The sequence below is a fragment of the Stenotrophomonas sp. 71799_Sma genome, from assembly GCF_056482505.1.
This window is the reverse complement of sequence record NZ_CM151202.1, coordinates 2,188,975-2,638,181: the sequence shown is the minus strand read 5'-3', so window position 1 is coordinate 2,638,181 and position 449,207 is coordinate 2,188,975. Positions and strand designations below refer to the sequence as shown.

The following is a 449,207-nucleotide window of genomic DNA, read 5'->3' as shown; positions in this document are numbered from 1 at the left end:
ATCGTGCTGTGGGGCGAGCAGCTGGTGCAGCTCTACAACGATGGCTATGCCGAGATCCTGGCCGACAAGCATCCCGGTGGACTCGGCCAGCCGACCCGCGAGTGCTGGCCCGAGGTCTGGCACATCAACGGGCCGCTCTATACCCGGGTTTGGCAGGGCGAGACGCTCACCTTCGAGGACAAGCTGTATCCGCTGGTCCGCCGGGGGCGTCTGGAGGACATCTGGTTCACCATCACCTACAGCCCGATCCGTGGTGAGGAAGGGCGCATCAACGGCGTGCTGGTGACGATGTTCGAGACCACCGCCGCGCATCTGGCGCGGGCCGCGCGCGAGCGCGAGGAACTGCGGCGGCGCGAGAGCGAGCGACGCCTGGAGCTGGCCTTCAGGATGCTGCCGGTCGGCCTGTGCATCGTCGATCTGCAGGGTCGCATGCTGCTGTCCAACGACCAGATGCGTGCCTACCTGCCCAGCGGCAAGGTGCCTTCCACCGATGAGGCCAACCTGCATCGCTGGCGTGGCTGGCATGCCGACGGTAGCGCCATCGGGCCGGAGGATTTCGCCATCGCCCGTGCGATGCGCGGCGAGACCGTGGTGCCGGGGCTGGAGTTCCAGTACCTGCACGACGATGGCCGCGCGCGCTGGACCCGGGTCGCGGCCGCGCCCCTGCGCGATGGCGATGGTGAGGTCAGCGGGGTGTTCGCCATCGCCGTGGACATCGACGATCTCAAGCGTGCCGCCGAGCGCCAGTCGGTGTTGCTGGCGGAGCTGCAGCACCGGGTGCGCAACATCATGTCGACTATCCATGCCATTGCCTGGCGGACCCGCGAGTCGGTCAGCAGTGTGGATGAATACGCCGAACGGTTGTGCGGGCGACTGATGTCGCTGGCACGCACGCAGAGCCTGCTGACCCGTGGCGCCAATGCCGGGGTCTGCCTGCGTGGCATGATCGATGAGGAGATCGCGGCGCAGACGCCAGCAGCGGCCGCCTACCGCCTGCAGGGCGAGGACGTGCTGCTGCCGCCGAAGGCGGCCGAAGTGCTGTCCTTGGCGATCCACGAATTGGCGACCAACGCCCTGCGGCATGGTGCGCTGACCCATGAGGACGGCCGGATCGACGTGTCCTGGCACCTGCAGGTGCAGGACGGGCAGCCGTGGCTGGGGCTGCACTGGTGTGAACGCCATGCCACCGTGGAAGACTGGGAGCTGCCCCGGCAGCGTGGCCTTGGCCGGGCGCTGATCGAGCAGCGCGTGCCGTACGAGCTCGCCGGCAGCGGCGAGCTGCGCTTTGGCCCACAAGGCCTGGATGCCTGGATCCGCTTCCCGCTGCGCGAGCGTGACAGTCTGCTGCAGACCGATGCGCCGGGCGCAGCGGCGGACGGTTCCGGCAGGTAAAGGTCCATTTATCCCCAATTGGGCCAAATTGGGTATAGTGGCCATTATCCACCCTGCCCGGAGCCGTGCCATGACCCTGCCGCTGGATCTGCCTGGCCTCGAGAAGGCCCCAGCCTCGTCGGTGAAGACCCGGGGCTGGCCGAGCCTGATGCGTACCGTGCGCGAGAAGCAGGCGCTGGTCATCACCAACCACAACCACCCCGAAGCGGTGATCGTGGACATCCGCACCTACCAGGAGCTGCTGGCCAAGGCCGCCGGCAGCGATGCCGGTGAGCGCAGTGAAGAACTGCTGCGCCTGCGCGGCGAATTCGACCAGACTCTGGCTGGCCTGCAGCGCGGTGAGGGGCTGGGCAAGGTGCTGGGCCAGCCGATCCGCCGCGGCCGCAAGGTCACCCTCGGCCGTCCGCTCTGACCGATGGGGCGGATCCTGGTGCTGGCCGGCGTCAACGGCGCCGGCAAGAGTTCGCTGCTGGGAACCTGGCTGGAAGCCGAAGGGCTGGGCTGGTTCAACCCCGATTCGTTCACCCGCCGCCTGGTAGAGGCGGGCTGGCCGCTGCCCGACGCCAATGCCGAGGCTTGGCAGGAAGGCACCCGCCGCCTGCGCCAGGCCATGGCCGATGGCACGGACTTCGCCTTCGAGACCACGCTGGGCGGCAACACCATTCCGCGCCTGCTGCGCGAGGCCTGCGAGCACCATCACGTCGCGATCTGGTTCTGTGGCCTGGCCACGGTGGACCTGCACATTGCCCGTGTTGCAGCGCGGGTGGCCGCCGGCGGCCATGACATTCCGGTGGAGAAGATCCACGCCCGCTTCGATTCGGCACGCGAGAACCTGCTGGAACTGCTGCCACACCTGGCCGAGCTGCATGTCTACGACAACAGCGCTCCCGCCGACGCCGACGGCTGCGTCGAGCCGCTGCCGGTGCTGGCGATGGCGCACGGCCAGCTGCAGTACCCGGTCTCGGTGGCCGAGCTGCTGCACACGCCGGACTGGGCCAAACCCATCGTGATGCGTGCGATGGAGTTGAACGCTGCGCGCGATTGAGGGCGCGTACGTTGTAGAGCCGAGCCCACGCTCGGCTGATCCCTCGAAAGGCAGCCGCGCGCGGGCTTGGCCGTACAACAACGCCGGCTTCGCCGAGCCTCAGGCCGGCTTTACCTGCTCAGGCTCCGCAGTCTCCGGCAGTGGCGGCAGGCTCGGGTCCACCGTCACCGGCACATCGCTCTTCAGCAGTGCGGCGGCTTCCTTGTCGCTGCCGACCGCCGGCGGTGAACCGCGCAGCGGCAGGCCGGCGGTTTCCTTCACGAACAGCATCGTGATCAGGCCGATCACCGCCGCGCCCATCAGGTAATAGGCCGGCACCAGCGGGTCGCCGGTACGTTCCACCAGCCATGCGGTCACCAGTGGCGTGGTGCCACCGAACAGCGACACCGACACATTGAAGGCGATCGACAGTGCGCTGTAGCGCACCGGGGTATAGAACAGCGCCGGCAGCGTGGACGGCATCGAGCTGGTGAAGCACACCAGTGCCAGGCCCAGCAGCATCAGGCCGAGGAAGATCAGCCAGTCGTTGCCGCTGCCGATCAGCAGCAGGCAGGGTACGGCCAGCACCAGCAGCGCGATGCAGGCACCGATGATCATCGGGCGGCGGCCAAGCTTGTCACTGAACAATCCGCCGACGATGTTCAGCGGCATCATCACCAGCATCACGATGATGATCAGCAGCAGGCCCTTGCTCTCGGCATAGCCCATGGTGACGCTGAGGTAGCTGGGCATGTAGGTCAGCAGCATGTAGTCGGTCACGTTGAACACCAGCACCAGGCCCATGCAGACCAGCAACTGGCGGCCATGTACCTGGAACAGCGCGGCGAGCCCGGGCCGGTCGTGCTCGCGCTTCTCGGCTTCCTCGGCGAAGGTGCGGAAGGCCGGCGTTTCCTCCAGTTTCATGCGCATGTACAGGCCGAGCAGGCCCAGCGGGCCGGCCACCAGGAATGGAATGCGCCAGCCCCAGTCCAGCATCTGTCCGCTGCTCAACAGCATGTGCAGCGCGGTCACGGTTCCGGCGCCGGCGATGTAGCCGCCCAGCGTGCCGAACTCCAGCCAGCTGCCCATCAGGCCGCGGTTGCGGTCGGTGGAATACTCGGCGATGAAGGTGGCCGCACCGCCGTACTCGCCGCCGGTGGAGAATCCCTGCACCACACGTGCCAGCAGCAACAGCACCGGTGCCCAGATGCCGATGCGCTCGTAGGAGGGAATCAAGCCGATCGAGAACGTGCCCAGCGCCATCAGGATCATGGTGAACGCCAGCACTTTCTGGCGCCCATAACGGTCGCCGAGCGGGCCGAACACCAGGCCGCCGAGTGGACGCACCAGGAATGCCACGGTGAAGGTGGCGAAGGCGGCGATCACCTGTGCCGTGGGGTTGCTGGACGGGAAGAACACCTGGCCGATGGTGACGGCCAGATAGCCGTAGACACCGAAGTCGAACCACTCCATGGCATTGCCAAGTGCGGCGGCGCCCACGGCGCGCTTGAGCATGGGCTTGTCGACGACGGTGATCTCATCGACCTTCAGGTGGCGGCGGCGTTTGAACCAGCCGAAGTGGGCATGGGAATCGGGCGTGTCCTGCATAGGGGCTCCCTTGTAGGTATGGAATAGGGGAATGGGTGCTGTGGTGTGTCCCGGAAATCGGAAACGGCGATGCAGGCGCAAGTGGCGCAGGGGCATCGGAAGGCGGCGTGGGGGCCGGGGAATGTGTGCAGGCGCAACGCCACGCGCACGGCAAAGCACCGCCGCAGGGGCGGAGACGCGAAAACGGGATCACAGCGGCCGCGCAGTCAGCGGCCAGGTATCACATCAGCGTAGGGGGTGCAGGCAGAGCGCCTGCGGGCGTCATCCGCCGGGATCCAGCGCGAGGCGATGGAAATGCAGGGCGGGAGCATTCGTGGCAAGCGAAGCGCCGGTCGGCAGTGCTTCCCACGTAACAGGTGCGCCCGTCACGTAGTGGGTCGTGTCGATCATCTGTTCATCATAACGGCATCGGCGTGAGCATGCAGCGAAGCAGGCTGATCTGCACGCTGTGTTCCACCTCGCCTGTTCAGAAGGCTCAGGCCGACTTCGCCACCAAGCCGAACACCGTGCAGGCCATCGCCAGGGCGCCCGGCAGTGCCAGTTTTCGCGTGACCAGTGCGGCGCCGATCATGGTGAGCACCGAGAGCATGATGGCCAGGGCGAAGAACGGTTGGCCCTGCAGGAACTGGTGGATGCAACCGGCACAGCCGGCAATGGCCAGGCTGGTGGCAAAGCAGACGTGGAACAGTGAGCCAGCGTACACAGAGGTTCCTCGCGATGATGGAGGCCATAGCGGCAGGCAGCCGGACAAATTTAGCGCTGATTGCAGATTGCGATGACGGGATCACATCCTGTACGCGCTCTGGTGACATCGGCGTGCATAAGGTGGAGCGCACACCCACTTTTCGGATTGATGGAGGATGCAATGGCGCGGACGATTCCCGAAGGAACCCTGATCGTGGTTGCCGACGGTGGTTCGGCACGGGTGTTCACCAACGTGGGCAGCAACCACCAGTTGACCTTGAAGCAGGAAGGCGAACTGCGCCTGCAGGACATCAGCGAGCAGGGCGTATCCGGGCAGGGGCCTGCGGGTGCCGTGCCGAAGGACATGTCGGTCTCGCAGCTCAACGAGGCGACGTTTGCCAAGCAGGTGGCCGAACAGCTCAACGAAGATGCCTTGAAGAACCGCTATGCGCACCTGGTGTTGATCGCCGACCCGACCACGCTGGGTCGCATTCGTCCGCTGCTGCATAAAGAGGTCCAGGCGCGATTGCTCGGGGATATTGCCAAGGATCTGACCAACGCGCCGTTGGAAGACATCCAGAAGGCACTGGCGGCGTAGCGCTCATGCCGTTCATGCGTGATCACCTTGCGAACGAGCCCACCTCTGTGGAGGTGGCGGCGCAGGCTGGCTGGCAGGTGCTGGAGTTCGGTGCGCCCTGGTGTGGTCATTGCCAGGCCGCGCAGCCGGCGCTGCGAGCCTTCGTCGAGGCGAACGATCTTCCGCACCGGAAGATCGAAGATGGCAAGGGCAAGCCATTGGGCCGCGCGTTCAAGGTGAAGCTGTGGCCGACGGTGGTGCTGTTGCGCGATGGCCTGGAAGTGGCGCGGGTGGTGCGCCCGGTCGACAGCACAGATCTGGCAACGTTGCAGGGCGTGCTGCCGGATTGATGCCTATGTAGCGTTGAGACGGCCGATGGACGGACGCCCGCACTGCAGCATGCGGCGCAGCACACCCGGTGCTAGCATCCGGCAACCATCTGAATCGATCCAAATGCCGATGCCCACGCTGGACCGTCGTCTCCTGATCGTTGTCGCCGCCACGGCGATGCTCGCTTCCGGCCTGGCGTCGGCCGATCCTGCCAGAACGGCCGCCGACAAGGCCTATGCCTCGGTCGACCCATTCATCGGTACCGGTGGCGAAGGCCACACCTATCCCGGTGCCACGGTGCCGTTCGGCATGGTCCAGCTCAGCCCGGATACGCGCATCCAGCCGCGCGAGAAGGCCTACGGCTGGGCGGCCGGCTATCGCTACGACGACAGCAGCATCGTCGGCTTCTCGCACACCCATTTTTCCGGCACCGGCCATTCGGATCTGGGCGACATCCTGCTGATGCCGTTCACCGGCAATCCGGGGCTGGAACGTGGCGATCCGGAAAAGCCGCGCAGTGGTTACGCCTCGCGCTTTCGCCACGACGACGAGAAGGCCGAGCCGGGCTACTACGCGGTCACCCAGGATGACTACAAGGTTCGCGCGGAGCTGACCACCAGTACGCGCGTGGGCGTGCACCGCTATGCCTTCCCCAAGGGCGCCGATGCCAAGGTGCTGCTGGACATGCGCACCAGCATGTACGACTACCCGGGCAAGGTGCTGTGGTCGCGGGTGCGGGTGCGCGCCGATGGCACGGTGACCGGCTTCCGCGAAACCCGCGGCTGGGCGGCGGGCCGCCAGCTGTACTTCGCGATGCGCTTCTCGCGGCCGCTTTCCGGACATGAGCTGCACAACTCCGAGAAGGACATCGCCTACAAGGGCTTCCCGCCGCCGGGCGAGAAAGATCCGGCGCAGCGAGCACAGATCGAGGGGCGTCAGTTGGTCGGCACCTTCAACTTCGGCAAGCTGGACGCGCCGCTGGTGGTCAAGGTGGCCATTTCTCCGGTCAGCGAAGCCGGCGCCATCGCCAACCTTGACGCGGAAGTGGCCGATTTCGATTTCGACCGCGTGCGCGCGCAGGCCAAGCAGGAGTGGACGCAGGCGCTGTCGGTGCTCGATATCGACGCCCCCGAGCATGCCCGCCGCAGCGCCTACACCGCGCTGTACCACACCCTGCTGGGGCCGACACTGTTCATGGATGCAGATGGCCAGTACCGCGGCTCGGACAATGCCGTGCACCAGGCCAAGGGCTATACCAACTACTCCACCTTCTCGTTGTGGGATACCTATCGCGCGCTGCACCCGTTGCTGACGCTGGTGCAGCCGGAGAAACGCAACAGCGACTTCGTCAATTCGATGCTGGCCCACCACGAGCACAGCCCCTACGGCATGCTGCCGGTGTGGTCGTTCCATGGCCTGGAAGACTGGTGCATGATCGGGTACCACGCGGTGCCGGTGATTGCCGATGCCTACGTGAAGGGCATTCGTGGCTTCGACGCCGACAAGGCACTGAAGGCGATGATCGAGACTGCCAACTACGGCCCTTATGACGGCATCGCGCAATACCGCGAGCTGGGCTATGTGCCGATCGACGAGGAAGGCGAGGCGGCCAGCAAGACGCTGGAGTACGCCTTCGATGACTGGACCATCGGGCGCATGGCGCAGGCGATGGGCAAGACCGATGTGGCGGCGACCTTCGACAAGCGCGCCGGCAACTGGCGCAATGCCTTCGACAAGGACACCGGCTTCATGCGTGCGCGCAAGCGCGATGGCAGCTTCCGCACTCCGTTCGACCCCAGCGCCAGCGGCTATGGCACCGACTACACCGAAGGCAACGCCTGGCAGTATTCGTGGTACGTGCCGCAGGACGTCGCCGGCCTGGCGGCAGCGCATGGTGGCAGCGACAAGCTGCTCGCGCGCCTGGACGAGGTGTTCAACGCCAAGGTGGATCCGTCCATCTTCGAGCACATGGAAGACATCACCGGCCTGATCGGCTGGTATGCGCATGGCAACGAGCCCAGTCACCATGTGGCCTACCTGTATTCGTACGCTGGCCAGCCGTGGCGCACCCAGGCGCGCCTGAAGCAGATCATGGACACCCAGTACGCCGATCGCCCCGATGGCCTGGCCGGCAACGATGATGTCGGCCAGATGTCGGCGTGGTACGTGTTCACCGCCCTGGGCTTCTATCCGGTGGCCCCGGGCTCGGGCGAGTACATCCTCGGCCGCCCGTTCCTGCCGAAGACCGCGATGCGCCTGCCGAACGGCAAGGCGTTCACCATCGTGGCCGATGGGCTGGATGACAGGCACACCTACGTCGGCAACGTGAGCCTCAACGGCAAGCCGCTGCAGCGCACCTTCCTGCGCCATGACGAGATCCTGGCAGGTGGCGAGCTGCGTTTCACCATGCAGGCCGAGCCGAACAAGGATTGGCCGGGGCAGGGCGCGCAGGCGCCGTACTCGATGACGACGCCATAACGGTAGCGCCGGGCCATGCCCGGCGGACTGCATTGATGCGCCTTTGGTAGGTGCCAACCTTGGTTGGCACGTGGGAGGTCAGCGGCGCCCACCAAGGTGGGCGACTACCGGAATCTTCCGGCCGGGGTGCCTCTGGTAGGTGCCAACCTTGGTTGGCACGCAGGACGTCAGCGGGAACGGAACCTCAACCCCACCCGCGCGCCACCGATCGGGGCGGTATCAATCATCAAGGTCGCGCCATGCCGCTGCGCGATCTCGGCCACGATCGCCAGCCCGAGCCCGCAGCCGTCGCCGTCGCTGCTCGCCCGATAGAAGCGTTCCGTGACGCGCGCGCGTTCGGCTTCGGCGATGCCGGCGCCGTCATCGTCCACCCATACCTGCGTGCCTTCGACCTCCTGCCGAACGCCGAGGGTGATCACACCGCGCGAGGCGCCATAGCGCAGCGCGTTGTCCAGCAGGTTGCCCAGTGCCTCGCGCAGCAGCTGTGGATCGCCCTGCACCTGCACGCCGTCGTCGGGTCCGTCGTAACCCAGGTCCACGCCCGCAGCCAACGCGCGATCGGCGTAACGCTCGACCACGCCGCGCGCCAGCGCGGCCAGATCCAGCGGCCGCAGCGGCAGTGCACTGCCATGTGGATCTTCCGATCGGCTGAGCATCAGCAGCTGGTTGACCAGGTGCTGCAGCCGCGCCAGCCCGGCCAGCGTGCCGGACAGCGCCAGTTGCTGGGCCTGCGGATCGTGCTGGCGCAATGAACTCTCAAGCTCCACCTGCATCGCTGCCAGCGGCGTGCGCAGCTGGTGCGCGGCATTGCTGACGAAGCGCCGCTGTGCATCCTGCATCGCGTCCAGGCGCTGCAGCAGCGCGTTGTAGGCCTCCACCGCCGGCCACAGTTCGCGCGGAGCTTCCTGCGCCGGATCCAGCGGCGCCAATGGATCCGGCCGCGGGCTGGCCAGCTTCCGCGCAACCAGGTTGGCATGGCGTGCGGCAGCGCCGGTACCGGACCAGGCCAGCCATGCCGCCAGTGCCAGGATCGCAGCCTGGAACGGAACGCTGGTCAGCAGCAGCTTGCGCTCCAGCCGGTGCCGCTTGCGCAGTGTCTCGGCCACGCGCAGCCGGATGTCATGACCCGGCCTGGCGCTGACCACCACTTCGACCATGCGCACGGCCTGCCCACGCAGCCGCGCATCATAGTAGACCGGGTCGTCGCTGCCGGCGGACATCGACGGGCGTGGCAATGCCTCGGGCAGGTCGCCATACAGGCGCCCACCCGCGGCGTCGACCACCTCGCCATGCACTTCGTCGGCGGTGTCCCAGGTGAACATGCGCGACACCGCCGGGGTGATCTCGATGGACGCGCGGCCGTCCTGCACCGTCACCAGCTCGGACAACGACATCGCCGAATCCAGCAGCCAGCGATCGTAGACCTGGCCGGCGTAGAAGCGCGCCAAGGCGAATGAACCCACTGCGCTGCACAACAGCAGTACCAGCAGTGGCAGCCACAGGCGTCTCAGCAGCAGGCCACGCAGGCTGTGCACGCGCTCAGTCACCCACGGCCTCCAACCGGTATCCAAGCCCACGCAGCATGCGGATGCCGACGCCGGCGTGGGTCTGTTCCAGTTTGCGGCGCAGGCGGCTGACATGCACTTCGATCACCGACAGGTTGGCCTCGTGGTCCCAGCTGTACAACGCATCGAACAGGCGCTGCTTGGTAACCGTGCGGCCGGGATGCTGCATCAGCGCCTCGACCAGCGCCAGCTCGCGCGCGGTCAGTTCGATGCGCTGTCCATCCACCTGTACTTCATTGCGGATGCTGTCGAAGCACAGGCGCCCGAGCCGCTTCCGCGCCGGCGCGTCGCTGCGCCGGCGTGACAACGCGCGCAGGCGTGCTTCCAGCTCACCCAGTGCGAACGGCTTGGCCAGGTAATCGTCGCCACCCCGGTCCAGCCCAAGGATGCGGTCCTCCACACCATCGCGTGCGGTCAGGATCAGCACCGGCAGGGTGACGCCGTCGTTGCGCAGGCGTGAGAGCAGGTCCAGGCCATCGACGTCAGGCAATGAAAGGTCCAGCACCATCACGTCATACGGTGCGCTGGCCAGTGCCGCCGGCGCGTGCAGCCCACGCGAGAGGTGGTCGCACAGATGGCCGGCGCCCTGCAGGGCGCGGATCAGTCCATCGGCCAGCGCGGCGTCGTCTTCGATCAGCAGGATTCGCATTGCAAGCTTCGTGCAAGGTTGGGGCAAGTTTGGCGCAAGTGCATCACCTTACCGTGACGTGCATGAATTTCTCCCCTCGTTTTGCGGCCGTGCTGGCCACTCTTCTGTGCGCGCCCACCGCTTCGGCGCTGTCCCTGCAGGAAGCGCAGCGCGCCATGGAAGCACACAACCCGGACCTGCGTGCGGCGGCACTGGAGCTGCGCGGCGTGCAGGGCGATGTGCAGACGGCGGCGTTGCGCCCGGCCACCGAGTTGTCGATCGGCACCAGCAAGATCAGCCCCAAGCATGGCATCGGCTCCGGACGCTGGCAGGATAAGCGGGTGGACAGCACCGTGGGCCTGGGCTGGACCTGGGAGCGCGGTGGCAAGCGTGCGTTGCGTATCCGCCAGGCCGATGCGCTGCTGGAAGTGGCCGGGCTGGAGATGCTCGATGCGCGGCGCCGCCAGCAGGTGGCTCTGCATGAAACCTATTTCGCTCTGAAGGGCGCCCAGGAGCTGGCGCAGATTGCCGATGCCAACCGCCAGAGTTCGGCCGAACAGATGGCAGCGGCGGACAAGCAGGTTGCCACCGGGGCGATGGCGCCGGTCGACCGCGCGCGGCTGGCAGTGGACGACCTGGCGGTGGCCGACGCGGCGCGCGAGGCGTCGCTTGATCTGCGCGATGCGCGGCATGCGTTGGGGCTGCTGCTCGGCCGCGACGACAGCCATGACCTCAGCGCCGATGATCCTTGGCCGGAGGCCAGCAGCGTGGCCAGCGTGCGTGCGTTCGATCCGCAGCAGCGTGCCGATCTGCGCGCGGCACGTTCGCGCCTGGCCGCGGCCGACGCCGGTGTGGCACTGGCGCGCAGTGAGCGCCACCGCGACATCCAGTTGGGCGTGGAGGCCGAGCGCGAGCCGGCTGACATCAGCGGCGTCACCTGGGGTGTGTCATTGACCATACCGCTCGGCGGCCCGTCCCGTGCACGCGGCGCGATCCAGCGTGCCGAGGCCGACCGTGACAGTGCCGCGCTGGAGCTGCAGGTGCTGCAGCGCGAAGCGCGTGCCGAACTGGACCAGTTGCAGGCCAGCGCGCAGTCCGCCGCGCAGCGCCGGAGCGACTACGAAGGACTGCAGTCCGGCGCCGCACGCAGGGCGGTGCAGGGCATCGAGCTGGCCTACCGCCGCGGCGCCGCCAGCCTGACTGATCTGCTGGATGCGCGCCGCAGCTGGCGCGAGTTCGAGGCCGCGTTGATTGAAGCGCGTGCCGACCATGCCATTGCCCTGGCGCGCTGGGAAGCGGCCACATCCGTTGCTGAAGGAGAGTCCCGATGAAGTCCACCGTCGCTTATCGACCGCAGGCGCGACAGGCCGTGCTGCCGGCCTTGCTGGCGCTGGCCCTGCTGGGCGGCTGCGGCCGCGAACCGGCGTCGTATACCGAGGACGCGCCGAAGGTCAGTGCTGGCCAGATCCAGTTTCCTGCCGGTAGCCGCCAGCTGGACGTGCTACGCAGCGAGGCGGTCACCGCCGGCGCCAGCGCCAGCCTGCAGCTGCCGGGCCGGGTGGTCTGGGACGAGACGCGCTCCAGCGCGCTGCGTACGCCGTTGGCGGGGCAGGTGGCGCGCATCGAGGCACAGCCGGGGCAGAAAGTGAAGGCGGGCCAGGTGATCGCCTGGATCACTTCGCCCGAATTCGGCCAGGCCCAGGCGGAGGGCGTGCGCGGCCGTGCCCAGCTGCAGCAGGCGCGCAAGGAGCTGGAGCGCACCCGCGAGTTGCATGCGGCAGGTGTGGCGTCGGGCCGCGAACTGGACGAGGCCGAGGCCAATTTCGCCGGCAGCCAGGCCGATCACGCGCGTGCGACCGCCTTCGCCAAGGCCTATGGCAATGGCCAGCACGTCGACCAGCGCCTGCCGTTGCGCGCGCCGATCGATGGCGTGCTGGTGGAGCGGCGGATGAGCCCGGGCGTGGCGGTCAGCCCCGACAGCGAACAACCGTTGGCGGTGATTGGCGATCCTGACCGCTTGTGGCTGCTGCTGGATGTTCCCGAGAGCCTGGCCGGACGCTTGAAGGCGGGCATGCAGGTGAGCGTGCCCGGGGCCGATGGACAGCCGCTGCGGGCGACCCTGCAGCACGTGGATGACTTCGTCGACAGCGAACGCCGCGTGGTGCAGGCGCGCGCCGAGCTGGACAACCGCGCACGCGGTTTCAAGGCGGGGCAATACGTGCGCGCCCAGGTGGCGTTGCCGGCCGAGGGCGGTGTCTCGCTGCCCGATGCGGCCGTGTTGTTGATCGACGGCAAGCAGGTGGTGTTCGTGGAGGAGGGCAAGGGCCGCTTCGTGCGTCACGCGGTGCATGCCGAGGAGCTGGGCGATGGCCGGCTGTGGGTGCGTGAGGGCCTGGCCGCAGGCGCCAGGGTGGTGGTAGAAGGCGGCCTGCTGCTGCAGCAGCTGGCGGACAGCGCACCGGCCGCCGCCAGCACCGGCACGGGGCACGCCGCTCCATGATCGATCGCCTGATTGCCTACTGCCTGCGCCAGCCATTGATGGTGATGCTGGCACTGCTGCTGTTCATGGGCGCTGGCATTGCCGCGTTCCGTGTACTGCCGGTGGAAGCCTTCCCGGATGTATCCGACACCCAGGTGACCGTGGTGTCGCTGCACCCGGGCCGTGCCGCCGAAGAGGTCGAGCGCGAGGTGACGATGCCACTGGAAGTGGCGCTGTCCGGCATCCCGCATTCGGTGCGGGTGTTCTCGCATACGCAGTTCGGCCTGTCGATGATCATCCTGACCTTCGACGACAAGGCCGATGACTACTTCGCGCGCCAGCAGGTGCTGGAACGCCTGCAGGGCGTGGAACTGCCGGAAGGGGTAACGCCGGAACTGGAGGCGATGAGCTCGGCGGTAGGTGAGATCTACCGTTATGTGCTGAAAGGCCCGCACATGACGCCGACCCAGCTGCGCACCGTGCAGGAATGGACAATGGAACGCAGCCTGCGCACCGTGCCGGGCGTGGCCGATGTGATCAGCTTCGGTGGCTTCGCGCGCACCTTCCAGGTCAAGCCGGACCTGGACAAGCTGCGTGACCGTGGCATCAGCCTCGGTGAGTTCGCCGAGGCGCTGGAGAAGGGCAGCTCGAATGCGGGCGGCGGCTACGTGGAGCGTGGGCAGCAGCAGTTCCTGATCCGTGGCGTGGGCCTGATGCGTTCGCCGGCGGACATTGGCAACGTGGTGGTGGCGCAGCGCGGGGGCACGCCTATCCTGGTGCGCGACCTGGCCGGCATCGCCGACACCGGCCTGCCGCGCCAGGGCCTGGTCGGCCAGGACGACAACGACGATGCAGTGTTCGGCATGGTGCTGATGCGCAAGGGCGAGAACCCGTCCGACGTGCTCGACGCCCTGCATGCGCGCATCGCCGAGATCGAGGCCAACCAGTTGCCGGCCGGGGTCAGCATCGAGCCGTTCTACGACCGCTCGTGGCTGGTCTCGACCACGCTGAAAACCGTCTTCCGCAACCTGCTGGAAGGCGCGGTGCTGGTGTTCCTGGTGCTGTGGCTGTTCCTGTACAACGCCCGCGCCGCACTGATCGTGGCGGCGATGATGCCGCTGGCGCTGCTGTCGACCTTCCTCGGCCTGCATCTGTGGGGCGTGCCGGCCAACCTGCTGTCGCTGGGTGCGATGGACTTCGGCATCATCATCGATGGCGCGGTGATCGTCACCGAACACATCGTCTCGCGACTGTCGAAGCTGCCACCTGCGGCCGACCGGAAGACACGGTTCTCGACCATTCTCTCGGCCGCATCGGAAGTGGGGCGGCCGACGTTCTTCTCGATGCTGATCATCATCGCCGCGCACATCCCGATCTTCACCCTGCAGCGCCAGGAAGGCCGCATGTTCGCACCGATGGCGTACTCGGTGACCTCGGCCCTGATCGGTGCGTTGATCCTGGCGCTGACCGTGGTGCCGCTGTTCTGCTACTGGTGGCTGCGGCGCGACCGCATGCGTGACGGCAATCCGCTGATGGACCGCCTGACCGGCTGGTATCGGCCGATCCTGGAGCGTGCATTGGCCCGCCCGCGTGCGGTGGTACTGACCGCGGTTGCGCTGCTGGTCGGCACGCTCGCACTAGGCACCCGGTTGGGTTCGGAGTTCCTGCCCGAGCTGGACGAAGGCTCGATCTGGCTGACCGCCACGCTCGACCCGAGCACCAGCCTGGTCGAAGCGCAGCAGCAGTCGCGGCGCATCCGTGAGCTGGTCGGCACCTTCCCGCAGGTGTCGACGGTGGTGGCCAAGCTTGGCCGCCCGGAAGACGGCTCCGACGCCAAGGGCGCCAACCAGATCGAGGCGCTGGTGGCGTTGAGGCCGGAGAAGGAGTGGCCGAAGGGCGTGGACAAGCGGCAACTGGTGAGCGACCTGCAGCGCACGCTGGAGCAGCGCATCCCGGGGCCTGAGTTCTCGATCTCGCAGCCGGTGCGCGACAATATCCTGGAGAGCATCTCGCAGATCAAGGGCCAGGTGGTGATCAAGGTCAGCGGCTCGGACCTGGACGTGCTGAATCAGCAGGCGCAGGCGATCCTGGGTCAGGTGCGTGGCGTGGAGGGCGTGGAGAGCGCCTTCATCGACCGCGACGGGTCATTGCCGCAGCTGCAGATCGAGATCGACCGCGACCGCGCCGCGCGCTATGGCCTGAACGTACGCGACGTCGACGAAGTGATCGAGACCGCACTGGGCGGGCGCCAGGTCGGTGAACTGTGGGAGGGCGACCGCAGGTTCCCGATCACGCTGCGCCTGGACGACGCCGACCGCGACCTGCAGCGGCTGCGCACGGTGCCGGTGGGCATCGGCGATGGCCACACCGTGACGCTGGCCGACGTGGCCGACTTCCGCATGGCCAGCGGCGCGATCAACATCTCGCGCGAGAACGCACAGCGGGTAAAGGCGGTGAGCATCTTCATCGCCGGGCGTGACATGGGCAGTGTGGTGGCCGACATGCGCAAGCGCGTGGAGGCCAGCGTGCAGCTGCCGGAAGGCTACCGGCTGGAGTGGTCCGGCGAGTTCGAGAACCAGCAACGTGCGATGAAGCGTCTGGGATGGGTGATCCCGCTGTCGGTGCTGATCATCTTCGTACTGCTGTTCGATGCCTTCAAGGACGTCAGCAGCGCCGCACTGATCCTGGCCAACGTGCCACTGGCGATGATCGGCGGCATCCTCGCCCTGTGGTTGACTGGGATTCCACTGTCGGTGTCGGCGGCGATCGGCTTCATTGCATTGTTCGGGCAGGCGGTGCTGAACGGGGTGGTGATGCTCAGTCGCTTCGCGCAGCTGCGCGAGCAGGGCATGGACCTGCTGCAGTCGGTGGTACAGGGCTCGCTGCAGCGCCTGCGCACGGTGCTGATGACCGCACTGCTGGCGATGTTCGGCCTGCTGCCGATGGCCACCTCGCATGCGATCGGTGCCGAGACCCAGAAGCCGCTGGCGGTGGTGGTGATCGGCGGCCTGCTGTCGGCGATGCTGCTGACCCTGCTGGTACTGCCCACGTTGTACTACTGGGTGCATCGCCGCCGCGAGGCGCGCATCGCCTGACCTACCTGTAGAGCCGAGCCCATCCTCGGCTGCTTCTGGCCTTTGCGCGAAGAGCAGCCGAGCATGGGCTCGGCTCTACAAGGGCGTCGCGCCATGCGTGGATGCCACCTGTGCGGACTACACCATCCCGCCATTGGCGCGCAGCACCTGGCCGTTGATCCACCCGCCATCGGCACCAACCAGGAACGCCACCGCACCGGCGATGTCCTCCGGTGTACCCAATCGCTGCAGGGGGTTCATCTTCGCCAACCGCTCGATCAGTTCCGGTGACTTGCCGTCCAGGAACAGGTCGGTAGCGGTCGGGCCTGGGGCCACTGCGTTCACGGTGATGTTGCGCCCGCGCAGCTCCTTGCTGAGGATGGCGCCCATCGTCTCCACCGCTGCCTTGCTGGCCGCGTACACGCTGTAGTTCTCCAGCTTGATGCCGACCACGCTGGTGGACAAGGTGATCAGCCGGCCACCGTCGCGCACCCGTCGTGTGCTTTCGCGCAGCACGTTGAAGGCACCCTTGAGGTTGATGCCGATCACCCGCTCGAACAGGGCGTCGTCGGTGTCGGCGAGCGGCGCCAGCTGCAGCACGCCGGCGCTGTTGACCACCACGTCGATGCCGCCGAAACGCGCCTCGATGGCATCGAAAAGCTGCCGCACCGCCTGCGGATCGGCGACATCGGCCTGCAGCGCGATCGCCTGCGCGCCGGCTGCGTTGAGTTCGGCCGCCAAGGCTTCGGCGTCGTCGCGGCGGCCCGCATAGTTGATCGCGACCGCGTGGCCATCGGCGGCGAGCCGGCGGGAGATGGCGGCGCCGATGCCACGGGAGCCGCCGGTGACCAGGGCGACAGTGCGGGCGGGGGAGAGGGTCATGGTCGGTTCCAGCGGAGCGCGCCGGAATGGCGCAGGGCCATCTTCGTCATCTCTCCCGCCCGGATAATCATGCATAATCCGCCAACATCATCCGGGTAGCCGAACAATGGACCGCTTCACGGCCATGCGCGCCTTCGTCCGTATCGTCGAGCGCCGCAGCTTCACGCGGGCCTCCGAGGACCTGGACCTGCCGCGGGCCACGGTGACCGACGCGATCAAAGCGCTCGAACAGCGGCTGGGCGTGCGCCTGCTGCACCGGACCACGCGGCTGGTGGTGCCGACGCTGGAAGGCGAGGCTTTCTATGGCCGTTGCCTGCGCCTGATCGCCGACATGGATGATGCCGAGGCTGCGTTCCGTGACGCGCCGCCGCGCGGCCCGTTGCGTATCGAAGTGCATGGCACGCTGGGCCGGCACCTGCTGTTTCCGCACCTGCCGGAATTCCTGCAGCGCTACCCGGAGATCGAACTGGACGTCAGCGAGGGTGACCGCTATGTCGACCTGCTGCGTGAAGGCGTGGATGCGGCGTTGCGGGTGGGGACGCTGGCCGACAGCGATCTGGCGGCGCGACGGTTGACCATGCTGCGCGAGGTCACGGTGGCCTCGCCGGGCTATGTGCAGGCGCACGGCCTGCCCGATACCATCGAATCGCTGCAGGACGGCCACCAGATGGTCGGCTACCGCTCCAGCGCCACCGGCCAGCTGATTCCTCTGGAGTTCCAGCAGGGCGGGCAGGTGCGCTACGTGCCGCTGCCGGCACGGGTGCGAGTGTCCGGTGCTGACGCGTTCCTTGGTGCCGCGCTGGCGGGCCTGGGCATCATCCAGGCGCCGCGCTACCGGATGGACCCGTACATCGCGCGCGGACAGTTGGCGGAGCTGTTGCCCGAGACGCCACCGACGCCGAGTCCGCTGAGCCTGGTCTACCCACGCAACCGCACGCCGTCACCGCGCTTGCGGGTGTTCATCGATTGGGTGACCGGGGTGTTTGAGCAGACCGGGGTTGCCGGCCAGCGGCCGGGACTACCGGGCTGAGGTGCTCGGCAGCACCAGCTCGAACAGGGTGCCGGTGTCATCCGAGACAACACTCACGCTGCCGCCGTGCGCCTGTGCGATCGCGCGTGTGATCGCCAGGCCCAGTCCGGCACCTTCTTGGCGGCCACGCTCGCCGCGGTAGAAACGATCGAACAGGCGCGGCAGCGCCTCGCTGGCGATCGGCGTGCCAAGGTTGTGCACGCTGACCCTGCACACGCCATCGGCCTCGACCAGCCGCACCCGCACTTCGCTGCCCACGGCTGCGTACTTCAACGCGTTGGACAGCAGATTGGCAATCGCCCGGTGCAGCAGCAAGCGGTTGCCTTCCACGCTCGCCACACCTTCGCGGCGCAGGGTCAACTGTCGGTCCTCGGCCAGAAGCTCGTAGAACTCCAGCAGCGAATCCACCACCGCATCCAGCGCCACTGGCTCGCGCGAGGGCAGTGCACCCGGCGCTTCGGCCTGCGCCAGGTACAGCAGGTCACCCACGGTCTGCGCCAGCTGCTGCAGTTCCTCGGCGCAGGACGCCAGCGTCTCGCGATAGGCCTCATTGCTGCGCGGGTGCGCAAGCACCACCTGCACCTGGGTCAGCATGTTGGTGATCGGTGTGCGCAGTTCATGGGCGAGATCACCGGAGAACTCGGTCAGCCGCGCGAAGTCCTGCTGCAGGCGCGCCAGCATGCCGTTGAGCGTCTGCGCCAGCTGCTCCAGTTCGGCCGGTGCGCTGCGTGCACTCAGCCGGCGCTGCAGGCGACCAGCGGTGATCTGCCGGGCCTCATCGGCCAGCGTGCGCAGCGGCCGCAGCGTGCGCCGCACCACGTAGCCGCCGAGCAGGCTGCTGGCCACGGCGGCGCCGATGATGGCGATTGCAAGAAGATGGCGGAAGCGCTGCAGGAAATCGGCATGGCGGTCGTCATCGATGGCCAGCAGGGTGTCCAGCTGGCTGCCGTCGGCCAGGGTCTGGCGCAGGTGCAGAGCATGCATGCAGCGGCCATCGGCGAGGATCCAGTCGTGCCGCCGTGGCGCGGCGTCGATCGGCTGGCTGCGTGCATGCTCGCGCAGCAGTGCCGGTGCGGTGGAAAACAGCACCGCGCCGCTCCCATCAACAATGTGGAAGGCGATATCCGGATGGTGGCCCAGTGCCTCCGCCAATCGCTGCCCGCGTGCGGATGCAGGTCCGTTGCCGGCCAGGTCACGGATCAACGCTACCTTGTTCTCCAGTTCGCTGAAGTCCTGGGCCACCAGGTCGTGGCGGGCGCTGACATAGATCGCCACGCCCAATGCGGCCAGCACCAGCGTAGCCACGATGGCGAACAGCAGCGTGAGGCGTACCGCAATGGAACGGCGCAGGCTCATCCGTTGTTCACAGTGCCGTCGTCCGGTGCCTCGAGCACGTAGCCCATGCCGCGCACGGTGACGATCAGCTTGGCGTCGAAGTCATCGTCGATCTTCGCGCGCAGGCGGCGGATCGCCACGTCGATCACGTTGGTGTCGCTGTCGAAGTTCATGTCCCATACCTGCGAGGCGATCAACGAGCGCGGCAGCACTTCACCGCGTCGGCGCGCCAGCAGTTCCAGCAGGGTGTATTCCTTCTGGCTGAGGGCGATGCGCTGGCCGCCGCGTTCGACCCGGCGGCGCAGGGTATCCACCACCAGGTCGGCGATGACGATGCGTTCGGCCTGCGGCAGCGCCTGGCCACGACGCAGCAGGGTGCGCACGCGCGCCAGCAGCTCTGCGAAGGCGAATGGTTTGGCCAGGTAGTCATCCGCGCCCAGCTCCAGGCCCTGAACGCGGTCGGCGATGCTGCTGCGCGCGGTGAGGAACAGCACCGGCACCTGCCATCCGGCCTCGCGCAGCCGCGACAGCACGTTCCAGCCATCCAGGCCGGGCAGCATCACGTCGAGGATGACCAGCTGGTACTCGCCGCTGCCGGCCAGGTGCAGCCCGTCGACGCCGTTGCAGGCGAGATCGACCACATAGCCGGCCTCGATCAGGCCCTGGCGCAGGTAGTTGCCGGTCTTGGGTTCGTCTTCGACGATCAGCAGTTTCATGGTGTGCCCATCATCGCAGCTTGGGCCCGTGCTGGAACGGATGAGTCATGCCAATGGGTCCAGAGTGCCGAGCACCGCCACGCAGGCCAGCACCAGCAGCGCCAGCACCGATTCGCAGGCCAGGCTGTGGCGAAGTGAGCGCAGCGGCCTGGGTTGCCAGCCGCCGCGGATGGAGCTGGCCAGCGCTGGTACCAGCCGCCAGCGATGCAGCGCGGCAAGCCCCAGCATGCCGCCCACCAGCGCCAGCTTGAGCATCAGCCAACGCCCATGCGCGGCGCCGGTCAGGGTCTGTATGGAACCGCCGAGATCGACATAGGTGTAGGTGCCGGTCATCGCCAGCAGGGCGACGATGATCGTGCCCGGCACGGCGAAGCTGTGCGCGGCCTGCCACAGTTCGCGGGTACGTTCGTGCAGGCGCAGGCCCTGTGGACGCAGCGCCAGCTGCAGGATGGCGGCGATCGCGCCGACCCAGGCACCGGCGGCCAGCAGGTGCACGATGCCGGCCACCAGCCGCAACGTCCCGCCGAATCCATCACCGGCGGCGGCGTGACCATTCCAGGCGAGGCTGGCCAGAGCTACCGCCGTGAGTATCAGCAGCGCCAGACGGCGCAGGCCCTGCACCGGGCGATTGACTGCCAGCAGCGGCAGCATTGCCAGCAGGGCCAGGATGCGCAGCAGCCCCGCCTCACCCACCGGCGTACCGGTGAGGAACCAGTGCCTCGTTGCTGGGTCGATATCGGCTGCCGGGATGCCGAGCACGCCCGACAACCGGTTCACGGCATCGATGACGACCAGGATCAGCGCAACCACGGCGAGCGCCAGCGAGATGCCGCGTGGCAGCCCGGGGCGGACGAACAGCAGCCGCCCGAACAGCAGCATCAGTACCAGGTACAGCGCCAGCCGCAGTGCATACGGCGAGAGCTCGGCCATGGCGGCAGCCTTACTTCACGGTGAAGCGGTAGCTGCCGGTCATCGGATGACTGTCCTGACCGACCGCGCGCCATTGCAGTGCGTAGCTGCCGGCGGGCAGCGGCTTGGCGAAACGCGCGCGTAGCGTGTGGCCATCTTCGGAAACGTCCTGCGCGACGGTAGGCATGGCCATCTTCATGCGGCCATGGTCCATGCTCAGTTCGATGCGGGTGGCACGCGGCATCACCTTCTCACTGAACTGCAGCGTGATCTCGGTCGCCGGGGCTACGGTGGCGTCGGCGGCCGGCGTCGAGCGCACCAGGCTGGGATGGGCCAGCGCCAGCGGCGCAACCGCGAGGCCGGTCAGCAGGACAGCAAGGACGGTGGAGCGGAGCAGGGAGCGGGCCATGCGTGGGACACCTGTGGAAGACGTGGCCCACAGGGTGGAGGGCAGCGCCTTTCGCTGCCCTGACCCGCACATTACCGATCTGTAATGTGCGGCCCACTAACAAGGTAGTGCCGGCCGCTGGCCGGCATCACAGCGCGTGCAGCGGCCCCTGCATGCGATGGAAACTGCCATCGGTGGCGGTGAACCAGGCCAGCGAATGCCCGCCCACGAAGTCATCGACATGCACGACCGTTGCGCCATCGGCTTCCTGCCACGAAATGACATAGACCCCTTCGCTGATCTGCTGCCACTCGCAGGCGGCTTCGCCCTGCGCACCGGCATAGGTGCCGGAGATGATGGCGTACTGCACGTGGCGGCCATCGGCGCTGTAGACATTGTCGGCAGCCAGGCCGTCATAGCTGACGCGGAAGCGACGGCCGGCGAACAATGGCAGGGCGGAGGCGGCGTTCATCGGATCGCCACCGGGTTGATGTTGACCTGGGTCGAGCCGACGTACAGCGGCTGGCCGAGCACGAACAGGAATTCCCAGGCCTTGTCGCGCACCAGCGCACGGCTGTCGATCAGCTCCAGGTTGTAGATGCCGCGCTTGGCCAGCATGTACTGGTTGATCGGGAACTCCTCGGCACCGTCCGGGTTCGGGTAGACCTCCGAGGCCCAGGTGTCGCCACCGAAGGCGACGATGCCCTGGTCGGCCAGCCACTTCGCGGCCTCCATGCCGATACCCGGTTCCACTTCCAGGAACTGTTTGTCGTCCTTGCCGATCAGTTCCAGCCAGCCGGTGTTGAACAGCACCACGTCGCCCTTGCGCAGGCTCAGGCCCTGCTTCTTCAGCACGGCCTGGATGTCGGCCACGGTGAACTCGGTGCCGCCGGGCACGATCGCCTTGCCGTAGTGCGCGGTCATGTCCAGCACGACGCCGCGGGTGACCATCGGCGGCACCTTCTCGACGCCGAGCTTGCGCACACCGTCCACGGTGACGAAGTCGGCGGCCTTGTTGCCGTTGTAGTAGACGTTGTCGATGCCGATATGGCCGATGCCGTTGAGCTGGGTGCCAACGCCGGTCCAGGCGTTCACCAGTTCATCGTTGAAGGTGAACCTGTTGGGGCCCAGCGACTTGCCGGCCTGCTGGCCGACCTGCACGTTGTACAGGCGGAAGCTGCGGTGGCGGAACGCGGGCAGGTTCTTGTCCACCGGCACCGCCAGCGGATAGGTCTTGCCGGTCCTGACCAGCGATACCGCGTGCTTGACCACGTCCGTGGTGAGCAGGTTGGCGGCGCCGATCTCGTCGTTGGCGCCGTAGGCAGAGGGGTACCAGTCCTCGGCGGTGGCCTGGAAGGACAGCGGCAGGGTGGCCAGCGCAAGCGCGGCCAGGGTGTTCATTTTCATGGCAAAGCTCCGGTAACTGTCAGGCCGTCGCGGGGGCGGCAAGCGGGGCATGCGGCGCAGCGGCGTCGGCATGGGCCGGGAAGTGCGGCAGCACGTACTCGGCGATCTCGTGGAAGGTCTCGGCCAACGGCCGTTCGTTGCGGCGGAACTGCAGGCCGATGTGGTCGACACCGGCCGCCTGCATGGCGTGCAGCTCGGCCAGCAGGGCGTTGCGGCCGCCGCGCAGCCCAAAGCGCCAGCGCTGCAGCGGGGCATCGGCATCGGCCACCAGGTCCAGGTGGATGAAGCTGGCATACGGCTTGTTGCCGGCCACGGCGCGCCAGGCCGCCACGCGTTGCGCATGGTCCTGTGGCGTGCCCGGGTAGGCCAGGCAGCCATCCATGTGCTGGCCGATCCACGCCGGCTGCTGCTGGGCCAGGCCGGCCACGAACAACGGCAGGGCCGGGCCATCCGCGGGCAACACGTCCAGGCCCTGCGGCAGGTGCGAAGCGGCGCCTTCGCGCAGCAGTGCGATCTGTTCGCGGAAGCGGCTGCCGCGGGTGTCGAAGTCGCGGCCGAACAGCGGGTACTCCACCGGGCGGTCGCCACTGGCCACGCCCAGCAGCAGGCGGTCACCGCTGAGCCGCTGCACGCTGCGCGCCGACTTCAGGGTCAGCAACGGCTCGCGGATCGGCAGCACCACCGCACCAGTACCCAGCAGGATGTCCTTGGTGATGCCAGCCAGATAGCCGAGGTAACTGAATACCTCGAACACCTGTGCCGCATCACCGAAGGCCGGGTCGTACACCGGCACGTCGCGCACCCACAGCGCACGGAAGCCGAGGCGGTCGGCCAAGCGTGCCAGTTCTGCATGGCACTGCAGGTCCGGTTCGCCGGGCAGGCGTCGCGCGGCGCGTCGTGCCTGTTCGCCCAGCGGCGTCCAGTCATTGTCCAGCGGTGCTTCGATGCCGATGCTGAAACCACCGGCCTGCAACCGGGTCATCGCACTGCCCATGGCCTGGCGCCTCAGTCCCAGGCCGGGGCCAGGCCCGGCGGATCGACTTCGCGGCCGTTGCGGTCAAGCGCGGCGATCGCGGCCATGTCATCGGCATCCAGGCGCAGGTCCTGGGCGAGCAGGTTGCTGGCCAGGTTCTCGCGCTTGGTCGAGGACGGGATGACCGAGTAACCGCGCTGCAGCGCCCACGCCAGCGCAACCTGGGCCACGGTGGCCTGGTGCTTGTCGGCGATGGTGGCCAGCACCGGATCCTTCAGCACCTTGCCGTAGGCCAGGGTCATGTAGGAGGTCACGGTGATGCCCTGGTCCTGCAGGAAGGTGGTCAGTGCCGGGTTCTGCAGGTAGGGGCTCAGTTCGATCTGGTTGGTGGCGATCTCGCCGGCACCGACCACCTCGATGGCCTGCCGGGTCAGCTCGATGTTGAAGTTGGACACACCGATCTGGCGGGTCAGGCCCAGCGTCTTGGCGTCGGCCAGCGCGGTCATGTACTCGCGCAGTTCAACGCCATTGCCCGGCGCCGGCCAGTGGATCAGCAGCAGGTCGACATAGTCGGTGCGCAGCTTGGCCAGGCTGTCGCGCAGGCTTGGGATCAGCTTGTCGGCGGCGTAGTTGTCCACCCAGATCTTGGTGGTCAGGAACAGCTGGTCGCGTGGGACGCCGGATTCGGCGATGGCCTGGCCGACTTCGGCTTCGTTGCCATAGATCTGCGCGGTATCGACCGCACGGTAGCCGACCTCGAGGGCGTTGCGCACCGAGTCGATGACGGTCTGGCCGGTCAGGCGGAAGGTGCCGACGCCAAAGGAAGGAACGCTCATGATGGACTCCAGGGACTTCGTTGGGAGCCGGTGGGCTCGGGACAGGGCGAAGTGTGGGCGCTTTACATTTGTTGATTAAGCTGTGTATACGGGAAACGCTTTTGCGCCGAGGTAAAAAATGAAAACCACCCTGGATGAGCTGAAGGCCTTCGTGGCCGTGGTCGACAGTGGTTCGATCACGGCGGCGGCCGAGGCGCTGGAACTGACCATCTCCGCCACCAGCCGCACCTTGGCGCGGCTGGAAGACAAGCTGCAGACCACGCTGCTGCGGCGGACCACGCGGCGGCTGGAGCTGACCGAGGAGGGCGCGGCGTTCCTGGAGTACGCGCGCACGATCCTGGCCACGGTGGACGAGGCCGAGGAACAGATGGCCGCGCGGCGGCTGCAGCCGGTCGGGCGCCTGCGCGTGGACGCCGCCACGCCGTTCATGCTGCATGTGATCGTGCCGTTGCTGGAGGGCTTCCGCGAGCGCTACCCGCAAGTGGAGCTGGAGCTGAATTCCAACGAGGGCATCACCGACCTGATCGAGAAGCGCACCGACGTGGCGTTCCGCATCGGCGTGCTGCGCGATTCCACCCTGCATGCGCGGCCGATCGGCCACAGCCGCATCCGCGTCGTCGCCAGTCCCGAGTACCTGCGACGGCATGGCACGCCGACACGCGTGGAGCAGCTGCGCAAGCACGATCTGCTGGGCTTCACCCAGCCCAGTTCGTTGAACGAATGGCCGCTGCACGATGCCGATGGTGGGCCTTTCGTGATCGAGCCGGCGATCGCTTCATCCAGTGGCGAGACACTGCGGCAGATGGCGGTGGCCGGGCTGGGCATCGCCTGCTTGTCTGATTTCCTGACCCGCCAGGACCGGCGTGATGGCCGCCTGGCGCAGCTGTTTGCCAAGCAGACGCAGGAGGTGCGGCAGCCGATCAATGCGGTGTACTACCGCAACACCGCGCTGGCCGCGCGCATCACCTGTTTCGTCGACCACGTGACGCAGACGCTGGGACAGCGACCGTTCGACGAATAGAGAAGGGTAGAGCCGGCCGCTGGCCGGCTGCCGGAAGTGCATCAGTAGATCCACGCCATGCGTGGATGGTGTTTTTCCGTCCGGCCAGCGGCCGGCACTACCGTTTGCGCAGCGCCCGTCGGTTGCCGATGTGAGCGAACGCCAACAGCACGCCACCACATGCCGTGGCCACGCCATGCCAGAGCAGCGATTCCTTCAGCGGCAGGTACAGAGAGGCCGACAGCAGCAGGATGGCGCCGGCGCAGGCCAGCTGCACAGGCCGCCAGCGCCGATGCCGGTGCACCCCGGCCGAGGTACTCGCCAAGGCCAACGAGGAGGCCAGCAGCGCGAACAGCCATTCCCAGCGCGACATCATCAGCAGCAATGTCATCGCGCCATGGCCGGGATGCTGGAACGAGCGCAGCGCCATCATCGCTGCCGGCACGAAGGCCAGCAGCAGGGGCAGGGCGATGCAGTGGGCGGCGCAGGCCAGGGACAGCCAGGCACCGGCAAGATCGAAGCGGGGGTGCCAGCGTGCCGAAGTTGGCGGCTGGGCCAGGGCCCTTGCGGGGGTCGTGGGAATGTGGTCCATAATGTTACATAGTAACAATTGGAGTCTTTCCCATGAAGCTTCCCGCTGCTCTTTTCCTGCTGCTGGCTGCCAGCGCCGCGCAGGCCCACGACATCCGCCAGAACGCACCGCATGTGCATGGCCAGGCGACAGTGGATGTTGCGCTTGACCAGCAAACCCTGGAATTCGCCCTTCAGGCCCCCGGCATCGGCATCCTCGATTACGAGCGGCCGCCGGCCAATGCAGCCGAGCAGGCCGCGCTGGCACGGGCGACGTCATTGCTGAAGGGCGGCAACTGGGTCACCTTGCCCACCGCTGCGGGCTGCCGTCTGGCCACCAGTAAAGCCGATGCGGAGGGCTTCGACGCGACGGCCGCCGCGCCGCCGCCGGGACAGCACCGGCACGCAGGTTTCAGCGCAACGCTGCAGTACCACTGTGCCAAACCTGCCGCGCTGCGCGCCATCGTCGTGCGCCTGCCCGTACTTTTCCCGGGCCTGCACGAAGTCATCGTCAACAGCGCAACCGCCAATGGTCAAAACCGCAGTGTGCTGACGCCCGACAACCTGCGCGTGGTGCTGGCACCGTGAGCGCGGCACCGGTGATCTCGCTGGAAGACGTGCAGTTCGGCTACGGCACGCGGCTGGTGCTGGACATCCCGCGGTTGTGGGTCGAGCAGGGCAGCAGCGTGTTGCTGCGCGGAATCAGCGGTGGCGGCAAAAGCACCCTGCTGGGCCTGCTGGCGGGCGTGCTGCTGCCCCGCAAGGGCCGTGTCGAGGTGGCCGGCCACGCACTGCAGGACATGGGTGGTGCGGCGCGGGATCGTTTCCGTGCCGACCAGTTGGGCGTGATCTTCCAGCAGTTCAATCTGCTGCCGTTCCTCACCGTGCGCGACAACATCGCGCTGGGCCTGCGCTTCTCGCGCCTGCGCAGCGCACGCATCAGCGGGCCGCTGGATGCCGAGATCGCCCGCCTGCTGCAGGCCCTGCAGCTCAATCCTGAGCTGATGCAGCGGCGGGCGGGTACGCTCAGTGTTGGCCAGCAACAACGCGTGGCGGCAGCGCGCGCCCTGATCGGCCGTCCGACGTTGCTGCTGGCCGATGAGCCCACCTCGGCGCTCGACCGCGAAGCGGCGAGCGCCTTCCTGCAGCTGATGTCCGCGCAGTGCCAGGCGGCCGGCACCACGGTGCTGGTGGTCAGCCATGACGACAGCCTGCAGCCGTTGTTCGATCGCACCATTTCACTGACCGAGATCAACCAGGCAGGTGCCGGCCATGCTTGAGCTTGCCTGGGCCAGCCTGCGCAGCCGCGCGTTGAGCGTGGGCCTGACCGTGCTGGTCATCACCCTCAGCGTGGTGCTGCTGCTGGGCGTCGAGCGTGTACGCACGCAGGCGCACGAGGGGTTTGCCAGCACCGTATCGGGCACCGATCTGATCGTCGGTGCGCGTTCGGGACCGGTGAACCTGCTGCTGTATTCGGTGTTCCATATCGGCGACCCGACCAACAACGTGTCCTGGCAGTCCTACCAGGAGCTGTCCGCATTGCCGCAGGTGAAGTGGTCGGTGCCGTTGTCGCTGGGCGATTCCTGGCGCGGCTACCGGGTAGTGGGTACCACTGGCGGCTACTTTGAACACTATCGTTATGGTTCCGGCCACGCGCTGGCCTTTGCACAGGGGCGGCCCTTCGATGATCTGTATGACGCGGTGATCGGCGCGGAGGTGGCTCGCGCGCAGAAGGTCGGCCTCGGCGACGAGATCGTGCTGGCGCACGGCACCGGCGCGGTCACGCTGGCCACGCATGCCGACAAGCCGTTCCGCGTTGCCGGCATCCTGCAGCGCACCGGCACGCCGGTGGATTCGTCGCTGCTGGTCTCGCTGCCGGCCATCGAGGCGATCCATGTTGACTGGCGATCGGGCGTGCAGCTGCGCAGCCAGAGCGTCAGCGCCGAGCAGGCGCGCCACCTGGACCTGACCCCGACCAGCATCACCGCCTTCATGCTCGGCCTGAACTCGCGCATCTCCACGTTCTCGGTACAGCGCAGGATCAACGAGTATCCGGACGAGGCGATGCTGGCGATCCTGCCCGGCGTGACCCTGCAGCAGCTGTGGCAGTCGCTGGGCACCGCCGAGCGAGCCCTGCAGCTGATCAGTGCAATGGTGGTGCTGCTGGGCATGGTCTCACTGGTGGCGCTGCTGGTTTCGACCCTGCAGGAGCGGCGGCGCGAGATGGCCATCCTGCGTGCCACCGGTGCGCGACCGGGCTACATCGCGGGCCTGCTCGTGGTGGAAGCGGTGGCGACCAGTGCCGTGGCGTGCGTGCTGGCCCTGTCGCTGCTGGTGGTCGCCAGCATTGCCGGGCGCGGCTGGGTACTTGCCACCTTCGGCCTGTCGATCACCCATGTCTGGCCGGATGGCCGCGAGCTGACATGGGCTGCGGGCGTGCTGCTGGTCAGCGCGGTAGCGGGGCTGGTGCCGGCGTTGCTCGCTTACCGGCGCACCCTGGCCGATGGCCTTTCACCGGGAGGCTGAGCATGCGCTGGATGTGGGTAGTGCCGATGGTGCTGGCGCTGGCCGCCTGTGAGCGGCCCGTGGATACCGGCGTGCAGGCGTTGCCACCCGCGCCGGTGGTTGATCGCGATGATCCTGCAGACGCTGCGGAGCACGAGCTGGACTGGCTACAGATGATGCCGAAGGACGAGCTGGCCGCACTGGAGCGGGGCGAGGGCCCGGAGGTCGAGCACAACGGCAACCGGCGCATGCCGCAGTTCGGCACCTTCCGCACGGTGGATTCGGTGCTGCAGCGGCCGGTGCGCCTGCCGGGCTACGTGGTACCGCTGGCCAACGCGCAGGACGGGCGGCTGACCGAATTCCTGTTCGTGCCGTACTACGGCGCCTGCATCCACGTGCCACCACCGCCACCGAACCAGATCGTGCACGTAGTGCTGCCGCGCCCGATCGAGATGCCGGACATGTACTCACCGTTCTTCCTGGCGGGCACCCTGCGCGCCGAACGGTTGGATGACGATCTGGCCGGTTCGGCCTACACCATGCGTGACGCACAGCTGAGGCCCTATGAACCGTAGTCACCTGTTGCTGGCGGCGGGATGCCTGTGGTTGGCAGGCTGTACGGCGCCGGGCGGCGATGCCTTGGTGGTCGGGCCGCAGGACAAGCCGGCGCCCTCCGCCACGGCCGAAGCCCCCATCGACCGTTGGGACGCGTTGCGACCCGACGAAGTGAGCTACCAGCGCCCACCCCCGCAGATCGGCCTGTCACGCAATGGCATGGAGGGCGTGGGTGGCCTGATCGACGACACCGGCTCGGGCACGCCACCGGGGCTGGAGATCGACCATTCCAGCCCGGACCGGGCCAAGCAGTTCGGCTCCTCGCGCGTGGTCGACGCTGTCGACGGTCGCGCGGTGGATCTGGATGGCTACGTGGTGCCGCTCGGCACCAACGATGCCGGCCTGGTCGATGAACTGCTGTTCGTGCCGTTCTACGGCGCGTGTATCCATGTGCCGCCGCCGCCACCCAACCAGATCATCCACGTGACCCTGGCGACACCGATCGCGCTGGGCGATCTGTGGGATCCGTACCGGCTTGCCGGCCGCCTGCAGGTGAAGCGTTTCGACGCGGACATCGCCAGCGCGTCCTACGATGCCGCGGCAGCCACGCTGACGGCGATCCGCAACTGATGCGCAGGCGATGGCTCATGGCTACCGGGGTGCTGCTGGGCGCGGTGGTGCTGCTGGTGTGGTGGCAGCGGCAGCGCGCACCCACCGCGCCGCCTGCGGTCGCGTTTCCGGCACCGGCGTCCGCTGCCAGCCAGCGCATCGAACAGCGTCTGGGTGATGACCCCGCGTTTCGCAACGACGTGCTCTTCCTGCTCGCAGCAACATTGCGCGACCGCTGCCAGCCGACGCAGGCGGGGCTGCTGGCGCGCATGGCCAATCGTGCATCGCTGCCGGTGCTGGCGGCAGTCAGCGCGGTGACCCAGCAGGCCCCATCGCTGGACCGGCCGATCTACCAGTACATCCAGCACCGCGCCGATGCGACGCCGTGCGGGCAGCCGCTGCAGATGCCGTTGGCCGGTGGGCGCAGCATGGCCGTGGACATCGAACAGTATGCGCGCACGTTTCCGGACAGCTACTTCGACCCGCAACGCAGCAGCGAACCGCGGGATTTTGGTGGACTGTCGCTGCAGCAGCGTGCCGGCAACGCCTGCAACAGCGTGGTGTATTCGGTGTTGCCGCTGGGTGGCGCCGACTGGCGGTGCAGCAGCCTGCGCGCGAATGCCCGTGCGCGGGTGCGCGGCCTGTGCGAGGACGAGCTGCGGCGCCAGCATGGGGGAACTGGCGGGGAACTGGACATGGCCGTGGGGAAGGGCATGCAGGCGGCGGTGGTATCGGCGATTGCCGCACTGCCGGAAGATTGCCGGTGATGATCCCTGACACCGGGCACGACCCGGCATGAGGGGCACGACAACATGAACATTGCCCGGGCCCCAATCTGAATTGGTGGCGCTGTTTTCATAACTATACAGGACATCCTGTATAGTTATGGCCGTATTCCACCCCCATCAGGTTCTCCCATGGCTTTGTCCCAGCCCTTGGCCGGTGCTCCGGCCCTGTCGCGTGCCCGTCGCTGGGCGCTGTTGTTCACCGTCGCCGCCGGCCTGCTGCTGGTCACGCTCGACAACTCCGTGCTCTACACCGCGCTGCCCACCCTGACCGAAGAACTCTCGGCCAGTGCCGGCCAGGCGCTGTGGATCATCAACGCCTATCCGCTGGTGATGGCCGGCCTGCTGCTGGGTGCGGGCACGCTGGGCGACCGCATCGGTCACCGGCGCATGTTCCTGATCGGCCTGGTGGTGTTCGGCGTCGCCTCGCTGGCAGCGGCGTTCGCTGACACCGCAACGCAGCTGATTGCCGCGCGTGCATTCCTGGCGATCGGTGCCGCAGCGATGATGCCGGCCACGTTGGCGTTGATCGGACTGAGCTTCCACGAAGAACGCGAACGCAACATCGCCATCGCGATCTGGGGTTCGGTCGCCATCGTCGGTGCGGCGCTCGGCCCGATCATTGGCGGCTGGCTACTGCAGCACTTCTGGTGGGGCTCGGTGTTCCTGATCAACGTGCCGGTGGTGGTGGTCGCGTTCGTGGCCACGCTGCTGCTGGCGCCGGAAGGACAGCGCGACACCTCGCGGCCATGGGACCTGGTGTCGTCAGTGCTGGCATTGGCTGCACTGTCCGGCCTGGTGCTGGCGATCAAGTCGTTGATCGCCACGCCGCCCTCATATGCGCTGGGCGCAGCCGCGCTGGTGTTGGCCGTCATCAGCGGTGCGGCGTTCGCGCGCCGCCAGCAGCAGCTGCCGTACCCGCTGCTGGACTTTGCGATCTTCCGTAATCCGGCGTTCCTGGCCGGCACGCTGTCGGCGGTGTTCACCCTGTTCGCGATGGCCGGCCTGCAGTTGGTCACCACGCAGCGCTTCCAGCTGGTGGCAGGTTTCACGCCGCTGCAGGCGGGCCTGCTGGTGTCGGTGGCGGCACTGAGCAGCCTGCCCAGTGCGCTGCTCGGCGGCAGCATCCTGCACCGGGTGGGCCTGCGCCCGCTGATCTGTGGTGGCCTGGCCGCAGGTGCGCTGGGCGTCGGCGTGGTGGCGTTCGGCTTCCTGCACGGCCTTGGTTGGGTGGCGGCTGGCATGGCCATCACCGGCTTCGGTATGGGTTCGGCCATCTCGGTGGCGTCCACCGCCATCCTCAACAACGTGCCGGCGCACCGTGCGGGCATGGCCTCGTCGGTGGAAGAAGTGTCCTATGAGTTCGGTGGCCTGCTGGCGGTGGCGATGCTGGGCAGCTTGAGTGCCGCAATGTACAGCGCGTTCCTGCCGGTCTCGGCCGATATGCCCGCGCTTGCCCGCGAGGGTTTCACCCAGGCGCTGCATGCCGCGCGCGAGAGCGGGCAGGGCGAGTGGTTCGCACTGGCTGCGGCCGCGTATGACCGTGGCTACCAGATCGTGCTGCTGGTGATCATGGCGGTGCTGGCGCTGGGTGCGGCGATCATCGCGCGCCTGCTGCGCGGCCGCGTCGGCAGCCGCGAGGGCGCGGCCGATCGCGTAAAATGAAGCGATGAGAACCAGCAAGCGCGATCGCATCCTCGACGCCGCCGTCAACGTGATCAATCGTGACGGCGTGCGCGCGGTGACCTTTGAGTCGGTGGCGGCCGAGGCCCAGCTGACACGCGGTGGCCTGCTGTATCACTTCCCGTCGCGCGAGGCGCTGCTGCGGGGGATCGACGAACACCTGGTACAGGCCTGGGAGACGTCGATGGAAGCGTTGCTGGGCAAGACCGCCGAGCAGGCCACTGCGTTGGAGCGTTACCAGACCTTCGTGCGCGTGTCGGCCCAGAGCGCCACCCGTGCCGAGCTGATGTTCATGCTCGAATCGGCCGACCCGGACGCCGAAGAGCGCCCGTGGGGACCGGCGGTGCGTCGCTGGGCACCGCTGCCGCCGGAGGCGGGTACAGCGGAAGACAGCGCAGCGCTCGACAATTTCGTGGCGCGGCTGGCCGCCGATGGCCTGTGGATCTACGAGGCGATGTACGAAGGGCAGCTGGACGAAGGCGTACGTGCCCAGGTTGCCGAGCGCATCGCCGGGCTGCTGGCGAAGTCTGATGGGTCACCGCACTTGTAGCGTCGAGCCATGCTCGACTGCTCTCCGGTCAGGCAACGAAACCCCCGCGCTTCGCGCGATAGCTGACCTGCGGTCGACTCTACCCGTTACCTATTTACCCAGCCGGCGCTGCGCTCGCGGCCAACCACGCCCTCGGCGAGGCCCCCAACCGTTTGCGGAACGCTTTCGACAGCGACGCGGTATCGGCAAAGCCCACCTCGATCGCCACCTGCTTGACCGCCACGCCGGCCCTCAATTGCGCGCAGGCCAGGCTCAGCCGCCAGTCCAGCAGATAACTGGCCGGCGTTGCCTGCATCACGTCCTTGAACACGGCCGCGAACGCGCTGCGCGACATGCCGGCAGTCGCGGCCATGCGCGGCAGCGTCCATTCGTCCTGTGGCGCCTGGTGCATCGCCACCAGTGTGCGTGCCAGCCGTACATCGGACAGCCCCCGCATCAGCCCATGGCTGACGCCGGCCGCATCCGGGTGGTCCACCACCCAGCGCAGGATCTGGATCAGCGCGACCTCGAACAGGCGGTTGGTCAGCAGCCGTGAACCACAGCGCTGGCGATCGGCCTCGGCGAACAGCAGGTGCAGGGTGTCATCCAGTTCGCCGATCGCGGCCAGTGGCACCACCATCACCGGCGGCAGCGACTGCACGATCGGATTACGCGCGCCGCCATCGAAATCCAGCGTGGCGCAGGTGAAATCCGGGCCTTCCAGCGGTGCATTGAAGAACACATGGTGCAGCGGTTGCGGATACAGCAGCAGGCTGGGTGTGTCGATCTTCAACCGGGGCAGCGCGATATCGCCGTCGGGATGACGGACCTCCATTTCACCCTGGCGCAGGATGTGCAGGAAGGCACGACCGGGCTGCGGCTCGAAGACATGGCGCCCGCACAGCGGACCGCTGTGGAACAGCGCGGCCTGCACCCGGAAGCGTTCCAGCAGGGAGGAGAGACGGTCGGGTGGGGAGGTGTCGGTGGGCGTGCTCATGGATGAATGGACAACATGTGTGGCTGATTGCGCCTGAAGCGTCCAGCGAGTCTACCTAGGATGAGCGGGTCGTCCAATCCCGGGCGCTTTCCCAAGGAGATCCACCATGTCCCGTGTCCCCCTGATCGATGCCGCCAACACCACCGCCGACCGCGAGGCCCTGCTGGGTCAGGTCCACGCTGCCTTCGGCGCCACCCCGGCCATGTTCCGCGCCGTGGCCAACTCGCCAGCCGCCCTGCAGAGCATGTGGGGTTCGTTCGGCGCGCTGGGCGGCGGTCGCCTGTCGCCGCTGCTGGGCGAGCAGATCGCCGTGGCCATCGCCAACCGCAATGCCTGCGAGTATTGCCTGGCCGCACACACCGCGCTGGGCCGCAAGGCGGGTGCCAGCAGCGAGCAGATGGCCGCTGCACAGATCGGTCAGTCCAGTGACCCGGCTACCGCCGCTGCCCTGGACTTCGCGCTGAAGGTAGTCGAGCAGCGTGCGCAGGTCACCGATGGCGATGTGCAGGCGCTGCGTGCGGCCGGCTTCGACGATGAGCAGATCGTTGAGATCCTCGCCCACGTAGCGCTCAACCTGTTCACGAACTACGTCAACGTAGCGTTCGACGTGCCGGTGGACTTCCCGAAGGTGGCGCTGCGCTGAGCTGTGCCAGACCGGGGGCGTCGTGCTCCCGGTCGTTCTCAGTCGTCCCGGTTATCGTTCGCCTGCAGCCGCTCGGGATGGGTATACACGTTGAATCCGCTTTCCCGCGCGAACCCGACCAGGCACAGGCCTGCACTACGGGCAAGGTCGATCGCCAGCGCGGTCGGTGCCGAGACAGCAGCCAGTACGCTGATGCCGGCCCGTACGGCTTTGCTGACCATTTCGTAGCTGGCGCGGCTGGAAATCACCAGCAGCCCCCCTCGATCGTGTGTTCATTGTGATGCAGGGCGCCGATCAGCTTGTCCAGCGCGTTGTGGCGGCCGACATCCTCGCGCACCCAGCCGATGCGGCCGCTGGCATCGGCCCAGGCCGCGGCATGGGTCGAGCCACTCACCGCATTCATCGGCTGATGCTGCACCAGCGTGGCCAGCGCCCGTTGCAGGGCTGCTGGCGGGTAGGTTCGCCGTTCGCGCACCTCGGGCAGCGGCCGCAGCACTTCCTCCAGCTGGCGCGTGCCGCACAGGCCGCAGCCACCGCGGCCGGGCAGCAGGCGCCCGTTGGCCGGATCCAGGTCGGCACCGGGTGCATCCTCGGTCACGGTCATCTGCAGCTCGATGCCTTCCAGTTGCGGTCGTACCTCGATGGCCAGCAATTGGGCAGGCGTAGCGATCAATCCCTCGCTGAGCGAGAACCCCAGCGCGAAGTCCTCCAGGTCGCAGGGTGTGGCCATCATCACCGCGAAGGCGGCGCCGTTGTAACGCAGCGCCACCGGCACTTCCTCGGCCACCACGTCGATCTGCGGCTGCTGCCCCTTGCTGCGCCAGCGCTGCAACGGGCGCAGGGCCGTGCCGGCAGGCGGGGTGTGCGGTGGGGTCGAATCTGGCATGCAGCGCGTCCGGACTAAGGAAATACGCAGGTGGTGGACCACCCACGGCATCGAGAATAGCGCAGTGGCCGTGCGCTGACGCAGGTGTAACCGTTGTCATGGCAGGCTGCGCTGAAAACAGCGCGCAGCCACTGGCGAAGCCGTGCAGGCCGTGTTTGACTGTGGGGCTGGCCGTGCGATTGAAAGCGCCGCCGGACTGCGATGTGCCCATTGTTGCCGCGTTCCTACCGTAAGGTCCCCGAACATGTCCGAGCAGAAGCCACCGCGTTACAAGCCGTACAACCAGCCGGCCGGTGGCTGGGGTGCCGCCGGTGCCACGGCCAAGGTGCTGCTGCAGCAAAGCGTGATCGGCAAAGGCTCGAAGGCGTTGCTGGCGATGAACCAGCCGGGTGGCTTCAAGTGCCCCAGCTGTGCGTTCCCCGACGCCGACGAACGCAAGAAGCTGGAGTTCTGCGAGAACGGCGCGAAGGCACTGGCCTGGGAAGCCACCCAGTTCCGCGCCGGCCGCGAGTTGTTCGCCCAGCACACCGTCACCGAACTGATGGCGCAGACCGACTACTGGCTGGAGATGCAGGGCCGGCTGACCGAGCCGATGCGCTACGACGCAGCCACCGACCACTACGTGCCGTGCAGCTGGGATGATGCCTTCGCGCTGATCGGCCGCCACCTGCAGGCGCTGGACAGCCCGCACCAGGCCGAGTTCTACACCTCCGGGCGCACGCCCAATGAAGCGGCGTTCCTGTATTCGATCTTTGTGCGCGAGTTCGGTACCAACAACTTCCCGGACTGCTCGAACATGTGCCACGAGCCGACCAGCCGCGGCCTGCCGCCGGCCATCGGGGTGGGCAAGGGCACGATCGTGCTGCAGGATTTCGAGCACGCCGAGGCGATCTTCGTGATCGGCCAGAACACCGGCACCAATTCACCGCGGATGATGAGCAACCTGGTCGAGGCGCGCAAACGCGGCATCCCGATCGTGGCGGTCAATCCGATGCCCGAGCGCGCGCTGATCCGCTTTGCCGAGCCGCAGGACGTGGTGCAGATGGCCACGTTCGGTTCGACCGAGATCACCAGCGAGTTCGTGCACATCCGTATCGGCGGCGACCTGGCTCTGATCAAAGGCATGATGAAGGTGATGTTCGAGCGCGAGGCGCAGGGCGAGCGCGTGCTCGACCATGATTTCCTGTCAGAACACACGGTGGGGCTGGAGGCGCTTCGCGAAGACGTGATGGCGCAGGACTGGGACGAGATCGTGCAGGTGTCCGGCATTTCGCAGGCGCAGATCCGACGCTGTGCGGAGATCTACATCCGCTCCAAGGCCACCGTGATCTGCTACGGTATGGGGCTGACCCAGCACCAGTATGGCTCGCGCCTGCTGCAGCAGGTCGCCAGCCTGCTGATGCTGCGCGGCAACTTCGGCAAGCCCGGTGCGGGCATCGGGCCGATCCGTGGGCATTCCAATGTGCAGGGCGACCGCACCGTCGGCATCGACGAGAAGCCCAAGCCGGCCTATCTGGACCGCGTGCAGCAGGTGTTCGGCTTCGATCCGCCGCGTGAGCATGGCCATCATGTGGTCGAATCCATCGAGGCGATGCTGGACGGCAGCGCCAAGGTGTTCATCGGCCTGGGTGGCAACTTCATCCATGCGGTGCCCGATACGCCTCGCGCGTATGAAGCGATGCGTGGGCTGGACCTGACCGTGGGCATCGCCACCAAGCTCAACCGCGGTCATCTGGTTCATGGCCGCGATGCGCTGATCCTGCCGGTGGTGGCGCGCTCGGAGCGCATCGTCACGCCGGCCGGCGAGCAGTTCGTCACCATTGAAGACGCGATGTCGAACGTGACCGCCTCGCGCGGCGTGCTCGAACCGGTCAGCACCGAGGTGCTGCCCGAGGTCGAGATCGTCTGCCGCATGGCGATGGCCGCACTGCCAGACAGCAAGGTCGACTGGGCGCGGTGCATGCACGACTATGCGCCCATCCGCGATCTGATCGCTGCCGTGTACCCGGAGATCTACACCGGCTTCAACGAGCGCATCCAGCAGCCACACGGTTTCCATCTGGACATTCCGCCGCGCCGCCGCGTCTGGCCCACGCCCAATGGCAAGGCCAACATCCTGGTGATGCCCGGCCTGGACGTGGACGATCCGGTGCACGATCCGGACATGTTGCGGTTGGCCACCGTGCGCTCGCACGACCAGTACAACACCACCATCTACAGCTACAACGACCGCTATCGCGGCGTGTACAACGATCGCATGGTGCTGTTCATGAACATCGAGGACCGGCTGGCGCGCGGACTGCAGAAGGAGGCGCTGGTCAGCCTGGAGACGATCAGCGGCGATGGCGTGCAGCGGCGCATCGAGGGCCTGACCGTGCTGGACTACCCGATGCCGCGCGGCGCGCTGGCCGGTTACTACCCGGAGCTGAACCCGTTGTTGCCGCTGGACTACTACGACCGCATCAGCGGCACGCCCGCCGCCAAGTCGATTCCGGTGCGGGTGCAGGCGATGGCCGCGGCGATTGCGTAGCGCGCGCATCGGCTATCATCGGCGTGTGAACCTGTCTGGCCTGCTGCTGCGATGGACGTTGCTTGTCGCCCTGGTGCTGAATGCACCGGCGCTGGCGCTCGCCGCGTCTTCGTACAGCGGCCCGGCCAGCCAGGACCATTGCGCTGCACCGCATTCGGCGGCCATGGCCGGATGCTGCGACGATGCAGCATCAACGGTCTGCCAGAGCAATGAGTGCGAATGCCCGCCGGCCAGCCTCGGCATGCTGGCCTCCCTGAGCGGAACGCCCGCCTTGCCATGGCGTGAGGCGCCTTTGCCAACCAGCGCCCAGCAACGCGCACCGCCGCCGTTGCCGGACCCGTTACGGCCTCCCATCGTGTGATTCCCTGCAGGCCTCAAGTGCCTGCCATAGCTGCTCGACTCATTCTCGACTCTGCCTGTGCCTTCGATGTACAGGCAGCGGGCCGCGTTGCCCGCATCTGCAAAGGAATCAACACCATGAACCGTTCTCTCTCCCTCGGCCTGCTGCTGGGCACCGTGCTGGCCACCACCGCCTGCGCGCGTGCCGCTGAAGAATCCGCCGCCACACCGGTTGCCAGCGACGCCCCTGCGGCACCGATCATGGCCGGTCCGTCGCAGGTGGATCCTGCACTGCCCATCGCCATCGTGCACAAGACTGCCAGCTGTGGCTGCTGCGGCATCTGGGTCGATCACCTGAAGGCCGAAGGCTTCCAGGTGGATGTGCGCGACACCGACGACATGAACCCGATCAAGGTCCGCCTGGGTGTACCGGTCGGCAAGGCGTCCTGCCACACCGCCGAGATCGGTGGTTACGTGGTTGAAGGCCACATTCCGGCCGAGGACATCAAGCGACTGCTGGCCGAGCGGCCCGCAGCGCGCGGCCTGGTGTTGCCGGGCATGCCGGCCGGTTCGCCGGGCATGGAAATGCCGGATGGCTACGTGCAGCCGTATACCGTTGAGCTGGTGCGCGCCGACGGCAGCACCGAGCCGTTTGCCCAGCACGGGCAGGGTGGCTGATGGTCGCAGGTGCCGGTCGCCCTGACCGGCACCTTCCCACGTGTCCTGTGTAGAGCCGAGCCCACGCTCGGCTGTTTTCTTCCGGCAAGCCGAGCGTAGGCTCGGCTCTACAGGATCAGCGGTGTGCCGCAGATTCCTTGGCCAACTGCGCGTCGAACGTCTTCTCGGCCGCATCCGCGTAGGCGCTGCAGGTCAGTGTCTTGGCGCCGGCCTTGCTGCCGGCGGCATAGTTCCAGTTGCTGGCGCCAGGGTGCGGGGTCAGCAGCAGGTCGCAGGGCAGGCCACGCACGGTGGTGAAGCTGCGCTTGTAGTCCTCGATCAGGCGCGGATAACGCGGGTTGCCCTTCAACTGATACCCCGGTGCACTCAGGCTGTCGGCGTAGGCGATGCGCACCGGCTTGCCATCGCGGGTGTCAGTCCAGGTCCAGGCGGTGCTGCCCGATGTGTGCCCCGGCATGAAGTGCGCGGTGAATGCGATGCCGCCCACCGTGACCACTTCGCCATCCATGATGATGCGGTCGGCGCTGGTGGGCGGATAGGTGATGCCGTCGCCAAAGTGCAGGTCGTTGCTGCCGCCGCGCGCCAGCAGCACAGCCGATTCGGCGTTGGCCACCACGTGCGCGCCGGTGCGACGCTTGAGCTCGGCCACCGGGCCGGCGTGGTCGGCATGCGCATGGCTGAGCAGGATCAGTCGCAGGTCCTGCGGGGCCACGCCGCGCACACCTTCATGTTGTCCAGCAGGTGGCCGGCCATCTGTGGCATGCCGCCGTCCAGCAGCACTGCGCCCTCGGCGGTCTGCACCAGCAGCGCGGTCAGGTTTTCGGTACCGATCTGCCAGGTGTGGTCGGCGATCTGCAGCGGTGCCATCGGCTGCAGCCAGGAGGTGTCCACGGTGTAGGCCCGCAGCTGCGGCAGTGGTGCCTCGGCGGCACTGGCGTGCGCGACCGGAACAGCAGCGGCCAGGGCGAAGGCGAGCAGGGAACAACGCATGGTTCACGTCCGTTTGAAGGAGGCCCAGAAACTAGCATGGGCCCCCTTCATCGCGTCTCGCATAGATTTCATGGCTCCCATAAGGGCGCCATGGATCAGTACCGGTACTGCCACCCCAGCGTCAGCACCCGGCCGCGGCCGGAGAAATAGCTCGGATTCGACGGCGTGGTCTGCGAGTAGTAGCTGATGTACTGCTTGTCCGCCAGGTTCTGCACGCCCAGCGTGAAGGCGTGCTTGTCCAGCGTATAGCGCGCGACCAGATCCAGAGTGGTGTAACCCTTGAACTCCGCCACCTGCGTGCCACGCAGGTCGAAGTCGCGGTCGAAGGCATGGCTGGCCTGCAGGCGGGTGCTGAGCTGCGGCGTCCAGCTCTGTTCCCAGAACGCGGTCAGCCGGTTCGGTGCGATGTTCACACCAGCCAGGTCGCTGTCGAGGCGGCCGTCAACGTCGGCATCGTAGCGGCCGTTGGCGCGCGCATAGCCCAGGCCAAGCCGGCTGTCGCCCAACCGCAGGCGCAGGTTGCTTTCAAAGCCTTCCACGCGGGTGGCCTGACGCTGCACCGCATAGGCATCGATGCCCGGATCGTAGATCAGCACCGAGCCGAGCTTGGATTCGGAGGTGTAGTAGGCAATGTCACCGCTGAAGCGGCCATCGTCGTACTCCAGGCCGATCTCGCGGTTGTCCGACACCACCGGTGACAGGTCGATGAGGCTGTCCACGCGCTGGCCGTCGCGGTTGATCGCGCGCAGCACGCGGCCGACGTCGGCCACGGTGTAGCCCTCCGAGTACGAGGCATAGGCGTTGAGGCGGTCGTTGATGTACCAGACCGCGCCGAAGTTGGGCAGGGTCTCGCTCATGGTCGGCTTGCCGCCGGCTACCTTGCGTGCGCCGTAACGGGGCAGCGTGGTGTAGTCACCCACCTCCAGCTCGCCCTTTTCGTAGCGCAGGCCGCCGGACAGCATCAGGTGATCGGTCGGCCACCAGTGCAGCTGCAGCAGCGGTGACAGGCTCTGGTAGGTGGTCTGCGGCACCCAGTTCATGCCACTGGCCAGCAGCACCTGGTGGGTGCGGTCGCGCAGGCCGTCCAGGCCCAGGGTCACGTCCAGCGTGGTGTCGACGACGCGGGTCCAGCTCTGGGTCAGCTTGAAGCCGCGCTTGTCCGATTCGTTCTGGGTCTGGTCCCAGGCGGCGTTGGCGCCGGTGTTGCCCCACGGGTCCCACTGGCTGGCACCGTAGCGGCCTTCGAAATCCACCGCGAAGGCCTGCGCCTGGAAACGGCCACCGAGCAGGTCGGCGGCGCTGTAGTCCACCGTCAGCGAACGCGAGCGGTTCATCGGCGGATCGAGTGGCGTATCGCCGGGGACCGAAATGGTCGGGCGACCGGTCCGATAGTCACCGTTGATGGCCAGGTAGTTGTCCATCCCGCGCAGTTCGTAGCGGTTGGCCATGACCTGCAGGCGATGGCCCTCGGCAATGTTCCAGCCCAGCTTGGCGAACACGTTCGATGAGGTCGAGTCCATCAGCTCGCCCTGCGCGTTGGTGCCGATCGATCGGCCCTCGCCGTCGTGGTACAGGCCCTGCTTCTCATAGGCCAGGCCAGCCACCAGGTCGAACTGCTCGCCGCGCACGCCCACCAGGGCCGAGCCGCGCTGGCCATTGTCGTCGTGGCGGCTGGGCAGGGCAGCGCTGTAGCTGACGTTGGTGTCGAGCAGGAACGCGCCCGGCTCACTGGGCGCACTGCGGGTGATGATGTTGACGATGCCGCCGGTGCCGCCGATGCCCTGCAGCGCGTTGGCGCCGTGGATGACCTCGATGCGTTCGATCATCGCCGGGTCGATGGTGTGCGAATCACGCGAGCCATCGCGCAGCGGCGTGGACTGCGGCACGCCGTCGACCATGTACAGGATGCCGCGGCCACGCAGGGTTTCGCCGTAGTTGGACATCTTTTCGCGCGCCGGGGCAAATGCCGGGATCTGTGACGACAGCACCCGCGACACATCCGAACCCAGCGCCAGCTGCTGGGCGATGTCCTCGCGGGTCAGCACCGTGATGGTATTGGGCATGGCGGTCTCGCCCTGCGGCATGCGCGCGGTCGAGGCCGAGACCGTAACGCGGGCCAGCGACGTCGTCGTGGCGGATGACGGCGCCGATGATGCGGCCCGGGCCGGGGTGCGCGGCTTCGCCGGCGCTGGCGCGGCACTCACCACGAACACACCCGGCGAACGTTCCTGCATCGCCAGGCCTTGCCCGGCCAGCAGCCGCTGAAGGGCCTCACGCGGGGTGTAGCGGCCATCAACAGCCGGGGCGCTGCGGCCGCTCGCGCTGTCGGCGGCGAACAACAGCTGGATGCCACTCTGCCGCGCCAGCGAGTTGAGCGAAGCCTGCAACGGGCCGGCCGGCAGGTGCAGCTCGATGGGCGCTGACGCAGCGGTCTGCGCCGTGGCGGGCAGGGCCGCACACAGGCAGGCAGCGAGCAGGGTGGGGGCCAGCCGGCGCAGAGCGGCAGGCGGAACAGGGCGGGTCATGCGGGGGTCCTTCGGAAGGGTTCAAGCACTTGCCGGATGGGACGGCGCGCAACCCACCCTCGGTGTGGCATTCAATCGCGGGCGCGCAGATGCAGGCTGCCATCGGTGCCGGCATGCACCTGCACCGGCAGGATCTCGGGCAGCAGCGCGAGTACGGTCTCGGCGCGGTCGGCATCGAAGACGCCCGACACCTGCAGGGGCCCCAGCGCTGGGTCGTCCAGCACGATGGGACGGTCGTGATAGCGCTGCAGGATGCGCAGGACCTCGGTCAGTGGCATGCGGTCGAACTGCAGGCGTCCGGTGGTCCAGTCCGCCTGCTCTGGATCGATGGCTTCCGGAGGTGACAGCGAACCGCGCTGGGCCAGCAGGCGCTGCCCTGGCTCCAGCCGCTGTTCGCTGCCGCCCTCGTCGACGCGCACGCCGACCTCGCCGCGCCACAGTGTCACTTCGCTCAGTTCCCCCTGGCGGTCGACGTCGAACACCGTGCCGTAATTGCGCACGTGGACCGGGCCGGCATCCACCCCGAAGCGTCGCCAGGCCGAGTGCTGCACCTCGAAGCGTGCCCGCCCTTGTTCCAGCAGCACCTGCCGGGAGCGCAGATGGCGGCGCACCTGCACGCGGGTGCCTGCATCCAGCTGTACCCGACTGCCGTCGGCCAGGACGAGTTCACGGCGTTCGCCCACGCCGGTCTGGTAATCGCGGACCTGCCAGGCCGGGTCGGCCACGAGTACGGCGCCGGCCAGCACCAGCAACACGGGCAGTACCCGCTTCGCGCCGCCACCCCGGCGGCGCAGCGTTTCCGGGTCGGGCAGCGGAAAGCGTTGCTTCAGGGCGTCCCGATGCTGGTCCAGGATCTGGTCGGTGCTGGGGACTTCGGGTGGCGGCGGTGGTGCAGGTGCATCGCTCATTGCAGCGTGCCCTGCTGGCGGCAATCGGCCATGGCCAGCCGCAGGTGACGCTCCACCGCCTTCAGGCCGATGCCCATGCGCTGCGCGACGTCGGCCTGCGGCAGCGCGTGGATCTTGTGCAGGATGAAGACCTGCCGGCGCCGGCAGGGCATGCGCTCGATGGTCGCGCTCAGGCGCTGCAACGCCTGCTGTCCCTGCGCCTGCTGCTCGGGGCCTGGGCGTGGGCAGGCGTCATCGGGCAGTTCGGCACGCGACTCCACCCAGTGCCGGCGCAGAGCCTCGGCGCGGCAGCGGTCCACCGCCGCATCGTGGGCGATGCGCCGCAGCAGTGCGATGGGTTGCCGTGCATCGTAGGCGGCGGGGCGTTCCAGCAGCCGCACGCAGACGTCGTGCACCACTTCACGGGCCAGCCCTGGCGACCGGAAACGGCAGCGCAGGTACTCCACCAGTTCCTCGTAGTGGCGCACCAGCGAGGACACCAGCGGCAGCGCAGGAGGGTGTGGGGAAGGTAGTCGGGACATCCGGACCGGAAGCAGGGGCAAGGGGCGGGCACGGGGAGGGCATCCCTGCGCGATGACGCAATACTAATGGGAACCGTTCTCGTTTGCTATGTGGTTCGGGGATTGGGATTGTTCGGGGAGGCTGGAAAGTGAAACCACGATCATCGGCTGGAGCGCAGAATCGGCCGCGGCTAGCCTGCCAGCAGGCTCAAGGAGATGGACCATGCACGTGCTTCTGGTGATGGTGGGTGGGGTGCTGTTGTTGGGGGTGTTCCTGCTCTTCGGGCGGCTGTGGAGCGTAGGCCAGTCACAGCTGCCCACGGCCCTGATCGCGTTCATCGCCACCTGGCTGCTGGTGACGGTGGCCAACATGTGGGTGGGCGTGAGCAAGGCCGGCTACGCCGTCCGGGAGGAGCTGCCGATCCTGCTGCTGGTGTTCGCGGTGCCGGCCTTGCTGGCCGGTCTGCTGTACTGGCGCCTGGCGCGCTGAAGGACGGCCATGAGCACACGACTGCGACTGCCTGCCCTGCGCCAGCGCGATGGCCACCACGCCCGCGTGACCTACGAAGAGCTGTTCTTCGACCTCGTCTACGTGTTTGCGGTTACCCAGCTCAGCCACCATCTGCTGCATCACCTGGATCTGGTCGGGGTGATGCAGACCCTGGTGCTGTGGTTCGCGGTCTGGCTGGGCTGGCAGTACGCCTGCTGGGTCAGCAACTGGTTCGATCCGGAGACGCCACGCATCCGCAGCCTGCTGTTCGTCACCATGCTGCTGGCGTTGCTGATGTCCTCATCCATTCCCGAGGCCTTCGCTGAACGCGCCTGGGTCTTCGCGGGGGCCTACGCCACCATGCAGGTCGGGCGCACGGTGTTCGTGCTGCTGGAGGTCGGGCGCAACCATCCGCTGGCGCCCAATTTCCGCCGCATGCTGGCGTGGGTGAGCGTGTCGGCCTGCTTCTGGCTGGCAGGCGCTGCTGCCGAGGGCAACCTGCGCCTGGCCTTGTGGGCGGTGGCGGTGGCCTGCGAGTACATCTCGCCGATGTTCGGCTTCGCGTTTCCGGGGTTGGGCCGTTCGCACACCCGCGAGTGGACCATCGAAGGCGGGCACCTGGCCGAACGTTGCCAGTTGTTCGTCATCGTCGCGCTGGGTGAAACGTTGCTGGCCACTGGCGGCGTGCTCAGCGAGGTCGAGCACTGGAGCGGCGATGTGGTCTCGGCGGTGCTGGCCACCTTCGCCGGCACCATCGCCATGTGGTGGTTGTATTTCGGCATCTCCAGCCGCGATGCCACCGCGGCGATCACCCATTCCGAGGACGCCGGGCGGATGGGGGCCAACTTCCACTACGTGCATGCGCTGCTGATCGCCGGCATCATCGCCACCGCGGTCGGCAATGACCTGGTCATGGACCATCCTGGCGCGGCGGTGACCCTGGTCTACGCTACGGTGCTGGTTGCCGGACCGTTGATCTACCTGCTGGGCAGCGCCTTGTACAAGCGCATCGTGTACGGGCGCGCCCCGTATTCGCATCTGGTCGGTGCAGTGGCGTTGGTCGTGTTGGGGGTGGTTTTGCCGCACACCCATCTGCTGGGCGCCGGCTGGCTGACCAGCGCGGTGCTGCTGGCGGTGGGCTTGATGGATACGCAGTCGAAGCGTCGCCTGCGGCGCGCATGATCCGCACGCGCCGTTGCCGCATGATCGACGAGGGAGAGCAGGATGCAGGGCGAAGCGCGCGGAACCTTTGAAGTGAAGCTGCTGCCGATCGGTGGCAACGACGGCCCGATCGGGGTGATGTCGATCGACAAGGTCTTCCATGGTGACCTGCAGGGCAGCAGTGTCGGCCAGATGCTGGCATTCCGCAGCCCGGTGCAGGGCTCAGCGGGCTATGTGGCGATGGAACGGGTAACGGCCACGCTGGCTGGGCGTCAGGGCGCTTTTACCTTGCAGCACAACGGTCTGATGACTCGGGGAACGCCGGAGCTGAACGTGGTGGTGGTGCCCGATTCGGGCAGTGAAGGGCTGCTCGGCTTGAGCGGAATCCTGGAAATCACCATCAGCGACGGTCGCCATGACTACAGGCTGGAGTACGCGCTGCCCGATCCGGAATAGAACGAGGCATCGCTCAGCCTGCGCTGCCCTGCAGGCGGTCATACATCCGCACCAGGTCCACCAGGGTGCGCGCGCCCATCTTGCGCATCACCTGTGCGCGGCGCACCTTCACCGTGATCTCGCTGACGCCGAGGTCGCCGGCGATCTGCTTGTTGAGGCGGCCGCGTACCACGCCATCGACCACCTCGCGCTCGCCCGCGTTCAGCGAATCCCAGCGTTGCTGGAGCGCGCCGAGCACGTCGCCCTCGCGGCGGCGCTGGCGGTCGATCTCGATGCCCTTGTGGATGGCATCCAGCAGTTCCTGGTCGCGGAAGGGTTTGGTCAGGAACTCGATGGCCCCGTCCTTGATCGCGTTGACGCCCATCGCGATGTCGCCGTGGCCGGTGATGAACACCACGGGCAGCTGCAGGCCGTGACTGCCCATCGTGCGATGGAACTCCAGCCCACTCTGGCCGGGCATGCGCACGTCCAGCACCAGGCAGGCCGGTGCATCTTCCAGTTCGTGTTCGAGGAACGCCTGGGTGGAAGCGAAGGCGCGCACCTGCAGGCCCATCGAGGCCAGCAGGTCTTCCAGTGCCGCTCGCACCGACGGATCGTCGTCGATTACGAAGACGATGGGTGCTGGATCAATGGCTGGGGCAGCGGGCTTACGCATGTTGAGCGTCCGTGGCGATGGGCAGGTCGAAGACGAAGCAGGCACCGCCGCCTGCTGGTCGTTCGGCGCGGATCTGGCCGTCGTTGGCCTCGATCATCGAACGGCTCAGGCTGAGGCCCAGTCCCAGCCCGTGTGACTTGGTGGTCCAGAAGGCATCGAATACACGCTCGGGATGATCGGCGGGCAGGCCGACGCCGCGGTCGCGCACGCTGAGACTGACCCGCTGACCGTCACGTCGGGTCAGCAGCGACAGGCGTCGGTCGGCGGGAGGCACGGTTTCCATTGCGTCCACCGCATTGAGAATCAGGTTGCCGATCACCTGCTGTACCTGCACACGATCGGCCTGCACCGGGGGCAGGTCGGCATCCAGCAGCAGGGCCACGGCCACGCCATGCTGGTCCAGTTCACTGCGCGACAGCGCCAGCATTTCCTCCACGGCCTGGTTCAGGTCGAAGGCGTGCCGTTCCGGAGCGGCGCCTTGGGTAAGTCCGCGGATGCGGGCGATCACGTCACCGGCACGGTGCGCGTCGGCCAGGATGCGGGCCACGGTCTGGCGTGCCTTGTCCACGTTCGGCGGATCCTGTGCCAGCCAACGCTGGCAGGCTTCGGCACTACTGGCGATTGCCGCCAGCGGCTGGTTCACTTCATGCGCGATGGAAGTGGTCAGTTCGCCCACGGTCGAGGCGCGCGCCACCCGCAGCAGACGGCCCTGCGCTTCCTGCACGGCGGCCTTGGCCGCTTCCATGTTCAGGGCGAGGTAGGTGGTGATGCCGATCACCAGCATGCCGATCACCGAGTTGACCAGGCCGATGCGATAGGTGCCGAAGCGGGTCAGGAAGAAGCTCAGCCCGGTCAATGCAATGCAGGCGACGGCCAGGGTGATCAGCCCGCGCGCGCTCAGCACGCGTGATGCGGCGAGGATGACCGCTGCGTAGAAGCAGGCTGCCGCGACCGCGTAATCGGTGACGGTATCGATCAGGAAGATCGCCCCCATCACGACGATCAGGGCCAGCAGCATCAGCGGGCGGCGGGGCGACAGCGATGGCATCGGGATGGCTCCCTGGCGTGGGCGGAAAGGATAGCAAAGCCGGTATTGGTGGATGCCCACCTTGGTCGGCGTGCTCCTGCGCGGTGGGTGCCGGCTCCTGGTGGGTGCCGACCGTTGGTCGGCACAGCACTTGAACGGCGGGACGATGAGGGGTTGTGCCGACCAACGGTCGGCACCGACCAAAGCGATGCATGCGGGCTGTTGGTAGATGCCGACCTTGGTCGGCAGGCTCTCGCAGTAGGCATGGCATCGGATAGCTCTGTGCCGACCAAGGTCGGCACCTACCAAAGCGGTGCACGGTGTTGCCTGCCGGCGCCCGGCACTACCGAGCCGCTACTCCTCCAGGCTGGCGTTCCAGAACCCCTGCAGTACGCCGGGCGTGGTCGCCAGCGTGGCCAGCACGGCATCGAGCTCACCGGCATCCACCGTGGTGGCATACAGCACCGCTTCGATCTCCACGTCACGCTCGCCGAATGGCCGCTGGTCCACCGCGCGCACCGGGTACTGCGCCTGCTCAAGCAGCAGCAACAACCGGTCCAGTACCTCGGCCTGCTGCTCGCGCTGGCAGACCACGTTGATCGCATAGGTCGCCTCGCTGAACGCTTCCGGCAGCGGCTGCCGCTGGATGCGGTTCACCACCGGCCGCAGCAGGGTGTTGGCGGCCAGCACGAACACTGCCGCCAGCACCGCCTCGGGCAGCAGCTTGATACCGGCACACGCACCTACCGCCGCCGAGCCCCACAGGGTGGCGGCGGTGTTCAGGCCGGACACCTGGGCGCCGTCCTTCATGATCGCACCGGCGCCGAGGAAGCCGACGCCGGAGATCACATAGGCCACCACGTGCAGCGGCGAGGGTGGACCACCGTACAGGTCATGGAAGCGCACCGCCAGATCGACGAACACTGCCGCGCCCACCGCCACCAGCGTGTTGGTGCGCAGGCCTGCGGTGCGCTGGCGCAGCTGCCGCTCCAGGCCGATGACCGTGCCCAGCACGAACGCCACCGACAGGCTGATCAGCGAGCTCAAGGTCGCGCCGGCGTTGAAGGCCGGCAGGTTGGGATTGAAGTCCATTGTGTTTCTCCCTGGACAAGCGGCGGGCGTTTACTGCCACCCGTACCGGCGGATGTAGAACTTCTTCAGCGCGGTGGTCAGCACCGCATAGCCGAACAGGATCGCCACCAGGAACGGCCAGTAGCCAGCCGGCAGCGCCTGCAGCTTGAAGTAACCGGCCAACGGGCTCATCGGCAGGGCCACGCCGATGGACATGATCAGGCCGGTCATCAGCAGCAGTGGCGGCGCGGCGATGCTCTGCAGGAACGGTACCTTCGGCGTGCGGATCATGTGCACGATCAGGGTCTGGGTCAGCAGGCCGACCACGAACCAGCCGGACTGGAACAGGCTCTGGTCGCCGGCGGTGCGCGCATCGAACACGTACCACATCAGCGCGAAGCAGGTCAGGTCGAAGATCGAGCTGATCGGCCCGAAGAACACCATGAAGCGGCCGATGTCCGCCGGGTTCCACTTCAGCGGCCTGCGCACCAGCTCCTCGTCCACGTTGTCGAACGGAATGGCGATCTGCGAGATGTCGTACAGCAGGTTCTGCACCAGCAGCTGCAGCGGTAGCATCGGCAGGAACGGCAGGAAGGCGGAGGCCACCAGCACCGAGAACACATTGCCGAAGTTGGAGCTGGCGGTCATGCGGATGTACTTCAGCATGTTGTTGAACGTGCGCCGGCCCTGGATGACACCTTCCTCCAGCACCATCAGGTTCTTTTCCAGCAGGATGATGTCAGCCGCCTCCTTGGCGATGTCCACTGCACTGTCCACGCTGATGCCGATGTCGGCCGCACGCAGCGCCGGGGCATCGTTGATGCCGTCACCGAGGAAGCCGACCACCTTGCCCTGGGCGCGCAGCTCGCGCACCAGGCGTTCCTTGTGCAGCGGCGTCAGCCGTGCGAACACGCGGTGGTGGTGCAGTGCCCGTGACAATGCGCCATCATCCATGCGCTCGATCTGAGGGCCGGTCAGGATGGTGTCGGCGTCCAGCCCCACCTGCGCGCAGACGCGGGCGGTCACCAGTTCGTTGTCGCCGGTGAACACCTTGACCTCCACGCCATGCGCGGCCAGCGCCTGCAGCGCCTGCGCTGCCGATTCCTTCGGCGGGTCCAGGAAGGCGACGTAGCCGACCAGGGTCAGGCCGCACTCGTCGGCCTGTGAGTAGGCGGTCTGGCTGGCGGCGGTCTCTTTCATCGCCACCGCCACCACGCGCAGGCCCTGTTCGTTCAACTCCTCGGTGGTCTGCCGGACCCGCGCCAGGCGGCGCTCGTCCAGCGGCATGTCCTGGCCGTTCTCGCGCACGGTGCTGCACACCGCCAGCATCTCTTCCACCGCGCCCTTGCAGATCAGCTCATGGTGGTCCTCGCGCTCGGACACCACCACCGACATGCGGCGGCGCTCGAAGTCGAACGGGATCTCATCCACCTTGTGGTAGTCCTGCGACAGCCGCAGCGAGCTTTGCAGCTCCACGTGCTCCAGCACCGCACGGTCCAGCAGGTTGATCAGCCCGGTCTGGAAGTGGCTGTTGAGATAGGCGAACTTCAGCACGTCTTCCGAATCGTGGCCGAACACATCGGTATGACGCTCCAGCGCGATCTTGTCCTGGGTGAGGGTGCCGGTCTTGTCGGTGCACAGCACTTCCATCGCGCCGAAGTTCTGGATTGCATCCAGGCGCTTGACGATCACCTTGCGCCGCGACAGCAGCACCGCACCCTTGGCCAGGGTGGAGGTGACGATCATCGGCAGCATTTCCGGCGTCAGGCCCACTGCCACCGACAGTGCGAACAGGAACGCCTCGGTCCAGTCGCCCTTGGTCCAGCCGTTGATCAGCAGCACGAACGGCACCATCACCAGCGCGAAGCGGATCAGCAGCCAGCTGACACTGTTGACGCCGGCCTGGAATGCGGTCGGCGCGCGGTCAGTGGCGGTGCTGCGCTGGGCCAGCGTGCCGAAGTAGGTGCGGTTGCCGGTGGCCAGCACAACGGCGGTGGCAGTGCCGGACACCACATTGGTGCCCATGAACAGCAGGTTGTGCTGTTCCAGCAGGCCAGCCAGGCCGTCGCCCGGGTGCGCGAACTTCTCCACCGGCAGCGACTCGCCGGTCATCGCGGCCTGTGCCACGAACAGGTCCTTGGCAGTCAGCACGCGGCAGTCGGCCGGAATCATGTCGCCGGCCGACAGCACGATGTGGTCGCCGGGCACCAGTTCGCGGATCGGCAGGTCCAGCAGGCGCGCCGGGCGCCGGCTGTGCAGGTGCGCACCGAAGTACTGGTCGGCCACATCGGCGGCCTCGGTACCGGGATTGCGGCGCAGCACGCGCGCGGTATTGCCGACCAACGCCTTCAGACGCTCGGCTGCACGGTTCGAGCGGCCCTCCTGCACGAAGCGGATCAGCGTGGACAGCAGCACCATCGCACCGATCACCATGGTGGCCTTGATGTCCTCGGTCAGCCAGGACACCGCCGCCAGCACGGTCAGCAGCAGGTTGAACGGATTGCGGTAGCACTGCCAAAGGTGCCGCCACCACGGCAGCGGCTTTTCGTGATCCACCTCGTTGGGGCCGAGCGTCGCCAGCCGTTCCTCGGCCTCATGCGGGCTGAGGCCATCGGCATGCGACCCCAGCGTGGCCAGCAGCTCGGCTTCCTCCTGCTGGGCCAGGGTGACCAGGCCGGTGGTGAGCGCGAACGGTGCCGCGTCGGCGCTGCCCGGGCCAAACCCGGCTTCGGGCATCGCACGGCGGCGGAACAGGTTGCCTGCGCGACGGCTGCGCAGGAAGGCATTGAACCAGGCGTTGAGCAGGCTCATGGGACTCTCCTCGAATGTCAGAGCCGGCCGGGGCCGGAACACGAACGGAACGGATGCAACCGATCAGGCGTGGCGCATCGCCAGCACCGCCGGCGACCACGGCTGCATGTGCAGGCGCTGGCTGCCGCCGATGCACAGCGGCTTCATCGCATCACGCAGCGGATAGGGCAGATGACGCAGCACGGTGATGCGCTCGCTGATCGGCAGCAGCGACAAGGCGTCGGCCACCACGCGTGGCGAACCGAGTGACAGCGAATGGGCAAACATCACGGGGCCGTGCTGCAGCAGCTGGCTGCGCAGCGCGGCAACATCGCGCTCGCCGATCAGGCGGCGCAGGGTGATGTAGAGGATCTTGTAGGACATGGGGGTGCTCTCCAGGCAAACGGCGCCTGGCGGCCCCCCGTCACTCAGGCATGCAGGGGCCGGCGGGCAGGCGCCAGGAACAGGCAACAAGCGGTCATCCGGGGCGCGGTGCGCCCGGCAGGGTCGGGGTCCATCTGCGTCTCCATGAGGGGAGGGTGCCGGCCAGGATTGCCCTGGCCAGTGGCGCTATTGTCCGCCCCTGAATGGGACGGGCCTAGAGGCTCGTGGGTTAGCCCGGCTATACCTTGGTATAGCCGGCATGCGCAGCGTCAGTCGAGGGCTCAATGATGGATCAATGCGAAGCGCTGGTCTGCTTGCACACGTCGTACTCGCCACGGCTCAGCGTCTTGTTGCGGTCGGTGTCGCAGGCGTGCAGTCGTTCGGCCCAGTCCGGTGCCACGGCATCCACCTCGGCCAGCGTGACGATGCCGTCCTTGTCCTTGTCCAGCGATTCGTAGGCAGGGATGAGCCTTACTTCTGTCACGTCCTCGGCGGCGGTGGCCTTGCTGGCCTCCTGCGGATTGGTACAGGCGCCCAGCAGCAGGCCCGCAGATAGCGAGAGAGCGATGGGAAGGCAGCGATAACCGGTCATGGCGTGCTCCTGGGGAAAGGGCGAACCACCGGTGCGGTGGTCACCGCCGGATCTTCTGCGCGGAGCTGTAAGCGGGCTGCGAAGAATGGGGCCGTGGACCGTTGCCGGTGGGTCGCCATTCACCTGGCCGCGCAGCAGCGATTGCGCGGAGTCGACGCTACCCTCGAACGGTGGGATGCCGGCCAGCGGCCGGCACCACCATCTGCTCAGAAACGGTCGGCAAAGGCGTCCGTCGCCCGCACAAGCGCATCCACCGTGGCCGGCTCGTTCGCGCTGTGGCCGGAGGTCACCATCTCCAGCCGGGCTTCCGGCCAGGCCTTGGCCAGATCCCACGCACTGCGCGGCGGGCAGATGATGTCGTAGCGCCCCTGCACGATCACGCAGGGCAGGTGGCGGATGCGATCGATATCGCGCAGCAGCTGGTCCGGCTCCAGGAAGATGCTGTTGCGGAAGTAATGCGCTTCAATGCGGGCCTTTGCCAATGTGTCCAGCGGGTCGTCGGTGGATTGCGCATCCACGTCGTGCTGCAGGGTGGCGGCGTTGTCTTCCCAGCCCAGCCAAGCCTGCGCGGCTTCGATGCGGGTCGCTTCATCCGGGCCATCCATGCGCGTCCAGTAGGCCGCGATCATGTCGCCACGCTCGGCTTCCGGTATGTAGGCCTCATAGCGTTCCCAGCGTTCCGGGAAGATCCAGCGCGCACCGCCGTTGGCCTCGGCGAACCAGCGGTTCTCCATCTCGCGGCCGAGGAACACGCCACGCACGATCAGGCCGGTGGCGCGTTCGGGATGCGCCTGCGCATAGGCCAGCGACAGCGTCGAACCCCATGAGCCGCCGTAGACCAGCCAACGCTCGATGCCCAGGTGCTCACGCACCTTCTCGATATCGGCCACCAGATCCTGCGTGGTGTTGTCGCGCAGTTCGCCGAACGGTGTGGAGCGGCCGCTGCCGCGCTGGTCGATCAGCACGATGCGGTACCGCGCCGGATCGAAGAAGCGGCGGTGGGTGGGCGAGATGCCAGCACCCGGGCCGCCGTGCAGGTACACCACCGGAATGCCCTCTGGCGTGCCGCACTCTTCGATGTGCAGCGTGTGCAGATCGCTCACCTTCAGGGTGAACTCGCGGTACGGCTCGATGGCGGGGTATAGGGTTCGCACGGCGGACGTCTCACAAGCAGGGGCGGCCAGCATAGCGCCCCCCGCCTGCTGCCTGCAGCGTCGTGCTCCTGCGCGGCGCTGGAAATGGGCTGGCCGATGCGCATAAGCTTCCGCGATGCAAGCGACCACGACCGGGACGTCAACCTTCAACTTCACCCTCCGCAGCGGCGCGCGCGAGCTGCTGAAGTGGATCGCACTGCTGGCCATGACGGGTGACCACGTGGCCAAGGTGGTCTTCGGCGGCTACGTGCCGGTGGTCAGCGAACTGGGGCGCATCGCCTTCCCGCTGTTCGCGCTGGTGATGGCCTGCAATCTCGCCCAGCCCGGGGCCGACCTGCGCAAGTCGATGCGCCGGCTCGCGCTGTGGGGGCTGATCGCACAGCCATTGCACGCATTCGCGTTTGGTTCCTGGCTGCCGCTCAACATCCTGCTCACCTTTGCATTTGCAGCAGTAGCCGTACATGCGCTGGCGAACAATCGGCCGGTGCAGCTGTTGCTGGCTGCCGGCGTGCTCCCGATGTTCGTGGACTATCAGTGGGCCGGGGTTGGCAGCGTGCTGCTGGCCTGGATCGCGTTCCGGCACCGGGCGTGGTGGCTGTTGCTGGTTGCGCTTGCAACGGTGTGCTGGGCCAACCACAACGGCTGGGCACTGCTGGCCATTCCGGTAGTGCTGCTGGCGGCGCGGGTGCCGTGGCAGCTGCCGCGCTGGCGGTGGGCGTTCTACGGGTATTACGGGGGGCATCTGGCGGTGCTGGCGTTGGTTGCCCATCTGCTTGTGTAATTTCGGAACTGGCATGTCGAGTGTCTTGAATGCCGGATGCGGTCAAGGAATGCGCGTCGCAGGTGGGGGTGAAGCATGCCGCCATCGGCGTGTGTAGAGTCGAGCCATGCCCGACTCAGCGGGCGAGCCGGAGCCGAGCATGGCTCAGCTCTACACGTTCTGGGAAATCCACGCCATGCGTGACCGGCAAAGCGAGCCGAGCATGGCTCGACTCCACAGGTGATGCATGTCTGGCGTGGAGGCGCCTGCCTCAGAAGTCCATCGTCGCCGACACCAGCACCGTTCTCGGCGCTCCCAGCGCTAGACTGGAAAGCAACGGCATGCCCCAATACGCCTTGTTGGTCACGTTGTTCACACTGGCTCTCAGCGCAAGCGGTCGACCCGCCACGGTGGTGCTGTAGCGCGCCCCGACATCGAACAACGTGCGGCCCGGCACCGACAGGCTGTTGTCGGCACTGATGTACTGCTTCGACATCGCCGTGGCATTGCTGGTCAAGGTCAGGCCCTGCAAGGTCGGTACATCCCATTCCACCCCCAGCTTGGCCTGCCGTTGCGCTACGGCGGTGGCGATGCGTCCCTCATTCACGCCACCGGCCGTGCGGGTCAGTTTCGGCTGCACGTAGGCCACGCCACCGAGCAGGCGCACGCCATCCAGTGGCGTGCCGAAGAAGCCCCATTCCACGCCGCGATTTCGTTGCTCGCCACCGAACGAGAAGATATTCGTGACCGGGTCGGTGTAGCTGCTGGGCCGCTTGATTTCATACACACTGAAGGTGTGCGCGAAGCTGCCCAGGTCCAGCTTCAGGCCCAGCTCCTTCTGCCTGGTGCGGAACGGTGCGAACACATCACCGGCATTGGCAGCGGTCATCGGCGCGGTGGCGCCCTGGCTGAGGCCTTCGATGTAGTTGGTGTAGATGGAGACCCTTCCGGTGGCCTTCACCAGCAGCGCCGCTGCCGGCGTGTTGGCGCTCTCGTCGTAGCGCGAGGTGCGCGCACCGCTGGCGACATTGAAGGTCTCACTGACCACCTGCTGGCGGCGCACGCCCAGGGTCAGCTGCACGCGGTCATCGGCGAAGGCGAGGGTGTCGGCGAAACCGAGGCTGTCCAGCCGCAGCTCGGTGTGCGAGATGTGCGGCGCTACGAACGGTGCCGCCGGGCCCCATGCCGGGTTGTACAGATTGGTGGTCCAGTCCCAGCCCGGCACGCTGCGGCGCCCGTAATCGTTCTGGGTGTGCTGGTAGTGGGTCACGTTGGCGGCCCACTGATGGCCGATGCTGCCGGTGTGGAACGAGCCGCGCAGGCCGGCATCTGCGGACTGCTTCTTGATATCGAAGGCGAGCTGGCCGATCACTGTGGTGAAGTCGCCGGCTGGATTGAGGATCTGCGCGCTGATCGAACCATTGTAGCGGTAGTCGGTCTTGCTGGTGCCGTAGGCCAGGTAGGCCATCAGGGTGTCATTGATGTCCAGCTCGCCCCGCAGCATCGCGCCCTTGTCCTGGCTGTCCACGTAGGCCCAGTCCGGGTTGATCAGCGTATCGCCACGCGGCGGCCGCGGAATGGCCACGCCCGGTGCCAGACCGACGCCGCGTGCCGGGCCGTCCACGCGGTCATCGGCGCTGTACAGATCGGCCGACAGCCGCGCACGTTCGCCGCGCCAGTCCACTGCCAGTGCGCCGAGCTGCACCTTCTTGCTCTGCTTGCCGACCGCGCCATCACCATCACGGTACGCGCCGTTGAAGCGGATGCCGAACTGCTTGTCCGCGCCCAGGCGACGCCCCGCATCCACATGGGCGCCAAACTGCGCATCGGAGGCGAAGTTGGCACTGACCCGCAGCAGCGGTTGATCGCCGGCACGCTTGGGGACCAGGTTGACGCTGCCACCGACCGAGCCGCCCGGCGGCATGCCGTTGAGCAGCGCGGAGGGGCCTTTCAGCACCTCGATGCGTTCGAACATTTCCGGCGAAGTGCGGTAGTACGGCGCCATGCCGCTGAGGCCATTGAAGGTGGTGTCGCTGGTGTTGGAGGCAAAGCCTCGGATCGCGTAGTTCTCGCTCCACGAACCGGTGACGCCGTTGCTGAACACCGTGGGGTCGGTGGCGGCGATGACGTCGGTGAGGTCCTTGGCCTGGCGGTCGCGGATGAAGGACTCGGTGTAGCTGACCGTATTGAACGGCGTGTCCATGAAGTCCTTGTCGCCGAGCAGGCCGACGCGGCTGCCAGCGGCCACTTGCCCGCCCGCATAGTCTGCAGTGACCCGGCGCTGTTCCTGCACCTGCACCGAGGGCAGGGTGGACGGCGCGGAGTCGGCCAGCGCGGCAAACGAGGCCAGCAGCCCTAGCGCGAGGGCCGACATTCGGTAGCGCCGGGCGATGCCTGGTGGATGCATCAGGCCGGAAGATGCGGCGGCAGCGCGATGCTGCAGAGAAGAGAAGTTGTACACGGTCATGCCAGATTCCTGTGAATCGCAGGCGCGAGCGCGCCTGGCGCGCTGCCGACGGCAAGCACGGTGAGAGGGCGCAGCGCAGGGTTGTTGGCTGGGTGGGGACCTGGCGGAAGGTGAGCCATGGGCTCGACTACGGGCAGCGTGCTGGACGCATTCCGAATTAGTTGAGTAAATTAAACTAAATCAATCGAAGCGGACAAGAGGGTCCCTTTGCTGGCACCCTCAGCAGGGTATGAGCACGCACCGTATGAGCCCTCACTCCGATCCAACGGCGCCGACCCGTGGCCGCCCGCCCACCATCACCCCGGAGCGCCTGGCCGACATCGGCATCCGCCTGGGCCTACCCAACCTGACCATGGCCAACGTGGCCGCCGAACTGGCGGTGACCCAGGCGGCGCTGTACAAGCGCGTGGCCAACCTGGAGGCGTTGAAACGCCTGGTGGCCGAGGCGGTGTTCCAGCGCTGGCAGATTCCGCGCGCGTCGGTCGACGCACCGGGTGGGCTGGAGGCCTACCTGATGCGGTTCGTGGAGTCACTGTGCGAGGTGGTGAAGGCACATCCCGGGCTGCCACCGTACCTGCTGCGGCGCACGGTGGCGACTGCGCCGATGCTGGAAAAGATCGCCTCGCACCAGGCGCACGTGGCTGATGTGTTCGGCCTGCCGGTGGACAAGGCGCGCTGGCTGCTGGCCACGATCGCCTTCTACTGCATCGCCGGCGCCGATACGATCTACGCGATTGCGGACGATGAAGAAGGGCAGGTGATCACCGAGTTCAAGCAGGGCATGCGGGCGCTGGTGATCGGTTCGCTGGAGGTATCGCGGCTTCGGTAGATGCACGCCATGCGTGAACGATCCTGGCCGTTCACCCTGACGCCAGCCAGGCATGGCCTGGCTCTACTGGACGGATCGCGTGGTGTCGAGAATACAATGCGGCCATGCCTGCCACGCCTACTCTCGATGATCTTCGCCGCTACGCGGTGGCGCGCACCCTGTTCAAGCCGACCACGCTGCTGACCGCGATACGACGGCTGGGCTTCGTGCAGGCCGACCCGATCAGGGCACCGGCGCGCGCACAGGACCTGACCCTGCGCCACCGGGTGAAGGACTACCGCGCAGGCGATCTTGAGCGGCGCTACACGCGCCTGCCGGTGGAAGAGGATTGCCTGGTGAACTACGGCTTCCTGCCGCGCGAGCATCTGGCACTGATGCACCCGCGCGTGTCCAAGCGCGAATGGGACGCCGAGACCCATCGCCGTGCGGCCGACGTACTGGCCTTCGTGCGCGAGCGCGGCAGCGTGCACCCGCGCGAGGTGGACCAGGCGTTCGCGCATGGGCGGGTGACCAATTACTGGGGCGGCACCAGCAACGCAAGCACGCATCTGCTTGACGGCATGCACTACCGTGGCCTGCTGCGGGTGCAGCGGCGCGACAGTGGCACCCGCATCTATGCAGTGGCCGAGCACGCCGAGCCGGACGCCAGCGAGCAGGCGCAGGTTGAACGGGCCGCCGCCCTGATCGACCTGGTGGTGCGCAAGTACGCGCCGCTGCCCTCGGCCAGCCTGACCTATCTGGTGCGCCTGCTGGGCTATGGCGCCCCACATCTGGCCGAGCAGACCCGGCAGGCGTTGGCGTTGGCCAAGCAACAACTGGCCAGCTGCACGCTGGAGGGCACCACCTGGTACTGGCCGGTGGACGAGAATCCGCGCTCGCGCCGCCATGCACCGGACGAACAGGTGCGCCTGCTGGCGCCGTTCGACCCGGTGGTGTGGGACCGCCGCCGCTTCGAGCTGCTGTGGGGATGGGTGTACAAGTTCGAGGCGTATACACCTGCACCGAAGCGACAGTATGGGTACTACGCTCTGCCGGTGTTGTGGCACGACCAGGTGGTGGGCTGGGCCAATCTCAGCGTGCGCGACGGTGAGTTGGCATCGAGTGTGGGCTATGCCGGCAAGTCGCTGGCCCGCGACAGGGTGTTTCGTGGCGCGTTGGAAGACGAGCTGCAGCGCATGGCGGAGTTCCTGTAGCGCCGAGCGGCGCATTGGTAGCTATCGCTCCCGGTAGTCGCCAACCTTGGTTGGCCCCGCGATGTGTCGGGGCCCATCAAGGTGGCATCTACCGGTCAAGCGGCGTCCTTGTGCTCCGCGTCGTCCATCCCGGGGCTGACTCGCCGGCCGATGTCCTTCAGCCGTGCAAGCTGGTCCACCATCGACGGCGCATCGTCCAAGCTGCCGACGAAGGTCCACAGATAGGTCATCACCGCATAGACATGGCCCGGCGTGACGCCTTCACTGGTGGCCAGGCGGCCGATGGTCAGTGCGAACAATGCCGCGGCAGCCAGCCCGATCACCACGTAGGCGCCCGCTTCGCGGTCTGACAACAGGATGCGCAGGCGCGACAGCGTGGTGTAGTGGCGGCGCAGCACCGAGGGACTGACCCGGTCGACCAGCCGGATTTCGTGCTCCAGGCGGTTGTTCAGGCGGCCATGCAGCTGCTCGTTGCGGCGTGCGAACGAGGGCAGCACCAGCAGGGCGCCGAGCAGGGTGACCAGGCCAGCGGCACCGACCATTGGCTCGATCGCCAGCAGCATGGCCACCGCACCGAACATCGATGCCAGTGCGGTGGCGATGATCGGCACGTGCTTTTCAAAGAAGTCGACTAACTCGCGGGCCAGCACCACGCGCGCCGCCGAGGTGGACGTGGCCTGGCCCAGGCGGCGCTGCGCCTGCACCACGCTCACCGCCAGATCGGCGTAGATGCGGGTGAAAGTGCGCGTATCGACCGCTCGACGGGCGGCACCGACCAACCAGAACAGCAGCACCACGCCGGCATAGGAGACGGCATGGCCGATGTTGCCGCTGATGATCGCGTCCACCGCGAAGCCGGCGAACAAGGGATAGGCCAGCAGCAGTGTGTTCTCCAGTGCCACCAGCGAGAACGTGCCGGTGAGCTGCCAGGGGTAGGTGCGCAGGATGGCCTTCAGGGTGGCGGCCGCATTCTGCTGGCCGATGCTGCCGGCGGCGGCCGCTGGATCATGGGGGTGTTTCATGGGATGCCTGGGTGGGTCGGGGACTGGGCAGGGGACGGATGCCTGCGATCTCCCGGGTCGCGCCCAGTATCTGCAGCCCTTTGGAGCGGGCATGGAGGGACGATGGAGATTGCGTGGAGAAACCGGTGGCGTTCAGTGGAGGGCGTGGTGCCCAGCAAGGTGGGCAACTACCAGAGTCGTGGTGGTCGCCAACCTTGGTTGGCGCCGCAGTGTGCCGATGCCCACCAAGGTGGGCTGCTACCAGGGCAGCGTCTGCCGCAACGCCGTGCTCTCAACGACGCGCGTGCACCGGCCAGCGGATTTCGAAGGCACTGCCGCCACGTTCGGTAGCCCGGCATCGCGCCGTTCCGTGATGGGCCACGGCAATCGCCCGCACCACCGCCAGGCCGAGCCCGGAGCCGCCGCTCTGCCGCGAGCGCGACACATCGGTGCGCTGGAAGGCTTCAAAGATGCTGTCGCGAAGGTCGTCCGGCACACCGGGGCCACCATCCTCAACGGTCACGGTGCAATGGCCTTCGGCCAGCGTGACGCGGACCTGCAGCGGGCAGGGAATGGCATGGCGGCGAGCGTTTTCCAGCAGTGCCAGCACCGCCTGGCGGATGCGCGCGGGATCGCAGTCGGCCAGCGAAGACCGTGCGTCCAACGTCACCGAGAAACCACTCTCGGTCAGCGCCTCCGACATCGCTTCGACCACCGCCGCCACCTGCACGCTGACGTCGCTGCGCTGCAGGCGCAGATCGAGGTGGCCGCTCTCGGCTAGGCTGACCACGCGCAGGTCCTCGATGATGCGGGTCAGGCCCTCCAGCTGGGTGAGCATGCTGTTGAACTGCTCCGGCCCCGGCTCGAACACGCCTTCGGCGATGCCCTGCAGGCGGCCGCGCAGGATGGTCATCGGCGTGCGAAGTTCGTGTGCGATCGCCGCGTTCCAGAACACGCGGTTCTCCGACATCCGGCTCAATCGCTCGGCCATGGAATTGAAGTCGCTGACCAGCGTGGCGGCCTCGGTCATCGAGGTGTCACCGCCGCGCGCACGCGCCTCCAGATCACCGCTGGCGACGCGACGCAGGCTTTCGGCGACCGAGTTCAGCGGGGTGATGATGCGCCGGGTCAGGCGCGAGGCGATCAATGTGGCCAGCGCAACGACCACGGTGGCGGTCAGGCCGATCCACAGCCATTCCAGGCCTGACGGCATGATGGTTTCCGGTTCGTCGTACCAGCGTGGATAGAACACCTCCATCAGGTAATAGAACAGGTAGAAACCACTGATCGACAGTACGGTCGAACACAGCGACGCGACCGTGATGGAGAGCGTGATCTGGCGCCCGATGCTCTTGCCTTTGGGGTTCATCGGCTCAGTCCAGGAAGCGGTAGCCGACACCGCGGATGGTGGCGGGAATGCCGATGACGCCTACTTCCTCCAGCTTGCGGCGCAGCTTGCTGACGTGGCTGTCCACGGTGCGCTCCTGTGCATCGCCTTCCGGCAGGCAGGTCTGGAGCAGATCCAGCCGGCTGTGCACCATGCGCGGTGCGCGCGCCATGTGTACCAGCAGACGGAACTCGGTGAGCGTGAAACTCAGAGCATGCACGTGGTCATCGGTGCGTACGGTGACCTCATGGCTGCGCAGGTCGATCTCGAACGGCCCCTGCCGGATCAGCCCGTTGGGTTCTTCTGCAATGGGCTTCGCGCTACGGCGCAGCACCGCCTGGATGCGGGCGACGATCTCGGCCGGATTGAATGGCTTGGCCACGTAGTCGTCGGCACCGACGCGCAGGCCAGTGAGCTTGTCCACGTCCTGGTCCAGTGCGGTGAGCATGATTACTGGGGTGTTGCCGCGCCGGCGCAACTCGCTCAGCACCTGCCAGCCGTCCATCTTCGGCATCTGCACGTCCAGCAGCACCAGGTCGGGGCGCAGCTGGCGGTGGCTGGTGAGGGCGGCTTCGCCGTCGGCGGCACGGGCGCTGCGCAGCCCGGAGCGGGCCAGGTAGGCGCCGAGAATGTCGGCAATTTCGCCCTCATCTTCGGCAATCAGCACCAGGGGCGCCTGGCGCGTGCGGGCGTCGGATTTCATTGCATGCTGCGGTTTCAAGTGAGGAATGGGAAACGCCGGCGACGGTGTCATCGTGGCCGTTCCAGGGTCTGCGCTTCTTCGTGGGCGGCCCAGGCCAGGGTGGCCAGCACCAGCGTGTGCTGCAGGGCGGGCGCCAGTGTTGCGGTCGCGCGCAGGTGCTGTGCGAGCAGGGTCGATACGGCCGCAGGCAGCTTGCTCCACCGTGATTCCATGCCCGTTGCGTCCACCCGGTCCTGCAGGCGGCGGGCCATGTGGACCAAGGCCCGCAGGCGCAGGGCAAGCAACGCAGCCACCAGGACAGCCGCCATCCCTGCTGGCATGAGGCTCACGTCAGCGGCGGAGGCGGACCAGGCCGCGAGGCCGATCAGCGACGCCGACGCCAGGGTGCCCGCGCGCGCCGAATGACCGGGGCCTTCGCTGCGGAACCACACCAACGCGGCGGCACCGGCGCCCGCCAGCAGGGGCGGCGCCGGGTTCGCGCTGGCAAGCATCCAGGCACTGGTCGACGCCAGCACCAGTGCAAGCAGCCACGGCGAAGGCGCGCACCAGGCAAGGTAGGCGCGGCGGATATCGATGGGAGGCAGGTCTGGAAACGGAAGGGACACGGCGGGAGCGCAGTCGGCGAGGCCGACAAGGCTAGGAGCCGTTGATGGAGACTTGGTCGAGATTGTGTCGAGATTTCGTGGACGCGATCCGTGCCGTTCAGGAGCGGGCCCCGTGCCTGAACGGATGTGCGGCCTCCATGCAATCTCCACAGTGGCTCCAAGAAACATCCACCACCACCTTCCAGACTGCGGCTTCTGCGGTCACATCCGGTGGCTGCGTGCATGCGAGCCTTCCGATGAACAACCGCAGGACCTGGATCATTGCCGCAATCGTTGTACTTCTTGCAGGCGGCACCGGTGGGTGGCTGTTCGCCGAAGGTGATGATGCCGCGCTGATCACGGCCCCGGCAAGGGTGGCGGACCTGGAAAAGACTGTGCAGGCAGTCGGCCGGGTCAACCCCAAGGAACTGGTGGCGGTGGGCGCGCAGGTGTCGGGCCAGGTCACGCGCCTGCATGTGGTGCTGGGCCAGCGCGTGCACGCTGGCGACCTGATTGCCGAAGTGGATTCGCAGCCGCAGCGCATCGCCCTGCGCAGCGCCGAAGCGGCTGCCAACACGCTGCGTGCCCAGCACGCGGCCAGCCAGGCGCGCTACGCCCAGGCCATCCGCGTGTATGAGCGCCAGGCGCAGCTGGTGGTGTCGCGGCTTGTTTCGCAGGAAGGTTTCGAGACCGCACGGGTGGCGCGCGAAGCGGCGCGCTCGGACGTGGCAGCGCTGCAGGCCCAGATCGACCAGGCGGTGACCCAGGTGGAAACCGCGCGGATCAACCTGGGCTACACCCGCATCGTCTCACCTTCCGACGGCTACATCGTGGCCATCGTCACCAAGGCCGGGCAGACGCTGAACTCGATGCAGACCACGCCGACCATCGTGATGCTGGCACAGATGGACACGATGACGGTTCGCGCCGAGATCGCGGAGGCCGATGTGGAACTGATCGCGCCTGGCCAACCCCTGTGGTTCTCCACGCTGGGACCGGGCGGACGCCGCTACGAATCGCATCTGCAGCAGCTTGAACCTGCGCCGTCATCGATTGCCGACGTGGCCACCGGCAACACCGGTGGATCGGCGCAGACGCCTAAGGCGGTGTACTACGCCGGGCTGTTTGACGTGCCCAATCCGGGCCTGAAACTGAAGCCGTCGATGACGGTGAAGGTGATGATCCAGCTGGCGCGTGCCGCCAATGCGCTGCAGGTGCCGTTGACGGCAGTGTCCGAGCGCGACGACAAGGCGGGCAACCGCGCGACCGTCCAGGTGATCGATGCCAAGGGCCGTGCGCACGAGCGGGCGGTGACGACCGGCCTGCGCACCGCGACTGCGGTGCAGATCCTGTCCGGCCTCAAGGCGGGCGAGAACGTGGTGGTCGGGCAGGCGCCCAGCGGCGCGGAAGCCGAGCCCACCAGCCTGCTGGGGATGTGAGCATGGTCGACGCGCTGCTGGAACTGCATGGCGTATCGCGCGCCTATCGCTCGGCCGCCGGCGAGGTGGTGGTGTTGAAGGACGTGTCGCTGCGCATCGAGGCGGGCGAGTTCATCGCCATCATCGGCCCGTCCGGTTCGGGCAAATCCACGCTGATGAACATTCTGGGCTGCCTGGACCGGCCAAGCGAAGGCAGCTACCGGGTGCAGGGCGCAGCAACCGAGCAGATGTCACCGGATGAACTGGCGCACCTGCGTCGCGAGCATTTCGGCTTCATCTTCCAGCGCTACAACCTGATGGAGAACCTGAGCGCCACGGAGAATGTGGCGTTGCCGGCGGTCTATGCCGGCGTGGATGCCGATGCGCGCACCGCCCGTGCGCGCATGCTGCTGGAAACGCTGGGGCTGGGTGAGCGCACCACGAACCGGCCCAGCCAGCTGTCCGGCGGCCAGCAGCAGCGCGTTTCCATTGCGCGTTCGCTGATGAACGGCGGCGCCATCGTGCTGGCCGACGAGCCGACCGGCGCGCTGGATCATGCCAGCGGCCGGCAGGTGATGGCGGAACTCAAGCGCCTGCATGCGCAGGGCCATACCGTGATCCTGGTGACCCATGATGCGGCGATCGCCGCGCACGCCTCACGCGTGATCGAGATCGCAGACGGTCGGGTCGTATCCGACCGTGGTATGGGTGATCCTCCGGCAGCACGCAATGCTGCTGCCCACGAGCGCAGTCCAGAACCGGGCGCCGAGCGCCGCGCGCGCCTGGATGCAATCAGGGAAGCTGCACGGATGGCGGTACGTTCGATGCTGGCCCATCGCCTGCGCACCCTGCTGACCATGCTGGGCATCATCATCGGCGTGGCTGCGGTGGTGACCGTGGTTGCGTTGGGCAAGGGCGCACAGGCACAGGTCGAGTCACAGATCAACGAACTGGGTGCCAGTACGCTGGACATCTTCCCGGGCGCGGACTTTGGTGACCCGCGCTCGGCAGAGATCGAAACGCTGGTCGTGGACGATGCCGATCACCTGGCCGCATTGAGTTACGTAGACAGCGTAAGCCCCAACCTGAGCGGTTCGGTGGCGGCACTGCAGGGCAACCGGCGCGCCAACACACAGGTGCTTGGCGTGGGCGCTGATCTACCGCGTGTGCGCGGGCTGCGGCTGAAGGCGGGCCGGTTCTTCACCGATGCCGAGGTGGAGGCGCATCGCGCGGTGGGCGTGGTCGACCAGAAGGCGGCCAAGGCATTGTTCAACGGCAATCCGATCGGCGGCACGGTGCTGCTGGGCGGCATGCCGGTGGAAGTGATCGGCGTGGTCGGCCCCAACGCATTCGCCGGCGGAGCGACGCCGACGGTGTATGTGCCGTACACCTCCGCGTCCTCGCGCCTGCTTGGCAGCCAGCGACTGGAGAGCATCACCGTACGCGTGCGGGATGACGTGCCAACCACCGCCGCTGAGGCCTCGCTGGGCGCGGAGCTGCAACGCCTGCACGGCCGGCGTGATTTCTTCATCTACAACGCCGACCAGATCCGCAAGGCGGTGATGAAGTCCAGCCAGACCATGGCGGCACTGGTTTCGGCCATTGCAGCGGTGGCGCTGGTGGTCGGTGGCGTGGGGGTGATGAACATCATGCTGGTGTCGGTGAAGGAGCGCGTGCGCGAGATCGGTGTGAGGCTGGCGGTGGGTGCCCGGCAGGGAGACATCCTGCGCCAGTTCCTGATCGAGGCCGTGTTGATCTGCCTGTTCGGCGGCGTGCTGGGGGTGTTGTTCGCGTTGGCTGTGGGCGCTTTGTCCAGCCTGCTGTCGCTGGGGGTGCCGTTCCTGTTCACGCCTGGGCCGGTGCTCGCCGCGCTGGCATGTTCGTCTGCCATCGGGCTCGGTTTCGGCTACTTCCCGGCGCGCAGTGCCGCACAGCTCGACCCGATCCAGGCGTTGGCGGCGGAGTAGGGTCGCGCCCGCTGCGGGGAGAGTCTCAGGTTGCAGGTCGCGGGTGCGTGCGCACGCGTGCGCGCTCGCGGTACAGGCGACTGTCGGCGCGCTGCAGGGTGTCGGCCACCGACTCACCCGGGGCGTGGTGGGTCGCACCCAGTGAGAAGGGAGAGGGTGACCGACCGGCCTGCTGCGTATACCACTGCTCCAGCGCGGCCAACCGCCCCGGCTCCGGGCAGGTCAGCACCACCATGAACTCGTCGCCGCCCATACGCACTACGCTTTCCATTGCCCCCAATGGAGCGCGCAGGAAGGCGGCGAACTCGACCAGCACCGTGTCACCTCGCGCATGGCCCTGCGTATCGTTGATCTGCTTGAAATGATCCAGATCGAACATCAGGCAGGCCCAGGGTTGATCAACCAGCTCGTCCAGGCGCGGCAGGAAGCGGCGGTTGTAGCTCTGGGTCAGCGGGTCCTTGAAGGACATCTCGCGCAGCTGCTGCTCCTGCATCCGCAGTGCAGTCACATCCTGCGCATGGCCCAGCACATAGGGAGGGTTCGCCTCGCTGTCGAGCACGTTGTGATATGCCCAGAAATGGCGGGTGCCATCGGCGGCGATCAGTTCGATGACGCCGGCATCGGTGTGGTTGACCGTGATCCGCGCGAGATAGGCCTTGAATGCAGCACGCTTCTCGGGAGGCATCAGATCGCACAGGCTGCGCCCGATCATATGAGTCTCATCGAAGCCCAGCGACTGCACGGCCGCCGGGTTCACCGATGTCAGCACGCCCTCCAGCGTGTGCGTGCAGATCAGGCCGAGGCTGTAGTGGAACAGGCGCCGGTAGCGCGTCTCGCTCGCCTCCAGGGCATCCAGCGCGGCACGCTCCTCGGTGATGTCCTGGATGGCGCCGACCAGGCGAGGGTGCCCATCCACCTGCTGACGGCCACCGACCACCCGGGTCCAGATGGAGCGCCCATCGGCGGTGGTCATTGGCAGCTGCACTTCCCATGAGGTGCCTTCCTCGATGCAGCGCTGGACCGCGCTGCGGATGATGTTGCGACTGTCCTCCCGATAGAAGGACAGTGCGGTGTCGAACGTGGGTTGATAGTTGCCGCGCACGCCGTGGATCTGCTTGGTTTCGCGGGTCCAGCGCACTTCGTGGGAGAGCAGGTCCATCTCCCAGCCGCCCACCCGTGCCGCGCGGTTGGTGCGTTCCAGGAAGTCCTCGCTGCGTTTCAGTTCGCGGTGCAGTGCCTTGGCCTGGCCGACCTGTGCCATCAGGGTGCTGCGCTGTTCCAGCACCTGGGTGGTGACCCGCGCCAGATGCACCATCAGTTCGCGCTGCGAGGGCGACAGTACGCCCGGCATCGGATCGAGCAGGCACAGTGTTCCGATACGGGCGCCGTGCGCCGAGCCCAGAGGGATGCCAGCGTAGTGGCGGATGCGCGGCCCACCCGTCACCAGCGGATTGGTGGAAAAGCGTGGGTCCTGGCGCGCATCGGGTATCTCGAACAGCTCGTCCTGGCGTATGGCATGGGTGCAGAAGGAAATTTCGCGGGCCGTTTCGCTGACGCTTTCAAGGCCGATGTTGGCCTTGAACCACTGGCGGTCTTCGGCCACCACGCTGATCAGGCCCATGGTCAGGCCGGTCGCGGCGCGGGCCGCGGCGACGATGGCATCGAACACCGGCTCCGGGGGCGTATCCAACAGGTGCAGTCGTTCGATTTCGAGCAGTCGTTCGGCTTCGTCCATGGCGCTTTTCAGGGCTGGGTGGCGAGGGCGGTTGCGGCGGCTGTCTGACGCTACGCTAGTGCGCGCGCCGTTATGTATCGCCACGGCGGGGTGATGCCGATGTGAGGTGGGCGCGCTGGCTCAGTGTTGTTGGAGCGATGCCTGCAAGGCGGCGGCCAGCGCCGCGTCTCCGGATACCAAGTCCTGCCAGCGTAGGATGATGCCCTTGCGTCGCCCCTTCTCAACCAGCTTGAGGCCTTCGGGGTCCACGGTGAGGGTATAGGGGAGGCCATCAATGTGCACTTCGCGGCGCAGTGGTTTGTCGAGCGGGGTCATCATCGTTTCCTCGCAGGGGCGGAAGCGCGACGTGGCTGGATCGATACGTGACGGTGATCACGGATGTGCCATCGCCAGGGGAAATCAACAGCGCGGCTGATGCCGATGCGGGGCCCGACCACTGGATCCTCCGGGGGGCGCACGCCATCGCTGGCGATGACAATGCCGTGGCTGCCAGTCACCAGGTCGGCGCCGTCGAAACTGCGGTCCAGCCCGAAGGCCTGCGAGAGCTTGCCCGGCCCGCTGGCCAGATCGTGGTCGCGGCGCGCGGCGGGGCGCAGTTCGCGCATGCGCTCCAGGCCCACCAGCGGCTCGATGGCCCGCAGCAGCACCGCCACGCCTTCGCCCACTTTGCCGCAGACAACGTTGCTGCCCCAGTGCATGCCGTAGGTGAAGTAGACATACAGGTGCCCGGCCTCACCGAACATGCTGGCCGTGCGCGGCGTCTGCCCGCGATAGGAGTGCGCCGCCGGATCGGCGCTGCCCGCGTACGCTTCGACTTCAACGATGCGACCCGTTCGGCCATCGTCACGGACCAGAAGTTTGTTGAGCAGCTCGGGCGCAACCTCGACGGGCGGGCGCCGGTAGAAGCTGCGGGGGAGGATCTGAAGAGCGGCGGGCAACCAATCCGGCACGGTAGAGGCAGGCTCGGGCAAACGGTGATGGCACTGTGGCACCAAACAGGTGAAACGGGCGCAGACGCAGTGTCATTCCTGCGCAGGCGGAGCGACCAGTGCCGCGCGGCGGGAGGCATAGATCTCGGGCGTCTGCGGCTTGATGAACAGCGCCACCAGTTCCGGATATTCGCGCTTCACGGCTGATTCGATGCGGGTGATGCACGCCTCGATCTGGGGTGTCTTCCGGTCATCCTCGAATTCCGCGCTGAGCATGGCCACGACCTGTTCCGGGCCCATCTGCATGGTGGTCACGCCATTGGCGCGGCGCAGGTCCGGATCGGTTTCGGCCACGGCCATGATCCGCTCAGCCACCGCAGGATGGGCCGGCTCGCCCACCAGCAGTCCCTTGGTTTCGCGTGCGAGAAGAAAGGCGGTGGCGGCAAGCACGCCGGCGATGCACAGCGACGCCACACCATCAAGCACCGGCATGTCCAGGACCTGGGCGGCCACGAGCCCGATCAGTGCGAAACCCAGGCCCAGCAGGGCCGCGCTATCCTCCAGCAGCACGGTAAAGGTGGAAGGATCCTTGCTGCGGCGGAACGCTTCGAAGTAGCCGAGCTTGCCCTTGGTGCGCCGGAACTCGCGCAGCGCCACCCACCATGAGGCCCCTTCGAACAGGATGGAGATGCCCAGCACGCTGTAGCTCAACGCGTGGTTGGTGGCCGGCTCCGGCTGGCGGATGTGCTGGATACCTTCGTAGGCCGAAACGCCGGCGCCGGCAGCGAACACCAGCAGGGCGACGATGAAGCTCCAGAAGTACAGCTCGCGGCCATAGCCGAACGGATGTACCGGGTCCGGCGCCTTGCCGGCGCGGCGCAGCCCGTACAACAGCAGCACCTCGTTGAGGGTGTCGACCAGCGAATGCACGCCCTCGCTGAGCATGGCCGAGCTGCCGGAGATGCCGGCGGCGATGAACTTGGCGATGGCAATGGCCAGGTTGCCCGCGAGGGCGGCGTAGATGACCAGGCGGGAACCAGTGGGAGCGGACATTTCGGCGGCGGGGTGAGGCGGATTCCTGATCTTCCCGATCAGCGCGTGCCTACTGTGTGCACGATGCGATCAGTGCCCCTTGGGATTGAGATACAAACGTGCCCCATCCGATTCACGGTAGCCCGTCCAACGCCCACCTCCCGACGCGCGAAAACGCCCGAAGACCGTATTGCTGGTATCGGTCAGCAGCAGCTGGTTGCCCGACAGCACCCAGCGGTTGGCCGAGAAGAATCCGTCCGGGCAGCCGGCAGGCACGTAGGCGCTGTAGCCACCGAACCACTCACTGTTCTTCAGCTCGATGGTGCAGGTGCTGCCGTTCTCCTGGCCCAGCGTCCAGCTGCCGAACAGATCGCTGTCGCGCACATCGCGGTCGCCGCGGTGGCGGTCATGGCTCCAGTCGTCGTTGTCGTCGTGGAAACCGAAGCCGACGTCGATCTCTTTGCTTTCGCTGCGTGATTCGGACTGCGAGCTGCCGCTGGTGGTGGTCTGGGTGGTCACCGAGCCACTGGTCCGGGTCTCTGTGCTGCTCGATTGGGTGGCCTGGTCGGTGCGGGTGGTCTGTTCGCCGAAGCCGAACGAGGCGTCCTGGGCAAGGGCGGGCAGGGCCAGGAAGTACAGCGCCGACAGGCAGCTACAGGCAAGCAGGGCAGCCATCGCAGGATCCTCGGAAGGGTGGATCGCGCGAGTATCGAACCGGTGGGGTGGGAGACGGTGTGAGGGCGCGCCCTGAGGCAAGCCAGCCAAGGGTAGGTGCTGTCCGCTGAAGGGTAGTGCCGGCCGCTGGCCGGCTCCCCTTTGACGCTCAGAGACCGAAGGAGTGCCGGCCAGCGGCCGGCATTACCCGCAGCCAGGCGGCCTGGCTCTATTGATCGGGTTTCACCCTGACCACCCGTTTCCGGTACTCATACACATTGTCACCACGGATGCGCTTGTCCTCGGTGCCGGTGATCCGGTCGACCTTCTGGTCCGAACCGGTCACGGGCTGTGCCTCGATCTCGGTCTCGTGCTCGAAGGAGTGCGATTTGTCGGTGTTGCGGTAATAGCGGTACAGCGCCCAGTACAGCGCGGTCGCGCCGGCTGGGCCTGCCGCCAACAGCCAGAGGCCACTGTCGTCACTCATGTCGATGCCACCAGGAAGGCAATTGCGAGGGCTTCAATGATGGTGCCGGTGGCCAGTGCCGCCAGCAGCATCTTCCATTGCTGCACGGGCACGCTGCCCATGGTTTCGCCGGTACGGCCGTTCACTGCGATGTAGTGCAGCATGCCGCCGTTCCTGCCGGGCTGGTGGTACGAATACAACCACACCGGCAGGTACATCGACACCCAGCGGGTGCCATGCACCTCCAGTTGTTCCTGCTCCCAGCGCACGCCACGGTTATAGCGCTTCACCGAACCTTCCACCTGTGCGCGGGCAATTGACAGCAGCTGGTCTTCCAGTCGCGGCCGCAGCTTCTCCACGTCCAGGTTGCGCTTCTCCGAAGTGAAGCCAGCAAGGTACGAGGCATTCCACTTCACCGCGTTCTTGGTATCGAATGGCAGGATGGTGTTGATGATGTTGTTGGTGTTGGCGCGGATATCAAGATTCCCGCGCTCGGCCGAGGATTCCAGCGGAAGGTCATTCACGGTGAAATCGACCTGGCGTTCGACCTGGTAGACGTCGGCGTCATACAGGGTGCGCTTGTTTTTCTCGCTGCCCACGGTGTACTGCCGGGTCTGGATCTCGCCCTTGCCGGCCACAGCCGCGCTGACATTGCTGTCGACGATCATGTAGGGCAGGAACACGCCCACCACGTTCTCCGGGGTGAACTGATCCTTGAATGCCTTCAGCGCGAACATGCGGCGCTTGTCGACGAACTGGCGGATGCGCGCGACCGCATCGTCCTTCTTGATATGGAAGGGCAGCACCGCATCGGGCACCGCGCCGTTGGCGATCTGCTCGTTGACGCCGAAGACGTGGCGGCACCAGTGGCAACGCGCCGTCATCGTACTCTCGGTATTGACCGTGACTTCTGCGCCGCACCCGGTGCATTTGAACGTCATCAGTGCCGAGGTGTCGGCATCGATGTCACGCGCACCGGAGGCGATGACCGTACCGCGCAGCTGGTCGATGGCTTCGCCAAGGCCGAATTCTTCCTCGACCCGCGCGCCATGCCATTCGTGACGGCAGTACAGGCAGACCAGGATATCGGTCCCGGCTTTGGGCCGGATGTCGGTGGCGCCGCACTTCGGGCAGCGGTTGAGACCGTCCTTCAGCTCGCTGGCCGAGGTATCGATGGCCACAGGATCGGGCGCTTCCACTTCATCGCGGATGGCCTGGGGCAGTTTGGAGGTGTCCAGCGGGAAGCTGCCGGGCAGGGGAGGGACGTCCTGCGGCGAACCGGGCCCATCCAACGACGCCGCCGGCAGGGGTGGCGGCGTCGCGGGCGCGGATCCGGGCAGCGGCGGTGGGCCGTTTCGGGGATCGGACATGTTGGGTGTACGTCCTGCCGTTACAGGCCCAGTGCCTTGGCCTTGAGCGCGTCGTAATCGCTCTGGGTGATCAAGCCCAGATCGAGCATTTCCTTGGCCTTCTTCAGCTTGGCGACCGGATCGTCGGCCGCCGGGGTGACCGGCTGCTGCATGCCGCCGACACCGAACATGCCAGATGCCATACCGACACCGACCAGACCTGCCGCGCCGCCGTTTTCGCCGGCCGACTGGATGCCCTGGGCGACGCTGGCCTGCAGGTTGGAATTGCCGCGCGAACCGGACAGCGCATCGGCGCGCTGCACGGTCTTCAGCAGCTCGCGGGTGTTGGCGTCGTACTCGATCGAGACGATGGCGGTCTTGACGATGGCCAGGCCGCGGTCGGACTTCCACTGGTAACCCTGTTCGACGGCGGCCGACAGGCTCTGCGCGAAGCCCAGCGAGTCCTGCTGCAGCTTGGTGATGCGGTTGCCCTTGCCCGGATCGTTGGTATACAGGCTGAAGGCCGGCGCCAGCGAACCGACCACTTCATTGAACAACTGGCTGGCGGCGGCGTTGTCCAGATCGGTGAAGTCGAACACCTGGCCCGGCTGCAGGTAGCTGGCCGGCACGAAGTTCTTCACAAACAGGATCGGGTCGACGATCTTCAGCGTGTACGAGCCACGGGTGACCGCGCCTACCTGGGTGTTGAGGAAACCGTCGTCCCAGTAGATTTCCGACTGGGTGCCGAAGCGGTTGTCCGGCAGTTCCTTCAGCGAGACGAAATAGGCCGCCTGCTGCGAACCCGGCTGGCCGCCGAACTTGAAGCGTTCCCAGCTCTGCTTGATGAAGGTGCTGACCAGGCCGTCGCCGGCGAAGATCGACTGCGAGTTCAGATCGTCCGAGTGCCACTCGTAGCCACCCGGTTCGGCGACGAACGCGGTGATCGCGCCGTCCTGGAACAGCAGCAGGCCGTAGCCCTCCGGCACGATGATCTTCGAGCCGTTGCTGATGATGTTGGACGAGCCGCTGGTGTTGGAGCCGCGGCCGGCGTTGGTGCCCTGCGGCACCGCCGCGAACAGGGCGGCCGTGGACGGCAGGCCCGCCGGCACGGTGTAGAAGTCCTTCCACTGGTCGGCCAGCACACCGCCAACCGCACCCTTCACCGCCTGTACCAGACCCATGACCAACTCCCTGTGATTCGAGGGCAGGCACCATGCCTGCCGAGCTGGACTGAATATAGCAGTGGCCGGGGGCAGCTGTGGTGCCGGTGGGTGAATGCCGTCGGTGCCTTCGATCGCTTGCGCCGAGATCGGCTCAGCGCGTCCGGGCAGTAGATTGATCTGGCATTCAGGCGCACCACCGGGACATAATCAGCCTGCCTCAAATAAGGCAATATGAACTTCAGAGTATCAACGGAAGAACAGGGGGATTCATGGATGTTATTCGCGTTCTGGTTGAAGAGCCTTCCGAGGGCAATGTAAGAAACGGCCTGGCATCGATGCGCTCCGGCATGGCACGTGTGGTTGAAGTAGGTGCCATGGAAATGGACGATAGTGTCCGAAAGATGGCCGATCATTTCTCGAAGATGCTGGAGGATGGCTTTCTGGCGTCGACTTCAGTCGTTGTGGACGAAATCGAACTTTCGTTGGCCGTAACTGCAAGCGGCGGCGTTGAACTGCTCGGGAAGTTCTCGGCCGGAACCCAGGCGGGGCTCAAGCTCAAGCTCAAACGGAAGGGCTGATGGGATGAGCACTCAAGCCAGCAGTTTCATCGAACGTCGGAAGCAGGAACAGGATCACCCGCTCGGAAAAGTGCGTCCCGAACTGATCGCTGAGATTGCCGAGGAGCTGGAACTACCTGTGGCAACTGGCTTGCCAGATGCCATCTGCCGGGTTCAGATGGTTCTTCAAGATCTGCGGCCGCTTCTTCCGGAGTCCATCATCAGCCGCCTTGACGATGGCCGGATCTCAGCTGCGGAGATCTGCGAGCACAACCCTGCCGTATACGTCCAGACGTTCCAGGACGGGAGTTACGGCATCGTGGTGACCTCAGCGCTCCCCGAGTACCTCTATCGGGTCGCAAGACCTCTTTCCAGTGCGCTCATTCGTCTTGAAAGCAATCCTTCCATGGGGCTTGAGCTTGACGAGCTGGCACGCATTCTCAGCGAAATTGTCTGGTGGCAGTGCGAGGGCAGTTTCGGTCCTGACTACGAAATCTCAAAGCATCAGCGCATCTATGCCAGCGAGCTCGCCATGCGTGCTCAGCGTTTTCTGGTTGCACATGAACTCGCGCATGTGATGTGTGACGTCGAGGATAAGCTGCGAGAGGAGCGGCCAGAAGCCGTCGGCGCCGTGGAGGAGGAGCTTGTCTGCGACTACATCGCGGTGCAGCTCTCGATGCACGCCAGTTTGGCGCGTAATGATGATCCGAATTTCCACATGCTCAGCTATGCCGCTGCGGAGTTCGCGCTGCAGTCGTGGTCCTTGATGGAACGCCTGGGCGATCGTGCGGCTGATGCCGGCACTCATCCTGCTCTCCCCGATCGGCTTGCGGCGATGCGAAGGGCTCTGCGCGATTGCTGTGAGGATGACGCGGCGTTCGAACAGATCGTCTTGGTTGCAGATCTGATCGATAGTGCGTTCTCCAGGGCTGCTGATCTGCTGCCAGACATCGAAGTGCGGTTCTCCGCCGAGGCCAATGCATTCGCAGACGACATCCATGCACTGCTTGATGAGTGCTCACTCGAAGACGTACCTGACTACGCCCGATTCCGGGAAGAGATCAGGCCCATTCTGGGACGTGGTTATCCGGTGAAGCTTGTCGAGGCAGTGCTGAGTCCGGTGATCGATGGATTCTTCCTCGCGAATCGATCGGGATCGCCTGAATTCTCTGATGAAGAGATCAAGCGGCGCTTTCGCCGGATGAAGCTCCTCTATAGTCTGCAGGGAAACTATTCAAAGCCGATGGACACACTTCTGGAGTGTGTATTCAGCCGATACCGATAATGAGGGCAGGGCAGCCGGCCCAGCCATGCCGATGACTGGCTGGGACGAGCTGGTCAAGTAGCTACAACATGTACGGAATCTTGAACGCCAACGTGAAGTCCGGCGCATCCGGGGTCAGCCCGATGCCCAGCAACGTCACCAGCGTGGTGTGCTGGTTCAACGCATAGGTCACGCCCAGGTTCAGTGATGCCGCATTGGCGTCACTGCCGATCACCTTCATCCACTTGCCACCCTGGAAGCGGGTGGAGGCGCGGGCGCTGACGCGGTCGCTGAAGGACAGGCTCAGGCTGGTCCGCTCGTTGAATGCGAAGGCAACACCTGCACCGAAGTACACCGAGCCGCCCAGCTTCACGTCGCCTGGATTGACCGTATCCGGATTGCTGTCGATGTCGCTGAAGCCGCGAGGGATGGAGTGCACGTACCCGATGTTGGCGAACAGGATGGCCGGGTCAGCGGTCTTCACCATCGACAGGCCGAGGTTGGCCTGCCATACGCCGTTGCCGGTGGGCTGCTCGCGCGGCACGGCGAAGCGGATGTAGTCGTCGTCATCGCGTTCGATCACCTTCCAGTCCAGGCCGTAGGGCGCGCGCCCGGTGGGGGCGGTGACACCGGCCGTGAGCACGGTCTCCGGGCGCCAGCCGCGTTCGCCGAACAGCCGGTAGTTCGCGCTCAGTGCAATGTCGCCCAGGCCATTGCCGTTGGTCTGCTCCTGCGCGATGGCGGCCGCTGCACCGCCGGCGCCGCCTTTCTGGTATACGGTGCGCCGCGCCAGGTAGGGCACATCCAGGTTGAGGGTCAGGTTCGGGCTGACGCCCCAGCGGGCCGCCACGTTGTAGGTCAGCGAGTCGGACTCCACGTTCTCGATGGCGATATTGCCGAGGAAGATGGCGTCCAACGCGAGGAAGCCGTTGAGGGTGAGCTGCTTGCGGTCGTAGCGGGCGTAGGTGAGGCTGTTCTCGACGGTGAAGCGCCGGGAGAACAGGGCCGATTGCTGCTGCTTCACGTCGTCCACGCTGCGCCGCGACTCCTGCTTGGCCTGCTGGGCCTCAGCGGCGGTACTGGCGTAGCCCTCGCTGCCTGGTGGAACCGCGGCGGCCGCCGCCTGCGCCAATGGCGCGGCCGGTGGGGTCGAGGCTGGGCCAACCCGCCCGCCCAGGCGGGCCTGCATGGCCTGCACCTGCATGTCCAGTTCGCGCAGCCGCCGCACTTCCTGGGCGTAGTTGGCTTTCAGCTGTTCCAGCTGGTTGGCCAGGGCCTGCACGTCTGCGCCATCGACAGGCGTCGGCGGCGCGGCAAGGGCGGTGCCCGCCAGCGCCGCCAGCGCCAACGGGGTGATCCTCATCAGGGTGTGCATGTTCGTGTCCTGCGTTGTGGAGCGTTTCCCCCAATGCCAGGCCCTGCTACTGGCCCGGCCCCATGCCGCGGTTCAACGCAATCGCCTGGGCCACGTTCTGGCTCAACGGCAGGTTGCCGCCCACGGCGTTGCGCACCAGCTCCAGCCGCAGCTGGTTGCTGGCGATCTGGCCGTCACCAGCGAGGGCGATGCCCTGGCCGACGCTGCCATTGCGGATCCACTGCTGCACCAGCCCCTGGCCATCCACCTGCAGCAGCAGGCGTGCCTGGTTGCCTTCCAGCACGGCCGTCGCGCTGGCGCCGGCCTGCTGCGCGGTGATGTTGCCTGCGCCATCAGAGAGAACAGCCGGCACGCCACCCTCGCGGACGGTCAGCGTGGTGACGTTGCGCGCGACATTGCCATCGCCGGCCACCTGCACGCTCTGCACCAGGCCGCTGGCATTGGCCAGGCCGCTGCTGTCGATGCTGCGTCCGTGGGTATCGGGCAGCGGCGCATCGGCTGCCGTGACATGCACGCTGGGCTGGAAGCTGAGCTTCGGCGCGCCACCACCACGGAAGTCCATGCCCAGGGTCAGGCTGCCCTGCAGGGTCGTGCCGTTGCTGGCCTGCCACTGCGACACCATGGTGACCCCGAACCAGGCAACGTTGTTGCCACCCACGGTGTAGCGCCCCCGCATCAGGCTCAGCTCCGGGTCGGGGATTTCCGTGAGTCCACGCCCGGTCCTGCCGTCGGCGGCCTGCAGGGGCAGGGCAGGGGCCATCAGCAGCAGCGCCATCCATACGTGTTGACGGAACATGGTCGTACCTCCTCAGAACAGGTCGGCGTGGCTGAAGCCGAAGTCGACCAGTTCGGCATCGGTGATCGGCCCTTGCCGCGCATAGAGCGCGCGGGCACTTGGCCGTTCGCTGGGTTGCAGAAGAACGGTGTTGCGATCGAAGTCGCTGCCGATCACCACGAAGACCGCGCGAGATGGCCAGGCAGCCAGGAACTCCGGCAGCGCCAGGCTGCGGTTGCCGAGGATCGGGTCGGCCACTTCCACGATGCCGTTGCGCACCTGCTTGAGCACCACGAAATGGCGGAAGCCGCGCACGTCCATCAGCACCAGTCCTGGCACGCGAAGGGTGCGCAGTCGTGTTTCATCGATGCGGTAGCCCCGGCCACGCATGCCCAGCGATTCCACGTAGCGCTTGATGTCGAGCAGGGAGAAGCCGCGTTCGGCCACCAGCGCTGGATCGGAAACCCCCATCATTCCTTCGATCACCGTCGCTTCGTCGGTCTGCAGGTGATAGGCATGGCGCAGGATGGTCGCCAATGCGGCCGCCCCGCAGCTGTAATCGGTGTGCTGGCGCACCACGTTGCGGTAGCGCCGCTCCTGCATGCTTTCCACCTTCTGCCGCAGCAGCGCGCCGTTGGGCAGCACGCCGGCGAAGTGGACCTCGCCGGCCCACGCCGATGCGGTGCCCAGCAGCCACAGGCAGGCCAGCAGGCGCATCGATGGAGGGCAACGGATCATCTACGTTCTCCGGCAGCAGGGGGGAGCCCCCGTTCCAAGGGGGAGGAGGAACAGGGGCTCCCGGGGACCCGGCCATTGGCGGACGGCCGGGGTGTTGCGCTTACTCGCCGCTGCCACCACCGCCGCCGGTGCTGGGCTGGGCCACTGCCAGGGCAAGGCTGTTGGCCTGCAGGTTGCCGGTGCCGGAAGCCACGTTCACGCCGATGTTGCCGGAGGCGCCCGAGAAGGCACTGCCGGACAAGGCCGAGGTGTTGCTCGCATTGACGTTCACCCAGCGCGTGGTGCTGACCGTGCCGCTGAGGCTGGCATACAGGTCAGCCACGCCCAGTTCGACGAACTGGCTGGTGCCACTCTCACGCGTATCGAAGCCCAGGCCGCCCACCCCCGGCCGGTTGGGGTTCATCGTGGCGTTCTGGATCTGGTTGTCCAGATCGATATGGCCGGTGCTGTTGCCACCCGGGTGCGGCAGCTCGCCACTCCACGTATCCAGGTAGTAGTTGGCCATCTGGTAGGCGTTGCCGGTGCCGCGGTAGGTGCCCGCGCCATAGGCCAGTGTCAGGCCGCTGACGCCGCCACGCATGCCGACCTGCACGGTATCGGTGTAGGACTGCACGAAGCCGGCGTTGCTGACCGTGTTGCCGGTGGAGACCTGGTTGGAGCTGATGCTCGACTGGGCCACCGCCGTGGTCGCTACCGACGCCGCGAGCGCGTTCTTCTGCTCATTGTTGTTGCCCGAGGCGATGTTCACGCCGATGTTGCCGGACGCGCCGCCAAAGGCGTTGCCGCTGAGACCTGCGGCGTTGGTGACACCGGAGTTCATTGTGGCGTTGCCGAAGCCGGCCTGGTTGACGAACACCTCGGCGTCGGCCATGCCGAAGCTGAAGGACGCATCGGCCGCAGATAGTGAGGCCGCGTTGTCCTGCGCATTGTTGTCGCCGGAGACGACATTGAAGCCCAGATTGCCCGAGGCACCGGCGCCGACGCTGTCACCGATCGACGCGCTGTTGGTGATCAGGCTGTTGCTGGTGGCGTTGTTGCTGATCGACTGCCGGTTGTCGATCACGGCAATGGCCGCCGAGTCGAGGTCGATGTCGCCGGTGATGTTCGGGTCGCCGGAGAAATTGATGTCGGTGCTCAGGCGGAGGTCCTTCTCCAGGTTCACGTCGACGCCGTGGTTGTTCTTTTCCTTGCGTTCGTCGGCTTGGATGTTGCTGTGCTTCTGCACATTGACGTTGACGGTGCGGTTGCGCACGTCGTTGTCGGTGTGGTTGTGCGTGTCGTTGCGGGTCTCGCTGACGGTGTGGTTGTGGTTGATGTTCGCGTTGGCGTTCTGGTTGTCCCAGCCATTGGCCGCAGCGGCGGTCGAGGCAGTGGCAATCGCCATGGCGAGCATGGTCTTTTTGACGGTCGCTTTCATGGTGCCCTCTCTCTCATCAGGTGGTGCATCGGTTGGGTGGTTGTCACGGGCGGTCCTGCACGACCAGGCCCAGTACGTTGGCCGTGTCGTTGCCGTTGCCCGCGATCTGATTGAGTTGCAGGACCCCGTCGAATCCCCGCAGTGCGGTGCTGGCTACACCGGCGCTGCGGGTGCCCGTCGCGACGCCGCGACCGGTGTCGTCCCGCCCCCCTGCCAACGCGGAACCCTCGGCGGCCAAGGCCGTATCGTCGGTTTCGCGTATGCCCTGTCGGGCCAGCGTCGCGCTGACGACGTTGAGCGTCGTGTTGGCGATGCCGCTGGCCTGGTTGATGGATGCGATGCCACTGGCACCGGCCAGTGCGTCACCGCCAATGAACGCGGTGGCCTGCAGCGGCCCGGACAGCACGCGGTTGCCCTGCTGCAGTTGCCGGGCATTGATCGCCACGTCGGCGCGATCGCCCTTGGCGATACCCCGCAGGTTGGCCTGCACGTTGAGGTCGCCGGCGGCCTGGTTGACGGCGATGGCACCCGTCGCCCCGGCCAGTGCGTGGCCGTCGATGCGGGCCACGTCGAGATAGGCGAGCATGCCGCCGTAGTCATCGGCCCGGGTCGCCCAGGGCACGGCAGCGAGCAGCAGAAGCAAGCCGTGCAGGGCCTTCATTTTCCACCTGCCGGGGCCGTGCCCTGCAGGGGGAACTGGGCCAGTGCGCCGCGCACGGTATCGGCGATACCGCGGGTGTTGCTGCCGACCGCACCAAGCGGACCGCTCATGGCGCCCCCGAGGTCGCTGCCGACCATGCCATCACCACCGCGGCCAAGCGTGCCGCCCAGGGCCTGCTGGGTGACCCGTTCAACCGTAGTGCCGCCCGGTGTCGCGACGGACGCTGCCTGGCCGGCACCCATGCCGGCATAGTCCTCATCGCTCAACTCGTCCATGCCGTTCGTCGTGCCACCGGCGCCCAATGCGGTGGCGATCTCGCGCTGTGGCTTCGGGTCGGCAATCAGCGCCATGCCCGGTGGTGCCATGCGATAGGCCGGCCGCGCGGATACGTCCCGCAACAGGACGATTTCGCCCGGCTGTGCCTTCACGCCCTGGCGGGCGCCGGACGCGGATGCGCCCGCGCCAACCAACAGCAGGGCGATTGCCAGTGCTGCGGCCAGGCAGCGAATCAGGGTGGTGCCGTCCATGCCGATCTCCCGCGGTGGGTGCGGCGGAACCACGCATCAACCGTGCCAACCTGGAAGTGCCCACCCGCCAATGTCGGGACCGTGCAGCACCTGACCGTGCTGCTGCCACGGTGTTACAGGCACGTCGCGGAATCGTTGGGATTTCGAAGCCCCAGGCACCGCGGGGCAAGGGCGGCGGGCAACTGTCGCATGGGTGTTACAGGTGGCGCCGCCGTCTGCAACGGTGCCGGTTCAGCCACGAATTTCTTGACGCATTGCTCATTGCGCTGCCGTTTAGGGAAGCGCTAGGATCCGCCCAACAAAGGCCGCCCCGGTGGCCGTAGAGGTCCCGGCGGGGGGGCGGCACGCCGGCGATTGCCTGACAGTCCGCCGACGGTGTCCGGATGCTGGGGGAAGCATGGCAGCGGTCCCGGAGGCTTCTACGTCACGTTGCGTGCTCTGGTTTGGCGAGCCGTTGGCGAACGAGCGCAGTGCGCTGGCGGCAGCAGGCTGGTATGTGCGCAGCATCCATCCCGATCCCGCCATGGCGATAGGCCTGCGTGGGCGCGATCGATTGCTCGCCGTACTCGATCTGCGCCATCTCGATGCGGCGTCGCTGCAGCTGCTGGCACCGTGGATCGAGCAGCACCAGCATCTGCCCTGGCTGGCGGTACTGCCACCGGGCGCCGGACCCACATCGCCGGCCTGGCTGCCGTTGCTGCAGCGATGTGGCGCGCGCTTCACGCTGCCGTTCGGCCTTCAGGACCTGGTCTGCGCAATGCGCCAGCAGTTCGATGCGGATGATCCGCCTGTCGATGCAACCTGCAGTGGGTATGGACCGCATGCACTGATTGGCGAAAGCGCTGCGCTGCATGCGGTGCGCACGGTGCTGCACAAGTTCGCGCCGGTGGAACTGCCGGTGCTGGTCACCGGCGAAACCGGTACAGGCAAGGAACTGGCTGCACATGCGCTGCATGCGCTGTCGGGGCGCGCCGGCAGGCCTTTCATTGCGGTGAACTGTGGTGCGATTCCGGCCAGCCTGGTGCAGTCGGAGCTGTTCGGCCACGAACGTGGCTCGTTCACCGGTGCCGACAAGCGGCAGATCGGCGTGTTCGAATCCGCCCATGGCGGTACGGTGTTTCTTGATGAGGTAGGCGATCTGCCGGCAGAAGCGCAGACCAGCCTGCTGCGCGTGCTGCAGGAGGGAACCTTCGAGCGCGTGGGCAGCAGCCAGCCGCTGCGCGCGGACGTGCGGGTACTTGCCGCGACCCACGTCGAACTGGAACACGCGGTGGCGCAGGGGCGGTTCCGCAGCGATCTCTACTACCGCCTGAACGTGCTGCGCCTGCCGATGCCACCGCTGCGCGAGCGCGGTGCCGACGTGCAGCTGCTGGCCGAGCACTTCCTGCGCTGCTTCCGGTTGCGCCACAGCGTGCGTGCACGCGGCTTCGCACCGGCCGCACTGCAGGCGATGCGGCGCTTCGACTGGCCCGGCAACGTACGCGAACTGCTGAACCGTGTGCAGCGTGCAGCGATCATGGCCGAGGGCGAGCTGATCAGTGAGCGTGACCTGGAGCTGGGCGCATTGGCAGCGGTCCTGCCCGCGGCGATGCTGCACGACGCGCGCGGCCAGGCCGAGCGCGATGTACTACTGCAGACCCTGCGCCAGACCGGCTACAACGTCTCCGAGTGCGCGCGGCAGATGCAGATATCGCGGGTCACGGTGTATCGCCTGTGCCGCAAGCACCGGTTGGAACTGCCTGCACAGCGCTGATCAGCCGGCCGCCAGGTGCTTGAACAGGCGCAACGGTTTGCCCGCGACGCGCTCGATCACGCCCTTGGCTTCCAGGTCCAGCTGCACGGCCTTCAACCACCAGCCGGCGGTCGCACCTGCCGGGAACAGCGCGGCGGGCAGGTGTGGCAGCAGTGCCTGTTTCGCCTGCGCAACGGTCAGGCCGGGCGGTTGCGCAGGCAGCGCCCGCAGCAAGGCATGGCGCATGGCGAGGTACTTGGCGCGATCCACGCGCTGGATGTGCCCGGGCGTGGTGATGCTTTCGATCTCGATCCGTCCGGGCTCAGGCATGGGTATCTCCCGCGACCTCGATGCGTGGGCTGCGGAAGCCCATGGCGATCCACGCCTTCATCAACCGGGCATAGAAGCGCAGCGACCGGGTCTTCAGGTTCGGCACATCGTCAGGAAGCACAGACGCATCAGGAAGATCACTGACCATGGTCCGCATCTCCACGGCAGGTCTTGTCGATGCCGGCCACAACAGGCCATACAGGCTCAGCCAATGGCCGCCGCTGAACTCCAGGAAGAGCGGCGTATTGCAGCAGCCCGCCAGCACGCGGCGGCTGCCGCCCCTGCTGGACAATCGCAAGGCACGCAGCATGGCATGCCCGGCATCGATGCTGACGCGATCCTTGCGGTGCATTACAAAGAGCGTCTGGCCGTGCGGGCCCAGCACGGCCGGTGCTCGGGGCATCGACTGCAGCATGGCGCCGGCCTTGCGGCAGCTGTCGCAGCAGCATTCGACGGTGGCAATGGGTTGGCCCGTGGCGGTCAGGCGTACCTGGCCGCACGCGCATGCAAGCGACTGATGGGAGGGCATCTGCATTTTCTCCTGGGGCATTCATCCTCTCGACGAACCAGCGCGCTGGAAATCGACACCACCTGCCCTCAAGGTCGCGACATCTGGTAGCGGATGCGGTACAGGTCCAACCCTGCACCGTCTGCGCGCCGCGCCGAATAGGTCAAGGTGCCGGGTTGCGAGCCATCCAGCATCGCGCCGTAGCTGTCGCCGGAGGCCTCGTTCAAGGGCGAGGGCAATGCATGGCCTGCGTCATAACGGCCTCCACGCGCGTAGGCAATGAACTGGCGCACCGGTGCACTGCCGAAGTCCTGGGCGCGGGCAAACACCACCGTGCGGCCGTCACCGAGGAAGGTGGCATCGAACTCCTGCGCTGCGGTATTGAGGTCTCCCGGCAGCGGCCGTGCCGGCTGCGCCATGCCACGGACCATCGCTGCAATGTAGAGGTCATGACCACCCGCACCGCCTGCGCGATCGCTGGAGAACAGCAGCGTGGCTGCGTCCGGCGAGAGCATCGGTGCGAACTCATCGGCCGCGCTGTTCACTGCGGGACCAAGATTGACCGGCTCCCCGAATCGACCGTCGCTCCCCATGCTGACCCGATACAGATCGTCACCGCCCTGGCCACCTGCGCGATCCGAACAGAAATACACCACGCGGCCATCGGCGGAAAAGGCGGGATCGAAGTCGCGCCCCGGCGGGTTGAACGGCACCGGCGTCGCCGGCCGCCAGCGCTGCCCATCGTTGCGGGAGACCCAGATGTCATACCCGCCCGGTCCGCCGGGCCGGTTGCGGCTGAACCACAGTGCGGTTTTCCCGTCCGGACTCAAGGTCAGTCGAATCTCGTCGTATTGCGTGGATGCAACGCCCGGGGCAAAGCGCTCGGCGGGGCCGACGATCCGCAGCACCCTTGATGGAGACGCGGGAGGCGACGCAGCAACCAGCAGCATCACGGCCAGCAGCGCCTTCATGCCTGTCGCTCGAAGTCGCTGACCCAGTTTGTTTCCCAGCTGCGCCCACCATCGGCCGAGGCCGCCTGTTCCCAGCGCGCCGAGCGCGGGGTAATGCGTGACCAGATCACCCGCGTCTGGATGGATCGACCGTCGTGCTGGTCTTCGCCGAAGAAGCGGCCGACACCAGCCTGGAAACCACCACGCAGTGGCGCGCCGATCCGGGTCGGCTCGCGGCCATCCAGCCACCAGCTCAGCCAGTGCCGCTCCGCCGCATTCCAGGCACGGATGCCCATGCCGCGCAGCGGTGCTCCAGGCACGTCCATCAGGTTGTCTCCCACGTTGCCGAATCCTCCCAGGACCGGCCAGTTGTGCAGGGTGCCGTTGAACGCGTCCCACGCATCGCTGCCTGCCAGCCGAGCGCGCAGGCGACGATGGCGCACGTTCCAATGGCCCACCAGGAAATCAAAGTCGCCCGGTGCATCCGGCAGCTTCGGAAGCGGAGAGGGGGCCGCAGCAGTTCGGCGGAACCAGTTGCGCCAGTTCACTTCCCAGTGCGCACCGGCATCGTCGGAGAACGCCTGTTCCCACCACGGCTCCTCGCCGTGGATGTCATGCCAGCGGAACCACACATCGATGGGGCGCCCGTCGATCCGGTCGGTGCCACGGAAGCTGCCGGCATCGCCCTCGAAGCCCCCGCGCACGGGGGCTTCGATATGGGCAGGATTGCGGCCATCGATCCACCAGATCGACCACGTGGAAGACACTGGATCAAATGCACGCACGCCCAGCCCCCTGTAGGGGCCCGAAGGCAGCGCCATGACGTTGTCATCAATGGTGCCGAGCCCGCCCAGGGTGAGCCAGACCGCGCTGGAGCCGGTGAAAGACTCCCAGAGGGTATCGCCCACCAGGCGCTCCTTCAGGCGCTGGTGCCGGACCCGCCAGTTGCCCTGCAACCATGTCCAATCTTCGCTGTGGCTGGCCAGGGCCCACCCGGAGGGCAGGGCGGTGGACGCTGCCGCGGCGGCCAAAGTGGCCAGGAACTGCCGTCGATCCATGTGCGTGATCCCCTACCGAACGTGCCTCCATCGTTGCGGGCACGAGGGGGGATTGACCACGCAGATATCGGGACTCAGGCTAAGCCACACTTATGGTGACCCAACGCCAGCTTCCGTCGCTTGCCGCCATCCGTGCCTTCGAGGCGGCGGCGCGGCTGGGCAGCTTCGCGCGTGCCGCCGAAGAGCTCGACACCAGCGCGGCATCGGTGAGCTACCACGTGCGGCGGCTGGAGGCCCAGACCGGTACCTGCCTGTTCCTGCGCCATGCACAGCACGTAGAACTGACGGCGACGGGGGCCAGCGTCGCGCAGGAGGCCACCCGGGCATTCGATGCACTGCGCGCCAGCTTCATGCGCGCCGCAGACATGGATGCGGCGCGACTGCGCCTGTCCGTGCTGCCCACGCTGGGCACCAGTTGGCTGACGCCGCGGCTGGGCACGTTCCGCGCCCGCCACCGGCAGTTCGTGCTGGAGCTGGACCTGTCGGCAGAGCCGCAGGATCTGGCCGCCGGTCACTTCGATGCGGCCATCCGCAATGGCCAGGGTGAATGGCCAGGTCTTCAGGCAACTCCCTTGTTTCCCAGCGTGTTCACACCGTTGTGTGCGCCGGCGCTGCTGCCAGCGGCCCGTGGGCTGGGCAGCAGCGCGCTGGAAGTTCCCCTGCTCGGGCGGCCGGACTGGTGGGCCCTGTGGTTTGCAGCGCACGGTCACATTCCACCGCCGGCACCGGGGAGTTTCGTCACGCCCTTTGCCGTCGAGCATCTGGATGTCGGCGCCGCGATCGCGGGGCAGGGCATCGCCATCGGTTCGCCGATCCTGTTCCAGACCGAGCTGGATAGCGGGCGCCTGGTGCAGGCGCATCCGGGTGTCGCCAGCGACGGTCGCAGCTTCTGGTTCGTGGCACCCACGGCGCGAAGTGGCAGTGCCAAGGTCATTGCATTCCGTGACTGGCTGGTCGAGCAGGCCGCCGCGGCGCGGCGTGCGGCACGTCATTACCTGTCCCACGTGGTGATGCCATGAACCAGAGCCCCGAACTGCTGCGGCGCCTGCTGCGTGCCAAGGACCGGATGGATCGGGCCAGCCATGAGGAATGGCCTGTCGCGCGCCTGGCTGAGGTCAGTGCAGTGTCGCCAGCGCACTTCGCCCGCTCGTTCAAGCAGGCCTTCGGGCTGCCGCCGCACCGCTATCTGCTCAGCCGCCGCATCGAACGAGCGGTGGCGCTGCTGCGTGATACCGATCTGGCGGTGACCGAAATCGCCGCGCAGACCGGGTGGCGCAGCCTGGGCACCTTTGGCCGCATCTTCCGTGACATCACCGGTGACAGCCCGGGCACTGTGCGCGAGCGTGAGCGTGCAGCCCAGGCGGCGTCGGCCAGTGTGCCGGAATGCCACGCACGCGCCGCGCAGCGCCCGGACCTGAAGATCGCAGTTTTGGAGAAGCGCCGCCGTGAGGTGGTTGCTAACGTGGACCCCACCTGAGGGAGGTCCCATGACCAATTCTGTGAACACGGTCGGCCTGTATGTGCGCGACCAGGATGAGGCGCTGGCGTTCTACGTCGGCAAGCTCGGTTTCGAAGTGCATACCGACGTGCGCAATGGCAGCTACCGCTGGCTGACGGTACGCAGCCCAGGCCAGGACGGTTTCCAGCTGGGCCTGTTCGTGCCGGGTCCACCCACCCACGATGCGGCCACCGCGCTTTCGCTGCAGCAGCTGGTGGCCAAAGGCGCAATGCCGCCCCTGGTGCTGGCTGTGGATGACTGCCAGGCGCGTTACACGCAGTGGTTGGCACAGGGCGTGGAATTCACCCAGGAGCCGATCGAGCGCTTTGGCGCCGTCGACGCCGGATTCCGCGATCCATCGGGCAATGGCTGGAAGATGATCGAAGCCCGTTCCGAAGCGAGGCGCCGGCAATGAGCCGCGGTGGCTGGGCACGGCCCGTGCATCGTTGGACCTCGATCGTGTTCACCCTGGCGGTGATCGCCAACTTCGTGGTGCGCGGGCTGGGGCAGGGCGAGCCTGCGGCGTGGATCACCTATTCGCCGCTGCCGCCGTTGTTCCTGCAGCTGTTCACCGGGTTGTACCTGTTTGCGCTGCACTACAGCGGCAGGTGCCGCAGCGCCGGGCAGGGCGCTGCGGGTTGACGCCGGGTCAGGCGGCAGCGTCGGCGGTGTAGGCCGCCAGCAGTGCGGGAAGATCTTCCATGCGCTGGAAGATCACCTGGGCACCGGCCGCGCGCAGAGCCTCGGGCGTGCTGTGGTGCGGGCCGCCCTCGCTGAAGCCGAACACGGTGGCACCTGCGGCCACACCGGCGGTCGCACCGGTCACGGTGTCTTCAATGACCGCGCAGCGCTTCGGATCCACACCCAGCGCGGCAGCGGCCGCCAGGTAGACGTCCGGGTGCGGCTTGGTGTTCGGCATGTCCTGGCCGCTGTAGACGTGGTCGCCGAAGGCATCGAGGATGCCGACCTTGCCCAGCTGCAGTTTCACCTTTAGCAGATCGGCGCCGGAGGCGCAGGCGATCCGCCCACCGGTGGCCGCAGCGATCGCACGCACGGCCTCGGGTGCCCCCTGGATCGCTTCCAGGTCACGTTCCAGTGCCCGGTTGCGCTGCTGGCGGAACTCTTCAAGCCACGCCTCGGTGAACGGCTTGCCGGTGCGTTCTTCGATCAGTCCGGCCAAGTGGGCAACGGATTGGCCAAGGAAGACTTTACCCGCCTGTGCCGGAGTCAATGGCCAGCCACGTTCGGTCAGCATCTCGGAGAGGACGCGGGCCACCAGCGGCTCGGAATCAACCAATACGCCGTCGCAGTCGAACAGCACGGCATCGAAGGGAAAACGGGACATCTACAGCTCCAGGGGGCAATGCGGTGGTGCAATTGCCCGTCATTTTCCCACAGCCATCCTTGCGTGGCACCCGCGCAGGATGCCACCCATTCCCGGCAGGCCGGTCAACCCAGGTCACACCCCGCCGGCTGCGGCCAGGTGCTGGCCGGCAGCATGTTCTTCAGCGAGGCAGGTGCGTTGATGGCCACGTAGCTGGCACCCAGCAGTTCCTCCAGATCGGCGATGGTCACCAGGTAGCTGTCCAGGCTGCCCAGGTTCGCTTCGTTGGGGATGATCCAGCTGATCGCCTTGGCCGTGCCGGTGTTCGGATCGCGGGTGATGATCGTCTTCCAGAAGAACTCCGGTGTCGGGATGCCGTGGCTGGAAAGGAAGTAGTCGTTGGAGGCATCGCCATAGACCACGCCACCGTAGACATCCACCGGCGCGATGTCGCGGTAGCACTCGGCCACGTTCTCTGCCTTCACCCAGATGCCCTGGTTGAAGCTGGACACCTGCGGAACGATGTTGGTCATGTAGTTGGCGCGGCGGATGTAGGTCGCGTTGTAGTCCATGTGGTTGGACGTCACCAGATGGCCCCGGTCATAGCCGGACTTGATGCTGGCGTAGGAGGCGGTGCTGGTCTGGCCGAGGCAGCCTGCCGGCAGGTCCGGATCCTTGTAGAAGCTGGACGGGCGCGCGGCCGAGCCGGTGTCGGCGGTGAGCGTGTACTCGTAGCGGGTGGCGCTGTGGATGCTGCAGTCGTAGGTGAGCACGAAGCCGCCCTTGTTGAGGGTGACGACCTGGGCCTGGGCAGCGCCAGCGAAGGCACTGAGGACGAACGCGAAGAAGAGGCTTGCAAGGCGCATTGCGGTTCTCCAGCAGAAGTTCAGGGCGCAGCCGTCCGCCACGACCGGGCCGAGGCGAGGTCATGGGGGACGTTGCGGAGACGGGTGCTACGGATTGCGGTGAGACGTGACCGCGATGACAGGGCCGTGGAGGCCGTGCGGTGTCGTAAGCGTCACAAGCTGTCGTCTTTCGGTCAACGATGAAAAGACGAAGCTGTGACAGCGCGCAAGCACTGGAGATGTGTCAAATGGAGCAGGACGTGGCTGAAACGCTCGCGTGCTAGAGCATCGCGATGCCTGCGGGTGTTGTCAGGGGGTCGCCTTCAACACGTAATCGCCGTTGCGTGTTCCCGGCACCAGTAACCATCCTGGTTTCAGACTCAGCGACCACCCTGGACCCTGTAGCGGCGGGTCGGCAGTTGCGGGTGCCTGCACGAACACGGCCTTCCAGTCGCTCTGCATCAACGCTCCGTCGGTGACGTCCAGGCTGCCCCAGGTGTCGGTCAGCCGCATCGTTGGATATACCGTGCCACGGCCCGGCAACGACTGCATCGTGTTGGGATTGAACTGGATGCGCATGCTGCGCAGATCCAGCCGCACGACCGGGCCTGTCACGAAGCGCGCACGGTTGTGTTCCAGCTGCGCAATGCGCTGCCGTTCGCGCAGCATTTCGGCTTCGCGCAGTGCCCGTCCGCTGTAGCGCGCAGCAGCGGCCCGCAGCTCGGTCGCACCCCGCTGCATCGGGGTCCGGGTCACTTCGGCCAGATGCGTGCCGAGGTCCCGGGCGGGGTGGGCGAGATGGTTGCGCCAGCCGGGGGCCGCCTGGTCCAACAGCAGGCCATAGGCCGGACCGGTGGCATAGGCGAAAGAGCGGACGAAACTGCGATCGGCAACGTGCGCGCGAAGGTCATGCAGCGCCGCCTGGATACGTGTGGAGCGCGTTGGGTTGCCGACGAACACGCCGGTGTACTCGGCCAGGCCCTCGTTCAATTCCAGCGCCGCTTCTTCCTGCGCTGCCGCAGGGAACTGGCGGTGGCGCTCGGCGCGGAAGGCGAGTGCGTCGCTCACCGCAGTGTGCTGCGCCATTGCATCGGTGGCCGTGAGCGCATCCGCAAGCGCGCGCCATTCCAGCTGCAGCCAGTAGCGTCCTTCAAGTGTGTCGAGGTGCTCGTTGCCGCCTTCGGTCGGCGCGGTGATGGGCAACGCCGGTTGCAACCGATGGAACATTTCGAGAGCCAGCAGCGTACTGCGCCTGGACACGTCCTGCGGCAATGGCCAGAGCAGTTGCGTCCAGCGTATGCCGGACCATTCCACGGCGGTGTTGGCAACGATCGCATCGGGCGGAAGCTGGCCCACGAACACCTCGCCACGCCCCTTCAACGCGCCGTGTACATCCGCATGCGAGGCGGTGACCTGGCGGCTCTTCGGATCGACCAGCATCATCGGCCCGCACAGGGATTGCCCCCACAGCTGGCCGCCATCGACCTGGCACAGGTGCTGTGCTTCGATGAAGATTCCGCGCGCGTCGGCGTCTGCGATCGGTGATTCAGCGGACCATGCCGGTCCTGCTGCACAGGCAACACCGGCAATCAGTGCAGTGCGGAAAATATCCATGGCATCCGTGCGTTGATGGGCGCAGGCAGTCATAGCACTGGACACCGTTGCCCTTCAACGACGGGCAACGAACGCGTTGCCGCTTCGGCGGCCGGGGCCATGGCTACGCCATGCAGGCGCGCATCCATACTTTCGCGTACTGATCTCTGTCTTGCCGCTGTCACGAAAAACTGTGCGCCGCGTCAAATTTTGAGGTAGTGTCGATTCTGCTGCCGGGGCGCAGCGGGGTGCAAGGCGTCGGGGACTACGCGCCGCACCCGCAATTGAAGCACCAGACATCACAGCGCCGGCGTTGACGCCGGCGTGCATCTCGGGCTTTCAATGAAAAGGGGGTATTCGATGCGCAATGCATGGATCAAACGAAGCAAATGGGTTGCACTGACCCTGGTGGCGGGTGCCGCACTGGCCGCCGCTGCCGTGGGCATACGCAGTACCGGTGCCCAGTCAAAGACCGGCAATCCCTCGGTGGACGCGCGCGCCGGCAATCCGTCCGGGCCTGCGGCACGCGGTCCGGGTAGCGGCTTCGCCGAGCTCTCCAACCGCTATATCGTGGTCTACCGCGAGGAGCCGCTGGCCACCTACAAGGGCGACATCCAGGGCCTCGCGGCACCGGAACGCATGCGCCCATCCGCCAGCGCCGCGCGTGCAGCGGCAGCCACCGGCAATGCGCCGACACCGCGCATCGCTGTAAAGGGGGCACGCTCGCAGGACTATGTGCGCTTCCTCGCTGACCGCCAGGTACAGCACGAGGCCCGCATCAATGCAGCATTGGGTCGCAGCGTAAAGGTCGAACGGCGCATGCAGCATGCGATCAACGCATCGGTGCTGCAGATGAACCCGCAGGAAGCGGAGCGCGTGCGCGCACTTCCCGATGTGCAGCTGGTTGAAGAGTACAGGGAGTATGAGCAGGACACCGACGTCGGACCGGGGTTGATCGGCGCACCTGCGCTGTGGAACGGCACACCTGCGCCGTTCCGTGGCGAAGGTGTGGTGGTCGGCGTCATCGACTCGGGCATCAACTTCGGCAGCCCGGCCTTCACCGCCCGCGCCAAAGATGGTTACGAGCACGTCAATCCGCTGGGCGCAGGCAACTACCTCGGTACCTGCGCGCCGGGCGGCATCGACGAAGGTCGCTGCAACAGCAAGCTGATCGGCGGCTACGACTTCGTCTGCGGTGCGCCGGGCAACCAGTGTGGCGTTGCGGACGTACGCGAGGAGCCTGGATTTGGTGACACCAACGGTCATGGCAGCCATACCGCTTCCACCGCCGCCGGCAACCCGCACACTGCGTCCTACCGTGGCAACCAGATCCACATTTCCGGTGTTGCGCCGCGCGCCAACATCATCGCCTACGACGCCTGCTACACCGAGGTCTCTACCGGGCGCGGCTTCTGCCCGAACACCTCGACGCTGGCAGCGGTCAACCAGGCCCTCGCCGATGGCGTGGTCGACGTCATCAATTACTCCATTGCCGGTGGCACCGCGCCGTGGGGAGAGGCGGTCTCGCTGGCGTTCCTCAACGCATCCGATGCCGGCATCTATGTGGCCACTTCGGCCGGCAACTCCGGCCCAGGTCCGAACACGATGGGCCATCTGGAACCCTGGACCGGCAGCACTGCGGCGGCCACGCATGGCCGCGGCGACATCGTGCTGTTCGCTGCGGTCAGCGGCCCCGGCAGCGTGCCGCCGGCGCTCACTGCCATCCTGCTGACCGAAGGCTCGGGCGGCGTGCCGTTCGCAACGCCGATTCCTGCAACCACGCCGCTGCGTGTCAGTGCAGGCATCGACAGTGCCAACGATGGGTGCGCGCCGTTCCCGGCCAATACCTTCCAGGGCGCCGTTGCGGTGATCCGCCGTGGCTCGTGCAACTTCAGCGACAAGGTCAACAACGCCGCTGCAGCGGGTGCGATCGCCGTGCTGATCGGCAACAACCAGCCGGCCCCCATCCTGCCCAACGTGGCCGGGGCGACCATTCCCGCCTTCGCCATCGACCAGTCGGACGCCAATGCACTGCGGACCTTTGCGTCGAGCGTTGGCAACAACGCAACCGCCGGCATTGCCTATCCGGCCAGCAAGATCAGCAATACGCCGGATGTGCTGGGCGACTTCAGTTCGCGCGGCCCGGCCGGGATCTTTGATCTGGTCAAGCCGGACGTGACCGCCCCGGGTGTGCGTGTGCTGGCCGTGATCGCAGGCAATGAGGTGACCGGCTCGGAGAACGCCGTCGGCCTGATGGACGGCACCTCGATGGCATCACCACATCACGCCGGTGCCGCCGCGCTCCTGCGCCAGGCGCGTCCTGACTGGACCGTGCAGGAGACACGCTCGGCGTTGATGATGACCGCGCGGCAGGAGGTGCTGAAGGAAGATGGCGTCACACCGGCCGACGCATTCGCGATGGGCGCTGGACGCATCCAGGTGGACCAGGCACTGCGCGCAGGGCTGGTGCTCAACGAGACCAAGACCAACTTCCTGGCCGCCAATCCAGCCAATGGGGGTGAAGTGTCGTCGCTCAACATCGCCAGCCTCGGCAAGCGCAGCTGCGCGGACAGCTGCAGCTTCACCCGCGTGTTCCGCAATGTGCTGCCGACCCGGCAGACGTGGACGGCGAAGGTGCAGGGCCTGACCGCGGTTGTCTCGCCATCGGTGTTTACCCTGGCGCCGGGTGAAAGCAAGTCGGTGCGGGTCATCGTCACCACCGGTTCGGTACCGAACGATGGCAGCTGGCGCTTTGCCAGGCTCACCCTCTCACCGCAGGGCGGTGATACCAGCCAGCCGCTGCTGCGCCTGCCGATCGCCGTGTCGGTGCCGCCGCCGCAGATCGCCGCCACGCCGCCGACGAACTCGCTGACCCTGCCGGCCGGTGGCAGTGGAACGGTGAACCTGCAGATCGCCAATACCGGCGGCTCACCGCTGGAATGGCAGATCGACAATTCCGGAGTGGGCACCCGCACGCTGGTAGCGCAGGCGCCAAACAACGCCAATGGCCGTCGCTCGACGCGCTTCACCGATGCGGCGACAGTGGGTGCACGTGCACAGCTTGGTGCCGATGATTTCACTCTGGGCGAGGCCACCGGCATTACCCGCATCGTCGCTGACGGCTTCGTCAACGGTGGCTCGCTGGCAACTTCGACCAACATCAACTGGTCGATCTACCGGGATGTTGGCGGCAATCCGGAGGGCAATCCGGAATCGAGCCCGCAGCTGGCGCTGTGGAGCTACACCTCCACCGTCAGCGGTCCGGGCGTAAGAACGTCGGCCACGCTGGCCACCATCAACCTTGACCTGGCCGCTGCAGGCCAGAACGTGAACCTGCCGGCAGGCCGCTACTGGCTGGTGGTCTCGGTGCGCGCGCCGCTGGCTACCAGCTGGTTCTGGTTCAACGCCACCAGCGGCGACAGCGTGTACCGCAGCGCGATCATCAATCCCGATGGCAGCGGTGCCTGGTCCACCACCGCCGGCGCGCCTGGGTTGGCCTATGGGCTGGGCGGAAGCAATGCGTGCGGCGCCGGCTGGATCGGCACACCGACCCGTGCCCTGGGCCGCATCTCCGCAGGCGGCAGCCAGAGCACGCAGGTGCAGATCAATGCCAGCGGCCTCGCGCCGGGCAGCTATTCGGGCTTCGTCTGTGTCGGCAGCAATGACCCGAGCACGCCGAAGACTGCTGTCCGTGTCGCCTTGACCGTAACGCCGTAAGGCGCCAGCAGCATCCCGGCCGCCCCTGTGCAGGGGCGGCCGGTTTCCCACCGTTTCCGGCGCTTGCCGGGAACCCTTCCTGATGGACCTCGGGGGTACCGTGAAGACGATGCACAAGCACATCCTTGCCGTGGCACTGGCCATGGCAACCGCACCGGCGTGGGCCGGTGATACCTGCCAGCTGGACGATGGCTTCGGCGGCGTGTCCAACGGTGGCGCCAGCGCCGGTGGTGCCGCCTCGCTGGCGTGCGGCAGTGGTGCCGATGCCAGCGGTGATCTATCGGCGGCCGTCGGAACCGGCGCCAGTGCCAGCGGCACCGGCAGTACGGCGATCGGCGCAGCCAGCAGCGCCTCCGGCGACCAGAGCGCCGCCGTGGGCGTGGGTGCTTCCGCCTCCGGCGCCAACAGTGCGGCGATCGGCGACAGCGCCACCGCCAGTGGTGACTTCAGCAGTGCCAGTGGCTCGGGCAGCTCCGCAACGGGCTCGTTCTCCACCGCGTCAGGCGCTGGCAGCAACGCCACGGGCGAAAACAGCACCGCGCTCGGCAGCTTGTCCGAAGCCAGTGGCAACAACAGCAGTGCCGTGGGCAATGGTGCCATCGCTTCTGCAAACGACAGCGTTGCACTGGGCAATGGCTCCGTCGCCGACCGTGCCAACTCGGTATCGGTAGGCAGCGCCGGCAACGAACGCCAGTTGACCAACGTGGCCGCCGCCACGCAGGGCACCGATGCGGTGAACCTCAATCAGATGAATACCGCCAACGCCAATACGCTGACTTCGGCCAACAGCTATGCCGATGCGCGGGCCACGGCGACCATCAACTCCGTCAACGCCTACACCGACGCGAGCAGCGCCGCGGCAGTGACGACCTCAAAGGCCTATACCGATGCCAGCAGCGCAACCACGCTCTCCTCGGCCAACTCCTATACCGATACGAAGTCCGCGCAGGCGGTGACGACGGCCAATGCCTACACCGACCAGCGCCTGGCGCAGTTCGCGCTGGACAACAACGGGCTGAAGCAGGAGATGGAACGCCGCCTGCGTCATCAGGACCAGCGGATCGATCGCATGGGCGCGATGAGCTCGGCGATGTTGAACATGGCCATCAACGCCGCCGGCTCACAGAGCCCGCGCGGTCGCATTGCGGTGGGTGCCGGCTTCCAGGGTGGCGAGCAGGCGCTGTCGATCGGATACGGTAAACGGATCGGCGAGCGTGCTTCCTTCTCGCTGGGTGGTGCCTTCAGCAATGGCGAGAGGTCTGCCGGCATGGGCTTCGGCGTAGACCTGTAAGGCAATGCAGGGCAGGGGGCGCGCAGCGCCCCCTGTTCAGCGAACAAGCGCTGCGAACGTGCAGCAAACGTCATGCTGCGTCGCAAGGCGCCACTCACCATTCGCACTGGTACGGTCCAACCCGTTGCACCACCACCGACGGGGAGAGACGACGATGCGCAAGGTATTGCTGCTGTTGATCCTGCTGACCGGCCTGGCGCCCACTGCCTGGGCCGCGACGGTCAAGACCACCCATCGCACCATTGCCGGCTGGGATGGAACGCCTCTCGGGGCCTTCGTCATCGAACCGCAGGATGCGGGCGGCGGGCGCTATCCGCTGCTGGTGATGCCCAGCAGCTGGGCGGTGCCCAGCGTGGAGTACGTGGGGGTGGCGCAGTCGCTGGCACAGCGCGGCTATGTGGTGATCAGCTACAGCTCGCGTGGCTTCTGGGAATCCGGCGGCAGCATCGACATCGCCGGGCCCTCCACGGTGGAGGATGTCAGCGCGCTGATCGACTGGGCGCTGGACAACACCCGCGCTGACCCGGACCGGATCGGCGTTTCGGGCATCTCCTACGGTGCGGGCACCAGCCTGCTGGCGGCGGCACGCGATCCGCGCATCAAGGCCGTGGCCGCGCTCAGTGGCTGGGCCGATCTGCAGGCCTCGCTGTACAGCAACGACACCCCGAGCGCGCAGGGCATCGCACTGCTGGTTGCGGCCGGCCTGGTGACCGGACGCCCTGGCGCGGAGCTGGCCACGATCAACCGCAATGTTCTGGCGGGCAACTACCAGGGCGCGGTGGATTCGCTGTTGCCGGTGGCGGCGCAGCGCAGTCCCGCGGCCAGCATCGACGAGATCAACGCCAACCAGCCGGCGGTGTTCCTGGCCAACGCCTTCAACGACAGCCTGTTCCCGCCGGGCCAGCTGGTTGATTTCTTCAACCGGCTGAAAGGCCCGAAGCAGCTGCAGCTGCGCCACGGTGACCACGCGCTCAACGAAGCGCTCGGTGCACTGGGCATTCCCAACGAAGTCTATGACCAGGTGGGTGACTGGTTCGATCACTATCTGAAGGCAGTGGCCAACGGCATCGACCGCCAGCCGGCGGTGCAGCTGAAGTCACAGAAGGGCAGCTGGAGCAGTTACCCGGATTGGCAGGCGACCAGCAAGGGTGCGGTCAGCTACGGCCTGACCGCACCCTCTGGTTTGCTGCTGCCGACCGGCGGCCTGGCCGAGCACGGTGGCGGCACCGGCTGGAACTACCGCATCGGCAGCGGCCTGCTGACTGCGGCCAATTCCGGCGTGGCGATGGCCTCCGGCGCGCTGCAGATGATCAACCTGCCGCCGGGTGCCTACGTACCGTTTGTTGGCCGCAGTGCCGCCGGTGTCTGGCAGGGGCCGATCCAGTGGAGCGCCAAACGCCTGGACGGTGCGCCGGAAGTGCGCCTGACGGTCACGCCCAGCCGTGCCAACACCACGCTGTACACCTACCTGTACGCCGAGGATGTGCTGGGCAATGGTCAGTTGATCAGCCACAAGCCGTATACCTTGCGCGGTGCCACGCCGGGCCAGGCGAAAACGCTCGACCTGCGGCTGGAAGCGAGCAGCTGGAACCTTCCAGCCGGCAGCCGCCTGACCTTGGTGGTCGATACCGTGGACCTGCGCTATGCGGGCATCAGCCAGCTGGGTGGGGCGGTGACCTTCAGCTCGCCAGCCAATGCGCCGTCGGTGCTGAAAGTGCCGCTGCATTGATGTGCGGCCGCGCCCGTTGCGGCGGGCGCGGTACACCGGGCCGGAAAACTGCGAGACTCGTGTTTGTCCCGGCAAACGGATGAATCCATGGTCATTGCATGGCTGCTGCTCGGTGCGGTGCTCGCGGCACCCACCGCGAAAGGTGCGCCGATCGATTGGCCGGACACGCTGTTGAAGGATCTGGACGCTGCCGACGCCGCCCTGCGTGGCAGTCATCCGGGCGCAGTGGATCTGCGGAATCCCGGGTTCGGCGCGCAGCTCGACGAGGCCCAGGCGCTTGCACGTTCGCGTGCAGGTCGGGTCACCAACTACCAGGGCTACTGGTGGGCGATGAAAGGCTATGGGGCGTTCTTCAACGATGGGCATGTCAGCCTCAACGCGCTTGCCGACGCTCCCGATGTTCCAACGCAGTGGCCCGGGTTCCTGACCGGTTTCGACGGCGATGCGCAGTTGGTCATGACCGTGGATGGTGGCCATGGCCATCCGCCACTTGGGGCGCGATTGCTGTCCTGTGATGGCATCGATGCACAGACGCTGGCTGCGCGCCGGATCGGGGACTTCAGCGGGCGCTGGAACCTGCAGGCCAGCCGCATCCACGGCGGTGGCGAAGTGCTGCTGGAGCAGGGCAATCCGTTCGTGCCCACGCTGAACGCCTGCGTCTTCCAGGTAGATGGACGCGAGAAATCCTACGCACTGCAGTGGCAACCACTGCAGGCGGCACAGCGCAAGGAGCGTCTGGCCGACACCCGGCGCAGCTTCCGCCCGGCGAACGGCTGGCGCATCATGCCCGATGGCGGCTACTGGATCACCACCAGCAGCTTCAATGCCGACCCCACGGAGCAGAACTTCAAGGAACTGACCGCCCTGCTTGAGCAGCTTGCTCCGAAAGCCGAAGCCCTGCAGCAGGCACCGTCGGTGGTGCTGGACGTGCGTGGCAACAGCGGCGGAGCTTCGCAATGGAGCATCGAACTGGCGCGATTGATCTGGGGCCGGGCCGCCGTGGACGTGCTGCCCGACCCCAGCTGGGTGGAGTGGCGGACCTCCGAGGCCAACATCGCCCAGTTGCGCAGGTTCCTGCAGAAGCTGGTGCAGGCGCCCGACGCGTCGCCAGAGCTGCGTCGCATGCTGGAGTCGGTGACGGCGGGCATGGCACAGGCACGCGGCCGGGGTGAGGCGTTGTGGCGCGAGCCGTCCGAGGCCAGCGCAGATACAGCACCAACCTCAGGCCCGGCCGCACCGCTGCGCAAGGGCAGGGTGGTGATCGTGGCTGATGCCGCCTGTGGTTCGGCCTGCCTGGATGCGCTGGACCTGTGGAAGCGGTTGGGCGCGGTGCAGGTGGGCGTCGAGACATCGGCCGACAGTCTCTACATGGACGTGCGGCCAGAGCGGCTGCCAAGCGGGCTGGCCAGGATTTCAGTGCCGATGAAGGTGTTCCGGGGGGCGGGTGCGTGGTTCGAACGAACCGCACGTGCCCGATCATCGCTATACCGGCGACATGCGGGACACCGCAGCACTTGAGGCGTGGATCTCCGGACGATGATCCCGTCCTGGTGGCGTACCGGTGAAGCAGTTCCGGCACATCAAACCTTTTCACCGGCAGCTGCATCCAACCCGCAATGAGCCCGGCAACCGCTGCTGCAGCTCTACTGAACGAAGGAGCCCTCGGATGTGCGAACTGCCTCGTACTGCGCTTCAATGCGCGATGTTGATCATGCTGGTGCCTTTCGCAGCAGGTGCTGCGGTCACCGAAGTTCCCTTCGAGCTGGGCAAGGATCACCGGATCTACGTGGAGGGTACGATCAACGGCTCGCGACCACTGCGCTTTCTCGTCGATACAGGCGCGTCGGCCATGGCCGTTGCCAGGCACATCCAGCAGGACGCGAAGCTGGTCATTGACGACCAGAGTGAGAACACCGGTTCCGATGGCGTCACGCTTCTCGACTACAGCACGCACAACGCCGTGCAGATCGGCGGCGTGCAGCGACCGATGGGGGCCGTGGTGATCGACTACACGGGGCGCCCCTTCGATGCGGTACTGGGCTGGACCTTCTTCCAGAGCCAGGTGCTGGAGATCGACTACGACCGCAGCCTGCTGCGCGTGCACGACGATGTTCCCGACCTTGCCGGGTATGTCCGGGCCAACGTGCGCTGGATCGACAATATCCCGGCCATCCAGGTCACGCTCGGCAACGGCAGCAGCACTTTCGCACCCTGGCTTACCCTGGACACCGGCAGCAACGGCAACATCGACCTGTCCTACGCCTTCGGCAGCGCCCACCGCCTGCAGGAAGCGTTTCCGGAACGACTTGGAACATCACAGTTCAGCGGCAGCGCGGGCCGGAAGATCCGCGCGGTGGACGTGCGCGTGCCCGTGGCCAGCATCTCGACCCTGCAACTGAAGGGGCCGAAAGCCTCGATCACCGTCGATGACGATGGCTCCACGGACGACGGGACGCTTGGCAGCGAAGTCCTGCAGCAGTTCAATATCCTGCTGGATGCCCGTTCCGGCAGCATCTATCTGCGTCCAAACCGTCGCTTCGTCGCCACCCCGGCGGGGTGACCACGCGCGTTCGGCATTCAGCGCTGGACATCCGCACCTCCATCGCCCAGCAGGGCCAGCACCTGCGCCTCAGCTACCGGGCTGAAGTCACCGGGAATGGCGTGCTTCAACGCGCCCGCAGCCAGTCCGAAGCGCACTGTGCTTTCTGCGTCGAGCCCGGACAGCATTCCGTGCAGGATGCCGGCGGCAAAGGCATCGCCGCCCCCGATGCGATCAACGATACCGGGGAGCGGGCGCGGTGGTGCCTGCGCCCGCGAGCCGTCGCGGCCGAGCAGCAGCGCGCCCAGGATGTGATGGTCTGCGCTCACCACATCGCGCTGGGTGCACGCCAACCACTGCAGATGCGGGAAGGCGGCAAAGGCGGCGGCCGCAGCGGCTTCGGTTCGGGCGACGGCATCGTCCTGCGGAAAGTGCAGCCCCAGCACCAGTTCGATGTCCCGATGATCGGCAAAGACAATGTCGGCCTCGGCGAAGACTTCGCGCAGGATCGCCCCGGCGTCGCCGCCCCAACGTCGCCACAGTGAGGGACGGTAATTGCCGTCGAAGGACACCTGGACGCGCGCCGCGCGCGCCGCACGCACGGCCCCCAGCACGGACCCGGCCACGTTGTCGCCCAGCGCCGGGCTGATGCCGGAGACATGCAGCAGCTGCGCGCCGGACAGTAGAGCGGGCCACGCATGATCCTCGGCGCTGCTGTTTGCGAATGCAGACCCCGCCCGGTCATACACCACTTCACTGGCGCGGTGCACCGCACCGGGCGCCAGGAAGTACAGGCCCATGCGGTCGCGATCCACTTCGCGCACGCCGGCCACGCCTACGCCATGCCGCCGCAGCTCGGCCACGGCATGCCGGCCCAGCGCGTTGCCGGGTACCGTGCTGACCATCTGCACATCGTGGCCCAGGCAGGCCAGCGAGACCGCAACATTGGCCTCGGCGCCTCCTACATGGACCTGCAGCTGCGGCGTCTGCAGCAGCAGTTCACGACCCGGCGCACCCAGGCGCAGCAGCAACTCACCGAAACAAACGACGCGGCTCATCGGTTCCCTCTCAGTCGGCGGTGGCGCAGCCCAGCATGCGCAGATCGATGGCATCGGCCATGCGCCGGTAGCCTTCGTCGTTGGGATGCAGATGGTCGCGGGTGATGTCGTTGGGCAACGATTCCGCCGCTTTCGGATCACGCAGGGCGGCATCGAAATCGATGATGCCATCGAACCCGGTCTGCCCACCGCGTGCCCACTGGTTGATCGTGGTGCGGGTGGCTGCGGACACGGGCTCGTAGCGCTCGGAGCCGCCGAATGGGGTCAACGTACCCAGCCAGGCGCGGATGCCATGCGCATGCAGCCGCGCCGCAACCTGCTGATAGCCCGTCAGCATGTCCGCCGCATTGCGGCCAGGCAGCGGCTGCGCGCCACCGCTATGGCGGATGTCATTGATGCCTTCGAACAGGATCACCTGATCGGCATCGGCCGCCGCGATCACATCGCGATCCAATCGTGACAGTGCGCTGTGGCTGCGGCCATGGTCAAGCAGCTTGTTGCCGCTGATGCCCTGGTTGAGCACCACGAACCGGTTCGGGCAGGCCTGCTGCAGGCGCTGCGCCAACCGCTCCGGCCACTGGTTGAAGGTGCCGCGACGGGCTGTGGCACCTTCCGTGATGGAGTCGCCCAGCGCCACGATCACCTGGGGACGATCTGCGCGCTGCACCATCACCGCCGAGAACACGTTCTGCTGGTAGCTCAGCCGCACGCTGTCGGCAACGGTTGCCTGCCTGCCGTCCGCTACCCGCAGCTCGGTGCGGCGCACGGCGGGACGGGTGGGCTGCGGGAAATAGGCACTCACGCTGATTTCCTGCAGCGCCGCCACCGGCATCCGCACCGGATCGCTCAGCAGCGCTGCACCCACCGGCACCTCGATGACCGCGCGGCCATCCACCGTTACCGGCAGCGGTGCGGCCTTGCCGTTCTTTACTCCCACGCGCAGGTCCTCGACCCGCAAGGGTGCCGTGCCGAGCTCGTTGCTTATGCGCAGGCGCAGCGCATCGCCACGGCTGCCGATACGCATGTCCTGGCGCACGGTCTGTGCGGCGAACTGTACGGGTGCCTCGGCGGTGCCATCCTTGCGGTCAGGTGCCGGCGAGGCGGTCCAGGCGGTGACCCAGACCGGTGCAGCCAAAGCGGCAGGCGCGGCCGCGGCGGAACAGATCGTCAATGAAAGCAGGAGCGTCCAGCGCTGCATGAGCAGGATTCCAGTCAGGAGAAGTAGGTGCCGCCGTTGACGTCCAGATTCGCACCGGTGATGAACGCCGCCGCATCCGAGGCCAGGAATACAGCAGCGTCAGCGGCTTCGTCCGGCGCACCCTGGCGGCGCAGCGGGGTGGCGCCGGCAACGGCCGTGCGCACTTCCGGCTTGGTGAATTCGTCGTGGAAGCGGGTGGCGATCATGCCGCAGCACAGTGCGTTCACCCGGATACCCTTCGGCCCCAGCTCCTTGGCCATGGCGCGGGTGAAGGTCATCACCGCCGCCTTGGCGGTGGCGTAGATCGATGCGCCCGGGCCGCCGCCATCACGACCGGCCTGCGAGGCGAAATTGACGATGGCCGCGCCTTCGCGCATGTGCGGCACCACCGCGTGCGTGGTGAGATAGGTGGAGGTGATGTTGAGGTCCATCACCGTGTGGAAGAACGCCGGGTCGATCTCGGCCAGCGGGCGACGCTGCACCATGCCACCGGCCACGTTCACCAGCAGGTCGATGCGCTCACCGAACGCGGCCTGTGCCGCAGCGACCAGGCCGGCGACGGCAGCGGCATCGGTGACGTCGGCGCGATGCACGATGGCCTGGCCACCGGCCGCCTGGATCTGCGCCAGCGTTTCCTGGGCACTGGCTTCATCATTGGCGTAGTTGATGCAGACGCGTGCACCGGCGGCAGCCAGTTTGATCGAAACGGCGCGGCCGATATCGCGGCCGCCGCCGGTGACAATGGCCACCTTGTCCTGGAACGACATGCGGAAAACTCCTTGGTTTGCGGGGGAATGGATGTACTTGGAAAAGAAGGAGACCCAGGCTCAACCGGCGCGGCGGTCGAGCTTCTGGATAGGCCCGGTCCACCACCACAGCGCGGCCAGCGACAGCGGCACCAGCGCGGCAACGAGGATGAAGATCGGAGCGTAGGAATGGCGGGTCAGCACCGGCACCAGCCAGGTGGTGATCAAGGTGCCGGCCACGGCCGCGAGGCCACCGAGGCCCGCCAGCGTGCCCACCGAGCGGCCGTCGAACAGGTCGCCCGGCAGGGTCTGGATGTTGCCGATGGCCACCTGGAAGCCGAACAGCACGGCAGCGATCGCCAGCACCGCCAGCAGCGGCTGGTTGGCCAGCACGGCAGCCAGCAGGGCAGGGGCCATGATCACGCAGCCCAGCGTGATGGCCAGCTTGCGGGCGCGGTCCACGCTGTGCCCGGCGCGGATCATCCGCCCGGACAGCCAACCGCCGCTGAGGCTGCCCAGCATCGCGCCAACGAACGGCACCCAGGCGAACAGGCCGATCTGCTTGATGTCGAAGCCGAAGGTTTCGGCCAGGTAGATCGGCAGCCAGGACACGAACAACCACCAGATCGGGTCCAGCAGGAAGCGGCAGGCGAGCATGCCCCAGCTCTGCCGGTGGGCCAGCAGCTCACGAACGCTGGCCTTCGGTGCCACCTCTGCCTGCTGCCCGGCCTGGTCTTCCTGGATCAACCGGCGCTCGGCATCGCTCACCCACGGATGCTTGTCCGGCCCGGCGCGGTAGACAAACAGCCATGGCAGCAGCCACAGGAAGCCGATCGCACCGACCAGCACGAAGGTGCCGCGCCAGCCCAGCCACAGGTACAGGCCGGCGATGGCCGGTGCGGAGACAATCGCGCCGATCGACGCACCTGCGTTGAACACGCCCTGCGCCAGTGCGCGCTCGCGTGCCGGGAACCACTCGGCATTGGCCTTGACCGCGCCTGGCCAGGCACCGGCCTCGCTGATGCCGAGCATCGCCCGCACCAGGCTGAAGGACAGCATCGAATGGGTGACCGAATGCAGGGCGATGGAGATCGACCACACGCTGATCGACAGAGCGAAACCCAGGCGCGTTCCGATCATGTCGAACAGGCGCCCGAACAGGAACTGGCCGGCGGCATAGAACAGCATGAACACCGTCACCAGCAGCGCGTAGTCATCCTTGGTCGCGCCCACTTCCCTGGCGATTTCCGGCCACATCACCGCCAGTGCGTTGCGGTCGATGTAGTTGATGACCGTAGCCACGGCGATCAGGCCCACGATCAGCCAGCGCACTGTTGAACGCACCGGCACCTTGCGCAGGTTGGCCACCACCGCAGGGCCGTTCATTTCGCGTCATCCTTGCTGCGGTCCATGCGCGCGTGGCTGCCGCTCCAGCCGTAGGCATGGCCGTCGACGGTCACGCTGTGCTCGCCCTTGGCGCTGCTGTCATCGGCCACGCCCAGCGCGATGCGGGCTCCACTGGCAAGGCGCAGTTCGATCACCTCGGCATCGCTGCCACGGGTGCGCACGATGTCCTTGATGCGGCTGTCTGCGCCGTGCACGTACTCGGCGGTGCCGTTGTACTCGCCGTGCGGCTCCAGCACGCTGAAGAAGGTCACGTCCTTCTGGCCTTCCACGCGCTGCAGCAGGGCCGGTTCGCGGCGCAGGTTGAATTCCGGGTCGTTGGCACCGCTTTCCACCAGCAGCGCCTGCGCGGGTGCGCTGCTGCCGAAGCGGTAGGTGTAGAAGCGGCCGTCCAGCAGCCAGGCCAGCGAACGCGGTTCGCTGCCGGGTTTGCTGCGTGCATCCAGCCACAGGTGCTGGTAGCCGTTGTCCTTGCCCAGCACCGGGCGCTGGGCGGGGAAGTGTTCGGCCTCGAAGCCGGTGGTGACGATGTGACCGTTGAAGTGCAGCGGCAGGTCGTAGCGCGCGGCCTTGTTACCGTGCACCTGCAACAGATCCAGCACCACTGGCAGACCCAGGTCGGGGTGGCGCAGCAGTGCCTGGGTGCGGGTGAAGATCACGCCGGGATACGCATCGCGCATGGTTGCCGAGGCGACCTGGGTATCGGCATCGGCCTGGAAGAAGCGCACCTGCGGGGCATGCTCCTCGCCGCGTTTCCAGTCGCCCTTGAAGTGGCTTTGCTCGTCCACCACCAGGGTGTTGTGAGCCACGGTCTGCTTGGCCCAGCTGCGGTTCTCAGCCAGGTAGATGCCGCCGCGCTTGGCTTCCACGTTGAGGAAGCGGGCCGCGCCGTAGTCGGTCACCACTGGATTGCCGTTGTCGTAGAACAGCCAATTGAGCTTGTCGAAGTGGCCGTGGCCCATGCCCTGCATGGTGTCCTTCTGCACCAGCGCCTGGCCGCGCTCGCCGTTCATGCGCAGAATGGCCAAGCCGCCGCGGTCGCCGTCAGGGCCGTCGCGCAGCAGCATCGGCCTGTAGTCGAAAGGTTTGGCCTTGTTCGCCGCCAGCGCCTGCGCCACCTCCAGCCCTTCGGGCGAAAGCAGCAGGCGCTTCTGCTGCTGGGCCACGGACAGCAGGCGGTCATCACCGGTACGCGCATAGGCGATGCCGATGCCGGCCACCAGCTCTTCGGTGTCGATGCCTTTGTCCAGGATGGCGTCGTTGATCGGGAAGAACAAGCCGTTGTAACTGGACTGCACCAGCACATCCACGGCCTTCAACAGCACGCCGTCACGGCGCGCGAAGATCTTCCGCTGAGGTTCGTTGCGTTCTATGGCATTGGCGAACAGCAGGAACGGCGCCAGTGCATAGCGCTGGTAGTAGGGGCCTTCCTCGTAGTAACCATCGGGCGAGAACAGCAGGTCGATCTGCCGAAGAAAGCCGAATTGATCGTCCTTCCGACTGCCGCGCAGGGATTTCTCCACCAGCTCAGGGTCGCGCAGCACGTAGCCGGTCATGCCGGTGGCGGCCACCGCCCAGGTGGCGTGGTTGTGGATCTGGTCGTAGTTCTTCGGCTCGCTGACGAGGAACTCGGCCATTGGCCGGAACACCTTCGATTCGATGGTGTTGCGGTCGCTGGCGGACAGCGCGTCGCGGATCGCGTCGTAGCCCTGGATGGCGTTGACCAGCCATACCGAATCGTTGAGCACCTGCCAGAACACGCGCCCGGGGATCTGCCCACGGCCTTCCGGGTGCGGGCCCAGCGTCGGGTAGAGCTGGGCATACTGCAGCAGCATGTCGCGCGCATAGTCCACGTAGGCCCTGTCGCCGGTCAGCCGGTACAGCGTGCCCGCCGCCAGCAGCGCCTGGTAGTTGCGCTTGTGCTGTTCATGGGTGCGCCCGCCGCCCTTGTCCTTGGGTACCGGCACGTCGATACCGGCTTTCATCATCTTCTTCAGCGTCGCCTCGGTGCGCGCCTGTTCCTTGGAAAACCACGGGTAGCGGCGGCCTTCGCTGGCCATCTGCTGCCACTGCGCGGCGGTGACCAGCACCGGCGCGGCCTCGGCCTGTCGCACGGCAGCAGTGGGGGCTGCGAACAGCGATGCGCTCGGCAGCAGGGCGAAGGGGGCGGCCAAAGCCAGGGAAATGAACAGCGGCTGCAACCTCATCGATCAACTCCACTGGGGGTGCGTGGCAGGGCAACTTCGCCCACCTTGGGATACCAGGCAACGCCGGTCGCCTCGCGCGCGGTCATTGCCAGGGCAGGATCGGCACCCACGGCGGGCAGGGCAGGCGTGGCAACCCACAATCCGCTATCAGCCTGCTGCAGGCTGACACCACGGCTCTCTACGCCTCCCGGGAACACAGTGCTGGCTGCCGGCGACTGCACGTTGCCACTGAAGTCGATACCGGCCAGCGAACTGGCGGCATTGGGCGGGTTCCTGCTGGTGCGGTTGACGATCAGGTTGCCGGTGAAGCGGCTGTTGCTGGCGGCCACCACGATGCCCTTCGCCTCATCATGGCCGACGCCGAAACTGATCTTCGCCACGTCCACGAAGGTGTTGCGGCTGATCGTGGCATTCACCACCGGCGCATAGCCGGACAGCGGCGGATTGGCCTGCGCATCCATCACCGCCAGTGCCGAACGGTTGCTGGACCCGGCCAGCCGTTCAAAGTAGTTGTTGCTGACGGTCTGGTCGGCGTTGATGATGCGTACGCCGCCGGTGCCGGCCTTGTCATCGCCGAGGAAGACATTGTCGATCACCCGGTTGCCATTGCCGTGGCGCAGGGTCAGTGCTCCGGCCGAACGATAGAACACGTTGCCGCGGTAGGTATTGCCGCCAGACTTGTTGGAGACGATTTCGGTCTCGCCGTCGCAGCCTTCGAACCAGTTGTTCTCCACCGTGCTGTTGGAATTGCTCAGTGAGGTGTCACTGGTGCCGACGCGAATCGTTTCACCGCCGTTGACGCCCAGCGCTGGGCGTGGGCCGAACCAGTTGTGGTCGATGCGGTGCTGGTTGTCCAGGCCCTGGGTGGCATCGCGCACCACCACCACGGTCGGCCCGGCATTGGTCTTGCCGCGCAGCTGGCTGTGATCGAGGCGATTGTGGCTGCCATAGAAGGAAACCCAGTAGTCCTGGTCGCTGGCATCGGGGTTGGTGTAGTCGTCGATCACCAGGCCGGTGACGCGGCTGTTGCTGGCGACGGCCTTGCTCGATTCGCGGAATGCCACCACCGCATCACCCGGTGCGTAGCCGTTGCGGAACACCAGGTTGGACACCTGCAGGTAGCTCCCTGCCAGGCGCAGGTCCGAGCGCCCGCTGAAGACGACCTTGCCGGCGGTCTGCGCGCGCAGCGTGATCGGCGCGGCTGCCGTGCCCTGGCCCTTCAGCAGCAACCGGGCGTCGGTCCAGATGCCGTCAGCCAACACGATCTCATCGCCGGGCTGCAGCGCCGAGGTGGCGGTAGTGAACTCAGCGACATCGTGGACGAGCCAGCTGGTAGCACTTGCCGCTGAAGTGGTCAGGCACATGACCAGACCAGTGGCCAGGCAAAACAGTGATGGATAGTTGGACGGGTGACGTGCCAGCGAGTGAATGCGCATGAAATCCTTCCAGGGACGGCCCGGCCGTCGTTTCAGGGTGGGTCTGCATACCACTTTCGGGTCTGTTGTAAGCCAGTTTTCGCGCAAAGTCATGCTGCAGAAGCACATTAAATTGCGATCAACTGGTATGGATCAAAGGCATTTGAACATTCACATACCAATTGGTTGACATTTTCATGTCGCCGTGCCGAAGCTGCGTCCCACGCCTGGCATGCAGGCGATCCTTTGGGAGGAGGAAACCATGCGGCGACCCGCCGGAGCAGTGCACAGCATCTCGTTGTCCCCCACACCCCTGATCGTGGCGCTGCTTGCCGTGCTGGCGGGCCTGCCCACTGCCCAGGCGCAATCCAGCAAGGAGGCAGCAGGGCAGGATCCCACCACGCTGGACCAGGTGCAGGTCACCGGCATCCGCGAATCGATGCAGAGCTCGATCAACAAGAAGCGCGACGACACGGTCATTGCCGATGTGCTCTCGGCCGATGACATCGGCGACCTGCCGGCGCCCTCGCTGGCCGACGCGATCGAGACCCTGACCGGCGCCGCCTCGACCCGCGACAAGACCGGGGCCTCGGAAATCTCCATCCGTGGCCTGGGCGCCTTCCTCAGCAGCACCAACTTCAATGGCCGCGAGATCACCAACGGCAGCGGCGACCGCTCGGTGAACTTCAACATGTTCCCCGCCGAGCTGATCAATACGGTCGCCATCTACAAGACCCAGCGCGCCGACATCATCGAAGGCGGCGTGGCCGGCACCATCGGCCTGGAAACAGTGCGCCCACTGGAGTACGGCAAGCGGGCGACGCAGATCGATCTGCGTGGCAGCTGGGCCGAGTATGACAAGAAGTACCGCGACGACGACGGCATCGGCTACCGCGGCACCGCCAGCTACATCGACCAGTTCGAGTTCGGCAACGGGCAGAAGCTGGGCATTTCGCTGGGTTTCCAGCGCCTGGACGGCACCGATCCGGAAGAGAGCATCACCAGCGGTTCCACCTGGTATGCCTGCGATGGCACGCAGAACGTGGGCAATGCCAACTGCAATGAAGTGTCCGCGCAGGCCATCGCCAACGGCGCACCTTACTACCTGGTGCCCAGCAGCCGCATCTACCGGCTCAAGCAGGAGCGCAACGACCGCCAGAGCGAGTTCGCTGCACTGCAGTGGCGGCCCAATGACGTGGTTGAAGTGAATCTCGACTTCGAACACACCGAGCGCAACTGGTACGAGAACCGCAGCGATCTGAGCCTGTCCAACGCACGTCGCGGCATCACCCAGCGCGACGTGGACGCAGAGGGCATCGTGCGCCACCTGCATGGCAGCACCTCGATCGACTCCACCTCCAACCGCTACTGGCGTGGCGAGGAATACACCGGGGGTGGCCTGAACCTGATCCTGCGACCGACCCCGGCCTGGGAGCTGTCCACCGATCTTTCGTACTCGCACACCAATCGCCTCGATAGCGAGCGCATGACCCGCCTGCGCGCGAACCAGCGCGACGTCAACAATGCCGCCGTGCCCGGCATCAGCAGTGGTGCCACCGGCTACGTGGACTATGACTGGGACTGGCACGGCGAAGTGCCCAGTGTCGCGCTGGCGCCGAACTTCGACCCCACCAACTGGGACGCCTACACCGGGGCGGCGCGGGTGACCTCAAGCGCAACGGAGAATGACCACAAGATCAAGGCCGGCCGCTTCGATGCCAGTTTCATGCCCGAGTCCGGTTTCTTCACCCGCATCAAGGGCGGCGTGCGCGCCAGCCAGGCCGACTACCGCCTGCGCGACAACACCCTGGTAACCGACTACGACCAGCGCGTGGCGGCCGACAAGGCGAAGATCATCGCTGCCAACCAAGCCTGCCGTGCACCATTCCCCCAGGATGACTTCATGGATGCCGCCAGCGGCAACACGATCTCCTCGTGGGCGTACTTCGATCCGAACTGCCTGTACCAGTCGTTCCGTGGCAGCCTCGACAGCGGGCTGGATCCGGGTTTCCAGGATCCGAACAATGTCGATATCACCGAGAAGACACGCGCGCTCTATCTGCTGGGTGAGTTCAGCAGCAGCCTGTTCGGTTTGCCGGTGACCGGCAACCTCGGCCTGCGCTGGGTCAAGACCGATGTTCGCTCCGAAGGCGTGCGTACCGGCCTGCGTATCGAGGACAACGGTGACGGGACGATCCGCCTGCAACCCACCGGCGAGTACAGCACGCAGGTGTTCAAGGCGGGCAACGACAAGCTGCTGCCCAGCCTCAACGCGGCCTTCGAACTGCGCCCGGACGTGTTGCTGCGGGTCGGTGCATACCGCGCGATGTCACGGCCGGACATCGCCGCGCTGGGTGCGGGGCGCACCATCAACGTGAGCAGTGATGCCACCTACGGCAACCTGGCCGATGCGCTGGATGACATCAGCGCCAGTGGCAACCCGGCGGCGCAGCCGCTGATGTCCTGGAACGGCGACCTGTCACTGGAGTGGTACCCGAACCCGGACACGATGCTGGCCGGCGCGGTGTACTGGAAGCAGTTCAACGGCGGCACCGCCACTGCGCTGGTGCCGGAGACCTACACCATCGACGGCCAGAGCGTGACTGTGCCGGTGCGGCAGCAGGTAACCACCGACGAGGACAGCACGCTGACCGGCTTCGAGCTGACCGCCACCCATCGACTGTCGTACCTGCCCAAGCCGTTCGACGGGCTGGGCTTCAAGGTCAGCTACAACTACGCCGATGCCGACTACCGGACCCAGGACTCACGACTGGGCGAGCAGCTGGCCAGTGATGGCACGATCATTCCGGCGATCGTGCCGCCGGCGGGTCTCAGCGGCTTCTCGCGGCACGTCCTGTCCGGCTCGATCTACTGGGACGTCGGGCGCTTCAACATCCAGGCCATCGGCAAGTTCCGCTCGCACTACTACCAGGACTTCACCGGCAACACCGCGCAGCAGAACCGCTACTATGATGACAACACCAGCGTGGACCTGCGCCTGCGCTACCGGGTGAACAAGCAGTTGTCGCTGTCGCTGGAGCTGATGAACCTGACCAACGAGCCGCGCGTGGCCTACCAGCCGCTTTATGGGAACTTCCGCGAAGTGGTGACCTACGGGCGGCGTGCGTATTTCGGTGTACGATACAAGTTCTGAACAGGGCGGCGCGGCCAGTGGTCGCGCCGTCGCTCCAACCGGACCCTTGCCGGCCGCGGTGGCAGGGCAGGGACCCGGAGGGAATCGCCAAGGGTCAGCCGCATGTCCGCCAACCGCCTTTACCAGACCATCGCTGCCAAGCTCCGCAAGCTGATCGAGGACGGCGAATTTCCGCCGGGCTCGCGGCTGCCGGGCGAGCGTGAACTGGCCGAACGGTTCGGTGTCAGCCGGGTCACCATCCGCGAAGCCGAGATCGCACTGGAAGCACAGGGCTGGATCGCCATCCGCATCGGTTCGGGCGTGCATGTGAAGCCGCGCCCGACGCAGGCGTCCGGCGGGCTGCCGGATGTCAGCGCCTTCGACCTCACCGCTGCCCGCGCGGTATTCGAAGCCGAGGCTGCCGCGCTGGCTGCCAGCAATCTGGATGATGCCGGCATTGCCGAATTGCAGGCGTTGGCCGAAGCGCTGTGCCGTCGCGACCTGAGCGACGCCGAAGCCGGCGAGTACGACCGCCGTTTCCACCTGGCCATCGCACGGCTTTCCGGCAATCCGGTGGTGGAATTTTTCGTGCAGCAGATCTGGCGCATGCGCAGCGAACTGCCGCGGGTGACCGAGGTCTATGCCCGGGTCTGCCACGATGATGGCGCCAGCCGTGCCGACGAGCACATGGCCATCTTCGAAGCCCTGCGTGCGCGTGATCCGGTGGCCGCACGCAATGCGATGCGCCATCACTTCCAGCGCCTGTTCGAAGCCATGCTGCAGGCGACCGAAAGCCAGGCGCTGGAGGAGATTCGCCGCCGCACGCAGCAGGACCGCGAACGGTTCATGGCGACGACGCGTATCTGAAAGGCGTTCTGCGGGCGACGACCTGATGTGGCTGGCTACCGCCGTCGGGCGTGATGCCCACGGCCTTTCTACACCGCTGGAACCGTGATCCGCTGCAGATCCAGCTTGGCCCTGAGCGCATAGTGCTTGCGGGTGACCGGCACGGTGCAGGTCAGGCGTGGATCCAGGTAGTCCTTGAACATCGGCGGTCGCGAAGCGCCCAGATAGAACGGCCGATCCTGCTTCACCGCGGCGGGCAGCAACACGTCGGACAGATCGCTGTCGGACGCATCGGTCACCAGGCAGGGGGCATGGCGGAAGCCGAGCCTGCGCAGCAGGTACAGCCGGTGCGAGCCGTTGGTCAGGATGATCCGGCGGCCAATGCGTGTGGCGCTGATCAGGTTGTCGCTGAAACCGAGATAGACGACAAGGGCGTGGCTGGCTGCGCCGAACGGCTCGTAACCGGCGATGGTGCGAGGGTCGATCGTCGCCACGTCGAGGAGGCGCAGGTCGTTGGACGCAGATGCGAACGTGTAGCTGCCATCGGACTGGGTAAAGCGCACATCCGGATGTGCGTGGCGTCCACGTCGCGCCACCAGCTCCATGATCTCGCTTGCATCGGGTGACGCGGCCGTGGCCGCTGCAAGCTGATCGATGTGGCGCAGGTTGATGCACTCCTGGAAGACCACCAGCCGGTCGATCTCCACCATCTTCCAACTGCGTGGGACCATGCTCGTCATGCGGTGCATCGAGGGTTGGCGAAGCGCCTGCTCGGCCAGTGGCCGCATCTCTTCTGGGAGGTCGAGGACGTCCATGGCATCGGCGTGGTCTGCTTCATCGTGATGAAGGCGACGCACCAGGGCGCGGGCTTCCCGCCACTGCTCCACCAGCATCGCTTCATCAAAGCTTCCTGGTGGGCAACGCTCCCTGACGAAGCGGATGAACTTCGGCAGTGGAAACAGGCCCTTCAGCAGAAGGGTGGAATCAAGGCCATCGTCATTGATCTCGGTGGGCATCCATCTCGCTCTCTTGGGAGTCGCTGCAGCGGCGTCCGATCACGGTCGGCCGTCACACCAAAATAATATGTTATATCGTAACATTTGCGTGCCTTGGCGGCAATCGTCCTGAAACACGCAGGGCGACGCTGGCCTGGCCGCTGTGCATCCACTGCATCGCGTGGGTGCATCCACTGACTAGAGGAGATGTTCATGAACGAACTGATTGAGCTGGGCGTAGTGGCTGGAGAGCAGAATCACGAAGATCCGAGTGAACTGATCGAGCTGGGCTCGGTGGTTTCCGAAACGAAGGCGCACAACCACGGCACGTTGTGGGATGGCGTCTTCCCGACCACCTCGCCCTGATCCATCGCACCCTGCATGACCTGCGGTGCATGCCCCCCGCATGCACCGCTCTGATGCCTGCAGCAGCATGAGATCACGCTCGCGATGGACCAGCCTGAAACCACCTACTTCCTTTCGAAGCACGCACATGTCTGTGTGACCGGTGACGCAATGGTCATTCTTGATCAGGCCTCCGGCAGCTATCTCTCCATCGATCGGCGCGGAGCGGCGGCGCTTGGCGGGCTGGTGCAGGACTGGCCCCTGGCCTCCGATGGAGCGTCGAGGCCGAGGATGCTGCAGTCGCTGCTTGATCGGCGCCTGATCACCCAGGATCCGCTGCGTGGCAAATCCGCAGCAAGCGCCGAAATCGCGTTGCCCCGGCACTGGGTGCGCGAGGGCGAGTCCCGAGGATGTCCGCCGATCACGGCCCGCGATGTGCGCCGGTTCCTGGCCTCGGTCACGTGCGCGGCCTGCAGCAGGACGTTCCTGCCTTTCAGCTACACGGTGTCGGCAGCCCGCAGGCGCGGTCAGGAAGCTACGCCGGGCGAGGTGGATCTGCAGCAGCTGGCCCTCCTGGTCCGGGTGTTCGATTGGTTGCGACCGATCGCCTTCAGGAAGACCGATGAGTGCTTCCTCTACTGCCTGGCCATGCGTGAGTTCCTGTCGCGGTACGGCATCGTTCCGGCGTGGGTGTTCGCGGTGCGGACCCAGCCGTTCGCAGCGCATTGCTGGTTGCAGCACGGCGACCAGGTCCTGACCGACATCCCCTTCAATCTGCGCCGGATGACGCCCATCCTGGTGCTGTAACCGGCTTGAGGCATGTACCGATACATCGCTCTGTTCTGGAACGAACATTCCGAATCCGCTCGTGCGCAGGCTTTGCAGGCCATGGAACGGATCGAAGCGGGCCGCCCCGGAATCGCCTGCGTGATGAAGGGCTGCGGCGGCGCCATCTATGCCCAGACCGACAACCCGGGCTACTTCGAGTACAGCCGGTCCGGTCCGCTGGTGGTACTCGGCAAGCTGTTCCACAAGGTGTTCGCCGCCGATACCGTTCCCGCACAGGCATTTCCCGATGCTGCATCGGCAGACAGCGCCTGCAGTACGCAGGGCAGGAGCCTGGTGGAGCAGTACTGGGGGCGCTACGTTGCCGTGGGCTACCAGCCGGATACCACCCGCTGGTTCGTGCTGCGCGATCCGACAGCGGAGATTCCGTGCTACATGACCACGGTCGATCAGTTGACGGTGGTCTTTTCGAGCATGGAAGACTGCCTGCTGCTGGGAGTGGGTGACTTCAACGTCGACTGGTCGTTCCTGTCCTATTCGCTGCTGTTCCCGTTCCGTGACGGCCTGCAGACAGGCTTCGAGGAGGTCACCGCACTCGAAGCGGGCGAGGCAGTGACGATCCGTGATGGCCGGCCGATCGGCCGGCACTACCAGTGGGATGTGGTGCGGCAGGCCAGTGAAGCGCCCATCGAAGATCTGGAGGAAGCCGTGCAACTGGCACGTGCAACGCTGCTGGGCTGTATCGGTGCGCTGGCGAGCCAGCATCGATGCATCCAGCTTCAGTTGTCCGGCGGGCTGGACTCCTCCATCGTCCTCGCCGGCCTGCTGCATGCGCCCTCCGCACCGGAGGTGAAGTGCGTCCATCACTACGATGCCGGCATTGGTGCCGATGAGCGCATGTTCGCGCGCATGGCCGTTGCCGGTGCCAGTGAATCCTCCGGAAGACGCTGCGAGTTCGTCGAGTACCTGCGGCAGCCGCACTGCTCGCTGGAAGAGATCATGGACTTCCCGCGAACCGCGCGTCCTGCGCATTGCTCGGGTTACCTGCTGCATCGGCGCGACGTGGATGTCGACGTGGACACGGTGCAGTTCACCGGTGTCGGCGGCGATGCGGTCTTCCTCCGCTTCAAGGGCAATGCCGCTGCCATCGACTATGCGTGGCGGCGTGGGATCGACCGTGACTTTTTCCGTGTTGCGTTCGAAACCGCGCAGTCGGGCGATTCGCTGTACGGGGTATTCAAGGATGCCTTCGTCCACGGCGTGCTCAAGAAGCCGGGCAACATCAATGGCCGCTGGGGCAACCCGTGCGAATGGGTGAAGGTGGATGCGTCCGAACAGGATGGCGTGCCGCCGGCCTGGCTGCGGCAGGCACGCGCACAGGGGCACAGGCTCTCTCCGCACAAGCTGGCGCACATCGGCCGGATGATCTTCCCGACCAGCGTGCTCGATCCCTTCGAGGGCGCCGGACGCTGGCACGGCGTATCCCCCATCAGCGCGCAGCCTGTGGTGGAACTGTTCGCCCGCCTGCCGCTGCACCTGCTGATGGCCGGCGCGGAAGACCGGACGATCGCGCGTCGCGCACTGCAGGGCCTGCTGCCGCAGGCGCTGCTGTCGCGCAAGGTGAAGTCCTACCTCGACGATCACTCGGTGGCGGTCACCCAGCGGCATCAGCAGTTCATCAGGGGCCTGCTGGTGGATGGCCTGCTGGCGCGGCGGGGCTACATCGACAGCGCATCGGCCGACGCGGGCATCCGCAGGGTCAGCCCGGATCACTCATCCCAGGTGCTGGGCATCTTCGGTCCGCAGGTCAACATCGAAGCCTGGCTCAGGCGCTGGATGGGCCGGCCAGGCGCGCCTGCGGCCGGCGTGGCCTAGGCGCTCCGGCTCATTTCCTCAAGGTAGAGGCTCTCCAGGTCATTGGCGGTGATCGTGCTGGCATCCAGTGTCCTGCACAGCCTGCCGGCTTGCATCAGCCCGATGGTCGTCGCCACTTCGCGGGCACGGAACAGATCGTGGGTGGCCATCAGGATCGCCGTGCCGCGGTCGCGCTGGCGCACGATCAGCTCGTGGAACTCGGCCGAAGCGGTCGGGTCCAGGCCGGACGTCGGCTCATCAAGGAGCAGCGCCCTGGCTTCCTTGATGATGGCCAGCGCGATGCCCACCTTCTGGCGCATGCCCTTGGAGTAAAGCCCGACGCGTCGCCCGAATGCCTCGGGCGCCAGCCCGGCTGACCTGAGCGCGTCCTTCAGCCGTGCGGGCGAACGCTGCTCCACCGCAGCCAGGCGCGCGAAGTAATCCAGGTTTTCATAGCCGGTCAGTTCGTCATACAGCGCCACGTTCTCCGGGATGTACAACAGGCGCCGGCGTACCTCCTGTGGCCGCTGCCAGGCACTGAGCCCATCAACCTCGGCGGATCCGGAGGTGGGTTCTAGGAAGCCCAGGAACAGCTTGATCGTGGTCGACTTGCCGGCCCCGTTGGCACCCAGCAGGCAGTAGATCTCGCCGGGAGCTACCGTGAAGCTCACATCATCCAGCGCCCGATGCGTGCCGTGTTCCTTGACCAGATGCGTTGCAGTCAGCATGAGTGGTGTACCTCAGGGGGTGGCCAGCCGACGCCGCATCGACCAGGCTGCGATCAGCAGAAGCAGGGTGGCGACCGCCAACGCGGCCAGGTCGATCATTACACCGCGTTGCAGGGCGCCCGCCGTGTCCTGGAATTCGAAACGGGGCAGGGCGTCGTACTCGGCCAGCGTCTGTGGCACGTCACGGTCCAGATAGGCCTTGTGCAGCTGCCGACGTGCGTGCCAGTACATGAGGACCTGCTGCTGGAACGCCAGCGCCCGGTCGGCGTCGGATCCGGCGAGGCGGTCCAGTGCATCCTGCACCGCGACCGACGGCAGCAGCAGGCGCGCCCGGTCGAGTGCCTGGCGCCGCGCGTCCTCAGCCTCCGTGTGCGCGGCGATCAAGGGCGCGATGGCCTGATCGGCCTGGACAAGATCGGCATAGGCCACGCGCACGGCGTCCGCAATGCGCGGTGCTGGCGAACGCGTGGCGGGGGAGGCTGCCGCGTGGCGCAGCTGCTGCTGGCGGGCAGTGTTGGCCAGCTGCGCCTTCAATGCGGTCGCCAGCTGCATCTGCGAGGGCGGTGGAACCCTCAGGTTCACCGCTGCCAGGACCAGCGAGGGGGCCATGACAACGATCAGCAGCCACAGTGCGCCGGAAGCGATCGCGGCCTCGGTGGTGCGCCGGGCGAAGCAGCCGATAAGCACCGCCAGCGCCAGCCAGACGCTGCCGTAGGCGAGCACGATCAGGGCAAGCGCGGCCAGGCCGGAAGGACTCGTAGCCCCCGAACCAGCGGCAACGGCAAGGATGATCGCCAGCGCAGGCAGCAGCACGATGGCACCGCGGGCCAGGGCCTTGACCGCGATCAGCCGTCCCGCCGCGATGGGCTGTGACAACATCAACGCGGTGATGCCGCGCTCGCGTTCGCGCGACCAGAGGTCGAAGGTGGTCGCGAGGATGACCAGGGGCAGAAGGAACACAATGACGAAGGCCAGGTCGAATCGGCCTGCGGCCTGCACGGCGGGATTACCGATGTCGGACCACACATGCCTGAGCAGCTGGCTACGGTCACCCAGCGCAACCACGTCGGCGGTGTAGGGGTAGGCGTCCGCCTGTCCAATCGACAACGCCGCCATCGGGCCGGGAGGGAGCACCGGCTGGACGCGGGGCAGTACCGACGGCGTCTTGCCAACGAACCCCCGGCTGCGGTCCCTGGCATCCTGTTCTTCCGCGTTGATCAGGCTGATGGCTGCCTCGCGCTGCCCGACCCACGCACTGCCATTCCATGCTGCAAAGGCCGCCAGCACCGCCAGCAGGCCAAGCAGCACCGGCAACGCCCGGTCACGCAGCAGGCGACGGATCTCATGCCCTGCGATCGACAGGCTGCTCATGGGGCACTCCCGAGATGCCGCGCCGACGTGAACACCAGCCCCAGGGCCAGCAGCACCCAGGCCAGCAGGATGGCGAAGTTCACCGACTGTGTCGCGGCGATGTGGCCCAGCGGGGGGTGTTGCGGGCTGTACGCCACGGAGCGGGTAAGGGTCGCGATATCGGCCAGATGCTTGCTGCCGTTCGCGGTCTTGTGCTGTTTCACTTCCAGATTGAGTGCCTGGATCAGCCGGTAGCGATAGTCTTCAACCCCGCGCAGGAACGCCAGATGTGCAGGGAAGTCGGTGCGCGCCAGTGCCCGTGACGCGGCTTGCAGCGCGAGGGTGGGGGACAGCGCCGCAAAGGCGCGTTGCGTGATCGCCTGCCGCTGGTAGGTGGCATAGATGCGTTCGAAGTGGCGGTTGTAGGTCTCGGTGGAATTCGCTTCGGCGAACTCCAGCGCGACACCGCGGAAGTTGACCGGAAGATCGTCCACGTCCTTCACCTGGTAGCGTGCCAGCATCTCTGCTTTCAGTGCATCCAGCCGCTTGTCCGCCGGGTCGTGGCCATCGGCGCCGTGCTCCGCGTCCTCGGTGACCGCCGCCCGGAACGCGGGTGCGGTAGGCGTGGGATCCAGCGATTCGGCCAGTGCGGGTGCCACCCGTGGCGCGAGCAGGGTGGCTACCACCCAGAAGCCGAGCAGCACCACCAGCGACGTGCGTGCTGCGCTGAAGCGCGCCGAGACACCGATGGTGATGGCGCAGAACACCAGCAGATAGAGCGCATACGCCGCGAACATCGCAACGAGCGCCATGATGTCGGCCGTGCCGAGGGTGCGGCCGACCATGCCCGGAAGGCTGACCGCCAGCAGGGCGAGGACCAGCAGCAGCGATGCCGTTGCCAGCGCGATCAGGCGGCCACCGATCAGCACGTGGGCCGATGCACCACTGCCGAGCTCCTGGCGGAGGGTCTCGCGGGCGACATCGCCGGAGAGGCTGGCGAATCCGGCAAGGATGATCAGCAGGGGCGCCACGACCTGCAGCGCCCATGCGACGGAGAAGCCATCGAACCGGCTGAGCGCGGTGCCGGCGTCGATGGGTCGGTGCCGGGCCGGGTTCTGCGCATGGCCTTCGATGAACACCGAGGTGCCGACGAAATCCGTGATGCCCGGGTCGAGCGCCGCCAGCGGCCGCACCGGCGCGGGAATGGCGCGGCCGACGTGCGCGGCAGCATGCGGGTCGATCGTGCCCTGGCTGTCCCACAGCCCGGCCTCCTGCTCCGCTACGATCTGGCGCTCCTGAGCCTGCTGGGCCAGCCGTGCTGCGCCCGTGGTAACCGACGCTCCCGCAAGCAGCAGCAGGGTCAACGCGAGCCATAACAGGCGCCGCTCGCGCCATATCAGCTTCAGCTGGGTCGCGGCAACGGCCAGCGCCTGGCGCAGGGCGGATGCGGGTCTGGAGAGGGCGGGGGAGGCATCGCTCATGGCGGGCGCCCTACCAGCGATGGGTCAATGTCATGGACAGGAAGCGGCCGAGCGCCGTTGCATTGGTCGGGTCGAAACCGGTGTTGATGCTGTTGACGATGAAGGGCGGATTCCTGTCCAACAGGTTCTGCACGTTGAAGGCCAGCGAGGTGCCCTGGCCGGTGCCGGCGGAACCGCTGAAGTCATACCTGAGATTGAGGTCGACCGTCGTCCACGCGTTGACATGGGGGTCGGCGCGGTTGGCGGGATCGCGATAGCTGTCCACATAGTTCACGAACAACCCACCGGCGACCTGCCGGTGGCTTACGGCGAGGCCACCGCGCACCTTCAGGTCGACCGGGAAGTACACCGCGTTCACCGCGTCGACCTCGGGCGAGGTGGCGGTCACGCGGCGCTTGGAATCGATGATGTATTGGCCGGCAAGGTTCAATGCGATACGGGTCTGGCCGGCGTCGAAATCGTAGGAGGCATTGAAGTCGACGCCGCGCTGCGAAGTGAACGCGTTGTTGCGGAAGCGGTTGTCGAGGATGACCTCGCTGCTGGTTTCATCGGTTCCTGGTGCCAGGGCATAAGGGCCCACCCGCGATACGAACAGTCCCAGGCCGGAGGCACCCAGCTGGCGCGCCTGCTGGATCTGCTGCGGCGTCGGGTTGACGGTGAGCAGGTCCGCATAGGGCGCGGTGGACTGCAGGAACAGCGACGGGAAACTGCCGCCGAAACCGCTGCCGATCCGGTCGGCATACTCGATGTGGTAGTAGTTCGCGTCGATCTTGAGGCCCGGCAGCGACGGGGGCGCGAACGAGAAGCCGCCGGTCCAGGTCTTGGCACGTTCGGGCCCCAGATCCGGGTTGCCGTTGGAGAGCATCATCAGCACCGTGCTTCCGTTGGCCGCGCTCGGGTTGGGTACTTTGGCCACCACCACAGTGTTGTTCAGCTGCATGTCCTGGTAGACCGGCGCGCGGTAGGAGCGGCCGTAGCTGGTGCGGAATGAAAGTCCTTCCGTTGCTTCCCACAGCAGGCCGAGCTTGGGATTGAGGGTGGAACCGAAATCGCTGTAGTCGTCGTAGCGTGCGGCCGCAGTCAGCGACAGCCGGCGAACGCCAGGCATGTCTGCCAGCAGCGGAATGTTGAACTCAGCGAAAGCGGAACGGATCGTGCGCTGCAGATCCAGCGGCTTCTCAAGCCCACGGTGATCGAGCAGTTCATAGCCATCGCGGCGGTAGCCCGCACCGAATGCCGCGCGTACGCCGCCGGCCGGAAGATTGAACAGCTCGCCGTCGGCGATCACTTCCAGATAGCGCGATTCGGAGTTCGTATCCGTCGGCGGTGCGGTGCTGACCGAGCTGCCGGTGATGGTGGTTCTCTCGTAGGAGACGTCGCTTCTGCCGAATCCGGAATTCAGGCGGGCCTGCCACTGGCGCGGAAGCTCGAGAGTAAGCCCGGCGAACACATCGAACTGCCGCGTGTGCGGGAACAGGCGGGTCTCGTCGGCGGTGCCGGAAATGGTGGTGTCCATCTCGCGCTTGGCAAAGGAGCCGGTCAGGTTGAGCGTCAGCACATCACTGAGCTCCTGCACGCCGTCCAGATACAGGCTGTGCCGCTTCGAACCGGGATAGATGTCGTAGGGCCTGACCGTAACGTTCCGGGAAAAGTCCTTGTCGACGGCGGCGAGGTTGCCCTGCTTCAGGAACTCGTAGCTGGCCATCAGGTGGCCACCCTCCCACGACCAGCCGGCCGACTGCGAGGCCTGGTACTCGTCCATGTTGCCGCGGGTGACGCTGCCGTAGCGCAGCGAGGTTTCATAGCCGGTGAAATCGCGGCGCAGGACGATGTTGACCACACCGCCGACGGCGTCGGTGCCGTAGATGGCCGAGGCGCCATCGGTGAGGATCTCCACGCGCTCGATGGCACTCAGCGGAATCAGCGAGATGTCGACGTACTGATAGCGGTTCGAGGAGGTCACGCGGTGGCCATTGATCAGCGTCAGCGTGGTGCCCGTGCCCAGGCCACGCAGGTTGATGGCGGTGCCCTGGCCGAAGTTGTTGCCGGTGTCGCGGTCGACGCCGAGGTTGCCGACGTTGGCGCCGTTGGCACCCCCGCCGAAGTTCTGCGGCAGCTTCTCGAAGAGCTGCTGCAACGAGGCCACCCCGGTTCGATCAATGGCCTCCCGGTCGATCACGATGACCGGGGAGGCGCCGCCGCCAATGGCATCGCGGATGTTGCTGCCAATGACCATCACCTTGTCCAGCGTGGCGGTATCGGATCGCCGGTCGCCCTGGACAGGACTGCCGGGAACGCTGGCATCCTGCGCCATTGCCGGCGCGTTGAGCTGCAGAGCGGCGGCCAGGCTGGCGACCACCAATGCCGCCGGCCTGGCGGTGGATGCGTTGTTCATGCCCCGGTCCATCGATCTCATCGGATGTTGGTCTGCGGCACGAGCCATCGCGCCTTCAATGGAGATGTTATATCATAGCATTTAAGATGCGCGACGATCTCTTGCTGTGCCGAGGGGCGACGGCAGGCGCACCGCCACACAGGAGCCACTGCACCGATGCCGGACCGACGCTGATGAGAATGTTCGCGCTGCCGCCGCCGGTCACCGAGATCCTCACCGCGTACTGGAAGGCGGACCGCAGGCTGCTGCTGTTGATCGCCGCCATCGTCGTGCTTTCCAGTCTGGCCACGGTGGCAGCGCCGTACCTGTTCTCGCGCCTGATCGACCGCATCAGCACGGAAGGCATCCGTGAACTGGCGGGAGGGTTCCTGCTCTACGCGGTGATGCTCGGCGCCGCCAGCATCCTGCAGAACACCGTGCAGTACCTGTCGTTCCTCAGTGGCGAGAACCTGGGTTTCATCACCAGCACTCGCTACTTCGCGCGGCTGCTGAAGAAGACACACAGCTTCTTCCTGGATTACAACGCAGCCGAACTGCAGGTGGCCGGGGAGAAGGGCCGCAACGCCCTGAAGATCGTGGTGCAGCTTGGCCTGGTGGTGTTCATTCCCAGCGCACTGCAGATCCTGCTGACCCTGCTGACACTGGGTGCGCTGATCAACCTGCAGATGGTGGCGATCGTGCTGGGCTACGGTTCTGTGGCCGTCACGCTCTCGGCCATCGCTACCCGGCGAGCACGGATCCATCGTGAGGCGGCGGTCGAAGCGGGCCAGCAGAATGCGCGCTTCGTCGGCAATGCGATGAATGCGATGGAGACGCTGCGCCAGTTCGGCGGCAGCGCGTGGATGATCCAGCGCTTCGAACAGAAGGCCCAGGAGGTGCGCGACAGCTGGCGGGCCTACGTGCTGCAGCGGGTGGGCTTCATCGCGCTGCTGGGCATCGGCCTGGCGGTCGAGTTCATCGTCACCTTCGCAATGCTGCTCCCGCGCTATCAGAGCGGTGACCTGAGCGTCGGCGATATCGTGCTGTTCAACCTGCTGTTGCTGCAGCTCAACATGCCCTTTGAAATGATGGCGCGCTCGATCGATGACGTTGCCCGTTCGTGGACGCTGCTGACGCCGCTATCGTCCCTGTGGGCGGCACCCGAAGAGCGGCAGGCAGCAAACGCCGGCCGATTCCACGGAGAATGCGGCCGGATCGAGTTCCAGCATGTCAGCCATCGCTACGGCAATGGCCGCGGCGTCCGGGATGCGTCCTTCCACGCCGGGCGCGGCGGCATCAACTTCCTGATGGGGGAGACCGGGGCAGGGAAGTCGACGCTGTTCAAGCTGGCACTGAAGTCGATCGAGCCCCAGCACGGTCGCATCCTGGTGGATGGCATCGACCTGGCCGACATCGACCGTGCCGCGTGGCACGCCGCCGTCGCCGTCGTTCCCCAGGATGTCATCCTGCTCAACGAGAGCCTGGCCGACAACATCCTGCTGGGGCGCCCGCGCGACGACACCCGGTTGCGCCGCGCGACCCACAAGGCGTCGATCCTGGCCTTGATCGACGCGCTGCCCGAGGGCTTTGAAACCACGGTGGGCGAGCGCGGCCTGAAACTTTCCGGCGGCGAACGGCAGCGCATCGCCATTGCGCGTGCACTCTACGGAGAGCCCGCCATCCTGTTCCTGGATGAAGCCAGCTCGGCGCTGGACGAGGCGACCGAGCGCGAGATCATGGGCCATATCCGCGCGCTTGCCGGTGATGTCACGATCGTGGCCATCACCCATCGCCGCAGCGTGGTGACCGCAGCCGACCAGGTGATCGTGCTGGCCACGGGCTGACGGGACCTGGCGGACACCTGCACCTGCAGCTGGGGCGCGATGCTTCTGGGGTACGCTGTGCGCGACCGTTCCCGGTGCCTCCCGCGCTGTCGATGCCTGGCCCGTGACCCCGCACCGACTCATTCCAGGAATCCCGCATGTCCGACAACCCTCCACCGCTGAACATCCTGGCGTTTGCCGGCAGCCTGCGCAGCAACAGTTACAACCGGCGCCTGGTCAGGGCTGCAGCAGGCGCCGCGCCTGCGGGCCTGCTGCTGACCGTGCATGACACCATTGCCGATATTCCGCTGTTCGACGAAGACCTGGAAGCCGCCGACCCGGCCGGTCCTGCCGGGGTCAAGCGCCTGCGCGCGGCCATTGCAGCCGCTGACGGCGTGCTGATCGCCACGCCGGAGTACAGCCAGTCACTGCCCGGCGTACTCAAGAACACGCTCGATTGGCTGTCCCGCGACGATGCCGAATACCGCACGGTCCTTTCGGCCAAGCCGGTGGCGATCATCGGCGCCACGCCGGGTCACTGGGGCACCAAACTGGCGCAGTCGCAGCTGCGCCATATATTGACCGCCATGGGGGCATTGACCATGGCCTCGCCACAGCTCTATGTGGCCGAAGCAGCGGCCGCCTACAACAATGACGCGGACGATTTCGACGCGGCGACGCGCAAGCGCCTGCAGCGCTTCCTGGAGGGATTCCAGGCCTGGGTCCAGTTGCTGCAGGGCAGGGCATCGCGCGGTTGAGTCGTGCCGGCAGAGGGCGTCAGCGCCCGCCGGTGCCAGCGCCCGGATCATGCAGCCCGCGCAGTTTTTTTTGTTGATCTTGCCCACGCTGGTCCGCTCGATCGCATCCACGAAGCTGACACGCTCCGGAATCGCATAGCGTGAGATGTCTCCGGAACGGCTGCGCGCTGCGACCAGTTCGATGATCTCCGCCTCTGACACATCACGGCCGGGTTGCCTGACCACCAGTGGCAGCGGCCGTTCGCCCCATTTCGCATCGGCGATACCGATCACCGCGACCTCGCTGACCGCCGGGTGCAGTGCGATGATGTCTTCCAGCGCGAGCGAGGAGATCCATTCGCCACCGGTCTTGATCACGTCCTTGATGCGATCGGTGACGCGCAGGTAGCCACCTTCATCGATGTTGCCGATGTCGCCGGTGTGCAGGTAGCCGCCCGCCCACAGCGCTGCCGAAGCGTCCGGATCGTGCAGGTAACCCTGGGTCAGCCAGGGGGCTCGTGCCACCACTTCGCCGGTGGCCACGCCATCGTGGACGACATCGCCCATGTCCGGGTCGACAATGCGCAGGTCCACCAGCGGCACCGGAGTGCCGGCCTTGGTGCGCAGTGACAGCACCTTGTCGGCATCGGTCATGCTGTCCACGTCGATCTGGGCGATGGTGAGCAGAGGGCAGGTCTCGGACATGCCATAGCCGCCGAAGATGTCGATGCCCCGTGCCAGTGCACGCTGCGCCAGAGCACGGGGCAGGGCCGCACCGCCGATGATCACCTTCCAGCGCTCCAGGTCGGTCTGCGCCGCGTCCGGATGCTCCAGCAGCATGTGCAGGATGGTTGGCACACAGTGCGAGAAGGTCACCTTTTCGCGCGCGATCAACGCCAGCAGCTTCGCAGGCAGGTAGCGCCCCGGATAGACCTGCCTGATGCCCATCGCGGTAGCCACGTAGGGCAGGCCCCACGCGTGCACATGGAACATCGGGGTCATGGGCATGTAGACGTCGTCACGGTGCAGGCGGCCCTGGCGGGGGGCGCCGCCGAGCGCGGCCATCGCCGCCAGCGAATGCAGCACCAGCTGCCGATGGCTGAAATAGACCCCTTTGGGCAACCCTGTGGTTCCGGTGGTGTAGAACACCGTGGCACGGGCATTCTCGTCGAAGTCCGGGAAGCGGACGACCGGCGTGGCATCACGCAGGCCCGCTTCATACTCGGTGGCGAAGCCTGGCGGCAGCGGGCCATCGGCATCGTCCAGCAGAATGCGGGTGCGCAGGTCCGGCAGCTGCTCGTCGATGGCGTCCAGCAGCGGCAGGAACTCGCGGTTGGCCAGGATCGCCCGCGCGCCGCTGTGGTTCAGCGTGTACGCGATCTGCTCGGGGGCCAGGCGCACGTTCACCATCATCAGCACCGCACCGATCATCGGCACCGCGAAGTAGGCCTCCAGGTAGCGGTTGCTGTCCCAGTCCATCACCGCCACCGTGTCGCCGTGGCCGACTCCCAGCGAGGTCAGCAGGCCTGCCAGCTGGCCGATGCGCGCGTGCAGGGTGCGGTAATCGAACCGTACCTGGTCGCCGTAGACGATTTCCTGTCCAGGGCTCACCGCCAGCGGCATCAGCAGCAGCTGCTTGATCAGCAGTGGATAGGCATGGGCATCGGGAGTGGGGGCGGATGACATGGCATTTCCTCGTGGACGGCGTTGCGGTCGCCGGCCTTCTCCGCCCCACACTAGCAAGCCCTTCCTGCTGTACCAGCGTACCTAGGTACCTGTTCCCGCGCGCAGCCGATTTGATAATCTCGCCAGGACATGCCAACCCTGCTCATCGCCGATGATCACCCCTTGTTCCGTGCGGCACTGCATCGCGCGGCGGAAGAGGCGGTCGCCGATCTGCAGATCAGCGAGGCTGATTCGCTGGACGGCGTGCTGGAGGTGATCGAGAACCAGTCGATCGACCTGATGCTGCTTGACCTGCACATGCCCGGCAACCACGGGCTGGCCGGGTTGGCCACGATCCGTGCCCTGCAGCCGGGCCTGGCGATCATCATCGTCTCCGCCAACGAGGAGCCGCAGGTCATCCGGCGTGCCATCGACCTCGGCGCCGCAGGCTACCTGCCCAAGAGCTCGGGCTTGAACGAACTGCAGTCCGCGCTGCAGTCCGTGCTGGAGGGTGAGCGCTGGATTCCAGCGTTGCTGCGCGAGCCGGTGGCGCGGGTGGCACCGTTCAGCAGGGATGCCGACCTGGCCGCACGCCTGGCCAGCCTGTCGGCACATCAGTACAAGGTGCTGGGGCTGGTGGCCGAGGGCCTGCTCAACAAGCAGATCGCCGACCGGCTGGGCGTACAGCTGCGCACGGTCAAGGCACACATGACACGCATCATGGAGCGGCTGGGCGTGCGCAACCGCGCGCAGGCCATCCGCGTGCTGCACGAAATGGGATTGGCCGATCCGTCCCGGCAGATCGAAGAGCTTCCCGAGCCCTGATGGGTCAGGGCGTGGCAGTGGTCGCCAGCAGGTGGTTGATCGCCCAGCGCAGCGCCAACGGCTTGAACGGCTTGTTGAGCAGGGACAGCCCAACGCCGCGCACCGCCTCGCGCGTATCGCTGCCGGTATCGGCACTGAGGATCACCGTCGGCCGCGGCCCATGCATGCCCACCAGCCGCTTCCACAGCGCAACACCGGTATCGCCATCATCCAGGTGATAGTCGAACAGCCACAGCGCCGCCTCGTGCGCTGAGGGTCCGATGTCATCGGCGTTGCCTGCCGCGATCACATCGCAACCCCAGGAATGCAGCAGCTGCCGCATCGCCTCCAGTGCGTCCGGGTCGTTGTCCACCACCAGTACACGAATTCCCTTCAGGGCGCTGCTGCCGCCCGTCGGTGGTGGACTGCGCGGGGTCACAGGGGGTGCTGCGCGTTGCACGCTGATCGAGAAGGCCGAGCCATGCCCGGGTACGCTGCGCAGGTGCAAGGCTGCATGCAGCAGGTCGGCGATGCGGTGCGCGATGGTCAAGCCCAGGCCCAGTCCTTGCCCGTTGCTGCGATCGATCCGGTGGAACTCCTCGAACACCACCGCCTGCTGCTCCGGAGCAATGCCGGGGCCGGTGTCATGCACGCCGATCATCAGTGCCTGCCCCTGGCGGCGCACACCCAGCAAGACACCGCCATGGCGGGTATAGCGAATGGCGTTGGCCAGGAAGTTCTGCAGCACCCGGCGCAGCAGCAGTGGGTCGCTATGGACCCAGGCCTGGCTCCGCACGTGGCGGAACTGCAGGCCACGCGCCGCCGCCAGCACCGCGAACTCCTGCGCAAGCGGATCCAGCACGGTCGACAGCGCGAAGGGGCGCGGATCGGCCACCAGCCCACCGGCTTCCAGTCGCGAGATATCCAGTAGGCCGGACAGCAGGTCATCAGTGGAATCCAATGCGCCGCGGATCTGCCGCAGGAAACTGTCGAGGAACTCGGACTCGATGTGCTGCGACATCGCCTCGGTCAGCAACTGGGCCGCATGCAGGGGCTGGATGAGATCATGGCCGACCGCCGTCAGGAAGCGCGTTTTTGCCGCGTTCGCGCGCTCGGCCTCCTGTACCGCCTGCTGCAGCCGCGCGGTGCGGTCCTGTACCCGGCGTTCCAGATTCTCATTACTGCGCTTGAGCGCATCTTCCGCGCGGCGGAACGCCGTGACATCGGTGAAGGTGGCTACATAGCCACCGCCCGGTATCGGGTTGCCGCGGATCTCGACGATGGTGTCATCGGGGAAGATCCGTTCGGACAGGTGTGGCGTGCCACGGCGCATATGCGCGACGCGGCGCTGCAATGCCTTGGTCGGCGTGTCGCCAGGGCCGTCGCCGATCTTCAGCTGTCCCAGTGCCCATGCCGTGAGGTTGACCACCGGTTGCCCGACCTGCAGCAGCTCCGGCGGAAACTTGAACAGCGCGGCGTAGCGGCTGTTCCAGGCCACCAGCTGCAGCTGCGCATCGACCACGCTGATGCCCTGGCTCATGTTCTCCAGCGCAGCTTCCAGCAGGCGCTGGTTGAAGCGCAGCACCTGGGTGGCCTCGCCGACGGCGCGGGTCACCGCATCCAGCGGCGCGGCGCCGCCCTCGCGTGCGGCTTCGACCAACAGCCGTGCCATGCCTGCGCCGACCACGGCCGTCAGCTCACGCTCGACGGCGGTGACCCGGTCGTCATCCAGCATCTGCCCGGCGTGGCCCTCCAGCAGCTGGCGCGCACGCTCCTGGCCAAGGAAGCGTCCGGCGGTCCTGCGCAGGGACGCCGCAGCCACCGCATCCCGCCTCCGCGGCAAGGACGGACGCACGGCCCGCGACACCAGGGTCACGGCCAGCAGGTTGACCGCCAGGCTGGCCCCCATGCTGATGGCGATATGCCCCGGCTGCACGCGCAGCGAGACCACCGACAACCAATGCAGCCCGTCAGCGCCGACCGACGGCGTCGCGGCCGGGATCACCATCGGCAGCAGTACCAGCCACAGCCAGGCCAACGAGCCCAGCACAATGCCGGCCATGATGGCCGCGGAGGGCGTACGTGGGCGATACACCGCCAGCAGCACAGCCGGTGCCAGCTGCGAGAGGGCGGTGAAGGACATCAGGCCGAAATCGCTGAGTGCCTCGGTGTCGCTCATCGCGCGGCTGTACAGCCACGACATCAGGAACACGGCGAGGATGCCGGCACGGCGGAACGCCAGCACGCGCGGGCGCAGATCGGCGTTGGCCACGCCACCCTCGATGCCGCCGAGCAGGCGCGAACCGAATCCGTGGTTGCCAAGCATGATCGACAGGGTCAGCCCGGAGAGGATCATCATGCCGGTGGCCGCGCTCAGGCTGCCCAGATAGGCCAGCAGCGCCAGCAGATGATGGCCACCGGCCTGCGGCAGCGCCAGCACGTACAGGTCCGGTGATACCGAGGCCGGCAGCTGCGCGGCACCGGCCAATGCCATCGGCACCGACGGCAGACCGATCAGCAGCAGGTAGACCGGGAACATCCAGCGTGCCGTCTTCAGGTCCGAGGTCTGGCGAAGCTCGACCACGCCGACGTGGAACTGGTGAGGCAGGGTGAACGCGGAGATCGCCCCCAGCGCGACCATGGTGAGATAGTCCGGCACGATGGCCGGTGGCGGCAGTTGCGCCATCTTCTCCAGCAGCGGCGTGCCGGCTTTGTGCACGGACAGCGCCGCATACAGGCCAATGGCCAGCAGTGCGACCAGTTTCAGCACCGATTCCAGGCCCAGCGCGACCACGATGCCGCGGTTGGGCTCGGTAGCCGAGGCCTTGCGTGCACCGAACAGCAGGGTGAACGCGGCCATCGTCAGCGCGAACCAGAACGACATGTCCAGCTGCGCACCGGCAGGCGCGAACCGATCACCCAGCAGGGCACCCAGCCCCTGGCTGACGGCTTTCAGCTGCAGTGCGATGTAGGGAATGATGCCGAACAGCGCCACCAGGGTGATAGTGAAGCCGAGGCCGCGATCGGCACGCAGTCGTGCAACGACCAGATCGGCGATGGTGGCACTGTTGTGCTGCTTGGCCAGCCGCCCGAGGCGGAGCAGGAACGGCAGGCCCAACGCGAAGATCAGCGCCATGCCGGCCAGGGTCGGTGGAATGGGGAAACCCCATTGCAGCCCCTGCGAGGCCGCACCGTAGTAGGTCCACGCGGTGCAGTGCACGGCCAGCGACAGTGCATAGATGAGCGGCCAGGCCTTCGAAAGCCGGTGCCCGCGGCGCTCGCCCCACAGCGCCACGCCAAACAGCAGTGCGGTCCATGCAATGCAGGCGAAGAGGACGATGGAGGGCGTCAACATCGCTCCAGTGTAGGGAGAGAAGCGGGCAGGGTGGTGCTAGGCGGCGATCACGATCAGTGACAGCTGCTCAGCGACCAGTGCCAGCTCGCCATCGGCGACCCGCTCGACGGCCTTGCGCTGGGTCAGCAGCCACTGGCCGGGCTGGCGCGCATCCAGTGACACCAGCTGCGAGCGTACCCGCACCTCGGACCCGCTCGGCACCGGCGCCAGGAAGCGGACCTTGTTCAAGCCGTAGTTGAGCGCATGGGCGATGCCGGGGAAGCCGACGAGGGCGGCCACATCGTCCTCCACCGTCAGCGAGAGCAACAGGAAGCCATGTGCGATGGTATGCCCACCCGGCATCTGCGCCTGCGCCCGCGCTGGATCGACATGGATCCAGTTGTGGTCACCGGTGGCGTCGGCAAAAGCATCGATGCGCGCCTGGTCCACGCGGGTCACGCCACTCAGCCGCTCACTGGCGGCCCACTGCTGCAACGCCTGCAGGGCGGGAGGCAGGTCGCTGTCCGCACTCACGCCACACGCTCCAGCAAGGTCAGGATCGCGTCACGCGCCTCTGGCTCGGACAGCATCGGCGCGTGCCCCACATCGGGCACCTCCACCAGGCGGGCACTTTCCGAGGTGGCCGCCATCTGCCGCGCGACATCGGCCGGCAGAATGTCGGACAGCGCACCGCGTACCACCAGCACCGGCACCCGTGCGGTCAGCCCGCGGACCGCACGCCACAGCAGCGGACGCAACAGCCACAGCAACCATGGCCGGGTAGTACGGATCACTGCCGGGTCGTAGTCCAGTTCCAGCAGGCCATCGCTGCGCGGGCGGAAGGTGCGCACCGCCATCTGCCGCCAGTCGTCGGTGCTGAAGCGCGGGAACGCAGCCTTGCCGATGGATTCCACGTAGGCCGTGGCCTGCACCAGGTCCATCGGAGGGACCGGCTTGCCGGCGTACTTGCCGATCCGTGCCAGCGCCTCGCGTGGCACCTTGGGGCCGGCATCGTTGAGCACCGCCCCGGAAATCCGCCCGGGCGCGCGCGAGGCGAGGGTGATGGTCACCAGCACGCCCAGCGAGGTGCCGATGAACACCGCCTTGTCGACGTTCTGCGAGCGCAGCAACGCAACCATGTCATCCGCATAGGCACGCGGGTTGTAGCTGGACGGGTCATATGCGCGTTCCGAGCCTGCACGACCACGCAGGTCGACCGCGATCACGCGCCAGCCCTCGGCGGTGAGTACATTGGCAAGCGCATCGAAGTCGGCACCATTGCGGGTCAGTCCTGGAATGCAGACCACCGTGCCACGCGCTGCCTGCCCCGCATCGGGTGCATGGTCGCGCGCATGCAGGCGCAATCCATCATTGCTGTTCCAGTACAGGTCGTCGTAAGACTGCGTCATGCAGAAGCTTCCTGAAGATCGTAACGGATGCGCTAGAAATCGTAACGGACGCTGAGGCTATATTCGCGTGGTGGGCCATAGAAGCCAATCAGCGTGCCGACCGCCGGGATGTTGTAGCCGGTGGTGCGGTATTCCTTGTCGGCCAGGTTGGTGCCCTGCAGCGAGAAGGTCCACGCGTCATCCAAGCGCCAGATGACGCCGGCATTGACCAGCCCGTAACCCTGCTGTCGGATCACCGGGCTGAGGTCGGTGGTCGGCCACACTTCGCTCTGGTAACTGTAGCTCACCCGTGCCGACAGGTTGCTGCCGTTGGCCAGGTCGGTGCGGTATTCCACGTTGAACGCACCAGAGAATTCCGGGGCATTGGTGAACTTCATCTGCCTGGCCACGTTGATGCCGCGGTCCATGTACTCGTCGTACTTGGTATCCAGCCATGCCAGGTTGCCGGAAATCAGCCAGTGCTGGCTGGGCAGGTACTGATACTCGACTTCCAGGCCTTTGACGGTACCGGCGCCGGCGTTGGTGAAGTCGCCGAAGAAGGAATCGTCGATGCCATCGCCGTTGGTATCCAGGCCGGTGAACACCGACAGCTGAATGTCCTTGTACTTGTTGTAGAACGCCGACAGGTTCAGGAACAGGCGCTGGTCGAGGAAGGCCATCTTGCTGCCGACTTCGTAGCTGTCCACGGTCTCGTCATCGAACGGCTCCGCCGAGCGCGGTACCGCCACCGCGTTGGCGCGGATGTTGTAGCCACCGGACTTGAAGCCACGCGTCGCCAGGCCATAGACCATGATGTCCGGGGTGATCTGGTAGTCCAGCGAGACCTTGGGCGAGACGTTCTTGAAGTTGGTCTTCTTGTCGAAATCGGCGGTCACCGCCGCCGGCCGACTGAAGCCCGGGTCGGCGTAGAGGCGGTTCAGCACGATCGCGCGCTTGTCCTCGTCGGTGTAGCGGGCGCCGACATCGAGCTTCAGTCTGCTGGTCAGGTCGAAGGTCCAGTCCGCGTACAGCGCGATGCTGTCGGTCAGCACCTTGCCCTGGTTGTCGGCGAACTGCGCACTGAAGTAGTTGTTCTGGATCTGCCCGCCAGCTTCGCCGCTGAACTGGTACAGGCCGACCACGCCGCGCACCCGGCCGCCGGCATCGTAGTTCAACTGCACTTCGTTGCTGACCTGGTCGTCGTGGTAGGTGCCACCCACGTCGGCGAGCTTGACCGGCGCGGTATCGAAGTCGATGTTGGCCTCGCTGTCCGATTCACGCTTGGCGATCACGTACTTCAGTGCGATGTCTTCGTTCGGCCGCCAGTTCACCGTGGCCGAGGGGCCCTTGCTCTCCACGTTGTTGAGGTTGCGCATGCCCGAGCGGATGTCATAGCGGCTGTCCATCGGCGGGTAGGCGGGCAGGAACGGATTGGGCGCCAGCATCTTCGAGCCGCGCATGCCGGACTGATCGTCGATCCAGTCCAGTGCGAACTGCACGTCGAAGTCATCGCCCGCATACGCGCCCAGGTTCAGGCGTGCCGCGTTGATCTGCTTGTCGCTGACCGGCTGGCCGTTGAAGGTGTTCTCGCCAAACCCGTCGTGGTTCATGCTGGCCACCGCTACACGGGCGCGCAGGCCGCTGTCGGCACCGCCGATCGGGCCGCCGATGGCCGCCTTCGCATCCAGCTGGCTGTAGTTGCCCACGGTGATCTGGGCGAAGCCCTCGGCCTGGGTGGGCAGGCCGCGCGAGATGTACTTGATCGCGCCGCCGATGGTGTTCTTGCCATACAGCGTGCCCTGCGGGCCGCGCAGCACCTCGATGCGCGAGACATCGAACACATCCAGCAGCGCACCCTGCGGGCGCGCGATATAGACGTCGTCCAGGTAGATGCCCACGCCCGGATCGGCGCCCCAGGTGGGATCGGACTGGCCGATGCCACGGATGTAGGCGGTGACCGTGCTGCTGGCGCCGCGGGCAGCGTAGATGGTGAGGTTGGGCACCTGCGCATCCAGGTCGCTGATGTCCTGGACATTCATCTTGTCCAGCGCCTCGGAGGTAAACGCAGTGACGGCAACCGGCACCTCCTGCAGGGTTTCCTCGCGCTTGCGTGCGGTGACCTTGATGCTGTCCAGGTTGGTGGGTGATGCAGTCCTGCCCGCCGTCGGCGTGGCCTGGGGCGCTTCCTGTGCCAGTACCGGCCTGGAAGCCAGCAGCGCGCCGATCATGAGACTCAAACAATTCCGTTTCATTCGGTCCTCCCCCAGACAGGTGCTTGCAGATGGCCCATTGCCACCCCTGCAGCGAAGGCTAGCGGTGTCATCGGGCAGCGGCGAGTGGACCTAGGTCCAGTCGGCAGCGGCCGCCGGATGCGGATACTGGGCGCGCCCCCAGCCGGAAGCGCATCCCGGTACCCCTTCATCCACGACTCACGCATGAGGATCTGGCCATGAAATCCGGAATCGATTCGATCAAGGTTGTACTGCTGGTGCTGTGCAGTTGGCTGGCAATGGCGGGCAGCGCCGGTGCCGCAGGCCCGGCCGGGCATTGGGACATTGGCCTGTACGGCAATCTGTTCGGCGCCCGCGAATACCAGGTGTGGGTGCCCGCCGGCTACGACGACACACAACCGCTGCCTCTGCTGCTGGTGCTGCACGGCTGCGTGACCGGGCCGAACCTGATGGGCGAGGCCTCGGGCTTCAACGATGTGGCCGACACCGAAGGCTTCATCGTGGTCTACCCGCGGCAGAACGTCACCTCCAATCCGGCCCGCTGCTGGAACTGGCAGCTGCCGATCAACCAGGCACGCGACAGTGGCGAGCCCTCGCTCCTGGCCGGCATCGTGGAAAAGGTGAAGGCGGCTTACAGTGTTGATCCGCATCGCGTGTACGTCACCGGCATTTCGGCGGGCGGCGCGATGACCTCGATCATGCTGGGCTGCTATTCGGACGTGTTCGCCGCAGGTGCCATCCATTCCGGTGGCATGTTCAAGGGCGCGACCACGATTTCCGGCAGCGCCTACGCACTGTTGGCCGGCAGCATCTACTCGCCGGACAGCAACGGTCGCCTGGCATGGCAGTGTTCGGGTTCGCCGTCGCCGCGACCGCTGCCGGTGCTGGTGTTCCATGGCAGCGCCGACCTCACCGTCAACCCGGTGAACGGGCAGCAGGCCGTGCGCCAGTTCCTGCAGACCAATGACCTGGCCGACGACGGCATGGACAACGATTCGGTGAAGTACGTGCCGACCAGCACCTATCACGGCCAGGTGCCGGGCGGCCGCGCGTATACCGTCGACACCTACGCGTACGGCGGCAGGACGCTGGTCCAGCACTATGTGGTGCAGGGCATGGGGCATGCCTGGAGCGGCAGCCAGTCGGGCCTGCCATTCACCGACCCGAAGGGGCCGGATGCCACGCTGATCACCTGGCTGTTCCTGAAGGACTACCAGCGCTGAGTGGTCGCCGCTGCAGCGTCAAGCCTGGCGGTCGAGACACCATGCTAGCCTTCCCTTTGGCAGGATTGCCTGACAGGGGGAAGGCATGGATACCCGGCGCCGAGATTCCATCGTATTGGCTGCATCCGGCATGCTCGCACTGGCACTGTCCGACAATGCGCTCGCGCATCCGGGCGGGCTCGACAAGCAGGGTTGCCACACCAACCGGAAAACGGGTGAGTATCACTGCCATCGAGGCGCTCCAGCCGCCCCTCGATACGTCGACACTCCGCGCAGCAGTTTCGCCCCTGCCCCCGCGCGCGGTTCCCGGGCATTTGCCAACTGCGCGGAGGCCCGCGCCGCCGGGGTTGCGCCGGTACGGCGTGGTGATCCGGGGTATGGCCCGCACCTCGATCGTGACAATGACGGCGTGGGCTGCGAACCCTATCGGGGCCGCAGGTAGGGCATGGCCCACCTGGCTTCAACTCCCGTTTCCCCGGGTTCGTCGGCCATCGCCGGGAGTGGTCGCACGATCTCCCCGTATTGCAGGGATATCCCCTAGGCTGTTGTGATTGAACTGCAAGGATGAAAGCAATCATGAAGCGCTGGATTTTCCTGGCATTGGCCACGCTCCCGTTCGCCGCCGGTGCCGTGGTCATCCGCGATGATGTTGACGATGCCAGGTACCGGATCGACGCATCGGTGTTCCCGGCACTGGCAGACATGCCGGGCGAGGGGCACGGCGTCCTGATCGCACCGCAGTGGGTGCTGACTGCCGCGCATGCCGCGCCGATGGAGGGGATGGATGCCACGATCACCATCGATGGGAAGGGCTACGGCGTCGAGCGTGTCTTCCTGCACCCCGGCTACCGGAGGATGCCCGAGGCGCTGGGCAAGGAAGCGATGGCAACCGGGAGCGCATCGAAAATCCATGCGTTTCTGGCAGCGTCGGACGACATTGCACTGATCAGACTTGCCGCCCCGGTGAGCGGTGTGCCGCCGGTCGCACTCTACCGTGGCGCCGACGAGGTCACGCAGGTCGCCTCCCTGATAGGGAAAGGCGCCACCGGCAACGGTGCCGTGGGGCTGGCGCCCGGCGGGTCGCATCGTACGACGCTGCGGCGAGCCTGCAACGCGATCACCGGCGGCAACACGCGCTATCTCTGGTACCGGTTCGATCCACCTCCGCAGGGCCTTCCCCTTGAGGGCGTGCTCGGCAACGGCGACAGCGGCGGCCCGCTGCTGATCAGTAAGGAAGGGACCTGGCAGCTGGTGGGCCTCGGCTCCTGGATCACCGCCGTTCCCGAGCATGCGCTAGAGGCGGGCTTCTATGGCCAGGTGGTTTACAACGTCCGCGTGTCCCGCTACCTCAACTGGATCGAAAGCATCATCGTGCGTGACGCGTCACGGTAATGGTGCATCCGGGCAGCCTTCCGCGCAGGTGTTCGCCCGGTCTCAAGTCATGCGACGGGTGTTCGTATCCTTCCCGCCATGGCCTCTTCTTCGTTCAAATTCCCTGCGTGCATGACCGCCTCCCGGCCATCCGGGTGGGTGCAGAGCGGCGAGCGCTGGGATCTGTGGTGGAACGGCCGTTCGGTGGCCAGTATCGTGCCGCATGCCGTGCTCGGGTTCCGCCTGTATCTGGACGCACGCAAGATGTCACAGGCCAAGGTCGTGTCCGCCGCCAGCGCCCGTCAGGCCAAGCGCTACGCCGAGCGCTGGTGTGCTGCACGGCTCTGCCCGCAGTTGCCTCTGCGCGATGCGGTGGCGCGGTTGGTGGCTGTTGCGCCCGGCGCGGGCGCCGTGCCCTCGCAGGTGCTGACGCGGGAGCAGCGGCAGCAGGCCCGGCGCCTGGCTGAAGCCGGGGCAGGGGAGATGGGGAGGATCAAGGAAGCGCTGACACCACGGCCGCGCATGATGGCCGCCAGGCCCGAGGTGCAGGGACGAGGTGGAGCCTGGTCTGTACCCGGCCAGATTCCATCCTCCCCGCGCCGAAACGGGAACACATCTCCAGCCAGGGCTACACCGAAAGCTCCTCACGCACGATCCGGGCCCCTTCGCTGAGCGCACGCAGCTTGCCCCGTGCCACTTCACGGGCCAGCGGCGCCATGCCGCAGTTGGTGCTCGGGTAAAGCTTGTCGGCATCCACGAACTGCAGGGCCTTGCGCAGGGTGTTGGCTACTTCATCGGCGGTCTCCACCGTGCTGGAAGCCACGTCGATGGCGCCCACCATCACTTTCTTGCCACGCACCAGCTCGATCAGGTCGATCGGTACGTGCGAGTTGTGGCATTCCAGCGAGATGATGTCGAGGTTGGAGGTCTGCAGCTTGGGGAACGACTCTTCATACTGCCGCCATTCCGATCCCAGCGTCTGCTTCCAGTCGGTGTTGGCCTTGATGCCGTAGCCGTAGCAGATGTGCACGGCGGTCTCGCACTTCAGTCCTTCGATCGCACGCTCCAGCGCGGCTACGCCCCAGTCGTTCACTTCGTCGAAGAACACGTTGAAGGCCGGCTCGTCGAACTGGATGATGTCCACGCCAGCGGCTTCCAGCTCCTTTGCTTCCTCGTTGAGGATCTTCGCGAATTCCCAGGCCAGCTTCTCACGGCTCTTGTAGTGCGCGTCGTACAGCGTGTCGATCATCGTCATCGGGCCAGGCAGTGCCCACTTGATCGGCTGCATGGTCTGCCGGCGCAGGAACTTCGCATCCTCCACGAACACCGGCTTCGGACGGCTCACTGCGCCGACCACGGTCGGCACGCTGGCATCGTAGCGGTTGCGGATGCGCACGGTCTCGCGCTTCTCGAAATCAACGCCGCTGAGGTGTTCGATGAAGGTGGTGACGAAGTGCTGCCGGGTCTGCTCGCCGTCGCTGACGATATCGATGCCGGCATGCTGCTGTTCCTGCAGGGACAGGCGCAGGGCATCCTGCTTGCCTTCAGTCAGGCCTTTGTCCTGCAGCTTCCAGGGCGACCAGAGCTTTTCGGGTTCTGCCAGCCAGGACGGCTTGGGCAGGCTGCCGGCGGTGGAGGTAGGGAGCAGTTTCTTCGTCGACATTGCGTCTTGTTTCCTGGGGGCGAATGGAAAATCGATGGATCAACGGGCAGCCCACTGCTCAAGCACGGCGCGATACGGCTTGATGAAGTGTTCTTCGGTGAACTTGCCCTGCTTGACCGCCAGCTGGCTGCGCTCTTCGCGGTCGTAGACGATGCGGGTGGACGAATAGTCCTGGTGCTTCAGGCTGGGCTGGTAGACCTTGCCGGCCACGGAGTTGGCGTTGTAGATCTCCGGGCGGTAGATCTTCTGGAACGCTTCCATCGTGCTGATGGTGCCGATCAGTTCCAGATTCGAGTAATCCCCCAGCAGGTCGCCCTGGAAGTAGAAGGCAAGCGGCGCCACGCTGCCCGGTGGCATGAAGTAGCGCACCTGCAGGCCCATCTTGTCGAAATACTGGTCAGTGGGAGAGAACTCGCCCTGGCGGTATTCCACGCCCAGGATCGGATGGTGGTTCTCGGTGCGGTGGTAGGTCTTGCTGCTGGATACGCTGATGCAGATCACCGGCCCCTTGCTGAAGTTGGCACGGTAGGCGTCAGACTCCAGGAAGTGCTTGAACAGCTTGCCATGCAGGTCGCCAAAGCCTTCCGGAATGCCGAAGGTGGCCTTGCCCTCGTTGCTGGCCGGCAGCACCACGCTGAAATCGTAGTCGCGCACGTAGGACGAGAAGTTGTTGCCGACGATACCCTCGGTACGCGCACCGGTCTGCGTGTCGACAATGGTTGGGCGCAGGACCTCGATCAACGGGAACGGATCACGGCCATCGCTGCCGTCGATGTGCATCTCCACCGATATGATGTCCAGCTCGACCGCATAGCGATCCGCGCTCGGGTTGTCCCAGTGCGCCAGATCGTTGAAGCGGTTGTTGATCATGCTGATCGTGTTGCGCAGGTTCTCCTGCCGGGATGCGCCGCGCGCCAGATTGGCGAAATTGGTGGTGATGCGCGTGCCATCGGCGGGCTGGTAGTCCTCGTTGAAGGGGATGCGCGTGATGCTGAAGGTGAAGGTGTCGGTCGTCATGGGCGGCGTTCCGTGTTGCGGGGTGGCATCCGGATGCGGGCGAGGGCATCCGGCATTCAAAGCGCTGCGGCGGTCTCAAGGGCGGTGGCACGATGGCGGGGCAGCGCCAGCAGCGGCATGGCCCGCCGTACCGCCAGTCGCGCCCGCTCGATCAGGGCGTCGCTGTGCACGCGGCCGTCGGCGAAATCGCGATCGGTGGCGTAGACACCCACTGGCAGGGTGCGCGCCTGGAAGAAGCTGAAGAGCGGGCGCAGCTGATGGTCGATCACCAGCGAGTGGCGCTCGCTGCCACCGGTGGCGGCCAGAAGGATGGGGGTGTCGACCAGTGCGTCCTGGTGGATGAAGTCGAAGAAGTGCTTGAACAGCCCCGTGTACGAACCGCGGTAGACCGGCGTTGCCACCACCAGTACGTCGGCCTGTTCAACAGCAACCAGCTGCCGCTCCACAGCGTCGGGCAACTGTGAGCGCCACAGTGCGCCGGCCAGCTGCGGCGCCAGCTCGCCCAGTTCGATCAGGTGTTGCTCGCAATGGATGTCCTCGCCGATCAGGTCCAGCAGATGCTCGGCCAGCGTGGCGGCCCTGGAAGGGCGTTGCAATCCGCCGGAGACGGCGACGATTCGAAGGGGGTGGGCAGGTGAAAGCATGACCCGATCCTAGTCAGTGCCTTCCATGACGTAAAATGGTATTACTTCACCAATCCATGAGCGAGATTCATCGTCATGCTGGAACGGATCCACCTCAGCATCGTGCAGCAGGTTGAGCTGCAGGGCTCGCTCACCGCCGCGGCCGGCGTGCTCAACCTGACCCAGTCAGCCCTGAGCCACAGCATGAAAAAGCTGGAGCAGCAGCTCGGCACCGATGTGTGGCTGCGCGAAGGCCGCAGCCTGCGGCTGACCCAGGCCGGGCAATACCTGCTGGCAGTCGCCAACCGCGTGCTGCCGCAGCTGGACCTGGCCGAGGAGCGGCTGGGCCAGTTCGCACAGGGCGAGCGCGGCGCGCTGCGCATCGGCATGGAGTGCCATCCCTGCTATCAGTGGCTGTTGAAGATCGTCTCGCCGTACCTGGCGGCATGGCCGGACGTGGATGTGGACGTCAAGCAGAAGTTCCAGTTCGGCGGCATCGGCGCGCTGTTCGGCTATGAGATCGACCTGCTGGTCACCCCCGACCCATTGCTGAAGCCAGGCCTGAAGTTCATTCCCGTGTTCGACTACGAGCAGGTGCTGGTGGTGGCCAGCAACCACGCCCTGGCCAAGGTGGACTACGTAAAGCCGCGCCAGCTCGGCCAGGAAGTGCTGATCAGCTACCCGGTGCCGTTCGAGCGTCTGGACATCTACAACCAGTTCCTGCTGCCGGCCGGCATCACGCCGCGGCGCCACAAGGCCATTGAAACCACCGACATCATGATGCAGATGGTGGCCAGCGGCCGCGGCGTGGCCGCCATGCCGCGCTGGCTGGTGGAGGAGTACGCCGCGCGCATGGACGTCGTGCCCGTCCGCCTGGGTGCCAAAGGCATCCCCAAGCAGATCTACCTGAGCGCGCGCGAGGCCGATACCGGTATCGACTACCTCCAGGCCTTCATCGAGCTGGCCCGTAACAGCTCGCCGCTTGCCGGCAATGTGGGCGGAGCGCGTTGATGTCGGCAGGCATGTCACTGCGGGCGGACGCCTTCCTCAACGCCTTTTCACTGGAAGTCAGCGCGAAAGCCATGCCTGCGCTGCGCGCCGAGGCGGCCCGCATACCGCGCGGCACAATCATCTCCATTCCCTGGCTAGCCAGCGAGGACGACGACGCACGCCTGGCCGCCGCATGCGCGGTGCGCGAGCTCGGCTTCGAGCCGATGCCGCATCTCTCCGCCCGGCGTATCGGGTCACACGCAGCGCTTGAACGCTTCCTGGAACGTGCCGCCGGCGAAGCCGGGGTCGCGCGTTGCCTGCTGATCGCGGGTGACCTAGCCACGCCCATCGGACCATTTGCAGACAGCGCGTCGATCATCGAGACCGGTCTTCTGGAGCGACACGGTATCAAGGTCGCCGCCATCGGTGGGCATCCGGAAGGCCACCCGGTAATGAGCAGTGACGAACGCTGGCAGGCGCTTCAACACAAATGCCAGCGCATCGAAGCACGCGGCATGGCCCCCTTGATCGTCACCCAGTTCGCGTTCGATGCCGATACCGTGCTGACTTGGTTGGATGCACTGCGCACGCGTGGCATCACCGTTCCGGTGCTGGTCGGTGTGCCGGGTCCGGCCAGCATCACCCGCCTGCTGCGTTATGCGGCGATGTGCGGCGTAGGCGCCAGTGCATCGATGCTCGCCCGGTATGGCATCTCGATCGGCCGCCTGCTCGGAACGGCGGGGCCGGAGGTTTTCGTCGATCGCCTGGTGAAGGGCTTGACCAGCGCGCATGGCCAGGTCAGTCCGCACCTGTTCCCGTTCGGCGGTGTTGCGCCCTCGCTGGAGTGGATCGAGCAGTACCGGCAGCGTGTTCGCGGTGCGCGCGGCGTAATCCACGAAGACTGACAGCTGTCACTGGTCGCCATTGGGGCGGAAGCGAATAGTGAGCGCCAAGGCGAGGGCCCCTCGCCACCTTCACCAAGGGACCGCTCATGTTCGTCGGCAAGTACTGCCGGTACCTGGCCTCGTTGCGGATGGATGCGGCAGGCAAGGGGCTGGAAACCGCAGGCTGATTGACCTGGTAGTGCCGGCCGCTGGCTGGCTTCCCCATGCAGCGTTGCGCGGGGCTGGCGCAGGCGTCACGATGCCCGCCACTGGCCAACACCGGAAACGCTGACGTCATGAAGACCACATCCTGGTTCTGGATCAACGTGGCCAGTCACTTCGGCATTGTCGCAGCCCTGGCTTGGCTGCCCGCCCGGTGGACGGGGCAACTTGTGGAAGCCCTGGCCGGGACTCAGCCGGCTATCGGCGACACCCGCCATTTGGCCTTCATAGGCTCCATGTTCGGCTTCTGCGTGACCGCACTGATCCTGATGGGGGTGTTGACTGTCACCGGCGAACTGCTGGGTTTCTCCAGGCCCTATGCGCGACGGTCGGAGGCCCAGAACGAAGCGCAGGCCGTCCACCGGAAGGTACTGCTGACTGCATTCGCCACGCTCTCATGGGTGGCCGTGGGATCGCTTGCAGGTATTGCGTCGATCTTCGCGGCCTCGTCATGAAGGGCGACCCTGTCAGCGCCCAGTGTGCCGGAACGGATGGGTGCGTGAACTGCGGGGCTGCTCACGCCTCCCCACGCCACTGGCTCATCAGCATCTGCAGGAATCGCTCCGCCGTGGGCGAGAGCAGGGCGCCGCGGCGGCGGACGATGCCGATCGTGCGTGACACCACCGGGTTGCCGATCGCGCGCGTCACCAGGGTGGGGTGACCCCCATCTGGCGTGGCCATCTTCGGCAGCACCGACACCCCGATGCCGGCCTCGACCATGCCCAGTGACGTCGACAGGTGGGTCACTTCGTAGTGCCAGCTCAACTTGAGGTTCTCGCGCGCCAGCGCACCATCCAGCAGCGTGCGGTTGCCGCTGGTGCGATGCACGGTGATCAACTGGTGCTCGGCCAGGTCGGCCCATTCCACCTTGCGCTTGCGCGCCAGCGGATGATCGCGCCGGCAGGCGAGGACGAAGGGGTCCTCAGCCAGTACGTCGAAGTCGAGATTCGGATCGTTGGCGCCCATGAAGTTGATGCCGAACTCGACTTCGCCACGTTCCACTGCCTGCAGGCCCTCCGTGGCCGGGATATCCAGAATGCGGAAGCGCACGTTCGGGTGCGCTTCGTGGAAACGCGCCATCACGCTGGGCAGGAAATAGAACGCGGCCGTAGGCAGGCAGGCGATGGTGACGGTAGCGCCGCGGGTGTCTTCGCGGCCGCGCAGTGAGAACAGTGATCCATCGAATTCCTCCAGCATGCGACGCACCAGCGGCAGCAGGTTCTCGCCGACAGCGGTGGTACTGACGCTGCGCGTGGTCCGCTCCAGCAGCGGCGACCCCACCGCCTGTTCCAGCTTCTGGATCCGCCGGCTGAGTGCTGGCTGGGAGACGTGCAGGATTTCCGCAGCGCGATGGAAGCTGCGGGTCTCCGACACCAGCAGGAACGCACGCAGATCCAGGATTTCGCAATTGATGCTCATTGGGTATCAATCATCCAAAAATCAGCAATTCACAGATTAATTGGGGTCATGCCAGTATCGAATCACAGAGGGGTCATTCATCCCCTATACGCATCAATCTAGCACACGTATGTCCAACGATCTGCTCAGCATTCCCTGCGTTCTCATGCGCGGCGGTACCTCCAAGGGCCCGTTCTTCCTGGCCAGCGACCTTCCGGCTAACACCGCCGAACGCGATCGCCTGCTGCTGGAAGTGATGGGATCGGGGCATCCGCTGCAGATCGATGGCATCGGCGGAGGCAACGCGCTGACCAGCAAGGTGGCGATCATCGACCGCTCCAGCCGTCCGGACGCCGATGTCGACTACCTGTTCGCCCAGGTACGGGTAGAGCAGCAGGTGGTGGATACCTCGCCGAACTGCGGCAACATGCTGGCGGCCGTAGGCCCGTATGCCATCGAGCGTGGGCTGGTGCAGGCGCAGGATCCGCAGACCGAGGTGCGCATCCACAACGTCAACACCGGCAAGCTGATCGTCGCCACGGTGGAAACGCCCGGCGGCAACGTGGTGTACCGAGGTGACACGCGCATTGCCGGCGCGCCGGGCTCGGCTTCGCCGGTCAGGCTCTCCTTCCTTGATGCGGCAGGTGCCCGCACCGGCAAGCTGCTGCCCAGCGGGCACGCGCAGGAGACCATTGATGGCGTGCCGGTCAGCCTGGTGGACTGCGCGATGCCGATGATGCTGGTGCGTGCCGAAGACCTGGGCGTGCGCGGCGATGCCCCGCCCGCCGAACTGAACGCGGACGCGGTATTCATGCGCCGGCTGGAAGCGCTGCGCATCGATGCGGGCGCCCGCATGGGCATCGCCGACGCTGGCAACAAGGTCATTCCGAAGCCGGTGCTGCTGTCGGCGCCGCAACATGGGGGCGATCTGCAGGTGCGCTATTTCATGCCGCATCAATGCCACACCGCGCTGGCCATTACCGGTGCCGTTGGCCTGGCCACCGCCGCCGTCACGCCGGGCACGCTGGCCCACACTTTGGTCGGATGCCTGTCCGTTCCCGGCCGCATTACCCTCGAACATCCGAGCGGGGCCCTGGAGGTGGGCCTCAGTCGCAGCTCGGGCGATTCGCCGGTGATTGCCAGCGTGGTCCGCACCGCGCGCCGCTTGTTCGAGGGGCGCGTGTACGCGACTTCGCCCGCGCCCACCACGGCCAGTGCCACCCAAGCCCGCCAATGGACGTCAGCGGCATGATCTGAATCCGGACGGGCCGGCGTAGACACGCATGCCCGCCATTACAACGTAGATGCTTCACTCCTGGGAGGGATGATGTACAAGCAGTTCTTGATGGCCGCGCTGTGCGCGGCTGGTCTGGCCGCGGCCGGATGCAGCAACAGCGGGCGCACCGAAGGCGCATCCGCCGGCGGTGGTGACAATGCACCGGTACGCATCAGCGTCGGCTCCTACAACCTCAACAACCTGCCGTTCTTCATCGCCGACGCAAAGGGCTATTTCAAGGATGTCGGTCTCGAAGTGAAGACCGAGAACTTCGCCCAGGGCGGCTCCAAGGTATTGCAGGCGCTGGTGGCCAATTCCACCGACGTGGCCGTCGGCTTCTACGACCACACCATCCAGATGCAGGCCAAGGGCAAGGACGTGGTGGCCTTCGTGCTGCTCTCGCGCAACTCCGGCCTGGTGATGGCCGGCCGCGAGGATGCCACCTTCGATCCGGCCCGCCCGGACACCATCAAGGGCCAGAAGGTCGGCATTACCGCACCGGGCTCCTCGTCAGACTTCTTCGTCCGTCACTTCCTCGCCCAGCATGATATTCCGGCCGACAGCATCTCGCTGATCGGCGTCGGCTCCGGCGCCGCAGCGGTTGCCGCCCTGGAGCAGGGCAAGATCGACCTGCTGGTCAACTACGACCCGGCCGCCACCCTGATCACCGAGCGCAAGGTCGGGAAGATCCTCCTCGACGCGCGCAGCGACGACGGCGCCCGCCAGGTCTATGGCGGCCTGTACCCGACCTCGGTGATGTATGCCAACCAGAGCTTCCTGGACAAGCGCCCCGAAGCGGCCGAGAAGATCGCCCGTGCCGAGCAGATGGCATTGAAGTTCATCGCCGACAACAGTGCCGAAGAGATCGTTGCCGCGCTGCCGGACAGCTACGTCTCCGGCGACCGCGCCACCTATGCCCGCGCGGTGGAGAACGCCCGCGCGATCTTTACCCGGGACGGTCACTTCACGCCGGCCGACCTGGAAACTCCGCTGAAGGTGCTGCGCGAGTTCAACACGGATGTGGCCAAGGCCAACATCGATCTGTCCAGGACCTACACCAATGCCTTCGTCGAGCGTGCCAACGCTGCGGCGCCGGCGGCCCAACCGTAAGCGGAGGTAATCCCATGGCCCTCAATGCCACCGTGCGCCAGCTCAACGGCGCGCCGCAGCTGGAGCCTGCACAGACCATGGTCGCCCTCAACAAGGTGACCATGTCCTTTGGCGAATTCACCGCCGTTCGTGATGTCGACATCCAGGTGGGTGACGGCGAGTTCCTTGCCATCGTCGGCCCGACCGGCTGCGGCAAGAGCACCATCCTCAATTCCGTGGCGGGTCTGCTGAAGCCGTCTTCCGGGCAGGTCAGCATCGACGGCCGCGCCGTCAGCGGTGTGCAGGAGTCGGTCGGCTACCTGTTCCAGCAGGATGCGCTGCTGCCGTGGAAGACGGCTTACCAGAATGTTGAACTCGGCCTGCGCTTCCGCGGCGTGCCCGAAGCCGAACGCAAGGCCAAGGCCAACGCGTGGCTGGCCAAGGTCGGCCTGGCCGGTTTCGAGCATCGCTACCCCCATCAGCTGTCCGGTGGTCAGCGCAAGCGTGTGCAGATGGCGCAGGCGCTGATCGTCGAGCCGAAGGTGATCCTGATGGATGAACCGTTCTCGGCGCTGGACATCCACACCCGGCACCTGATGCAGAACGAGCTTCTGCGCCTGTGGCAGGAGGACCGGCGCTCGGTGATCCTGATCACCCACGATCTGGAAGAAGCGATCGCCCTGGGGGATCGCGTGGTGGTGCTGTCCTCCGGCCCAGCCAGCCGCGTGGTGCGCAGCTTCGACGTGGATCTGGAGCGTCCGCGCAATGTGGCCGAGATCAAGCTGGATGACCGTTTCACCGACCTGTACCGCGACATCTGGGCCTGCCTGCGCGGCGAAGTGGAGAAGAGCTATGCACGCCAAGACTGACAAGTTCATCCAGCTGGCCCTGGTGGTCGCCGTGTTCGGCGGCTGGGAAGGCGGTATCGCGCTGGGCGTGATCGATCCGTTCTTCTTCCCTTCGCCAACAGCGATCGTGCAGCAGGCCTGGACCTGGCTGTCCGATACCTCGTTCTACCAGCACGTCTACATCACCCTGACCGAAACCGCGCTGGGCTACATCATTGGCACCGGCCTGGGTGTGGCTGGCGGCGTGTGGCTGGGCCTGAGCCGACGCTCGGCGCGCATCCTCGACCCCTTCATCAAAGGCTTCAACGCAATTCCGCGCGTAGTACTGGCGCCGATTTTCGTGTTGTGGCTGGGGCTGGGCCTGTGGTCGAAGGTGGCGCTGGCGGTCACCCTGGTGTTCTTCACCACGTTCTTCAATGCCATGCAGGGCGTGCGCGAGGTGAATCCGGTGGTGCTGGCCAATGCCCGCATCCTGGGCGCAAGCCGTAGCGACCTGCTGCGCCATGTCTACTTCCCTGCAGCAGCCAGCTGGATCCTGTCCTCGCTGCGCACCTCGGTGGGCTTCGCGGTGGTCGGCGCGATCATCGGTGAGTACCTCGGGGCCTCGGCGGGCCTGGGTTACCTGATCGCGCAGGCCGAGGGCAACTTCAATGCCGTGGGCGTGTTCGCCGGCATCATCATCCTGGCCGCCTTCGTGCTGGTCATCGACGCCCTGCTGGACGTGGTCGAGAACAAGCTGATCACCTGGCGTCCCAACGCCCAGGCACAGGCCACCAGCTGAACCGGCCGCGCTGACCGGCCCGCCGCGCCGCCGGACCGATCCGGCGGCGCGCACTTCCTCCCCCGATCTTCCCCCGCACCACCGCAACAGGCCAGCGCCGGGCCAGGGGGCCGGCTGGCCGGAGAGAGAGCCCATGAATCATTCCACCGTGCTGCCGCTGGCAGTGCTGCCGGTCGCGCTTGGCCTGCTGTTGGCCAGTGGCCATGTTGGCGCCCAGGCTGTTTCGTCCCCTCCCGCACCACTGAGCCAGGCCGAACTCTCACGCCTGGTGCAGCAGCAGGCGCTGCAGATCCAGCAGTTGGAGGCGCGCCTGCGTGCCGTGGAGGGCGGGCGCGGCACTTCCGGCGCGGCGGTCGCAACGCAGGCTCCCGCGCTGGACACCCGCATTGCCGCACTGGAATCCAGCCAGGCCAAGGCGCCCAAGGTCACCTGGTCCAAGGGCGCACCGGAATTCAGCAGTGCCGATGGCAGCGTGGTGTTCCGTCCGCGCGGACGCCTGTTCGTCGACGCATCCAGCACCGATGGGTCCTCAGTGAGTGACCGCAACATCTCCGGTACCGAGATCCGCTCGGTGCGGCTGGGCGCCGAAGGCCGCTACGGCATCCTCGGCTGGGCGGTGGAAGGTGACTTCGCCGACAACGCGGTGGCGTGGAAGTCGGTCTACGCCACCGTGGACCACCGCCTGTTCGGGCTGCCGGCCGACCTGACCGTGGGCAACCGCCTCAACGACCGGGGTATCGACGGCTCCAGCAGCACGTCCAACACGCCGTTCCAGGACCGCAACGTGGTCGGCACGCTGATGCTGCCGCAGCGCGGCCTGTTCGGTGTCGGCCTGACCGAGCGCGTGTACGGCAAGGACTGGCATGCCAGCCTGTCGGTGGCCGGCAACGATCTCAACAACACCGGCACCGACAACGACAGCCAGACCTGGGCCACGCGCGTGCATTGGAACCCGGTGGCCAACGATGCGGTCACGGTGCACCTGGGGGCCTGGGTCTTCCACGAGGAGATCGCCGCAGGCGCCAGCGGCGTCGTCCGCAGTTCGGCCATCGCCGGGCACTTCAACGACCTGGTCAAGATCGCGCCGGGCACACTGCTGGGCGCCGAGCGCAGCACGGCCCATGGCGCGGAACTGGCAGGCTTCTTCGGGCCGGCCTGGGCGACCGGCGAATGGGGTACGCGCAACCTGCGCGGGGCCGACGCCAGCGGGCGCTACGATCTGGACCACCAGGCCTGGGCGATTTCGGCGGGCTGGTTCCTGGCTGGTGCAAGGCCGGCCTATTCGGGCAAGGCCGGCACCTGGGGCCGGGTCAAGGTGGCCGATCCTGTCACCCGCGGCGGCGCCGGGGCTTGGGAACTGAAAGGGCGCTACGAGGACGTGGACTATGCCGAGCTGCCCAGTGGCGGTACAGGCCACGCGTGGACGCTGGGTGCGAACTGGTATCTCAACGACTTCAGCCGCGTGATGTTCGAGGCGATCCGTTGGCAGACCCGCAACCGCAGCGGCACCGGCCAGGGCAGGGATGAAGGCACCACCTTCAATACCCGCCTGCAGGTGGCCTTCTAGAAACGCATGCCGCTCGCGCGCCGATCAGAGCAGCAGCAATGCTCCGATCAACGCCGGCGGCATCACCAGCGCGCCGACACGCAGGAAGTCGAGCGCGCTGACATGCTCGCCCTCGCGGCGCAGCGCCACCAGCCACAGCATCGTCGCCAGCGAACCGGTGACCGACAGGTTGGGCCCCAGATCCACGCCGACCAGCAATGCGGCACGGGTCTGCGCCGGCAGGTCGGCCATCTGCCCCAGCGAACCGGCGGCCAGGCCGACCGGCAGATTGTTGGCCACGTTGCTCAGCAGCGCAGCCGCGCCACCGGCCAGCCAGCTGGCCTGGCGGGGAGACGCCTGCGCCACGGCCTGCAGCGAGCTGGCCGCGGTCTGGATGACACCGGTCTGCGCCACCGCTTCCACCAGCACGAACAGTCCCGCCACCAGCGGCAGCACGCCCCAGGACACGTGGCGCAGCAGTGGCAGCGGGCTGCGCCGCTGGCGGATCGCCACCACGGCCACACTCAGCGTGCCCGCGCAGAACGTGGTCAGGCCCAATGGCCCGTTCAAGGCGGACGTGACCAGCAACACGGTGCCGGTGAACAGCACGCCCAGTGCGCTCAGCCGGCCGCCGTCGGTCAACGGGCGATGCGCCGGCGCGGCCACCAGCGGCTGGGCGATCTCGCGCCGGTGCACCCAGCGCAGGACCAGGTAGGTGGCACCGATCGCCGCCGCCGACGGCAGCGCGAACTGCGCCAGCCACTGCAGCAGCGGCGGCATGTGCTGGCCGTACACCACCAGGTTGGCCGGATTGGAAATAGGCAGCACGAAGCTGGCCGCATTGGCGATGAATGCACAGACGAACAGGTAGGGCAGGGGATTGGCACGCGCCGCCTTGCAGGCGGCGTAGACCGCCGGGGTCAGCACCACGGCCGTTGCATCGTTGGACAGGAACACCGTCACCAGCGTGCCGACCAGGAATACCAGGTCGAACAGGCGTCGCCCGGATCCGCCCGCATGCCGGACCGCGTACAACGCCACCCAATCGAACAGGCCTTCGCGCCGGGCGAGCTCGGCCAGCACCATCATGCCGACCAGGAAAAGGTAGACGTCGCGGCCTTCGGCGACTGCGTGCCAGGTAGTGCCGAACGACACGGTGCCGCTGAGCGGAAGCAACGCCGCCGCGCCGAGCGCCCACACGTACTCCGGGATGCGGAACGGGCGGAACAGCAGGCCGACAGTGGCAACGGCCACCGCCATCCAGATGATGAGCGAAGAATGGGAAGCGAGCATGGAGTAGGGGCGTGCGCGGTGCCATCCATCGACCCCGCCGCCGGTTCTCCGGCGTATGTGATCGGCGTGCAGGCGCCCGCTGCGATCAGTGCAAGTGCCGGGGTTGCGGCATCATACCGTGCCGGCTGCCCAGCGAATGCCCTGGCGCGGCGCGTTCCGTGACGGCCGCGCCAAGGCATTCAACACCGCGCCTACTGCGTCGCACACTCCACCTTGCGATCAAACTCGGTGCCCAGTACGACCGAGGTGATCGCAAGCGTTGTGCCCTTCCAGACGCGTTGGCACTGGCCGGCTTCGACAACGAACGCTGGACCGAGCTGGTCGAGCCGGGCATCACCGTGCTTGAGCAACCGGTTGAGGAGATGGGGCGGGCCGCGATGTCGATGCTGCTTGAACGCCTGCGCACGCCGGAGCTGCCGGTGCGCCGACTTGTGATGACGGGCCGGTGCGTGGTCAGAGGGTCGACGGCTGCGCGATAGCTCGACGCCCGATTGCGGCGACCCTGAGAGCGCCGTCCGGGTGTTGGCGGGCCAGCCGTTGTCTGTTACAAGCCATCTGTACACGCAGACACGATGGATGATCGCCTTGTCAGAGCCTTATTCAGCGCTGCTCCGCCTGCAGTTGTGCCACGAAGATCTCTCCAGATGGCTGGCGGCGCCCGTGCCCGCAGCATCCCGATGGTCCGACTGGCGATGCATCGCCGGGCAGTGGCACCTGGGCAACGGCGAATACCTGGCCTCTTCAAGCGACGAGGCGTTGGATCGCCTGCTCGCGGACTGCCAGGCGCTGCTGGCCCGTTACCCAGACAATCGCGCCGCATTGAAAGCCTTCCTGGCCTCTGCACAGGCTGAGAACATCCAGGTTGCCGCCTATGACCGCAGCAGCACGCACTTTGTTGCAGGATCGCTGACCTATTCGGAAAGCCTCTACGATCTCATCGCGTTTCTTGCGGTGGCACGAAGCGCCGCCGATTTCCTGACGGCAGGCGACCAAGGGATGGCGCTGATCCACGACTATCTCTGGGCCGAGGACGATGAGCGGGAGACCGTTGCCGCGATTGCGCTGGTCGGCCAGGGGGAATCCAGCTTCCTGTCTTCCACGGACCTGGATACCGTCACCGCGTCCTTCGAAACACTGGTGGAGGCCATGCTGGAAGACCAGGACGACCCGGAGTTTCATCCGCGCAACCAGCTCGATCGACTTTGACCCACGCTGTGTGTATCCCACTGGGACGACCGCCAAGGACCCCGACATGAAAGGACATCACGCCCTCCATGCGCGTCGCGGCATACGTTGGCTCCTCGCACTGGGCCTCTGCGTCCTGCCGGGATCCGCCCTTGCCGGTACAACGCAACCGGCACGCACCTGGCTTGTCAGTGGTGCGGAGCTGATGACGCTGCTGCAAGGAAATGGCGCCGACGGCTTCTGCGACGGCGATGAGTGCCGAAGCCTGTCCAGCGCTCGCGCCAGCGCCTATATCCAGGGCGTTGCCGATGCCAGCCACGCCCAGTGGTGTGGCCAAGGCCGGATTCTTCCGCACGAGTTGGTTGACCGGGTCGCTTCACATCTTCGACAGCTGCCCCGCGAGCGATTGCAGCAGGATGCGTCTTCACTGGTTGCCGAAGGGCTTCGAACGGCCTTTCCCTGTGGTGGCGGCGCGTCACGTGGTGGCAGTGCCGAGCCCGGCAAAGACGAATAGAACAGGCCGCGCTCAACGCGTGACGACGCGAACGTCCTACACCCTCGCGACACGGTGCATTCACGGCTACCGACACCCGCGCTGTCCACACTGCATGTTCCTTCCACAGCACGAGGTGCCCCATGGCCACCTGTGATGTCTGCGGCAACAACTACGACAAGAGCTTCACCCTTCACCAGGGCGGGCGTAGCGGCACGTTCGATTCGTTCGAATGCGCGATCCATGCGTTCGCCCCGCGCTGCACCCACTGCGATTGCGCCATCATCGGACACGGTGTCGAGGGAAACGGCCAGATCTTCTGCTGCGCACATTGCGCCAGTCATGCTGGTGTAAAGGGTGTCGCAGACCGGGCTTGAGCGGGATGCAGCTCCATCCCGCTGGTCATGCCGGCACAAGAGAAGCAATTCGTGCCACCCGGGCTGCTCCCGAGTCGGCGAGCAGCGCCATTGCCCGCTGTTTCTGCGACGGCCTCCCCGCCACGGCCTCCCGTGCCAACACGACGTCGAACTCCCTGGCGTTGGCGTCCAACGCGGTTGCCAGCACGCACGAATCGGCTGTCATCCCGCTGAGCCAAAGTCGGCGCACGCTCAGCTTGGCCAGCAGGACCGGCAGCGGGGTGGCGAGGAACGCCGAGTGCTTGGGCTTGAGCACAAAGTAGTGATCGGGCAGGGGAGAGAGCAGCTCGGCTATCCGTCCGGCTGCCCCCCGTCCCGCTTGCACTGTGCGACCTGTTGGCGGAAGTCACGCTTCCAGTCGGAGAAATTGTCATTGGCATAGATGACCGGCCACCTACGGTCATCGAAGTGGTCTCTCAAACGCCGGATCTGTCTGGCCGCCCGCTCCGCAGCGGGCGCAAGATCCTGCGCCCCGGGGAAGTCGAAACGGCTGAACATGTCGATGATCAGCAAGGCCGTCGATGGATCATGTCCCATGGCTCAATCACCTGTCTGTGCGTGCGGGGCCTCGACCGGCTTGGACTGCGGCGAATCCTTCTGGCGCAGGAAGATCGTCAGTACAACCAGGGACAGCACGGCGAGGAATTCGCTCTGCCAGTTCTGCATCGAGAATGTGCTGCTGGCCAGGTGCTGCAGGAAGCCGGGTGCGGGCAGGCCCTGCAACAGCTTCTCGGCTTGCTCGGCTCGCCAGCTTCCCAACGCGTGCAGCGTGAAGCTCAGCAGGAACAACAGCCCGAAGGCGATTGCAAGCGAATGACCGTACAGCACCTTCCAGATGCCGCCACGCTTCACCGGCCAGGGCGTAGGTCCTGGCTCGACGCGGCTCTGCTCCCGTGCAGGGTCCAACGGCCGCGATTCAGCCGAGCCATGCTGGCGAAGGCTGACGGTCAGGAGAACATACATGCCCATCTGCAGGAATTCGCTCTCCCAGTTCTCGAATGTGGCGCTTACAAAGTGGCCGGTCTCCAGGTAGTGCCATAGATCGATCGGCGCGCGCCCGTGCTGCGTCAACTCCTCGTTGTGGACATGGTGCCCCGCAACTGCCTGCCCAACGATGAACACGACGGTGAGTACAAGCAGCACCAGCGAGAGACCGTTGCGTTTCCACATGCAACACCTCGATCAGCTGTTCCAAAGACCGTGCGGAAGCATGCGCGGGCAAGAGGGCAGGGCTCGTGATTACTGCGCATCGAGGATGTGAGGCGGGCTCAACGCTTGCCTGTCGGGTCAGGATCCGGCCGCTCGTAGTCTTCAGGTACCGCCTTGGGGTCGTCCCCATCGTCGGGCATGTCGTGGTCCTTCCACCTGGCCTGGTCGTTGCGACGTTTGTCCGGCGTATGGGCCTTCGACTGATCGTCCACGTCTGTGGTTGGATTGAAAGGCAGCTTGTCGTTCATGGGCAGCTCCTGCGGCGAGAACCTGAAGCCTGCACCGGTCCGGGTTAACGCCACGACGCCGCGGAATGAACGCTGCGCACACCCGGATGTCACCGCAGCAGGAGGAGTGTCCTGCGATGCTGGTGTTCCGATCTTTCTGGAGAACCGCGATGCAGGCGTTGACCTATCACGGCCGCAGGGATGTGCGCGTCGAGACTGTGCCGGACCCGGTGCTGGCGGCCGAGGATGATCTGATCCTGAGGGTGACCGCCACCGCCATCTGTGGTTCGGACCTGCACCTGTACCGGGGCAAGATTCCTGACCTGCACGATGGCGATGTGCTGGGCCACGAATTCATGGGCGTGGTGGAAGAGGTCGGCAGCGGCGTGACCCAGGTGAAACCCGGTGATCGCGTGGTGATCCCGTTTGTGATTGCCTGCGGCGAGTGCTTCCACTGCCGGCTGGCCGAGCATGCCGCCTGCGAGACCACAAATCCGGGCAAGGGCGCCGCACTGAATCAGAAGGGCATACTGCCTCCGGCCGCCTTGTTCGGCTACAGCCATCTGTATGGCGGCGTGGCCGGTGGGCAGGCCGAATTCGTGCGTGTACCGAAGGCGAATGTGGGTCCCTTGCGCATTCCGGAAGGCATTGCTGATGAGCAGGTGCTGTTCCTGTCTGACATTCTCCCCACCGGCTACCAGGCTGCGTTGAACGCAGGGGTGAAGGCGGGTTCGACGGTGGCCATCTTCGGTGCGGGCCCGGTGGGGCTGATGAGCGCGGCCTGCTGCCGCCTGCTGGGCGCAGAGACCATCTTCATGGTCGACCATCTTCGTTACCGCCTTGACTACGCGCGTCGCGCTTACGGGGTGACCCCCATCGACTTCAGGGAGATCGAGGACCCGGCCGATTACATCCTGACCCAGACCAGCGGGCGCGGCGTAGACGCCTGCATCGAGGCGGTAGGTTTCGAAGCCGAGGGCAGTGCGCTGGAGTCAGCATTGACTGCCGTGAAGCTGGAGGGCAGCAGCGGGGTGGCGATCCGGCAGTGCATCGCAGCGGCCCGCCGCGGCGGCGTGGTCAGCATCCCCGGTGTCTATGCCGGCTTCATCCACGGCTTCCTGCTGGGCGACGCGTTCGACAAGGGCTTGACGTTCAAGATGGGGCAGACCCATGTCCAGGGGCTGATGCCCGAGCTGCTGGACGCCATCATGGAAGGAAAGCTGGACCCGGGTGACATCATCTCGCACCGGATGCGCCTGGCCGATGCAGCGCAGGGCTATGCGATGTTTGATGCCAAGGATGACGACTGCCGCAAGATCGTTCTGACACCGTGAGCGTGGCGCCATGAGTGCGATTGTCGTGGGCTGTGTGTACGCACTGTGGTTGGTGGCCGGTTCGCTGGACTTCCATTTTCACCGCCGGACCGACCTTCCACACACCTCCGCGATGCGCGAAAGCCTGTTGCATGGGGTGCAGCTGCTGCTGATCGGCAGCGGCGTGCTGGCGTGGCTGCTGCTGGAAAACACGTTGTCGCTCCTCACGTTTCTGGCACTTCTGGTCATCGCACACGCGGTCGCCGGATACTTCGATACCGTCAGCGCGGACGGCCGTCGACGCATCAGCCCGGCGGAACAACATGTGCACAGCGTGTTGGATGCCGCGCCGTGGGTCCTGCTGGGCTGGGTCGGCTGGCAGGTCCACCCCGGGTGGTCGCTCGACGTGAAACCTGCAGCACCGGACGTCTGGTGGTTCGCCCTGTTGCCGGCACTGGGCCTGGTGGTGCTGCCATGGCTGTGGGAACTGCGGCAGTGCGTGCGTGCACGAGAGCAACGCACGCAGACGGATCCGTGAGGATCACGATACCGGGCATTCATGTGCCCGCCACGCGGTCAAGACAGGCATGTGACTGCCTGCCGCCTACGTTCATGGCGTATCTCCATTGCAGGTCTGCCACCCATGCAGGATGTGACGTCATCCTCTTCGCTGTTCAATCGCGCACGCCAGGTGCTGGTACAGCAACCGGCATTGCCTTTGCCCGGGGGCGGCCAGACGCTGCAGCGTTGGCAGGCGCTGGCAGCCTGGGGGGCAGAGGATCTCTGCCTGGCCAAGGTGCTGGAGGCCCACTATGACGCCCAAGCGATTGCTGCCGAGTTGAAGGCGCCCATCCATGCTGAAGACACGTTGCTGGCGGTGTGGGCTGCAGAGGGTCCGACCAACACCGTTCGCATCGATGCCGGCGGTGGGTTGTACGGTGACAAGCCCTGGTGTTCCGGCAGCGCATGGGTGGATTCGGCACTGGTAACGGTTCGCAACGCGCAGGGCGTGTGGCTATGCCAGGTGGCGGCGGAACACTGGCACACACTTGCAGGCGAGCCATGGCCCGCCGTGGGCATGGCCGCAATCCCGTCCACCACGGTGCGCTTTGACGGCGCACCGATGGTGATCCTGGGGACGCGCGATGACTACCTTCAGCGCCCGGGCTTCTGGCATGGCGGGGCAGGCATCGCGGCGGTCTGGTTTGGCGCAGCGGCCGCATTGGCCGAGCGCATGCGACCGGCCTGCACCGAGGGGAATCGCGCGCGGCTGCTGGGTGAAGTGGACCTCGCCCTGGGCCCGGCTGCCGCGCTGCTTCGCGAACTGGCGGCGCGCATCGACGCCGCGCCCGAACTGACCCATCGCGAAGATGTGGTGCGCCTGCGCTGTGTGGTCGAGCGTGCGGCAACGCGTGTGCTGGACCTGGCGGGTCGCGCGCTGGGCCCGGGCCCGATGTGCCTGGAGGCCTCCCAGGCCCGGCGCTGCGCGGACCTGACCGTGTTCCTTCGCCAGAGCCACGCCGATCGCGATTGGGAATGGCTGGGCGAGCAGCGTGCCACACAGGAGGCGACATGGGCGCTGTAGCCAGGACACCCCTGCAAGGGGAAGGAACCCAGGAGCAGGCCTGGCTGCACTGCGATTGGCTCTGGCAGCAACCGACCATACCGGCAACCGCACTCTGCAGCGGGCATGACCGCATGGTGGTGGTCGCGCCGCATCCGGATGACGAAATACTCGGCTGTGGCGGGCTGCTGCATCACGCTGTGGGGCAGGGTATCGACGTCAGTGTCGTTGCGGTGACCGACGGTGAAGCATGCTATCCGGGCGAGCCGTGGTGGACGCCCGAACGCCTGCGATCAACGCGCCGAGCGGAGCTTGCCGCGGCATTGGGCGAACTAGGTATTCCGGTCGGCTCCATCTTCCACCTGGGTATCGCCGACGGCGCGGTCAGCGCGCACGAGCAGGGGCTGGAAGGCTGGCTGCAGCAGTATCTGCAACCGCGCGATCTGGTCCTGGCGCCATGGCGGTTTGATGGCCACCCCGATCACGAAGCCGCAGGGCGCGCTGCCTGCCGCGCCGCGCGGGCGGCCGGTTGCCACCGGCTGGAGTACCCGGTGTGGGGCTGGCACTGGCTTGACCCTGCCTGCGCACATATGGCGTGGGAGGTTCCGAAGCTGATCGACATTTCAGCGGTGGCGTCCGCAAAACGAAACGCGATCGCGCATTTCCGGACGCAGACGGGTGACGTGGCGGGCCTGAACAGCCCGCCGGTGCTGCCCGCACATGTACTCGCCCGATTCTTCCGAAACTACGAGGTGTTTCTGGCATGAGCGCCCAACCGTACTTTGATGACCTGCATGAGCAGGAGGACCCGTTCGGCTACCGCAGCCGGTGGTATGAAGAGCGCAAGCGTGCGCTGCTGCTGGCAAGCCTCAGCCAGCGCCAGTTCGCTCGCGGCTGGGAACTGGGGTGTTCCAACGGCGTACTGACCGAGGCGCTGGCGGCACGTTGCGAACGCCTGCTTGCAACCGACATCAGTCCACGTGCGGCGTTCCAGGCGCGCCGCAACCTGGCCCATCTGCCGCACGTGCAGGTCCATTGCGCCAGCCATCCCGAGCAATGGCCGCCAGGACGCTTCGACCTGATCGTCTGCGGCGAAATGGGCTACTACCTGGGGGCAGGCGCACTGCGCGAACTGCGCGGTGGCATCGATGAAGCACTTCGCGATGACGGCCTGCTGGTCGCCTGCCATTGGTTGCCCTCGTTCCCGGGACGCGCGAGCCGGACCGAGGTGGTGCATCGATGCCTGGGGGAAGGCCTGCAGGAAGCCTTCCACTACCGCGATGCGGACTTCGTGCTTCAGGGATGGACACGGGGCCCCTTGTCATTGGCCCGGAACGAGGGCTTGCGGTGATAGGCGTCCTGATACCCGCCCACAATGAGGCGGACAGTATCGCGCGGTGCCTGCAATCCATCCGGGTGGCGGCCCTGCACCCAGGCCTCGGCGGCGAAGCAGTGGAGGTAATGGTCGCGCTGGACGCTTGTACGGATGCAACGGGCACCATCTGCCACCGATACCGGGTCGGGAGCGTACAGCTGGATGCACGCTGCGTCGGTGTCGCCCGGGCCGCAGCCGCTGCTGAACTGCTGGGGCGGGGCGCCAGGTGGCTGGCAAGCACGGACGCTGACAGTGAGGTGCCTCCCGAGTGGCTGGCCGCACAGGTTCAGAGCAGTTGTGACGCTTTCTGCGGACTGGTGGACATAGCGACGACCTGCCAGAGTGAACGGCGCCTGCGCAGGGCATTCCAGGCAAGGCAGCAGTGGGGCGACCATCATGGGCGCATCCACGGTGCCAACCTCGGCGTCTCTGCCTGTTCCTATCGGGCCGTTGGCGGCTTTGCTCCCCTGCACTGTAGTGAAGACGTGGCGCTTGTCAGAGCGCTGCAACGCCGCGGTGCGGTGGTGCGATGGGCCGGCGCTCCCGTGGTGATGACCAGTGCGCGTCTGCAGGGGCGCGCTACAGGCGGATTCTCCGCTTATCTGGCGGCGCTGGGTGGCGAGCGCTCTGGCGCGGAAGCACCCGCCCTGATCACCTGAGGGTCAGCCACTCCGTCACGCAAGGGCCTCGTGTTATCGGGGCGTGCGGTTTAGGAAAGCGTTGGGACAGGGCAGGCCACGAAGGCCCTCATCCCTGCCTACTCCGAGATCCGCAGCGTGGCGCGCAGCAACTGGGATGGGCTCTCCCGTGGTGGCGCGCTGCGCCAGCTGAGCCTGGTGGTGGCCCCGTACCTGGGGTGACGGTTGTATGGAGTCAATGCGCGGGCGGCTGCGCGCAGGTATCGCCCAGCACGCGCCGGACCGTGTCCTGCAATTGACTCACATGGAACGGTTTGGCCACGAAGGCTGCGCGCCGGTGGCGCTGCGGCACCAGCTGGTCGTAGACCGCAGAGACAAACAGGTAGGGGATGCCGAGTTCTGCCAGGCGATCAGCGACGGGAAAGACCACACCGTCGCGAAGTTCGACATCGAGCACGGCGCCGTCGAACCGCTGGGTGTCCAGCAGCCCGAGAGCGTCGAACACGCTGTAGGCATGCGTCACCTGATCGCCGACGTCCTCAAGGGCGTGCTCCATGAGTGCGGCCAGGTCGAGTTGGTCTTCCACCAGCAGCAGGTTGCATCTGCGCTGGCCGGTTGCGGATTGCATGCGTGCATGCCTGTGTTGTCCTGGGAACACCAGTTTCTGCTGTGCTGCATCAAGATCCTGCGTGTGCATTGTCAGTCCGGCGCGAAGCTCTGCGCGCGTGGCCAACCTCGTGGAGGAGGCGTGGAAGGCGTTATGGATTTCGTTGACGGCTTCTTGGCATGCACTGTGGATACTGCCGCCGACCCCTTATCGGAGTTTCTGTCATGCCTCAATCCGGAACCGAAGCGGCCTCTCCTGGCGTGCTGCGTATCGAGTGCATGCCGCTCGATTGTGGCGGCGCCGCCATTGTCGTGGAACTGGACCGTACGCCTGAGCGGACCTGGATGAAGTCGCTGAAGCGAGCGCTGCTGGCCGACGACGCCCTGGACGGTGCACAGGCCAAGTTTGATGGGCGCTTTGTCTATGTCGTGGGCGTGGACGGCGGCGCGCATCGTGCTGAACATCGGGTCATGCAGGCCGTGATGGCGGCAGAGGGCGCGGGCGCCTCGAACGCCAGGCGCCAGCGCCCTGCAGTCAACGTAGGCGTATCCAGCGCTCTGGCGACCTGAGAGCGCCCCGGGTCCAGCCCGGGGCTGGGGATGTTATCGCCGCATCAGCGCTGCGTGCAGCGCCGAGCTTCGGCGGATCACAGCGGCCGACAAGGCGGTGATTGCCAGCGCTCCACCATGGTCTCCGGAGGCATGTTGCCCCGCACCGGAGATCGAGATGGCAGACCAGAACACCGCCCGAAGCGAGCGCCTGCTGAAGTGGCTGCAGGACGCCTACGCCATGGAACAGGAAGCGGAGACCATGATGAAGGCCATGGCTTCGCGGATCGAGAACTATCCCCAGCTTGCCGCACGCGTCAGCCAGCACGTCCAGGAGACGCAAGGGCAGGCAGCTTCCCTGCGCGAGTGCATTGAGGCGCTTGGGGGAAGCGTGCCCACCGCAAAGGGGCTGTTCGCGAGCATGACTGCCGCCCTCCACGCGGCGGGCACCAGTCTGATGGAGGACGAGGTGGTCAAGAGCGTAGGCCTCTCGTTCGGCTTCGAGAATACCGAGATCGCCACGTACCGGGCGCTGGTGATCGCTGCCGAGCGCGCCGGCGCGCCCGACATTGCGGCCGTGTGTGGCCAGATCCTGCAGGAAGAGGTTGCCATGGCGCGTTGGCTGGAGGACCACCAGGACGGACTGGTCGGAGCGTTCCTCAACCGTGACGAAACGCCTGGCGCCCAGGCCAAGCGTTGACCCCGAAGCCAGCCCACGCCAGCCACCGGAGAAACCCTCATGTTCTTTCATCACAAGAAGCTGATGTACACCGTACGCGTGCGCGAATCCAACCCGCAGCTCGCCAGTCTCATGCTTGAACAGTTCGGCGGCCCACAGGGCGAGTTGGCCGCCGCGATGCGCTACTTCACCCAGGGACTTGGCGAATGCGACCCCGGGCGCAAGGACCTGTTGATGGACATCGCCACCGAGGAGATCAGCCATCTGGAGATCATCGGCACCATCATCGCCATGCTCAACCGCGGGCCCAAGGCGATCCAGTCCGAAGGGCTTGCCGAGGCCGAGGACATGCGCCTGCTGGGCCAGAACAGCACCAGCCACACCGAACAGATCCTGTACGGTGGCGGCCCCGCGCTGGTCAATTCCAGCGGGGTGCCGTGGACAGCCGCCTACATCGACTCGATCGGCGACCCCACCGCCGACCTGCGCTCGAACATCGCGGCCGAAGCGCGCGCCAAGCTGGTGTATGAGCGCTTGATCAACGTCACCGACGACCCCGGCATCAAGGATGCGCTGCGCTTCCTGATGACGCGCGAGATCGCGCACATGAAGTCATTCGAGAAGGCGCTGCACAGCATCCAGCCCAACTTCCCGCCGGGCAAGCTGCCGGGGGACCCTGCATTCACCGATCTGTACATGGACATGTCGCAGGGCGACGGCGCCGACGACCTGCAGGGCAGCTGGAACAGCGGCGAGCTCTGGGAGCGGGTCAGCGACCGCGAGGCACAGGCCGCTGTGGATGGTGGCGACGGCGGCGGCACGGTGGACCTGGACCCACGCGAACAAGCGGCAGTACAGGCCATGACCCTGCGCACGCTCTCCGACCCGGAAGCGCGGCCGACCACCGGGGCCGAGCTGGGGGCCGGCCCGGGCGCAGGCGCACTGGACCTGCCACCACGCGAGCCGTGAAAGAACCCGGTGCGCCCGTGCGGCGCCCCGGTTGCAACGCCCCTGGGCAGCGTGGGGCGTACGAAAGTGGGCGGACATCACGTCCGCCCACGAAGGGATGCATCGGGTTTCAGCGCCGATCAGCGCTGCTGGCCACCGCGGTTGTTGCCGCCGCGTTGCTGCTGTTGCTGCCCGCCTCCCTGGTTACCACCGCCACGGCTGTTCTGGCCGCCTTCGCGGCCGATGTCAGCCATGTGCTGGCGGTCCTGGCTCACCGCTTCGCCACCCTTGCGGCCGGCTTCGCGTGCTTCTTCCGAGCTGAATTCATGGGCGTTGCCTGACTCGTGCGCGGCACGTCCACCCTTGGCGGCGATCTCGCGCTGCTTGTCCTCGTCCATCGAAGCGAAACCGCGGTTGCTGGTGCCCTGGTTCTGGTTCTGGTTGGCCATGGAAAGTCTCCTTGGGTTCAGCCGCCGCATTGGCGGCAGCGACCATCTTCCAGATCCGGCGCTAGACGGCGGTGGCACGACTGCCAACGTCGCGTCATCCCGAAGGCTCTGATTCCTCATCCGGCCTCCACGAACATTCGTGCGTGCGCACAGTGGCAGGCACACGTTCAGCGGCCCAACCGCGCGTCAACGCGATGCGGAAGGTACACGCCACAGTTCGACGCAGCCTCCACACCGGTCTCACCGCGCGTACGATCGGTGTGGCTAAGGTAGAGCGGTCTGCAACAACCGGTGGTGCCATGCCCTTCAGAGCGATTGCCTATGTAAGTGAAGCCTCCCGCAACCTGACGGAACAGCGGCTGCAGGAACTTGTGGCAGAGGCGGTGCAGTTCAATGAGTCCGCCGATGTCACCGGCACATTGCTGTTCGACGGCTCGCGCTTCCTGCAGTATCTGGAGGGCCCGGAGGCCGGGATCAATGCGGCTTACGCGCGCATTCTCGCGGCCGGCAGCCACAGTGGGATCGTCGAACTGAACCGGGGCAGGGTGGGGCGCCGGCAGTTTCCGCACTGGCGGATGCGCAGCGTGCGGGTGGATGAGCTCGCGCTGGGGAAGATCGCCATATCCGACTGGACCGGCTTCGTGCGCAGCGCGTCGGCGCTGGAATCGGGCACCAGCGCCCTGGATCGACTACTGTCGGTTTCGCAATCGCAGACGGAAGCAGGCGCGGGCGGCATCATGGAACCAGACGGGCAGCTGGCACGATGATGTCGTCAGCCGCCCCGGTGGTGCCTGAGCTGCTACGCGTCGGCTGTGCGGGGTGGTCGCTGTCGCGGTCGGATCAGGAGGCGTTCGGCGCGGGCGACAGCGCTCTGCAGCGCTACGCCACACGCCTGCCGATGGTGGAGATCAACTCATCCTTCTATCGACCGCACCAGGCCAAGACCTATGCGCGATGGGCGGCGAGCGTGCCGGAGGGCTTCCGGTTCGCGGTGAAACTCCCGCGCGAGATCAGCCATGAGCGTCGGCTGCGTGATGCAATGCAACCGCTCGAGCGGTTCCTTGAAGGCGTGCTGGAACTGGGTGGAAAGCTCGGTCCGTTGCTGCTGCAGTTGCCGCCCAGCCTGGTGTACGACACGGTCACGGCCGAAGCCTTCCTGCGGGGCCTGCGCGCGCGCACGCAGGCCGAAGTAGCGTGCGAGCCGCGCCATCCGAGTTGGTTTACGGCGGACGTGGATGCGCTGCTGAGCGCGCATGGCGTTGCACGGGTTGCCGCAGATCCAGCACGTGTGCCGGCGGCAGCGATTCCCGGCGGTGATCGCACGTGGAGCTACTGGCGCTGGCACGGCCAGCCGCAGATCTATCGCAGTGCCTACGACGAGCCGACCCTTGCCCACCTTGCGCGGCAGCTGCTGGCCGAGGCCGACGCGCAACGACCCGCCTGGTTCGTACTGGACAATACCGCGCTGGGTCACGCCACCGGCAATGCCCTGCACCTGCAGGCGCTGCTGCAGGAGAACGAACATGCCTGAAGGCCCTTCGATCGTCCTGCTGCGCGAAGCAGCGAGCCATTTCAAGGGGCACGTGGTCCGCACCGTCTCCGGGAACAGCCGCATCGACCTGTCGCCGCTGCAGGGCCGAAGGGTCAAGGCGGTCCGCCGTTGGGGCAAGCACTTCCTGCTGGAATTCAGCCATCACACGCTGCGCATCCATCTGATGATGTTCGGCAGCTGGCGCATCGACGAGCGGAAGCCAGCCCCGGCGCGGGTATCGCTGGTGTTCGACAACGGTGAGCTGAACTTCTATGCGTGTTCCGTGCGCCTGATCGACCAGCCTCTGGACGACATCTACGATTGGCGGGCGGACGTGATGAACGATGCCTGGGATCCGAAGCTGGCCAGGCGCAAGCTGAAAACCATGCCGGACGTCCTTGCCTGCGATGCGCTTCTGGACCAGACGGTCTTCGCCGGCGTCGGCAACATCATCAAGAACGAGGTGCTGTTCCGGATAGGCGTGCATCCCGCCACCCGATTGGGCGACCTGCCGCCACGCAGGCTTACCGCGCTGATCGAGCAGGCCCGCGCCTACAGCTTCGATTTCCTGGAATGGAAGCGCTGCCTTGAGCTGAAGAAGCATTGGCAGGTGCACACGAAGAAGGTCTGTCCCGTGTGCGGTGGCCCGATCAGCAAGCTCTACATGGGGACCACGCGGCGACGCACGTTCTTCTGCCCCAATGATCAAGTGCTGTACGGGCCCTGAGGCTGCCGTCCGTGGCAGCCGGGTTCCGGGGCGCGTCGATCAGGCGGCCTGCGCTGCCTTGGCGTTGCCGCCGCCCTTGGCCAGCAGGGTGAGCTTTTCGTCGGTGGCTTTCTCTTCCTCAAGCGTCTCGAGCAGCAACGGCAGGGCGTCCTTGTAGCCCAGTTGCTTGGCCAGCGCGGCGATGGTGCCGTAGGACGCAATCTCGTAATGCTCGACCTTCTGTGCGCCACCGATCAGGGCGGCATCGCGCACAGGGCCCTTGTCGATGCTGTCGATCACTTCCTTGCCTTCCTCCACCAGGCCCTCCATCGCCGCGCACTTGATGCGCTTCAGGCGAATGCCCAGGATCTCCACAACCTGGTCGATGCGCTCGATCTGGCCCTGGGTTTCTTCCAGGTGCGTCTCAAACGCCGTGGCCAGGTCCGGATTCTCGGCCGCACGGGCCAGGCGTGGGAGGGCCTTGGTCAGCTGCTTCTCGGCGCTGTAGATGTCCGAGAGTTCGTGGATGAACAGGTCTTCCGCCGTCTTGATAGCCATACTGGGCTCCGCAGTGAGTGGAGCGATCAGCGTAGGGTCTTCCCGGTTGCGATCAGGCAGGTGCCAGGTGAAGGCGGCATGTGAAGGTCCACGCGAACCGTGCGCGTGCCCTTCACGATGCGGGATCCGCCACTGCGGGTTGGCGCCGGTGCCGCCAAGCCTTCGCCATGGCTTCACAATGGCATCGCCTGGTGCCCATGCACCGGCCGGTACGGTCACTTCACGCCCGATCACGCGTGGAGACTCCCATGAGCGACGACAAGAAGAACACCGGCCGCCCGGACCGGGATCGCATCAACGTCAACGAAGATTACGAGCTGCAGTACTGGACCACGGCGCTGGGCGTGTCCGCCGAGGAACTTCGTGCCGCTGTGGCGGCGGTCGGCCCCACAGCCGTTGCTGTCCGCAAGCATCTGGGAAAATAGCGCGGAGTTGCCCATGTCCCTGGTCGAGTACCGCCGCAAGCGCAGTTTTGACAAGACCAAGGAGCCCGAGCCGGGCAAGGCGCTACCGAAAGGGCAACGCGCCATTTTCGTGGTGCAGCTGCACCACGCCAGCCGCAGGCACTACGACTTCCGCCTGCAGGTGGGTGACGCGCTGAAGAGCTGGGCCGTGCCCAAGGGGCCCAGTTACGACCCGAAGGTCAAGCGCATGGCGGTGGAGGTGGAAGATCATCCTGTCGACTATGCGACCTTCGAAGGCGAAATCCCCAAAGGCCAGTACGGCGGCGGCCATGTCGCCCAGTTCGACCACGGTGTGTGGGCTACGCAGGGCGACCCGGAAGCCCAGCTCGCCAAGGGCCATCTACGATTCGAGCTGTTCGGCGCCAAGCTCAAGGGTGGATGGCATCTGGTCCGTTCAGGCAAGCCAGCGCGCCAGCCACAGTGGCTGCTGTTCAAGGACGACGATGAATTTGCGAGCGACATCGAGGCAGACGATCTGCTGGCGGATGTTGCTGTAGCGCCCCCGGTGGACCTGAAGCGTGCCGGGGCCGGAAAGACCGCGAAGAAGAAACTCACGGTCGTACCCGCCACACGCGCCCGACGAAAGAACTGGGCGAAGAAGGCCCTGGCGCTCAGCAAGGCAAGAAAGGCCGCAGCGCCGTCCGGGCCGTTTGAGCCACAGTTGGCCAAGCTGGGCGAAGCGCCGCCCCAGGGCGGGCAGTGGGTGCATGAGATCAAATGGGATGGGTACCGCATCCTTGCTACGGTGGCTGAGGGCAACGTGCAGCTGTGGTCGCGGAACGCACTGGAATGGACCGGCAAGCTCCCTGAAATACGTGACGCGATCACAGCACTGGGCCTCACCTCGGCGGCACTGGACGGTGAGCTCATCGCCGGCGCCGGCACCAGGGAGGACTTCAACCTGCTGCAGGCCACGCTCTCCGGCGAGCGGCAGGGCGTCCTGACGTATGCATTGTTCGATCTGCTGCACCTTGATGGCGTGGACGTCGCCGATGCGCCCTTGCTGGAACGCAAGGCCCTGCTGCAATCCGTGCTGGAAGGGCAGGGCAGGCCATTGGCGTTCAGTTCGCATGTACAGGGGGATGGCGACGAGGCCTATCGCCTGGCCGGTGAGCAGCACTTCGAAGGCATCATTTCCAAGCGCGCCGAGCGCAGCTACCACAGTGGCCGCAGTGAGGATTGGCGCAAGACCAAACAGCTGGCCAGCGACGAGTTTGCGGTGGTCGGATACACCACGCCGAAAGGCAGCCGCACCGGGTTCGGCTCGCTGCTGCTGGCGCGGCCAGACCCGAAACATGGCTGGCTCTACGTCGGCCGCGTCGGATCCGGGTTCTCGGACGAACTGATCGGCGAAGTCAGCAAGCGCATCGAAGGCGGCGGCAGCCGCAAGCCGACGGCGTACGTGCCCACCCAGGACACCGACCTGCGCGCCGCGACCTGGTTCCCGCCGCGTTTCGTGGTGGAGGTCTTCTATCGCGGGATTGGCGGGCAGAAGCTGTTGCGCCAGGCGTCACTGAAGGCGGTACGGGCGGACAAGGACATCGCCGATCTCGCAGATTCCGATCGCGCCGGGCCGGTCACGATCTCTGGTGGGAAGTCCGCAACGGCGCGTCCTGCGCGCGATGCGAAAACGTCACCCGCTACCGACCGCACACCGCCCGCGCTGTCGTCTCCCGGCAAGATCCTGTTTCCTGGCGATGGCTACACCAAGCAGGAGGTATGGGACTACTACGCGGCAGTGATGGAGCATCTCCTGCCCGAGGTGGTTGATCGTCCGCTGTCGATCATCCGATGTCCCAGTGGCACCGCAAAACCCTGCTTCTTCCAAAAACACCATACAGCCGGGCTGGAGTTGGTCGACGCAGTAAAGCTCAAGGAAGAAAGCGGTATAAACGCCCATTACCTGGTGGTGCGGGACGCAGCCAGCCTGCTTGAACTGGTGCAGTTCAACGCGTTGGAGTTCCACCCCTGGGGCAGCCACGCCGAAGCGCCCGACAAGGCCGACCGCGTGGTGTTCGACCTGGATCCAGGACCGGACGTACCCTTTGCCGAGGTCAAGAAAGCGGCAACCGACATCCGGAAACTGCTGGCGCAGCTGGAGCTGGAATCGTTCCTGCGTGTATCCGGTGGCAAGGGCCTGCACGTGGTCGTGCCACTCAATCCGGGATGCGACTGGGACCTGACCAGGCGCTTTGCGAAGGGTTTCGCCGATGCGCTGGCGCAATCCGAGCCCCAGCGATTCCTGGCGACGGCCACCAAAAGCCTCCGCAACAAGCGGATCTTCGTGGACTATCTGCGCAATGGGCGCGGTGCGACGGCGGTTGCGTCCTACTCGCTGCGGGCCAGGCCGGGGGCACCGGTAGCACTGCCGATCGCCTGGGGCGATCTGACGAAACTCAAGCGCGCAGACGCGTTCACGATCAAGGACGTGCCAGCAAAGCTGAAACGGCAGCGCAAAGACCCTTGGGCCGGTATCGGGAAAGTGAAACAGAATCTTGCGCGATGGGCGCAGGCAGACCCGTAGCCCGCGCCTACGCTTCGGGCGCCTGCACGCTACCGGGCAATACATGATCGCATTCGACCAGCCGCGCGTTGCTGACCGTCTGGCGCGACGGACAAGCACCGCACACCAGCGTCGTTCCACCGGGTACCGCCCCCAACGCGTCCCCCGACAACTGCGTAATCCCGCCGCAGGTGTTGCAGCGCACGCGAATGGACCTGACGCGCTCAATACCCTGCACGCCGGAAGCGGCGTCCAGCTCCAGAACATGGAAAAGGCCGGTATTGGGCATGGGGTGCTCTCGAGTCATCTGCCCCAAGCGTAAACGATCCATGGCATTGGGCGGGGAGGCGTCCTGCATGCCGTTTGTCGGCTGGGTCCCAACTGATTCACAAAATGCACAGGATGGGAACAACTGCGGGGCGCAGGTGGCCTATCCTAGCGGCACGGAATCTGGGGGGATTCACTACAGGAGCAGTCAATGCCGATCAGGGCAGTCGCATACGTCAGCGAAGCGGGCCCCGCCGTTGCGGGTGACCCGTTGGGCCTGCGCAGCGGGAAGCTGGACGATCTGGTCGATGATGCCGCCCGCTTCAACCGAAATGCCGGCGTTACCGGAGTTCTGCTGTTCGATGGCGCCCGCTTCCTTCAGTACATGGAGGGACCCGAGGACGGCTTGAGCGTGGCGTACTCGCGAGTGGTGGGTGCTTCCAGCCACGCAGGGCTCATCGAGTTGCAGCGGGGCAGGGTGGGCAACCGGCGACTCCCGTTCTGGCCGATGCGTTGGCTGCCGACGCAACCCGAGCAGTTGAAAATTCTTGCCTGCGCGGACTGGTCGGGGTTCGCCCAGCACAGCGGTGACGAAGCGCCAACCGAGACGGCGATGGATGTCCTGGCCAGGTTGGTGGAACCCTATGCCGTGGCGGCGTGATCCACCGGCCTAGCGACCTCCATGGCGCTCGGCCCACGGAATTTCGCCGCTGCACACATGGAGGTGCCCGGTGCGCATCACGCAATACAGCCGCGCCTCCGGCTCCGCGCTGGCAGCGATATAGTCCAGTGCCTCGGCGAGCATGCGGATGAACTGCGGCTCGGGGTAGAGCGCTGCCCAGGTCGGCAGCAATTCCTCCAGTTGCGCGATCATCAGATCCAAGTGCGTGCTCACTGCCTGATCCTCCTTCCAGGTACGTTAGCGACCACGCTGCAAGCAAGGAGTTGCGGTTCGCAGAGGCGACACAGGCGTGTTGCCCACGCAACGCTCACCTGGCCTTGACCATGGCGTTGATCGTGGCAGCGCGTGAGCATCATCTGCACGACCACGCCACCGTCGTTTCACCCGGCAAGGCGTATCAGAGAGGCCTCCCAGCTGAAGCTGCAAGGATCTCTTTCATGTCCGAACCGTTCCCGCGCGCCAGCTTATGGTCAGCTGACACCGAGTCGCACAGCTTCCGCCCCCTTGCCGGCACGACGCGCGCGGACGTGCTGGTGGTGGGCGCCGGCATGACCGGCCTGCTGACAGCGGCCCGCCTGGCCGATAGCGGCCTGGATGTGCTGGTGGTTGATGCGGGGCCCATCGGCGGGCGCAATACGGTGATGTCCACCGGCAATCTTTACGCGCCCGTCTCCCGGCTGGCCGATCTGATCTCCCGTTGGGGCGGCGACACGGCCAGCCGTGTCGTGCAGTGGCGGCAGCAGGCGCTGCGGTCCATCGAAACACTGGTTCATCGCTACCATCTGCGCTGTGGCTTCCAACGCGTGGGCATGCAGTACGGCGTGCAGGAGCGAACCCGCGAGGTCACCGCGCAGTTCGAGCGTGAGCTGCAGGCCTATCAGCGCGTCGGCCTGCAGTGCGAACACCGGCAGTCCGGACTGCCGTTCGCATTGGGCCACGCCTTCCGCGTTCCCGATCAGGCGCAGTTGGATCCTGCGGCGTTCTGCAGGCAACTGGCACGTCATCTGGCAGGTCGCGTGCGCATCCACGACTGGACCCGGATCAACCGCATCGAGGCATCCGCCGGCGTTGCGACAGCCGATGGCGCCCGCATACAGGCCAGGCAGTTCGTGCTGGCTACGCATTCGCCCGCAGGCTTCAACCTGGTGCAGGCCGAGATGGAGGTGTACCGCGAGTACGGGGTGGCGGTGCCGGTTGCCAACCTACCTGCGGCAGGCATTCACTGGATCGCCGACCGGCACCGCTCATTGCGCGGGGTGCACGGCGCTGATGGCCGCGACTGGCTTGTGCTGGTTGGCGAAACACACCGCACAGGCGAAACGCCAGCGGTGGATCCGGCCCAGCATCTGCTAGCCGACGCGCGCCGCAACTTCAACGTGCTGGGCGAGCCGCTGTGCTGGTCGGCGCAGCAATTCCGGCCCGCCGACCAGCTGCCCTACATCGGCGGCAGCGCCCACGATAATGTGTGGGTCGCTACCGGCTATGGGCCGGACGGTTTGACCTGGGCAGGCGTGGCCGCGCGCGCGATCACCGAGGGAATCATGGGCACGACCAGCGAGATCGAGCAACTGCTCAGCCCCATGCGTTTCACGCCGGTGCGCTCGGCCGCTGGCTGGGCCCGCACCAACGCCACGGTGGCGCGGCACATGGTGGGAGATCGCCTTGCCACGGCGCCGTCACACTCATCCAGTGAGATGGCCCGTGGTTGCGGCGCACTACTGGACGTGGACGGAAAGCGAACCGCGGTCTACCGCGACGAGGGCGGTCGCCTGCACATGATGTCGGCGCTCTGCCCGCACCTGAAGTGCGTTGTCCAATGGAATGGCCATGAGCGCACCTGGGACTGCCCCTGCCACGGCAGCCGCTTTTCCGCCACCGGAGCGCTGCTGGAAGGCCCTGCCAGGCAGGGCCTCACACCAGAACAGCTGTAGGCGCAGGCATCCACCTCAGGCTTCGGCGGCTGCATCCGCATCGCAGGGCATGCAGCGCTCCTTCTTGGACTTGATGTCTGCAGCGGTCTTCGCCAGTGCCTCGTAACGCTGGCGTATCTCTTCAAGATGGGCCGGCTCCATCGACTCCAGGTTCAACAACTCCTGATTGGCGTCCTTGCTCACCCGGATCAGTTCATCCAGCTTGATGTGCAGCGCAGCGGTATCAGCGTTCTGCGTATGCTGGATCAGGAACACCATCAGGAAGGTCACGATGGTGGTTCCTGTATTCACCACCAGCTGCCACGTGTCATTGAAGTGGAAGGCCGGCCCGCTGGCAGCCCAAGTGATGATCACCCCCAGCGCTGCGACGAATGCCCCCAGGCTGCCGGACAATCGCGCCGTCGCCGCCGCGACACGGGCAAAACCGCGCCGGATCACTGGTCACCTCCCGCGGCCTCCTCATCCGTGTGGCGGTCCGGCAGCTTGACCCGCTTCCCGAGGCGCTTGGCCTGCTCGTCCGGCGTGGGCGCAGCGACGAAGGGGGAGATCGGGTCACTGGCGGGGAAGGTTTCCTGCAGCGCCTCGTCATGATTGCGGCGGTTGTGCAGCGTCGCCTGCAGCGGACTGACAGGATCGGGGCGCTGCGCCTCCGTGTCCGGATGGGGAAGGTCTTTCTGGTCGCGTTGCATGGTGCATCTCCAGGTTGATCACCACCTCGCAGGTGGCGGGCCCAGCATAGGAATGCACTGTGAGCGGCCTCATCAAGGGCGGGGCAACGTGGCGTCAATCCTTCAGGCAACGCGCGTTAACAATCAGCGCGGCGGCGCGGTCTGCGTCGGCCATGGCGTTCTGATGCGGCACGTGGTTGCGCACCCCCTCACGCCATTCACCCCGCAACAGCGAGAATGGCCTACCGGGCGCACCATGCGCGAGCCGCCCACCGATTGCAGGAATGCTGAGATGTCCAACACCCCCTATGGCGAGTCGTCATGTGCTGCCGCAGCCAGCGGCTGCATCGAAGTCCGTGGTGCGCGCGAGCACAACCTGAAGAATGTCGATGTCTCCATTCCGCGCAATGCACTGGTGGTGTTCTCCGGCGTGTCGGGATCCGGCAAGTCCTCGTTGGCCTTCGGCACGGTTTTCGCCGAGGCGCAGCGGCGCTACTTCGAATCCGTCGCACCCTATGCGCGCCGCCTGATCGACCAGGCGGGCGTGCCCGATGTGGATGCCATCGACGGGCTGCCCCCGGCGGTCGCCCTGCAGCAGCAGCGCGGCGCCAGCAATGCGCGCTCCTCGGTGGGCAGCGTGACCACGCTGTCCAGCCTGGTGCGCATGATGTTTTCGCGGGCGGGAGCCTACCCGGCCCACCAGCCCATGCTGTACGCCGAAGACTTCTCGCCCAACACCCCACAGGGCGCCTGCAGCACCTGCCATGGCCTGGGGTATGTCTACGAAGTGACTGAAGCACTGATGGTTCCGGACCCGTCGCTGAGCATCCGCGAGCGCGCCATCGCGTCCTGGCCACCGGCATGGCATGGCCAGAACCTGCGCGACATCCTGGTCACGCTGGGCTACGACATCGATGTGCCGTGGAAGAAGCTGCCGAAGAAGGACCGTGAGTGGATCCTGTTCACCGAGGAGACGCCCACCGTGCCGGTCTATGCCGGCTTCACGCCGGCCGAGACCCGTACCGCACTCAAGCGCAAGCAGGAGCCCAGCTACATGGGCACGTACACCGGCGCACGCCGCTACGTGCTGCACACCTTTGCCAACACCCAGAGCGCCCTGATGCGCAAGCGTGTGTCGCGCTACATGGAAGGCAAGCTGTGCCCGGCCTGCCACGGAAAGCGCCTGAAACCGGAGGCGCTTTCGGTCACCTTTGCCGGTGTGGATATCGGCGAGTTCATGCGGCTGCCGTTGGACCAGCTGGCGGCGTTGCTCGAGCCCATCGCGCGGGGCGACTTCAGTGCACACAGCCACGGCGCGCGTTCCAGCAGGCGTGCAACGCCCCGCGATCGCGCCAAGCGGGCAGCAAGTGGCCGCGCGACCCACGAAGGCGCACCCGACGTGCGCCTGACCTCAGCCTTGTCTGAGGAAAAGCGCCTGGCGGCACAACGTCTGGCGGGCGGGGTCATGGCGCGTGTACGGCAACTGCGCGAGCTCGGCCTGGGCTATCTATCACTTGATCGCGCCACGCCCACGCTGTCGGCCGGCGAACTGCAGCGCCTGCGGCTGGCCACGCAGCTCAGCTCGTTGCTGTTTGGCGTGCTGTACGTGCTCGACGAACCCTCGGCCGGCCTGCATCCGGCCGACAGCCAGGCGCTGTACGACGCACTGGAACGGCTGCGCGACGGCGGTAACTCGGTGTTCGTTGTTGAACATGATCTGGAGCTGATGCGCCGCGCGCAGTGGCTGGTCGATGTGGGCCCGCAGGCAGGGGAGCATGGCGGACGCGTTCTCTACAGTGGCGAGCCCGATGGCTTGCGCGACGTTCAGGATTCGCGCACGGCGCAGTACCTGTTCGACCAGGTGCCTGCGCCCGCCAGCCGGCAGCGCAGTGTCATCAGCTGGCTGGAGCTGAAGGGTATCCATCGCCATAACCTGCAGGGCGTGGACGCGCAGGTGCCGCTGGGGCTTCTGACCGCAGTGACCGGTATTTCCGGATCGGGCAAGTCCAGCCTGATGGCACAAGCGCTGCCCGAGCTGATACTGCTGCACCTGGGGCATGAGCCGGTGGACGACAGCGCCGACAGCACGCCCGCGGATGGGCCGACCGTGATCGAAGCCACGCGGGGCCAGCTGGCCGGCGACGTGGACGCCATCCAGCGCGTGGTGCAGGTAGACCAGAAGCCCATCGGCCGCACGCCACGATCCAATCTGGCCACCTACACCGGCCTGTTCGATCACGTGCGCAAGCTCTTCGCCGCGACACCCGACGCGCGCCGCCGCCGATTCGACGCGGGCCGCTTTTCGTTCAACGTGGCCAAGGGCCGATGCGAAACCTGCGAAGGCGAGGGCTTCGTCAGCGTCGAACTTCTGTTCATGCCGAGCGTCTATGCGCCGTGCCCCACCTGCCATGGCGCCCGCTACAACGAGGCCACCCTGAAGGTGCTGTGGAATGGTCGCACCATCGCCGAGGTCCTGCAGATGACGGTGGACCAGGCGCAGGCGTTCTTCGCCGAAGAAGACGCCATTGCCCGCCCGCTGCAGTTGCTGCAGGAAATCGGTCTGGGCTACCTGCGGCTGGGCCAGCCGGCCACCGAGCTTTCAGGCGGTGAGGCACAGCGCATAAAGCTGGCGACCGAGCTGCAGCGCAGCCAGCGCGGGCGCACGCTGTATGTGCTGGATGAGCCCACCACCGGCCTTCATGCATCTGACGCGGACAGGTTGCTGGAGCAGCTGCAACGGCTGGTTGAGGCTGGCAACACCGTGGTGATGATCGAGCACGACATGCGTTCTGTCGCACAGGCGGACTGGGTGATTGATGTCGGGCCAGGTGCAGGCGGCGCGGGTGGCACCATCGTGGCGAAGGGCACGCCGCAACAGGTGGCCCGCGCCAAGGGAAGCAGGACTGCGCCGTTCCTTGCGCGCGAGCTGGGGCAGGCCAGCTGACGCCATCTCATCTGGGGCTGGACGCATTCTGTTGTACTGTGGGAGTACTCGCAGCGCCCATCAGCGAGAGGATGGTCAGGTGAACGCTTCCATGCTCCCAAGAATCGTCGGCTTCGATGTCCCGTTGTTGCATGAGCGTGTAGACGCATCCACCGACGAGGCCATCACCGCGCTGCTGGATCTGGCGCCGGGCGCTCGCTGGACAGAGATGTTCCTCATCAAGTGCAGGGCCCTGGCGTCCCAGCTCCAGCTGGCGGATGTTCGCATTGAAGGCGCCAGGATCTACTTCTACGGATCCATCAGCGATTCTCGTGGACTTGCCGACGCGGTGATGTCCATTGTCCACGTACTGAATGATGAGTTGATGCGCGAGCGGAATCACGCAGCCAGCCGCGCCTAGGCGCAGCCAAGCAGGGACCAGCACCGATCGGCAATCTCCGCTGCGCCAGGATGGCCGCGCAGGCTCGATCGCTTCGCAAGCCTGCCCTGCAGATCGTCAATCCATGCCGACCGGGTGCCATGCGGATCTCTCACATAGATATCGCAGGCAAGCCGGATAACGGGCGCCACTTCATATCGGAAGCTCATCGCGGGCAGGGCGCCCAGGTTGAACGCGATTTTCCAGTGGGCCAGCTCGCGCTCGACGTCGACAACGTGCTTGCTTCTTCCATGGATCATGGCGTTACCCCTTTTCGAAACTCCACTGTACACGCTTGTTGCTGCGGGCCTGTTCATGACCCTTGTTCATATGGGACGCGTCCCCGTACGTTCCCGTAACGGCGACACGCCCACAGTCAATCGGCAGCAGACTTGCTGCGGCGGAGAATCGAAATGAACAGCGTCCCCGAACAGAACAGGAATGACCGCTCCAACGCGTCCGCTGAAGCAGAACAGCCTGCACAGCAGGGGCAGGTCGAGGGGAGCGAGCCTGGCGGGAAGGAGCCCGGCAAGCAAGGGCAGCAACAGCAGCAGGACAACAAGGATCGCGAGAGCCCGAAGCCAGCGGATGAAAAGAAGGGCGGTCTCGGCGGCGATACCCGCCGCTGAGGAACAGGAGGAGCCGCGCGCCGCGCGGCTGCTTCCGCAGCAGACAGGGAGCGTGCATGTCCGCACAAAGCCAGGCGATCAGCCTGATGACCAAGATCATGTACCAGTGTCGCCCGGAGAAAATCACAACAATGGCGCAATGCCGTTGCTGCCACGCGCCCAGCCCTGGCGGGATGGAGTGCGCACGGTGCCTGACCGGCAGGCTCGGCGATACGATTCACAATCGTGGTGCAGCGTTCGGCTGGCTGGAATCGTTCCGCAGGGTCCAGCAGGACGAAGCACACGTATTCGAATGCGCAAAGCGCACCGATGCGGCATCTCCCTAGGCGTCGCATCCGGACCTGACATCGCGCAGGCGTATGCTCGAGTCATTCAGGAGCAATGCGATGACTTTTCCGATCTGCATCTACGATAGAACGGGCACAGGGCTCCGGCTGCCTGCGGGATGGTGGATCGACCTTCAGTCCGATCTGCCTGCACTGGTGAAGGGTCCCACGCGCATCGACCTTCCGCGATCCTCAAAAGACGAGCATCCACGATTGGATCCTGAGGTTCTCAGGGATCTCTTCCGGCGCATTGGAGGCTCTCAGTGGTCAGGTTGAATCCAGCCCATTCCCTGGGAGTGCGCTGGCTGTTCTTTCGCCTTCGCAACGGGCAGTCCATCAGCCCCGCCAGGTTGATGTCTGTCTGGTCCGAGGCGGCAGAATCCAACGACTGCGCCGTGCGCCGCGAGATCATCGACGGCGCCGGCTACGTCTATGCCCTGTACGCACCCAACAGCCTGCTTTCCCCCCGGCGCGTGGAGCTGCGCATGAGAGCGCTGCTGGAGGAGGCCGGCTACGCCTTCACGATGGGCAGCCTGGCGGGGCGGCACCCGGGCGACGGCTGAGGCGCGGCGCTGAGGCGCCGGCCGAAGAGTCCATGACAGCCGCTCTCATTCGGGGACACCAGGCCCCAGTGGTTCGTGAGGCGCGGGATCGAAGAGCGCCAGCATCCGCTCACGCCGGCACTGTTCGAGCCAGTGGTGCCATATCTCCACCTCGTCCATCAGCCCCGTGGCACCGCACGCTGGGCACGTGAGCGTCGTACCCGATGGACTCGTCTTGATGCCCTCGTCCTGAGTCATTGATGAGCGCAAGCCGCAGCTCTTGCAGGTGGATCGCAACTGATCGAGGCGAACGATGGCGCCATTGCGCGCAAGAAGGGGCTGGATCGCATGGATCCGGAAGGCATTGGGAGGGTGCATGGCCGTGTCGTCTTGGGCTGGACACGGGAGCAAAGGATTCTGCGCCGGAGAAGAGCCGTGAGGGCGCAGTGTCCTCCGTTGGAGGTTAACCCTTCATCAAAGTGCGGAACACGCTCCATCGTTGGCCTGAAATCCTACGCCCGCAATCGTGCACTGACGCGGCACCCGGCGCTTCTCCGGTGCCAGCCCTGCTTCTGGGAAGGAAGGGCTCTGCCATCACAACAGAGCCCCGGTCACTCACTTTTCCTGCAGGAACGCCAGCAGATCCTGGTTGACCTTGTCCTTGTGGGTGTCGGTCAGGCCGTGCGGCGCACCCGGGTAGACAATCAGCCTGGCGCCCTTGATGAGCCTTGCCGATTGGCGGCCTGAGATATCGATCGGCACGATCTGGTCGTCGTCGCCGTGGATGACCAGGGTGGGCACATCAAACTTCTTCAGGTCCGCGCGGAAATCGGTGGCGGAGAACGCAGCGATCGAATCGTAGGTGTTCTTGTGGCCGCCCTGCATGCCCTGCGCCCACCACGCATCGATCAGCCCCTGCGAGACCTTCGCGCCCGGACGGTTGAAGCCGTAGAACGGGCCCGACGGAATGTCCTTGTACAGCTGCGCGCGGTTATCCATCTGCGCCTTGCGGATGCCATCGAACACTTCAATCGGCAGGCCGTTCGGGTTGTCGGCGGTCTTCAGCATGAACGGCGGTACCGAGCTGATCAGCACGGCCTTCTTCACCCGCCCCGTGCCATGCCGGCCAATGTAGCGCGCCACTTCGCCGCCACCGGTGGAGAAGCCCACCAGGGTGACATCGTGCAGGTCCAGCGTATTGATCACCGTGGCCAGGTCATCGGCGTAATGATCCATATCGTTGCCGTCCCACGGCTGGCTGGAGCGACCGTGGCCACGACGGTCATGCGCGATGACACGGTAGCCATGATCGGCCAGGAAGATCATCTGGGATTCCCAGCTGTCCGAGTTCAACGGCCAGCCGTGGCTGAAGGTCACGACCGGGCCGTCCTTCGGGCCCCAGTCCTTGTAGTACAGCTGCACGCCATCGGCGGTGGTGATGTAGCTGGCGGTGCGCGCGATGCTGGTGACTGCCGCCGGCGTGGCCGGTTCGGCGGCCTGCGCGGACAGGCCGGCCTGGACCGAGAGAGCGAGGGCGGCAACGGCCAGGGCACGGGTGAAGGTGTTCATGCGGGGAACTCTCATGGGTGGGTGGTGAGACGTACTTTGCGCCCGCGATCAGGCGCCAGGGATATGACAAGTCCGAATTTCTTGATAGATCGTCCTGAGTGCACGGATCCACAGTGGGGTCGACTGGATGATCATCCGAAGCTGCCCGACCTGGGCCTGCGCGCTACCGAACGAGCCAGAGGTGCTTGCAATGGTGGCATTGCAGCCGGTTCCGCATTGCTTCCCGGAACGCAACATGACGTACCCCTTCACGGCGCTACCGCACCTGCGGCGTACTGCCTAGGCTGATCCCACACGGCACCTGCCGTGTTCCGGGCCCATTGCCCGCGCAGTGGCCCGTCTTCCCATGAACTCCGCAGCGCTGGCCTGCCAGGCAACCGTGCCCTGGCAATGTCACTGCCTGCGCCATGGGCAAGCGCCCGGATTCGTTCGCGCCAGCCTTGCATTGCTGCCCGCCAAATGGCTCTTCGTGGAGATCCCTCATGTTCAGTATGGAAAACACCGCCGCGCCCATTGCCCCCGCCCTCGATGAACTGGTGCCCTCGCGCTACGCCCTGAAAGTGGGCGACGTCGAAGTGCTGGTGATCAGCGATGGCGTCCTGCCGTTGCCCACCCAGATGCTCGGCCACAACGTACCGGCGGCCGCCCGTGCCGAATGGTTCGAAGAGATGTACCTGCCGCAGGATGCCTTCGACTGGGCATTGAACGTGATGGTGGTGCACAGCGGGGATCGCACCATTCTCATCGATGCCGGCCTGGGCATGGACCCGGACCTGCAGCTGCCGCGCGCCGGCCAGCTGATCCGTCGCCTTGGTGCTGCCGGTATCAACCTGGGCGAAATCACCGATGTGGTGATCACCCACATGCACATGGACCACGTCGGCGGGCTGCTGGTTGAAGGTGTGAAGGAACAGCTGCGCCCGGACCTGAAGATCCACGTGGCCGCAGCGGAGGTGGAGTTCTGGAAGTCGCCGGACTTCAGCCGCACCAACATGCCGCAGGGTTTCCCCGATGCGCTACGCGCCACGGCCAAGCACTTCTGGGCCGAGTACAGCAGCTATGTGCATACCTTCCAGAACGAACAGCAGATCGCGCCGGGCGTAACGGCCCGCCGTACCGGTGGGCATACCCCGGGCCACTGCGTAGTGCGCGTAGCGTCCGCGGGGCAGGCCCTGACCTTTGCCGGTGACGCCGTGTTCGCGGTCGGCTTCGACCAACCGAACTGGCACAACGGTTTTGAGCACGACCCGGAGGAATCCGCACGCGTACGCATCGCTCTGCTGAAGGAACTGGCCGGCACCGGCGAAATGCTGGTGGCCACGCATCTTCCGTTCCCGTCAGTGGGCCGGGTGTCGCTGGAGGGCGAGACGTTCCGCTGGGTGCCGGTGTTCTGGGACTTCTGATCGGATCCTGCGGATACAGCGCAAGCAGGGGTTTTCGACGGGGCGCATCGGCGCCCCGCTCGAATCCCGCAAGGACGAGGCCGACAACGGACGCCATCCACACCTGGCGTGAAACTACTGGATGGCGGTAGGGCGAGCCAACCGCTGCAGCTTGTGCGGGTTGCGCTGCACCAGGATCTGCGTGATCCGTTCGCCATCGGTCTCGAAGGCCATCGCCGCCTCCAGCACGCCATCGAAATAGCGCAGCAGTCCCAACCGTCCGTTGAGCATGGCCGGTACCATCCGCAATTGCGCGCTGCGCCGCAGGTGCGGGGCATACAGCAGCTGGGCAATGCGTGTGCCGCCGAGCATCGGCCCGGGAAAGCTGGTGACGATACCGCCGCCGTCACCCACCAGCTCGGCCGATTCGGCCATCAACGCCTTCATCGTGCGGAAATCTCCACTGGATGCAGCCTCGGCGAAGCGGCGCAGCAGTTTCTGGTGCACGTCCTGCGGGACGTTGTAGCGCGGGCGCTCCTGCCTGAGCTGCTGGCGTGCGCGATGCACGATCTGCCGGCAAGCGGCTTCCGTCTTGTCCAGTGTGCGCGCGACCACCGCATAATCCTGATCGAACACATCGTGCAGCAGGAAAGCCGCACGCGCATCCGGGGCCAACCGTTCCAGCACACTGAGGAAGGCGACCGACAGATCGCTGGCGGTTTCCAGCACGTACTCGGGCGTGGCGGCGTCATCGGTCAGCAGCGGCTCGGGCAACCACATGCCCACATAGTGTTCGCGCGCATGCCGGGCCAGGCGCAGGCCATCAATGGCGCGACGGGTGGTGGCCGCCACCAGCCAGGCTTCCGGATTCTCGATCTGTGACTGGTCGGCGCCATGCCAGCGCAGCCAGACATCCTGCACCACGTCTTCGGCTTCGTGCGAAGACCCAAGCATGCGGTAGGCCACGCCGAACAGGCGTGGGCGGAGGCGTGAGAACAGCGCAGTGGATTCGTCCATGCCAGCGTAGACGGGACAGGTCCCCGGATTGTGACACCCGGGAACCTGTCGTTGGTGCCAGCGCCGGACGTGCGATCAGTGCGGCGGCAGCACCGCCGGCTTGCCGATGTCCTTGATCAGGAACACCACGAACTTCGCCGGCTCGGTGGCGCTGGCGTTGCGGCCTACGGTGTGCAGATCGGCCGGGCCCTCATGGAAGGCCTCGCCCGGGCCAAGGGTGACTTCCTTGCCGCCGGCCACACCCATCACGATCCGTCCTTCCAGGACATAGACGAAGCCATGGGCATCGTGGCGGTGGACAGGATCGGCGCCACCCGGCGGGTACTCCACGGTAAGGATCAGCGCCTCCTTGCCGGGCTGCTCCGGCAGGGCGCGGGTCATCACCTCGCGCACCAAGGGCTGGGGCGCAGGAGAGGGCGGGGTGGCGGCAGCGCCGCACAGTGGCAGCAGCGCAAACAGGACCAGAACAGAACGACGCATGGCAGGTCTCCAAAGCGGTAGAGGAGGGCCGCAGCATGGGGCAGCGGCGGAAGGATCAGGCCAGGCCGGCCTTGTCCAGGCCAAAGGCCGTATCCAGGGTGCCGGGCGTGGTACGGAAGGCAACGTTGGCGCGGTTCCAGGCGTTGATCGCCATCACCGCGTGGGTGAGGTCGACAATTTCCTGATCGGACAGCGGGCCGCGCACGCGCGCGTACAGCTCGTCGGGCACCCCCTGCGCCGGCAGCTGGGTCAGTACTTCGGTCCAGGCCAGGCAGGCGCGCTCGCGCGGGCTGAACAGCGTTGATTCACGCCATGCCGCCAGGTGATGCAGGCGCAGCGGGCGCTCACCACGCAGGGTGGCCTCCTTCACGTGCATGTCCAGGCAGAAGCCACAGCCGTTGAGCTGCGATGCACGGATGTTGACCAGATCAATGATGGCCCCTTCGATCGAGGCGGTGTGGGCGGCATGCGAGTACAGGCCGAGCTTCTTGAACAGTTCGGGGGATTGCGCGGCGTAATCCAGGCGTGCGGTCATGGTGTGTTCCTGTAGCGTGTGAAGGGCACAGCGAGGCTAGGCCTGCATTCGCAACGCCGGTAGGCGGGGGCCGGGCCGCACGCTGTTGCATGAAAAACACCAATGTCCTGTCACAGCGGCCGATGCTCGGCCGTCTGCCGGGCATGGACACCTCATCGCACCTGCGCACCGCATCGCGCCCTGCCAGCGAACAGGTCTGGCAGGCCTTCCTCGCCGCATTGCGCGAACTGCCGCCCGACGCACGCGCGATCCTGCTGTTGCACGACGTGCTGGGCGCCGGATTCGAGGACATCGTGCCCCTGCTGGGGCTCGACCCTTCCACGTGCAGGCAACGGTTGGCGCTGGCGCGGAGCCACCTGCACGCACAACGTGCCCGCCTGGAGCCAGGCCACCCATGAATGCCGCAACGCCCCGCGCGGCCAGTGACGGCCACGATGCGCTCAATGCGTCCTTCTCCACCAGCTACGCCGGTGTGCTGGCCTTCATTGCAGTGGCGTCCGAGGGCAGTTTCGCGCGCGCGGCCGACCGCCTCGGCATCGGCCGCTCGGCCGTCAGCCGCAGCGTGCAGAAGCTGGAAAGCCAGCTGGGCGTGCGGTTGTTCCTGCGCACCACGCGCTCGACCACGCTCACCCGGGAAGGCGAGCTGTTCCTGGAGGGCTGCAACCCGGGCGTGACCTGCATCCTGCAGGCGCTGGAGGAAATGCGCGACCTGCGCGAGGGCCCGCCGCGCGGGCACCTGCGCATCAGTGCCAGCCACGGCTTCGGCCGGCGGGTGATCGCCCCCTTGCTGGCCGCATTCCGCGCCGAGTACCCGCAGGTATCCGTGGAACTGCTGCTGGACGAGCAGGCCCCCGACCTGGCCGGTGACCGCATCGACGTGGCGTTTCGCGACGGCCTGCTGGAAGACAGCCAGGTGATCGCCAAGCAGCTGGTGCCGATGCAGCTGGTCGTATGTGCATCACCGGCGTACGTGCAGGTGCACGGCCTACCCGCGTCGGTGGACGCGCTGCCCACGCATGCCTGCATCGGGCGGCGCCTGCCGGGCGGACGCATGCAGCCCTGGGAATTCCGTGTCGACGGTGCCGAAGTGCACCTGCAGCCGCCTTCCGCAATGGTGTTCAACGATGCCGACCTGGCCCTGCAGGCCGTCATCGACGGGCTCGGCATCGCCCAACTGCCCAGCTATCAGGTGCGTGAAGCGCTGTGGGCGGGCAGGGTGGTGACCTGCCTGGATCGGCATGCGCCGCTCGATCGCGGCCACTACCTGTGCTACCTCAGCCGCCGCCAGCTGCCCAAGCGCGTGCGGGCCTTCATCGACTTCAGCACGCAGCGGGTGCGCGCGCTCGAGCTGGATGTGATCTCGCACTGGGAAGCGCGCCAGCAGGCCACGCCTCTGAACCCAGGCGCACAGCCTGCCTGGGCCTGAGCGTATTGGTGCGTGCCGGGCAACAGTGCGCGGCCCGCCATGGACCTACTGCCTCGCGCCCGCGCTACCTACGATGCCTGCGCCCGGCCACATCCGGTAGCCCTTCTACATTCCAGGAGATACGCAATGAAGTTCCTCGTCATCGGTGGTACCGGCCGCATCGGCAGCAAGGTGGTGGAACGCCTGCGCGTAGCCGGGCATGAGATCGTGGTGGCAGCACCCTCCACCGGGGTGGATGTGCTGACCGGTGAAGGTCTGGATGCCGCCATGGACGGCGTCGACGTGGTGGTGGACCTTGCCAACTCGCCCTCGTTCGAAGATGCGGCAGTGCTTTCGTTCTTCGTGACCGCTGGCCACAACATACTTGCGGCCGCTATCCGTGCCGGCGTACATCACCACGTTGCGCTTTCCGTCGTAGGCACCGACATGCTGGCAGCCAGTGGCTATTTCCGCGGCAAGATCGCCCAGGAGCGCCTGATCCGCGACTCGGGCCTGCCGTACACCATCATCCATTCCACGCAGTTCTTCGAGTTCCTGCCGGGAATCATCCAGTCCGCCGGCGATGGGGAGACCCTGCGGCTGCCGGCCGCCGACGTGCAGCCGATTGCCGCCGAGGATGTTGCCGAAGCGGTGGCACGCATCGCGCAGCAGCCGCCGGCCAATGGCGTGCTGGAAATCGCCGGGCCGCAGCGTAGCGCGATGGCGGATCTGGCCAGGCAGTATCTGCAACTGACGGGTGATTCCCGGCAGGTCGTTGCGGATGCCCAGGCGCTGTACTTCGGCGCGCCGCTGCAGATCGACACGCTGGTGCCGGTCGGACACGCGTGGCTGGGGCAGGTCGATTTCGACGCCTGGCTGCAGCAGTCCGGCCTGTTGCAGCGGCAGCCTGCCTGAGCGGCGAATCGATCGCCTGCCGCAGCTGCGCTTGATGGAGCCGCGCAATGACCGAGCTGAAGCCTCCTTCGCCCGCCATGCTGGACCGTTACCAGGGCGACGACGTGAAGCCGCTGTACACCGGCCGCGTGCGGGTGAGCGGTGGCCAGGCCCAGCACGGGCGGGCGTCCGGCGTCGTGCGGTCGGACGACGGTGCACTGGCGGTGGACCTGCGCCTGCCGCCGGAACTCGGCGGGCCTGGCGGCGGCGCCAATCCCGAGCAGCTGCTGGCCGCAAGCTACGCTGGCTGCTTCCACGGTGCCATGGTGCTGGTGGCCGCGCGTGCCGGCCTGCTGCTGCACAACCCCAGCATCGAAGTGGCGGTCACCTTCGCCCGTGATCCGGCAGATGGGCTGTACCTGCTGTCGGCCGAGATCGTGGTACATCTTCCCGGCATGGATGAGAACCTGGCCTGCGAACTCGTTCGCAACACCGAACGCGTCTGCCCATACGCCAAGATGTTCCATCGCGGCGTCAGCCATGTGGTGCATGTTCGGGTCGGCCCGCAGGCTCCGCCTCTGTAGAATCGAGCCATGCTCGACTCCGGGAAGGTCCTGGCCCTGACGATTACACGGCTAGGCCGTATTCCGCCACAACCCCGCTCGGCTACGATGGTGGCGCCGGCAACCTGGCCGGTGGGGCAGGGGATGCAATGGACATGCAGGCAGGGGGCGGATTCGATCCGCCGGCAAAGACCGATTCGCAGGAACTGACATTCCACTGGCTCTACCAGCGGGTGCAGGGACTGGTTGAGCACAGCATCTACCCCAAGGCGGGCAGGGTGGAGACGTGGGCGTTTCGCATCGGCGTGGGTGCGGCGATCATCGGCATTCTCATGGGTCAGCTTCCGGATCGATGGCTGCCTCTTGGCGTAGTGCTCCAGGTGGTTGTTGCCTGCCTGGCAATCGAAATCGGAGGGTTCATTGTCGGTGGCGTACTGGCCGCCCGCAGGGGCATTCGCCAGTTCAGCCAGCCGCGGCTCTCGCACGCCCGGGAGATGGATGAAGACTTCGCTCACTGGCAAGCGGTGGTGACCGAGCTTCGCGGATTCCCGCGCGTCCAGCGCGAGCGGCGACTCAAGTTCGTCAGCACCTTGCGCACAAACATGATTGAGCGCATGGGCATGATGTATGGCGGCCTGCAGCGGCTGGGACCATTCCCGCTGTTGATTGCCCTCTACCTGCAGTTCCGCGGATGGAAATGGGGCGACTGGGCGGGCGCTTTCGATGTTGGCCCGCTGGGTGCACTACTGATCTTCGCCATGGTGCTGCTGTACCTGCTGGGCTGGATGCTGATCGGCCTTCGCACCAGGCTTGATACCTACGTTGCCTTGTTGGAGGGCTCCATCCACGAACCCGAGCCCTCCCAGCCAACGCCTTTGTAGCGTCGGGCCATCATGTTCCTCATGCTGAGGGACAAACAGGACTGTGAGTCATCCAGTGAGGCATACGCATGGCTCAAGAGTGCCGCGCTGCGGCTGGATGCAGCCGATTTCTTCGGGCGTGCTGCATCATGTTCGTACATTTCGCCGACTTCACAGGTCTGTACTCCGCAGAGGGGCATAGTAGCCCTTCGGTAGTGTGAGCGCGTCCATCCAGCCACGGGGGTTCCCCGAACGCCAGGAGGTCACTGTGCCAAGTTGTGATGAAGGAATGAAGTTGACGCGCCGCCAGGTGATCGCCGGCGGCGTCACGACCGTGGCGATGTCCGCCGCACCGGGGGCCTCCTCGCTCGCCGCCGAACTGGCGGCGCCCCCGCCGCCCAGGCCGCCGGTCATCAGCACGGTGGCGTTGACCGTGAACGGCGAGCGGCGGGAGCTTGAACTCGACACCCGGACCACGCTGCTCGATGCCCTGCGCGAACATCTGAAGCTGACCGGAACGAAAAAGGGCTGCGACCACGGTCAATGCGGTGCCTGTACCGTGCTGGTCAACGGTGAGCGCATCAATGCCTGCCTCAGCCTGGCGGTGCAGCACCAGGGCGATGCCATCACCACCATCGAAGGCCTCGGAACTCCCGATGACCTGCATCCGATGCAGGCCGCTTTCATCAAGCATGATGGCTACCAGTGCGGGTATTGCACGCCGGGGCAGATCTGTTCGGCGGTGGCGGTCCTGGACGAGATCAAGCGGGGTGTGCCCAGCCATGTACAGGCGGACGTCAGCGCACGGCCCCAGGCCACCAACATGGAAATGCGCGAACGCATGAGCGGCAACCTCTGCCGCTGCGGCGCCTATTCCAATATTGCCGAGGCGATGGCAGAGGTCGCTGGCGTGACCTCTGCAGGGAGGCGCTCATGAGGGCCTTCAGTTACGAACGCGCGAAATCCCCGGCCGAGGCCGCCAGGGCCGTCGCCGGTACCGAGGGCGCGAAGTTCCTGGCCGGAGGGACCAACCTGCTCGACCTGATGAAGCTGGAGGTCGAGACGCCAGCGCACCTGGTCGATGTGCAGGACATCGGCCTGGACAGGATCGAACCCACCGACGAGGGCGGCCTGCGCATCGGCACGCTGGTCACCAATACCGCGCTGGCCTCGCATGAGCGCGTGCGCCGCGACTACGCGGTGCTGACCCGCGCGATCGTGGCAGGCGCCTCCGGGCAGTTGCGCAACAAAGCCACCACCGGCGGCAACCTGCTGCAGCGCACGCGCTGTCCGTATTTCTACGACCCCAATCTGCCCTGCAACAAGCGCCTGCCCGGATCCGGCTGCGGCGCACTCGAGGGGTTCTCCCGGCAGATGGGCGTGATCGGCACCTCGGACAGCTGCATCGCGACCTATCCGGGCGACATGGCGGTGGCCCTGCGGGTGCTGGACGCCTCGATCCAGACCGTCAGGGGGGACGGCAGTACGCGCAGCATCCCGATTGCCGATTTCCATCGTTCGCCCGGCGACAGGCCGCAGCAGGACAACGTGCTGCAGCGCGGTGAGCTGATCACCCACGTCACGCTGCCGGAACCCCTGGGCGGTCGGCACGTGTACCACAAGGTACGGGACCGCGCGTCCTATGCGTTCGCACTGGTGTCGGTCGCCGCGGTCGTGCAGCGTGACGGCTCGGCGCGGTTCGCCTTCGGTGGGGTCGCGCCGAAGCCGTGGCGCGTCGAGGCAGCCGAACCCCTGCTGCGCGACGGCGTGAAGGCCGCGACCCGGCAGGTGTTCGCCGGTGCCCGTCCGACGCCGGAGAACGCGTTCAAGATCGCGCTCGCAGAGCGCACCCTCGCAGCGGTGCTGGTGGAAGGAGAGCGCTGATGCCCCTTGAATTCAACGCCCCCGCCGGCGACAACCTGTTCGACAAGGCCAAGGTCGTCGGCAAGTCGACGCCGCGCATCGACGGTCCACGCAAGACCACCGGCACCGCCCCCTATGCCTACGAGCGCCATGACGTGGCGCCGAACCAGGCCTACGGCTACATCGTCGGCGCGGGCATCGGCAAAGGGCGCATCATTTCGATGGATGCCTCCCGCGCGCGTGCCGCGCCCGGCGTACTGGCGGTCATCACCGCACCGGAAACCAAGCCGGTCGGCACATCGAACTGGAACAATGCGCCGCTGTTCGGCGGACCCGAAGTGGCCCACTACCATCAGGCCATCGCCTGCGTGGTGGCAGAGACCTTCGAGCAGGCCCGCGCCGCCGCGGCGTTGATCCGTACCCGCTACGAGCGCGGCAAGGGCCGCTTCGATTTCCCGGCCCTGGCACCGTCCGCGCCGCTGGCAAAGGGGCGTGACGGCAAGCCCGACCGGCAGGCGTTGGGCGATTTCGACACCGCCTACGCGAGCGCCGCGGTCAAGCTCGACGAGACTTACCACACCTCCGACGAAAGTCATTCGATGATGGAGCCGCACGCCACCATCGCCGCCTGGGAGGGTGACACGCTCACGTTGTGGACGGCGAACCAGATGATCGACTGGGCCAGGCAGGGCATGGCGGCGATCCTCGGCATCGATCCTGCCAAGGTGCGCGTGGACTCGCCCTATATCGGCGGCGGCTTCGGCGGCAAGCTGTTCATCCGTGCCGACGCGGTGCTGGCCGCGTTGGCGGCCAAGCAAATCGGGCGGCCGGTGAAGATCGCGCTGCAACGCCCGTTGATGCCAAACAACACCACGCACCGGCACGCCACCCTCCAGCGCGTGCGGATCGGCTGCGGAAAGGATGGCCGGATCTCCGCCATCGCCCATGAGAACTGGTCGGGCAACATCAACGGCGAGGACGGCGAAAACGGCACCCTGCAGACGCCCAAGCTCTATGCGGGCGCCAACCGCCTGGTGGCCAACTACATCGCCACGCTCGACATGCCCGAAGGCAATGCGATGCGCGCACCGGGCGAAGCACCGGGCCACATGGCGCTGGAAGTGGCGATGGACGAAATGGCCGAGAAGCTGGGTCTCGACCCGATCGCGTTCCGCATCCTCAACGAGCCCGAGGTCGTACCCGGCGATCCGTCCAAGAAGTTCTCCGACCGCAACCTGGTGCGCTGCCTGCGCGAAGGCGCGGAGCGCTTCAACTGGAACAAGCGCAACCCCAGGCCGGCGCAGGTCAGGGAAGGGGACTGGCTGATCGGCATGGGCGTGTCTGCGGGCTATCGCGGCGCACCGACGATGAAGTCGGCGGCGCGGGTCCGGCTTGACGGCCAGGGCGGGGTGATTGTGGAGACCGACATGACCGACATCGGCACCGGCTCCTACACGATCATCGCGCAGACGGCAGCCGAGACCATGGGCGTGCCGCTGGACCGGGTCCAGGTGACCCTCGGTGACTCCCGTCATCCCGCCTCCGCCGGTTCCGGCGGCCAGTGGGGCGCGGCAAGCTCGACCGCGGGCGTGTACGCGGCGTGCGTCAGCCTGCGCCGCAAGGTGGGCGAGAAACTGGGCTTCGACGGCGACACCGCAGACTTCGCCAATGGCCGCATCCAGGCGGGTGGGCGGACCATCAAGCTGACGGAGGCGGGCACACTGTCGGCGGAGGACGGCATTGCCTTCGGCGACTTCAAGCAAGGCTACGACGTCGGCACCTATGCAGGGCATTTCTGCGAGGTCGCCGTGCATGCCTACACGGGAGAGACGCGCATTCGCCGCATGCTTGCCGTATGCGATGGCGGCCGGATCCTCAATCCGCTGTCTGCACGCAGCCAGGTCATCGGCGGGATGGTGATGGGTGCGGGCGCGACCCTGATGGAGGAGCTGGTGGTCGACAAACGGCTTGGCCTGTTCATCAACCACGACCTGGCCGGCTACGAGGTTCCCGTACACGCCGACATTCCGTACCAGGAGGTGGTCTTCCTCGACACGCTGGATCCGGTGATCTCGCCGATGAAGGCCAAGGGTGTGGGTGAACTGGGCATCTGCGGGGTCGGCGCCGCGATCGCCAATGCGATCTACAACGCAACCGGCGTGCGCGTGCGCAACTATCCCATTACCCTGGACAAGCTGTTGCCCGGCTTGCCCGACGTGGGCTGACCCTTGCGCATGGACCGTCCCGCAGCCTCGACCACTCTGGAGGCCTCCGCTGCAGGCGGAGGGGAGCCCGGCGATCTTGCCGAGGACCTGTCCGCACCGCTGAGCTTCCTCACCGAAGGCAGCCCGCGCGGCGTACTCGATACGGCCTTGACGCGCATGCGCGCGGGGGAGCACGCCGTGCTCGCGCTGGTGCTGGAAACCGATGGCTCCACTTACGCCGGTGCCGGCGACATGGTGCTGTTCTGCAACGGCAGCCAGGTCGGCTGGCTCAGCGGCGGATGCCTGGAGCCGGAGCTCGCGCGACGCGCGGAGCAGGTGAGCGCGGCAGGGCGGGTCGACTGGATCGAGATCGACACCCGCAGTGACGACGATCTGTTGAGTGGGTCCGCGCTCGGGTGCCGCGGCCGGCTGCGGATTGCGCTCCTGCCATTGCGTGCCATGGCCGGCATCGACGACGTCATCGAGGTCTGGCTGCGCGAGGGCGTGTCACTCCAGCGCGACCTTCGTACGTCGGGCCAGGTCGTCTTCCGCGCCGGCCATCGCGAGCAGGCATGGCAGCTGCATCCGATGGAGGGGGCGCAATCCTTTGGCGAGGGCGCATGGCGGTTGCCGTTGCCCCGTCTTCCGCGGGCCCTGGTGTTGGGGGGCGGTCCCGAAACGCCCTTGCTGGTTCCGCTGCTGCGGGGACTGGGGTGGCGGGTCAGCGTGGCCGAACGGCGAGCGCGCTGGGCCTCAGCCGGGCAGTGCGCGGATGCGCATCTTCAGACCAGCCCGGCCGAGGCCCTTCATGGCGACCCGTGCGACGCGGCACTGGTGATGCATCACGATTTCGAACTGGACCGGGAGGCGCTGGTGGCCCTGGCTGATACCAACGTCGCGTTCATTGGACTGCTGGGTCCGCGGCGAAGGCGCGAGGACCTGTTCAAGCTGCTGACACCGGATCAGCGCCACCGCCTTTCCCCGAGACTTCGATCACCGGTCGGCCTGAACATCGGCGGGCGAGGGCCAGAGGCGATTTCGCTCAGCATCGCCGCGCAGCTGCAGCAATGGCGAAGCGCGCACGGCACGTGACTGACGCGCATGCGGTCGTCGTGCTGGCTGCCGGCGGGAGCACCCGACTTGGCCAGCCCAAGCAGCTTCTGACCCGGCAGGGCGAGACCCTGGTACATCGCGTGGTGCGGTTGGCGCGCGAGCTCGCGCCAGCGCAGGTGCTGGTCGTGGTGGGCGCAAACGCACAGGCCGTGACATCCAGCATTGCCGGGCTGGATGCCACTCCGGTAACCAACCACCACTGGGAGCGCGGCCTGGCGAGCAGTCTGCAGGTTGCCGGCGCACAGCTGCTGCCCACGGTGACCGCGGTGATGGTCGTGGCATGCGACCAGCCCGCAATCGAGCGCTCCCATCTGCAGGCGCTGCTTTCCGGTGCCCGAGCCTCGGCGTCAGGGTGCGCGGGTACCCGTCATGGAGACGCGCTTGGCATTCCTGCAGTAGTGCCGCGCGCCTGGTTCAATCAGGTGGGTGCAAGCGGTGACCGCGGCTTCGGAGCGCGCTTGAGGCAACTTCCTGTCGATACGGTGCATGTCCTACAGGCACCAGAACTGGGCCTGGATATCGATACGCCAGAAGATCTTGCGCGTGCGCGCGATGCGGGCTGGATCGATGCCGGGAGGTGACTCGCATGATCACTGGACCAATGCCTGTCGCGTAGGTGACGAGCGGCAGGGCTGGAGCCCGGAGCCTCGCTGCCCTGTAGAGGGAAGCCGTGCTCGACTACGGCACGCCACATCGCGCCCCATCAGGCACATCACCAGCAAGCCTCTGCAGCACCCGATCCAACAGAACAGGCTCCGGCACGCCAGCCAGTACCTGCTCCAGGTAATCCAACGGCTCCAACTGCCATTGGAGGAGCGCCCGCAACTGCACAACGTCGGGCGCCCGATGCCGGGCGTCCAGTGAAACCTGCAGGAGCAGATAGTGCGAGCGCCTCTCCACCCACAGCACCGGAACGCCCCTGCAGTAGATCTGCAAAGCGGCGTCTTGACGCTGTTCGACGAACTCAAAGCCCTGCCGTGGCCGCGCTTCCACAAACTGCCTTGCCTGTCGGCGGAGCAGTGAAAACCGTTCATCGGGGATGCTCTGGAACGCGAGCTGCTCAGGCACCGGCGGCACCGGCCACTGAATCTGTGCCGCAACCACCGCTGCGAGGCAAAGCACCGTGGCGGCCCAGCGGCACCACGCCACTCAGCCCTCCGGATGCAGCCGCGTGCGTGCGTGTGCGGTGAGGCCGAGTCCGGCCATGATTAGGCCCTCCATCACCCGCGGGCCGACGTATTGCTCCAACTCGCCGTTCTCGCGGGCGCGCTCCGCGGCCAGCAGAATCTCCAGGACCACGCGAAGGCCGGCCAGCGAGCAATCGGTATCCGCCAAGGCAATGCGCCGGCCCGGCATCTGATGGCGCTCAGGCCAGGGCTGGCCATCGGAGGCGGCGCCGGCGCCGATGCTGTGCAGCAGGGCAATGAGGGTGTTCGGATCCAGCGCGGGGCTGTTCGCAGACGCGTCGTGGATCGGATGCGGGGCAGGGGAGTGGGGCTTGGTCATGGCAGGGCTCCTTGCGTGCATGCAGAAGCCGCCACCGATAAAGGTGGCGGACGGTGCGTGGCTCGAAATCCGGTGTGCAATCAGACCGGCAGGCACAAGGCCTCCACGCACCGTCCGCCATAGCCGGCTGACGGATTGCCAGTCGGCACCACGCGGCGGTGGTGCCGACTGGCAAGCGCTTTTTACGATTGCAGAACCGAGGATTTCGAGGCCTCGACCACCCGTTTTCGGTGGCACGCAAAGAAATACGCCCGGTTGTGCGCGATGCCAATGCAGTAAGGCCGATGCCGTCACCACATTCAACATTTTCAGAATCGTTGCATATGGCGCAGCGAGGCCGGATCTTTGCGCTGCAAGGCTAACGGCGATGTCGGCTCTGGATGCCCGCGGACTGTCGGCATCCGCCCGCCGGGGTCGTAAGGGAGGCGAATGCGACAGTTTCGCCAGGAGCGAACAGGCGTCAGTAACCCTTCAACGCAGCCTTGGTTCGCTCCAGCCATGCGGCATTGTGGCTGCGCGCGTGGCGCGACCAGTGCTGAGCATCGTCGATGATGCTGGCGAACAGGCTGCGGGCTTGCTCGCGATCGTCGGGTTGCGGCTGCGCCATCAGCCATTCGGCGTAGAGGCAGCGTGCGGCCGCATCGTTTCCGCATTCCACGGCCCGCTCGAACGCGGCACGGGTGCCGGGCGCTTGGGTAGCCGCCAGTGCCTGCGCGTAAAGCAGCGTCTGTTCCGGCTTGCGACGCACGTCCGGGTGGCGGGCGAACAGGCCGTCCAGCGTCTCCACCGCAAGCGCAGCGTGCCCGGACTCGAGGCGGGCACGGGCAAGGCCGGTCAGGATGTAGGGATCGTCGCCAAGCGGCGAACTGGCCGCCTGCTCGAGCAGGGTCCTGGCTTCCTCGGCCTGGCCGGCATCCAGCAGCGTCATGCCCAGGCGAACCCGGTTCTGCACGGTGGGCGTGCGCGACAGCTCCGCGCGGGCGTTGCGCAGGTCCTGGCCTGGGTCCATCAACTGCTTGGCGGAGCGGATGGCCTGACGGGCGCCCCGCGAATTACGGGCTTCCGGGAAGTAGATCGCCAGGAAGTAGACGACACTGCCGAGCAGCGGGAATGAAAAGAGCAGGATGAGCCAGTAAAGGCTCTGGCCAGAGCGGATGGCGTGCACTGCGAAGTAGATGGCCACCAGTACGTGGAGTCCGATTCCGATATAGGGCATGTTGGCGCCTGGTCCCAATAAAGGCTGGCACTATAGTGGGAGTGGGGTGGGACGCCAATGGGATGTTGATCGGACGTGACGCGTCTCTGTACTTGGCTCGGGCCTTATCCGACCCAGAGCGGACCTGTTGGGCCTTGAAAGAACTGGGTAATTCAAAGGAGGAGAAATGGAATTTGAGAAGATCCGGTCAGTAGTCAGGCTCGCGGAATACGCGGTCGTCGACCGACCACCGCTTCGGGTGAAGGAAGACGGGCTGCGCGCACTTTCAGAGGAGCTTTTAGTCGGCCCATGGTTGGTCATGAGTGGCTTCGGCATTATCTGGAAACGTCTGCTTTGGATCTTCCTCCTCACGTTGGTCTTCGTGACTGGACTCTGCCTTCTCGAGACGGCTTTCGATCCTGTCATGGTCCTCGCTGCACTCTCGCTGAGCGTTGTTAGCGTCTACTTCGGCCTTCCTACTCGTACCGTCCTTGCTGGTGTCACCGCAAAGTCTATTGGAAAGCTTGCGGTCGCTATCGAGGGATTTGTGAAGGATAAGGCGGAGTTGGAGCGTCTATCTTCCGGGGTACAACTCGTGAAGACGCAAACGACCGAGCGAATGGCGCGGTTCAACGTGTTCTTTGGCATCCTCTGGGGTGCTTTGTTTTGGCTTGTCACGGCACGCGTGCTTTCCCCTGCTATTTCACCGGACACTTTGAAGGCGAGCATCTTCCCAGCCATTGCTGCCGCAATTTCGTTCACTGGGCTGTTTGTCGTTGCAGCCGGCCACGCCGTTGCTGTAAGGGTGGCCTATCAGACATTGGACTTTGCACTGTTGGAGGTAAAGGGGAGGCTCGCGAGCGCCCCCCCGGCCCATCAGACTCACGGATCACTGGATTAGTGCTTCTTGGCGCACCGAATCGACCTGCCTGCAGCGCTCGCCGGCCTATTTAAGCTCCCACATGATCTTGCGGTAGCCGTAGACCGTGCCACTTGCCAGTCAAGGCCATTGATTATGGCTCTGAGCTGTCTACGAAATCCTGGCCGGTCCAGCGCGCCCTGACTATGGGGGACAGAGTAAACTAAGGGTGCCGCAACTCAGTGGCCGCGGCCTATCATGGAGGGGTATGGAGATCACGCTTTGCTCGGCCGGCGGGAGCCGCCTATTGAACGCGCGTCAACGATGGAGCAATGTCAGCTTTGGTGGCTGCGTATGACAGTGCCGCGCATCCCGTGGAGAAGCAGGGTCAGAGCCGCCGGGAAGCATTTCGCCGCGGCTCTAGCTGCACTGAAAAGCCCCTCGACGATCAACCAGCGCCTGGAGACTCTGACGCCGGTTCTCCTCGATTCGGCGCACTCCACAAGGTATGAGCACGAAATCGTGGCGGCCATGGCCGATCCGCAGATTCGAAACATCGCGATCACAGGCGGATATGGTTCTGGTAAGAGCAGCCTCATTCGCACCTTCAAAGAACATAACCCCTCCTTCAAGTACGCCGCAGTCTCACTTGCGACGTTTCGCAAGGATGGCGTGATCAACCATAGCGCAGGCGACACTGCGCCCACGCAGCAACAGCTGCAAGCCGACGAGAAGAAGCCCCTCAGTGCCGAGCAAATTAGTGCGCTGGTAGAACGAATTGAGGAGACGATTGTCCAGCAATTGCTCTACTCAGTTCCTGCCTCGAAACTCCCCAGAACTCGACTCAAGCGAATCACGCAGCCCTCCAAGTTGCGCTCCTGGAGCATCACACTTGCACTAAGCATAGCGTCCGTCGCTGTCACACACCTGTATTTGCAAGCACGCTTGCCATCTGAGGTCCCAGGTACCCAGTGGCTCACGAACAAGCTCAGTTGGATTCCGGCATGGTGCGCCTTCGGCATCGCCGCATCAATTGGCACATGGGCGCTCTACCAAATCGTCAGATCGCTCTCGCTATTAAATATTGATGGCTGGACCATCAAAGGCGGAACCATTGAGAGCATGCAGCATAGTTCAGTGCTGCACAAAAATGTTGACGAACTTCTCTACTGCTTCCAGAACAGCGAGACCGACATAGTTGTCATTGAGGACCTCGATAGATTTGGAGTGCAGGACGTCTTCTTTAGGCTGCGCGAGATAAATGCAATCATCAATGACTCCCCTCAGATTAACCGAACCATTCGGTTTATCTACGCGCTGAATGACGAACTCTTCGCGGGCAGCGAAAAAACCAAGTTCTTTGATCTAATACTGCCAATCGTCCCGGTAATCAATAAAGAGAACTCGCATGCAAAGATGATCGAACTCCTTGCCAGGAGAAGCCTAAAGGGCAAGGTGTTTGCCACCGAAATTGATGAGGAACTTCTAGAAACCATCTCCTATCGCATCGACGACATGCGAGTGGCCAAGAACATTGTTAACGAGCTCGATATTTTCTCAGAGGTACTTTCGAAAGATCTGGAGCTACCGTTGAGCAAGATCTTTGCCATGATAGTTGTCAAAAACTTACACTCTGATCAGTACTGGCAGCTCACCAAACGCACTGGATTTCTTTACAAGCTAATCAGCGAGTACACTCAGTGGCGAAGTGTTCGAGCGGAAACTTTGCGATCTGAGATAGCAAGCATTGAACAGATGATTGTGCAAAAACAACAGGACGTCGCGCGCAGCATCAAAGAGTTACGTCAACTGAGCTGGCATGCGGCCGAGTCCCTCGCCGGAGTTAGCGGGGCAACGCAGATTGTCATGAATCACACGCGCTACACGCTGAACGATTTTCTGGATGACGGCAATTTTCAAGCCATCGCCCAGGCTAACAATCTCTTCTTCATTCAGAATTCAAGTCATGTTGGGAATCGGTTCTCGTTCTCGGGCGCTCTCGCTGACATGGACTATGAGCGACGCTCTCGAATCATTGAAGTTAGAGATTCCGATCTTCGATCAGATATTCAGTCAAAGCTGGACCAGCTACGAGATCTGCATAAACTTCAACTCTCTCAAGCGCTCCTTGATGGTTACCAGGAAGGATACTCCGAAGAACTAGCAAAGCATGAGATCATTCGCTATCTGCTAGTTTCCGGCAATTTGGACGAGGATTATGCGGACTATCTGGGCCACTTCTACGGCCATGCCATCGACCGCGAAGACATGAATTTGATTTTCACCCTCAGGCAGGGTGAGGACTGTGGGGTAGATGCCAGCATCAAGAATCCGGTTAAATTCCTCCGAAAGCTGCGCCCACGAAACATTGACCGCGGCCGGGGCATCATTGCAGAGCTGCTGGCCCACCTCGCAGAAATCTACACGAAGCCGCCCCATTCTCCCGGCAGCGGATTCTTCGAGCGAATTATGGAGGATGCGTTGGCACACCTAGGCAGGCTCTCTCAGGCCTTTGATATCTTGGCGCAGCGAGGAGGCGAGGCCAATCTAATTAGAGCCATATACGATCATCGACCGGAAATCCTTTCATTCATCCTCAATGCGAGCACTGAGCCTACAGACCCATCGAAACCTAACCGCGCTTCAGCGGTATTGAGGGCACTGAATGCCAATCAACTACGAACCGTTGAACGAGCCGACCCTGGATTCAGGCACCGAATCGCGTCCATAGCCGATGCATCAACACTTGCCTCGGAACTGCCTCCAGAAAGTGAAGCATGGGAGTGGATGAGGGGATCGGGCGTGCGATTTGACAACCTGGTGGTAGAGACCGAACCCGAAGTGATATCCACCCTTATGGAGACCGAAACACTCGCCCCAACTCTTGCGATGCTCGAAATCGCGGCGAGGAATGGCGAGGGCGAAGATTCACTTAAGTCGCCCGTAACGCTTTCGACTCTATATGCAGCTGATCGCATTCCATCTATTGGTCGATATGTCGCTAGCCACCTGCCTGACGTTCTTCAGGAGCTTATCAAGCAAGGGGCACCACTGGGTGATGGCGTAGCAGTCGTACTACCAACTCTTAAGGAGATCCAAGAAGATAAGCTCCTAGCACTGCAATTTTTTGAGACAACAATCTGCAAAATATCCGCCTTGGAACAGCTTGAGCCTTATCTTTGGGATAGTGCGATTCGTGGCGACAGACTAGAGGACCGAGCCGCCACAGTTCGCTCATACATTGAACACCGAGTGGACTGGAGCACGGATGCGGAGACCAATAAGGGGCAGGCCAGTACGAACTCGATCCTGGCAAGCTATGTCAACACGTATGCTGAAGATGTGGCAAAGACTCTATGGACTGGCGAGGAATTCGATGAGGTCGTGCAAGAGTGGATCGTCATGGCAGTCGAACTCACTGACGAAACAGTCCTCAAGCTACTGTCGCAGACCACAATCGTTAGCGCTGCATCTCTAAATGAGTACGCTGGCGATGACCGCATCCAGCTTCTCGCACGAAACGGCCACTTAGCGCCAAACGCTGAAATTTGGAATGCCATTCAGCTTCGAGGTTTAGAGGTAAAGGCATCATATCTTGAGCGTGCGTGGGAGAAGCTGCGACTCACGACTGAAGAACCGGAGTTGGATTTTCAGCTGGCGACTCGAATCTTCAAGAGCGGCACTCTATCTACAGATGAGTCACTTCGGATATTCGGCAGGATGGATCAGGCCGACACTGCAACTGTAAGCAGCGTCATTGGCCGCCTTGCTGAGAGGGCACTTGCCGAGGATAAGGAATTCCCACGATCCCTAATGGCGGCCGCGCAGGAAATCTTGCAAACGGAGGGAGTCCAGCAGCCATGGTCCACCAGCTTGCTCGCCGCAGCCCTACCTGCAATGGAGTGGCCAGCAGTAACCCCACTACTACAGGCTATGGGTGGCGATTTCGCGAGACTATCAGCGGGGAGGACAGTTGAGGTGGCGCCAGGCGAGGACATTGACCCTGTACTCGCTGCTTTGGAAAGACGTAAGTTTGCGTCCACACTTACTCCTGGAAAGAAGGGAAAAGTAAGAGTCAACATGAGGAAGAACCTGAATTAGGCGCCAGAGCACACCCCCCATGCACCCCACATACGCGGCGGCAGCTGGAAGGGCTGCAACAACCAAGCCAGTGCATTTCTAACAAAGGCCTCGATGCCTTCCGGGGCCTGCAGGCCGAAGATTTGATGAGGGGAGGGCGGGCAAGTGCAAATTTACCAACGGAGTCGACACGACATCAGCGCCCGGCCATCTTGTGCCGTTGAGGCCTGCGCGCAGGTGCGCGCCCCATGAGCACGCCCCCCCCCCCCGGAATCCAAGCCCTACCCACCAAACGCCTGATTAAGGAGGGGATATATGCTCACCCCTGAAGGTTATCAAGCTGGAACCCGGCGATATGACCTAGTGATCCCCAGCCTGCAACATCGTCCGAGAATGGCGGCCAATGATGGCCGACGCTCGCACGGGGACGGCCAAGCGCTCACTCAATACTGGCCACCGAAAGATCCGCCAGAGCGAAATCCAGCGTGTCTGTCGTGCGGATCGATCTCGAGCATGCTGCAAGCTCATCCTTGGCCGGGGACTGAGGACGCAGGTGTCTGCCGCACCGAAAACGCCCGGCCTCTAACGCATTGATTTTAGAAGATATGGATGGGGTGGGCTTAGCCTCTTCCTGGCAGCTTCCGTCCACCAAAGATGCCCGATATTTCCGGAAGTCCACCAAACATGCCCGATATTCCCGGAAGTTCACCAAAGACGCCCGGCATTTCCAGAAGTACATAAATAACGCCCAACAGTTCCGGAAGCCCATAAAACACGCCCACGACTGCCGGGGGTTCATTAGAATTGCCAATTAGCCCACGCGGCGGCAAAGCCTCCCCTTGTGTTGCGTACTCGCATGAAGGCTACTGCCGTTCGCAGTCCGGCACGAGACAGTGCCGTTGCCCCAATGATGGCAAAAATTGCTAAGAACTGCCTGCCTTAGGATTTCTGCTGGATTCTAGCTGTTTTTCGAGGTGTCACCCAGGCGACCCGGACTTCTCTCAAGGAACGGGCGGAACCCTGAAGCTCGATGACCGGATACCCACCTGAAGGCAGTACATCCTTCGGATTCAGCTTGAACACCCTTGCAAGCGTCAACGCCAAGCCTTCCTCATAAGCGGTTGCCAGAACCCACACAAGCGCGTCGACCAAGGCGGATCTTCCCTTAATGCTGTCCAATACCGAAGCGACGATTACGGAAGGGGACCTATCCGGCTTGTCGTTCGCGATACCAAAGGCCGCAGCGGCCAGCTCCAGCGCTGTGCCGCACGCTAACGTTACCATCGGGTCGACAACCGAGAGATTGAGCCAAGTCGCGCCGCTGGCAGAAACACCATAGGGAGCTAGGAACGACTCGTGCCGCTCTACCTCAGTGGGTCCTTGGGTGTCGTAGTGCGTTGAGCGGAAGCTCAGGACAGATAGGCCTTCAAGTCCGACCCTGGCGCATGCCGCTGCAGTGGCCCGCGTCAAAGCATCGTAGGCCATCAATGGGAGCGGAGCGCACATGAGGCCCGAGTTGCCGCCAATCATTGCCCAGCCCCAGAACGCCCCTGGCTCCGGATCGTCAGCGGATGGCTGGAAAGCCTCATACCTTACGTGAGCATTGCCATCGTCCTGGTGGACGGGCGGCATAGGAGTCGTTCTATCAATCAGGCGCGCCAGAGCTGAAGGCCAGCTTTGCGCATCACTGGGGAAGTGAATCACTCGGCCTGCCCGCTGGCGTGATGCCCAATGAAGGTAGTCATCCACCCACTGCGACACTTCACGAGCGGGAAATTGCCTGACGTCCAGTAGCGCTGTGTGGGCGTCGATTGGCTGAAATCCACAAGTACAAGTCCCGAGACCACCGGAGTGGTCAAAACTGGTGCCCAGCGTCCTTCCGCATGCCTCGCAGTGGCTGATGAGCTTCTCGCCATGCCAAGGGCACGCAGAGATGGAAGGAAGGAGAAATAGTGAACAATGGTAGCCGTGAAGTGCGCATGCGGGGCACCGCATATATGGAAGCTCACTACCCGCGAGAAGTCGAAGTGATTGAACTGGAAGCCACGCGGCCGGATTCCATAGATTCTTCGTTGTGACGTCACGGACTTCGATGGCTGACGCAAAAGTATCCTGCACCCGGCCCGGCAGAAGCAAAGGGCGGAGCATGGAGCGCCCAGTCTTACGCCTCACCCCCATGATCATGAGTTGCTCACTTGTTGGCATGCCCAGTGCAACGATCCGCTGCAGCACGCCGTAGCCCGATATGTATGGATAGAACTCATGCTCTGCGCCGACAATCCGAGGCGTAGAAGGATTTACGGCGCGAGAGCTATTCATTGCTTCCCCCTACCTGGTTTGCCGTATTCTGTATCTTCTCAATGATGGCGATTGCCTTGTCGGACATCTTCTCGCGCATGCGAATGAACTCGGTTCGCAGGTACCCGACATGCACAAGCGCAGCACGGACGTCAGATGGAGTGAAGCGTTCGAAACTCTGCTGAAACCAAGCGTTCGTTAGCAGATTCCGCACGGTCGATGTGAAGGAGCACATCGGCCAGCCACTATGTTCGGGAAGTCCCACCTCCCTCCGGAGGGCGGACACAGCATCGCAAATCATCTCCGTTTCAGATTCCAGCCGCCATCCGCGATCAAATGCGTCGGTGGCGAAGTATCTAGAAAATGGCATGTCCTCTGTCGGCCACCATGCTGCGCCGTCGTAGCGCGACAGGGCATGCCTGACTTCATCTCGCGCCGCAAGAGGAAGAAATGGGGCTGAGTCCAGAAACCACCGGCGAACAACATGTGACGGATGGTGCTGCCACATGTCGCCAAGCTCGATGCCCTGCTGGTCACTTTGGTACACAAAGACCAAAAAGAGAGTAAGCCTGTCCTTGCTCATCAAGTTATCAAGATCTTCTAAGCACTGAAACTCAAGATTGGTGAGCCGTTGAGCACTGTCGATGAACAATACGTACCTGCGTACGTCGGCGTGCCCACACGCGGCGCGCATGTGATTGTGTATTCGTGCCCTCAGCTCGTGAGGCCTGGCCGATGACCAGCGCGGCATTCCCAGTTGATGTGAAAGCGCGTGCCAGAAGCTCAGCGGGCTCCTGCATGCATCTGAGGTTGCGACGATTGCCCTGGCCACACCTGCGCGGCGTCCGTCCTCCACGAGCCAGCGCCAGTCGGTTTCGACTAGATAGTCTTGCGCCGTGGATTTGCCAACCCCGCTCTCTGAATAAAGAGAGCATCCATGATGACCCTGCTGAATGTTGTACAGAACGAAATCCGCCATGCGTTCGACAGGCTTCGTGTTGATACGGTAGCCAGACTCAATGAAAAGTGGATGGTCGGGGTCAAGGCGACGGACGGCCATGATGGCCTCCGCAAGGTCCGATCTAGTCATCAAGATTCACCTTGCCTCCCCGGGGGACTCTTACCGGGATGTGAGCTGGCTGGGACCGAATGTCGGGCAGACGGCCGAAGTGCAACTGCTGCAAGCGCGCAAGTTGGTCGACTGCGGGTTGGGACGTGTCTGCAGTAGATCGAAGATGCGCTATGAAGGCTTCAATTGCACACTCCACGCCAGCGATTGAGAAATCACTGCGCTGTTTGGACCAACGACAGATGATCCTTCGCGTCCTCTCGTCATGCGGCGCGCGCGACCAAGGCGCTCGCGCGGTAGCCACTCCGAATGGCACGGTGGCACTTTGAAGTAGCACGATTGAACGAAGATCGCGCCTATTCACGCGCGCAAGAATCCTGGTGCCAATCAGTCCCCATTTATCGTTAAGGGAAGGGGATCGGTAGTCCGCATACAAGTAGGTGACATGGGGCAACTCCCCATTATCCTTGTTGCCTTTTACGGGCAGGCTTACGATTGTCGAAGCCATATCTGCAGCATCCAGGCCACAGGTTTCCGGCGCAAACGCAAACGCTGACTCTTTGCGATTCGTGAGATACGCTAGCGGCGTCATCTGTCCGAGTGCGGAGTGAGGCGTCGCGTTGTAGTTGGCTATGATGACGTCCAGGAGCTCCTCGAGAAGGTGCATCTGGATGGGATGGGCATCCGGAGAGAAGTTGCTGATCCTGATCTTGTTTTCCCCCAGCCGTTTGGCGGGCTCAAAACCGCCGGGGATCTTACGCAGCGCACCACGTTCCAAGCGCGAGAAGAATTGCTCTACAATGGGTCGTGAGCGCGGTGTGTGCGACTTTCCGAAGATCATCACACCTCCCCGAGCCCTGCAGAATGCTGCTTCGAGTGCATGGGCCGAGTGCGCAAGGAAGTTGTCCAGTGCGACAGCGGCCGAGCGCGTGACTATCGGCGTTGCTGCCTGATAGACGGGCATTCCAGCGCCAGGTGCGTAGAAGAGGTCCGGGATCGTCAGGTCCCTGGGAGCCCAGGGTTCCATTGACTTGGACAAGCAGAGCGCTACATCAAGATTGTCATAGCTCTGGCCGACACAGAGAAGCCATCCCGTTACCGCCCTGGATTCAGTCTCTATTTCGATGAGAAGCCATAGCCGTGACACTTTGCGCGTAACACGCGCGCCATTGGGCATATCGATGGAGATCTTGCATTCAACATCGATTTGGTGCGCGTCAAACTCCGTTCTGGCGAACAGGCCCATCCGTACTGCTTGCTCCAAAGCGACAGGAGCGTTCGATGCCGATTGAGGTTCATAAAGGTCCACGTCGGCTACTGCCGACTGCCGCCGCTTGAGCAAAGCAAGCAGCGAGCGCTTCCCCTTGCCAGGATCGTTCAGGGGGAATTTGTCCTCCAGGTTGTGCTGCTTCAGCTCCGCAAGGACTCGTTGGTGCAATTTTACGAACGCGCTTGGAGGGCGGCCCGGCGGCAGATGGGTTGCAAAGCCATCGATCAAGGCTTTAACACTCGGCACAGCTTCGGAGACTTTGTGCCACGCAAATCTTCCTGGAACCAGCGGCAATTCCGCGGGTTCGAAGGAAAGCTCAGTCGAGTAACTGCCCCATGGAATGCATACGCGAAATCCGTGCGGCATGCCATCGTGGGCTATCGTGGGCGCTTTCATTGCCATGCGCTTCAGGCGTTTGTGGCAGATTCCATATCTCCGGGATATAGCGGTGATGGTGGAACGGCCCAGAAGCAAGGCGGTGAGTGCTTCCTTGGCCACGCGGAACTTGGAGAGATGATCTGGTGCAATATCAACCGGATGTGGGGAGTACCACTCGTCGAGTGTCGCCTGATCATAGATTTCGTACCTAGCCATGACGCACCTCCACGAGGGCATCCGGATCCCCTGGGCGATAGTCCACGAGTTGTACGCGGCCGGTGTAGACGAGGCTTGCCACTGCGCAAGCCACTGCGAACCGGGCCTGGCCCGTCTGCAGTTGTAATGCGCTCATGGTGAGGCGCTCAACGTTCTGGAGCATGTCCTCAATCCTCACTTCCAACTGCCTGGCCCCCGCGATCTTTGCATTGGCCCAGACAAGCGGAAGTAGTTCGTAGGCAACAGCGACCTCGCTGGCGCGAGATGCCAGAGAGTTTTCGTGGACAAGTCGCAATACGAGCCCTTGATTCAAGGCCATGTGGATGAGCTCGTCATCTGCGGGAAGCTTGACTAAGCCAACGCTCAGTGAAGCCACCCGTTTTGTAGGGATTACAAACTGGTAGTGCTGGGTGCCATCCCTCCGCCCGACCCAGAAGCTCAACTCAAGGTCGCGCTTCTCGCCTACCGTGATTCGACGCGGCCTCTCAACATACATCTCCACCTGGGGGTCAAATTCGAGCATCAGCGCCTGGCAAAAGTTGACCAGGTCGGCCACCGTTACGGTCCGCCCATTCTTCGGGGACTGAAATACAAAGATTTCGCGGCGGTCGCGCTTGCCGCGTGCTAGCTCGAGAGGGGAATGGGGCAGATGCCCCTCACGGCGGTCTTCGTCCATCGGTTTGGCGGTCGCGCTTTTTCCTGCGGTCATCATCCTGCTCCTCAGCCGTCGGCTTGCGAACGTCTGCCCGGTCTCGAGATTGGAACAAGGTGCCCATTCAGGTTCGCCTCCGCCATATGAGATGGGGAGGAAATGGGCGCACCCCTCCGCGCGAACGGGAAGTCGCTTGACTTTGTCAAGGAAAAGGGTGAGCCTCAGGGTACAGGCTGAGTTTCACCACCATCTGCTCCAACAGATGTCACTTGCCCCCGCGCCAACGGGGGCAAGTCATTTCCAGGGTTCGGAGATGTTAGTTTCCGGCTCTTGGTACTCTCCTCGGCGCTCGGCGAGCGCATCTTCGGGGACGTCTTGAGTCTGTTCTTGAAACGCTACAAGCCCGGCCCCTTGAGTTTGGGTTGTGGGGCGTCATTCCTGGTTGGGCTTCAGAGCAGCCGCTTCATCTTGCGGGGTGCCAGATACTGCCGGCGGACTGATTGCGGCCCTCAGCCCAACCATCCAGTCGGCGATGTCCATCGCAAAGGCAAATTTGCCGCGGCGGCCGGGCACTTTGAATATCTTCACGGGCAAGGTTCCGCGTGCCTCTGCTTGGCGGAGCGCGTGGCTGGAGCGATAGCCAAGAGCTCGCGGCAAGTTTTCATAGCCGATGAGAGGCCCGAAATGAAAGGTCAATTCTCTTTCGATCTCACGGCGTTCCGGGGCCAGGATTGATTCGTTGGTCCGCTCCGTCATGGCGTGGTCACACCCCGTCGCTTGTGTCCTCCTGATTCTGCCCCTCTAATACGGATGGTGGAAGGAGTAACAAACTCGCGTTTCGTTACCCATCAAAGGTGAATGGGGAGGGGCACGGCCATGGCGCTCAAAGAGATACCCTTTTACGGCGAGGCGCGACTTGCCCGCATGCGTGCAAGCACGAGCATACTTCCCGCCAACCGAGCCGTGCCGTACTGCCTGCGATTACTCAGTGTCGGATTGTGGTTTGAATGCTTGCGAAGCCGAATGGGCCTATCCAGCGCATACGCGCTCGGACAGTCGATATCCCCGGAGCGTCCCGGCTGCCACTCCAATGTGTGGGTGAAATATGCCCATGCGGAACACGTCCCGTCCCAGGCGACGCAGGCAGCAGCCGAGGCGCGCTATCCCGGCTCCCGCATGGTTCTATGTTCACCGGTCTGGGCCGCTCTGAATGTCCACGAGGCACTTGGCGGTTGTGGAGAATCAATACTCATGTCGCTCAGTGCACCTGTGCAACTGGAAGTGTTCAGCGGAGCGAGCTTGCGAGCCGGCATGTTTGTCCGCCGAGACCGTCGGTTACGAGAGATCACCGAGGGCTTGTGCGGGCTGGGCACTCTGGATAGCCTGGCGGCACTAGTGGTGATGTTGAGGGTCGCCCATGAGCAGGGCAGACGGCATGACTGCTTTGCCTTGGGGCGTGCACTGCACGATTGCCTGCTACTGGTGGGGCAGGATAGTCCCATCCAGCTTATTGCCGAAGAGCTGTTCTGGTACTTCAGCCATTTCGTGCTTCCTTTCACAGGGTGCCGGGGTGTTCGGATTGCATCGTCGCGACGCCGCTTGCTCCTGCAGCATGAGGTTCTCTCCCGCCTCGTACTTGAGCTTGAAGACAGCGGGTTCGACTATCTCCCAGGCATGCGTCACCCGCTCTTGCAGGTAGTCCGCAATCAGCAGCATGCTCCGTCTTCGCGCTTCTTCTCGCCCGGCGTCGGACCCTGCAGCGCAACATCGCGGCAGATGGCGCGGTAGCGCTATCAATACAGAGTCTTGTTGAGACGAGGAGGCATCCAGGATGGTGAGCGCAGAGACTAAAGGCTCGACCGATTACGAAATGAGCCGCTTGTGGTGGGCGGCACGGCTGTCGCAGTCGAGTAGAGGCTCAAGATGATTGCCTATCTTGGTTGGGGGTCGCTGGTATGGCAACCCGACGGTCTACCGGTTCGTGGACAGTGGCTGGCAGACGGCCCAACGGTTTGCGTAGAGTTTTTAAGGCAATCCGGCAATGGACGGCTTACGTTGGTCATGCATGCGGCCGCGTCTGCTGTCACCTCCTTCTGGGTTGAGGCTGGTACCGACGACGAGGGCGACGCCAAGCGAGCCTTGCGTGAGCGGGAAGCCATTCCCTCAAAGAACATGGAGCGACACTTGGGGGTCTGGACACATGGCTGTCCAGCACCGGCGAGTATTCCTGGGCTCGCTGACTGGGCCGCTGCTCGCGGGATTACCACTGTGCTATGGACGGCGCTGCCACCGAAGTTCAACGGGGAAAATCAACGCGTCCCATCAGTGGAAGAAGCAGTTGCCTACCTCGCAAGCCTCTCAGGGCAAACTGCGACGCTCGCAGAAGAGTACGTCCGGCGAGCCCCGCCCCAGATTGACACCGTCTATCGTCGTGAGTTTGCTGCACGTCTAGGCTGGCATCCCCTTCCGAAAGGGAGCTAACTGCGACGTGCGTGTGATAGCCGATGGCCAAACTCCGGCAATGGCCAGCACCGTTTCTCACCTTGGGCCGACTTGGGCCGGAAGGCCCGGCCCTGTCAGCGCTGCCCGGGGCTCCGGCTCAACAACTGGATGAGCAGAAGCCACTTGTGTGTCACTTTGCCGGCGGAGGCAGCACAACGATGAGTGCCATCCATGGGGCGATTGCCAGAACAGTGGCAATGTACGCGTACTTCAAACAGCTGAATTTTGACGAGAGAATCTTGGAATTGCGCCAACATTGACCCAGGAGGTCTTCCTCGAACTCCATCAGCGTACGCTCCGCGCACTTCTGCAAGAACTCGTGCTCGGCCATGCTCGACACCCGTTCAAAGAAGATGAGCGAATTTGACCCGCCTCGCAGTTCCGGAAAATATCCGTACCACAGGTGCCAGAAGCTAACAGTAAGCGGTGTAAGGAACAAAACGCCCACAACCGAGATCAGGGCCGTTAGTTCATCAAGTTTCGGCAGCCGCGTCGCGATCATGGCAAGCATGCCCAGGTTGATACCCAGGCCGACCGAGAGTTTTGTGTCTACACGGGAGAAGAAGCCCAAGACCAAATTCAGCTGCTGCCAAGCGGCACTAACGCGGTCGCTTTGATTTGGCGGGTGGCCGCCAGAATTTTGAGGTTCTTGCACGGGGTGAGTTCTCTGTCTTGAGGGATACGGTTTGTGTTCGTTTGATGGCAGATCGAAGACCGCAGATGTCCAGCGTTCCGCAGCAGCGCGCTCCTGCAGCCGCACAATCCTCAAGGAAAGCTGTGTCGGCCAGCGCACATCGGTGCTGTTCCAAGATGAAAGTGACCAGGGCCGCAGCGTGGTCGCCACATGCAGTGATCGCACCGTCAGGATCGCGGCCACATGGGCAGACTGGGGGTCTCCCGACCAAGGTTTCAGTGCGCGTCGACACCCGAGCAAGGAGTAGTTTGCCGTGCCAGAGCTCGAGCCTCCGCTTCTGAGGGCGCGAATCCTTGCGGACCATGAACTGCCCCGCGAGCACATCTGCCTTGAATGCCGGACCCAGTCGTTCGGCTGCCTGCTCAGCATTGGCCTGATGCTGCGCAGCACGACCGTGCGCGCGGCCGTTCTCCGCTCCAGGAAAGACCCGGCGGGCGTTCGCGCCGATCTGGTAGGTCAGGTACTGGTAGACCGTGGCCCACCAATGCCTCGCTGCTGCTTCGTCTTGGATCCGGCTCGGATTGTCTTCTCCCCAGCCGAGGCAGAAGCTACGGTCACCGTTGATATGCCGATCGGGACAGAACCCCGGCAGCATGCCGGGGTCGGCGATCTCGCGCACTGAGACGTGCTCGCCTGCAACGGAGACGAGCAATCTAAATGCGTACTCGGCTCCGCCGGCCCGAACCACTGTGATCCCAACCAGCCCCCCGACAGGGTCTACGATCAACGTGGCACCGTAGTCCGGTGCCACGCGCTGCAGCAGCTCCAAAGGCCTTGGCGTCACGTCGCGGCCACATGAGGACGGATCGGCTGCGCGAGCGCAGGAGCCACTGCGGGTGCCACTTCAGCGTAGTGTGCCTCCAGTGTTGCCTTCGCCACGCGGTCCCCGGATGCGGCGAGTTCCTCCACCGCTGCGGCATAGTCTAGGTTCGCCGCCTTTCGCTTGTCGGTAAAGACGGTCCGTATCGCGGCGCTGGCGGCCTTGTAGGCATTTTCACCAATGGCCGTCTCCACACCGTCGCAGAGTCGTTGTTGGGCTTCAGATTCCAACACCGCTCGCCCCGTGGCACACCGCAGAAGGCTCCCCTTCATGCCCAGGCGGGAAATGGCAAGGGGGCCAAGTTCGAAGCCAATGGCCAATCCCAGCTCTGCCACTTCCGCGCCTTCGGCGCTCAGTTGCTCCAGGGCAGTGGAGAAACTGCTGCGCAATGCACCCGCGCACTGGGCAGCGGTGCTGACCGTGTCCTGCGCATCTGTCGTCTGTGACGTGCCCTCCAGCAGCACCCCATGAAGGCAGTCGCCAATAAAACGGACACGACGCCCTCCAAAATCCTCGTGTACGACCGCATCCAGCTCAGAGCGCAATACGTGCAGTGTTCGAACCAGATGTTCGGGATCCTCCTCTAAGTGCTTGTCCACGAAGTCGGTGAATCCGTCAATGTCGGCATAGATCGAAACGCCATCAAATCGCCTTGAGTTCGCCGCGCTGAGCAGGGAGAAGTCCAGATCAGAAAGCGGAGGCGTCGGTCGACTGAACTTGAATTCGCCGATAGGGAGCTCGGCCTGTTCATCTTTCCAGAGTTCGATGATGCGCGACTTGGAAATGCCGAGTGCAGCGGCCTCGACGCATGCGGAAATCTGAGCATCGGTCAGCGAAGTGGTGCGGTCCTTGTTGCCGGTCAAGGTAGGCAGTTCAAGCACGGCACGTGCGCCGTGCGTCAGGTAGATGCCTTCAGCCCCTCCATGCCCGGCACACTTGGCCGCCTGATTGGCTGGGGAGCCTAAGAAAAGAGGTTCTCGGCTGGCGCGACGACCATTGTTGACGGCCAACGCCATCCCGCTGTCAATGCCGACACGAACCTGGGCATTGGGGATGTGCGCGTCCGAGTCGCCCGTTTCAGCCAGCACATCGATGGCGAGCTGGGCGATCGCAACCGCGCGCTCGATCCGGGCGCGTTCGTTGGCATCGCCGTACGGCTTGGTCACAACCGCATGCAGCCGCTGGTTGTGAAAGTCCACACGGATGGCATCACTTTCAACGAGGATGCGATGGACGGCGCGGTAGTGCTGATTCAGGAATCGAAGGGCCCGCTTGTGGCAGGTTTCGCCTTCGATGTCAGTGCAGCTAAGCATGTCCGCCAGATTGACGATGTCGATGTAGACATGCGCCCCTTGGACGCGATAGGCGCGATTGACTGGAATATCCACCAGCGAGGTTTCCCGCTTGTAATCGCGGATGTCCACGTCGCGGACTTCGGCGTAACGGGTGGCAATGCGCTTCTTGGTGCGATCTTTTTTCCAGCTGTGTCCCATCGTGCTACTCCCTGCGCCCAAGAGGAGGCCAGGCCGGGCGGGTCGCGTCGCCTACGGCGTGGCTGGCAGCCGGATTCATTCCAGCTCCTTTGGGCGTATATTGGGACCCAGTTCACACTTTCAAGGGGGCAGTATGGGGACTGGGATCGTCGAGCGCCTCGCGGCGGATGATGGCAGGCGACTGATCGCCGCCTTGGCTGAGTTCCGCCTGCTGGCCGGCTTGGACGCGGCCGCAGCCCAGCTGGCACAGGCCGGGGAATTGCTCGACGTGGGGACAGAGCAGGCCTTTATCACTCAGGACGCCCCAGAGACCGACGTTTTCTTCATTGTCTCCGGCTCCGTGGACGTGCTGGTCAACGGCAAAGTGGTTAATACCCGAAGGGCTGGGGACCACGTCGGCGAAATGGCAGCCATCGAACCGGCGCAACTGCGGGCGGCAACTGTTACTGCACGCGAGCCGACCGTAGTGCTAAAGGTGCCGGAAATCGATTTCAGCAGGATTGCGGATTCACACCCCGTCATCTGGCGGCGGCTGGCCGCGACCCTTTCGCGCCGTCTAAAAGAGCGCAATCACATGATTACCCAACCTCGCGGACAGGTCCGGGTCTTTGTGATGTCGTCGGTGGAGGCGCTCCCTGTCACGCGGTTGCTGGTACAGCACTTCGAGCACGACCCGTTCCTGACGGTGGTATGGGACCACGGGGTGTTCCGCGCCGCCAACTACACACTTGACGAGCTCGAGCGCCAGCTGGAACAGGCAGACTTTGCCATTGCCGTGGCCCACGCGGATGACATGGTCATCAGCCGCGGTGACGAGTGGCCTGTCATGCGCGACAACGTCGTCTTTGAACTGGGTATGTTCATTGGATTCCTGGGGCGTCGGCGCGCCTTCTTGATGGAGCCGCGCGAAGACAAGCTGAAGCTTCCCAGTGATCTCACGGGGCTCACGACCGTCCCCTACCGATACACCCCTGGCCCGGACGCCCGGGCTTTGATTGCACCGGCATGCGAACAAATTCGCTCCCGCATTCTCGAAGCTGGGCCGAGGGACTGACGGTGGCACTGCTGGAAGAGATGACGGCCGCCGTGCAGGCGATAGCACAAACCCGATGGTCTACACGGAGAGGTCAAGTTGTACCCGATCCAGAAGATCTGCGATTGGGCAATGACGCAGTGGAGTTTGATCGTGCCACTGTTTTGTACGCGGACCTGAACGGCTCAACGAATATGGTCGACACCGAAGCCTGGCAGTTGAGTGCAGAGATCTACAAAGCGTTCCTGCACTGTGCAGCGACGATCATCAGGAAAGAGGGCGGCAAGATCACCTCCTACGACGGAGATCGTGTCATGGGCATCTGGGTGGGTGACCGGCAAGCCACGCCGGCGGCTAAGGCCGGGTTGAAAATCAACTATGCGGTCAAGATGATCGTCATGCCAGCGTTGAAACAGCAGTACCCCGACTGGACAGGTACCGTGAGGCATGTCGTCGGAATCGACAGCAGCCCAATCCGAGCTGCTCGCACGGGTATTCGAGGCGGCAACGACATCGTCTGGGTTGGACGCGCGGCCAATCATGCGGCCAAGCTCACGGACCTGGACCTTGCCCCGTCAACCTGGATTACCGATGAGGTGTTCATCCGGTTGGCTGATGAGTTGAAGTACGGTGGAACGCCGCCGACTCTGATGTGGGAGGCGTTCCGCTGGAACCGGCAGGGTGGTCGCCGCATTCACGGATCAGACTGGGCTTGGCGCGTCTAAAGCGCCCTCTGCGGACCCGGCATTCGCAGGGCCAGCATGGCAGGGAAAGGGCGCACTGTTAGAGGCCGATTTCATGGCGCGGGAGTCAGGCAGCCGAGTCCTGCCCTCCGATGAGTGCGCGCCGGGAGAGGAACCCGCTGCCATTGCGGAGCTCTGGCAGAGGTTCATCTACGCACCGGCCCCTAGCGCCGCATTGATCTCAGCGAAGGCCTTCTCAAAGCGCTCCAGCGTTTCATTGATGGCCGTAGTTTCCGCGGCCAGCACGTGCTGATTCTGGATGAGCCAGTTGGCGGGAGTGAAATGATCCAGGGGCGGAACGGAAGCCCCCATGACATTAAACAGTGCTTCGGCCTGTTTGACCTGGCGCGTCAGGGCACCGTCTTGGCTGAACTGCCGGGCGGAAATTTGCCCTTTTCCCTTCAGACCGTAGGCACCGTTGAGGATGTCGGCGAAGACGGCGGGTGCGAAGAAGTCCTCAATGTCGCTCTCCGCCTTTCCGGTGAAATCCGTGGCTACCAAGACGCCGGAAGTCTTCATGATCTGAGACTCCCTCAGCCGCTGCACCTTGCCTTTATCGCCATTGCCGTAGTCACACAAGGCGACCATGTGGATGCCCTTGCCAGAGAAGAGCGAGGCGAACGATTGCACTTTGTCTATGCCGCCTGTGGGGCAGATCACCCACCGGCTGTCCAAGCCTTGGCGCTTGCGTTGCTTGAGCGCGTGCGATGCCGCCTGAAGATAGAGCACATCCGAAGGTCCTTCGACCAACAGGGTATGCGCTCCCACAAACAGGCTTTGGGTAACCTCGTAACCGAGATGGGCCTGAAGGGGGAACAGCGTGTCCTGATCGACGCTCAGGACGTCCGCGGAGACCTGTGTGCCCTTAACGGTGGGGCGGCGACGCTGGTCGTAGGTGACAACGTCCTCGACGACGCGAACGTCCGCAAGACGATCGGCCGGCACCATAAAGGGCGAGTGGGTGCTGTAGATGACCTGGTGGTCGGGGAGTAGACGCTCAATGATGTAGCGGAGCAGATCAGCTTGCGCCTTTCCATGTAGCGTCAATCCAGGCTCATCCAGAAGGATGATCGCACCGGGGTTCCTCTTTCGCATCTGCTTGAACTGCGACAGGAAGGAGAAGAACCAGACGAATCCGGCGCTGCGCTCAGACAGGGGCACCGAAACCTTGTGGTTGTCATTCCGAATGCGGATTTTGGCAACAGTCCCGCTATTGAAGGGGGCGGGATCCTCGGAGAGGCCTTGGGCAAGCGCTATCTCTACACTGAGCGCGTCGTTCTGACTCCAAAACTCGAAGATCTCATCGGTAATTTCATTGGAGGCGGCTTGGCAACGTGCGTTGAGCTCTTCCAGGCGTGTGCTGGACTGCAATTCGCTGACCGACGTCCCGGCGTACTCGAGGAAGTCGAGGAAAATCTGGTCACCCGGGGAGATCGTCGCGCCGCTTTGGGTGTCACGAGACAGCTTGTCCAGCGATATCTCCCCGGACATGCGATCAAAGTGAGAGGTATAGAAGAACGCCGGCATCCTTTTCTGCAGGATATCGATGGCCGCCAGCACTGGTTTCCCCTTGCGGAAGCCGCTGATGGACCGCTTGACCGCCTGCAATTGGTCAGACGGCTCGGGGTGCGCATCTATCTCGACCACGAGTCGATCCAGCAATATCTTGGAAAACTTCTCCCGCTCTTCGCCTGCCACACCGTGCTGGTCGAGCAGAAACGCGCGCACCACGTTGGGATCGACGTGAATGCTCCAAGTGCTGTGGCCACTGTAATCTGTCGTTACGTCAACGGTCGTACTACTTAACGCGCCGGCACCCAGGACGTCGGCGACCGCCTTTTGGTCTTCGTGGCTGAGCTCCCAGGTCAGGGTGGCAGCCGGTGCGGGTTCGTCGTCGTGGCGTTCCTCATACCGCGTGAGGAAGCGGCGGGGGTAATCGCGCACCGTGTCGTAAGCAAACTGGTCGGCGATGGGACGGGTACCAAACAACGCCGTCAGAATTGCAGTCTTGCCCGCCTCGTTCTTACCGACCAAGCAGGTCAGCTCTCCGACATCGAACGTTCCGGAATCCTCTGCAGAACGGAAGTTTCGGATCCGTGCCTTGACTAGCTTCATGCTGCCCCCTGATTCCTGCCGTGGATGGTGCGCGTCTTGTGCAGGATAGGGCCCGAGCGGGGCACATTCAACGCGCACTGCTGGCCGCTCGGGCCGGAGGCTCAGTCCTCATCCATCAGGCGCGCGGCGGGGTTGCTGCCGACGCCGCCCTGCTGGAAATATCCGATCACGCTGGCCACGGAGCGGTGATCGGTCATCGCCATCAGCGCCGGCAGGGCCACCCCACGCCGCGCACCTTCGGTAACAAAGCCCGAGCGCAGGCTGTGGCCGGCAAAGTCCCCGTCCAGACCGGCCAACCGCGCCCGGTCCTTAACGATGGCGGCGACCGCCTTGCCGCTGAGCGCGCCGCCCAATGACCGTGGCCAGACGCGCCGGAACAGGGGGCCGTCGGTAATCTCGGCCACGTCCAGCCAGTCCTGCAGTGCGGTGGCTGCCTCTCCCAGGATGGGCTTGTCGGGGCTGCTGCCAACCACTGGCCCGGACTGCAAGGTTTTTCCGTGATCCAAGCGATAGGTGTAGCCGCCTTCGGGCAGTCGGGTGAGGTGATTCACCGTCGCCTCGGCGACTTCGCTGCGGCGGCGCCCGCCGCTAGCAAAGGCAAAGTAGAGCAGGGCGCGATCGCGCTTCCCCTTGAGCGAGGTGTCGCAGGTGGCCGCCATTGCGCGCAGATCTGCGGCTGACAGCGCGGTCTTCTTGGCCGGGCGCTCGCCTCGTTTGTGAGAAGCCCTGCGCCCCTTGGACAGTAGGGTCCTCACGGCGCGATCCTCGCAAGGGTTGTCTTGGCGGGCCTGCTTGTGGGCCGCCGACAAGACCGCCACCCGGTGGACCAGGCTGGAGAACGCCAGCGGCCCAGGCTTCTTCTTCAGGCCCGCATGCACCAAGGCGCTATCCAAGTCTGCAGGCAGATCCCAACGAAGCCCCAAATCGCCTGAGCGCCCCATGTGATCCACGATGAACTGAACCACTGCCGCCGGGGGGACGGGTAGGGCGATGGGCCTGCCATAGCGCCCTTCGAACCAGCCCGCCCAATAGCGCAGGGCGCCGGCGTAGCTGCGAATGGTGTTAGGCGCTTCGGCCTCCTGCAGGATGTCTCGCACCGCTTCTGCGGCGGAAGTGGCCAGCCGCTCCGGAACGAGGGTCGGCAGGGAATCATTACGTACAGGGCCAAAAGCTGCCTAAGCGACTGAATTTCAAAGTTGATTGCTCGTCTCTCGATCAGGTTCTCCCCATCTATGGGGTCTGTTCAAGCACCTTGGCTGTGTAGCTCAGCGGCGCCACTTCCCTTTCAAGATCCAGGTGGTAGTCGCCGAAGCGATTGATGTGGCTGGTCCGATAAGGCGACAGGCCGGCCAGGATCTCGGGCGTCAGTTCAATCCCCTCCTTCCTCATCTCGGCCAAGGTCCGGCTCATGCCTTCCACGTTGTCGAGGATGATCATGTTGGCCACCAGCTGGCTGTACTTGATGATCTTGCGCTGCTCGTGTTGGACGTTCTCAGCAATGATCCCCTGGCTGCCAAAGAACACCCATTTCACGAAGCCGTTGTATTCCTCGCTCTTGTTGGTGGCAGCATGGATCGTTTTGCGGATCTCATTGTCATCAATGTAGCGCAGCAAGAACAGCGTTCGAACGGCCTTGCCAAGTTCCCGGAAGGCGAAGTACAGCTTGTTCTTCCGGCTGTAGGTGCCCAGCCGGCGCAGGATCGAGGACGCGGTGATCTTGCCCAATCGGATTGAGATCACCACCCGCAGCATGTCGTGGAGATGGGTGGCGATCAGTTGCCAGTCGATGCTGTCCCCGAACAGTGCCTGGATGTTCTTATAAGCCCTACCCGGTTCGGGCCGAAAGAATGTCAGGTCCTTGATGTTCCGGATCCGGGGCATCAGCTGGATGCCCAGCATGTGGGCCAGGCCGAAGACCGGATAGCTTTGGGCCTGCGTGTCGCCATGGACGATCTCAGGCTGGATGTCGGAAGTGTTGGCCAACAGACCGTCGAGGATGTAGATGCCCTCGTGCACGCCACAGGGAATGAAGTGGCTGAACAGCGCTACGTATTTGTCGGACACGTGGTAGTAGCCGATGCCACCGTAGCCGCCGTAGCGGATGTGATACTCCGACAGCAGGTTGTCCTCGTAGACGCTCCACTTCGTGCCATCAGCTGATGCGCTCTTGCCGCTGCCCCAATAGCCAGGCAGGTCGAATTTGTTGTAGGTATTGATGACCTCCACGATGGCCTTCTCAAGCACATCCTCGGTCACGTATTTCAGGTTGAGCCAAGCGACTTGGCGCCGGCTGAAGCCCTTGATCGACCGCGCCGTCTGCGTCGGCCCCAGGTTGCAGCCATAGCAGAATAGCGTGGTGATCACACGTCGGGGCAGATCTTCGACCTGGCTCTCGGTGCCGGCGATCGGGCGGAAGAAACGGTGCAGATCCAGCCATTGGCTGGCATCGATCAGGACATCGACGATGCTGGATTCTGGAAGCCGTTCGGCGATGAGGCGATCCACCGTGGTAATCGCGCTGGAGACTTCGGCGCGTTGCCCCTTCCGCAGCACCAGGCGCCCATCCAGGATGTCCGCATGTACGTTCTCCGGGAAACGCGCGTCGACCTCATCGGCCAGGGAGGTCAGTTGTGCACGTAATCCCGCCACGAAAGACTCGGCGTCGGTGGGCAGGCCTGACACCTGGCCGTAGGCTTCCAGTTCCTGGGCCAAGGTGGCTTCATCGACCAGCTGCTCACGGTAGTCATCAAACCGTTCGCTGCTGGGAATGAAGAGATCTCCGGACTTCAGTTCGTCCTTGACCTGCACCAGCACGGCCAGCTCGAAGTACTTACGGTGCATCCAGCCGGCGCCGGCTGCACTGGCCCGCTTGCCGAACACGTGCTGACACCAGAGCTTGGACATCCAGTCAAAGTCCTTTTCCGGGTCCAAACCGAGGGAGGCGACCTCGATCAGCTCACGGCGCTGGTTGCGCAGCGAGAGCACCGCTGCGATCAGCGGCTCCATGCCGGCGTCGTGGCTGGTCGCCCGAAGTTTCATCAGCTCCAGCCCATTGAACAGCAGCGGCCTGACCGCGCCATAGGGCTGCAGCATGAAAGGCAGGTAGTTCTTCCCGGCGTAGGCCATATGTTCTTCGCATTCGGCCAGCAAGGTCGACACTTCCGCTTCCAGGCTGTTGTCGATGGCATCCACGCGCTGACTATCGCTGCCGTCTAGCTGATAGGCCTGCAGGATTTCCTTGAGCTGGCCGATGAGGAAGTCGGCCCGTTTGGCATGTTCGAGCTGGTAGGCCAGCAATTTCTGCTGGGCCGTGTTCTCCAGCCCGCGCACCTGCTTGATGAACAACTCGGCTGCATCATCCAGTGTCTTGGCATGCTGGGCGCGAATGAAGATGGTGGCCAGCGCATAGCGCTTGTCCGGAGCCAGTTCGGCCAGCTCGCTGGCGTCATAGGCCCGAGCCATTGCACGGAACTGCTTGAGCTTGGGCACCGGCACATCGATGGGAGGCAGCTGGTCGGCCAACTGCTGCAGCATGCGGATGTGCTGCAGGTAGAACCGAACTTCCTTGTTGGTGGGCCGGCCGGGCTCGCGCTTGAGTGATTGCCAGCCGGTGAACCTGGACCCTTCCGGTGCGCGCAGCAGTTCGTCGATGAGCGTGCGCGTGGCAGGCGTCAGCGCGTGGCTGATGCTGCGGTAGTAGCCCAGATTGACCCGCTCACGGGCGCCGATGGCGGCCAGCTCCAGAGTGCGGAAACCGGGCAGTTCGTAGCGATGGTGCACCAGCTCTTCGAGCAGGACGTTCACGATGTCCGGGATGGTGTGCTTGGTCTGGGCTGCTCCGGTGGCCACTGTGTCCAGCCAAGCCAAGCCCGATTTATCCAGGGGACGTACCCCGATGAATTGCCGAAGCTGCGGCATATGCCGGCGCTGGCTGCCGGAAGCGTCGTAGCGTTCGAGCTGGTCGGTGTCCAATACGCGCCCGAGTCGGGCGGCCTTGGCGATGTGCTTCCGGATCCGCTCGGGTACGTCGGCCAACAGCGTGAAGTAGCCCAAGCGTTGGAAGAGCTTGAGATGAATCAGTACCGCCAGCTGCGGACCCGGCTGGGTGGTCAGCTGCTTGGCGAATGCAATCTCAGCGGCGGTCGGGGTATAGATCTCCTCCAGTTCCTTGGCGGTGGGATCAGGCTTCAGTCGCGGGTAGGCGGTCTCGTGAAGGGTAGCCATTGGATCCGGAGGGTGTGAGGGAGATCAGTCCCAGTGCCGGCCGTCGTCTGTACTGAGCGACGCTTCCAGGAAGCACTGGTGCGTATCGGCCATGCGGTGCATGTCATCGAGCAACGTGGCCAGGATTTCATCCAGATCCCTTTCGGGATCGGTGGGAGCAGTCAACTGGTACTCGCTGCTGGCGGTGTTCAGGCGCACAGCCTGGAACGGGGCCAAGCAGATCTCTTCAATTCGGCCTCGGGCCTTGGCCGCGCCGCGGCCCGTGCGGGCAAACGGGGTCAGCACCATGCGCAGGCGCAGCTGCAGGGCCGATTTGCCCTCCGGCGCCGGCAGTGCCATCGCCGGTACCGGCACGGTTGGACTGGGCAGGCTTGCTTCAATGCGGTCCCGGGCAAACGGGTCACGCCCGTCCAGGTAACGCATGGCCGACTGCACATCGCGCCAGCCCACGTACTCCATCAAGGCCTTCATGTCCCAGCCTTGGTCGTTGGCCCAGCTGGCAAAGCCGCGGCGCAACGAATGGCTGCTGTGGAGCCCCGCATCGGCAAAGCCGGCACTGGTCAGCAACTCGCGCAGCAGGCGCACCAAGCTGTTGGGATGCAGGCCTTCGGCGCTCACCTGGCCCCATTGGTTGACTGCCCGAAACACCGGCCCTTCTTGCAGGTCGGCCGCCTGCAGCCACGCCTGGGTCGCCTCCACCGGACATAACCGCGACAGCGCCGGCACCTTGTAGGTGACGCCGGCTGCCTGGCGATCACCCTTGCTGCGTGGCAAGAAGCAGGTCATCCCCTGTCCCGGCACCAGCGTGAGATGGGCCACGTCCAGACGCAGCAGTTCATCGCCACGGAATCCCCGCCAGAACCCGAGCAGCACCAGCGCTCGGTCTCGTTGATGGCGCAGCGCCGCCGGCCCATCGCCCCGGGCATGTGCCGCAGCGATCGCCGCGGCCAGCCAGTCATCGAGCTCGACCAGCCGCCGAATCTGGAGCGGCGCGGCTTGCTTGACCTGGCCCGGGTGCAGGGTCTGGATGCCTTTGAGCACCTTGCGCACCAGCGGCGATCGGGTCGGGTCGACAAAGCCGTGGTCGCGGTGCCAAGAGGCGATGGCCGCCAGACGTTGGCGGAGGGTGCTGGTCGCCAAGGTCTGCGCATAAGCGGCCAGGTACCGGGCCACGCTGTCAGGTGTCGCTGGGAGGTGGCCTTGCCATTCAACCTCGAAGTGCCGCAGCGCCGACGCATAGCTGCGCACCGTGTTCTGGCGCGTGGCCGCATCGAGGTAGCGGTCCAGTTCGGTCACTGGCGCGTGGCCTCCACCGAGGTCGTCTGGCGCAGCGTCGACAGGATGGTGCATTCCGCCCGCTGCCCGCCATGGCAACTGGCAATCACCCGTTCCAGCTCGCTGGCCATGCGCTGCAGGTCGGCCATGCGGGCGCGCACGTCGGCCAGATGGCTGCGGGCCAACCGGTCCACGTCCCCGCACGAAAGCTCCTCATCGCCGGCCAGCTGCAGCAGGCTGCGGACCTCCTCCAGGCTGAAGCCCAGGTCCCGGCCACGCGCAATGAAGCGCAGCCGCTCGATGTCGGCCGGGCCATAGACCCGGTAGCCGTTGCCCGTGCGCCCCGGGCGCGGCAGCAACCCGATCCGCTCGTAATAGCGAATCGTCTCCAAGTGGCATCCGCTGGCGTCGGCAGCCTCACTGATTTTCATTCGTAGTACGCTTGACTCCGTAGTAGCTACGGACTTTACGCTGAACCCGTATCCGCCGCCACTCCGGCCGCGGCGCTGCATGTGACGACCATGCCACTGCCCATCGCCTTGATTCGCTACTGCCTGATTGCCTTGCTGATCGGCTGGGTTCTGCCCGCTTCTGCTCAGGCGGAGCCTGCCGCAGCAGACCTGCGCCAAACCTGGCAGATGCTCGATTACATCGCGGTCGACTACCCCGGCGCGGTCCAGGCCGGTCGCGTAATTGCCCCCAACGAATACGCCGAAATGAGCGAGTTTGCCGGCGCCGTGCGCAGTCAGCTGGCAGCATTGCCCGGTGGCCAGAACCAGCAGGAGCTGACGGCCCAGGCCGACCGCCTGGTCCAGGCGGTGGCAGAGAAGGCCGACCCGGCGCAAGTGGCAACGTTGGCGCGCGGGCTCGGCACGACGCTGTTGGCCCGCTACCCGATCGGCGCTGTTCCGGCGAGCGCGCCGAAGACCTCCCAGGCCGCGTCCATCTACAGCCAGCAGTGCGCGGCCTGTCACGGCCCCACAGGTCACGGTGATGGCCCCGCCGCGCAAGCGTTAAGTCCGCCGCCGATCGCGTTCACCGATGCCACTCGCGCCGCGCAGCGAACGCCGCTGTCGTTGTACGAGGTCATTTCCCAGGGTGTGCCGGGTACCGGCATGGTCAGCTTCTCTGGGCTGTCAGAAAGTGATCGCTGGGCGTTGGCATTCTATGTGGGCAGCTTGGGGTACTCCTCGCAAGCCAAGGCTCAAGGTGAGGCGTTATGGCGCACCAGTGCAGAGGCCCATACGCACATTCCCTCGCTCGAAGCGCTGACACGCACGCGAGAGGCCGATCTTGCCACCACGATGCCCGCCGATCAGGCAAACGCGATCATCGCCTACCTGCGTTCGCAGCCACAGGCAGTAAACGAAGCGGTACCAGGAGCCGATCGCTTTGCGGTGGCGCGGCAGCGACTGGCCGCCAGCCAGCGCGCTTACGCTGATGAGGACCTGGCTCAAGCCAAAAAGCTTGCGCTCTCGTCCTATCTGGATGGTGTAGAGCCGCTTGAACCCACGCTGGCCACGCGCAATCCGTCATTGCTGCGAGAGATCGAGACGGCCATGGCAGGCTACCGCGCGCAGCTGGATCAGCATGCGCCCGCGGCTGACGTTGCCGGGCAGGCAGCGCAAATTGCCCAGCTGTTTGATCGCGCGGACGTGGCGCTGCAGGACACCCGAATAGGCGCCAGCACCGCGTTTCTAGGCAGCTTTACCATCTTGGTACGCGAAGGACTGGAAGCGCTGCTGATCGTGATTGGTATCGTGGCGTTCTTGCGTAAAGCCGAGCGGTCTGATGTGTTGCCGTATGTGCATGCGGGTTGGATCTGCGCGTTGTTGGCAGGCGCAGCTACCTGGGCAGTGGCCACTTACTTTGTTGATATCAGCGGTGCGAACCGGGAAGTCACTGAGGGCGTCTCGGCCTTGTTCGCTGCCGCTGTCCTGCTCAGCGTAGGCATCTGGATGCACCAAAAGAGCCTTGCAGGGCGGTGGCAGGAGTACCTGCACGCCAAGCTGACGACTGCGCTGACACGGCGCTCGGCTGTTTTCCTGTTCATGCTGGCCTTTGTCGCGGTGTACCGCGAGGTGTTTGAGACGATCTTGTTCTACATCGCGATGTGGAGCGATCAGGCGTCCACCGCCATCCTCGCAGGCCTGGTGGCGGGAATCGCGGTGTTGGCTGCGGTGGCGTACTGGATGCTGCGCATGAGCAGGCGGCTGCCGATTGGCCGGTTCTTTTCGATCAGCTCGATTCTCATCGCGGTGATGGCGGTCATCCTGATCGGTAAAGGCGTGGCCGCGTTGCAGGAAGCGGGCTGGATCTCTCAAACACCGCTCGCGTTGCCGCGCATCGAGTGGATCGGCCTGTATCCCACCTGGCAGTCGCTGCTGGCGCAGGTATTGGTAGGCACCGCCGCCATCGTGGGGTTCCTCGCCAATGCCCGTTCCGGTGTGCGCAGACAGCCAGGCGCAAACAAGCAATGAAACAACACAGCAGAGGACCAAGACATGAGTGATTGCGGGTGCCACCACGAAGCCAAGAACAAGGAGGAGCGACGCATCCTCTGGATCGCCTTGGTCCTGAATGCAGCGATGGCCGTGATCGGCGGCATTGCCGGCTGGATTGCCCATTCCACCGGGCTGCTGGCTGACGCGCTGGACATGCTGTCTGACGCCACCGCCTATGCCATTGGCCTGGTCGCTATCGGGCGCACGGCGCGCTTCAAGGCCAACGCCGCGTGGGTCAGTGGCAGCGTGCTGCTGGTGCTGGGCGTAGGCGTGCTGGTCGAAGTCGGCCGCCGGGTGATGTACGGCGCCGAGCCGGTCAGCGGTTGGATGATCGGTACCGCTCTGGTCTCGCTGGCCGTGAACCTGAAGGTGCTCCGTATGCTCGCCCCCTTGAAGTCTGGCGAAGTGCATCTGCGAGCGACCTGGCTGTTTACCCGCGCCGATGTGGTGGCCAACGTTGGGGTGATTCTGGCCGGCCTGTTGGTGTGGTGGCTGGCCAGCCCCTACCCGGATTTCGTGATCGGCGCCCTGATCGGCCTGTATGTGATCAAGGAGGCTTTCGAGATCTTGGGTGATGCTCGCCGGGCGCGTGCCGACGCGCGCAAAACGCGTGCATGACAGCGCTTGGCCGGCTGAGCTGTGGCCTGCGCTGGCTGCTGCTGGCGCACTTGGCCGTGGGCCTTGTGACGCAGCCGGTGCTGGCAGTGGTTGGCGAGCTCCATGCTCAAACCCATCTGGCCGCGGCCGACCATGACCCGGCAGTGGCATCACCAGCTTCCGAGCGTGGCGTAGACGCCGCGCTGCACCGGCTACAGCAGCTGGTGCTGTGCTGTAGCCAGGCCGCGCCGGCTCCAGAAATAGTGTTGGCCATTGCTCATATCGGCCGGCATTGGCCGTCGGCGACAGCCCATGCGGACAGATATCGGCATGAGCACCTGCTCGCGCCGTTCCGGCCGCCGATCGCAGGGTGATGCGCGCCGGCGTGCGCCGGATCCCTGTTGGCTATCGAAAATTCTGGAGTACTTCATGCATGTGCGATTGGCGGCCCTGGCCGCGTGGCTACTGTTGAGCGCGGCGGCAACGCCGGCGACAGCAGAAGAGCTGATGACCTTGGACGACGCGTTTGCACGCGTGGCCCAAACCCACCCCGAGCTGCGCCTGGTCGATGCGCGAGCCACGGTGCTCGCTGCCGAGCGCGACCAGGCCGTGCAGCGGCCACCGTGGACGTTGGGGGCGGAGGTTGAAAATGCGCTGGGCACGGGCGCGGCCCGTGGCCTGGACAGCGCGGAGTTGACCTTGAGCCTGAGCTCGGTCCTGGAGCGCGGCGGCAAGCTCGACGCCCGCCGCACCTTGGCCCAAAGCCGGATTGATGCACTGGCCGTGCAGCGCGAGACCGGGCGGCTGGACCTGCTCGCCGAGACGGCGCAGCGCTATTTGGCCGTTGTCGGTGCCGACCGGCAACGCAGCCTGGCGAACATGGATGTCGGCCAGCGCCAGCGGACCGTCGCCGCTGCCCGGCAGCGCCTGCAGGCTGGCGCGTCTCCCGAATCGGTGATGCTCACCGCACAAGCAGCACTGGCGAGAGCAGAATTGACCCGTGATCGGGCCGAGCAGCAGCGCATTGCCGCCCGGCAGCACCTTGCTGCCCTCTGGGGCGAACGTGCTCCGAGCTTCGAGGTGGTCGCGGCGGATCCCATGACCCTGCCGGCGATCGCGTCCATGCAGTCGCTGGCCGAGGAATTGGAGCGCACTCCCGAGTTGGCGCAGTTTGCCGATGCCCGCCGGATCGCGCAGGCACGACTGCAGCTGGCGCGTTCGGCGGCCTCGCCGGACTTGTCGTGGCAGCTGGGCGTGCGCCGCCTGCAGGAGACTGACGACACCGCGCTGGTGGCCAGCCTGTCCATGCCACTGGGCAGCCGCAGCCGCGCGCAGCCGGAGATCCGCGCCGGCGAAGCCGAGCTGGAGGTTCTGACGATCGAGCGCGAGGCCAAGGGCCTGTCGCTGTATTCCACGCTGGTCGAAGCCCATGGTCGCTACACCGTGGCGCAGGCCGAGGTGGCACGGCTGCAAGGCGAGGTGCTGCCGAAGTTGGCCCGGGCTGAGCAGGCCGCCGAGCGCGCCTATCGCGCCGGCGCGATCAGCTACCTGGAATGGGCACAGCTGCAGTCCGAACGCACGGCCATGGCCCAGCAGCAGCTGGACGTGGCGCTCGATGCGCAGCGCGCCCTGATCGAAATTCAACGCCTGACCGGCCAGGCGCTTGTCGCGCCGCCGGCGGCTGCTTCCACCGGAGAGACCCCATGAATCGCTTTTCCTGGACCGCACTGGGCATGGCCCTGATGATGCTGGCCGCCTGCAACGCGTCGGCCCCCAACGAAGCGTCCGAAGGCGGCGCCGCCGCTGAGGGCGAAGAGCACGGCGAGCACGAGGAAGCGCCGCTGGAAACCAAGATTGCCGCCAAAGCTGCGCAGGCAGCGGGTATCCAGGTCGCACCGGCAGGCCCCGGTGAGATTGCTGACGAGCATGAGGTGCAAGGGCTGTTGACCCCGATTGACGGTCGCATCGCGCAGGTCACGGCACGCTTCCCCGGACCGGTCCGCTCCGTGCGTGCGGGCGTGGGTGATCAGGTACGGGCCGGCCAGGCACTGGCCACGGTAGAGAGCAACCTGAGCCTGACCACCTATACCGTCACCGCGCCGATCAGTGGCGTGGTCATGGCGCGCACGGCCGCCGTAGGCATGGCCGCCGCTGAGGGCGCGCCGCTGTTTGAGGTCGCCGACCTGTCCACGCTGTGGGTGGACCTGCACATCTTCGGCGCCGACGCCCAGCACATCGGTGCTGGCGTGCCGGTGACGGTTACCCGCTTGAGCGATGGCGTCACCGCACAGACCACCTTGGAGCGCGTCCTGCCCGGCACCGCCACCGCCAGCCAAAGCACCATTGCGCGCGGCACGGTGGCCAACACCGATGGCCTGTGGCGGCCGGGGTCGGCGGTCAAGGCGCGGGTCACCGTGGATCGCCAATCGGCAGCGTTGGTGGTGCCGATCACGGCGCTGCAGACCGCAGAAGACCAGGACGTGGTCTACGTGCAGCAGGGCGAAACCTACCACACCCGGCCGGTGAAGCTGGGGCGCCGCGACGCCGAACGCGCCGAAGTGCTGGAAGGCCTCAAGGCCGGTGAACAGATGGTGGTGGCCCAAAGCTTCCTGATCAAGGCCGACATCGAAAAGTCCACCGTGGAAGAAGAATGAGGCCCGCCATGCTCGAACGCCTCATTGGGCTGTCCATCCGCCATCGCTGGCTGACGCTAGTGCTCACCGCTGCGCTGGTTGCGCTGGGCGTGTGGAGCTACCGTCACCTTTCCATTGACGCCACACCCGACATCACCAACGTCCAGGTCCAGATCAACACCCAGGCCCCGGGTTACTCGCCGCTGGAGGCCGAACAACGGGTCACCTTTGCCATCGAAACGGCCATGGCCGGTCTGCCCAAGCTGGACTACAGCCGCTCGCTGTCGCGCTACGGGCTTTCGCAGGTCACCGTCGTCTTCAAGGACGGCACCGACCTGTACTTTGCCCGCCAGCAGGTCGCCGAGCGCCTGCAGCAGATCGCCTCCCAGCTTCCCGAAGGGTTGGACCCGGAAATGGGGCCGATCTCCACCGGGTTGGGCGAGATCTTCATGTACACCGTGGAGGCCGAGCCCAACGCTCGCAAGCCCGACGGCACCCCGTACACGGCCACGGACCTGCGCACCCTGCAGGACTGGGTGATCCGGCCGCAGCTGCGCACCACGCCCGGCGTCACCGAGGTCAATACCATCGGCGGCTTCGAGCGGCAGATCCACATCACTCCCGATCCAGCTCAGTTGGTGGCGCTGGGCTTCACGTTGAACGACGTGGTCGCCGCGGTCATGCGCAACAACCAGAACATCGGCGCCGGCTACATCGAGCGCAACGGACAGCAGTTCCTGGTGCGCGTGCCGGGCCAGCTAGCCAATCTGGAGGCAATCGGCAACATCGTGCTGGACCGGCGCGATGGCGTGCCCATTCGGGTGCGCGACGTCGCTAGCGTGGGCGAAGGCAAGGAGCTGCGCACGGGCGCGGCCACCCAGAATGGCCACGAGGTCGTGGTCGGTACCGCCTTCATGTTGTTCGGCGCCAACAGCCGGGAAGTCTCCCAGGCGGCCGCGGCCAAGCTGGATGCCGCCAACGCCAGCCTGCCTGCCGGCGTCCATGCCAAGGCCGTCTATGACCGCACCGCGCTGGTGGATCGCACCATCGGCACGGTGTCCAAGAACCTGATCGAGGGCGCGCTGCTGGTGGTGGTGGTGCTGTTCCTGCTGCTGGGCAATGTGCGCGCCTCGTTGATCACCGCGGCGGTGATCCCGTTGGCGATGCTGTTCACCATCATCGGCATGGTGCGTGGCGGCGTGTCGGGCAACCTGATGAGCCTGGGCGCGCTGGACTTCGGCCTGATCGTGGACGGGGCGGTGATCATCATCGAGAACTGTCTGCGCCGGTTCGGCGAGGCGCAGCACGCGCTGGGCCGCCAGCTCAACGATGAAGAGCGCTATGACCTGACCGCCTCGGCCACCGCCGAGGTGATCCGTCCCAGCCTGTTTGGCCTGGGCATCATCGCCGCGGTCTACCTGCCGATCTTCGCGCTGTCCGGGGTAGAAGGAAAAATGTTCCACCCGATGGCGATCACGGTGGTGCTGGCCCTGACCGGCGCCATGGTGTTGTCGCTGACCTTCGTGCCGGCGGCGATCGCCAGCTTCCTGCGCGGCCGTGTGGCTGAGCACGACAACCGCCTGATGCGCTGGTCGCGTGCCCGTTATACGCCGCTGCTGGATTGGGCCCTGCGTCGGCGCGTGGTGGTGCTGGCCGGCGCGGCCGTGCTGGTGGTGGGCTGTGGCGTGCTGGCCACCCGCTTGGGTTCGGAGTTCGTGCCGAGCCTGGATGAGGGCGACATCACCTTGCAGCCCATGCGTATTCCCGGCACCAGCTTGGAGCAGTCGGTGGCCATGCAGGAAACGCTGGAGAAGCGCCTGGCCCAGTTCCCGGAGGTGGCCAACATCTTCTCAAAGATCGGCACCGCCGAGGTGGCCACCGATCCTATGCCGCCGTCGATGGCCGACACCTTCCTGATGCTCAAGCCCCGCGACCAGTGGCCCGACCCGCGCAAGCCCAAGGCCGAGCTGGTGGAAGAGCTGGAGGCGGCGGCCAAGGAAATCCCGGGCAGCAACTACGAGTTCACCCAGCCCATCCAGATGCGCACCAACGAGTTGATCTCCGGCGTCCGTTCGGACGTGGCGGTCAAGGTCTACGGCGACAACCTTGACCAGTTGACGCGCCTGGCCAGCCGGGTCGAGCGGGTCATGCGTAGCGTCCCCGGCGCCGAAGACGTCAAGGCCGAGCAGGTCTCCGGCCTGCCGCTGCTGACCATCACGCCAGATCCGGCGGCATTGGCACGGTATGGCCTGAACCCGGGCGATGTGCAGGAAACGGTGGCCACCGCCATTGGGGGCAGTGTTGCCGGCCAGTTGATCGAGGGCGACCGCCGCTTCGACCTGGTCGTGCGCCTGCCCGAAGCGCAGCGCCAAGACCCCGCTGTGCTGGCAGATCTGCCCATTCCGCTGCCGGCAAGCACCAGTGTCGATGAGTCCAGCCGTCTGGCCGCCGGCGCCAATGGGGGGCCTCGCACGGTGCCGCTGCGGGAAGTGGCGAAGATCCAGGTAGAGCGCGGGCCCAATCAGATCAACCGCGAGAACGGCAAGCGCCGCGTGGTGATCACCGCCAACGTGCGCGAGCGCGATCTGGGCGGGTTCGTCGGCGAGTTGCGCACACGCATCGGCCAGGATGCCGCGCTTCCAGAGGGCTACTGGATCGATTACGGCGGCACCTTCGAGCAGCTGATCTCGGCCACCCAACGCCTGGGCGTGGTCGTTCCGGTGACACTGGCGTTGATCTTCGCTCTGCTATTCATGGCCTTCGGCTCGGCCAAGGATGCGGCCATTGTGTTCAGTGGCGTGCCGCTGGCGCTGACCGGCGGTGTGCTGGCACTGGCTCTGCGCGGGATTCCGTTGTCGATCTCTGCCGGTGTGGGCTTCATCGCGCTGTCGGGCGTGGCCGTACTCAACGGGCTGGTCATGATCGCCTTCATCCGCCGTCTGCGCGAACAGGGCGATCCGCTAGACGACGCTGTGCGCGACGGCGCCCTTGGACGCCTGCGACCGGTGTTGATGACCGCCCTGGTAGCCTCGCTGGGCTTCCTACCCATGGCCTTGAATGTCGGTGCTGGCTCGGAAGTGCAGCGGCCGCTGGCCACTGTCGTCATCGGCGGCATCGTCTCATCCACCGCATTGACCTTGTTGGTGCTGCCGGTGCTCTATCGTTGGCTGCATCGCGACCGAGCTCCCCGCGCCGGTAGCACTGCTTTGGAGTCCCCATGAACGAGCTCAACCTGGAACAGGTCCGTGCGGCGATGTTTACCGACCCGGGCGTGAAAGCGGTGGACGACCTGCGCCTGGTCGCCGGTGAGCATGGCCGTGCGATCGCGGCCACCATCACGGTCGCGGCGCCCTCGGTCGACCTGGACCTGGTGCATGCTGTGATTGCCCAGGTCCTGGCCGATCAATTCGGCATCGATCAGATCATGCTGTGTTTCAACGACCCGGGCCCGGTACCGCCGCCGCCCACCGCGGCGCCGTTAAAGAAGATGTGATCGCAGCCCCTGGCTCTATGCGTCTGCGCTGGCAGGCGCATAGAGCTGATGACCCGGCAACGCGCACGCGCCGGCATACACAAAGGCCACGCTTTGCCGCGCCCGGGTGAAGGCCACGTAGTATTTCGGCGGCGCGGTGATACGCGCTGCATCGGCCGTGCGCAGGTACTGCGTCAACGGCCCGTTCGGAAAGATGAGGACCCGACTGTAGGTGCGGCCCTTGCACTGCCCAAAGTTCACCGCCGGCAGTCCGTCGCACGCCTGCCGCCGGTCATGCCGGAGCACGGTGGGGGCGAACTCCTGCATGTACGCGGCCACATCCCCTGGAGCGACGAGGTAGATGCCATCGTGTCCGGTGACCTCGCCATTGCCTGATTGGGTCCGCGGCATCTGCGGATAGAGCGTGTCAGCCATATCGCACAGGGCCTGGACGCAGCGCAGACTGGTGAGGCGGTGATCCAGCCGGCATAAGCCGTCGGCCTCCCAAATCTGAAACAGCGCTGCCAGATTCGGACCACGGTATTGGCTGTACCTTTGCGCATAGTTGGTGGCATACGTGGCTTGGCGCGTATCGCCTACCAACGTGATGGCAATCTCGCTCTTCAACAGCCGTTCGACCAGATCCAGATCAAAGCCGGCCAGATCCTGGACTTCGTCGATGTAGAGCTCGTCGTACATCGCCGCCAATCGCGCCACGACCTGGCCTTGGGTCAGCTCATCGCAGCGCACAGCGAAATCGGCCGCTCGGTCCGAATACATCCGGTTGCCCGCCAGGTAGTGGCGCGCCACCTGGGTGCGTGGGGCGCGGTTGTTGGTGACACCTTCTACGAACAGGATGGTCTCGATGCGAGGCTCAGGGCAAAGCGCAGCTTGGTACGGGCGAATGCACTGGCGCAGCAGAAAGCCATACCAGCTGTGCAAGGTGACATGCGCGGGGACCGCGCCTGCGTGGGCCTCAAACGAGCGCCGGATCTCTTCCAGGTTTTCCAGCGTGTAGGTGACAATCGCGATGCGGCGCCCAGGTCGCTCCAAGGCCTGCCGGACCAGCAACGTGGTCTTGCCCGAGCCGGCTGCCGAGAGCAGGACCCGGTTAGGTGATGGCACGCTGGACATAGTCCGGGAACCTGATCGAGTGCGGGCTATTGAAAATCGCCAAGGCCGTATCGGTCTTATGGCCCTTCATGTACTTGAGCAGCGCCACCTCATCGGCAAAGGCCTTGCCCAGCACGGTATTGAGTTCGGCCAGCGAGTTGGCTTTGATCAGCTGCTCTTCCAGCGAAGGGGCGCTCTCGTCGGAATCGTAATAGATCGCGTTGATGTGCTCGGCATAGCGCTCTTGCACAACTGCGATATCACCGTCGTTGTCGGTGATCACCTTGGCCTGAATCCTCAGTCGATCGGCAATCTGCAAGAAGCGTTTGAATGCCAACGACTTGACCGAAATGATGTCTACGCCGTGAGCCATCGGCGCCACGCCGTGATGGTCACTGTAGGCACGCTGCACGATCAGTTCGTCGGAAGGGCCTTCCACCAGGATCGCCTGCTTGGCCAGGATCAACCGCAGCGTGTCGTGGCCCGGCAGCTTCATGAAATAGTCGTGGGTATCGCTGGGCAGCTGGTCCAGCTTCATCTGGCCTTGCGCGCTGAACAGGATCACGTTGTCCACGCCCAGCTTGTTCAACACGAAGCTGCTGTGGGTGGCGATGATCACCTGCTGGGCGGTGGAGAGGGCCGCAATCTTGTCGATCAGCTGGGTCATGCTGGAATAGGACAGATGGTTCTCCGGCTCCTCGATCAGCAGCACGTGAGCCGCGCCGGCCGCGTGCATCGCCAGCTTCATCTTCACCGCGCTTTGCTCGCCCTTGCCGGCCTGGGTGAACGGGAGCTCATCCAGGTAGGGTGACAGGCTGGTTTCCCACGTTGAGCGCGGCGATGTGTCCACGCCTACCGTCAATGCCCTGTGGCTGATGTCCCCGGTGTGCTCGGTCAAGTAGGCATTGATCGCTGCCACATCCGCTTCTTCGGAAAAGCTCTGCCGCATGCGGCGGAAGCTCAGCGACAGCGAGACGCGCTGCGCAGGCGTCAGTGCCTGCTCGATGATGCCGGCGATATAGCGATCGGCACCGGACAAGGTCTTGATGCCGTGCGTGTCGATGATGGTCGAGTCGAACGGAATACTACGGGCGGTGACGCCATTGTTGGCGAAGGAGTACCAGCGCACCGTGTAGTACTCCACCGGCAGGCTGACCGCGCCCTGGTGCTGCTGCAGGTAGGCGTTGAACTCCTCGCGGTAGTCGTCGTTGAGCTCGACCAGCAGCCGGATGCCGGCGGTATCCAGACGCAGGGAGTTGTTGGTGCCGCGTAACGACGCCAGCGCGGCGTCGGCGCCCAAATAGGCTTCGATGGAGATCCGTGGCGGCGAGGCCGGCGTGCCCGTGGCAAGCGCTCCCAAGTACTCCTGCACCATGGGCTGGTGGAACAGGTAGGGCGTGAGCTCGTAGGCAAGATTGCGCCCATGCAGCTGGCCGGTGACCACCGCGTGGATGGCCTCCAGCAGGGTGGATTTACCGACCTCGTTGTCGCCCACCACCAGGTTCATGTGGGCATTGAGGGGCAGGTCCAGATGGCGAAACGACTTGAAGTTGTCGATGACGATACGTTCGATCGGCATGCACAGTCCTTTGATGGCCAACGGGCTCGGTGGCGGAGCCTGCCTGCACCCTGGCTGGCCTCCTTTCCGCTCTGGGCCATACTACCCAGCGATCGCCGGCCCTGGGCGGTTTCGTACTGCTTGGGACGCGGGGAAGGGTCAGAATCCGCCTTACGCGGGATAATTCAATATTATCCCGTATAACTATTTTCGCCGACGAGCGGTCGTCTACCTGCTTTAATAGTATGTAATTACATGGTATGTAATACATTACGAAATAAAGTGAGGTGGCACGATGGCGCGCGCAGGACTCTATAAGAGTGACATCCAGAAGGCGCGCGACGCGCTGCTGGCCCAAGGCAAGAAGCCGTCAGTCGACGCGGTGCGAGTGGCCTTGGGCAACACGGGCTCCAAGACCACGATCCACCGCTACTTGCGTGAACTGGAAGGAGAGGAAGGCGGCGGTCCGGCGAGGACGGTAGCCGTTAGTGATGCTTTGCAGGACTTGGTTGCGCGCTTGGCCTCGCGGCTCCAGGAGGAAGCAGAGGCCATCCTCACCCAGGAGCGTGAGCGCCATCAGGCTGAGCTCCACAGTCGGCAACAGGCGCTTTCCGGTGCCCAAGAGGAGGCTGCCGCCTTGAGCAGTCGGCTGCAGCGCACCGAAGCAAGCCTGCACCAAGAGCAAGCTGCTCACGCCCTCCTTCAACAGAATCTAGGTGACAGGATCGCGGAAATCGCCCAGTTGAACGAGCGCATCGCTGGCATGACGGTGCGGCTGGCTGATCATGAGGCGCATACGCGTTCTCTGGAGGACAAGCATGCCCATGCCCGGGAAGCGCTTGAGCACTACCGCACTTCAACCAAAGAGCAGCGTGAGCAAGAGCTTCGCCGTCACGAGCATCAGGTCCAAGAGCTGCAAGTAGCCTTACGTCAGGCCAATGAAGCCTTGGGCGCGAAGAATCAGGAGCTGTTGGTGCTGAACCGCGACAATGGTCAATGGCTGGAGCGCCACGGGCGGATTGAGCGTGAGCTTGCCCAGCTACGACAGGCCCACGAAGGCCAACACAGCGAGGTCGTGGCGTTGCGCCAGACCGCGACGGACTATTTGGCACTGCAGGAGCGCTGGAAGACTGACGCCAAGACCTTGGATACCATGCGCAACGAGCTAGCTCAAGTTCAAGACACCCTTGCGCGGGAGCGTGAGCGCCGCGAGAGCGCTGAAGCCGATGCGTTGCGTGCCAATGCACGTCTTGAAGCGCTAGAGCCTCTACTGAATCAACTGACGCCAGCACAAAATGCGGTGAAGAAAACTCGGCGCGGCCATGCGCAAGATGGGGGAGCCGACTGACGAGGCTGCTCGTTTGTCTGCTAGCGGCTGGGGTGGCGCTCACCTGTCCAGTACGCCCATTCCATAGGGACGACCCAATCTACAAACAGTTTGGCTACTGAGGACTCCGGTGCCAAATGATAGGGCTTGAACATGCCTTGCTCGGGCGAACTGGTCATCAGGTAGCGCAGGCGCTTCTGGACCTCCTGAAAGATGGCTTCCCGCACATGGGCGCTGTCGTGCACGCCAAGACGCATCGCCACCGAGGCACCTTGGCGTACCGCCGCCCAGCAGCAGTAACGCCACCGCGCGATCGGCAAGCCCCGCGGTCCGGATTGAAAGACGAACCCCACATCACGTGCCCAGCCTAGGTCGAAGTGATGTTTGAGCAATTGCTGCTCCAGAAACTGCTCGGTCTCCCAGAGTGCAAGTTCATCCCACAGCTCCAGTTTCGCGTCCGCCAAGTCTACATCGTGTGCCATATCGCCGAGTTGGTCTTCCAGCACCGGGAGCAGGTGCCTGCGCTCGTGGGTAGACCAGGCGAAAGCCCATTGCAGATCTTCGATGGGCGTGACCTCGGCATCGGGGCGGATCTGCCATCGATCCGCTGGCCAGGGAACTTGGATCAAGGCCAAGTCTCGCAGCGTGTCCAGCACCAGCAAGGTGGAGCGGCGTGTGGGCGCCACCGGTAGGCGTCGTAGCTGCGCGGCTAACAGTGCGGCTAGGAAAAGGGTGCCACGAAGGCCCAACTCCTCGATGCTGGCGACCCCAGATGGCGTCATTGACGAGGTTCCGGGCATGCGGTTTCCGGGGATGAGGGAGCGGCGTGGCTCCTGGGGGGGGGGGGGGGGGCGGCGCTACCGGTGTCGCCGGTTGCCTCAAAGCTAAGAATATCTTAGTATGCAAGGCAGGGTACATCCGCCATCCTTATGGGGTCTCTATGGGGTGCGCGCGTGACTTTGTCCGTCGACTCAACACCGACCTTCGCTCGACGCCTCAAACAAGCCCGCCTGCACACGGGTTTGTCGCAGAAGGAGTTGGGCATCCGGGCCGGTCTGGATCCTCACGTGGCCAGCCCCCGAATCAACCAGTACGAGCGTGGCAAGCACGAGCCCATGCTGGAGATTGCTGAGCGGTTGGCCCAAGCGTTGGGGATCCCCGCCGCCTTCCTTTACACCGACGATGATCTGCTGGCCAAGTTGCTCCTGCGCTGGGGCTCGCTAAGCAAGCAGCAGAAGCGCGAGTTGGTGAAGCTGATCGAGGCCACGCCCGAGAAGTAAACCGAACAAGCGCTCGCCCTATGGGCAACTCTTCGCCTCAACCCGCCCTTTGGGCGCTTCTGGAGGGAGCTGCAGTGTCCGCGGCTAGTGCGACTGACAAGTCGCGACATCTCAGGCTTACTTGAGATTTTGTTCACGACCGATACACACGCGCCTTGTCTAAAGTGATATACCATGTCGCCCGTGTCAGCCTCCTCACTTCTACTGCGACTGTTCCTGATCACCATGCTCGTGCTTAACGGCGCGTGGTCGGCGTTTGCGTCCGTCAGTATGAACCCGGTCATGGAAGAGCAGGCCAGCGAAGTGGCTGCCGCGGTGCAAGTCGACGAAGACTGCTTCGCCCATCACAGTGCTGAGCATCATCCCGATGCCACATCGATTGAAAAGGCTGGCACTGGGCATGGCGACCATGCCGGTCCCGACTGTTGCAAGTCTTCTGCGTGCCGGTGCGCCTGCGTACACGCTTGCGCGAGCGCACTTCCTGCGCGCCTGCATGTTTCGGTGCAACTGGCCTTGGGCCTGGATGTCATGCCGCTGCCCCTAGGGCATGCGGCACCTGCCTTGCCTCATCTGATCCGACCACCGATCGGCTAAGCGTCCCTAGGCGCCGCAATGGCGCCGTTGGTGTGGCTTGCATGCCTGTTTAGGCCAGCCGCCCGCTCTGTACCACCGCCCGCCGGTGGCAACACGACGCTTGGAGCATTTTCATGTCGCATGATGATTTTCGTGGTCCACGCGGTGGACCCCTGCTGCCTTCGCGGCGGCGATTTGTCCAAGGCTTGGCCTTGGGAGGCGCAGTCGCAGGATTAGGTTTCTGGCCCAAAGCCAGTTGGGCGCTCAAGGGGCCGGGACAACCCAACGTACTATCGGGCACTGAGTTTGACCTGACCATTGGCGAGACGCCGATGAACTTCACCGGCAAGACCCGCACCGCGATCACGGTCAACGGGTCCGTTCCGGCGCCGTTGCTGCGGTGGCGGGAAGGCACCACGGTCAACTTGCGCGTCTCTAATGCATTGCCCGCTAACTCCATCCATGGCGCGGACACCTCCATCCATTGGCACGGCATCATTTTGCCGGCCAACATGGACGGCGTGCCGGGTCTGAGCTTTGACGGTATCGGACGTGGTGAGACCTACCACTACCGGTTCACCCTGCATCAGGGCGGAACCTACTGGTACCACAGCCACTCAGGGTTCCAGGAACAAGCCGGGCTCTATGGCCCGATCGTCATCGACCCATTGGAGCCGGAGCCCTTCAGTTTCGATCGCGACTACGTCGTGATGCTGAGCGATTGGACAGACCTGGACCCGACGGCCCTGTTCGATCGTTTGAAGAAGATGCCGGGCCATGACAATTACTACAAGCGCACGGTCGGCGATTTTGCGCGCGATGTGAAGCGCAACGGCCTGTCGGCCACGTTGGAAGATCGCAAGATGTGGGGCGTGATGCGGATGACGCCCACGGACCTGTCCGACGTCAACGCCAACACCTACACCTACCTGATGAACGGCACGACCTCACTGGGCAACTGGACCGGTTTGTTCCGCAGTGGCGAGAAGGTGCGCCTGCGTTTCATCAATGGCTCTGCCATGACGTACTTCGATGTGCGTATTCCGGGGCTGAAGATGACCGTGGTGGCGGCAGATGGCTTGTATGTCCATCCGGTTTCCGTCGACGAGTTCCGCATCGCGGTAGCAGAAACCTTCGATGTGATCGTGGAGCCCTCCGGGCAGGACGCATTCACCATCTTTGCCCAAGACTCCGGTCGCACCGGCTACATCAGCGGCACGCTCGCTGTGCGCGAAGGATTACGCGCGCCCGTTCCGTCTGTGGATCCCCGGCCGCTGCTGACGATGGCAGACATGGGCATGGATCATGGGTCGATGGATATGTCTGGCGGCAGCAAGGGCATGGAAGGCGGCTGTGGTGCGGCCATGGGCATGCCTGGCATGACCCCACCTGTCAGCGGTAACGCGACCTCGGCCCATGCAGGCCATGCGATGCCCGCCGCCGGCGATGGTGCCATGGCAGGCATGCAGCACGGGGGCATGCAATCACACCCTGCTAGCGAGACCAACAATCCCCTGTTGGACAACCAAGCCATGAGCGTGAGTTCGCGCTTGGATGATCCGGGCAATGGCCTGCGCGATAACGGCCGTCATGTGCTGACGTATTCCATGCTCAAGAGCACCTTTGAAGACCCTGACGGACGCGACCCCGGTCGCGAGATCGAGCTGCATCTGACCGGACACATGGAGAAATTCTCCTGGGGCTTCAACGGTCAGAAGTTTTCCGATGTCGAGCCGCTGCGGCTGAACTACGGCGAGCGTATGCGCATCGTATTGGTTAACGACACGATGATGACCCATCCCATCCATTTGCACGGCATGTGGAGTGACGTGGAGGACGACAACGGCAACTTCATGGTGCGCAAGCACACGGTGGATATGCCGCCAGGTAGCCGACGCACGTATCGCGTGCGTGCCGATGCGTTGGGCAGCTGGGCGTTCCATTGCCACCTGCTTTATCACATGGAAGCCGGAATGATGCGCACGGTGAGGGTCGACGAATGAACATCAATAGACGCGATACCACCCTGACTGCGCTGACGGCTATCTCGCTGGCCCTGGCCAATGCGGCCAGCGCCCAATCTATGCAGCACGGCTCCATGCAGATGGAGCAGGGCGCGCAGACCCAGACTCAGGATCACTCTGCACATCAGGCACCGACATCAAAACCTGCGCCAGCCCAAAAGCCTGCAACACCGGCCAAGACGAGCGAAGCGACGATCGATCATGCGGCGATGGGCCACGCCGAGCCGCAGGCTAACGCAGCCGAGCCTGCCATGCAGGGCATGGACCATTCGCAGATGGGGCACGGCTCGCCCGCGAGCACACCTGCGGCGCCCACAGCGCAGGCGCAGTCGATGCAGGGCATGGATCACAGTCAGATGGCACAGCCCGCTGCAGCCGACACCTCCGGCACGGCCACGCCTGCGATGCAGGGGATGGACCATTCGCAGATGGGCCATGATTCGCCCGCGCCCGCTACACCAGAAGCGGGAATGCAATCGATGGAGGGCATGGACCACAGTCAGATGGGACACGGGCCTGCAGCGCCAACGCAGCCGCGCACCCCGATTCCCGCGGTGACGGACGCGGATCGCAAGGCGGCCATCGCGCCGGAACACGCGCATCCGGTGCATGACAACTCGATCAAGAGCTACGTGCTGCTCAATCGCCTGGAAACCTGGGATGCCGATCCGGGCACCGGGCTGGGCTGGGAGGGCCAGGGCTGGATCGGTACGGACCTCAATCGCGTCTGGCTCCGCAGTGAAGGCGAACGCACGGATGGTCAGACCGAGTCGGCTGATCTGGAAGTGCTTTACGGCCGCAGTATCTCCACGTGGTGGGATGTGGTGGCCGGTGTGCGGCATGACTTCAAGCCTGGGGCATCGCAGAACTTCGCCGCTATCGGTGTGCAGGGCTTGGCGCCGATGAAGTTCGAAGTGTCCGCCACAGCCTATCTCGGCGAAGGGGGCCAGACTGCCGCCAATGTCGAGGCCGAGTACGAATTGCTGCTAACCAACCGGCTGATCTTGCAGCCGCTGGTGGAAGTCACCGCCTATGGCAAGAACGATCCATTGCGCGGGATAGGTTCGGGTCTGAGTGCCGCTGAGGCGGGGCTACGACTTCGCTATGAGTTCACCCGAAAGTTCGCTCCCTACATCGGCGTGGTGTACGAGCGCGCGTTTGGCAATACCGCAGACATGCGACGCGAGCATGGCGAGTCCTTTGAAGACACGCGCTTGGTCATCGGCCTTCGTACCTGGTTCTAAGGGGAACTGACAATGAAATCCAACAAAAAGATGTGGGTATGGCTCGGTGCCGGCGTGGCATTGGTTGCGGTGGTCGCAACCGCCACGGTCTCTCTGGGCGTGTACAACGTGGCCGCCGACGATCCGCATAGTCGCCCGGTGTATGCGCTACTTGAAACGGCGCGCGAGCGTTCCATTGAGGTGCGCGCCGCCAAGCTTCAGCTACCCACGAACCTTGATGATCCTGAGCGTATCCGCCAGGGTGCGGGCAACTACAACGCCATGTGCGTGACCTGCCATCTTTCACCAGACGCGGCGGCCACCGAGATGAGCAAGGGCCTGTACCCCGCGCCACCGAACCTAAGCAAACAGCCGGTCGCTCCAGCTGAGGCGTTCTGGGTGATCAAGCACGGCATCAAGGCCAGCGGCATGCCCGCTTGGGGCGGCAGCATGGACGATGAGTTCATATGGAACATGTCGGCCTTCCTGCAGAAGTTGCCCACGCTGGACGCGACTGCGTACAAGGAACTTGTCGACAGCAGCGAGGGCCATTCGCATGGCGGCGGCGAGACGCAAGGCCACCATGACGACGAAAAGGCCGAGGATCACCCTGCCTTATTCGAGCCGGGCAACAACTCCATGCCGCATGCGCACCCGCCGGGCGTGGACGACGATCACCACGGCCCGACACCCAGCGACACGGAAGTCGGGTTGGTGAGCCACGGCCATCCCGACGGCAAGGTGGAGTCGCACCCTGCACCACACACGCCCGTGGCCGATGACGGCCATGCGCACACCCATTGATCTCCTTGGAGCCCACGCAATGAACGCAACAGCAATCTCGTTCACCCTCGCACTGGCACTGGCCGTCGTGTCCCCCGCAATGGCGCAGGCGACACAGCCGCACGCACATCACCCCGCTGCCGCGGCATCTGCGGACGTCGACGTCCCAGTCACTGCAGAGGCCGCGGTCGCCGTAGCGGAGCGTTTCAACAGGGCCCTGTCTAGCGGCGATCTGGCCACGGTCGAAGCCCTGCTCGCTGCCGACGTTCTCATCCTCGAGTCCGGGGGCGCCGAACGCAGCCGCGAGGAATACATGGGCCATCACGCAGTCAGCGATGCGGCGTTCCTCAAGGGCGCCCATCGCCAGCTGCTCCGTCAGCGCGCACGAGCCGCTGGCGAGTTCGCGTGGGTCGGAACCGAAAGCGAGTTGCATGCCCAGAAGGACGGCCAGCCACTGACCGTCCAGAGCGACGAGACGATGGTGCTGAAGGAGACCGCGGACGGCTGGCGGATCGTCCACATCCACTGGTCCTCGCGGACCAAGCGCTGAGTCGAGAGATTGAAATGACTACGCTCACATTGCACCGTCTGACTTTTGTGGTCCTTGCCGTGGCTGGTCTGGGTGCTTGCACCCAGGATGCTTCATCCGCGCAACCCACAACCTCGCCCTCCGCACAGGTTGTCGTCCAATCAGCCGACGCGACTCCAGCAGCCCTGCCACGCATGACCGTCCACAAGACCCCGACCTGCGGGTGCTGCGGTGTCTGGATCGACCACGTGCAGAAGGCGGGATTCACCGTGGATGCGCACGACATGGATGACCTGGGTCTGGTCAAGGAGCGGTTGGGTGTCCCCTATGCAAAGGGCTCCTGCCACACGGCCGAGATCGGCGGATACGTCATCGAAGGCCACGTTCCGGCCGCGGACATCAAGCGTCTCCTCGAAGAAAAGCCGAACGCACGCGGCCTGGTCCTCCCAGGGATGCCGCTTGGTTCTCCGGGCATGGAGGTCCCGGAGGGACGCCAGCAGCCGTTCACGGTCGAGCTGATCCATCGCGACGGAACCACTGAACCGTTCGCACAGCACTGATCCGTCGCAGCAACAGGGGACGGTGTTGCGGGCGCGCCGATTCTCGCCCGCGAGGAAGAAGGAGAACTACATGACTCACCATTCCGCAGCACACCGGCCCCAGGCCATGAACGAGTGCATCGACAACTGCACGCAATGCCATGCGATCTGCCTGGAGACCATCAACTACTGCCTGACCAAAGGAGGTGTTCACGCGGCCCCGGAGCACATCGCCCTGTTGGCGACGTGTGCCGATACCTGCGCAACCAGTGCCGACGCGATGCTGCGCGGTGCCAGCGTTCACGACGTGGTTTGCGGTGCCTGCGCGGAGATCTGCCGCCAGTGCGCCGATGCATGCGACGCCATGAACGACCCTGAGATGACGCGCTGCGCCGAAGTTTGTCGCCGCTGCGCGGAAAGCTGCAGCGCCATGGCAGCGTAATGCGTCGAGGATCCCGCCTGAGCCGGTGGGATCCTCGTCTCGCGAAAGCGGAAGTATCAAGAAAATCCGACAAATCGTGGTTTCAGTGACAGTCCGACATCTAACGCTTGTCGCATCGAACACAGCGCGGCCCCTCCCGAACGGGCTTTGCATCACATTCCAATGAGGATTTATCCATATGAAGTCGTCCAACGTCATTCGCTCCTTCGCGCTCGTCCTCGCAATCGCGGCCGGGCAGTTTTCGCTGCAGGTCGCGCACGCCCACGCCGCGCTGCAGCAGTCCACACCGGCGGCAAATGCGGTGGTGGCCTCGCCAGGCCAGATCGATCTCGTGTTCAACGAGACATTGATTCCGCGGGCGTCGCGTCTCAAGTTGCTCATGAAGCACGGCAGTTCCACCATGCCGATCGAGAATTTCACGACCGAGATCGTCAACAACGGCAAGACCCTGCGTGCCAAGTTGCCTGGACCGCTGGCTCCGGGCGTCTATACCGTGGAATACCGCGCCGTCGGTGGTGACAACCACCCCATGCCGGGCAGCTTCAGCTTCACGGTGCGCTGAGGAGTCGCGAATGTTCGACCTGTCGGCTTATGCACTGAGATTCTTGGAATACCTTGTCATCATGGTTCTTTTCGGGGTTCCACTCTTCGGTTGGTACGGGTCGCGTCGATCGGCACTCGCCGACGCCTTGGCCGGGTGGTCACTCATGGGCGTTCTATTGGCGGGTGCCGTAGCCGGTCTCGTGCTCACCGGGCTCGATGTCGTCTTCAAGACCGCGGGCATCATGGGAATGCCGCTTGCCGAGGTTGATCGCGCATCGCTTGGCTGGTATCTGCTCGAGACGTCCGCGGGCCGGGCAGCCATGGCGAGAGGCGCGCTGCTGGTCGCCCTGATGTTCGTGCTCGGATGGCATCGTCGCCGCGGGAAGGTGGAGACCGCCTTCCCGCTGGGGGCGATGCTGGCGGGCGGCGCACTCGCTTCGCTGGCATGGAACGGCCACGCCGCCGCTGGCGAGGGCTTGGCAGGCGCGGTCCGGCTTGCTGCAGGCATCGTCCATCTTCTCGCGGCAGGCGGCTGGATCGCAGCGGTCCTGATGTTCCTTGCCATGCTGCTGCGCGGCAAAGAGACGAACGGCAGCGGGCGTCTGCGATCAACGCATGACTTTCTGCATGGTTTTTCGACGCTGGGAACGATCTTCGTTGGTGCGCTCATCGTGTCCGGCATCGCGCACTACGGGGATCTCACCGCGTGGTCGTTTTCGGCCCTGTTCCAGAGCACCTACGGGAAGTTGCTGCTTTTCAAACTGGCCCTGTTCGCTGGAATGCTGGGTTTGGGAGCGCTGCACCGATGGACGCTGGTGCCGCGCTTGGAACGAGCGCTGACCAGCGGAGATCCCGCGCAGGAGGTGCGGGCTTTGCGGCAGAGTGTTACGGCTGAGGCCGCGCTGGCCATCTTGATCCTGATTGTTGTTTCAGTGCTCGGGACGCTCAGCCCCGAATAGCTGTGTAACCCGCAATGGCACACTGCCTTGGCAGTCCATTGGACGCTGGTGCCGCGCTTGGAACGAGCGCTGACCAGCGGAGATCCCGCGCAGGAGGTGCGGGCTTTGCGGCAGAGTGTTACGGCTGAGGCCGCGCTGGCCATCTTGATCCTGATTGTTGTTTCAGTGCTCGGGACGCTCAGCCCCGAATAGCTGTGTAACCCGCAATGGCACACTGCCTTGGCAGTCCATCCCCACTAAAGCGAGCATCGGCATGAACTCACCGTCGTCCCATGACCATCACCATTCTGCAGGCGCAGCCCCTGTCGAGGCTGCGGATGGACGGGTCATCACCAATCCCGTCCGCTATACGGACGATGCTCCCCAGCAAGTTGAAGTGACCGCCCCAGCAGCGGTGGCCCAACCCAGCGGTACCCACGCCACGGTCTACACCTGCCCGATGCATCCGCAGATTCGTCAGCCAGGTCCCGGCACCTGTCCGATCTGCGGCATGGCGCTGGAGCCGGAGATGCCCTCGCTGGAGGAGGACGACAATCCAGAGTTACGCGATTTCACCCGAAGGTTCTGGTGGACGTTGCCTTTGACGTTGATCGTCCTGGTCTTGGCCATGCTGGGACACCGTCTGCCCGGCTTGTCCACGCAGGCGCGCACCTGGATTGAGCTCGTGCTGAGCGCCCCGGTGGTGCTCTGGGCGGGGTGGCCTTTCTTTGAGCGCTGCCTACAGTCCATCGGCAATCGCAGCCCCAACATGTGGACGCTGATCGGCATCGGCGTGGCCGCCGCGTTTGGCTACAGCGTGGTGGCCACCGTGGCACCGGACCTGTTTCCGGACTCTTTCCGCGAGCATGGACGGGTAGGGGTCTACTTCGAGGCGGCAGCGGTCATCGTCTCGCTCACCCTGCTCGGACAGCTGCTGGAACTGCGGGCGCGTTCCAAAACCTCGGCGGCCATCAAGTCCCTGCTGGGATTGGCGCCCAAGACGGCTCGCCGCGTCAAACCCGATGGGGGCGAAGAGGACGTTGCGCTGGATCACGTGCACGTGGGTGATCTGCTTCGCGTACGACCGGGCGAGAAGGTGCCGGTCGATGGGGAAGTCATCGAAGGCCGCGCCAGTGTCGATGAGTCGATGCTGACCGGTGAACCCATTCCGGTGGAGAAGGCTGTCGGTGATCACGTTATAGGCGCCACGCTCAACGGGACGGGCGCCTTAGTCATCCGGGCGGACAAAGTCGGATCCGGGACGGTACTGGCGCAGATTGTGCAGTTGGTAGCCCAAGCCCAGCGCTCCCGCGCGCCGATGCAGCGTATGGCGGACAAGGTGGCGTACTGGTTTGTCCTGGCCGTGCTGGCCACGGCGGTGCTCACGTTCTTCGGATGGGGTCTGTTTGGACCCGAACCGTCCTGGACCTTTGCCGTCCTCAATGCCGTATCGGTTCTGATCATTGCTTGCCCGTGTGCCTTGGGTTTGGCTACCCCCATGTCGATCATGGTCGCCACTGGCCGCGCTGCGCAGGTCGGGGTCCTGTTCCGCGATGCTCAGGCGATCGAGCAGCTACGTCTGATCGACACGTTGATCGTGGACAAGACCGGTACGTTGACCGAGGGGCGTCCAGCCTTTCGCGACACGCTCTCCAACGCCGGCTTCGACGCCGATCAGATCCTTTGTTTGGCCGGCAGCTTGGAGCAGGGCAGTGAGCACCCCTTGGCCGAGGCCATCGTGGCTGAAGCCCAGCGACGTGGCTTGAACCTGGTGGCCGCCCAAGATTTTGATTCGCTCACCGGCCAAGGCGTCCGCGGGCGCGTGTCCGATCAGGATGTCGTGCTCGGCAACCAAAGCCTGATGGCGTCGGTTGGCGCCGATGTAGCACCTTTGCAAAGCAGCGCCGAGCGTCTTCGGAAAGAAGGCGCTAGCGTGATGTTCCTGGCGGTCAATGGTCGGTTGGCCGGCGCCATTGCGGTGGCTGATCCCATCAAAGCCACGACCTTGCCTGCCTTGAACCTGCTACGTGCCGATGGCCTGCACGTGGTGATGGCCTCCGGTGACGCACAGGCGACGGCCGAGGCCGTGGGGCGCACGCTGGGCATCGAGGATGTGCGTGGTGGCGTCAAGCCGCAGGACAAGGCCGACCTGGTCCAGCAACTCAAAGCCCAGGGTCGTCGCGTGGCCATGGCTGGCGATGGCATCAACGATGCGCCGGCCCTGGCGGCAGCCGATGTGGGCATCGCGATGGGGACGGGCACGGATGTGGCCATGTCCAGCGCCCAGCTCACCCTGGTCAAGGGTGATTTGAGGCGCATCGTGCAAGCCCGTGCCATCTCGTCTTTGACGGTGGCCAATATGAAGCAGAACCTGGGCTTCGCCTTCGTCTACAACGCCATCGGCGTGCCTATCGCCGCCGGCTTGCTGTATCCCAGCTTCGGCCTTTTGCTCAGTCCGATGATGGCGGCCCTGGCCATGAGCCTGAGCTCGGTTTCGGTGGTCACCAATGCCCTGCGTTTGTCCGGCTCCACCGTTGTTGCCACCCCCACCCTGACCGCGCCGATGAGCCTGCGCGCGGCCATTCCTGTCACTGATGGCTCATATCCCACAAGGAGTACTGCAATGAAGCGTTATGCCTCCCTCTCGATGATGGCCTTGTTCCTGATGGCGGGCGCGGCCTTCGCCGGCGGCCAGACCACCACGCCCACCACCGACCACGGTCAGCACAAGCCGGCGGCGGCCGATGCCGATTTCACCAAGCTCGATGCCAACAAGGACGGCTCGCTGTCCAAGGAAGAACTGGCCAAGCACAAGCTGGCGCCGCACTTTGGCATGCTCGATAGCAACAAAGATGGCAAGCTGAGCCCGCAGGAATTCGCTGCCGGCAAGGGTATGTAAGTGTTCTCAGCCCGGGAGCTGTTCCAACAGTTCCCGGGTTCTTCCGCCGTTCTGCCATTCCCACGGAGATTGTTATGTCCTCTTCGCACGGTACGCACGAAAACGCGCAAGACCCGCAGTCCCAGCACGCAAAACCGCACGCCTCACACCAACCTGCCCACCAGGCACAACAAGGGCATCAAGGCCATTACGGCCGCCTGTTGTTGATGATGGGCCTGTCTTTCGTGGCCATGTACGCATTGATGTACGCAATGGTTGATCAGTGGGCTAACGTCTATAACAACGTGAACCAGTTCTACATGGCGGGCCTGATGGCCGCTCCCATGCTGCTGATCGAGCTGTGGCTAATGTCCAGCATGTACCCCGATCGCCGACGCAATCTGATTCTGGCTGGTCTGACGGTGGCGTTCATGCTGTTCTGCTGGTGGGGCATTCGCACTCAAGCAGCGGTCACTGACAAGCAGTTCATCCGTTCGATGATTCCCCACCACGCTGGCGCCATCCTGATGTGTGAGGAGAATCGTCTGAAGGATCCTGAGTTGGTGAAGCTCTGCCAGGACATTATTACCTCGCAGACACAGGAGATCGCGCAAATGAAGCAGTTGCTGGCTGAGCGTTCCCATTAGCTCACTGCCTTTTGCCAGCCGATATCACTTCACTGAGCCTGCGCACTGACCATTCGGTGGATCAAACGCGCGGCCACACGTGCGGTGGCTTGATCCGGATCCAGGGGCGGACACAGTTCCGCCACGTCGACCACACGTACCTTGCCCGAGGCCATGACCAGATCCAGCAGGGCTTCCAGGACCTCCAGACTCACCCCGCGTGGGTTGGGGGCGCTCACGCCCGGGGCCACCACCATTGAGTACGCCGGCAAGATCACCAGCGGCTTGGGTAGCTACACCCAGTGGCGTGGCTTGGGCTCACTGCGTATGGGCAAGAACCGTTGGACCGGCGTCTATTCGGCGCAGTACATCGGCAGCGCGGACGACATCATCGCCGTGCCCGACACGATCGGCTCGCATGTGTCCAGCGTGGTGTACCACAGCCTGCAACTGAGCTACGGCATCAAGAAGAAATGGGATATCTCCGCCGGCGTTGAAAAAGTGCTCGATAAGAAGGCGCCGTTCGTGAAGAACAACCCCAACACCGACACCGACACCATGACGTACGACTTGCTGGGTCGTCGCTGGAACGTCCGCTTTGGTTACCACTGGTAAGCCACGATCACGAGGAGCTACACATCATGAGAAACACGCAACTATCCGCCACACTACTGCTGTTCGCTGTGGCCGGCAGTGCCGGTGCGCACGACCTGTTTGTCGCTTTCTCCAAGCCTGGCACCGCAGCGGGCGAGGCGAACACAGCGTTGGTGAACAATGGCACCTTCGATGAAAGTGCAGGTGCAGTCACCCGAGCGCGTCTACAGGACGTTTCGCTGAGTCAGGGCGGCGCTAAGGCTGCACCGGACTTGGCCAGTTGGAAAGAGGTCGGCAAGCAGAGCCAGCTCACCGTGCATCCGGCGGGCGAGGGCACCTATCTGCTGGGGGTCTCGACGATGGCCTCCACCAGCACGCGTACGGCCAGCGAGTTCGGCAAGTACCTGGAGTTGGAAGACTTGCCCGATACCCTGGCCACCTATGATGCGAGCAAGTTTCCCAAAGGGGTCACCTATAGCTATACCAAGCATGCTCGTACCATTGGACAGGTGGGCACAAAACTGACCGACGATTTCGCTGCCTCGCTGGGCTATCCGCTGGAGATCCGCTTGGCCCGCAATCCTGGAAGCGTGAAGGTCGGCGAACAGCTGTCGTTCCAGGTGCTGCAGCAGGGCACGCCAGTGCCCAACCTACGCGTGTACGTCGGTCATCGTGCTGACGCACCGGTCAAGGGTGGGCACGGTAGCGCTACGCTCCTGCGCACCGATGCCCAAGGCCAAGCCAGTTTCCAGGTGACCACCGCCAAGACCTGGTACATCCACACCAATCACATGGTGCCCTCTACACAAAAGGGTTTGGATTTTGTGTCGGATCGGGCGTCGCTGAGCTTTGAGATTTCCCCGCACGCCGGGCACTGATAAGTAAGCATGTAGGCGGTACTCTCCCCTTTGACGCCAGTCATGACTTCTTCCATGACTGGCGTCTTTTTGTGGGGACTTACCTCAAGTGCTCAGTCTGTCTCTCATTGGTCGCCCCGCGCCGCGCGCAATCCACGTCGCCGCACTAGATAGAACGCTGCGGGAATCACCACCATAGAGAGCACCGGTGCGGTGAGCATGCCACCCAGCATCGGCGCGGCGATACGTTGCATGACCTCCGAGCCGGCACCGGCACCGACGAAAAGCGGAAACAACCCGGCCAGGATGACGGCTACCGTCATCGCCTTCGGGCGCACCCGTTGCACGGCGCCTTCGTAGATAGCCTCTTGCAGGGTAGACACATCTTCCGGCGCACCGCTGGCCAAGCGCTGCTCCCAGGCATGACGCAGGTACAGCAGCATGATGACGCCGAACTCAGCCGCAACGCCGCCCAGGGCGATGAATCCGATCATGCTGGCCACCGAAATCGCATGGCCCAGCCCCCAGATCAACCAGAAACCGCCCACCAACGCCAAGGGCAAGCTGAGCAGGATGATGGATACATCGCTAAGCCGGCGAAACACCATCCAGATGACCAGGAAGATGATCGCCAACGCCGCGGGCACCACCCATTGCAGGCGTGCCAAAGCCCGTTGCAGATACTCGTACTGCCCCGACCACGCCAGACCATAGCCGGCAGGCAAACTCACCTGGGTCTGCACCGCGGCTTGCAGGTCCTGGACCACCGATCCCAAGTCGCGATCGGCCACATCCACGTAGATGTAGCCCACCAACCGGCCGTTATCGCTCTTGAGCATCGGCGGGCCTGGGCTGATTGACAGCTCCGCCACCTGGCTCAAGGTCAGTTGCACACCGCCTGGCGCGATCAGCGGCAGATCCTGCAAGGCCTGCAACGAGTCACGCTGGCCACGGGGGTAGCGCAAGACGATGGGATAGCGTTCGCGCCCCTCGATCGTTTCCCCGATTGGATCACCGCCAACGACCGTGGCAATCAGTTGCTGGAGTTGGCCTTGAGTGAATCCGTAACGTGCAGCGATTTCCGGGCGCACCTGTACATCGACATAGCGCCCACCCGTGACGCGTTCGGCCAGTGCCGAACTCACGCCGGGCACAGTCTTGGCCACCTGCTCGATCTGCTGGCTCAGGCGCTCGATCTGCTCCACATCGGGTCCGGAGACCTTGATCCCAATCGGGCTCTTGATGCCGGTGGCCAACATATCGATGCGATTGCGAATGGGCGGGACCCATAGGTTGGTCAGACCGGGAATCTTGACCGCTGCGTCCAACTCCTGGCGTAGCTTCTGGGGGGTCATGCCCGGGCGCCATTGATCCCGCGGCTTGAAGGTCACGGTGGTCTCAAACATTTCGATCGGTGCCGGATCGGTCGCACTTTCGGCACGGCCCGCCTTGCCGAACACGTGCTCAACCTCCGGTACGGTCTTGATCATCCGGCCCGAGAGCTGGAGCAACTGACGGGCCTTGTCGGCGGACAGGCCGGGCAGGGCCGTGGGCATGTACAACAGGCTGCCTTCTTCCAAGGGCGGCATGAACTCACTGCCCAACCGGCTAAAGGGGATCAAGGTGAGCACTAGCAGCAGGCCGCTGAGCAGCAAGGTGACACCGGGATGTTTGAGGACCCACAGCAGGATGGGCCGATAGCCAGCGATCAGGATGCGATTGATGGGGTTCTGCTGTTCCGGGCGGATGCGGCCGCGGATCAGGTAGCCCATCAAGACGGGGATCAAGGTCACCGACAACCCTGCTGCGGCGGCCATCGCGTAGGTCTTGGTGTAGGCCAGAGGCGAGAACAATCGCCCTTCCTGCGCCTGCAGGGCAAAAACCGGCACGAAAGACAGGGTGATGACCAGCAAGCTGGCGAACACGGCCGGTCCGACCTCGGCCGCCGAGCGGGCCATCAGCTGCCAGCGCTCCTCACCCTGAGGTTCCCGGCCGTGCGCCTCCCGCCAGTGCTCCAGATGCTTGTGTGCATTTTCGATCATCACCACCGCTGCATCGACCATCGCACCAATGGCGATGGCGATGCCGCCTAATGACAGCAAGTTGGCGGAGATCCCCTGGGCGTGCATCACGATGAAGGCCGCCAGGATACCCAAAGGCAGGGTGATGACGGCCACCAACGCCGAGCGTAGGTGCCACAGGAACAGCAGGCATACCAGCGCTACGACCAGAAACTCTTCGCCAAGCTTGTGGGTGAGGTTGCGTACCGCATCCTGGATCAGCTCGGAGCGGTCGTACACCGGCACCACTTCCACGCCCTCGGGCAAGCTGGATTGCAACGCCTGCAGTCGCGCTTTGACGTTCCGAATGGCCCCCAAGGCATCCTTGCCGGTCCGCAGGACGATCACGCCGCCGGCCACCTCACCTTGACCATCCAACTCTGCGATACCACGACGGAAGACCGGCCCGCGACTGATCGTGGCCACCTCGCCGAGCAGGACGGGGATGCCGTCGTTGCCGGTTACCGGCACCTGTTCGAACGCCTCCTGTGTGCGCAGGTAGCCTTCGCTGCGCACCATCAGTTCGGCTTCGCCTTGTTCGATCACCGAGCCCCCGGTAGCGCCGTTGGCCGCATCCACCGCCTCGATGAGCTCGGCCACCGTCAGTCCACGGGCCGCCAACGCCTGCGGATCGGGCTGGATCTGCCAGGCGCGCACCGCACCGCCCACACTGGCTACTTCAGCCACGTCCGGCACGGTTTTTAGCTCATAACGAAGAAACCAGTCCTGCAACGCACGCAGCTGCCCCACATCACGTTGACCTGTCCGATCCACCAAGGCGTACTGGTAGATCCAGCCCAGTCCTGTCGCATCAGGACCCAGCGCCGGATTCACATTCGGCGGAAGTCGATCGCGTACCTGGCTCAAGTACTCGAGCACTCGAGAGCGCGCCCAGTAAAGATCAGTGGCATCGTCAAACAGGATGTAGACGAATGAATCACCGAAGAAGGAGAAGCCGCGTACCGCCTTCACGCCCGGCACGGACAACATCGTGGTGGCCAACGGGTAGGTGACCTGGTCTTCGATGATGCGCGGGGTTTGCCCCGCCCATTGCGTGCGGATGATGACCTGGGTATCGGACAGGTCCGGCAGCGCATCCAGCGGCGTGTTCTTTACCGACCAGATACCGACCACCGCCAGCAGCGCGGCGGCAACCAGCACCAGCACGCGATTGGCGATGCAAGCATGGATCAGGCGCGCGATCATGGTGTGCCCTCCATCGCTTCGGACATGACCTCGCTTGCCTGGCAATCAGCGGCTGCGGCGGGGCCGAACTTGGGTACCAACTGCATATCCATGAACGGTGACTTGCCCGGCTTGTCGAAATGCTTCTCCGGCACCATCGGGTCATACCAGTACTGCACCGGGCAGCGCGGCGGCGTAGAGGTGGAGGTGTCTGGCGCGACAGGCGCCGGCTGTCTGGACGGTGACGGCACGACAGTGCGTGGTTCGTGCCCGGCGTCATGGCGCTCGTGCACACCTGATGCGCTGGCAGGGCGTGTCGGTTGTGCAGCACCCAGGCGCTCCAACGCACCGGAGAGACTGGCTTCGGAGTCGAGCAAGAACTGACCCGAGACGACCACGCGTTCACCACCGGCCAAGCCTGCCACGATTTGCGTGCGCCCTTGCACGCTACGTCCCACACTCACCCGCACTGGCCGGAAGCTCCCGTCCGGATCCTGCACGATGACCCGGCTGTCCCGCCCGGTGGCGATCAGCGCCTCCGTGGGAACGACTGGCAGGGCCTGCTCGGCGTCGGGCTGCACCAGAACCTCGGCGAACATGCCCGGCACCAGCCGACGCTGCGGGTTGCGCAGCACAATTCGCGCCCGCTGCGTGCGACTAGCCATGTCGACCTGGGGAAGCAACGCCTGGATCTGTCCGGCAAAGCGCTCTGCCGGCCAGGCACTGACCGTGGCCTGCACTGAGGTCCCCGGCCGCAAGGTGCCCAGCGCTGCCTGGGGTACCGAGGCCTCCAGCCACAACGTGTCCAGCCCATTGATCTTGAACAGTGGCGTACCGGGCATCACCGTCTGTCCCTCGCGTGCCAGGATCTCGGTCACGACACCACTGTGATCTGCGCTAAGCACGACGCCACTTCTGGCCGAGGCGCCAGAAGGAACACCCAACGAACGCAACCGTTGTTGCGCCGCACCCTGCAGCTCACGCGCGCCCGCGGACTGAGCTTGGCTCAGGGCATGTGCTTCGGCGATGGCCGCGTTCCATGCCGGGGCCTGCACGGTGGCCAGCGTTTGACCACGACGAACCTCGGTAAACGGCGCCTTTACCTGCACGTGGGTGATCAAGCCTTCCATGCGCGCACTGATCACGCTTTCCTGGGTCAGATCCCACGTCAGTGTGCCCGGCACGCGTACGGCAGTCCCTAGTAACTCTACCGTCACTTCCTGAGTGCGTATGCCCACGTTCTGCTGCAGGCGCGGATCGATCTGCGTTCCGCCCCCTATGGCCTCATCTGCGTATTTGGGCAGCAACTCCATATCCATGAACGGAGATTTGCCCGGCTTGTCGAATCGCTGCTCCGGCGCCATGGGGTCGTACCAGTACAGCACCTTGCGTGCTTGATCTGCGACGCTCGTGCCGGGGGGCGGGGTGGTATCAGAGGTTCGAGTCATCCAGGCGTAGCCGCCGGCAAAGCCGAGCGCCAGCAACCCGAGGGCCACGGCGAGCTGTGTGAGACGCGTCTTGGACGGGCTCATGGCGTGTTCTCCTCATGGGGTAGCAGATAGGCCAGTGCCGCCCAGGCACGGCCCTGTTCGCCCAGCAGACGGGCGTTCTCCAGGTGCAATTCGATCTCATCGCGCCGCGCTTCCAGCCACGGCTGCAGGTCGGCACCGGCGCCGTAGGCGGCCAACGCCGTGCGTGCACGATCGCGCGCCAAAGGCAGGCTCTGCGTGTTCTGGCGCTCCAACTGGCCGGTTAACCCGCGCCATCGCGCTATCGCGCGTTGCACCGACTCGGCTTGGATGCGCCGGGCCTCATCGCGCTCTGCGGACACCGCCTCCAGCTCGGCCCGCCGTGCCGCGATGCCTCGTGCTTGGCGGTTCTTCTGGAACAGCGGCAGGCCCACACCCACTTCCACCATGAGCATGTCGCTGCGCGCCATGCCGTCGGGTGCGCGCTCGCGACGTCCGTAGGTGAGCTCCACACTCCAATCCGGGCGGGTTTCGGCCACGGCCGCATCCACCTGGGCCTGGGCTAAGCTCTCGCGTGCCTCCCAGCCCAGTAGTGGCGTGTGTTGGTCCAGTTTGGCCAGCAGTTGGGTGGGCTCCAATGGCAACTGCGAAAAATCCGGTGCCGCACCACTGGCCAAGATCGCCTCTGGTGCAATACCCAACCACCGCGCCAGGCCGGCCTGCGCGGCGGCGTGCTCCGCATGTACCTGCTCCAGGCGATTGTCCAACTGCAGTAGGGCGGCCTGGGCGGCAAGCACATCACTGGCCCCGGCCGTGCCGCCTGCCAAGCGAGCACGCGCCGCACGCTCGGCTATACGGGCCGGCTCGCGCAGACCTTCCAACGCATCTACGGCTTGCTGCGTACTCCACAGCTCGATCCAGGCCAGCGCGGCCGCTTGGGCCACCATCTGCTGTTCGGCCATCGACAGTGAGCGCGCTTGCGCCAGCGTCGCTTGCGCCAACGCGTGCTCGGCACGTCGTTTCGCACGCGCAGGAAACTCCTGCATCAGACCGATTTGCTGGGTGGTCATCTCATCGGCCCGCAAGCTGAAGGCATCGGGTCCGCTGACGGGCCAGTTCGCCAGCCCCACGATCAAACGTGGGTCGGGAAGCGCGCCAGCACGCGCGGCTTCTTCGGTACTGGCATCGATCTGAGATCGGCGCACCTGCAGGGTTGGGGCGTTAGCAAGCGCCCGTTGTAGGGCTTCTGTGTAGCTGATCGGGATAGCGGGCGATGCCGCCAGCACAGGACCACTGAGCGCCAGGGCAAACACGAACCCACACGCCATCTTGCGCCTTGCACGCAAGAAGAAAGACATCTCCATAAGACCTCCGGGAAACGACAACGAGCGCGCTGCAACGCATGCAGCACGAGCACGGGTCAATCCAGGAGGGGGCTTAAATCAGCAGGCTACAGAAGCGCTGCAGGGGAGGCGGATCGGACACGCACACCGGAACATCCCGATAGAACTGCGCGTGTACCGGTGGCAACAGAGCCTGCACCAGCGCGAAGGCGGCCAGCGCGGGCTGGTAAGGCACTTGAGGGGCCTTCGCATCGGCCGTGGCGATGTGATCGCGCTGGCAATGCTGGTCGCACAACGCCGGAGCATCGGGATCCGGCGTGGACATCTCTTTGCAACCGACCATCAGGGTCGCTTGTCCAGCTTCCACCGATTCCAGCGGACAGGCGTAAGCCACCAGCGCGAGTTGCTGCAGCAGCAGCGCCCACAGTCCCAGCCATGCCAGTCGGGCACGAGAACGGGGTCGCCGCCATCGCCTCAGCAGCCTCACCATGACAGCTCCCGCACGCCCGAAGCAGCGCCTGCGGACGCTGGGCAGATCAGGGCAGGGGACGTGCGAGCTCTCATGATGGCCAGTCTAGCCCTCTTGGGGCCGACTGTCATTGATCAGGATCAAGCCCTCGCGCGGACTCAGCGGTGGCATCCGCCGCAGCAGGAGGATGCGACGGCCGGGGCGGCCGGCGTACCAGCCTCAGAAGGGAGCACCGCAGCGATCACATAGCCTTGCCGCTGGATAGCCTCAACCGCCTGTTCTACGGCAAGCAGGCCCTCGATCTTGACCACGCCACTGCCCAGATCGACGTCCACCTGGGCGTGGGGGTCAAGGGCCTGAATGGCTTGGGTGACCGTTCGGACACAGTGACCACAGGTGGCACACTAAGAGTGTTTGCGATGAACAACAAGCTCTGACCGATCAGGTGCGCAGTTGGGAACTCAAGGGCGAGCTGGATGTGGAGCCAGAAATCGAGGGCGTCTTAGGTGCGGATCCAGGAATCAAGGGCATCTTTGGGGGAGATCTGGAAATCGCGGGCGTCCTTGTGGGGAAGTACGGGCGGACAGCTGTGGGATCTGGGGCGTTTCCGTTGTGGCAGTCAGCAGGCAAGAGCCGATCCAGAGGCCCAGCCATTGCCACGCTGAGCCGACAAAGGCCCATATTTGGCGGATATTAGATTTCGCATAATGTATATTATGTTCAAGCTCCTGCAGGGGTGGCTGGCACGGCTCTTGCCCAGCCCCCGGCTCCTACGTTGGCATGGTGTTGAGCGCTGCGAATTTGGGGCAGCTTGCGCGGCAACTTGTAGCAATTGATGCGCTGAGCTACGTGCAGTCCCAATGACTCGCTGTGATCTTGGTGCATCACCAATGGTGCGTCGCGAATCTGTTGCATCTCCAATGATGTTGCCAAGGCGTTGCAGCCACGCGCTTTCGAGAGCATCTAATTTGGGAGACGGCTATGACCGTCGGCTTCATTTCTGAGCTAGCTCAGCGGCTTGGACCCTCCAATTTTGAAGAGTCCAAGCGAACAATTCACTTGCTGGCTCCGGTGTCGCGGTCCCCGAGCCCCAACCACGTCAGAACCCCTTGGACTTCGGCGGTGTCAGTCAAGGCGCTGACTGATCCATTCCCATGTCGCCTTGCTGAGGTAGCCTTGGTACTCGCCACGGACAAGCTGGGATACAAAAATCCCGTCATTCTTATCGAGCTTCTGTTGAAGATCGGCAGATAGATCGTGAGCGCTCATATCCCCGGACACCCAGCGGACCGACTCCAGATCAGGATCTGCTACGTTCTGGTAGCGCTCCAGGTGCTTGAGGAACGCAGTCCTCTTTGCGTCGTAGTTGGCTTCTCGGTTCAAATTCCAGGTGACAACATAGACGGCCATTTCGATCCTTCGAGACTGACACCGAACGTGTCTCCGTGATCTTAGTAAGTGCGACATATACGGTTCCGATAAGATATATTTATCGGAACTCAGGCTATTTTTAATCCCTACTTTCAACCACTTATGAGCGACCTTCTTCCAGCTCTGACCACCGCGGCTCCTGCCAATCCGACTGTGGCGCAGCTCTCGCAGTCCTCGGCGGACGCGGTGCGCGAAGTCTTCGCCGAAGCGGCCTCGGCCAACACCACGCGCAGTTACGCCACCGCCTTGCGCTACTGGGCGGCCTGGTACCAAGGCCGCTACGGAGCGGTCATCGCCATGCCGGTCGACGCGTCTTGCGTGATCCAGTTCATCATCGATCATCTGGCCCGGCGCTCAGGCGATGCCCTGACCTGGGAGCTGCCGCCGACACTGGATGCGCTTTTGGTGGAAGGCAAATTCAAGCAGCGCCAAGGACCGCTCAAGCTGTCGACCATCGTCCACCGCGTTGCGGTGCTCTCCAGCGCCCATCAATTGCTCAAGCTGGCCAATCCCTGCGAAAGCAGCGAGGTTCGGCAGCTGCTGGCCAAGGGCCGTCGCGCCGCACATAAGCGCGGCGAGCGGCCGAGCAAGAAGACGGCGATCACTGCGACCGAATTGATGGCGATGATTGCGACCTGTGAGGACGATCTTGTTGGGAAACGTGATCGTGCCCTGCTCTACTTCGCCTTCGCCAGTGGTGGGCGCCGTCGGAGCGAGACGGCCCATGCCGTCTTGAGCAAGCTTGCGCCGATCGACGGCGGCTACCTCTACCACCTGGACGTCGGCAAAACGCTTCAGGAGGGCGTCAAAGCAGGCGGCTCGCCGGACAAGCCCTTGTTAGGTCCACCGGCCGAAGCGCTTCGCACCTGGATCGAAGCGGCTGGACTGCAGGAGGGTGCCCTCTTCCGCCAATTGACACGCGGGAAAGTTGGGGCCGGCTTGTCACCCAAGTCGGTGGCCACCATCATCCAGAATCGCGCCCGCGCTGCCGGATTGGTGGGGAGCTTTGGCGGTCACAGCCTACGATCGGGTTTCGTAACGGAAGGTGCTAGGCAAGGAATTGCCCTGCCAGCCATTATGGCAATGACCGATCACCGATCGGTGGTCAGTGTCATCGGCTACTATCAGGCCGGTGCGGCCGAAACGAATCCGGCGGCTCGAATGCTGGAAGCTGCCGCAAGGTCAAGTGCCGAGCGCCCCATAGGGCGGTATGGAGACACGACGAGCGCTGAGTCCTAGGCAATCGTGCGGTCAAACTAGTAGAAGTATCCTTTGATCGTCGCGGCTTCGCTGCGATCTATCACTGTCGGTCTCTGATGATCTCCCGTCGCAGTCGGCCCTCACGTCACGGAGATCGGGTGATCTGTGCCCGATGCTTGAGTCGGCCGTCTCCAGTAAATCGCGCGCGGCTACACCAAAGATCCTGCGATGCTTGGCGGTGCGAAAGGCAATGGCCACTCGACCCTGCCGTCCGATTTGCCGCTCTCGCATGGCAAGAAGAATCCCGTTTATGCGGTCATGGTCGAAGGTCCGGACGGCACCAGATTGCAAGCAGAAGCGGAGCTTCGTCTCGACCACTTTCGACCTGGCGGCTACAAACTGATTGCCTATCTCCCTAGACTCGATAAAGCTGATGTGCCCGTGATTAGCAAAGTCTGGAAGGTGTAAGTCGAGCCTCCGTTTCGGGCCGACAGCTGCCATGCTTCACCCCCGATAATTCCCCCTGCCCCCCCCCTTTGTTCCGTTGATGTCCGCCTGCGGCCACATGCGTCCGATCAGCTCCTACGGACAAATGTCAGCCATGGGCTGAACAGCCGTTCTCGCGTCCGTGCGAGTGACCGATGTGATCGACGACGGATATACTTCGATTCACAATGCCGCTCGATGCGGCGACGGCATACCCGCTGGTGCTCGACGCCCCCGGGTTATGCTGGAGCGGCTCCCTTTTCTCAGGTTCGCACCCACTACCCAATCCATATTTATGGCCTCGAAAGCGCCCAAAAATTCGCAGCCATCCGCTGCTACAGCTCCCGCAACGGCACCGGCGGAGGGCGAACGCCGAGCGCTTCGTGGATACGTCGGCCAGTACGAGCGCGCGGGCGCTGCCATCTATGCCGCGCTTGAGCGCGACGAGCTGCTTTGGATTGGCGTCGCTGACCGCAACGCGGGCATTGCGGACGACCTGGTACTAGGATTCGATGGATTGGTGGTCGGTCACCAGTTCAAGACGTCCAAGTTCCCAGGCACTTTCACTGTTGAGACGCTGTTTACTGGTGCCAATGGTCTCTTGAAGCCCCTAGTTCAAGCTTGGCAGTGCCTGTCCAAGGACAACCCAGGAAGTCGCGTCGAGATTCACTTGGTCGTCAACGACTTTCCATCGGTTACCGACAAGCCAGGCGACGGCAGGCTACGGCACAGCGCTGCATTTCTCGAGGAGTTCCAACAGCATCCAAATCGGTCGCTGTCGGATTGGTCCGCGCGAGGATGGAGCCGACTGATCGACCACCTGCGCCGCGAAGCCGGCTTAAATGATGACGACTTCGAACAGTTCATGCATGCCCTGCGCGTGGTGTGCGGAGCTGCAGCGAACTTCATCCAGTCGCACAAGCTGAATGCGGAGCAGGCGAGACAGGCATGCGAGATTGCCAGCGTGCTGCCCAAGCTAGTCGCCGATGAACGCGACAAGGACAGGTGGACGCGTGACGAGCTGCTTCATGAGCTTGGATGGCGCGATCCCGCCAAGACTTTGCTCATCCATCGGTTCCCGGTCGGCGCCTATGTCCAGCGCAATCGGGACACTGAGGTCAAGCTACTAGCAGCGCTTCATGCCTCCAATCACGGCTACGTCTCACTCATAGGACCACCTGGCTCCGGAAAATCCACTCTCCTGCAGGTTGCGCTGGCCACTGAAGCAAGTGTCCGGCTCGTTCGTTACTTAGCGTACGTGCCGGGCGCGGCTCAAGGCGTGGGTCGTGGGGAGGCCGACAACTTCCTGACCGACGTAGGTACGCAGCTGCGGAACAGCGGTTTAGTTGGGCTTCGTCTTCGCGATGACTCGCTATCTGAGCGCCGCGAACAGTTCGGCGTCCTGCTACGGCAGGCTGGTGAGCGCTTCACTCGCGAAGGGATCCGTACAATCATCGTTGTCGACGGGCTAGACCATGTGCCACGCGAAGAACGGCCGACCAATTCGTTTCTGGGAGAGCTGCCTCTTCCCGCGGCAATCCCAAATGGGGTCGTGTTCGTGCTCGGCACGCAACGGTTGGATCTCGCTAATCTGAAGCCCGCCGTAAGAGCGCAAGCGGAGAAGAGCGAGCGACAGGTTCTCATGGGGCCTCTCGGTCGCGAGGAACTCACCTGGATGGCGGATGCGCTAGGCTTGCCTGCCGAGATTCCAAGATTGGATCTCAGCAATCTCACGCATGGCCACCCGCTGGCAACGCGCTACTTGATTCAGGCACTGCTGCACGCTGACGAAGCTGGTCGCAAGCACCTTCTTAGCGGCGGGATGCCGTTCGACGGCGATATTGAGACTGTATATTCAGCTGCTTGGCGCGAGATCGCAAACGATGTCGATGCCATGGATGTGCTGGGCTTCATCGCTCGGGCTGAGGCACCCATGGACCTGCGACTGCTGGCCACGATGGTCAAGGAGTCCTCGATTGAACGCGCCCTGGTCATTGCGCAGCACCTGCTCCGCAGTTCATCCCGGGGATGGAGCGTCTTCCACAACAGCTTTAGGCTGTTCGTCATCGCTCAACCGCGAACCCGCCTCGGGAGCGTCGACGCTGAATACTCGCAGCGCGTATACCGCAACCTTGCCCAGTTGGCGAAGAGCGCGCCACCTGAATCGGCACAGTACTGGCTTGAGCTGCGCTACCGCGCGCGTGCCGGCGACGGTGCCGATGTACTGGCATTGGCGATGCCCGCTCGCTTCAGGCAGCAGCTGGCTGACGGGCGTTCTATCGCCGAGATTCACGCCGACATCCGCCTCGCCCTGCTGGCAGTGCGTGAAACGCACGACGCGACCGCCTTTACACGACTGCTGCTGTGTCGTGACGAAGTGGATCGGCGCAAATCAGCCCTTGAGTACGCCAACCAACTCCCGCTGGCTATGCTGGCGGTGGGGAACATTGAAGCAGCTGTCTCCCTCGTGCAGGACTTCCCCAGCCAGGGCTACGAGGTCGTCGACGCCCTACTAGCGCGAGGCGACTTCGACCGCGCGAAGGAGCTGTTTGAAAGCCTCGAACCACTATCGCAGCTCCATACGCCCAAGTTCAGAAACTACGGGCACCAGCACAACATCAAGGAATTCGAAAGATGGGCAATGCGCGCCGTCCACTTCCGAGACACCGAGCAGATCCAGATAGCGATTGATCATCTCGCCGCAGAGGGTCTAAGGGAGCCGGAAACGGTGGATCCGCAATCTGCCGTAGCGCTGCGGCTGCATCTTAGGAGGGAAGCCGCAAAGGCGATGCTAGGTCAGAAGGTTGGCTCCGATCCTCAAGAACTATGTAGCAAGCTCGGAGTAGCCAACGAAGATAAGCCGTCGGTGATGGTTCACGCAGGGCTTGCGGCCAGTCGACGTGGCGACGTTGGGCAAGCGCTTGCGCTGTTTGATAGTGCCGTCGCTCTTCCCCGGTTCGGGGAGGTACCAAACGGCTACCGTCAACGGATGGCGCTGATCGCATTCGAAGCTGGCCGTCGTGACCTAGCCGAGGCCCTGTTCGACAAGCTGGTCGCACCGATGATCTCCATGTGCGACGACAAGACGGACCTGGCTGGGCTGGGCAATCTGGTCGGCGCAGTGATGCATCACGCGAGGCTTTGCACGCTGCTCAAGAGGCCACTGCCAAGCGTGACACCGTCGAAGCACACCTTCCTTCATCCACTCCAACAGCACGCTTCGACGATAGGTGTGCTTCTAGCTCGCGCTGCCGGCGTCAACGGGTCCTTATCGGCAGGCGGCATCCAAGGCATAGCCCGCACGTCCCTTGGGTATGTCCTACGTCTCGCATCAGAAGGCGGCAGCGAGTCATACCGTATCCAGCAGTCTTTGAAAGCGATCCCCACGCTCGTGCAAGCGCTGCTGAGGCTCGGCGCCGAGCGCGGTGAGACTGAGTATCGCGCGGTACTTCGGGAGGTTGACTCAGCCATCGCTTCATCGGCGTCGAAGGGAACTGCTTACCTGCGACGCAGATTGGCTGTCGATGCATATCGCGTTGACGGTGATCGTGCGGCGGCGGCGGATCGGCTTAATGCCCTCGTGGCGGAGCTTAAAGAAAGTACACCAAGCGAGCAGATCGACGGGCTAGCGAATCTAGCCATCGGGTTGGCTGCGGTCGGGGAGTTAGAGCGGGCGAATCAGTTGCTGGCGACGGTTCCTGAGCAATGCCTTGGCTATGCCTTGGCTCCCAAGAAAGACCCGCAGTACGCGATCTGGCGAAACACTCTAGCTCTCGCGAACGCGGCTGACCCGGAAAACCGTGTCAAGCGGGTCTCAGACCTGATGCGTCAGGTCGGTGGCATGACCAAAACGGAAGGGTCGTCGGCCGCGCGTCGCCTTACCATGGCACTGATTAAGGAAGCGATGCAGGTTGGACCTCGCTTCGGCTTCGAGGTGTCAAAGACACTGGCGGATTGGCATCTAATCGGCTGGCCGAATCGTGTCGACCTGCTCATGACGGGGATGGTCAGGCGAAACCCTGAACTCGTCTTGGCATGCGCGACCGTCTGGTGCGGTCTCTGCCTGCCATTCTATATGGAACCGCACTACCGGGATCCGTCCCATGTTGGTGACTTCATCGACGCCTCCGCGGACGCAGCCGGCCCTGACCAGATTGAACCGCTCGCTCTGATGCTGCTTGGGGCGGTCGAGGTAGCCAGCAGAGCGCACGAGAGAATCACGCTGCTCCAGCGCATTCACAAGGCTTCCGGAAAGCATGGATTCTCGTCGCCTGAGCTCGAAGCCGCCATCGCCCGGTGGACGCCAGAAGCGCCGGAGCCTCGACACTCGTATACGTCTAACAAGTACGCCTCGGAAGCTACTCTCGCGGATCTTGAACTCGCGTTTGAAGCAGATAGCGACGAGCTGAACCACAACGCCCCGGACCGTTTCGAAGAGCTGGCAGACACAGCTCCGATTCATCTGGCGCGAAGGGTCTTTGAGCGCTGGCAGGTATTGCAGGACAACGCACGCTGCCGTTTCCTGATGGTGAAGCGGTTTGCTGCAGCCGATGAGGTCGATTACGCCAAGAAGCTTATGCAAGGCTACGAGACAAGCAACGACCCCTGGAGTTCCTGGAGCCAAGGGATGGGTGGCGGCAAGTTCTTCTACTTTAAGGCGAAGAAGCTTCTGCACGGATCATCCACATGCCCTGCGGCCTTCGAGAACATAGTCGATTCAGTGACAACGGGCCAGGAGAATACCCAGGCACTGCTCACAGAGCTGGATTCGATACTGCCGGTCATCAGCTTGACGCCAGATTGGCCGGCTATCTGGTCGCTGATTGAGGAGCAGATGACCTGCACTCGCGAGTTCCAGTTGGGGCGACCCTTCCAGTCGAGCGAGCTACCACTCAGCGACACGGACCTTTTGGAGGAGTTGCTGCACTTTGCCTATCGACTTCCCATTGCAGAGGTTCAGCGGCACGCGCGCAATTGCGCCCTGAGCTTGGCAAGGCAAGTCGGACAGGGTCAATCTTTGTTCACATCCCTTATCCGGCGACTTATGGACGGTGACTTGGACGCCCCCTTGCAGGCACTCGGAACGCTGCTCGCTGCCGACAGCGCGAACCTCGAGCCCGTATTGGGCCGCGCCGTAGCTGCAATGGTCAGTCACCGTGACATTGCAGTAGCCGAGTCAGCCACGCTCTTGTCGCATCGGTGGGGGCTGGCTGTCTCTTTTGACGCGACGCCACTGCCGCTCTTCTATCTCCTCGAATTCAGTGACCTGCCAGAGAGCGACCAGGCATTCACGGACGAGAGAACTGGTGCAATGCGCGTCGAATCGCCGCTTGGCTGGACTCGTATGTTGCGCTCGACGGCACGTCACATTGCAAAGGCGGCAGACATCGAGGAGATGACAGTTCGCCGTCGCGCGGCGATGTTCATCCAGGATTGGGGTGGACTTGAGGCCTTCGGGCCCTCTGGTGTCAAAGAGCTTGAGGCTCAGCTTCGTGTCCTTGATATGCAGATCACTTACATGAAGCCACACGCCTACATCGCCATTGCTGCCCTTCGCCACGTCGCAGGGGAGCTGCGCCTGGCCGGCAAGTTGGAGAGCCGGGACAGTCCGATGCTGTTGGAGAGATTGGGCTACCCGCTTCCGCCTCGGCCATTGATGCTCCCGCGAGTTCGTCCCGAGTGGATTCGAAGGCCGCTGATTGACCGAAGTGCCGGTTGGTCCGAGCGAGAGCAGAAGTGGATTGACGAGGTTGACGGCGATGTTGCCCCTTTCCTGGCGCACTGCGACGGCCAAGTCGTGGCCGAGGTGTCTCGCTTCCATATCCACAAGGCACGACTGTCAGAGCACCGCTTCTACCGCTTTAGAGCACCTTGGGCAGAGACTGATAGTGAAGAGTTCGACGATTGTTACGCCAAGCTGCCCATCGCTGTTTGGCTAGGCCAGTACGTCCCACTCGACAATGATCTGGCACCAACGCTGGTAAGGCGAGTTGTCTGCTCCGTGGACATGGGCTTTGACACAGCGGCCAATCCGTTTGCATTATGCCCAAACTGGGTTGAGGGGCTTCGCTGGCGCGCTCATGACGAGACACCGAGCGTATTCTTCGATGCGAGCGGAACGGTGGTCGCAGAGCTTCACTGGTGGCGTGACGCTGGCCCGGTTGGAATCGATGCGGATTCTCTGTGGGGCGAGGGTTGCTACCTCGTTGTGACGCCGGCTGGCCTGGAACAACTCACCGCCGCTTATGGGAAAGAGTCCTTAGCCGTTAATGTGTTCGCAAGCAGGCATATAGAGCAGCCGAGTAATTGCGGGCAAACTCTCCTAAGAACGGCGAAGGGCGGATACTCGGTCTAAGGCCATCCATACTCCGCTTCGATCCTAGACGCTAAACTACAGGCTGTTATCGCTGACGCAGCCCTTCTGGCGTAAGAACTGGAACGACCGCTATGCGTCGGAAGCAGCCATTGCCCTACCACGATAGACACCCCGAATCCATGTTTGGCCTTGAGCCTGCTTCGGTCCATCGCTGTTGGAGCCAAGGCTGAACCTAAAGCCCATCCTTCCTGGGCGCATCGGATAAATCGGGAGAGACTTCAATATCTTCTAGCCGGTCACTCCCAGGATTCGCGCGGAGCCTGGAAAAGAGGCAGAGTCGAATCTTGGCGCTAGTCGAAGTGACACCATTGGTCCAGATCTCTCCTAGATCTTTGAGCGCAGCCTGCACCCACGCTGCCCCGCTGCCCGTTGAGGTAGCCGGCCTGCATACGCCCACGGCCCAGCAGATCCGACTGGGCCATGTTAGGCGTCACAACCTGGAGCGGCTCACCTGGCGATGCCAGCTGGCCCCATATCGGCTGGACCACGCAAAGCGCCGTCTGTCACCACAGGGATACGCCGAAGAACAGCGTTCATCCGGCGGTTCTTCGGCGACCTGCTACCAAGGACTTACTGGGTCCCAAGCTGCTTGAGTGACAGTCCCGCCTGAGTTGCCGCCCTGTTGCTGTTCGGCCACAGCTGATTGTGCCCGCGTAGAACCAATCAGTGTGCACAGGGTCCTTTCATCTATGTACATCGAATTCACAATGAGCCAACAGGACCGAGTATCTATGCGGGGCGCAACACCAAGATGACTAGCCGGCTCCATCTCACCCATACGCATCATTCAAAGCGCTGTTCCCGTCGACTGTGATCTTCCGCCTCCCTCTGTCGCTCTCTTCGCACTGTGAGCTCGATCCGTTCAAGCCTCTCCGCCACAAGATTCCTAACTTCGGCCAATGGATGCTCCAGCAGCTCAGCAAAAGCTTTGGCCCGAATTTCTATGATGTCAGCCAACGAGCTAGACCAACTCATGGGCTGGATTCCGGCAAACATCACATCGACGATGCATTGCTTGTCCACTGCGGCTTCCAGCAAGCCTTTGATGGACGCACTGAGGACAACGCGTTTGGGATGTTCTAGTGGTATATCGGTTGCCTCTACAGTTGAGTAGGCGCAGGTCGCTGCGGCAACACCCACGATCCGATCTTGATCACCTCGACACCAGGTAATCAACCGATCCACCGGCATACTATTGAGTGACGGCGAAGCACCTCCGAAACGACACTTGAAAACGCGATCAATCAAACGACGCTCCCTATCGTCGCCCGTGAAGATCTCTCCAAGGACAATCTCCGGGAAGTTGCGGAATAGCGTTGTCATGAGGACTTCGAAATCAGAGCTGCGAATTCTAAGATCATCCAACCCTTCGCAAAGCAACCTCACGATCTCCTCGACTTCCTGTTCTGGAGCAGACTCAGATAGGCACTGCTGGGCGATCCGCTTGGTCCCTCGGATGCGATTCAATTCAGTCTGTCCGCGCTTCCCCCCGAGTAGAGCGCGAATGGCGTCGCGCCCTGTCGAAAGGAGATCTTCACTCGGCACGTAGTTTCCGCCCCTCCCCGCGAAGAATCGCATTTCTAGCACACTAAGCGTGGTGTAGAAGCCATCATGGCGCTGGTTCAATATGGTGAACAGTTCCGCGAGCTCGCTGTCGGTAAGGGACTCGTGCATGCGGCCATAGGCAAGCTGTCCAAACCGCCACGCTTCGAACTCTTCCCCTCGAGCCAACTCAATCAGCATATTGAACCCCCATGGGCCAATCTTGATGGCGCTGAGCAGGTAGATGAAGAAGGTCCGCAACAAGGGATGATCTAGCACCCGCTCCAACATCACCATGGCCAAGCGGGGGTCGATATCGTTTGCAGCGCTGATATAGCCTTGAAGCACCTGTGGATTGAGCTTCGCAGGCGCCTGCAGTTGCACCAGGCTCAAAAGACGCTCATAAGTGGCAATTAGGTCGACGCTGCCTTGCGCCAGCCCAATGCCGAAAGGATGCAGTGCATCGAACTCGCCCGACCAAAGCCCTGGACCCAATCGCTCTAAGCAACCTAGCTCTGCTGCGGCCATCTCACCAAGAGAGATGACCTTCTCTTTGATCATCTCGTCACTGAAGGCTACTTGCCCCCCCCTACTCTCGATGTGATCCCAAGTATTGGACAGCACATAGGCCTCGATCTCAGAATAGAGGTCGGATGGTGCCGCAACGCGCGAAAGTGACTCCAGCCGAGCCAGTAGATCAGGATGAGCTGAGTCGCCATCGAAGCCAAGCGTCTTCTTTACCGAGACCCACATCTGCGGCCATTCCCCTTTCGAAGCATGACTTCTGACTATCTCCTCGAGATCATCAAAACAGCCCGCAAACGTCCATAGTTCCCGGAAATGACCTGCCAGAAGTGAGCGCGCCCAGTCGCGAAGAGTCAAGTCATCACATGTCAGCACCGGTCGCAGCAAGTTCAAGAAGCCGATATACCACTCGAGCTCTTCGGCACGCGTTCGCGGCTGCCAGCCAGCATCACGTCTACGTGCACCGAAGTCGAACGCAGAGAAAGACGTCCAGTGCGTCGCTTCGAACGCAGCATGGAACAGCTCGGCTGCGATCTCGCGATGCCTCTCGGTGCCCGACTCGAGTAGCTTGCTGACAAACGCACACCGCCGTTCTGGTCGCGCCAGCGTACCTGACAGGTGCAACGAGAACAGATGCCGCATCTGTCCAACTATGCTGTCCCTGTTCTCACCTGACTTCTCGCCCTCGGAGAACTTCAGCATGACCGTCGCAGCACGATCAAACTTATCGTCGTCGTAAGCTAGCTGGTGCAGCAGGCGCACGAACAACCTGAAGTTTCGGTTCTCGCGCGAGGCAAAGCCTGGCTTGGTTGCGGCGTTCTCGATCAGCTGCAGCACGGTCTCCGGGAATACCGGCGCTATGTATAGCAATGCAGACAGCGTGCCTTCGTTACACGATCCAATATCATGCAGCGGTCCGCCGGGGCTCACCCAACTATTTGCCATCCGAACCGCAGGCTCGAAATCGTGCAGGTATCCCAGTCGATGCGCACATGAGACGAAAAGTCGGAGGTTCTCTGGCTTTAGCAGCTCGGCATTGATTGCATCGACAGGGATGTTCTCCAGCGCACGCTTCGCCAAACGATTGGCAAGTGCATGAGGAAGAACTGCTCTCCACTCACCACGACTCTGCGCGAGCTGACGACGCATCAACTCAGCCTGAGCCCGATGCAGACCACGACGATCGAGGCCAACGATGGCACTTAGGACGCCAAGCTCATCATTGAACTCGGACGAGGAGACATTGAAGGAATAGACGAGCGATAGCGCTTCAGCGCATTCCAGAAGTTCATTGGACGCTCCTTTTCGTTGACTGAACAACCTATGGAAAAGGTCCTCGTCGGAGAAGTTTGTCAACGTCTCATCTGCATCTACCCGGCTGGCCAGCGCGATCGCGATGCGCGAATTGCCGCCGGAAAATTCGGCGATTTTGCCCGCGTTCAACTTCCCGATGTCTGGGTGCCGCCGCTGGATCAGCATCGAGACCGTCTCCTCGCTGCACGGCTCGAGGTGGATCACTTCGGTTTCCTCAGGACGATCGTCCGAGATGTCGTACTCGATTGTCAGAAGGCTGAGCATCGCGCTACTTGCGGAGACCTGCTTCTGCAACTGCCGATGCACGTCTGGCGGGCAGTTGTCCAGCACCAATTGAACCGCATGATCGTTAGCAACGATGTATGAAACTAGCTCGGATGCCGTCGGTGTCAAGTTCTCACCCAGGTCGGCGTAGATTGCGCTAGCTGGTGACAAGGCCTCCTCACCAACGTTCGCCTCAAACAGGGCCTGCGCGAATCGCGTCTTCCCCACTCCGGAGAGGCCGGTGATGCGCACCGCACTACCGCGGCGGCGCAACCGTTCTCGAGCTAGATGTATACCCTCAGAAACAGGCATAGGAGTCTTTGCGCTCGAGTTCGCGTCAATCACGCAGGGGTGGTCATCAACAAGGAATGCGTCGTTCTGGGCTGGGGGAGTAGCTGCCCACCTCCCGAAAGGCCTCCAGCCGGACAAGGGGCGGCCGAGGCGCGCACGAACCCACAGCGCAACGCTTGGATGCCGCCGTAGCCAAGTCGCCAATCGATCTCGACCATAAAAGTCAACGCGCAGAGACGCTTTTCCAGGAAGGGTCTCCGCGACCGCCTCCATCGCCCGCACTCGACTCGCCAACATGCTGTCTGAACAATCGTCCTTGCCACTAACGATAATGTAGGCACCATTTCGATCGGCAAGATCTGCAAGTACGAGCTTTGGGGTGCCACCCTCCAACATCTCGTCCCTGCATGCCGCCGCACCCATAGCATGCTTCTTGACCTGGAAACCGCAGATCCCACGAGGAACAAAGCCGTCGTTGGACGGCAAGTCCATAGCCTCAATACGGACATCCAAACCGCCATCAGGTGCCTCCTGCGCACCTCCCCACATAACGCTCTTCGGCCGACGCCCCTGCTGGATTACCTCCGCTTCGCAAAGACGGGCAACCAATTCACGCAGATCGCCAGCACTGAGCGCTGTGATATCTACAGCATCAAGTTCAAAAAATCTCATGATTCCCTTCCCGCAATGATCGGGGCACGCGCATCAAGGCATTAAAGACGGCGCAAAGCAATTTGTCGCCTAGGTCAGACTGCCCAGAATTCTAGGAGCCTGGAAACTGTGGAAGGAGAACCTCCTGCTCCAGCGTCCCCGGATGCGTTTCCACATGAATGGCCAAGTCATTCCACCCGATGGATCGACAAGTTCGAGATATTGCGCTAGACACCGATTCAGCCGTTGGCTTGAGAGCGTAACCGAGACCAATGAGCTCCCTGGGATCCATCAACCACGGCTTCAGGGTGAACCCCGCCTCGGCGGCAGATCCTGCGATGACGGCGCCAATTCTCATCCCCCCCTCATCCAAGTCGCCGAAATGAAACGCCTGAGTTGTCTGGCAAGGAAGTGATTTCAAGATCAGCATGTAGACCTGTCTCCAGGATGGGGACGGCATACCACCGGTATAGAGCAGCACGAGGCCGACTTGATCAGATGCAGCTTCAGCAAACTCATGGAATGTCTGTCGATTCTCTATGGTGAGAACACGCCAACTCAACACGGCTGGATTCGGCACGAATCCAGTGATGTGGGCAGGAGCGAAGCCGAGATATGGATGAACCACTCCCACCACCGTAGTCGACGTAACAACCGTAAGCGGACCTGAGATCAGTACGGGCAATGGTTCCTTGTGCAGGCCTATGGCCGAGAAGACCTCGCTACTATCAAGTCCAGATGGTGCAATAGAGTTGAACCAAAGCAAATCGATCCATTTCACGATGCCCTCCACTCGCTTGCTGTCACCAAACATCATGGCCGAAACCCGGCGCAACAGTTCGTCCCTGACGACACCTCGCCTTGCTGAAATGAGTCTGATTGCATCCAGTATTTGCGCTACAGAAGCATCGGTAGCCTCTTGCCCGCGAACCTTATGGCCCAGCGACCAGCGCTCAATGACCTCGGTCAGTACGGGGAAAAGGCCGGTGTGAGTGTCCAGCATGGAACGGGCCTCTGATACGGAATCACGACGAAGTCGTGCGCCCAAGAAGTTCGCCAGCTTTGCGAGGTTCAGTACGGCAACGCCCGCAACATCTAGAGGCGGCTGCACCATCACCTTGGCCTTGATTTCGATGGCTCCAGAGCGCTCAGCCAGTTCAAGTTCGGAACGAAACGCTCTTGCATCCTCGATGCTGCGCAGGCTGAAGAACTCTGGGCATGATGACTCCGTCAGCCTGAGAGCTATTCGCTCATCCTTGCCACGACTCACTGCATTCTGGGAGCGATTGAAAATTGACGTAAGGAAGGCCCGGGCTATAGTCATGCAACGACCCCTTCCCCATGGGGCATTCGACTTGCTTCAACACGCTTGAGCTCCTCCTCGAAAAGCTCGGGATGCTTGCGCCAGTTATCGGAATCCAGAATTACATGACCATCGTCATCAATGCGTACGTGTTTGATGGAGATAAGATCGTCGTCACGGTACATCTCGATGTAGGTATCCACCGATTCGTTGATCTTACCCAAGGCATCGTCCGGTGCCGCGACGATGGGCTGAAGGCCCAATGCCTTCAGGTACTCAAAGACGGCACGGGTATTCACTGAGTCAATCTTGTCACCCAACTCATCGAAAATTATCAGCGACATGCCGCCTTGATCACCGCGCAACTTTCCCAATGCGCGCGCCATCGACGCTGCAGCAACGATGAAAAGAGGCGCGCGGTGCTCGCCCCCGGAACCCTTGTCCATGCGCTTTGAGAAGTCGGTCACCGTCACACCATTGCTGCGAACGTCAATCTCGAAGTTGAAGAAATTGCGATAGTCCTCCAGAAGCCTGTTGGCCTCTGCATCCTTTCCCTCAAGCATCGCCCTGAACTCAGGAGGAGCATCCACCTGTCCAGAGAAGATATCCCCCTCCGGTCCCGCACCAGCCACCTTCAGTATGAATTTGTACAGCGACTCATGATCTTTATTGAGATTGGTGACGAAGTGATACTTCTCGTTGTTCGAGAATGGCGGCAAGCGCTCCATCGTACTGTTCAGCTCATTGAGCGTGCTGCGCATGCTGGCGAAGTGGTCGCTCAGGCGGGCGGCGATCTGCACCTTGAACGTTTGCTCTGCCGCTTCTGCAGCTTCCGCGGAAAGCACTTGGTAGTGATGGAGCTCGGATTCCTCTAGCCGTTGCTTCTCCTGAGCCATCGTCTCGCACATGGCACCCAAGTCGCCCACCGCGATATCCATCTGCGGATCGAATTGGTTTGCGTATGTAGACATGTCACTTGCCAAGGCCTGCACCTGGGAAGACAGCTGATTGCCACTTCTAACCGTAGCGTCACTAATCTTCGCCACAATCGTATGCAGCGATAGGCCGGAACCATCAAACTCATCGCGTTTTGTTTCGAACCACTCATCACCCACGTATTCATTGCGGCGACTGAGAGCCGCCTTTGAGCAGATTCCGTTGGTTCTATCCGCAAGCTCGTCTAGCCGTCTCTGTGCTTGCCGGAAAGCCTCACCATGAGTTCCGACGTCTCTGCTGCTTTCTTCCAGCTTCGACTGTGCTGCCAGGGCAGCTCGCCTTGCCTCTGTGATGAGCAGCTGACGAGCAAGGAGATCAGGTGCGCTTGCGATCTCTTGCATCGCCGCCTTTGCATCAAGCGCGGATTGCTCCTGAATGTGCGAGTTCAGCCATCTTTCAATGTCCTGGATACGTCCTTCAAGTCCCACCAACTTCTCAAGGGCTTCAACCAACTGGCGCGACCGGTTCGCCTCCTGCTCGCATTCGGCTGCGTTCTGCCCCAAAGTGCTGCGCTGCTGCCGAAGCACCGCCAGGCGATGGCTCGCATCTTGGCGTCCCAACACCAGTTCCGTTGCAGACAAGGGGCGTCGACGGCCGAAATCAGCACGTCCAGCCTGCTCGCCAGTACGGGTGAAGCCCTCTGGGCTATCCGTGGTGACGCGCTCCAATCGCTCCAGCCGGCCGAGTCGAAGACGGATATAGTCCACCGCCACTTGATTGTCACCCGCGATCAGGTGCGCGAGACCCATTGGCGGAACCACACCCATATCCGCCTTCGACTTCACCGGGTTCACCAACAGTACTGAATCCGGCTTTGTATCCCACGGAATCTTGTTGAAAACGGACAAGGCATCCTCAAACTTGCCGCTACGGACAACCAGGGCAGTGCGCGAACGACCAAGGAATCCCTCGATTACGGGTGCCCAGTCGGCATCTGTGACTGTAACCAAATCGCAGACGGGCGTGCACAGAAGTCCTTTGTCTCCAAGTATGTTCACAACTGCTTGGACGGCCGGCGGGAGTTCCGCTTTGCCTTCCTGGATGCGTTTGATCTGCTCGTTAGCGATCCTAAGTTCATTTCCAAGCTTGGACAGCCTCTGCTCGTCATGGTCTAGCTGACGCCGTGCCGACTGGATGATCGGAGCAACCCGCATGCTGGACTCGCGCAATGCTGCCGAGGCCTGCGAAACGTCAAGCACAAGCGCATCGGATACGGATGTACTGGAAACCGCATCAAGAAGCTCAACCCACGGCATCGCCAGATGCTGCCAGCCTCCGAGATCGGGTTTCACGCGGTTGGCCTTCTCGAAGCCCGCCACCACCTCGCGAATGGCCTGGGCCACGTTGGTTTTGATAGGTCTAAGTGATCTCTCTCGTTCGCTGGCCAGGTCACGGGCGGCACTGATCGCCGGATCTGCTGCTGATTGAAGCTCTAGTTCGATGTACACGCCGTTGAGTCGATCATGCTCCGCCTTGGCGCTGTCGACTGCATTCTGCGCTGCCTGATGCCTGTCCCGCGCTTCATGCAGCGTAGTTTGTGCCGCATCAACAGCATCCATGTGTTGTTCACGCTCATAGTCATCCAACAGCGCCCTATAGGTCGCTGCGTGCATCCGAGTCTGAGTAGCCTTATGACCGGCTGCGATCAAGCTTTTGACGTTCTCAAGCCTGTCCAGTGTTTCCAGAACCTTGGCTTGAAGCGAGCGCAGATTGTCGAGCTGGGAGCGGAAGTTCTTGAGCTCGATAGGATAGGCATCGACAATGTAATTTCGAACAAAGCTGCTGGTGTCAGGAACTTTCTGCAGATTAAGCGCATTCTTCATCGCTCGCCGAAAAGCTCTCGGGTCGATGCTGCCCCCTCCTTTGGGGCGCAAGGCGAACAACATTGCTTCAACCTGCTTCTCCGCCGACGGAGGCACTGCGAGCCTACCATTCACGCGACTGACTGCGTCCTCCATCAGCTTATTGAACGTTCCCCAGGCCAACGGCAAAAGTTCCGCCTCGGCGTTCGCTTCAAGATGATCATCTAACGCGAGCGCAACCCCTTGGACCACATAGCGCCCGTAGACGTGCAGCTTTGGGTCGCCCACTGACGCGCCCAGGGCCAGGCCAACCGAAACCGGCGGCAATTCGCCCTCAGTGTCGCGAAACACCATGGTCAAATAGGACGTCGCATTCTCACGAATATGCTCGTCACCGCGATAGTAGCCGAGGCAGTATTCGCGCACTGAACGCCCTCGAGTGCCTGATACCCCCCCTGACTGCGCATTGAGATCGATTTGATTCTGATCCCCTCCGTACAAGACGATCTGCATCGCATCCAGAATCGCAGATTTTCCAGATCCGTTAGGCGCCACAATGCCTGTTGCAGGGCTAAAGCTCAGGGTTTCGGCACGGAATAGGAAAAACTGTACCAAGTGAAATTTCTCAAGCAGATACATCGCCATCCTCCGTGACTTCATTCATTGCGTCGAAAGTAGCCGCATCCCCCTCACCTGCCACTTCCTTACGGAAGGATTCCAGATGGCTCAAGTATTCCTTCCGCAGCAGATCTCCGATCGCGGGATGGATGCGAACCTTCGCGAGCTGATTCCGTACATCGTCCTTGTCCTCAAAGGCAGCAATCCCCCAGCGCTTGAACTTGGTCATCAAAGAGCGGAAGTCCCCAGGCGAGGGAAAGTCCCTGCCCGTTTCCTTCTCGTAGTGCTCTTGCAAGTCAGGCAAATCGACGAAAGTTTCGCCATTTGGCTCTTCGCGCCCCTCGAAACGGACGCGATGATGAACGCCGGCGAGCACCAACAGCAGCAGGGTTTCGTCCTTGCTGGCTCGCTGTTGGGTCAGTACGTGCACGGGCCGCGCCACGATGTACTGGTAGTTGGTGTCGTGCAACAGCTCGATGCCAAGGGGACGAACTGCCTGCTCAAAGTCATTGATATTTCGGCTGACAATGCCGTAATCCTTCCGGGTCGCCCGGTCAGAGGCGGACAAGACCTGATGGGTTACTAGCCGATAGGCCGCCTGCTCGTAGTCCTGCTCTTCGTACATAGTGTCGCGGCTAAGCGCCTTTTCCCAGTGGCGTGCCATGTCATTTCACCTTGGTGATGTAGAAGTCCGGCATGTCCAAATACGGCCCGGCAATTCGTTCATCACCGGCGCTTTGGAAGCGATATCCAGGTAGTCGCTTTGAAATTCCTTCATGGTGCTTCTTTCCGAGGCCTGTCATTGCTTCCTGTGCGTAGGTGGACAGCGTCTGCACCATTCGAAATTGCTTGATACCGGTGATGGGAAGCTGAGACGCCCGGATCTGCCTACCTCCTCCCATGACACCCTGCAAGTACACCCTCACCTCTGTTGGCATGGCGGTACGCGCATCACGCGCACGCCTGTGCAGGTTCATCCGCGCCTCCTGCTCGGCTGTCATCTGCCGCGGAGAATCCGCGGTCCTGGGAATGGGCGGACGGGCGATGCGTGGTTGAAACAGGAGTTCACCGGAAAGCAATGCTCCGGGCCCAACGGGCATGGAGGCGTCGAAGTTCTCCGCAGCATTGACTCCGGCGATAGCCTTTTTGATCCGTCTCTCGAGCTGGCCCGGCGCGCGAAGCTGGTACTCGATCATGGCCAGCATGCGACGCTCGATATGGCGCTGATCCTGGCCCAAGCGATCGAAGTAGTCTTGCAGACGATAGACATTGCTCAATCGCCTGATCGCCTTCTCATAGACAGCCTCAGCCGTGCCTTTATCACCTTTGTAGCGTCGCTCGGCCAACCACACGATGATCCGTTCCCGATGATCCCCGTAATGGATTTCCTGAGTTAGGCTCAACACCTGCGCCTTTCGTGCGAGGGGGTGATCGGCGCCAGCCAAGTCCGCATAGTCAGCCATGACGTGCTTGGAAATGTAGTCTTCAAACAACCGACGGATAGCCGCCCCGGGGGTCGCGGACTTGAATATCTCGCGCTGCAGGGTACGCACGTTCAGACTCATGGCGGCAATCCCGGACAGAAGCGCATGGGCGCTGTCGCCGGCGTTTACGAAGTCGTCACCGTAGACATTGCTTGCAGGATCAAGCACCCGACGTAATGTGTCTTCAATGGAACGCATCTTCGCGCCCACCATCGCCGGCGTGTCTTCTGTGAAGACCTGCAAGGTGGCAAGGAAACGGCTTACCACAGCAGTCATGGACAGAGTGCGCGTGAGTCCCACCTGCTCTTCTTCGAACCAGCCATTCTCCGTGAGATGGCTCAAGTACATGTTGGCGCGAATGTTGAGCGGAGTGAGCTGGCCTACCCCCTCTTCTGCCTGCCAAGCGTCATCGTGTTCGAGGTAGTTCTCGATGAACTGCGTCAACTGCCGCCGTTCCCAGCCGGTCGCCGGGGGAACCTCAGCCTCTGGCCCGAAGAATTCTTCGTACAGACCCAAGAGCAGCCGCCAGTAGTTCTCCCGATTTGCCGAGGCCAATGGGCGAAAGAGTTGCGATGGCAGTACCTCAAACAGAGAGCTGGACACTGTGCAACTCCACAGAAGTTGGGCTATCTACTTCACATTAGCATAAACGCTAACATATCATAAACGCTAACTTAGCATCAATGCTAAGCTGCGTGTCATCTGACCCCGGCCCAGCCCCATGCCCCGCCCCCGCCCCAATCCAAACAAAAGTCCGGAAACACTTCGAGCCATCGAAACGCTGCTCCTCTGGGAGGGGCAAGTCACCAATGAGCGAGTACGCCAAGTGTTTGATCTGCATATCACCACGGTAAGTCGATTGCTAACCCAATATGCTGAACTCAATGGAGGCGGCCTTGAGTACCGAAGCCATGTGCGCGGATACGTGGCGATGTCTGGCTTCAGACCCCTCCTAACCGAAGGGCTGATCGAAGAGTACCTTGCGTTTGAGCGCCCCCAGGAAGCTACAGGCTTTATCGAGAGCTCCCAGCTTATCCTCGGCGGCGTTGAACGACGCCACTTCGCACTGCTTAATCGTGCCTGCAGAGAGGGCAAGGGGCTCGTTGGCGAGCACCGGTCCATGCGCAACCCAGCACCTCGCACCAAACGACTGTTCCCTCATGCGCTGGTGCAGGCAGGCAGGCGCTGGCATGTTCGCGCATTTGTCATCGCCGAGGACGAGGCGGAAGCCGGACGCTTCCTGGACCTGTCTATAAATCGGCTGAGCGGCTTGAAACAGCTGGCTGATCCTCGGCCAGAGCGGGCCGAGCCTAGCCAGGACGCCGCCTGGCAGACACAGGTAGAGCTGTCGATCGTCCCCCATCCGCATCTGACACCAGATCAGAAGGATATGGTGCGTATCGAGTATTTCGGAGGTAAGGCAGCCTACAGGTTAAGAACCCGTGCCGCACTACTCCAATACCGACTACATGAACTGCGCTGCGCCACCGATGCAGAGAAGGAGCCGCCGAACGAATTTCACCTCTGCGTCGACGATCCAACCGCGATCCAACCGTGGCTATTTGGCGAGCTGAATTAGCGGATGGCATGATCGTAGCCAAACTTGAGGCCCGGCACGGATACCGCGCTACCCCTGCCTGGGTAGCTACCCTACATAGGAACCGTATCAGATGGACGCCATTGGCATTCAAAGCCAATTCTCCGTCTGTACCTCAATGATCAGGTCGATGAGCCGTGCCCTCGTGTCCCTATCGATCGAGCGCCAAATGCAAACTACCGCCCCAGCTGCGGCATGGTCCGGGGCATTCAACTCTAGCCCTTCGCTTACTCGGCATTGAGGTGACCAATCCCTACCTAGGCGATTACTGATTGCCCACTTCATAAACTCATGGCACTCTGGGTTGGCATCATTCTGGTCACAGGGGGCCAGGTATGGGCAGTCTGCATCAAATCCACAGTCGCAACGGCCGTATCGGTGCCGGAACCGATACGAAGCCAGAGGATATCGACGCTATCGTCACGGCGCTTCGTAAGGACGGGCGTGGTCATTTGCTGCTTTACTTTCACGGGGGCCTGGTCGACAAGGCCGCGGGTATCGGTATTGCCCAGCGACTTGAGGGGCGCTTTTCTCAATCGGCCTATCCGGTTTTTTCCGTGTGGGAGTCGGGTTTCGTTGAAACGATCCGCAACAACCTGCGCGAGCTGCCGGATGAGCCGGTATTCAAGAATCTGGTGCGCAAGGCGCTAGAGTACGCGCTCCGCCGCTTGGGAGGTAGCAACGGCGCCCGGACCATCACGCCGGGCAACGTCGATGCAGGGAAGGTCCGCCAGGCAGTTGATACATATTGGAGCGATCCCAGTCGCAATCACGTGCCCTACCGTGATTTCAAACCTGTAGTGGGGCCCTCAGGTGCGCGTGCGGCGAGTGCGCTGATCGACGACGCCGAGATCGAAGCCGACTTGCAAACCGACAGCGAGTTTGTGGTCGCCATGCAAACCCTGCCAACCGCGTTAGACGAAGCACGCGATGCATTCATCGGGGGCGGAGCGAGCGTTCGAGATACCCCGTTCTCGCAGGCGGTATCAACGCAGGTCGCCGGGGTCGAGGGAGGCCGCGGGTTGATCGTCTGGTTCAAAGTTTCCCTTCTGGTGAAGCGCATCCTGCAGGGTGTTCTGCGTCGGTACGCGGATCAACGCGATCACGGCCTGTATGCAACGGTCGTAGAGGAAGTGTTGCGTGGTGTTCATTTTGGTGGCAGTGGACTCAATGAATGGGGCAAGGCACTCCAGTGGAACCGCATGAAGCAGGACTCACTCGATGCGTTCGGCGACGGCTCCGACCTGTATGCCGGAACTGCGCTGCTGGAGCGGCTGCGTGCCGCCCATGCCTCTGAAGGGCTGCTATCGAGGATCACTCTAGTCGGCCACAGCACTGGCGCCGTCTACATCGCCAATTGGCTTGACAAGGCATCAGAGCTTCTGCCGGCCGAGATTGCATTCGACGTCGTGTTCCTGGCGCCCGCCATCACCTACGAGCGCTTTGCCGCCACGATCACCCAACATGGCGATCGCATCCGTCACTTCCGCTTGTTTGGCATGCGCGATGAATTCGAACGGGACGATCAGGTCGTCGGAGACGACTCTAAATTTCCCAATGGGCAGGACTGGAAGCGCTTCATCTATCCCAGCTCCCTCCTCTATCTGGTGTCGGGTGTCCTCGAATCGCGCCCAAATTCCGACGGAACGCTCGTCGACGAACCGGACATGCCGCTGCTGGGCATGGAACGCTTCTTCGCTTGGCACCACATCTACTCAGATAGCAAGTTTCCCGAAATAGGTGCAGTCCGCGCGTGGCTCGGAGCTGCACCGAACCGTACGATCTGGTCCAAGTCCCAAGGACAGACAGCAGGCTTGAACAGCACAAGCATTGATCACGGAGCTTTCGACGACGACGAAGATACGCTGCTCAGCGTTGAGAGCCTCCTCGGCGGATGGTGACATCTTCGAGAGCACGCCAAAGGTGCCCTTGTGTACGCAACAGGGAGAGATGTGGACATGCCGCGAGATGATCACTACGCGATCGTGCTGACAATTAACCGTTATCCCGGCCTGAGTGACCTCCATGGACCTGAGAACGATGGCGAAGAGTTCCGGCAATGGCTCCTCGATCCGGAGTACGGCGACCTGGACACCCGACGTATCCAAGTCATACGGTCGCAGGATTATGGCGTGGCAGCGACCCCGGACGACGCAAACCCGACCGAGAAGGAGCTCAAGAAGGCGCTTAATCTATGGCTGCGCACCCCGAACGGATGGCATGACCGCATTGGACAGCGCTTGTATCTGTTCTTCGCCGGACACGGGTTCACAGCCGGTTCGGCGATTCACGACCCGGCACTATTCTCGGCCGTCGCGCAAAACGGCGACACGGCGCATATCGCCGTCCTGCGTTATGCGTCGAAAATCGCCAACGCGGGTTTCTTTGATGAAATCATCCTGGTAACGGACTGCTGCCAGGACGTACTCAAGGCGAGCCAGGTGCTCGAGCCGACTTGGACCCCGCCGGACCGGCAACGAACGGCACACGTCCGATTGTTCCAGGCGTATGGAGCGCCGCGGGGACGTCAGTCCTTTGAGCGCAACATTGGCCCGGCCGGGCAGTCTCGCGGCCTGTTCACTAGCGTCCTACTGGACGCGCTGCGCAGCGCACCGCCTGACGCCGACGGATGGGTGACGGATCGCGCCGTCGCGGACTACTTCCAGGTGCTATGGGCCGATCGCTACGAACAGGAAACCGGATACACGCCACCACTGACTCCCGCAACGAAGCGGATTCGAATATATCAGCGCCCGGCGTCGGCGCCAGCTTCCGCGCTCCCACGCCGGGTTGCCGTCGACCTGAGCCGCATCATTGCTAAATTCGCGGCCATCGACCGGCAACCGGATCCTGACATCTCACCTTACCCACCCGCGCCGCCCACCGACATGACGCCAAATGGGCAGCTACGCAGTAGCCAGCTTCGCCAGCTCGAGCATCCCATCGTGGAGCTGACCCCGGGTCTGCATCTCGTCGTTACACCAGGGAATCTACCCGACGTCGCCTTCGAGGTTCCCTACCCGGTGCTGCCAGCTGCAGGCAACACCCCTCCCGTTGCTGCACCTATCGACATGCCCGCTTTGCGAACCGACGAGGTTGCAGCGCAGCCGGTGGTGTTGAGGACGGACAATCCCAACGCGCAGATCACGGTGCTCGATGCTAGCTACGCTCGTGTCAGCATCGGTACGGGAGTGGTCTCGCTGTCCTTAGCTCCGGGACTCTACAAAGCCCTGGTGCACGTCGGGGCCGAATCGGCGCAATCGCTGTTCGTTGTTGCGGATGCGCCCCTCGACCAGCGGTTGCCCGGGCCCGAATTTTCCGCGGCTGCGCCCGTCATCGGCACGTCAACCACGCACCAAAATCAGTCCCTTCATGCCGCTGAATACTCGATGATTCCGACGGAGCCAAGCCGCGATCTCAGCGAAATCGGTGAGGTCTTTGTCTTCGCGCGCGACTCCAGTTTCAGTCCCGACGGCTCTCTAAACCCCGCGCCACCGTGGCGGCAGTGGCACCTCAGTTCCCTTGTAGGGGCAACCTTGGAGGAGCGCCTCATCCACAGTGGTACGGACGACAGGCTCGGCTACGCCTACCTCAAATTAGCAGCAACAGCTGGCAGCCTCGCACTGCGAACGGCCAGCCCTTGGGACGAGTCGAATGAAGACGGACTGGTCGTCCCGGTGATTAAGGGGTGGCGTACCGAGATCTACCTTGACTGTACCTCAGCTCCGCCAACCCCTCCGATGGTGGACACTCAGGGCGCACGAATGCTCGACTTGGCGACTGCCTCCATCCATCTGGTCCGGATGGGAAGTGCGTCACTGCTGTTCGATCCGATCGGGCTTGCGACGGAGGCGGCGCGAGCGCAGCTTACAGTCGGCCGGGAGGTGGCGGTGCCATCAACCGAGCAAGCAATGGCCAGCCCGATGTGGGCCTTGTACGCGGCCCTCGCTGCCTTCCAGCGGGGCGGGCAGCACATCGATACCGTTGGACAATGCGTTGCAGCCGTTCCTAAGGAAATCAGGGAGGGTCTATCCGATTTTGCGGTGCTCGCGCAATGGCTAGGCCTATCGAACGTGGCCCATCCGCTCCGTAACCCACCCGCGCTGGCGGCCTCATGGAGCCTTGCCTCAAAGCTGGAGGCGCGAGGCGGACTGGCCTCCGAACTGTTCGAGGAGATCGGCCAATGGCGGTCCGGTGGGAGTCTATGGACTCTCTGGCAGCGTTCAGTTGATGACCGCTGGTTGTTGCGAAATCGGCTTTCTGACCAGGCTATGGGCACTCTGAAGGGTAATGCACAGGGGATTGACGACGCGGCAACCCCGCAAGTGCTCGCCCCCGCCTGGTCACTGGACACCTGGGTTCCGGTCGAAGACGGCCTGAGGTGTCCTAATCCCACCCATAGCCCCTTCCAGCAAGCACTCCGTCGGCGTCTTCTGGATGCGCTGGCTGAGCGCCACACCGATGCCGACAGCGGCGCCTTCACCACTGTGTCGCTGCCACCCGAGTCCGATGTCTTCGCCTTGGCAGCGGAGCTCATGCTGTCGCCGATATACGCCATGGCCGCCTATAGCAAGCTGTATGCGGAAGCCCGCCGCCAATCCGACCTGGGCCCTCTCATCGAGTGGGTAACGGTGAACGGAGATGAACCCGACCCAGACTCGACAGCCACCAAGTCGAAGCGCAGCACTCACCTGCAATCAATGGACGACTACTGAGAGGCGAATCGTAAGCGCGGCCTTCACGCGAACCCCATCCAAGTATTCTTAGCGGTGTCTAGGCAAAGTTGTCCCAAGTCACTGCCGACCTGCGTTGCCAGCCCGAAGCGGTTATAGGTCAAGAATCTAGATGAGGTGCGACGCCCGGCCTACAGGATGACATCCTCCCGCGTGTTAGGCGGCTCTCAAGTAGCGCCATTTCTTGGTGGTCCTTGTGCCTTCGCTGTGGCAGTTTGCGATTCGGACCTCACACTACTCACATAGAATGCTGAAATGCCGGTAAGCGCCAATCTCGCCTACGACCTTCTCAAGACCGTGAGCAAACTGGAATTCCAGCTCCGACGGCACGGGGACTTCTTCCGGAAAGACCGGACGGGGCAACCGACGTCCGACGTGGCTTGGCGCAAGGTGCAAGAGCGCGTCCGAAAGTTGGGCGACGATTTCGCGTCAGAGGTTCCTGAGTCGGCGCGTGCGCGCCTTCTCTGTCAACGCGATGAGCGCCCCATGAAGCAGATGATTATTGAAGAGAACGGGAACTTGGTGGCCCGCTTTTGCCCCTGCCCATTGGATGCCGAATCGGATGCGGTCGCGCTGGTGGAAGCCATGCGGCAAGTCCGCAACAACCTCTTCCATGGTGGCAAAGAAGATTCGGAAGTGGATCCGTACGAAGAAGACAACGATTGGGTCTACGCCGCGACGCAGGTTGCGATTGCTCTCCAGCATGCGTTGTCTAACGGACGGCTCGACAATCGCGAATGAAACCACCTCACGAAACTCTCGGGACGGCCCTAGGCCGTTGACGAGCGTGCAGCAAGGGGCGACGCGGCGATTGGCATAGCGCTAGCTAAGGCGAGGGGTGCCGACTAAACGCAGCATTGGCCGGGGGCATTCATGGTAGGTCGGTCACATCAGATCCGTAATTCTGAGATCATCTGGGTCCGATCTTCTGAACCAGGCACGCTTGCGCGCCAAAGGCCGATGCTCGAATGATCGCGCACCTCGTCGAACTATCTCTCGCCCAAGGAGCTCAATAGCTGACTGCTTCCATGATCCTCTGGATGTAGTGACTAGTACGACCTTTTTCCCAGGGAACATGTTGCTCCTAACAAACTCCCAAGCCGGCGGCGCTGGGCAACCACGCCAGATGGGTGTTCCCAAATAGATAGCGTCATAGGGAGCTAGATCCATCCACGCGGGATTTATCCACGCGTCATCAAGACCCCCATCAGCCATAGCATTCACCCACCCGGCCAAGCCCAATGAGTAGTCAAATGCTTCGACAGCACGCAGATCGGCGTGTAACTGGTTCGCCAGATAACTAGAGGCTAAGGCGGTGTGCCCAGAGCGAGAGTAGTAGACCACCAGGGCATCGGGTAAAGGAGATCTCGATGGGGCCGGCGCCTTTAGCTTCTGAAGTTTCTCCAGCCTTCGTCGCGCTGCCCACACGACACAGCAATCAATCACCTTGATCCCAGCGGCAAGCGCGACGATGACTACGACGAGCTTGGTGATTAGCATCATTCAGTACTCTCCATCATGCACTCCCGCGTTACTTCTGTAGTCGCTCTGCGAGGTACTGCACTCAAGGACATTGCATGGTCGAACACCCGCGATCGTCGCCACCTACTATAGCGAGCGGCTAATAGTGAAGCTTCCGAACACCGGCGACTGGCGCTGGCCATAGAACTCCCGGGTGCTGTGGTAACGCGCCATTGCGAATCTCCAGCGCCCGCGCATCACCGCGATGCCGTAGCCGCCTTGGGCGACCACGTGGCGCTTGTCCACGCTGTGGCTGTTGCGGAAGGTATTGCCGTCCAGAGTGATGTCGCGGATTACCCATGCCGCGTCGGTGGTCGCAAACAAGTGCCAGGACCAGCCGCTGAGGCGGCCACCACGGGTCGGCGCGGTGTTCTCGCCGGCCGGGCGCAGCGGCGTGCTGCCGAAGTCGTCGGGCAGCTTCCAGCCGAAGCGCACTTCGCCACCGGCGTTGGCCTTGGTTTCCAGGTTGCCGATCGCACCGCCATAGTGACTGATCGCATCCCAGCCCCAGCCGCCGGCATTGACACTGGCATCGGCCGGCCAGCGGCGCATGCGCTCGTGGGTCAGCATGAACACCGGCTCGTTGTGCAGCTGGTTGTCCCAACCCTTGAACTTCTCGTCCCCTAGCGCGTCGTGCACGGCGTTCTGCACCTGCCTGCCCTGGGCCCAGGGCCCGACCACGCCCACGGCCAGCTGGGTGGTCTGCAGGCGGTCGCCGCTGCGTGCGTTGAAGCCGAAGCTGGCCAGCAGCACGCCGGCATACGGCCGGTCATCCTCGATCAGGTCGCGGCGGGTCGGGTCGGTGGGGGTGAAGATGGCCTGGCCGATGCTGAAGATCATGTTCTGCTGCTCGAACCTGCCGGGGTGCAGGCCTTCCAGGTACTGGTTCACCCAGCGCGCCATGCGCGGCAGGCACGGGTCGGCGGTGTAGTCGACCAGGTTCGGCGAGACCAGGGTCAGCTGCGCGCCGTTGGTATAGCCCTGGTCTTGGTGGCGGCCACCGAACAGGTCGTTGTCGACGCGGAAGCTGATCTGCGGCGGGTGATCGCGCATCGCGTCCGGGCCACATTGTTCGGCCGCCTGGGCCACCGGGGCTCGGGCAGCGGCCAGGAACACGAGTGCCGCCATCACAGACAACCGACTAAGCGCCAGTCTTTTCATGGGCTTGCTGCCATTTGACTCAATGTGAGGTTCAATTGAAGATCTAATGCGCTGTCGCAGTAGACCCGGAGGAAGGGGTTTGAGCCATACACCAGGCCATCAGCCGGCCGCACGCCAATTGCTTTCAAAGGCGGCGCATCCCTGCAGCAGTATCTAGCGCTCTTGGGCTCGCCAAGACGTTCGCCTGAGCAAGAGATCGTCCAGGCCCTCCCCTAGTGCCGCAACAGCCGGCGCCCCAGGTACTGACCTAGACTGAAGGGCACGTCACCTCGCTGCGAAGCAACGTCAGCCGCTCAAGATGGACGTTTCAGAATCACAGTCAGTTTGTTGATCTCTGACTGAGAGAATGGCCACCCCGCCAGCAACTCCGCATCATGTGAGGTGGGGCATATGCGCTCAGCGGGCTCGCCAGATGCGTCCAGGAATGACTCCGGTCGCAGCGAGTTTTGTGGAAGGCTCCCAATCGCAGGGCTAGCCTCCGTGCTGAGCACGGAGGCACCACCGCACTAGCTACTTACGCCGACCTATCCACGCCGAAATGGAGCTACGAAGCAATCTAATGGCCCAGACTGCGACAACCGACGCTCCGATGAGGCCTGTGACTGAGTCCAGCCACGTCACGTCCCAGATCATCCCCACGACAAGTGCAGTAATTGCGAGTGCCGTTACAGCGGTGTCCGTAGCGACGTGAAGATAGGCCGCACGAAGATTGGGACTCCTGCGCGCATCGGCCCCCTTCTCGTCAGCATGGCGCTCATGCGGAACGTGGCAGTGATCAACCGCAGCACCTTCGCGATGGTAGGCAGAATGTAGCCACCGCGCTGAGAATATATTTGTAATCAAACCCGCAACGGCGATGGCAAGCGCTTCTGAGTACTGAACAGCCTCTGGCGCATGGAGACGCTCCGTCGATTCATAGGCCATCGAAGCGGCAATCCAAAGCATGATCATCGCGCTTACGCTCGCCGCGATGAGCTCAACCGCTAGCACCCGAGCCGCGCGCTCTGGGCGGCTCTGATTCCGCTCAGCGTACCAAGCGATAGAAAGTGCGAACAGGAGTACCAGCACGTGAGAGCTCATGTGCCAGCCATCTGCGAGAAGAGCCATCGAGTTGAAGGCCCATCCTCCAGCAATTTCGACGGACATCATGACCGCAGTGAGAGTCGCGGCCTTCGTAATTGCCCGTGCGTTGCCGGTGCTCTGTACGCCCTGCAGAGTCCGCTCGTGCATTGCGTTGGGGGGAAGCAAGGACATGGTCGAAGACTCCAGGCTCTGAGCGAAAATGTATACGCCGGTGGCGTACTGTCAGGAAGTACCGCCCCTTGCATGCAAGGGGCGGCATTTACACTGCTTAGGAGAGAACGCCGCTGAGTCGTGCAGCATGCGCGGACAGCGCATCCATGAGCGGCGGGTTCAACACGTCGTACGGCTCCAGGGACAGAGCCTTCAGGCGGCTACGGACGCCGTCCATCTGTTCCGGCCTTGCGCCGCCGCCTTCGATGATCGAAGACACGAATGCGGCGAAGCGCGGTTCTTCCCAGCCCTTCTGTTCGGACAGTTCAACGTGAATGAAGTCCAGGCCGTAGAAGGCATGGGACTTGTTCTCGATGCGGCCAAACATGTGGACACCGCAGTCCTTGCACGCGTGGCGCTGGATGGTCGCAGCCGGATCGACAATCGCCAGCTTGTCGGCATTCGCCGTGATCGAAACGGTATCGCGGGGAACGACACCGACCACGGAGAAGATGGCGCCTTCCGGCTTCCAGCACTTGGTGCAACCACAGGCATGGTTGTGGGCCACATTGCTTGCGACGGAGATCTCAACCGGCTTGTCAGAGCACAGGCACTTCAGCGTGCCGCCCTTGAAGCCGGCGGTTCCGGCAACGACGCCGGAATCGACCGAGGGATGGATAGTTTGGTGTTGCATGGACTTAAACTCCTATTGTTGGAAGTGCAGCACCGGTTGCCCGGTGCTGCGGTGCATCAGTAGTTGATGACAGTACGAATGGACTTGCCTTCGTGCATGAGTTCGAAGGCTTCGTTGATTGCTTCCAGGCCCATCGTATGGGTCACGAACGGAGCCAGATCGATCTCACCCCGCATGGCGTCTTCGACCATGCCAGGCAGCTGGCTACGGCCCTTCACACCACCGAAGGCGCTGCCAATCCAGCGACGACCGGTCACGAGCTGGAACGGACGGGTGGAGATCTCCTGACCAGCACCGGCCACACCGATGACAACGCTCTGGCCCCAGCCGCGGTGTGCACACTCCAGCGCCGAACGCATCACATTGACGTTGCCGATGCACTCGAAGCTGTGATCGACGCCCCAGCCGGTCATCTCAACGATGACTTCTTGAACCGGACGGTCGTAATCCTTCGGGTTCACGAATTCGGTTGCGCCGAACTGCTTGGCCAACTCGAACTTGGACGGGTTGGTGTCCACTGCGATGATGCGACCAGCCTTCGCCTGACGAGCACCCTGGATCACCGCCAGGCCGATGCCACCGAGGCCGAACACGGCCACGCTGTCACCTTCCTGCACCTTGGCCGTGTTGTGCACCGCACCAATGCCAGTGGTGACACCGCAACCGAGCAGGCAGACGTGCTCCGGATTCGCTTCCGGATTGATCTTGGCCAGAGAGACTTCGGCCACGACGGTGTACTCGCTGAAGGTCGAGCAGCCCATGTAGTGATACAGCGGCTGGCCGTTGTAGCTGAAGCGGCTGGTGCCATCAGGCATCACACCCTTACCCTGGGTGGCGCGTACGGCAACGCACAGGTTGGTCTTGCCGCTCTTGCAGAACAGACACTCACCGCATTCTGCGGTGTACAGCGGGATGACGTGATCGCCGGGCTTCACACTGGTCACGCCCTCGCCCACTTCGACAACGATGCCGGCGCCTTCATGGCCCAGCACCACCGGGAACAGGCCTTCAGGGTCATTGCCCGACAGGGTGAATGCGTCGGTATGGCAGACACCAGTGCTGGTGATCTTCACCAGTACTTCGCCCTTCTTCGGCGGAGCAACATCGATTTCGACGATCTCGAGCGGTTGACCGGGACCGAATGCAACGGCTGCACGGGATTTCATGTGAGTTCTCCTTGGGTGTAACGAGATAAGTGCGACAACGGTCTTTGGGGCGAGCTTGATCAGTGGTACATCGGGCGCGCCGCCCCTGGCGCCGGCTCTAGAACGCGTTTCAATCAGGTCGAATGCGCCTACAGCATTCTTCTTGGCGAGCTGTTGGGACCAAGTATTGGACTTCGATGGATTGCTGTATATGGAACAGATTGGATTTCATAATTCCTTGCGTTGGAATTGTTGACTCGCAGCTCCGCCCCTCAGCTCGCCCGCATCAATGCAACTTGAGGCGAGGCTCCGTACTCCGTCCCAATGCGTCTGCCAGCATGCGCGCAACCACCCGGCGTGTACCGAACAGGCTCCTCTGGTGCATGCGATACAGTGAGATGTAGAACATCCTGGCCAGCCAGCCCTCGACCTTGAATGACCCCATGAGGTTACCCATCAGCGTGCCAACGGCGCCCTCCCTCGACAGGGACACCAGCGATCCATAGTCTCGATAGGTGAAGCTGGGCAGCGGGCGTCCCTCGATACGGCGGGTAATCGCCTGCGCAAGGAAGTGAGCCTGCTGATGAGCGGCCTGTGCCCTGGGGGGAACGTTTGTACCGCTGTGTCCATTCGGGCAGGCTGCACAATCCCCGAATGCGAAGATGTTCGGATCCTGCGTTGTCTGCAGCGTTTCAGATACCTCGAGCTGGTTGATGCGATTGGTCTTTAGGTTCCCGAGGGATGCAAGGAAGACGGGAGCACGGATGCCCGCCGCCCATACCTTCAGCCTCGCAGCAACCTTGATGCCATTGGCGAGTTGCAGGCCCTCTTCATCCACTAGGGTCACAGCCGAGCCACACATGACACGAACGCCTTCATGTACAAGTCGCTCGGCGACCGGCAGGCTCACGCGCTCTGGCAGAGCTGGCAGCACTCGCGGACCAGCCTCGATAAGCGTGATTTTCAGATTCTCGGGAGAGATCTTGTCCAGCCCATAAGCGCTAAATTGCCTTGCAGCATCACGCAGCTCGGCCGCCAGCTCGACACCGGTGGCGCCGGCGCCGACGATCGCAACCTCCAGTGTTTCTGACTTGCCGCGCGCTTGCGCGCCCATGTACTCGCTCAGCAGCCGCTTCTGGAAAGCAATGGCGGCATCGGGATCGTCCAGGAACAGGCAATGATCCGCTGCACCGGGAGTTCCAAAGTCGTTCGTTCCGCTACCCACGCTGATCACCAGGGTGTCGTAGGAGATCGAGCGACGGGGCGCAATAACGTTGCCCTCCTCATCGTACAGTGGGGCAAGCTCGATCTTTCTGGACTTCTGATCCAAACCCGTCATCCGCCCCAACTGAAACTGGAAGTGATTCCAGCTAGCCTGGGCGAGATAGTTGAGCTCACTTTCTGCGGCATCCAACGCGCCTGAGGCAACCTCGTGAAGAAGTGGCTTCCACAGATGCGTCATCCGAGCATCGACAAGAGTGACTTTTGCTCGCCCTGAGCGCCCGAGCTTCCGGCCCAGCTGCGTAGCCAGCTCCAGCCCTCCGGCCCCACCACCAACAATGACAATACGATGCATTTTGATTCCCCAGGTATTTGAGTTGCCAGCGACGCCCACGAGCACTTCATGGCCCAGGCATCTAGACGTTGGTTAGTTCAGGACCTCAACGGAATGGAAGCGGAGCTGACCATCCCAATCCTTGTCGACGGCTACCTGCGCTCGTGCACGGCTTGCTTCGAGCGCTGCGAAGTCAATGTCAGCAATCGCCCACTCCTGATCGTCGGAGGTCGCTGCGAGCACGCCGTCACTGGGGAAGCCATGGTCCATCGGTGAGAGGATCATTGCCTCACCGGTGTTGACATCAAGCGCTTCACTCCAGTCGGCGACGCCAGCGGTGACCGCCTTTGCCACGAACATCCGATTCTCAAGCGCTCGCGCTCGGCACCCAACATCGACACGGGTGGCACCGGCGTCGGTGTCGGTGCAACTTGGCACCAACAGCAAGCGCACCCCTGCCTCCTGCTGGAGGCGAACAGGAAGCGGAAATTCGCTGTCATAGCAAACCGCAATCCCGACACGCTTTCCGTCCTGCTCAAACGCCGCGATGCGATCGCCAGGCTCGATGACAACTGCCTGCTTCTCGAAGCCAGTAAGCTGAAGCTTGTCCTGCCATCCGCTGCGACCATCAGCTGTGAACCACCAGGCACGGTTGCGATACATCCCATGGGATGTTGCGGTGAGGAACGTTCCTGCCTGGATGGTCATTCCCAGTTCGACAGCCAAGGTGCTATAGAGCTCACACCATGCGCTCTGATAGATCTGGAGCGACTCCAGGGTGGACCTCAGGCTAAGCTGAAGAGCTTCTGGAAGAGTCGAACCCAGTTCCAGCGACAGGTATTCCGGAAGTACTGCAAGCTCAACTCCTTGTTCCCGTGCGTCATTCAGAATTCGGCGCTGGCGCGCAGCGAACTCGGCAAAGGTCTTCGGACGACCGATCACGTACTTAGCTGCTGCAATCTTCATGTAACGTCCTCCAAGGAACGGAGCCAAAGTGAAAGTGTCTGCTCGGTTTCGTGCGTGGCCCCATGCTGCCGCCAAGGAAGAGCGACCTTCATCGCGCTCTGTTGTGCATACCCACGGCGAGTCCAGAAGCCTTCATTGCTTCGATATCCAGGTGGCCTAAGCGGATCAGTCTCCGACCGAACCACCGACGCGAAAGAAGACCACTTGAAGCCCTTTCGTCGGGCTTGCTCCTCTCTTCGATCAAAGAAGACGTGGCCCAAGCCAGCTCCTCTGTACTCCGGCCTCAGTACGGACTCCCCGCAGTAGAAGACTTCTTCTGGCCGGGGACCGTGCTCCTGGAAGGGACGAATGAAAGCGGCATCGGCGCTCAACAAAGGAAGGCCAGTCGATGCACCTACAACGTCCCTTCCATCCCTGGCCAGGACAACGATGCCCCCGTCAGACGTCGCATAATTGCGGAGGTAGTGACGCTCATAGTCCATGTCTCCTTCGTACAGGTAGGGATAGCTACTGAATATCTCGATCCGCAACTGAGCGACGCGATCGAGCCAGTCCTCGATTTCGGTGCCGACCAGTACCTCTACTCGCACGTTGGTAGCCATTTCAGGGCGCCTTGTGGACCTGGGAAATCCAGTCCTCCAGGTTGTAGTAGTTGGTGACGCGCGCAATCTTTCCATCACGGATGTCAAAGAACGCGCCACCGGGAAGAACATAGATCTGCCCTGCCGCTGCAGGGAGACCTTCGTCCGTGTGGTGGTAGAGTCCGTGCACCACGTACTCCGCGCCGGCACGCGCACCATCGCTGCTGTACATCACCACGATGTCGTGAAGCTGCTCGCTGTAGCAGGAATCCATGCGGCTCAGGAACGCGCGGAATGCGTCGATCCCTACTTCGCGACTCCCCTGATTTAGATCGTGCACAACGTCATCAGTGAGCATCGAGAGCATCGCGTCGCGATCACCGCGGTTGAATGCCTGGTAGTACTCTTCGATGTAGTTGAACTTGCTCATCAGGTTCTCCGGTCAGGTGAGGGTGTGGAGGAATTCTGGAGACCTGAAGAATTGTTGTATATGGAATTGATAGGATTTCATAATTCCCTGAAATGGAATAATATGAGCCCAACGACCATGGGGGCCTTGAGATGAACAGCGAGCTGGATCTTCTAAAGACGTTTAGGGCCGCGGCTGAGGCGCCGAGCTTTCGTGAGGCCGCTGTTCGACTGGGAAGCTCTCCTCAGGCCATCACCCGAGCGATACAGGCCCTTGAAAGTCATTACGGGGAGCTGTTGTTCCACCGAAGCACACGCCAGGTTCGCATCACGGCCTTTGGGGAGGATCTCTTACATCAGCTGCGGCCGGCGCTTGAGGGCTTAGACAAGCTGTGGCGCCCGCGAACCAAGGCGACGGCCTCACAGATTGTGGGCACAGTCCGAATTAGTGCCCCTCACAGCATGGGCTCCAGGGCAGTTCTTGCCGCCTTGGATACAGTGACCCAAAGTCACCCGGGAATTGTCTTGGACGTTCGCTTAAGCGATCGGGTTGCAGACGCTGTCGATGAAGGGATCGATGTCGGAATCCGCGTCGGCTTCATGCGTGATAGCAGATTCATTGCGAAGAAGGCAGGAGAGATGCGACTGCACATCGTTGGCTCCCCCGCACTTGTAGAGAGAATCGGAGCACCAGCGGAGACTAGCGAGCTCTCGCGGTTTCCACTGGTTGCATCGGTGGACATCAATACAGGCAGGCCCTGGCCCTGGTACCTGGCTGGAGGCGTACAGGTGGCGCCGACAGCACCGGTCTTCATTGCAGACAATGCCGACATGGAGATGGCAGGGGTCATTGCGGGCTTGGGGTTTGCCCAACTTGCTGATTACATGGCTGCCCCACTCATTCAGTCAGGTGTTCTGCAGCGTGTGATGGAAGAATTCGATCCTGCGCCGTGGGGCTTGTACGTCTATCGGCCTCAACGCGGCCCAGTCTCACCTCGCGTCAGAGTAGTTTTCGATGCACTCCATTCCGCCGTCGGAGCACTACCAAGCCTTACGCAGATGGCGCCCTCCCCCACCTCGGCCCTAACGCCATCCAAAGCAGGGAAGCGCTAATGCCGAGTCGCTTGGCCGCTCTCTGATACGGGATCTGGCCGCCATGAGCGCCAGGGACGCTCATGGTGGCCAAAAGAGCGTCGGGTCAACCCGCGCGGGCGAGTTCCTCAGCCAAGAAGGGGGCGGTACGGCTTCTCTTCACGCGAGCGACCTGTTTTGGAGTTCCTGCCGCCACGATCTGCCCGCCCGCATCACCGGCACCTGGACCCACGTCGATTACCCAATCCGCCTGAGCAACGGCACGCATGTCGTGCTCAATCATGACCACCGTATTGCCGGCATCAACGAGCCGCTGGAGCTGCACAAGCAGCCTATCCGCGTCCGAGGCATGGAGGCCCGTAGTGGGTTCATCCAGGACATACAGTGTCCGCCCGCGCTGGCTTCGTTGAAGCTCTGTGGCCAGCTTGATGCGCTGCGCTTCACCACCCGATAGCTCGGTAGCCGGCTGGCCCAGTCGAAGGTATCCAAGGCCAATCTCCTTCAGCAACTGAAGTGGGCGAGCGATCGCGTCCTCATCGCCAAAGAATTCACGTGCATCCTCGACAGTCATCCGCAGAACGTCTGCAATGTTCTTACCGTTCCAAAGCACCTTCAGCGTAGCTTCGTTGTATCGCGCACCGTGGCACGTTGGGCACGGTGCATAGACGCTAGGCATAAACAGCAGCTCGACGCTCACGAACCCCTCCCCTTCGCACGTCTCACAACGTCCCTTGGCCACGTTGAAGGAGAATCGACCTGCGTCGTAACGTCGACGCCGCGCATCTGGTGTTGCGGCAAACAGCTTTCGAACATGATCGAAAAGGCCGGTGTAAGTCGCGAGATTCGATCGCGGCGTCCGTCCGATTGGCTTCTGATCAACCTGGACGAGACGCTGAATAGCATCGACATCTCCGCCGAGGTGTCCCCCTGTCGTCTCGATGACGGTTGGCCCGTCTGCTGCCCCCGTTTCCACCGCGTCGTCTTCAGGCTCGTGTCCAAGTTGAAGCATCATCAGCTCCGGCAACGCTTGGGCGACGAGGCTGGACTTGCCCGATCCCGAAATCCCGGTCACCGCGGTGAGGATGCCCAGAGGTATCTTCGCATCAATGCGCTTCAGGTTGTGACGCTGGATGCCCTGAAGTTCCAGCCAACCACTCGCTTGACGCTCTTGGCCACTAGGGGGCGGGACCTTGTCAAAGAGGTACAACGCGGTACGTGACTCGTCGATGTCACGAAGACCATCCGGCTCTCCGCTGTAGAGCACTTTGCCGCCCCGCTCTCCCGCCTCAGGCCCAACATCCACCAACCACTGGGCACGGCGCATCAGCTCCAGATCGTGCTCCACAACAAATACGGAATTACCACCGTCGCGGAGGCGGTCCAAGGCGTCATAGAGAGCCTGGCTGTCGGAGGGATGAAGACCTGCCGACGGCTCGTCCAACACGTACACCACGCCAAAGAGCAGCGAGCTCAACTGCGTGGCGAGTCTCAATCGCTGCAGCTCGCCAGCGGACAATGTCGGCGTAGCGCGATCCAAAGTTAGATAGCCAAGCCCAAGGCCACGCAACTGACTGATTCGGCTCATCACTCCACTAGCGAGGCGCTGCGCGGCCAGGCGCTTCTCCTCCGACAGCGCTGAGGTGCGGCGGACGTCAGGAGACACCGCGTGGACCGCCCGCCCACTGGCCGCCCTATCGGCGCGATCACGACGGGTGGCTTCCTTGTTCGCCTTGCCCCCGCCAGCATGAGCACTGAAGTCTCCTTGAGAAATGGGCTCGAGCAGGGAAGCCAGTTGGTCAAGAGGCATCTGCATGAATTGACCAATGTCCACACCCGCAAATGTCACTGACAGCGACTCTGCCTTAAGGCGCTTGCCATGGCAGGTGGGACAAAGCTTACCCTCCATGTATCGCGATACGCGGCGCCTCATCAGGGCACTTTGCGTGTTAGCAAACGTGTGCAGGACATACCTACGGGCGCCAGTGAAGGTTCCCATGTAGCTCGGCTCAGTTTTACGCTTCAGGGCCGCACGCGTCTCCGCCGGCGTGAACCCAGCATAGACCGGCACAGTGGGCGACTCCTCGGTAAACAGAATCCAATCGCGGTCTTTCTTGGGAAGGTCCTTCCAAGGCCTATCAATGTCGTAGCCCAGCGTCACCAGAATGTCGCGAAGGTTCTGCCCGTGCCATGCAGGTGGCCACGAAGCAATGGCACGCTCACGGATGCTCAGCTTTGGATCCGGCACCATGAGGGCCTCTGTCACCTCGTACACATGGCCAAGGCCATGGCAGGTCGCGCATGCGCCCTGGGGAGTATTGGGTGAGAAGTCCTCGGCATAAAGCATAGGCTGATCAGCCGGATATGCTCCCGCGCGGGAATACATCATACGAATGAGGCTGGATAGCGTGGTGACGCTACCCACCGAAGATCGCGCATTGCTGGCACCACGCTGCTGCTGCAGCGCTACTGCCGGCGGGAGTCCATCGATGGAGTCAACATCAGGGACGCCTGCCTGATCGATTAGGCGTCGAGCATAGGGAGCAACGGACTCAAAGTACCTCCTTTGAGCTTCCGCATAGATTGTCCCGAATGCAAGAGATGACTTCCCGGAACCGGATACACCGGAAAAGACGACCAGTGCGTTGCGAGGAATTGAGACATCAACGTCTCTAAGGTTGTTCTCACGCGCACCGCGCACCTCTACAAGGCCGCTTGCTGCGACACTGCAGGAAGCTTCACCGAATGTGGCGTTTGGCATGTGCATGTCTCTGTAGGTTGTAGACGTTAAGTTCAGCTGGATCACTGGCCCGAAGAGGGATCGGCTTCGGTTTGCGATGCCTCTTCATCCAAGGCTCGCTGCCATGCCTGTCTCTCAGCCAAGGCGCGCTCAGCTCCCCGATCAGTGGGCCGATACCAGTTCGGCCTCTCCACACCCTCCGGCAGGTACGTCTGTCCAGCTGCGTAGCCGTCTGGCTCATGATGCGCGTAGCGATATGCTTGTCGATACCCCATCTGCCTCATAAGCTTCGCTGGAGCATTCCGAAGATGCATGGGAACTGGTAATGATCCGTGCTCCTTGACGAAGGCCCTTGCTAGATCCCAAGCCGCATAGGACGCATTCGACTTGGGGGAGAGCGCCAGATAGGTCGCAGCCTGGGCCAAGACAATTTCACCTTCAGGAGAGCCAAGTCGCTCATACGCCTGCGCAGCGTGGATGGCCAAGTGCAGAGCGCCCGGATCAGCATTTCCGATATCTTCGCTTGCCATAACAATCATTCGACGTGTGACCTGGCTCACGTCCCCGCCCCCATCCAGAATGCGCGCTAGCCAGTAGAGGGAGGCGTCGGGATCAGAGCCACGCAGTGATTTGTGAAACGCGGAGAGCTGCCAATAGAACTCGTCCCCGCCCTTATCGAATCGACGCAGTGACGGGCTGGTGGAGCGCTTGGCAAACTCAAGATCCACCTCTTCCACCCGCTTCTCAGAGGCCGCAGTTGAGACCTGCTCGAGAAGATTCAGGAATCTGCGGCCATCACCATCAGCGAAGCCCTTCAGCAGCTGCAATGCGGGATCGGAGAGGTCAACGCCTCGCAAGTGAGGTCTGGCGCGTTCGTAGAGCTTCTCAAGATCTGCGTCAGACAGAGGCTCAAGTGTGTACACCTGCGCGCGCGAAAGCAGCGCCGAGTTAACGGCCAGTCCTGGATGCTCTGTGGTGCCGCCCACCAGCGTGAGTAGCCCTGATTCAACGTGAGGTAGCAGCGCATCCTGCTGGGCCTTGTTGAACCGGTGAATTTCGTCGACGAAAAGTACCGTGGAGCGACCGCGGACGTCGAGTTCGGCCCGCGCATCATCAATGGCCTGCCTGATGTCCTTTACCCCGGCGAGTACGGCGGAGATCGCAATGAAGTGACTGTCAGTCACCATCGCTGCGAGGCGCCCCAGGGTGGTCTTACCGACGCCCGGGGGCCCCCACATGATGAAGGAGTGCAGACTTCTTGCTTCAAAGGCAAGACGCAAAGGCTTCCCCGGCCCCAGCAGGTGTTGCTGCCCAACGAACTCGTCGAGAGACTTCGGTCGTAGCAGTTCGGCCAGTGGTGCCCTTGGTTTCGCTGTGAATAGATCTGCCAAGGTGTTCTCCTTCGGGAAGTCAGTTGCGAGTGTGCATTCAGAGCGTCTTGGCCCCTATTTCAGCTTCCCATCCAATGAGCCGCTTGTGGCATTGCTTGCTTTTTCACGGAGGATGATGCGAGCCCCTCTGTATCCAACGCTGTGATTCCATACCCAGCTCATTGCGACGCTCAGGCGATTTCGCACTCCGATAAGGAAGTAGATGTGAGCGAGCTTCCAGATCCACCATGCGATTCCTCCGCTCAGCTTTAGCTTCCCCATATCGATTACTGCAAGGCTGCGTCCAATCGTGGCGAGGTTGCCCTGGTGCCGGTACTTGAATGCAGCGGTCCTCCGCGCCCCTGTTATCAGCCCTTCAATCTGGCCCGCGACGTACTTGCCTTGCTGCTTGGCCGCCGGCGCGATTCCAGGAACGGTCTTTCCGTCCGCAGTGGCTGATGAAGCAGTGTCCCCGATCACGAAAATGTTGGGGGAACCAGGCACCGTTAGATCAGGGCCGACGATTGCGCGCCCCGCCCGATCTGATTCGGTGTCGAGCCAACGTGCGGCTGGAGACGCCTGAACTCCCGCTGCCCAGACGATTGTGGATGCCGCCAGCTTCTTGCCATTGAGCATCACCCCATCAGAGGCGCACTCGGTGACAGGGGCCCCCAACAAAACGGATACCCCAAGCTTCTCGAGGGCGCGCCTCGTGTACTCGGAGAGCTTTTCAGGAAAGACGGGGAGCAGCCGCGGACCCGCCTCAATGAGAAATACCCGGGTTTTGCTGGGATCAACTGACCGAAAGTCATCCTGCAGCGTGCCACGCGCCAGCTCCGCGATGGTTCCGGCAAGCTCGACACCTGTAGGCCCACCACCAATGATCACAAAGGTTTGAAGGGCCTCTCGAACCTCGGGATCATTGCAGAGCTCCGCTTGCTCGAACGCGCTCAAGATCCTGCCTCGAATGGTTGTTGCATCCTCCAGGCTCTTCAGGCCTGGAGCGTACTTCGACCATTCGTCATGCCCAAAGTAGGCATGTGTTGCTCCCGTAGCGAGCACAAGGGTGTCGTAAGGGTATCGAGTGCCGTCCTGAAGGATCACTTGGCGGGCAGCTTTATCCACACCCTCGACCTCCGCCATGAGGGTTCTGACCTCCGGGCGGTCACGGAACAGATAGCGGATCGGCCATGCGATCTCCGACGGTGACAGTGACGCACCAGCCACCTGGTAGAGCAGCGGCTGGAACAAGTGATAGTTCCGCCGGTCAATGATTGTTACATCGACATCCACTCCTTCAAGGTGCGTGGCGGCCTCCAGTCCGCCGAAGCCCGCCCCAACGATCACAACTTGATGACGATTTCTGGAGGTCTTGATCACGGCAGCACTCCTTGGTTAGGTGTTCAGCGCCGATGCGTGGTGCTTGAGATGATCGGCAATGAAGCTGGAGATGAAGTAGTAGCTATGGTCGTAACCATCGCGAAGGTTCAGCGAAAGCGGATGATTCACCTTGGCGCATGCATCTTGAAGCAGTTCGGGGCGGAGCTGATTCTGCAAGAAATCATCGCTGAGCCCTTGATCCACGAGCAGGGGCAGGCGCTCCTTTGCATCTGCAATCAGCTCCACGGCGTCATACTGCCGCCACTGCTCCTGATCTCCCCCCAAGTAGGCCGAAAACGCCTTCTGGCCCCAAGGAGCCTGGGTGGGTGCCACGATCGGAGAGAAGGCGGATACGCTGCGATAGCGACCTGGATTTCGCAAAGCGATGACCAAGGCACCGTGGCCGCCCATTGAGTGGCCGCTAATTGAGCGAGCCTGGCTAACAGGGAAGTTCTTCTCAACGAGAGCAGGCAGCTCACTTACAACGTAGTCATACATGCGGTAGTGGTCGGACCACGGTGCCTCGGTGGCATTGACGTAGAACCCCGCACCTTGGCCGAGATCGTAAGCTGGATCATCCGCGACGGACTCTCCGCGCGGACTTGTATCCGGAGCAACGATGGCAATGCCATGCTCAGCAGCGAGCTGCTGCACTGCAGACTTGGTGATGAAGTTCTGCTCTGTGCACGTCAGGCCAGAGAGCCAGTAGAGAACAGGTACCGGGCCGCTGGACGCCTGCGGAGGGAGATAGACTCCAAACTTCATGGTGCAACCAAGGCTGGATGATTCATGCTGGTAGACGTCCTGCCATCCACCGAAGCTTGCGTGACGCTCAATGCGTTCCATTGTTCTTTCCTCTGAGTTGAATTTGATAGGCCATCTATCGCGAATCGAATGTGGCCTTAAGCGAGGCTTTAGGCCTTGTCCTCGACTGCCGAGTCACCGTGTGCATGCCTGATCCTTCGGACAATCCACCAAATCAGCAGCAATACAGCGGGAACCAAGATCGCAGTGACGGTTGCTGCGATGTCATGCGTCCCAGGCAAACCCTTGAGCAGGTATGCGAGAAGACTCACGACGTAGTACGAGATGGCGGCCACCGACAAACCTTCCACCGTCTGCTGCAGGCGCAGCTGAACCTTCGCCCGTTCATTCATGGACGCCAGTAGGTCGCGGTTCTGCCGCTCGAGCTCAACATCAATCCACGACCGGAGGAGCGAGATCGAGCGCGTCAACTTGTCTGAGAGCTTCCCCTGTCGCTCCTTCACTGACTGGCAAGTTCGCATGGCCGGTGCAATCCTTCGATACAAGAAGTCCGCCCAGGTGCTATAGCCGGCAACTTGATCCTCCGCCAACGCATCCAGTCGCTCTTCAACAATTTCGTAGTAAGCCCGACTTGCACCAAACCTATAGAGATTTGCCGCGGCGTCCGCCTCCAACTCTGCAGCCAGGCTGGTCAAATCCGAGAGGAGCACGTCACTGTCACGACGTCCGCCGGAGGCCCTGCGCATCTCTTCAGTAATTGCAGCCAGACGCGCCTCCATGCGACGAAGATTCGACGTCATGGAACGAGTCAGCGGTAGCGCTAGGAGGGCAAGCGTTCGGTATGTCTCGACCTCGAGCAGTCGTTGCGCCAGCGCTCCTGCCCGCGCCGGAGTCAGGTCGCGATCAAGGATGAGCATGTGGGTTAGCCCTTCCTCGTCTTGACGGAAGTCGGTCACAATGGCCGCGGCACCGTTCTCAACCAGCGAGTAGCAGCGGCTGACGGGATCAAAGCAATCTATTTCCTTCTCCGCCTCCGCGGTCCAAGGCAAAAGCCTGACGCTAACAGCCGAGATCACGGGTCCTGGCGGCTTGAATCCCTGTCTAAACGGGTTGTCCCCACAAGGCTCACCTGTTTCTGAGCTCAGTGGTGCGCTCCAGAGGTAGGAAGAGAACTCAGTGTGCTTCTCGCAGTGCAGATCACCCTCATTCCACGTAAGCGCGTGATGAGGTGTGGTGTGATCCTCGACTGCAGCCCCCATACGACCTGAAAGATCGTCGATCGCGGCACGATCTCGACTCATGTCCCCTTCTGTCATGAAGGAGAGCTGGAGAAGGCTTCGCGGAGACTGGGTGAGAAGGTGCGGTCGCGCATGGACTTCCTCAACGGCGGCGCGGCGGTCCGCGTGCGCCGGCATCCCATATACGTAGCCTTCTGCTGGCGTGCCTGCAGCTTGGCTCAGGCCGGATGGGTCATTCATACATAGCCTCAAGAATGGATGATCTTCTAAACACCGCTCACGGGAGGTCTATCACTTGCTTGTGCGATAGCTCAGCGAAAGGTCGTGTGGTGGAGCCGGCTCTGGTGTAGGGCGGTAGTGGGAACCACAACAAGCTGGGAGGACAGCACCGCATAGATCGCAGGCCCTTGCTCTCCCACCTTCCAGCCAGGCGCGGACCGCATGGGAGTCGCAACGAGGCTGGAAGCTCACTTCAAAGGGCCTCCCATGACTCAGTCAGATGCCGAAGGCAACGATGCCGACAGAGATTGCCCGCTCCAAGAAATACAGACAGGCGCAACTCGACTGACATCATCCAGCATGCCTTGGAGCCTCCTGGAAAGGCCTCAACGTCCTAGTCGTGACGCCCTAACCCACGAAGGGGTTAGGAATGGCGGGTTCTACTTGGAAATGAAGTAGTTCGGACACCCATAGATTGCCTCCTCTACTTAGTACTAGCGCCATCAAGCAATGTCGCGAACTGACTAACGGAGATAGGAGCGGACAATAGAGATGGTCTCGTCAATCGACTTCCTTTGAGAGTCGGTGTGGGTGTCGCTATGCGGGAACTCTTCACGCAGATAGCTCTCCAGAACCGTCGCCATCAAACCATTGACCGCCCCGCGCACAGCAGCAAGCTGCTGAAGTACTGCAGCACATTCCGCCCCGCTCTCCAGAGCCTGCTCCAATGCAGCCACCTGTCCGCTGATCCGACGTACGCGGGTAAGGGCCTGCTTTTTCTCCCGAGGGCTGTGAGGCATTGCGCACCTGTCCGTATCACATGAGGGAACGATACTATACTCCCCGATAGTATGCAAGCTAGCAATCTGCGAGGGTCTTTAACTCCGTCAACTGAGTCTGCGCCTGATTTCGAGCCGCCGCCAGAGGCCAGTGACAGACCCCTCCCGCCCCACCCCCACACCACAAAAGGCGGGCTCCTGTAGGAGCCACGCCCCACCACTCGAAAGAGTGGTTACATGTAGATGAATTGGCGGTATAGCTTGTCTAGCTCCAGCCTGACGAACTCGATCTCCTCCTCGTCCCCGGCATCAGAGAGCTCCAGAAGCTGTCGCTCCTTTGATGTAATTCGATCACAGAGGTCTTTTAGGTTGGCGCAGAACTCCGCTGAATGGGCTTGCGACCGGTCAGGTCGAGCCTCTGTTGATCCCAACATTCCGCGAGACGTTGACGGGGTGATGCCGAACTCCTCATTGAACGCGATCTGATGCTGTCGCCTGTCATCAGTCTCAGAAATGGCCTGCCGCATCGCACTAGTGATCGTATCGGCATACATGATCGCCTTACCGCGCGAGTTTCTTGCGGCTCGTCCAATCATCTGAATGAGGGCCTGGCTCGACCGAAGGAAGCCCGCCTGGTCCGCATCAACGATAGCGACCAGAGAGGCCTCAGGAATATCGAGCCCCTCTCTCAGCAGGCTGATACCCACTAGCACATCGAACTCGCCGGCCCTCAGCCCATTGATGATCTCAACTCGATCCTCTGCCTTGATATCCGAGTGCATGTACTTCGCACGCACCCCTTGATCCTCGAGGAACTCGCACAGCTCCTCAGCAGACACCTTTGTCAGCGTGGTCACCAAGACCCTGTCGCCCTCTCGTACACAACGGGCGATCTCTGACAGAAGATCGTGCCTGTAGCCCTCCCTCGGCCTCACCTCTACCAGCGGATCGAGCAAGCCAGTGGGCCTGATGAGCTGGTCAATCAATCTTCCCTTGGATCTCCCAATCTCATAGGCGCCAGGCGTAGCCGAAACGAAGATCGTCTGGGGCTTGATGGCTTCAAACTCAGAGAAGCTAAGCGGTCTGTTGTTCATCGCCGAAGGTAGACGGAACCCGTACTCGATTAGAGTATCCTTCCTGCTCTGATCGCTCCTGAACATCGCCTCGATCTGAGGAACCATGACGTGCGACTCATCAACAAATAGCAGGCCATCCTTCGGGAGGTAGTCCATGAGTGTCGTCGGCCTAGCTCCTGAAGGCTTCGAGTTCAGGTAACTGGAGTAGTTCTCCATGCCAGAGCAATATCCCAGCTCCCTCATCATCTCCACGTCGTTCGTGATCTTCTCGTAAAGCCTATTTGCCTCAACGATTCGACCAGATGCGTTGAGCTCCGTCACCCTGGCCTCCAAATCCTTGAGGATGGCCTTCGTAGCCTCATTGATTTCTGTTTTGGGGCTTGCGAAGAGTGTCTTTGGAGAAACGAGGTAGCGCGTCTCATCGCCAAGCTTCTTCCCTGTAACCGCATCAATCCAGGTGAGCGACTGCACTCTCCCCTCGTCCGTGAGCTCTACTCTAATTGCCTTGTACTCAGAGTCGGCGGGAAAAATATCGACCACATCGCCAGACACACGGAACGTGCCACGCTTCAGGGTCCGCTCAGTCCTGTCGTACTGAAGCGATGCAAGCCGACGCAGGAAGTCCCTCTGATCCAGTTCGATTCCAAGCGCAAGCTCAACCTGCAGATCCCGGTAGCTCTGTGGGTCTCCCAGTCCATAGATTGAGGACACCGAAGCGACAACAATCACGTCTCTACGCTCAATCAGAGACTTCGTAGTCGATAGTCGAAGCCTCTCAAGGTGATCATTGATGGCTGAGTCTTTCTGGATGTAACGATCGCTACCTGGGATATAGACCTCTGGCTGGAAGAAGTCGTAGTAGGAAACGAAATACTCCACGGCGTTCTCGGGGAACAGCGCCTTCATCTCCCCGTAGAGCTGAGCAGTCAACGTCTTGTTTGGCGCAAGAATGAGCGTGGGTCGCTTCAGCCGATGGATCACATTGGCCATCGTGAAGGTCTTCCCTGACCCTGTAATTCCCTTCAAGGTCTGATGTGTTGCTCCCTCCTCGATGCCAGCAATTAGCCTGGCAATCGCTTCGGGTTGATCCCCGGCCGGCGTATGATCCGAATGCATTACGAACATATCTGTTGACATCACTTACGCTCCTACTGGCTCATTCTTGATCGTTAGAGGAACTATTCCCGTCTCACAGACTCCATCCCATATGTGCGAGCGGAACCAAGGGGGCTGTACGAATGCTATCTTTGGGCGAGTTCCTTTCAGGTGAGCCTGGCAACCCATGCCTGACTAGCGCTAGGGCGTGAGCTGGCATGTCGTTACATGCCGGAGCGGCCTCAGAAGTGCACCCGCCGCCCTCCGCTCACGCCTCACTCCTCCCTACCTGGCTGCTGTACCGACTCCTGATCGACCGCAGTCAGAGCCAGCGTTGACATTAGCTCTGTCTCGATCGTCCTCTGCATTGAGTAGATCGGGAGCGCGTTCGGCGCGGAACTGAATGGCTCCTCCAGCTGACGGCCCAGCGCATCGAGACCAAAAAACGTGTACGCCACAATGAGCACCGGTAAAAAGGTCCACCACCCCAATGTTCCTGCCAGCGCAAAAGGAAGTGTTGTGCAGAATACGATCGCAGTCCGGTGAAGCAGCAGCGAATACGAGAATGGAATCGGAGTATTGAGTATCCTCTCGCACCCCCCTGGATACGAGCCAAGTTGGCAAGCTGCTTATCCATCACCGAGTACTGAATCGAGTCGATCCTTCCCTCATGAGCCAGATGGGCAAGCTTCAAGCCAATGCCCTGGAGCACAGCGTCCGTCGGATTCGGGCCTTGTGATGCCTTGCCAATATCCCACCAAGGTGCGATCGCATGGGCTTCGTCGGCCCGGCGCAGTCGAGAATAGAGGCCAGCACTGAAGCCACACAGGCCTCGCAGGATCTGTGCTCGGCTGTTTGGATCCAGCAGGGACGTCTGCCTGGCTATTGAGCGACACGCTATGACCAGGTCACCCCAAAGGTGCCTCGCCTCCCACCATCTGGAGTAGCAAGCGTTGTTTCGAAAGCTCATGAATACGGAAAGTGCGATACCAATGAGCGTGAACGGAACGGCACTGAAGCGAGCAAAGATTCCTGGATGCTCCGTTGATGCGAGCACCGCTCCTGCGGTCACAATGCTAATCAGTAGTAGATGCAATGCGATCCTGGGCAGGATGGTACCCCTGACGGCAAACGCAACGTCCCACAACGTCGGCTGCCTTCGCATTCTCGTTTCAACATCTGGGAGACGGTGTGTCATGCCAACCTCTGATTCATTGATCGACTGCTGGCGTCGATACGCCTAGGCAACAAATTCCTTCCACTTGAGTTCGAAATGCGAATGACATCACGCCGTTCGCATGACACTGCTACAGCAGGTCTAAAGCAGTTCATCGTCGGCAGCCTCGGGCATCCATAGTTCAATGACCGTCCCTGTCAGGCCGGTTCTCACTACCGACAGGCTGCCACCGTGGCGGTTGGCAAGCATCTGACTGATGGAAAGACCCAGCCCAGTACCTTGACGATGTTTGGTCGTAAAGAATGGCTCAAAAATTCGGACCAGAATGTCCTGAGGAATGCCGCTTCCAGTATCTGAGACTCGCAAAGCGACGCCAGGGTGACCATGAACGTCGTCAACGTCCAACGTCGCCAATCCCAGCGTTCCGCCCTTCTGCATGACATAGATTGCATTGATCAGGAGGTTCACAAGAATTTGCTGCAGCTCGCCCCGATTGCCCGTTACGAGCCGTGTGGACAGGAAGTTCTTCTCTATCTTCACGGGATGGCGCTTGATGAGGTGTTGAATCAGGGGCAGCGTCTCCAACATCAGCGTGGCAGGCTCTAACAGCTCACTATGACCGGAGTACTCACTGGGCTTGGAGAACTGCAGCAACTTGGAAACAATGGTGCTGATACGCCCAATTTGATCCTCAATGAGGTCAATCTCTTCTCCAAACCCTTGACCCTCGGGCTCCCTGATCGAGTCACGCAGAAGCTCGAGGTTCCCCTGCATGACGGCAAGCGGATTGTTGATCTCGTGCGCTATTCCTGCTGCGATCTCGCCAATTGTTGCCAGCTTCTCAGTGACAATCAGGTGCTGGGTCGTCTCTTCCAACCGTCTATTGGCTAGTGCGAGACCAGCAGTTCGCTCCTCTACCCTGGAATTGAGCTCCTCGTTCCAGGCGACCAGCTGCCGTTCCTTCTCTTCCAGCTGACAGAGCAGCTGGTCCAAGTGCGAAGCGACACGTCCGATTTCATCATTGGATGCCCCTGCTCCGGAGCGAGCACTGCGGTCGCCCGCCTTGACCCGTCCAATTGCCTGATCCATCCGCTCAAGTGGCTTGAACACGCCGCGAGCGATGTACAGAAAAAGGGGTACGGTGATGACTGCAACAAGGAGGCAACCGAACACGATCGCTCCGATGGAATTTCGACGGGCGGTGGTGAATGGCTCCTCCAGAAAGCCCACGAAGAGCATACCAATAGGTACGCCCCGGCCATTGAGAATGGGCATATAGCCGGCAATGTACCAATCATTGACTACGTAGGCTCTCGCCTGCCAGGTCTTTCCCTGGCCCAGCACGGCCTCGGCCACTTCAGAAGACACCCGTGTCCCCGACGCTGGGTTCCCTCCCGCCAACAACGCGTTGGTGCTGATGCGGGTATCACCAAGGAAGATGGAGGCTATCCCTGTTGCGCCAGTACGCAGGGCCTTATCTCGGTAGACAAGATCAGTGATCTGCTTGATGAACTCGGTGTTGTGGTTCAGCAGAGTACCCGCAATCAAGACGCCAACCTGATTGTTTGGAAGTGCAACCGGCGTTGCAGCTTGAATCATTAGGCCCCGCTTCTCACTCTGGGCCGAATCGACAGGATTCCTTGCGTTATGCGGACGAATGACCTCGGCCCGTGCGGCGAGCTTTGGGGAGATCTCCATCAGATCGTCCCGGCTTACCACCCCCACCTCCACGCTGGACGCTCCCTTCAGGGCCTTTTCGATGACTGACCAGTCCAAGTCAAGCTCAGCTGGCGAGGCCGGCTCACTACTAGCCAACAAGCGACCGTTTGAATCCAACAGTGCGATGAAGTCTAGTGAACCACCTTGGGCTTTCGACGCTAGTAGGCTGCCAAGCTCTGCATTCTTGTTGACCCCCTGGCTAATGACGCCATGGAAGCTCTGCGAATCAGCAATCGCAGCCAGCGTCGCGCGGTCGTTGACGAGCAGCTGGTTCATGTACTGTCCCGCAACTTTCAGGTCCCCGCCAACCTTCGAGGCGAGCAGTCGGTCGAAGCGCAAATCCCATTGGTAGATGAGTCCGCCGACGATAGCCGGCAGGATCACAAACATTGGAAGGATCGCGATTAGAAGCAGGCGGAAGCGAACTGAGCGCGCTCGGTTCATTGCAGATTCCTAGGCTGATACATTCCAACTGGAGCACTTACGATCAATCGTCTTTCGCGATATGCCCAAGATCGTGGCCGCTCTTTCGCGATCTCCGCCAGTCTCACGAAGCACTGCAAGGATGTGCCTGCGCTCGACCTCCGAGAGCAGCCGGCTTCGTGGGTCAGAGAGTGACTCCAACCGCTCAAGCTGAGTCGGAAAGTGTCCGAGTATCAGGCTACGCTCAACGTAGTTGTGAAGCTCGCGGACGTTCCCGGGCCACGAGTAGCTCTGAAGATATGCCCGGATCCTTTCGTCGATCGGAATCGGTTGAAGGCCAAGCTGCAGCCCCAGCTCACGCATGAAGCCCGCCGCCAGCTCCAACACATCAGCGCCGCGGTCATGAAGGCGAGGAAGCGACACCTCGAGAACGTTGATGCGATAGTAGAGATCCGACCGGAATGTTCCATTCTTCACTTCCGCAACCAAATTCTTGTTGGTTGAGAAGATGAATCTGACATCGATCGGAATCTCCCGATCTGCGCCAACTGGTCGTATCCGTCTATCTTCAAGCATCCTTAGCAGCTTTCCTTGGAGAGCCAAGGGAAGATCAGCGACTTCGTCAAACAGCAATGTTCCGCCTTCTGCATAGGCGACCAGTCCTTGGCGAGACGAGTTCGCTCCACTGAACGTTCCTTTGAGACTCCCGAACAGTTCAACGTCAATCAACTCGCTGGGAACAGCTGCACAATTTATTGGAATGAAAGGATGAGATGCCCGTGCGGACAACGCGTGCAGCGATCTTGCGGCAACCTCCTTTCCAGAGCCGGATTCTCCAGTGAACAGCACGCTACTGGGCAGTGGTGCGACCTTCGCGATCAGATCCTTGGTGGCCTGAATCGCACGCGAGCTACCTGTGAGCCTGTCTCGAAGCGCAGCTGGTGCACCGGAGCCATGTAGCTCGTGACGGAGAATGGCATTCTCCCGCCGTAGGCGACCGCGTTCCAGGCAGCGCGATATAGCGGCCAGCAACTGATTGGTTCTGAAAGGCTTGAGAAGAAAATCAGCCGCTCCCGCGCGGATAGCGCCGATAGCGGAATCCAAGTCTGCGTACGCAGTAATCAGAATGAAGTCGGCCAAGACCCCTCCCCTGCGCTGGTCCTCCAGCCACGCGATGCCACTCTTCCCTGGCAACACGTTGTCCACAATCACGATGTCAAAGTGGCGCTCCGTCAGATGCTGCTCCGCTTCAATGGTGTCAGCTGCAGCTTCCACAACTTTGCATCGCGGTCGCAAGGCACGAACCAAGAAGCTACGCATGCCAGGTTCGTCGTCAACGATCAGTATCGATGAGCGCGCAAGGTCCGGCCATGCAAGATCGCCGTTTGCGCGCTCTTCGGAAGATTGGTTGGCGCTCTTTGGCGTCATGTTTCCCTCAGTACAATTGAAGCGTGGCTAGTTCCGTCGATTCGTGTTCGAGTTCATTTCGATCTTTCGACCGCTAGATGACGGGTGACATATCGAACAAAACACCCCCTCTCACGACGTAGGACGTTGTGCACCAAAGGCCAGTCTGAGACGTTCAATGCTGTCGACCTCAGTCATATGCCAATCCGGAACTCTTGCCCTACGAGCCTAGTATCGACCTCTTGGTGGCCAAACGGACCGGGGGCTCCTCGCCATATTGCCCAGAGCGCCAATGGCCTCCGTGCCCCTCCAAGCCCCTCGGCGGTCGGTCGCCACGGGAGGCTGGAGAAGTCTCGCTCCCTTCGAGCGGATCATTACGCCAATTCGGCCATATGGGAAGCGCTGGGTGCGCGTTGTCCCCGCCTCGGCCGGAGCCACGCAGCGCGGCCAAGCGCGGGCGAGTCGATCCGCCTTGCAAGAAGGTCCAGGCCCTACCGCTCGCCTACCGGCATAGAGATGCCTATGCACCAGGGTCGTCTCCCATTTGCGCGGCTCGCGGGCAGATGTATCGTGGCTTTGGACTCTCTGAGTCTCCGACTGACTGATGGTTGCTCTTCCCCTCAAGACCCGGGCTTGTTGGGGAGCCGACTAAGGATGGTAGAAGGCGGGGCTGACGGGTCGGCCTCTGACGCGAGCCGGGAGGAGAGATCAGTCGCCCATTTTCGATGCAGGCGATCTGGCCCCCAAATATCTCAATGTCGTTGGGATCATGGCTGATCAGCAGCAGTGGAATACCGGCCCCGTCCAGCACGGCCTCCAGCTCCTGCCGCAAGTGCTGGCGAAGATCCTGGTCCAGCGCGGAGAACGGTTCATCCAGCAGCAGCGCCTGCGGCTGCGTCACCAAGGCGCGTGCCAAGGCGGTACGCTGGCGCTGGCCGCCGGACACCTGCGAGGGCAGCAGATCACCCACCGTATCGATGCGGAATGCGTGCAACCACTGCTCCACCGCATCGAAGCGCTGGCCGACCCGCGGATTCAACCAGCCCTTCTGCAGACCGAACGCCACGTTCTGGCGCACGCTCAGGTGTGGGAACAGCGCGTAATCCTGGAACACGTAGCCCAGCCGGCGGTGCTGCGGCGGCAGATCCACACCGGTGGCCGCATCGAACAGGGTCTGCCCCTGTAGGCGCACATGACCCTGGCCCGGCCTCAGCAGCCCGGCCACCGCCTTCAGGGTCAGGCTCTTGCCCGCGCCCGAGGGCCCGAACAGCACCACCTGCCGCTGCGTGCACTGCAGCGACACGTCCAATACGAAATCCTGGCCGGCCGCCTGCAGGCGACGCTGCACCTGCAGGTCAAGCCACATCACGCAGCTCCCGGCGACGTCCGCCCACCAGCCGCGCGGCCAGCAGCAGGATCACGATGCACACCACCGAGGTCAGGATCACCAGCGCATTGGCCTTGCCGTCCTGGCCGGCCTGCACCGCTTCGTAGATGGCGATCGACAGCGTCTGCGTGCGGCCGGGAATGCTGCCCGCCACCATCAGCGTCGCGCCGAACTCGCCCATCGCGCGTGCAAACGCCAGCAGCAGGCCGGCGAGGATGCCGCGCCACGCCAGCGGCAGCGTGATGCGGAAGAACACCGCTGCTTCGGACACACCGAGCGTGCGTGCGGCCTGCTCCAACTGTCCATCCACTTCCTCGAACGCCGCGCGTGCCGGCTTGAACACCAGCGGCAGCGAGGCCACCGCCGCAGCGATCACCGCCGCCTGCCAGGTGAACACCAGGTTGATGCCGAACCACGACTGCAGCCACGCGCCGATCGGGCCGTTGCGGCCGATCAGCACCAGCAGGTAATACCCCAGCACGGTCGGCGGCAGCACCATCGGCAGGGTCAGCAGCGAATCCAGCAGCTCACGGCCAGGAAATCGCCGACGTGCCAGCAGCGCGCCCAGTGCCACGCCCAGCACCAGATTGATCGCGGTGGCCCAGCCGGCCACCTTCAGCGACAACCACAGTGCGCTCCAGTCGAGATCCATGCCTCAGGGCTTGCCGAACCCATGCTTGGCCAGGATCGCCTGGCCCTGTGCCGAACGCACGAAGGTGGTGAAGCGCTTGGCTTCAACCGGTTGCGCACTGGCCTTGGTCACCGCCAACGGATAGGCAATGCGCCCCGCCACCGGCACCGCGAAGGCACGGCGCACCCGATCAGGCATCGCCTGCGCATCGGTGGCATAGACGAAGCCGGCATCCACTTCACCGCGCGCCACGTAGTCCAGCGACTGGCGAACGTTCTGCGTGGTGATGGTCTTGCCCTGCACCGACGGCCACAGGCCCGCCGCTTCCAGCGCGCCCTTGGCATAGCGGCCGACCGGCACGCTGTCCGGGTTGCCCAGTGCGATGCGCTGCACACCGGCACCGGCCAGGTCCTTCAAGGTACGCGGCGCAGCCTTGGCCTGCGGCGGCACCACCACCCACAGCGCGTTCACCGCGAACACCTCGCGGGTGCCGGCCGCCAGCAGGTCCTGCTGCTGGGCCTGGTCCATCGTGGTTTCATCGGCCGACGCGAACACATCCACCGGCGCGCCGCGGCTGATCTGCTGCAGCAGCACGCCGGACGCGGCGAAGTTGAAATCGACCTTGGTTCCCGGGTGTGCCTTCTCATAGGCGGTGCCCAGTTCGCGGAAGCTCTCGGTCAAGCTCGATGCCGCCGACACCGTCAGGTCGGCCGCCAAGGCCGGCACCGTGGCCAGCAGTCCCAGCAACAACAGTCCAACTCGTTTCATCATTGGTTTCCCCGTTTGGTTGGGTTTAGATCGGTTTCACCGCCTATCCTTGGCATCGCAGGCGCTACATAGCTGGCCCGCCCAGAGCTAGGTAGAGGGTGCACGACGGTGCGGACCTCGTTGGCGCAGGCTGTCTCGTACATCCACATCGAATTGAAGCTGCAGCGAGATGTCATCATCCAGCGCAATGCCAAAACCCAGACCATCACGACAGGGCAAACGTAATGCCAAGGACTGAACCGCTTCGCGAGGAAGCATCAACCGGCAGTACTCGCTCCCCTCCAGAAGCACCGCCTGTTGCCCTGCATGCAGTGATAGCACCATGCCCCAGCCGCGATCGCCGCCGAACCGCGTCAGGTTCTCCACCGATTCGCCGGCCAGCAACTGCGCTAGCTCCTCTTCATCAACGCGCAGACGAACTGCCTGCCGCTGTAGCTGGACTTTCATGATGCAATGAACTCGAGCTCGGTTGAGGTGTTGCAGTTGAGTAGCTGGTCGTATTCGCTATCCGCCAGTGGCAGCTCGATTGCGCCCAAGCGTTCTCGCAGGGCGTGTAGCGAGCGGTGCGCCGCCGGATTCTCGATCAATTCCCGCAACACATGCCGGCAATGGTCATCAATCTGCAACCGCATCGGCAGGGGTTCTTCCGCAAACAGCACACAGGCAGCCGAAGGCGCATCACGTAACCGTTGTAGTAACGCCGGGGTCACATTGGGCGTATCCACCGGAAGCACCAGAGCGGCAGCGTCCGGCATGCACATGGCCACACTGTAGAGCCCGCCCAACGGGCCGCAGCGTGCCACGCGATCAGGAATGCCACCGAAGGCCGGGTAGTTGCCACTCACCCATACCCTTTCCGCACCTGCCTGTCGCAGCAGGCCACGCATGTGCTCTAGCAGGGTTCGCCCGTGCCACGGTAGCAGCGCCTTGTCACGGCCCATCCGGCTGGAAAGACCACCGGCCAGCACGATGCCGTCAGTGGGAATGTTCGTGATCGTGTGCACATTCATGGGCATTGTCATGAGCTTGCGTGGGTTCGTTATCCGCATGGCAGAGACTGCAGCCTTCGGTCCACTCGCTGTCGCCGTCCTCGTAATGCTCCTGCTTCCAGATCGGGCACTGGTGCTTGACCACCTCGATCAACTGCCGGCAGGCCCGGAATGCCTCGTCTCGATGCGGGCTGCCGGCGGCCACCACCACCGCCACATCGCCAATGCCCAACCGGCCCTTGGCGTGGGCCACATACAGCTTCAGCTTCGGACCGAACGTCGCCTCGACCTCTGCCGCCAGGCGCTTGAACTCGTTCAGCACCAAAGGTTCGAACAGGTCGTACGTGATCCCGGTCACCGGCCGGCCGATGTTGACGTCGCGCACCTTGCCGATGAACACGTCGATGCCGCCGAAGCCCGGATCAGATACCGCCGCGATGCCTTCGGCCGGATCGATCGCCGCCTGCGCGCGGTCCACCACCGTCGCGATGATCTTCTCGCTCATCGCTCAGCCCCCGCTCACTGGTGGCAGGATCGCCACGCGGCCATCGTCGGGCAGCGCCTCGTGGTCGCGCAGCACGCGTTGCTGGTCGGCAAACGCCGAGTAGTCCAGCAGGCCCGCGCGGAAACCCGGCCAACGCACCGGCAGCAGCTCGCGCAGCGCCTGGCGCAGATCGGCCACGGTGCCACCGGCCACATCGACGGCGATTTCGCGGCTGGCATCCAGATCGGAAAACGCACCGAACAACTGCAGATTCACCTGTTTCATCATGACTCCTGGCTCACCAGCTGCACCGGTTCGTGGTGACCCCAGCCCTGCACGCGCACGAAGGTGCCAGCGCTGGCCAGGTCTCCCTCGGCCTCCAGCACCACCCAGGCGTTGGCCTGCAGCATGGACATCAAACGGAACGACTCCTGCCCGGACAGTACGCGCGCACTCAGGCGCCCCTGCCCGTCCATTTCCACCCGCGCCCGCGCGTGGAAGCGCAGACCGGGCGGCTTGCGCACGTCGGCCTGCAGCGGCAGCCGCAACACCGGTTCCGGTGCAAGCCCCAGCAGGCGGCGCAGTACCGGCTCGACGAAGAAGCGCTGGCCCACGGCAGCCGAAACCGGGTTGCCGGGCAGGCCGAAGTACAGCGCGCCATTGGGCAACACCGCGAACAACAACGGCTTGCCGGGGCGGATCGCCACCTTATGGAAGACGATGCGCGCACCACGGCCACGCAGCGCATCGGGAACGAAGTCGTAGCGGCCGGCCGACACCGCGCCGGTACTGATCAGCAGCTGCGCGCCAGCGGCCAGCGCTTCATCCAGCACCGCATTGAACGCGGCCACGTCGTCGCCCACCGTGCCCTGCCAGACCACCTCGGCACCGGCCGCCTGCAGGCGGCCCACCAGGTAGGGGCGATTGCTGTCACGGATCTGGCCCGATTCCAGCGCCTGCGCCGCCTCGGTCACCAGTTCCTTGCCGGTGGCGATCACCGCCGCCCTCGGCCGCGCCACCACCGCCACCTCACCCACGCCCAGGGCGTGCAGCAGGGTGCGGGCATTGATATCCAGCACCTGGCCGGCGCACAGCACGCGCTCACCCTCGCGCACGTCCTGGCCGCGCAGGCGCACGTTCTGGCCCGGCTTCACCGTCGCGGTCAGCGCGATGCGGGTCGGGCGGCCGTCCTCGCTGGCGAGGATCTCCACGTTCTCGACCGGCACCACCGTATCCAGGCCAACCGGCATGCGCGCTCCGGTCATGATTTCCCAGGCACCCTCGCCGCCTTCGGCGCCGGCATCGCCGGCTGCCTGCCAGCCCTGCACCGCGAATTCGGTACCGGCCTCGAACGTCGCGCCGTTGGCGCGCAGCGCAAAGCCGTCCATCGCCGAATTGTCGAACGGCGGCAACGACTGCCCGCTGTGGATGTCACTGGCCAGGGTACGGCCGCCGGCTTCATGCAGCGGCACGCGCTCGGCCGGCAGCGGCGTGGCCGCGTCCAGCAGGTGCTGCAAGGCTTCGCAATAGGGAATCATGAGTGGCCATCCCCCTCGACCATCGCCAGGGCGTGGCCCAGTACCGGCGCCAGGATATCCAGGCACTGCGCCGCCGCCTTCGGGCTGCCGGGCAGCGCGAACACCAGCATGTTGCCCAGCTGCACCACCTCGGCGCGGCTCAGCCAGGCCATCGGCGTGTGCTGTGCACTCAGCGCGCGCACCATCTGCGCCAGGCCATGTACCGGCCGCGCGTTCAGGGAACGGAGCGCCTCCGGGGTCAGGTCACGCGGGCCCAGTCCGGTACCACCGGTACACAGGCACAGGCGCACGCCCTCGGCGGCCAAGGCCTGCAGGCGACCCGCCAATGGCTCGATGCCATCGGGCAACACCTCAGCGGCCACCACCTCGCCGCCCAGCTTTTTCAGGCCGGTCACCAGGGTCGGGCCAGAGATATCCTCATAGGTGCCGTCGCTGGCGCGATCGCTCAGCGTGATCACCGCGCAGGCCGCGCCCTCCAGGCCCTTCGGCGCACGCGGCTTGAAACGCGTGCGCTCGGCATCGTCCATGCCGTCGGGGTGCAGCCAGACACCGCGCTTGCCGCCTTCCTTGAACAGCAGGCGGATACCTTCGATGCGCAGGGCCGGTTCCACCGGCTTGCTCAGGTCGTACAGGGTAAGCAGCGCCGCGTTGACGCCGGCCAGTGCCTCCATCTCCACGCCGGTGCGCGCCTCGCTGGCGCACTCGCACCACACGCGGATCGCCTGCCGTTCCGGTACCGGCGCGCAGAACACCTGCACCAGTTCCAGCGGCAGCGGGTGGCACAGTGGCATCAGCATCGAGGCCATCTTGGCGCCCTGCAGGCCGGCAATCTCGGCCATCACCAGCGCATCGCCCTTGGGCAGGCGGCGCTCGACGATCAGCGGATAGGCCACTGGACCGGCATGCAGCTCGCCCACCGCCACCGCACGTCGGCGGGTGATGCGCTTGTCGCGGACATCGGCCATATGGAAGGCCGCATTCAATTCCCCACTCATCGTGTTGCTCATCCTCCGATGGAGGCCAGGTGCGGGGTCAGCCCGGTCTGGCCCTGGTGCAGTCCATGCCCGGCCGCTTTCAGGCCAAGCTGCGTGGTAATGCGTGCCAGCAGCGCGTCATGGTCATCGTCGCTCTGCAGCAGCGGGCGCAGCGGCACGCCGAACTCGCCGAACAGGCACAGCCGCAGGTCACCCTTGGCGGTCACCCGCAGGCGGTTGCAGCCCTTGCAGAAGTCACGCGAATACGGGGCGATGATGCCCACCGTGCCGCGATGGTCCGGGTGGCTGTACTCACGCGCCGGGCCGGCATCGGCGGCGCGCGGCCGTTCGTGCCAGCCAGCCGCCAGCAGCTGCTCGATCACCACGTCGGCGCGCAGGTGGTGGCGCTGGAAATAGGCTTCGTTGTCGCCGGTGCGCATCAGTTCGATGAAGCGCACGCTGAAGGGGCGGTCACGCAGGTAGTCCATCCACTGCGGCAGCTCGTCGTCGTTCAGGCCACGCAGCAGCACCGCATTGAGCTTGATCGCCGGCAGGCCCAGCGCCTGCGCCAGGGCCAGGCCCTGTTCGATCTCCGGCAGGCGGTCATGCCCGGTGATGGTCTTGAAACGTTCGCGCTGCAGGCTGTCCATGCTCACGTTCAGCGCGGTCAGGCCGGCGCGGTGCCAGCCCGGCAGGCGCCGCGGTAGCAACGTGCCATTGGTGGTGATGGCCACCTTGCGGATGCCCGGCACCGCCGCCACGGTGGCGATGATCTCATCCAGGTCCTTGCGCAGGCTGGGCTCGCCGCCGGTCAGGCGGATCTTGCTCATGCCCAGCGCGGCAAACGCACGCACCAGGCGCGCGATTTCTTCCACCTGCAGGAAGCGCGGGCGGCCATCGGCCTGGTAGCCGTCGGGCAGGCAGTAGCTGCAACGGAAGTTGCAGGCTTCGGTCAACGAAAGGCGCAGGTACGGAAAGCTGCGTCCGAAACCGTCGGTGAGTTGGCGGGGATGATCTGCCAGTGCGCCCTCACCTACCGGCTCTGGCGCCCGAATGAGCTCGGCTGACATTCTTAGTCCTCCCTACGACATGCCGGCGCAATCACTGTGAAATGACCACCCTGACCGGGATCGACTTCGCCGCGGGGGTACCACTGATGCGATCGAAGTAATCCAGAGGTAGCAGTGGATTGAGTTCAGGGTAGTAGCCCGCAATCGCGCCACGCGGCATCGGATAGTCAAGCACAGTCAACCCATCGACCCGCCGGCAGACGCCATCACTGGAGATCGTCTCGAGGCTCACCTGTTCCTCCTTCCCAATCCCTCGTGCTACTCGATCTTCCAGGTTCATGAAGAGGATCATTCGATCGTTATACACACCGCGATAGCGATCGTTGTAGCTGTAGATTGTCGTGTTGTACTGGTCATGGGAGCGAACCGTGGCCAGCCGAAGCATAGTGGGATCCTCGACCAGGTCGTTCACTTCAAGACCCGGCAACACCAGAATATTGGCCTTCCCGTTAGGTGTCGGCCACTCACGGCGGCGCGGCGGAATGTCCAAGTGGAAGCCACGCGGCGCCTGGATCCGTTCATTGAAGTCTGCGTAGATGCTGGGATAGACCGCCGCGATCAGCTCACGAACATGGTTGTAATCGTGCATGCAAGCTGCCCAGTCGACCTTGCTGTCCGGCAGTGTTGCCATTGCCATGCGGCACACGATCTCAACTTCCGGAAGAACATGTTCACTCACAGGCTCCAGTACTCCACGGGATGCGGTGACATTCGACATGGCATCCTCAATGGTGACAAACTGCTCACCCAGCGGGGTATGGATCCACTCCGAGCGCGCCACCACCGGTAGGATCAGCGCCTCCTTGCCATGCACTAGGTGGCCACGGTTGAGTTTGGTGGCGATGCCAACCGTAAGCTCAAGACCACGCATTGCCCTGTAGGCAATTTCGGTATCAGGAACAGCATGGATGAAGTTCCCGCCCATGCCGATGAAGACCTTGGCGGTTCCAGCCAGCATCGCCTCAATAGACTCAACCACATGGTGCCCATGTTCGCGCGGCGGTTCGAACCCGAACACGTCGCGAACTTGGTCCAGGTAGCGTTGCGTCGGCTTCTCATCAATGCCGACGGTACGGTCGCCTTGCACGTTGGAATGGCCGCGAATAGGAGCAATGCCCGCCCCGGGCTTTCCGAAGTTGCCGCGCAGCATCAGCAGATTGGCAACCTGCTGCAAAAGGCGAGATCCTTGCTGGTGCTGGGTCAGGCCCATGCCATAGCAGATAATGGTCGCACGGGAACGGATGTAGATCTCTGCACAACGCAGAATCTGCTCCTTCTTGATCCCGGACACTTGGACGATCTGGCTCCACTCCAGGGACATCACTTCTTCACGCAATGCCTCCAGCCCGACGGTGTGCTCGGTCAGGAATTCGTGATCGAGAACAGACTCGCCGGCCGCTTCCCGCTCGAACATAGCCTTCATGATGCCCTTGATCAGGGCCAGGTCACCGCCGATGCGAATGTGTACAAATTCACTGGAAATCTCGGTGGAGCCAAACGTGGCCATCTGCACGACGTCCTGGGGCTCGGCAAAGCGAATCAGCGCACGTTCCGGCATAGGATTGACCGCGACAATTGGAGCATTACGCTTCCGCGCCTCCACCAAGTTGGACATCATTCGTGGTGAGTTGGTGCCTGTGTTCTGGCCGATGACGAAGATGGCCTCAGCATGCTCAAAGTCATCGAGCACGATAGTGCCCTTGCCGACACCAATTGCCGGCGGCAACCCCCGGCTGGTCGGCTCGTGGCACATGTTCGAGCAGTCCGGGAAGTTGTTGGTTCCGAACTCGCGCACGAAGATCGAGTACAGGAACGCGGCTTCGTTCGGCGTCCTCCCCGAGGTGTAGAACTCAGCCTCATGCGGGCTGGACAGGGCCTGCAGGTGTCGCCCGATCAGCGCGAAGGCCTCATCCCAGCTACAAGGAACGTAATGGTCGGATACCGGGTCATATCGCATCGGCTCGGTCAATCGACCCTGCATCTCCAGCCAATAGTCGGACTGCGCCATCAGCTCCTGGACAGTGTGCTCCGCGAAGAACTCACGCGTGGCGCGATGCTTGGTTGCCTCCCATGCCAAGGCCTTCGCACCGTTTTCGCAGAACTCCAGCTTCTTGGTGTGATCTGCATCCGGGAAAGCGCAACTGGGGCACTTGAATCCCCCAGGCTGATTCATCGACAAAAGCGCTTTAGATCCCTTGGCAATGACGCTCTGCTGCATCAGAACCTTGGCGGTTGCACCGGCGGCACCCCAACCACCGGCAGGATGGTCGTAGGCTTTGTAACGGGGGATCTTCTGCTCTGACATGACAGGCACTCGCAGCATGCAATTGGGAGTGGGAAAAGTTAAGCACGCGACGGCCTCCCCTTCCACGGACAGTATGTCCACCCTGCCCAGACAAGACGTCCGGCGTACACGCCGGGGATCGAATCGAGGCACTGGTGTCCGATACGAGTGCCTCAACGGACCCGAAGCGCTCATCCTGGCCCTCACCACGAACAGGTCTTCACGCCACCCGCCATCGATTGTAACTATCTAATTTATCGGGCGTTTTCTAGCTACAGGCACATGTAGCGGACAGGCGGGCCACAGCCCCTCGAACAGAATGTCGGATCAACTCAGCCAAACTGTCCATCTGCGAACATTTGTAAATTTTGACCGCAGCGGGGTGTACGCCTTGGGATACTCTCCGCACTGTCAAACCACTAAGAAGTCCCCGACCCGAGGGACCCTGCACGCCCAGATCATCGTTACCGGCTTCCCTCCCCGCCAGGCCTCATCTCCATGCAAGCGCCCAGCCCAGTACCTGCCAACGAGCCCTGCGGCATCGCATATCGAAGAACCCTTCGGTGGCGTGGTGGCGAGCGCGGCTCAATCATGGACAGCGTTGCCGAAGAAGTGCCTGTCGCGATGCTCTACAACGACAGTCCTTTCTCGGTGATGATGGCCAGCCCAACGGATCTGGAAGACTTTGCGCTGGGCTTTTCCATGACGGAGGGAACAATTTCTGATCCCTCCCAACTTCTCCGGATTGAAGTGAGGCCATCGCTGGAAGGCATTGAGCTGGCGATGGAAGTCACAGATAGTGCGCCCATCGTGTCAATGCCCAACGACGCCACCCGCAACCTACCCGGGCGTAGCGGTTGCGGGCTATGTGGAGCTAGTCGACTGGAGCAAGTGCTCAGAATGCCTTTGCCAATCGACCGACCCACCACCTACTCCGCCTTGGCGCTACGCGTAGCACTGTCCTCGCTAAAAGGGCTACAGCCAATGAACGAGGCTGCCGGCTCAACCCACGCAGCAGCATGGGTTCTCCCGGACGGAGCTATCGAAGTGGTACGCGAAGACGTGGGCAGGCACAACGCACTAGATAAGCTCATTGGTGCAATGAGGCGCTCATCGACTTCAACCAACGAAGGTCTCGTGCTTCTATCTAGCCGTGCTAGCTACGAAATGGTGAGTAAGGCCGCCTATGCAGGCATGGCGATCGTTGCAGCGGTATCGGCACCCACAGCCTTAGCCATAGATCTCGCAAAGGCCGCAGGGATCTGTCTTGTCGGTTTCGCGCGCTCGGATGGCTTCAACATCTATTCACACCCCCAGCGCCTACTCGATTTGGAAGCTGCACACCTAGCAGCCGTATGACGCCAGATGACGCCTGCCGTGCAATGAGCAAGGATCTCCGCCGATGAAATTGCTAGGCACCATCGGAACTTGAGCCGCTAGCCACCACCCACCCCCTATTGGGATCGTTATGGACGCCCTCCTCCTTTCCCGAATTCAGTTCGGCTTTCTCATCAGCTTCCATGTGCTCTTCCCTGCCTTCACCATTGGCTTGGCCAGTTGGCTTGGTTTCGTGGAATGGCGCTGGCTTCGAACCCGCAACCCGGTGTGGCGGGATCTGTTCTTCTTCTGGCAGAAGATCTTTGCCGTGTCCTTCGGCATGGGCGTGGTAAGCGGTATCGTCATGGCGTTCCAGTTCGGCACAAACTGGCCTCGTTTGAGCCAGATCGCCGGAACCGTAATCGGCCCCCTACTGACTTACGAGGTCCTGACAGCCTTCTTCCTGGAGGCAAGTTTCCTCGGAGTGATGATGTTCGGCTGGGGGCGAGTATCACCACGCCTGCACTTCTTTTCCACATGCATGGTCGCACTTGGAACGCTCTTTTCAACGTTCTGGATTCTTGCCTCCAACAGCTGGTTGCATACGCCTGCGGGCTACGAAATGATCAACGGAGTGGTCCATCCGGTTGACTGGTTCGAGGTTGTGTTCAATCCATCGTTCCCCTATCGACTGGCCCATATGGCAATAGGGTCATTCATAACAACCTGCTTCGTGGTGGGTGGTGTTGGCGCCTGGTACCTGCGGCGTAAGGAGCACGTCGAAGCCGGCCGCAAGATGCTTGGGGCGGCTGTGATATTTGCGGCCATTACCGTTCCTGTTCAGATTTTCGTGGGTGACATGCATGGTCTGAACACCCTCAAGCACCAGCCGATGAAGATCGCAGCGGTAGAGGCTCACTGGCATCAGGGCCAAGAAGGTGAAGGAGTTCCGCTGGTCGTCTTCGCTGTACCAAATGAGAAGGAAGAGCGGAACGATCTTGAGATCGCGATTCCGCGTGTTGGCAGCCTCATCCTGACTCACTCCATGGATGGAACCTTCGCACCGCTGACATCCGTACCGGCGAGCGAACGACCTCCGGTCACGCCTGTGTTCTTCGCATTCCGGATCATGGTTGGGATAGGCACCCTCATGCTACTGCTCGCCTGGCTTTCTGCTTTCACCCTGGCCCGCCGTAAGCTGTTCGATTCCGGGGCCCTGCTGCGCGCTTGGAACTGGATGCTTCCAAGTGGGTTCGTTGCTTTGGTGGCCGGCTGGTTTGTCACCGAGATGGGGCGCCAGCCTTGGATTGTCTATGGCGTTTTGCGAACGGCTGATGCCGTGGGACCGCAAACGGCCTGGATGACAGCGATCTCACTCGCGGTCTATGTCGCTGGATATGCGTTCGTATTTGGTTGGGGCATCTGGTATCTGGTCAAGATCCTCCGACATGGCCCACATGCCCAAGACGGAAGTCCGTCGCTAGAGGGTGGTGATCGCACACCTGCACGGCCTATCTCGGCCGCTGATCAATCTCTCTGAGGAACGCTGACATGGACTCGATGACCTGGTTGCCCATCGCCTGGTTCGCCGTCATCAGCTTCGGCGTCCTGATGTACGTCGTCCTCGACGGCTTCGTACTCGGTATTGGCATTCTCGCGCCCTTTGCCGAGGATGAAGAGCAGCTCGATGTGATGATGAACACCGCTGCCCCAATATGGGATGGCAACGAAACCTGGCTGGTGCTCGGCGGAGCCGGATTGCTAGCAGCGTTTCCAACAGCCTATGCAGCGCTTCTTTCGGCCCTGTACCTTCCAGTACTTCTGCTGCTTGTATCATTGGTTTTCCGGGGGGTCGCCTTTGAGTTCAGGTTCAAAGCCCATCGCTCCAAGAGGCTTTGGAGCGTGGCTTTCGGCCTTGGCTCGCTTCTGGCCGCGTTCTCTCAAGGAGTGATTCTTGGCACGGTGGTGCAAGGCGTGCCAATGACTGGTGACACCTACGCTGGCGGGCCATTCCTATGGTTCAGCCCCTTTGCCATGCTTACCGGAGCAGCCTTGGTTGCCGGCTACGCCTTGCTTGGAGGCACCTGGCTAATCTTGAAGACCGAGGGGCGAACCCACGCACTTGCCAGGCGCCTGACCCGCCCCCTGGTGGTCGCCGTGATCGTGGCCATGGGGCTCGTGAGCAGCTGGCTGCCGTTCCTTGATCTGCGACTAATGACTCGCTGGTTCAGTGACGGGAATTTCTGGTGGCTGTCCCCCGTCCCCCTTCTTACGCTCGCCGTGGCAGTGGCGCTGTGGCGCGCGGAGAAACGCCCCACTCATGATCTTGCCCCTTTCCTACTGAGCCTGTCGTTGTTTGTCCTGGGTTACCTAGGCCTCGTACTCGGCATGTGGCCGTACCTGCTCCCCCCGGCATTGACGATCTGGGATGCAGCAGCGCCAGTGTCGTCGCTTGGCTTCAGCCTGGTCGGCTTGGCGGTCATGCTTCCTGTCATCCTGGGCTACACCGCCTGGTCATACCGCGTTTTCCGCGGCAAGGTGAGTGCGAGCACGAGCTATCATTGAGCGTGATATGCCGCCCATTCGCCTGAAGTGGAGAATGGGCTCAACTAAAGCCCGGAAAGGGCGAGTGGGTTCGGTGGCGGCCGACTCATGAACTGAATGTCACTGGACTATCTTCAGCTAAGCCGAAGGTCAAATGCCACCGCCTCTGGCCCTCGACTTGACTCAATCAGTTAGCCAATACGCCCGGCCTCCCAGAATCGTGTATCGCCCTAAGACACACAGGATGTGATGAGTGGGGCCTTCAGCCGACCCTGAATCGTATGCCTTCGGATCGAACTGACTTGAAGGAAAGTCGATGATTCACGGTGAGGTGGTAGAAGAACGCCTCACACCAACGAAGTCGCCTAGAAAGAAGGACTACATCATGTATGGGGCCGCTACGAGATAGCCACCTGACAAGAGTGAGTGGGTCCCTTCCCGACAGCATGGGGCTAAGTAGCTCAACAGTAGAGCCTCTGGCCAACGTGCAAACCCACGGCCGTACGGATCTTAACCATAGGTGGAAGCCCTCCCGCTCAAGCCTACGCCTTTCAGCAAGCTCCGCTCTGAGCTGACGCCGGCGAACTTGGCGGGCTATCTCCAAGTGTGGCGAGTACTCCCCCTTGCCATGATAGGCAACCTTCAGGACGTAGCCCCGGGCCCTGGTAGGAATCGGTGAGTACGAAGCTCGAACACGCGCAAAGAAGTACCCCGCGAAAACGGCAGTTGCGACGAGAACAACATGAAGTTCGCTCGGGGCGATACGGTATCCACTCGCGGTGAAGAACTGGACGCAAACAAGTCCATCACAACCCGTAGGAATCAACGTTCGATACAACGTCGTCCCGGGAACATACAAGAGAAAAATGAAGCCATAGGCGCACCATTTCCAGCAATGAACTCGCTGATCCAGCACCGGCTCCCAACTGAGCTCTCTTTTGGGGCGGCGCAGAACGTAAGCGCCAATGAAGAGCAGCGAAGGAACGCCCAATAGCAGCAGCAGGTCGATGATCTTCTGAATTGAGTACATGGCAGGGTACTTAGAACGTCGCTCCGGAGCTCCTGGGCAAACGGGATGCCATCGACTGGATTCGTGGCCGGGACGACCCGCCAGGAGTCTGGACAGGGCTGTATCGGCCGCGCGACATGGAACTTGAACCACTGATTCGTCCATGCTCAATGGCCTACTCGCGCTCCTCGGCATAGCACGGCTCCCCAAAGAACCTAGAACACCGCTGGAGGAAGCGACGGGACTTTCACTCACAACTCCAGCGCAGCCACGGACAGCAGTGTGGCGATATCTGAAGATCAGATAGACGCGGACTCGCCTCGCTGCTATGCTGGTGAGCTAGGCGAGCGATCTGAGAGACAAGTGGCCTATGTTGTCACCCAACCGACCCTCATTTCGCATTGGCCAGAGTTGGACGATTTCGTTCGTTCAATCGGCCCGTTCTTAGCCTGCGCCTGGTGCGCACTGGAGCGCTCAAGGACCGTAAGCGGGCCTGTTGCCGCCGAGGGCTTGGCCTCAGCCGCACTCGATACGCTTGCCTCACTTCGCGTACTGCAGCGCATTCCCATCGCAGCCCCCAATTCCGGGGCGAGGTCCTTGTATGAGCCTCTGGCATGGACCTATCAGGCCGCTTGGTCACGTCAGGACGTGAGTCTGGAGGCCAGGTTGACCAGTACGCTTACCCGATGGGCTGCCGAATGCCCGTCCACTGCCAAACGGACCTTGGGAACCTCGCTCGCAGAGAGCGAAGCCCGTGCATACCTGGCCAACCTGCTACGCAAGTATCGGCTATCTCCCACGCTGGGCAATGGCCTGAGATCGACCCAGCTCCCGGAGTGGAATGCACTGAGCTTGGGACGCAAGAGGTATGTACTGTGGGCCGGCATGCGCAACGTTGCGTCGGAGTTCCTGAAAGCTGATCTGGACGAGGAGGCCGCCCGTCGGGTACTTGATCGAGAGATCAGCAGGAGATGCACTTGGCTCGTTAGCCGAGTTCAATCGGGAGCACTTGGCCCGACTGACTTTTGCTTCGTGCCAGGCCATGGCTGGCGTCAGCCGTTGATCTTGGACGTGGCAATGGAGACGTTTATCCCTCTGGGCAGACAGTACTGGCTGCAGCCAAGTAGCGACTGGAGGCTTTAGCGGATACTCTCCGCGCCGCGTCCACTAGTGGGCGCGCGACCCAGCGAATCCGGTGTCAGCGGTCGACTAGATCGCGTAGGTATCGGTGGCGCCAATAGCCAGGGCTGGCCTTGAACGACTGATGAGCTCGCCACGCGTTTGATCTGGAAGGGCAACTACGAGCGCAGTCCCTGTGCCCATTGCTGCAGGAAATCCTCCTGGACAGCGGTCTCGATGGCACCCGGCCTGACACGTCGCACCGAGCCAATGGCAGCCTGCGCTGTTCGCTCAGCCCCTGACTGCAGTAGAAGCATCGCTGCGACAGTGCCGGCTCGCCCCAGCCCACCCTTGCAGTGGACCACAATGCGCAGGCCCGAATGCAAACTCCGAACGAGCATTGACCCCAGTACTGGCCATCGTTCGAGCAACCTCTGGTCAGGTGCTGCGCCATCCGTGATTGGAAGGCCATGCCATGAGATGCCCTGCCCTTCAACCACTTGAGGCAAGCACTCGATCCGCAACTCACTGAACTCCCACGGCTCGAGTAGCGTGATCAGGTGGCTGGCTCCCCAACACTGAATCACAGAGACATCCACATCGATGTCTCTCGCCCATGCCCCCGTCATCGCAACTTCTTGGTACTTACCTGGCGCGAAGGTCACACCAATTGCCCCTCCCCTTTCGCCAACCGGGAGTTCCGCGATAGCTAAAGGGTGGGTCAAACTTGTTCGAATCATGTCGGATCTCCTGAACGACAGCCCATTCCTATGCAGCAACCGGCGCTGCTGGCTGGAAGAGCTGCACCCGCCAACCCACTCACTAAGCACACCAACTACAACGGAACAACCAATCGTTCCTTCAGCATCTCAAGGGCCACTTCCAGGCCGGCGTCATCCGCGTCATATGGAGCGCCGAACAAAGAGACCTCAATCCAATAGCGCTCCTGCCCCGGATGGATGTAGTCCGCGTGATCGTCCAGCAACAGCGCTGCACCCAGGATCGGAGACACATACCGGAGGTCCTTCGTTGCCCCTCCCCAGAATGTATATGGCAACTCAGCGAACCAGCCTGGCGCGCTCCCTTCCTCGACCAGCAGCCGCGAAATCCTGCGGAAAGCTGCCTCAGGGACCGTGGTGTAGATGACCAGATGCTCGAAGAGTTCATGAGCGACCTCAAGGAACTGATAAAGCCCTGGGCGTGGAATCTGGCTGACAGCATTTGAGATCAGCGTCCCCTCGAGATCGAGAGCAAGGATGGTCGGTCGCATTGAGCGCTAGGATCCTCATCAGCAGTTGGACACTTGGATCTGGAGCGTTCCGCGCTGCGCTTGGTCATCGGACGCAGTTGCGGAACGCCAATGAGTCAGATATCTGAGAACTTCTCGGCTTGCTTAAGCTGATTCTCCAGAGACTGGATCTTTTCCCTATAGTTGGCAGCTATGTAGGGCTTGTCATTGAAGTCCAAAGCCGTCTGAGGAATTAGTTCGAGCTCGACTCGCGTTGAAGACGCTTGTCGAATTGCCAGTGTCGACCACGCATCATCACCTTTTACGAAGCCAACATTGAAGCGCGCCGTGACGCCGCGGCTCGGCTTGAGGCCATCAATCGATCGGAAGTCGCTGTGCACCCGCGACTTTGCCGTGGGCTGAGCTTCGCCATTGATGTAGAGCGTCGCCGCCCAGCTGGCCTGGCTGAGCGCCAAAGTTGAGCTATTCGCAATTCGCGCCTCAATGACCGGCTTCGGGCCAAAGAAGCTGTCCTCGATCCGTAACGTTGCGCCACTCGCACGCACTCTTTCTAGTTCGGTGATCGTCGGCCGCTGCGCGTTGGCCTGCTCCTGCAGAGCAAGAATTTCTTTTGGATGGGCATCCCTAATCTGCTTGATGTGCCCCCTAACCACCTGTCTTATAGATGCATTCGGGTAGGCCTTGTTCAGCTCAGCCAGATCAAGGCCGGCAACGGCCCAGTTGAAGGCATCCCGCTCATGGGCACTCAGCTCGGCGTCAATTGCGTCAATCGACGCTCTGTATTGCTCCTGCGTGCCGTCAGTGACCAACTTCCTGTCTACTGGACCGCTGCAGGCGGCAACTAGGACCGTCAGAGCAAGCAGCAAGCCCTGCCTGCCCCAGCCAGCTGCGTCGCGTCGACGTTGTTCTTTGATCATGCCCTTCCCCTGTCAATGAGAAGCACAGGATATCTGGTTTTTAGATATCGGAGAACTGGATATAGCTTCTGAAGCCGCTCAACCAGGGTGCGGCCGTGGCCAAGACAATCCATCGCAAGGAATACGCCGCCCTGATTGAGACCGTCAGAGACGCGCGCTTGGCTGCTGGCCTTACCCAAGTACAAGTGTCCAGCAAGCTGGGGCGCAGCCAGTCGTTCATTAGCGATGTTGAGACAGGGAAGCGCAGGGTTGACGTCGTGGAGCTTAGGGACATAGCGCGCCTGACAGGCCTATCCCTGGGCAAGCTCATTGCCGACTTTGAGAAGCGACTCAAAGACTGACTTTACTGAGCTAAGGCTCAGTCTTCTTCAGATGCGTACCACTAGGCTCACGCCTAGTGCCCACCCCACTATCCCGCTCAACGAGCATGCGACCACTTTGAGCAAATGGCTTCTTGCCAGTTCTGGCTACACAGGACTGGCTGGTCAAGTGGTGGCCTCCAGCGCACCATCCGAGCTAGAAGGGAAAGCATTCATAAGCCCTGTCGGCGCGCTTGACTGACGATTCCTTCGCAATAAGAGGTTCAGCGCTTCAAGGAAATCCCTTTGGGGCGACCTCTTCGTACTGACCATAGCTTAAAAGGCTCGGCATGCATTGCAGAACCAGCATGCGCATCTCCCCGCAAGAACAGTGACCTCCACCGCGCGGCTAGCGTTGATACCTCTCCCTTGTTGACGCCACTTCAAGGTAACGAAAGATCCTGGAGGCGCATCTCACGGCTCATCAACCATGGGATGCGGATGCTCAACGTCAACCAGCATGTCGACAGAACGCATGAACTTCAGAAGCACTGCGCCCAGAGGCTTGATGCGGGTGTAAGGCGAGCTTCCGATGCTAGAAGTGGGCAGGACTTCCGCCACGCATGCCGCTACCGGACTGATTGGCGCAAACTGCTTGAGAGTTGCAACCTCGCCGTGACAAACATCCTCCGGCACGTCCAGCAGCCCAAGAAACAGGTCGTCAATTGCATCTTGAGTCGGCAAAGATCCGCCGAGCTCAGTCCCAGCCAGCTGCGCGAATGCTCCTTGCCTTGTCAGATCATTCACGAAAGCAAGATAGTGCGAGTGAAACCGGGCGAAGAATGTATCCACCCCACCTGTGCGAGGAGTCACCGGAAGCATGCACGGATAGTCATCTGCGAAGAATACCCCCTTCGCCGAATTGCTACTAAACGCGCTGGAATCCGTATTGCCAAGTGGAAACCCAACATCCTTTGGCAACAGCGATCCCCTACGAAGCCTGACCACCCGCTGCTCCATCAACAGCTGGATTGCCGTGCATGCGTCGGGGCGCAATCCCCAAACAGCACAAAAACGAATAATTGCCCAGCGTAGTGCATCCCGGACATCTACTGCAGTCTCGAGCCTACCGCTGTCTATAGCTAACAGATAGTTACACGCACACAGGCCTATCGCGTCCAAGGAGCCACCTTCGGCCACGTTGAACATGGACTCCAAGGCATCTACCCGACTTGGCGCATAGCTGCTGAGGCCAGGGAGATTGTGATGAGAAGCCACCAGGCGTTCGGTGATGGACGGCATCAGTAGCCCAAGACGCTCCATTAGTGATCGACGTACGCCCCGCAATTGCTCCGCAGTGGGAGCCTCTGTGCTGCAGATCATCCAGATCGGATGCTCGAAGGCCTCCTTTGCAGCCGCGAACGCTGGATCCCCATGCACCGAGTCAATCAAGTATCCACCAGGACCGCGTAGCTTCCCTGGATGATGCCCCTTGCTGAAGAACCGGTAGAAGGATCGGGGACGACCGTTGGCCGCTTGCGCGTGTATATCGAGCCCAACTCTAGGCAAGAGCAACTGATCAAGATCATCCCAGGTCAGTCGATCGCCATGCAGCCTTCGCACAACGCAGGCCCACACGCTATTGCGGACGACCAGCGCCACGTCTGTTGGAATCTTGCCACGAGGCATACTTATGGATCTTCTGAAGCGGGACTAAAGAATCCCCTAGAACTGGCTGCAATTGTGCATGATGGGGTCCAACGGTAGCTAGGAGTTGCGTCATGCCTATCCAGAATCCAGAAGCAGCAGTCTCCACCGAACTCAGTCGCGAGCTGCTAGAGCGGCATGGGGAGCTCATGGGCGGCAGCGACCTCCAGCGGAACCTTGGCTTTCCAAACGGCCGCACCTTCGGCCGAGCCGTCCAGCGTGAACTTTTGCCGGTTCGCACCTTTCCGCTGCCAGGTCGGCGGGGGTTGTTCGCCAAAACGCGAGATGTCGCTGAGTGGCTGAACTCGCTGTAATTCCTGAGCACGCGAGCTGAGGCCGAAGCCAAAAGGCCCGCACCACTTCTGATCTGCTGAAACTCACCTAGGCGCACAGTGCGCCCCTGAACGGCTTGACGCCAAAACTCCAGCTTCAAAGGAGGCATTTAGCCCCCCAGTTCATCAAATCTCCGACCCCGGAAATGAAATCGCCCCCGCAGCAACGGGGGCGATAGCCTCGCCGGAGCGAGAGGGGGTGAAGCTCTACGATAACGTATGTAGGCTCCCGCAATTCCGACTTCGTGTCAAGCGGCAAAGCTGCTTGAGCGGGCATCTGCGCGCTCCGACTGCCATCGTATGGCAATCGGCACGGCACCCCATGCCCGAAATCCCCAATGACCCTGCTGGCCATTGCCGCCAGTACCGAGCCTCATTCTCCGAGGCCAACCGGGAAGTCGATCGATGAAGATCCAACACTCAGCTGACCATGCATTGAGTCATCCCTCAATCGCGATTGCGCAGCGCCACTCCTCGACCATGCGAACTGCAGTCATCCACAAGGAGGCAGCATGAGCAACCACGCGACCAATCCCGTGAGCCCGTTCCAAGGCGTAGCGTCTGCACGCGCCTCCGACCCGCTCCACAATGGGAAGGATCGACCGCTGGCCCCCCGTGAACTAACCGCTGGCCAGATCAAGAGGGGGGACATCTTCACCTTCTTTAGCCCGAAAGAGAACCGGACGGTTACCGTACACGGCCCCCTGCAACTCGCGCTTCGACTGCAATTGGAGTTTGATCCATCAGTGGCGGCCGTGACCGAGAGGCCTCGGTCCATCCCGGTAGGACTTGACAGCATGGAACTCCATTTCTGGTTTCAGAGGCGCGGAGGCCAGGAGATCTATGCAAACGTCATTCCGAATTCGCAGACAGTACCCGGCGTGGATGGCAAGCGTCGTCCTCGCGAGCTGGACCGGCTTCGTTCAGCAGCCAAGGATGCAGGCATCTCTTTGTGGCTAATCACGGAGGACGAACTCAAGGCGCCCGGCGGCAGGAATGAGCTCTGCTACCAACTGCTCGGGTTCTGCCAGTCAGCCAAGGATCTGGGGAGCAGCCTGGCGTTGCGACAGGAAATCGCCGCGACCATCGAGCGAAGCGGCAGCATCAGTGCAGATGAACTCATCCATGAGCTCAGGCACCACCCTCGAACTCACATTCAGGGGGTCGTGGCTGAGTTGCTTCACGTCGGATTTCTGGCGACCGATGCATTTCCTCGAATGACGGGGCGATCAAGGATCTGGAGGGCCGACCCATGAGTTCCAAGTTCAATGCCGTCGACCTCGAGTCGATCCGGGCAACTCCAAGGCCAAATGGGATCGTACTTCCAGCTGATCAACAGTCGGAATTTCAAGCCCGCCTGTCAGCACTCACCAGCGTCCTTGATGGGGCAACCTTGGTCGACGCAGCCCTTCGATGGGGCGTGCCGCGAAATACCCTCTCTCGAATGATCCGGACCGCACTGCTCTTCGACGAGAGCGGTCATCGAGTCGGATACCGAGCCTGCATTCCCTATGCGCGATTCAGCGTGTCAGATCGCAACAACTCGGTCGTCCCCGATAGTTCACATCCGTTCGCCATAGATGCTGTCCTGCAAGCGATCCCCGAACTCGGCGATGCAGTCGCAAGATTCAAGGGCGCCTTGCCAACACAGTCCAAAAGGAGCCCCGCGTTCGACAGGCTGCATTCCCAGTTCGTGAAGGTGCTGACTGGGAAGGGCTTTCAGGCCATGTATCCGCTCAACATCCGTGACAAGGGAAGACGAGCACTGACCTCCCTCATAAAGCGCATCCGAGGCACAAAGAGCGAAAATGAGATGCTCTTGGCTGCGGATGAGCCTACTTCCACCCGAATCGAGAACCTACTCAGCATTCGGCCATTTGATCGAGTTGAGTACGACGAGCATTCCGTCGACATCGACGCATGGCTGGCCATGCCGATGGCGGACGGCTCATTCCGGCTAGAGAAGATTAGTCGGATCTGGCTACTGGCAGTTGTTGATGTCGGGAGTGGCGCCATCCTTGGTTGGGAAATGGTGCTTGGCCGGAAGTACGAGCAACACGATGTAGTCAGCCTGTTCGCGAAGATCATGAGCCCCTGGCAACCAAGGGATCTGAGCACGTCGAACTTGAGCTACTCGACTAGTGCATGGATGCCGTCGATCTACCTAGTGGATGAGGTAGTGATGAGAAGCGCAATGATCGCAATGGACAACGACTCATCCCATCACGCCAAGATGACAGTCCGAAATCTCATTGATCATCACAAGGGAATCCTGCACTTTGGACGATCCGGGATGGGCGAAGGTCGCCCCTACATCGAGGCTCTATTCAAGAAGATTGAGAATGGCCTGCTGCGCCACATCGCCGGCGGCTTTGCTCCCGCAACGCAAGTGAATGAGCGTCAAGTCACTACAAAGCTTGACGGGAAAGACCACCCCATTCTCCTGGAGGTCTTGAAAGACCTCATTGACACCTATGTTACCTCGCACAATGTGACGAGCCGGTCCACTCGCGAACCCAGGTCGCCCAAGCGAATCATTGATGAGCATCTGGCATCTGGGGAGTGGGTGTGGCATGCACCTGGCACCGAAGATGACGTGAGAAACATGACCGTTAGGCGGATGAAGGTGACCATCAGAGGCTCCAGAAGGAGTGGTGTACCTCCCCTCGTCTATCTCGACCACGCTAGGTACAGGTCACCAACACTGTCTGGACAGTGGCACCTGATTGGGCAGTCATTTGACGCAACCTACGAAGACTGGCGAGACATTCGCAAGCTGACCCTCTGGAGAGGCGGTAAGCGTGTACTCACACTTCACGCTCTCGCCCCATATGCGAGCGTGGCCCACACGCTGTCGATCAGGAAGCGCGCGGCACGCTGGGCGAAGAGCGACGCGTCACGGGAGCCCGGTAACTACTGTTTAGCCGACAACATTGAGGCCTATCACGCAGCCGTCCGATCGGCGGCCGCTGGCGTCAGGGACAGCGCCTCGCTCATGGCAGCTGGCGATGTGCCCAAGCCACCTTCCACGACCAACAGTCAGGGGCAAGGCTCTCCACTGATGGGAATCCGCAGGGCCACGTTCAACACGAGGCTCCGCTGATGAAGGCCCCGGCGAGCCTTGAGAACCACCCAATGCACGCGCGACATCGCCCCAATATCCAGACTCTCCCCTTACTGCGAATGGCATCTGGATTCGCCACGTGCCTGGAGTATGGGCGGCCGAGCCTGAGGATCATTGGCGATGGCCGGTGTGGGAAGTCAACTGCCACGCGAATACTTGAAACCACCACTTCTTGGCGACCATTTCCTATTGGATTCCTCCGGATGGTCGTCGGAAAACCGACTACCCCTAGCGAAGGCAACTTCTTCCGCGAGGTCATCCTTGGACTGGGCATGAGGGCAACAACCGTAGCCAGCCCACAGGATCTCCTCCTCAGGATCATCCGGGCAATTGAGCAGGAAGCCGCTAGAGCATCGGCCGACGTGGTCGTGATTGCGATCGATACGGCTGAGCAGCTCACGCTCAAGGACTACGCCCACCTTGCAAAGCTTCAGAACCACTTCCTCGGATCATCAGTGCAACCGTTCTTTCTCTTCATCCACCAGAGCAACAGCGTGATTGGAGGCGCAGACGATCTTAGTCAGCTGGCGCCGCCACATCTGTATGGCCGATTCTTTGTCGACAGCCATCCTTTTACCGGGCTTCTCTGGGACATCCCGACGGAGGACGCTGACGTGCAGGACGCATGTGATGTCGCCTTGGCATTTCGCCAGCTTGACCAAGTTATGAGGTGGCCGGACGAGGGAGGAAAGACCTACACCGAAGCATTCGCACCCTATGCTTACAGCGTTGGCTGGCGCCTTGAGAAGGAGACCGAAGCGATACGCGAACGAATTGAGAACCTTGCCAATCAAGGCAACTATCCCGTTCCCAAGGATTGGCTCATGGCCTCCTTCAACCAGTTTGTCTACCACCTACTCACCAAGATCGCTGCTGGGCGCAACGATTTCGAAGGGCTTACTACCCAGCACATTGATGAAGCTCTCCTGCGCAGCGCATACGCCGGCTTCGAAAGCTCAAGAAATAGGGCCGTAGGCAAATGAGGAGCGGCGCTCAGCTGGTCGGCGGCAACCTCCGACTTGTTCCATACCAATCGGCTTTTGGCTGCGTCGCGAGGCTATCGCGACTGAACCAGGCCAGGCGGGTCACGGAGTACTCACAACTCCTCGGAATCAAGCCAAACAGAAACATCAACCTGCTCTTGAGCCTGACGACCTCGCAAGTACAACAAGAGGCACTCTCTACAACCCTTGGGATCGAGACTCCGCCCGAGTGGGACTTGGCGGCGTGGTATCCGTTCATGACGGACGACCCGAGACTGCCCTCCCATCTCAGGTTGAGGTACTGCCTTCCTTGCATCAGACTCGGGTATCACACCACACTGCATCAGCTGCCCTGGATTTCCACGTGTCCCTGGCATGGCGTTCGCCTGCGCCAGAGTTGCCCACGATGCAATGGATTTCCGGTGACAGTCGCTGGCACGCCCACGAAGTTGCTCACCTGTGCGTGCGGCTTTGACCTTATGAATGAGTCGGCTTCCGCCTTGCAGAGACACCCCCACCCCAATGCCACGGCGTATCTACAGGCCTACCTCAACTGGTGTGCGGAGCAAAGGCGTACAAGTCGGCTGATCGTAACTCCAGGGGTACACGTTGATCCCAGCAGGATTTCCAGCCTTGTGGACCTTCCTCCTGGCCTGGCGCTACGCCAGGCCAGGAGGGTCTGCAACGCTAAAAGGTACAGGCTCACGACACACCCAGATCAACAATCACCACCAGCAGGCGCAGATACAGCACTACGTGCAAACCATACGGGCTCTGAGGACGACTCAGGCCCAATCCTCCGTTACATTGACCAGAATGCAGCCAGAGGTTCCCGACGAGGTCGATCAGATCAGGCCTTTAGCCCTCAAGGCGAGCGAGTCGCCGGAGCTCGGGATCAACCGGCTCCGGATGGATGGAGCAGCTACGCCGCGACCAGGCCAGGCGGGCGCTATCGAGTGATTCACCCCAACTATTTGAACTTCGTAGATGAGCTCCTGGGCAAATTCAGCCATTCCAGCCCGCAGCGGGTGAGCAACTCGGGATTGGGACTACGAGTGAGACTAGCGGTGCTCGCCCAGGGCTACGCGGACGGCATCCTCCTCTCGGAGCATGAGGGCAACTTGAGCGCGCTTCCGGAGCGTTATAGATCGCCCAGTCCCATTGCGCTTTTGGATACGAGCCATCCACACGAATTGCGCGTGGCGTTCGGATAACGCAACCCTAAGCAAAGGCATCGATCGCCCCACCCTAAACTTCTGACGCACAACTCAGCTGCCGAGATAGAGAAGCCGCCTGTTTGCACCTGGAAATGGGCGGCACCCATTTATTCGTAGCATTTGCCAACAACAGCAATCGAATCCACGCCAGGGCCAGGCGCCTTCAATCCGTGATGCTGATGCACCAGTCAATGCCAGATGGCGCCATCGGGCAGAGACTCTGGCTGGTCTACCATCAGTAGATAGTCAGGAGCAAGATGACGCTGAGGGTTCGGCGCCGCGCGATAGGCCTGAATGACGTACTGGACCAGCGGGACTTCCACCCCAAACCGAAGACCTTAGGTGCCCCGCATGTACTCCTCGCGCACCATCTGCCGTTGTGCGCCAGTCAGTTGCGGATACTGCCCACCGCTAGGATCACCGATGACGCGCTGTCCTGCCGCGTGCGGGCACCCGGGTTGACTTGGCGATAGGCGCCCCACACCACCGCCGTGGTCATCCAGCACCGCGCCGCACTCGCCGGCCTGGAGGGGACTTCGGCGGACACAACCTGCGCTCGGGCTTCATCACCGAAGGGGCGCACCAAGGCTTGGCGCTGCCCGCCCTGATGGCGAATACCGATCACCGCTCGGTGGCCAGCGCGGCTGGCTACTTCCAGCAGGGCGGCGCCCAGCACAACCCGGCCGCACGGCTGCTCGACGCGGATTGAGCCCGTCCCAGGCGCGCCGCGTCCCGGCACCCACCCACGCCCTTGAAACTGTGAAAGCCATCCCAATGTTGATCGGGAGCTATCAGCTTTCCGGCCCGTGATCGGGGAAGAGTCGCAGTTCCTGCGACAACGAGCCGGCAAGTTGGCAGCGGGGAAGTCGCAGTACCACCTCACCTATCCGCCGGTCGGCACGCGCCCGGCTTGGAGATCGATGCATGGGAACGCAGCACGTAGGCCATAGGGAGCTTGTCAATTTTGCCGACGATCGGGTCAATCTGCCACGCGATAAAGCCAATGAGCTACGCGCGCAGGCGCGTGGACTGAGAGAGCGTCTGGAGACCTACCTAGGGCAGCACCCGGATTTCACCCTTCGAAAGATGATCCTTTCGGGAAGTCTGGCAAAAGGCACCGCATTGCGGTCGCTCAACGACATTGACGTGGCCTGTTACATCAGTGGGGCAGACGCCCCCAAGGACATTGGGAGGCTGCTGGAGTACTTGGCAGAGCGGCTTCGAAAGGCTTATCCAAATTTCAAGCCCGAACAAGTCAAGCCCCAGACTTACTCCGTAACAGTCTCGTTCCAAGGTTCTGGGCTGGATGTGGACGTGGTGCCGATCCTCTATGACGGCGATCCTGACTGGTATGGCAACCTAGTCAGTCAGGATGATGGCTCGTTCTTGAGAACCAGCATTCCCCGGCACCTAGAGTTTGCCAAGCGGCGTAAACAATTGCAGCCTTCGGATTTTGTGCAGGTGGTGCGCTTGGTCAAGTTCTGGGCAAGGCGCATGAAGACGGAAGTTCCCGGCTTTCGTTTCAAGTCCTTCATGATCGAGATGATCCTGGCAAAGCTGTGCGATGAGGGGCGTGATTTCTCCAACTACCCCGAAGCGCTCCAGCACTTCTTCACCTACGTGGCGCAGAGCGGCCTTCGCGAACAAATCGCATTCCAGGATTACTACCCTACCGCCATTATCGCCGCCTTCTCCGAGCCTATGCAGATCATTGATCCGGTGAACGAGAAGAACAACGTGGCCAAATTGTACGGTCACGCGCAGGTCGATGCCATTGTCGAGGCGGCATTGGATGCCGGCGACGCGATTGATGCGGCACTGGCTGCACCGACCAAGCAGGAGACCGTGCGCTACTGGCAAAAGGTCTTCGGCTCTTCCTTCCAAGCGTGAGGGCCCTATGACTGGCAGCTACACACAATCAAGCACCAGCACCTTTACGATCACTCATGCCCGCCACATGGCAGCGAAATTGGCCGCCGACCTCAAGCGTATGCAGCGCTTCTATGGGGCGCCCAGCGATGACAGAATCGCCGCTTATGAGACCGAAGTGGTTGAATTGTTGAAGGCCGGCTATCTGGACACAGTCACCTACGGTTTCAAGCGGGGTGATAACTGGATCGAGCCCACACTGCGCTACACCGCAAAAGATCTTGCAGGCATGTCCGGAATCGATGACGATCCCGGCAAGCTCCGCCCAGGCGCAGATGTATCCGGGGCGAGCTTCTACAACTACCTGACGTATTCCTCTGCCTGGTTCACGCTGTCGGCTCCTCAGCGGGAGTCATTTGAAAAGTCGCTTCCATTTCAGCGTACCGGGGCAGCCGAGCCTGGTATCAGCGGAAGCCTGGTGTCTGACCGCAGCTACTCTGCGGGTGGCAAGGCACTCGACCGCCTCAGTGTCAGGAGCTACTAATGCACTCAAAGCCAACCCTTGACGAGTTGTTTGATCAACGTCGCATCTATCCGGACATCGACGCCCGCACCCGGTTGGATCGGCTGATTGGCGTGGACGATCAGAAGGCTCGCTTGTCGAAGATTCTCGGCCTGCTAGTCCACCCAGCTGGCCTGGAATTGTGGGCCAAGCGCCATCACCCAGGTGCCGCAACGCTGCTTGATTCCGTACTGCGCCGACCTCCTTTGGTCATTCTTTCCGGTGACGTCGGCTCTGGCAAAACCGAATTGGCAGAGACTATCGGTGATGCCGTGGCGCGACAGGAGAAGATTGATATCACCTTGTTCCCGCTCAGCCTGGCCACCCGAGGCAAGGGACAGGTTGGCGAGATGACCCAGCTACTCACCACAGCGTTCGACTACGCGCTGGCAGAAGCGACCAAATTGCAAGGTCGCGGAAAAAGCACCGGAGGGGTCATCTTGCTGGTGGATGAGGCCGATGCGCTGACCCAGTCTCGGGAATCGGCGCAGATGCACCATGAGGATCGAGCAGGGGTCAATGCCTTCATCAGGGGTATCGATCGTCTGGCGCAGACGAAGGTGCCCGCCGCCGTGATCATGTGCACCAATCGCCTCAACGCGCTGGATCCGGCCGTACGCCGTCGCGCCGCTGACATTTTGACCTTCAACCGTCCTGATTCAGCTCAGCGACGCTACGTCCTGGAACACCAGTTGCGACCGCTGGGTCTATCCTCCGTGCAGATCGAAGGGCTGGTAGAGGCCACTGGAGCGAAGGATGGACAAGAGGTCGGCTTCACCTACTCTGACATCACACAGCGGTTGATCCCCTCGATCGTACTAGATGCTTATCCAGACCGATCGATTGAGAGCAAACGCGCGCTTGAGATTGCTCGCCCAATGCAGCCAACGCCGGCGTTTCAGGATCATGGCTGAGATGCCTTCCCAGCACGCGCCGGGGCGCCGCTGACACTGTTTCGTGTGGCACAGCTGGCTGCCCCACCCCAGTCGCTGCTATTTCACATTGTTGACCAGGCAAGCGCCTGCTGCTGAGTGTATGGAGGTCCCAAGATGTCCCAATGGTCACTTTCACAGCTGCTTTCTTCATTGCATGAGGATGTTCAGCTGCGCCTTGCCACTGTCCGGAAGACGTTCAATCACCCAGGGTCCAAGGGGGATGCCAGTGAGAACGTGTGGATCAGCTTGCTGGATACCTACCTACCAAAGCGCTATCAAGCTGCGAAGGCACACGTGGTGGATAGTCAAGGAAATTTCAGCCAGCAGATTGATGTGGTGATTTTCGATCGGCAGTATTCACCGTTTATTTTCACCTACGAGGGTGAAATCATTGTTCCTGCCGAGAGCGTCTATGCGGTGTTCGAAGCCAAGCAGACAGCGAATGCAGAGCTGGTGGCGTACGCCCAGCAGAAGGTGGCAAGCGTTCGACAGTTGCAGCGCACTAGCCTGCCAATCCCGCACGCGGGTGGGGTCTATCCGCCAAAGGCCTTGATGCCAATTCTTGGCGGGCTGCTGACCTTTGAAAGTGACTGGAGTCCAGCGCTTGGGCCCTCCCTGGAAAGGGCACTGACCGCCAATCCCGGCGACGGGCGCTTGGACCTTGGCTGCGTTGCTGCGCATGGTCACTTCTTCTTTGACCATTCCAAGGATCGCTATCTCTTTGTGAATGAGAACAAGCCCGCGACGGCGTTCCTCTTCAAACTCATCGCCCAACTTCAGTTCAGTGGGACCGTACCGATGATTGATGTTGAGGCTTACGGCCAGTGGCTGACGAAGTGATGGCTTGGTCATGGCAGCTGTTGGGCGCGACATGAGGCATGCCTGCCCGGGTACTCCGCGCTGTTTAGCGAGGAAGCTTGCCTGAGGGAGACGCCTCTAGGCTTCACGCGCTTCGTGCCCAGCTCGAGGTGCACCGAGTGAGGTCGCTGCCTTCCGGCCCGGAGCACGGATGTTTCAACTTGGGGCGTCGCGCGATTAGCTTGTGCACAATCAGCGTCAGCGGGCCAGCGCGAGGCTGGCTGAATCTCTAGCGATGCCGCGACTATCCCTTCCTCCGAGTCCGAGTCCGAGCCCCACCTCGACCACGTGGCGGGGCCGACCTAAAGGAAGAGGTTCGCAACCTCCAATGGCCACCTCGACTGCTGCGAGAGCGGCTCGGCCACAATCATCGATAGCCTGCCGGACAAGAGCATTCCAGTCCCCACAGCATTGATTACGCTCGTTTGAACTACGCCGCCGGGCACAGCCGCTCCATTGGCTTTGCCTCAAATTAGAAGCCGTGCATTGGCGCCGCACCAAATTCATGCACTAGCGTTGTGCAATGTCCAACTACACAGCATTGGCGCGCGCGCGATTGTGGTGCAACACCGCATCGATCCATTGATTAATCAATGAGATACAGAATCATAGTTTTGCGCGTGCAACACATGGAGCCTGATCAATGCGTGATCGGAAACTGACCGGCCCTTGGGCCGGTTTTTCGTTTAAGGGCGGCCGACTGGTCACACCTGAAGGCCGGGAGCTATTGCCCGAAGATCTCGCGTGGCTGGCACTGACCGCCGCCCAAGCACAGGAATGGCGGCGAATGATGGAGGCCAGACGCCCCGGCAGCAAGCCGCGCAAGAAGCTGCAGTTCGAAGCCGCCAACGTGATCGACCTGGCCACCGTCATAGACCGCCCCAAAGAGCTACCAGTTCGTCGGATAAGCCTTCGCGCGTTCAAAGGTGCCGTCGGCACTAATGGCGACGCCTGAGGGCTCCTGAGGGCCATTCCCACGTCGGCCATCGTGGCGGACCTCCTGCAAGTCCTGCCGAGCCGTGGACGCTACCTGAGGCGCCTCCTTGTACGGGTTGTAGGCCGGGCCCCAGCGGGCCATCTGCACACACTGGTCGATGCGGATCTGCCACTTGGTGCCTTGCTCCGTGAGGCACGTGCACGTGCGGTCTATACCTTCGCCAGACGACATGCAGTAGAGGCGTGGCTCAGCCTTGACCTCACGCCCATCCAATGCCGGCATTGACCACGGCATCTGCGAAACACGCGGGGTGTGCGCTTGGATGTATTCCTGGGCATTGGCGTATCGCCGATCTGGAGCCTTGCCGAGACCACCAAGGCCACCCACGCTGCCCGAGAGCCACGAACTGGCAGGCTTGGGCTGTGCAGCTGCAGGTGCCGCCTTTGACTCAGGCATTTCAGGACCCCACACCAACCACGCGATGCTGCCAATGATCAGCAGCGCCGCCAGCACGAAAAACAGCTTCGCAATGCGCTGACGCCAAGGAATCTTGGCCTTCGCAGTGTGCACCTCAGCGGAGTCGTAGTCGGCGTAATGCTCTACTGGATACTTCCATACCTCGAACTGTGCCTTGCTGCGCAGTGCGGATGACTTGACGTCTTCATAGCACTCAGTGAAGCGGAACAGTCGCGCAGATCCCTTGTCGTAACTGATCAGGTGTTCATGGGATGAGATCAGTGGCCGCAGGTGCGAGTCCAGGTACATGGGACTCTGTGTGATCAGGTAAATGTCTATGCCTTGATGCCGGTGTGTCTCGAGATCAAGCACCTCAGGCGGCACTGGCCGCCCACCACTGCGCGTACGCCAAACCTGCTGCGCCTCATCGACAAACAGAACCGCATTCGACGGCAGATCACGCCACTTGCGCGGATCTGCGAACGGCTTGACGAAGGGGGCTTTCAGCCCACGGAAGCCGAAAGCGTAGACCTCCATGCCATCGCCATGGCGCTTGTACATCAGCTGGATGGCGCGCAAGGACTTCCCAGCGCCATTCTGGCCTGTGATCAGGTGAAGCATGCCCTACCCCCTACTTCTTCTTCATGCGCATTTTCAGCGCGCCTGCAGCTGCAGCGGTGGCATAGGCGGAGAGGATCAACGTGACGTACTTGTCCACATTGAGGAAGCCCACCCACGCAAGAATGTCGCCGGGCGCGCCATTGATGGAGCCCTTGATCTGATCCAACAACGGCGTAACGGCGAACTCCTGGGCAACGAAGTTAAGACCCAAGAAAGCGAGCGCAGAAAGAATCCATTGCCCTACTCGCGTACTGAAAAGCCGGGAAAGCCCGGCAAGTAGAGGACCCCACATTAGCCACCTCCAGTGAGAGAACGACCAAGAATTACAGAGGCGTGCAGCCAACCAAGGAACAGAACGTACATGCCAAGAATTGCAGCGCCATCGCACAGTGCATCAAGACCCTGCACCCCCATCTGCGAGAGAACGGAATTGTTCAATGCGGGACAAGAACCGCCACCGAGCCAACCATCGGCGTCGAGTCCGTCAACGCCAAGGCCCTTTTCGCTGACGCCGACGTAGTCGGTAGCCTCCAGAGTCTCGCCATAGTCGTCGTCACCATTGCCTTCCTTTGTCAGCTTTTCTACGGCACAACGCAGCATGTGCACTTGCTTTAACTCTGCGCACGCAACGGGATCACCACCGGTACAAACGAACTGTTGCGCACAAGTGCCGTCGCCGGTCAGTGTGCCGTCACCGTCCCCCTGCCCGGCGCCGCACAACTGCTGCCGCATGACATCAACTTGAGCGCAGGCGACCGCGTTGCCTTCGCACTTGTACGTGGCTTTGCAATCACTCGGGTTGCCCGTGATCTTGCCGCCCAAGCCCTCAGCCTGGCACCCAGCCCGCCACTGCTGAAATAGCTGTGCACACTGGATTTGGTCACCGCTACAAACAGGTGGTGCAGCACAAGTGCCACTACCGCTGCCGGTACCGCTGCCGTTGCCGGGATTGGAGCCGCCACCGGGATCAGTGCCGCCGCCGTCGCCCGGGCAAGGCTTACCGTCAGGACCCGTAGAACCGGCAGGACATGGATCAGGGCCACCACCATCACCGCCACCACCATCACCGCCGCCGTCACCACCACCATCACCACCGCCGTCTCCCCCGCCATCACCGCCGCCATCGCCACCACCATCCCCTCCCCCATCACCGCCACCCGGATCGGTGCCCGGATCAGGCTTAGGCTCAGGCGGTGGCGCATCGGTGCTGGTGCACACGCCAAGGCCCTTTGAATTCGCCATATCGAACGTGGAGTAGAAGCTGCCCAGCGCGGGGTCTTTGTAGCCCTTGTACTTGCAGCCTTTGTGGCAAACGAACTCCTGATCAGGCTTCCATCCGGTCTCTTCCGGCTGCTTTATGCAATCACTACCCGCCGACCACCAGTAAGACGGCCAACCCACGTCACGCCCCGAGCGGTCCCATGCGTTGTAGGACCCTCCACCGCCGTTGTAGAGGTTTTCGTTGCAACGCATCGGCTGCCATGCCGAAGGGCCGTTCTTGCCGTCGGCCATGCACGCGGTATAGGCCTCACCTTGCGTCGGGTACTTCCCACCGGATGCATGCGCAACCGGAACGAAGGACGCGAGCGCAGCAAGAGTGAGGCTGAGTCCGAGAGAGGCAAACGGCATTGAAAGATGCCTGTACACGGCCATCTCAATCACCCCCGAGCTGAGAGCCGAGCCACATCCCGCCGACCATGCAGACGTAAACGAAGTACCCCATATACGGGTGATCCAACAGTTCCATAGCAACCCCCAATCACGAAATGAAAAGGGGCCACCGAAGTGGCCCCCAAGGAAGCACCGATTAGGTGCCCTTACGCGGCAGCTTGGCTGCAGTGATGCCCAGGGTGATCAGCGTGATCGCCACGCACACGGCGATGGCAATACCACCCTTGGTGGTCATGTACTCCGCAGCGCCGTCGACGCTGGCGGGCAGATCGGCAGCCTGCGCGAACGCAGACGCTGAGACCAGCGAACCGACGACAACGCCGGTAACCTTCGAAGCGGCGGACTTGAAACGGCCCTTGATCGACGGGCGAGCGATGGTGATGTTCTTGTTCATTGCAAAACTCCTGTGATGGTTGACTAACGTTCAAGGCGTGCACCCTTGCGAATCAGCACAGCCGCGATGACACCCACCCACACGATGATGGTGGCCCCACCGAGGGCAGCACCTTGCTCAGCTGTAAGTGGTGGAATCGGCGACGGTGCGTCGACCCATACAACGGTGGTGCACTGCCCGCTGCTGGGATCGAACTCGGCACAGGCCGCGTACTTGGTCGCTACCAACTCAGTACCGGCCATGAGGTTTAGGCTCCAGCCTTCGCAGAGGCAGCAGGCTTGGCCTGGGCATCCTCAATGCGCAGCAACTTCATTTCGTAACGGTTGATTTCAAGGTTGCCGTACTCGCGGTTCACGCCAATGGAACCCGGCGCCAGCGTGTAGAAACCCGGTTCGTAGGGAACCGGCTTGCCCTCAACCTCAACGGGTGCAACGTCGAAGCGGTCCGGGTAGTGGTGGCCGTTGTGCAGGTACGCCTCCTGCTTGTGCATCTTGTAGGGCTTGCCGCTGGACTTGGACACGCCTTCGATGGTGTTGACCGAGGTCGAAACGATTTCGATACGAACGTTCATGCTCAATGACTCCTGTGCTGTATGTGGAATTGATCGCCATCAGGGGTAAGGACTTCGATATGCCCCCGATGGCGTAGGGCGATACCGGTACCAGTGAAGCCGTCGTAATCGAACGGCGAGAAAAAGGCCCAGCCTGCAGACAGGCCAGCCGTGAGAACCCATGCAGAAACCTTGGTAGTGATCGATGCACCAAACTTGGTTTTCTCGGTGATGCTGATGTGCCGCTTCTTGGGATGGCTTTCGTGATGAATCACGCCCTTCAGCCAACGCGGTGCAGTGGCAAAAGCTACAGGCGCACGCTCCACCATCTTCAGACCACCAAAACCCCAAAGACGCGCACCCTTGGGCAGGTGATGGCCGGACTTCGATTCGGCCTTGCTGGCGTACTTGGTGATGTAGCCGACAGGCGACTTGGCAAACACAGCATTGGTGGAGCCATGCGGCCACCAACCCTGCTGATCAGGCAACGGAGGCGTGACGCCCTTCGGGAACCACGCCACGATGTGGTAGTGCGGTCGGCCAATCTCAGTCAGTTCCATCACCCACACGTAGTGGAATTCGGGCACGTCCTGGCCCTTCGCATTGCGACGGAACCACTCGCGGTAGTGCTTAATCAGGGCGGATATGTGGCCGGGGTCCCACTGACCATCACGCCGATACGTGAGCGTGATCAATGCGACGCGATAGGGACTGTTGCGGGCGTACACACCCGTCTTTCCGCCCTGCCGGAGAATCGGTGAGCCGAACGCATCACGGAACTTGTGATCGATTGCGAGCGCAGATGCTTTGACACCTTTCGCCAGCTTGGACAGACGCGCTTGCTTCATTGAGGCCGTCGTGATTTCCATTAGCCCCCCTGCCCGTCAGAAGGCTTGCTGACATAGCGACGCCAAGCAGCGTTGAAGGACCCAGCCGCGAGAAGCGCCACAACGAAGCCGGAAAGCAGCTTTATGGCTGCGATAAGAGCGTCGTAGACGCTTTCGCCGCCAAGCATCAACCAGACGTAACCGGTGATCGCCGCAAACAGCAGGGAGTAGTACACAAGGGCTGCGGCCAGCATGGGGATGGCTTTACGGAGAGAGGCCATTAGCGACCTGCCCGGCGCACAGCGCCATACCACCACGGTGCGGTGATGACAGCCAGGGCGAACAAGCCCATAGCCAACTCAGGCGCTACGACGCACAAGACGACGTAGAGAGCCGCTACAGCGGCGAGGAGCAAAAGACCTTTGAACAGCGTGAGAAGAGGATTTTCGTTCATGGCTGCGGAGGCGTCCTGATTACTTGTCACTTGTCGGAGAGAGAGACAAGCCCAGCTCGGCGCTGCGCGCCTCGCGCTGCTGCAGGCAGTCCCAAGCGGTGCGAACGCGCATGTGCAGCCGCGAAATGCCGAAGGGTTGAGCTCCCATAAGGCGCGCGATGTACCACGCCTGTTTCCATTCAGAACGAGTCATAGATGCCCCTGTAAGCCCCGGTGTGGGGGTGCTGCGGTGATCGGGTGTATCGGCCCGGCGCTGGGTCCACGTCGAACGCAATTTGCTACGCAAATAGCGCTCGCCCCGGACCTATCGATTACGCGTGCGGTGGGTGACGTCGCGCTTGACACACACCACTAAGGCAGCAATCAGGATCGGAAGGGCCATTAGAAAAACGAGGTGATCCATGTCACGCCGTGCGGTGGCCGAAGGATCAACGGCGGGCGTGGCAGGCACGGCCTGCAGGGCCTTGGTGTCAGTCGCCATAGCCCACCCTCCCCTGCTGCAGGTCGGCGATCGTCTCGGCGTCGTCGGCGGGGGCCTGAGGCCCGGCGATCGCGGCGGCGGCGGCTCCCGCGGCCAAGGTGGCGGCGACCGCGGCGACCACGAAATCCTGCCGACGCTGCTCGGCTGACCTGGCCCACTGCCAGTAGCGGAAAAGCCGGATTGCGGTGAGCGCTGCCCCCAGCGCCATGAGTGTCACGAAAGCCCCGAGGAGAAGAAGAACCCCCGGTGGCTGTACCGCCAGCCACAAGCTCATAGAGCCCCCTACGCGTCCCTGTATCCCTGTAGGACCCGCCGCACCGGCACAGGGAAGGCCGGGGGCGGGTGTATGCGATCCCGCATACGGGGTCGATGTATAGTTTCCCGAATACACCCTGTCAACGGAATCGTGTACATGGATGCCGTCAACCAACTCCTCGACCAAGCCCGGATCGGTGCAAACCTCCCTTCGGACAATGCTTTAGCTCAGCGAATGGGCGTGACTCGCGCAGTCGTGTCGAACTGGCGACAGGCTCGAAATCCGATCCCTGATGAGCGAATTGCGCAGATTTGCGCGATGGCAAAGCTCGATGGCCCGCTATGGATCGCGATGGTCCATGCCGAGCGTGCGCAGACTCAGACCGAGCGGGCCCTTTGGCGTTTGATGCTGGACCGGATCAGCGCGGCGGCTGCGGTGTTTGCGCTGGTGGCACTGTCCATGCCGGGCCTCGCAAACGCAAAAACCGCCCAAATTCAGGCGGTTAGCGGTGCCGAGAACGGCGGTATGTATATTATGTTACAGGCAAGATCGCTACCCAAGAAGCCAGAGCCTCACCAGTCCTCAGATCCCTGACTTCACTCCTGGCCAGCGTTCCCACTCAATCCCCGCAGCGTTGATAGTCAAACGGAATCCGCAGGATCTTCCCGTCATCACCCGGACCGGAGATGCTCGCCTTCAGCGCAGTGCCATCACGCCGGTACTCGATGCGCTTCGGGAAGTCATTCTGCGGATTCTCGAACACCACCCAGTTCGCGCCATGGTCTGCAATGACGAACGTGGTTGGCGCCACGCCATTGGGCTGCACATGCAGGCCAGCCGCTTTGCCCGCCGGCACCAGGCGCATGTACTCGAATGACTCCATATCGCCGTGGCTCAGCGTCCGTGACATCCCAAGTAAGGCCCCGCCGGCCTCGGGCAGCCAGACCTCATCAAGCCTGCGCTCCTCGGTACCGCCGCACCAATGCCCGGCCAGCCAGTCGAACTCGGCCGGTGCGGCCATAGCCGCGCCACTTCCCAACGCCAGGCCAGCGCCCAGCACCGCCACCTTCGACTTCAACATGTCCTGACCTCCTGGTTGGGTTGGCTGCAGGCTAGCGGCACGGACACCGAGGGCGCTTGTAAAAACGCGCAGGATGGCGTCCGATGCCGCATGGACTACTGCGAGCACCCTGCCCCCGACGACCTCCGCCGTCACGTCCAGTGCATCTGGTGGCTGCATGACGACGCACCCGGGAATGACGTGCAGGTTATCTATCCCGATGGCCGTTGCGAGCTGCTGGCCGAAGTGGGCGTGCCGCTGCAGCTGCATGGCACAGATGGCCGTATCCGTTCCGATCTACCGTTCTGTTTCGCGGCACAGCAGTCAGGGCCAATCCGTTTGCAGGCCGCTGGTGCGGTGTTCTGCATCGGTGTGCGGCTGCAGCCGGCCGCGAGCGCCTTGATCGCCGGTGCCCGCTTGCCCGGCCTTCGTGACCAGGCCCCGGACCTTTACACGCTGGATGCTTCCTTTGCCGAAACGTTCAGTGCCGCCGCACGCGCCAGTGCGGCCACCAACACGCCCGAGCCTCTCTGGCAGGTCCTGCGGGATCGTTGTTCCAGCTTCGTCCTGGACGAACGTGTCGAACAGGCGGTTGCGCAGCTGGATGCGATGCAGGGCGATCTGCGCATTGCCGAACTGACGCGGCGGCTTGGCATGTCCCTGCGCGGCCTGCAATCCCGCTTTCTGGCCGCGGTGGGCATGCCCCCGAAGGAGTACGCTCGTGTGCGCCGTCTGCAGGCGATTCTGCACACCCTGGATGGAGAAGCCACCAGCATTGCCACTGCAGCCGCACGTCACGGCTACAGCGACCAGGCCCATGCCACGCATGATCTTGTCCGCTGGACCGGGGTAACGCCCGGCCGGCTGGTGAATGCCCTGCGTGGCGATCGTGGCAGCGACGATGCACTGCGGCTGGCAGCCGCCTTCGTGCGCGGAAGCAGTAGCGGCCACTCAGGATAGCTGGGCCCCGCCCTCCTGCCCTGCTCCAGAGCCGACTCCATCAGCCAGCGCTTCCCGCCGTCCGGATCTGCTTCCCCAGCTCCCGGATCCGCGCCTCACCCGCCTTCAGCGCCTGCGGGCTGGTATGGACCGAGTAGTAGCCTGTTGCCAGCGGATACGAATGCTGTGCTGCGGTACCGAACACGAACTCGGTGTCCTCGCGGGCGAAGAACGCGACCTCGTGGCCGCCTTCCTCGAAGACCACCAGTTCACCTGCACCGATCGCTTCGGGCACACGCAGCGAGCCCACGCTCACGGCGGCCCAGGCTACGTCATGTCCCGGCGGCGGTTGGAACCGCCACGATTCTCCCGCCCGCAGTTTCACCGAAAAGTAGTTGATCGGTGCCGGGGCATCGATGGGGCTGCGGGCCGTGCCGTACGCTCCCAGCAATACGGTCACCGGGCCTTCGCTGAGGATCTGCTCGGGGCCGATGTAGCGGCTGAAAGGTGCAGCCAGCTCCAATGCAGGTGGCAACGCGAGCCACAACTGGAAACCGCGCAGGCGATCAGAATCACCGAATCCGCCACCGTGCCACGCGCCACTGCCGGCCTGCATCCACTCCATCCAGCCGGCCTCGATACTGCCCTGGCGGCCCTGGTCGTCTTCATAGTCGACGGCCCCTTCCAGCAGCCAGGTGAGCGTGGCGATGCCCGAATGCGGATGCAGGCCAAGCGCAGGGGCTTCGGCGCGCGAAAGATCGCGCGCGTCGATGAGATCGAGGAAGACGAACGGCTTGAGACGTTCGCCCAGGTCGGAAGGACTCACCAGCCGGGTGATGGGTCCGTGGCTGCGGCCGCGGGTGCGATGCACGATGCGGCGCACGGAGGCGACCGGAGGCATCGCGGTGGATTCGGAGGGGTGGACGGCAAGCATGATGTGGTCTCCTTGGAAGCAGGTTTCGAACGTCGCGGCGACGTCGTACGTCCAAGGTAGGCACTGAGCACGCACGGCAGTAGCCGGCCAGTGCGGATTTCATTCCTCCATCGCTGGAGCAATGGCTGCCACGCGTGGAGGCGGCAGCGCCTGCAGCTCAGGTGTTTTACCAGTTGCCCTGCAGCAGATGGGTCATGGCGAAGTCGACAAACGCGCTGGCGGCGCGTGGCAACTGTCGCCGGCTCTGGTAGACCACGAACAACTCCAGCCCATCAATCCGGTAGTCGGGCAGGACCTGGACCAGCGTCCCTTCCCGCAGCGGCTGCGCCACCATCGCCTCGGTCAGCAGCGCGATGCCCATGCCGGCCACGCAGGCCTTCGTCAAGGCCAAGGCCGAGTTGGCGCTGAATCGCCCGCGCACTTCGACGTCGGCGGGGCCATCCGGCCCCATCAAGCGCCACTGCGTGCGCCCTGAGCCCGAGGGCACGGCGATACAGTCGTGCGTGGACAGCTCCTCCAATGAGCTGGGCGCTCCCCGTGCCTCCAGGTAGGCCGGGCTGGCCACCAACACTGCACGGTTGTTGCCCACCCGGCGCGCGATCAGTGTTGGCCCGGTGACTGCACCTGCGCGAATCGCAACATCGATGCCGTCAGCGACCAGGTCGGCGCGCGCGTCATTGAGCACGAACTCCAGGCGGACCCGTGGATGGGCCTGCAGGAATGACTGCACCCACTCCAGCTGGAACCAGTTGAAGAAGTCCACCGGCGCGGCGACGCGCACCTTGCCCACCGGCACTTCGCTTCCCTCGGAAAGCTCCAGGGTGGCGTCCGCCAGCGCCTCGATCTGCTCCACGCTGCGTGCGTACAGGCCCTCACCGGCATCGGTCAGGGTCAACTTGCGGGTGGAACGATGCAGCAGCCGGACACCCAGCTGCTCTTCCAGCTGCTGGATGCGCCGGCTGGCAGTATTGGAGGGCATGCCGATCCGGCGCGCGGCCTCGGCGAAGCTGCCGGCTTTGGCCACCTGTACGAACAGGGCCACATCATTGAGATCGATCACCCGTGGTCTCCATGCAGACGACCTCCGGTACGGAGGTCCCTGCATTGTGTTGCAAATGGTGTCGCGGCGCTCGGCGCAGCGCCCTGCCCTCATCGGGCCTTGCGCGCATCCAGGCTGAACCGGCCTGCGCCGTTGGCGGCCAGCATCAGGAAGGCACCGGCAATGGAGACATTCTTGAGGAACATGATCATCTGCGTCTGATCAGCAACGTTGTTGTGGAACAGGAAGGCGGTAGCCAGGGTGAAGCCGGCAAGCAACATGGCGACCAGCCGGGTCTGCCAACCCGCTGCGATCGCTAGCGCTCCGCCGACCTCTGCAAGGATCACCAGCGGCAGCATCAGCGCGGGGACACCGACCGAGGCCATGTACCCCGCCGTGGCCTCGTAGGCGCTCAGCTTGCCGAATCCCGACAGCAGGAACAGTGCGACCAGCAGGAGGCGGCCGAGCAGTTCGACTGCGCCCTGCAGGCGGGTGGAGGACGAGGCACCAAAGGTGGTTGTGGAATAAGTGGACATGTCTGCATTTCCTGGAGGCGTGTTGAAACAAGAGGGACGGTGGCAGCGGCAGGAACGACGACATCATCATTGCCAGCGGGACGCACTCTAGGCGCCCCTTCCACCGCCCACTAGCCGCCCCAGGGGGAATTCACCCGTCCATTCATGGACGAATCCACCCACAGCGGGATTGCTCCCATCCGTGGACGAATGAAATCCGCTGCAATCGGCTAGTGGGGCCCAATGCCCCGAAATAGAGTGCAGCCGTGGCCCATGGCAGTGCGTTCGCCGGGCCCGTCCTACCCTCCACTACGAGAACCGCCATGAAGCTCCTGCACATTGATTCCAGCATCCTGGGCCAGCAGTCGGTCAGCCGCCAGCTCACCGCCCAGCTCATCGAAGCTGCCCGCAAGCAGCATGGCGACGTGAACGTGACCTACCGCGACCTCGCCCTGGCACCGGTCGACCACCTTGCTCCGCCCCACCTTGCCGCTGCCCAGGGCGCCCCCATCGAAGCCGATGCCCTGCAGCAGGACGTGGCGCTCGGTGCCGACGATCTGGATGCCTTCCTGCAGGCCGATGTCGTCGTCATCGGGGCACCGATGTACAACTTCAGCATTCCCAGCCAGCTCAAGGCCTGGATCGACCGCATTGCGATTGTCGACAAGACCTTCCGTTACACCGCACAGGGGCCGGAAGGCCTGGCGGGCGGCAAGCGGGTGCTTATCGCCTCCACCCGCGGCGGCATGTACGCCGGTGATGTGCCGGGTGCGGCCATGGACCATCACGAAACCTACCTGACCAGCCTGTTCGGCTTCCTCGGCGTCACCGACCTGCAGTTCATCCGGGCCGAAGGTCTGGCAATGGGCGACGATGCGCGCGCACAGGCACTGCGGCACGCCCAGCAGGACATCGAGCGCGTCTTCGCCTGATAGCTGTGCCGTCGGCGATACACATCGCCACGGCATTTCAATCCCATTCCGCCCGACGCACCGAAGCCGATGGACAGCGATATCGCTGTCTACAGGAACCGGTGCATCACATATACATCAACCAACCCCAGCGTTCGATGCCGAAACGCCGCCGGTAGCGTCCCGGCCACCGCAAACCCCAGCGTGCGGTACAGCGCTACCGCCGGCGTGTTGGTACTGACCACGTAGTTGAACTGCATGGCCAGGAAACCCTCCGTTCGGGCCCGGGCCAGACTGTGTTCCACCAGCGCCCGGCCAATGCCGCGACCTTGTACCCGAGGATCGACCACATAGGTGGCGCTGGCCACATGCGCACCCAGATCCGGGAAGTTGGCGCCCATCTTGTACATTCCGGCCACGCGCCCTTCCAGAACGGCCACAAAGGCCGCCTGCACTCCGAACCAATGGCTCCGAAAGGTGCCGGCCTCGAAGGTGCCGGCGAACGGGAGCGAATCCTCCATCGCAATGGCCGCCTTGAAAATCGCCCACATGGCGTCGAAGTCACCGTCGGTGGCAGCTCGGATTTCCATGCGATTCCTCGCGGATCGGCGTAGTGGGCAAGGCGGACACTAGCAGAATCCAGCAAGCGCCCCGCACCCGCTTCACGCGCCACCGCCATCGGTTCCGCAATAGTTGAGTGAATTCCAGCCGTTGGAACAGTACATGCCACCTATTCCCGCGCGCATCCCGCTCCGGCTCCGCCGATGGCGCGTCGCTGGCTACATCCTGCTTGGCGTGTACGTTCTCTACCTGCTGGCCGGCAACATCTTCCTCAACACCCCGCTGTTCGGCCAGGTCACCAACCGCAAGCCGCACAAGTTCGTGATGACGACCGGCCCGGCCATCACGCTGCTGCCGGGCCACGTCATTGCTTGGAACGTGCATATGCGCGGTCACGTCAACCATACCGTCTACGTACTGCACGCCGAGCGTGCCAGCGCCCGCTTGGCAGTCCTGCCCCTGTTCCGCCGCGAAGTGCGGGTTCCGCGATTGCAGGCCACTGGCGTGTCGGCCGAGATCAGTCGCGTCGAGGACGCCATTCCGTCACCGCCGCGTAGCGACCAAGGCTGGACCCTGCGTTTCGACGCCATCCACAGCGACAGCATCCGCAGTGCCCGGCTCGGCAAGCTGCTGATCATCGGCAAGGGCCAGGGTACGGTCGGGTTCCTCAAGCAGCTGCGCGGCGGCCCGTCCGAACTGTTCGATTCCGAAGTCTCGTTCAGCAAGGCAGACACCAGCTATGACGGCGTGCAGCTGCTGGGCGACATGGATCTGACCGCGCGCTTCAGCTATCCGCGCCACTATCGCGACCAGGCGCCCGGCCTGGCCAAGTTGAAGCTGCTGCATGCGCAACTTGAAGTGGATGCGCGCAGCCAGGGCCTGCGCATGGATACGGACGCGCAGACGCCCCGCATCTCCAGTTCGCCGGTTCCCGGTCGCCTGCAACTGGCGGTCCACCTGTTGGACGGCCAGTTGCAACCTGGTGACCACGCGCTCTGGCAGGTTCCGCTCTACCTCGGCGACGGCGCACCCGATCGCGGCGTGCTGGCCCTGCAGCTCAACGTGGCCAACGACCTGCGCCTGCAGGCCCGCCTGCCGCCACGCCCGGATTCGGCCGCTGGCATCGATGCCGACCTGCACATCACCGGGCGCGAGATTCCCTTCCAGCACCCTGCCCAGCTGCTGGAACGCAGCTCCGGCACTGTGCGCGGCGAATGGACCTTCACCTCGCTCAACTGGATCCCTGCCCTGTTCGTACGCAAACCGTGGCTGCAGCTGGATGGCGGCGGCACCCTGAAAGCAGATCTGCGCCTGCGCAATGGCGAACTGATCGAAGGCAGTACCGTGGACATCCCTTCGGCTGCCGCCGTGGCCGAGGTCGCTGGCGTGCGGCTGGCCGGCACGGCCAGTGCGCATGGCGAGCTGAAGGCCGGCAGCCCCACTCAGGCACAGTTGGCGATCCGGCTGCCCCGCTTCACCGCTCGCCCAAGCGATGCGAAGGATGTACGCCTGTTCGACGGTCGCGACCTGGCCGTGGACCTCACCGGCGATGGCCGCCTGCAGGAACTGCGCAAGGGCGTTCGTGCGCGGTTGCGCTTCAGCCAAGCGACCATCCCGGACCTGGCCGCCTACAACCGCTACCTTGGCTCTCAACAGGTGCGCCTGCTGCGTGGCTCCGGCAGCCTCAGCGGCGACGCCACGCTCGACACCGATGGCCGCGTCGGCCATGGCACCGCGCGGCTGCTAGGTCGCAATGCCAGCGCCAAGGTGGCGGGCCTGGACATGGGCGGCGATGTCGACGTGAACGCGACGCTTCGCCGCGGGGACTTCAACCAGCGCCATTTCGATCTGTCCGGCACCACCGTGGAGCTGCGCAATGTGCAGGTGGCCGGCACCGATTCCAACAGCGCGTGGAAAGGCCGTGCTGTGTTCAAGCGGGGCCGCATCGACGCGCAGTCCCCGTTCCAGGTGGACGCTACCACCGATCTGACCCTGAGCGATGCACGCCCCTTGCTGGCCGTGTTCGCCAAGCGCACCGACTACCCGCGCTGGACGCTGTCCCTGCTGGATTCCGGCCAGGTCGATGCACAGGCCACGTTGCGCTGGCGCCCGGGTCATCTGCTGATCGACGGACTGCAGGCCGAGAATGATCGCCTGTCGGTTCGTGCGCGGCTGGATCTGCTGGAGCGGCGCAAGCGTGGCGATCTCTACCTCCGCTGGGGGCTGCTGGGCGCGGGCATCGAGCTTGATGGCGAACAGCGCCAGTGGCATCTGGCCAAGGCGCGTGAATGGTTCGATCAGCGCCCTTCGCTGTTGCCGGCTGCCGAAGGTGGAAGCGCCGCAGGTTCTTCAGACTGATCGCCCCGGGCTGCATCCATTTGCCGCTTCCGTTCGTATGAGCGGTAAACGCAGGATGGAGCGGTACGGAATGAAGCGGCGTTCACAGGCTCTGGGTCTTCTGGGATGGGGCGTGGCCACCTTTGCGGCGGCCGCAGTCGGCGCATGGGCATCGGCCTCCGCCGCCAGCTTCTACGCCACCCTCGCCCTGCCTGCCTGGGCACCGCCTGCCAGCGTGTTTGGCCCGGTGTGGAGCCTGCTCTACGCGATGATGGCCATTGCGGCGTGGCTGGTCTGGCGCGAACGCGGCTGGCGCAACGCGCAACCGGCCCTGGTGCTCTATCTGGTGCAGCTGGCCGTCAATGCCCTCTGGAGCTGGCTGTTCTTCGGCTGGAAGCTGGGAGCGCTGGCCTTCGTCGACATCCTGGTACTGATCACGCTGGTCTGCGCAACGATCGTTGCCTTCGCACGCATCCATCGCGGTGCGGCGGTGATGCTGCTGCCTTACCTGGCCTGGATATCGTTTGCCTCGGCGCTGAACTTCGCGGTGTGGCGCGCCAATCCCGGGGTGCTGTGAGCCAGTATCAGTGCTCTCAGGCCTGTGCGACGCGCTGCGGCTTCCATGCACGCAGCAATGCCGGCTTGAACGCCTGCTGGCCACAACCCGTGGGGCATCGCACCACCCGCGCGGCGGTGTGGCTGACCAGTCCCTGCCCCTCTTCCGCCTTGAACACCGTCTCGCAGCACAGGCAGCGCGCAACCAGCGAGTACAGGTGGAGCAGGCGCCCACTGGCCGGATCCTGCAGGGCATCCACATCCAGCAGCTCAAACTGGCAGCTGTCGGCAAGCATGCGGTATGGCGTTGAAGGCAAGGTCTGCAGGTTCACGGGCGTGGTCACTCAGGAATGTGCGTTCACCCTAGGCAAGTCGGTGTCGAGCGCGCGTGCAGCGCACATGTACCTTTCGCGAAACATGCAAGTGCTGTTGGAATGGTCAGATGAAGAATTCAGGTTTGAATGAAACGCTCTTCACGCGAACGTGCTGGTAGGCGAATGCACGATTTTGCTTCACCATCCATGCATGCCGGATGCGACGCTGGGCCTTTCCAGCCATCCACGAATCATGAGTCCCGCCCTTGATGCCTTCTGCTGAGTCCACGCACGACACCGCCCAGTCCCGTTGTGCGCGCGAACCGATTCATACGCCCGGTGCCATCCAGCCATATGGGGTGCTTCTGGTAGTGGAGCCTCAGTCACTGCGGGTGCGTGAGCGCGCCATCAGCCAGCCGGGGTTGCTGAAGCAGTTCGGCGAACCGTTGATGCAGCACGTCAGCGAGGTACTGGGCGGCGTGCTGGCGCCCTTCCAGGCGCTGTTCCAGCAGGCCACGGTGGGCAGCAGCGCCCATGTAGGCGCTGTGCACCTGGACGGCCACGGCCGACATCAGCTGCTGGTGCATCGCTCCGCCACCGATCTGCTGATCGAGCTGGAGGCACCGGTTCCCGGCCAGCCGGGTTCGCTGGAAGAACTGTATCCGTCGATCCGCGAACTGATGACCGGCATCGAATCGGCTACCACCGTGGAAGATCTGTGCCAGCTGGCGGCCGCGCACATGCGCCGGCTGACCGGCTTCGACCGGACCCTGGTCTACCAGTTCGATGCAGGCTGGAACGGCATCGTCGTCGCCGAGGATGGCAACGGCCTGTTGCCGTCCTACCTGGACCTGCGCTTCCCCGAGTCGGACATTCCGGCCCAGGCCCGCGAGCTGTACCGGCGCAACCGGGTGCGACTGATCGCGGACAACAGCTACACCCCTGCCCCGCTGATGCGCAGCGAGGAGCACCGCGACGCGCCGGCCACCGACCTGAGCCTGGCCGTGCTGCGCAGCGTTTCGCCCGTGCACCTGCAGTACATGCGCAACATGGGCACCGGCGCGTCGATGTCGGTGTCGCTCGTGCATGAGGGCCAGCTGTGGGGCCTGGTGTCCTGCCACACGGTGCAGCCGCGCCGCCTGCCCTATCACGTGCGCACCGCCTGTGAATTCATGGGCCAGATCCTGTCGCTGCAAATCGCGCTGAAGGAGCGTGCACGCGCCATCGAAGAACGCGTGGCGCGCCGCTCGGTGCTGGTCAAGCTGCTGGCACGCATGGCCGGCGACGAGGATTTCATGGCTGCGCTGCGCCACGATGAAGCCAGCCTGCTGTCGCTGACCGGTGCCGCAGGCGCCGCCATTGTGCACAAGGGCGACTGCATGCGTGTGGGCCAGTGCCCGCCCGCGACCGACGTGCTGGCCCTGGCCGATTGGCTGGCCGCACAGCAGGCCGGGCAGGAAACGTACTGCAGTGACCATCTGGCAGCCGACTGGGCGCCCGGCGCGCGCCTGTCCGACGTGGCGAGCGGCGTACTGGCGGTGTCCATTTCGCAGCTGCACGACAGCTATCTGATGTGGTTCCGCCCGGAAGTGGTGCACACCGTGCGCTGGGGGGGCGACCCACGCAAAGCGGCGGCGCCCGGCGTGGCACTGTCCCCGCGCAGTTCATTCGAAGCATGGAAAGAGACCGTGCAGCAGCGCAGCCTGCCGTGGAATGACGCCGACCGCGATGCCGCGCACGAGATGCGCACGGCCATCGTCGACATCGTGCTGCGCAAGGCCGAGGAAATGGCTGAGCTCAACGAGCAGCTGGTCCGCAGCAACAAGGAACTCGAAGCGTTTTCCTACTCCGTAAGCCATGACCTGCGCGCGCCATTCCGCCATATCGTCGGTTACTCGGAACTGCTGGGCAGCTCGGCCGGCGAACGCCTCAACGATACCGAGCGCCGCTTCCTGGATACGATCGTGGAGTCGGCCAAATCTGCCGGAACGTTGGTGGACGACCTGCTGAGCTTTTCGCAGATGGGCCGCTCTACGCTGGGCCGGGCGCGGCTGGATATGGCCGCGCTGGCCGAGGATGTGCGCCGGAGCCTGGTCCTGGACTACAGCGGCCGCGACGTGCAGTGGACGCTTGCGCCGTTGCCGGAGGTCGAAGCCGACCCGACGATGCTGCGCCTGGTCTGGCAGAACCTGCTGGCCAACGCGATCAAGTTCACCCGCGAGCGCGAGCAGGCGGTCATCGAGGTCGGTCACCAGCGAAACGACGACGAAGACCACTTCTTCGTGCGCGACAACGGCTGTGGCTTCGACATGCGCTACGTGGACAAGCTGTTCGGCGTATTCCAGCGCCTGCACCACGTCGAGGAATTCGAAGGCACCGGCATTGGCCTGGCCAACGTGCGCCGCATCGTCGGCCGCCACGGCGGCAGGACCTGGGCCGAGGGCGAACCTGGCAAGGGCGCCACGATCCACTTCACCCTACCCCGTTCCACAGGAGATCACCCATGAGGGACCTGCGGCCGATCCTCTTGGTAGAGGACAGCCCCAAGGATGCAGAGCTGACGCTGGCGGCGCTGTCGCGTTGCCAGTTGCTGAACGATGTCATCCATGTACGTGACGGCGCCGAAGCGCTGGATTACCTGCGCTGCGAAGGCAAGTTCGCCGGCGCCATGCACGGCGGCCCGGTGGTGGTGCTGCTGGACCTGAAGCTGCCCAAGGTGAACGGCCTGGAAGTGCTGGAACAGGTGCGTGGTGACGCACAGCTGAGCAGCACCCCGGTGGTGATGCTGACCTCTTCGCGCGAAGAACAGGATCTCGTGCGCAGTTACGAACTGGGCGTGAACGCATTCGTGGTCAAGCCAGTGGACTTCAAGGAGTTCTTCGACGCCATCCAAGGGCTGGGCATGTTCTGGGGCATCACCAACCAGCCCCCGCCGCATCGGCCCAACGGCTCGGGGCAGCACAATGCGTGATGGATCGCGCCGCAGCGAGCGCCTGCGCATCCTCATGCTGGAGGACAGCGCGCTTGATGCGGAGCTGATCAGCGCACAGCTGCAGCGTGCCGGCCTCGATTTCGAGGCCGAGCGCCTGTGGACCCGCAATGCCTTCATCGAGGCAATTGAGAATCGCGCCTTCGATGTGATCCTGGCCGATCATGTGCTGCCCGGATTCGACGGCGACGCTGCACTGGCGCTGGCGCGCGAGCGGATTCCGCAGACGCCCTTCATCTTCGTCTCCGGCACGCTTACCGAGGAGTTGGCCGTGCAGGCGCTGACCCGCGGCGCGCGCGACTACGTGGTCAAGCAGCGCCTGCAGCGCCTGCCGGATGCGATCCGTCGTGCGCGGCAGGAGGCCCATGAACGCACCCAGCTTGTGCAGGCGCAGGCCGCACTGAACGACAGCCAGGCGCAGTTGCAGCAGGTAACCAATGCCGTCCCTGCGCTGATCGCCCAGCTCGACACGGCGCATCGCTACCGCTTCGCGAACAAGGCGTTCCTGGACTGGCACGGCGTCAGCCTGGCCGAACTGCTGGGTCGCGCGGCACGGGATGTCAGCGGCATTTCCGCCTTCGAGCACGCCCTGCCCAGCCTGGAGCGGGTACTGCAGGGCGAGCGCACCAGCTTCCAGGTCGAACTGGTCCACCGCAGCGGCGAATCACGATTCGTGCAGATGGACTGCGTACCGGAACATGCGGCCGATGGCAGCGTGGTCGGCTACATCTGCATGGGCAGCGATGTTTCACTGTTGAAGCAGGCCGAACTGGCGCTGCGCGAGGACAACCAGGTTCTCGAGCGACAGGTGCAGGCACGCACCGCCGAGTTGCGGGCCAGCAAGCGGCGCCTGCAGGCGATCTTCGAATCCAGCTTCCAGCATCAGGTGCTGCTGGATCTGTCCGGACGCGTGGTTGATGCCAATGACGCGTCACTGGCCGCGGTGCTTGCGGACAAGAAGGACACTGTTGGCGCGCGCTTCGGCGAATCGCTCTGGTTTGCCACAACCGATGGCATCAGTGCGCTGATCGACCAGGCCGTCGCCGCAGCCGTACAGGGCCGCAGTTCGCTGCATGCACTGGAACTGGAACTCCCGACCGGGCGGCGCAGCTTCGACTTCTCGTTCCGCCCGCTGCTGGATACCGAAGGCGTGGTCACCGCCGTGGTCTCCGAGGCGGTGGAAACCACCGCGCGGCTACAAGCAGAACACGCGCTGCGCCAGTCACAGAAGATCGAGGCGGTCGGCCAGCTCACCGGCGGCATCGCCCATGATTTCAACAACATCCTGACGGTCATCTCCGGCAACGTCGAGCACGCCATGCTGCTCAACGAACGCGCCGGAGAACCCGGGGCAATGGTCAGCCGTGCACTGGACAATGCACTGAAAGGCGTCGGCCGTGCCGCCAGCCTGACCCAGCGCCTGCTGGCGTTTGCCCGTCGCCAGCCGCTGCACAGCCAGGCCGCCAACCTCAACGAACGCCTGCTGGACATGCACGACATGCTGCAGCGTGCACTGGGTGAGCTGGTGCAGCTGGAGATCCGCAACGCCGAGGACATCTGGTGCGTGGAGATCGACATCAGCCAGCTGGAGGCCTCCGTACTGAACCTGGCGGTCAATGCCCGCGATGCGATGCCGCATGGCGGCCGGCTGGTGATCGAAGTCGACAACAGCCACCTCGACCACGACTACGCCGCCCTGTTTCCCGATGCAACGCCAGGCGAGTACGTGATGTTGCGGGTGCGCGACAATGGCCACGGCATGGACGCAGCGACCCTGGCGCGCGTGTTCGAGCCGTTCTTCACCACCAAGCAGGTTGGCCGCGGCACCGGGCTTGGCCTGTCCATGGTGCATGGCTTCGTCAAGCAGTCCGGTGGCCACGTGCTGATCGACTCGGTGGAAGGCGGCGGTACCAGCATCACCATGATGTTCCCGCGCTCTCCGCTGTCCCTGCCCTGCGAAGCACGCACCCCACAGACCGGCCTGGCGGGTTACTCACCGCGCGAGGAAACCATTCTGGTGGCCGAGGACAATGACGATGTCCGCGCCCACACGGTGGATGCGCTGCGGCTGCTCGGCTACCGCGTGCTGGAAGCCCACGACGGACCCTCCGCACTGCGGCTGCTGGAACGCCCCGACACCAAGGTGGATCTGCTGTTCTCGGACGTGGTGATGCCCGGCATGTCGGGCTGGGAACTGGTGCACGAAGTACGTGAACGCTGGCCGGAAGTCGCCGTCCTGTTCACGTCGGGCTATCCACGCGACCACGACCAGGTGGGCAGCCAGGGACGCGCCGTTTCATTGCTGCCAAAGCCGTTTACCCGCAGTGATCTTGCAGCGGCGGTGCGCACCGCGCTGGAGGCGACGCCGCACTGAGGTCAGGACGCCGGATCGCGCATGCCAGCGGCGATCCGGTTGATGTCCGCGCACTCCACCGTGGCCGGCGGATGCTCCCTGGCGGCCAGCGCAATCATCGCCTGGCCCAGGGCCAGATTGCTGGTCATCAACGAAGGCGCAACCGCACCGGCCAGCTTCATCAACGGCGCGCCGCCCCAGTACAAGGGCTTCAACAGGGCATGACGGGTGCCGGTTCCCGCGACCGGCCTGACGCCACCCGGGCGCAGCATCACCGAGCGCACCGGCAGAGCCTGCAAAGCAACTTCGGTCTCGCCCTTGACCCTCAGCGGCATCAGCCGGCTCTGAGGGTCTGCACCCGCACCGGATACATACAGAAAGCATCCCCCGGGATTCGCGGCCGCCCAGGCACGGGCCACCGCCAGCGTGGTGTCCACGGTAACGCGTCGGTACTCGGCCTCGGCGGTGCCGACCGGTGGCGCACCGGCGCAGTAGAGGCATGCATCGAACCCGGCGAGCTCCTCCACCCGCTCCTGGATACGCAGAAAGTCCGGGACAATCAGTTCGCTGCCGGTGCCGCTCAGACTGCCGGGGTGACGGACCAGCGCGGTCAGGCGGGAGACCTGTTGTGAGCGCTGGCAGGCCAGCACCACACCCTGCCCGACCAGGCCTGCGGCACCGGTCAACAGAATCCGCAATGCACCCGTCCCGACCATCATCGCACCCGCCTCAGAGTTTCACGAAACGCTGGATCTTCCGCGCCAGCCAACCGCTGAACACCAACGGCGCATCCAACGCAGACACGCAGATGCACGGCACACCCGGCGCGGTCACCGGCTGGTGCTCCACCTCCTCGTCCAGATCCGCAACGTCACCCGGCGCGAACAGCCCCAGCGCGTCGTTGTAGGAACCGCGCAGGATCTGGGTCAGCTCGCTGCGGCCATGGCTGTGCATAGGCAGGCACTTGCCGGGGGCGATCTTCAGCATGATCAGCGAGGGCATCTGCTCGGCCCGGATGCAGTGCACCCCCGGCGCCATCCAACGCCAGCGCAGGTCACCCAGCGAGGTGCCAAAGTAGGGATGCAGTGACGCCGGCAGATGATCGGGATCAGCCTCGGGCCGATCCTTCGGCATAGGGCGCAGGGATTCCGCCATGGCCATCGGCGTTTCCGTGGCCAGCTGCATCAGCATGGCCTCGCGCAACTGTTCGCGCCGCGTGTCGGTTGCAGGCGGCTGGGTCTGCTCCAGCAGCACCGAACCGATCGCCTCAGCATCGCGCAGGCGCTGACGGCAATGCGGGCACTGCTCCAGATGGGCACCGGCCACGATGCTCAACGGCGACGACAGCGCACCCGCGGCATAGCTCATCAGCGTGGATTCGTGCAGGTGGTGGTGCGGATTCACAGCACACCTCCCACTTTCGCCTGCAGTTGCAGGAAGGCACGGCGCAGGTGCGATTTGACCGTCCCCAGCGGCATGCCCAGCGCTTCGGCGATCTCGCTGTGACTCTTGGCCTCGAAATAGGACATCCGCACCAGCCGCGCCTGCACCGCAGGCAGCTCGTTGATGCGCTGGCGCAGACGCGCCTGGTCGGCGAACTGTTCGGCGCTGCTGCGCTCGATCACATCCAGCGTCGCCGCGTCCTCCACCGCTGCCTGCACCTGCATCCAGCTGCGCTCGCGGCGCACTCGATCGATATGCAGGTTGCGGGCGATGCGATACAGCCACGTACTCAGCGCCCCCTGTGCCGGATCGAAATCGGCGGCCCGCAGCCATAGGCGCAACAGGCATTCCTGCGCCAGCTCCTCGGCTACGGCATCGGGTGCGCCCAGGCCGCGCAGGTACACGCACAGCCGCGGCATGAAGTAGTCGTAGATCCGCATGAAACACTCGCGGTCGCGCAGCCGCGCCACGCCGTCCATGTCACCGGCCCAGTTCGTCGGCTCGCTGCTCGGCTGCTGGTAACTGGACACGGTACGTGCGGTATCGAAGTTGAGGAGTGTGCTGGCGGCGTCAGGGTACATCTGCGTTCGCGGCGGGCGGGTGAAGGTCTGTCCTCTGTACGTGCAGGGGCAGCCATTGGATGCAGTCGGCACTGCGCATCCAACCGGGCGCCCCCGCCGTATGACCTGAGAGACCTACCCTTCCGGATGAACACCATGCGCACTGCCTGGCTGCTGCTGTGCCTGCCCCATGCCGCGCTGGCGGCACCCTGGCTGCGAAGTGAGGGTGTGGCCACCTCCGCGCAGGGCGACATCCTCTACCGTGAAGTGCACTGGCGGCGCGAGGCAACGGAGGGTGCCGAACGCTGGGTGCTGTACCAGTGCCCGGATGGCCAGCCCTTCGCCCGCAAGCATCTGCCCGCCAGCGCCCGCCCGCAGGCACGGGGCTATTCGCTGCAGGACCGCCGCAGCGGCCAGACCGCCGAAGTCGACGCCACTGGCGACTCGGTGTCGATTGCCTGGAAGGAAGATGCCGCCAGCCAGCCGCGTCAGCGCCGGCTTGAACTGCCGCCGGACGCGGTGATCGATGCAGGGTTCGACGCTGCGGTGCGCCTGCACTGGCCGGCGCTGCTGCGCGGCGAACTCATCAGTCTGCCCTTCCTGGTGCCTGGGCGGCAGCGCTACTTCCCGGTGCAGGTGCGGCGCATCGGTCCGGTACGTTGGCAGGGTATTGATGGGCAGTCGATCGACGTCAGTCTGGACACCTGGTACGGCGGCATCGCCCCGCGTCTGTCACTCGTCTATGCCAGCACCGACCGCCGCCTGCTGGAATTCCGCGGTACCAGCAACCTGCGCGATGCAAGCGGCACTTATCCGCAGGTGACGGTGCGCTTCAGCTCGCCTGCTGCCGAGCAGACTGCCGCGGAATGGCAGCAGGCCTGGACGCATCCTCTGATCGACCGCTGCGCCGTGACGCCCAGGTGAAGTCGAGATTCTTCGCGTCGCAGCGCATCCATTGCACGCGCTGCTGCGTACAGGTAGACACGACACCCGCCGAGATCCCCCAATGGCCTCTGTAGCGCCCCTCCCCCGTCGACGCTCGCGCCTGCTGCGTACGCTGCAGCGCTGGATCGACACCGGCAACGTCGCAGAGACCACCGGCGAACAGCCCGGCCGCATCGACTGGTTGCGCGCCGTGCCATTCGCACTGATGCACCTGGCCTGCATCGCTGTGCTCTGGGTCGGAATCTCATGGACAGCGGTGATCGTCGCCGCAGTGCTCTATGCGGTGCGCATGTTTGCCATCACGGCGTTCTATCACCGCTATTTCTCGCACCGGACCTTCCAGGCATCGCGGCCGGTGCAGTTCGTGTTCGCTGTCATCGGCGCCTCCAGCGTGCAGCGTGGGCCGCTTTGGTGGGCCGCCCATCATCGCCATCACCATCGGCATGCCGACCAGCCGCTGGATCCGCACTCGCCACGCGAGGGCGGCTTCTGGCGCAGCCACATGGGTTGGTTCCTGACCCGCGAGGCGTTCGCCACCGATCTGTCACGGGTACCGGACCTGGCGCGCTTCCCCGAACTGCGCTGGCTGGACCGTTTCGATACGGCCGTACCGGTACTGCTGGCCGCAGCGCTGTATGCATTGGGCGCCGGGTTGGAGCGCTGGGCACCGGGCCTGCACACCTCCGGCCCACAGCTGCTGGTGTGGGGCTTCTTCGTCTCCACCATCGTGCTGTTCCATGCCACGGTCACCATCAATTCGCTGGCGCATCGATTCGGCCGCCGCCGCTTCGACACACGCGATGACAGCCGCAACAACCTCTGGCTGGCGCTGCTCACCTTCGGCGAAGGCTGGCATAACAACCACCACTTCTTCCCCGGCACTGTCCGCCAGGGCTTCCGCTGGTGGGAAGTGGATTTGACCTGGTACGGACTGCGCGCGATGGCGGCCCTGGGCCTGGTCAAAGGTCTCAAGCCCATCCCCGAGTGGGTCCTGGCCAAGGCGAGGTACTGACATGCGCATCGCCGTCATCGGCTCGGGTATCGCGGGGCTGGCCAGTGCCTGGTGGCTCGATGGCCAGCACGACGTCACGCTGTTCGAGGCCAACGACTACCTCGGTGGCCATACCCACACGCACGACGTCCAGGTGGGTGGGACACGCATGGCCGTGGATACCGGGTTCATCGTGTTCAATCCCCAGCACTATCCGCTGCTGACCGCGCTCTTCGACGAGCTGGGTGTGGCTTCGCAGCCGACCACGATGAGCTTCTCGATGCACAGCGAGCGCAGCGGCGTGGAGTACAACGCCACCTCGCTGGATGGCCTGTTCTGCCAGCGCCGCAACCTGGTGTCACCTCGATTCTGGGGCATGCTGGCCGACCTGCGCCGGTTCTATCGGGATGCGCCGTTGCTGCTGGCCGAGGAAGACGGCCCCACGCTCGGCGAGTACCTGCGCAGCCAGCGCTATGGCGAGGCCTTCATCGACGAGCACCTGCTGCCGATGGCCTCGGCACTGTGGTCCTCACCGACCGCCACCGTGCAGGACTTCCCGGCGCGCTACCTAGCCCAGTTCATGGCCAATCACCAGATGCTGCAGATGACCGGGCGCCCGAGCTGGCGGGTGGTCAGCGGGGGATCGGCGCGCTACGTGGATGCGCTGCGCCGCCGCTGGCGGGTGCATGAGCGGCTGCAATGCCCGGTCAGGATGGTCGAACGCATGCCCTGGGGTGCACGCGTGCACAGCGCGGCCGGCGCGGAGGCCTTCGACGAAGTGATCCTGGCCTGCCACAGCGACCAGGCGCTGGCGTTGCTGTGCGACGCCGATGCCATCGAGCGTGAGGTCCTTGGCGCCATCCGCTATCAATCCAACGAGGCCGTACTGCATACCGATGCCTCGTTGCTGCCGCGCAACCGCAAGGCGTGGGCGGCATGGAACGCGCACGTGCCAGAGGATCGCGCCGCGCCCTGCACGGTCAGCTATTGCATGAACCTGCTGCAGGGCCTGCCCGGCGATACGCCCCTGGTGGTTACCCTCAACCGCAGCGAGGCAATCGATCCGGCCAAAGTACTGCGTACGCTGCGCTACGCCCACCCGGTGCACGACCATGCCGCAGTGCGCGCGCAACAGCGCTGGGCGGAACTGCAGGGCCGTCGCCATACGTGGTTCGCAGGCGCCTATTGGGGCTGGGGCTTCCATGAGGATGGCATCCGCAGCGCCCGCCGCGTGGTCGATGCCCTGCAGGCCTGCGCCCCACATCGGCTGGCATCCGCCGCGGATGAGGTGGCGGCATGAGTGCCAGCGCGCTCTACATCGGGCAGGTGATGCATCGCCGGCATCATCCGCACCCGCATGCCTTCCGTTACCCCATCGCCCAGCTCCTGCTCGATCTGGAAGAACTCGATACGGTGTTCGACGGGCGCTGGTTGTGGTCGGTCAATCGCCGCAACCTGGCCGAGTTCCGCCGCAGCGACTACTTCGGCGATCCCGCACGGCCCCTGGCCGATGCCATCCGCGATCACGCTGCCCACACGCTTGGCTACCGGCCGACCGGCCCTGTGCGCCTGCTCACCCATCTTCGCTTTGCCGGGCACGTGTTCAACCCGGTCAGTTTCTACTACTGCTACCAGGCCGACGGCAGCACGCTGGACTGCATTGTCGCCGAGATCACCAACACGCCCTGGAAGGAACGGCACGCCTATGTGCTGCCGGTCGCTACCGCCACGCACGAAGGCAGCTCACTGCGTTGGCAGTTCGACAAGTGCTTCCATGTCTCGCCGTTCATGCCGATGGACTGCGGCTACGACTGGCGGTTCAACCGCCCCGACCAGGACCTGCGCGTGCACATGCAGGTCTGGCGGGACGGCGTGCGCCAGTTTGATGCCACCCAGGCCATGCAGCGGCGTGCCTTGGATGGCCGCGGGCTGGCCCGGGTTCTGGCCTGCTATCCCCTGATGACCACCCAGGTGGTGGCCGCCATTCACTGGCACGCACTGCGGCTGTGGTTGAAACGCAACCCGGTGCACGACCACCCCACTCTTACCGAGAAACCGCGATGAACTCGATGACTCCCTGGGTTGCCCTGCCGCGCCCCGGCGCCTTGGACGCGTTCCTGCGCCGCCGCCTGCTGGCCCAGCTGGCCCCGATGCGCGACGGTCGGCTGTGCGTGCGCGATGCACTCGGCGAGGTCTGGCTGGGCGACACCCGTGGTGAACTGCATGTCACCGTCACCATCGATGACCCGGCGTTCTATCGCAAGGTTGCTGCGCAAGGCAGCGTGGGCGCAGGTGAAAGCTACATCCAGGGCGAGTGGCACTGCGATGATCTGGTGGCACTGATCCGGCTGCTGGTGCGCAATCGCGATCTGCTCGACGGCATGGAGCGTGGCCCGGCCCGCTTGGGTGGGGGGATGCTGCGGGTCTGGAACCGCCTGCGCCGCAACAGCCGTGAAGGCAGCCGCCGCAATATCGCCGCGCACTATGACCTGGGCAACGACTTCTTTGCCCTGTTCCTGTCGCCGGACCTGATGTATTCGTCGGCGATGTTCGACAGCGAATTCGAGTCATTGGAATCTGCTTCGCGGCGCAAGCTGGACCGCATCTGCCAGCAGCTGCAACTCAAGCCAGGCGACCGCGTGGTGGAGATCGGCACGGGCTGGGGCGGTTTCGCGGTACACGCCGCCCAGCACTATGGCTGCCATGTGACCACCACCACCATCTCCGCGGAACAGCATGCGCTGGCCGCCCAGCGCGTAGAGGCGGCGGGCCTGCAGGATCAGGTCACGCTGCTGATGCAGGACTACCGCGACCTGCAGGGCCAGTTCGACAAGCTGGTCTCGATCGAGATGATCGAAGCGATCGGCGCCGAGTACCTGGACACCTACATGGCTACGCTGCAACGCCTGCTCAAGCCGGATGGCGTTGCCCTGCTGCAGGCCATCACCATCGAGGACCATCGCTACGAACAGGCCCGGCGCAGCGTCGACTACATCAAGCGCTATGTATTTCCGGGCAGCTTCATCCCATCGATCAACGCGATCATGGCCGCCAAGACCCGATCCAGCGACCTGCAGCTGATCGCCCAGCAGGACTTCGGCCACTCCTACGCACTGACCTTGCGCGCCTGGCGCCAGCGCTTCCTGGCCCAGCTGCCTGCGGTGCAGGCGCAGGGCTTTGATGCGCACTTCTGCCGGTTGTGGGAGTTCTATCTGGCCTATTGCGAGGGCGGCTTCCTGGAACGTTCGATCGGCGTCTCGCATCTGCTGCTGGCCCGTCCGGACCACCGGCCCGTCCTCGCTGCGGGCGACAGCCGCTGACATGCGCCGGTTCTGGACCAATCTGCTTGGCAACCAGCTGGTCTGGCTGTGTGCCGTGGCCGGCGCAGGGCGAGGCTGGCAGTGGCCGGCGCTGCTGGCCGCAACGATCTATATCGGCAGCCAGCTGCTCACTTCACCGCACCCTCGACTGGACCTTCGGCTGATGCTGCTGGCGCTGGCCTGCGCGTGGCTCGTCGACGCCAGTGCCGCCGCCAGCGGCGCCGTGCGCTACGCTGCTGCCCCGCTGGGCTGGACTCCGCCCCTCTGGATCATGGCGTTGTGGGCCGCGTTTGCGATGACGCTGACCACTTCGATGCGCTTCCTGCTGCGCCACCCTGCCCTGCCAGCCCTGTTTGGCCTGTTGCTGGCCCCGCTGGCGTATCTCTCCGCAGCGCGCGGTTTCGAGGCGGTCCGTTTCACTGCGCCGCTGTGGCAGGGCCTGCTGGTGCTGGGTGTGGGCTGGAGCATCGCGCTTTCGCTGCTGTGCATGGCCGCTCGTCGCGGCTCCCGCACCCTCCCGCCGCCCTTGGCAGGAGCACCGTCATGATCAATCTGTTGTGGGTCCTGCTGTATCCCGTACTTGTGATGAGCTGGGGTTGGGCCTGGCAGCGCCGCCACGACAACATCGGCGTGGTCGATGTGCTCTGGGCCAAGGGCGTGGGCGCATCAGCCCTGTTGCTGGCGTGGCTCGGCGATGGTGCGGCGGCGCCACGGATGGCGCTCGGCGTGCTCGGTGGCCTGTGGGGCAGTCGACTCGCCTTGCACCTGTGGCACCGGGTCCGCCACGAACAGGAAGACGGCCGCTACCGTTATCTGCGCGAGCACTGGCAAGGGCATCAAGGCAAGATCTTCGGCTTCTTCATGGCCCAGGCGCTGCTGGTCGTGCTGTTCGCCCTGCCCTTCGTCGCGGTGGCGGCCAATCCGCAGACAAGCATGACGTTGTGGATCGTGGCCGCCGCACTTGTCTGGCTGCTGAGCGTCGGCGGCGAGAGCCTGGCCGACCGCCAGTTGGCCCGCTTCCGCGCCGACCCGGCGAACAAGGGCCGCACCTGCCGCGAGGGGCTCTGGCGCTACTCCCGCCACCCCAACTACTTCTTCGAGTGGCTGCACTGGTTCAGCTATGTCCTGCTCGCGGTCGGCTCGCCACTGTGGTGGCTGGCGTGGGCCGGCCCGCTGCTGATGTACGTGTTCCTGCGCTATCTCAGCGGCATTCCCTTCACTGAAAAGCAAGCGCTGCGCAGCCGCGGCGACGACTACCGCGCCTACCAGCGCACTACCTCGATGTTCTTTCCCTGGTTCCCCCGTTCTTCCAAGGAGCATTCCGCATGAGCGCGATCCCGTCACTGAATCCGGCCGAAGATGCGGAAACCGGGCTGATCGCCTGGGCCGAACGTGGGCTGGTGCCCGATGCGGCGCTGCGTGCGGGCATCCGCCGCTTGTGCGCGCAACGCCTGCATGAGGACAGCGAAGGCGGCATCGAAGGCCAATCGGCACGCTTCAGCCAGCGCATCACCGAGCTGGCCGACAGCCCACTCGCGCTACATACCGAAGCGGCCAACCGCCAGCACTACGAAGTTCCCGTGGCATTCTTCCAGGCCTGCCTGGGCAAGCGGCTGAAGTACAGCAGCTGCTACTACGCCACCGGGCGCGAAACGCTGGACCAGGCCGAGGACGCCATGCTGGAACTGTACGGCCAGCGCGCCGGACTGGCCGATGGCCAGCAGATACTTGAGCTGGGCTGCGGCTGGGGCTCATTGACCCTGTGGATGGCCGAACGTTACCCGCAGGCGCATATCACCGCCGTCTCCAACTCGCACAGCCAACGCCAGTACATCATGGCGCAGTGCCAGGCGCGCGGCCTGGGCAACGTCGAGGTGATGACCCGCGACGTCAACCAGCTTGACCTGCCGACGGCCCGGTTCGACCGCTGTGTCTCGGTGGAGATGTTCGAGCACGTACGCAACTACCAGCGCCTGCTGGCAGGCATCGCACGGTGGCTGAAACCGGACGGTGCACTGTTCGTGCACATCTTCGCCCATCGCACACTGATGTATCCGTTCGAGACAGACGGCGGCGACAACTGGATGGGTCGCCACTTCTTTACCGGCGGACTGATGCCGGCAGCCGACACACTGCTGCATTTCCAGCGCGACCTGCGCCTGGAGCAACGGTGGTTGCTGGACGGCACCCATTACCAGCGCACGGCCGACCACTGGCTGGCCAACCAGGATGCAGCCCGCGAGCGGGTGATGCCGGTATTGATCGCCACCTATGGCCAGGCTGCAGCGAAGGTCTGGTGGCAGCGCTGGCGCATGTTCTGGATGGCATGCGCCGAGCTGTTCGGCTACGACGACGGCCAGCAGTGGCTGGTGGCCCACTATCTGTTCCGACCCCGCTGAGGTGCCCGATGCGCATGTTTCCGCTGCTCCCCCTGATCGCGGTCGGCCTGTTCGGTTCCGGCTGCAGCTCCAGCGACACCCGCCCGTTGCCGCGTCCGCCGTCGGTGGATGTACCGCGCTTCATGGGCGACTGGTACGTAATCGCGCATATCCCGTCGCGCCCTGAGCGCGAGGCCTTCGACGCCGTGGAGAGCTATGCCCTGCGCCCCGATGGACGCATCCAGACCACCTTCACTTACCGCAAAGGCAGCTTCGACGCGCCACAGAAGTCGATGCACCCCGTCGGCCGTGTCGAGAAGGAAGGCAACGGCGCGATCTGGGGCATGCAGTTCATCTGGCCGATCCAGGCTGAGTACGTGATCGCCTGGCTCGATGAAAGCTACCATCAGACCATCGTGGCACGAAGCAAGCGCGATTACGTCTGGTACATGGCCCGCACCCCGCAGGTATCGGACAGTGACTACCAGCAAGCGGTCGAGCGGATTGCGGCCATGGGTTACGACACCCACAAGCTGAGGCGGGTGCCGCAGTCGGTGAGATGACGCGGAGCCTTCTCCCCGGGCGGATCTTCCTGAAGCATCAGTGGTTGATCAATCTCAATGTCTACATGGAACCCGGCTGCCGGCTTCGCGACCCCGAAGCGCGTAACTGGGGCCTGACGATCCACCTCATCAATCGGCGGCATTGAATTGATGGGCTTTACGCATCGATTCTTAGGAATAATCGCAAAATTCCAACAAGTTCGATGCTCGACGCGACAGCGGCGCCAGAATGATCGCCACGCCCTGCGGGCGCCGATCACCTCCCTGCGCATGAATGGATATCCTGCACCGCGCCGACTGCGGCTGGCACTCCTGGACGATCACGAAATCGTCCGCCGCGGCACCGTCCTGCACCTGTCTCGCGACGTTCGCTTCAGCATTGTCGCCAGCCACACCCGCAGCGACGAGCTCATCGGCAGCCTCCGCCAGCTGGCAGTCGATGTCGCCATCATCGATCTCACCCTGGCGCCTGGCGACCGCAGCAGTGATGAGCTGGTTCCCCTGCTGCGCAAGTGTTTTCCACATATCCCCCTGCTCGCCTTCGCCACGCTGACGCCAACCACCCGCATCGACCACCTGCTGGCGAGCGGCATCTCCGGCGTAGTCAGCAAGTCCGAGCCCCTGGAGATGCTGTCTGATGCCATCGTGCGCATCTCGCAGGGGCTGTGCCGCCTCCCTGCTGATTGCCTGTTCCCGGCGTGCCGCGAGGAACTAAGCCGCAATGAACGCGAAGTGCTGGACCTGCTCCTGGCCGGCCTGACTGTCTCGGAGATCGCGCTGCGCCGCCACCGCAGCGTCAAGACGGTCAGCACCCAGAAGGTCGCCGCCCTGCGCAAGCTCGGGTTGCGTAATGACGTGGAGATCTATGCACTGCGGCAGCAGCTGGAGCTCCAATGAGGCGGCGCGTTCGCCTCCGTCTGCGCACGTCGTGCACGTTGTTGCTGGCCCTGATCCTGCTGCCGGCTGCATCGGCCGAGGATGCACAGTTGCGGAGATGGTCCGCCGGCCGCGAAGTGCGGGTTGCCACCGCGCCATCATTGCGACCGCTCCCCCCCAACGCTGGCGGATTCAAGCGCACTGCCCACCCTCGCCCATGGCTATGCCAAGCTTGTGGCTCGGCATTCCGGCCTGCGCTTCCGCGATCTCAACTACCCCAGCACGAGCGCAGCGGTCGCTGCCGTCTGCCGGGACGAGGCCGACCTGGTGCTGGTCATGGGCAGCCCCTCGCATCACCCGCTTCCCTGTCCCGACCTGATGGCCTCCGGCGCCTTCCATGGCGGCAAGACGGTATTGGCCGTGCGTAAAGATGGGCGCCCGCCCCGTGACATTACCGGCGTGAGGGCGCAGCTGCTGGCCGTGGTTGACGGCGGCCCCTATGCCGACTGGCTGACGATCCACCACCCCCGGATCCGCCTCCTGCATCTCCCCGACCGCCATGCGGCCCTGGCCGCTGTTGAAAGCGGCAACGCCGATGCTGCGATCGGCCTGGAAGCAACGCTGCACTCGATGATCCGGCAGCACTTCACGGGAAACCTGCAATTGCACCCGTTCGACAGCGGATTCTCTACCGATCTGCACCTGCTTGTCCGCCGGGAGGACCAGCAGCTGCTGGCGCGCATCGATCAGGCGCTGCGCGCCATCACCCTCGAAGAGCACGCAGGCCTGCTGGAGTTGTGGGCGCAGCAGATGCTGCCCACATCCATCGAGAGCGCACTGGATCGTGTGCGTTCCCCGCTCCTGCTCTGGTTGCTGTGTCTGGCCGCGGCACTCATCGGCCTGCCCGTGCTCTGGCAGGCGTTACGCTGGCGAATCGGCCGCGCGGAACAACGCCTCGGGCGCGCGGCGGGAATGATCAGCCATGAAGTGCGCAATTCCGCGCAGACAGTACTGGCTTCGATCGACCTGCTGAGCCAGTCACACCTGCCCAAGGGGCAGCGTGAACTGCTCGCGGCTGCCCTTGCCGCCGGCCACTCGCTGCGCAGGCTGCTCGATCGCTCGCTGGCGTTCTCGCGCCTTGCCAGCGGCAGCTTCAGGCCGCATCCCACGCCCTGCGACGTCGGCCAACTCTGTGCCCGTGCACTGGAAGCAATCCGGCCGGAGGCACTGCGGAGAGGGCTGTCACTCCAGTTGGATCGCGCGCCCGATCCAGCGCCGGTGGTTGTGCTCGATGCTGATGGACTGCGCCAGATTGTCGACAACCTGCTGGGCAATGCACTGAAATTCACCGATGTCGGCGGTATCGAGGTGCGCCTGCAACTACAACCCACCCTGTCTCCCCGGGAGCTGTTGCTGGATGTGATCGACAGCGGCATCGGCATCGCACCCGCTCAACTGGCGCTTCTGTTCCGACCATTCCAGCAGAACGAGGATGGCCAGAGACGTGGCGGCAGCGGACTGGGCCTGACGATTGCGCACGAACTGGCCGTTGCCATGGGCGGCAACCTGACCGCACACAGCGTGCATGGGCGCGGCAGCCGTTTCACCCTGCGATTGCCGGTCCGCGCCGTTCACGGCGATCAGCCGCCCATCGAGCCGCTGCAGCAGTCGCCACTGACCGGCATCGACCTGCTCCTTGTCGAAGATCATGCACTCAGCCGGCATGTCGTCGCAGAGCAACTGCGTCGGCTGGGCGCCGACGTACGCGCGGTTGCCGATGCCGACGCCGCATTGGCCGAGCAAGCGCTACGACCGCGCGGCACGGTCGTACTGGATATCGGGCTTCGCGGCTCGGATGGCTATGCACTGGCGCAGCAGCTGCGTGCGCAGGCACAGGCACCTCTGCGAGTGATTGCCCTGTCCGCCCGCACGGGGCGCCGGCACGCGGCACGCTGCCGAAGGGCCGGCTTCGACGCCATCCTGGTCAAGCCGCTGCAGGTTGCGAGCCTGCTGCAGGCGCTGGACCTGCCGCCCTCGGCGCACGGCACTGCGCCCGATGACACCCCTCGCGCCGCGCCGGATTACGCTGCGGACATTGCCCATGAGCTGGCCAGGATTGAACAGGCCGTGCAGGACGCCGATGCCTCGACACTGCTCCATCATGCACACCGGCTGCAGGGAACGCTGCAGATGTGCCGGGCAACGGATCAGGCCGGCACGGCGGCCGACCTGTGGGAACTGGGGCATGAAGCCGCGCCTGACTGGGTCGAGGCGCGGCGACTGCTGCGGGGATTGCAGCAGTGGCACGGCTCCCGCAGGGCGGAAGCCGCACCATCGACCTGATCAGGCCGCCAGGCGCTCGACCTGGCGACGGGTAAGGTCATTGAAGCGACCCAGCGACATCAGGTGCTGGTGGATCAGCGCCAGCCAGCCGCTGCGGTGCCACTCGACCACGGTCGCTTCCGGCAGCGCCACGAACTTCTCGACGTCCACCACCAGGAAGCCGTTGAGATTGAACTCGCGGCCATCCGGAGTGCGCACGGTGGCGTTGCGCTCGACCAGCAGGCCGTTGTCGATCAGGGCCTTGGAGAAGGCCTGGGTCTGTTCGTGTTCGCGGGTGTACTGGCCGCAGAACTCCAACGCCTGCTGCACCATGTCGGTGGCCTTGCCATCAACGAACAGCGGCTGGCCTTCGTCACCGCCCTTGACCACGCGCGCGCTCTCTTCGTCGATGCCCAGCAGGAAGTCGTTGTCTGCACCGGTGTCGATGAAGATGAAGGGGTGGCGACGCAGGTAGGCCGGGATATAGGCCTCGTCTTCCCACAGGCCGTCCTTGATGAACAGGTTCTGATCGGAAACGCCGACGGCGGCCATCGGCACGGCGGTCGGGCCGGCGAACAGGATCGGGAAGTGGTGCAGGGCCAGCGAGAACTCGCCCAGCACCAGCGGAATGGCGTTGTTGCCGGCGGCAAACTCAAGCCTGCCCGGCAGGATGCGCAGATCGGCATGCACATCGGCCTGCAGCGGCACCGGACGGGTGTAGAACAGGGGGGCGCTGCTCGGCGCCGCTTCGGTGGTGGTGTCGCTGGTGGTCGTCATCTTGGGAACCGTTCGATCATGCGCGCCTGCCATCCCGGGCGCGCCAGCGGGAACAACCTGAATCCCGCATTATCAACAAGCTCGATGACAACGGCCACCCCACCGACGGCCTATTTCAACTGCAGGGGGTAGCGCTGCCAGAGGACGTGGACCAGGAACCCGGCCAGCTCGGTGTCGCGCGCGCTCACCGCAGCGCGGATCTTGTCCAGCAGCACCATGTCCGAGCAGGAGCGCACATCGGCGTGGTTGGCCTGCCCAGCCCGGCGCGCGCGGTAGCGTGCTGCGCGCTGCGCGTCACTCATTGCGTACCCGAACTTGGGCGGACGACCGCGCTTTCGCGGCAGGGTCAGCTCCAGGGTTCCGGGGTCTTTGTCATCACGCATGAGAGGGGTGCGGGCGGCGGCGAGCAACGGGGGGTGCGCAATTTATCGTGAGGCATCACTTTAATCCAGCTTTTTCTGCAGTTTTGTTGCGATGCAGTGCATTATCCCGGTGTCGATGCGAATTCATCCACGCATGGCGTGGATCTACTGCAGGGCCTGCAACCCGATCACCCGGTAGATCCACGCCATGCGTGGATGGGCGTTCCCGACGACAAAAAAAGGGAGCCCGCTCACGGGCTCCCCTCGCCTTTCCTCATGCAGCGCGTACCGGCTCGTAACCATGCAGGTGCGCCTCACTGCTGGCCCGCCCCTGGCTGAGCGAACGCAGTGATGTGGTGTAACCCACCAGCTGCGCCAGCGGCGCAAAGCCGCTGACCTCGGCGCGACCGTCCTGGTCGTCGATGCGGGCAATGCGACCATGGCGGCGGTTGAGGTCGCCAACCACATCACCCACCGACGCCGACGGCGAATGCACCGTCACCGCCATCACCGGCTCCAGCAGCTGCGTACCGCCCTCCACCAGCGCCGCCTTGATCGCCTCGGCACCGGCACGGTGGAACGCCATCTCCGACGAGTCCTTGGCATGGGTCTGGCCATCGACAAGACTGACCTCGATACCGACCACCGGATGGCCCTGCGGACCTTCCGACAGCGCGGCACGCACGCCCTTCTCCACCGCCGCGATGAAGCTGCGCGGCACCACGCCACCGACGATGCGGTCGTTGAACACCACCTGGTCGTCCTCGCGCGGCGATACATCCAGCACCACATGCGCGAACTGGCCCTGGCCACCGGTCTGCTTGACCAGCCGCCCCACCACGCCGGCCATCGCACGCAGCGGTGTCTCCTGGTAGGCCACGCGCGGCGAACCTACGCCCACCTCGACCTTCCATTCGCTGCGCAGGCGCTCGACCATCACCTCCAGGTGCAGCTCGCCCATGCCCCAGACCAGGGTCTCCGCCGTGTCGCCATCGGTTTCGACGCGGAACGAGGGGTCTTCCTGGGCCAGGCTGGCCAGACCCTGCGCCATCCGGATCAGGTCGGCCGCACGCGCCGGCTCCAGCCGCCAGGCCAGCACCGGCGCCTGTGCCTGGATGTTCTCCAGGCGTAGCGGCTGCGCACGGCCGCTCAGCGTTTCGCCACTGACCGCATCCTTCCAGCCCAGCACCGCGACGATGTCACCGGCCACGGCCTGTTCGATGTCGTGGGTCTGGTCGGCCTGCACCCGCACCAGGCGACTGACACGTCGACCCTGCGGATGCTGCGAACTGGCCACGGCATCACCGACCTTCAAGGTGCCCGAGTACAGCCGCACGAAGCTCAATGCGCCGTGCTGCTGGTGGGTGATCTTGAACAGCAGGCCCGCCAGCGGACCGTCTGGATCCGGCGGCAGCACCACCTCGCCGCTCTCGCTTTCAGCGGTCACGGCAGGCCGATCCAGCGGCGACGGCAGGTAATCGACCACCGCATCCAGCAGCGTCTCGATGCCCTTGTCCTTGAAGGCCGCACCGGCCAGTACCGGCACGCCCGCACCGGCCAGCGTCGCCCGTCGGATCGCCGCGCGCAGCTGTTCGGCATCGATCACGCGACCTTCCAGCCAGGCATCGGCCAGAAGTTCGTCGTGGTCGGCCACGGCCTCGACCAGTGCGTCGCGTTGCGGCTGCCACAGGGTGCGCGCCGCGTCGTCCCACGGGGCCACCGTGGTTACGGCACCATCCTGCCAGTGCAGCACGCGCTCATCGACCAGGTCGACCCAGCCGTTGAAATCGCTTTCACTGCCCAGTGGCACACCGAGCGCCCACGGCCGCGCCCTCAGCTTGTCCTGCAGCTGCTCCAGCACGCGCTCGAACGAGGCGCCGACGCGATCCATCTTGTTGACGAAGGCGATCAGCGGCACGCGATGGCGACGCGCCTGGCGCCACACCGTCTCTGACTGCGGCTGCACGCCGTCCACCGCCGAGAACACGGCGACGGCGCCGTCGAGCACACGCAGCGAACGCTCGACTTCAATGGCGAAGTCGATGTGGCCGGGAGTGTCGATCAGGGTCAGCCGATGCGGCGGCAGGTCGCGTGGCGCCCACTGCGCCTGCACGGCGGCGGCGCCGATGGTGATGCCACGCTCGCGCTCGATCGCCGAGAAATCGGTGGTCGCATTGCCGTCGTGCACTTCGCCGACGCGGTGAATCTCGCCGCTTTTCCACAGCAGGCGTTCGGTCAGCGTGGTCTTGCCGGCGTCGATGTGGGCAATGATGCCGAGGTTGCGACGGCGGGAAAGGACTTGTGTGTTCATGAGAAAGGTTCCTGCAAAGCCAACTTCGGGGGCCGCGCACCCCGGTTGGCGACAGGGCGCGCGGCTAGCGTTCGGTCTCTGCGATCTGGTGCATGGCACGTTCTCCTTGCGGTACATCGGGTTACGGGAAATGGAACTGCGGAAACGAAAAGAGCGCCCCGGAGGGCGCTCTGTCGAAGCTCCAGTGATGGCCGCTTCAACGGCCTCGTGGGGCTCCAGGCAGACACGCCCGTTCCGCGCTTGCGCGGGTCAGGGTGAAAAACTTCAGGAGCGGCATCCGGTTCATGGGGCGCATTCTAGACCTGCCAATCTGGCGCGCAAGTGAATATTGCGCACATAGATAGAACGATGAGACCGACCGGCATCGGGGTCGGATCACTTTGCGGCGGCAGAGGGCTCTGACCCCTGCCCTGCTTTACTTGCAGTCGTGCAGCTTGCGCGCCTCACCCACCGTCGCAGCCTGGTCGTCCCCCATCGAGATCCAGCCCTTCAACGACATCGTCGGATCCACCTGCGCCTGGCGCGGGCCGCCATGGACCACCACCTCGGTCCAGCTGCCGACCGGCGCCAGCTCCGACAGTCGCGCCGCCTGGTCGTCTTCGGTACTGAACATGTCGTCCGGCTCCGCAGGCTTGGCCTTGTTCACGGTCTCGGTCTTGCGCGCCCGGATCCGCAGCGCGCCATCGGCCATGCGCTGGGTAGTGACGTCATGGCGTTCCACCCCGTAGGCCCAGCTGCTCTCGCCCGCACGACGGGTCTCGCTGCCGTCGTCTGCCACCATCACGGAATCACCTGCCGCTTCGGCCACGGTCGCAAGCGAACCTAGGCCGGACATCATTGCCTGATAGGCAATCATCTGCCGCTGTTCGGCGGCCAGCGCAACGTCACCTGCCTTGCCGGCAGGAATCTGCAGGTACACCGCCTCCCTGCACAGCATCAGCACCTGCTGGTCATCCCAGCTGATGAGCACTTCATCACTGGCGAAATAGCGGGTCGTCACCGGAACCACCGGAGCACTCCCGCCGGCGGAGTACCGGCTCTCGATCAGCGAGGCCTGCTCGGCGGCCTTGATCAGGGAGACCGAGGATGCGGACGCGGCGTGGGCCGCGCACGTCGTGGCAACACACGAAACAAGAAGTACAAAGCGCGGGAGTTTGAATCGCATGGGGTCATTCCTTTGATGGCGGAAAGCCCAACATGATACCCGGCACGATCGAGGCTACCGGGACTACAGCGCTTCGATGTCAAAGGGGAAAGTCTCTTCAACCGTGCCGCCAACGACTTTTCCAGCGCGCTGCGCAGGGACGCAGCACCATCCCCATGCATGCTCGATGGCAGCAGCATCCTGTGCAGGATCACCGCTTGACTGAACAACCTCAACGGACTGAAGCAGGCCCGAGGCATCCACGTGCATCCGCAAGCGCGCCACACCGCCAGAGCGCTTCTCTGGCGGATATTCCAGCGGACGCAGCACCTGGGAAAAGAACGAAATTCCCACGCTCTCGCTCCGGCTGGAGATGGCAGAGCAGTCATCCCTACGCTCGAATCGCTTTCCACGCCCGGCAACAATGCGTTGCAGGGCTGCCAAAGCCTCATCTGCACATTGATCGCTTGCTCCCTCCAAGCGGCTGTTGCAGATGTATCGCGTTTTCGCAGCACTTCCAGGCCCAGGAGCACAGCTGGGCAACACCAGAAGGCTGATGAGCAGTGAGATGTAGTGTGCGCGATTCATACTATTTTCGGAGCAGTGCATATCTCCCAGCACGATCCCAGCGGAAGCACTCCAGTGCCATGCAACTTTTCTGAGATGCACAGGAAAGGACAACCAATTCCAGCAAATGCTCATCGGGTCCTCCCTTGCGCATGGAATGGCCTATGACCACTACCCGCGCTAAGCCCCGGCCAGCACTGGTCTACATCTCAGGCGGCAGGCCAAGCGCGGACCAGTAGGATCTACTGCTTGGAGTTTGGCAGCCCCCCAAGATAGGGGCTATGAATCCCCACCGTACTTTTCCGGGTACTGCAGGTAGTCCCATTTTCCTTGCGTCTGCTCCCTGACGCGCCGGCTCCTATCCTTTGCGAGTATCGGATACAACCTCGCGGCAAGCCCCTCTGAGATCCAAAGCATGTGGCAAGCCACTCGGAATCTGACCTTGGCCGTGGAGTGCGATGCCAGTTCAAACCAGACGCACTCTGTAGTTGGATACGCGTCATTCAGCTTGCAAAGCCAGCTACCAGATGTCTCCCATGTCCCCGAGGCGCCGTCCACAAGACCCTTGCGAATCGCATTCACTGCGCTCTCGATCGGAACGATGCCGTCCTTGAAATCGTGAATGGCGTTGACGATGGCAAGCACCATCTGGAGCTCATCATCCTTGTGGTGTCTGCTAATCGCGCATTTGATTTCATGCTCGCGGCCAAAGGTGAACATATGGACTTCCCTGCTCCGGAATGCCCCATGGTCAGTCAGCCCGAAACATCAAAGCAACAATCAACTAGCAGCGCTCGTACCTGAAGGGAGGGCGCAGCCAGCGCAGCTCCTGCCACCCCAAGGCCCAACACACCAGCTTCCCCGGTGGCAGGGCGGAGAATCACCGAAAATCAGCTCAGGGTGTTGTCAAAGACGCGGCTATTTACGACATCACCCTGATATCAGGTCACCACCACCAGCGGCACCCCACGCCTTGGGTGCTCCAACACCACCACATCCTGCTGGTAGACCCGCTGCAGATTATCTTCGGTCAGCACCTGCAGCGGCGTACCGTCTGCCGCCACCCTGCCCTGCTCCAGCAGCACGATGCGGTCGGCATAGCCAGCGGCCAGATTCAGGTCGTGCAGCACCACGATCACGCAAGCACCTGCTTCGGCACAGGCGCGCACACTGCGCAGCGTGCGTTCCTGGTGACGCAGATCCAGCGCTGCGGTCGGCTCATCCAGCAGCAGCAGCGGCGTGTCCTGCGCCAACACGCGCGCGAACGTGGTCCGTGCCGATTCACCGCCCGACAGCTGCTGCACCTCGCGCAGGCGCAGCGCCTGCAGTTCAGCGGCATCGATTGCCGCTTCCACCTGGGCGTCATCCACGGCTGGATCCGGCGGATGCGGAAGCCGGCCCATCGCCACCACTTCTTCCACACTGAAGGCGAAGCGCACGCCATGCTCCTGCGGCATCACCGCGCGCTCGCGTGCCAGCGGCCCGGCCTTGTAACCGGCCAACGGCTTGCCGAGTAGGCTTACTTCGCCAGCGTCGGCACGCAGGTCACCTGCCGCCACAGCCAGCAACGTGGACTTGCCCGCGCCATTCGGGCCAACCAGTGCGGTGACCGTACCCGGTTCAAACGCCAGCGAAATGCCGTGCAGGATCTCGCGCTGCTGGCGGCGCACCACCACTTCGTGCAGCTTCAACAACACGCTCATGGTGCGGCCTTGCGGCGCTGCTGCAGCACCAGCCACAGGAAGAACGGCGCGCCCAGCGCAGCCGAGAACAGGCCCAGCGGAATCTCCGCCGGCGGATCCAATGTGCGCGCGGCGGTGTCGGCCACCACGATCAGCAGTGCACCCAGCAGGCCGGACAACGGCAGCAACCAGCGATGACCAGGGCCGACCAGCAGGCGCGCCACGTGCGGCACCACCAGGCCGACGAAACTGATCGAACCAGCAAACGCCACCGCTGCGCCCACCAGCAGCGCACTGAACGCCACCAGGCGGCGACGCGTGCGGGTGACATCCAGCCCGAGGTGCTGTGCCTGGCGTTCGCCCAGCGCCAGCATGTCCAGCGGCGTAGCCAATCGCTGCAGCGCGAACACACCGATGGCGAACAACGGCACCACGGCCGCCACATCGGCCCAGTTGGCGCGCGCCAGCGAGCCCATCTGCCAGAACACCAGCGACTGCAGCTCGCTTTCGCTGGCGATATATGTGAGGAAACCGATCAACGCCGAGCAGAACGCGGCCATCGCGATACCGACCAGCAGCAGCGTGGCGTTGCCCGTACCCTTGCCGGGCCGGGCCAATGCGTAGGTCAGGCCGATCGCCAGTGCACCACCAGCGAATGCAGCCACCGGCACCAGCCAGCCGGCTGCGCCCGCAGCGCCGAGAACAATGGCAGCGACTGCACCCAGCGCAGCACCCTGGCTGACACCGACAATGCCGGGATCGGCCAGCGGATTGCCGAACAGGCCCTGCAGGCTGGCACCGGCCATCGCCAGCGACGCACCGACCATCGCGCCCAACAGGGCACGCGGAATACGCAGCTGCCAGACCACGGCGAGGTCGCGGCTGCTGACCGCCTGTGGATCGAGCAGACCCAGCTTCACCGCCAACGCCTGCATCACCTCCATCGGCGGCAGCCGCAACGGACCCACGGCGAACGAGGCCAGCACTGCCCCCAGCAGTGCCAGCAACGCCACCAGCAACATCGTCCGCCCGCGACGGCGGCGCCGATCCGCCGGACTCATGCCTTCGGCAACGCCGCCAGGGCCTTGGCCAGCGCCAGCGCACCAGCACCGGAACCGACACTGGTGTACTTCAGCTGCACATCCGGCATCACCCAGACCCGATTGGCCTGCCCGGCCGGGGTCTGCTTCAGCGTCGGGTACGCCTTCCACAGGCCTTCGGCACCGCCGAACAGCTGCAGGTCATGCTCGGTCACCAGGATCACTTCCGGTGCCGCCGCGACCACGCCCTCATTGCTCAGCTGCGAGTAGTTCTTCACTCCCGCTTCGGTACCGATGTTGATGCCGCCCGCCAGTGCGATCAGCTGCGCCGACGCACTGTCGGCACCTGCAACGGTTGGTGAGCCACCGGCGCCGGTGGCCGAGACGTGGATCACTCGTGGCGCATGGCCCAACCCCTTGCCAATCGCTGCAGCCTCGTCGAGCTGACGCTGCACCTGTGTGGCAAGCGTCTGCCCTGCCTCGGCCAGCCCTAGTGCGGCGGCGACCTTGCGCACCTTGTCCGGCGCCGGCTGCAGGTCATCGATGACCACCGCCGGTTCACCCACCTCGCGCAGCTTCTTCGCCAGTTCGGTGTGGCGGCGCAGACTGTTGCCGAGGAACAGCGAGCCCTGCAGGCTCAGCACGCCCTCCACGCCCGTGGTGCGGTTGAACAGGAACTGGTGCGGCGCGGCCAGGCCGGCCCCGGTGGTGGTGTTGGTCGGCGCGGCGAACACCTGCTTGTCCAGTCCGAGCGCCTCGATCACCGCGATCACGTCGTCACCACCGGCAATGATGCGGCTGGTATCGGCCACCTCGACGTCGGCGCCGTCATCGGAATGCACCTGGGCCGGCAGCACAGCCTTCTGATCGCGCACGGCCGGCATATCGGTGCCGGCCACGCGCTGCCAGCCAGCCGGCAACGCGGCTTCGCCAGCCGCGGTTGCGGCGGCGGGTTCAACCGGCTTGCCGGTGTCCGAGGGCGTCGATGAACCGCCACAGGCAGCCAGTGCCAGCGAGACAGCCAACGGAAGCGCACACAGGCGCAGACGGGACGCGATGTTCATGCTCGTTCTCCTTGCTGGCAGGGCGACGCGCACGCCGCCCTGCCGTGTGACTTACTGCTTCGGGGTGATGCGGGTGATGCGGTCACCCTTCGGGTCTTCGGCGCCACGCGACTTGTTCACCGCGAACACGTTGCCCTTGCCATCGGCACGGACGTGGTTCGGCAGCGTGCCGCCGTCGAGGTTGGCGACCACCTTGCCGTCACCGTTCACCACGGTGACCGTGCCAGCGCCACGGTTGCTGACGTAGGCCAGGCCGGACGCATCATCGAAGGCGACGTTCAGCGCGCCGGCGCCGACCGGCACATCGTGCAGCACCTTGCCGGCGGCCACATCGACGATCAGCAGGTTGTCGGTGCCCTGCGAGGCCACGTACAGGCGGTTGCGCGCTGCGTCGAAGGCCACGCCCGAGGCACTGATCGAGTTGCCCAGGTCGATGACCTTCTCGACCTTGCCGCTGGCCACGTCGATCACTGCCGCTTCCGGGGTGCCGATGCTGACGGTGAACAGCTTGCCGCCCTTCTCGTCCAGCACCAGGCTCATCGGAGTGAACTTGCCGTCGTCCACGCCGGACTCCAGCGTCACCGCCGGCAGCTCCTTGAGGGTCTTGGCGTCGAACACCGACAGATGGTCCTCGCCCGTGGCCGAGGCGAACACCTTGCCGTGGGTGCCATCAACCACCACGTCGCGCGCGTGCGGCACGGCATCGACCGGGAACTGGTGGACCAGCGACAGGTCCTTCTGGCGGTAGACCGCGATGGAGTTCTGGCGGGTGTTGGTGACCCATACATTGCCGTTGGTGTCATCCACGCCAACGCCGTAGACCGCGTAGACCGCGCCATTGGTGCTGCCCGGCACCTGCGCCGGGGTGATCGCCTTGGTCACCTTCAGCGACTTCGGGTCCAGCTTCAACAGCTGCGACTGGGTCACCGGCGGGCGGCCCACGGCCGAGGTCACGAACACCGCGTTGCTGGCGGCGCTGTAGGCGGACTGATACAGGCCCGGCACCAGCTTGTTGGACTGGGTGGCGAACTGCGCCTGGCCGGACAGCGGCAGCTGCGGCGAGACGCGCAGCTTCAGCACGGTGGCTGCAGCCGGCTGGCTGGCGCGCACCACCACCGGGTGGGTACCCGGCACGGCGTCGGCCGGAATGCTCAGCTGGGTCTTGAAGTTGCCATCGGCATCGACCACCAGCGGCTGCGTGTTGAGTACGCTGTCGCCACGCAACAGGCTGACTTTCTGGCCCGGCACGAAACCGCGACCGACCACGTCGGCAGTGCTGCCGGGAACCACGTTCTCACCGCGCGAGACGACCTCGCCCTTGAAGGTGGCGTTGGCCGGCTGATCGAACACCGGCTGTGCGGTGGCGGTCACGGCCAGCAACAGGCCAGCGGCGAGAGATGTGAGACGGAAAGACGGACGGAACGACATGGAAGGCTCCTTGCACACGTAGGCCGCGCCACGTGACGCGGGATTCATCGGTTGCCTGGGCCGCTGCACATCGGCAGCCTCGCCTGGGTAGTGGGGTCGCACGCCTTGGCATGCGAAGGGATTCATTCGGCGGCGTTGTCACCGCTATTGGGTGCGCCGTCACCGGCACTGCGGTCGGTCACGCCGTACAGTTCATGCAACGCGGCATGGAACGACGCAGGCAGCATCGGGCCGTGACCGAGGCCGTCGAACTCGCGGTACTGCACGCGCATGCCCGGCACCTTGGCCAACCGCTCGGACAGCTGCATCGCCGCATCCGGGGTGGCACCACCGATGCGGCGCAGGTGTGCGACCACGCGCGGATTACTCATGTCGCGCTTGCCGCGATCACCGACACGCTCGGCACCGCCCAGCATCAGCCAGAGCTTTGCTGGCTGGCCATGGACGTTCTGCACGAACTGCTGTTCCGGATCACCCAGCGCCGCGCCCTGGCTCCACCACAGCGACGGACTGGCCGCCAGATAGGACTGGAAGGCGGCGGGACGGGTGTACAGCGCATTGAGCACGAACAACCCACCCAGCGAGTGGCCCCAGAGTGCTTGCTGCTGCGTATCAATGCGTGCGCGGCGCTCGACTTCCGGCTTGATGCGGCGTTCGATCACATCCAGGAACGCGGCAGCACCGCCACCGACCGCCTGGGTCGTACCGCTCTCGTCGTCGGCGCGGTCGATCCACGCGGTGTAGTCGCGGGTGCGCGCCTTGGAATCGATGCGCAGGTCGTTGTCATAACCGATCAGCACCAGTACCGGCGGCGCCTTGCGTGCCGCCAGCTCGGCCAGCAACGGCTGATCCAGCACCATCGCCACGGCATTGCCATCCAGCGCGTACAGCACCGGCAGCGGCGCGTTGCTGGCCTTGGCCGGGATCGCCACATTCACCCGCCAGCGGCGTTGCTGGTCGGGACTGTCCACCACGAAATGCTCGAAGCGATAACTGACCGCCGGCTCGTCGAGCACGGTGTGGCCGATCTTCTGCAGCGGATTGCGCTGCTGCGCATGGACGTACGGGGTGGCCAGGAGCAGACCCATCATCAAGGCGACCAGGCCGCGGGCCAGTGGACCACGGCGCGAAGGCGGGACGAAATGCTTCATCAGCGGCGGCAGAAGCGGCTCACGGCCGCCGGTTCACAAGGGACCGCAGTCTACCTTAAACGCGAATGATTATCACATCGATCGAACGTCACGCTGTGTATCACGCGCGCGCATGCCGGGTTGCGCAAGGGGCGGCAATTCCCCTATTTTGCCGGCCATCGGGGCATTGGATCGCCCCGCTTCCAGCGCAGCCGTGGATGGCGGGCACTTGCCGCCATCCGGGTCGCGTTCATCTGCACACAACCGCCATGGGATTGGATCCCATGATTGTGAGAACCCTTGAAGCACACCGCACTGATCGCCCTGTCCCTCGGCCTGCTCGCCCCGCTGGCCGCCCACGCCGCGCAGGATCTGCCGTCGCTCTACCAGGCCTTTGAAGAGGCCGGCAATTCGACGTTGAGCATGGACCAACTCAACCAGACGGTGACGTTCACCGCCGTGGCACTGGGCGTCTCCAGCAACCTGGCGGGCGAGCCGCTGATCGAAGCGGGCGATGACCAGGGCAGTGTCCTGGCCCGGCTGACAACCGACGACGAACAACAGGCGGCCAAGCTGGGCGCACTGGAAGAAGGCGCCACCTTCACCGCCAGCTGCACGCTGCAGTTCAGCTCCGGCACGGACTACCTGTCCTTCGGCGATTGCACCCTGAAATAACGACGAAGCCGGCGAAACGCCGGCTTCTTCTCTTTGCCTCTGTAGCGTCGAGCCATGCTCGACTCATGCAAGATCACGGCCCCGAAGGCACCGGACCGTAAACATTCTCCTGCGGCGTGCCCGGCAGCAGCGAGAAGATCATGATCACAATGCCACCGCCCGGCACCAGCGCCAGCAGGAACAGCCAGCCCGACTGGTTGCAGTCATGCAGGCGGCGCACGGTCACGGCAATCAGCGGCATGATCGTGGCCAGCCACATCACGCCCAGCAGCACCACCATGCCGATCAGGATGCCGGCCAGTGCATCGGGACTGTTGCGCAGGAGGATCGCCAGCACACCGGCCAGCATCATCACCGCAATTGCGACCAGGAACAGGAACAGCTGGTACATCCAGTACTCGCGGCGGTTGGCGCGGCCCTCGAACTGGGCGTAGCGCTTCAACGGCAGAATCATTTCCTGCACGGCATCGATCCTTGAAAGAGAAGCCGCGGAGTGTGCCAAATGCAGGCGCACAGGACAATGTGGCGACGAACCACGCCCGGCTGCCATTGCCCCCCTGTAGAGTCGAGCCATGCTCGACTGCCATTGCCCTCTGTAGAGTCGAGCCATGCTCGACTGCTGTTCCAGAAGGCACCCGTAGTCCGTGCAAGAGCGGAGTCGAGCATGGCTCGACTCTACAAGAGCGGGCTCAACGACCCTTTGCCGCCCTTGCCGCTTCGCGCTCGGCGCGCAGCCGATCCAGCTTTTCCTTCAGCTTGATTTCCAGGCCGCGCGGCACCGGGTTGTAATACACGCGCTCGCCCATCGCATCCGGGAAGCCGGTCTGGTCCAGTGCGATACCGCCTTCCGCATCATGGTCATACTGGTACTCGGCACCATAGCCCAGCTCCTTCATCAGCTTGGTCGGCGCATTGCGCAGGTGCAGCGGCACTTCTTCGGTGCCACTCTCGCGCACATCGGCCTTGGCCTGGTTGAAGGCCGCATAGCCTGCATTCGACTTGGCGGTGCTGGCCAGGTACAGCACCAACTGAGCGAACGCGAGTTCGCCTTCCGGGCTACCCAGCCGCTCGTAGATGTCCCAGGCCTCCAGCGCCATGCTCTGCGCGCGCGGATCGGCCAGACCGATGTCCTCGATGGCCATGCGGGTCAGCCGGCGGGCCAGGTAGGACGGATCGCAGCCGCCATCGAGCATCCGGGTCAGCCAGTACAGCGCGGCATCCGGGTTGGAACTGCGAACAGACTTGTGCAGCGCTGAGATCTGGTCGTAGAACTGCTCGCCGCCCTTGTCGAAGCGACGGGTGCGATCGGCCAGCACCTGGGTCAGGGTCTGCGGGGTGATGCGACCCCCCTCCCCGCCCGCCAGCTCGGCAGCGATTTCCAACAGGGTCAGCGCGCGGCGCACGTCGCCGTCGGCGGCGGTCGCGATTTCCAGCAGCAGCTCGGGGGCGACCTCGATGCCCTCCTCGCCCAGGCCGCGTTCGCGGTCACCCAGCGCACGCTCCAGCGCCTCGACGATGTCGGTAGGCGAAACACCTTCCAGCACATGCACGCGGCAGCGCGACAGCAGCGCCGAGTTCAGCTCGAAGGACGGGTTCTCGGTGGTGGCACCGACGAACAGGATGGTGCCGCGCTCGATGTGCGGCAGGAACGCATCCTGCTGCGCCTTGTTGAAGCGATGCACCTCATCCACGAACAGCACGGTGCGGCGGCCTTCGGCGAACCGTTGCGCCGCCTCGGCCAGCACCTGGCGCACTTCCGGCAGGCCGGACAGCACTGCGGAGATCGCACGGAACTCGGCGTCGGAATATTCGGCCAGCAGCAGGGCCAGCGTGGTCTTGCCGCAGCCCGGCGGCCCCCACAGGATCATCGAATGCACGCGACCGGATTCGACCGCGCGGCGCAGCGCACTGTCCGGCGCGAGCAGGCGCTTCTGCCCGACCATTTCGTCGAGGGTTCGCGGTCTCATGCGCTCGGCCAGCGGGCGCAGATGTTCCCGATCGACGCTCAGCAGATCGGGGCCGGGGAATGAAGTGGAGCGATGTCTTGGCACACGGCCATTGTACCGCGCCGGGTGGCCACGATTCCGGTAGTGCCGGCCGCTGGCCGGCAGATCAAAAGCGTGTCAACCAAGGTTGACACCCACCAGAGCAGTTTGCGCCGGGCCACAGATCAATTACCGATGACGTCGGTGCCCTTCGGCGGGGTAAAGCTGAAGGTGCCGGCGGCGAAGCCCGGGTTGCGCTTCCAGCCACTGAAGCTGATCACGGTACGCTGGCCAACGGCATCAGTGATTTCCATCTTGGCCAGGCCCTGGGCGTTGAAGCCCAGCGCGGCGTACTGGAAGCTGGCTTCGGTCTCGCGCTTCGGCGACAGCGACAGCCACTGCAGGCCGTCGCGTTGCGCGGCCTCTTCGCTGACGTCGTACTGCTGCTCCAGCAGCGCCGGGTTGATCAGCGCGGTCAGCGGGCTGTTCTGCTCTTCCTTGCCCTGCTCGCGCACGGTGGCCTGCTCCAGGTCCGGCTCGTACATCCAGACCTTCTTGCCGTCGGCCACGATCAACTGCTCGTGCGGGCGCACGTATTCCCAGCGGAACAGGCGCGGCGCCGACAGGGCCACGCGACCGCTGGTCGATTCCTTCACCTTGCCACGGCTGTCGAACACCTGCTGGCTGAACTGGCCATCCAGGCCCTTCAGGCCGCTGGTGAAGGTCTTCAGGTCATCGCGGGCGCCAGCCCAGGCGCTGCCGGCGGCGGCGCAGGCCACGGCCAGGGTGGTGGTGGCAAGGAAACGGCGGAAGCGGAAGTTCATGCGGGAATCCTGTGGGCGCGGGCGCCAGGAAAGGTGGTTGCCAGTGTGCCCGGGGAAAGATGAATGGGCGATCAGGGCGACATTATGCCGCCCTGAACGTCCATCGGCGATTCAGCCACCGGATCCCGGCAGCTTGCCGTACAGCACCTGGCCGCGGAAGCCACGCCGCACTTCGCGATACAGCGCGCGGAACGCCGGATAGTCCTGCGGCTGGCACAACGCCTCTGGCCCACGCACTGCATTCTGCTGCAAGCGGTGGTGCACGATCACCTCCTGCCCCTCGCGACTCCAGTCCACCCGGTACTCGCCGGCTGCATTGGCGAAACGCTGGCTGGCCGGGATGGCGATGATCGGCGCATTGGCCGGGAACTGCAGGCGATAGGTTTCCTCGCGCAGGCTGGCATTGCAGTAGAACGGCGTTTCGTTGGCCGGCGCCGAGGCAGTGGCGTACAGCCCACGCACCGACTCGCCACCCGGCGGATCCGGCACGGCCATGCCGCCGGCCACGCTGAAGTCGGCGTAGTCCTCGGCCTGGAACGCCATGCGATAGCCAAACGGCCGGGTCAGGTCGACCGGCACGCCCTGGATCTGCAGCTGCCCTCGCCCATCGAAACCGGACGCGGCCATGATCTGCTCTTCAGCGCGCGCACGGTTCTGCGCGTTGAGCTGGGAGAACTGGGCGCGCATGCCGATCTCGGCGTTCTCGCCCAGCTTCGGAATCGTCTCGCCGCGCAGGTTGCCGTTGGCGTCGAAGGTGAAGCGCACCTCCATCGAGGTGGCATTGCGCTCCGGCGTATTGGCCGGAGTGCGCGCCAGTGAGGCGTCGCGGGTACGCATCACCGGTGCGCCCAGGTCACCTTCCGGCAACTGCCCAAAGCGCGCCCACGCGGTGGTCGAATCCAGGTACAGATCGAACTCGGGGATGTAGGTGATGGCGTGGTTGAAGCGACCCAGCACCGGAATCTTCGGCAGTGTCGGGCCGCCACCGGCACCGATCAGCACCGGTGAGCTGGCGATGCCCTTGGCCGCCAGCAGCGCCTCCAGGATCGTCACATGGTCCTTGCAGTCACCATAGTGGTTGTCGAGGATGCTCTGCGCACTGTTCGGCTCCAGGCCACCATTGCCCAGGTACACCGCCACGTAGCGGATGTTCTGCGCCACCCAGCGGTACAACGCGTCGGCCTGCTCGCGACGGTCGCTGATGCCAGCGGTGATCTCATCGGCCAGCGCCTGCAGCTCCGGCGTGACCTGCGCGGCCGGGCCGGCCTTGAGCTGGTAGGCGCGACCCATCTGCGACCAGTCACGATAGGTGCTGGCCATGATGTTCGGGCCGAACTCCCAGCCCGCCGCCGACCAGTTCTGTGCTGGCATGGCTTCGCGACGCTGGTAGCGCCAGCGCCACTGTGCCTGGCCGTTCTTCACCGTCGGGCGATCACTACCCTGCACGCCGCGGCTGTCGACGAACATCGGCAGGTTGGCCGGCGCACTCAGGGTGACCTCGGCGTCCTCGTACTCGGTGAAGACATTGAAGGTTTCCCACAGGCCGAAGTAGCCGGGGAAGTACGGCGTGGCCTGGGTGCGGCGTACCTGGTAGAACAGGCGCGTGCCCGGGGCCAGGTTCGGGAACACGATCACCCGCACCTTGCGGTCGGCATACATCGCCGCCGAGGCGCTGGAATAGCTTTCCTGGGTGTAGATGCGGTCGGCCGGCACGTCGCGGCGCTGGCCGTCGGCGGTGATGGTGTAGGCGCCGAGTACTTCCAGCGTCTCCATCTTCTCGCTGTAGCTCAGCCGAACCTGGCTGAACTGCTCGACCGAGGCCTTGGTCTTGAGCAGGACTTCGTAGGTTTCGGTCTGCACATTGCCTGCATCCGGCCGCACCTGATAGTCGGCGCGGTAGCGGACAATGCTGAAATTATTGCTGGCTTCGGTATCGCCGCTGGTGGAAGGCGGCGCCGTGGCGGGCGCGGAGGTGGCGGTGTCTGCCAGTGCCGGGCCGGCAGCCAGGAAGGCTGCCAGCGCCAGTGCCAGCGCGCTTGGTACGGGGTGAAGCATGCGTCGGTTCCTTGGACGTCGTGGGGGATACGTCGGGTCTTACTTCGGCGGCGGCGGTGCCAGCACCGTGCGGTCGCCGTTGTGCTCGGGCGGACTGACCACGCCGGCCGCTTCCATGGCCTCGATCAGTCGCGCTGCACGGTTGTAGCCGATCTTCAGCCGGCGCTGCACGCCGGAAATCGAGGCGCGACGGGTCTCGGTGACCACCCGCAGCGCTTCGTCATACAACGGGTCGGACTCATCGCCGGCAGAGCTGTTCTCGGGCAGGCCGGTGGCACCGACGACCACGCCGTCGCCCATCGTCTGCACCTCGTCCAGCACGCCGTCGACATAATCGGCCGGGCCCATCGCCTTGAGGTGCTCAACCACGCGGTGCACTTCCTCGTCGGAGACGAAGGCGCCGTGCACACGCTCGGGCATGGCGGTACCCGGCGGCAGATACAGCATGTCGCCGTGGCCCAGCAGGGTTTCCGCGCCGGACTGGTCGAGGATGGTGCGCGAGTCGATCTTGGAACTGACCTGGAAGGCGATGCGGGTCGGGATGTTGGCCTTGATCAGGCCGGTGATCACGTCCACCGACGGGCGCTGCGTGGCCAGGATCAGGTGGATGCCGGCCGCACGCGCCTTCTGTGCCAGGCGCGCGATCAGCTCTTCCACCTTCTTGCCGACGATCATCATCATGTCGGCGAATTCGTCGATGAAGATGACGATGAACGGCAGCGTCTCCAGCGGCCGCGGCGCCTCGCCCAGTTCCGGGTTCGGCTTGAACAGCGGGTCCATCAGCGGTTGGCCGGCGTCCTGGGCTTCCTTCACCTTCTTGTTGAAGCCGGCCAGGTTGCGCACGCCCACCGCGCTCATCAGCTTGTAGCGGCGCTCCATCTCGGCCACGCACCAGCGCAGGCCGTTGGCGGCCTCCTTCATGTCGGTGACCACCGGCGCCAGCAGGTGCGGGATGCCCTGGTAGACGCTCAGTTCGAGCATCTTCGGGTCGATCATCAGCATCCGCAGGTCTTTCGGCGAGGCCTTGAACAGCAGGCTCAGCACCATCGCGTTGACCGCCACCGACTTGCCCGAACCGGTGGTACCGGCCACCAGCAGGTGCGGCATGCGCGCCAGGTCGGCCACGGTCGAGCGGCCAGCGATGTCCTTGCCCAGCGCCAGGGTCAGCACGCTGGCCGACTTGTCGTATTCCTTCGAACGCAGCAGCTCGGAGAGGTAGATCATCTCGCGGGTGACGTTGGGAATTTCCAGGCCGATCACCGATTTGCCCGGAATGACGTCGACCACGCGCACCGACTTCACCGACAGGCCGCGCGCGATGTCCTTGTCCAGCGAACTGATCTGGCTGACCTTGATGCCCGGCGCCGGCTCGATCTCGAAACGGGTGATGACCGGGCCGGGGTTGGCGCCGACCACCTGGGCGTCGATGCGGAAGTCCTTCAGCTTGAACTCGATCTGCCGCGACAGCGCGTCCAGGGTTTCCTTGTCGTAGCCCACCGGCTGCGGCTTGGGGTCGTCCAGCAGCGCGAGCGGCGGCAGGTCCGAGCCATCCCCGTTGACGCCACGGAACATCGGGATCTGCGTGTCGCGCTTGGCTCGGTCACTCTTCTCGATCACCGGTTCCGGGCGCGGCTCGATCTTCACCGGCTCGCGCTTGGCGCGCACCTCGGCATCGGCCTTGCGCACTTCCTGGCGCTCCTCGCGCATCACCCGGGTCTGCTGCCACTCGGTGACTTCTTCCTTCTTGCGCGCCAGCAACGGCGCCAGCGACATCACGCCGCGGCCTATCTTCTCCATCACCGTGAACCAGGACAGCCCGGTGGCCAGGGTGATCGAGGCCAGCAGCAGCACCAGCACGAACAGGTTCGCGCCCAGCGCGCCAAAGCCCACCGTGAGCGAGTTGCCCACCAGCTTGCCGAGGATGCCGCCGGCACTGGAGACATCGCCACTGAACAGGCGCACATGCAGGAAGCCGGTGCCGGCGATCAGGAAGCCGACCAGGCCGACCAGGCGCAGCGCCGGGTCCAGGTCGTTCTCGCCCTTGCTCTCGCGCTTGAGGCCGAACATGGCGATCCACGCCAGCGCGCCCAGCACCACCGGCAGCAGGAAGGCGATGTAGCCGAACAGCTGCAGCAGCACGTCGGCGATCCAGGCGCCGGCGCGGCCGCCGAGGTTGTGCACTGGCGCGACCACGCTGCCGGTGTGCGACCAGCCCGGGTCGGTCGCTGAATAGGTGAACAGACTGGCCGCCAGGTACAGCAGCGCCGGCGCGATGGCGATCAGGCCAAGGTCGCGCCAGAGGCGTTGGCGGCGTGGATTGTCGGTCGTCGCCGCCGCGGCCGTGCGACGTGACGCCTTGCTGTCGTCGGACTTGGAGCGTTCGGGGACCTGCTTCGCCACCTTAGACCATACCTTTGGAATGCGCTGTTAGTGATTGATAATAAATGAGACGGCGTCAGTTTTCAGTTATGCGACATCTGACAGGGCAATCAGAGGGCCGGAACCACTGCTGGATGACGGCGTTCTGTTCATCGGCTTGAATCGCCCTGCCCCAGCCGCCACTCTATGACCAGCCACGGATGCTGCGCAAACATCGCCAGCGCCTTGTCCCATCTACCTTTTCGCGAGTCTACATGAGCACCAGCCTGCCCTCCCGCCACCAGCGCCTCGTCATCCTCGGTTCCGGCCCGGCCGGTTGGACCGCCGCCGTCTACGCCGCCCGCGCCAACCTGAAGCCGGTCGTCATCACCGGCCTGCAGCAGGGTGGCCAGCTGATGACCACCACCGAGGTGGACAACTGGCCGGGTGACGCCCACGGCCTGATGGGCCCGGACCTGATGGCGCGCATGCAGGCCCATGCCGAGCGCTTCGAGACCGAGGTCATCTTCGACCACATCCACACCGCCGATGTGTCGCAGCGCCCGTTCAAGCTGATCGGCGACAGCCACGAGTACACCTGCGATGCCCTGATCATCGCCACCGGCGCCACCGCCAAGTACCTGGGCATCCCGACCGAGGACGAGTTCAAGGGCCGCGGCGTGTCCGCCTGTGCCACCTGTGACGGCTTCTTCTACCGTGACCAGGACGTGGTCGTGGTCGGTGGCGGCAACACCGCCGTGGAAGAGGCACTGTACCTGTCCAACATCGCCCGCAAGGTCTACCTGGTCCACCGCCGCGACACCCTGAAGGCGGAAAAGATCATGCAGGACAAGCTGTTCAAGAAGGTGGCCGAAGGCAAGATCGAGACCGTCTGGCACCACCAGGTGGAGGAAGTGCTGGGCAATGACGCCGGCGTGACCGGCGTGCGCGTGAAGTCCACCCTGGACGGCAGCACCCGCGACATAGACGCCCACGGCTTCTTCGTGGCCATCGGCCACCACCCGAACACCACCCTGTTCGACGGCCAGCTGGCGATGAACAACGGCTATCTGGAAATCCGTTCGGGCCTGGGCGGCAACGCCACCCAGACCTCGGTGGAAGGCGTGTTCGCCGCCGGCGACGTGGCCGACCAGCACTACCGCCAGGCGATCACCTCGGCCGGCTTCGGCTGCATGGCCGCTCTGGACGCCGAGCGTTATCTGGACGCGCAGGGCAAGGCCAGCTGAGGGGCGAACCCGCTGCTGTAGCGTCGAGCCAGGTTCGACTCAGGCAAAAGGCCGACGCCAGTGCGTCGGCCTTTCTGTTTCATCTGCCCTATCCTTCCCTCATGCCTTCCCCCCGCTTCCTCGATTCCCTGCAGTCCGTTTCCGCAACCGACTGGGATGCCCTGCACGACGGCCGCAACCCCTTCGTCAGTCATGCCTTCCTTTCCGGGCTTGAACAGCACGGTTGCCTGCGCGAGGACTGGGGCTGGCAGCCTCGGCACTTCACCCTATGGGAAGGCGAGCATCTGGTCGGCGCCATTCCGGGTTACCTGAAGACCAACTCCCACGGCGAATTCGTGTTCGACCATGCCTGGGCCAACGCGTACGCCCGTCATGGCCGCGACTACTATCCGAAGTGGCTGGGCGCGGTGCCGTACTCGCCGGTCACCGGCCCGCGCCTACTGGCCCGTCACGATTCAGAGCGCACCGCATTGCTGTCGGCGTTGCGCGAGGCGCTGCCGGCACTGGACGTGTCCTCGGCCCATATCAACTTCCACACCGCAGTGGACGAGGCGCTGTTCGGCGATGACTGGCTGCTGCGCGAAGACGTGCAGTTCCAGTGGCAGAACCCGGGCGACTGGGCGACGTTCGACCAGTTCCTCGGTGCGATGAACCACAAGCATCGCAAGAACATCCGCCAGGAACGGGCCAAGGTCGTTCGCCAAGACATCACCTTCCGCGTGGTGCACGGCGATGAAGCGAGCCGCGCCGATCTGCAGGCGATGTACCGCTTCTACCTGCAGACGTTCCTCGAGTACGGCAATGCCCCGGCGCTGACCGAGACCTTCCTGCGTCACCTGGCCATTTCTTTGGGTCGGGGGCTGGTGCTGTTCCTGGCCGAACAGGACGGCGAGCCGATTGCCGGCGCGCTATGCCTGCGCGGTGGAGACACGCTGTACGGCCGTTACTGGGGCGGCGCCACGCTGCCCGGCCTGCACTTCGAGGCCTGCTACTACCAGGGCATCGAGTATTGCCTGCGCGAAGGGCTGACCCGCTTCGAGCCGGGCGCACAGGGCGAGCACAAGCTGGCACGCGGTTTCCTGCCCACGCTGGTGCGCAGCCGGCACTGGGTGGCCGATCCGGACTTCGCGGAAGCGCTGCAGGAGTGGTGCCGGCAGGAGCGGCGTAATGTGCGGCGTTACCAGCAGGAGCTGCAGCGGCATGGGCCGTTCCGCGTAGAACCGTAGAGGCGCGCTTGCTCGATTGGCGCGGTGCCGAAAGGCGTGCCAACCAAGGTTGGCACCTACCAAGGCAATAGCGAGGGCGCTGTGCTCAGGTGCACTGCCAGAAGTGCCCGCTCACCCGGCACTTTGCACACCAGAACGTATAGAGCATGCCGCCGCTGCCCCACAGCAGCGTGCCCTCACCCGTGGTCGGCAGTGTCGAATCCAGCTGCATCACGAACGGCATCTCTTCGCCGCAATCGATGCACGCCGGGTACCACGCACTCTGCACCCAACTTGGCGCTCCGCCCACACGCGACAGGTTCTGCCGATGATTGGACTGGCCCCAGTCCTGTTGCTGCCAGCGCGCGCTTTCGAGCGCCACCAGGCCCACCTCGGCCCGCATCAGGTCGCCACTGTCGGTGGGCGTACTCGGCACCGCACGGTGCTGGCTGGGATGGCAGGTGGGCAGACCGTCGGCATCGTGGCGATAGAAACGCACGGGCGGGTCTTCCCAGCCGCAGCAGTCCAGGCACAGCCCCAGCGTGATCTCGCCCGACGCGCCCGGCTGCAGCGCGGCAGCATCGGTCCGCAGCAGGCGCTGCAGCGGCGCATGGCAGCTGCCACACAGCGCTTCCAGTGGTCCTCCCATCTGCCCGGCGTGATGCACCTGCCCACCATTCCAGGTCGGGTGCAGGCGCCAGATGCGCTTGCGCCAGCTCGGCTCGTCCGCCTGCTGCGCGCGATGCTGTTCGCGGCCGAAGCGGAAGTGCAATGGCCGCTCGCCATGCAGGCGACGCGGCTGCGGACCTTCGGCGACGCCGGCCCAGTGCGCCCAGACCTCGGCATCCAAGCGCCCCCAGTCGACCAGGTAGCCGCGAGCAATGGCGTAGGTTTCGGGCTGGACGGCGAGCAGCAGCGCCCTGGCCCGCGCCATTTCGCGATCGTCATCGGCTTCGGCCAGGATCTGCGCCCAATGCGCTGCCGTCGCGCTGGGCAGGCCCTGCCAGACCTGCGCGGCCAACTGCACCTCATCCTCACTGGCGACCGCCAGCAATGCCTCCCAATCGCCCTGCAGCACCTGCGGCGCCTGATAGCTGGCGAACTCCATCACGCTCGTCAACACGTCACCGCGCTCGCCCGCGCGATAGCGGCGCCACGCGTCGGCCGCGACCGCGGGCACCGCGTCATCCGGCAGCAGGTCCAGTGCCATGTCGAGGAAGGCTGAGCCCGGCGAAGGCCGCGCCAGCGCCTGCAGCATCAACTCTCCCAGCTGACGCGGCTGTTCAGTGGCCAGTGACAGCAGCATGCCTTGGCTGTCGTTGCGCGTGCGCGGGGCGTCATGCAGGTCGAGGATGGCGCTGATCGAGTCACTCATTCGGAGGCTCCTTGCCGGTGAACAGTGATGGTGCCAGACATCACGAATCACCACGACGAATACAATGGCCCCATGACCCGCCAGCTGCCCTGGCGCCTGGCCGATGCGCCGGACGCCCCCTTCCCTCCGGCCGAGACCGCACTGCGCCAGCCCGATGGCCTGCTGGCGGTGGGCGGCGACCTGCATCCGGTGCGTCTGCTCAATGCCTACGCCGGCGGTATCTTTCCGTGGTTCAGCGAGGGTGAGCCAATCCTGTGGTGGTCGCCGGACCCGCGCATGGTGTTCCGCACCGACGGCGTGCATCTGTCCAGCCGCTTCCGCCGCCAGCTGCGCAGCAGCACGTGGGAGATCACCGCCGACACCGCCTTCAGCCAGGTGATGCGCGCCTGCGCCGCCGCACCACGCCCTGGCCAGGACGGTACGTGGATCAGCCCGGCGATGGTCGAGGCCTACAGCCAACTGCACGACCTTGGTTTCGCCCATTCCTTCGAAGTCTGGGATCGGCAGACACTGGTCGGCGGCATCTACGGCGTCGCGATCGGCGCCATGTTCTTCGGCGAGAGCATGTTCAGTGGCGCCAGTGGCGGCTCCAAGATCGCCCTGGCCGCGTTGGCAGCCACCCTGCGTGGCTGGGGCTGGGAACTGATCGATGCCCAGGTGGAGAATCCGCACCTGCTGCGGATGGGCGCCGAGCACCTGCCGCGCGCGGACTTCCTGGAGCACGTCCGTCAGGCCGTACACCATGACGGCCGTGAAGGCCCCTGGACCCAGGCGGTAGGACGCTTGCCAGCACAGCGTTTGGCCGGGGGTTAACACAAACTTTGCAAGCCGGGCCCATCACGCGTAAAATACCGCGCCTTAGGCCCAGCGTGGCCGTTTTCTGAACCGCACAGGACTACATGTCGAAAGACGATTCCATCGAGTTCGAGGGCACCGTCAGCGAGACGCTGCCGAACACCACTTTCCGCGTTCGTCTGGAAAATGGGCACGAAATCATCGCCCACATCTCCGGCCGCATGCGCAAGAACTACATCCGCATCCTCACCGGTGACCGGGTCAAAGTTGAAATGACCCCGTACGACCTGACCAAGGGTCGTATCACCTACCGCATGAAGTAAGCGGTCGGCGCATTGCGCCACTCCGACAGGGCCGGCCTCGCTGCTGGCCCTTTGTCGTGCGCGGAAGAAAGCGACCGGCACCGGGACCGATCGATTTTCGTCCCTGTCCGAAATACCGCATCGCGCCGCGACTCTAGACTCAATGCGTTCTTCACAGAAGGCGTTGCGCGCATGACCCACCTGATCGTCCTGGACCCCCAGTCCGTCACCAGCCGCTGCTACGCCAGCAAGGGCCCGGACGGCACCTGGTTCGGCCAGCCCTGCCTGGTCTGCACCAGCATGGACGCCTCGCACCCGCTGTACCTGGCCGTGCAGCGCGAGATTCCGCATATGGGCAGCACCCTCAAGCAGCGCCTGCACATTCCGCACGAGGCGGTCGCCTTTGTCATCGAAGACGGCGGCGACCAGGGGCGCCAGCAGGGATTCCGTTCGATCGCGGCCTGAGGCGCCAAAGGTCATCGTGACCGATCTCACCGTGGCGTCGGTCAGCCCTGCTTGCGGCAGATTCGCATTTGCAGCGGCGGCGGCATCTTGGGATCCGATCCAGTCCGGATCGCTGCCCCCTGCCCCGCCATGAACCTGTCTTCCCTGCTCATCCCCCTGGCTTTGTCTGCCGTCACCCTGCTGGCGTCGTCCGCCCATGCCGCCGACACCGCGCCGGCACAGTGCGTATCACTGACCGGCGAACAGCAGATCGTTCGCGCCGGCGCCAACAAGAACATCCTGCTTCGCTCCGGCGAAGACCACTATGTTGTGCATTTCCGCAACAGCTGCCCTTCTGCCGTACTGGCCACCCGCCTCGGCTTCAAGACCGACGGCAAAGAAGCTGACGAGCTGTGCAGCGAGGGCCGAAGCGCACTGGACACAGGTCGCGGCAGCTGCGAGGTTGCACGCATCGAACCGATCGATGCCGAGCGATTCAAGCGTGAGGCGCGCCGCCGCAGCCGCTGACCCCAGACAGGACAAGGGCGGCCGAAGCCGCCCTTGTCGCGATATACGTCAACGCGTCGCGGCAACCAGCGACAACACTCTCGGTTGCGCGCGCTGCCGTGCCAACCAGAGATCGTAGCTGGATTGCAGCCCCATCCAGAAAACCGCAGTACTTACCCCCGCCATCTCAAGGCGGATGGCCAGGTCAGGACTGATGCCCGCCTTGCCGTTCAGAACCCGCGAAAGGGCTACCCGCGACATTGCCAGGCGCTCGGCCGCTTCGGTCACAGACAGATCCATTGGATCAAAGACCATTGCCTTGATCGCCTGCCCGGGATGCGGATGGTGATGAATCATGCGCGGCCTCAGTGATAGTCCAGGTAATCCAGCAGCTCCACGTCGCTGCCGGCGAAACGGAAGGTAATCCGCCAGTTTCCATTGACCCATACAGACCAATGCCCTTTCAGGCCGCCCCGGAGCTTATGCAGACGCAATCCAGGCATGGCCAGATCCTCAGGACCCGAAGCAACATCCAGGATCGACAGGATCAACAACACCTTGCTGGCGTGACTGTGGCGGATTCCACTGCTACTGCCGGAACGGTAGAGCCGCTCGAGGCCCCTGTGGCGAAAACCGATGATCATCACTGTATCCTGTATCGTTTCGCGATACAAACAGGGCAACACCCTATCGCGACCAGAAGACAGCATTGGCACCTCCGTTCCGTTCAAGCAAGGCCGCGGACGATAGTCCCACTGGAAACAACAAGGGCGGCCGAAGCCGCCCTTGTCATTTCCAGGCTTTCACGCCAAGCCTATGGCATCAGCTCATTCCACCGTGACCGGCAGCAGCCGCTCCGGCTCGGCCTGGGTCTCGACCACCAGCTCGTCGTCGCGAACATCGATACTGACCTTGCCACCGTCGACCAGCTTGCCGAACAACAGCTCGTCGGCCAGCGGACGCTTGATCTTGTCCTGGATCACGCGGGCCATCGGGCGGGCACCCATCAGCGGGTCGAAACCATGGTGGGCCAGCCAGTCGCGCGCGGTCGGGGTGGCCGACAGGCTGACGTGCTTGTCCTGCAGCAGCATCTCCAGCTCGATCAGGAACTTGTCGACCACGCGCAGGATGTGCTCGAAGCCCAGCGCCTGGAACTGCACCACCGCGTCGAGGCGGTTGCGGAATTCCGGGGTGAAGCTGCGGCGGATGGTCTCCATCGCGTCGGTGGCATGGTCCTGCTTGGTGAAGCCGATCGAACGCCGCGAGGCCTGCGCCGCACCGGCATTGGTGGTCATCACCAGCACGACGTTCTTGAAGTTGGCTTCACGACCGTTGGTATCGGTCAGTACACCGCGGTCCATCACCTGCAACAGGATGTTGAAGATGTCCGGATGCGCCTTTTCGATTTCGTCCAGCAGCAGCACGCAGTGCGGCGTCTTGACGATCTTCTCGGTCAGCAGGCCACCCTGGTCGAAGCCGACGTAGCCCGGAGGCGCACCGATCAGGCGGCTGATCGAATGCGGCTCCATGTACTCGGACATGTCGAAGCGGACCAGCTCGATGCCCAGCTGCAGCGCCAGCTGCTTGGTCACCTCGGTCTTGCCGACACCCGTGGGACCGGCGAACAGGAAGTTGCCGATCGGCTTTTCCGGGTTGCCCAAGCCCGAACGGGCCAGCTTGATCGCCGAGGACAGCGTCTCGATGGCCGGGTCCTGGCCGAAGATCACCATCTTCAGGTTGCGCTCCAGGTGCTGCAGCACATCCTTGTCGGTGGCGCTGACCTGCTTGGTCGGGATACGCGCCATCTTGGCGACGATCGCCTCCACTTCCTCGACGTCGATCAGTTCCTTGCGCTGGCCTTCCGGCAGCAGGCGCTGGCGGGCGCCCGCCTCGTCGATCACGTCGATGGCCTTGTCCGGCAGCAGGCGGTCGCCGATGTGCTTCACCGACAGGTCCACCGCCGCCTGCAGCGCCTCGTCGGAATAGGTCACACCGTGGTGCAGCTCGTACTTGGACTTCAGGCCCTGCAGGATCTCGTAGGTCTCGCCGACGGTCGGCTCGACGATGTCGATCTTCTGGAAGCGGCGGGCCAGCGCCCGGTCCTTCTCGAAGATGCCACGGTACTCCTGGAAGGTGGTCGAGCCGATGCAGCGCAGCTCTCCGGACGCCAGGGCCGGCTTGATCAGGTTGGACGCATCCATGGTGCCGCCCGACGCCGAGCCGGCACCGATGATGGTGTGGATCTCGTCGATGAACAGCACCGCATTGGGCACCTTCTTCAGCGCGGTCAGCACGCTCTTCAGGCGCTTCTCGAAGTCGCCGCGGTACTTGGTGCCGGCCACCAGCGCGCCCAGGTCGAGCGAATAGATCACCGCATCGGCCAGAACGTCGGGCACCGAGCCCTCGACGATGCGGCGGGCCAGGCCCTCGGCGATGGCGGTCTTGCCTACGCCCGCCTCACCTACGTACAGCGGGTTGTTCTTGCGGCGGCGGCACAGGACCTGGATGGTGCGCTCGATCTCGTCGGCTCGGCCAACCAGCGGGTCGATGCGACCGGCCCGGGCCTGTTCGTTGAGGTTGCTGGCGAACTCGGTCAGGGCATCACCCTTCGGCTCGCCCTCCCCGCCTTCGATGCGGCCTTCGCCCTCGGAGGAGGACGACGGCTGCTCGCCTTCCTCGCCCAGCTTGGCGATGCCGTGGGACAGGTAATTGACCACATCCAGCCGGGTGACATCCTGCTGGTTGAGGTAGTAGACGGCGTGCGAGTCCTTCTCGCCGAAGATGGCGACCAGCACATTGGCGCCGGTGACCTCCTTCTTGCCCGAGGACTGCACGTGGTAAACGGCCCGCTGCAACACGCGCTGGAAGCCCAGGGTCGGCTGGGTATCGCGGCCGTCATCTTCGGCCAGGCGGGACACGGAGGCCTCGATGGCCTGCTCCAGCTCCTGGCGCAGGCGTTCGGCGTCGGCGCCACAGGCCTTCAGTACGGCCTGGGCGGACGGGTTGTCGAGCAGTGCCAACAGCAGGTGTTCGACCGTCATGAACTCATGCCGGGCCTCACGGGCGCGCTTGTAGCACTGGCCGATGGTGTGTTCGAGGTCTTTGCTGAACATGGATTACTCCGGCGGCAGATGGGGACAATATGCGGCCTGACTACGCGATTTCCATCACCCTAGCGGATTGCTGCGTTCAGATGGCGTTATCAGTGCGAATCGCTTGATCTTCATTCACTCCAGGACAGCCCACCCAGCATGAGCGAACCCTACCTGAGCCGCTGGCGATTGCGGCGTGATGGCGCAGCCATCGAAACGCCCCATGCCCGGCTCTGGCCGGTGCTGACCGCCACCGGCGAGCCGGCCATGCTGAAGATCAGCAGCGAAACCGAAGAGCAGAACAGCCATCGCCTGCTGCGTTGGTGGGACGGTGACGGCGCCGCCCGCCTGCTGGCCCACGAGGGGTCGGCGATCCTGATCGAACGTGCCGGCGGCGACTCGCTGCGGCAACGTTCGATCAAGGGCGACGATGACAGCTGCACCACGGTCCTGTGCCAGGTCCTGCAACGGCTGCACCGGCCACGGGGCGCACCGCCAGCGGAACTGGTCTGCCTGCGAACATGGTTCGCCGACCTGCTGCAGCCAAGGGCTGCGCTGCCGCCACTGCTGGAACAGTGCAGATCGCTGGCGGAGGGACTGCTGCAGCAGGAACAGGAGATCCGGCCGCTGCACGGCGACCTGCACCACGACAACGTGCTGGATTTCGGCGCGCGCGGCTGGTTGGCGATCGACCCGAAGCGGCTGCTGGGCGACCGCGCGTTCGATTACACGACGATGTTCAGCAATCCGGACCTGTGCGGCCCCGGCATCCATGTGGCCACCCGACCCGAGCGGTTTGCCACCCGGCTGGAACAGGTCGGCGCGCTGGCGGGCCTGGAACGCACGCGCCTTCTGCGTTGGATCGCAGCCAGCGCGGGGCTGTCAGCGGCGTGGTTCCGGGATGATGGCGACCCCGCCGAAGTCGACGAGGCGGTGGCGAGAATGGCGCTGGAGGCGCTGGCGGAGGGCTGATCCCGCGCTCTGGTAGATGCCCACCTTGGTGGGCACGCCCCATCCATTATCGATACAGGCCCCTGCCTTGGTAGGTGCCCACCTTGGTGGGCACACCGGGTCCGGAGTCGATGTGCCCGGACGAAAACCGTCAGCCGGTCAGGCCTTTTCCATCGTGCACAGCAGCGGGTGCTGGTTCATACGCGAGTACTCGTTGACCTGGGCGACCTTGGTCTCGGCCACTTCGCGGGTGAACACCCCGCACACGCCGCGGCCACGGGTATGGACGTGCAGCATCACCTGCGTGGCCTTGTCCAGGTCCATGCTGAAGAACTGCTGCAGCACGTCCACCACGAAATCCATCGGGGTGTAGTCGTCGTTGAGCAGCATCACCTGGTAGAACGGCGGCGGCGCCACTTCCGGGCGCGCGGGCTCCACGGCAACGCCGTGCTCGTGATGGGAATCGGGTGAAGACTCATGGGGCATCTGCCCATTATAGAGGCACGGGCCAGCCTGCGTCGGCCTGCCGCAGATTGGACGGCACGCACGCCCACCGTCACAATTGCACCCTCTCTCAACACTGTTTCACAGGATCTTCATGAAAAGGACCCTTCTTCCCGCCCTGCTGATCGCCCTGGCCGCCGCCGGCTCCGCCGCCGCCGAGACCCAGGCCGACAAGGCCGTGGCCCGCCACCTGGACAAGCTGGGCTATACCTACGAGGTCGACGAGGACGGCGACTACCGCATGGTGTTCGACGTCGAGGGTGATCGCACCCAGATGGTCTACGTGCGCTCGTCGGTGGAAGATTTCGGCACCCACAACATCCGCGAGATCTGGTCGCCGGCCTACAACGCCAAGACCAAGCAGTTCCCGGTGGCCGTAGCCAACCGCCTGCTGGAAGATTCGCAGGACGCCAAGATGGGCGGCTGGGTGAAACAGGACACCACCGCCATGTTCGTGGTCAAGATCGACGCCGATGCCACGGCCGACCAGCTCAGCGACGCCATCGATGCGGCCATCCGCACCGCCGACGCCATGGAGCTGGAACTGACCAAGAAGGACGAGTTCTGAGTTGAACACCACGCCGGACCCGCGCTGGGCACCGCACGCCACTGTCGCCACCGTGGTGGTCGACGGTGGCCGCGTGCTGCTGGTCGAGGAGACCATCGACGGCCGCCAGGTGCTGAACCAGCCGGCAGGCCACCTCGAGCCGGGCGAAAGCCTGGCCGAGGCAGCCCTGCGCGAGACCCGCGAGGAAACCGGCTGGACGGTGCAGCTGACCCACTTCATAGGCTGCTACCAGTGGACGGCCGGCGACGGCACCACCTTCCTGCGCTTCTGCTATGCGGCGCGTCCGGTCTCGCACGACCCGGCGCAGCCGCTGGACACCGGCATCGATCGCGCGCTGTGGCTGACCCCGGCCGAGCTGCAGGCCGCCACGGTGCGCCTGCGCAGCCCGCTGGTCTGGCAGGTGGTGGCTGATTTCCTGGGTGGCCAGCGCCATCCGCTTTCGCTGGTCCGGGAGGTCGCATGAGCACTCCGCGCGTGATGGTGGGCGTCTCCGGTGGCGTCGACTCCTCGGTCGCCGCCTGGCGCCTGGTGCAGCAGGGCGAGGCCGTAGCCGGTCTGTTCATGCAGAACTGGGCCGACGACGGCAGCGGCGACTGCCGCGCCGAGGACGACCGCCGCGATGCAGTGGCCGTCTGCGGCCTGCTCGGTATCCCGTTCCACTTCCGTGATTTCTCCAGCGAGTACTGGCAGGGCGTGTTCGAGCACTTCCTGGCCGAGTACGCGGCCGGCCGCACCCCGAACCCGGACGTGCTGTGCAACCGCGAAGTGAAGTTCAAGCACTTCCTGGATGCCGCCCGCGAGCTGGGCGCCGAGCGCATCGCCACCGGCCACTACGCGCGCGTGGCCCAGCGCGGCCACCAGTGGCTGCTGCTGCGTGGTGCCGACCGCTCCAAGGACCAGAGCTACTTCCTGCACCAGCTGGGCCAGGCGCAGCTGGCGGCCACCCTGTTCCCGATCGGCGACCTGGAAAAGACCGACCTGCGCCGGATCGCGCGTGACGTCAGCCTGCCGACCCACGCCAAGAAGGACTCCACCGGCATCTGCTTCATCGGTGAGCGCGACTTCCGCGAGTTCCTCGGCCGCTACCTGCCGGCCAAGCCCGGGCAGATCCTGGACCCGGCCGACGGCAGTGTGATCGCCGAGCACCCAGGCGTCTTCTATTTCACCCTGGGCCAGCGCGAGGGCCTGAACATCGGCGGCGTGCGTGGCCGCCCGGCCGCGCCGTGGTACGTGGTCGGCAAGGATGTGGCCAGCAACGTGCTGTACGTGGACCAGGACCGCGACAGCAAGTGGATGCTGTCCGACCGCCTGCGCTCGGAAACCGCGCACTGGATTGCCGGCGCGCCGCCGGCACGGCGCTTCGAATGCACCGCGCAGACCCGCTACCGCCAGCCCGACGAGCCGTGTACGGTCGAGGTGCTGGACGATGGCAGCGTGCTGGTCACCTTTGCGCGCCCGCAGCGCGCCGTTACTCCCGGTCAATCACTGGTGCTGTATGACGGTGATGTGTGCCTGGGTGGCGCGGTGATCGCCGCCACCGATGCGCCGCTGGAACAGCGCCTGCGCACCACCCCTTCCCCTTTTGAGGTAATCGCTGCATGAGTTTCACTGTCGACGACCGCGTCCTGGCTTTGGCCGGCATTGCCCAGGCCCTGCAGCAGGTACGCCGCATCGCCGATACCGGCCATTCCGACGCCGCCGCCGTGCGCACCGCCGTGGACAGCGTGTTCCGCGTCGACGCGTCTTCGCCGCAGGAGGTGTTCGGTGACCGCCATGCATTGAAGGCTGGGCTGCGCCTGCTGCACAACTACTTCCGCAGCCAGGGCCAGGACCCGATCCTGCCCAAGCTGGCCCTGTCGGTGCTGCAGCTGGAGCGCCGCTTCGTGCAGGACGGCGCCACCGTGAACAAGGTCGCCTCCGGCATCGAACGCGCCCAGCGCCAAGCCGTCGAGCTGGGCGACAGTGGCCACCCGGACGTGCTGGCCAACCTGGGTGGCCTGTACGCCGACACCATCAGCCACCTGAAGCCGCGGGTGATGGTGCAGGGCAACCCGCATTACCTGGGCCAGGCCGGTGTGGTCGCCGAGATCCGCGCCCTGCTGCTGGCCGCGGTGCGCTCGGCGGTGCTGTGGCGGCAGCTGGGCGGCAGCTACTGGGACTTCCTGTTCAGCCGCAAGGCGATGATCGAGGCCGTGGACCGCCAGCTGGTCTGAGCCGCATGGGGTCGGATCCTTTTCCGGCAAGGAAAGGGCTCTGACCCCGAACGTCCCGGCAGCGTCGGAAAACCGGCGCATTCAGAATGCACTTCGAGGCATTTCGACGTTAAAGAGAAAGGGGGTACGGCCGATACATCCTCCGTGCACCTCCCGAGAACGTCCATGTACTCACGCATTTTCATCCGTCTGGCCGCCCCCCTGGCTCTGACCCTGCTGCTCCCCTTCGCCATCGGTTTCGAATGGCCGGCCGCCCTGCGCTGGGCGATCCTGACCACGATGACGCTGAGCTGGCTCGGCTTTGCGTGGTGGACCACCCGCGCCCAGGCGCACCGTTCCCCGGAACACGCCCGTGTCCTGCGTGAGCAGGACCAGCTGCTGACCGAACTGCGCAACTTCGTCGGCAACGAGATCGACGGTTCGCGTGGCGAAGTGGAACGCGCCCGTGACCTGATCCGCCAAGCGGTGTCCAGCCTGGGCGGCAGCTTCGACGCCATGAACCGCAAGTCGCGCCAGCAGAGCCAGGCCCTGTCGCGCATCGTCGATCGTGCCGGTGATGAAGGCAATGCCGGCCTCGACGTTGCCCGTTTCGCCCAGCACGCCAGCCATCGCATGGAGCAGCTGGTGGAAGCACTGGAACAGGTGAGCGGCCAGAGCAGCACCACCGTGCAGCACATCGACCAGATGGCGCAGCACCTGGATGGCATCTTCGCGCTGCTGGAAGACGTCAAGTCGATCGCCGACCAGACCAACCTGCTGGCGCTGAACGCCGCCATCGAAGCCGCGCGTGCCGGTGAAGCCGGTCGTGGCTTCGCGGTGGTCGCCGACGAAGTGCGCAACCTGTCCGAGCGCTCGACCACCTTCAACGAGCAGATCCGCAAGCTGGCGCACAGCTCCAAGGACGCCATCGCCAAGGTGCGCGAGACGGTCTCGCACATGGCCTCGCGTGACATGGACCGCTCCCGCGAAGCGCGCCAGGAAGCGGCGGCGATGCTCGACAACGTCGCGCAGATCAATGCGTCGCTGGGTGATGGCATGCGCGAAGTCTCCGACTGCGCCCGTTCGATCGATGGCAGCGTGGCCGAAGCCGTGCGCGCCCTGCAGTTCGAAGACATCGCCACCCAGGCGCTGGGCGGCGTGCACACCCACCTGGACCGCCTGACCGCGATCAACCGCGAGGCGGTGGCCCTGCAGGAACTGCTGCACCGCAATGGCGGCGTGTTCGACGAAGAGATCGCCACCGCCCTGCAGCGCACCGGCAGCCGCCTGCGCGAACTGCGCAGCGAATGGGAACGCCCGCCGCACAAGCCGGTTGCCCAGCAGAGCATGGGCGCCGGCACCGTCGAGCTGTTCTGATCCTGATGTCCGCTGCCGCCGCCGGCAGCCCGCAAGGCCCCGGTTCGTCCGGGGCCTTTGCCTGTAACCCGCCGTTGGATGCATCCTGTACAAGCACCATGACCCTGATCCGCGCCCTGCCCTCCCTCGCCGACACCGAGCGCCCGCGCAACGCGAGCGTGCGTGAGCAGCTGCAGCAGCTGGAAGAGGTAGCACGTGAGGAGATCCGCGAACTGCAGCAGCTGGCGGATGCGCGGCCTGGCCCGTCACGGGCGGATGAGGCGCTGCTGGGACTGGCGTGGGACCTGGGGTTGGACGGGGACGCCTTGAGGTAGACCCACGCCATGCGTGGATGGTCTTCACCACCACCCGCTCCAAACCCATGGCATGATCCGCCCATGCCATCTACGGCTGGACACGGAGTGTCGTCGCATGAGCACCACGTTCATGACCTGGCTCGGATTTGCTGTGATGGTGCTCATCGCGGTCACCTTCACCTGGCGCCCCGCCTACGCCACTTTGCGGCCACCTCGGCATAGACCTGTCGCATTCCTGTTCGGCAGCCTGCTCTTCATGCTGATAGCCTTTCTATGTGCCTGGATGGCGGCAACTGCCATCAACACCGGGCACGTCCATCTAAGCCATCACCGCGCTGGCACCATTGATGCATGGCGGGACATCGAGCCGATGACCTTTTGGCTGATCATCGTGGCGGCGTACGTGTTCGGACTGCTGATCGCCAGCTATTCCATTGCAGGCATCGCATTGATGAACCGGTAGAGCCACGCCATGCGTGGATGCATGCGATCGCCCCTCCACACTCCATCCTTTCGGACTTGTTGCATGGCCTGGGTCACAGGCGCAGGGCACACTCGTCGCTCTCCCCCCTGGTGGCCGCATGGCATTCAATTTCGAAGAAGCGCGAGAAACCTTCGAACAGTTTCTGATCATCATGGACGATCAGATTGAATGGCTGATCGAACAAGCACAGCTCCGCGGCGTCGACCTTGACGGCAGCCTGGAGAGCCTTGATCGCCTGGAGACGCTGTACACGACGATGGCTGCAACGTTGTCGGAGGACGAACAGGATGGCCTGAGGATTGTGTTTGCACGATATCTGGGCGATGTAGTGTGGGAGCATCACGGCGGCAAATGGCCCCTGCCACTGGATGATCCAAAAGACATCAATTTCAACATGCCGGTTATCGTGGGGCACTCATCCTGCCCGTGGCTGGAATTCAATCCCATCCATACGATGCATTGCTATGCCCTACGCCCAAAGGCTGGAATGCTCCGAAGCATCGTCGCGCACAGTGTTGATCCACAGATTCTGGATCTCAGCGATCTGGTGGAAGACGATTGAATCCAGGAGACTGCTCGATTCACTGGACCGCCCCGCGAGGACGGTAGCTGGTTCCGGGCAACATCCACGCATGGCGTGGATCTACTGGGGTGGCGAAATCGCTATGGCATGATGCGCAGGTCCCGTTCATGGAAGACCGATGGCCATCGCCCTGATCGCCGCGCTGTTGATCGAAGTCCTGCTGCTTGTGCTGTGGGCGCCGTTCTTCTTCCGCACCGGCATCGTCCTGTTCAATCAACGCATTGCCGCTACGCCGGCAGAGCTGGCGCAGCTTTCGCTGGCCGGGTTGGAGCATGATCTGCCGGCCGATACCTGGCTTCGCCTGGTGTTCCGCGCGCTGCCGGACGGCAGTGTCGCCTTTCGCGAGAGCTTCGCGCCGAGCTTTGGCGGTCGCTACTTTCCGCTGATGCGCGGGCGGGTGATGATCGACGCGCAACGCAGGGAGGTGCGGGTGGTCGGGCGGTGCAGCTGGTTCGCGCTGGGCCTGACACTGATGCTGGTGCCGATCATCCTGGTCCGCCCGGCTGCGTCGCCGATGCTGGTGGCCCTGCTGCTGTTCTACATGGGCTATTTCATCCAGCGCCGACGCTATGCACATGTGGTGGAAGCAGTGCGCGCACGGCTTCGCTCCGAATTTCCGCAGCGAATGGTTGCCGCATCGCAGTAGATCCACGCCATGCGTGGATGATCGCGAGCACCGGCATTCGTGTCGACCAAGGTCGACACCTACCAGAGCGGTGCGTCGGCGTGCGGCGATCCCGCCGGGCAAGGCCCGGCGCTACCCTCAGCGTGCCAGCACGACCTCGCTGGCAGCGTCGGTGCGCCCGGGCGCGGCGTGCTGCTGGCGCAGCCACTGCGCCAGGTCGCGCGGGCTGAGCGGGCGCGAGTACAGGTAGCCCTGGATCTCGTCGCAGCCCTGGCGACGCAGCATGTCTTCTTCCTGGTGCGTTTCCACGCCCTCGGCCACCACCTTCATGCCCAGCGCGTGACCCAGGTGCACGATGGCCTGGGTCACTTCGGCCGTGCCCGAGTCATGCAGCATGCCCTGCACGAAACTGCGGTCGATCTTCAGGCGCCCCACCGGGAAACGGTTGAGGTAGTTCAGATTGGAGAAGCCGGTACCAAAGTCATCCACCGCCAGTGGCACACCATGCCGTTCCAGCACGTCGAAGCAGTGGCGCAGGATGTCGGTGTCACGGATCAGGGCCGACTCGGTCAGCTCCAGTTCCAGCCTCTGCGGCGGCCAGCCATGGGCATGGCAGATCTCGATCACGCGTTCAGCGAAACCGCGGTCGCGCAGCTGCACCGCCGACACATTGACCGCGATGCGGTCGAAACACAGGCCGGCCCGGTCCCAGGCGATCGCCTGGCGGCAGGCTTCGTTCAGCACCCAGTCGCCGATGCGCACGATCTCGCCGCACTTCTCTGCAATCGGAATGAACTCGGCCGGGCTGCAGTAGCCGATGCCGGGCCGATGCCAGCGCAGCAGTGCCTCGATCGCCGGTGGCTCGCCCTGATGCGCATGCAGCAGCGGCTGGTAAGCCAGGCTGAACTCTTCGCGTTCGATCGCCCCGTGCAGGGCATGCTCCAACTCGAGCTTGCGCTGGATGCGGGCCAATGCGTCCTGGCTGTAGTACTGGTACGTGTTGCGCCCCGCTTCCTTGGCCGCGTACATCGCGGCGTCGGCGGCACGCAGCAATGAATCGAAATCGGTCTGTGCATCGCCCAGCATCGCGATGCCGACGCTGGCGCCGACCTTCAACGTGGTCTCGCCACGACGCAGCGGCTCGGCCAGCGAAGCGATCAGCTTGCGCGCGACGTGGCCGGCGTCTTCCGGCTCGGCCAGGTCGCGCAGTACCACGATGAATTCATCACCACTGAAGCGACCGAACAGGTCGTTGTTGCGCAGGTTCTGGTGCAGGCGCGTCGCAGCGGCCTTCAGCAGTGCATCACCGGTGGCGTGGCCGAAGCTGTCGTTGATGGTCTTGAAGCCATCCAGGTCGATGAACAGCATCGCCAGCGATGTGCCACGGTCACGTGCTTCCTCGATGGCCTCTGCCGTCTGCTCGCCGAGCAGCACGCGATTGGGCAGGCCGGTCAGCAGATCGTAGTGGGCCAGCAGTTCGATGCGCTCGTTGGCCTCGCGTTCGCGGGTGATGTCACGGAACAGGACCACGAAGCGTGGCGGCAGGCCATCGCGGCGATCCAGTTCGATCAGCACCTGCACCCACACGCGCAGGCCAGACTGGCGATAGAAGCACAGGTCCAGCTGTTCGGGCAGTCCACCCGCAGCGATCCGGCCCAGCGCCGCCTCGAAGGCATTGCGCGAATCCTCGGTATACAGCGCCAGCGCCTGATCGAGAGTGATCGGCTCCTTGCGCAGGCCGTGGATGCGGTAGCACTCCTCGGTCCACTGCATGTGCCGGGTCTGCACCTCGATTTCGCAGCCGCCGATGCGGCCCAGCGCGGAGACGCGGTTGAGCAGCTCGGTACGCCAGCGGATCAGCGCATCGGTCTGGTGCTGCTCGGTGATGTTCTGCACCTGGCCAAGCAGCCGCTTGGGCTGGCCATCCATGTCCAGCAGCGGCTGCATCCACAGCCGCAGGTGCTGCGACGGTTCATGGCCACGGGTCAGTTCCAGCTCGAGGTTGGCGGCCCGGCCGTCGCGCCACAAGCGCCGCCATGCTGCGCGTAGCGCACCACGCGAGCGCGGATGCAGCTGCTTCAGCCAGCGCCGCTGGCCGGGTACGGCGCCCTGCTCCAACGACAGCAGCGAACGCAGCTCCGGCGACCACCAGAAATGACCGCTGTTGGGGTCGAACGACCAGCTGCCCATGCTGGCGATGCGCTGGGCCTCGCTCAGGTGCAGCTGCTGTTCCTGAAGCAGCCCTTCCAGCTGCTTCTGTTGTTCGATATCGGTATGCGTGCCGACCATGCGCAGCGGCTGGCCATCGGCGGTGCGCGCGACCACGCGCCCGCGGTCCAGTACCCAACGCCACTGGCCATCGGCCTGGCGGAAACGGAACTGTACGCTGTACTGCTCGCTCAAGCCACGCAGATGCTCCTCCAGTGCAGCCCGCACCTGTGCGATGTCCTCGCTGTGCACGCGGGCCAGAATCTCGGTAGCGGTTTCATCGCCCAGTGCCGGGGTGCGCACCACACGGTCGCTGGGAATGTCCCAGTCCCATAGGCTGTGCCCGGCGCTGTCCAGCGCCAGCTCCCAGCGCCCACCGCCGCCGAGCGGCACCGGCTCGGGAATGCTCAGCGTGAAGGCCAGCAGGTTGCCGGCGCCATCATGCACGGCGCGCAGGTGGCCGTCGTAGTGCCCGTGCGGGCCACCCGGCAGCGTGCAGGCCACGATGCCGCCATCAGCGGCCATCAGGCGCAGATCTTCCAGCATCGGCGCATACGCAGCCACGGTCGCCGGCAGGCCATGCTCGCGCGCAGCCGGATTGGCCGCCAGCGGGCGGCCCGTGCGGTCGACGATGACCAGCGCCGACGCAAGCGGGTGCTGCAGCAGGCTGGCGATGATCCCTTGGTCCACGCGATCTTGCTCCGGATGACACGCCCGTCAGCGGGGCACGCAGTGGTTAACGGCGCCTGCGGCGGATAATTGAGTGGTCTGGGCGCACCTGCGCGGTAAGATGGCCGGCGCCCCTTTCTTCCGCCCTGTCCATGCCCGCAGAACCGACCGGCAACGCCCCAGTTCCCGACCCGCGGATGGCGCAGGCGCTGAGCCGCGACCGGCGCCGGGTGGTGCTGAGCTACCTGGCGATGGCACTGGCCTGGATGATCTCCACCGACAGTGCAGTGCAGGCACTGGTGCCCGACCCGCAGCAGGCGGCCTTGTGGCAGGGCCTGAAGGGCTCGTTCTTCGCCCTTGCCAGCGCCGGCCTGCTGTATCTGCTGCTGCGCCCGCTGGCCGAGCATGTGCTGCACACCCATGCACGCCAGCAGGCCTCCGAGCTGCGCCTGCGGCAGATGTTCGAAGGCAACCCCGGCCCGATCCTGGTCTACGACCTGGACACACTGGCAATCCTCGATGCCAATCCGGCGGCCTGTACGGCCTTTGGCTGGGACCGTGACGAACTGCTGGAGCAGACCATCGATTCGCTGTGGCCGCCAGGCCAGGACCTGGCGCTGCAGACCAAGCTGGAAGCGATCCGCGAGGCACCGGAGGAACTGTGCATCCTGCGTACCCAACTGCAGCTGCGCGACGGCTCCCTGCGCCAGATGGAACTTCGCTCCAATGCCATCAGCTATGACGGCCACAACGCCCGCCTGCTGATTGCCATCGACCGCACCGCTGAAGACCTGGCCCAGCTGCGCCGTGACCAGGCGCTGGCGCGGGTCGAAGAAGCCCACGAGCTGGCGCGCATCGGCGCCTGGGAACTGGACCCCTCCACGGGACTTGGCCGCTATTCGAACCAGGTCTATCGCCTGCTCGGTCGCCGCCCGCCCGAGGCGCGGCGCTGGCATCGCTTCGACGAACTGCTGGTGCCGGCCGACCCGGCCACCGCCACCCAGACCGAACAGCTGCTGGCCGAGCTCTGCTCCGGCGATCCCGTGCAGGTGGACGTGCTGCTGCCGTTGCTGTCGATGGATGGGCGCGCCTTGATGGTGCATCTGCGTGCGGCCAGCGGCATCGACGAGGCCGGCCGCAACCGCGTGCTGGGCACCCTGCAGGACGTGACCGAGCGCGAGCAGTCGCGACGCCTGCTGCGCGAGCGCGAGGAACAGTTCCGCGAGCTGGTACGAGTACTGCCCGACGGCGTGGTCATCCTCTCCGACGAACACGTGCTGTACGCCAACGCCTGGGCCGCCAGCCTGTTCGGCTATGGCAGCCACACCCTGCTGGGCGAACCCCTGTCAGCACTGGTGGACAGCGCCGATCTGGCCCGCGTGCGCAGCCAATTGCGTGCAGGCCAACCACACCTGGGGCCCGGTCACAGCAGCATGGTGGCGATGCAGCGCGCGGATGGCCGCAGCTTCCATGCCGGCCTGGCGGTGGGCGAAGTGCGTTATGGCGGACGCGACTGCAAGCTGCTGATCGTGCGCGACCTGAGCGATTCCGAACGCACCCGCACTGCACTGGAAACCAGCAACCGTGAGCTGCAGGCGATGGCCGGCCGACTGTTCTCGCTGCAGGAAGACGAACGCCGCGCGATCTCGCGCGACCTGCACGACGATATCGGCCAGGCGATCACCGCAATCAAGCTGTCCGCCCATGCTGCGCAGGACGAGCATGATCCACAGCGCCGCGCCGAGGATCTGGCGCAGATCGTCAGCCTGGCCGACACCACCGTGGCCAAGCTGCGCGACATCTCCACGCTGCTGCGCCCGCCGCAGCTGGATGCCCTGGGCCTGGAGGCCGCACTGAGCTGGCAGGCACGGGTGCTGTTCCGTTCCTCGCCGGTGGAACTGCTGGCCGAGATCGAACCGCTGCCACAACGTCCTGACAACAGCATCGAGCAGGCCTGCTTCCGCATCGCGCAGGAGAGCCTGACCAATGCCCTGCGCCATGCCCGCGCCAGCCAGGTCCTGCTGCAGCTGCGCGATGTCGGCCAGCGCGGCCTGCACCTGCAGATCCGTGATGATGGCGAGGGCTTCGACCCGGACGGTCCGCGCGGGCTGGGCCTGATCGTGATGCGTGAGCGTGCGCAGAGCGTCGGTGGCCATGTGCGGATCGAATCCGCACACGGCGAAGGCACCCTGATCGACGTACACCTCCCCTACCAGGCGGCCAGCATGGCCGCCGTTGAGTCACCGGACTACTGAGCCTATGTGGAATCCCAACCAGCCCCCGGTCAGCATCGATGATGCGCCTGATCGCCTTGGCGCCGGCAACCCCGAGCTGCAGGCGATGGTCGCCGAGGCGGCCTCGGGCGGCACCGCACTGATGTTGATGCACGTGGACATCGACCACTTCGCCTCGGTCAACGAAAACATGAGCGCCGAGGTGGGTGACCAGGCCCTGGTGCTGGTGGCGCAGCGGTTGCAGTCCTACCTGCGTGGTCGCGGCAAGCTGTGGCGCCACGGCAGCGATGAGTTCCTGATCGCAGTGCCACGCACTGCCGACGTGCCATTGCCGGAGGACTTCGCCGAGGAGATCCGCCAGCAGATGGAGCTGCCGCTGTCGGTGCTGCCGTACACCTTGTTCATGACCGGCAAGCTGGGCGTCAGCCTGTGCCCGGACCATGCCAGCAGCACCTCGCGCCTGCTCGATCACGCCGAGGATGCGCTGTACCAGGCGGCCCGCGAAGGCGGCAACGCGGTGCGCATCCACGCCGTGGATACGCCACCGAGCGCGCACAGCGAGAGCATCATCGCCCGCCAGATCGTGGACGCCATTCCCAACGGCGAACTGAAACTGCGTTACCAGCCGCTGGTCAGCGCCCGCGATGGCCACGTGGTCGGCATGGAAGCGCTGCTGCGCTGGCAGTCGCCGACGCTGGGCATGCTGGTGCCGGAGCGCTTCATGCGCACCGCCGAGCGGCTGGGCATCATCGTGCAGATCGGCACCTGGGTGCTGGAAGGCGCACTGAAGCAGGCACGCCTGTGGCGCGACCAGGGCTTCGACGACTTCACCATCGCGGTGAATGTCTCCACCCTGCAGCTGCTGCGGCCCAACTTCTTCGCTGAAGTCATGGGCCTGATCCAGGCCGCGGGCGTGCCGGCACAGATGCTGACGCTGGAGATCAACGAAAGCGCGCTGACCAACAACGTCAACTTCGTGCACGAGACGCTGGCCAATCTGCGCAACGAAGGCATCAGCCTGAGCCTGGACAATTTCGGCACCGGTGATTCCAGCCTGAGTGCACTGGTCCGCTACCCGGTGGACAAGCTCAAGATCGACCGCAGCTTCATCAAGAGCGCGCCGGCCGGCAACCGTGAGGCAGCCATTGCCCGCGCGATCATCGCCATGGGCCACCAGCTGGGCATGACCGTGATCGCCAACGGCGTGGAATCGCAGGCCCAGCTGGGCTTCCTGCGCCGCAACGACTGCGATGTGTTCCAGGGCTATCTGTTCGGCGAACCGATGTCGGCCGATGCCGCCGGCATGACCCTGCGCCGCCGCTACCTGCGTCCGGAAGCCTTTGCCGAGACCCGTCCCGACCGCACGCTGCTATTGCTGGACGACGAAGAGAACGTACTGCGCTCGCTGGTGCGTCTGTTCCGTCGCGACGGCTACCGCATCCTGGCCGCCGGCAACGTGCGCGATGCGTTCGACCTGCTGGCAATCAATGACGTGCAGGTGATCCTGTCCGACCAGCGCATGAGCGACATGAGCGGCACCGAGTTCCTGGGCCGGGTGAAGATGCTGTACCCGGACACGATCCGCCTGGTGCTGTCCGGTTACACCGATCTGAACACCGTGACCGACGCGATCAACCGCGGTGCGATCTATCGCTTCCTGACCAAGCCGTGGAACGACGACGAGCTGCGCAAGCACATCCACCAGGCGTTCCGCACCTATGAGGAACAGCGCCGCAGCAACGCCGGTCCGGCGCCGGTGGAAAGCGGAGATGGCGGCGAGGATCGCCCATTGCGGTAACGATCCCCTCTGGTAGCGCCGGCCGCTGGCCGGCTGCTCTGGATGTCGGGTTCAATGAGGTTGCCGGCCAGCGGCCGGCACTACCCGAAGCGCGAAACCAGGTCGGGGACAAGCCCTGGTAGAGCCGGCCGCTGGCCGGCTGCTCTCGATGCCCGGTCCAATGGGATCGCCGGCCAGCGGCCGGCACTACCTGAAGCGGTCAGCGCGGCTGCTTCACCGGCAGCACCACGCGGAAACGTGAACCCACGCCCGGGGTACTGTCCAGGTCGATGCGGCCGTGGTGCTTGTTGATGATGCTGTAGGAGATCGACAGGCCCAGGCCGGTGCCGCTGCCGACCGGCTTGGTGGTGAAGAACGGATCGAAGATGCGCTGGCGCAGTTCCGGCGAGATGCCGCCGCCGGTGTCTTCAAACTCGACCCATACATGATCGCCATCGACGCCGGTACGCACCGTGATCGTGCCGCGCTCGGCGATGGCGTGGCCGGCGTTGAGCAGCAGGTTCATGTAGACCTGGTTCAATTCCGACGGCAGGCACTCCACCAACGGCAACTGGCCGAACTCCCGCACCAGGGTGACCTTGTACTTCAGCTCGTTCCAGATGATGTTGATGGTCGATTCCAGGCCCGCGTGCAGGTCGACCAGCTTCCACGACTCGTCGCGGCCGGAATACGAGAAGTCCTTCAGATCACGCACGATGCGCGTCACCCGCTCGATGCCTTCGCGCGACTCGGCCATCAGCTGCGGCAGGTCGCGGCTGATGAAATCGATGTCCAGGCGGTCACGGATATCGTCGATCTCCGGGATCAGCGCCTTCGGGTCCGGCGCCCGCAATGCGCGTTCGTAGGCTTCGATCACGGTGAACAGGCTGCGCAGGTACTCCTGTAGGCTGCCCAGGTTGGAGTGCACGTAGCCGATCGGGTTGTTGATCTCGTGCGCGACGCCTGCGGCGAGCTGGCCGATCGAGGCCATCTTCTCCGACTGCAGCAGTTTTTCCTGGGTACCGTTGAGGCGCAGGTAGGCCTGCCGCAGCTCTGCATGGCGCTGCTGCAGTTCGCGTTCGTAGTCTTCCTGGCCTTCGATGTGGCGGAACAATGCCAGGAAGTGGCCCTGGCCCACCGGGCCGTGGTGATACAGATGGGCGATGACCACGCCCTCGCCCAGCGGCAGGCTGCCGTTCCAGTGACCATGCTGGCGCGCCTGTTCCAGCGCATCGGGCGGCAGCAGTTCACGCAGGCGCTGCGGCGGTGGCAGACCGCCGCCCTCACCACTGGCCAGCAGGTTCTGCGCGGCCGGGTTGGCCAGGGCCACCTGCCCGTCTTCGGTGAACAGCAGCAGCCCTTCGCGCAGGCGCTCAAGCAGCGCCTGCAGCACCGGCTGCGGCGGAAGGGGGGCGGTAACCAGGGCATTGGCAGCGGACACGGCGACTCGGGGCATTCGAACAGGCGCCCAATATACGCGGTCGTGCGGCGAGCTTCAGCCCGCGGGGGGGGATGTGCGACCGCCGTCGCGTCAGGCGATGGCGAGTGGGCGCCGCGCAGTGACCGTATGCGACTGGCCCTTGGCATCATAGGAGGAGGAGGCCTCGGTACGCCCGAGCTGGCGCAGCGCCCAATCGACCTCGCGGCGCCGGCGCGACAGCAGCACACCATTGGCTCGGTTGCGTTCGGCCAGTTCCTGGAGGTGATCCCCCTCACCAAGCGGCGGCGTGCCTTCCAGTGCACGCAGCGCCTCCAGCTTGGCACCGGTCGCCCGGATCAGCGCGTGTACGTCATGATCGACCAGCGCCTGACGTTCAACGTCAAGCGCCTGGGCCAGCCGCTGCAGTTGTTCGCTCATCGGCGCGGTCATCCGTGCAGCTGCTGATCCAGCTCAAGCATGCGCGATGCGATCGCGTCCGGATTGATCTTGTAGGTGCCGTTCTGCAGCGACTCGCGCACTGCGGCCACACGCTGGGCGTCGATTGCCGGGGCGGTGGTCAGCTCACGCTCGATGGCCTGCAGATTGGTGGCCTCGCCGGTCAGGCGCAGGCTGTCGGCCGCTTCGACCGGGCGCGTCGCCGCATCGGTGCTGACGCCGGGCTTGTTGGCCGGGGTCGTCACGCTGCGCAGTGCCTGGGGGACCTGCAGGTTGCCGTCGATTTTCTGGCTCATGGGGTGTCCTGGAGTTGCCGTTCACAAGGGATAACGGCCGCAGGGCCGTGATCTTTAGGGATATTTTGCGGTAAATCAACGCGCCACGATTACGTCACCGGCGGCATCGACCGTGCCCTGCACGATCCGCCGCGAGGACAGGTTCTCCACCGAGACCCGTTCGTTTTCACCGGCATCGCCCATCGCACGGCCTGCAATACGGACCTCGACCGAGCCGCGACGCGAAACCAGGGCCACATTGTCTCCTCGCCTGATGAGACGCTGCACCACCAGATCGTTGTTCGACAGCAGGGCTCCGGCCTGCAACGGACGGCGGGCGATGCGGCCGATCGCCGCATTCGGATCGGCCAGCACCGCACCGGCAATCCGGGCGGCATCACGCTGGGCAGTGGTGATATCGGCGGCGGTGAGGGTTTCTCCAGTACCGATTCCGCGGTTGAGCACCAGCACGGTCTGGTTGCGCCGCACCTTTACTGGCACGAACAGGCGCCAGCCGCCGGCATCGGGGCAGCTGACTTCAACCGTGGTGTTGGCGGTGGGCTGCACCTGCAGCGCGCCACCACACCTGGGCAAGCGCAGCGCATCGGCCACCTGGGCCTCGCCCTCGCTGCCTGCCGGCAGCGTCGACAACGCGGCGGTGCGGATACTGGCCACCGGCTGCCAGTCGGCGGCAACCGCCCACGGCGAGGCCAGGGCCAGCGCGATGGCGAAGAGCGATGTGACCCGGCGCATGGCGCCTCCTGTCGAAGGGATCTGGCCCTGGTGCGTGCAAGGGGTGTGCCAGATCGACGGAGCGGCTTCTGTAGAGTCGAGCCATGCTCGACTGGCCGTCCGGAGCAGAGCAGTCGAGCATGGCTCGACTCTACAAAAGCGCTCAAGTTCGGCGCCTACCACGCCGATACAGCAGCCATGTCCCATGACCTGCTCAACCGGATCGACCAGCGGACCCGACTGGCCGGCCACAATCGCCTGGCGCTGCTGCTGTTCCGCCTCGGCGGACGTCAGCTTTTTGGCGTCAATGTCTTCAAGGTGCAGGAAGTCCTGCGCCGCCCGGAGCTGTTCCAGGTACCCGGACTGCCCAGCCAGTTCGCCGGCGTGGCCGACGTCCGTGGCCGCTCGGTGCCGGTGCTGGACCTGGGCCTGGCCATCGGCCACCCCGAGCGTGAGCCCGATGCGGACACCTCGCCCGGCTACCTGGTCGTCACCGAGTTCAACCGCTCGATCCAGGGCTTCCTGGTCAGCGGCGTGGAGCGCATCGTCAACATCGCGGTGGAAGACATCCACCCGCCACCGGAACTGGGCGCCGAATCGAGCTATCTGACGGCGGTGACCCGCTTCCAGGGCGAGTTGATCCAGGTGATCGACGTTGAAAGCGTGCTGGCCGATATCGCCCAGGTACGCGGTGAAGCAGTACTCGACCCGGCGATGGCAATGCCCGCCGACGGCCCGCAGCTGCAGGTGCTGGTGGTGGACGACTCTCGTGTAGCCCGCCAACAGATCCGCAGCGTGCTGGACCAGCTTGGGGTGGGCGCCACCCTGCTTTCCGACGGCAAGCAGGCGCTGGACCACCTGCTGCAGATCCAGGCCTCGGGCGAGAACCCCGCCGAGCGCTACGCCATGGTCATCTCGGACATCGAAATGCCGGCCATGGACGGCTATACGCTGACGACGGAAATCCGGCGCCATCCGGGCCTGGCCGGCCTTTACGTCCTGCTGCATACCTCGCTGTCGGGCGTATTCAACAATGCGATGGTCGAGCGCGTCGGCGCCAACGCCTTCGTCGCCAAGTACTCGCCGCACGAACTGGCCGACTTCGTGCTGGACCGCCTGCGCAAGGTCGCGATGGCGGCCTGAGGCCTCTGATCCGGTAGTGCCGGCCGCTGGCCGGCAACCGCGGACAATCCGGGAAGCCGGCCAGCGGCCGGCACTACCCTCTCGAATTTGGCACACCCCTTGCAGCTTCCCGGGCAACGTTCCTGTGGGAGTGCACCGTGCGCAACCTGATTACCGACTACCTGGGCGTCCACGCCCAGGCCATGCCGTTGCGCGAACAGCGGATGAAGCTGATCGCCAGCAACCTCGGCAATGCCGACACTCCCGGCTACAAGGCCCAGGACCTGGACTTCGATGCCGCCCTGCGCCACGCCCAGGGGCAGGATGCCAATGGCCTGATGGCCACCACCCACGAGCAGCACTACGAGATCAGTAGTGGCCTGAACCCGTTCCAGATCGCGCGCGAAGGCGTGCAACCCAGCCTGGACGGCAACACCGTCGATCCCGATGCCGAGCGTGCCGCCTATGGCCGCGCCGCACTCGAATACCGCGCCTCGCTCAGCTTCGTCGAGAGCAAGGTGCGTTCCATGCTGACCGCGATCACGGGGCAATAAGCCATGAGCAACCTGCCGATCTTCGATATCGCCGGCTCCGCGCTGCAGGCGCAGTCGGTGCGCATGAGCACCATCGCCTCCAACCTCTCCAACGCCGACACCGTCGCCGGTTCCGCCGATGCCGTGTACAAGCCGCTGGAACCGATCTTCCAGGCAGTGACCAGCAAGAACGATCCGAACATCACGTCGGTGAAGGTCAAGGAGATCACCCAGAGCGAAGCCGCGCCGATCAAGCGCTATGAACCGGGCCACCCGCTGGCCGACGGCGATGGCTACATCTACCAGCCCGATGTCGATCCGGTGGCGCAGATGGTCAACCTGATCTCGACTTCGCGCAATTACCAGGCTGGCGTGGAGATGCTGACCACCGCCAAGGAACTGGCCCTGGCCACCTTGACCATGGGCCGCTGAGGCCCGCAGCACCGGATACCACCATGACCACCGCCGTCAACAACCAGACCAACCAGGACGTCTACGCCGCGCTCGGCCTGAACGCCCCGAACAGCAACGCCACCAAGAAGAAGAACACGCTGGACCAGGCCGATTTCCTGCGCCTGATGACCGAGCAGCTGCAGCACCAGGATCCGCTGAAGCCGATGGACAACACGCAGATGGTTGCGCAGATGGCGCAGATGTCCACCGTGCAGGGCATCACCGATCTGAACAAGACGGTGAAGGGTTTCCAGGAATCGATGGCCAGCGACCAGGTGCTGCGCGGTGCCGCTCTGGTTGGCCACCAGGTACTGGTGCCGTCGGAAAAGCTGGTACTGGAAAAGGAAGGCAGCGTCGAAGGCACGGTGGCTGCGCCCTCGGCCGGCATCGTGACCGTCGACATCACCGATGCCAACGGCACCAAGGTCACCTCGCTGAGCGTAGAAGCCAAGGCCGCTGGCGAAACCGCGTTTCAGTGGGACGGCAAGGACGCCAACGGCAAGCGCATGGAACCGGGCAAGTACTCCATCGTCGCCAACCACGTCGACACCGCCGGCAAGAGCACCAAGCTGTCCACCTTCGTGCAGGCCCCGGTGGAGAGCGTGACCGTCGGCTCCGACGGCCTGTACCTGAATCTCAAGGGCCTGGGCACGGCCCCGATCGACTACGTGCTCCGCGTCAGCTGAGCCGCACATTCCGCATCTACCAGGAGCATCCCATGGGCTTCAACGTCTCCCTGTCCGGCATCAATGCCGCCAATACCGACCTGAGCGTCACCGCCAACAACGTCGCCAACGTCAATACCGCCGGCTTCAAGCAATCACGCGCCGAGTTCGCTGACCTGTTCGCCTCCACCAGCTACGGCCTGTCGAAGAACCAGACCGGCTCGGGCGTGCGTGTTTCCAACGTGGCCCAACAATTCATCCAGGGCCACAACGAGCAGACCGGCCGCAGCCTGGACATGGCGATCTCCGGTGAGGGCTTCTTCACAATGAACATGAACGGCTCGCGCGTGTACTCGCGTGCCGGCAACTTCCAGACCGATTCCGCCGGCTATGTGATCAACCCGCAGGGCGCGCGCCTGCAGGTGTTCGCGCCGAACGCCGATGGCACCAACTTCGATGCCGGCCGCCTGGTGGACCTGCAGCTGCTGACTACCGACAGCGCGCCGAAGCAGACCAGCGAAGTGAAGGTCGGTTTCACCCTGCCCGCCAACGCCAAGCAACCGACGGTCACCAATTTCGATCCGACCGACTCCAACAGCTACAACCACTCCAGCGGCGGCATCACCGTGTACGACTCGCTGGGCGTGAGCCACATCCAGGTCTCGTACTTCGTGAAAGGCGCCAACCCCAACGAGTGGACCGTGCGCAACTACGTGGATGGCCAGCCGGCCGGCGCACCGACCCCGGTGACGTTCGACAACAGCGGCAAGCTGACCAATCCTGCCAACGGCAAGGTCAGCCTCGGTACTTTCACCCCGACCACCGGCGCGGGCCAGCTGAACATGACGCTGGATATCAGCGGCTCGACCCAGTACGGCGAGAAGTTCGCGCTGCGCAACACCCAGCAGGACGGCTACGCCGCCGGCAAGCTCAACGAGATCACCGTGTCGGAAACCGGCGTGGTCTATGCCCGCTACTCCAACGGCGACGACAAGCCCCTCGGCCAGGTCGCACTGACCACGTTCAACAACACGCAGGGTCTGGAGCAGAAGGGCAACAACCTGTGGGTGGAGACGTTCGAGTCGGGCACGCCGCGCACCGGCATGCCGGACACCTCCAACCTCGGCAAGATCCAGGCCGGTTCGCTGGAAGCGTCCACCGTCGACCTCACCGAGCAGCTGGTCAACATGATCACCGCGCAGCGCAACTTCCAGGCCAACGCGCAGATGATCACCACCCAGGACCAGATCACCCAGACCGTCATCAACATCCGTTGATGACGCGCTGACCCTGTCACGGAACTCCCCGCATGGATAAAGCCCTTTACGTGGCGATGACCGGTGCCCGCGCCTCCCTGCAGGCGCAGGGCACGCTCAGCCACAACCTCGCCAACTCCGATACCCCCGGCTTCAAGGAAGCGCTGGCCAACACCGAAGCCTTCCCGATCCGTGGCCCGGGCTTTGCCTCGCGGGTGGATGCGCTGCATGTCGATGCCGGGTTCAACCGCACGCCCGGTTCGCAGCACATCACCGGCAAGCCGCTGGACCTGTCCCTGCAGACCGGCACCTGGCTGGCCGTGCAGTCCAGTGACGGCAGCGAGGCGTACACGCGCGGCGCGGCGTTGTCGGTGACGCCGAACGGCCAGCTGGTGACCTCCAGCGGCCGTCCGGTACTGGATGACAACAACAACCCGATCGCCATTCCGCCCTACCAGGCGATGGAGATCGGTGCCGACGGCACGCTCTCGATCATCCCGCAGGGCGAAGGTCCGCAGACCATGGCGCAGATCGGTCGCATCAAAGTGGTGCAGGCACCGGATGAACGCCTGGAGCGTGGCCTGGACGGCCTGTTCCGCAACACCGACCCACTGCAGCCGTTCGCACCGGCACAGGGCACGGCCGTGCACAGCGGCCAGCTGGAAGGCAGCAACGTGGATGCCGCTGGCGCGCTGGTGCAGATGATCCAGCTGCAGCGCCAGTACGAAATGCAGGTGCAGGTGATCAAGCACGGCGACGAAAACGCGCGCAGCGCCAACAGCATGCTGCGCCTGGGCAGCTGACGGAATTCCGGCGCCGGTTGATGCCAGCGCTGGCACACCGCTTGCACACCCGATACCAAGGGCCGCACCACGCGGCCGGCTTCACCAGACAGGACATCGAAGATGAACCAGGCATTGTGGATCGCGAAAACCGGACTGGATGCGCAGCAGATGCGCATGTCGGTGGTTTCCAACAACCTCGCCAACACCAACACCACCGGCTTCAAGCAGGACCGTGCCAGTTTTGAAGACCTGCTGTACCAGCAGGTGCGCCAGCCCGGCGGCTCCTCCTCGGCACAGACGCAGCTGCCAACCGGCCTGCAACTGGGTACCGGCGTGCGCGTGGTCGCCACCGCCAAGAATTTTGAACAGGGTGGCCAGCAGCAGACCGGCCGCGCCCTCGACGTGATGGTCAATGGCCGCGGCTTCTTCGAGGTTCAGATGCCTGATGGCAGCTCGGCCTACACCCGTGATGGCTCGTTCAAGATCAACCAGGACAGCGAGCTGGTCACCAACAGCGGCTACCCGGTGCAGCCAGGCATCCAGATTCCCGAAGGCGCGCAGTCGGTAACCATCGGTACCGACGGCACCATCAGCGTGAAGATGGCCGACGGCGCCGCCTCGGTGGAAGTCGGCGCGCTGACCCTGACCGACTTCGTCAATCCGGCCGGCCTGCAGGCCCGTGGCGAGAATCTGTTCCTCGAGACCACTGCGTCCGGTCCGGCACAGAACGGCAACCCCGGCCTCAACGGCCTCGGCACCGTGGTGCAGGGCGCGCTGGAAGGCAGCAACGTCAACGTGGTGGAAGAGCTGGTGTCGATGATCGAAACCCAGCGCGCCTACGAGATGAACGCCAAGGCGATCTCCACCACCGACTCGATGCTCGGTTATCTCAACAACAAGCTCTGACCGGCCAAACCGGGAAACCGCCATGTCGCCCATTTCCAACTTCGCCCGCACTGCCCTCGCCTGCGCCGTGGCCGCCCTGCTCGGTGGCTGCGTGATCGCGGGCGACGTGCGCCCCTACCCGACGATGGCACCGATCCAGCCGATCATGCCGCCGCAGGCACAGCCGACCGCCGGCGCGATCTACGCTGCCGGCCCGACCCTGCAGCTGTATTCGGACCGGCGCGCGCGCGATGTTGGCGACCTGTTGACCATCACCCTGATGGAAAACACCACCGCGCAGACCAGTGCCAACACGGCCACCAACAAGGAATCGAACCTGAGCCTGGGTACGCCGTCCATTCTCGGTGCTCCGGTCACCCTCGGCGGCAAGGACATCCTGAGTGCCACAGCCAAGGGCGCGCGTGACTTCACCGGCAAGGGCAACAGCGCGCAGAGCAACCGCCTGCAGGGCAGCGTCACCGTCACCGTGGTCCAACGCCTGCCCAACGGCAACCTGGTGGTGCAGGGGCAGAAGAACCTGCGGCTCAACCAGGGCGATGAACTGGTGCAGGTGCAGGGCATCGTGCGCCCGGGCGACATCAGCCAGGACAACACCATTCCGTCCAGCCGCGTGGCCGAGGCCCGCATCGTCTACGGCGGCCGCGGTCCCGTCGCGCAGTCCAACGCGATGGGCTGGCTGAGCCGCTTCTTCAACTCCGGCCTGACGCCGTTCTGAGTATGGCCATGAAACTCTTCTCCTCTTCTTCCTGGCAGCGACGCATGGCGTCGTTCGTCGCGCTGATGCTGCTGGTCGTGGCTGCCCCTGCCAGCGCCGAGCGCATCAAGGACCTGGCCCAGGTCGGCGGCGTGCGCGGCAATGCGCTGGTGGGTTATGGCCTGGTGGTCGGCCTGGATGGCAGCGGCGACCGCACCAGCCAGGCACCCTTCACCGTGCAGAGCCTGAAGAACCTGCTCGGCGAACTGGGCGTCAACGTGCCGCCGAACGTCAACCCGCAGCTGAAGAACGTGGCCGCCGTGGCGATCCACGCCGAACTGCCGCCGTTCGCCAAGCCGGGCCAGCCGATCGACATCACCGTGTCCTCGATCGGCAACGCGGTCTCGCTGCGCGGCGGTTCGCTGCTGATGGCGCCGCTGCGCGGTGCTGACGGCCAGATCTATGCCATCGCCCAGGGCAACCTGATCGTCGGCGGCTTTGGTGCGCAGGGCAAGGATGGTTCCCGTGTCTCGGTGAACGTGCCCAGCGTCGGCCGCATTCCCAACGGTGCCACCGTTGAACGTGCCCTGCCCGATCCGTTGGCCAACGGCGGCGACATCACCCTGAACCTGCACAACAACGACTTCACCACGGTCTCGCGCATGGTTGCCGCGCTCAACAACGCCTTCGGCGAAGGTGCCGCGCGTGCGGTCGACGGCGTGACCGTAGCGGTTACCGCGCCGACCGATCCGGGCGCACGCATCGGCCTGCTGGCGCGAATCGAGAACCTGGAACTGACCCCCGGCAGCGCCCCGGCCAAGGTGGTGGTCAATTCGCGTACCGGCACCGTGGTCATCGGCCAACAGGTGCGCGTGGGACCTGCGGCGATCTCGCATGGTTCGCTGACCGTGACCATCCAGGAAAACACCAACGTCAGCCAGCCCAATGCGCTGTCCGGCGGCCGCACCGTGGCCAGCCCGCAGTCGACCATCACTGCCACCAACGACGGCAGCCGCATGTTCAAGTTCAGCGGCGGCACCACCCTGGACGAGATCGTGCACGCGGTGAACGCCGTGGGCGCAGCACCGGGCGATCTCATCGCGATCCTGGAAGCCCTGAAGCAGGCCGGCGCATTGAGTGCCGAGCTCGAGGTGATCTGATATGCGTATTAATCCCGCATTCGATCTGCACCCGGCGCAACAGAACGATCCGGCCAAGATCGACAAGGTCGCGCGCCAGCTGGAAGGCCAGTTCGCGCAGATGCTGGTCAAGAGCATGCGTGACGCCAGCTTCGGCGATTCGCTGTTCCCCGGCGAAAACAAGATGTTCCGCGAGATGTACGACCAGAAGATTGCCGAGGCGATGACCCGCGGCAAGGGCCTGGGCCTGTCGGGCATGATCAGCCGGCAGCTGTCCGGCCAGGCCGCCGACGGCCCTGCGCTGGATACCCGCGTGGACCCGGCCAAGGCCAGTCGTGCCTACCAGCTCAATGCACCGGCCAAGCCGGCACCGTCGCTACCGCTGGAAGACGGCAGTCAGGCCGTGCGCCTGCTGCAGCAGATGGCCGCCGGTGCACAGCACGGTGCGCAGGCGGCAGTCGCACCGATGGAACAAGCCCTGGACCTGATCGCCGGCCGCGAGAGCAGCAGCATGCACCGCTCGTTGGGCACCGAGGATCCGTACATCGGCAGCCTGCAGGGCGAGGACTGGGCCGCCAACGGCGACCATTGGTCGGCCACCGCCAGCAACCGCGGCACCGCCATCAGCCCGGCCGATGCGATGGCTACCCGCACCGCCGTCGCCCAGCTGGGCGAGCACACCCCGGAAGGCTTCGTTGCCAGCATCTGGCAGCACGCGCAGAGTGCAGCCAAGGAACTGGGCGTGGATGCCCGCGCCCTGGTCGCCCAGGCCGCGCTGGAAACCGGCTGGGGCAAGCGCCACATCAAGCACGCCGATGGCAGCACTTCGCACAACCTGTTCGGCATCAAGGCCAATGGCTGGAACGGCCAGCGCGCCGTAGCCGGCACCCATGAATATGTCGATGGCGTGCGCCGCAACGAGACCGCCAGCTTCCGTGCCTACAGTTCGCCGGCCGAAAGCTTCGCCGACTACGTGCGTCTGCTGAAGACCAGCCCGCGTTACCAGCAGGCCCTGCAGGCCGGCACCGACGTGCAGGGCTTCGCCCGCGGCCTGCAGCGCGCCGGCTATGCCACCGATCCGCGTTACGCGGCCAAGATCGCCGCGATCGCCGGCGGCCCGACCATCGAGCGCGCCGTCAGCGCCGTCGCCGATGCCGGCTCACGCCTTGGCCAGACCTTCGCCAGCACCGCAACCGCGGCGCTGGGTATCACTCGTCGTTGAGGAACCCCATGTCCAGCGTACTTTCCACCGGTACTGGTGCCCTGCTCGCCTTCCAGCGTGCGTTGGCGACCACCAGCCACAACGTCGCCAACATCAACACCCCTGGCTACAGCCGGCAGAAGGTCGACTTCGCCACGTCTGATCCGCAGAACTACGGCTTTGGGGACGTTGGCAGCGGCACCCGCATCACCGATATCCGCCGTGCTGCCGACCAGCTGGCCATCTCGCGCCTGCTCGACAGCAGCGGCGAGCTGGCACGCCTGAAGCAGCTTTCGGGCATGGCCGACCGGGTGAATGCCCTGTTCTCGGACCCGGCCACGAATGTCGCCGGCTCCTGGTCCAACTTCTTCGACGCCGTCAGTGGCCTTTCGTCCAACGCGGCCGGCACGGCCGACCGGCAGAGCCTGCTCGATGGCGGCAAGGCCCTGGCGAGCCGCTTCGTGCAGCTCAACACGCAGATGAACAACCTGAGCAGCGAGGTCAACAACGGGCTCATTGCCGGCGCCACGGAAGTCAATCGCCTGGCGCAGGAGATTGCGCAGATCAACGGCGCCATTGGCAGCAACGTGGCCAACGCGGCGCCGGACCTGCTCGACCGTCGCGACCAGCTGATCTCGCAGCTGATCGGTTACACCGGTGGCACTGCCGTCGTCCAGGATGGCGGCGTGATGAACGTCTATACCGCAGGCGGCAATGCGCTGGTGGTGGGCACGACCGCGTCCAAGGTCACTACGGTGACCGATCCATACCAGCCCGAACGCCTGCAACTGGCGCTGGAAACCCAGGGCAACACGATCACGCTCGATCCCAAGGCAGTGGGCGGAAAGATCGGCGGCATGCTCGAGTTCCGCGATACCGTGCTGACACCGGCCCAGGCCGAACTGGGCAAGCTCGCCGTCGGCCTGGCCGAGAGCTTCAACCAGGCGCACCACCAGGGCGTGGACCTGTACGGCAAGATGGGCGGCGACTTCTTCACCATCGGCAACCCACGCGTCACGCCCAACGCGACCAATACCGGTACCGGCAGCCTCACTGCGACCTACGGTGACCTCTCCAAGCTGGAGGCACAGAACATCGTCCTCAAGTTCGACGGCACCCAGTGGCAGGCCACCCGCGCCGACACTGGCGCCACCGTTGCGTTGACCGGTACCGGCACCGCCGCCGATCCGCTGGTGATCAATGGCGTCAGGCTGGTGGTCGGCGGCACCCCGGCCACCAACGACCGTTTCCTCCTGCAGCCGACCGCGGGCGTCGCCGGAAGCCTGGAAACCGCCATCACCGATCCCTCCCGCATCGCCGCAGCGGCAGCGGTCAAGGGTACGGCTGCACTGGCCAACACCGGCACCGGGAAGCTGACCGGCGTCACCGTCAACGACGTATCCAATCCGAACCTGCGCGACCCAGCCGCAATCGTGTTCACGTCGGCGACCACCTACACCATCAACGGTGGGCCGCCGCAGACCTACACGCCGGGCCAGACCATCAGCGCCAATGGCTGGAGCTTCGTGCTGGACGGCGCACCGAAGGTCGGCGACACCTTCAATATCAGCCCTACTCCGGCAGGCTCGTCGGACAACAGCAACGCGGCAAAGCTGGCCAAGGTCGAGGACGCCAAGGCGTTCAACGGCGGCACCGTCACCCTCAACGGTGCGCTGGGGGGGTTGACCACGCAGGTCGGCGCGGCGGCACGTTCGGCCGAGTACTCGCTGGACGCGCAGCAGGTCATCACGGACAAGGCGCAGGCAGCCCGCGACGAGATCTCCGGCGTCAACCTGGATGAGGAAGCAGCCGACATGCTGCGGTTGCAGCAGGCCTATCAGGCCGCCTCACAGCTGATCTCCACCGCCGACAACATGTTCCAGACCATCCTGGGAGCCGTCCGTCGATGAGCAGCCGAATTTCCACCGGGATGATGTTCAACCAGTCCGTGTCGCTGATGCTCGCCAAGCAGTCGAAAATCAGCCACCTCGAGCAGCAGATCGCGACTGGCAGCAAGATCACCTCCGCCAAGGACGACCCGGTCGCTGCAGGTACGGCCGTTGGCCTGGACCGTGTCGTGGCCGGGCTCGAGCAGCTCGGCAAGAACGCCAACAGCGTGCAGAACCGCCTGGGCCTGCAGGAAAACGCCTTGGCTCAGGTCAATGAGCTCATGTCGCGCGCCGTGGAGTTGAGTATCCAGGCCAACAGCCCGGTGCCCAAGGCCAGTGACCTCAAGGCCATCGTCAGCGAGCTGAAGACCATCCAGGAAAGCCTGCTGTCGCTGGCCAATTCCAGGGATGGCAGCGGACGCTACCTGTTCGGTGGCAGCAACGACGCTGACGCCCCATTCCAGCGAAGCGGCGGCACCGTGACCTACAGCGGTGACCAGAACCAGCGGCAGGTGGAGGTGGCACCGGGCCAACTGGTCTCCGACGCCCTGCCCGGCAGCGAGATCTTCATGCGCATCCCCACCGGCGATGGCCGTGTGGATGCCAGCGCGGCCGCCGGCAACACCGGCAGTGGCCTGTTGACCTCGGTCAGCCGTGACGGCAGCGGCAGCTGGGCCGGCGGCACGCTCAATGTCCGCTTCACCGGCACTGCCGAAGGTGCCTATGAGGTGGTTGATGGCACCGGAACGGTGGTCGGCAGCGGAACCCACAAACCCGGCGAGGACATTGTCGTTGGCGGCGTGCGCATGCGCATCGAGGGCAAGCCAGCCGCCGGTGATCAGTTCAACGTCAGCGACGCGGGTAGCCGCGACATCTTCTCCACCCTGGACAAACTGGTCGCCGCACTGGAAACCGACCCGTCCACCGAAAGCCAGCGCACGGCGCTGCAGAACACGCTGCAGTCCAGCATCCGCGACCTCAACAGGGCCTCGGAAACGATGATCGACGCCCGCGCCAAGGGCGGCGCCCAGCTGGCCGCCATCGATACCGCGGCCAGCGCCCGCGAAGCCACAGCCGTCACCGTCAAGAGCACACTCTCGACGATGCGCGACCTCGATTACGCCGATGCCATCGGCCAATACAAGCTGGAGACCGCCGCCCTTCAAGCCGCCCAGACGATCTTCAGCCAGATGCAGGCGATGTCCCTGTTCAACAAGATCCGCTAGTCCCTTTCCTCGTTCCATCCGTCTTCCAGCACGGCGCGTCCCGCGCCTTCCACACCGAAACAACCGAGCAACCACGGAGAAGCACCATGGCACAGATCATCAACACCAACACCATGTCGCTGAACGCTCAGCGCAACCTGTCCACCAGCAGCAGCTCGCTGGCCACCTCGATCCAGCGCCTGTCCTCGGGCATGCGTATCAACAGTGCCAAGGACGACGCCGCCGGTCTGGCGATCTCCGAGCGGTTCACCACCCAGATCCGTGGCATCAACCAGGCCGCGCGCAACGCCAACGACGGCATCTCGCTGGCACAGACCGCTGAAGGCGCACTGGGCGAAGTCGGCAACAATCTGCAGCGCATCCGCGAACTGGCCGTTCAGGCCCGCAGCGCAACCAACTCCGCCTCGGACCGCCAGGCGCTGAACGCCGAAGTGCAGCTGCTGAAGCAGGAAATCCAGCGCGTTGCGGAGCAGACCAACTTCAACGGCACCAGCCTGCTGGACGGCAGCTTCACCAACCAGGCCTTCCAGATCGGCGCCGACCAGGGCCAGACCATCAACATCTCGCAGATCACCAATGCGAATGTGCACAAGCTGGGCGACTGGACCAGTGCCTCGACCCCGGCAAGCGTGGCCGGCAAGACTGCGACCGGTGGCGCCGAGGCTGCGATTCCGACGACCTCGGGTACCTCCGGCATTTTCAATGATGTCGCGGCCGCTGCTCCTGCTTTCAGCTTCTCAGTAGGCGGCATTTCGATCCATACCGCTGCTGCTGGCGCCAATGTCACCGCCGCTGACATTACCGCAGCACTGGCCAGCAAGTCCGATGCATTGGCCGCCGCCGGCATCACCATGAGTGGCACCGTCGCTGCCGGCACCTTGGCGTTCTCGCGCGCCGACGGCAATGATCTGCCGATCACCGTCACCGGCGCTGGTACCGGTGAGGGCTTCGCCACTGGCGCCTTTGTCGCCAACCATCAAAACGGCACGCCGGCAGTTGCTGCTGATTTCCCCGCCATCACTGCCGGCCAGCTGACGCTGACCAAGGCCGATGGCAGTGGCGTGGTCGACATCAACGTTGGCGCCGCAAAGAACGCCTCGGAACGCAATACGTTGCTGGTGAACGCCATCAACGCCAAGACCCACGAAACCGGCGTCACCGCATCGCTGATCGACGGAAAGGTGCAGCTGGAAAACAAGGAAGGCAACTTCACCATTGGTGGCTCGCTGAGCGCCACCGCGCTGGCCAATGCCACTGGCCTGACGGCAGGCAGCAGCGCCACCAATGGCACGGCATTCACCGCAGGTACGGCCCAGACGGGCTTTGCAGAACTGGATATCTCCAACCAGGCCAACGCCGACAACGCCATCCTCGCCATGGATGCGGCGCTGCAGTCGGTCAATTCGGCCCGCGCCGACCTCGGCGCGATCCAGAACCGCTTCACCTCGACCATCGCCAATCTGAACACCAATTCGGAGAACCTGTCCGCCGCACGCAGCCGCATCCGCGACGTTGACTACGCACAGGAAACCGCCGAACTGACCCGCGGGCAGATCCTGCAGCAGGCCGGCACGGCCATGCTGGCCCAGGCCAACCAGGTGCCGCAGAACGTACTGCGCCTGCTGCAGTCGTAATACCTGCACCACTCGAGCTGGAGCCGGGCCCCGCCATGCAGATGGCGGGGCCTTTTCGTTTGACCAGAGAAAAAAGGATCGAAACTCCGCTAAAGGCCGGAGGGGTAGTGCCGTTATTGATTTCAGCAGCGGTAGCACACCCCTTGGGGGGACGCCAGCCACTGCCCCCCGAAACCGGTCAGGCTGCTCTGCCGGACACACTGCCTACAAGGAAACCGCACCATGGCACAAGTCATCAACACCAACACCATGTCGCTGAACGCCCAGCGCAACCTGGGCACCAGCGGCGCCAACCTGGCCACCACCATTCAGCGCCTGTCCTCGGGCATGCGCATCAACAGCGCCAAGGACGATGCTGCCGGCCTGGCGATCTCCGAGCGTTTCACCACCCAGATCCGCGGCGCCAACCAGGCCGCCCGCAACGCCAACGACGGCATCTCGCTGGCCCAGACCGCCGAAGGCGCACTGGGTGAGATCGGCAACAACCTGCAGCGCGTCCGCGAGCTGGCCGTGCAGTCGCGCAGCGCAACCAACTCTGATTCCGACCGTCAGGCCCTGAACGCCGAAGTGCAGCTGCTGAAGCAGGAAATCCAGCGCGTCGCCGAACAGACCAACTTCAACGGCACCAACCTGCTGGACGGCACCTTCACCAACCAGGCCTTCCAGATCGGCGCCAACCAGGGCCAGACGATCAACATCTCGCAGGTTGCCAACGCCAACATCAGCAAGCTGGGTAACTGGACCACCGCGTCGAAAGCTGCGACCGCAACCGGCGCCGTACCGGTGGGTGGCGCAACCGCAGGCACCCCAAATGCAACTGCGGCGACCGTCGCGGCGGGTGATTTCACGGCAGCTACGAGCTATGCCGAGTCCACTCTGAATGTGAACGGTGTGAACGTCACCGTCGCTGCTGCAACGGGCGCGGACAATGCCGCTGCTGCTGCCGACCTCATCTCGAAGATGGCCACGGCGATCAATAGCAACGCTACTCTGGCCGCCTCTGGTGTGACCATGGATGGCACTTCTGGCGTCATCTCGAACGCTGGCGCCGGCTTTAGCATGACGGGCGGCAACCTCACCGCAGCGAAGACTGTTGCTGCAGCGACCGTTCTGCCGAAGGCTGCCGACTTCTCCACCGGCGTCGCCGCTGGCGAACTTCAGATCAGCAAGAGTGATGGCTCCGGCTTCGTCGACATTACCGTCGGCGGTGCGAAGACCGCAGGCGAGCGCAGCACCGCACTGGTCAACGCAATCAATGCGAAGACCCACGAGACGGGTGTCACCGCCTCGCTGGTGGAAGGCAAGCTGCAGCTGACCTCGGAGAAGGCCGACTTCGAAGTGAAGAGCAGCCTGACCGCCGACAAGCTGAAGGATGCTACCGGCCTGGCCACTGGCACCGCCAAGTTCACGGCAGGCAAGGCCGCTGAAGGCTTTGCCGATCTGGACATCTCCTCGAAGGACGGTGCCGACAACGCCATCCTGGCGATGGACGCTGCCCTGAACTCGATCAACTCCGCCCGCGCCGACCTGGGTGCAATCCAGAACCGCTTCACCTCGGTGGTTGCGAACCTGAACACCTCGTCGGAAAACATGTCGGCTGCCCGCAGCCGCATCCGCGACGTGGACTACGCTTCGGAAACCGCCGAGCTGACCCGCAACCAGATCCTGCAGCAGGCCGGTACCGCCATGCTTGCCCAGGCCAACCAGTCCAGCCAGAACGTGCTGAGCCTGCTGCGCTGATCCAGCGGTAGTACAAGGCAACAACGGGAAGGGGGCGCAAGCCCCCTTCTTCGTGCCCGGTGGCGGATTGGCATGGGCCTTGCAGAAGGCTGGAGAGCGTTTCCACGCTCAAGCTCGCCCCTCCCAGGCCGATAGCAGGTGCAGGACACCCGCCCGGCCCGTCCAAGATAAAGGATTCCCCTCATGGCCATCGGCACGATTGGTTCCGGCCTCGACATTCCCAGCCTGGTTGCACAGCTGACCGCCAAGGAACGCGAGCCCCGGGAAAAGCAGATCAACTCGGCGGGTGTTGCCGCCAGCGCCAAGCTTTCGGCGCTTGGCACCATCAAAAGCGGAATGACAGGTCTGCAGAGCGCGCTGAAGACCCTGGTCAAGGGTGTGGCCACCCCCGGCCTGAAAGTCAGCACGCCAACCGAGTCGAACTTCACTGCGACCCTGGACACCAGCACGACCGCCGGCAAGGCTGCTGCGGGCAGCCACCAGGTGGAAGTCAAATCCCTGGCACAGAACCAGAAGCTCAGCTCCAAGGCGTATACAAAGGACGCCGTGGTTGGCGACGGAACGCTGACGATCGCATACGGCGACAAGTCCATCAGCGTGAACATCGAACCCGGCGCGACGATGGAGAAGATCGCAGCCGAGATCAATTCCGCCGCCGAGAGCAAGGGCGTCACCGCAGCCGTGGTGACCGCCGACGATGGCATGCACCTGGTATTGACCGCCGTTGATTCCGGCAGCAAGGGCGCGTTGAAGGTCAGCGCCAGTGGCGGCAATGGCGGACTCTCCGAGCTGGCCTATGACGGCACATCCGCATCGAAGATGACCGAGATGGTGCCCGCCAAGGATGCAGTGGTGGTGGTGGATGGTTTCACCCGCACCAGCAGCTCCAACACGATCACCGACCTGGTACCTGGCATCAGCCTCACCCTGACCAAGGCGAAGGAAGGCGAGACGCAGACGCTGACCGTCACTCCGGACAACAGCACGCTGAAGACCAATCTCACGGCCTTCATCACCGCCTACAACGGCATCCAGACCACGTTGAAGAATTCCAGCGCTTACAACGCTGAGACGCGCACGGCCTCGACCATGACCGGTGACGCCATGGTCCGTGGCCTGCAGCAGCAGCTGCGCGCCCAGCTGAGTGCCAACGTCAACGACCTCAAGGATCTGGGCATCACCATTGCCGCCGACGGCAGCATGAGCCTTGATGGCGCCAAGCTCGACACCGCGCTGGCGAAGAACCCGGAGGCCGCCACCAAGCTGTTCGGTGCAGAGGGCGCGCTGGGCAAGCCGATGACCGAACTGCTCAAGAGCAGCCTGGACGCGACCACCGGCACGATCACCCAGCGTACGGCGACCTTGAACAAGCAGATCAAGGCACTGGAAAAGCAGCTGGACGAGCTGGACAAGAACATGGAAAAGGTGGCCGACCGCTACACCAAGCAGTTCACCGCGATGGAAAAGATGGTCACGCAGATGCAATCGGCCGGCGGCTCGCTCATCCAGCAGCTCGGCAACTGATTTCCAGGCATTTTTCCGGCGCAGTCGGTACTCAAGTAGAGCCCCGGCTGCGCCGATAACCCGTTAGACCCGTGCCGAACCCCTCAACCCACGCGGATGGGCAGGCATTCCAGGAGACTTCCCCTATGTACGGTTCCAATCGGCAGTTCGCCGAGCAGTACCGAAAAGTCGGCGTGACCACCTCGGTCGTCGATGCCGATCCACACAAGTTGGTAGCGCTGCTGCTGGCCGGTGCCTGCGAGCGCATCCGCACCGCTGAAGCCTCTTTGCAGCAGAATGACCAGGCGCGCAAGGGCAAGGCCATCGGCGAAGCCTGCGCCATCGTCGGCCACCTCAACGGCTCGCTCGATCACGAAGCCGGTGGCGAGATTGCCGGCAATCTGTCGGCACTGTACGACTTCGTCATCATGCGCCTGACCGAGGGCAACCTGCACAACGATCCGACCGCACTGAAGGAAGCCCTGGGCTTGATGGTGGAGATCGACTCGGCCTGGAACGCGATTCCGGCAGACCAGCGCCAGGTCACCAAAGCGGTGGCGCCATGAACCTTCAGACTATGCACGACGCCCTTGATACGCTGGAAACCAGCCTCGAGGGCGAGGACCACGACACCAGCGAACGGCTGATGGCCGAACACCTGGAAGCCGTGGCTGCCCTGTCGCTGGTTGTCGAGCGCCCCAGTGATGCCGCCATCCTCGCGTTGCGCGACCACCAGCAACGCGTACTGGCGCGCATGATCTCCCTCCGCGATGAAGCCGCAGCTCACCTGAAGCACACCGGCCGCTCCCTTCGCGCGGCGCATGCCTACCTGCAGGCAGAATCACTCGCATGACCCAACTGCCGACCACGTCGCTGCACCACCCCGCCGAAAGCGAGCTGTTCGACGAAACGCTCAGCTGCGAGCTGGCCTTGCCGGCCGAGTTCCAGGCAGGCAGCGCCGCCGGTCGCACCAGCAGTGCCGAAGGTCTGCTGCGCAGCCTGGCCCTGGTCGAGGACAGCCGCGTTGACGAGCACGACGACCGCAATGAGTCCAGCCTGCAGTTGCAGCGGCTGGAAGCCAAGCTGGATCTGGCGATGGTGCTGCTCGGCCGTCTGGTACGCCAACAGGGCCAGGAACTGACGCTGCGCCCTGTGCGCTGGTCACGCCGCGGCATACGCCTGCAGCTGGGGCCGCGCAGCGGCGCCAGCCCCGGCCAGGCCGGCCTGGTGCGTCTGCAGCCCAGCGACTGGCTGCCTGACCATATCGACCTTCCCGTGGAAGTGATCGCCGAAGCGGCGGACGGTGGCGGTGGTCATTACCTGTGGCTGCGTTTCCAGCGTCTTGGCGATGGCCTGGAGATGGCAATGGAGCGGCATCTGTTCCGCCTGCATCGCCGCCAGGTGGCCGAAGCACGCCGCGCCCGCTGAAACCTGCCACCATGACGCCGGATGGGCAACCCTTGGCGCGCCCGTTCAGCTAAGTTAAGGTGGACTCCCCTCACGGACCTCCAACGTGCCTGTGCGAGTTCTCATCGTCGACGATCACACCCTGGTCCGCGCCGGCCTGGCGCGGCTGCTGCAGGGGTTTGCCGACGTGCAGCTCGTCGCCGAGGCCAGCAATGCCGAGCAGGCACTGCAGCTGGCCCTGCAGCACGCCCCGGACGTGATCCTGATGGACCTGTCACTGCCCGGCCGCACCGGCCTGGAAGCCCTCAGCGACATCCGCCTGCGCGCCCCCGGCACGCGGGTGGTGATGATGACCATGCACGACGACGCCGCACACGTGCGCGATGCACTCGATCGCGGTGCGGTCGGGTTCCTGGTCAAGGATGCCGCACCGCAGGAGCTTGAACTGGCGCTGCGTGCCGCGCACGCCGGCCAGGTGTTCCTGAGCCCGCAGATCTCCGCCAAGATGCTGGCACCGATGCTCGGTCGCGAGAAACCCACCGGCATCGCCGCACTGTCGCCGCGCCAGCGCGAGATCCTGCGCCGCATCGGCAAGGGCGAAAGCAACAAGGAAATCGCCGCCGACCTCGGCATCAGCGTCAAGACAGTGGAAACCCACCGCGCACGCATGATGGAGTCGCTGGGCTGTCGCCGCGCCAACGATCTGCTGCTGCTGGCCGCGCGCCACCAGCACGAGCTGGAGTGATCCGACCCCACCGTGCGTGGGCGTCGGGAAAATGCCGGGTGGAGTCGACTGCCAGTCGACTTGCGCGCGAAGCGCGGGCGTTTTCCGTTGTCTGACCGGAGAGCAGTCGACTGGCAGTCGACTCTACCAACCCACGCCCGCCCTCTTCACTGACGACGAATTCCCGTCACCCCGACACGCCCTGACAGGAATCCGTACACGGCGCAGCCCGATCAATCCGGGACCCACACCGGAAATCAGCAACTTAGCGGCGATCATCGTCAACATTCCGCGACAATGTAGGGAATACCCCTACACCCTGTCAGGACATTCACGAAGCCCCTCAGGAACCCCCTGATTCCGCCCCCGCCGGATCAAAAGCAAGATGCGTTCCACAAGGCGCCGGGGAGCGGTGCCGGGGAACCACGATGAAGGCTGCACTCTCGGCCCAGCTGGGCCAACAACTTCACCTCACCCCGCAGTTGCTGCAGTCGATCCGGCTGCTGCAGCTTGATGGCCTGCACCTGGAACAGGAAATCCAGCGCCTGCTGGACTCCAACCCGCTGCTGGAGATCGAAGAGGCTGAAGCACCCACCGCCGAAGCCACCGAGGCCGGCGCCACCACGCTGGAAACCGCTGCGTTCGACGAGCTGCCCGAGTCGTCGATGTGGGACGTGGCCGGCGCCAGCTGGCAGGACGGCGACGACGACCGCATGGCGCGCATCGCCGCCGGCGAATCGAGCGACCCGCAGCTGCGCGTGCTGCAGCGCCTGTCGCTGGACATGGATGACCGCGAGCTGGCCGTGGCCGCCTTCTGGCTGGACCATTGCGATGAGGCAGGCTACCTGCAGGCACCGCTGGACCAGCTGCAGCTGCTGGCCAGCGCCCAGTTCGACATCGCCGCCGACGGCGTGGAAGCCATCCGTCAGCAGCTGCTGCATGGCGAGCCGGCCGGCATGGCCGCACAGGACCTGCGCGAAGGCCTGCAGGCCCAGCTGCGCAGCCTGCACGGCGTAGTCCCCGCCCGCCACCTGGCGGCACGCATTCTCGATGGCGCGCTCGACGCGCTGGCCGCGCACGACTACCCCGCCCTCGCTCGCCAGCACGATGCCGAGATCGACGACGTGCGCGAGGCGGTGCGCCTGATCCTCTCGCTGCAGCCGCGCCCGGGTGACAGCCTGCTGCCCGAACGCAATGCCGTGGTGGTGCCGGACGTGGTCGCCTGGCACGCCGACGACAAGTGGAAGGTGGCGCTGAATCCGGCGACCAGCCGCCGCGTCTCGATCAACAGCCAGTACGAACAGGCCCTGGCCGAGACCAGCGAGGCCGCACCGGCACTGCGCGAAATGCTGCAGGAAGCGCGCTGGTTCAGCCGCGGCCTGTCGATGCGCTACGACACCCTGCTGCGCACCGCGCGGGTGATCGTCGAACGCCAGGCCGCGTTCCTGGTGCGTGGCGAGGAGGCCATGGCGCCGCTGACGTTGAAGGAAGTGGCCGAGGAAATCGGCATGCACGAGTCCACCGTCTCGCGCATCACCACCGGCAAGTTCCTGCAGACCCCGCGCGGCACCTTCGAACTGAAGCACTTCTTCGCCGTGCGCCTGGAAGGCGCCAGCGTCTCCGGGCAGGCCGTGAAGGCCATGGTCCGCCGCCTGATCGACGCCGAACCGGCCGGCCGCCCGCTGGCCGACGAGGCCATCGCCGGCCTGCTGTCGCGCCAGGGGGTGAACATTGCCCGCCGAACCGTCGCAAAATACCGAGAACAACTGGACATCGCCCCGGCCCGTGAACGGCGCCGGCTTGGCGCCAGGCAACCGCAGCTGGCCCGGGTGGGCTGAAAAGGATGTTGGACATGAACAAGCTCACGGTCCTGCTGGTCGATGACCACGAGGGCTTCATCAACGCGGCGATGCGCCATTTCCGCAAGATCGACTGGCTGCAGATCGTCGGCAGCGCCGGCAACGGCCTGGAAGCGATCGAGCGCTCGGAAACGCTGCGCCCGCAGGTGGTGCTGATGGACCTGGCGATGCCGGAAATGGGCGGCCTGCAGGCCACCCGCCTGATCAAGTCGCAGGACGATGCACCGTACATCGTGATCGCCAGCCACTTCGACGACGCCGAGCACCGCGAACACGCGCTACGCGCTGGCGCCGACAATTTTGTCAGCAAGCTGTCCTACATCCAGGAAGTCATGCCGATCCTGGAAGGCCTCAGGGAGGATCGATCGTGAGCGAATCGCGCATCCTGGTGCTGGACAACGACGCCGTGCGCGCAGAGCGCACCGTTGCCCTGCTGGAATTCATGGATTTCAACCCGCGCTGGGTTTCCGACGCGGCCGACTTCGACCTGGGTCGCCAGCGCCAGAACGACTGGATGGCCGTGATCGTCGGCAGCCTGGACGACACCGCTGCCAGCACCGCGCTGTACAACTGGCTGGGCGGCAGCAGCCTGCCGCCGCCGGTACTGCTGGCCGACGGTGATGCCGCAGCCTTTGCCCATCAGCACGGCCTGCACGAAGCCAACATCTGGCCGCTGGAAACGCCGCTGCGCCATGCGCAGATGGAAGCCCTGCTGCGCCGCGCCAGCCTCAAGCGCCTGGACGCCGAGCACCAGGCCGGCGCCGCCCAGGACCAGGGCCCGACCGGCAACGGTCCGGCAGTGACTGCGTTGCGCACGATGATCGAACAGGTGGCCGCATTCGACACCACCGTGCTCGTGCTGGGCGAATCCGGTACCGGCAAGGAAGTCGTGTCGCGCGCAATCCATCAGCGCTCGCCGCGCCGCGACGGCCCGTTCGTGGCGATCAACTGCGGCGCCATTCCGGCCGACCTGCTGGAAAGCGAACTGTTCGGCCACGAAAAGGGTGCCTTCACCGGCGCACTGACCGCGCGCAAGGGCCGTTTCGAAATGGCCGAAGGCGGTACCCTGCTGCTCGACGAAATCGGCGACATGAGCCTGCCGATGCAGGTGAAGCTGCTGCGCGTGCTGCAGGAACGCAGTTTCGAGCGTGTCGGTGGTAACCAGACCATCCGCTGCAACGTACGCGTTGTGGCCGCGACCCATCGCGACCTGGAAACCCGCATCGCCGAAGGCAAGTTCCGCGAGGACCTGTTCTACCGCCTCAACGTGTTCCCGATCGACGTGCCCGCCCTGCGCGAGCGTCGCGAAGACCTGCCGGCGCTGGTGGAAACCATCGCCGCACAGCTGGCCCGCACCGGCCGTGGCGAAGTGCGCTTCACCCCGGAAGCCCTGCAGGCCCTGGCCGGCTACGAGTGGCCCGGCAACGTGCGCGAACTGACCAACCTGGTCGAGCGCCTGGCGGTGCTGCACCCGGGCGGCTCGGTGCGCGTTCAGGACCTGCCGGCCCGCTACCGTGGCGACGCTGCACTGGCAGCGGTGGCCGCACCGGCACCGGTACAGCCGACGGCCAGCGAAGAACGCCTCGACCTGCGCAGCTTCTCGTTCCACACCCCGGGCGGCGGCAGCCAACCGGCGCTGGAGCACAGCATTGCCGTCAATCGCGCCGCAGCACCGGCGGCGCTGCCCGATGAAGGCATGGACCTGCGCAACCACATGGCCAACATCGAACTGGGCCTGATCAACGAAGCACTGGAGCGCACCCAGGGCGTCGTCGCCCACGCCGCCCAGCTGCTCGGCCTGCGCCGCACCACCCTGGTGGAAAAGCTGCGCAAGTACGGCATCGAACGCGAGCAGGCCGAACTGGCCGGCTGAACCTCGCGACCAGCATGAAGGGGGCACGAACGCCTGGGCTTGCCCGGGCGTTGGTGTTTCCAGTACCTGGGGTCAGATCCCTTTTCCTGCGGAAAGAGATCTGACCCCATTGCATTTGCACGTTTTCCTAAAGACATCACCGCCGCAGTGCGGAGCATGGCAAGGACATCCCAACGAGGTCCCACCATGCATCGCCTCACTCTGCTCGCCGCCTTGCTCTGCCCGCCCCTGGCCAGCGCCGCCGACTGCACCCTGCCCACCACGCTGGACCAGCGCCAGTTCACCAACCTCAGCGACCCGCTGTACGCACCGGACAACCCCAATGCCGGACGCATGGTGCAGGTCAGCTTCGCCGGCAACCAGTATGTGCTGGACATCCTCGGCACCGACCTCCGCATCGGCGGCAGCTACCGCTATCAGCACCTGGCCCCCCATATCGCGGAAATCCAGATGACCGAAGCCCACCCGGCCGGCCCTACCCACTACACCCTGCTGCTGACCTGCCAGACCGACCACCAGGGCCGCTTCATCTACACCCAGCACGACGGCCCCATCGCACCCCGCCAGCGCCAGAATTCCGGCCGCTGGACCCTGCAGCCATAGGCCAGAAAACCGACGCCGGTTAAATGGCGCCTTCAATGGGGTAAGAGCCCGTGCCGACCAACGGTCGGCACCCACCATCAGCAGCAGGTTCCAACAGATCGCGGAATTCTGTCGAAGGCGGGGTGGGTCCGGTTGCGGGGGCGTGAGCCGCATGGATGCGGCGACCGAGCTTACATGGACGTACTTGCAGCGTCCCCCGCAACCGGACCCACCCCGCCCCCCACGGATAGCCCGCCGTTGACGTTGACGTTGATTCGGCGGGTGCAGGGCGCAGCCCTGCCAGCACACCCAAAACCCTCACTTCACTGAATCGAAAACCGGTTTCGGCACGGCACTTGCACCTGCTCCAGCAGACAACCCCATCCCCTGTTTCTGGAACCGTTGCAGATGTCCCACTCCGTCACGTCGATCCTTTCGCAGATCCGCTCCTATCAGACCCAGATGGGACAGCCGGCGCTCAACCCGCTGGGCGAAACGCCGCGCAGCAACGCCCTGCCGGGCACGGTGCTGGATGCACCGCAGGCCCAGCCGGCCAGCTTCACCGAAACCCTGCGTGGTGCGATTGCCGGCGTCAACGACGCGCAACAGAAATCCGGCGCCCTGGCAAAAGCCTTCGAAATGGGCGACCCCAGCGCCGACCTCGCCAAGGTCATGGTCGCCTCGCAGCAGTCCCAGATCGCCTTCCGCGCCACCGTGGAAGTCCGCAACCGTCTCGTCCAGGCCTACCAGGACGTGATGAACATGCCGCTGTAAGGATAGAACCGCATGGCCCTGTCGCTCTCCAAGGAATCCCTGAACGCCGAAAAGGCGGGCCAGTGGTTCGATCGGCTGCAAAGCCTGCAGATCACCCGTCGGCTCGGACTGATGGCGATGATCGCCGTGGCCGTAGCGGCCGGGCTGTCCGTGTTCTTCTGGTCGCAGAAGCCCGGCATGGTCCCGCTGTATACCGGCCTGGACCAGAAGGCCACCGCTGAAGCGACCGACCTGCTGCGCGCCGCGCAGATCCCGTTCGCGCTCGACCCGGCCACCGGTGGCATCACCGTGCCGGAAAAGAACCTGCACGACGCCCGCCTGAAGCTGGCCGGCTCCGGCCTGACCGACAGCGGCAAGCTCGGCTTCGAGCTGATGGAACGCGACCCGGGCTTCGGCGTCAGCCAGTTCGTGGAAAGCGCGCGCTACCAGCATGCGTTGGAAACCGAGCTGTCGCGCACCATCAACACGCTGCGCCCGGTGCGCGATTCGCGCGTGCACCTGGCCATTCCCAAACCCAGCGCCTTCACCCGGCAGCGTGACGTGGCCAGCGCCTCGGTCACCCTGGAACTGCGTGGCGGCCAGCAGCTGGAACGCAGCCAGGTCGACGCCATCGTGCACATGGTCGCGGCCAGCATTCCGGACCTCGCTCCGGAACGGGTGACGGTGGTCGACCAGAGCGGGCGCATGCTCAGCATCACCGACCCGAACAGCGAAGCGGCAGTCAATGCGGCCCAGTTCGAGCAGGTCCGCCGCCAGGAAACCTCGTTCAACCAGCGCATCCGCGAGCTGCTGGAGCCGATGACCGGTCCTGGCCGCGTCAATCCGGAAGTGAGCGTGGACATGGACTTCTCGGTAACCGAGGAAGCCCGTGAGCTCTACAACGGTGAACCGCAGAAGCTGCGCAGCGAGCAGATGAGCGAGAACACCACCAGCACCCCGGGCCCGCAGGGCGTGCCGGGCGCGACCAGCAACAGCCCGCCGGGCCAGCAGGCCGCACCGGCAACCGCACAGACTCCGACCGAAAGCAGCAAGAACGCGACCCGCAACTACGAGCTGGACCGCACCCTGCAGCACACCCGTCAGCCGGCCGGCCGCATCAAGCGCGTCTCGGTGGCGGTGCTGGTGGACAACGTGCCGCGCGCCGGTGCCAACGGCAAAGTCGCGCCGCAGCCGCTGTCGGCGGCCGAGCTGACCCGCGTCGAGGCGCTGGTCAAGCAGGCCGTCGGCTTCAAGGCCGAGCGTGGCGACACCGTGTCGGTGATGAACGCCCCGTTCGTGCGTGACACCACGCCGGTCGAAGGCCCGGCATGGTGGGAGCTGCCGTGGGTGCACGACGCCGGCCGCATGCTGCTGGGTGCCGTGGTGGTGCTGGCGTTGCTGTTCGGTGTGCTGCGCCCTGCACTGCGCGCGATCACCGGCCAGAACAAGAAGAACGACCAGCTGGCACTGGAGCCGCATACCGCGGACGTGCAGCTGGTCGATGACGATGGCATGCCGCTGCCGGCGCTGGGCGCCGACCGGGCCAGCCTGGGCGGGCCGGATGCATTGGCCCTGCCGGTGGATTCATATGAGGAACGACTGCGGATGGCGCGTGAAGCCGTGAAGACCGACTCCAAGCGCGTGGCCCAGGTGGTCAAGGGCTGGGTGGCCAATGACTGAGGCCGCACTGACTGGCGTGCAGCGCGCCGCCGTACTGCTGCTTTCGCTGGGTGAGCTGGATGCGGCCGAAGTGCTGCGTCACATGGAACCCAAGGAAGTGCAGAAAATCGGCATCGCCATGGCCACCATGACCGACATCACCCGCGAACAGGTGGAACGGGTGATGGACCAGTTCGGCCAGGAGCTGGGCTCGAAGACCTCGCTGGGCGTGGGCTCGGACGATTACATCCGCAACATGCTGGTGCAGGCACTGGGCAGCGAGAAGGCCGGCAACCTGATCGACCGCATCCTGCTCGGCCGCAACACCACCGGCCTGGACGCGCTGAAGTGGATGGACCCGCGTGCTGTGGCCGACCTGGTGCGCAACGAGCACCCGCAGATCATCGCCATCGTGATGGCGCACCTGGAAACCGACCAGGCCGCCGACGCGCTGAAGCTGCTGCCCGACCGTACCCGCGTGGACGTGCTGCTGCGCATCGCCACGCTCGATGGCATTCCGCCGAACGCGCTCAATGAACTCAACGAGATCATGGAGCGCCAGTTCGCCGGCAACCAGAACCTGAAGTCGTCCAACATCGGCGGCGTGCAGTGCGCGGCCAACATCCTGAACTTCATGGACAGCGGCCAGGACCAGGCGATCCTGGGCGAGATCGCCCGCATCGATGCGCCGTTGAGCAACCGCATCCAGGACCTGATGTTCGTGTTCGACGACCTGGTAGACCTGGACGACCGCGAAATGCAGCTGGTGCTGCGCGAAGTGAGCGGCGAGCGCCTGGGCCTGGCCCTGCGCGGTGCCGACATCAAGGTGCGCGACAAGATCACCCGCAACATGTCGCAGCGCGCGGCGGAAATCCTGCTGGAAGACATGGAAGCCCGTGGCCCGGTGCGCCTGTCCGACGTGGAAGGCGCGCAGCGCGAGATCCTGGCCATCGTCAAGCGCATGGCCGATGAAGGCACCGTCACCATCGGTGGCAGCGCGGAGGCCATGCTGTGAGCAACGTCGTGCGCTGGCTTGCCCCGGACCTGCTGGCCCAGCCCGAACCGGTGCTGGATCAGGCGGATGCGTTCGAACTCACCGAGCCGGACCCGGAACACGAGCCGGAGCCGCCGCTGCAGCTGCCGACCCTGGAGGAAATCCAGGCCATCCAGGACAGCGCAGAGAAGGAAGGCTTCCAGCACGGCCATACCGAAGGCTACGGTCAGGGCCAGGCGGAGGTGCGTCGTCTCGCCGCGCAGATCGAAGGCATCCTGGACAACTTCAGCCGACCGCTGGTGCGGCTGGAGAACGAAGTGGTCGGCGCACTGGGCGAGCTGGCGGTACGCATCGCTGGTGCGTTGGTCGGTCGCGCCTATGAAGCTGACCCGGCACTGCTTGCACAGCTGGTCGGTGAAGCCATCGACGCAGTGGGTGGCAGCACCCGCGAGGTCGAAGTGCGACTGCACCCGGACGACATCGCTGCCCTCGCCCCGTTGTTGAGCCTGCCGCCACAACAGCGCCTGGTGCCCGACACCAGCCTGAGCCGCGGCGATCTTCGCGTGCACGCTGAAGCCGTGCGCATCGACGGCACCCTGGAAGCCCGCCTGCGCGGCGCGCTGGACGCGGTGATCCGCCAGACCGGAGCCAATGCATGAACCCCGATCCGCAGCCGACGCCGCCACCGGCCGACTGGGCCATGGCCCGCAACCTGCGTCTGGCCCGTCGGCTCGACGGCCTGCGCGTGGATACCGCCCATGGCCGCGGCCTGATCCGCGAGGGCGTGCTGCGCCGCGCAGTCGGGCTCACCCTGGAAGCGGTCGGCTGCGAGGCACCGCTGGGCGCAAGCTGCAAGGTGGAAGTGGTCGATGGTGGCTGGGTCGATGCCGAAGTGGTCGGCTTCGCCGGCGAGCGCACCTACCTGATGCCCAGCGCCGAACTGCACGGCCTGCTGCCCAACGCACGGGTGGTGCCGTCCGCGCGCCGCGGCGGCGTGGAAGTGGGCGAAGGCCTGCTCGGCCGCGTCATCGACAGCGACGGCGTGCCGCTGGACGGCAAGGGCCCGATCCGCGCCGAAGGCCACGTCGGCATGGCCGGCGTGTCGATCAATCCGTTGGCGCGTGAGCCGATCACCCAGCCGCTGGACGTGGGCGTGCGCGCGATCAACGCGCTGCTGCCGATCGGCCGCGGCCAGCGTGTCGGCCTGTTCGCCGGTTCCGGCGTCGGCAAGTCGACGCTGCTGGGCATGATGACCCGCTACACCGCCGCCGACGTGATCGTGGTCGGCCTGATCGGTGAACGTGGCCGCGAAGTACGCGACTTCGTCGAGACCACGCTGGGCGAGGAAGGCCTGCGCCGCGCCGTGGTGGTGGCCAGTCCCGCCGACCGGCCGCCGCTGGCGCGCCTGCATGGTGCCTATCGCGCTACCGCCATCGCCGAATGGTTCCGCGACCAGGGCCTGAACGTGCTGTTGCTGATGGACTCGCTGACCCGCTTCGCCCAGGCGCAGCGCGAGATCGGCCTGTCGGTCGGCGAACCACCGACCACCCGAGGCTACCCACCGTCGGTGTTTGCCAAGCTGCCGGCGCTGGTCGAGCGTGCCGGCAATGGTGCCAAGGGCCGTGGCTCGATCACCGCGTTCTACACGGTGCTGACCGAAGGCGACGATCCGCAGGATCCAATCGCCGATGCAGCGCGCGCGATCCTCGACGGCCACATCCTGCTGTCGCGGCGCGTGGCCGACAGTGGCCTGTACCCGGCCATCGACGTTGAATCGTCGGTCAGCCGCGTGGTCACGGAAATCGCCGACGAACCGTGGCGCCTGCGCATCCGCAAGCTGAAGCGGCTGGTCTCGGCCTACTCGGCCAACCGTGACCTGATCGCCATCGGTGCCTACCAGCGCGGCAACGACGCGGCCACCGACGAAGCCCTGGAACGCTGGCCGGAAATCATGGAGTTCCTCGGCCAGGACGTCGCCAAGGCCGCAGATCTCCCGCACAGCCAGGCGGCACTGCAGCGCCTGGTGGAACAAGAGAGTTAAGCCATGAACCAGTCCAAGCGCATCGATCCCCTGCTCAAGCGGGCCCAGGAACACGAGGACGCAGTCGCCCGCGATCTGGCCGAACGCCAGCGCGTGCTCGATACCCATCTATCGCGACTGGACGAACTGCGCCGCTATGCCGAGGAATACGCGAACGCGCAGATGGCGGCGACCAGCCCGGCGCAGCTGCTGAACCGGCGCGCCTTCCTCGACCGTCTCGACAGTGCGGTGGAGCAGCAGCAGGCCACGGTCAACGGCAACCGCGAAAAGGTGGAAGCCGAGCGCGCCCGCCTGATCCTGGCCAGCCGTGACAAGGCCGTGCTGGAACAGCTGGCCGCCAGCTACCGCGCACAGGAAAAGGTAGTGACGGACCGCCGCGACCAGCGCGAGATGGACGACATTGGCGCGCGTCGCGCCCGCCTGGTGCAGGCCGAAGATCAGGACGGCGCCGAGCAGGGGGGCCGCTCGTGATGCCCGCGCCATTGGCCAGCAGCGCCAACGCGCAGCCACAGCATTCCGGCAGCAGCGCACCCCGCGCGCCACGCGGTGATGGCAACAAGGAGTTCAGCCAACTGCTGCACGGTGGCTCGCCGGCTGCCGATGCACCCTCGAAACCCTCGAACTCGCCTATGCCGTCCACGCAGGGACCGGCATCGGACAGCACTGGCCAGGCCGGCGCCGAGCGCAGGCCGGACAGCACTGCCGTCCCCGAAGAGACCGCCGCCACGGTGCCCACAGCACCGGCCAAGCCGGTTGCCGAAAAGGACACCCCGGCGGCGACCGAGGAAGCCCCTTGGCCGCCACTCGGCCTGGCCGGGCTGGTGCTGGCGGTACCCGCGCCTGCCGATCCTGCCGCCGCTCTGCCAACAGTGGCCGCAACGGCTACCGACGTAGACGGCAACGCACTACCCGCCCCCGCCGCACTGCCGGCCGCCGCAGCCCTGCCATCCACAGCGGCGGCTGCCACATCGTCCACCACCAGCAGCGGCACCGACCAGACAGCCACGCTGCCGTTGCCTGAACTGGTGCTGCCCGGCAAGCGCAACGAACGTGGCGAAGACAGCGACGCAACCTTCATCGGCGACCGTGCCGCAGCGCCGCTGCTGCATGCGCCAAGCAATGCGGCCGTGCAGGATCTGAAAGCCGCGCTGGCCACCGGCAATGCCATCTTCAATGGCGAGCCGACGCCGAAGCCGGTGCTCGGTGACGATGGTTTCGACCAGGCCGTCGGCGCGCGCCTGGGCTGGCTGGCCGACCAGAAGATCGGCCACGCCCACATCCGGTTGAGTCCGGACGACATGGGCCCGGTCGATGTGCGCCTGCAGTTGAACGGCGACAAGGTGCATGCCAGCTTCAGCAGCCCACACGTGGATGTGCGCCAGGCACTGGAAAGCAGCCTGCCGCGCCTGCGCGAACTCCTCGGCGAGCAGGGCTTCCAGCTGGCTCATGCTGATGTTGGTCATCAGGCGCCCGGTGGTGACGGCAATGCGTCAGGCCAGGCCAGTGGCGGCGGCATCGCGGGTGACGGAGAACCGTCGCCGGGCGAGGCCAGCGTGTCGTCCGCGCAGTTGATCCGCCAGCGCGGGTTGCTGGACGCGTACGCCTGACAGACGTGCCAACCAAGGTTGGCACCCACCAGAGCGGGACGGTTGGCACCTACCAGTATCGCGTTGGTGGGTGCGGAGCGTGCGCCGCACGGCCCCACCGGCACCCCGACGGAATTCCGTCGCACCCCTCTGCCCCGGCTCCGGCACACCCCTTGCATATCCCGGTGAAGCAACCCTCAGGAGCTTCACCCCGTGGCCGCAGCCGCTGACAAAACCAAGAAGACCGCCGAGAAGGACAAGGCCGCCAAGCCGCGTAGTCCGATCCTGATCACCGCACTGGTGGCCGTGCTCGCCGCCGCTGCCGCCGGTGGCGGCGTCTGGTTCTTCACCCAGTCCAAGCACGAAGAGAAGACCGCGCAGGCCCCGAAGAAGGCCAGTACTCCGGCACCGGCGCAGTACTTCGCGCTGGACCCGGCCTTCGTGGTCAATCTCAACGGCCCGGTCGACGGCCCGCGCTACCTGCAGCTGGAAGTGCAGCTGATGACCCGCGATCCCGCTGCACTGGAAGCGATCAAGACGCATGCGCCAGCCATTCGCGCACGCCTGCTGATGCTGTTCTCGCAGGTCAGCCCCGACCAGATCGCCGACATCGCCGGCAAGCAGAAGCTGCAGGCCGCTTCGCTGGCCGAAGTGCAGAAAGTGCTCAAGGCCGAGACCGGCAGCAACGGCGCCGACGATCTGCTGTTCACCAGCTTCGTGACCCAGTAAGGGCCCACAGATGAATGATCTGCTGTCCCAGGACGAGATCGATGCCCTGCTCCACGGCGTGGACAGTGGCGCGGTCGAGACCGATGCGGAACCGCCGTCAGGCGAAGCACGTTCGTACGACTTCGCCAGCCAGGACCGCATCATCCGCGGTCGCATGCCGACCCTGGAAATGGTCCATGAGCGCTTCGCGCGCCTGTGGCGGATCGGCCTGTTCAACCTGATCCGCCGTTCGGCCGAACTGTCGGTGCGCGGCATCGAGCTGATCAAGTTCAACGACTACATGCACTCGCTGTATGTGCCGACCAACCTGAACCTGATCCGCTTCAAGCCGCTGCGCGGTACCGGCCTGATCGTGTTCGAACCGACCCTGGTGTTCGCCATCGTCGACAACTTCTTTGGCGGCGACGGGCGCTACCCGACCCGCATTGAAGGCCGCGAGTTCACCGCCACCGAAATGCGGGTGATCCACCTGCTGCTGAAGCAGACCTTCGCCGACCTGCGCGAGGCCTGGGCACCGGTGATGGATGTCGACTTCGAGTACATCAACTCGGAGATCAACCCGCACTTCGCCAACATCGTGACGCCGCGCGAGTACGTGGTGGTGTGCCGGCTGCACGTCGAGCTCGACGGCGGTGGCGGCGACATCCATGTGACCCTGCCGTATTCGATGCTGGAACCGATCCGCGAGCTGCTCGACGCTGGCATCCAGAGCGACCGCAATGATCGCGACGAAAGCTGGGGCCAGACCCTGCGCGAACAGCTCAACATCGCCGAGGTGACCCTGTCCAGCGTACTGGCCAGCAAGCGCATGACCCTGCGTGACCTGACCCAGCTGAAGGTCGGCGACATCCTGCCGATCGAGCTCAGCCCGCAGGTGCCGCTGTGCGTGGAGAACATCCCGGTGTTCACCGGCGAGTTCGGCATCGCCAACGGCATGAACGCCGTGAAGATCACCGCTACCCATCCGCCGGGCACCCGCCCGCGCGCACCCGTCATCCAGGAAGACCCGCAATGAACGATATCGACGCCCTCGAACCGACCCCGGCCCAGTTCGGCACCCTGCAGGCCGAAGAAGGGGCCGGCGCCGACCTCAACCTGGACGTGATCCTCGACGTGCCGGTGACCCTGTCGCTGGAAGTCGGTCGTGCCCGCCTGCCGATCCGCAATCTGCTGCAGCTCAACCAGGGCTCGGTGGTGGAACTGGAACGCGGTGCCGGCGAGTCGCTGGACGTGTTCGTCAACGGCACCCTGATCGCCCACGGCGAGGTGGTGGTGATCAACGACCGCTTCGGCGTGCGCCTGACCGACGTGGTCAGCCCGAGCGAGCGGATCCGGAGACTGCGTTGAGCCTGCTGGCCTCCACCCTGTTGGCGGTCGGCAAGACCGCCGCACCGATCGGTCCGCAGGTCGGCCAGCACGCGGCCGCCGCACCGAGCCTGTTCGGTGCGGTGCTGGCGCTGCTGGCCGTGCTGGCGCTGGTCATCGGCCTCGGCTGGCTGCTAAAGCGCCTGCCCGGCAGCGGCTTCCGCCCGGCCGACGGCATGAAGGTGGTGGCCAGCCTGAGTGTCGGTGCCAAGGAGCGCGTGGTGGTGGTCGAGGTCAACGGCCAGCAGCTGCTGCTGGGCGTCACCGCCGGCGGTATCAACACCCTGCACACCCTGCCCGAACCGCTGCCGGCGCCCGCGCCGGTGCGCGTGCCGGACTTCAAGAACCTGCCGAATTTCGCCCAGCTGCTGCAGCAGCGGCTGCGCAAGGATCCCTGACATGCGTGTCACCCGTACCCGTCTTGCCACCCTGATGCCGTGGCTGCTGATGCTCGCCCTGTGCCTGTTGCCGGCGCTGGCATTCGCCGCACCCGGTGCCCCGACCACGCCGCTGCCGGACATCAACGTCGGCAAGATCGGCGGTGCACCGGTCAGCCTGCCGCTGCAGACCCTGCTGCTGATGACCGCGATCACCCTGATCCCGTCGATGCTGCTGGTACTGACCTCGTTCACCCGCATCATCATCGTGCTGGGCCTGCTGCGCCAGGCACTGGGCACCGGACAGACGCCGTCCAACCAGGTGCTGCTGGGCCTGGCCCTGTTCCTCACCGCAATGATCATGCTGCCGACCTGGGACAAGGCCTGGAGCACCGGCATGGCGCCCTACCTCAATGGCGAGATCGACTTCCAGACCGCCTGGACGCTGACCACCTCGCCGCTGCGCGCCTTCATGCTGGCGCAGATCCGCGAGACCGACCTGATGACCTTTGCCGGCATCGCCGGGCATGGCACCTACGCCAGCCCCGACGCGATCCCGTTCCCGGTGCTGGTCGCCTCGTTCGTCACCAGTGAACTGAAGACCGCCTTCGAGATCGGCTTCCTGATCTTCATTCCGTTCGTGATCATCGACCTGGTCGTGGCCAGCGTGCTGATGTCGATGGGCATGATGATGCTGTCGCCGATGCTGGTGTCGGCACCGTTCAAGATCCTGCTGTTCGTGCTGGTGGATGGCTGGGTGCTGACCGTCGGCACCTTGGCGGCGAGCTTCAATCCGGCGTGATCGAGAGGCAGTCGAGCATGGCTCGACTCTACAGAAGCACAGTCGAGCGCGGCTCGACTCTACATGAGCAGATGGAACCCGAATGACTCCCGAACTTGCCCTGACCGAACTGCGTGGCGGCCTGATCACCGTGTTGTGGGTGGCCGGCCCGCTGCTGCTCACCGTGCTGGTGGTCGGTGTGGTGGTGGGCGTGGTGCAGGCCGCGACCCAGCTCAATGAGCCGACCATCGCCTTCGTTGCCAAGGCGGCGGCGCTGACCGCGGTGCTGTTCGCGCTGGGCAGCCTGCTGATCGGCCACCTGGTGGAGTTCACCACGCTGCTGTTCCAGCGCATTCCACACCTGATCGGCTAGGACACGCGCTTCGATGGACGCCGCCACCCAGATGGCTGCCGACGGCCTGCAGGCCTTCGGCATGATCGGCACCGTGCTGTGGACCATGCTGCGCATCGGCGCAGTGGCCATGGCCATGCCGATGGTCGGCACCCGTGCCGTTCCCGCGCGGGTGCGCGTGGTGCTGGCTGGCACCCTGGCCATCGCACTGGCGCCGCTGCTGCCGCCGGTACCGGACTGGACCGGTTTCGATGCCGCCACGGTCCTTACCATCGCCCGTGAACTGGCCATCGGCGTATCCATCGGCTTCCTGCTTCGGCTGGTGTTCGAGGCCGGCGCGATGGCCGGCGAACTGATCGCCCAGGGAACTGGCCTGGCCTTCGCGCAGATGAGTGACCCACTGCGTGGCGGCACCTCCGGCGTGATCGGGCAGTGGTTCTATCTGCTGTTCGGCCTGCTGTTCTTCACCGCCAACGGGCACCTGGCGCTGATCTCGCTGGTGGTGGACAGCTACCGGGCGCTGCCGATCGGCGCCCCGCTGCCGGACCCGCACGCCTTCTTCAGCATCGCCCCAACCTTCCTGCTGACCGTACTGCGCGGCGCATTGACCCTGGCGATCCCGCTGACCGTGGCAATGCTGGCGGTGAACCTGGCGTTCGGCGTCCTGGCCCGTGCGGCCCCGGCGCTGAACCCGATCCAGCTCGGCCTGCCAGTGTCTCTGCTGCTGGGCCTGTTCCTGCTGGCGCTGCTGGCCGGGGAAATGGGTCCGCCGGTACAGCGCCTCTTCGATGCCGCCTTCCAGGCTGCGGACACGGTCACACACTGACCGGATCATCACGTTTTACTGCTTGCCCTTCCCCCGGGTCTGCGCGTTAGAGTGAATACGCGGCAACCGGGGGGATGCCGCACGTGGCCGGCGCCGTGCGTCGGCCTGCCTCATGCATGCCCCACCGTGGTTTCCGTCGACAGGCAGGTCCGGGAGACTGACGAATGCTGGTAGGCACGTACAACCCGTGGCTGGTGGCGATCTCGCTGCTGGTGGCCGTGATGGCTTCGTACACCGCGCTGGCGATGGCCGGGCGCACGGTCACTGCACCCGGCAAGGGCGCGGCGTGGTGGTGGCGCCTCGGTGGTGGCTTCGCCATGGGCCTGGGCATCTGGTCGATGCACTTCATCGGCATGCTCGCCTTCGATCTGCCCATTCCGCTCGGCTACGACCTGCCGATCACCCTGCTTTCCCTCGCATTGGCGATCGCCTCATCGGTGTTCGCGCTATGGCTGGTTTCGCTGCGTACCCTGCCCCACCCGCGGTTGGCCGGTGGCGCGCTGCTGATGGGCACCGGCATTGCCGGCATGCATTACGTTGGCATGGCCGCAATGCGC

At 64.3% G+C, this 449,207-nt stretch carries 414 protein-coding genes and 10 pseudogenes (2 of these 424 only partly in view); 223 read left to right on the top strand and 201 right to left on the bottom strand.

Annotated elements, in window-relative coordinates; translation table 11 throughout:
- From ACZK4Z_RS12245 to ACZK4Z_RS12235, 3 genes are all read left to right on the top strand, one after another.
- A protein-coding gene (locus ACZK4Z_RS12245) for a PAS domain-containing protein (RefSeq protein ID WP_235651794.1) crosses the window boundary here: on the top strand, positions 1 to 1,392 show its 3' portion. It extends 204 nt beyond the left edge of the window; the window shows 1,392 of its 1,596 coding nt (coding positions 205-1,596); its start codon lies beyond the left edge, outside the window; the stop codon is at positions 1,390 to 1,392.
- A 70-nt stretch (positions 1,393 to 1,462) separates the two neighbouring features.
- Complete coding sequence (locus tag ACZK4Z_RS12240) at positions 1,463 to 1,804, top strand: type II toxin-antitoxin system prevent-host-death family antitoxin (RefSeq protein ID WP_010485378.1); 342 nt, start codon at positions 1,463 to 1,465, stop codon at positions 1,802 to 1,804.
- A gap of 3 nt (positions 1,805 to 1,807) precedes the next feature.
- Entirely contained in the window at positions 1,808 to 2,437 is a 630-nt protein-coding gene (locus ACZK4Z_RS12235; protein WP_010485380.1) for an ATPase, read from the top strand.
- A gap of 99 nt (positions 2,438 to 2,536) precedes the next feature.
- Here the strand turns inward: ACZK4Z_RS12235 and proP are convergent, their stop codons facing one another.
- From proP to ACZK4Z_RS12220, 3 genes are all read right to left on the bottom strand, one after another.
- On the bottom strand, positions 2,537 to 4,024 hold the full coding sequence (gene proP / locus ACZK4Z_RS12230) for a glycine betaine/L-proline transporter ProP (RefSeq protein ID WP_049480999.1): 1,488 nt from the start codon (positions 4,022 to 4,024) through the stop codon (positions 2,537 to 2,539).
- Between the two features lie 261 nt (positions 4,025 to 4,285).
- Positions 4,286 to 4,414, bottom strand: coding sequence for a hypothetical protein (locus ACZK4Z_RS12225; protein WP_256202341.1), 129 nt, complete (start codon positions 4,412 to 4,414; stop codon positions 4,286 to 4,288).
- Positions 4,415 to 4,499: 85 nt separating this feature from the next.
- Positions 4,500 to 4,727, bottom strand: coding sequence for a hypothetical protein (locus ACZK4Z_RS12220; RefSeq protein ID WP_019337747.1), 228 nt, complete (start codon positions 4,725 to 4,727; stop codon positions 4,500 to 4,502).
- Between the two features lie 162 nt (positions 4,728 to 4,889).
- Between ACZK4Z_RS12220 and ACZK4Z_RS12215 the strand changes: the two genes are divergently transcribed.
- From ACZK4Z_RS12215 to ACZK4Z_RS12205, 3 genes are all read left to right on the top strand, one after another.
- Positions 4,890 to 5,306 (top strand): baeRF12 domain-containing protein, encoded by a 417-nt coding sequence (locus ACZK4Z_RS12215; protein ID WP_019337746.1) that lies wholly within the window; start codon positions 4,890 to 4,892, stop codon positions 5,304 to 5,306.
- A gap of 5 nt (positions 5,307 to 5,311) precedes the next feature.
- Complete coding sequence (locus ACZK4Z_RS12210; protein WP_430371397.1) at positions 5,312 to 5,635, top strand: thioredoxin family protein; 324 nt, start codon at positions 5,312 to 5,314, stop codon at positions 5,633 to 5,635.
- A 103-nt stretch (positions 5,636 to 5,738) separates the two neighbouring features.
- Positions 5,739 to 8,093 carry a GH92 family glycosyl hydrolase gene (locus ACZK4Z_RS12205; RefSeq protein ID WP_478450847.1) on the top strand — a complete coding sequence of 785 codons (2,355 nt, stop codon included), beginning with the start codon at positions 5,739 to 5,741 and terminating at the stop codon, positions 8,091 to 8,093.
- A 167-nt stretch (positions 8,094 to 8,260) separates the two neighbouring features.
- Here the strand turns inward: ACZK4Z_RS12205 and ACZK4Z_RS12200 are convergent, their stop codons facing one another.
- Complete coding sequence (locus ACZK4Z_RS12200; RefSeq protein WP_430371401.1) at positions 8,261 to 9,640, bottom strand: sensor histidine kinase; 1,380 nt, start codon at positions 9,638 to 9,640, stop codon at positions 8,261 to 8,263.
- On the bottom strand, positions 9,633 to 10,307 hold the full coding sequence (locus tag ACZK4Z_RS12195) for a response regulator (RefSeq protein ID WP_019337742.1): 675 nt from the start codon (positions 10,305 to 10,307) through the stop codon (positions 9,633 to 9,635). Before ACZK4Z_RS12195 ends, ACZK4Z_RS12200 begins: the two co-directional genes overlap by 8 nt.
- A 62-nt stretch (positions 10,308 to 10,369) precedes the next feature.
- Between ACZK4Z_RS12195 and ACZK4Z_RS12190 the strand changes: the two genes are divergently transcribed.
- From ACZK4Z_RS12190 to ACZK4Z_RS12180, 3 genes are read left to right on the top strand one after another with little or no spacing between them, the layout of a single operon-like run.
- Positions 10,370 to 11,617, top strand: coding sequence for a TolC family protein (locus ACZK4Z_RS12190; protein ID WP_430371403.1), 1,248 nt, complete (start codon positions 10,370 to 10,372; stop codon positions 11,615 to 11,617).
- Positions 11,614 to 12,786, top strand: a complete 1,173-nt coding sequence (locus tag ACZK4Z_RS12185) for an efflux RND transporter periplasmic adaptor subunit (RefSeq protein ID WP_430371405.1) — start codon at positions 11,614 to 11,616, stop codon at positions 12,784 to 12,786. Before ACZK4Z_RS12190 ends, ACZK4Z_RS12185 begins: the two co-directional genes overlap by 4 nt.
- Positions 12,783 to 15,860 (top strand): efflux RND transporter permease subunit, encoded by a 3,078-nt coding sequence (locus tag ACZK4Z_RS12180; protein WP_430371407.1) that lies wholly within the window; start codon positions 12,783 to 12,785, stop codon positions 15,858 to 15,860. The genes ACZK4Z_RS12185 and ACZK4Z_RS12180 overlap by 4 nt, the downstream gene beginning before the upstream one ends.
- A 117-nt stretch (positions 15,861 to 15,977) precedes the next feature.
- Here ACZK4Z_RS12180 and ACZK4Z_RS12175 read toward each other — a convergent pair whose 3' ends face one another.
- Complete coding sequence (locus tag ACZK4Z_RS12175) at positions 15,978 to 16,721, bottom strand: SDR family oxidoreductase (protein WP_019337203.1); 744 nt, start codon at positions 16,719 to 16,721, stop codon at positions 15,978 to 15,980.
- A 106-nt stretch (positions 16,722 to 16,827) separates the two neighbouring features.
- Here ACZK4Z_RS12175 and ACZK4Z_RS12170 point away from each other — a divergent pair, with 106 nt between their 5' ends.
- Positions 16,828 to 17,751: a LysR family transcriptional regulator gene (locus ACZK4Z_RS12170; RefSeq protein ID WP_019337204.1), complete on the top strand. Its 924-nt coding sequence runs from the start codon at positions 16,828 to 16,830 to the stop codon at positions 17,749 to 17,751.
- Here ACZK4Z_RS12170 and ACZK4Z_RS12165 read toward each other — a convergent pair.
- The 8 genes from ACZK4Z_RS12165 to dkgB all read right to left on the bottom strand — a co-directional run bounded on the left by ACZK4Z_RS12165 (position 17,740) and on the right by dkgB (position 24,315).
- Entirely contained in the window at positions 17,740 to 19,107 is a 1,368-nt protein-coding gene (locus ACZK4Z_RS12165) for a heavy metal sensor histidine kinase (protein ID WP_430371409.1), read from the bottom strand. The genes ACZK4Z_RS12170 and ACZK4Z_RS12165 overlap by 12 nt on opposite strands.
- Positions 19,104 to 19,802, bottom strand: a complete 699-nt coding sequence (locus ACZK4Z_RS12160) for a heavy metal response regulator transcription factor (RefSeq protein ID WP_010485410.1) — start codon at positions 19,800 to 19,802, stop codon at positions 19,104 to 19,106. The genes ACZK4Z_RS12165 and ACZK4Z_RS12160 overlap by 4 nt, the downstream gene beginning before the upstream one ends.
- A gap of 45 nt (positions 19,803 to 19,847) precedes the next feature.
- The gene (gene copD / locus ACZK4Z_RS12155; protein WP_430371411.1) at positions 19,848 to 20,732 is read right to left on the bottom strand and encodes a copper homeostasis membrane protein CopD; all 885 of its coding nucleotides are present in this window, start codon (positions 20,730 to 20,732) and stop codon (positions 19,848 to 19,850) included.
- Positions 20,733 to 20,742: 10 nt separating this feature from the next.
- Positions 20,743 to 21,120 carry a copper homeostasis periplasmic binding protein CopC gene (copC, locus tag ACZK4Z_RS12150; RefSeq protein WP_043396147.1) on the bottom strand — a complete coding sequence of 126 codons (378 nt, stop codon included), beginning with the start codon at positions 21,118 to 21,120 and terminating at the stop codon, positions 20,743 to 20,745.
- Between the two features lie 127 nt (positions 21,121 to 21,247).
- Positions 21,248 to 21,571 carry a MoaF-related domain-containing protein gene (locus ACZK4Z_RS12145; RefSeq protein WP_279914987.1) on the bottom strand — a complete coding sequence of 108 codons (324 nt, stop codon included), beginning with the start codon at positions 21,569 to 21,571 and terminating at the stop codon, positions 21,248 to 21,250.
- Positions 21,568 to 22,506 (bottom strand): cyclase family protein, encoded by a 939-nt coding sequence (locus tag ACZK4Z_RS12140; RefSeq protein ID WP_164191135.1) that lies wholly within the window; start codon positions 22,504 to 22,506, stop codon positions 21,568 to 21,570. The genes ACZK4Z_RS12145 and ACZK4Z_RS12140 overlap by 4 nt, the downstream gene beginning before the upstream one ends.
- 19 nt (positions 22,507 to 22,525) lie before the next feature.
- Complete coding sequence (locus tag ACZK4Z_RS12135) at positions 22,526 to 23,500, bottom strand: TIGR03571 family LLM class oxidoreductase (RefSeq protein ID WP_043396137.1); 975 nt, start codon at positions 23,498 to 23,500, stop codon at positions 22,526 to 22,528.
- Between the two features lie 11 nt (positions 23,501 to 23,511).
- Positions 23,512 to 24,315, bottom strand: a complete 804-nt coding sequence (dkgB, locus tag ACZK4Z_RS12130; RefSeq protein WP_279914985.1) for a 2,5-didehydrogluconate reductase DkgB — start codon at positions 24,313 to 24,315, stop codon at positions 23,512 to 23,514.
- Positions 24,316 to 24,433: 118 nt separating this feature from the next.
- Between dkgB and ACZK4Z_RS12125 the strand changes: the two genes are divergently transcribed.
- The gene (locus ACZK4Z_RS12125; protein WP_159360228.1) at positions 24,434 to 25,336 is read left to right on the top strand and encodes a LysR family transcriptional regulator; all 903 of its coding nucleotides are present in this window, start codon (positions 24,434 to 24,436) and stop codon (positions 25,334 to 25,336) included.
- Positions 25,337 to 25,433: 97 nt separating this feature from the next.
- On the opposite strand, the gene ACZK4Z_RS12120 is transcribed toward ACZK4Z_RS12125, so the two are convergent.
- Positions 25,434 to 25,907 carry a MerC domain-containing protein gene (locus tag ACZK4Z_RS12120; RefSeq protein ID WP_248853554.1) on the bottom strand — a complete coding sequence of 158 codons (474 nt, stop codon included), beginning with the start codon at positions 25,905 to 25,907 and terminating at the stop codon, positions 25,434 to 25,436.
- Positions 25,908 to 25,939: 32 nt separating this feature from the next.
- Between ACZK4Z_RS12120 and ACZK4Z_RS12115 the strand changes: the two genes are divergently transcribed.
- The 8 genes from ACZK4Z_RS12115 to ACZK4Z_RS12080 all read left to right on the top strand — a co-directional run bounded on the left by ACZK4Z_RS12115 (position 25,940) and on the right by ACZK4Z_RS12080 (position 32,572).
- On the top strand, positions 25,940 to 26,473 hold the full coding sequence (locus ACZK4Z_RS12115; RefSeq protein WP_010485427.1) for a ZrgA family zinc uptake protein: 534 nt from the start codon (positions 25,940 to 25,942) through the stop codon (positions 26,471 to 26,473).
- Complete coding sequence (locus tag ACZK4Z_RS12110; RefSeq protein ID WP_279914983.1) at positions 26,470 to 27,165, top strand: ATP-binding cassette domain-containing protein; 696 nt, start codon at positions 26,470 to 26,472, stop codon at positions 27,163 to 27,165. The genes ACZK4Z_RS12115 and ACZK4Z_RS12110 overlap by 4 nt, the downstream gene beginning before the upstream one ends.
- Positions 27,158 to 28,411 carry an ABC transporter permease gene (locus ACZK4Z_RS12105; protein WP_430371416.1) on the top strand — a complete coding sequence of 418 codons (1,254 nt, stop codon included), beginning with the start codon at positions 27,158 to 27,160 and terminating at the stop codon, positions 28,409 to 28,411. Before ACZK4Z_RS12110 ends, ACZK4Z_RS12105 begins: the two co-directional genes overlap by 8 nt.
- A 2-nt stretch (positions 28,412 to 28,413) precedes the next feature.
- Entirely contained in the window at positions 28,414 to 28,965 is a 552-nt protein-coding gene (locus ACZK4Z_RS12100) for a DUF3299 domain-containing protein (protein WP_430371418.1), read from the top strand.
- Positions 28,955 to 29,575, top strand: a complete 621-nt coding sequence (locus ACZK4Z_RS12095) for a DUF3299 domain-containing protein (protein WP_071305288.1) — start codon at positions 28,955 to 28,957, stop codon at positions 29,573 to 29,575. Before ACZK4Z_RS12100 ends, ACZK4Z_RS12095 begins: the two co-directional genes overlap by 11 nt.
- Positions 29,575 to 30,321 carry a hypothetical protein gene (locus ACZK4Z_RS12090; protein WP_430371421.1) on the top strand — a complete coding sequence of 249 codons (747 nt, stop codon included), beginning with the start codon at positions 29,575 to 29,577 and terminating at the stop codon, positions 30,319 to 30,321. The genes ACZK4Z_RS12095 and ACZK4Z_RS12090 overlap by 1 nt, the downstream gene beginning before the upstream one ends.
- A gap of 150 nt (positions 30,322 to 30,471) precedes the next feature.
- Positions 30,472 to 32,004, top strand: a complete 1,533-nt coding sequence (locus ACZK4Z_RS12085; protein ID WP_313208183.1) for an MFS transporter — start codon at positions 30,472 to 30,474, stop codon at positions 32,002 to 32,004.
- Positions 32,005 to 32,008: 4 nt separating this feature from the next.
- Positions 32,009 to 32,572: a TetR/AcrR family transcriptional regulator gene (locus ACZK4Z_RS12080; protein ID WP_049455145.1), complete on the top strand. Its 564-nt coding sequence runs from the start codon at positions 32,009 to 32,011 to the stop codon at positions 32,570 to 32,572.
- 94 nt (positions 32,573 to 32,666) lie between these two features.
- Here the strand turns inward: ACZK4Z_RS12080 and ACZK4Z_RS12075 are convergent, their stop codons facing one another.
- Positions 32,667 to 33,548: an AraC family transcriptional regulator gene (locus tag ACZK4Z_RS12075; protein ID WP_049455146.1), complete on the bottom strand. Its 882-nt coding sequence runs from the start codon at positions 33,546 to 33,548 to the stop codon at positions 32,667 to 32,669.
- 106 nt (positions 33,549 to 33,654) lie between these two features.
- On the opposite strand from ACZK4Z_RS12075, the gene ACZK4Z_RS12070 reads away from it, so the two are divergent.
- Positions 33,655 to 34,191 carry a carboxymuconolactone decarboxylase family protein gene (locus ACZK4Z_RS12070; protein WP_159360222.1) on the top strand — a complete coding sequence of 179 codons (537 nt, stop codon included), beginning with the start codon at positions 33,655 to 33,657 and terminating at the stop codon, positions 34,189 to 34,191.
- A gap of 38 nt (positions 34,192 to 34,229) precedes the next feature.
- On the opposite strand, the pseudogene fdhD (ACZK4Z_RS12065) reads toward ACZK4Z_RS12070, so the two are convergent.
- A pseudogene (gene fdhD / locus ACZK4Z_RS12065) lies at positions 34,230 to 35,077 on the bottom strand (formate dehydrogenase accessory sulfurtransferase FdhD).
- A 244-nt stretch (positions 35,078 to 35,321) separates the two neighbouring features.
- On the opposite strand from fdhD (ACZK4Z_RS12065), the gene ACZK4Z_RS12060 reads away from it, so the two are divergent.
- Both ACZK4Z_RS12060 and ACZK4Z_RS12055 read left to right on the top strand, forming a co-directional pair.
- A complete protein-coding gene (locus ACZK4Z_RS12060) occupies positions 35,322 to 37,607 on the top strand; it encodes an FdhF/YdeP family oxidoreductase (RefSeq protein WP_100445871.1) in 2,286 nt (761 codons plus the stop codon).
- A gap of 477 nt (positions 37,608 to 38,084) precedes the next feature.
- Positions 38,085 to 38,624, top strand: coding sequence for a DUF411 domain-containing protein (locus tag ACZK4Z_RS12055; protein ID WP_313208181.1), 540 nt, complete (start codon positions 38,085 to 38,087; stop codon positions 38,622 to 38,624).
- 115 nt (positions 38,625 to 38,739) lie between these two features.
- Here ACZK4Z_RS12055 and blaL1 read toward each other — a convergent pair.
- From blaL1 to ACZK4Z_RS12035, 4 genes and pseudogenes are all read right to left on the bottom strand, one after another.
- Positions 38,740 to 39,614 (bottom strand): annotated as a pseudogene (gene blaL1, locus ACZK4Z_RS12050) (L1 family subclass B3 metallo-beta-lactamase).
- A gap of 95 nt (positions 39,615 to 39,709) precedes the next feature.
- A complete protein-coding gene (locus ACZK4Z_RS12045) occupies positions 39,710 to 42,139 on the bottom strand; it encodes a TonB-dependent receptor (protein WP_430371427.1) in 2,430 nt (809 codons plus the stop codon).
- 71 nt (positions 42,140 to 42,210) lie between these two features.
- Positions 42,211 to 43,047: a FecR family protein gene (locus ACZK4Z_RS12040; protein ID WP_430371429.1), complete on the bottom strand. Its 837-nt coding sequence runs from the start codon at positions 43,045 to 43,047 to the stop codon at positions 42,211 to 42,213.
- Positions 43,044 to 43,568, bottom strand: coding sequence for an RNA polymerase sigma factor (locus ACZK4Z_RS12035; protein WP_241874860.1), 525 nt, complete (start codon positions 43,566 to 43,568; stop codon positions 43,044 to 43,046). Before ACZK4Z_RS12035 ends, ACZK4Z_RS12040 begins: the two co-directional genes overlap by 4 nt.
- A 202-nt stretch (positions 43,569 to 43,770) precedes the next feature.
- On the opposite strand from ACZK4Z_RS12035, the gene ACZK4Z_RS12030 reads away from it, so the two are divergent.
- From ACZK4Z_RS12030 to ACZK4Z_RS12020, 3 genes are read left to right on the top strand one after another with little or no spacing between them, the layout of a single operon-like run.
- A complete protein-coding gene (locus ACZK4Z_RS12030; RefSeq protein WP_010485461.1) occupies positions 43,771 to 44,037 on the top strand; it encodes a hypothetical protein in 267 nt (88 codons plus the stop codon).
- 9 nt (positions 44,038 to 44,046) lie between these two features.
- Positions 44,047 to 45,219 (top strand): low temperature requirement protein A, encoded by a 1,173-nt coding sequence (locus tag ACZK4Z_RS12025; RefSeq protein WP_329762851.1) that lies wholly within the window; start codon positions 44,047 to 44,049, stop codon positions 45,217 to 45,219.
- A gap of 42 nt (positions 45,220 to 45,261) precedes the next feature.
- A complete protein-coding gene (locus ACZK4Z_RS12020) occupies positions 45,262 to 45,654 on the top strand; it encodes a DUF3224 domain-containing protein (RefSeq protein ID WP_049409565.1) in 393 nt (130 codons plus the stop codon).
- A gap of 13 nt (positions 45,655 to 45,667) precedes the next feature.
- Here ACZK4Z_RS12020 and ACZK4Z_RS12015 read toward each other — a convergent pair whose 3' ends face one another.
- From ACZK4Z_RS12015 to pip, 7 genes are all read right to left on the bottom strand, one after another.
- Positions 45,668 to 46,309 carry a response regulator transcription factor gene (locus ACZK4Z_RS12015; RefSeq protein ID WP_430370165.1) on the bottom strand — a complete coding sequence of 214 codons (642 nt, stop codon included), beginning with the start codon at positions 46,307 to 46,309 and terminating at the stop codon, positions 45,668 to 45,670.
- Positions 46,302 to 47,357 carry a sensor histidine kinase gene (locus tag ACZK4Z_RS12010; protein WP_313215524.1) on the bottom strand — a complete coding sequence of 352 codons (1,056 nt, stop codon included), beginning with the start codon at positions 47,355 to 47,357 and terminating at the stop codon, positions 46,302 to 46,304. The genes ACZK4Z_RS12015 and ACZK4Z_RS12010 overlap by 8 nt, the downstream gene beginning before the upstream one ends.
- A gap of 333 nt (positions 47,358 to 47,690) precedes the next feature.
- Positions 47,691 to 48,428, bottom strand: a complete 738-nt coding sequence (locus ACZK4Z_RS12005) for an MgtC/SapB family protein (protein ID WP_430370162.1) — start codon at positions 48,426 to 48,428, stop codon at positions 47,691 to 47,693.
- A gap of 30 nt (positions 48,429 to 48,458) precedes the next feature.
- The gene (gene mgtA / locus ACZK4Z_RS12000; RefSeq protein WP_430370160.1) at positions 48,459 to 51,218 is read right to left on the bottom strand and encodes a magnesium-translocating P-type ATPase; all 2,760 of its coding nucleotides are present in this window, start codon (positions 51,216 to 51,218) and stop codon (positions 48,459 to 48,461) included.
- Positions 51,219 to 51,281: 63 nt separating this feature from the next.
- Positions 51,282 to 51,581, bottom strand: a complete 300-nt coding sequence (locus ACZK4Z_RS11995; protein WP_430370158.1) for a hypothetical protein — start codon at positions 51,579 to 51,581, stop codon at positions 51,282 to 51,284.
- A gap of 292 nt (positions 51,582 to 51,873) precedes the next feature.
- The gene (locus ACZK4Z_RS11990) at positions 51,874 to 52,173 is read right to left on the bottom strand and encodes an EF-hand domain-containing protein (protein ID WP_010485475.1); all 300 of its coding nucleotides are present in this window, start codon (positions 52,171 to 52,173) and stop codon (positions 51,874 to 51,876) included.
- Positions 52,174 to 52,379: 206 nt separating this feature from the next.
- The gene (gene pip / locus ACZK4Z_RS11985) at positions 52,380 to 53,327 is read right to left on the bottom strand and encodes a prolyl aminopeptidase (protein WP_053443106.1); all 948 of its coding nucleotides are present in this window, start codon (positions 53,325 to 53,327) and stop codon (positions 52,380 to 52,382) included.
- Between the two features lie 115 nt (positions 53,328 to 53,442).
- On the opposite strand from pip, the gene ACZK4Z_RS11980 reads away from it, so the two are divergent.
- Positions 53,443 to 54,108, top strand: a complete 666-nt coding sequence (locus ACZK4Z_RS11980) for a TraX family protein (RefSeq protein ID WP_430370156.1) — start codon at positions 53,443 to 53,445, stop codon at positions 54,106 to 54,108.
- 250 nt (positions 54,109 to 54,358) lie between these two features.
- On the opposite strand, the gene ACZK4Z_RS11975 is transcribed toward ACZK4Z_RS11980, so the two are convergent.
- Entirely contained in the window at positions 54,359 to 56,554 is a 2,196-nt protein-coding gene (locus tag ACZK4Z_RS11975; protein WP_430370154.1) for a TonB-dependent receptor, read from the bottom strand.
- A 244-nt stretch (positions 56,555 to 56,798) separates the two neighbouring features.
- On the opposite strand from ACZK4Z_RS11975, the gene ACZK4Z_RS11970 reads away from it, so the two are divergent.
- Together ACZK4Z_RS11970 and ACZK4Z_RS11965 are read left to right on the top strand one after the other, a co-directional pair.
- A complete protein-coding gene (locus ACZK4Z_RS11970) occupies positions 56,799 to 57,383 on the top strand; it encodes a TetR/AcrR family transcriptional regulator (RefSeq protein ID WP_010485484.1) in 585 nt (194 codons plus the stop codon).
- Between the two features lie 104 nt (positions 57,384 to 57,487).
- Positions 57,488 to 58,576, top strand: a complete 1,089-nt coding sequence (locus ACZK4Z_RS11965) for a DNA glycosylase AlkZ-like family protein (protein ID WP_029550733.1) — start codon at positions 57,488 to 57,490, stop codon at positions 58,574 to 58,576.
- A 95-nt stretch (positions 58,577 to 58,671) separates the two neighbouring features.
- On the opposite strand, the gene ACZK4Z_RS11960 is transcribed toward ACZK4Z_RS11965, so the two are convergent.
- The 4 genes from ACZK4Z_RS11960 to ACZK4Z_RS11945 all read right to left on the bottom strand — a co-directional run bounded on the left by ACZK4Z_RS11960 (position 58,672) and on the right by ACZK4Z_RS11945 (position 62,272).
- The gene (locus ACZK4Z_RS11960; RefSeq protein ID WP_478450846.1) at positions 58,672 to 59,598 is read right to left on the bottom strand and encodes an ABC transporter six-transmembrane domain-containing protein; all 927 of its coding nucleotides are present in this window, start codon (positions 59,596 to 59,598) and stop codon (positions 58,672 to 58,674) included.
- 271 nt (positions 59,599 to 59,869) lie between these two features.
- Complete coding sequence (locus ACZK4Z_RS11955) at positions 59,870 to 60,946, bottom strand: ATP-binding protein (RefSeq protein ID WP_049481079.1); 1,077 nt, start codon at positions 60,944 to 60,946, stop codon at positions 59,870 to 59,872.
- A gap of 4 nt (positions 60,947 to 60,950) precedes the next feature.
- Positions 60,951 to 61,667, bottom strand: coding sequence for a response regulator (locus tag ACZK4Z_RS11950; protein ID WP_049409594.1), 717 nt, complete (start codon positions 61,665 to 61,667; stop codon positions 60,951 to 60,953).
- 47 nt (positions 61,668 to 61,714) lie between these two features.
- On the bottom strand, positions 61,715 to 62,272 hold the full coding sequence (locus ACZK4Z_RS11945; RefSeq protein WP_231298863.1) for a hypothetical protein: 558 nt from the start codon (positions 62,270 to 62,272) through the stop codon (positions 61,715 to 61,717).
- Between the two features lie 236 nt (positions 62,273 to 62,508).
- Here ACZK4Z_RS11945 and ACZK4Z_RS11940 point away from each other — a divergent pair, with 236 nt between their 5' ends.
- Positions 62,509 to 63,690, top strand: coding sequence for an efflux RND transporter periplasmic adaptor subunit (locus ACZK4Z_RS11940; RefSeq protein WP_478450845.1), 1,182 nt, complete (start codon positions 62,509 to 62,511; stop codon positions 63,688 to 63,690).
- Positions 63,691 to 63,692: 2 nt separating this feature from the next.
- Positions 63,693 to 65,636 carry a MacB family efflux pump subunit gene (locus ACZK4Z_RS11935; RefSeq protein ID WP_430370147.1) on the top strand — a complete coding sequence of 648 codons (1,944 nt, stop codon included), beginning with the start codon at positions 63,693 to 63,695 and terminating at the stop codon, positions 65,634 to 65,636.
- 25 nt (positions 65,637 to 65,661) lie between these two features.
- Here ACZK4Z_RS11935 and ACZK4Z_RS11930 read toward each other — a convergent pair whose 3' ends face one another.
- From ACZK4Z_RS11930 to ACZK4Z_RS11895, 8 genes are all read right to left on the bottom strand, one after another.
- On the bottom strand, positions 65,662 to 67,371 hold the full coding sequence (locus tag ACZK4Z_RS11930; RefSeq protein ID WP_430370145.1) for a sensor domain-containing diguanylate cyclase: 1,710 nt from the start codon (positions 67,369 to 67,371) through the stop codon (positions 65,662 to 65,664).
- Positions 67,372 to 67,491: 120 nt separating this feature from the next.
- On the bottom strand, positions 67,492 to 67,686 hold the full coding sequence (locus ACZK4Z_RS11925) for a hypothetical protein (protein WP_134957701.1): 195 nt from the start codon (positions 67,684 to 67,686) through the stop codon (positions 67,492 to 67,494).
- Positions 67,686 to 68,321: a DNA-3-methyladenine glycosylase gene (locus ACZK4Z_RS11920; protein WP_171954557.1), complete on the bottom strand. Its 636-nt coding sequence runs from the start codon at positions 68,319 to 68,321 to the stop codon at positions 67,686 to 67,688. Before ACZK4Z_RS11920 ends, ACZK4Z_RS11925 begins: the two co-directional genes overlap by 1 nt.
- Before the next feature lie 72 nt (positions 68,322 to 68,393).
- Positions 68,394 to 69,353, bottom strand: coding sequence for a cation diffusion facilitator family transporter (locus tag ACZK4Z_RS11915; RefSeq protein WP_430370142.1), 960 nt, complete (start codon positions 69,351 to 69,353; stop codon positions 68,394 to 68,396).
- A gap of 69 nt (positions 69,354 to 69,422) precedes the next feature.
- Positions 69,423 to 70,007 carry an AprI/Inh family metalloprotease inhibitor gene (locus ACZK4Z_RS11910; RefSeq protein ID WP_049455165.1) on the bottom strand — a complete coding sequence of 195 codons (585 nt, stop codon included), beginning with the start codon at positions 70,005 to 70,007 and terminating at the stop codon, positions 69,423 to 69,425.
- Positions 70,008 to 70,215: 208 nt separating this feature from the next.
- The gene (locus tag ACZK4Z_RS11905) at positions 70,216 to 70,473 is read right to left on the bottom strand and encodes a hypothetical protein (protein ID WP_049409605.1); all 258 of its coding nucleotides are present in this window, start codon (positions 70,471 to 70,473) and stop codon (positions 70,216 to 70,218) included.
- The gene (locus ACZK4Z_RS11900) at positions 70,470 to 71,822 is read right to left on the bottom strand and encodes a TFIIB-type zinc ribbon-containing protein (RefSeq protein ID WP_171954348.1); all 1,353 of its coding nucleotides are present in this window, start codon (positions 71,820 to 71,822) and stop codon (positions 70,470 to 70,472) included. The genes ACZK4Z_RS11905 and ACZK4Z_RS11900 overlap by 4 nt, the downstream gene beginning before the upstream one ends.
- Before the next feature lie 20 nt (positions 71,823 to 71,842).
- The gene (locus ACZK4Z_RS11895) at positions 71,843 to 72,982 is read right to left on the bottom strand and encodes an SPFH domain-containing protein (protein ID WP_171954347.1); all 1,140 of its coding nucleotides are present in this window, start codon (positions 72,980 to 72,982) and stop codon (positions 71,843 to 71,845) included.
- Between the two features lie 251 nt (positions 72,983 to 73,233).
- Here ACZK4Z_RS11895 and ACZK4Z_RS11890 point away from each other — a divergent pair, with 251 nt between their 5' ends.
- Both ACZK4Z_RS11890 and ACZK4Z_RS11885 read left to right on the top strand, forming a co-directional pair.
- Positions 73,234 to 73,542, top strand: a complete 309-nt coding sequence (locus tag ACZK4Z_RS11890; protein WP_049433520.1) for a Pepco domain-containing protein — start codon at positions 73,234 to 73,236, stop codon at positions 73,540 to 73,542.
- Between the two features lie 4 nt (positions 73,543 to 73,546).
- On the top strand, positions 73,547 to 74,806 hold the full coding sequence (locus ACZK4Z_RS11885) for a hypothetical protein (RefSeq protein WP_430370138.1): 1,260 nt from the start codon (positions 73,547 to 73,549) through the stop codon (positions 74,804 to 74,806).
- A 61-nt stretch (positions 74,807 to 74,867) separates the two neighbouring features.
- Here ACZK4Z_RS11885 and ACZK4Z_RS11880 read toward each other — a convergent pair whose 3' ends face one another.
- The 6 genes from ACZK4Z_RS11880 to ACZK4Z_RS11855 form a co-directional block, all read right to left on the bottom strand.
- On the bottom strand, positions 74,868 to 76,160 hold the full coding sequence (locus tag ACZK4Z_RS11880) for a transporter (RefSeq protein WP_171954345.1): 1,293 nt from the start codon (positions 76,158 to 76,160) through the stop codon (positions 74,868 to 74,870).
- A gap of 46 nt (positions 76,161 to 76,206) precedes the next feature.
- On the bottom strand, positions 76,207 to 76,956 hold the full coding sequence (locus ACZK4Z_RS11875) for a hypothetical protein (protein ID WP_126561197.1): 750 nt from the start codon (positions 76,954 to 76,956) through the stop codon (positions 76,207 to 76,209).
- A 12-nt stretch (positions 76,957 to 76,968) separates the two neighbouring features.
- On the bottom strand, positions 76,969 to 77,673 hold the full coding sequence (locus ACZK4Z_RS11870; protein WP_049455169.1) for a C39 family peptidase: 705 nt from the start codon (positions 77,671 to 77,673) through the stop codon (positions 76,969 to 76,971).
- Positions 77,674 to 77,773: 100 nt separating this feature from the next.
- A complete protein-coding gene (locus tag ACZK4Z_RS11865; protein WP_171954343.1) occupies positions 77,774 to 79,090 on the bottom strand; it encodes an adhesin in 1,317 nt (438 codons plus the stop codon).
- A gap of 43 nt (positions 79,091 to 79,133) precedes the next feature.
- Positions 79,134 to 79,751 (bottom strand): hypothetical protein, encoded by a 618-nt coding sequence (locus ACZK4Z_RS11860; protein ID WP_171954342.1) that lies wholly within the window; start codon positions 79,749 to 79,751, stop codon positions 79,134 to 79,136.
- The gene (locus ACZK4Z_RS11855; RefSeq protein ID WP_126561199.1) at positions 79,748 to 80,278 is read right to left on the bottom strand and encodes a hypothetical protein; all 531 of its coding nucleotides are present in this window, start codon (positions 80,276 to 80,278) and stop codon (positions 79,748 to 79,750) included. The genes ACZK4Z_RS11860 and ACZK4Z_RS11855 overlap by 4 nt, the downstream gene beginning before the upstream one ends.
- 397 nt (positions 80,279 to 80,675) lie before the next feature.
- Here ACZK4Z_RS11855 and ACZK4Z_RS11850 point away from each other — a divergent pair, with 397 nt between their 5' ends.
- Positions 80,676 to 82,031, top strand: coding sequence for a sigma-54 dependent transcriptional regulator (locus ACZK4Z_RS11850; RefSeq protein ID WP_171954341.1), 1,356 nt, complete (start codon positions 80,676 to 80,678; stop codon positions 82,029 to 82,031).
- Here the strand turns inward: ACZK4Z_RS11850 and ACZK4Z_RS11845 are convergent, their stop codons facing one another.
- The 4 genes from ACZK4Z_RS11845 to ACZK4Z_RS11830 all read right to left on the bottom strand — a co-directional run bounded on the left by ACZK4Z_RS11845 (position 82,032) and on the right by ACZK4Z_RS11830 (position 84,856).
- Positions 82,032 to 82,340: a DUF6958 family protein gene (locus ACZK4Z_RS11845; protein WP_019337410.1), complete on the bottom strand. Its 309-nt coding sequence runs from the start codon at positions 82,338 to 82,340 to the stop codon at positions 82,032 to 82,034.
- The gene (locus ACZK4Z_RS11840) at positions 82,333 to 82,875 is read right to left on the bottom strand and encodes a GFA family protein (RefSeq protein ID WP_171954340.1); all 543 of its coding nucleotides are present in this window, start codon (positions 82,873 to 82,875) and stop codon (positions 82,333 to 82,335) included. Before ACZK4Z_RS11840 ends, ACZK4Z_RS11845 begins: the two co-directional genes overlap by 8 nt.
- 62 nt (positions 82,876 to 82,937) lie before the next feature.
- A complete protein-coding gene (locus ACZK4Z_RS11835; RefSeq protein ID WP_171954339.1) occupies positions 82,938 to 83,819 on the bottom strand; it encodes a TolB family protein in 882 nt (293 codons plus the stop codon).
- Entirely contained in the window at positions 83,816 to 84,856 is a 1,041-nt protein-coding gene (locus ACZK4Z_RS11830; protein WP_430370133.1) for a hypothetical protein, read from the bottom strand. The genes ACZK4Z_RS11835 and ACZK4Z_RS11830 overlap by 4 nt, the downstream gene beginning before the upstream one ends.
- 92 nt (positions 84,857 to 84,948) lie before the next feature.
- Here ACZK4Z_RS11830 and ACZK4Z_RS11825 point away from each other — a divergent pair, with 92 nt between their 5' ends.
- The 4 genes from ACZK4Z_RS11825 to ACZK4Z_RS11810 are packed head-to-tail and all read left to right on the top strand — an operon-like array spanning position 84,949 to position 86,996.
- Entirely contained in the window at positions 84,949 to 85,875 is a 927-nt protein-coding gene (locus ACZK4Z_RS11825) for a LysR substrate-binding domain-containing protein (RefSeq protein WP_430370131.1), read from the top strand.
- Positions 85,872 to 86,333 carry a helix-turn-helix domain-containing protein gene (locus ACZK4Z_RS11820; RefSeq protein WP_171954337.1) on the top strand — a complete coding sequence of 154 codons (462 nt, stop codon included), beginning with the start codon at positions 85,872 to 85,874 and terminating at the stop codon, positions 86,331 to 86,333. The genes ACZK4Z_RS11825 and ACZK4Z_RS11820 overlap by 4 nt, the downstream gene beginning before the upstream one ends.
- Positions 86,334 to 86,343: 10 nt before the next feature.
- Positions 86,344 to 86,769, top strand: coding sequence for a VOC family protein (locus tag ACZK4Z_RS11815; protein ID WP_049409630.1), 426 nt, complete (start codon positions 86,344 to 86,346; stop codon positions 86,767 to 86,769).
- Positions 86,766 to 86,996: a hypothetical protein gene (locus ACZK4Z_RS11810; RefSeq protein ID WP_019337402.1), complete on the top strand. Its 231-nt coding sequence runs from the start codon at positions 86,766 to 86,768 to the stop codon at positions 86,994 to 86,996. The genes ACZK4Z_RS11815 and ACZK4Z_RS11810 overlap by 4 nt, the downstream gene beginning before the upstream one ends.
- Before the next feature lie 7 nt (positions 86,997 to 87,003).
- Here the strand turns inward: ACZK4Z_RS11810 and ACZK4Z_RS11805 are convergent, their stop codons facing one another.
- The 3 genes from ACZK4Z_RS11805 to ACZK4Z_RS11795 all read right to left on the bottom strand — a co-directional run bounded on the left by ACZK4Z_RS11805 (position 87,004) and on the right by ACZK4Z_RS11795 (position 90,137).
- Positions 87,004 to 87,699 carry an HAD family hydrolase gene (locus ACZK4Z_RS11805; RefSeq protein WP_010485561.1) on the bottom strand — a complete coding sequence of 232 codons (696 nt, stop codon included), beginning with the start codon at positions 87,697 to 87,699 and terminating at the stop codon, positions 87,004 to 87,006.
- A 104-nt stretch (positions 87,700 to 87,803) separates the two neighbouring features.
- Positions 87,804 to 88,544 (bottom strand): DNA/RNA non-specific endonuclease, encoded by a 741-nt coding sequence (locus ACZK4Z_RS11800; protein WP_019337401.1) that lies wholly within the window; start codon positions 88,542 to 88,544, stop codon positions 87,804 to 87,806.
- A gap of 288 nt (positions 88,545 to 88,832) precedes the next feature.
- The gene (locus ACZK4Z_RS11795) at positions 88,833 to 90,137 is read right to left on the bottom strand and encodes a hypothetical protein (RefSeq protein ID WP_171954336.1); all 1,305 of its coding nucleotides are present in this window, start codon (positions 90,135 to 90,137) and stop codon (positions 88,833 to 88,835) included.
- Positions 90,138 to 90,476: 339 nt separating this feature from the next.
- Between ACZK4Z_RS11795 and ACZK4Z_RS11790 the strand changes: the two genes are divergently transcribed.
- The 5 genes and pseudogenes from ACZK4Z_RS11790 (at position 90,477) to ACZK4Z_RS11770 (ending at position 99,413) form a co-directional block, all read left to right on the top strand.
- Positions 90,477 to 93,833 (top strand): S8 family serine peptidase, encoded by a 3,357-nt coding sequence (locus ACZK4Z_RS11790; RefSeq protein ID WP_171954335.1) that lies wholly within the window; start codon positions 90,477 to 90,479, stop codon positions 93,831 to 93,833.
- 109 nt (positions 93,834 to 93,942) lie between these two features.
- Complete coding sequence (locus ACZK4Z_RS11785; RefSeq protein ID WP_227199427.1) at positions 93,943 to 95,124, top strand: YadA family autotransporter adhesin; 1,182 nt, start codon at positions 93,943 to 93,945, stop codon at positions 95,122 to 95,124.
- Between the two features lie 154 nt (positions 95,125 to 95,278).
- Positions 95,279 to 96,853 (top strand): S15 peptidase family protein, encoded by a 1,575-nt coding sequence (locus tag ACZK4Z_RS11780; RefSeq protein WP_171954334.1) that lies wholly within the window; start codon positions 95,279 to 95,281, stop codon positions 96,851 to 96,853.
- A gap of 87 nt (positions 96,854 to 96,940) precedes the next feature.
- Positions 96,941 to 98,393, top strand: a pseudogene (locus ACZK4Z_RS11775) (S41 family peptidase).
- Positions 98,394 to 98,555: 162 nt separating this feature from the next.
- Positions 98,556 to 99,413, top strand: a complete 858-nt coding sequence (locus ACZK4Z_RS11770) for a retropepsin-like aspartic protease (RefSeq protein WP_171954556.1) — start codon at positions 98,556 to 98,558, stop codon at positions 99,411 to 99,413.
- Positions 99,414 to 99,430: 17 nt separating this feature from the next.
- On the opposite strand, the gene ACZK4Z_RS11765 is transcribed toward ACZK4Z_RS11770, so the two are convergent.
- From ACZK4Z_RS11765 to ACZK4Z_RS11740, 6 genes are read right to left on the bottom strand one after another with little or no spacing between them, the layout of a single operon-like run.
- Complete coding sequence (locus ACZK4Z_RS11765; RefSeq protein ID WP_019336526.1) at positions 99,431 to 100,450, bottom strand: sugar kinase; 1,020 nt, start codon at positions 100,448 to 100,450, stop codon at positions 99,431 to 99,433.
- A 10-nt stretch (positions 100,451 to 100,460) separates the two neighbouring features.
- A complete protein-coding gene (locus tag ACZK4Z_RS11760; protein WP_049481124.1) occupies positions 100,461 to 101,648 on the bottom strand; it encodes a GDSL-type esterase/lipase family protein in 1,188 nt (395 codons plus the stop codon).
- A gap of 14 nt (positions 101,649 to 101,662) precedes the next feature.
- Positions 101,663 to 102,415 carry an SDR family NAD(P)-dependent oxidoreductase gene (locus ACZK4Z_RS11755; RefSeq protein WP_049409649.1) on the bottom strand — a complete coding sequence of 251 codons (753 nt, stop codon included), beginning with the start codon at positions 102,413 to 102,415 and terminating at the stop codon, positions 101,663 to 101,665.
- A gap of 60 nt (positions 102,416 to 102,475) precedes the next feature.
- Positions 102,476 to 103,780 carry an MFS transporter gene (locus tag ACZK4Z_RS11750; protein ID WP_019659759.1) on the bottom strand — a complete coding sequence of 435 codons (1,305 nt, stop codon included), beginning with the start codon at positions 103,778 to 103,780 and terminating at the stop codon, positions 102,476 to 102,478.
- The gene (locus ACZK4Z_RS11745) at positions 103,777 to 106,005 is read right to left on the bottom strand and encodes an oligoalginate lyase (protein ID WP_197576449.1); all 2,229 of its coding nucleotides are present in this window, start codon (positions 106,003 to 106,005) and stop codon (positions 103,777 to 103,779) included. The genes ACZK4Z_RS11750 and ACZK4Z_RS11745 overlap by 4 nt, the downstream gene beginning before the upstream one ends.
- On the bottom strand, positions 106,002 to 107,441 hold the full coding sequence (locus ACZK4Z_RS11740) for a polysaccharide lyase 6 family protein (RefSeq protein WP_171954332.1): 1,440 nt from the start codon (positions 107,439 to 107,441) through the stop codon (positions 106,002 to 106,004). Before ACZK4Z_RS11740 ends, ACZK4Z_RS11745 begins: the two co-directional genes overlap by 4 nt.
- Positions 107,442 to 107,682: 241 nt before the next feature.
- On the opposite strand from ACZK4Z_RS11740, the gene ACZK4Z_RS11735 reads away from it, so the two are divergent.
- Together ACZK4Z_RS11735 and ACZK4Z_RS11730 are read left to right on the top strand one after the other, a co-directional pair.
- On the top strand, positions 107,683 to 110,574 hold the full coding sequence (locus ACZK4Z_RS11735) for a TonB-dependent receptor (RefSeq protein ID WP_171954331.1): 2,892 nt from the start codon (positions 107,683 to 107,685) through the stop codon (positions 110,572 to 110,574).
- 102 nt (positions 110,575 to 110,676) lie between these two features.
- On the top strand, positions 110,677 to 111,420 hold the full coding sequence (locus ACZK4Z_RS11730; protein WP_032127248.1) for a FadR/GntR family transcriptional regulator: 744 nt from the start codon (positions 110,677 to 110,679) through the stop codon (positions 111,418 to 111,420).
- A 68-nt stretch (positions 111,421 to 111,488) separates the two neighbouring features.
- On the opposite strand, the gene ACZK4Z_RS11725 is transcribed toward ACZK4Z_RS11730, so the two are convergent.
- Positions 111,489 to 112,415 (bottom strand): hypothetical protein, encoded by a 927-nt coding sequence (locus ACZK4Z_RS11725; protein ID WP_171954330.1) that lies wholly within the window; start codon positions 112,413 to 112,415, stop codon positions 111,489 to 111,491.
- Positions 112,416 to 112,607: 192 nt separating this feature from the next.
- On the opposite strand from ACZK4Z_RS11725, the gene ACZK4Z_RS11720 reads away from it, so the two are divergent.
- From ACZK4Z_RS11720 to ACZK4Z_RS11710, 3 genes are all read left to right on the top strand, one after another.
- The gene (locus ACZK4Z_RS11720) at positions 112,608 to 112,760 is read left to right on the top strand and encodes a hypothetical protein (RefSeq protein WP_162257677.1); all 153 of its coding nucleotides are present in this window, start codon (positions 112,608 to 112,610) and stop codon (positions 112,758 to 112,760) included.
- An 84-nt stretch (positions 112,761 to 112,844) separates the two neighbouring features.
- Positions 112,845 to 113,546, top strand: coding sequence for a lasso peptide biosynthesis B2 protein (locus tag ACZK4Z_RS11715; RefSeq protein ID WP_171954329.1), 702 nt, complete (start codon positions 112,845 to 112,847; stop codon positions 113,544 to 113,546).
- Positions 113,547 to 113,627: 81 nt separating this feature from the next.
- Positions 113,628 to 115,400, top strand: coding sequence for an asparagine synthase-related protein (locus tag ACZK4Z_RS11710; protein WP_253900873.1), 1,773 nt, complete (start codon positions 113,628 to 113,630; stop codon positions 115,398 to 115,400).
- On the opposite strand, the gene ACZK4Z_RS11705 is transcribed toward ACZK4Z_RS11710, so the two are convergent.
- The 4 genes from ACZK4Z_RS11705 to ACZK4Z_RS11690 are packed head-to-tail and all read right to left on the bottom strand — an operon-like array spanning position 115,397 to position 121,333.
- Complete coding sequence (locus ACZK4Z_RS11705; RefSeq protein ID WP_125436937.1) at positions 115,397 to 116,107, bottom strand: ABC transporter ATP-binding protein; 711 nt, start codon at positions 116,105 to 116,107, stop codon at positions 115,397 to 115,399. The genes ACZK4Z_RS11710 and ACZK4Z_RS11705 overlap by 4 nt on opposite strands.
- Positions 116,108 to 116,119: 12 nt before the next feature.
- Positions 116,120 to 117,478 (bottom strand): ABC transporter permease subunit, encoded by a 1,359-nt coding sequence (locus ACZK4Z_RS11700; protein ID WP_171954327.1) that lies wholly within the window; start codon positions 117,476 to 117,478, stop codon positions 116,120 to 116,122.
- On the bottom strand, positions 117,475 to 118,938 hold the full coding sequence (locus tag ACZK4Z_RS11695; protein WP_171954326.1) for a DUF3526 domain-containing protein: 1,464 nt from the start codon (positions 118,936 to 118,938) through the stop codon (positions 117,475 to 117,477). The genes ACZK4Z_RS11700 and ACZK4Z_RS11695 overlap by 4 nt, the downstream gene beginning before the upstream one ends.
- Before the next feature lie 10 nt (positions 118,939 to 118,948).
- The gene (locus tag ACZK4Z_RS11690) at positions 118,949 to 121,333 is read right to left on the bottom strand and encodes a TonB-dependent receptor plug domain-containing protein (protein WP_171954325.1); all 2,385 of its coding nucleotides are present in this window, start codon (positions 121,331 to 121,333) and stop codon (positions 118,949 to 118,951) included.
- A 173-nt stretch (positions 121,334 to 121,506) separates the two neighbouring features.
- On the opposite strand from ACZK4Z_RS11690, the gene ACZK4Z_RS11685 reads away from it, so the two are divergent.
- A complete protein-coding gene (locus tag ACZK4Z_RS11685) occupies positions 121,507 to 123,156 on the top strand; it encodes an ABC transporter ATP-binding protein (RefSeq protein WP_049409670.1) in 1,650 nt (549 codons plus the stop codon).
- A 137-nt stretch (positions 123,157 to 123,293) separates the two neighbouring features.
- The gene (locus tag ACZK4Z_RS11680) at positions 123,294 to 123,893 is read left to right on the top strand and encodes an NADPH-dependent FMN reductase (RefSeq protein ID WP_430370119.1); all 600 of its coding nucleotides are present in this window, start codon (positions 123,294 to 123,296) and stop codon (positions 123,891 to 123,893) included.
- Positions 123,894 to 123,912: 19 nt separating this feature from the next.
- Here the strand turns inward: ACZK4Z_RS11680 and ACZK4Z_RS11675 are convergent.
- Positions 123,913 to 125,558, bottom strand: a pseudogene (locus ACZK4Z_RS11675) (fatty acid--CoA ligase).
- Between the two features lie 129 nt (positions 125,559 to 125,687).
- Here ACZK4Z_RS11675 and ACZK4Z_RS11670 point away from each other — a divergent pair.
- Positions 125,688 to 126,362, top strand: a complete 675-nt coding sequence (locus tag ACZK4Z_RS11670) for a response regulator transcription factor (protein ID WP_010485636.1) — start codon at positions 125,688 to 125,690, stop codon at positions 126,360 to 126,362.
- Between the two features lie 4 nt (positions 126,363 to 126,366).
- Here the strand turns inward: ACZK4Z_RS11670 and ACZK4Z_RS11665 are convergent, their stop codons facing one another.
- Genes ACZK4Z_RS11665 through ACZK4Z_RS11650 form a run of 4 tightly spaced genes read right to left on the bottom strand, consistent with a single transcriptional unit; the run spans position 126,367 to position 133,291 of the window.
- Positions 126,367 to 129,696 (bottom strand): hybrid sensor histidine kinase/response regulator, encoded by a 3,330-nt coding sequence (locus tag ACZK4Z_RS11665; protein WP_478450844.1) that lies wholly within the window; start codon positions 129,694 to 129,696, stop codon positions 126,367 to 126,369.
- 36 nt (positions 129,697 to 129,732) lie between these two features.
- Positions 129,733 to 130,209: a MaoC family dehydratase gene (locus ACZK4Z_RS11660; RefSeq protein WP_049448092.1), complete on the bottom strand. Its 477-nt coding sequence runs from the start codon at positions 130,207 to 130,209 to the stop codon at positions 129,733 to 129,735.
- On the bottom strand, positions 130,206 to 131,084 hold the full coding sequence (locus ACZK4Z_RS11655; protein WP_010485642.1) for an alpha/beta fold hydrolase: 879 nt from the start codon (positions 131,082 to 131,084) through the stop codon (positions 130,206 to 130,208). Before ACZK4Z_RS11655 ends, ACZK4Z_RS11660 begins: the two co-directional genes overlap by 4 nt.
- 32 nt (positions 131,085 to 131,116) lie before the next feature.
- The gene (locus ACZK4Z_RS11650) at positions 131,117 to 133,291 is read right to left on the bottom strand and encodes a TonB-dependent receptor (RefSeq protein ID WP_478451546.1); all 2,175 of its coding nucleotides are present in this window, start codon (positions 133,289 to 133,291) and stop codon (positions 131,117 to 131,119) included.
- 221 nt (positions 133,292 to 133,512) lie between these two features.
- On the opposite strand from ACZK4Z_RS11650, the gene ACZK4Z_RS11645 reads away from it, so the two are divergent.
- The 4 genes from ACZK4Z_RS11645 to ACZK4Z_RS11630 all read left to right on the top strand — a co-directional run bounded on the left by ACZK4Z_RS11645 (position 133,513) and on the right by ACZK4Z_RS11630 (position 136,560).
- Entirely contained in the window at positions 133,513 to 134,517 is a 1,005-nt protein-coding gene (locus ACZK4Z_RS11645) for an extracellular catalytic domain type 1 short-chain-length polyhydroxyalkanoate depolymerase (RefSeq protein WP_191862315.1), read from the top strand.
- An 85-nt stretch (positions 134,518 to 134,602) separates the two neighbouring features.
- Positions 134,603 to 134,959, top strand: a complete 357-nt coding sequence (locus ACZK4Z_RS11640; protein WP_430370111.1) for an excalibur calcium-binding domain-containing protein — start codon at positions 134,603 to 134,605, stop codon at positions 134,957 to 134,959.
- 134 nt (positions 134,960 to 135,093) lie between these two features.
- Positions 135,094 to 135,909, top strand: a complete 816-nt coding sequence (locus tag ACZK4Z_RS11635; protein ID WP_171954321.1) for a S1 family peptidase — start codon at positions 135,094 to 135,096, stop codon at positions 135,907 to 135,909.
- Between the two features lie 78 nt (positions 135,910 to 135,987).
- Positions 135,988 to 136,560 (top strand): hypothetical protein, encoded by a 573-nt coding sequence (locus ACZK4Z_RS11630; RefSeq protein WP_253900872.1) that lies wholly within the window; start codon positions 135,988 to 135,990, stop codon positions 136,558 to 136,560.
- On the opposite strand, the gene ACZK4Z_RS11625 is transcribed toward ACZK4Z_RS11630, so the two are convergent.
- The 3 genes from ACZK4Z_RS11625 to msuE are packed head-to-tail and all read right to left on the bottom strand — an operon-like array spanning position 136,517 to position 139,212.
- Positions 136,517 to 137,551, bottom strand: coding sequence for a methionine synthase (locus ACZK4Z_RS11625; protein ID WP_171954320.1), 1,035 nt, complete (start codon positions 137,549 to 137,551; stop codon positions 136,517 to 136,519). The genes ACZK4Z_RS11630 and ACZK4Z_RS11625 overlap by 44 nt on opposite strands.
- A gap of 39 nt (positions 137,552 to 137,590) precedes the next feature.
- The gene (locus tag ACZK4Z_RS11620; RefSeq protein WP_109814153.1) at positions 137,591 to 138,568 is read right to left on the bottom strand and encodes a DUF1852 domain-containing protein; all 978 of its coding nucleotides are present in this window, start codon (positions 138,566 to 138,568) and stop codon (positions 137,591 to 137,593) included.
- A gap of 56 nt (positions 138,569 to 138,624) precedes the next feature.
- Positions 138,625 to 139,212: an FMN reductase gene (msuE, locus tag ACZK4Z_RS11615; RefSeq protein WP_171954319.1), complete on the bottom strand. Its 588-nt coding sequence runs from the start codon at positions 139,210 to 139,212 to the stop codon at positions 138,625 to 138,627.
- Positions 139,213 to 139,287: 75 nt separating this feature from the next.
- Between msuE and ACZK4Z_RS11610 the strand changes: the two genes are divergently transcribed.
- From ACZK4Z_RS11610 to ACZK4Z_RS11600, 3 genes are all read left to right on the top strand, one after another.
- On the top strand, positions 139,288 to 140,202 hold the full coding sequence (locus tag ACZK4Z_RS11610) for a LysR family transcriptional regulator (RefSeq protein ID WP_430370107.1): 915 nt from the start codon (positions 139,288 to 139,290) through the stop codon (positions 140,200 to 140,202).
- Entirely contained in the window at positions 140,202 to 141,086 is an 885-nt protein-coding gene (locus tag ACZK4Z_RS11605; protein ID WP_171954317.1) for a methylenetetrahydrofolate reductase, read from the top strand. Before ACZK4Z_RS11610 ends, ACZK4Z_RS11605 begins: the two co-directional genes overlap by 1 nt.
- A 275-nt stretch (positions 141,087 to 141,361) precedes the next feature.
- Positions 141,362 to 141,742, top strand: coding sequence for a hypothetical protein (locus tag ACZK4Z_RS11600; RefSeq protein WP_019337724.1), 381 nt, complete (start codon positions 141,362 to 141,364; stop codon positions 141,740 to 141,742).
- A gap of 61 nt (positions 141,743 to 141,803) precedes the next feature.
- On the opposite strand, the gene ACZK4Z_RS11595 is transcribed toward ACZK4Z_RS11600, so the two are convergent.
- The gene (locus ACZK4Z_RS11595) at positions 141,804 to 142,706 is read right to left on the bottom strand and encodes a LysR substrate-binding domain-containing protein (RefSeq protein WP_049481172.1); all 903 of its coding nucleotides are present in this window, start codon (positions 142,704 to 142,706) and stop codon (positions 141,804 to 141,806) included.
- Between the two features lie 109 nt (positions 142,707 to 142,815).
- Here ACZK4Z_RS11595 and ACZK4Z_RS11590 point away from each other — a divergent pair, with 109 nt between their 5' ends.
- The 5 genes from ACZK4Z_RS11590 (at position 142,816) to ACZK4Z_RS11570 (ending at position 148,246) form a co-directional block, all read left to right on the top strand.
- Positions 142,816 to 143,937, top strand: a complete 1,122-nt coding sequence (locus tag ACZK4Z_RS11590) for a 4-oxalomesaconate tautomerase (RefSeq protein WP_430370104.1) — start codon at positions 142,816 to 142,818, stop codon at positions 143,935 to 143,937.
- A gap of 75 nt (positions 143,938 to 144,012) precedes the next feature.
- Positions 144,013 to 145,071, top strand: a complete 1,059-nt coding sequence (locus tag ACZK4Z_RS11585; RefSeq protein ID WP_134957781.1) for an ABC transporter substrate-binding protein — start codon at positions 144,013 to 144,015, stop codon at positions 145,069 to 145,071.
- Positions 145,072 to 145,085: 14 nt separating this feature from the next.
- Positions 145,086 to 145,919 carry an ABC transporter ATP-binding protein gene (locus ACZK4Z_RS11580; protein ID WP_005416613.1) on the top strand — a complete coding sequence of 278 codons (834 nt, stop codon included), beginning with the start codon at positions 145,086 to 145,088 and terminating at the stop codon, positions 145,917 to 145,919.
- Positions 145,903 to 146,679 carry an ABC transporter permease gene (locus ACZK4Z_RS11575; protein ID WP_005409726.1) on the top strand — a complete coding sequence of 259 codons (777 nt, stop codon included), beginning with the start codon at positions 145,903 to 145,905 and terminating at the stop codon, positions 146,677 to 146,679. Before ACZK4Z_RS11580 ends, ACZK4Z_RS11575 begins: the two co-directional genes overlap by 17 nt.
- 133 nt (positions 146,680 to 146,812) lie before the next feature.
- Positions 146,813 to 148,246, top strand: coding sequence for a porin (locus ACZK4Z_RS11570; protein ID WP_171954315.1), 1,434 nt, complete (start codon positions 146,813 to 146,815; stop codon positions 148,244 to 148,246).
- A gap of 24 nt (positions 148,247 to 148,270) precedes the next feature.
- Here ACZK4Z_RS11570 and ACZK4Z_RS11565 read toward each other — a convergent pair whose 3' ends face one another.
- Entirely contained in the window at positions 148,271 to 149,518 is a 1,248-nt protein-coding gene (locus tag ACZK4Z_RS11565) for an arsenic transporter (protein WP_171954314.1), read from the bottom strand.
- A gap of 266 nt (positions 149,519 to 149,784) precedes the next feature.
- Here ACZK4Z_RS11565 and ACZK4Z_RS11560 point away from each other — a divergent pair.
- The 4 genes and pseudogenes from ACZK4Z_RS11560 to ACZK4Z_RS11545 all read left to right on the top strand — a co-directional run.
- A pseudogene (locus ACZK4Z_RS11560) lies at positions 149,785 to 149,997 on the top strand (substrate-binding domain-containing protein); the annotation flags it as partial.
- Positions 149,998 to 150,094: 97 nt separating this feature from the next.
- The gene (locus ACZK4Z_RS11555; RefSeq protein WP_171954313.1) at positions 150,095 to 150,724 is read left to right on the top strand and encodes a hypothetical protein; all 630 of its coding nucleotides are present in this window, start codon (positions 150,095 to 150,097) and stop codon (positions 150,722 to 150,724) included.
- A 46-nt stretch (positions 150,725 to 150,770) separates the two neighbouring features.
- Positions 150,771 to 151,217, top strand: coding sequence for a Rap1a/Tai family immunity protein (locus ACZK4Z_RS11550; protein WP_216653766.1), 447 nt, complete (start codon positions 150,771 to 150,773; stop codon positions 151,215 to 151,217).
- 122 nt (positions 151,218 to 151,339) lie between these two features.
- Entirely contained in the window at positions 151,340 to 151,573 is a 234-nt protein-coding gene (locus tag ACZK4Z_RS11545) for a hypothetical protein (protein WP_171954312.1), read from the top strand.
- A 25-nt stretch (positions 151,574 to 151,598) separates the two neighbouring features.
- Here the strand turns inward: ACZK4Z_RS11545 and ACZK4Z_RS11540 are convergent, their stop codons facing one another.
- The 4 genes from ACZK4Z_RS11540 to ACZK4Z_RS11525 all read right to left on the bottom strand — a co-directional run bounded on the left by ACZK4Z_RS11540 (position 151,599) and on the right by ACZK4Z_RS11525 (position 153,069).
- Positions 151,599 to 151,868 (bottom strand): cysteine hydrolase family protein, encoded by a 270-nt coding sequence (locus ACZK4Z_RS11540; RefSeq protein WP_430370098.1) that lies wholly within the window; start codon positions 151,866 to 151,868, stop codon positions 151,599 to 151,601.
- A 35-nt stretch (positions 151,869 to 151,903) separates the two neighbouring features.
- Positions 151,904 to 152,149 (bottom strand): isochorismatase family protein, encoded by a 246-nt coding sequence (locus ACZK4Z_RS11535; protein WP_430370096.1) that lies wholly within the window; start codon positions 152,147 to 152,149, stop codon positions 151,904 to 151,906.
- Positions 152,150 to 152,152: 3 nt separating this feature from the next.
- On the bottom strand, positions 152,153 to 152,782 hold the full coding sequence (locus ACZK4Z_RS11530; RefSeq protein WP_171954311.1) for a DUF6766 family protein: 630 nt from the start codon (positions 152,780 to 152,782) through the stop codon (positions 152,153 to 152,155).
- A gap of 98 nt (positions 152,783 to 152,880) precedes the next feature.
- Entirely contained in the window at positions 152,881 to 153,069 is a 189-nt protein-coding gene (locus ACZK4Z_RS11525; RefSeq protein ID WP_100445724.1) for a hypothetical protein, read from the bottom strand.
- 149 nt (positions 153,070 to 153,218) lie between these two features.
- Here ACZK4Z_RS11525 and ACZK4Z_RS11520 point away from each other — a divergent pair, with 149 nt between their 5' ends.
- The 6 genes from ACZK4Z_RS11520 to ACZK4Z_RS11495 all read left to right on the top strand — a co-directional run bounded on the left by ACZK4Z_RS11520 (position 153,219) and on the right by ACZK4Z_RS11495 (position 157,959).
- Positions 153,219 to 154,382 carry a zinc-dependent alcohol dehydrogenase gene (locus ACZK4Z_RS11520; RefSeq protein WP_171954310.1) on the top strand — a complete coding sequence of 388 codons (1,164 nt, stop codon included), beginning with the start codon at positions 153,219 to 153,221 and terminating at the stop codon, positions 154,380 to 154,382.
- A 10-nt stretch (positions 154,383 to 154,392) separates the two neighbouring features.
- Positions 154,393 to 154,899 carry a hypothetical protein gene (locus ACZK4Z_RS11515; protein WP_171954309.1) on the top strand — a complete coding sequence of 169 codons (507 nt, stop codon included), beginning with the start codon at positions 154,393 to 154,395 and terminating at the stop codon, positions 154,897 to 154,899.
- Between the two features lie 105 nt (positions 154,900 to 155,004).
- Complete coding sequence (locus tag ACZK4Z_RS11510; RefSeq protein ID WP_171954308.1) at positions 155,005 to 155,946, top strand: acyl-CoA dehydrogenase; 942 nt, start codon at positions 155,005 to 155,007, stop codon at positions 155,944 to 155,946.
- A complete protein-coding gene (locus ACZK4Z_RS11505) occupies positions 155,934 to 156,692 on the top strand; it encodes a PIG-L deacetylase family protein (RefSeq protein ID WP_043395815.1) in 759 nt (252 codons plus the stop codon). The genes ACZK4Z_RS11510 and ACZK4Z_RS11505 overlap by 13 nt, the downstream gene beginning before the upstream one ends.
- A complete protein-coding gene (locus tag ACZK4Z_RS11500) occupies positions 156,689 to 157,276 on the top strand; it encodes a class I SAM-dependent DNA methyltransferase (RefSeq protein WP_019337690.1) in 588 nt (195 codons plus the stop codon). The genes ACZK4Z_RS11505 and ACZK4Z_RS11500 overlap by 4 nt, the downstream gene beginning before the upstream one ends.
- Positions 157,273 to 157,959 carry a glycosyltransferase family 2 protein gene (locus ACZK4Z_RS11495; RefSeq protein WP_043395812.1) on the top strand — a complete coding sequence of 229 codons (687 nt, stop codon included), beginning with the start codon at positions 157,273 to 157,275 and terminating at the stop codon, positions 157,957 to 157,959. Before ACZK4Z_RS11500 ends, ACZK4Z_RS11495 begins: the two co-directional genes overlap by 4 nt.
- Before the next feature lie 214 nt (positions 157,960 to 158,173).
- On the opposite strand, the gene ACZK4Z_RS11490 is transcribed toward ACZK4Z_RS11495, so the two are convergent.
- A complete protein-coding gene (locus ACZK4Z_RS11490; RefSeq protein WP_019337688.1) occupies positions 158,174 to 158,566 on the bottom strand; it encodes a response regulator in 393 nt (130 codons plus the stop codon).
- 203 nt (positions 158,567 to 158,769) lie between these two features.
- Between ACZK4Z_RS11490 and ACZK4Z_RS11485 the strand changes: the two genes are divergently transcribed.
- The 3 genes from ACZK4Z_RS11485 (at position 158,770) to ACZK4Z_RS11475 (ending at position 160,741) form a co-directional block, all read left to right on the top strand.
- Positions 158,770 to 159,114 carry a hypothetical protein gene (locus ACZK4Z_RS11485; RefSeq protein ID WP_224329364.1) on the top strand — a complete coding sequence of 115 codons (345 nt, stop codon included), beginning with the start codon at positions 158,770 to 158,772 and terminating at the stop codon, positions 159,112 to 159,114.
- A gap of 157 nt (positions 159,115 to 159,271) precedes the next feature.
- Entirely contained in the window at positions 159,272 to 159,793 is a 522-nt protein-coding gene (locus ACZK4Z_RS11480; protein WP_019337686.1) for a ferritin-like domain-containing protein, read from the top strand.
- Between the two features lie 39 nt (positions 159,794 to 159,832).
- Positions 159,833 to 160,741, top strand: coding sequence for a manganese catalase family protein (locus ACZK4Z_RS11475; RefSeq protein WP_019337685.1), 909 nt, complete (start codon positions 159,833 to 159,835; stop codon positions 160,739 to 160,741).
- Between the two features lie 119 nt (positions 160,742 to 160,860).
- On the opposite strand, the gene ACZK4Z_RS11470 is transcribed toward ACZK4Z_RS11475, so the two are convergent.
- Entirely contained in the window at positions 160,861 to 161,169 is a 309-nt protein-coding gene (locus tag ACZK4Z_RS11470) for a KGG domain-containing protein (RefSeq protein WP_019337684.1), read from the bottom strand.
- 299 nt (positions 161,170 to 161,468) lie between these two features.
- Between ACZK4Z_RS11470 and ACZK4Z_RS11465 the strand changes: the two genes are divergently transcribed.
- From ACZK4Z_RS11465 to ACZK4Z_RS11455, 3 genes are read left to right on the top strand one after another with little or no spacing between them, the layout of a single operon-like run.
- Positions 161,469 to 161,936 carry a BLUF domain-containing protein gene (locus ACZK4Z_RS11465; protein WP_043395806.1) on the top strand — a complete coding sequence of 156 codons (468 nt, stop codon included), beginning with the start codon at positions 161,469 to 161,471 and terminating at the stop codon, positions 161,934 to 161,936.
- Positions 161,933 to 162,700, top strand: a complete 768-nt coding sequence (locus tag ACZK4Z_RS11460; RefSeq protein ID WP_029550775.1) for a DUF72 domain-containing protein — start codon at positions 161,933 to 161,935, stop codon at positions 162,698 to 162,700. Before ACZK4Z_RS11465 ends, ACZK4Z_RS11460 begins: the two co-directional genes overlap by 4 nt.
- Positions 162,693 to 163,427 carry a DNA-formamidopyrimidine glycosylase family protein gene (locus tag ACZK4Z_RS11455; protein WP_430370089.1) on the top strand — a complete coding sequence of 245 codons (735 nt, stop codon included), beginning with the start codon at positions 162,693 to 162,695 and terminating at the stop codon, positions 163,425 to 163,427. Before ACZK4Z_RS11460 ends, ACZK4Z_RS11455 begins: the two co-directional genes overlap by 8 nt.
- A 39-nt stretch (positions 163,428 to 163,466) precedes the next feature.
- On the opposite strand, the gene ACZK4Z_RS11450 is transcribed toward ACZK4Z_RS11455, so the two are convergent.
- Entirely contained in the window at positions 163,467 to 163,964 is a 498-nt protein-coding gene (locus ACZK4Z_RS11450; protein WP_019659711.1) for a YciE/YciF ferroxidase family protein, read from the bottom strand.
- 248 nt (positions 163,965 to 164,212) lie between these two features.
- Between ACZK4Z_RS11450 and ACZK4Z_RS11445 the strand changes: the two genes are divergently transcribed.
- Entirely contained in the window at positions 164,213 to 164,389 is a 177-nt protein-coding gene (locus tag ACZK4Z_RS11445) for a DUF3606 domain-containing protein (RefSeq protein WP_019336566.1), read from the top strand.
- Positions 164,390 to 164,402: 13 nt separating this feature from the next.
- A complete protein-coding gene (gene ligD, locus ACZK4Z_RS11440; protein ID WP_049455231.1) occupies positions 164,403 to 166,952 on the top strand; it encodes a DNA ligase D in 2,550 nt (849 codons plus the stop codon).
- 7 nt (positions 166,953 to 166,959) lie between these two features.
- Here the strand turns inward: ligD and ACZK4Z_RS11435 are convergent, their stop codons facing one another.
- Positions 166,960 to 167,220, bottom strand: coding sequence for a hypothetical protein (locus ACZK4Z_RS11435; protein ID WP_227199396.1), 261 nt, complete (start codon positions 167,218 to 167,220; stop codon positions 166,960 to 166,962).
- A 189-nt stretch (positions 167,221 to 167,409) separates the two neighbouring features.
- On the opposite strand from ACZK4Z_RS11435, the gene ACZK4Z_RS11430 reads away from it, so the two are divergent.
- Positions 167,410 to 167,859 carry a BLUF domain-containing protein gene (locus ACZK4Z_RS11430; protein ID WP_043395790.1) on the top strand — a complete coding sequence of 150 codons (450 nt, stop codon included), beginning with the start codon at positions 167,410 to 167,412 and terminating at the stop codon, positions 167,857 to 167,859.
- A gap of 9 nt (positions 167,860 to 167,868) precedes the next feature.
- On the opposite strand, the gene ACZK4Z_RS11425 is transcribed toward ACZK4Z_RS11430, so the two are convergent.
- Positions 167,869 to 168,093 (bottom strand): hypothetical protein, encoded by a 225-nt coding sequence (locus tag ACZK4Z_RS11425; RefSeq protein WP_049455232.1) that lies wholly within the window; start codon positions 168,091 to 168,093, stop codon positions 167,869 to 167,871.
- A gap of 224 nt (positions 168,094 to 168,317) precedes the next feature.
- Here ACZK4Z_RS11425 and ACZK4Z_RS11420 point away from each other — a divergent pair, with 224 nt between their 5' ends.
- On the top strand, positions 168,318 to 169,811 hold the full coding sequence (locus ACZK4Z_RS11420; protein WP_171954302.1) for an FAD-dependent oxidoreductase: 1,494 nt from the start codon (positions 168,318 to 168,320) through the stop codon (positions 169,809 to 169,811).
- Between the two features lie 15 nt (positions 169,812 to 169,826).
- Here ACZK4Z_RS11420 and ACZK4Z_RS11415 read toward each other — a convergent pair whose 3' ends face one another.
- Both ACZK4Z_RS11415 and ACZK4Z_RS11410 read right to left on the bottom strand, forming a co-directional pair.
- Complete coding sequence (locus ACZK4Z_RS11415) at positions 169,827 to 170,249, bottom strand: low affinity iron permease family protein (protein ID WP_019336571.1); 423 nt, start codon at positions 170,247 to 170,249, stop codon at positions 169,827 to 169,829.
- Complete coding sequence (locus ACZK4Z_RS11410; protein WP_099560609.1) at positions 170,246 to 170,500, bottom strand: hypothetical protein; 255 nt, start codon at positions 170,498 to 170,500, stop codon at positions 170,246 to 170,248. Before ACZK4Z_RS11410 ends, ACZK4Z_RS11415 begins: the two co-directional genes overlap by 4 nt.
- A gap of 271 nt (positions 170,501 to 170,771) precedes the next feature.
- Here ACZK4Z_RS11410 and ACZK4Z_RS11405 point away from each other — a divergent pair, with 271 nt between their 5' ends.
- Entirely contained in the window at positions 170,772 to 173,423 is a 2,652-nt protein-coding gene (locus ACZK4Z_RS11405; RefSeq protein WP_171954301.1) for an excinuclease ABC subunit UvrA, read from the top strand.
- 79 nt (positions 173,424 to 173,502) lie between these two features.
- Positions 173,503 to 173,823 carry a hypothetical protein gene (locus tag ACZK4Z_RS11400; protein WP_019336574.1) on the top strand — a complete coding sequence of 107 codons (321 nt, stop codon included), beginning with the start codon at positions 173,503 to 173,505 and terminating at the stop codon, positions 173,821 to 173,823.
- On the opposite strand, the gene ACZK4Z_RS11395 is transcribed toward ACZK4Z_RS11400, so the two are convergent.
- Positions 173,820 to 174,101 carry a hypothetical protein gene (locus ACZK4Z_RS11395; RefSeq protein WP_010485730.1) on the bottom strand — a complete coding sequence of 94 codons (282 nt, stop codon included), beginning with the start codon at positions 174,099 to 174,101 and terminating at the stop codon, positions 173,820 to 173,822. The two genes, ACZK4Z_RS11400 and ACZK4Z_RS11395, sit on opposite strands and share 4 nt — an antisense overlap.
- Positions 174,102 to 174,254: 153 nt before the next feature.
- Here ACZK4Z_RS11395 and ACZK4Z_RS11390 point away from each other — a divergent pair, with 153 nt between their 5' ends.
- The 3 genes from ACZK4Z_RS11390 (at position 174,255) to ACZK4Z_RS11380 (ending at position 175,359) form a co-directional block, all read left to right on the top strand.
- The gene (locus tag ACZK4Z_RS11390) at positions 174,255 to 174,470 is read left to right on the top strand and encodes a hypothetical protein (protein WP_049455235.1); all 216 of its coding nucleotides are present in this window, start codon (positions 174,255 to 174,257) and stop codon (positions 174,468 to 174,470) included.
- 56 nt (positions 174,471 to 174,526) lie between these two features.
- The gene (locus tag ACZK4Z_RS11385) at positions 174,527 to 174,796 is read left to right on the top strand and encodes a hypothetical protein (protein ID WP_100051410.1); all 270 of its coding nucleotides are present in this window, start codon (positions 174,527 to 174,529) and stop codon (positions 174,794 to 174,796) included.
- 263 nt (positions 174,797 to 175,059) lie between these two features.
- A complete protein-coding gene (locus ACZK4Z_RS11380; protein WP_049455236.1) occupies positions 175,060 to 175,359 on the top strand; it encodes a hypothetical protein in 300 nt (99 codons plus the stop codon).
- Between the two features lie 594 nt (positions 175,360 to 175,953).
- On the opposite strand, the gene ACZK4Z_RS11375 is transcribed toward ACZK4Z_RS11380, so the two are convergent.
- The gene (locus tag ACZK4Z_RS11375; RefSeq protein ID WP_012480274.1) at positions 175,954 to 176,907 is read right to left on the bottom strand and encodes an alpha/beta fold hydrolase; all 954 of its coding nucleotides are present in this window, start codon (positions 176,905 to 176,907) and stop codon (positions 175,954 to 175,956) included.
- Between the two features lie 482 nt (positions 176,908 to 177,389).
- Here ACZK4Z_RS11375 and ACZK4Z_RS11370 point away from each other — a divergent pair, with 482 nt between their 5' ends.
- The gene (locus ACZK4Z_RS11370) at positions 177,390 to 178,310 is read left to right on the top strand and encodes an MBL fold metallo-hydrolase (protein WP_043395773.1); all 921 of its coding nucleotides are present in this window, start codon (positions 177,390 to 177,392) and stop codon (positions 178,308 to 178,310) included.
- Positions 178,311 to 178,424: 114 nt separating this feature from the next.
- On the opposite strand, the gene ACZK4Z_RS11365 is transcribed toward ACZK4Z_RS11370, so the two are convergent.
- The 3 genes from ACZK4Z_RS11365 to ACZK4Z_RS11355 all read right to left on the bottom strand — a co-directional run bounded on the left by ACZK4Z_RS11365 (position 178,425) and on the right by ACZK4Z_RS11355 (position 180,321).
- Entirely contained in the window at positions 178,425 to 179,306 is an 882-nt protein-coding gene (locus tag ACZK4Z_RS11365; protein ID WP_430370083.1) for an RNA polymerase sigma-70 factor, read from the bottom strand.
- Between the two features lie 75 nt (positions 179,307 to 179,381).
- A complete protein-coding gene (locus tag ACZK4Z_RS11360) occupies positions 179,382 to 179,786 on the bottom strand; it encodes a cupin domain-containing protein (protein ID WP_125436986.1) in 405 nt (134 codons plus the stop codon).
- Positions 179,787 to 179,841: 55 nt separating this feature from the next.
- Entirely contained in the window at positions 179,842 to 180,321 is a 480-nt protein-coding gene (locus tag ACZK4Z_RS11355) for a carboxymuconolactone decarboxylase family protein (protein ID WP_053443027.1), read from the bottom strand.
- A gap of 89 nt (positions 180,322 to 180,410) precedes the next feature.
- On the opposite strand from ACZK4Z_RS11355, the gene ACZK4Z_RS11350 reads away from it, so the two are divergent.
- The 10 genes from ACZK4Z_RS11350 (at position 180,411) to ACZK4Z_RS11305 (ending at position 189,804) form a co-directional block, all read left to right on the top strand.
- Positions 180,411 to 180,719, top strand: coding sequence for a sigma factor-like helix-turn-helix DNA-binding protein (locus ACZK4Z_RS11350; RefSeq protein ID WP_049455242.1), 309 nt, complete (start codon positions 180,411 to 180,413; stop codon positions 180,717 to 180,719).
- On the top strand, positions 180,716 to 181,747 hold the full coding sequence (locus tag ACZK4Z_RS11345; protein ID WP_111118019.1) for a LysR family transcriptional regulator: 1,032 nt from the start codon (positions 180,716 to 180,718) through the stop codon (positions 181,745 to 181,747). Before ACZK4Z_RS11350 ends, ACZK4Z_RS11345 begins: the two co-directional genes overlap by 4 nt.
- A 126-nt stretch (positions 181,748 to 181,873) precedes the next feature.
- Positions 181,874 to 182,641, top strand: a complete 768-nt coding sequence (locus ACZK4Z_RS11340; protein ID WP_012480267.1) for an SDR family oxidoreductase — start codon at positions 181,874 to 181,876, stop codon at positions 182,639 to 182,641.
- A 47-nt stretch (positions 182,642 to 182,688) separates the two neighbouring features.
- Positions 182,689 to 183,204, top strand: a complete 516-nt coding sequence (locus ACZK4Z_RS11335) for an OsmC family protein (protein WP_012480266.1) — start codon at positions 182,689 to 182,691, stop codon at positions 183,202 to 183,204.
- A gap of 128 nt (positions 183,205 to 183,332) precedes the next feature.
- Positions 183,333 to 184,064 carry a hypothetical protein gene (locus ACZK4Z_RS11330; protein WP_332329728.1) on the top strand — a complete coding sequence of 244 codons (732 nt, stop codon included), beginning with the start codon at positions 183,333 to 183,335 and terminating at the stop codon, positions 184,062 to 184,064.
- 268 nt (positions 184,065 to 184,332) lie between these two features.
- Positions 184,333 to 184,980: an aldehyde dehydrogenase iron-sulfur subunit PaoA gene (paoA, locus tag ACZK4Z_RS11325; protein WP_019336581.1), complete on the top strand. Its 648-nt coding sequence runs from the start codon at positions 184,333 to 184,335 to the stop codon at positions 184,978 to 184,980.
- Positions 184,977 to 185,927 carry an FAD binding domain-containing protein gene (locus ACZK4Z_RS11320; protein WP_021202434.1) on the top strand — a complete coding sequence of 317 codons (951 nt, stop codon included), beginning with the start codon at positions 184,977 to 184,979 and terminating at the stop codon, positions 185,925 to 185,927. Before paoA ends, ACZK4Z_RS11320 begins: the two co-directional genes overlap by 4 nt.
- Positions 185,927 to 188,131, top strand: a complete 2,205-nt coding sequence (gene paoC / locus ACZK4Z_RS11315) for an aldehyde oxidoreductase molybdenum-binding subunit PaoC (protein WP_430370174.1) — start codon at positions 185,927 to 185,929, stop codon at positions 188,129 to 188,131. The genes ACZK4Z_RS11320 and paoC overlap by 1 nt, the downstream gene beginning before the upstream one ends.
- A 9-nt stretch (positions 188,132 to 188,140) precedes the next feature.
- Positions 188,141 to 189,202, top strand: a complete 1,062-nt coding sequence (locus ACZK4Z_RS11310) for an XdhC family protein (protein ID WP_430370076.1) — start codon at positions 188,141 to 188,143, stop codon at positions 189,200 to 189,202.
- The gene (locus ACZK4Z_RS11305) at positions 189,178 to 189,804 is read left to right on the top strand and encodes a nucleotidyltransferase family protein (protein WP_430370074.1); all 627 of its coding nucleotides are present in this window, start codon (positions 189,178 to 189,180) and stop codon (positions 189,802 to 189,804) included. The genes ACZK4Z_RS11310 and ACZK4Z_RS11305 overlap by 25 nt, the downstream gene beginning before the upstream one ends.
- A gap of 97 nt (positions 189,805 to 189,901) precedes the next feature.
- On the opposite strand, the gene ACZK4Z_RS11300 is transcribed toward ACZK4Z_RS11305, so the two are convergent.
- The 3 genes from ACZK4Z_RS11300 to ACZK4Z_RS11290 form a co-directional block, all read right to left on the bottom strand.
- On the bottom strand, positions 189,902 to 190,372 hold the full coding sequence (locus tag ACZK4Z_RS11300) for a hypothetical protein (protein ID WP_430370072.1): 471 nt from the start codon (positions 190,370 to 190,372) through the stop codon (positions 189,902 to 189,904).
- Positions 190,373 to 190,729 (bottom strand): hypothetical protein, encoded by a 357-nt coding sequence (locus ACZK4Z_RS11295; protein ID WP_430370070.1) that lies wholly within the window; start codon positions 190,727 to 190,729, stop codon positions 190,373 to 190,375.
- Positions 190,730 to 191,189: 460 nt separating this feature from the next.
- Positions 191,190 to 191,945: a tetratricopeptide repeat protein gene (locus ACZK4Z_RS11290; protein WP_430370068.1), complete on the bottom strand. Its 756-nt coding sequence runs from the start codon at positions 191,943 to 191,945 to the stop codon at positions 191,190 to 191,192.
- A gap of 166 nt (positions 191,946 to 192,111) precedes the next feature.
- Here ACZK4Z_RS11290 and ACZK4Z_RS11285 point away from each other — a divergent pair, with 166 nt between their 5' ends.
- Together ACZK4Z_RS11285 and ACZK4Z_RS11280 are read left to right on the top strand one after the other, a co-directional pair.
- A complete protein-coding gene (locus tag ACZK4Z_RS11285; RefSeq protein WP_430370066.1) occupies positions 192,112 to 192,825 on the top strand; it encodes a hypothetical protein in 714 nt (237 codons plus the stop codon).
- A 312-nt stretch (positions 192,826 to 193,137) separates the two neighbouring features.
- Positions 193,138 to 196,884, top strand: a complete 3,747-nt coding sequence (locus ACZK4Z_RS11280; RefSeq protein WP_154583031.1) for a YobI family P-loop NTPase — start codon at positions 193,138 to 193,140, stop codon at positions 196,882 to 196,884.
- A 918-nt stretch (positions 196,885 to 197,802) separates the two neighbouring features.
- On the opposite strand, the gene ACZK4Z_RS11275 is transcribed toward ACZK4Z_RS11280, so the two are convergent.
- The 9 genes from ACZK4Z_RS11275 to ACZK4Z_RS11235 form a co-directional block, all read right to left on the bottom strand.
- The gene (locus ACZK4Z_RS11275) at positions 197,803 to 198,348 is read right to left on the bottom strand and encodes a hypothetical protein (RefSeq protein ID WP_126412179.1); all 546 of its coding nucleotides are present in this window, start codon (positions 198,346 to 198,348) and stop codon (positions 197,803 to 197,805) included.
- An 826-nt stretch (positions 198,349 to 199,174) separates the two neighbouring features.
- Positions 199,175 to 200,221 (bottom strand): ATP-binding protein, encoded by a 1,047-nt coding sequence (locus ACZK4Z_RS11270; protein ID WP_072167141.1) that lies wholly within the window; start codon positions 200,219 to 200,221, stop codon positions 199,175 to 199,177.
- A 22-nt stretch (positions 200,222 to 200,243) separates the two neighbouring features.
- Complete coding sequence (locus ACZK4Z_RS11265) at positions 200,244 to 202,094, bottom strand: hypothetical protein (RefSeq protein ID WP_024956856.1); 1,851 nt, start codon at positions 202,092 to 202,094, stop codon at positions 200,244 to 200,246.
- A complete protein-coding gene (locus tag ACZK4Z_RS11260) occupies positions 202,087 to 202,803 on the bottom strand; it encodes a hypothetical protein (RefSeq protein WP_197577777.1) in 717 nt (238 codons plus the stop codon). The genes ACZK4Z_RS11265 and ACZK4Z_RS11260 overlap by 8 nt, the downstream gene beginning before the upstream one ends.
- 375 nt (positions 202,804 to 203,178) lie before the next feature.
- Positions 203,179 to 203,502: a hypothetical protein gene (locus ACZK4Z_RS11255; protein WP_024956858.1), complete on the bottom strand. Its 324-nt coding sequence runs from the start codon at positions 203,500 to 203,502 to the stop codon at positions 203,179 to 203,181.
- Between the two features lie 720 nt (positions 203,503 to 204,222).
- Entirely contained in the window at positions 204,223 to 204,462 is a 240-nt protein-coding gene (locus ACZK4Z_RS11250) for a hypothetical protein (RefSeq protein ID WP_197577778.1), read from the bottom strand.
- 916 nt (positions 204,463 to 205,378) lie between these two features.
- Positions 205,379 to 205,903: a Pycsar system effector family protein gene (locus tag ACZK4Z_RS11245; RefSeq protein WP_474752781.1), complete on the bottom strand. Its 525-nt coding sequence runs from the start codon at positions 205,901 to 205,903 to the stop codon at positions 205,379 to 205,381.
- Positions 205,848 to 206,630 (bottom strand): E2 domain-containing protein, encoded by a 783-nt coding sequence (locus ACZK4Z_RS11240; protein WP_369332838.1) that lies wholly within the window; start codon positions 206,628 to 206,630, stop codon positions 205,848 to 205,850. The genes ACZK4Z_RS11245 and ACZK4Z_RS11240 overlap by 56 nt, the downstream gene beginning before the upstream one ends.
- Before the next feature lie 92 nt (positions 206,631 to 206,722).
- Complete coding sequence (locus ACZK4Z_RS11235; RefSeq protein ID WP_043033494.1) at positions 206,723 to 208,255, bottom strand: adenylate/guanylate cyclase domain-containing protein; 1,533 nt, start codon at positions 208,253 to 208,255, stop codon at positions 206,723 to 206,725.
- A 133-nt stretch (positions 208,256 to 208,388) separates the two neighbouring features.
- On the opposite strand from ACZK4Z_RS11235, the gene ACZK4Z_RS11230 reads away from it, so the two are divergent.
- Positions 208,389 to 209,309, top strand: coding sequence for a TIR domain-containing protein (locus tag ACZK4Z_RS11230; protein WP_197577779.1), 921 nt, complete (start codon positions 208,389 to 208,391; stop codon positions 209,307 to 209,309).
- Positions 209,310 to 209,311: 2 nt separating this feature from the next.
- On the top strand, positions 209,312 to 210,013 hold the full coding sequence (locus tag ACZK4Z_RS11225; RefSeq protein WP_024956864.1) for an adenylate/guanylate cyclase domain-containing protein: 702 nt from the start codon (positions 209,312 to 209,314) through the stop codon (positions 210,011 to 210,013).
- A gap of 168 nt (positions 210,014 to 210,181) precedes the next feature.
- Here the strand turns inward: ACZK4Z_RS11225 and ACZK4Z_RS11220 are convergent, their stop codons facing one another.
- The 5 genes from ACZK4Z_RS11220 to ACZK4Z_RS11200 form a co-directional block, all read right to left on the bottom strand.
- Positions 210,182 to 212,146: an AAA family ATPase gene (locus ACZK4Z_RS11220; protein ID WP_197577780.1), complete on the bottom strand. Its 1,965-nt coding sequence runs from the start codon at positions 212,144 to 212,146 to the stop codon at positions 210,182 to 210,184.
- A gap of 101 nt (positions 212,147 to 212,247) precedes the next feature.
- Entirely contained in the window at positions 212,248 to 213,243 is a 996-nt protein-coding gene (locus tag ACZK4Z_RS11215; protein ID WP_024956866.1) for a site-specific integrase, read from the bottom strand.
- 133 nt (positions 213,244 to 213,376) lie between these two features.
- On the bottom strand, positions 213,377 to 216,370 hold the full coding sequence (locus ACZK4Z_RS11210) for a Tn3 family transposase (protein ID WP_024956867.1): 2,994 nt from the start codon (positions 216,368 to 216,370) through the stop codon (positions 213,377 to 213,379).
- A gap of 24 nt (positions 216,371 to 216,394) precedes the next feature.
- The gene (locus ACZK4Z_RS11205; protein WP_005413373.1) at positions 216,395 to 217,666 is read right to left on the bottom strand and encodes a site-specific integrase; all 1,272 of its coding nucleotides are present in this window, start codon (positions 217,664 to 217,666) and stop codon (positions 216,395 to 216,397) included.
- Entirely contained in the window at positions 217,663 to 218,076 is a 414-nt protein-coding gene (locus ACZK4Z_RS11200; protein WP_012480230.1) for a MerR family transcriptional regulator, read from the bottom strand. The genes ACZK4Z_RS11205 and ACZK4Z_RS11200 overlap by 4 nt, the downstream gene beginning before the upstream one ends.
- A gap of 90 nt (positions 218,077 to 218,166) precedes the next feature.
- Between ACZK4Z_RS11200 and ACZK4Z_RS11195 the strand changes: the two genes are divergently transcribed.
- Genes ACZK4Z_RS11195 through ACZK4Z_RS11165 form a run of 7 tightly spaced genes read left to right on the top strand, consistent with a single transcriptional unit; the run spans position 218,167 to position 226,872 of the window.
- Entirely contained in the window at positions 218,167 to 220,125 is a 1,959-nt protein-coding gene (locus ACZK4Z_RS11195) for an FTR1 family protein (RefSeq protein ID WP_021201907.1), read from the top strand.
- Positions 220,126 to 220,149: 24 nt separating this feature from the next.
- On the top strand, positions 220,150 to 220,767 hold the full coding sequence (locus ACZK4Z_RS11190; protein ID WP_197577781.1) for a cation efflux transmembrane domain-containing protein: 618 nt from the start codon (positions 220,150 to 220,152) through the stop codon (positions 220,765 to 220,767).
- Positions 220,764 to 221,120, top strand: a complete 357-nt coding sequence (locus ACZK4Z_RS11185) for a hypothetical protein (RefSeq protein ID WP_012480228.1) — start codon at positions 220,764 to 220,766, stop codon at positions 221,118 to 221,120. The genes ACZK4Z_RS11190 and ACZK4Z_RS11185 overlap by 4 nt, the downstream gene beginning before the upstream one ends.
- A gap of 55 nt (positions 221,121 to 221,175) precedes the next feature.
- Complete coding sequence (locus ACZK4Z_RS11180; protein ID WP_024956869.1) at positions 221,176 to 222,453, top strand: TolC family protein; 1,278 nt, start codon at positions 221,176 to 221,178, stop codon at positions 222,451 to 222,453.
- Entirely contained in the window at positions 222,450 to 223,400 is a 951-nt protein-coding gene (locus ACZK4Z_RS11175; protein ID WP_024956870.1) for an efflux RND transporter periplasmic adaptor subunit, read from the top strand. The genes ACZK4Z_RS11180 and ACZK4Z_RS11175 overlap by 4 nt, the downstream gene beginning before the upstream one ends.
- Before the next feature lie 8 nt (positions 223,401 to 223,408).
- Positions 223,409 to 226,600 (top strand): efflux RND transporter permease subunit, encoded by a 3,192-nt coding sequence (locus ACZK4Z_RS11170; RefSeq protein ID WP_021201905.1) that lies wholly within the window; start codon positions 223,409 to 223,411, stop codon positions 226,598 to 226,600.
- Positions 226,597 to 226,872: a hypothetical protein gene (locus ACZK4Z_RS11165; RefSeq protein WP_019184735.1), complete on the top strand. Its 276-nt coding sequence runs from the start codon at positions 226,597 to 226,599 to the stop codon at positions 226,870 to 226,872. Before ACZK4Z_RS11170 ends, ACZK4Z_RS11165 begins: the two co-directional genes overlap by 4 nt.
- Positions 226,873 to 226,887: 15 nt before the next feature.
- On the opposite strand, the gene ACZK4Z_RS11160 is transcribed toward ACZK4Z_RS11165, so the two are convergent.
- Both ACZK4Z_RS11160 and ACZK4Z_RS11155 read right to left on the bottom strand, forming a co-directional pair.
- Positions 226,888 to 227,985, bottom strand: a complete 1,098-nt coding sequence (locus ACZK4Z_RS11160) for a UvrD-helicase domain-containing protein (RefSeq protein ID WP_012480224.1) — start codon at positions 227,983 to 227,985, stop codon at positions 226,888 to 226,890.
- Positions 227,963 to 229,543, bottom strand: a complete 1,581-nt coding sequence (locus tag ACZK4Z_RS11155; protein WP_021201904.1) for an ATP-dependent nuclease — start codon at positions 229,541 to 229,543, stop codon at positions 227,963 to 227,965. The genes ACZK4Z_RS11160 and ACZK4Z_RS11155 overlap by 23 nt, the downstream gene beginning before the upstream one ends.
- Before the next feature lie 274 nt (positions 229,544 to 229,817).
- Here ACZK4Z_RS11155 and ACZK4Z_RS11150 point away from each other — a divergent pair, with 274 nt between their 5' ends.
- The gene (locus ACZK4Z_RS11150; RefSeq protein ID WP_024956871.1) at positions 229,818 to 230,870 is read left to right on the top strand and encodes a DNA-binding protein; all 1,053 of its coding nucleotides are present in this window, start codon (positions 229,818 to 229,820) and stop codon (positions 230,868 to 230,870) included.
- Between the two features lie 20 nt (positions 230,871 to 230,890).
- Here the strand turns inward: ACZK4Z_RS11150 and ACZK4Z_RS11145 are convergent, their stop codons facing one another.
- A complete protein-coding gene (locus ACZK4Z_RS11145) occupies positions 230,891 to 231,649 on the bottom strand; it encodes a hypothetical protein (RefSeq protein WP_478451532.1) in 759 nt (252 codons plus the stop codon).
- A 129-nt stretch (positions 231,650 to 231,778) separates the two neighbouring features.
- On the opposite strand from ACZK4Z_RS11145, the gene ACZK4Z_RS11140 reads away from it, so the two are divergent.
- The 12 genes from ACZK4Z_RS11140 (at position 231,779) to ACZK4Z_RS11085 (ending at position 243,248) form a co-directional block, all read left to right on the top strand.
- Positions 231,779 to 232,129: a helix-turn-helix domain-containing protein gene (locus ACZK4Z_RS11140; RefSeq protein ID WP_197577765.1), complete on the top strand. Its 351-nt coding sequence runs from the start codon at positions 231,779 to 231,781 to the stop codon at positions 232,127 to 232,129.
- A 174-nt stretch (positions 232,130 to 232,303) separates the two neighbouring features.
- The gene (gene copL / locus ACZK4Z_RS11135) at positions 232,304 to 232,723 is read left to right on the top strand and encodes a transcriptional regulator CopL (protein ID WP_076738343.1); all 420 of its coding nucleotides are present in this window, start codon (positions 232,304 to 232,306) and stop codon (positions 232,721 to 232,723) included.
- 113 nt (positions 232,724 to 232,836) lie between these two features.
- Positions 232,837 to 234,705 (top strand): copper resistance system multicopper oxidase, encoded by a 1,869-nt coding sequence (locus ACZK4Z_RS11130; protein WP_012480217.1) that lies wholly within the window; start codon positions 232,837 to 232,839, stop codon positions 234,703 to 234,705.
- Entirely contained in the window at positions 234,702 to 235,970 is a 1,269-nt protein-coding gene (locus ACZK4Z_RS11125) for a copper-binding protein CopB (RefSeq protein ID WP_005413421.1), read from the top strand. The genes ACZK4Z_RS11130 and ACZK4Z_RS11125 overlap by 4 nt, the downstream gene beginning before the upstream one ends.
- A 12-nt stretch (positions 235,971 to 235,982) precedes the next feature.
- Positions 235,983 to 236,753 carry a c-type cytochrome gene (locus ACZK4Z_RS11120; RefSeq protein ID WP_012480216.1) on the top strand — a complete coding sequence of 257 codons (771 nt, stop codon included), beginning with the start codon at positions 235,983 to 235,985 and terminating at the stop codon, positions 236,751 to 236,753.
- Positions 236,754 to 236,772: 19 nt separating this feature from the next.
- Positions 236,773 to 237,282: a nuclear transport factor 2 family protein gene (locus ACZK4Z_RS11115; protein ID WP_031269112.1), complete on the top strand. Its 510-nt coding sequence runs from the start codon at positions 236,773 to 236,775 to the stop codon at positions 237,280 to 237,282.
- Between the two features lie 14 nt (positions 237,283 to 237,296).
- Positions 237,297 to 237,821: a DUF411 domain-containing protein gene (locus tag ACZK4Z_RS11110; RefSeq protein WP_024957403.1), complete on the top strand. Its 525-nt coding sequence runs from the start codon at positions 237,297 to 237,299 to the stop codon at positions 237,819 to 237,821.
- Between the two features lie 70 nt (positions 237,822 to 237,891).
- Complete coding sequence (locus ACZK4Z_RS11105) at positions 237,892 to 238,242, top strand: four-helix bundle copper-binding protein (protein ID WP_012480213.1); 351 nt, start codon at positions 237,892 to 237,894, stop codon at positions 238,240 to 238,242.
- A gap of 178 nt (positions 238,243 to 238,420) precedes the next feature.
- A complete protein-coding gene (copC, locus tag ACZK4Z_RS11100) occupies positions 238,421 to 238,804 on the top strand; it encodes a copper homeostasis periplasmic binding protein CopC (RefSeq protein ID WP_005413416.1) in 384 nt (127 codons plus the stop codon).
- A gap of 10 nt (positions 238,805 to 238,814) precedes the next feature.
- Positions 238,815 to 239,744, top strand: a complete 930-nt coding sequence (gene copD, locus ACZK4Z_RS11095) for a copper homeostasis membrane protein CopD (RefSeq protein ID WP_017354978.1) — start codon at positions 238,815 to 238,817, stop codon at positions 239,742 to 239,744.
- A gap of 439 nt (positions 239,745 to 240,183) precedes the next feature.
- Positions 240,184 to 242,622, top strand: a complete 2,439-nt coding sequence (locus ACZK4Z_RS11090; RefSeq protein ID WP_330469523.1) for a heavy metal translocating P-type ATPase — start codon at positions 240,184 to 240,186, stop codon at positions 242,620 to 242,622.
- 74 nt (positions 242,623 to 242,696) lie between these two features.
- Entirely contained in the window at positions 242,697 to 243,248 is a 552-nt protein-coding gene (locus ACZK4Z_RS11085) for a DUF305 domain-containing protein (RefSeq protein ID WP_031269107.1), read from the top strand.
- Positions 243,249 to 243,277: 29 nt separating this feature from the next.
- Here ACZK4Z_RS11085 and ACZK4Z_RS11080 read toward each other — a convergent pair whose 3' ends face one another.
- A complete protein-coding gene (locus ACZK4Z_RS11080; RefSeq protein WP_005413410.1) occupies positions 243,278 to 243,484 on the bottom strand; it encodes an arginase family protein in 207 nt (68 codons plus the stop codon).
- Here ACZK4Z_RS11080 and ACZK4Z_RS11075 point away from each other — a divergent pair.
- A complete protein-coding gene (locus tag ACZK4Z_RS11075) occupies positions 243,402 to 243,842 on the top strand; it encodes a TonB-dependent receptor (protein WP_229298439.1) in 441 nt (146 codons plus the stop codon). The two genes, ACZK4Z_RS11080 and ACZK4Z_RS11075, sit on opposite strands and share 83 nt — an antisense overlap.
- A gap of 26 nt (positions 243,843 to 243,868) precedes the next feature.
- Entirely contained in the window at positions 243,869 to 244,699 is an 831-nt protein-coding gene (locus ACZK4Z_RS11070) for a DUF4198 domain-containing protein (protein WP_049452571.1), read from the top strand.
- A gap of 104 nt (positions 244,700 to 244,803) precedes the next feature.
- On the opposite strand, the gene ACZK4Z_RS11065 is transcribed toward ACZK4Z_RS11070, so the two are convergent.
- From ACZK4Z_RS11065 to ACZK4Z_RS11040, 6 genes are all read right to left on the bottom strand, one after another.
- On the bottom strand, positions 244,804 to 247,944 hold the full coding sequence (locus ACZK4Z_RS11065) for an efflux RND transporter permease subunit (protein WP_197577764.1): 3,141 nt from the start codon (positions 247,942 to 247,944) through the stop codon (positions 244,804 to 244,806).
- Positions 247,941 to 249,455, bottom strand: coding sequence for an efflux RND transporter periplasmic adaptor subunit (locus tag ACZK4Z_RS11060; RefSeq protein WP_197577763.1), 1,515 nt, complete (start codon positions 249,453 to 249,455; stop codon positions 247,941 to 247,943). The genes ACZK4Z_RS11065 and ACZK4Z_RS11060 overlap by 4 nt, the downstream gene beginning before the upstream one ends.
- Positions 249,452 to 250,756, bottom strand: coding sequence for a TolC family protein (locus ACZK4Z_RS11055; RefSeq protein ID WP_170935783.1), 1,305 nt, complete (start codon positions 250,754 to 250,756; stop codon positions 249,452 to 249,454). The genes ACZK4Z_RS11060 and ACZK4Z_RS11055 overlap by 4 nt, the downstream gene beginning before the upstream one ends.
- Before the next feature lie 73 nt (positions 250,757 to 250,829).
- Positions 250,830 to 251,225: a hypothetical protein gene (locus tag ACZK4Z_RS11050; RefSeq protein ID WP_024957397.1), complete on the bottom strand. Its 396-nt coding sequence runs from the start codon at positions 251,223 to 251,225 to the stop codon at positions 250,830 to 250,832.
- Positions 251,226 to 251,362: 137 nt separating this feature from the next.
- The gene (locus ACZK4Z_RS11045) at positions 251,363 to 251,566 is read right to left on the bottom strand and encodes a hypothetical protein (protein WP_076738464.1); all 204 of its coding nucleotides are present in this window, start codon (positions 251,564 to 251,566) and stop codon (positions 251,363 to 251,365) included.
- A 763-nt stretch (positions 251,567 to 252,329) separates the two neighbouring features.
- Positions 252,330 to 252,614, bottom strand: coding sequence for a hypothetical protein (locus tag ACZK4Z_RS11040; protein ID WP_017354460.1), 285 nt, complete (start codon positions 252,612 to 252,614; stop codon positions 252,330 to 252,332).
- A gap of 123 nt (positions 252,615 to 252,737) precedes the next feature.
- Here ACZK4Z_RS11040 and ACZK4Z_RS11035 point away from each other — a divergent pair, with 123 nt between their 5' ends.
- The 3 genes from ACZK4Z_RS11035 (at position 252,738) to ACZK4Z_RS11025 (ending at position 260,676) form a co-directional block, all read left to right on the top strand.
- Entirely contained in the window at positions 252,738 to 253,874 is a 1,137-nt protein-coding gene (locus ACZK4Z_RS11035) for a site-specific integrase (RefSeq protein ID WP_017354461.1), read from the top strand.
- Positions 253,875 to 254,063: 189 nt separating this feature from the next.
- Entirely contained in the window at positions 254,064 to 254,303 is a 240-nt protein-coding gene (locus ACZK4Z_RS11030; RefSeq protein WP_146027648.1) for a hypothetical protein, read from the top strand.
- A gap of 313 nt (positions 254,304 to 254,616) precedes the next feature.
- The gene (locus tag ACZK4Z_RS11025) at positions 254,617 to 260,676 is read left to right on the top strand and encodes a DEAD/DEAH box helicase family protein (RefSeq protein WP_026070503.1); all 6,060 of its coding nucleotides are present in this window, start codon (positions 254,617 to 254,619) and stop codon (positions 260,674 to 260,676) included.
- An 804-nt stretch (positions 260,677 to 261,480) separates the two neighbouring features.
- On the opposite strand, the gene ACZK4Z_RS11020 is transcribed toward ACZK4Z_RS11025, so the two are convergent.
- The 5 genes from ACZK4Z_RS11020 to ACZK4Z_RS11000 all read right to left on the bottom strand — a co-directional run bounded on the left by ACZK4Z_RS11020 (position 261,481) and on the right by ACZK4Z_RS11000 (position 272,090).
- Entirely contained in the window at positions 261,481 to 265,305 is a 3,825-nt protein-coding gene (locus ACZK4Z_RS11020) for a hypothetical protein (RefSeq protein WP_051008550.1), read from the bottom strand.
- Positions 265,306 to 265,396: 91 nt separating this feature from the next.
- Positions 265,397 to 266,608: a Wadjet anti-phage system protein JetD domain-containing protein gene (locus ACZK4Z_RS11015; RefSeq protein ID WP_017354465.1), complete on the bottom strand. Its 1,212-nt coding sequence runs from the start codon at positions 266,606 to 266,608 to the stop codon at positions 265,397 to 265,399.
- Entirely contained in the window at positions 266,605 to 270,024 is a 3,420-nt protein-coding gene (locus ACZK4Z_RS11010; RefSeq protein WP_158704768.1) for an SbcC/MukB-like Walker B domain-containing protein, read from the bottom strand. The genes ACZK4Z_RS11015 and ACZK4Z_RS11010 overlap by 4 nt, the downstream gene beginning before the upstream one ends.
- The gene (locus ACZK4Z_RS11005) at positions 270,011 to 270,667 is read right to left on the bottom strand and encodes a DUF4194 domain-containing protein (RefSeq protein WP_017354467.1); all 657 of its coding nucleotides are present in this window, start codon (positions 270,665 to 270,667) and stop codon (positions 270,011 to 270,013) included. The genes ACZK4Z_RS11010 and ACZK4Z_RS11005 overlap by 14 nt, the downstream gene beginning before the upstream one ends.
- A gap of 1 nt (position 270,668) precedes the next feature.
- A complete protein-coding gene (locus ACZK4Z_RS11000; protein WP_049400904.1) occupies positions 270,669 to 272,090 on the bottom strand; it encodes a Wadjet anti-phage system protein JetA family protein in 1,422 nt (473 codons plus the stop codon).
- A gap of 118 nt (positions 272,091 to 272,208) precedes the next feature.
- Between ACZK4Z_RS11000 and ACZK4Z_RS10995 the strand changes: the two genes are divergently transcribed.
- The 4 genes from ACZK4Z_RS10995 to ACZK4Z_RS10980 all read left to right on the top strand — a co-directional run bounded on the left by ACZK4Z_RS10995 (position 272,209) and on the right by ACZK4Z_RS10980 (position 278,558).
- Positions 272,209 to 273,066 (top strand): BrxR family helix-turn-helix transcriptional regulator, encoded by an 858-nt coding sequence (locus ACZK4Z_RS10995; RefSeq protein ID WP_146027645.1) that lies wholly within the window; start codon positions 272,209 to 272,211, stop codon positions 273,064 to 273,066.
- A gap of 353 nt (positions 273,067 to 273,419) precedes the next feature.
- Entirely contained in the window at positions 273,420 to 274,985 is a 1,566-nt protein-coding gene (locus ACZK4Z_RS10990; RefSeq protein WP_017354470.1) for a hypothetical protein, read from the top strand.
- A gap of 57 nt (positions 274,986 to 275,042) precedes the next feature.
- Positions 275,043 to 277,799 (top strand): caspase family protein, encoded by a 2,757-nt coding sequence (locus ACZK4Z_RS10985; protein WP_017354471.1) that lies wholly within the window; start codon positions 275,043 to 275,045, stop codon positions 277,797 to 277,799.
- 504 nt (positions 277,800 to 278,303) lie between these two features.
- Positions 278,304 to 278,558: a hypothetical protein gene (locus ACZK4Z_RS10980; protein ID WP_239669690.1), complete on the top strand. Its 255-nt coding sequence runs from the start codon at positions 278,304 to 278,306 to the stop codon at positions 278,556 to 278,558.
- A 144-nt stretch (positions 278,559 to 278,702) separates the two neighbouring features.
- Here the strand turns inward: ACZK4Z_RS10980 and ACZK4Z_RS10975 are convergent, their stop codons facing one another.
- The 9 genes from ACZK4Z_RS10975 to ACZK4Z_RS10935 all read right to left on the bottom strand — a co-directional run bounded on the left by ACZK4Z_RS10975 (position 278,703) and on the right by ACZK4Z_RS10935 (position 287,103).
- Positions 278,703 to 279,317 carry a flavodoxin family protein gene (locus ACZK4Z_RS10975; RefSeq protein WP_157804745.1) on the bottom strand — a complete coding sequence of 205 codons (615 nt, stop codon included), beginning with the start codon at positions 279,315 to 279,317 and terminating at the stop codon, positions 278,703 to 278,705.
- 108 nt (positions 279,318 to 279,425) lie between these two features.
- Positions 279,426 to 280,466, bottom strand: a complete 1,041-nt coding sequence (locus tag ACZK4Z_RS10970; protein WP_017354473.1) for a lipid A deacylase LpxR family protein — start codon at positions 280,464 to 280,466, stop codon at positions 279,426 to 279,428.
- 543 nt (positions 280,467 to 281,009) lie between these two features.
- Positions 281,010 to 281,753, bottom strand: coding sequence for a cation diffusion facilitator family transporter (locus ACZK4Z_RS10965; RefSeq protein ID WP_049400906.1), 744 nt, complete (start codon positions 281,751 to 281,753; stop codon positions 281,010 to 281,012).
- 97 nt (positions 281,754 to 281,850) lie between these two features.
- Entirely contained in the window at positions 281,851 to 282,426 is a 576-nt protein-coding gene (gene gfa / locus ACZK4Z_RS10960; protein WP_005413334.1) for an S-(hydroxymethyl)glutathione synthase, read from the bottom strand.
- Positions 282,427 to 282,482: 56 nt separating this feature from the next.
- The gene (locus tag ACZK4Z_RS10955; RefSeq protein WP_005413335.1) at positions 282,483 to 283,592 is read right to left on the bottom strand and encodes an S-(hydroxymethyl)glutathione dehydrogenase/class III alcohol dehydrogenase; all 1,110 of its coding nucleotides are present in this window, start codon (positions 283,590 to 283,592) and stop codon (positions 282,483 to 282,485) included.
- A 265-nt stretch (positions 283,593 to 283,857) separates the two neighbouring features.
- Complete coding sequence (locus ACZK4Z_RS10950; protein ID WP_037590709.1) at positions 283,858 to 285,147, bottom strand: NAD(P)/FAD-dependent oxidoreductase; 1,290 nt, start codon at positions 285,145 to 285,147, stop codon at positions 283,858 to 283,860.
- Positions 285,148 to 285,219: 72 nt separating this feature from the next.
- On the bottom strand, positions 285,220 to 286,092 hold the full coding sequence (locus ACZK4Z_RS10945; protein WP_017354476.1) for a carbon-nitrogen hydrolase family protein: 873 nt from the start codon (positions 286,090 to 286,092) through the stop codon (positions 285,220 to 285,222).
- Positions 286,089 to 286,694, bottom strand: coding sequence for a GNAT family N-acetyltransferase (locus ACZK4Z_RS10940; protein ID WP_017354477.1), 606 nt, complete (start codon positions 286,692 to 286,694; stop codon positions 286,089 to 286,091). The genes ACZK4Z_RS10945 and ACZK4Z_RS10940 overlap by 4 nt, the downstream gene beginning before the upstream one ends.
- 1 nt (position 286,695) lies before the next feature.
- Positions 286,696 to 287,103: a ketosteroid isomerase-related protein gene (locus ACZK4Z_RS10935; RefSeq protein ID WP_017354478.1), complete on the bottom strand. Its 408-nt coding sequence runs from the start codon at positions 287,101 to 287,103 to the stop codon at positions 286,696 to 286,698.
- A 131-nt stretch (positions 287,104 to 287,234) separates the two neighbouring features.
- Here ACZK4Z_RS10935 and ACZK4Z_RS10930 point away from each other — a divergent pair, with 131 nt between their 5' ends.
- Positions 287,235 to 288,194, top strand: coding sequence for a LysR family transcriptional regulator (locus ACZK4Z_RS10930; protein WP_017354479.1), 960 nt, complete (start codon positions 287,235 to 287,237; stop codon positions 288,192 to 288,194).
- An 85-nt stretch (positions 288,195 to 288,279) separates the two neighbouring features.
- Here ACZK4Z_RS10930 and ACZK4Z_RS10925 read toward each other — a convergent pair whose 3' ends face one another.
- From ACZK4Z_RS10925 to ACZK4Z_RS10825, 21 genes and pseudogenes are all read right to left on the bottom strand, one after another.
- The gene (locus ACZK4Z_RS10925; RefSeq protein WP_026070507.1) at positions 288,280 to 290,931 is read right to left on the bottom strand and encodes an excinuclease ABC subunit UvrA; all 2,652 of its coding nucleotides are present in this window, start codon (positions 290,929 to 290,931) and stop codon (positions 288,280 to 288,282) included.
- A gap of 41 nt (positions 290,932 to 290,972) precedes the next feature.
- Positions 290,973 to 292,301, bottom strand: coding sequence for a replication-associated recombination protein A (locus ACZK4Z_RS10920; protein WP_005413341.1), 1,329 nt, complete (start codon positions 292,299 to 292,301; stop codon positions 290,973 to 290,975).
- Between the two features lie 54 nt (positions 292,302 to 292,355).
- Complete coding sequence (locus ACZK4Z_RS10915) at positions 292,356 to 293,660, bottom strand: NAD(P)/FAD-dependent oxidoreductase (protein WP_026070508.1); 1,305 nt, start codon at positions 293,658 to 293,660, stop codon at positions 292,356 to 292,358.
- Positions 293,661 to 293,675: 15 nt separating this feature from the next.
- A complete protein-coding gene (gene fghA / locus ACZK4Z_RS10910; RefSeq protein ID WP_017354482.1) occupies positions 293,676 to 294,506 on the bottom strand; it encodes an S-formylglutathione hydrolase in 831 nt (276 codons plus the stop codon).
- Positions 294,507 to 294,574: 68 nt separating this feature from the next.
- Positions 294,575 to 295,903, bottom strand: a complete 1,329-nt coding sequence (locus ACZK4Z_RS10905; protein WP_026070509.1) for a DUF3422 family protein — start codon at positions 295,901 to 295,903, stop codon at positions 294,575 to 294,577.
- A 503-nt stretch (positions 295,904 to 296,406) separates the two neighbouring features.
- The gene (gene frmR / locus ACZK4Z_RS10900) at positions 296,407 to 296,682 is read right to left on the bottom strand and encodes a formaldehyde-responsive transcriptional repressor FrmR (protein ID WP_017354484.1); all 276 of its coding nucleotides are present in this window, start codon (positions 296,680 to 296,682) and stop codon (positions 296,407 to 296,409) included.
- A gap of 212 nt (positions 296,683 to 296,894) precedes the next feature.
- Positions 296,895 to 298,874, bottom strand: coding sequence for an excinuclease ABC subunit UvrB (gene uvrB / locus ACZK4Z_RS10895; RefSeq protein ID WP_017354485.1), 1,980 nt, complete (start codon positions 298,872 to 298,874; stop codon positions 296,895 to 296,897).
- 233 nt (positions 298,875 to 299,107) lie between these two features.
- A pseudogene (locus ACZK4Z_RS10890) lies at positions 299,108 to 299,997 on the bottom strand (bestrophin family protein).
- A 153-nt stretch (positions 299,998 to 300,150) separates the two neighbouring features.
- Positions 300,151 to 302,172, bottom strand: a complete 2,022-nt coding sequence (locus ACZK4Z_RS10885) for a cache domain-containing protein (RefSeq protein WP_017354487.1) — start codon at positions 302,170 to 302,172, stop codon at positions 300,151 to 300,153.
- A 9-nt stretch (positions 302,173 to 302,181) separates the two neighbouring features.
- Entirely contained in the window at positions 302,182 to 303,579 is a 1,398-nt protein-coding gene (locus ACZK4Z_RS10880) for a sigma-54-dependent transcriptional regulator (protein ID WP_026070510.1), read from the bottom strand.
- Between the two features lie 685 nt (positions 303,580 to 304,264).
- Positions 304,265 to 304,924 (bottom strand): annotated as a pseudogene (locus tag ACZK4Z_RS10875) (ATP-binding cassette domain-containing protein); the annotation flags it as partial.
- Positions 304,914 to 305,597 carry a molybdate ABC transporter permease subunit gene (gene modB / locus ACZK4Z_RS10870; protein ID WP_005413347.1) on the bottom strand — a complete coding sequence of 228 codons (684 nt, stop codon included), beginning with the start codon at positions 305,595 to 305,597 and terminating at the stop codon, positions 304,914 to 304,916. The pseudogene ACZK4Z_RS10875 and the gene modB, both read right to left, overlap by 11 nt.
- Before the next feature lie 3 nt (positions 305,598 to 305,600).
- Positions 305,601 to 306,344, bottom strand: coding sequence for a molybdate ABC transporter substrate-binding protein (gene modA / locus ACZK4Z_RS10865; RefSeq protein ID WP_026070511.1), 744 nt, complete (start codon positions 306,342 to 306,344; stop codon positions 305,601 to 305,603).
- Positions 306,345 to 306,431: 87 nt separating this feature from the next.
- Entirely contained in the window at positions 306,432 to 306,791 is a 360-nt protein-coding gene (locus tag ACZK4Z_RS10860) for a hypothetical protein (RefSeq protein ID WP_017354491.1), read from the bottom strand.
- A complete protein-coding gene (gene mobA, locus ACZK4Z_RS10855) occupies positions 306,788 to 307,354 on the bottom strand; it encodes a molybdenum cofactor guanylyltransferase (RefSeq protein WP_026070512.1) in 567 nt (188 codons plus the stop codon). Before mobA ends, ACZK4Z_RS10860 begins: the two co-directional genes overlap by 4 nt.
- Positions 307,320 to 307,838: a molybdenum cofactor biosynthesis protein MoaE gene (locus ACZK4Z_RS10850; RefSeq protein WP_017354493.1), complete on the bottom strand. Its 519-nt coding sequence runs from the start codon at positions 307,836 to 307,838 to the stop codon at positions 307,320 to 307,322. The genes mobA and ACZK4Z_RS10850 overlap by 35 nt, the downstream gene beginning before the upstream one ends.
- A gap of 3 nt (positions 307,839 to 307,841) precedes the next feature.
- Positions 307,842 to 308,102, bottom strand: a complete 261-nt coding sequence (locus tag ACZK4Z_RS10845; protein ID WP_017354494.1) for a MoaD/ThiS family protein — start codon at positions 308,100 to 308,102, stop codon at positions 307,842 to 307,844.
- The gene (locus ACZK4Z_RS10840; protein WP_017354495.1) at positions 308,102 to 309,355 is read right to left on the bottom strand and encodes a molybdopterin molybdotransferase MoeA; all 1,254 of its coding nucleotides are present in this window, start codon (positions 309,353 to 309,355) and stop codon (positions 308,102 to 308,104) included. The genes ACZK4Z_RS10845 and ACZK4Z_RS10840 overlap by 1 nt, the downstream gene beginning before the upstream one ends.
- The gene (gene moaCB, locus ACZK4Z_RS10835) at positions 309,352 to 310,350 is read right to left on the bottom strand and encodes a bifunctional molybdenum cofactor biosynthesis protein MoaC/MoaB (RefSeq protein ID WP_026070513.1); all 999 of its coding nucleotides are present in this window, start codon (positions 310,348 to 310,350) and stop codon (positions 309,352 to 309,354) included. Before moaCB ends, ACZK4Z_RS10840 begins: the two co-directional genes overlap by 4 nt.
- 8 nt (positions 310,351 to 310,358) lie before the next feature.
- Entirely contained in the window at positions 310,359 to 311,399 is a 1,041-nt protein-coding gene (moaA, locus tag ACZK4Z_RS10830; RefSeq protein WP_017354497.1) for a GTP 3',8-cyclase MoaA, read from the bottom strand.
- A 31-nt stretch (positions 311,400 to 311,430) separates the two neighbouring features.
- Positions 311,431 to 313,704 (bottom strand): FdhF/YdeP family oxidoreductase, encoded by a 2,274-nt coding sequence (locus tag ACZK4Z_RS10825; protein ID WP_026070515.1) that lies wholly within the window; start codon positions 313,702 to 313,704, stop codon positions 311,431 to 311,433.
- Between the two features lie 477 nt (positions 313,705 to 314,181).
- Between ACZK4Z_RS10825 and fdhD (ACZK4Z_RS10820) the strand changes: the two genes are divergently transcribed.
- The 3 genes from fdhD (ACZK4Z_RS10820) (at position 314,182) to cydB (ending at position 317,565) form a co-directional block, all read left to right on the top strand.
- On the top strand, positions 314,182 to 315,042 hold the full coding sequence (gene fdhD / locus ACZK4Z_RS10820; protein ID WP_026070516.1) for a formate dehydrogenase accessory sulfurtransferase FdhD: 861 nt from the start codon (positions 314,182 to 314,184) through the stop codon (positions 315,040 to 315,042).
- Between the two features lie 109 nt (positions 315,043 to 315,151).
- Positions 315,152 to 316,540 carry a cytochrome ubiquinol oxidase subunit I gene (locus tag ACZK4Z_RS10815; RefSeq protein WP_017354500.1) on the top strand — a complete coding sequence of 463 codons (1,389 nt, stop codon included), beginning with the start codon at positions 315,152 to 315,154 and terminating at the stop codon, positions 316,538 to 316,540.
- Between the two features lie 11 nt (positions 316,541 to 316,551).
- Positions 316,552 to 317,565, top strand: coding sequence for a cytochrome d ubiquinol oxidase subunit II (gene cydB / locus ACZK4Z_RS10810; protein ID WP_017354501.1), 1,014 nt, complete (start codon positions 316,552 to 316,554; stop codon positions 317,563 to 317,565).
- A 2,286-nt stretch (positions 317,566 to 319,851) separates the two neighbouring features.
- Here the strand turns inward: cydB and ACZK4Z_RS10805 are convergent.
- The 3 genes from ACZK4Z_RS10805 to ACZK4Z_RS10795 all read right to left on the bottom strand — a co-directional run bounded on the left by ACZK4Z_RS10805 (position 319,852) and on the right by ACZK4Z_RS10795 (position 321,838).
- The gene (locus ACZK4Z_RS10805) at positions 319,852 to 320,301 is read right to left on the bottom strand and encodes a phosphatase domain-containing protein (RefSeq protein ID WP_017354502.1); all 450 of its coding nucleotides are present in this window, start codon (positions 320,299 to 320,301) and stop codon (positions 319,852 to 319,854) included.
- Between the two features lie 206 nt (positions 320,302 to 320,507).
- Positions 320,508 to 320,942, bottom strand: a complete 435-nt coding sequence (locus ACZK4Z_RS10800) for an NIF family HAD-type phosphatase (RefSeq protein WP_017354503.1) — start codon at positions 320,940 to 320,942, stop codon at positions 320,508 to 320,510.
- Between the two features lie 95 nt (positions 320,943 to 321,037).
- Positions 321,038 to 321,838 (bottom strand): hypothetical protein, encoded by an 801-nt coding sequence (locus tag ACZK4Z_RS10795; RefSeq protein ID WP_017354504.1) that lies wholly within the window; start codon positions 321,836 to 321,838, stop codon positions 321,038 to 321,040.
- Positions 321,839 to 321,933: 95 nt separating this feature from the next.
- Here ACZK4Z_RS10795 and ACZK4Z_RS10790 point away from each other — a divergent pair, with 95 nt between their 5' ends.
- On the top strand, positions 321,934 to 322,179 hold the full coding sequence (locus ACZK4Z_RS10790; RefSeq protein ID WP_017354505.1) for a helix-turn-helix domain-containing protein: 246 nt from the start codon (positions 321,934 to 321,936) through the stop codon (positions 322,177 to 322,179).
- Between the two features lie 432 nt (positions 322,180 to 322,611).
- Here the strand turns inward: ACZK4Z_RS10790 and ACZK4Z_RS10785 are convergent, their stop codons facing one another.
- On the bottom strand, positions 322,612 to 323,589 hold the full coding sequence (locus tag ACZK4Z_RS10785) for a hypothetical protein (protein ID WP_146027644.1): 978 nt from the start codon (positions 323,587 to 323,589) through the stop codon (positions 322,612 to 322,614).
- Between the two features lie 329 nt (positions 323,590 to 323,918).
- On the opposite strand from ACZK4Z_RS10785, the gene ACZK4Z_RS10780 reads away from it, so the two are divergent.
- The 10 genes and pseudogenes from ACZK4Z_RS10780 to ACZK4Z_RS10735 all read left to right on the top strand — a co-directional run bounded on the left by ACZK4Z_RS10780 (position 323,919) and on the right by ACZK4Z_RS10735 (position 334,679).
- Entirely contained in the window at positions 323,919 to 324,158 is a 240-nt protein-coding gene (locus tag ACZK4Z_RS10780) for a hypothetical protein (protein WP_049399270.1), read from the top strand.
- 530 nt (positions 324,159 to 324,688) lie between these two features.
- Positions 324,689 to 325,432, top strand: a complete 744-nt coding sequence (locus tag ACZK4Z_RS10775) for a hypothetical protein (protein ID WP_017354507.1) — start codon at positions 324,689 to 324,691, stop codon at positions 325,430 to 325,432.
- Positions 325,429 to 327,279, top strand: coding sequence for a hypothetical protein (locus tag ACZK4Z_RS10770; RefSeq protein ID WP_049399271.1), 1,851 nt, complete (start codon positions 325,429 to 325,431; stop codon positions 327,277 to 327,279). Before ACZK4Z_RS10775 ends, ACZK4Z_RS10770 begins: the two co-directional genes overlap by 4 nt.
- Entirely contained in the window at positions 327,279 to 328,283 is a 1,005-nt protein-coding gene (locus ACZK4Z_RS10765) for an ATP-binding protein (RefSeq protein ID WP_332840906.1), read from the top strand. Before ACZK4Z_RS10770 ends, ACZK4Z_RS10765 begins: the two co-directional genes overlap by 1 nt.
- Before the next feature lie 1,717 nt (positions 328,284 to 330,000).
- Positions 330,001 to 330,209, top strand: a pseudogene (locus ACZK4Z_RS10760) (integrase); the annotation flags it as partial.
- Between the two features lie 215 nt (positions 330,210 to 330,424).
- Positions 330,425 to 331,390 carry a CBASS oligonucleotide cyclase gene (locus ACZK4Z_RS10755; RefSeq protein WP_026070609.1) on the top strand — a complete coding sequence of 322 codons (966 nt, stop codon included), beginning with the start codon at positions 330,425 to 330,427 and terminating at the stop codon, positions 331,388 to 331,390.
- Between the two features lie 7 nt (positions 331,391 to 331,397).
- The gene (locus tag ACZK4Z_RS10750; RefSeq protein ID WP_026070608.1) at positions 331,398 to 331,913 is read left to right on the top strand and encodes an HORMA-1 domain-containing protein; all 516 of its coding nucleotides are present in this window, start codon (positions 331,398 to 331,400) and stop codon (positions 331,911 to 331,913) included.
- A complete protein-coding gene (locus ACZK4Z_RS10745) occupies positions 331,913 to 332,845 on the top strand; it encodes an AAA family ATPase (RefSeq protein ID WP_017355006.1) in 933 nt (310 codons plus the stop codon). Before ACZK4Z_RS10750 ends, ACZK4Z_RS10745 begins: the two co-directional genes overlap by 1 nt.
- A gap of 135 nt (positions 332,846 to 332,980) precedes the next feature.
- Positions 332,981 to 333,706 carry a DUF6602 domain-containing protein gene (locus tag ACZK4Z_RS10740; protein ID WP_026070607.1) on the top strand — a complete coding sequence of 242 codons (726 nt, stop codon included), beginning with the start codon at positions 332,981 to 332,983 and terminating at the stop codon, positions 333,704 to 333,706.
- A gap of 661 nt (positions 333,707 to 334,367) precedes the next feature.
- On the top strand, positions 334,368 to 334,679 hold the full coding sequence (locus ACZK4Z_RS10735; protein WP_182267822.1) for a DUF3653 domain-containing protein: 312 nt from the start codon (positions 334,368 to 334,370) through the stop codon (positions 334,677 to 334,679).
- Here the strand turns inward: ACZK4Z_RS10735 and ACZK4Z_RS10730 are convergent.
- The 9 genes from ACZK4Z_RS10730 to ACZK4Z_RS10690 form a co-directional block, all read right to left on the bottom strand.
- Positions 334,614 to 335,738 carry a zonular occludens toxin domain-containing protein gene (locus tag ACZK4Z_RS10730; RefSeq protein WP_182267821.1) on the bottom strand — a complete coding sequence of 375 codons (1,125 nt, stop codon included), beginning with the start codon at positions 335,736 to 335,738 and terminating at the stop codon, positions 334,614 to 334,616. The two genes, ACZK4Z_RS10735 and ACZK4Z_RS10730, sit on opposite strands and share 66 nt — an antisense overlap.
- Positions 335,739 to 335,748: 10 nt before the next feature.
- Positions 335,749 to 336,030, bottom strand: a complete 282-nt coding sequence (locus ACZK4Z_RS10725) for a DUF2523 family protein (RefSeq protein ID WP_182267820.1) — start codon at positions 336,028 to 336,030, stop codon at positions 335,749 to 335,751.
- Positions 336,030 to 337,385: a hypothetical protein gene (locus ACZK4Z_RS10720; RefSeq protein WP_478451528.1), complete on the bottom strand. Its 1,356-nt coding sequence runs from the start codon at positions 337,383 to 337,385 to the stop codon at positions 336,030 to 336,032. The genes ACZK4Z_RS10725 and ACZK4Z_RS10720 overlap by 1 nt, the downstream gene beginning before the upstream one ends.
- A gap of 160 nt (positions 337,386 to 337,545) precedes the next feature.
- On the bottom strand, positions 337,546 to 337,803 hold the full coding sequence (locus tag ACZK4Z_RS10715; RefSeq protein WP_313411720.1) for a hypothetical protein: 258 nt from the start codon (positions 337,801 to 337,803) through the stop codon (positions 337,546 to 337,548).
- A gap of 23 nt (positions 337,804 to 337,826) precedes the next feature.
- Positions 337,827 to 338,045: a hypothetical protein gene (locus ACZK4Z_RS10710; protein WP_182267817.1), complete on the bottom strand. Its 219-nt coding sequence runs from the start codon at positions 338,043 to 338,045 to the stop codon at positions 337,827 to 337,829.
- A gap of 5 nt (positions 338,046 to 338,050) precedes the next feature.
- Positions 338,051 to 338,374 (bottom strand): single-stranded DNA-binding protein, encoded by a 324-nt coding sequence (locus ACZK4Z_RS10705; RefSeq protein WP_182267816.1) that lies wholly within the window; start codon positions 338,372 to 338,374, stop codon positions 338,051 to 338,053.
- Between the two features lie 2 nt (positions 338,375 to 338,376).
- On the bottom strand, positions 338,377 to 339,222 hold the full coding sequence (locus ACZK4Z_RS10700) for a rolling circle replication-associated protein (RefSeq protein ID WP_478451527.1): 846 nt from the start codon (positions 339,220 to 339,222) through the stop codon (positions 338,377 to 338,379).
- Positions 339,222 to 339,434: a hypothetical protein gene (locus tag ACZK4Z_RS10695; protein WP_182267814.1), complete on the bottom strand. Its 213-nt coding sequence runs from the start codon at positions 339,432 to 339,434 to the stop codon at positions 339,222 to 339,224. The genes ACZK4Z_RS10700 and ACZK4Z_RS10695 overlap by 1 nt, the downstream gene beginning before the upstream one ends.
- Positions 339,435 to 340,104: 670 nt before the next feature.
- Positions 340,105 to 340,389, bottom strand: coding sequence for a hypothetical protein (locus ACZK4Z_RS10690; protein WP_478451525.1), 285 nt, complete (start codon positions 340,387 to 340,389; stop codon positions 340,105 to 340,107).
- Between the two features lie 132 nt (positions 340,390 to 340,521).
- Here ACZK4Z_RS10690 and ACZK4Z_RS10685 point away from each other — a divergent pair, with 132 nt between their 5' ends.
- The gene (locus ACZK4Z_RS10685) at positions 340,522 to 340,965 is read left to right on the top strand and encodes a DUF3693 domain-containing protein (protein ID WP_478451524.1); all 444 of its coding nucleotides are present in this window, start codon (positions 340,522 to 340,524) and stop codon (positions 340,963 to 340,965) included.
- A gap of 25 nt (positions 340,966 to 340,990) precedes the next feature.
- Here ACZK4Z_RS10685 and ACZK4Z_RS10680 read toward each other — a convergent pair whose 3' ends face one another.
- Positions 340,991 to 341,452, bottom strand: a complete 462-nt coding sequence (locus tag ACZK4Z_RS10680; protein WP_125895913.1) for a DUF6265 family protein — start codon at positions 341,450 to 341,452, stop codon at positions 340,991 to 340,993.
- Between the two features lie 90 nt (positions 341,453 to 341,542).
- On the opposite strand from ACZK4Z_RS10680, the gene ACZK4Z_RS10675 reads away from it, so the two are divergent.
- Entirely contained in the window at positions 341,543 to 342,391 is an 849-nt protein-coding gene (locus ACZK4Z_RS10675; protein ID WP_125895914.1) for a helix-turn-helix domain-containing protein, read from the top strand.
- Positions 342,392 to 342,431: 40 nt separating this feature from the next.
- Here the strand turns inward: ACZK4Z_RS10675 and ACZK4Z_RS10670 are convergent, their stop codons facing one another.
- The 3 genes from ACZK4Z_RS10670 to ACZK4Z_RS10660 form a co-directional block, all read right to left on the bottom strand.
- Positions 342,432 to 343,379 (bottom strand): pirin family protein, encoded by a 948-nt coding sequence (locus tag ACZK4Z_RS10670; protein ID WP_478451523.1) that lies wholly within the window; start codon positions 343,377 to 343,379, stop codon positions 342,432 to 342,434.
- Positions 343,380 to 343,470: 91 nt separating this feature from the next.
- Entirely contained in the window at positions 343,471 to 344,364 is an 894-nt protein-coding gene (locus tag ACZK4Z_RS10665; RefSeq protein ID WP_125894059.1) for a LysR family transcriptional regulator, read from the bottom strand.
- Positions 344,365 to 344,453: 89 nt separating this feature from the next.
- The gene (locus tag ACZK4Z_RS10660; RefSeq protein ID WP_125894057.1) at positions 344,454 to 344,879 is read right to left on the bottom strand and encodes a DoxX family protein; all 426 of its coding nucleotides are present in this window, start codon (positions 344,877 to 344,879) and stop codon (positions 344,454 to 344,456) included.
- Between the two features lie 302 nt (positions 344,880 to 345,181).
- Between ACZK4Z_RS10660 and ACZK4Z_RS10655 the strand changes: the two genes are divergently transcribed.
- Positions 345,182 to 345,790: an FMN-dependent NADH-azoreductase gene (locus tag ACZK4Z_RS10655; protein ID WP_125894055.1), complete on the top strand. Its 609-nt coding sequence runs from the start codon at positions 345,182 to 345,184 to the stop codon at positions 345,788 to 345,790.
- Between the two features lie 89 nt (positions 345,791 to 345,879).
- Here ACZK4Z_RS10655 and ACZK4Z_RS10650 read toward each other — a convergent pair whose 3' ends face one another.
- Complete coding sequence (locus tag ACZK4Z_RS10650; protein WP_478451521.1) at positions 345,880 to 346,359, bottom strand: N-acetyltransferase family protein; 480 nt, start codon at positions 346,357 to 346,359, stop codon at positions 345,880 to 345,882.
- 133 nt (positions 346,360 to 346,492) lie between these two features.
- Here ACZK4Z_RS10650 and ACZK4Z_RS10645 point away from each other — a divergent pair, with 133 nt between their 5' ends.
- Positions 346,493 to 348,688 (top strand): AsmA family protein, encoded by a 2,196-nt coding sequence (locus tag ACZK4Z_RS10645; RefSeq protein WP_478451519.1) that lies wholly within the window; start codon positions 346,493 to 346,495, stop codon positions 348,686 to 348,688.
- Between the two features lie 70 nt (positions 348,689 to 348,758).
- Entirely contained in the window at positions 348,759 to 349,244 is a 486-nt protein-coding gene (locus ACZK4Z_RS10640) for a TspO/MBR family protein (RefSeq protein WP_125894049.1), read from the top strand.
- A 16-nt stretch (positions 349,245 to 349,260) separates the two neighbouring features.
- On the opposite strand, the gene ACZK4Z_RS10635 is transcribed toward ACZK4Z_RS10640, so the two are convergent.
- Positions 349,261 to 349,554 carry a hypothetical protein gene (locus ACZK4Z_RS10635; protein ID WP_125894047.1) on the bottom strand — a complete coding sequence of 98 codons (294 nt, stop codon included), beginning with the start codon at positions 349,552 to 349,554 and terminating at the stop codon, positions 349,261 to 349,263.
- A 251-nt stretch (positions 349,555 to 349,805) separates the two neighbouring features.
- On the opposite strand from ACZK4Z_RS10635, the gene ACZK4Z_RS10630 reads away from it, so the two are divergent.
- From ACZK4Z_RS10630 to ACZK4Z_RS10620, 3 genes are read left to right on the top strand one after another with little or no spacing between them, the layout of a single operon-like run.
- Positions 349,806 to 352,043, top strand: coding sequence for an ATP-binding protein (locus ACZK4Z_RS10630; RefSeq protein WP_125894045.1), 2,238 nt, complete (start codon positions 349,806 to 349,808; stop codon positions 352,041 to 352,043).
- The gene (locus ACZK4Z_RS10625; protein WP_125894043.1) at positions 352,040 to 352,507 is read left to right on the top strand and encodes a response regulator; all 468 of its coding nucleotides are present in this window, start codon (positions 352,040 to 352,042) and stop codon (positions 352,505 to 352,507) included. The genes ACZK4Z_RS10630 and ACZK4Z_RS10625 overlap by 4 nt, the downstream gene beginning before the upstream one ends.
- On the top strand, positions 352,500 to 354,899 hold the full coding sequence (locus tag ACZK4Z_RS10620) for a response regulator (protein ID WP_125894041.1): 2,400 nt from the start codon (positions 352,500 to 352,502) through the stop codon (positions 354,897 to 354,899). The genes ACZK4Z_RS10625 and ACZK4Z_RS10620 overlap by 8 nt, the downstream gene beginning before the upstream one ends.
- 2 nt (positions 354,900 to 354,901) lie before the next feature.
- On the opposite strand, the gene ACZK4Z_RS10615 is transcribed toward ACZK4Z_RS10620, so the two are convergent.
- The 3 genes from ACZK4Z_RS10615 to ACZK4Z_RS10605 are packed head-to-tail and all read right to left on the bottom strand — an operon-like array spanning position 354,902 to position 356,902.
- Entirely contained in the window at positions 354,902 to 355,594 is a 693-nt protein-coding gene (locus ACZK4Z_RS10615) for a Rossmann-fold NAD(P)-binding domain-containing protein (protein ID WP_125894068.1), read from the bottom strand.
- Positions 355,595 to 355,607: 13 nt separating this feature from the next.
- Positions 355,608 to 356,282 (bottom strand): ChrR family anti-sigma-E factor, encoded by a 675-nt coding sequence (locus ACZK4Z_RS10610; RefSeq protein WP_125894039.1) that lies wholly within the window; start codon positions 356,280 to 356,282, stop codon positions 355,608 to 355,610.
- Entirely contained in the window at positions 356,279 to 356,902 is a 624-nt protein-coding gene (locus tag ACZK4Z_RS10605) for a sigma-70 family RNA polymerase sigma factor (protein ID WP_125894037.1), read from the bottom strand. The genes ACZK4Z_RS10610 and ACZK4Z_RS10605 overlap by 4 nt, the downstream gene beginning before the upstream one ends.
- 135 nt (positions 356,903 to 357,037) lie before the next feature.
- Between ACZK4Z_RS10605 and ACZK4Z_RS10600 the strand changes: the two genes are divergently transcribed.
- From ACZK4Z_RS10600 to ACZK4Z_RS10550, 11 genes and pseudogenes are all read left to right on the top strand, one after another.
- Entirely contained in the window at positions 357,038 to 357,805 is a 768-nt protein-coding gene (locus ACZK4Z_RS10600; RefSeq protein ID WP_125894035.1) for a hypothetical protein, read from the top strand.
- 82 nt (positions 357,806 to 357,887) lie between these two features.
- Positions 357,888 to 358,838 (top strand): acyl-CoA desaturase, encoded by a 951-nt coding sequence (locus ACZK4Z_RS10595; RefSeq protein WP_125894033.1) that lies wholly within the window; start codon positions 357,888 to 357,890, stop codon positions 358,836 to 358,838.
- A gap of 1 nt (position 358,839) precedes the next feature.
- On the top strand, positions 358,840 to 360,117 hold the full coding sequence (locus ACZK4Z_RS10590; protein WP_125894031.1) for an NAD(P)/FAD-dependent oxidoreductase: 1,278 nt from the start codon (positions 358,840 to 358,842) through the stop codon (positions 360,115 to 360,117).
- Entirely contained in the window at positions 360,114 to 360,881 is a 768-nt protein-coding gene (locus ACZK4Z_RS10585) for a DUF1365 domain-containing protein (RefSeq protein WP_125894029.1), read from the top strand. Before ACZK4Z_RS10590 ends, ACZK4Z_RS10585 begins: the two co-directional genes overlap by 4 nt.
- Positions 360,878 to 362,137, top strand: a complete 1,260-nt coding sequence (locus ACZK4Z_RS10580; RefSeq protein ID WP_125894027.1) for an SAM-dependent methyltransferase — start codon at positions 360,878 to 360,880, stop codon at positions 362,135 to 362,137. Before ACZK4Z_RS10585 ends, ACZK4Z_RS10580 begins: the two co-directional genes overlap by 4 nt.
- 1 nt (position 362,138) lies before the next feature.
- A complete protein-coding gene (locus ACZK4Z_RS10575; RefSeq protein WP_125894025.1) occupies positions 362,139 to 362,684 on the top strand; it encodes a DUF2878 domain-containing protein in 546 nt (181 codons plus the stop codon).
- Positions 362,681 to 363,466 (top strand): DUF1295 domain-containing protein, encoded by a 786-nt coding sequence (locus ACZK4Z_RS10570; protein WP_125894023.1) that lies wholly within the window; start codon positions 362,681 to 362,683, stop codon positions 363,464 to 363,466. Before ACZK4Z_RS10575 ends, ACZK4Z_RS10570 begins: the two co-directional genes overlap by 4 nt.
- On the top strand, positions 363,463 to 364,536 hold the full coding sequence (locus tag ACZK4Z_RS10565; RefSeq protein ID WP_478451516.1) for an SAM-dependent methyltransferase: 1,074 nt from the start codon (positions 363,463 to 363,465) through the stop codon (positions 364,534 to 364,536). The genes ACZK4Z_RS10570 and ACZK4Z_RS10565 overlap by 4 nt, the downstream gene beginning before the upstream one ends.
- Positions 364,537 to 364,544: 8 nt before the next feature.
- On the top strand, positions 364,545 to 365,078 hold the full coding sequence (locus ACZK4Z_RS10560; RefSeq protein ID WP_125894019.1) for a lipocalin family protein: 534 nt from the start codon (positions 364,545 to 364,547) through the stop codon (positions 365,076 to 365,078).
- Between the two features lie 150 nt (positions 365,079 to 365,228).
- A complete protein-coding gene (locus tag ACZK4Z_RS10555) occupies positions 365,229 to 365,975 on the top strand; it encodes a LuxR C-terminal-related transcriptional regulator (RefSeq protein WP_260467336.1) in 747 nt (248 codons plus the stop codon).
- Positions 365,972 to 368,297 (top strand): annotated as a pseudogene (locus ACZK4Z_RS10550) (ATP-binding protein). The gene ACZK4Z_RS10555 and the pseudogene ACZK4Z_RS10550 overlap by 4 nt, the downstream one beginning before the upstream one ends.
- Here ACZK4Z_RS10550 and ACZK4Z_RS10545 read toward each other — a convergent pair.
- From ACZK4Z_RS10545 to ACZK4Z_RS10495, 11 genes are all read right to left on the bottom strand, one after another.
- Positions 368,298 to 369,053: a SapC family protein gene (locus tag ACZK4Z_RS10545; protein ID WP_032127340.1), complete on the bottom strand. Its 756-nt coding sequence runs from the start codon at positions 369,051 to 369,053 to the stop codon at positions 368,298 to 368,300.
- 110 nt (positions 369,054 to 369,163) lie between these two features.
- The gene (locus tag ACZK4Z_RS10540; protein ID WP_005409616.1) at positions 369,164 to 369,436 is read right to left on the bottom strand and encodes a hypothetical protein; all 273 of its coding nucleotides are present in this window, start codon (positions 369,434 to 369,436) and stop codon (positions 369,164 to 369,166) included.
- A gap of 253 nt (positions 369,437 to 369,689) precedes the next feature.
- Positions 369,690 to 371,726: an elongation factor G gene (fusA, locus tag ACZK4Z_RS10535; protein ID WP_125894015.1), complete on the bottom strand. Its 2,037-nt coding sequence runs from the start codon at positions 371,724 to 371,726 to the stop codon at positions 369,690 to 369,692.
- Between the two features lie 415 nt (positions 371,727 to 372,141).
- Positions 372,142 to 372,891 carry a hypothetical protein gene (locus ACZK4Z_RS10530; protein ID WP_125894013.1) on the bottom strand — a complete coding sequence of 250 codons (750 nt, stop codon included), beginning with the start codon at positions 372,889 to 372,891 and terminating at the stop codon, positions 372,142 to 372,144.
- 63 nt (positions 372,892 to 372,954) lie between these two features.
- Positions 372,955 to 373,572 (bottom strand): energy transducer TonB family protein, encoded by a 618-nt coding sequence (locus ACZK4Z_RS10525; RefSeq protein ID WP_125894011.1) that lies wholly within the window; start codon positions 373,570 to 373,572, stop codon positions 372,955 to 372,957.
- Positions 373,573 to 373,716: 144 nt separating this feature from the next.
- Positions 373,717 to 374,157: a hypothetical protein gene (locus ACZK4Z_RS10520; RefSeq protein ID WP_125894009.1), complete on the bottom strand. Its 441-nt coding sequence runs from the start codon at positions 374,155 to 374,157 to the stop codon at positions 373,717 to 373,719.
- Between the two features lie 221 nt (positions 374,158 to 374,378).
- Positions 374,379 to 375,140, bottom strand: a complete 762-nt coding sequence (locus ACZK4Z_RS10515) for a heme ABC transporter ATP-binding protein (RefSeq protein WP_006366865.1) — start codon at positions 375,138 to 375,140, stop codon at positions 374,379 to 374,381.
- Positions 375,137 to 376,180 carry a FecCD family ABC transporter permease gene (locus ACZK4Z_RS10510; RefSeq protein WP_012511012.1) on the bottom strand — a complete coding sequence of 348 codons (1,044 nt, stop codon included), beginning with the start codon at positions 376,178 to 376,180 and terminating at the stop codon, positions 375,137 to 375,139. The genes ACZK4Z_RS10515 and ACZK4Z_RS10510 overlap by 4 nt, the downstream gene beginning before the upstream one ends.
- The gene (locus tag ACZK4Z_RS10505) at positions 376,177 to 377,223 is read right to left on the bottom strand and encodes a heme/hemin ABC transporter substrate-binding protein (protein WP_125894007.1); all 1,047 of its coding nucleotides are present in this window, start codon (positions 377,221 to 377,223) and stop codon (positions 376,177 to 376,179) included. Before ACZK4Z_RS10505 ends, ACZK4Z_RS10510 begins: the two co-directional genes overlap by 4 nt.
- A gap of 51 nt (positions 377,224 to 377,274) precedes the next feature.
- Complete coding sequence (locus ACZK4Z_RS10500) at positions 377,275 to 378,651, bottom strand: YncE family protein (RefSeq protein ID WP_065723255.1); 1,377 nt, start codon at positions 378,649 to 378,651, stop codon at positions 377,275 to 377,277.
- A gap of 122 nt (positions 378,652 to 378,773) precedes the next feature.
- Positions 378,774 to 379,802: an alpha/beta hydrolase gene (locus ACZK4Z_RS10495; RefSeq protein ID WP_125894005.1), complete on the bottom strand. Its 1,029-nt coding sequence runs from the start codon at positions 379,800 to 379,802 to the stop codon at positions 378,774 to 378,776.
- Positions 379,803 to 380,081: 279 nt separating this feature from the next.
- On the opposite strand from ACZK4Z_RS10495, the gene ACZK4Z_RS10490 reads away from it, so the two are divergent.
- On the top strand, positions 380,082 to 380,456 hold the full coding sequence (locus ACZK4Z_RS10490; protein ID WP_125894003.1) for a hypothetical protein: 375 nt from the start codon (positions 380,082 to 380,084) through the stop codon (positions 380,454 to 380,456).
- 73 nt (positions 380,457 to 380,529) lie between these two features.
- Here the strand turns inward: ACZK4Z_RS10490 and ACZK4Z_RS10485 are convergent, their stop codons facing one another.
- The 5 genes from ACZK4Z_RS10485 to ACZK4Z_RS10465 all read right to left on the bottom strand — a co-directional run bounded on the left by ACZK4Z_RS10485 (position 380,530) and on the right by ACZK4Z_RS10465 (position 387,720).
- A complete protein-coding gene (locus ACZK4Z_RS10485) occupies positions 380,530 to 380,919 on the bottom strand; it encodes a DUF805 domain-containing protein (RefSeq protein ID WP_125894001.1) in 390 nt (129 codons plus the stop codon).
- Between the two features lie 226 nt (positions 380,920 to 381,145).
- Positions 381,146 to 382,423 carry a replication-associated recombination protein A gene (locus ACZK4Z_RS10480; protein WP_014037159.1) on the bottom strand — a complete coding sequence of 426 codons (1,278 nt, stop codon included), beginning with the start codon at positions 382,421 to 382,423 and terminating at the stop codon, positions 381,146 to 381,148.
- A 203-nt stretch (positions 382,424 to 382,626) separates the two neighbouring features.
- On the bottom strand, positions 382,627 to 383,265 hold the full coding sequence (lolA, locus tag ACZK4Z_RS10475) for an outer membrane lipoprotein periplasmic chaperone LolA (RefSeq protein WP_005413289.1): 639 nt from the start codon (positions 383,263 to 383,265) through the stop codon (positions 382,627 to 382,629).
- A 111-nt stretch (positions 383,266 to 383,376) separates the two neighbouring features.
- The gene (locus ACZK4Z_RS10470; RefSeq protein ID WP_125895921.1) at positions 383,377 to 385,320 is read right to left on the bottom strand and encodes a DUF3857 domain-containing protein; all 1,944 of its coding nucleotides are present in this window, start codon (positions 385,318 to 385,320) and stop codon (positions 383,377 to 383,379) included.
- Positions 385,321 to 385,359: 39 nt separating this feature from the next.
- Positions 385,360 to 387,720, bottom strand: a complete 2,361-nt coding sequence (locus tag ACZK4Z_RS10465) for a DNA translocase FtsK (RefSeq protein WP_032127351.1) — start codon at positions 387,718 to 387,720, stop codon at positions 385,360 to 385,362.
- A gap of 233 nt (positions 387,721 to 387,953) precedes the next feature.
- Here ACZK4Z_RS10465 and trxB point away from each other — a divergent pair, with 233 nt between their 5' ends.
- Both trxB and ACZK4Z_RS10455 read left to right on the top strand, forming a co-directional pair.
- On the top strand, positions 387,954 to 388,925 hold the full coding sequence (trxB, locus tag ACZK4Z_RS10460) for a thioredoxin-disulfide reductase (protein WP_014037154.1): 972 nt from the start codon (positions 387,954 to 387,956) through the stop codon (positions 388,923 to 388,925).
- Between the two features lie 101 nt (positions 388,926 to 389,026).
- Entirely contained in the window at positions 389,027 to 390,151 is a 1,125-nt protein-coding gene (locus ACZK4Z_RS10455) for a GNAT family N-acetyltransferase (protein ID WP_125895922.1), read from the top strand.
- 85 nt (positions 390,152 to 390,236) lie between these two features.
- Here the strand turns inward: ACZK4Z_RS10455 and ACZK4Z_RS10450 are convergent, their stop codons facing one another.
- On the bottom strand, positions 390,237 to 391,505 hold the full coding sequence (locus tag ACZK4Z_RS10450) for a hypothetical protein (protein ID WP_125895923.1): 1,269 nt from the start codon (positions 391,503 to 391,505) through the stop codon (positions 390,237 to 390,239).
- Between the two features lie 72 nt (positions 391,506 to 391,577).
- Here ACZK4Z_RS10450 and aat point away from each other — a divergent pair, with 72 nt between their 5' ends.
- The 4 genes from aat to ACZK4Z_RS10430 all read left to right on the top strand — a co-directional run bounded on the left by aat (position 391,578) and on the right by ACZK4Z_RS10430 (position 393,574).
- Positions 391,578 to 392,318, top strand: coding sequence for a leucyl/phenylalanyl-tRNA--protein transferase (gene aat / locus ACZK4Z_RS10445; protein ID WP_125895704.1), 741 nt, complete (start codon positions 391,578 to 391,580; stop codon positions 392,316 to 392,318).
- 86 nt (positions 392,319 to 392,404) lie between these two features.
- Positions 392,405 to 392,623, top strand: coding sequence for a translation initiation factor IF-1 (gene infA, locus ACZK4Z_RS10440; protein WP_005409596.1), 219 nt, complete (start codon positions 392,405 to 392,407; stop codon positions 392,621 to 392,623).
- Between the two features lie 171 nt (positions 392,624 to 392,794).
- A complete protein-coding gene (locus tag ACZK4Z_RS10435; protein ID WP_125895705.1) occupies positions 392,795 to 393,067 on the top strand; it encodes a hypothetical protein in 273 nt (90 codons plus the stop codon).
- 129 nt (positions 393,068 to 393,196) lie between these two features.
- A complete protein-coding gene (locus ACZK4Z_RS10430; RefSeq protein WP_478451515.1) occupies positions 393,197 to 393,574 on the top strand; it encodes a hypothetical protein in 378 nt (125 codons plus the stop codon).
- Between the two features lie 48 nt (positions 393,575 to 393,622).
- Here the strand turns inward: ACZK4Z_RS10430 and ACZK4Z_RS10425 are convergent, their stop codons facing one another.
- The 3 genes from ACZK4Z_RS10425 to clpA all read right to left on the bottom strand — a co-directional run bounded on the left by ACZK4Z_RS10425 (position 393,623) and on the right by clpA (position 396,666).
- Entirely contained in the window at positions 393,623 to 393,910 is a 288-nt protein-coding gene (locus tag ACZK4Z_RS10425) for a HigA family addiction module antitoxin (RefSeq protein ID WP_032127356.1), read from the bottom strand.
- A gap of 8 nt (positions 393,911 to 393,918) precedes the next feature.
- Positions 393,919 to 394,197 carry a type II toxin-antitoxin system RelE/ParE family toxin gene (locus tag ACZK4Z_RS10420; RefSeq protein WP_125895706.1) on the bottom strand — a complete coding sequence of 93 codons (279 nt, stop codon included), beginning with the start codon at positions 394,195 to 394,197 and terminating at the stop codon, positions 393,919 to 393,921.
- Between the two features lie 183 nt (positions 394,198 to 394,380).
- On the bottom strand, positions 394,381 to 396,666 hold the full coding sequence (gene clpA / locus ACZK4Z_RS10415) for an ATP-dependent Clp protease ATP-binding subunit ClpA (protein WP_125895707.1): 2,286 nt from the start codon (positions 396,664 to 396,666) through the stop codon (positions 394,381 to 394,383).
- 138 nt (positions 396,667 to 396,804) lie between these two features.
- Between clpA and ACZK4Z_RS10410 the strand changes: the two genes are divergently transcribed.
- Positions 396,805 to 397,617 (top strand): APH(6) family putative aminoglycoside O-phosphotransferase, encoded by an 813-nt coding sequence (locus ACZK4Z_RS10410; RefSeq protein ID WP_125895708.1) that lies wholly within the window; start codon positions 396,805 to 396,807, stop codon positions 397,615 to 397,617.
- Positions 397,618 to 397,755: 138 nt separating this feature from the next.
- Here the strand turns inward: ACZK4Z_RS10410 and clpS are convergent, their stop codons facing one another.
- On the bottom strand, positions 397,756 to 398,082 hold the full coding sequence (clpS, locus tag ACZK4Z_RS10405; RefSeq protein WP_006444529.1) for an ATP-dependent Clp protease adapter ClpS: 327 nt from the start codon (positions 398,080 to 398,082) through the stop codon (positions 397,756 to 397,758).
- A gap of 112 nt (positions 398,083 to 398,194) precedes the next feature.
- Here clpS and ACZK4Z_RS10400 point away from each other — a divergent pair, with 112 nt between their 5' ends.
- The 9 genes from ACZK4Z_RS10400 to ACZK4Z_RS10360 all read left to right on the top strand — a co-directional run bounded on the left by ACZK4Z_RS10400 (position 398,195) and on the right by ACZK4Z_RS10360 (position 404,246).
- Positions 398,195 to 398,668 carry a hypothetical protein gene (locus ACZK4Z_RS10400; RefSeq protein WP_032127360.1) on the top strand — a complete coding sequence of 158 codons (474 nt, stop codon included), beginning with the start codon at positions 398,195 to 398,197 and terminating at the stop codon, positions 398,666 to 398,668.
- A 1-nt stretch (position 398,669) separates the two neighbouring features.
- Entirely contained in the window at positions 398,670 to 399,131 is a 462-nt protein-coding gene (locus ACZK4Z_RS10395) for an NUDIX hydrolase (protein WP_125895709.1), read from the top strand.
- The gene (mnmA, locus tag ACZK4Z_RS10390; RefSeq protein ID WP_107431878.1) at positions 399,128 to 400,270 is read left to right on the top strand and encodes a tRNA 2-thiouridine(34) synthase MnmA; all 1,143 of its coding nucleotides are present in this window, start codon (positions 399,128 to 399,130) and stop codon (positions 400,268 to 400,270) included. The genes ACZK4Z_RS10395 and mnmA overlap by 4 nt, the downstream gene beginning before the upstream one ends.
- Positions 400,267 to 400,881 carry a high frequency lysogenization protein HflD gene (hflD, locus tag ACZK4Z_RS10385; RefSeq protein ID WP_125895710.1) on the top strand — a complete coding sequence of 205 codons (615 nt, stop codon included), beginning with the start codon at positions 400,267 to 400,269 and terminating at the stop codon, positions 400,879 to 400,881. Before mnmA ends, hflD begins: the two co-directional genes overlap by 4 nt.
- Before the next feature lie 165 nt (positions 400,882 to 401,046).
- Positions 401,047 to 402,237, top strand: coding sequence for a methyl-accepting chemotaxis protein (locus ACZK4Z_RS10380; protein WP_032127364.1), 1,191 nt, complete (start codon positions 401,047 to 401,049; stop codon positions 402,235 to 402,237).
- 98 nt (positions 402,238 to 402,335) lie between these two features.
- Positions 402,336 to 402,551: a hypothetical protein gene (locus ACZK4Z_RS10375; protein WP_125895711.1), complete on the top strand. Its 216-nt coding sequence runs from the start codon at positions 402,336 to 402,338 to the stop codon at positions 402,549 to 402,551.
- Between the two features lie 97 nt (positions 402,552 to 402,648).
- Positions 402,649 to 402,996 (top strand): hypothetical protein, encoded by a 348-nt coding sequence (locus ACZK4Z_RS10370; protein ID WP_125895712.1) that lies wholly within the window; start codon positions 402,649 to 402,651, stop codon positions 402,994 to 402,996.
- A 118-nt stretch (positions 402,997 to 403,114) separates the two neighbouring features.
- Positions 403,115 to 403,579, top strand: a complete 465-nt coding sequence (locus tag ACZK4Z_RS10365) for a hypothetical protein (protein ID WP_125895713.1) — start codon at positions 403,115 to 403,117, stop codon at positions 403,577 to 403,579.
- Between the two features lie 139 nt (positions 403,580 to 403,718).
- A complete protein-coding gene (locus tag ACZK4Z_RS10360; protein WP_125895714.1) occupies positions 403,719 to 404,246 on the top strand; it encodes a hypothetical protein in 528 nt (175 codons plus the stop codon).
- A 117-nt stretch (positions 404,247 to 404,363) separates the two neighbouring features.
- Here ACZK4Z_RS10360 and ACZK4Z_RS10355 read toward each other — a convergent pair whose 3' ends face one another.
- Complete coding sequence (locus ACZK4Z_RS10355; protein ID WP_125895715.1) at positions 404,364 to 407,123, bottom strand: bifunctional diguanylate cyclase/phosphodiesterase; 2,760 nt, start codon at positions 407,121 to 407,123, stop codon at positions 404,364 to 404,366.
- Between the two features lie 131 nt (positions 407,124 to 407,254).
- On the opposite strand from ACZK4Z_RS10355, the gene ACZK4Z_RS10350 reads away from it, so the two are divergent.
- Positions 407,255 to 409,357, top strand: coding sequence for a sensor histidine kinase (locus ACZK4Z_RS10350; RefSeq protein WP_180838540.1), 2,103 nt, complete (start codon positions 407,255 to 407,257; stop codon positions 409,355 to 409,357).
- A 4-nt stretch (positions 409,358 to 409,361) separates the two neighbouring features.
- Positions 409,362 to 411,134: an EAL domain-containing protein gene (locus tag ACZK4Z_RS10345; protein ID WP_032127372.1), complete on the top strand. Its 1,773-nt coding sequence runs from the start codon at positions 409,362 to 409,364 to the stop codon at positions 411,132 to 411,134.
- Between the two features lie 199 nt (positions 411,135 to 411,333).
- Here the strand turns inward: ACZK4Z_RS10345 and ACZK4Z_RS10340 are convergent, their stop codons facing one another.
- From ACZK4Z_RS10340 to flgA, 4 genes are all read right to left on the bottom strand, one after another.
- A complete protein-coding gene (locus ACZK4Z_RS10340) occupies positions 411,334 to 412,554 on the bottom strand; it encodes an ATP-binding protein (RefSeq protein WP_019337422.1) in 1,221 nt (406 codons plus the stop codon).
- A 90-nt stretch (positions 412,555 to 412,644) separates the two neighbouring features.
- Positions 412,645 to 412,983 carry a flagella protein gene (locus ACZK4Z_RS10335; protein ID WP_049399388.1) on the bottom strand — a complete coding sequence of 113 codons (339 nt, stop codon included), beginning with the start codon at positions 412,981 to 412,983 and terminating at the stop codon, positions 412,645 to 412,647.
- Positions 412,980 to 413,285, bottom strand: coding sequence for a flagellar biosynthesis anti-sigma factor FlgM (flgM, locus tag ACZK4Z_RS10330; protein ID WP_049421929.1), 306 nt, complete (start codon positions 413,283 to 413,285; stop codon positions 412,980 to 412,982). The genes ACZK4Z_RS10335 and flgM overlap by 4 nt, the downstream gene beginning before the upstream one ends.
- 75 nt (positions 413,286 to 413,360) lie before the next feature.
- Positions 413,361 to 414,017, bottom strand: a complete 657-nt coding sequence (gene flgA / locus ACZK4Z_RS10325) for a flagellar basal body P-ring formation chaperone FlgA (protein ID WP_049399390.1) — start codon at positions 414,015 to 414,017, stop codon at positions 413,361 to 413,363.
- Between the two features lie 177 nt (positions 414,018 to 414,194).
- On the opposite strand from flgA, the gene ACZK4Z_RS10320 reads away from it, so the two are divergent.
- The 39 genes and pseudogenes from ACZK4Z_RS10320 to ACZK4Z_RS10130 form a co-directional block, all read left to right on the top strand.
- Complete coding sequence (locus ACZK4Z_RS10320; RefSeq protein WP_032127374.1) at positions 414,195 to 415,139, top strand: chemotaxis protein; 945 nt, start codon at positions 414,195 to 414,197, stop codon at positions 415,137 to 415,139.
- 137 nt (positions 415,140 to 415,276) lie between these two features.
- Entirely contained in the window at positions 415,277 to 415,672 is a 396-nt protein-coding gene (flgB, locus tag ACZK4Z_RS10315; protein WP_005409576.1) for a flagellar basal body rod protein FlgB, read from the top strand.
- 3 nt (positions 415,673 to 415,675) lie between these two features.
- Complete coding sequence (gene flgC / locus ACZK4Z_RS10310) at positions 415,676 to 416,083, top strand: flagellar basal body rod protein FlgC (protein WP_010485892.1); 408 nt, start codon at positions 415,676 to 415,678, stop codon at positions 416,081 to 416,083.
- 23 nt (positions 416,084 to 416,106) lie between these two features.
- Complete coding sequence (locus tag ACZK4Z_RS10305; protein WP_049421924.1) at positions 416,107 to 416,790, top strand: flagellar hook assembly protein FlgD; 684 nt, start codon at positions 416,107 to 416,109, stop codon at positions 416,788 to 416,790.
- 32 nt (positions 416,791 to 416,822) lie between these two features.
- Positions 416,823 to 418,046: a flagellar hook protein FlgE gene (gene flgE, locus ACZK4Z_RS10300; protein ID WP_107431886.1), complete on the top strand. Its 1,224-nt coding sequence runs from the start codon at positions 416,823 to 416,825 to the stop codon at positions 418,044 to 418,046.
- Positions 418,047 to 418,078: 32 nt separating this feature from the next.
- Positions 418,079 to 418,828 (top strand): flagellar basal body rod protein FlgF, encoded by a 750-nt coding sequence (locus ACZK4Z_RS10295; RefSeq protein WP_032127377.1) that lies wholly within the window; start codon positions 418,079 to 418,081, stop codon positions 418,826 to 418,828.
- Positions 418,829 to 418,930: 102 nt separating this feature from the next.
- Positions 418,931 to 419,716, top strand: a complete 786-nt coding sequence (flgG, locus tag ACZK4Z_RS10290; protein WP_005409571.1) for a flagellar basal-body rod protein FlgG — start codon at positions 418,931 to 418,933, stop codon at positions 419,714 to 419,716.
- 22 nt (positions 419,717 to 419,738) lie between these two features.
- Positions 419,739 to 420,431, top strand: coding sequence for a flagellar basal body L-ring protein FlgH (gene flgH, locus ACZK4Z_RS10285; RefSeq protein ID WP_125895724.1), 693 nt, complete (start codon positions 419,739 to 419,741; stop codon positions 420,429 to 420,431).
- 2 nt (positions 420,432 to 420,433) lie between these two features.
- Positions 420,434 to 421,570 carry a flagellar basal body P-ring protein FlgI gene (locus ACZK4Z_RS10280; RefSeq protein WP_049421917.1) on the top strand — a complete coding sequence of 379 codons (1,137 nt, stop codon included), beginning with the start codon at positions 420,434 to 420,436 and terminating at the stop codon, positions 421,568 to 421,570.
- Position 421,571: 1 nt separating this feature from the next.
- Positions 421,572 to 422,771: a flagellar assembly peptidoglycan hydrolase FlgJ gene (gene flgJ, locus ACZK4Z_RS10275; RefSeq protein WP_125895723.1), complete on the top strand. Its 1,200-nt coding sequence runs from the start codon at positions 421,572 to 421,574 to the stop codon at positions 422,769 to 422,771.
- 8 nt (positions 422,772 to 422,779) lie between these two features.
- Positions 422,780 to 424,660: a flagellar hook-associated protein FlgK gene (gene flgK / locus ACZK4Z_RS10270; protein WP_125895722.1), complete on the top strand. Its 1,881-nt coding sequence runs from the start codon at positions 422,780 to 422,782 to the stop codon at positions 424,658 to 424,660.
- On the top strand, positions 424,657 to 425,865 hold the full coding sequence (flgL, locus tag ACZK4Z_RS10265; protein ID WP_049398114.1) for a flagellar hook-associated protein FlgL: 1,209 nt from the start codon (positions 424,657 to 424,659) through the stop codon (positions 425,863 to 425,865). Before flgK ends, flgL begins: the two co-directional genes overlap by 4 nt.
- Before the next feature lie 86 nt (positions 425,866 to 425,951).
- Positions 425,952 to 426,683 (top strand): annotated as a pseudogene (locus ACZK4Z_RS10260) (flagellin N-terminal helical domain-containing protein); the annotation flags it as partial.
- 33 nt (positions 426,684 to 426,716) lie between these two features.
- Positions 426,717 to 427,499 (top strand): flagellin, encoded by a 783-nt coding sequence (locus ACZK4Z_RS10255; RefSeq protein WP_312022980.1) that lies wholly within the window; start codon positions 426,717 to 426,719, stop codon positions 427,497 to 427,499.
- 222 nt (positions 427,500 to 427,721) lie between these two features.
- Positions 427,722 to 429,239: a flagellin N-terminal helical domain-containing protein gene (locus ACZK4Z_RS10250; RefSeq protein ID WP_106467965.1), complete on the top strand. Its 1,518-nt coding sequence runs from the start codon at positions 427,722 to 427,724 to the stop codon at positions 429,237 to 429,239.
- A gap of 183 nt (positions 429,240 to 429,422) precedes the next feature.
- On the top strand, positions 429,423 to 430,763 hold the full coding sequence (fliD, locus tag ACZK4Z_RS10245; protein WP_049421909.1) for a flagellar filament capping protein FliD: 1,341 nt from the start codon (positions 429,423 to 429,425) through the stop codon (positions 430,761 to 430,763).
- 125 nt (positions 430,764 to 430,888) lie between these two features.
- Entirely contained in the window at positions 430,889 to 431,308 is a 420-nt protein-coding gene (gene fliS, locus ACZK4Z_RS10240) for a flagellar export chaperone FliS (protein ID WP_049398118.1), read from the top strand.
- Positions 431,305 to 431,595 (top strand): hypothetical protein, encoded by a 291-nt coding sequence (locus tag ACZK4Z_RS10235; RefSeq protein WP_125895720.1) that lies wholly within the window; start codon positions 431,305 to 431,307, stop codon positions 431,593 to 431,595. Before fliS ends, ACZK4Z_RS10235 begins: the two co-directional genes overlap by 4 nt.
- Positions 431,592 to 432,170 carry a PilZ domain-containing protein gene (locus ACZK4Z_RS10230; RefSeq protein WP_010485910.1) on the top strand — a complete coding sequence of 193 codons (579 nt, stop codon included), beginning with the start codon at positions 431,592 to 431,594 and terminating at the stop codon, positions 432,168 to 432,170. The genes ACZK4Z_RS10235 and ACZK4Z_RS10230 overlap by 4 nt, the downstream gene beginning before the upstream one ends.
- A 91-nt stretch (positions 432,171 to 432,261) precedes the next feature.
- Positions 432,262 to 432,894: a response regulator gene (locus ACZK4Z_RS10225; RefSeq protein WP_032970105.1), complete on the top strand. Its 633-nt coding sequence runs from the start codon at positions 432,262 to 432,264 to the stop codon at positions 432,892 to 432,894.
- A gap of 407 nt (positions 432,895 to 433,301) precedes the next feature.
- A complete protein-coding gene (gene rpoN / locus ACZK4Z_RS10220) occupies positions 433,302 to 434,711 on the top strand; it encodes an RNA polymerase factor sigma-54 (RefSeq protein ID WP_125895719.1) in 1,410 nt (469 codons plus the stop codon).
- 14 nt (positions 434,712 to 434,725) lie between these two features.
- Complete coding sequence (locus ACZK4Z_RS10215; protein WP_010485922.1) at positions 434,726 to 435,103, top strand: response regulator; 378 nt, start codon at positions 434,726 to 434,728, stop codon at positions 435,101 to 435,103.
- Entirely contained in the window at positions 435,100 to 436,605 is a 1,506-nt protein-coding gene (locus tag ACZK4Z_RS10210; RefSeq protein WP_125895718.1) for a sigma-54 dependent transcriptional regulator, read from the top strand. The genes ACZK4Z_RS10215 and ACZK4Z_RS10210 overlap by 4 nt, the downstream gene beginning before the upstream one ends.
- A gap of 186 nt (positions 436,606 to 436,791) precedes the next feature.
- Positions 436,792 to 437,208 carry a hypothetical protein gene (locus ACZK4Z_RS10205; RefSeq protein ID WP_125895717.1) on the top strand — a complete coding sequence of 139 codons (417 nt, stop codon included), beginning with the start codon at positions 436,792 to 436,794 and terminating at the stop codon, positions 437,206 to 437,208.
- A gap of 387 nt (positions 437,209 to 437,595) precedes the next feature.
- Entirely contained in the window at positions 437,596 to 437,961 is a 366-nt protein-coding gene (gene fliE / locus ACZK4Z_RS10200) for a flagellar hook-basal body complex protein FliE (RefSeq protein ID WP_005409552.1), read from the top strand.
- 12 nt (positions 437,962 to 437,973) lie between these two features.
- Positions 437,974 to 439,620 (top strand): flagellar basal-body MS-ring/collar protein FliF, encoded by a 1,647-nt coding sequence (gene fliF / locus ACZK4Z_RS10195; protein WP_125895416.1) that lies wholly within the window; start codon positions 437,974 to 437,976, stop codon positions 439,618 to 439,620.
- A gap of 7 nt (positions 439,621 to 439,627) precedes the next feature.
- On the top strand, positions 439,628 to 440,614 hold the full coding sequence (gene fliG / locus ACZK4Z_RS10190) for a flagellar motor switch protein FliG (protein ID WP_024958226.1): 987 nt from the start codon (positions 439,628 to 439,630) through the stop codon (positions 440,612 to 440,614).
- Entirely contained in the window at positions 440,611 to 441,252 is a 642-nt protein-coding gene (locus ACZK4Z_RS10185) for a FliH/SctL family protein (RefSeq protein WP_032129206.1), read from the top strand. Before fliG ends, ACZK4Z_RS10185 begins: the two co-directional genes overlap by 4 nt.
- The gene (locus tag ACZK4Z_RS10180) at positions 441,249 to 442,634 is read left to right on the top strand and encodes a FliI/YscN family ATPase (RefSeq protein WP_005413257.1); all 1,386 of its coding nucleotides are present in this window, start codon (positions 441,249 to 441,251) and stop codon (positions 442,632 to 442,634) included. The genes ACZK4Z_RS10185 and ACZK4Z_RS10180 overlap by 4 nt, the downstream gene beginning before the upstream one ends.
- Before the next feature lie 3 nt (positions 442,635 to 442,637).
- Positions 442,638 to 443,105 carry a flagellar export protein FliJ gene (gene fliJ, locus ACZK4Z_RS10175; RefSeq protein WP_005416437.1) on the top strand — a complete coding sequence of 156 codons (468 nt, stop codon included), beginning with the start codon at positions 442,638 to 442,640 and terminating at the stop codon, positions 443,103 to 443,105.
- Complete coding sequence (locus tag ACZK4Z_RS10170) at positions 443,105 to 444,241, top strand: flagellar hook-length control protein FliK (RefSeq protein ID WP_125895417.1); 1,137 nt, start codon at positions 443,105 to 443,107, stop codon at positions 444,239 to 444,241. Before fliJ ends, ACZK4Z_RS10170 begins: the two co-directional genes overlap by 1 nt.
- 192 nt (positions 444,242 to 444,433) lie before the next feature.
- The gene (locus tag ACZK4Z_RS10165; protein WP_049421892.1) at positions 444,434 to 444,949 is read left to right on the top strand and encodes a flagellar basal body-associated FliL family protein; all 516 of its coding nucleotides are present in this window, start codon (positions 444,434 to 444,436) and stop codon (positions 444,947 to 444,949) included.
- A 10-nt stretch (positions 444,950 to 444,959) separates the two neighbouring features.
- Positions 444,960 to 445,964 (top strand): flagellar motor switch protein FliM, encoded by a 1,005-nt coding sequence (fliM, locus tag ACZK4Z_RS10160; protein WP_032129211.1) that lies wholly within the window; start codon positions 444,960 to 444,962, stop codon positions 445,962 to 445,964.
- Complete coding sequence (fliN, locus tag ACZK4Z_RS10155) at positions 445,961 to 446,296, top strand: flagellar motor switch protein FliN (protein ID WP_012510967.1); 336 nt, start codon at positions 445,961 to 445,963, stop codon at positions 446,294 to 446,296. The genes fliM and fliN overlap by 4 nt, the downstream gene beginning before the upstream one ends.
- Positions 446,293 to 446,712, top strand: a complete 420-nt coding sequence (gene fliO, locus ACZK4Z_RS10150) for a flagellar biosynthetic protein FliO (protein ID WP_125895418.1) — start codon at positions 446,293 to 446,295, stop codon at positions 446,710 to 446,712. The genes fliN and fliO overlap by 4 nt, the downstream gene beginning before the upstream one ends.
- A 1-nt stretch (position 446,713) precedes the next feature.
- A complete protein-coding gene (gene fliP / locus ACZK4Z_RS10145) occupies positions 446,714 to 447,493 on the top strand; it encodes a flagellar type III secretion system pore protein FliP (protein WP_043395553.1) in 780 nt (259 codons plus the stop codon).
- An 82-nt stretch (positions 447,494 to 447,575) separates the two neighbouring features.
- The gene (locus ACZK4Z_RS10140) at positions 447,576 to 447,845 is read left to right on the top strand and encodes a flagellar biosynthetic protein FliQ (protein WP_012510965.1); all 270 of its coding nucleotides are present in this window, start codon (positions 447,576 to 447,578) and stop codon (positions 447,843 to 447,845) included.
- Positions 447,846 to 447,858: 13 nt separating this feature from the next.
- Positions 447,859 to 448,650, top strand: a complete 792-nt coding sequence (gene fliR, locus ACZK4Z_RS10135; RefSeq protein ID WP_012510964.1) for a flagellar biosynthetic protein FliR — start codon at positions 447,859 to 447,861, stop codon at positions 448,648 to 448,650.
- Positions 448,651 to 448,814: 164 nt separating this feature from the next.
- Positions 448,815 to 449,207, top strand: partial view of a putative bifunctional diguanylate cyclase/phosphodiesterase gene (locus ACZK4Z_RS10130; protein ID WP_121503205.1) — the start only. It continues 1,740 nt past the right edge of the window; only the first 393 of its 2,133 coding nucleotides appear in the window; it begins with the start codon at positions 448,815 to 448,817; its stop codon lies beyond the right edge, outside the window.

Excerpts from the sequence above, each read along its gene's own strand:
- ACZK4Z_RS11885 (WP_430370138.1), top strand. The coding sequence starts at position 73,547 with ATGAGCACTCAAGCCAGCAGTTTCATCGAACGTCGGAAGCAGGAACAG.
- ACZK4Z_RS11635 (WP_171954321.1), top strand. The coding sequence starts at position 135,094 with ATGAAGCGCTGGATTTTCCTGGCATTGGCCACGCTCCCGTTCGCCGCC.
- ACZK4Z_RS10505 (WP_125894007.1), bottom strand. The coding sequence starts at position 377,223 with ATGAACATCGCGTCCCGTCTGCGCCTGTGTGCGCTTCCGTTGGCTGTC.
- ACZK4Z_RS10965 (WP_049400906.1), bottom strand. The coding sequence starts at position 281,753 with ATGTCCTTGCTTCCCCCCAACGCAATGCACGAGCGGACTCTGCAGGGC.
- ACZK4Z_RS10455 (WP_125895922.1), top strand. The coding sequence starts at position 389,027 with ATGCCTTCCCCCCGCTTCCTCGATTCCCTGCAGTCCGTTTCCGCAACC.
- ACZK4Z_RS12115 (WP_010485427.1), top strand. The coding sequence starts at position 25,940 with ATGAAGCTTCCCGCTGCTCTTTTCCTGCTGCTGGCTGCCAGCGCCGCG.
- ACZK4Z_RS11805 (WP_010485561.1), bottom strand. The coding sequence starts at position 87,699 with ATGTCCCGTTTTCCCTTCGATGCCGTGCTGTTCGACTGCGACGGCGTA.
- ACZK4Z_RS10180 (WP_005413257.1), top strand. The coding sequence starts at position 441,249 with ATGAACCCCGATCCGCAGCCGACGCCGCCACCGGCCGACTGGGCCATG.
- ACZK4Z_RS11895 (WP_171954347.1), bottom strand. The coding sequence starts at position 72,982 with ATGGGTCTGGTACAGGCGGTGAAGGGTGCGGTTGGCGGTGTGCTGGCC.
- ACZK4Z_RS11880 (WP_171954345.1), bottom strand. The coding sequence starts at position 76,160 with ATGCACACCCTGATGAGGATCACCCCGTTGGCGCTGGCGGCGCTGGCG.
- ACZK4Z_RS11270 (WP_072167141.1), bottom strand. The coding sequence starts at position 200,221 with ATGGCCGTCCGTCGCCTTGACCCCGACCATCCACTTTTCATTGAGTCT.
- ACZK4Z_RS10905 (WP_026070509.1), bottom strand. The coding sequence starts at position 295,903 with ATGAATGACCCATCCGGCCTGAGCCAAGCTGCAGGCACGCCAGCAGAA.
- ACZK4Z_RS10815 (WP_017354500.1), top strand. The coding sequence starts at position 315,152 with ATGGACGCCCTCCTCCTTTCCCGAATTCAGTTCGGCTTTCTCATCAGC.
- flgM (WP_049421929.1), bottom strand. The coding sequence starts at position 413,285 with ATGAGCCAGAAAATCGACGGCAACCTGCAGGTCCCCCAGGCACTGCGC.
- ACZK4Z_RS11020 (WP_051008550.1), bottom strand. The coding sequence starts at position 265,305 with ATGAGATTTTTTGAACTTGATGCTGTAGATATCACAGCGCTCAGTGCT.
- ACZK4Z_RS10955 (WP_005413335.1), bottom strand. The coding sequence starts at position 283,592 with ATGAAATCCCGTGCAGCCGTTGCATTCGGTCCCGGTCAACCGCTCGAG.
- ACZK4Z_RS11720 (WP_162257677.1), top strand. The coding sequence starts at position 112,608 with ATGAACGAACTGATTGAGCTGGGCGTAGTGGCTGGAGAGCAGAATCAC.
- ACZK4Z_RS12005 (WP_430370162.1), bottom strand. The coding sequence starts at position 48,428 with ATGGACTTCAATCCCAACCTGCCGGCCTTCAACGCCGGCGCGACCTTG.
- ACZK4Z_RS11810 (WP_019337402.1), top strand. The coding sequence starts at position 86,766 with ATGAGCCGCGGTGGCTGGGCACGGCCCGTGCATCGTTGGACCTCGATC.
- rpoN (WP_125895719.1), top strand. The coding sequence starts at position 433,302 with ATGAAGGCTGCACTCTCGGCCCAGCTGGGCCAACAACTTCACCTCACC.
- ACZK4Z_RS10945 (WP_017354476.1), bottom strand. The coding sequence starts at position 286,092 with ATGAAGATTGCAGCAGCTAAGTACGTGATCGGTCGTCCGAAGACCTTT.
- ACZK4Z_RS11200 (WP_012480230.1), bottom strand. The coding sequence starts at position 218,076 with ATGAAAATCAGTGAGGCTGCCGACGCCAGCGGATGCCACTTGGAGACG.
- ACZK4Z_RS11470 (WP_019337684.1), bottom strand. The coding sequence starts at position 161,169 with ATGGCCAACCAGAACCAGAACCAGGGCACCAGCAACCGCGGTTTCGCT.
- ACZK4Z_RS12240 (WP_010485378.1), top strand. The coding sequence starts at position 1,463 with ATGACCCTGCCGCTGGATCTGCCTGGCCTCGAGAAGGCCCCAGCCTCG.
- ACZK4Z_RS11790 (WP_171954335.1), top strand. The coding sequence starts at position 90,477 with ATGCGCAATGCATGGATCAAACGAAGCAAATGGGTTGCACTGACCCTG.
- ACZK4Z_RS11005 (WP_017354467.1), bottom strand. The coding sequence starts at position 270,667 with ATGGCACGCCACTGGGAAAAGGCGCTTAGCCGCGACACTATGTACGAA.
- ACZK4Z_RS10630 (WP_125894045.1), top strand. The coding sequence starts at position 349,806 with ATGCCTTCTGCTGAGTCCACGCACGACACCGCCCAGTCCCGTTGTGCG.
- lolA (WP_005413289.1), bottom strand. The coding sequence starts at position 383,265 with ATGAACTTCCGCTTCCGCCGTTTCCTTGCCACCACCACCCTGGCCGTG.
- ACZK4Z_RS11800 (WP_019337401.1), bottom strand. The coding sequence starts at position 88,544 with ATGCGCCTTGCAAGCCTCTTCTTCGCGTTCGTCCTCAGTGCCTTCGCT.
- ACZK4Z_RS12190 (WP_430371403.1), top strand. The coding sequence starts at position 10,370 with ATGAATTTCTCCCCTCGTTTTGCGGCCGTGCTGGCCACTCTTCTGTGC.
- ACZK4Z_RS10885 (WP_017354487.1), bottom strand. The coding sequence starts at position 302,172 with ATGAACCGAGCGCGCTCAGTTCGCTTCCGCCTGCTTCTAATCGCGATC.
- ACZK4Z_RS10700 (WP_478451527.1), bottom strand. The coding sequence starts at position 339,222 with ATGGAAATCACGACGGCCTCAATGAAGCAAGCGCGTCTGTCCAAGCTG.
- ACZK4Z_RS11455 (WP_430370089.1), top strand. The coding sequence starts at position 162,693 with ATGCCTGAAGGCCCTTCGATCGTCCTGCTGCGCGAAGCAGCGAGCCAT.
- ACZK4Z_RS11115 (WP_031269112.1), top strand. The coding sequence starts at position 236,773 with ATGAACGCAACAGCAATCTCGTTCACCCTCGCACTGGCACTGGCCGTC.
- ACZK4Z_RS11630 (WP_253900872.1), top strand. The coding sequence starts at position 135,988 with ATGGCCTCTTCTTCGTTCAAATTCCCTGCGTGCATGACCGCCTCCCGG.
- ACZK4Z_RS11510 (WP_171954308.1), top strand. The coding sequence starts at position 155,005 with ATGCAGGATGTGACGTCATCCTCTTCGCTGTTCAATCGCGCACGCCAG.
- ACZK4Z_RS11375 (WP_012480274.1), bottom strand. The coding sequence starts at position 176,907 with ATGAACACCTTCACCCGTGCCCTGGCCGTTGCCGCCCTCGCTCTCTCG.
- ACZK4Z_RS12055 (WP_313208181.1), top strand. The coding sequence starts at position 38,085 with ATGAACCGTTCTCTCTCCCTCGGCCTGCTGCTGGGCACCGTGCTGGCC.
- flgH (WP_125895724.1), top strand. The coding sequence starts at position 419,739 with ATGTCGCCCATTTCCAACTTCGCCCGCACTGCCCTCGCCTGCGCCGTG.
- ACZK4Z_RS10170 (WP_125895417.1), top strand. The coding sequence starts at position 443,105 with ATGCCCGCGCCATTGGCCAGCAGCGCCAACGCGCAGCCACAGCATTCC.
- ACZK4Z_RS10825 (WP_026070515.1), bottom strand. The coding sequence starts at position 313,704 with ATGTCAGAGCAGAAGATCCCCCGTTACAAAGCCTACGACCATCCTGCC.
- ACZK4Z_RS11310 (WP_430370076.1), top strand. The coding sequence starts at position 188,141 with ATGGACCGTCCCGCAGCCTCGACCACTCTGGAGGCCTCCGCTGCAGGC.
- ACZK4Z_RS11390 (WP_049455235.1), top strand. The coding sequence starts at position 174,255 with ATGAACAGCGTCCCCGAACAGAACAGGAATGACCGCTCCAACGCGTCC.
- ACZK4Z_RS11220 (WP_197577780.1), bottom strand. The coding sequence starts at position 212,146 with ATGAAGCTAGTCAAGGCACGGATCCGAAACTTCCGTTCTGCAGAGGAT.
- ACZK4Z_RS11480 (WP_019337686.1), top strand. The coding sequence starts at position 159,272 with ATGGCAGACCAGAACACCGCCCGAAGCGAGCGCCTGCTGAAGTGGCTG.
- ACZK4Z_RS11490 (WP_019337688.1), bottom strand. The coding sequence starts at position 158,566 with ATGCAATCCGCAACCGGCCAGCGCAGATGCAACCTGCTGCTGGTGGAA.
- ACZK4Z_RS11950 (WP_049409594.1), bottom strand. The coding sequence starts at position 61,667 with ATGAAATCCGACGCCCGCACGCGCCAGGCGCCCCTGGTGCTGATTGCC.
- ACZK4Z_RS10800 (WP_017354503.1), bottom strand. The coding sequence starts at position 320,942 with ATGCGACCGACCATCCTTGCTCTCGATCTCGAGGGGACGCTGATCTCA.
- ACZK4Z_RS10235 (WP_125895720.1), top strand. The coding sequence starts at position 431,305 with ATGAACCTTCAGACTATGCACGACGCCCTTGATACGCTGGAAACCAGC.
- ACZK4Z_RS11905 (WP_049409605.1), bottom strand. The coding sequence starts at position 70,473 with ATGAGTGACGACAGTGGCCTCTGGCTGTTGGCGGCAGGCCCAGCCGGC.
- flgE (WP_107431886.1), top strand. The coding sequence starts at position 416,823 with ATGGGCTTCAACGTCTCCCTGTCCGGCATCAATGCCGCCAATACCGAC.
- ACZK4Z_RS11770 (WP_171954556.1), top strand. The coding sequence starts at position 98,556 with ATGTTGATCATGCTGGTGCCTTTCGCAGCAGGTGCTGCGGTCACCGAA.
- ACZK4Z_RS11450 (WP_019659711.1), bottom strand. The coding sequence starts at position 163,964 with ATGGCTATCAAGACGGCGGAAGACCTGTTCATCCACGAACTCTCGGAC.
- ACZK4Z_RS12020 (WP_049409565.1), top strand. The coding sequence starts at position 45,262 with ATGCAGGGCGAAGCGCGCGGAACCTTTGAAGTGAAGCTGCTGCCGATC.
- ACZK4Z_RS10215 (WP_010485922.1), top strand. The coding sequence starts at position 434,726 with ATGAACAAGCTCACGGTCCTGCTGGTCGATGACCACGAGGGCTTCATC.
- ACZK4Z_RS11055 (WP_170935783.1), bottom strand. The coding sequence starts at position 250,756 with ATGGAGATGTCTTTCTTCTTGCGTGCAAGGCGCAAGATGGCGTGTGGG.
- ACZK4Z_RS11760 (WP_049481124.1), bottom strand. The coding sequence starts at position 101,648 with ATGCAGCGCTGGACGCTCCTGCTTTCATTGACGATCTGTTCCGCCGCG.
- ACZK4Z_RS11850 (WP_171954341.1), top strand. The coding sequence starts at position 80,676 with ATGGCAGCGGTCCCGGAGGCTTCTACGTCACGTTGCGTGCTCTGGTTT.
- ACZK4Z_RS11330 (WP_332329728.1), top strand. The coding sequence starts at position 183,333 with ATGGACATGCAGGCAGGGGGCGGATTCGATCCGCCGGCAAAGACCGAT.
- flgG (WP_005409571.1), top strand. The coding sequence starts at position 418,931 with ATGAACCAGGCATTGTGGATCGCGAAAACCGGACTGGATGCGCAGCAG.
- ACZK4Z_RS11165 (WP_019184735.1), top strand. The coding sequence starts at position 226,597 with ATGAACGAGCTCAACCTGGAACAGGTCCGTGCGGCGATGTTTACCGAC.
- ACZK4Z_RS11645 (WP_191862315.1), top strand. The coding sequence starts at position 133,513 with ATGAAATCCGGAATCGATTCGATCAAGGTTGTACTGCTGGTGCTGTGC.
- ACZK4Z_RS11155 (WP_021201904.1), bottom strand. The coding sequence starts at position 229,543 with ATGCCGATCGAACGTATCGTCATCGACAACTTCAAGTCGTTTCGCCAT.
- ACZK4Z_RS11570 (WP_171954315.1), top strand. The coding sequence starts at position 146,813 with ATGAATCATTCCACCGTGCTGCCGCTGGCAGTGCTGCCGGTCGCGCTT.
- ACZK4Z_RS12030 (WP_010485461.1), top strand. The coding sequence starts at position 43,771 with ATGCACGTGCTTCTGGTGATGGTGGGTGGGGTGCTGTTGTTGGGGGTG.
- fliM (WP_032129211.1), top strand. The coding sequence starts at position 444,960 with ATGAATGATCTGCTGTCCCAGGACGAGATCGATGCCCTGCTCCACGGC.
- ACZK4Z_RS11265 (WP_024956856.1), bottom strand. The coding sequence starts at position 202,094 with ATGGCTAGGTACGAAATCTATGATCAGGCGACACTCGACGAGTGGTAC.
- ACZK4Z_RS10680 (WP_125895913.1), bottom strand. The coding sequence starts at position 341,452 with ATGTTGAAGTCGAAGGTGGCGGTGCTGGGCGCTGGCCTGGCGTTGGGA.
- moaA (WP_017354497.1), bottom strand. The coding sequence starts at position 311,399 with ATGTCAGCCGAGCTCATTCGGGCGCCAGAGCCGGTAGGTGAGGGCGCA.
- ACZK4Z_RS11465 (WP_043395806.1), top strand. The coding sequence starts at position 161,469 with ATGCCCTTCAGAGCGATTGCCTATGTAAGTGAAGCCTCCCGCAACCTG.
- ACZK4Z_RS11075 (WP_229298439.1), top strand. The coding sequence starts at position 243,402 with ATGACCAGATCCAGCAGGGCTTCCAGGACCTCCAGACTCACCCCGCGT.
- ACZK4Z_RS10975 (WP_157804745.1), bottom strand. The coding sequence starts at position 279,317 with ATGCTAATCACCAAGCTCGTCGTAGTCATCGTCGCGCTTGCCGCTGGG.
- ACZK4Z_RS11420 (WP_171954302.1), top strand. The coding sequence starts at position 168,318 with ATGTCCGAACCGTTCCCGCGCGCCAGCTTATGGTCAGCTGACACCGAG.
- ACZK4Z_RS10510 (WP_012511012.1), bottom strand. The coding sequence starts at position 376,180 with ATGAGTCCGGCGGATCGGCGCCGCCGTCGCGGGCGGACGATGTTGCTG.
- ACZK4Z_RS11555 (WP_171954313.1), top strand. The coding sequence starts at position 150,095 with ATGATCGCCTTGTCAGAGCCTTATTCAGCGCTGCTCCGCCTGCAGTTG.
- ACZK4Z_RS12100 (WP_430371418.1), top strand. The coding sequence starts at position 28,414 with ATGCGCTGGATGTGGGTAGTGCCGATGGTGCTGGCGCTGGCCGCCTGT.
- ACZK4Z_RS12070 (WP_159360222.1), top strand. The coding sequence starts at position 33,655 with ATGTCCCGTGTCCCCCTGATCGATGCCGCCAACACCACCGCCGACCGC.
- ACZK4Z_RS11370 (WP_043395773.1), top strand. The coding sequence starts at position 177,390 with ATGTTCAGTATGGAAAACACCGCCGCGCCCATTGCCCCCGCCCTCGAT.
- ACZK4Z_RS11210 (WP_024956867.1), bottom strand. The coding sequence starts at position 216,370 with ATGGCTACCCTTCACGAGACCGCCTACCCGCGACTGAAGCCTGATCCC.
- copC (WP_043396147.1), bottom strand. The coding sequence starts at position 21,120 with ATGGCCCGCTCCCTGCTCCGCTCCACCGTCCTTGCTGTCCTGCTGACC.
- ACZK4Z_RS10350 (WP_180838540.1), top strand. The coding sequence starts at position 407,255 with ATGCCCGCAGAACCGACCGGCAACGCCCCAGTTCCCGACCCGCGGATG.
- ACZK4Z_RS11750 (WP_019659759.1), bottom strand. The coding sequence starts at position 103,780 with ATGAACGGCCCTGCGGTGGTGGCCAACCTGCGCAAGGTGCCGGTGCGT.
- ACZK4Z_RS11350 (WP_049455242.1), top strand. The coding sequence starts at position 180,411 with ATGAAAAACACCAATGTCCTGTCACAGCGGCCGATGCTCGGCCGTCTG.
- flgL (WP_049398114.1), top strand. The coding sequence starts at position 424,657 with ATGAGCAGCCGAATTTCCACCGGGATGATGTTCAACCAGTCCGTGTCG.
- ACZK4Z_RS11405 (WP_171954301.1), top strand. The coding sequence starts at position 170,772 with ATGTCCAACACCCCCTATGGCGAGTCGTCATGTGCTGCCGCAGCCAGC.
- ACZK4Z_RS10140 (WP_012510965.1), top strand. The coding sequence starts at position 447,576 with ATGACTCCCGAACTTGCCCTGACCGAACTGCGTGGCGGCCTGATCACC.
- ACZK4Z_RS11715 (WP_171954329.1), top strand. The coding sequence starts at position 112,845 with ATGGACCAGCCTGAAACCACCTACTTCCTTTCGAAGCACGCACATGTC.
- ACZK4Z_RS11025 (WP_026070503.1), top strand. The coding sequence starts at position 254,617 with ATGGCCTCGAAAGCGCCCAAAAATTCGCAGCCATCCGCTGCTACAGCT.
- ACZK4Z_RS11780 (WP_171954334.1), top strand. The coding sequence starts at position 95,279 with ATGCGCAAGGTATTGCTGCTGTTGATCCTGCTGACCGGCCTGGCGCCC.
- ACZK4Z_RS11865 (WP_171954343.1), bottom strand. The coding sequence starts at position 79,090 with ATGAAAGCGACCGTCAAAAAGACCATGCTCGCCATGGCGATTGCCACT.
- ACZK4Z_RS11815 (WP_049409630.1), top strand. The coding sequence starts at position 86,344 with ATGACCAATTCTGTGAACACGGTCGGCCTGTATGTGCGCGACCAGGAT.
- ACZK4Z_RS11445 (WP_019336566.1), top strand. The coding sequence starts at position 164,213 with ATGAGCGACGACAAGAAGAACACCGGCCGCCCGGACCGGGATCGCATC.
- ACZK4Z_RS11545 (WP_171954312.1), top strand. The coding sequence starts at position 151,340 with ATGGCCACCTGTGATGTCTGCGGCAACAACTACGACAAGAGCTTCACC.
- hflD (WP_125895710.1), top strand. The coding sequence starts at position 400,267 with ATGAGTTTCACTGTCGACGACCGCGTCCTGGCTTTGGCCGGCATTGCC.
- fliJ (WP_005416437.1), top strand. The coding sequence starts at position 442,638 with ATGAACCAGTCCAAGCGCATCGATCCCCTGCTCAAGCGGGCCCAGGAA.
- ACZK4Z_RS10480 (WP_014037159.1), bottom strand. The coding sequence starts at position 382,423 with ATGAGACCGCGAACCCTCGACGAAATGGTCGGGCAGAAGCGCCTGCTC.
- ACZK4Z_RS10990 (WP_017354470.1), top strand. The coding sequence starts at position 273,420 with ATGGGCAGTCTGCATCAAATCCACAGTCGCAACGGCCGTATCGGTGCC.
- ACZK4Z_RS12035 (WP_241874860.1), bottom strand. The coding sequence starts at position 43,568 with ATGTCCCGACTACCTTCCCCACACCCTCCTGCGCTGCCGCTGGTGTCC.
- ACZK4Z_RS11355 (WP_053443027.1), bottom strand. The coding sequence starts at position 180,321 with ATGACCGCACGCCTGGATTACGCCGCGCAATCCCCCGAACTGTTCAAG.
- clpA (WP_125895707.1), bottom strand. The coding sequence starts at position 396,666 with ATGTTCAGCAAAGACCTCGAACACACCATCGGCCAGTGCTACAAGCGC.
- ACZK4Z_RS11085 (WP_031269107.1), top strand. The coding sequence starts at position 242,697 with ATGTCCTCTTCGCACGGTACGCACGAAAACGCGCAAGACCCGCAGTCC.
- ACZK4Z_RS11250 (WP_197577778.1), bottom strand. The coding sequence starts at position 204,462 with ATGCTGCTGATTGCGGACTACCTGCAAGAGCGGGTGACGCATGCCTGG.
- ACZK4Z_RS10400 (WP_032127360.1), top strand. The coding sequence starts at position 398,195 with ATGAAAAGGACCCTTCTTCCCGCCCTGCTGATCGCCCTGGCCGCCGCC.
- ACZK4Z_RS10780 (WP_049399270.1), top strand. The coding sequence starts at position 323,919 with ATGCCTATCCAGAATCCAGAAGCAGCAGTCTCCACCGAACTCAGTCGC.
- ACZK4Z_RS10755 (WP_026070609.1), top strand. The coding sequence starts at position 330,425 with ATGGGAACGCAGCACGTAGGCCATAGGGAGCTTGTCAATTTTGCCGAC.
- ACZK4Z_RS11175 (WP_024956870.1), top strand. The coding sequence starts at position 222,450 with ATGAATCGCTTTTCCTGGACCGCACTGGGCATGGCCCTGATGATGCTG.
- ACZK4Z_RS11915 (WP_430370142.1), bottom strand. The coding sequence starts at position 69,353 with ATGTCCGCTCCCACTGGTTCCCGCCTGGTCATCTACGCCGCCCTCGCG.
- ACZK4Z_RS11655 (WP_010485642.1), bottom strand. The coding sequence starts at position 131,084 with ATGACGCAGTCTTACGACGACCTGTACTGGAACAGCAATGATGGATTG.
- ACZK4Z_RS10320 (WP_032127374.1), top strand. The coding sequence starts at position 414,195 with ATGTCCCATGACCTGCTCAACCGGATCGACCAGCGGACCCGACTGGCC.
- ACZK4Z_RS10435 (WP_125895705.1), top strand. The coding sequence starts at position 392,795 with ATGACCCACCTGATCGTCCTGGACCCCCAGTCCGTCACCAGCCGCTGC.
- ACZK4Z_RS11090 (WP_330469523.1), top strand. The coding sequence starts at position 240,184 with ATGCATCCGCAGATTCGTCAGCCAGGTCCCGGCACCTGTCCGATCTGC.
- ACZK4Z_RS10750 (WP_026070608.1), top strand. The coding sequence starts at position 331,398 with ATGACTGGCAGCTACACACAATCAAGCACCAGCACCTTTACGATCACT.
- ACZK4Z_RS11875 (WP_126561197.1), bottom strand. The coding sequence starts at position 76,956 with ATGTTCCGTCAACACGTATGGATGGCGCTGCTGCTGATGGCCCCTGCC.
- ACZK4Z_RS12125 (WP_159360228.1), top strand. The coding sequence starts at position 24,434 with ATGAAAACCACCCTGGATGAGCTGAAGGCCTTCGTGGCCGTGGTCGAC.
- ACZK4Z_RS10425 (WP_032127356.1), bottom strand. The coding sequence starts at position 393,910 with ATGATTCATCACCATCCGCATCCCGGGCAGGCGATCAAGGCAATGGTC.
- dkgB (WP_279914985.1), bottom strand. The coding sequence starts at position 24,315 with ATGAGCGTTCCTTCCTTTGGCGTCGGCACCTTCCGCCTGACCGGCCAG.
- ACZK4Z_RS11290 (WP_430370068.1), bottom strand. The coding sequence starts at position 191,945 with ATGCCCTATATCGGAATCGGACTCCACGTACTGGTGGCCATCTACTTC.
- ACZK4Z_RS10615 (WP_125894068.1), bottom strand. The coding sequence starts at position 355,594 with ATGGTCGGGACGGGTGCATTGCGGATTCTGTTGACCGGTGCCGCAGGC.
- ACZK4Z_RS11285 (WP_430370066.1), top strand. The coding sequence starts at position 192,112 with ATGGAATTTGAGAAGATCCGGTCAGTAGTCAGGCTCGCGGAATACGCG.
- ACZK4Z_RS11365 (WP_430370083.1), bottom strand. The coding sequence starts at position 179,306 with ATGGACGAATCCACTGCGCTGTTCTCACGCCTCCGCCCACGCCTGTTC.
- ACZK4Z_RS10940 (WP_017354477.1), bottom strand. The coding sequence starts at position 286,694 with ATGGCTACCAACGTGCGAGTAGAGGTACTGGTCGGCACCGAAATCGAG.
- ACZK4Z_RS12225 (WP_256202341.1), bottom strand. The coding sequence starts at position 4,414 with ATGATCGACACGACCCACTACGTGACGGGCGCACCTGTTACGTGGGAA.
- ACZK4Z_RS11080 (WP_005413410.1), bottom strand. The coding sequence starts at position 243,484 with ATGGTGGTGGCCCCGGGCGTGAGCGCCCCCAACCCACGCGGGGTGAGT.
- ACZK4Z_RS11010 (WP_158704768.1), bottom strand. The coding sequence starts at position 270,024 with ATGTATCTGCTTGAGAAATTTCACTTGGTACAGTTTTTCCTATTCCGT.
- ACZK4Z_RS11940 (WP_478450845.1), top strand. The coding sequence starts at position 62,509 with ATGAACAACCGCAGGACCTGGATCATTGCCGCAATCGTTGTACTTCTT.
- ACZK4Z_RS12145 (WP_279914987.1), bottom strand. The coding sequence starts at position 21,571 with ATGAACGCCGCCTCCGCCCTGCCATTGTTCGCCGGCCGTCGCTTCCGC.
- ACZK4Z_RS11595 (WP_049481172.1), bottom strand. The coding sequence starts at position 142,706 with ATGAGCATCAATTGCGAAATCCTGGATCTGCGTGCGTTCCTGCTGGTG.
- ACZK4Z_RS12060 (WP_100445871.1), top strand. The coding sequence starts at position 35,322 with ATGTCCGAGCAGAAGCCACCGCGTTACAAGCCGTACAACCAGCCGGCC.
- ACZK4Z_RS11745 (WP_197576449.1), bottom strand. The coding sequence starts at position 106,005 with ATGAGGTTGCAGCCGCTGTTCATTTCCCTGGCTTTGGCCGCCCCCTTC.
- ACZK4Z_RS11960 (WP_478450846.1), bottom strand. The coding sequence starts at position 59,598 with ATGAAACACCCCCATGATCCAGCGGCCGCCGCCGGCAGCATCGGCCAG.
- ACZK4Z_RS11725 (WP_171954330.1), bottom strand. The coding sequence starts at position 112,415 with ATGCCCACCGAGATCAATGACGATGGCCTTGATTCCACCCTTCTGCTG.
- ACZK4Z_RS10675 (WP_125895914.1), top strand. The coding sequence starts at position 341,543 with ATGGACTACTGCGAGCACCCTGCCCCCGACGACCTCCGCCGTCACGTC.
- ACZK4Z_RS10950 (WP_037590709.1), bottom strand. The coding sequence starts at position 285,147 with ATGCATCGTATTGTCATTGTTGGTGGTGGGGCCGGAGGGCTGGAGCTG.
- ACZK4Z_RS11275 (WP_126412179.1), bottom strand. The coding sequence starts at position 198,348 with ATGGCCTACGATGCTTTGACGCGGGCCACTGCAGCGGCATGCGCCAGG.
- fusA (WP_125894015.1), bottom strand. The coding sequence starts at position 371,726 with ATGAACACACAAGTCCTTTCCCGCCGTCGCAACCTCGGCATCATTGCC.
- cydB (WP_017354501.1), top strand. The coding sequence starts at position 316,552 with ATGGACTCGATGACCTGGTTGCCCATCGCCTGGTTCGCCGTCATCAGC.
- uvrB (WP_017354485.1), bottom strand. The coding sequence starts at position 298,874 with ATGTCAACAGATATGTTCGTAATGCATTCGGATCATACGCCGGCCGGG.
- ACZK4Z_RS11140 (WP_197577765.1), top strand. The coding sequence starts at position 231,779 with ATGGGGTCTCTATGGGGTGCGCGCGTGACTTTGTCCGTCGACTCAACA.
- ACZK4Z_RS10930 (WP_017354479.1), top strand. The coding sequence starts at position 287,235 with ATGAACAGCGAGCTGGATCTTCTAAAGACGTTTAGGGCCGCGGCTGAG.
- ACZK4Z_RS11500 (WP_019337690.1), top strand. The coding sequence starts at position 156,689 with ATGAGCGCCCAACCGTACTTTGATGACCTGCATGAGCAGGAGGACCCG.
- ACZK4Z_RS10540 (WP_005409616.1), bottom strand. The coding sequence starts at position 369,436 with ATGCGTGATGACAAAGACCCCGGAACCCTGGAGCTGACCCTGCCGCGA.
- aat (WP_125895704.1), top strand. The coding sequence starts at position 391,578 with ATGACCCGCCAGCTGCCCTGGCGCCTGGCCGATGCGCCGGACGCCCCC.
- ACZK4Z_RS10705 (WP_182267816.1), bottom strand. The coding sequence starts at position 338,374 with ATGAACGTTCGTATCGAAATCGTTTCGACCTCGGTCAACACCATCGAA.
- ACZK4Z_RS11345 (WP_111118019.1), top strand. The coding sequence starts at position 180,716 with ATGAATGCCGCAACGCCCCGCGCGGCCAGTGACGGCCACGATGCGCTC.
- ACZK4Z_RS10935 (WP_017354478.1), bottom strand. The coding sequence starts at position 287,103 with ATGAGCAAGTTCAACTACATCGAAGAGTACTACCAGGCATTCAACCGC.
- ACZK4Z_RS12165 (WP_430371409.1), bottom strand. The coding sequence starts at position 19,107 with ATGAGCCTGCGCCGTTCCATTGCGGTACGCCTCACGCTGCTGTTCGCC.
- ACZK4Z_RS10650 (WP_478451521.1), bottom strand. The coding sequence starts at position 346,359 with ATGGAAATCCGAGCTGCCACCGACGGTGACTTCGACGCCATGTGGGCG.
- ACZK4Z_RS11395 (WP_010485730.1), bottom strand. The coding sequence starts at position 174,101 with ATGATCCATGGAAGAAGCAAGCACGTTGTCGACGTCGAGCGCGAGCTG.
- ACZK4Z_RS12085 (WP_313208183.1), top strand. The coding sequence starts at position 30,472 with ATGGCTTTGTCCCAGCCCTTGGCCGGTGCTCCGGCCCTGTCGCGTGCC.
- ACZK4Z_RS11460 (WP_029550775.1), top strand. The coding sequence starts at position 161,933 with ATGATGTCGTCAGCCGCCCCGGTGGTGCCTGAGCTGCTACGCGTCGGC.
- ACZK4Z_RS11430 (WP_043395790.1), top strand. The coding sequence starts at position 167,410 with ATGCCGATCAGGGCAGTCGCATACGTCAGCGAAGCGGGCCCCGCCGTT.
- flgK (WP_125895722.1), top strand. The coding sequence starts at position 422,780 with ATGTCCAGCGTACTTTCCACCGGTACTGGTGCCCTGCTCGCCTTCCAG.
- ACZK4Z_RS10365 (WP_125895713.1), top strand. The coding sequence starts at position 403,115 with ATGGCATTCAATTTCGAAGAAGCGCGAGAAACCTTCGAACAGTTTCTG.
- ACZK4Z_RS10860 (WP_017354491.1), bottom strand. The coding sequence starts at position 306,791 with ATGAAAGTCCAGCTACAGCGGCAGGCAGTTCGTCTGCGCGTTGATGAA.
- ACZK4Z_RS12235 (WP_010485380.1), top strand. The coding sequence starts at position 1,808 with ATGGGGCGGATCCTGGTGCTGGCCGGCGTCAACGGCGCCGGCAAGAGT.
- ACZK4Z_RS11840 (WP_171954340.1), bottom strand. The coding sequence starts at position 82,875 with ATGCAGATGCCCTCCCATCAGTCGCTTGCATGCGCGTGCGGCCAGGTA.
- flgJ (WP_125895723.1), top strand. The coding sequence starts at position 421,572 with ATGCGTATTAATCCCGCATTCGATCTGCACCCGGCGCAACAGAACGAT.
- mnmA (WP_107431878.1), top strand. The coding sequence starts at position 399,128 with ATGAGCACTCCGCGCGTGATGGTGGGCGTCTCCGGTGGCGTCGACTCC.
- ACZK4Z_RS10840 (WP_017354495.1), bottom strand. The coding sequence starts at position 309,355 with ATGATTCCCTATTGCGAAGCCTTGCAGCACCTGCTGGACGCGGCCACG.
- flgA (WP_049399390.1), bottom strand. The coding sequence starts at position 414,017 with ATGCGCCGGGTCACATCGCTCTTCGCCATCGCGCTGGCCCTGGCCTCG.
- ACZK4Z_RS10880 (WP_026070510.1), bottom strand. The coding sequence starts at position 303,579 with ATGACGCCAAAGAGCGCCAACCAATCTTCCGAAGAGCGCGCAAACGGC.
- mobA (WP_026070512.1), bottom strand. The coding sequence starts at position 307,354 with ATGAATGTGCACACGATCACGAACATTCCCACTGACGGCATCGTGCTG.
- copL (WP_076738343.1), top strand. The coding sequence starts at position 232,304 with ATGTCGCCCGTGTCAGCCTCCTCACTTCTACTGCGACTGTTCCTGATC.
- ACZK4Z_RS11970 (WP_010485484.1), top strand. The coding sequence starts at position 56,799 with ATGAGCCCTCACTCCGATCCAACGGCGCCGACCCGTGGCCGCCCGCCC.
- ACZK4Z_RS10745 (WP_017355006.1), top strand. The coding sequence starts at position 331,913 with ATGCACTCAAAGCCAACCCTTGACGAGTTGTTTGATCAACGTCGCATC.
- frmR (WP_017354484.1), bottom strand. The coding sequence starts at position 296,682 with ATGCCTCACAGCCCTCGGGAGAAAAAGCAGGCCCTTACCCGCGTACGT.
- ACZK4Z_RS12205 (WP_478450847.1), top strand. The coding sequence starts at position 5,739 with ATGCCGATGCCCACGCTGGACCGTCGTCTCCTGATCGTTGTCGCCGCC.
- clpS (WP_006444529.1), bottom strand. The coding sequence starts at position 398,082 with ATGCCCCATGAGTCTTCACCCGATTCCCATCACGAGCACGGCGTTGCC.
- ACZK4Z_RS10850 (WP_017354493.1), bottom strand. The coding sequence starts at position 307,838 with ATGAGCGAGAAGATCATCGCGACGGTGGTGGACCGCGCGCAGGCGGCG.
- ACZK4Z_RS11835 (WP_171954339.1), bottom strand. The coding sequence starts at position 83,819 with ATGAAGGCGCTGCTGGCCGTGATGCTGCTGGTTGCTGCGTCGCCTCCC.
- ACZK4Z_RS10430 (WP_478451515.1), top strand. The coding sequence starts at position 393,197 with ATGAACCTGTCTTCCCTGCTCATCCCCCTGGCTTTGTCTGCCGTCACC.
- ACZK4Z_RS11685 (WP_049409670.1), top strand. The coding sequence starts at position 121,507 with ATGAGAATGTTCGCGCTGCCGCCGCCGGTCACCGAGATCCTCACCGCG.
- infA (WP_005409596.1), top strand. The coding sequence starts at position 392,405 with ATGTCGAAAGACGATTCCATCGAGTTCGAGGGCACCGTCAGCGAGACG.
- ACZK4Z_RS11150 (WP_024956871.1), top strand. The coding sequence starts at position 229,818 with ATGGCGCGCGCAGGACTCTATAAGAGTGACATCCAGAAGGCGCGCGAC.
- ACZK4Z_RS11385 (WP_100051410.1), top strand. The coding sequence starts at position 174,527 with ATGTCCGCACAAAGCCAGGCGATCAGCCTGATGACCAAGATCATGTAC.
- ACZK4Z_RS10280 (WP_049421917.1), top strand. The coding sequence starts at position 420,434 with ATGGCCATGAAACTCTTCTCCTCTTCTTCCTGGCAGCGACGCATGGCG.
- ACZK4Z_RS11485 (WP_224329364.1), top strand. The coding sequence starts at position 158,770 with ATGCCTCAATCCGGAACCGAAGCGGCCTCTCCTGGCGTGCTGCGTATC.
- trxB (WP_014037154.1), top strand. The coding sequence starts at position 387,954 with ATGAGCACCAGCCTGCCCTCCCGCCACCAGCGCCTCGTCATCCTCGGT.
- ACZK4Z_RS11890 (WP_049433520.1), top strand. The coding sequence starts at position 73,234 with ATGGATGTTATTCGCGTTCTGGTTGAAGAGCCTTCCGAGGGCAATGTA.
- ACZK4Z_RS10470 (WP_125895921.1), bottom strand. The coding sequence starts at position 385,320 with ATGCTTCACCCCGTACCAAGCGCGCTGGCACTGGCGCTGGCAGCCTTC.
- ACZK4Z_RS10570 (WP_125894023.1), top strand. The coding sequence starts at position 362,681 with ATGATCAATCTGTTGTGGGTCCTGCTGTATCCCGTACTTGTGATGAGC.
- ACZK4Z_RS10375 (WP_125895711.1), top strand. The coding sequence starts at position 402,336 with ATGACCCTGATCCGCGCCCTGCCCTCCCTCGCCGACACCGAGCGCCCG.
- ACZK4Z_RS11065 (WP_197577764.1), bottom strand. The coding sequence starts at position 247,944 with ATGATCGCGCGCCTGATCCATGCTTGCATCGCCAATCGCGTGCTGGTG.
- ACZK4Z_RS11190 (WP_197577781.1), top strand. The coding sequence starts at position 220,150 with ATGAGTGATTGCGGGTGCCACCACGAAGCCAAGAACAAGGAGGAGCGA.
- ACZK4Z_RS11625 (WP_171954320.1), bottom strand. The coding sequence starts at position 137,551 with ATGTCGACGAAGAAACTGCTCCCTACCTCCACCGCCGGCAGCCTGCCC.
- ACZK4Z_RS12135 (WP_043396137.1), bottom strand. The coding sequence starts at position 23,500 with ATGGGCAGTGCGATGACCCGGTTGCAGGCCGGTGGTTTCAGCATCGGC.
- ACZK4Z_RS10495 (WP_125894005.1), bottom strand. The coding sequence starts at position 379,802 with ATGAAGCATTTCGTCCCGCCTTCGCGCCGTGGTCCACTGGCCCGCGGC.
- ACZK4Z_RS11680 (WP_430370119.1), top strand. The coding sequence starts at position 123,294 with ATGTCCGACAACCCTCCACCGCTGAACATCCTGGCGTTTGCCGGCAGC.
- ACZK4Z_RS11050 (WP_024957397.1), bottom strand. The coding sequence starts at position 251,225 with ATGGTGAGGCTGCTGAGGCGATGGCGGCGACCCCGTTCTCGTGCCCGA.
- ACZK4Z_RS11305 (WP_430370074.1), top strand. The coding sequence starts at position 189,178 with ATGGCGAAGCGCGCACGGCACGTGACTGACGCGCATGCGGTCGTCGTG.
- ACZK4Z_RS10410 (WP_125895708.1), top strand. The coding sequence starts at position 396,805 with ATGAGCGAACCCTACCTGAGCCGCTGGCGATTGCGGCGTGATGGCGCA.
- ACZK4Z_RS12140 (WP_164191135.1), bottom strand. The coding sequence starts at position 22,506 with ATGAAAATGAACACCCTGGCCGCGCTTGCGCTGGCCACCCTGCCGCTG.
- ACZK4Z_RS10710 (WP_182267817.1), bottom strand. The coding sequence starts at position 338,045 with ATGGCCGGTACTGAGTTGGTAGCGACCAAGTACGCGGCCTGTGCCGAG.
- ACZK4Z_RS11580 (WP_005416613.1), top strand. The coding sequence starts at position 145,086 with ATGGCCCTCAATGCCACCGTGCGCCAGCTCAACGGCGCGCCGCAGCTG.
- ACZK4Z_RS11705 (WP_125436937.1), bottom strand. The coding sequence starts at position 116,107 with ATGCTGACTGCAACGCATCTGGTCAAGGAACACGGCACGCATCGGGCG.
- ACZK4Z_RS11035 (WP_017354461.1), top strand. The coding sequence starts at position 252,738 with ATGAGCGACCTTCTTCCAGCTCTGACCACCGCGGCTCCTGCCAATCCG.
- ACZK4Z_RS11990 (WP_010485475.1), bottom strand. The coding sequence starts at position 52,173 with ATGACCGGTTATCGCTGCCTTCCCATCGCTCTCTCGCTATCTGCGGGC.
- ACZK4Z_RS12015 (WP_430370165.1), bottom strand. The coding sequence starts at position 46,309 with ATGCGTAAGCCCGCTGCCCCAGCCATTGATCCAGCACCCATCGTCTTC.
- ACZK4Z_RS11870 (WP_049455169.1), bottom strand. The coding sequence starts at position 77,673 with ATGATCCGTTGCCCTCCATCGATGCGCCTGCTGGCCTGCCTGTGGCTG.
- ACZK4Z_RS10600 (WP_125894035.1), top strand. The coding sequence starts at position 357,038 with ATGCGCACTGCCTGGCTGCTGCTGTGCCTGCCCCATGCCGCGCTGGCG.
- ACZK4Z_RS10360 (WP_125895714.1), top strand. The coding sequence starts at position 403,719 with ATGGCCATCGCCCTGATCGCCGCGCTGTTGATCGAAGTCCTGCTGCTT.
- ACZK4Z_RS11435 (WP_227199396.1), bottom strand. The coding sequence starts at position 167,220 with ATGCCCAATACCGGCCTTTTCCATGTTCTGGAGCTGGACGCCGCTTCC.
- msuE (WP_171954319.1), bottom strand. The coding sequence starts at position 139,212 with ATGCTTTCACCTGCCCACCCCCTTCGAATCGTCGCCGTCTCCGGCGGA.
- ACZK4Z_RS11765 (WP_019336526.1), bottom strand. The coding sequence starts at position 100,450 with ATGAGCCGCGTCGTTTGTTTCGGTGAGTTGCTGCTGCGCCTGGGTGCG.
- ACZK4Z_RS10690 (WP_478451525.1), bottom strand. The coding sequence starts at position 340,389 with ATGAGCTTGTGGCTGGCGGTACAGCCACCGGGGGTTCTTCTTCTCCTC.
- ACZK4Z_RS10925 (WP_026070507.1), bottom strand. The coding sequence starts at position 290,931 with ATGCCAAACGCCACATTCGGTGAAGCTTCCTGCAGTGTCGCAGCAAGC.
- ACZK4Z_RS11030 (WP_146027648.1), top strand. The coding sequence starts at position 254,064 with ATGCTTGGCGGTGCGAAAGGCAATGGCCACTCGACCCTGCCGTCCGAT.
- ACZK4Z_RS12195 (WP_019337742.1), bottom strand. The coding sequence starts at position 10,307 with ATGCGAATCCTGCTGATCGAAGACGACGCCGCGCTGGCCGATGGACTG.
- ACZK4Z_RS12010 (WP_313215524.1), bottom strand. The coding sequence starts at position 47,357 with ATGCCATCGCTGTCGCCCCGCCGCCCGCTGATGCTGCTGGCCCTGATC.
- ACZK4Z_RS11600 (WP_019337724.1), top strand. The coding sequence starts at position 141,362 with ATGAAGACCACATCCTGGTTCTGGATCAACGTGGCCAGTCACTTCGGC.
- ACZK4Z_RS10525 (WP_125894011.1), bottom strand. The coding sequence starts at position 373,572 with ATGAGCATTTGCTGGAATTGGTTGTCCTTTCCTGTGCATCTCAGAAAA.
- ACZK4Z_RS11360 (WP_125436986.1), bottom strand. The coding sequence starts at position 179,786 with ATGCGTCGTTCTGTTCTGGTCCTGTTTGCGCTGCTGCCACTGTGCGGC.
- ACZK4Z_RS10730 (WP_182267821.1), bottom strand. The coding sequence starts at position 335,738 with ATGCTTCACCTGATCACAGGCCAGAATGGCGCTGGGAAGTCCTTGCGC.
- ACZK4Z_RS10740 (WP_026070607.1), top strand. The coding sequence starts at position 332,981 with ATGTCCCAATGGTCACTTTCACAGCTGCTTTCTTCATTGCATGAGGAT.
- paoA (WP_019336581.1), top strand. The coding sequence starts at position 184,333 with ATGAAGTTGACGCGCCGCCAGGTGATCGCCGGCGGCGTCACGACCGTG.
- ACZK4Z_RS11120 (WP_012480216.1), top strand. The coding sequence starts at position 235,983 with ATGAAATCCAACAAAAAGATGTGGGTATGGCTCGGTGCCGGCGTGGCA.
- ACZK4Z_RS11535 (WP_430370096.1), bottom strand. The coding sequence starts at position 152,149 with ATGGGACATGATCCATCGACGGCCTTGCTGATCATCGACATGTTCAGC.
- ACZK4Z_RS10560 (WP_125894019.1), top strand. The coding sequence starts at position 364,545 with ATGCGCATGTTTCCGCTGCTCCCCCTGATCGCGGTCGGCCTGTTCGGT.
- ACZK4Z_RS11755 (WP_049409649.1), bottom strand. The coding sequence starts at position 102,415 with ATGTCGTTCCAGGACAAGGTGGCCATTGTCACCGGCGGCGGCCGCGAT.
- ACZK4Z_RS10655 (WP_125894055.1), top strand. The coding sequence starts at position 345,182 with ATGAAGCTCCTGCACATTGATTCCAGCATCCTGGGCCAGCAGTCGGTC.
- ACZK4Z_RS10660 (WP_125894057.1), bottom strand. The coding sequence starts at position 344,879 with ATGTCCACTTATTCCACAACCACCTTTGGTGCCTCGTCCTCCACCCGC.
- ACZK4Z_RS10695 (WP_182267814.1), bottom strand. The coding sequence starts at position 339,434 with ATGCTGGCCGCAGCCCTTGTGTACTACTCCCTGCTGTTTGCGGCGATC.
- ACZK4Z_RS11260 (WP_197577777.1), bottom strand. The coding sequence starts at position 202,803 with ATGACCGCAGGAAAAAGCGCGACCGCCAAACCGATGGACGAAGACCGC.
- ACZK4Z_RS11650 (WP_478451546.1), bottom strand. The coding sequence starts at position 133,291 with ATGATCGGCGCGCTGCTGGCTTCCAGGCCGGTACTGGCACAGGAAGCG.
- copD (WP_017354978.1), top strand. The coding sequence starts at position 238,815 with ATGTTCGACCTGTCGGCTTATGCACTGAGATTCTTGGAATACCTTGTC.
- ACZK4Z_RS11015 (WP_017354465.1), bottom strand. The coding sequence starts at position 266,608 with ATGACTATAGCCCGGGCCTTCCTTACGTCAATTTTCAATCGCTCCCAG.
- ACZK4Z_RS11520 (WP_171954310.1), top strand. The coding sequence starts at position 153,219 with ATGCAGGCGTTGACCTATCACGGCCGCAGGGATGTGCGCGTCGAGACT.
- ACZK4Z_RS12105 (WP_430371416.1), top strand. The coding sequence starts at position 27,158 with ATGCTTGAGCTTGCCTGGGCCAGCCTGCGCAGCCGCGCGTTGAGCGTG.
- fliR (WP_012510964.1), top strand. The coding sequence starts at position 447,859 with ATGGACGCCGCCACCCAGATGGCTGCCGACGGCCTGCAGGCCTTCGGC.
- ACZK4Z_RS10640 (WP_125894049.1), top strand. The coding sequence starts at position 348,759 with ATGAAGCGGCGTTCACAGGCTCTGGGTCTTCTGGGATGGGGCGTGGCC.
- ACZK4Z_RS12090 (WP_430371421.1), top strand. The coding sequence starts at position 29,575 with ATGCGCAGGCGATGGCTCATGGCTACCGGGGTGCTGCTGGGCGCGGTG.
- ACZK4Z_RS10515 (WP_006366865.1), bottom strand. The coding sequence starts at position 375,140 with ATGAGCGTGTTGTTGAAGCTGCACGAAGTGGTGGTGCGCCGCCAGCAG.
- ACZK4Z_RS11185 (WP_012480228.1), top strand. The coding sequence starts at position 220,764 with ATGACAGCGCTTGGCCGGCTGAGCTGTGGCCTGCGCTGGCTGCTGCTG.
- ACZK4Z_RS11550 (WP_216653766.1), top strand. The coding sequence starts at position 150,771 with ATGAAAGGACATCACGCCCTCCATGCGCGTCGCGGCATACGTTGGCTC.
- ACZK4Z_RS10845 (WP_017354494.1), bottom strand. The coding sequence starts at position 308,102 with ATGAAACAGGTGAATCTGCAGTTGTTCGGTGCGTTTTCCGATCTGGAT.
- ACZK4Z_RS12170 (WP_019337204.1), top strand. The coding sequence starts at position 16,828 with ATGGACCGCTTCACGGCCATGCGCGCCTTCGTCCGTATCGTCGAGCGC.
- ACZK4Z_RS10305 (WP_049421924.1), top strand. The coding sequence starts at position 416,107 with ATGACCACCGCCGTCAACAACCAGACCAACCAGGACGTCTACGCCGCG.
- ACZK4Z_RS12175 (WP_019337203.1), bottom strand. The coding sequence starts at position 16,721 with ATGACCCTCTCCCCCGCCCGCACTGTCGCCCTGGTCACCGGCGGCTCC.
- ACZK4Z_RS11825 (WP_430370131.1), top strand. The coding sequence starts at position 84,949 with ATGGTGACCCAACGCCAGCTTCCGTCGCTTGCCGCCATCCGTGCCTTC.
- ACZK4Z_RS11735 (WP_171954331.1), top strand. The coding sequence starts at position 107,683 with ATGCGGCGACCCGCCGGAGCAGTGCACAGCATCTCGTTGTCCCCCACA.
- ACZK4Z_RS11235 (WP_043033494.1), bottom strand. The coding sequence starts at position 208,255 with ATGGGACACAGCTGGAAAAAAGATCGCACCAAGAAGCGCATTGCCACC.
- ACZK4Z_RS10985 (WP_017354471.1), top strand. The coding sequence starts at position 275,043 with ATGCCGCGAGATGATCACTACGCGATCGTGCTGACAATTAACCGTTAT.
- ACZK4Z_RS10970 (WP_017354473.1), bottom strand. The coding sequence starts at position 280,466 with ATGGCGGCACTCGTGTTCCTGGCCGCTGCCCGAGCCCCGGTGGCCCAG.
- ACZK4Z_RS11975 (WP_430370154.1), bottom strand. The coding sequence starts at position 56,554 with ATGACCGTGTACAACTTCTCTTCTCTGCAGCATCGCGCTGCCGCCGCA.
- ACZK4Z_RS11515 (WP_171954309.1), top strand. The coding sequence starts at position 154,393 with ATGAGTGCGATTGTCGTGGGCTGTGTGTACGCACTGTGGTTGGTGGCC.
- ACZK4Z_RS11695 (WP_171954326.1), bottom strand. The coding sequence starts at position 118,938 with ATGAGCGATGCCTCCCCCGCCCTCTCCAGACCCGCATCCGCCCTGCGC.
- ACZK4Z_RS10255 (WP_312022980.1), top strand. The coding sequence starts at position 426,717 with ATGAGTGGCACCGTCGCTGCCGGCACCTTGGCGTTCTCGCGCGCCGAC.
- ACZK4Z_RS11665 (WP_478450844.1), bottom strand. The coding sequence starts at position 129,696 with ATGTTGACGCCCTCCATCGTCCTCTTCGCCTGCATTGCATGGACCGCA.
- fdhD (WP_026070516.1), top strand. The coding sequence starts at position 314,182 with ATGCAAGCGCCCAGCCCAGTACCTGCCAACGAGCCCTGCGGCATCGCA.
- ACZK4Z_RS11845 (WP_019337410.1), bottom strand. The coding sequence starts at position 82,340 with ATGCCTGAGCCCGGACGGATCGAGATCGAAAGCATCACCACGCCCGGG.
- fghA (WP_017354482.1), bottom strand. The coding sequence starts at position 294,506 with ATGGAACGCATTGAGCGTCACGCAAGCTTCGGTGGATGGCAGGACGTC.
- ACZK4Z_RS10295 (WP_032127377.1), top strand. The coding sequence starts at position 418,079 with ATGGATAAAGCCCTTTACGTGGCGATGACCGGTGCCCGCGCCTCCCTG.
- fliP (WP_043395553.1), top strand. The coding sequence starts at position 446,714 with ATGCGTGTCACCCGTACCCGTCTTGCCACCCTGATGCCGTGGCTGCTG.
- ACZK4Z_RS12040 (WP_430371429.1), bottom strand. The coding sequence starts at position 43,047 with ATGAGCGATGCACCTGCACCACCGCCGCCACCCGAAGTCCCCAGCACC.
- ACZK4Z_RS11640 (WP_430370111.1), top strand. The coding sequence starts at position 134,603 with ATGGATACCCGGCGCCGAGATTCCATCGTATTGGCTGCATCCGGCATG.
- ACZK4Z_RS11410 (WP_099560609.1), bottom strand. The coding sequence starts at position 170,500 with ATGCAACGCGACCAGAAAGACCTTCCCCATCCGGACACGGAGGCGCAG.
- ACZK4Z_RS10370 (WP_125895712.1), top strand. The coding sequence starts at position 402,649 with ATGAGCACCACGTTCATGACCTGGCTCGGATTTGCTGTGATGGTGCTC.
- ACZK4Z_RS10380 (WP_032127364.1), top strand. The coding sequence starts at position 401,047 with ATGTACTCACGCATTTTCATCCGTCTGGCCGCCCCCCTGGCTCTGACC.
- ACZK4Z_RS11995 (WP_430370158.1), bottom strand. The coding sequence starts at position 51,581 with ATGTCCTACAAGATCCTCTACATCACCCTGCGCCGCCTGATCGGCGAG.
- fliE (WP_005409552.1), top strand. The coding sequence starts at position 437,596 with ATGTCCCACTCCGTCACGTCGATCCTTTCGCAGATCCGCTCCTATCAG.
- ACZK4Z_RS10250 (WP_106467965.1), top strand. The coding sequence starts at position 427,722 with ATGGCACAAGTCATCAACACCAACACCATGTCGCTGAACGCCCAGCGC.
- ACZK4Z_RS12080 (WP_049455145.1), top strand. The coding sequence starts at position 32,009 with ATGAGAACCAGCAAGCGCGATCGCATCCTCGACGCCGCCGTCAACGTG.
- ACZK4Z_RS11610 (WP_430370107.1), top strand. The coding sequence starts at position 139,288 with ATGCTGGAACGGATCCACCTCAGCATCGTGCAGCAGGTTGAGCTGCAG.
- ACZK4Z_RS10565 (WP_478451516.1), top strand. The coding sequence starts at position 363,463 with ATGAGCGCGATCCCGTCACTGAATCCGGCCGAAGATGCGGAAACCGGG.
- ACZK4Z_RS12075 (WP_049455146.1), bottom strand. The coding sequence starts at position 33,548 with ATGAGCACGCCCACCGACACCTCCCCACCCGACCGTCTCTCCTCCCTG.
- ACZK4Z_RS11340 (WP_012480267.1), top strand. The coding sequence starts at position 181,874 with ATGAAGTTCCTCGTCATCGGTGGTACCGGCCGCATCGGCAGCAAGGTG.
- mgtA (WP_430370160.1), bottom strand. The coding sequence starts at position 51,218 with ATGAGCCTGCTCAACGCCTGGTTCAATGCCTTCCTGCGCAGCCGTCGC.
- ACZK4Z_RS10995 (WP_146027645.1), top strand. The coding sequence starts at position 272,209 with ATGCCCCGCCCCCGCCCCAATCCAAACAAAAGTCCGGAAACACTTCGA.
- ACZK4Z_RS11160 (WP_012480224.1), bottom strand. The coding sequence starts at position 227,985 with ATGTCCAGCGTGCCATCACCTAACCGGGTCCTGCTCTCGGCAGCCGGC.
- fliF (WP_125895416.1), top strand. The coding sequence starts at position 437,974 with ATGGCCCTGTCGCTCTCCAAGGAATCCCTGAACGCCGAAAAGGCGGGC.
- ACZK4Z_RS10335 (WP_049399388.1), bottom strand. The coding sequence starts at position 412,983 with ATGACCGCGCCGATGAGCGAACAACTGCAGCGGCTGGCCCAGGCGCTT.
- ACZK4Z_RS10345 (WP_032127372.1), top strand. The coding sequence starts at position 409,362 with ATGTGGAATCCCAACCAGCCCCCGGTCAGCATCGATGATGCGCCTGAT.
- ACZK4Z_RS11295 (WP_430370070.1), bottom strand. The coding sequence starts at position 190,729 with ATGACCAAGCCCCACTCCCCTGCCCCGCATCCGATCCACGACGCGTCT.
- ACZK4Z_RS11930 (WP_430370145.1), bottom strand. The coding sequence starts at position 67,371 with ATGGACGAAGCCGAACGACTGCTCGAAATCGAACGACTGCACCTGTTG.
- ACZK4Z_RS11255 (WP_024956858.1), bottom strand. The coding sequence starts at position 203,502 with ATGACGGAGCGGACCAACGAATCAATCCTGGCCCCGGAACGCCGTGAG.
- ACZK4Z_RS11230 (WP_197577779.1), top strand. The coding sequence starts at position 208,389 with ATGGGGACTGGGATCGTCGAGCGCCTCGCGGCGGATGATGGCAGGCGA.
- ACZK4Z_RS10585 (WP_125894029.1), top strand. The coding sequence starts at position 360,114 with ATGAGTGCCAGCGCGCTCTACATCGGGCAGGTGATGCATCGCCGGCAT.
- flgC (WP_010485892.1), top strand. The coding sequence starts at position 415,676 with ATGAGCAACCTGCCGATCTTCGATATCGCCGGCTCCGCGCTGCAGGCG.
- ACZK4Z_RS11955 (WP_049481079.1), bottom strand. The coding sequence starts at position 60,946 with ATGAACCCCAAAGGCAAGAGCATCGGGCGCCAGATCACGCTCTCCATC.
- ACZK4Z_RS11525 (WP_100445724.1), bottom strand. The coding sequence starts at position 153,069 with ATGAACGACAAGCTGCCTTTCAATCCAACCACAGACGTGGACGATCAG.
- fliN (WP_012510967.1), top strand. The coding sequence starts at position 445,961 with ATGAACGATATCGACGCCCTCGAACCGACCCCGGCCCAGTTCGGCACC.
- ACZK4Z_RS10605 (WP_125894037.1), bottom strand. The coding sequence starts at position 356,902 with ATGTACCCTGACGCCGCCAGCACACTCCTCAACTTCGATACCGCACGT.
- ACZK4Z_RS10805 (WP_017354502.1), bottom strand. The coding sequence starts at position 320,301 with ATGACGGGGGCATGGGCGAGAGACATCGATGTGGATGTCTCTGTGATT.
- ACZK4Z_RS11130 (WP_012480217.1), top strand. The coding sequence starts at position 232,837 with ATGTCGCATGATGATTTTCGTGGTCCACGCGGTGGACCCCTGCTGCCT.
- gfa (WP_005413334.1), bottom strand. The coding sequence starts at position 282,426 with ATGCAACACCAAACTATCCATCCCTCGGTCGATTCCGGCGTCGTTGCC.
- ACZK4Z_RS10725 (WP_182267820.1), bottom strand. The coding sequence starts at position 336,030 with ATGTGGGGTCCTCTACTTGCCGGGCTTTCCCGGCTTTTCAGTACGCGA.
- ACZK4Z_RS11910 (WP_049455165.1), bottom strand. The coding sequence starts at position 70,007 with ATGGCTGCCCTGCTTGCCTGTAGCTGCCTGTCGGCGCTGTACTTCCTG.
- copD (WP_430371411.1), bottom strand. The coding sequence starts at position 20,732 with ATGGCCGAGCTCTCGCCGTATGCACTGCGGCTGGCGCTGTACCTGGTA.
- ACZK4Z_RS10530 (WP_125894013.1), bottom strand. The coding sequence starts at position 372,891 with ATGCGATTCAAACTCCCGCGCTTTGTACTTCTTGTTTCGTGTGTTGCC.
- paoC (WP_430370174.1), top strand. The coding sequence starts at position 185,927 with ATGCCCCTTGAATTCAACGCCCCCGCCGGCGACAACCTGTTCGACAAG.
- ACZK4Z_RS12095 (WP_071305288.1), top strand. The coding sequence starts at position 28,955 with ATGAACCGTAGTCACCTGTTGCTGGCGGCGGGATGCCTGTGGTTGGCA.
- fliS (WP_049398118.1), top strand. The coding sequence starts at position 430,889 with ATGTACGGTTCCAATCGGCAGTTCGCCGAGCAGTACCGAAAAGTCGGC.
- ACZK4Z_RS12160 (WP_010485410.1), bottom strand. The coding sequence starts at position 19,802 with ATGAAACTGCTGATCGTCGAAGACGAACCCAAGACCGGCAACTACCTG.
- ACZK4Z_RS11125 (WP_005413421.1), top strand. The coding sequence starts at position 234,702 with ATGAACATCAATAGACGCGATACCACCCTGACTGCGCTGACGGCTATC.
- ACZK4Z_RS10230 (WP_010485910.1), top strand. The coding sequence starts at position 431,592 with ATGACCCAACTGCCGACCACGTCGCTGCACCACCCCGCCGAAAGCGAG.
- ACZK4Z_RS10500 (WP_065723255.1), bottom strand. The coding sequence starts at position 378,651 with ATGTCGTTCCGTCCGTCTTTCCGTCTCACATCTCTCGCCGCTGGCCTG.
- proP (WP_049480999.1), bottom strand. The coding sequence starts at position 4,024 with ATGCAGGACACGCCCGATTCCCATGCCCACTTCGGCTGGTTCAAACGC.
- ACZK4Z_RS11795 (WP_171954336.1), bottom strand. The coding sequence starts at position 90,137 with ATGGATATTTTCCGCACTGCACTGATTGCCGGTGTTGCCTGTGCAGCA.
- ACZK4Z_RS11605 (WP_171954317.1), top strand. The coding sequence starts at position 140,202 with ATGTCGGCAGGCATGTCACTGCGGGCGGACGCCTTCCTCAACGCCTTT.
- ACZK4Z_RS12185 (WP_430371405.1), top strand. The coding sequence starts at position 11,614 with ATGAAGTCCACCGTCGCTTATCGACCGCAGGCGCGACAGGCCGTGCTG.
- ACZK4Z_RS11145 (WP_478451532.1), bottom strand. The coding sequence starts at position 231,649 with ATGCCCGGAACCTCGTCAATGACGCCATCTGGGGTCGCCAGCATCGAG.
- ACZK4Z_RS10715 (WP_313411720.1), bottom strand. The coding sequence starts at position 337,803 with ATGAACAAGAACATCACCATCGCTCGCCCGTCGATCAAGGGCCGTTTC.
- ACZK4Z_RS11060 (WP_197577763.1), bottom strand. The coding sequence starts at position 249,455 with ATGAGCCCGTCCAAGACGCGTCTCACACAGCTCGCCGTGGCCCTCGGG.
- ACZK4Z_RS11690 (WP_171954325.1), bottom strand. The coding sequence starts at position 121,333 with ATGAACAACGCATCCACCGCCAGGCCGGCGGCATTGGTGGTCGCCAGC.
- ACZK4Z_RS10765 (WP_332840906.1), top strand. The coding sequence starts at position 327,279 with ATGAAGGCCCCGGCGAGCCTTGAGAACCACCCAATGCACGCGCGACAT.
- ACZK4Z_RS12215 (WP_019337746.1), top strand. The coding sequence starts at position 4,890 with ATGGCGCGGACGATTCCCGAAGGAACCCTGATCGTGGTTGCCGACGGT.
- ACZK4Z_RS11565 (WP_171954314.1), bottom strand. The coding sequence starts at position 149,518 with ATGCTCGCTTCCCATTCTTCGCTCATCATCTGGATGGCGGTGGCCGTT.
- ACZK4Z_RS11280 (WP_154583031.1), top strand. The coding sequence starts at position 193,138 with ATGACAGTGCCGCGCATCCCGTGGAGAAGCAGGGTCAGAGCCGCCGGG.
- ACZK4Z_RS11740 (WP_171954332.1), bottom strand. The coding sequence starts at position 107,441 with ATGCGCATTCACTCGCTGGCACGTCACCCGTCCAACTATCCATCACTG.
- ACZK4Z_RS10580 (WP_125894027.1), top strand. The coding sequence starts at position 360,878 with ATGAACTCGATGACTCCCTGGGTTGCCCTGCCGCGCCCCGGCGCCTTG.
- ACZK4Z_RS10595 (WP_125894033.1), top strand. The coding sequence starts at position 357,888 with ATGGCCTCTGTAGCGCCCCTCCCCCGTCGACGCTCGCGCCTGCTGCGT.
- ACZK4Z_RS11700 (WP_171954327.1), bottom strand. The coding sequence starts at position 117,478 with ATGAGCAGCCTGTCGATCGCAGGGCATGAGATCCGTCGCCTGCTGCGT.
- ACZK4Z_RS11585 (WP_134957781.1), top strand. The coding sequence starts at position 144,013 with ATGTACAAGCAGTTCTTGATGGCCGCGCTGTGCGCGGCTGGTCTGGCC.
- ACZK4Z_RS10735 (WP_182267822.1), top strand. The coding sequence starts at position 334,368 with ATGCGTGATCGGAAACTGACCGGCCCTTGGGCCGGTTTTTCGTTTAAG.
- ACZK4Z_RS10205 (WP_125895717.1), top strand. The coding sequence starts at position 436,792 with ATGCATCGCCTCACTCTGCTCGCCGCCTTGCTCTGCCCGCCCCTGGCC.
- ACZK4Z_RS10620 (WP_125894041.1), top strand. The coding sequence starts at position 352,500 with ATGCGTGATGGATCGCGCCGCAGCGAGCGCCTGCGCATCCTCATGCTG.
- fliD (WP_049421909.1), top strand. The coding sequence starts at position 429,423 with ATGGCCATCGGCACGATTGGTTCCGGCCTCGACATTCCCAGCCTGGTT.
- ligD (WP_049455231.1), top strand. The coding sequence starts at position 164,403 with ATGTCCCTGGTCGAGTACCGCCGCAAGCGCAGTTTTGACAAGACCAAG.
- ACZK4Z_RS10520 (WP_125894009.1), bottom strand. The coding sequence starts at position 374,157 with ATGTTCACCTTTGGCCGCGAGCATGAAATCAAATGCGCGATTAGCAGA.
- ACZK4Z_RS10555 (WP_260467336.1), top strand. The coding sequence starts at position 365,229 with ATGGGCTTTACGCATCGATTCTTAGGAATAATCGCAAAATTCCAACAA.
- ACZK4Z_RS10450 (WP_125895923.1), bottom strand. The coding sequence starts at position 391,505 with ATGAGTGACTCGATCAGCGCCATCCTCGACCTGCATGACGCCCCGCGC.
- ACZK4Z_RS10590 (WP_125894031.1), top strand. The coding sequence starts at position 358,840 with ATGCGCATCGCCGTCATCGGCTCGGGTATCGCGGGGCTGGCCAGTGCC.
- ACZK4Z_RS11040 (WP_017354460.1), bottom strand. The coding sequence starts at position 252,614 with ATGGCCGTCTATGTTGTCACCTGGAATTTGAACCGAGAAGCCAACTAC.
- ACZK4Z_RS11170 (WP_021201905.1), top strand. The coding sequence starts at position 223,409 with ATGCTCGAACGCCTCATTGGGCTGTCCATCCGCCATCGCTGGCTGACG.
- ACZK4Z_RS11320 (WP_021202434.1), top strand. The coding sequence starts at position 184,977 with ATGAGGGCCTTCAGTTACGAACGCGCGAAATCCCCGGCCGAGGCCGCC.
- ACZK4Z_RS11070 (WP_049452571.1), top strand. The coding sequence starts at position 243,869 with ATGAGAAACACGCAACTATCCGCCACACTACTGCTGTTCGCTGTGGCC.
- ACZK4Z_RS12025 (WP_329762851.1), top strand. The coding sequence starts at position 44,047 with ATGAGCACACGACTGCGACTGCCTGCCCTGCGCCAGCGCGATGGCCAC.
- ACZK4Z_RS11575 (WP_005409726.1), top strand. The coding sequence starts at position 145,903 with ATGCACGCCAAGACTGACAAGTTCATCCAGCTGGCCCTGGTGGTCGCC.
- modB (WP_005413347.1), bottom strand. The coding sequence starts at position 305,597 with ATGGATCTCGACTGGAGCGCACTGTGGTTGTCGCTGAAGGTGGCCGGC.
- ACZK4Z_RS11935 (WP_430370147.1), top strand. The coding sequence starts at position 63,693 with ATGGTCGACGCGCTGCTGGAACTGCATGGCGTATCGCGCGCCTATCGC.
- ACZK4Z_RS10625 (WP_125894043.1), top strand. The coding sequence starts at position 352,040 with ATGAGGGACCTGCGGCCGATCCTCTTGGTAGAGGACAGCCCCAAGGAT.
- ACZK4Z_RS11980 (WP_430370156.1), top strand. The coding sequence starts at position 53,443 with ATGCAAGCGACCACGACCGGGACGTCAACCTTCAACTTCACCCTCCGC.
- ACZK4Z_RS11965 (WP_029550733.1), top strand. The coding sequence starts at position 57,488 with ATGCCTGCCACGCCTACTCTCGATGATCTTCGCCGCTACGCGGTGGCG.
- ACZK4Z_RS11505 (WP_043395815.1), top strand. The coding sequence starts at position 155,934 with ATGGGCGCTGTAGCCAGGACACCCCTGCAAGGGGAAGGAACCCAGGAG.
- ACZK4Z_RS11730 (WP_032127248.1), top strand. The coding sequence starts at position 110,677 with ATGTCCGCCAACCGCCTTTACCAGACCATCGCTGCCAAGCTCCGCAAG.
- ACZK4Z_RS12045 (WP_430371427.1), bottom strand. The coding sequence starts at position 42,139 with ATGACCCGCCCTGTTCCGCCTGCCGCTCTGCGCCGGCTGGCCCCCACC.
- ACZK4Z_RS12180 (WP_430371407.1), top strand. The coding sequence starts at position 12,783 with ATGATCGATCGCCTGATTGCCTACTGCCTGCGCCAGCCATTGATGGTG.
- moaCB (WP_026070513.1), bottom strand. The coding sequence starts at position 310,350 with ATGAGTGGGGAATTGAATGCGGCCTTCCATATGGCCGATGTCCGCGAC.
- ACZK4Z_RS11530 (WP_171954311.1), bottom strand. The coding sequence starts at position 152,782 with ATGTGGAAACGCAACGGTCTCTCGCTGGTGCTGCTTGTACTCACCGTC.
- ACZK4Z_RS11900 (WP_171954348.1), bottom strand. The coding sequence starts at position 71,822 with ATGTCCGATCCCCGAAACGGCCCACCGCCGCTGCCCGGATCCGCGCCC.
- ACZK4Z_RS11785 (WP_227199427.1), top strand. The coding sequence starts at position 93,943 with ATGCACAAGCACATCCTTGCCGTGGCACTGGCCATGGCAACCGCACCG.
- ACZK4Z_RS10980 (WP_239669690.1), top strand. The coding sequence starts at position 278,304 with ATGAAGCAGATGATTATTGAAGAGAACGGGAACTTGGTGGCCCGCTTT.
- ACZK4Z_RS11830 (WP_430370133.1), bottom strand. The coding sequence starts at position 84,856 with ATGGATCGACGGCAGTTCCTGGCCACTTTGGCCGCCGCGGCAGCGTCC.
- ACZK4Z_RS10795 (WP_017354504.1), bottom strand. The coding sequence starts at position 321,838 with ATGATCAAAGAACAACGTCGACGCGACGCAGCTGGCTGGGGCAGGCAG.
- modA (WP_026070511.1), bottom strand. The coding sequence starts at position 306,344 with ATGAAACGAGTTGGACTGTTGTTGCTGGGACTGCTGGCCACGGTGCCG.
- ACZK4Z_RS10545 (WP_032127340.1), bottom strand. The coding sequence starts at position 369,053 with ATGACGACCACCAGCGACACCACCACCGAAGCGGCGCCGAGCAGCGCC.
- ACZK4Z_RS10420 (WP_125895706.1), bottom strand. The coding sequence starts at position 394,197 with ATGATCATCGGTTTTCGCCACAGGGGCCTCGAGCGGCTCTACCGTTCC.
- ACZK4Z_RS11110 (WP_024957403.1), top strand. The coding sequence starts at position 237,297 with ATGACTACGCTCACATTGCACCGTCTGACTTTTGTGGTCCTTGCCGTG.
- ACZK4Z_RS10770 (WP_049399271.1), top strand. The coding sequence starts at position 325,429 with ATGAGTTCCAAGTTCAATGCCGTCGACCTCGAGTCGATCCGGGCAACT.
- ACZK4Z_RS10575 (WP_125894025.1), top strand. The coding sequence starts at position 362,139 with ATGCGCCGGTTCTGGACCAATCTGCTTGGCAACCAGCTGGTCTGGCTG.
- ACZK4Z_RS11195 (WP_021201907.1), top strand. The coding sequence starts at position 218,167 with ATGCCACTGCCCATCGCCTTGATTCGCTACTGCCTGATTGCCTTGCTG.
- ACZK4Z_RS11670 (WP_010485636.1), top strand. The coding sequence starts at position 125,688 with ATGCCAACCCTGCTCATCGCCGATGATCACCCCTTGTTCCGTGCGGCA.
- ACZK4Z_RS11105 (WP_012480213.1), top strand. The coding sequence starts at position 237,892 with ATGACTCACCATTCCGCAGCACACCGGCCCCAGGCCATGAACGAGTGC.
- ACZK4Z_RS11925 (WP_134957701.1), bottom strand. The coding sequence starts at position 67,686 with ATGACCCCGCTCGACAAACCACTGCGCCGCGAAGTGCACATTGATGGC.
- ACZK4Z_RS10645 (WP_478451519.1), top strand. The coding sequence starts at position 346,493 with ATGCCACCTATTCCCGCGCGCATCCCGCTCCGGCTCCGCCGATGGCGC.
- ACZK4Z_RS11590 (WP_430370104.1), top strand. The coding sequence starts at position 142,816 with ATGTCCAACGATCTGCTCAGCATTCCCTGCGTTCTCATGCGCGGCGGT.
- ACZK4Z_RS12210 (WP_430371397.1), top strand. The coding sequence starts at position 5,312 with ATGCCGTTCATGCGTGATCACCTTGCGAACGAGCCCACCTCTGTGGAG.
- ACZK4Z_RS11820 (WP_171954337.1), top strand. The coding sequence starts at position 85,872 with ATGAACCAGAGCCCCGAACTGCTGCGGCGCCTGCTGCGTGCCAAGGAC.
- ACZK4Z_RS11180 (WP_024956869.1), top strand. The coding sequence starts at position 221,176 with ATGCATGTGCGATTGGCGGCCCTGGCCGCGTGGCTACTGTTGAGCGCG.
- ACZK4Z_RS10775 (WP_017354507.1), top strand. The coding sequence starts at position 324,689 with ATGAGCAACCACGCGACCAATCCCGTGAGCCCGTTCCAAGGCGTAGCG.
- ACZK4Z_RS11335 (WP_012480266.1), top strand. The coding sequence starts at position 182,689 with ATGACCGAGCTGAAGCCTCCTTCGCCCGCCATGCTGGACCGTTACCAG.
- ACZK4Z_RS11855 (WP_126561199.1), bottom strand. The coding sequence starts at position 80,278 with ATGGACGGCACCACCCTGATTCGCTGCCTGGCCGCAGCACTGGCAATC.
- ACZK4Z_RS11860 (WP_171954342.1), bottom strand. The coding sequence starts at position 79,751 with ATGAAGGCCCTGCACGGCTTGCTTCTGCTGCTCGCTGCCGTGCCCTGG.
- ACZK4Z_RS11620 (WP_109814153.1), bottom strand. The coding sequence starts at position 138,568 with ATGACGACCGACACCTTCACCTTCAGCATCACGCGCATCCCCTTCAAC.
- ACZK4Z_RS11475 (WP_019337685.1), top strand. The coding sequence starts at position 159,833 with ATGTTCTTTCATCACAAGAAGCTGATGTACACCGTACGCGTGCGCGAA.
- ACZK4Z_RS12120 (WP_248853554.1), bottom strand. The coding sequence starts at position 25,907 with ATGGACCACATTCCCACGACCCCCGCAAGGGCCCTGGCCCAGCCGCCA.
- copC (WP_005413416.1), top strand. The coding sequence starts at position 238,421 with ATGAAGTCGTCCAACGTCATTCGCTCCTTCGCGCTCGTCCTCGCAATC.
- ACZK4Z_RS11710 (WP_253900873.1), top strand. The coding sequence starts at position 113,628 with ATGGAACGGATCGAAGCGGGCCGCCCCGGAATCGCCTGCGTGATGAAG.